Raw genomic sequence first — 341,902 nt, forward strand, 5'->3', positions numbered from 1 at the left:
GCGGGCGACGACCTGCACCAGGAGGTCGGCCTCACCCGAGAGCCCCTGGACCTCGAGCACCTCGGGGATCTGCGCGAGCGCCGCCGCCACCGGACCCAGCTCGCGCTGCACGACGCGCACGGTGACGTAGGCGGTGAGCGGGTAGCCCAGCGCCGCCGGGTCGATCCGGCGTTCGAACGTGCCGAGCACGCCCCGCTCCTCGAGGCGCGCCAGCCGGGCCTGCACGGTGTTGCGCGTGAGCCCGACCTCCTCGGCGAGGGCGACGACCGTCGCGCGCGGGTCCCGGGTGAGCGCGCGCAGCAGGCGCCCGTCGAGGGCGTCGATCGGAGTGCGCACGCTGCCGGTCCTTCCCGTCGTGTGGGCCGCCAGGATTGTGCATCCTGCTCGATCTTACGTCCACCGCTTGTGCATCGAGAACTGCTCTGTTCGACTCGGTGAGCACACTGCTGCAGGAGGAGCCACCGTGACGACGATGTCGACCCGCCCGGCCGAGAGCGATGCGCTCGCCGTCCTGCGGGAGGTCGAGCAACGGGTGCTCTGGTTGTCGACGGCCGTGGTCCACCACGCCAACCGCGTGCGGCCCAACCCCACCGGGCTCAAGGTCGGCGGCCACCAGGCGTCGAGCGCCTCGATGGTGACGATCATGACGGCGCTCTGGTTCGAGCACCTGCGGGCCGGGGACCGCGTCTCGGTCAAGCCGCACGCCTCGCCGGTGCTGCACGCGGTCAACTACCTGCTCGGCGAGCTCGACCAGCGCTACCTCACGACGCTGCGCGAGTTCGGCGGGCTGCAGAGCTACCCGAGCCGTTCCAAGGACCCGGACCCGGTCGACTACTCGACCGGCTCGGTCGGGATCGGGGCCACCGCGCCGATCTGGGGTGCGCTGGCCCGCCGGTACGTCGAGGCGAAGGGAGGGCACACGGGCGCGGGGCGCCAGTACTCGCTCGTCGGTGACGCCGAGCTGGACGAGGGCGCGGTCTGGGAGGCCGTGCTCGACCCGATGGTCGCCGAGCTGGGCGAGCTCGTGTGGATCGTCGACGTCAACCGGCAGTCGCTGGACCGCGTCGTCCCCAACATCGGCGTGACCCGCCTGCAGGGGATGTTCGCCGCGGCGGGCTGGCAGGTGCTCACCGTCAAGTACGGGCGCGTGCTGCAGGAGCTGTTCGAGCGCCCGGGCGGCGACGCGCTGCGCCGGCGGATCGACGAGATGACCAACCCCGAGTACCAGCGGCTGCTGCGCTGCCGCCCCGAGCAGCTGCGCGAGCGGCTCCCGGCGGGTGACGCGGCGCTGCAGCGGCTCGTGGCCGGCCTGGACGACGACACCCTGCACGCGTGCATCCGCAACCTGGGCGGGCACGACCTCGGCGCGCTGGGCGAGGCCTTCGAGGCCATCGACGACACCCGGCCCACCGTCGTCTTCGCCTACACCGTGAAGGGCTACGGGCTGGCCAGCGAGGGGCATCCGCAGAACCACTCGTCGTTGCTGACCGAGGAGCAGCTCGGCGAGCTCGCCGCCCGGGTCGGCACCTCGGTCGACGCCCCGTGGGAGCGGTTCACACCCGGCTCGGCGCCCGCGCGGCTGTGCGCCGCCGTCGCCGAGCGCCTGCGCCGCGAGCCGGTGGCCGCAGCGGCCGTCCCGGAGCTGCCGGCCGACATCGGGCGCACCCCGTCCGGCACCGCCACCACCCAGGCGGCGCTGGGCCGCACGCTGCTCGACCTCACCCGCTCGGCCCCCGAGGCCGCCGCGCGCGTGGTGACCCTGTGCCCGGACGTGAGCTCCTCGACGAACCTCGGCGGCTGGGTCAACAAGGTGGGGGTGTGGTCGGTCGCCGAGCGCCCGGACTGGTTCGACGACGATCCCGAGACCATCCTGCACTGGCGGGAGCGCCCCGAGGGCCAGCACGTGGAGCTGGGTATCGCCGAGACGAACCTGGTGGGCCTGCTCGGCGAGCTGGGCGCCACGTGGTCGCGGTGGGGTGAGCCGCTGCTGCCGATCGGGGTGCTCTACGACCCGTTCGTCGAGCGGGCGCTGGAGCCGTGGTCGTTCGGGATCTACGCAGGCGGTCAGTCGATCCTCGTGGGCACGCCGTCCGGTGTCACGCTGGCGCCGGAGGGCGGCGCGCACCAGTCGATCACGACCCCGTCCGTCGGCCTGGAGCAGCCGGGCTGCACCAGCTACGAGCCTGCGTTCGCGATCGATGTCGAGTGGACGCTGCTGGCCGCGCTCGCCCGGCTCGGCCGGCCCGACGGCACCTCGGCCTACCTGCGCCTGTCGACCCGCCCGGTCGACCAGTCGCTCGCCGCCGTGCCATGCGACCCCGCGGCCCGCGAACGCCGGCGCCGCCAGGTCGTCGCCGGCGCCTATCCGCTGGTCCGCGCGTCCGACCCGCCCGCGGTGACCCTCGCGGCGATGGGGGCCTGCGTGCCCGAGGCCCTCGCGGCCGCCGCCCGCCTCGAGGCGCTCGGGCACCCCGTCGACGTGGTCTGCGTGACCAGCCCCGGCCTGCTGTTCGAGGCCGTGCAGGCCCGCGCGGGGCAGGGATATGAGCGGGGGCCGGGGCAGAGCTGGGTGCTCGACGCCGCCTTCCCGGCCCGCCGCGCCGCGCCCCTGGTCACCCTGCTCGACGGGCACCCGCACACCCTGGCGTTCCTCGCCGGGATCCACCGGGTGCGGGCCGCGCACCTGGGCGTCACGCGGTTCGGGCAGTCCGGGGACCTGGACGCGGTGCAGCGCCACCACGGGCTGGACGCCGACACGGTGGTGCGCGCCGCGCTCGACCTGATCTAGTACGGGATCCGCATGACGAACGGCACTTTCGTCGGCTAGGTACCGACGAGAGTGCCGTTCGTCCGGGTGGGAGCCTCCCGCCCGTCATCTGGGACTCCCGTTGCACATGCTGGGACGTGCTCCTAGCGTCGCGGTGTGGTCGTCGACGAGCAGAGCTACGGGCAGGGGCACGCCGAGAGCGTGGTGCGGTCGCAGACCTGGCGGACCGTGGACAACTCCGCGGCCCACCTCGCCCCGCACCTGCGCCCGGGGCAGCGGGTGCTCGACGTCGGCTGCGGCCCCGGCACGATCACCCTCGACCTCGCCTCCCGGATGGCTCCCGGAGAGGTCGTGGGGATCGACGTCGCCGACGCGGTGCTCGACCAGGCGCGCCGGGCCGCGGCCGAGCAGGGTGTCGGGAACGTCCGGTTCGCGCGGGCCAGCGCATACGAGATCGACGCCGAGGACGGCACCTTCGACGTCGTGCACGCCCACCAGGTGGTGCTGCACCTGACCGACCCGGTCGCCGCCCTGCGCGAGTTCCTGCGGGTGACCCGGCCCGGCGGGCTCGTCGCCGTGCGCGACACCGACTACGCCGGATGCATGTGGTGGCCGGCCGACCCGCGGCTGGACCGGTGGCTGGAGGTCTACCGCGCGGTCGCGCACGGCAACGGCACCGAGCCCGACGCCGGTCGCCGCCTGCTGGCCTGGGCACACGCGGCCGGGGCCACCGACGTCACGCCGAGCGCGTCGATCTGGTGCCACTCGACCCCGGGGGAGCGGGCGTGGTGGGGCGGGATGTGGGCGGACCGGATCCTGGACTCCCGCATCGCCGAGCAGGCCGTCGAGGGCGGGCACGCGACGCGGGCCGAGCTCGAGGACATCTCGTCGGCCTGGCGGCGGTGGGCCGCCGACCGGGACGGCTGGTTCGCGATCCCGCACGGCGAGGTCCTCTGCCGGGTGGCGCCCGAGGACCGGCCCGGTGCGCGGCCGGAGGCCCCGTGACCCTCGCCGATCCCACGGTCACCCGCGTCGACGTCGTCGGGCTGCCGACGCGCTACCCGCGCCGGGTGGGCCGCAACGCCCGTCTGGGCAGCCACGGAACCGGCGGCGAGTCGCGCGTCGCGGTGATCGGCACCGACACCCGGCACCAGGGTTGGGGGCTCGCCGAGGGTCCCGGCGGCGACGTCGCCGACGTCGTCGGACGCCCGCTGTCCGACCTGATCGACCCCGCCACCGGGGTCCGGCACGAGCGCCACCTCTGGCTCGACATCGCCCTGCACGACCTGCTCGCCGTGGTGCACGACCAGCCCGTGCACGCGCTGCTCGGCGGGCGCGGGAACCGGTCGGTCGAGGTCTACGACGGCGCGATCTACCTCGACGACCTCGACCCCGACGACGCGCCCCGCGGGCCGGCGGCCGTGCTGGAGAACTGCCGGTCCGACGCGGCCGCCGGCTACGGCGGCTTCAAGCTGAAGATCGGGCGCGGCCACCGCTGGATGGACCGGGCCGCAGGCGACGCCCGCGACGTCGAGATCACCCGCCGCGTGCGCGAGGCGTGGCCGGACGCGCGGATCCTGGTCGACGCCAACGACGGGTACGACCTCGAGGGGTTCTGCCGCTACCTCGACGCGGTCGCCGACGTCGGCCTGTACTGGGTCGAGGAACCCTTCCCGGACGACGCAGGCGACCTCGCGGCCCTGCGCCGGCACCGGGACGCCGTCAGCCCCGCGACCCGCATCGCCGAGGGGGAGACCTCGCCGGATGTCGAGGCCCTGCTCCCGGTGGCGCACCGGCACGACATCGACGTGCTGCTGATGGACGTGGTCTCGTTCGGGCTCACCCGGTGGCGACGGCTCGTGCCCCGGCTCGCGGGCGCGGGCGTCGAGGCGTCACCGCACGCCTGGGGCCGTCCCCTCAAGACCCTCTACGCCGCGCAGATGGCGGCCGGGCTGGGCGGGATCCCGATCGTCGAGGGGGTTCCGGGGCGCACCGACCGGGTGGACGCCTCCGGGTACGCGTTCGTCGACGGGCACCTCACCGTTCCCGACCGGCCCGGCTTCGGGCTGCCCGTCCCCCGTCCCTGAAACCGGACGCCCGCCTCACCTCGCGCGCCGGTCCCGCAGCCGCTGCAGCTTCCCCACCGAGCGCTCCAGGGTGTCGGGGTCGACGACCTCGCACGTCACCGTGACGCCGACGGTGTCCTTCACGGCCTGCACCAGCTCGGCGGCGGCGCTCACGCGGCGCTCGGGCGGCGTGTCCGGCCGGGCCTCGACCCGGACGGTGAGCGCGTCCATCCGGCCCTCGGTGGTGAGCTCCAGCTGGAAGTGCGGCGCGCAGCCGGGGGTGCGCAGCACGATCTCCTCGACCTGGGTGGGGAAGAGGTTCACCCCGCGCAGGATGATCATGTCGTCGCTGCGGCCGGTGATCTTCTGCATCCGCCGCATGCCAGGGCGTGCGGTGCCGGGCAGCAGCCGGGTGAGGTCGCGGGTGCGGTAGCGGATGATCGGCAGCGCCTGCTTGGTGAGGGAGGTGAAGACGAGCTCCCCCTCCTCGCCGTCGGGCAGCGCCGTGCCCTCGATCGGGTCGATGACCTCGGGGAGGAAGTGGTCCTCCCAGATGTGCAGGCCGTCCTTGGTCTCCACGCACTCCTGGGAGACGCCGGGGCCCATCACCTCGGACAGCCCGTAGATGTCCACGGCGTGGATGCCCGTGCGCTCCTCGATCTCGGCGCGCATCTGCTCGGTCCACGGCTCCGCGCCGAAGATCCCGACCTGCAGCGAGGTGGCGCGCGGGTCGATCCCCTGGCGCTCGAACTCGTCGAGCAGGGTGAGCATGTAGCTCGGGGTCAGCATGATCACCTCGGGCCGGAAGTCCTGGATCAGCTGGACCTGCCGCGGGGTCATGCCACCGGACACCGGGATCGCCGTGGCGCCGAGCTTCTCGATCCCGTAGTGCGCCCCCAGCCCGCCCGTGAACAGCCCGTAGCCGTAGGCGTTGTGCACCTTGTGGCCCGGCCGCCCGCCCGCGGCCCGGATCGAGCGGGCGATCAGCGCGGCCCAGTTGTCGATGTCCTGCGCGGTGTAGCCGACGACCGTCGGCTTGCCGGTGGTGCCGGACGAGGCGTGGATGCGCCGGACCTCGGACTGCGGCACGGCGAACATGCCGAAGGGGTAGTTCTCGCGCAGGTCGGCCTTCGTCGTCGTCGGGAACCTCGCGATGTCCGACAGCTCCCGGCAGTCGTCCGGGTGCACGCCCGCGGCGTCGAAGGCGCGCCGGTAGTGCGGCACGTTCTCGTAGGCGTGGCGCAGCGTCGCGCGCAGCCGCTCGAGCTGGGTGGCGCGCAGCTCGTCCACGGACATCCGCTCGGCCGGGTCGAGCGTCTCGGCGGGCGGGGCGTCGCCGAGCCGCCGCGCGGGGCGGGCGGGGGTGCCCGTCGACGTCGGTGTCGAGGTGGTCACAGCGGTCCTCCGTCTGCGTGGTTCGGCCGGGTCATCCGGCAGCGTGCTCCTGCGCGTCCTTCTTGGCCACCAGCGTGAGCACGTCGTAGCGGGCGACGGACTCGCCGTCCTGGCGGGTGACGTCGGCGTCCCAGCGCACCTCGCCGTAGCCCGCCGACTCGCGCGGGGTGAGCTGCTTGCAGGTCAGCGTGACGGTCAGCTCGTCGCCGAACCGCACCGGCGTGAGGAACCGCAGGGCGTCGACGCCGAAGTTGGCGAGCACCGGGCCGGGGTCGGGGTCGACGAACAGGCCCGCGGCCAGCGAGACCACCAGGTAGCCGTGCGCGACGCGCTCGCCGAACAGCGGGTTCGCGGCGGCGGCGTCGGCGTCCATGTGGGCGTAGAAGGTGTCGCCGGTGAACTCGGCGAAGTGCTCCACGTCCTCCTGGCTCACCACGCGGGGGCCGGCGACGATCGTGTCGCCCGGCCGCAGCTCCTCCAGGTGCTTGCGGAACGGGTGCACATCGGTGCGGTGCCGCTCGGCGCCGGGCACCCAGCGCCCGGTGATCGCGGCGAGCGTGTCCGGGTCGGCCTGCACGGCGGTGCGCTGCATGTGGTGCAGCACCCCCCGGATGCCCCCCATCTCCTCGCCGCCGCCCGCCCGGCCGGGCCCGCCGTGCACCAGGGCAGGGAGCGGCGAGCCGTGTCCGGTGGACTCCTGCGCGTCGCGCGAGTTGAGCACGAGCAGCCTGCCGTGCCACGGTGCGACGCCGAGCACGACCTCCCGGGCGAACGCGGGGTCGGCGGTGACCACGGACCCGGCGAGGCTGCCCTGGCCGCGGGCGGCGTAGTCGACCAGCTGCGCGGTGCTGTCGTAGGGCAGGACCGTGGAGACGGGGCCGAAGGCCTCCACCTCGTGCGGCTCGGCCCGCTCCGGGTCGCCGACCAGCAGGATCGGCGAGACGAAGGCGCCGCGGTCCGGGTCGGCGTCGACCACCTCGACGCGCTCCGGGTCGCCGAAGACGATCCGCCCGGAGTCGGCCAGCGCCTTGACGCTGCGCCGCACCTCCTCGCGCTGGTCGAGGCTCGCCAGCGCCCCCATCCGGACGCCCTCCGCGGCCGGGTTGCCGACGGTGGTCCGCGCCAGGCGCGCCGAGACCGCCTCCACGACGGCGTCGACGTGCGCACGGGGCACGAACGCGCGGCGGATCGCGGTGCACTTCTGCCCGGCCTTCACCGTCATCTCGGTGACCAGGCCCTTCACGAACAGGTCGAACTCGGCCGTGCCCGGGGCGGCGTCGGGGCCGAGCGCGGAGAGGTTCAGCGAGTCGGCCTCCGCGGTGAACCGCACGGCGTTGCGCACGAGGGTCGGGTGCGTGCGCAGCAGCTGCGCCGTGGACGCCGAGCCGGTGAAGGACACCAGGTCCTGGCCGGTGAGGTGGTCGAACGCGTCGCCGAGGCTGCCGGCGACGAACGCCAGTGCACCCGGCGGCAGGATCTGCGACTCGACGATGATCTCGATGAGCTCCGCGGTGAGGAACGCCGTGGGGCTGGCCGGCTTCACGAGGCTCGGCACGCCGGCGAGGAACGCGGGCGCGAGCTTCTCCAGCGGCCCCCACACCGGGAAGTTGAACGCGTTGACCTGCACCGCCACGCCGCGCAGCGGGGTGCAGACGTGCTGGCCGAGGAAGGTGCCTCCGCGCCCCAGCGGCTCGACGGCGCCCTCGACGTGCACGGTGTCGTTGGGGAGCTCGCGCTTGGCCTTGCTCGCGTAGGCGAGCAGCACGCCGATGCCGCCGTCGACGTCGAACTTCGAGTCGCCCAGCGTCGCCCCCGTCCGCGCGGAGACCGCGTAGAGCCGCTCGCGGTGCTCGCGCAGGTGCTGGCCGAGCGCCTTGAGCAGGGCCGCGCGCTGGTGGAAGGTCAGCTCGCGCAAGGCGGGGCCGCCGGTGCGGCGCCCGTGCTCGAGCGCGGCGGCGATGTCGATGCCGGCCGATGAGACGCGGGCGACCTCGTCGCCGGTGACGGCGTCGAAGAGCGGCCTGCCCTCCTCGGCAGGCCGGTGCCAGCCGTCGTTCACGTAGCTGCGCAGGACGGGCACCACCATCGAGGGCCTCCGTGGGACTCGCTGACCGACCGTTCGTTCGGGACGCTAGCACGCAACCGGCTGTCGTCCCAGTGGTACGAAGGTGCCACTCGTCCCTGCTCGGCGCGCGGTCCGCGGCCGCGACCGATCGTTCGGTTGGCCGCTACGCTGGCGCGATGACCGACGATCCAGCTGTGCGCGTCTCGCGGGACGGCGCCGTCGCCGTGCTCACCCTGGCGCGGCCGGCCCGCTACAACGCCCTCACGCGCGAGCTCAAGGAGGCGCTGCTCGCCGCGCTCACCGAGCTCGCCGGTGCCGAGGACGTGCGGGCGCTCGTGCTCACCGGAGCGGGCCGGGCGTTCTGCGTGGGCCAGGACCTGGGAGAGCACGCGGAGGCGCTGCGGCGCGACGCCGGGAGCGCGCTCGACACGGTCACGGAGCACTACAACCCGATCGTGCGGGCGCTCGCCGCGCTGCCGTTCCCGGTCGTCGCGGCGATCAACGGGCCGTGCGCGGGCGCAGGGCTGGGGTTCGCGCTGGCCTGCGACCTGCGCGTCGCCGCGGCGGGGGCGTCGTTCTCGACGGCGTTCACCGGGATCGGGCTGACCGCCGACTCCGGGCTCTCGGCGAGCCTCGCCCACGCCGTCGGTGTGTCGCGGGCCCTGGAGCTGCTCCTGCTCGGCGAGGGCTTCACCGCCGAGGAGGCGCACGCCTGGGGGCTGGTGCGCGCGGTCGTGCCCGCCGACGAGGTGCTGCCCGCGGCGCTGGAGCTGGCGCACCGGCTCGCGGCCGGGCCGACCCGGGCCTACGCCGAGGTCCGCCGCGCGGTGCGGGACGGCGCGGTCGCTCCGCTGGAGGAGGTGCTGGCCGCCGAGGCCGCGGCGCAGGCCCGGCTCGCGACGACGTCGGACCACGTGCAGGCGGTCGCGGCGTTCCTCGAGAAGCGGCGCCCGACGTTCGAGGGGCGATGAGCGAGCTCGCGAGCGCAGCGATGTCACAGCGCACCGACACCGGGCGGGTGCGGCGGCCGACCCGCGGGCCCGGCTCCCTGCTCGAGATCGCGGTGGGGGAGTTCCTGACCCGTGGCTACGACGCCACGTCGATGGAGGACCTCTCGCGCGCCGCCGGGATCACGAAGTCGTCGTTCTACCACCACTTCAGCGGCAAGGAGGCGTTGCTGCGCGCCGCGCTGGAGCGGGCGGTCGACGGGCTGTTCGGGATCCTCGACGACGAGGGCGCGCGGGTCGGGACGGCGCTGCAGCGGCTGCACCACATCGTCCGGGGGCAGGTGGCCGTGCTGGTGGCCGAACTGCCCTACGTCACGGTGCTGCTGCGGGTGCGGGGCAACACGGAGTCGGAGCGCTGGGCGCTGGAGCGCCGCCGCGAGTTCGACGCGCACGTCGCCGCGCTGGTGCGCGAGGCCGTCGAGGCGGGGGAGCTGCGCAAGGGCGTGGAGCCCGCGCTGGCGGCGCGGTTGCTGTCGGGCATGGTGAACTCCGTGGTCGAGTGGGCCCGCCCGGACCGCGACCCGGACGCGCTGCCCGACGCGGTGGCACGGGCCGCCTTCGAGGGCATCCTGCCGGCGGCGGACCCCGCCGAGGGCTGAAGCGCACTCGCCTTGCGCCGCGGGCTCCCGTACGTCACGATGAGCCGAACGAACATTCGGTACGGAGGCAGGCTCATGAACGAGACGGCACTGGCCGCCGACTTCGACGCGACGATCGCCGCCGACCAGCGGGTCGAGCCGCGCGACTGGATGCCCGAGGCCTACCGGAAGACGCTGATCCGCCAGATCGCGCAGCACGCGCACTCGGAGATCATCGGCATGCAGCCGGAGGGCAACTGGATCCTCCGCGCGCCGAGCCTGCGACGGAAGGCGATCCTGCTGGCCAAGGTGCAGGACGAGGCCGGTCACGGCATGTACCTCTACGCGGCGGCGGAGACCCTCGGGGTCGACCGCGAGGAGCTGACCGAGAAGCTGATCTCCGCGAAGCAGAAGTACTCCTCGATCTTCAACTACCCCACGCTGTCCTACGCCGACATCGGCGTGATCGGCTGGCTGGTCGACGGCGCCGCGATCTGCAACCAGGTGCCGCTGTGCCGCTGCTCCTACGGCCCCTACGCGCGGGCGATGATCCGCATCTGCAAGGAGGAGTCGTTCCACCAGCGGCAGGGCTACGAGCTGCTGCTGGCGATGGTGAACGGCACCGACGCGCAGCGGGAGATGGTGCAGGAGTCGGTGAACCGCTGGTGGTGGCCGTCGCTGATGATGTTCGGCCCGGCCGACGGCGCGTCGCCGAACACGCAGCAGTCGATGGCGTGGGGCATCAAGCGCCACACCAACGACGAGCTGCGACAGCGGTTCGTCGACATGACCGTGCCGCAGGCCGAGGCGCTCGGGGTGACGCTGCCCGACCCGGACCTGCGGTGGAACCCGCAGCGGCAGGCGCACGACTTCGGCGAGCCGGACTGGGAGGAGTTCGCGGCCGTGATCGCCGGGTCGGGGCCCTGCAACGCCCAGCGCCTGGAGCACCGCCGGCGCGCGCACGACGACGGCGCCTGGGTCCGGGAAGCGGCGCAGGCCTACGCGGAGAAGCACCGATGATCCCGAGCGACGACATGCCCGAGGTCACCGCGGAGGGCGGCCACGGCGCCGTGCCCACCACCGGCGTGGAGACCGGCCAGAGCGAGCGCCCGTCGCGGCGCACCTGGCCGCTCTACGAGGTGTTCGTGCGCGGCAAGCGCGGGCTCAACCACGTCCACGTCGGTTCGCTGCACGCCGCGGACGCGGAGATGGCCCTGCACAACGCCCGCGACCTCTACACCCGCCGCAACGAGGGCGTCTCGATCTGGGTGGTGAAGGCCGAGGACATCACGGCGTCGAGCCCGGACGAGAAGGACCCGTTCTTCGCGCCGTCGGGCGACAAGGTCTACCGGCACCCGACGTTCTACGCGATCCCGGAGGAGGTGCCGCACCTGTGAACACGGAGGTCGGGGAGCACGATCCCACCAACGCCTACCAGTCGCTGTCGGAGACCACCGCCCAGGACGACCCGCGGTGGGCGTTCGGCTCCGGGTTCGAGGACGTCGAGGCGGAGATCGCCGCGCCGGTGCCCGCCGGCGTCGATCCCGCCGACCTCGCCGCGTACTGCCTCATGCTCGGCGACGACGCGCTGGTCTACAGCCACCGCCTCTCGGAGTGGGTGTCGCACGCGCCCGAGCTGGAGGAGGAGGTCGCGCTCGCGAACATCGCGCTCGACCTGCTCGGCCAGGCCCGCGTGCTGCTGGCCAGGGCCGGTCACGTCGAGGGGGCGGGCCGGGACGAAGACGCGCTGGCCTACTTCCGGGACCAGTGGCGGTTCCGCAACGTCGCGCTCGCCGAACCGTCCGACGAGCGCGACTTCGGCCGCTGCGTCGCCCGGCTGCTGCTCTTCTCCACCTGGCGGCTCGCGCTGCTGCAGCGGCTGCGAGGCTCGGCCGACCCGGTCCTCGCCGCCGTCGCGGGCAAGGGCGTGAAGGAGCTGGCCTACCACCGCGACTACGCGGCGCGGTGGACGCTGCGGCTCGGCGACGGGACGCCCGAGTCGCACCGGCGGATGCAGGCCGGGCTGGACGGCGTGTGGCCGTTCGTCGGGGAGCTGTTCCGCACCTCCGCCGAGGAGCGCAGGCTCCTGGAGCCCGGCGTCGCGGTCGACCCCGCGCAGGCCCGCGAGGAGTTCGACACCGTGCTCGACCAGGTCCTCGGCGCGGCCACGCTGACGCGGCCCGACCGCCCCGCGATGGGCCCGCTCGGCGGTCGCGCCGGCCGTCAGGGCGTGCACACCGAGGCGCTCGGGCACGTGCTCGAGCAGATGCAGGGCCTCGCCCGCCGGCACCCGGGGGCGACGTGGTGAGCGAGGTGGGCGTCGACCTCGGCGCGCGGGACGTCGTCGCGCGCGTCGTCGACCCGGAGATGCCGATGCTGACCCTGGACGACCTGGGGGTGATCCGCGCGGTGGAGGAGGGCGTCTCCGGCGTGGTCGTCACGATCACGCCGACCTACTCCGGCTGCCCGGCCATCGAGGTCATGCGCGACGACATCCGCGCCGCGCTCACCCGGGCCGGCTACGGCCCGGTGCAGGTGCGCACGGTGTTCGCGCCGGCCTGGAGCACGGACTGGATCAGCGAGGCCGGCCGCCGCAAGCTCGCCGAGGCCGGCATCGCCCCACCCGGGAGGGCGGCGCCGCCGTCCACCGGGCCGGTCCCGCTCACCCTCACCGCGCCAAGCGCGCCGGTCCGCTGCCCGCGCTGCGGTGCCCCCGGCACCGAGGAGCTCTCCCGCTTCGGCCCGACCGCGTGCACCGCGCTGCGCCGCTGCCTGTCGTGCCGCGAGCCCTTCGAGCACGTGAAGGAGCTGTGACGGTGAGCGCTGTGAGGGCGGGCACCGGGATCGACACCGACGTGCCGGCCCCCCGGGGAGCGGGCTTCCACCGCCTGCGGGTCGCCGCCGTCGAGCGCCTCTGCGACGACGCCGTGGCCGTCACCTTCGACGTGCCCGACGACCTGCGCGAGCTCTACGCGTTCCGCCCCGGCCAGTACCTGACGCTGCGGCAGTGGACGGGGGAGGGGGAGGAGCGCCGGTCCTACTCGATCTGCGCCCCGGCCGGCGCGGCGCCGCGGGTCGGGGTCCGCCGGGTGGACACCGGGTTGTTCTCCGAGTGGCTGGTCGACCGGCTCGCCGCCGGCGACGAGGTGGAGGTCGGGCCGCCTGCCGGCTCGTTCACCCCCGAGCTCGCCGCGAGCACCCACCACGGGCTGATCGCCGCCGGGTCCGGGATCACGCCGGTGCTGTCCATCGCCGCGTCGCTGCTGTCCGCGCACGACGACACCCGCGTCACGCTGCTGTACGGCAACCGGCGCACCGACACCGTGATGTTCACCGAGGAGATCGCGGACCTCAAGAACGCCTACGGCCCGCGGCTGCACCTGCTGCACGTCCTGTCCCGCGAACCCACCGAGGCCGAGATCTTCAACGGCCGGCTCGACGCCGACCGGATGCGCACGTTGCTCGGCGCGCTCGTCGACGTCGACGGCGTGGACGACTGGTGGCTGTGCGGCCCGCTCGGGATGACGGAGGACGCGGTCGCCGTGCTCACCGACCTGGGGGTGGAGCGGCGGCGCATCCACCGCGAGCTGTTCTACGTCGACGAGCCGCCGCCCGAGCTGCACCGCGTCGAGGAGGAGCCCACGGGGGAGGGGAGCGAGGTCACGATCGTCCTCAACGGCCGGACGACCGCGCTCACCCTGCCGCGGGGCACCCCCGTCCTCGACTCGGCGCAGAAGGTCCGCGGGGACCTGCCCTTCGCCTGCAAGGGCGGCGTGTGCGGCACGTGCCGCGCGAAGGTCACCGACGGCGAGGTCGCCATGCGGCGCAACTTCGCCCTGGAGGACGACGAGGTCGCGGCCGGCTTCGTCCTGACCTGCCAGTCCCTACCGGTCTCCGACGCGCTGACGGTCGACTTCGACCAGTAGGCGCCCGGAATCCCCATGACGAGCGGCACTTTCGTCGGCTAGGTACCGACGAGAGTGCCGTTCGTCAGGTGGGGAGCCTGGCGCGGACGGACCGGGAATCTTCGTCGGGGCGCGGCGGTTGTTGAGGTCGCAACGACAGGCGGAGGAGGGTCTCCCATGACCACGACGTTCGACCGCTACCGCTTCGCGCAGGTCCTGCTGGACGGTGGCGAGCCGCTGGAGGCACTGGCGCTCCTGCAGCCGGTGGAGGAGGAGATCGACGGGAACGCGGCCGCCCTGCTGCTGCTCGGCCGGGCGTACTTCCGCTCCGCCCAGCTCGAGCGGGCCCGGGAGGCGTTCGCGCGGGTCGTGGCGCTCGACCCCACCGACACCTACGCCCGGTTCCTCCTCGGTCGCGCGCTGGAGCGCCAGAGCCGGCTGGGCGAGGCGCAGGTGCAGTACCGGGTCGCCGTCGCGATGTCGGACCGCCCCGAGTACCGCGAGCGCCTCGACGAGGTGACCGGCCGCCTGGAGCCGGACGGCGGCTGAGCCGGCGCGACCGCGCACGGTCGGCGATGCTCGGATCGACGGATGGAGATCCGGTGGCCGAGCCGATCGTGCGCGGTGCCGGCATCGCCGGGTCAGCGAGACACCGATGCGCCCTTCCGGCCGCGTCCGAGCAGTGGCAGCGGGATCCGCCGCCGGCGCCGCGCAGGCAGCCGCCCGGCGACCGCGTCGTCGAGCAGCGCGCCGACCGTCTCCGCGGCGCAGGCGCGGTTGGCCCCGATGCCGCCGGTCGAGCCGCGCTTGATCCACCCGACGACGTAGGAACCGGGCATCCCCGCCACGCGCCCGCCCGCGTTCGGGACGGTGCCGGTCGCGTCGTCGAACGGCAGCCCCGGCAGCGGCGTGCCGCGGTGCCCGACGGCCCGCACGACCAGCCCGGCCGGGATCTCGACCTCGCCGCCCGGGCCGGTGACGCGCAGGCCCGACACGCGGTCGGGCCCCGCGACCGCGACCGGCGCCGAGTGGAAGCGCAGGACCAGCCGCCGGGGCCGGTCCGGGGGAGGTGCCGACCAGTCCACGGCCTCCCGGCGCACACCCTGCAGCAGGGCGGCGTGCTCACCCGCGGCGGCCGCGTCGATCGCCCGGCCGGTGCGGGGGTCGCCGTCGTCGACGACCAGCTCCACGCCGTTCCGGCGGGCGAGGGCCAGCAGCTCCGGGCGGGTGTAGGCCGCGTCCTGCGGGCCGCGGCGCCCGAGCAGCACCACCTCGCGCACCGCGGAGCCGCGCAGCGCGTCCAGGGCCGGGCCGGCGATCGCGCTGCCGGCCAGGTCGGCCGGGTCCGCGCTGAGGATCCGCGCGACGTCGAGGGCGACGTTGCCGGTCCCGACGACGACCACCCGCTCCGCGGAGAGGTCGACCGCGGACGGCGCGACCTCGGGGTGGCCGTTGTACCAACCGACGACCGTGGTGGCGGCGAGGCTGCCGGGCAGCTCCTCGCCGGGCACCCCGAGCGCGCGGGCCTCGGACGCGCCCACGGCGTAGATCACCGCGTCGTGCGCGGCGGCCAGCTGCTCCACGGTCGTGTCGTGCCCGACCTGCACGCCCAGCCGCATCCGCAGCCGGTGGTGGCCGTGGTGGCGCGCGAACGCCTCCCCGATGCGCTTCGTCGACGGGTGGTCGGGAGCCACCCCGAACCGCACGAGCCCGCCCGGCTCGCGCAGCCGGTCGATCAGCGTGACCCGCGCGTTGGTGTGCAGCAGCAGGTCCTGCACCGCGTACATCCCCGCCGGGCCCGTCCCGACGACCGCGACGTCGAGGGCCGGGAACCCGGCCGGGATCACCCGGTCGAAGTCGGGCGGGCCCCACGCGTGGAAGACGGGCGGCTCGGTGGCCCTCGAGCTGGGCCGGTCGGCGTAGAAGTCCGCGTTGATCGCCGCGTACTCCGCCAGGGCGCCGGTCAGGGCGTCGGCGGGATGGACCGCGTCCACCGGGCAGGCGTCGGCGCAGGCCCCGCAGTCGATGCACGTCCGCGGGTCGACGTAGAGCATGTCGGTGGTGCCGAAGTCCGGCTCGTCCGGCGTCGGGTGGATGCAGTTGACCGGGCAGGCCGCGACGCAGGACGCGTCGGTGCAGCAGGTCTGCGTGATCGCGTAAGGCATGTGACTACAGGAGATGTGCGCGGCGGTAGATCGCGCGCGCCGGCGGGGTCAGCAGGCCGGCCGAGCCGAGGAACTCCATGAGCCCGGCGCAGCTGGACCGCAGCATCGACTTGTGGTGCTCGTTGGCCCGGGCCTCCCGCACGGCGCGCGCACGGTCGAGCCCGGCGGCCGCGTAGACGTCGTCGCTGACCATGCTGGTGACGATGAAGTAGGCCGCGGCGGCGATCACGAAGGAGTCGATGTGGCGGCGCAGGGCGCCCGCGCCGGCCATCCGCTCCCGGACCTCGTCCCGGGCGAACGTCATGTGCCGGGACTCCTCGACCACGTGGATGTTGTTGATGGTGCGCACGAACGGGGCGACGCGCTCGTCGCGCATCCAGTCGCGCTGCATCACGTCGAGGACCTCCTCGGCCACGAGGATCGCCGCGTAGGCGGCCTCCCCGCCCGCGAGCGCCTTGAACGCGCGGCCGAGCTCGACGACGTGGCGCTTCGGCCGGTAGGGCCGGGCGCCGAGCTTCGCGACGCCGCGGGCGAACATGATCGAGTGCCGGCACTCGTCGGCGATCTCGGTGAGGGCCCACTGGAACGCCGGGTCCGTGGGGTCCTTGGCGTAGAAGTCGCGCAGCACCATCTGCTGCAGGATCATCTCGAACCAGATGCCGGTGCTCGCCACCGACGCCGACTCCTGGCGGGTCAGCTCCCGCTGCTGCGCGGGCGTCAGCTCCGACCAGTACGCCGTGCCGTAGAGCGTGCACCACTCCGGGCTGGCGCCGTGGTGGGCCGTGTCCAGCGGGGTCTCCCAGTCCACCTCGTGGGCCGGGTCGAAGGACAGCATCTCCGACGAGCGCAGCAGCCGGCGCGCGACGTCCTCGTGCTCTGCCGCTCCGGCGCCGGTCGGCTCGACGCGGTCCCGTGCGGCGGTGTCGTCCATGGTGGCCATGGTCGCTCCCTCGGGTTCGACGACTTGCCGTTACCGCCGGTAACGTTACTGCTGGTAACACGCGAGCGCAACCCGGAGCGCGCCGACGTGCGGGAGTCGCGCGGGTGAATTCCGTCCGACTTGTCAATACAAGTGGTTGCCTTCCTTCCCGGGCGGGTGGCAGCGTCGCGGCATGACCGCCGTGCCCGCTCCCGCTCGTCCCGATCTCGTCGACGCCCGCTACGCCCGCTGGGACGGGGTGGGTGCCCCCTTCACCGTGGTGCCGGCGGCCGTCCCGCGCGTACCGGGGCCGGGGGAGGCCCTGGTGGAGATCGACCTCGCCACGGTCTGCGGCAGCGACCTGCACACCGTCGCCGGGCACCGGCCATCGCCCGCGCCCGGCGTGCTGGGGCACGAGCAGGTGGGACGGGTCGTCGCCGTCGGACCGGGCGCGCCGCCGCGCTGCGTGGACGGTGCGCCGGTGGGGCCGGGCGCGCGGATCGTCTGGTCGGTCGCGGCGTCGTGCGGCACCTGCCCACGCTGCCGCCGCGACATGCCGCAGAAGTGCCTCGAGCTGCGCAAGTACGGCCACGAGCCCCTCGACGAGGCGGCCCCGCTGACCGGCGGATTCGCCACGCACTGCGTCGTACTGCCCGGCACCGCCATCGTCACCGTGCCCGACGACGTGCCCGACGTCGTCGCCGGGCCCGCCTCGTGCGCGACCGCGACGGTCGCCGCCGTCCTCGCCGCGGCCGGCCCGATCGAGGCGGGCGCGCGGGCGCTGGTCAGTGGCGCGGGGATGCTCGGGGTGACGGCGGTGGCGATGCTCGCGCAGGCGGGGGCGCACGTGCTCGCCGTCGATCCCGACGGTGCCCGCAGGGAGCAGGCGCGGCGCTTCGGCGCGGCCGAGGTCGCTCCCGGCGGCGCGGGTGTGACCGACGTCGACGTCGCGGTCGAGCTCTCCGGGGCGGCGGTGGCCGTGGGGTCCTGCCTGGACGCGCTCGCGGTGGGTGGGGTCGCCGTGCTGGCCGGTTCCGTCTCGCCCGGCCCCGCCGTGCCGCTCGACCCGGAGCGGCTGGTCCGCGGCCTGCACCGGGTGGTCGGGGTGCACAACTACCGGCCCGCCGACCTGCAGGCCGCCGTCGACTTCCTGGCCGCCCACCACCGCACCTACCCGTTCGCCGAGCTCGTCGCAGGCCGGTACCGCCTCGACGAGCTCGACGAGGCCGTCGCGTCCGCCCGGCGCGGCCCGGCTCCGCGCCAGGCGGTCGTGCCCGGCGCGTGACGCGGGTACCGGGCATCAGGCTCCGGCGACCTCGGCGCGGGCGGCGCCGCCCGGGTGCTCGCCGGTCCAGGCCGGGCCGGTCCGGGTGCCCTCGGCCCGCACGCTGCGCGTGTTGGTGACCGTGACCGTGGCGACGTCGGGGCGGTACCGGTCGTCGGACCACTCGATCGGAGCCCCCGAGGAGTCCGTGGTGAGACGGCGTTCGCGCAGCAGCGGGGCCCCGACCGGCACCTCGAGCAGCGTGGCGTCGACGGCGTCGGCGGCCACGGCGTCGAAGGTGTGGCGCGCCGAGTGCAGGTCCACGCCCTGCGCGGTGAGGAACGCGTAGATCGATCCGGCGTCCAGGTCGGCGGCGAGCAGCGGGCGGCCGACCTGCTCGACGTAGGTCATCCGTTCGAGCATCGCCGGGCGCCCGTCGAGCAGGCGCAGCCGCAGCAGCTGGACGGCCAGCGCGTCGGGTTCGAGGCCCAGCGCCGCGGCGACCGTGGCGTCGGGGCGGCGCAGCGCGATCTCCTGCAGTCGCTGGCCCGGCGCGTGCCCGGTGATCTCGGCGCGGCGGGTGAACGACAGGAACGAGGCGAAGGGCTGGGCCGGGACGGCGTCGAGGACCACGGGCCGCTTGCCCTGCCCGCCGCCGATCAGGCCCTCGTCGCGCAGCGCGGCCAGTGCCTGGCGGACCGGGCCGCGGGAGGCGGAGAACTCGCGGCACAGCTGCGCCTCGGACGGCAGCGACTCGCCCACCGCGAGCTGCCCGCTCCGGATCCGCTGCCGCAGTTCCGCCGCCAGTGTCCGGTGCAGGGGGATCGCCGCCACGAGGGCGGACTATACAAGCTGCGGGGCGTCTGACATGTCCGAATGGTGCCGGCGAGTTGAACAGTTGGTGCCTTGTCAATACAAGTCATTGCGCGGCCCGGCTGCCGGCTGCCACCGTGGCCGGCGTGACCCCGAACAGTGAACCGGCCGACATGATCGTCGTCGGCGCCGGCATCGTCGGGCTCGCGCACGCCGTCGAGGCGGTGGCGCGCGGGCTGTCGGTGACCGTCGTCGAACGGGACGCGCGGGCGGTCGGCGCCTCCGTGCGCAACTTCGGCCACGCGTGCATCACCGCCCAGGAGGGCGAGGCGCTCGCCTACGCCCGGCGGGCGCGCGACACCTGGCTGCGGATGGCGCGCGAGGCGGGCGTCGGCGTCCGCGAGTGCGGCACCGTCGTCGTCGCCCGTGCCGCGGAGGAGGCGGCGGCGCTCGAGGAGCTCGCCGCCGACCGCGGGGCCGAGGAGGTCCGCCTGCTCAGCCCCGCACAGGTCACCGCGACCGTGCCCGTCGCGGCCGAGGGCCTGCACGGCGGCGCCCTGCTCCCGCTCGACCTGCGGGTGGACCAGCGGCGGGCGGCCGGGGCGATCGCCGACTGGCTCGCCACCCGGCCCGGGGTGCGGATGCTGTGGTCGACGCCGGTGCTCGGCGTCGAGGTCGGGCTGGTGCGCACGGGCCGCGGCGAGCTGCACGGCCGGCATGTCGTGGTCTGCGCCGGTCACGACCTGGACCGCCTCCTGCCCGGGGTCGCCGACGAGGCCGGCGTGCAGCGGTGCCTGCTGCAGATGCTGCAGGTGCGCGTCCCGGGCGTGCGGGTCGAGCCGGCCGTCCTCACCGGGAGCTCGATGCTGCGCTACCCGGCGCTCGCCGGTACCGACGGCGCGCGGGCGCTGCGGCGCCGCTGGACCACCGAGCGGCCCGAGATGCTCGCCGCCGTCGTCAACCACATGCTCACCCAGGAGCCCGGCGGTGACCTCGTCGTCGGCGACACCCACGCCTACGCCCGCACCCTCGACCCCTGGTCGCAGGAGGCGCTCGACGAGCTCCTGCTCGCCGAGACGCGCGCGCTGCTCGGCCGCGACGACCTCGCCGTCGTGCGCCGATGGCAGGGCGTCTACGCCTCCGCGGCCGACCCGTTCCTCCGCGCCCCCGTCGCCCCGGGGGTCACCGCCGTCGCGGTCACCTCAGGGATCGGCATGACCACCGCGTTCGGGCTCGCCCCGGCCGTTCTCGACACCCTCTGACACCTGACCAGGAGACACCGTGTCCCTCCGTCGTCCACTCGCGCTCGCTTCCGCGCTCGCCGCGGCGCTCGTGCTCACCGCCTGCGGCGGTGGCGCCGCCCAGCCGGAGTCGCCGACCTGCCCGGACGGGCAGATCCGGTTCGGTGTCGAGCCGTTCGAGGACCCCGCCCGGCTCACCCCCGCCGCGGAGGTCCTCGGCGACGCCCTGTCGCGGTCGCTCAACTGCCCCGTCGAGGTGCAGGTCACCGACGACTACTCCGCCGAGGTGCTGGCCATGGAGAACGGCCGCCTCGACATCGCGATCTTCGGCCCGCTCGGCTACGTGTTCGCGAGCCAGCGCGCGGGTGCCGAGCCGCTGGCCTCCTTCGGGGACGCCCACGGCACCCTCTCCAGCTACACCGCCGGCATCTGGGTCCCGAAGGACTCCGACATCACCGCGATCGACCAGCTGCGCGGCCGCTCCCTCGCACTCGCCTCCGTCGGCTCCACCTCCGGCGACGCCCTGCCGCGCAAGGCGCTCGTGGACGCGGGCATCGGTCAGGAGGAGGTGCGGATCGACTACGCGGGCGGCCACCCCGAGGCGCTGCTGGCCCTGATCAACGGTGCCGTCGACGCGGCCGAGATCAACTCCCAGCAGCTCGCCAGCGCCACCGCCGCCGGCACCTTCGACCCCGCCGGGTACCGGCAGGTCTGGACCTCCGAGCCCATCCCGAACGACCCGGTCACCGTCCGCGGGGACATGGACCCCGCGTTCAAGACCGCGGTGCGCGACGCCCTGCTGAACCTCGACCCCGCCGCCGTCGGCGAGATCGGCGCCCTGCTCGACGTCTCGCCCCCCGGCCCGCTCGTCCCCGTCGAGCAGGCCACCTACCAGCCGCTGTTCGACCTCGCCGCCGCGCTCGGGCTCACCGAGGAAGACGTCTGATGCGAGTGCCCCGTCTAGCGCTGACCGGCCTCACCGTCCGCTACGGCGGCCGCCCGGTCCTGCACGGCGTCGACGTCACGGTCGCGGCGGGGGAGCTGCTCGCCGTGCTGGGCGCGAACGGTTCGGGCAAGTCGACGCTGCTCCGCGCGGCGGCCGGGCTCACCCCGGCCACCGGCACGGTGGCCGTCGACGGACGCCCGCGGGAGGCGCTGGACATTGCACTCGTGTTCCAGCAGATCCACCTCGTGCGCCGGCGCAGCGTGCTCGACAACGTCTGCGCGGGCGCGCTGGGCAGGCTCCCGCTGCACCGCAGCCTCGTCCCGGCGCTGTTCCCCCGGGAGGTGCGCGAGGAGGCCATGGCCTGCCTCGACCGCGTCGGGCTCGCCGACCGCGCCCACGAGCGCGCCGAACGCCTCTCCGGTGGCCAGCAGCAGCGCGTGGCGCTGGCCCGGGCCCTGTGCCAGCGCGCGCCCGTCGTCCTCGCCGACGAGCCCGTCTCCGCGCTCGACCCCGCGGCCGCCGAGCAGGTCCTCGCCCTGCTCGCCGAGCTGGCCCACACGCAGGACCTCGCCGTGCTCGCCGTGCTGCACCAACCCGACCTCGCCCGCCGCCACGCCGACCGCATCGTCGGCCTGCGCGAGGGACGGGTCGTCCTCGACGGTGACCCGGGCCGGCCCGTCGACGTCCTCTACCCCCACACCGCGCTGGAGCCCGTGCCGTGACCGTCCTGTCCCGGGAGGCACCCCGCCTCCCCGTACCCCCGAAACCGCGCCGCACCCGCGCCCAGGTCATCGGCTGGATCGTCGCCGCGGTCGTGGTGGCCGCGCACGTCGTCGCCTGGCGGGCCACCGACATGTCGCTCGGCGCGCTCGTCGAGGGCTGGCAGGGCATGGCCGACTTCCTCGCCGAGGCGATCCCGCCGGACCTCTCGTCCGAGGTGCTCGGCGACGGCATCGCCGCGGCGGCCGTCACGCTCTGGATCGGCCTGCTCGGCACGACGCTGTCGATCCCGGCCTCGCTGGTGCTGGCGCTGCTCGCCGCCCGCGGCACCGCGCCCGGCCGCGGGACCTACCAGGCGGCCCGGTCGCTGCTGTCGTTCCTGCGCGCCGTGCCCGACGTCGTGTTCGCGCTGATCTTCGTGACCGCGGTCGGCCTCGGGCCCTTCCCCGGCGTGCTCGCGCTGGTCTGCCACAACGTCGGGGTCATGGGCAAGCTCTGGGCCGAGGCGCTCGAGGACGCCGACCCGGGGCCGGCCCAGGCCCTGCGCTCTGCAGGCGCCGGCCGGATCCAGGTGGCCGCGCACGCCCTGCTGCCCACGGTGACCCCGCAGCTGGTGGGGCTGCTCATGTACCGCTTCGACGTCAACGTCCGGTCCTCGCTCGTGCTCGGGCTCGTCGGCGCGGGTGGCATCGGGTTCCTGATCAACCAGTCGATCCAGCTGTTCCAGTTCGACGAGATGCTCACCCACATCCTGATCGTCCTGGTGCTGGTCGTGGCAGTCGACCGGCTGTCCGCACTCGTCCGCCACCACCTGGGGAGCTCCACGTGACCACTCGTGTGATCGCACTCGCCGCCCTCGACATCGCCGGCACCACCATCGACGAGGGCGGCGCGGTCTACCGCGTGCTCGCCGAGGTGGTCGCCGAGCACGGCACGCCCGCCTCCGACGCGGACATCCGGCACTGGATGGGCGCCGACAAGCGGGAGGCCCTCGCCGCGCTCACCGGGGACGCCGGAGCCACCGAGGCGCTGCACGCGCGGTTCGTCGAGCGCCTGCGCCAGGCCTACGCGCAGCACCCGCCCGCGCCGGTCGCGGGGGTCCCGGAGGCGCTGGCGCGGCTGCGCGCGGCCGGGGTCCGGGTCGCGCTCACCACGGGCTTCGACCGCCAGGTCACCGACCCGCTCCTCGAGGCCGTCGGCTGGCGGGTCGGCGAGCAGCTCGACGCGGTCGTGTGCGCCCCCGAGGTCGAGGCCGGGCGGCCCGCGCCGCACATGATCCACGAGGCGATGCGCCGCACCGGCGTCGAGGACCCGGCGCTCGTCGTCGCCGCGGGCGACACCGCCCTGGACGTCCGCGCCGGCCTCGCCGCGGGCGCCGGGCTGGTCGTCGGCGTACTCAGCGGCGCCCAGGACCGCGACGAGCTCGAGCGCGAGCACCCGACCCACGTCCTGGGCAGCGTCGCCGAGCTGCCCGACCTCGTCGCGCGCGGCTGAGCCGCCCCTCACCAGCGCACGGGCAGCGCCTCGAGGCCGTGGATCGCGTGGTTCACGCGGAACGGGACCTCCTCGTCGGGCACCGCGAGGCGCAGCCCGGGGAAGCGGCGCAGCAGCGCCGGGAAGGCGATGCGCATCTCCATGCGGGCCAGCGGGGCGCCGAGGCAGTGGTGGATGCCGTGGCCGAAGGCGATGTGGCCCGCGCCGCCGCGGGTGACGTCGAGCCGGTCGGGGTCGTCGGCGAGCGCGGGGTCCCGGTTGGCCGCGGGCAGGTTGAACAGGACGAGGTCGCCGGGGGCCACGGTGGTGCCGTCGATGGTGACCTCCCGGGTGGCCATCCGGGGCGAGCCGCTGTTGACGATGGTGAGCCAGCGCAGCAGCTCCTCGACCGCGGCGGGCACGCTCGACGGGTCGTCGCGGACGAGGGCGAGCTGGTCGGGGTGGCGCAGCAGCGCCAGCGTGCCCAGGGCGAGCATGTTCGCGGTGGTCTCGTGCCCCGCCACGAGCAGCAGCCCCGCGACGCCCACGAGCTCGGGGTTGCTCAGCTCGGCGTCGTGCTCGCGGACGAGCATGCCGATCAGGTCCTCGCCGGGGGCGCGGCGCGCCCGCTCGACGAGGGCGGTCATGTAGGCCAGCGACTCCGCGGCCAGCCCGGTGCGCTCCTCGGTCGAGAGCCGCACGTCGAGCTGGCGGCTCGTCCGCTCCTGGAACTCGTCCTGGTCGGTCGGCGGCACCCCCAGCAGCTCGCAGATCACCAGGGAGGGCACGGGCAGGGCGAACCCCGTGACGAGGTCGGCAGGCGCGCCGCCGCGCTCCAGGGCGTCGCGTTCGAGGGCGTCGAGGTGGGCGTCGACGATCTCGACGATGCGCGGCTCCAGGCGCCGCATCCGCCGGACGGTGAACTCCGGGGTGAGCATCCGACGCAGCCGCGTGTGGTCGGGCGGGTCGAGGGCGAGCAGGTTCCCGGCCCGGTCGCCGGAGAGCTGGCGGGGGTCGACGCGCGGGGCGCCGCCCTCGTCGCGGGGCAGGTCCTCGGGCGTCCAGCCGTTGGCGAAGCTCTCGGTGTCCCCGAGCAGGCGGCGGACGTCGGCGTAGCGCGTCGTGAGCCAGGCCTGCGGGCCGAAGGGCGTCGGCACGCGGATCAGGCCGGGTCGATCGCGAAGGGCGGCGATCTCGGGCACCGGGCCGAAACCGAGCCGGCGCGGGTGGTCCGGGGCGGGGTTCTGCGTCACGGGAGCTCCTCTGTGGTGGTGCACCCAATGTAATGCAGTCGGTTGACTGAATTGGTTCCACATAGGGTCGAGCGATGATCGAGACGAATGCCGCGGAGCTGGCGCGGCTGCTCCGGACGGCTCAGCAGGCCGGAACGCGGGTCCCGCGCGCGGCGGCACCGGGCCTCGACGCCGCCGCGGGTCACGCCGTCCAGACCGCGGGCCGCGCGCTGCGCGTCGCCGAGGGCGACCGGCAGGCCGGGTGGAAGGTCGGGCTCACCACGGAGGCGGCGCAGGCCACCGTGTCGGCGACGGGGCCGGTGAGCGGCTACCTGGTGGGCTCGACGGTCACCGCGGTGGCGCCGACCTTCGACGCCACGCTCCTGCCGGCCCCGCGGGTCGAGGTGGAGGTGGCGTTCGTGCTGGCAGGCGGCCTGCAGGGGCCGGACCTGACGGCGGCCGACGTGCTGGCCGCGACCGCCTACCTCGCCCCGGCCCTGGAGATCGTCGACAGCCGGTGGGAGGGCGGCCCCGACGGCGTCGGCGCCCTGCTCGCCGACGACGTGAGCGCCGCCGCCGTGGTGGTCGGCCAGCGCGTCGACCCGGACGCCGTGGCCCTGCCGGAACTGCGGGTCACCGGCCGCGTCGGTGCGACGGAGGTCTCCGGGGGCGCGGAGAACGTCTTCGGCGACCCGGCGCGCGCCGTGGCCTGGTTGTGCGCCGACCTGCACCGGCGTGGCGAGGGGCTGCGGGCCGGCGACCTGGTCCTGAGCGGCGCCCTGTGCGGCCCCACACCGGTGCGCGTCGGCGACGCGGTGGAGGCGGACCTCGGTGCGCTGGGCCGGCTGCGGACGGAGTTCGTCACCTCGGCCTGAGCCGCCCGCGAACCTCACGCGGTCAGGACGGGAGACTCGCGCTGTTCAGACGGGAGACTCGCGCTGTCCAGACGGGAGACTCGCCGGGCTCGGGGCGCCCACGTCCGCGAGTCTCCCGTTCTGACAGGGCGAGTCCCTCGTTCGGGCAGGGTGAGTCTCCCGTTCGGGCAGGGTGAGTCTCCCGTTCGGGCGGGCCGGGGCCCTCGATGCGGGCCCGCCGCGCCTGGCTATCGTCGCGGACGGCCCGGCCCGCCCGAACGGCGCGGCGGCGACCGGGAACGTGAGGTGGAAGCCCGATGTCCACGACGGCCCCGATGCCGGCGGAGACCGCGACGGAGGCACCGGCCGGCCGGACGGTCGAGCTGGCGATCGGCGGGATGACGTGCGCCGCCTGCGTCGGGCGGGTGGAGCGCAAGCTCCGCAAGCTCGACGGGGTGCGGGCCGCGGTGAACCTGGCCACCGAGCGCGCGGTGGTCAGCGCGCCCGCCGGTGTCGGAGACGAGCGCCTGGTCGAGACCGTCGAGAAGGCCGGCTACTCCGCGCGGGTCGTCGCGCCGGACGCGGCGCCGGAGCCCGAGGACGTGGACGCCGTCCGCCGGCTGCGGGTGCGGCTGGCCGTCGCGCTGGTGCTGTTCGTGCCGCTCGCGGACCTCTCGCTCGCGCTGTCGCTGGTCCCGTCGCTGCGCTTCCCGTTCTGGCAGCTGGTCGTCGCCGCGCTGGCGCTCCCGGTGGTCGGGTGGGCGGCGTGGCCCTTCCACCGCGCGGCGGTGGCCAACCTGCGCCACGGCACCACCTCGATGGACACCCTCGTGTCACTCGGGGTCGTGGCCGCGACCGCGTGGTCGCTGGTCGGGCTGGTGGCGACGGCCGGGCAGCCCCCGGTGGCCTCCGGGTGGCAGGCCGTGCTGCACCCCACCGGGCCGCTCTACCTCGAGGTGGCGGCGGGCGTGACGACGTTCGTGCTCGCCGGGCGCTACTTCGAGGCGCGCGCCCGCCGTCGCGCGGGCGGGGTGATGCGCGCGCTCGCGCTGCTGCGCCCCGACGAGGTCGCGCTGCTCGAGGGGGACCCGGACTGCGGCACGGACGGCGATACCGAGCGGCGGGTGCCCGCGGCCGTGCTGCGCGTCGGCGACCGGTTCGTCGTCCGCCCGGGCGAGCGGATCGCCGTCGACGGCACGGTCGAGTCCGGCGCCGCCTCCGTGGACACCAGCGCGATGACCGGCGAGTCCGTGCCGGTCGAGGCGGGCCCGGGCACGCCCGTCGTCGCCGGCACGATCGCCACCGGCGGCCGGCTGGTCGTGGTCGCCGACCGGGTCGGCGCCGACACCCGGCTCGCCCGCATGATCGCCGCCGTCGAGCGGGCGCAGGCGGAGAAGTCGGCCACCCAGCGGCTGGTGGACCGCATCTCGTCGGTGTTCGTCCCCGCCGTCCTCGTGATCGCCGCGGGCACCCTCGTGGGCTGGCTGCTGGCCGGGGGCGGGGCGCAGCAGGCGCTGGCCGCCGCGGTCGCCGTCGTGATCATCGCCTGCCCGTGCGCGCTGGGCCTCGCCACTCCCACCGCGCTGATGGTGGCCTCCGGACGGGGTGCCGAGCTGGGCATCTTCGTGAAGGGGCACCGCGCGCTGGAGACCGTGCGCGCGGTCGACACGATCGTGCTGGACAAGACCGGCACCCTCACCGAGGGCCGGATGCGGGTGGCCGGCGTCGCCTGTGTACCCGACACCGACCCCGCCGCGCTGCTGCGCCGCGCAGGCGCCGTCGAGCGCGCCTCCGAGCACGCGATCGCGCGTGCCGTGGTGGAGCACGCGACGCAGGAGCTCGGCGAGCTGCCCGAGGTCGAGGGGTTCACCGCCCTGCCGGGGCTGGGCGCCCGCGGCACGGTCGAGGGCGCCGACGTGGTCGTGGGACGGCCCGAGCTGCTGCCCGACGAGCTGGCCGGGCGGGTGGCGGAATGGGAAGGGGCCGGGCGGACGGTCGTCGCGGTCACCGTGGACGGTGCCGCCGCCGGGGTGATCGCCCTGGCCGACCCGGTGCCCGACAGCTCCCGCGCCGCGGTCGACGGACTGCGGGCCCGCGGGCTGCGCCCCGTGCTGCTGACCGGCGACAGCCCCGCCGCCGCGGCCACCGTCGCCGCCGCCGTCGGGATCGACGCGGTCGACGTGCACGCCCGCGCCCTGCCCGACGACAAGGTCGCCCTGGTGCAGCGCCTGCGTGGCGAGGGGCGCACGGTCGCGATGGTCGGCGACGGCGTCAACGACGCGGCCGCGCTCGCCGCGGCAGACCTGGGCATCGCCGTGGGCGCCGGCGCGGACGTCGCCCTGGAGGCCGCCGACCTGGTCCTGGTGCGCGACGACCTGCGCGCGCTCGTCACCGCGATCGACCTGGCCCGCGCCACGCTCGGCACGATCCGCGGCAACCTGGTGTGGGCCTTCGGCTACAACGTGGCCGCGATCCCCCTGGCCGCGAGCGGCCTGCTCAACCCCCTGCTGGCCGGGGCGGCGATGGCCCTGTCCTCGTTGCTGGTGGTGACGAACAGCCTGCGGCTGCGGACCGCCGCGGGTGGCTGAAGATCGCCGGTTCAGTGCGCTCACGGCAGTGCCCGTGACCGTGACTGCACTCAACCGGCGATCATGACATCGCGCCCCAGCCGCTAGCGCCGGCCCTGCGAGAGCCGGGCGAGCATCTCGTTGTAGGCGCCCAGCTCCGCGTCGTCGTCGCGGTCGGCCCTGCGGTCGTGCCGCGCGGCGGACCGCTCGTCCTCGCGGGACCACTGCAGCAGCAGGGCGACGACGACCACCAGCATCGGCACCTCCCCGGTCGCCCAGGCGATCCCGCCGCCGACCTTCTGGTCGGCGAGCAGGTCGGACACCCACGGCAGCGCCAGCGAGCGGTAGAACTCGCCGCCGATCAGGTCGTCCATGCTCATCAGGGCGATGCCGAAGAACGCGTGGAACGGCATGGCGGCCAGCAGCACGGCCAGCCGGCCCAGGTGCGGCAGCCGCACGGGTGCGCGGTCGACGCCCACGAGCGGCCAGAAGAACAGGTACCCGACGGCGAGGAAGTGCAGGTACATCAGCTGGTGCGCCCAGTGGTAGCGCAGCGACGCCTCGAAGAGCGGCGTGAAGTACAGGACGTAGAACGAGCCGACGAACAGCGTCAGCGTGACCAGCGGGTGGGTCAGCAACCGCGCGACCGGCGAGGCCACCGCGGCGGCCAGCCACTCCCGCGGGCCGGGTGGGTTGCCGCGCCCGGCCGGGTGCAGCACCCGCAGCGCGAGCGTCACCGGGCCGCCGAGCGCGAGCAGCACCGGGGCCAGCATGTTCAGCGCCATGTGGCTGATCATGTGGACGCTGAACAGGCCGGGCGCGTACCGGCCGAGCCCCGATGAGGTCGCGAGCTCCAGCACGACCCACCCGCAGACCCACGCCGCGGTCCGGCCGACCGGCCAGGCGTCCCCGCGGGCGCGCAGGACCCGGGCGCCGTGCAGGTAGAGCGCCACCGCGGCGACCGCGGCGACGGTGAACAGGATGTTGCCCCGCCAGTCGAGCAGCGCCCGCAGCGCGGAGAACGGCTCGGGCAGTTCGTAACCGATGAGCACCTCGCCGTCGGTGTCCGCGCGGGCCAGGAACCGGGGTGGCACGGTGTGCGCCATCGCCGCGGCCACCACGACCACCACCGCGCTCAGCGCGGCGAGCGAGGGCAGCATCCGGGCGCGGCGTCCCGCGAGGAACCAGACCGCCACGGCGACGGCGGCCCACCCCGCCTGCACCAGCTGCCAGCGTCCCCACGCGGTGCCCGGGAGCGAGCCCGGGACCGTCAGCAACAGGGCCAGGACCAGGGTGGACAGCACCCAGGCCGACCCGCTGCCGACCAGCAGGATCCGGGCGCGGCGCCACAGCGGGGCGTCGATCCCGCCGCCGTAGCGGCGGTGCAGCACGAGTGCGACCAGCACGCCCAGCCACACCGCCAGCGCGACGGCCTGGACGATCGCCGCGTCGGTGCCCCAGTCGTGGCCGCGCCCGACCGCGGCCTGCCCGACCGCGGGCACCGGCAGCAGCGCCGCCGTGGCGAGCGCGGCGAGCAGCGCGGCCTCCCACCAGCGCAGCGCCCACGCGCACCCCAGCGCCACGACGGCGGACCCGACGCCGGTGAGCAGCCACGCGACCGGCTCCTCCAGCGCGGCGAAGGTGCTCAGCAGGTCCGGGCCGGCCAGAACCTCGGTCAGGGCCGACCCGGACAGGTCGGCCGCGGTGACCGGGGCGAGCAGCAGCGCCGCGCCGCCGGCCGTGGCGGCGCACCAGCCGGCCCGCCGGATCGCGCGGTAGCCGCCGGCGTCGACGGTTCCGGAGGGCTGGGCGGGTAGCAGGAACGCGGCGTACAGCAGCGAGCCGAGGGACGTGGCCGAGGTCAGGACGACCACCACGCGCAGGGCGCCGACGAGCACCTGCGTCCCGGCGGCGGCGACCGGGATGCCCAGCCGCGCGTACATCTGCGTGTCCACCAGCGTCGCCGCGGCCGCCAGTGCGGCGAGTGCGGCGACCGCGCCGATCCCGGCCGCGACCAGCCGGGGCGATCCCCACCGGACGGCCCGCTGCGACCGCGCGCGGTCGGTGTCCTGCACGTTCCCTCCTCCGCGTCCGCCCCGCCCGGACCGGACGGCCGGGACAGTACGCCCGGCGGGAGGGTGCTCCGGTGGTCGGGCCGGGAACCCGACAGCGGCCCGCGACGACCTCTACGAAGGGGTCGTGTGCTCGAATCGGGGCCATGACCCCTCCGCTGGCAGGCCTGCACGTCGTCGAGTGCGCGAGCTTCGTCGCCGGCCCGACGGGCGGGATGACCCTCGCCCAGCTCGGCGCCGACGTGATCCGGATCGACCCGCTCGGGGGCGGGCCCGACCACGAGCGCTGGCCGGTCGCGGCCTCGGGGAGCAGCTACTACTGGTCGTCGCTGAACAAGGGGAAGCGCTCGGTCGCGGTCGACATGCGCGCGGACGAAGGGCGGGAGCTGGTGCTCGCCCTGGTCACCGCCCCGGGCGCGGACCGCGGCGTCCTGGTGGACAACGTGGTCGGGCGGCGCTGGATGTCCTACGACGCGCTCGCGGCACGCCGGCCCGACCTGATCCACCTGCGCGTGCAGGGCCACGCCGACGGGCGGCCCGCGGTCGACTACACCGTGAACGCCGAGGTCGGGCTGCCCGGGATCACCGGGCCGGAGGAGGGCGGCGCCCCGGTGAACCACGTGCTGCCCGCGTGGGACCTGATCACCGGGCTGTCGGTCTCCACCGGCGTGCTGGCGGCGTTGCACGACCGGAACCGCACCGGGCGCGGTGCGCGCATCGAGCTCGCGCTCGCCGACGTCGCGCTCGCGGGCGTGGCGAACCTCGGATGGCTCTCCGAGGCCGCGGAGCGCGGCTCGGAGCGGCCGCGGCACGGCAACCACGTGTACGGCAGCTTCGGGGTCGACTTCGCCTGCCGCGACGGCGAGCGCGTCATGGTCGTGGCGCTGACCGAGGGGCAGTGGGCGGCGCTGTGCGCGGTGACCGGCACCCGCGAGGTGTTCGACGCGCTGGAGGTGGCGCTCGACGCCGACCTGACCCGCGAGTCGGACCGCTACCGGCTCCGCGAGACGATCGCGGCGATCCTGCGGCCCTGGTTCCTCGCCCGCGACTTCCCGCAGGTCCGCGAGGAGCTCGACGCGGCGCGCGTCCTGTGGGGCAGCTACCGGGGCATGACCGACGTCGTGGCCGCGCACCGGCGCGGCACCCACCCCGTGCTCGCCGACGTCGCGCTGCCCGGTGGCGGGCAGGCGATCACGGCCCGGTCCCCGCTGCGGTGGAACGGGGAGCACGGTGAGCCGGGGCGGGCGCCGCAGCTCGGCCGCGACACCGCGCGGGTGCTCGCCGAGGTGCTCGGCCTCTCGGACGCCGAGATCGGACGCCTGGCCGGCGCCGGCGTGATCGGCGCGGGCGACCGGGCCTGAGTCGGGCGGCCGGTCAGGGCGCGGGAACGGCGTTCATCGCCTCGACGACCTGGACGATCACGGGGTTGTCGGACTGGAGCTGCCGGTGCCAGCCGACGTGCTCGAGCGGGTACTGGTTGATCAGGACGAGGGTCTGCTCGACGTCCGCGACCCCCGCGAGGTGCCGGGCGATGACGGCCTGGACGTCGACGACGAGTGCGCGCTTCGCGTCGACGCTCGCGAGCTCCGGGGCCTCGAGGAACGCGACCGGGCGCACCGCGCCGGCGCCGACCCGCCCGTCCTGGCAGATGTTCTCGGCCGGGTACTCGCGCAGGAAGATCCGGGTGTCGGGGAAGCGGTAGGTCCGGTCGACGGCGCCGGTCAGCTCGGCCATCAGCGTGGCCTTGGTGCGGGCGTCGAGGCCGGTGGGCGCTTCGAGGAACAGCAGGGGCATGACGGGTGCACTCCCGGGTCGGGCGGAGCGGTGAGCGGCTGCTCGAGGTCCGCGAGCTCCTGCTCGGGCCCAAGCGCTTCGGTGATCTCCGTGCCGGGCTGCCCGGCGCCGGCGCGGACATGGTCACCGTGCGGCTGCGCGATCTCGAGTCCCACGGCGTCGTGCGCAGGCGACGCCTCCCCGCGCCGGCGAGCGCGTGGGTGTACGAGCTCACCGAGTGGGGCGCGGACCTCGAGCCGGTGGTGGTCGCCCTCGCCCGCTGGAGCGTCCGGTCGCCGGAGATGGCCGAGCGCGCCGACGAGCCGCTCAGCGTCGACTCCGCCGTGCTGAGCCTGCGGGTGCTGTTCGATCCCCGCGCCGCGGCCGCCGCCACCGTCGCGGTCGGGCTCGTCGTGGACGAGCAGCCGTTCCGGGTGCACGTCGACCGCGGGCGTCTCGAGATCGTGCGCGGCGCCGCGCCGGACGCGGACGTGCAGCTCACGACGGACCCGCACACCCTGGCAGCGCTGGTGCAGGGGGCCCGCGACGTGGACGGCGCCTGCCGATCCGGGCACCTCGGCGTGACGGGTGATCCCGGTGTGGGGCGGGAGTTCTTCGGGCACTTCGGCGACCGCATCGGCCGCAAGAACGTGTTGATCGCCACGCTCCTGCTCGTGGGCGGGGCGACGTTCCTGATCGGGTTCGTGCCCTCCTACGACACGATCGGCATCGCCGCGCCGGTGCTGCTGGTGCTGTTCCGCCTGCTGCAGGGGTTCGGCGCCGGGGCCGAGTACAGCGGCGCGGTGATCTACGCGGTCGAGCACGCCCCGCCGGACCGGCGCGGCTGGTTCGGCAGCTGGTCGCCGATGGGGGTCTCGCTCGGCACGCTGCTGGCGTCCGGGGTGTTCGCCCTTGTCTCGACACTGCCCGAGGAGCAGTTCCTGTCGTGGGGCTGGCGGGTGCCGTTCTGGATCAGCATCGTCCTGGTCGGCGTCGGGCTCTACCTGCGGCTGAGCCTGGCCGAGACGCCGGTGTTCGCGCAGGCCCGGGAGCGTCGTGACGTCCTGCGGACGCCGATCGCGCACGCGCTGAAGACCCAGCCGCGCAGCTTCGTCGTCGTCATCGGCGCGCGTTTCGCCGAGAACGCGCTCGGCTACCTGTTCCCGACGTGGAGCATCAGCTACCTCAGCACCCAGCTGGGCTACTCCCGCACCACCGCGCTCATCGCCGTCACGATCGCCACCTGCGCGCAGCTGGTCATGGTGCCGGTCTGGTCGATCCTGTCCGACCGGATCGGCCGCAGGCCCGTCTACGCCGGCGCCGCGCTCTTCTGCGCGCTGTTCGCGTTTCCCTACTTCCTGCTGCTGCAGACCGGCAGTACGCCGGTGGTGGTGTTCGCGATGGCCGCGGCCGTGGGCATCGGCGTCGCGGGGATGTTCGGGCCGCAGGCGGCCTACTTCACCGAGCTGTTCGGGCCGCGCGTGCGCTACAGCGGGTTCGCGTTCGCCCGGGAGCTCGGCTCGATCCTCGCCGGTGGCCCGGCGCCGTTCCTCGCCAGCCTGCTGCTGGTCTGGAGCGGCGGCACGCCGTGGGCGGTGGCCGGGTACATGGTCGTGCTGTCGCTCATCACGGTCTTCGCGGTGCTGTGGGGCCCGGAGACCTACCGCAGCGACATCCTCGCCGAGCCGACCGTCCGGGCCGCGTCACCGGAGCGAAAATGACGCCAGGCGCCACAATCGCGGTCATGACCGCAGAACGCCGCCCGTTCCGCCTGCTCCCGATCACGCAGGTGCACGTCTACCGGGAGGTGTTCGGCCAGCTCGACGCCATGGTGGCGAGCATGGCGCCGGGCGAGCGCCTGCAGTCGGAGCGGGACCTCGCCGAGGGCCTCGGGGTCAGCCGCGTCTCCGTGCGCGAGGCCCTGCGGGCGCTGGAGAGCATGGGCAAGATCGAGATCCGGCGCAACTCGGGCGCGTTCGTCCTCGATCCGGAGGGCACGCTGCCCGTCGAGCAGCTGCTCGCCGGGGTGGAGCCGGCCGCCGACTCGCTGCAGTGGCTCACGGACCTGCGCGCCGCGATCGAGACCCGGGTCGTGGGGGTGCTGGCGCGCCAGGCGGAGCCGGATCTCGCCGCCGTGCGGGAGTTCCTCGAGCGGGCGGCGGGGGAGCTGGCCGACCAGGACGTCGAGCAGGGCAGCCTGGACGTGCGCTTCGAGGCGCTGCTGGCCCGCGCGGCCGGCAACCCGGTGCTCGAGCGCGTGCAGAAGTGGGTGCACCAGGCCTGGGTGACCGCGTGGGGCGAGTTCGGCCGCGCGCCCGGCGACCGGCAGACCCTGCACGCCGAGCACCTCGCGATCCTGGCCGCGCTGGAGGCGGGCGCCGCCGCCCTCGCGGTGGCCCGGATGGAGGACCACGTCGACTGCCAGGTCCGGGATGCCGCTGCGGTGCGCGGCGGCCAGGAAGGGAGACACCAGTGCACCTGACGCCCGAACAAATCGACACCTACCGCGAGCAGGGGTTCCTCGCGGTCCGCAACGTCTTCACCCCCGACGAGGTCGCCGAGCTGCAACGGGTGACCGACGAGTTCGTGGAGCGCTCGCGGGAGGTCACCGCGCACACCGACGTGTTCGACCTCGAGCCGGGGCACACCGCCGCCGAGCCGCGACTGCGGCGGCTGAAGGCACCTCACCGCCGGCACCCGGCCTACGACCGCGCGCTGCGCAACGAGGCCGTCCTCGCGGTCGTGCGGCAGCTCGTCGGCGACTCCGTGCGGTTCCAGAACACGAAGCTCAACCTGAAGTCGCCCGAGTTCGGCAGCCCCGTCGAGTGGCACCAGGACTGGGCCTTCTACCCGCACACGAACGACGACGTTCTCGCGGTCGGCATCGCCGTGGACGACATGATGCTCGAGAACGGGTGCCTGATGGTGGTGCCCGGCTCGCACCAGGGGCCCGTGCACGACCACCACCAGGACGGCGTCTTCGCCGGGGCGGTGCCCGCCGACGGGCTCACCGAGCAGGCGGTGCCGATCGAGCTGCGCGCGGGCGACGTCTCCGTGCACCACGCGCGGCTGCTGCACGGGTCCGCGCCCAACCGCTCGCAGCGTCCCCGCCGGTTCCTGCTGTTCGAGTACGCGGCCGCGGACGCGTGGCCGCTGGTGGACTTCCCCGGCTGGGAGGCGTTCAACGAGCGGCTGCTGTGCGGCGAGCCGACCGTCACGCCGCGGGTCGAGCCGGTCCCCGTGCGGATCCCGCTGCCCAAGCACGCGCGGGAGGGCTCGATCTACGAGGTGCAGAGCGCGCTGGGCCGCAGCGCGTTCGCCTCCGAGATGTGAGCCAGGTGCGCCGTACTCGACCGGTGACGCCCGGTCCACCGGGGAGGGTCGAGGCCTCCGGCGACCGCGCAGCGGATGCCGGATTGAGTGTGTTCCGCGGAACGCTCGTCTGCCCGTGATCAGCGGGCTCGACGCCGGCTCGGCGTTCCGCCGAACGTTCGTCTGTCCTGGTCAGCCGCTGAATGCAGGTTTGGTGCGTTCCGCTGAACGCGGTCAGGCCGCGGTGCGGGTCCGGCGCGGGAGCAGCGCGTCCAGGATCGGCTCCGGATCCAGGCGCTCGCCGAACCAGTTCGGGGTCAGGGTGGTGCGCTCGATCCGTAGTCCGGCCCGGGTGTGGATCTCGATCAGTCTGTCGGTGTTGCCGGTCAACGGCATGTGGCGGCGGCGCACGGCCTGCACCACGGTCTCGACGTGGCTGGCGGTGCCCGATAGGGCGAGGTTCAGCAGTACCTGTTCCGCAGTCTCCGCATCGGCGACGGTGAGGTGGCGCAGGTCGGGTTCGCCGGCGGTGATCGCGGCGGCGATCCGGGTGAGTGCGGCGGTGTCGGTGCCGGTGAACCGGGTCAACGCCCGCACCTTCGAGTAGGAGATCCGGCCGGCCGCGAACGCTTCGGTGATGCGCGGTAGTCGTTGCAGGGCGTGCGCGACGCGGACGTATTCGGCGGCGGTACGCAGGCTCATCCCGGCCCGCCACGACAACCACTGCGCACACGACCGCACCCCCGGCCCCGCCCGACCCGCACGGTCGTCGAACTCGGCCAACGCCTGCTCCGCCGGTGCCGCACATGATCACGACTTCGGCGCGTAAACGGGCGATTTCCACCTGGGAATGCGCCGACTCCGCGATCATGCGGTGCGGGCGGCAGGCGGATCCCCGCGAGCGGTACCTGAGCGTCTCCGGAAAGACCCTCGAGTACGGCTCACGGTGATCTCTGCCGCCCACGCACCCATTTCCGGCCACGCCCCTCATCGACGGTGCGCGGGAACTGAGCAGGGCGGCGCGAGAATCCGGCCGCCGCACGGTCCGGGCCGACCGGCGGCATTGCCCCAGGTCGGCATCGCGCTGCTGCGGGCCCCGGAGACGGGCATCGCGGAGGGCTGGGCGGCGTCGCTCGACGGGCTGGCTCCCGAGGCCACCGTGCCGACGCGCGCCTACTCGGGACGGCTCGGCCGGGCCGCGCCCACCCCGTACGTCACGGCGTGGGCTGAGCCCGACGCACCGCGCCCGGCGCCCTACCCGCACCAGCGCGGGCTGGTCGGCCAGTGGTGCCGGGGCGAGTCCCACGGGCTGGACCGCGTCAACCACTGGGCCGGGCAGGGCGCGGCCGTGCGACCGAGGAGCCCGCCGCGCAGATCGTCACCCGGATGTGGCGCGAGGCGCGGGAACTCCTCGCCTGACGGCTCGCAGCGCTGCGGCTAGCCGCGCACCCGCCGCGGCGCCGGGCCGGCCTCTGCCAGCTCCTGCCGGGCCTCCTCCACCACGGTGCACGGGTCCTCGCCGTGCGTGGTGCGGGTGGCCAGCACGCGCAGGAGGTGGCGCAGGTGGTCGCGCTCGGCGGGGCCGAGCGGGTCGAGCAGCCGTTCCTCGGCCGCCGCGAGCCGGCGTTCCAGCTCGCAGAGCCGGGCGCCGCCCTGGTCGGTGAGGACCACCCGGCGGACGCGCCGGTCGGCCGGGTCGGGGCGGCGCTCGACGAGGCCGGCACGCTCCAGGTCGTCGAGCAGGTAGGTCATCACCGTGCGGTCGACGCCGAGGTGCTGGGCCAGCGCGAGCTGGCTGCGCGGCTCGCCTGCGGCGGCCGAGAGCACCTGGTAGCCGCGTGGACCGCCGGGGACGTCGCCGACGGCCTCGGTGGTGGCGCGCAGGTACGACCGCATGACCGCGCCCAGGGCCCAGCCGAGATCGGACTCGACGGGGCCGGGTGTGCTCACGGTCGCATCGTACCGGGGGAATGCGGCGACGATGGCGTTCTGTTGACAAGACCGTCTATGAGACAGACGATCTGTGCAACATCCCAGAACCGCCCAGGAGTCCCGATGACCTTGTTCCGCGTCGACGCCAGCATCCGCGTGGAGGGCTCGGTGAGCCGGGAGCTCGCCGACACCGTGGAGCGCACGTGGATCGAGCACCATCCGCACGATCGCGTGCTGCGCCGCGACCTCGCCGCCGACCCGTTGCCCGCCGACGCGTGGCAGCTCGCGGCGACCGCCGGGTTCACCGCCGAGGAGGACCGGACGCCCGCGCAGCGCGACGCCGTGGCGCTGGCGGCCCGGCTCGCGGACGAGGTGCTCGCCGCCGACGCCCTCGTGGTCGCGTCGCCGCTCTACAACTTCGGGGTCTCGCAGCACCTCAAGACGTGGACGGACCTGCTGATCGCCGACCAGCGCTGCGGCCCCGGCCGGCTGCCGCTGCAGGGGAAGCCCGTCACGGTCGTGGTCGCACGCGGCGGCGGGTACTCCCCGGGCACCCCGCGGGACGGATGGGACCACGCCACGCCCTACGTCGAGCGGATCTTCGGCGACGTCCTCGGTGGGGACGTCGCGGTCGTGACCGCCGAGCTGACGCTCGCCGACGTCAACCCGCACATGGCCGACCTGCGCGACCTCGCCGCCGCCTCCCGCTCGTCGGCGCGGGAGCTCGCCGAGAGCACCGCACGCGCCCACGCCCGCCTCGTCGCCCTCGCCCGCACCGGCGCGGCCTGAGCGCTCGCCGGGCCGGCGCGGGAGGGGTCGCGCCGACCCGGCGAGCGGTCGACGGGTGCTCGCGGCGGGCAACTCGATTGCCCGGGCGCCGGTCGTGGGTTCGAATGCCGCCGTGGCCTTCGCGCAGATGCCGTTCGACCCCCGTTCCAGCTTCGGTCCCCGCGTCGCGGCCGGCTACGACGACCAACCGCGGGGTGACGAGGCCGCGGCCGTGGCCCGGCTCGCCGAGCTGGCAGGCGACGGGCCGGCGTTGGAGCTCGCGATCGGCACCGGGCGGATCGGCCTGCCGCTGGCCGCCACCGGCGTGCGGGTCGACGGCGTCGAGCTGTCGGCCGCGATGGTCGAGCGGCTCCGGGCGAAGCCGGGAGGCGAGGCGCTGGCGGTCACCTGCGGGGACATGGCCACGGTCGAGCTCCCGGACCGCTACCGGCTGGTGTACGTCGTGTTCAACTCGCTCATGAACCTGGTGACCCAGGACGCGCAGGTCGAGTGCGTGGCCAACGCCGCGCGGCACCTCACGGGCGACGGGGTGTTCGTCGTCGAGAACGTCGTGCCCGACCCGATGTACGGCCTGCGCCAGGACCGCGACGGCGTCGACCAGTACGTCGACGCGGGGCGCATCGGCCCGGACGGGGCCTCGATCGAGGTCGGGCGCTACGACCGGGTCAGCCAGCGCGTGGACAAGTGCCACGTCGCGCTTGGCGCGTCCGGTGTCGAGGTCGAGCCGCTCGCGCTGCGCTACGTCTGGCCCAGCGAGCTGGACCTGATGGCGCGGCTGGCGGGCCTGCGCCTGCACGCCCGCTGGGGCGGCTGGTCCGGCGAGCCGTTCGACGCCGGCAGCCCGCGGCACGTCTCGCTGTACGGGCGCTGACGCCGCGCGGCGGTCAGCCGTCCGCGTCGAGAAGCGCTCGCGCCGCGTCGAGGACGCGCTCCGCCGCGCCGCGGGCGAACGGACCGGGCATGCCGTAGTAGCGGTGGGCCTCGTCGACCTCGTAGCCGCCGTGCGCGTACTCCTCGGTGGGCGGGAGGTAGCCGGGGCAGCCGCCGGAGTAGCCGGCCACGAGCACGGTCGTTCCGGGGGGCGCGTGCCGGCGGACCTCGTGGGCGGCGGCCGCGAACGGCTCGCCGGGGAGCGCGACGAGCAGCGCGGGGCCCCAGCGCAGGACGCTCACCGGTCCGGACCAGGTCGGCGGGCCCGCGGGCTGCGCGCGTCCCCACGCCGCCCACTCGCGCAGGAGCGCGGCCCTGGCCGGCTCGGCCGTGGCCGCCTCCGCCTCCCACTCCGTGACACCGGCGGCGATCTCGGCGGCCGTCGGCGGGTCCAGGTCGAGCGCCACCTGCCGGGTGGCGGCCCGCACCGGTCCCGGTCCCGGTCCCGGTTGCGGCCCGGCCGTGAGCGCCGCCTCCGCGACGCGGGTGCCGACGCGCTCGGCGGCGGCGAAGGTCCGCCCGTCCGCGGCGGCCGTCGAGATCGACGCCGCGGCGCTGTGGCCGGTGTTGGCGTCGCCCGCGCACCCGGTGACGAACAGGACCGGCCCGCCGAGCCGCTCGGCGAGGACCCGGCGGACGACGCCCGGGTAGTCGGCGGTGAGGAGGGTGTTGTCGGCGCCGAGGACGACGGGGTGGCAGGCGTAGGAGACGACGCCGGCCAGCAGCGAGCCGTCCGGGCGGCGCAGGTGCAGCACCGGGAGCGCGCCGTCGACGGGCCCGCCCGCCCGGCGGCGGTTGCGGGCCACCCCCGGGTCGGCCCCGTACCCGGCCCGCACCTCGACCGGCTCGCGGGCGGCGTGCGCGGCGTCGACGGCGTCGGCGCAGGTGGCGACGAGCGCATCGAGCCAGGTCTCGTCGACCGGGCCGCCGAGGCGCCCGCGCATGCCGGCGGGGCCGCCGTGCGTGTGCGTGGCGTGCACGACGACGCGGTCCGCGGGCAGCCGGCAGCGCCTGCCGATCTCCGCGCAGTCGTCCTCGTGCAGGCCGACGACGTCGACGGTCACGAGCGCGGTGTCCTCGACGACCAGCGCGTGCACCAGCAGCGGGTCGTGCGCGCCGGTGGCCCTTGCCGTCCGCGCCGCGAACCCGGACATGGCCGCGCCCGCCGGCGGCGTGACGTCGCGGACCGCGGTCCCGGCCCTCACGCCGCGGCCCTCACAGCACGACCTCGCCGCCGGCCACCACCTGCCGGACCTGCAGGTCCGGGCCGAGGAGCAGGAGGTCGGCGGGCGCGCCGGGGGCGAGCAGGCCGCGACCGCCTGCGAACCGGCCCGGGTTCAGCGTGGCGAGCCGGACGGCGTCCCCGAGCGGGAGCCCGATCAGCCGGACGACCTGCGCGACGCCGTCGGCCAGGCAGCGCGCCGCCCCGGCGAGGTAGGGAGTGCCGGCCTCGGACAGCCGGCCGTCGGGGGAGAGCACGACGGCGCCGCCGACGGGCGTCGTGTACTCCCCGGGCGGCATCCCGGCCAGCGCGACCGAGTCGGACACCAGCACCGACCGCTCCAGCCCCTTCGCCCGGAGCATGGCGGTGAGCGTGTCGGCGGGCAGGTGGTGGCCGTCGGCGATGAAGCCCGCCGTGAGCCGGTCGTCGGCGAGCTGGGCCCACAGGTAGTTCGGGTGCCGCGCGAGCACGGCGTGCGCGCCGTTGCCGAGGTGGGTCGACAGGCGCGCGCCCGCGTCGGCGACCGCGCGGACCTGCGCCGGGGTGGCGTGCGTGTGCCCGATCGCGACGAGGGTGCCGGCCCGGGACAGGTGCTCGGTGTAGGCGACCGCCCCCGGGTGGTGCGGGGAGAGCGTCACCATCCCGACGAGCCCCCCGCACGCCTGCTGCCAGCGGTCGAACTCGGCCGGGTCGGGCGGGCGCACCTGGGCGATCGGGTGCACCCCGCGCGGGCCGTCCTCGCGGGAGATGTGCGGCCCTTCCACGTGCACGTACGGGACCGCCCGGCGGACGGCGGCGTCGCGCGCCCGGGCCTCGGCGATCGCGCGCAGCGACCGGACGATGTCGCCCTCCGGCGCCGTGATCACGGTGGGGACGACGGTGGTGGTGCCCGCGCGGGCGAGGGCGCGGACGAGCGCGACCACCACCTCCGCGGTGACGTCCGGCCCGTTGACGTCGTGCCCGCCGTAGCCGTTGACCTGCAGGTCCACCAGGCCCGGGAGCAGCCAGAGCGCGTCGGGGGCGTCGGGCACCTCCCGCACGTGGGTGATCGCCGGTCCGTCCGTCACCACCTCGAGGGCGCGTCCGGTGCCCGGGTCCCGCCCGCGGAGGATCACAGCGAGCGCACCCGGCCGCGGAACCGCTCCAGGAACCGCCCGTTGGCCTCGTCGCCGCCGGGGGCGTTGCCGCTGCGCCAGACGGGCGGCTCGACACCGCGGGCGGCGAGCGCCTCGACGGTGGCGAGGGTGAGGCAGTTGAGCACGTAGGCGTTGGCGAACGTCGAGACCGCCGCGACCGGCTCCGCGGAGCCCGGCACCTCCACCACGGCGTCCCCGATCGGCACCTTGCAGTCGATCGCGACGTCGACCAGGTCGTGCAGGTTCGCCCCCGACGGGTGCCGCGCCGGGTGGTCGGGCGCGGTGCGCTCGGCGTGCTCGCGGGAGCTGATGCCGACCAGGCGCACGCCGCGCTCGCGGGCGGTGAGCGCGGCGTCGATCAGGGCCGCGTTGATCCCGTAGGCGTTGACGAGCACGAGCAGGTCGCCCTCGCCCAACCCGCGGTCGGTGATCACCACCCGTCCGTAGCCGGGGGTGCGCTCGATGGCCATCGACCGCAGCGCCCCGTTGGACAGCAGCGTGCCCTCGTCGAGGATCGCCGAGACGTGCATCAGCCCGCCTGCGCGGAAGAACACCTCCTGCGCGGCGAGGTTGGAGTGCCCGCCGGGGCCGAACACGTGCACGAGGCGGTCGGCCGCGATCTGGTCGGCGAGCAGGTCGGCGGCCGCCCGGATCGCCCCGGACTCCTCGGCGAGGATCCGTTCGAGCAACCCGTTGACGGTGTCCAGGTAGGTGCGGAACGTCGCGTCAGGCACGGGGGTCGGCCTCCGCATCGAGATAGAGGGTGACGGCCGGGTGCGTCCGCAGCGCGGTGGCCGGGTCGGCCGCGGAGACGGGCGCGTGCAGGGCCCGCTCCACCGCGTGCCGCTTCGCCGCCCCCGGCACCACGCAGAACAGCCGGCGCGCGTCCAGCAGCCGCGGGACCGTCAGCGTGACCGCATGCGTCGGCACGTCGTCGAAGGCGGGGAACTGGCCGTCGTCGACCTGCTGCTGCCGGCAGGTGCGGTCCAGCTCCACGATCTTGACGTCCTCGGGGTCGTCGAGATCGGCCACCGGCGGGTCGTTGAACGCGAGGTGCCCGTTCTGGCCGATGCCGAGGCAGACGATGTCGATCGGCGCCTCCGCCAGCAGCTTCGCGTAGCCGGCCACCTCCGCCTCGGGGTCGATCCGGTGCACCTGCGCGAACGGGAGCCGGGTGAAGACGGCACGGTCCAGCCAGTTCGCGAACCGCGCAGGCGAGTCGGCGGGCAGGCCCAGGTACTCGTCCATGTGGAACGCCGTGACCCGGGTCCAGTCGATCCCCGGCGCCGCGACCAACCGGTCGAGCATGTCGTTCTGGCTCGGTGCCGCGGCGAAGACCATCCGCACGGCGTCCTGCGCGGCGAGCCGGGCCCGCAGCTCGTCGGCGACGTCGGCGGCGGCCGCCGCGCCCATCGCCGCGCGGTCGCTGAAGGACCGCACCTCCGGCATGCCCGGCACTTCCTCGTTCACCGTTCTCCTTCCAGCTCCACCAGCATCAGCAGCGCCCGCGCGATGTGGAACGGGTCCTTCACCGGCAGCGCCACGGTCTTCTCCAGGGGTGCCCCGTCGCGGGTGCGGATCTGCGTCCACTCCCGCCCCCGCCCCTTCGGGAACGTCGCGAACACGTAGTCGTGCAGCCGTGCGTGGTGCTCCGGGGCGAGCAGCGCGGTGGCGTACAGCGCCTCGGCGTGCGGCCACCACAGCTTGGTGTCCCAGGTGTCCACCACCAGCGCCTCGTAGGGGTCGTCGGTGCGGGCGCCGGTCGGCGCGCCGCCGTCCCGGTCGACGTAGCGCAGCAGGCCGCCGTGGACGCCGTCCCACCCCAGCCCCAGCGCCCGGACGGCGATCCCGTGCAGGACCTGCGGGTCGGCGAGCGCCGACCCGGCCAGCAGGTCGCGGGCGTGGTGCAGGAACCAGGTCGCCTCCAGCACGTGGCCGGGGGTGCGGTGGCGCATGAGCAGCCCGTCGTGGTCCGAGGGCATCTCGGCCACGTCGTCGCCGCAGAGGTGGTGCTCCTCGATCTGCGCCGCGGCCCGCCGCACGACGTCCGCCGACGCCGCCGAGCCGGTGGCCCGGTGCACCTGCTCCCCGACGCCGACGAGGATCATCGGCAGGCCGAACGACCTGTGCCCGGCCGGCACGGGGTAGGGGTCGGAGCGGAAGCGCCCGGCGTCGATCGCCGCGGCGCAGCGCAGCAGCAGATCCTCGGCCTGCCCGCCCCAGCCCCCGTCCGGGTCCAGCCGCGCCACCCCGGCGAAGCCGAGCGCGGCGAACAGGTCGGCGTAGACGCTGGTGTGCGGCCCGGCCTCGGCGCCCGTGCGGTCGGTGACGAACGCGGTGGTGCCGTCGGGCAGCAGGGCGTGGTCGCGGACGAACCGCGCCGTCGCGACGGCCTGCTCGGCGTACCAGTCGGCATCGACGCCGAGGAGGTCGCCGGAGTGCGCGACGCGGGCGGTGAGCCAGGCCCAGCGGCCCTGCGACCAGGTGTACTTGTCGCTCGCGACGAGCCGGGTGCCCGCGTTGTCCCAGCAGGTGAGCACGCCGCCGTGCTCGTGGTCCGGCCCGTGGGCCGTCCACCAGGCCAGGACGTCGTCGACGAGGTGGTCGCGGTAGGTCACCGGGCAGGCTCCCCCTCGGCCACCGGCTCGTCCCGGGAGATCGCGTCGACCAGCTCGTCGGACTCGGCGTTGCGCCACGGCGCGACGAGCCCGATCACCACGAACACGATGATCGAGCAGACCACCGGGCCGCCGACCGACACGGCGGTGGCCTGGTCCGGGGCGAGCGCGTCGATCGCGTCGTCGAAGACGTAGCGGGTGAGCGCGAAGACCAGCAGGCCGACCGCCCACGACGAGATCGCCGCGACCGGCCCGCACCGCTTGAACGCCGGCAGCATGCCCAGCAGCATCGGGATCGCGATCGGTCCGACGAGGCCGCCGAACCACAGGATGATCAGGCCGAGCACGCCGCCGAAGCTGTCGGCGGTCAGGGCGATCACCATGCTCAGCGCGATGAAGGAGAACACGCTGATCCGGCCGATCAGGAGCTCGGCGCGGGTGTCGAGGGCACGGCCGCGCTTCCAGACCGCGGGCAGGATGTCGCGCGTCACGACCGAGGAGATCGCGTTGGCGACCGAGCCGGTCATCGCCATCGTGTGCGAGAACAGGCCGGCCAGCACGAGCCCGACGAGGCCCGCGGGCAGCAGCTGCTGCGTGAGCAGCGCGTAGGACTGCTCGGGGTCCTCCAGCCCGGGCAGCAGCACCGGCGCGGCCCACATCGGGAAGAACATCACCAGCGGCCAGACCAGGTAGAGCGCCGCGGAGAACAGGGCCGCGCGCCGGGCCGTGCTGCCGGTCGGGGAAGCGATGAACCGCTGCGCGAGGTTCCAGGTGCCGCCGTTGTAGGACAGCGTGTTGATCAGCAGGTAGACCATCACGAAGAGCACCGTGTACTGGCCGTTGAACGGCTCGGCGTTGCCCTCGGGGAGCCGGTCCCACAGGGTCCAGACCGTCGGGAGGCCGTCCAGCGCGGCGAGCACGGCGAAGAACATGACGACGCCCGCGACGAGCTGGATGAGGAACTGGCCCATGTCGGTCAGCGCGTCGGCCCACAGGCCACCGATCGTCGAGTAGACGAGCGTGACACCGCCGGTGAGCAGGATCCCGACGGCCAGCGGGACGCCCGCGAACACGTTGAGCAGCAGCGCGGTGGCCGTCCACTTGGCGCCGACGTCGAAGACCTTCAGCGCCGTGCCGCTCCACGCCAGCAGCTGCTGGGTGGGCACGCCGTAGCGGATCCGCAGGTACTCCAGCGGCGAGATGATGCCGAGGCGCTGCCGCAGCCGCGGCCACCGCGGCACGAACAGGAACGACCCGACCACCATGGCGAAGGTGATGCCGAGCGCCCACCAGACGTAGAGCACGAAGCCCTCGGTGTAGGCGATCGCGGCGTAACCGACGAAGACGGCCGAGCTGTAGCCGGACATGTGGTGCGAGATGCCCGAGAGCCACCACGGCATCCGCCCGCCGGCGGTGAAGAAGTCGCGCGAGTCGTGGATGCGGGCCTTGGCCCACAACCCGATCCCCACCATGACGACGAAGTAGGCGCCGACGACCAGCCAGTCGAGAAATCCCATGATTCCCTCCACCTCCCGCCCGAGCGGGCCCGATGGCGGGGGATGTTCGCGTGCAACCGGTTGCACGTCAAGCGTGCGCGGAGATCCGTTACCCGGCGGAAACCCGACGCCGCGCCCGTACAGTGCACCGCGTGGCTCGACGCGACGGGCGGCGCAAGCTGCCCACGATCAAGGTCGTCGCGGCGGCCGCGGGGGTGTCCACCTCCACGGTCTCGCGCGTGTTCTCCCGGCCCCACCTGCTGCGGGAGAGCACCGTCGCGCACGTCACCGAGGTGGCCACCCGGCTCGGTTACGTGCCGCACCACGCGGCGCGCGCGCTGAGCACCGGCCGGCTCGGGATGATCGCCGTCGTGGTCCCCGACATCGCGAACCCGTTCTTCCCGCCGGTGATCCGCGCCGCCCAGGCCCGCGCGTCGGCAGGCGGTGCCAGCACCGTGCTGGGCGACACCGACGAGGACCCGGCCAAGGAGCTCGACCTGCTCGTGAAGCTCCAGCAGCGCACCGACGGCGTCGTCCTGGTCTCCTCGCGCCTGCCCGAGGACGTCGTGCGCGAGCGCGGGCGGCAGGGGCCGCTGGTCCTGGTGAACCGCGACGTCGCGGACGTGCCGCGGGTGCTGGTCGACTCCGCGCCGGGGATGCGGGAGGCCGTCGACCACCTGGCCGCCCTCGGCCACCGGCACCTCGCCTACGTCAGCGGGCCGACCACGTCCTGGTCGGACGAGCAGCGCCGGCGCGCGGTGGGGGAGCGGGCCGCGGCCCTCGGCGTCGCGGTCAGCGTGCTGCGCGCCCACCGGCCCGACCACGAGGAGGGCCGGGCCGCGGCGGGGGAGGTACTGGACGCCGGCGCCACCGCCGCCGTCGCCTTCGACGACGCGCTGGCCCAGGGGGTGCTGGCCGGGCTGGCCGAGCGCGGCGTCGCCGTCCCGGGCGAGGTCTCGGTGATCGGGTGCGACGACATCCTCGCGGCCACGACCTACCCGCCGCTGACCACCGTCCGGGGCCGCGGCGCGGAGGCCGGGCGCCTCGCCGTCGAGCTGCTGCTGGAGCTGGTCGACGACCCCGACGCCGGCCGGGACCACCGCCGGCTCCTGCCCTCGTCGCTGACCTGCCGGGCGACCACGGCCGCCCCGCCCTCGTCAGGAACACGTCGATTCGACCCGAGAGGGGCCTCGTGAGCGAGAACCGGTTCGACGCCGTGGTGGTGGGTGCCGGGATCAACGGCATGGCCGCGGCCGCGCACCTCGCACAGGCGGGCTGGTCCGTGGCCCTGGTGGACCAGCACGAGCGGGTCGGCGGGTTCGTCGCCGCCGGGGAACGCACGGTGCCGGGGTACCTCCACGACACCTACTCGTCGTGGCACCCGCTGTTCGTCACCGGCCCGGTGTACGCCGAGCTGGGTGCGGACCTGCACCGCCACGGCCTGGAGTACGCCGACGCCGACGGGGCGCTGACGGCGACGGTGAGCGACGACGGGGCCGTCACCACCGCTTTCCGCGACGTCGAGCAGACGGTGGCGGGCTTCCGCGAGCCTGCGGACCGCGACGCCTACCGCGCGGCGCTGCGCCGGTTCGACGCGCACGCCGGCCGGATCGGCGGGCTGCTTGGCAGCGAGCTGCGCTCGCGCGAGGTCCTCGGTCCGCTGTGGGGGCTGGCGCGGGCGGGCGGCCGGGGTGAGCTGGAGGCCTACGCCCGGGAGGTCGCGACGAGCGGGCGGGCGTGGCTGCGCACCCGCTTCCGCGGCCCGGAGGCCGACCGGCTCTGGGCGCCATGGCTGCTGCACGCGGGGCTCGCGCCGGACAGCGCGTCCGGCGGGCTCATGGTGCCGGTCCTCGCGGCGACCCTGCACGGTGCGGGCCTGCCTGTCGTCGTCGGCGGGGCGGGGAACTTCGTGGCCGCGTGGGAGCGGCTGCTGGCCGAGCGGGGCGTGGCCGTCCACACCGGGCGCCGGGTCGAACGGGTGCTGCTGCGCGACGGTGCCGCCGCCGGGGTCGCGGGGGAGGGCTTCAGCCTGACGGCCGAGCGTGCGGTGCTGGCGTCGGTGACCCCGACCGCGCTGTACGGGTCGCTGCTGCCCGCGGCGCCGTGCCTGCCGCCGTCACGGACGAGGCGGCGCGCTTCCGGCCGGGTCGGGCGGCGATGCAGCTGCACGTCGCGCTGTCCGGGCCGGTGCCGTGGCGCGATCCGGCCCTGGCCGCGGTGCCGCTCGTGCACCTGTCCGACGGGTCGGGGTCCACGGCGATCGCCTGCGCCGAGGCGGAGGCCGGGCTGCTGCCGCGCCGCCCGACCGTGGTCGTGGGGCAGCAGCACGTCCTGGACCCCTCGCGCGTGCCGGCCGGGGCGGGCGCCTTGTGGTTGCAGCTGCAGGAGGTGCCGTTCGCTCCCGCGGGCGACGCGGCGGGCGAGCTGGACCCGGCGGGGGGCTGGGACGCCACGTTGGCCCGCGGCTACGCCGACCGCGTGCTGGACCGGCTCGGGGCGCACGCCCCGGGCCTGCGCGAGCTGGTGGTCGGGCTCGATGTGATCACCCCGGCCGACCTCGCCGCCCACAACCCCAACGCGCTCGCGGGCGACCCGTACGGCGGCTCGGCCGAGCTGGACCAGAACTTCCTCTGGCGCCCGCTCCTCGCCGCCTCCGGCCACGCGACGCCCGTGCCGCGGCTGTGGCACATCGGCGCGTCCACGCATCCCGGCCCGGGCCTTGCGGGAGCGTCGGGCCACCTCGTCGCGCGCCGGCTCCTGGCCCCGACTCCCCGCGAGCGGCTGCGCAGGCGCGCTCCCCGGTGAGGCCAGGGGACGGGTGCGCCGGTGTTCCGCTCACCCGGGCGTGACGGGTGCCTGCCACAGCCCGACGATCGCGTCGATCAGCCCGGTGGCGGCGTCGTGCCAGCTGGCCCGGGGGGTGGCGGTGCCCTCGGCGAGGGCGCGTTCGCGCTCGGCGAGCATGTGCACCATCAGCTGGCGGGCCATGTCGCCGCGTTCGCGCCGGACCTCGGGCGGCATGTCGGGCAGGCACCGGTCGAGCCCGTCGACGATCTGCTGCAGCGACGGCGAGCTGAGCGACTCCTCGACCATGATCTCGCGCAGCACGGGGTCGGTCATGGTCTGAGCGCCGAAGCGGGCGAACCAGGTGGGCCCGTCGGTCTCGGCCAGGTGCTCGGTGGACGGGCGGACCAGGCAGGCCACCCACTCCCGCACGTCCGCGGGGTCGCGGATCGCGGCCAGCCGTTGCACGCGCAGCCGCTCGATCTGCGCGGCGTGCTTGCGGGCGATCGCGCGCACCAGGTCGAGCTTGGTGCCCACGTGGTAGCCGACGGCGGCGTTGTTGCCCTGGCCCGCGGCCTCGCTGACCTGCCGGTTGGACACCGCGAACACCCCGTGCTCGGCGTAGAGCCGTTCCGCGGTGGTGAGGATCAGCTCCCGGGTGGCGCTGCCCCGACCCGCCCGCGCGTCCCTGGCCTCGTCGGCACGGCGGTGCACCACGGCGTCCTCCACGGCATCGGTACTGGTGGTGCGAACAGCCAACCGCCGGAGCCCGGATCAGTCAAGCGACTGCTTCAAACGCTCCTCAGCGGCGCCGGAGCAGGATCGCCCCGCCCTGCCCGCCGCCGCCGCAGATCGCGGCGACGCCGAGCTCGGCGCCGCGGCGGCGCATCTCGTGGGCGAGGGTCAGCACCAGCCGGAAACCGGACGCGCCCAGCGGGTGCCCGAGCGCGATCGCGCCGCCGTTGACGTTGACGCGGTCGTGGTCGAGCTCCAGGTCCCGCTCGGTCGCGAGCACGACCGCGGCGAACGCCTCGTTGATCTCCCACAGGTCGACGTCGCGCGGGGTGAGGCCGTGCCGCTTCAGCAGCTCGCGAGCGGCGTGGGCCGGCTTGAGGTGCAGGGTCGGGTCCGGTCCCGCGACGGCGACGTGCCCGACGATCTCGGCCAGCGGCTCGACCCCGAGCGCCGACGCGTGGGCGCCGGTGGTGACGATCCCCGCCGAGCCGGCATCCGACATCTGCGACGAGTTGCCGGCGGTGAGCGTGCCGCCCTCGACGAAGGCCGGGCGCAGGCGCGCCAGCCGTTCGGCGGTGCTGTCGGCCCGGATGCCCTCGTCGGTGTCGAGCCCGCCGACGGCGACGATCTCCTCGGCGAGCCGCCCCCCGGCGGTGGCCGCGGCGGCCCGCTGGTGGCTGGCGAGGGCGAGCGCGTCCTGGTCGGCGCGGGCGAGGCCCAGCTCGGCCGTGGCGGCGTCGGACATCTCGCCCATGCCCTGCTCGCTGAGCGCGCACCACAGGCCGTCGCGGACGAGCAGGTCGACCATCGCGCCGTCGCCGGTGCGCGCTGCCTCCCGCACCTGCACGCCGTGCAGCGCGCGGCTCATCGACTCGAAGCCGCCCACCAGGGCGGTGTCGGACTCGCCGGTGCGGACCAGGGTGGCGGCCATGCCCGCCGCGGTCATGCTCGCCAGGCAGACGTTGTTGAGCGTGATGCCGGGAACGGTGGTGGGCACGCCACCGCGGGTGGCCGCGACGCGCGCCGGGTTCTGCCCGTTGCCGGCCTGCACGACGTTGCCGAGCAGGATCTGGTCGGGCACCGCGCCGCCGGCCCGCTCGAGCGCGGCGCGCACGGCCGCGGCGCCGAGCTCGACGGCGTCGACGCCGCGCAACGCGCCCCCGAAGCGGCCGACGGGCGTGCGTGCCGCGCTGAGCAGGACAGGGGTGCGGGATCGGAGGTCGTCGGGCACGGCCGCGACCCTTCCAGCCCGGCGCGGCCGCCGTCCAGCGCGGTCCCGGGCGACGTGCGCCGTCTCACCGGGCGCGGCGCAGGGCCGCCGCACCGGCCGCGACCAGGACGAGCGGCACCGCGGCGGCGCCGGGCAGCCCGTGCTCGGACACGAGCCCGTCGAGCCCGGTCTCGGCCACCGCGAACAGCCCCACCGCGCAGGCGAGCGTCCCGGCGAGCACCGCCGGCGTCCGCACCGCACCGCGCACCAGGGAGGCCGGGGGCCGCTCGAACCGGCGGAACAGCGCGACGAGGCCGACGCAGGCCAGCGCGCACGCGACCAGCCAGCCGGCCAGCGCCGGGAACCACAGCACGGTGTCGGCGGCCGGCAGCCGCGCACCGACCGCCAGCAGCACGCCCTGCACCAGGTAGCAGGCGGTGAGGTGCCAGCAGAACACCGTCATGATCACCGAGCTGCCGGTCGCCACGGCGAACCACGCCCTCGGCCGGTTCGCCAGAGCGGTGCCCGCCCCCCGCAGGAGCAGCGCGGTGCCGACCAGGAAGAGGCCCTGCGCGAGCAGCGCGAGGTTGGGCGGCGCCGAGTTCGACGCCTCGTTACCGGGCAGCCCGACCATCAGCACCGGGTACGCCGGGGTGCCGAAGACCAGCAGCACCGCGCCGGCCAGACCACCACCGGCGAGCAGCCCGGCCAGCCGGCGACCGCCGCGCTGCAGCGTTCCGTCGGCGTAGCCGTAGCCCAGCTGGTGCACCGCCAACCAGACCAGCAGCATGTTCACCTGGCCGATCTGGGGCACTCCCGAGGTCAGGGCGACCGCGTCGACGGTCGCGACGGCGAGCGCGAGGGCCCCCAGCACGGGCCACAGCCCGAACCGACGGTGCAGGCGCATCATCGCCGGCGCCGCGAGCACGATCACCAGGTACACGCCGAGGAACCACAGCGGCACCGTGATCCGCTGCAGGCCGATGGCGAACGGCCCGGCGGTGTAGCCCGTGGCGTGCATCAGCACCGCCAGCACCGTCCACACCGCCAGCAGGACCAGCGCAGGCGCCAGCAGCCGGGCCGAGCGGGCCCGGACGAAGTCGGCGGTGCGCGGCCCGTGGCGCAGCGCCCGGGCGTGCGCGAACCCCCCGACGAAGAAGAACAGCGCCATCACCTGCCACAGCCATGTCGACAGCATCAGCGGCAGCGAGGTGCTGACCGAACCGGCGCCGTGCAGCGTGAGCAACGCGACCACCCAGTGCCCGAGCACGACCATGCCGATCGAGAACAGCCGCAGCAGGTCCGCGTACCGGTCCCGGTCGAGCGGGGTGGCGGCGGCGACCCGTGCCGCGCTCGGCGGGGCCGTCGGTGCGTTCGTCGTCATGACGAGGAGGCTCCCGGACCACGGCCGTCCGGGGATCCGCGAGACTACGCACGGCCCCCCGCGGCGGCCGTGCGCCACCCCGGGCGGTAGTGCTCGCGCGCCGTGGCCGCGTAGGGCGCGGGGCTCACCACGGCCCGCACCGCGAGCTGCTCGTGGGGCTGCACCGTGGTCTTGCGGCTCCCGCCGTCGGGCTCGCCCCAGATCACCCGGACCTCGGCGCCGAGCGGGACGTCGGGGTTCAGTGTCGCGAGCGAGAGCGCCTTGCGCTCGTTGGCGCTGTAGCCGGTGAACAGCGACAGCCCGACGACGTCGCCGTCGGCGTCGACCACGGAGTCGAAGTTGGACGAGCCGTAGTTGGCGTTGGGCAGGTCGAAGAACTGGTAGCCCGGCCCGTCCGGGTCGACGGGGGAGGCGAGCAGCTTCGCGACGTCCTCGGCGTTCCAGGCCAGCGTCACCTTGCGCCGCTGGCTCGCCGCGTCGATGCCCGCCAGCGCGTCGCGGCCCACGAAGTCGTGGTCGAACTTGACGAAGGACCCGTAGCCCAGCTCCCACGGGTTGAGGTAGTAGTCCTCGATGCGGTCCGACACGAAGCTGCCGGCCAGGGCGTTGGTGGCCTCGTAGCCGTTCGGCGGCAACCACTCCCGGTAGGAGCGCAGCTCCTCGCCGGTGTAGACGGCCGGCAGCGGCGAGGGGATCCAGCCCGACTCGAGCGTGTTGCAGGAGTAGGCGCGTGCACCGGCGGGTTCGAGGCCGAACTCGCGGCCGGCCTCGAGGATCGCGTCGCGCACCTCGTCGTAGGTCGCGTACGGGCCCCAGATCTCCAGGCCGGGCGCGCCCGCCATCCCGTGGCGCAGCGTGCGGACCTGCTGGCCGGCCACCGTCATACGGCCCATCGTGAAGAACCCGACCCGCTCGACGGGCCCGCCGTTGACCTTCTCGATGACCTCCCAGGCCCGCGGACCCTGGATCTGGAAGCGCCAGACGTCGCGGGTGACCGGCTTGCCGTACGGGCGCGAGGGCGAGCGCTGGTCCTGGCGGATCTCCACGTCGTAGCCCTGGCTCGCCCGGAACGTCAGCCAGTTGGCCACCGGCGCGCGCCCGACGAAGACGAACTCCTCCTCCGCGAGCCGGAACAGGATCCCGTCACCGATGACCCCACCACCCGGTGCGACCGGCACGAACTGCTTGGCGGTGTCCACCGGGAACCTCGCGAAGCTGTTGACCGCGGTGTCGGAGAGCAGCTGCAGCGCGCCCGGGCCCGACACCCAGAGGTTGACCATGTGGTGGGTCTGGTCGAACAGCACCGCGGTCTCGCGCCAGGCGATCACCTCGCGGCGGAAGTTGGTGAACTCGGCCGGGACGACGGGGTAGACGTAGGCGCCGAGCTGGGAGTTGCGGAGCAGCGACACGGTGTCGCCCGCCCGGTCCAGCACGTCCTGCAGGTTCTTCGCGCTCATGTGCACCCGTTCCGGTTCGCCGTGCCCGCGCCCCTCGGCAGCCACTCCCGGCGCCAAGCTACGCACGGCGGCGCCGGAGCGGACACCGTGCAATGGCGTGACCGGCCCGGCCGGCGGGGCAGGGGAGGCCGCGTCGTTTGACGTAGCCCCGCGGGCGTGCGCCTCGGCTACGTCATCCGTCGCGGGCGCGGGATGCCGACCGTCGTCCCCGCGACCGTCATCCGTGCGATGGCCGGTGTCGACGGCGCGGTCTAGCGTCGGCCGTCGGGACCGGTCGGCACGGACGCCGCGACCAGGGAGTGCCAGATGAGCAGTGCGACATGACCGGCGCAGACCGCGTGGGCCCCCGGGCCACCTACGTGTTCGACGGAGCCGCCAGCCGCCTCGGCTACCGGATGAACAAGCTGTTCATGAGCCTGCGCCACGCCCCGGCGCGGGAGGAGTTCCGGGCCGACGAGGCCGCCTACTGCGACCGCTTCGGGTTGTCGGAGCCGCAGAAGCGGGCAGTGCTGGACCGCGACTGGCAGGCGATGCTCGAGCTGGGCGGCAGCATCTTCTACGTCTACAAGCTGGCGATGGTGGACGGGCGGTCCATGCAGTACCTCGGTGGCGTGTTCACCGGCATGAGCGAGCAGGAGTTCGTGGCCGCGATGCGGGCGGGAGGGCGCACGGATGGCTGAGGTGATCTGGGGCCTGGCGACCTCGCACGTCCCGTCGATCGGGGCGGCGATGGACCGCGGGAAGACCGAGGACCCGTACTGGAAGCCGTTGTTCGACGGGTACCGCCCGGCCCGCGAGTGGCTCGCGCGGCACCCGCCCGACGTTGCGGTCCTGGTCTACAACGACCACGCCAACGGCATCGACCTCGACGTCGTGCCGACCTTCGCCCTCGGCACGGCGGAGAGCTACCGCGTGGCCGACGAGGGGTTCGGGCGGCGCCCGGTGCCCGACGTCGTCGGCGCCCCGGAGCTGTCGCAGCACCTGCTCGAGAGCCTGGTGGACGACGGCTTCGACCTCACCGCCTTCCAGGAGCTCGACGTGGACCACGGGTTCACCGTGCCGCTGTCGGTCTGGACCCCGGAACCCGGCGACGCCTGGCCCTGCCCGGTCGTGCCGCTGCTGGTCAACGTGATCCAGTACCCGCAGCCGACCGCGGCCCGCTGCTACGCGCTCGGGCAGGCGCTCGGCCGCGCGATCGCGCGCTTCGACGGCGCGGGCACCGTCGGGATCCTCGGCACGGGCGGGATGTCGCACCAGCTCGCCGGGGCCCGCGCCGGGTTCATCAACTCGACCTTCGACCACATGTTCCTCGACGCGATCCAGCACGACCCCGCCGCGCTCACCGCGCTGAGCCGGGAGGACTACATCCGCGAGGCCGGGGCCGAGGGCATCGAGCTGATCATGTGGCTGGTGATGCGCGGCGCGATGAACGCGCGGATCCGCAAGGTGCACTCCACCTACCACGTGCCCGCCTCCAACACCGCCGCCGCGCTGGCGCTGTTCGACAATCGTCCCGCGTGACCACCTTCGTCCTCGTCCACGGTGCCTGGCACGGCGGCTGGTGCTGGGACCGCGTCGCGCCGCTGCTGCGCGGCGCGGGCCACGAGGTCCACGCGCCGACCCTCACCGGTCTGTCGGAGCGCGCGCACCTGCTGTCCCCGTCGGTCGGGCTGGACACCCACACCGAGGACGTCGTGCGGCTGCTCGACGTCCTCGACCTGCGTGACGTCGTGCTGGTCGGGCACAGCTACGCGGGGCAGATCGTCACGGCCGTTGCCGACCGGCGCCCGGAGCGCATCGCCCGGCGGGTGCACCTGGACGCGTTCGTCGGGTCCGACGGCGAGGCGGCGCGCGACCTGCTGCCCGAGACGGTGGCGCAGCACTGGGCGGAGTCGGCGGCGGAGGCCGGTTTCGGCTGGCTCGTGCCGGTCCGCAGGCTCTCGGTCCTCGGCGTCACCGACCAGGCCGACGTCGACTGGCTGACCCCGAGGCTCACCCCGCACCCCTGGAAGACCTACACCGACGCGCTGGACCTGACCGGCGCGGTGGACGCGGTGCCCGCCGCCTTCGTCGAGTGCGTCTCCTGGATGCGGGTCTTCCGGGCGCAGGCCGAGCGCGCCCGGGAGCGCGGGTGGCCGGTGCACGAGCTCGACACCGGGCACGAGGCGATGGTGACGGCGCCGCGGGCGCTGGCCGAGGTGCTGCTCGAGATCGCGCGACCACCGGTCACGGGAAGGAACGGGATCCCCGGCCGGGGATCGCGCGGATGACCGGATCTCCGCGCTGGGGCGATCAGGGTCGCGGGGGCGGCTTCCGGTCGGGCTGCTCGGCCAGTTGCTTGATCCGCAGCAGGCGGCTCTCCCACGACCGGCCGATCCGGTCCAGCTCGCGGGCGAGCGAGCTCAGCCGGGCGCCGACGGCGAGGTGGACGACCTCCCGCCCGCGCTGCTCCGGCTCGACGAGCCCGACCTCACGCAGCACCTCGAGGTGCTTGCCGATCGCCTGCCTGCTCACCGGGAGGACCCGGGCCAGGGCGGAGGCGGACATCGGGCCCTGCCCGAGCCGCGTGAGGATCTCCCAGCGGGTCGGGTCTCCCAGCGCGGCGCACATGGTCGGCAGGTCCGGAACGCTCATGACCGCGTGTCTGCGCGCGCCGCCCCGGACTCGGCGAACGCCTTCGCGACGGCCAGCTCCTCGGTCCAGCCGCGGTCGTTGCCCTCGCGCTCCTTCAGCCAGGTGGCCGGGTCCTCGGAGAGGGTGGAGAACCCGCTCTCCACGACGCGCAGCGTCACCCCGCCGCCGGCGCGCTCGTCGATCCAGAACTCGACGAGCGTCCCCTCGGAGACGGCGCGTGACGGTGTGCTCAGCCAGCGGAACGCGGCGTAGCGCGGCTTGTCCAGCTGCACCGTCCGGAACCGGAACTTTCCGTGCGACGCGAGCGTCACGACCGCGACGTCGCCCTCGTACCGCAGGTCGGGCTCGGCCTCGGCGGTGCCGTCGTTGACGTACCAGCCGGGCCGCGCGATGAGCTCCCACACCCGGTCGGCCGGCGCGTCGATGTCGATCTGGCGAGCGATGCTGTCGAGGTCGGCCAGCTCCGCCTCGGTGTACGTGGTCTCGTCCATGGTGTCCCTCCAGCAGGTCGGCGTGCAACGACACGATTGCACATAGCCTCCTCTGAATGCAACTGTCGAGTTGCAGTCGGGCGCGATCGCGCGCGCCACCTCCGCCCGATCGGGCTGTTCCGGCACCTCGACCGGGCGACCCGCCCGGCGTGTCGCCTTCCTGCTGCGCACGATGCGGTCGGGCGAGAGAGGTGACGAATGGGGCGTGACGGGAGACGCGGAGGTCGCCGGGGCCTGCGGCTGCGTGATCAACTGCTCCTCGCCGGTGCGCTCGTCCTGGTGCTCGTGCTGCTCGTCGGCCAGCAGCTCCCGGCCCCGTCGGCGACCGCCGAACCGGACGCCGCGGAGTCGGACGTGGCTGTCGACCCCGTCCAGGCGCACGTCGACAGGGCGGGCGCGCGCCTCGCGCGGTGGATGCGGCCGCTCGCGCCGGGCGAGCGACCCCCGCAGTTCGTGCTGTTCTCCTTCGACGGCGCCGGGTCGCACCGGCACTGGCAGCGGATGCTGGCCGTGGCGGCGCAGGCGGAGGCGCGGTTCACCGGCTTCCTGTCGGGCGTCTACCTCGTGCCCGACGACGAGCGCACCCGCTACCGCCCACCGGGTCACGCCCCCGGACGGTCGGCGATCGGCTTCGGCGGGTCCCGGCAGGAGGTCGACGTGCTGATCGCCGACCTCATGGAGGCCCGCAGGCGGGGCCACGAGATCGGCACCCACTACAACGGGCACTTCTGCGCCGGGGACGCCCCGGGCGTCGGCGACTGGTCGCGCGCGATGTGGGCGTCGGAGCTGGAGCAGTTCTCCGCGTTCGTGGACGCGGCGCGGGAGCGCGGGCTCGAGCTGGACCCGGTGCGGGGCGGGCGCACGCCGTGCCTGGAGGGGCGGTGGTCGCAGGCGTACCCGGCGATGCGCGAGCACGGGCTGACCTACGACGCCAGCCGCCCGACCGACGGCATCGTCTGGCCCACGACCTCGCACGGGATGCGGGTGTACTGGATGCCCTCGGTCGAGGTGGCGGCGCTGGGGGAGCAGGTGCTGCTGATGGACTACAACCTCTGGCTCGCCCTCAACGGCGGCCGTGACGAGCCGGAGCGGGCAGCGGAGTTCGGCGAGGTGGCGCTGGCGGCCTACCGCGACGCCTACCGGGCCGCCCTGGACGGCAACCGGGCGCCCCTCGTGCTCGGCAACCACTTCAACAACTGGTCGGGCGGCGGGTTCTCGGACGCGATCGCGCGGTTCATGGCCGAGGTGTGCGTGCTGCCCGAGACGGTCTGCGCGACGCACTCCGACGTGAGCGCCTGGATCGACATGCAGGACCCGGCCGTCCTCGACGCCTGGCGGAGCAGGCCCCCGTCGGGGCTGAGGTGAGCGGCGAGCCGGCGCCGCACCGCTTGACAGGACCCGGGTCCGATGGGGCAGCATCGAGCTGCTGAACGATCGCTCAGTTACGGCGGGGTGCGCGGGCGACGAGGGGAGCTGCGAGGGTGCAGCAGCAGGAGGCACGGGCGCGGGCCACCGCGGAGCTCGTCGAGACCTACCGGGTGCGCGGCGGGCTCGGGTTCTTCGAGATCGCCGACGCCGACCCGGAGCGGACGGCGGTGATCGACGTCGACGGGTCGCGGACCCGGTTCGGGGAGCTGCGCGACCTGGTGCACCGCCTCTCCCACGGGCTGCGCGCGCAGGGGCTCGTGCCGGGCGACACCGTGGCCGTCGCGCTGCCCAACCACCGCGCGTTCGTGGCCCTGCAGCTGGCCACGAGCCAGCTCGGGCTCTACCTCACCGCGCTCAACTGGCACCTGACCGCGCCCGAGCTCGCCTACATCCTCGCCGACAGCGAGGCGAAGCTGCTGCTCGCCGGGCCGCGGCTGGGGGAGGCCGCCGCCGCGGCGGCCGACGACGCGGGGTTGCCCGCGCACCGCCGGTTCGGCGTGCCGGCCTTCCCCGGCTTCCGCCCGCTCGAGGATCTCCTGGACGGCATGCCGACCACGGCGCCCGGAGACAGGCGGCAGGGGTCGGTGATGCTCTACACGTCCGGGACGACCGGGCGGCCCAAGGGCGTGCGCAAGCCGCTGCCGCAGGCGAGCCCCGAGCAGAGCGTGGCGGCGCGGGTGGGCCTGCTGCCCCGGATGCTCGGCCTGCCGGGCGGGCAGGGGTGGGCGGACGGGTCAGGGGTGCACCTGGTGGTGGCGCCGCTCTACCACGCGGCCCCCAACGCGTACGGGCACATGGCCCTGCACCTGGGGCACACGCTGGTGCTGATGGACAAGTGGACGCCGCAGCTGTTCCTCGAGCTCGTGCAGCGCCACCGGGTCACCGCCACGCACATGGTGCCGATCATGTTCCACCGGCTGCTGGCGCTGCCGGAGGCGCAGCGCCGGGCCGCCGACCTCTCCTCGCTCACCCGGATCGTGCACGCCGGCGCGCCGTGCCCGGTGGCCGTCAAGCAGGGCATGATCGACTGGCTCGGCCCGGTGCTGCACGAGTACTACGCGGCCACCGAGGGCGGCGGCACGTACGTCGACCCGGCGGACTGGCTGCGGCACCCCGGCACCGTCGGGCGCGCGTGGGCGGGCAGCGAGGTGCTGATCCTCGACGACGACGGGGAGCTGCTGCCACCCGGGGAGGTCGGCACGATCTGGTTCCGCAGCGACGACGCGTTCGAGTACTTCAAGGCCCCGGAGAAGACCGCCGCGGCGCGGCGCGGCGACCTGTTCACCGTGGGCGACCTGGGGCACCTCGACGGTGACGGCTGGCTGTTCCTCAGCGACCGGCGCTCCGACCTGATCATCTCCGGCGGGGTGAACATCTACCCCGCCGAGATCGAGTCGGTGCTGCTGGCCCACCCCGCCGTGGCCGACGCCGCCGTCATCGGCGTACCCGACGCCGAGTGGGGCCAGCGGGTGGTGGCGCTGGTGCAACCGCATCCCGGAGCCGAGCCGGGGCAGGAGGAGCTGCTCGCGCACTGCCGCGCGCGGCTGGCCCGGTTCAAGTGCCCCACCGCCATCGCGTTCCGCGAGCTGCCGCGCACCGCGACCGGCAAGCTCAGCCGTGCAGCCCTGCGCGCCGAGACGACGTCCGTGGACGGGGGGACGTGACGCCGCGGGCGAGGGCGCCCTCCGACCGACCGCACGCCGACCGTTCACCGACCGAGAGGAAAGCCGTGTCCGCAGAGAGCTCCGCAGAGGCTCCCGAGGTTCTCGTCAGCACACCCGCCGACGGCGTGCTCGTGGTGACCATCGACCGCCCCCGGGCCCGCAACGCGGTGACGGCGGCGGTGGCGCAGGGGATCGCCGAGGCGATGGACCGCCTCGACCGCGACCCCGCCCTGCGGGTCGGGGTGCTGACCGGCGCGGGGGGCACGTTCTGCGCCGGGATGGACCTCAAGGCGTTCGTGCGCGGGGAGCGGCCGGTCGTTCCCGGGCGCGGGTTCGCCGGGGTGACGCAGCAGCCGCCCGCCAAGCCGCTGATCGCCGCGGTCGAGGGGTACGCGCTGGCCGGTGGCTTCGAGCTCGTGCTGGCGTGCGACCTCGTGGTGGCGGCCGAGGGGGCCACGTTCGGCATCCCGGAGGTGAAGCGCGGCCTGGTCGCCGCCGCGGGCGGCCTGCTGCACCTGCCGCGGCGCATCCCCTACCACCAGGCGATGGAGCTGGCGCTGCTCGGCAACCACATCCCCGCCGCCCGGGCGCGGGACCTGGGCCTGGTCAACCGCCTCGTCCCGGACGGCACGGCCTTGGACGCCGCCATCGCGCTGGCCGGCGAGATCTCGGCGAACGGGCCGCTGGCCGTGCGGGCGAGCAAGCGCATCGTCGCCTCGGCGCCCGGCTGGTCCGACGAGGAGCGCTGGGAGCGGCAGGCCGAGATCGCGGGTCCGGTCTCGGCGTCGAAGGACGCGATCGAGGGCGCCCGGGCCTTCGCCGAGAAGCGGCCACCGGTCTGGAGTGGCGAGTAGCACGGCGTCCGCTCCGACTTCGCACACCCAGCCTCCACTTCGCACACGGCCCGCCGTGTGCGAAGTGGTCACTCGATGTGCCAAGTGGGGGTGAGCACCGGGGTCGGCGCGCTGGTCGTGCTGGGGCTCACCTGGGGGGTCGTTGCGGTTCGACGGGTGGTGCTGTGCTGAAACGCTCGCGCAGCGCGGTCTTCACGACCTTGCCGCTGGGGTTGCGCGGCAGGGCGTCGACGATCCGCAGGTGGCGGGGGCGCTTGTAGGCGGCCAGGTGCTCGCGGGAGTACGCCTCGATCTCCGCGTCGGTGGGCGGGTCGTCCGGGTCCCGCGGCGCGACGATCGCGAGCGGCGTCTCGCCCCACCTCGGGTCGGGCACGCCGATCAGCGCCACCTCGGCGACCTTCGGGTGCCCGGCCAGCGCGTTCTCCACCTCGGCGCAGTAGATGTTCTCCCCACCCGAGATGATCATGTCCTTCTTGCGGTCGACCACGTACAAGTAGCCGTCGGGGTCCTCGCGGACCAGGTCGCCGGAGTGGAACCAGCCCCCGCGGAACGCCGCCGCGGTCTCGTCGGGCTTGTTCCAGTACTCCTTCATCACCATCGGGCTGCGGTAGACGATCTCCCCGACCTCGCCCCGGGGCACGTCGTTCATGTCGTCGTCGACGACGCGGACCTCGACGCCCACCATCGGCGTGCCCACCGAGCCGATCTTGCGGATCGAGTCCTCGCCCCGCAGGTTCGTGGTGACCGGGCTGCACTCGGTCTGCCCGAACGCGGTGCAGACCTCGGCCTGCGGGAATGACTCGATCATCGTGCGCAGCAGTGTGGTGGACGCGGGCGCGGCGCCCCAGGAGATCCGGCGCAGCCGCGAGAGGTCGGCCGTCGCGAGGTCCGGCACCGCGCAGATCGCCTGCCACTGCGCAGGCACCATGAAGCAGGAGCTGACGCCCTCGTCGACGAGCGTGCGCACCGTGGCAGCCGGGTCGAAGCCGCCGGAGGGCGGGATCACCGTCTTGCCGCCGGTGATCAGCACCGGCAGCATCCCGGACAGGCCGGCGATGTGGAACAGCGGCGCCGCCGACAGCCACACCCGGTCGTCCCCGCTGGTGCCCAGCGTCGCCATCGAGCAGAAGGCGTGCAGGTAGAGGTTGCGGTGGGTGAGCACCGCGCCCTTCGGGAAGCCGGTGGTCCCGGAGGTGTACATGATGAACGCGGGCGACTCGTCGGGGACCGGGAGCTCGGTGTAGACGTCGGAGGAGGCGGCCAGGACCTCCTCGAGGTCGCCGCCGATCGTGAGCACCGACCGCAGGCCCGGTGCCTTGGCGCGCGCCTGCTCGACGGCGGGGGCGAGGGCGGCGTCGACGACCACGGCGACGGCGCCGCTGTCGTCGAGCACGTAGGCGATCTCGTCAGCGACGAGCCGGAAGTTCACCGGCACCGCGATCGCGCCGATGCGCAGGACCGCCAGCCAGGACTCCACCACCTCGATGCTGTTCAGGCCCAGCACCGCCACCCGGTCGCCCGCCGTGACGCCGCGGTCGACGAGGGCGTGGCCCAGCCGGGTCACGCGGTCGTCCAGCTCGCCGTACGTGCGGCGCGCCCGCGGGTCGACGAACGCGGTCTCGCCCGGTCGCAGCCGCGCGTGCCGGGCGACCATGTCGCTCATCGTCATGCCGTGCCCGGTGATGCTGGAATCGCTCATCGACATCCTCGGCGTGGTCGCGATCACCTACTGAACGACCGTTATGTTCGCGGGAAGTCGGGGGTTTCGGCAAGCCCCCTGGGCTCATCCGCCCCGCAGCCAGGTGACCGCGCGGGCGGCGGCGAAGCCGATGAGGGCGTCGCGCTCCGGCGCCTGGGCGCGCGCGTCGCGGGCGCGGGTGAACACGGCGACCGCGAACCGGCCGCCGTCGGCGTACTCGACGACGCCGACCTCGTTGCGCACGGCGGGAAGCGTCCCGGTCTTCCCGCTGATCCGCACGTCGTCGGTGGCGAACCCGGAGCGCAGCCGGTGCGGCCAGACCTGGCGGCCCATCCAGCGCCGCACGTGGGCGCACGCCTCGGCGGGCGCCGCCTCGTCGCGCCAGATCAGGGCGAGCAGGCGGGTCATCTCCTCCGGTGTGGTGCGGCAGGTCTCGGCGGGGCGCAGGACGCGCAGGGCGTCCAGCTGGGCGGGGGAGAGCGAGGTGAGCGCGCGCTCGTCGTCCACGTAGTCGATGCCGAGGTCCTCGCCGATCGTGCGCAGCAGCTCCTCGCAGTTGTCGGGAACGGCGGTTCCCGGCAGGCCCAGCCGGTCCAGCAGCGCCGCCACCGCGGGCTTGCCGACGCGGTCGAGCACCAGGTCGGTGGCGACGTTGTCGCTGATGCCGATCATCAACGTCGCCAGCGCGTCCCAGGACAGGACGCTGCGGTGGGGGAAGGTCGCCAGGCCGTACGGGGAGGGGGTCGGGTGCCCCGGATCGACGGCCACCGGCTCGGCGAGGTCGCACTCGCCCGCGACGGCCTGGCGGGCCAGCTCCAGCGCGACCGGGACCTTGAACACCGACGCGGTGACCACGGGCCCGCCCGGGTCGATGCCGAACGCGCGCGGCTGCGCGCCCCCGTCCACGTCGACCGCGTGCAACCAGACGCGCACACCGACCTGCTCCGCGCGATCGGTGATCTCGACGGCCAACTCTTCTGCGGACTCCATGCTGTCCCTCCCGGGTGGGGGCCGTGCGGGTCGAACCGCCTCGATCGGTCGATCATGCGGAGGGATGATCGCCGTGCACATCGTCGGAGGACGACGAAACCGGGGCCGCGAGTTGGGTGCGCCGATGAACCGATCCCCTCGCACCTGCTGATCATGGCCGTTCGCGCGTTCCGCGGAACGGGCCCGTGCATGATCAGATCGACACCAGGGCGATTTCTGGGTGATCGAACAGCCCTGGTGTCGATCTGACCATGAAACTCCGGTGGGCGCGCCGTTCCCGGCTCGAGACCACTGCCCCTCGGCTCAGGCCCCCGGTTCGCTGATCAAGCCCTGTCGTCGGAGGGGTTCGGAACGGCACCACAGCCGGATGAGTGGCACCCGGCGGGGGACGGTCTCGTCGTGGACCGGCCGGGGCCAGGTCAGGGACGGTTGTCAGGGCGACCACGATATTCGGTAGTTGTGCCAACCCGGCCACCCTCGCCACGGGGGTCGGGTCGGGCGCCGGGGTGACTGCGAGTGAGGCCTGGACCAGGGGCGGGGCAGCGGTCTCGAGCCGGGAACGGCGCGCCCACCGCAACCCGCTCTGCCCGTCAGGAGGCCCCGGGGGGAATGGGCCGCGTGCTCACGCACCCCTTGTCCTCTCACGCACCCCGTTCCAGCCCGCAATACCGGTCGACGGGGTGCGTAGGCGCACACGGGGCTAGCTGTCCGGGGCCCCGATGGCGCGCAGGTGGTCGATGGTGGCCTGCTTGCCGCGCAGGATGTGGTCGTGCATGCCGCTCGCGGCGGCGTCGGCGTGGCGGGCCAGGAGGGCGTCGGTGACGGCGGCGTGGTCCTGCACCGAGCGGTGGCGGCGGTGGATGAACCAGATCGCCTGGTAGGGCACCCCGGTCCAGAGGCGGTCGATGAAGTCGTCGAGGAAGGAGGAGTGGGCGGCCTCGTAGACGGCGCGGTGCCACAGCGCGTTGAGGTCGACGATCACGCCCTGGGCCCCGTCCTCCTTCTCCGCGGCGGCACGGAACTCCTCGTGCAGCCCCCGGATCTCGGCGAGCTCCTCGTCGGTGGCGTTCTCCGCGGCCAGCCGGGTGGCCAGCGGTTCGAGGGTGACCCGGAGCAGGTAGATCTCCTCCGCGCGGGGGATGGAGTAGCGGGTGACGACGTGCCCGTGGTGCGGGCGGTACTCCACGAGCCCGTGCGCCTGCAGCATGCGCAGCGCCTCCCGGATGGGCGTGAGGCTCATCTGCATCTCGTCGGAGAGGCTCTGCAGGGTCAGCTTGGCGCCACCGGGCAGCTCCCCGCGTTCGATCTTGCGACGGACCACGCTGAAGGCCTCCTCGGCCTTCGTCGTGGTCCGGGCCGGCTTCCTCGGCATCGAGCCCCTTCCGTCACCGGGACGGTACCGAGTTCGAGGTGACCGCGATCGGGGTGACCGCGTCCTTCCCGGTGAGCACGGCGACGACGTTCTCGACGGCGAGCTCCGCCATCCGGGTGCGCGTCTCGACGGTGGCCGACCCGAGGTGCGGGGCGAGGACCGCGTTGTCGAGGTCGCGCAGTCCCTCGTGGACCCGGGGCTCGTCCTCGTAGACGTCCAGGCCCGCGCCGGCGATCGTGCCGTCGTGCAGCGCGGCGGCGAGCGCCGACTCGTCGACGATCGGGCCGCGGGCGGTGTTGACCAGGTACGCGCCGCGCTTCATCCGGTGCAGCGCGGCGGCGTCGATCAGGTGCCGGGTCTCCGGCGTGAGCGGGCAGTGCAGGGACACCACGTCGGAGGTCTCCAGCAGCTCGTCCAACGCCAGCTGCCGGGAGCCCCCGATGTCGACGGGGCGGCGGTTGTGGTGCACGACGTCCATCCCGAACGCCGCGGCGCGCCGCGCGACCGCCCGCCCGATGCTGCCCATGCCGACGATGCCCAGCTGCTTGCCCTGCAGCCCGGAGCCGAGCATGAACGAGACGTCCCAGGACCACGCCGCGCCCGAGCGGACGAGGCGGTCGCCCTCGGCGACGCGGCGGGTGACGGCCAGCAGCAGGGCGATCGTGAGGTCGGCGGTGGCGTCGACGAGCACGCCCGGGGTGTTGGTGGCGAGCACCCCGCGCCCGGTGATCGCCGGGACGTCGAGGTTGTCGTAGCCGACCGCGGTGTTGGCCACGACCCGCAGGTCCGGGCCGGCGGCGGCGAGCACGGCGTCGTCGACGCGGTCGTTGAGCATGCTGACGACCGCGGCCGCCCCGCGTACCGCCTCGTGCAGCTCCTCGACCGACAGCGGCCGGTCGTGCGGCGAGACCCACACGTCACCGACGGTGTGCAGCGGCTCGAGCGCCGCGGGGGGCAGCGCGCGGGTGACCACGATCCGCGGGGTGTCGGGGCTCATGCGGGTGGTGTCCTCCGGGGCGGGTCGGAGCCCTGCGCGAGCAGGGCGCGGGCGCGGTGGGCGATCGGGTAGTCGATGAACGTACCGTCGTCGAGGCGCAGCGAGGAGACGCCCGCCGCCTCGGCCTCGCGGAAGGCCTCGTCGACGCGGCGCGCCCAGCGCAGCTGTTCCTCCGTGGGCGCGAACGCCGCCGCGACCACCGGGATCTGGCGGGGATGGATCACCTGCTTGCCCGCGAAGCCCAGCCGTCGCGCCCGCGCGGCCGAGCGGGCCAGGCCCTCGGCGTCGTCGAGGTCGAGGTACGGGCCGTCGATCGGTCCGACGCGCCCGGCCGCGGCGGCCCCGAGCACGACGGTGCTGCGAGCGACGAACAGCTCGTCGCCGTCGGCGGTGGGGGTCACGCCGAGCTCGTTGGACAGGTCGGCGGGGCCGAACGTGAGCGTGCGGACGCGGGGGTCGGCCGCGGCGATCGCACGGGCCTCGGCGACCCCCGCCGCCGTCTCGACCAGCGGGAGGAGGCCGGTGCGTCCCGGCTCCAGCCCGGCGCGGGCCTCGGCCCGGTCCAGGAGGGCGGCCACCGCGCGCACCGCGGAGGGGCCGGAGCACATCGGCACCACGACGAGGTCGACGCGCGCCAGCACCGGTTCCAGCGCCGCGACGTCCGCCTCGGCGAGGCCGGTGTCGACCGCGTTGACCCGCACCGCGACCACCGGGCCACCCGCCGGCAGCGCCGCGAGCGCGGGGGCGAGCCCGGCGCGGGCCTCGTCCTTGCGCGAGACGGCGACCGCGTCCTCGAGGTCGACGGCGATCCCGTCGGCGCCCGCGGCGGCGGCCTTGGGGATGCGGTCGGGCCGGTCGGCCGGCACGAACAGCAGGGTGCGCAGCCGGTGTGACATCCCGCGGCGGCCCATCAGTCGGCGTACCAGTTCGGCAGCTCGTCCTGCAGGTCCACCCACACCGACTTGACGCGCGTGTAGTGCTCCATGACCTGCATGCCGCCCTCGCGGCCGTACCCGGACTGCTTGTAGCCGCCGAACGGCACGAGGTGGTTGATCGTGCGGGTGGTGTTGACCCAGACCAGCCCGGCCTCGATGCCGGCCGCGACGCGGTGGCCGCGCGCGATGTCGCGGGTCCACACCGAGCCGGCGAGGCCGTAGTCGGTGTCGTTGGCCTTCGCCAGCGCGTCCGCCTCGTCGGAGAAGCTCATCACGCCCGTCACGGGGCCGAAGATCTCCTCGCGGATCATCCGCATGGAGTTGTCGACGCCGTCCAGCACCGTCGGGGTGAAGTAGTAGCCGCCCTCCAGCGCCGGGTCGGTGGGCGCGGCCCCGCCGCACACCAGCGTCGCGCCGTCCTGCACGCCGCTGCGGACGTACCCGGCGATCGTCTCCCGGTGCGGCGCGGAAATCTGCGCGCCCATCTGGGTCTTCTCCGACAGCGGGTCCCCCACGCGGATGCGCCGCGCGAGCGCGGTGAACCGCTCGAGGAACTCGTCGTGGACGCTGTCCTGCACGAGGATCCGCGAGGCGGCCTGGCAGGTCTGGCCGGCGGCGGAGAAGATCCCGTAGGCGGTGCGGTGCACGGCCGCGTCGAGGTCGGCGTCGGCGAAGACCAGCGTGGGCGACTTGCCGCCCAGCTCGAACGTCACCAGCTTCAGGTCGTTCGCCGCGGTGGCGGCGATCTGCCTGCCCACCGCGGTGGACCCGGTGAAGGCGATCTTGTCGACGCCCGGGTGGGCCACGAGCGCGGCGCCCGCGGACTCGCCGAGCCCGGTGACCAGGTTGAACACCCCGTCCGGCAGCCCGGCCTCCGCGATCAGGTGGGCGAACACGACGGAGGACACCGACGTCTGCTCGGCGGGCTTGAGCACGATGGTGTTGCCGCCTGCCAGCGCCGGGCTGAGCTTCCAGGCCAGCATGAGCAGCGGCGAGTTCCACGGCACGATCGCGCCGACGACGCCGACCGGTTCGCGGCGCGTGTAGCTGAACGCCGACGCCGCCTGCGGGTGGGTCTCGCCGAGCACGGTCTGGCAGACGCCGGCGAAGTACTCGAAGTAGCGGACGATCGCGTCGATCTCCGCGCGCACCTCGCGGACGGGCTTGCCGTTGTCGCGGGACTCGATGACGGTGAGCTCGTCGCGGTGCCGGTCGACGACGGCCGCGATGCGCAGCAGGAAGCGCGCCCGGTCCGCGGCGCTCACGCGGGACCACTCGCCGCGCAGGGCGGTCCGCGCCGCGGCGACCGCGCGGTCCACGTCGGGCGCGGACGCGTCCGGGAGCGTGGCCCACACCCGGCCGGTGCGCGGTTCGGGGGAGTCGAACGTGGCGCCGTCGCCCGCGTGGACCCACGCGCCGCCGACGAGCATCGGCAGGCGCAGCGGGGCGAGGGTGTCGGCGGCGGGCGCGGCGACGAGGTCGGCGACGGTCATCGCGGGGTGGTCCTCCTCCACGGGGGTCATGAGCGGGCTCCGGGCAGCAGCACCGGCTTGATCTCCTGGAACGCCTGCATCCGCCCGATCACGGCGTTGACGTCCTCGAGCGGGTACCGCCCGCTGATCAGCCGTTCGAACGGGAGACGGTCGGCGTAGCGTTCCAGCACCTGCAGCGCCTGGTGGTAGTGGGTGGCGTCGCCGGAGAAGGAGCCGATCACGGTCAGGTTCTTCTTGGTGATCGTGCCGGGCGCGATCGGGGTCGTGCCGGCACCGAGCTGGCCGACCACCAGGTAGCGGGCACCGAGTCCCGCCATCTCGACGCCCTCGGCGAAGGCGGCGGGGTGCCCGGAGAACTCCGCGACCAGGTCCGCGCCCAGCCCACCGGTGGCCTCGCGCACCCGGTCGAGCCGCTCGGCGGGGTCGGGCACCTCCTCCAGCGAGACCACGTCGTCGGCCCCGAACGCGGTGGCGAGCTCCAGGCGTGCGGCCGGCGCGCCGACCGTGACGACGCGGCCGGCCCCGGCCTGCGCGAACAGCCCGGTGGCGAGGATGCCGAGCGGCCCGGCGCCCTGGACGACGACGGTGTGCTCGGGGCCGACGCGGCCGGCCTGCTGCACGGCGTTGACCACCGAGCGCAGCGCGCAGCTGGCCATGCTGGCCAGGTCGTCGGGTACGGCGTCGGGCACGCGCACCCGGCCCGAGCCGGGCAGGACGTAGGCGTGCTGGGCGAACCCGCCCATCAGGTAGGGCCACTCCTGCATCGACACGTGGCCGTAGGCGCTGCGGTTCAGGCACATCGCCGGCCGCTTGCGCGCGCACATCACGCAGCGCCCGCAGAAGGCGTGCGTCCAGATCACGCGGTCTCCGACGCGCAGGTCCTGGCCCACCGAGTCGACCTGCGCCCCCTCGCCGATCGCCACGACGCGCCCGACCATCTCGTGGCCGAGGATCAGCGGGAGGGCGATGTCGAGGGCGAGTGAGCCCTCCCAGCAGTGCACGTCGGTGCCGCACAGCGAGCAGGCCACGACCTCGACGAGCAGCCCGCCCGCCTCGACGCGGGGCGGCACCGGGACGTCCTCGATGCCGATGGGCTCACCGAACGCGCGGACCACCGCCGCGCGCGTGTGGTCGGGGATGGCGGTCGTCATGTTCGGGCTCCTTCAGGAAGCGGCGGGGATGTCGGCGGGGGCGCTGTGCGCGGCCGCGGTGCTGCGGACCTGGCCCCACACACCCACGGCCAGCACGGTGACCAGGCACAGCGCGATGATGTAGAGCGCGACGGGCCACGGCGCGCCGTCGCTCCAGAGCAGCAGCGACGCCGCGATGAGCGGGGTGAACCCGCCGATCAGGGCGGCGCCGAGCTGGTAGCCCAGCGAGGCGCCGCTGTAGCGCACGCGCGCGTCGAACAGCTCGGAGAAGTAGAGCGTCTGGGCGCCGTACATCGACGCGTGCCCGACGGCGAGCGCGACGATCAGCGCGATCCACAGTGCGACCGTGGACCCGCTGCCGGCGAGCCAGAAGAAGGGGAACGCGAAGACGGCGACGAACGCGGCGCCGAACGCGTAGACCGGCCTGCGCCCGACGCGGTCGGCGAGCACGCCGAACGCGCCGACCGTGCCGATCGCGACGAGGCTGGCGACGAGCACCCCGTTCAGCGCGGCGTTCCGCCCGGGCCCGTTCGCGGCCAGGGTCAGGGCGAACACCGTGATCAGGTAGAACGCGCCGGTCTCGGCGGCCTTGGCGCCGAAGGTGACCAGGATGCTGCGCGTGCTGGTGCGCAGCGCCTCCAGGATCGGCACCTTCACCGGCTCGCCCGCGGCGGCCGTGGCCTGCGCGAACTCGGGCGACTCCGTGATGGAGCGGCGCAGGTACATCCCGACGATGACCAGGACGAAGCCCAGCAGGAACGGCACCCGCCAGCCCCACGAGAGGAACTGTTCCTCGGGCAGAAGCAGGAACGCGCCGAGGACGAGGTTGGACAGCACGATGCCGGCGTAGACGCCCATCTGCGGCCAGGTGCCGTAGAAGGCGCGGCGTCCGGCGGGCGCGTGCTCCACCGTCATGATCGCGGCGCCGCCCCACTCGCCGCCGTGGGCGAGGCCCTGCAGCAGCCGCAGGAGGACCAGCAGCACCGGTGCCCACGTCCCGATGACGGCGTAGGTGGGCAGGAGCCCGATCCCGACCGTCGAGCCGCCCATCAGGGCGAGGGTCGCGATGAGCACGGACTTGCGTCCGATCCGGTCGCCGAAGTGGCCGGCGATGACGCCGCCGAGGGGTCGGGCGACGAACCCGACGCCGAAGGTCGCGAGCGCGAGCAGCGTGCCCACCGCCGGGTCGGTGCTGTGGAAGAACAGGGCGCCGAAGACCGTCGCGGACAGCGCGCCGTAGAGGTAGAAGTCGTAGTACTCGAGCATCGTGCCGATGCTGCTGGCCAGCGCGACCCGGCGGACGAGCCGGGGATCGGGGGCGGGGGTCGACATCCTCGGATGTCCTCTCATCGGTGAGCGGGGTGGGGAGGGTCAGTCGATGCGCGAGCGGGCGGTGGTCGGCCCGATCACGCCGTCGGCCTCGAGCTGCGCGAGCTCGTCGTCCGTGCACCCGAGCCGGTCGCACAGGATCTCCTCGTTGTGCTCGCCGAGGAGGGGGCCCGCGCTGCGGACGGCGCCGGGGGTGCGGGACAGGTGGGCGATCAGGCCCTGCATCTTCAGCGGGCCGAGGGCGGGGTGCTCGACCGTCGTGACGCTGCCGCGCGCGGCGAAGTGCGGGTCGGCGGCGATGTCGGCTGCCGAGTAGACCGGCCCGACGGTGGCGCCGACGGCGTCGAACGCGGCCAGGACCTCGTCGTTGTCGCGGTCGGCGACCCAGCTCGCGATCGCGTCGTCGATCTCGTCGCGGTGGGCGACGCGGCCGGCGATGTCGTCGAACCAGGGGGCGTCGGCGAGGTCGTCGCGCCCGACGGCCCGCAGGATCCGACGCCCGGTCGCGGCCGTCGCTCCCGACAGCGCGACCCAGCGGCCGTCGCGGGTGCGGTAGCACTCCCGGGGCACGTTGAAGTCGGTGCGGCTGCCCTGCCGGGTGGGCTGCAGCCCCAGCTGGTCGTGCGCGGAGGTCTGCGCGCCGAGGATCCAGAACAGCGGCTCGTAGATCGACAGGTCGACGACCTGCCCCTCGCCGGTCCGCTCCGCATGGCGCAGGGCCGTCATCGTGGCGAACGCGCCCGCGAGCGCGGCGACCCCGTCGGCCAGCGGCCACTGGGGGAGCACCGGCGGGCCGTCGGCCGCGCCGTTGGTGTCGGCGAACCCGCTGATGGCCTCGGCCAGCGTGCCGAAGCCGGGGCGGGAGCGGTACGGGCCGGTCTGGCCGAACCCCGAGACGCGCACGACGACCAGCCGCGGGTTGGTCCGCAGCAGGTCGGCGGGGTCGAGGCCCCAGCGCTCGAGCGTGCCCGGCCGGAAGCTCTCGACGAACACGTCGGCCTCGGCGAGCAGGCGCCGCAGCACCTCGGCGCCGCGGGGGTCGGACAGCGCGAGGCTGACCGCGCGCTTGTTGCGGCCGACGAGCGCCCACCACAGGGACTCGCCGTCCTTGCGCCACTCCCAGCTGCGCAGCCCGTCGCCGCGGGGGTGCTCGACCTTCACCACGTCCGCCCCGAAGTCGCCGAGCAGGGTGGCGAGCATCGGGCCCGCGTAGATCGTCGCCGCGTCCACGACCCGCACGCCGGTCAACGGCCCGCTGCTTGTGTCAAACATTTGATAAAATGTAGCCACGTCGGTCGGTGCCCGCAAGGGCCGTCCGTTGTGACGCGGGACGTCGACGAACCCGAGCGGGTGATCCAGACTGGCGCCATGCGCAGGGCGGCGGCGCGCGCGTTCGAGCGAGCCCGCCCCACGGGCGACGGGCGCCCGCGCCGGCTGCGGGTGGCGCTGGTGGTGGGTGCGGCGGTCGTCGCCACGGCGGTGGCCGCCCCGGCCGCGGCCGTCGTCGGGGCGCCGGTACGCGCCACCACCGCCGGCCCGGCCGCCCCGGAGCCGGTCGTGACGCGGCCGGGCGCGGTGCGCCGGGAATGGGACGCGGACGGGCCGGTGGGTGACCTCCGCGCCGCCGGGGCCGGCGTCGTCGTAGCGGGCGGGGAGGCGGTGACGGCCCTCGACGGCCCCAGCGGGGCGGTGGCGGTGGCGGTCGCGAGCCGCAGCGGGTCGGTGGTCGGGCTCGGGTGAGGGTCGCTACCGGGGCCGGCGGCACGGCTCGGGGGAGCGAGCAGGGGCGTGTGCGGCAGCATCTGCGCGCCGGTCGGGGGCGGTCGCGAGGTGCGCCCGCAGGAACGTGATCGTGCGGTCGAGGGCGTCCGCGGCGGCGTCGGGCGCGCCCGCCCACACGTGGTCGGCGCCGTCGTAGACGTGCAGGTCGGCGCGAGCGCCCGCGGCCACCAGCGCGGCGGCGAACCGTTCGCTCTGCACGCACGGCACGGCCCGGTCGGCCCGGCCGTGCAGCAGCAGGAACGGCGGCGCCGCGGAGTGGACGTGGGCGACCGGGCTGGCCCGCGCCGCGCGCTCGGGCACGGCGGCCTGCGGGGCGCCGAGCAGCTGGGCCTCGCGGGTGTCCGGGTCGGTCGGGTCGGCGCCGCGGTCGCCCGGCAGCGCCCGCAGGTCGCTCGGGGTGTACCAGCAGGCGACGGCGGCGAGTGCCGGATCGGCGGTGAGGCCGAGCAGGGCGGCGAGGTGCCCGCCCGCGGACTCGCCCCACGCCCCGACGCGGCCGGGGTCGACGCCCAGCTCGTCCGCGTGGCCGCGCACCCACTCCAGCGCGGCCCGGGCGTCCTCCAGCTGGGCGGGCCACCGGGCCTCGCCGGAGAGCCGGTAGTCGATGCCGGCGACCGCGATGCCCGCCGCGGCGAACTGCCCGAACGGGTCGGCGTCCGCGTAGGCGGGCCCCATCGAGCGCCTGCTGCCCACCCGCCAGCCGCCGCCGTGCAGGGCGATCACGAGCGGGGCAGGGGCGCCACTCGCGGCGGGGAGCACCAGGTCGAGCTCCAGCGGGCGGAAGCCGGGGACGTGGGCGTAGGGGACCGCGGGGATCCGCCGCGGTGCCGCGGTCACGCGTCCGGCCACGTGACGTCCTGCAGGAACTGCATCCGGTGCTCCTGGGCGGCGGTGCGCATCCGCGCGACGTCGGGGACGAACGGTGGCTGCCCGGGCTCCCCGGAGTCGGTCGGCGCGCCCATGTGCTGGAAGAACCGCTCGAAGCCGCCGGTGACGACGCCGAGCATCCGCGACGGCTGCTCCACCCGGTAGGCGTGCGGGAGCCCGGCGGGCACGAAGCCGAAGTCGCCGGTCCGCAGCAGCCGCGAGGTCTTCTCGCCGGTGCGGGTCTGCACGAAGACGCGGACCTCGCCGTCGAGGACGTAGAAGACCTCGTGGGTCTCGTCGTGGGCGTGGGTGGGGATGAGCTCGCCCGGCGGGCACTGCGCGGTCATGACCCCGAACTGGCCCTCGGTCTCGGCGCCCGACAGCAGCACGGTGAACAGGTCACCGAACAGCTGGGCGTGCTCGCCCTCGCCGCTGCGCAGGAAGAACGCGTCCGGCGCGCCGGGCAGCACGCCCTGCCAGGCCGGTCCCACGGCCGGGTCGGCCAGGTACTCGAAGCTCACGTCGTCTCCTCGTCCTTCCTCAGGGGGCCAGTTCCTCGAGCGGGCGCTGTTTCGTCTCCACACCGAAGCGCAGCAGGACGGCGAGGCCGACGAGCAGGACCGCCGTCGCGAGGACGAAGCTCCAGAACACGCCGGTCGTCGCACCCAGCAGCAGCCCGATGGTGATCGGCGCGACCACCGAGGCGAGGTTGCGCATGGTGCTGCCGACCGTGGTCGCCCAGGCCCGCATACGCGTCGGGTACAGCTCGGCGGTGTAGAGGTAGACCAGCGGCGCGTTGATGTTCACCCCGAAGAGCACGAGCGCCCCGGCGACGAACAGCACCGGCCAGCCGGTCCAGCCCAGCAGCCCCAGCGCGACCGCCCCGCCGACGCTGCCGACGAGCGCGAGCCCGTAGCCGGCGCCGAACCAGAACCGCCGGCCCCGGCGGTCCAGCGAGGACGCGGCGACGTAGAGCACCACCAGGTTGCCGACGACGATCCCGCCCGTGAGCAGCGACGCGGTGGCGGCGGGCAGGCCGCCGACCCGGCTCAGCAGCGTCGGCATCCACGAGGTGAACCCGCCCAGCGGCAGGAAGGTGGTGAACCAGACGCACCACAGGGTGAGCGTGCGGGTGCGGTAGGCGGGGGAGAACAGCTCCCCGAACCGGGTCGGCGGTTCGGCCACGGCCGGTGCCGTGCGCGGGGCGGCACCGTCGAGGACGTGCCCGGCCCTGCGGGCGCTCGCCTCCATCTCGGCGACCACCGCCTCGGCCTGCTCCAGGTCCCCGCGGTGGACGAGGTGGCGCGGCGACTCGGGCAGCCGGAACCACGCCCACACCGCGGTGAGGACCGGGACGCCGCCGAGGACGAACAGGTACCGCCACGCGTCCTCGGGCGGGAACACCGACAGGAACAGCGCCCCGACGAGCGTCGCGCCGAGGATGCCCCAGACGAACAGGCTCTCGTAGACCAGGACGATCCGGCCGCGGGCGCGGGCGCGCACGAACTCGTTGAACATCGCCGCGGCGACGGGCACCTCGGCGCCCAGCCCGATGCCCTGCAGCAGCCGGAACACCATCAGGCTCTCGGCGTTCCAGGCCAGCGCCGACACCACCGACAGGGCGCCGAACAGCGCCGACGCCCCGACGAAGGCCACCTTCCGGCCGGCCCGCTCGCTCACCACCCCGAACAGGACCGCGCCGACGATCTGCCCGACGTACCCCGCGGCGATCAGCGGCCCCGCCACCGACAGCGGAGCGCCCAGCGACGACAGGATCGCGGTGAGCGCGACGGACAGGACGAGCGCGTCGAACGAGTCGAAGAACGTGCCCACCCCGAGGATCGAGGCGATGCGCAGGTGGAAGCGCGTGACGGGGATGCGCTCCACGCGGTCGAGCAGCGCGGGACCGGTGGCGGGAGCCGGCGGGGCCGGGTCGGGGCGGGGGTCGATGCTCATGGCACCTCCACGGTGAGGTCGGAGCACGGAGGGGATCGGGCTCAGGAGGGAAGGGCTGCGCGGACGGCGCCGCGGGCGACGTCGAGCACGCCTGCCGCGTCCCTCGCGTCGGCGCCACGCCACGCGACGTGCTGGTCGGGGCGCACCAGCAGCAGCGGGGCGTCGTAGCCGCCCGGGAGCCCGGGCAGGTCCAGCAGGGCGAACGGGACGCCGTGCCGGTCGGCCGCGGCGCGGAACGGCGCGACGTCGATCCCCGGCTCGCGGCGCAGCAGCGTGAACCCGGCGGTCGCCAGGTGGTCGTAGAGCGAGGACCCGTCGGCGAGCCAGGCGTGCGGCAGCCGGGCGCCCGGACGGGCGGAGGCGTGGTAGGTCAGCGGGTCGTGCGCGGGGACGGGCGAGCCGTCGTCCACGACCACGGGGGAGTCGGCGTAGTGGTAGCCGAGCACGAGGCCGAGGCTGTGGAACTCGCCGCGCTTGACGGCGAGCGCCTCGGCGACGCCCGCGCGGCACGCGGCGCCGGCGGGGGTGTCGGCGTCGAGTTCGGCGCGCCGGAACGCGTGCGCCAGCCGCGACTCCTGCGCCGCCGCGTCCGCGATGGTCTGCGCCGCGACCGGGCGCCGCTCGGGCTCGTAGCTGTCCAGCAGGGCCGGGCCCGCCCAGCCCTGCAGCACGGCGACGAGCTTCCAGGCGATGTTGACCGCGTCGCCGACGCAGGTGTTGTAGCCGTGCCCGCCCCACGGCGGGTTCAGGTGCGCGGCGTCGCCGACGAGGAAGGTCCGGTCGCCGCGGTAGCGGTCGACCAGCAGCATCCGTGCGGTCCACGGGTCCGTGGCGAGGACCTCGACGTCGATGTCGGCGCCGGTGTCGTCGGTGCCGACCATCGACCGGACCAGCGCGGCCGGGTCGACGTCCGCGGCGGAGGCGTCGACGCCCTGGGCGATCGCCCACCACGTGCCGTCCAGGTCCATCCGCCCGACGATCCCGCCCACCTCGGCGCCGAGCACCCAGTAGTGCACCGCGCGGGCGCACACCCGCTCCTCGGTGAGCTCCGGTGCCCGGAACGTGACGTTGAGGTTGGGCAGCGCGCCGCTGCCGCCGGCGTAGCGGGCACCGATGGCATCGCGGCTCGCCCCGGTGGCGCCGTCGCAACCCAGCAGGTAGCCGGCCGTGACCTCGCGGACGGAGTCGTCGGGTCCCGCGATCCGGGCGCGCAGCCCGTCCGGGCCGTCCTCGGCCGCGACGAGGCGGTGCCCTGCCAGGAACTCCACGGTCGGCAGCTCGGCCACCGCGGCGCGCAGCACCTCCTCGACGACGGGCTGCGGGATCTGCTGCCCGCACTCGGCGAACTCGTCGCGGCGCTGCGGGTGCAGGGCGAACGCGTTCGGGAAGCGGGTGATCTCGTGGCCGGTCAGGCGGGTGCAGAACACGACGTCCTGGGCGTGCGCCACCGGCAGCGGCGCGGCGGCCCGCACCCGGTCGGCCAGGCCCCAGCGGCGCAGCAGCTCCATCGTGCGGGCGCTGGTGGTCTTGGCCCGGGGCCGGTCGGTCGCGACGCTCACGCGCGGCTCCACGACGGCGCAGCGGATCCCGGCGCGGCCCAGCTCGATGGCGGCGGCCAGGCCGCTCGGCCCGCCGCCGGCGATCAGGACGGGGTGGTGGTCGGTCATCGGCCGCCCGCCCCGCAGATCGGCGTCCGCAGCAGGCCGAGCTTCTCGACCTCGACCTCCACGACGTCGCCGGGCCGCAGCAGCCACGGCGGGGTGCGCACGTAGCCGACGCCCTCCGGTGTGCCGGTGACGAGGACGTCGCCGGGTTCGAGCGTGAGCGTGCGGCTGACCAGCGACAGCACGTCCCCGACACCGAAGATCATGTCGCGGGTGCTGCCGTGCTGCACGACCTCGCCGTTGACCCGGGTGGTCAGGTCGAGACCCGCCGCGAGCGACCCCACCTCGTCGGCGGTGACGAGCGGGCCCATCGGGCCGCTGCGGTCGGCGTTCTTGCCCAGCGTCCACTGGGCGGTGAGCTTCTGCGCGGTGCGCGCGGTGAGGTCGTTGAAGACCGCGTAGCCGAGCACGCCGGCCTCGGCGGCCGCGGCGTCGACGTCGGCCATGCGGGTCCCGACGACGGCGGCGACCTCGCCCTCCCAGTCCAGGCCGGGCTCGTTGGCGGGCACCGGGACGGGCACGTCGCCGACCGACAGCGACGGCGTCCACCGGCCGAAGATCGTCGGATGGTCGGGCACGCCGTAGACGCCCTCGTCCGCGTGCGCCCGGTAGTTCAGCCCGAGGCACAGCACCCGCGCCGACGGCGGCACCGGCGGGGCGAGCGGGGCGCCCGCCAGCGGCCGCTCGCCGCGCGTCACCGCCCGCGCCTCCGCGGTCCACCGCGGCAGGTCGGCGTAGAAGTCGCGGACGTCGGCCAGCGGCGCGAGCGCGTCCCCGACGACGGCGGCGACGAGCGTCTCGCGACCGTCGCGCAGCCCCACGAACTTCACAGCTCCACCAGCCGGACGTCGAACGCGAAGTCGAGGTAGGACCCGTCCAGCTCCCACCGCCTGCCGTCGGTACCGGGCCGCGGGGTGACCACCAGCGCGTCCTTGACGGCGAACGCGGCGTCGGAGTCGAGGTAGGGATCGCCTGCGACGAACACGTGCGTGGTGACCGGGCGGTGCCCCGCGGCCTCCACGCGCAGGTGGATGTGGGCCGGGCGCATCGGGTGGCGCCCCAGCGCGCTGAGCAGCCCGCCGACCGGGCCGTCGGTCGGCACCGGGTAGCTGCTGGGCAGCACGCTGCGGAACCAGTAGCGCCCGTCGGAGTCGGTGGTGAGCAGCGCGCGCAGGTTGCCGTCGGGCTGCGCGGCGTCCTGGGTGTCGTAGTGGCCGGCGTCGTCGGCCTGCCAGACGTCGACGGTGGCGCCCGCGAGCGGGGTGCCCGCGCAGTCGGTGACCCGGCCGTGCACGACCATCGGCTCGGCGCGCTCGCGCTCCGGGCCGTCGGCGATCCAGGCGCCCAGCGGGCGGGCCGGCGCGGGGGAGTGGAACGGGCCCTCCACCGACGACGGCGTCGCCTCGGGCGGCCCGGCGTGGTTGACCTCGTCGACGGCCGACGTCAGCCCGAGCATGTCCGACAGCAGGATGAACTCGTTGCGCGTCGGTGTGCAGGTCCGGCCGGTGCGGACGAGGAAGTCGAGGCCGCGCAGCCACTCCTCCTCGGTGGGCCGGACCTCGCGCACGAACGCGTGCAGGTGGGTCACGGCGGAGCGGACGATCTCCGCCAGGCGCGGGTCGTCGGCCTGGACCTGCGCGAGGACGGCGGTGAGCAGGCGGTCGAGCTCGGGTTCCGGGGTCACGGTCCCTCCGGGCGGATCGGCGGTGGTCCGGGTTCGTCACAGCATCGGGACCTCCCGCGGCGCCGTCTGCGAGCGTTCCATTGAGTGGACCTGCCAGACTCGATCGCGTGGCCGACGCGAGCCCGGTGCCCCGCCGTGGGAAGCGCCCCGAGCAGGGCGACCCGGTGATCGACCGCGCCCTGTCGCTGCTGGCCGCGTTCGACGCCGAGCACCGGGCGCTGGGCGTCGTCGAGCTCAGCCGGCGCACCGGGATGCCGCGCAGCACCACCTCGCGCCTCGCCGCCCGGCTGCGGGAGTGGGGCGCCCTGGAGACCGATGCGCGGGGGCGCTACGTCGTCGGGCTGCGGCTGTTCGAGATCGCCTCGCTCGCCCCGCGCAGCCACGGCCTGCGCGAGGCGGCGCTGCCCTACCTGGAGGACCTGCACGAGGTCACCCGCCAGCACGTCCTGCTCGCGGTGCGGGAGGGCGGCGAGGCGCTGCTGGTCGAGCGGCTGTCGGCGCGCGCGGCCGTGGAGGTGGCCTACCGGGTGGGCGGGCGGATGCCCCTGCACGACACCGGCGTCGGCCTGGTGCTCCTCGCGGGGGCCGGCGCGGACGTGCGCGACGCGCAGTTCGCGCTGCTCGGGACCCCGGCCGAGGTCGCGACCCTGCGCCGCCGGCTCGCGCAGGTCCGGCGGCTCGGGGTGGCGGTCTTCGACCGGAGGCGGCCCGCGCCCGTGTCCTCGGTGGCGGCGCCCGTCCGCGACCACGCCGGCCGGGTCGTCGCCGCGGTGTCCGTCGTGGTGCCGGCCGGCTCGGCCCGGCCCCAGGCCTACGAGCAGGTCGTGCGCACCGCTGCGCTGTCGATCTCGCGGGGCATGGGCGCGGCGCAGCGCCGGGGGTGATCGGGCCCCGCCGCACCGGAGCCGGTCGCCGGCCGGCTCACCGCTGGCGGGCCGGCCGGACGACGATCTCGTTGACGTCCACGTCGGCCGGCTGGGCGAGGGCGTAGGAGACGGCGCGGGCGACCGCGTCGGGGGCGATCGCGTGGGCCCGGTAGGTGTGCATGGCCTCGGCGGCCCCGGGCTCGGTGATCGTGTCGGCGAGCTCGGAGGTGACGACGCCGGGCGAGACCGTCGTGACGCGGATCGACGGGTCGGACTCCTGGCGCAGGCCCTCGGTGATCGCCCAGGCCGCGTACTTGGTGCCGGAGTACACCGCGCTGGTGGGCACGACCTGGTGGGCGCCGATGCTCGCGGTCGTGACGAAGTGCCCGCCGCCCTGGGCGGTGAACACGGGCAGGGCGGCGGCGATCCCGTGCAGCAGCCCGCGGACGTTGACGTCCAGCATCCGGTCCCACTCGTGCACCAGCAGCGAGTCGAGCCGGGACAGCGGCATCACGCCGGCGTTGTTGACCAGGACGTCGACGCGGCCGTGGCGCTCCCGGGCGGCGCCGACGAAGCTCTCGACGTCCGCGCGGTCGGTCACGTCGAGGCGCACGGGCTCGATCACGTCGCCTGCCTGCGCGGCCAGCCGCTCCAGGCGATCGATCCGGCGCGCGCCCGCGACGACCCGGTGGCCCTCGCCCGCGAGCCGGACGGCGATGGCCTCGCCGATCCCGCTGCTCGCGCCGGTGACGAGAACGATCTTGCCGGAGGCCTCGGACGGTGCGGTCATGGTGCTCCCCTTCGGGACGTGTGACGACGTGCGCTGACGTCGTCCACGGTGCTGCCCGGGGAGCGGGGGCGGCAGGACGTGGTCCTCCTGGGTGCGCCGCACCCAGGCGCGGGAGGGGTGTCAGTCCTCGACGCCGGGGCGCACCGGGCTGATGTAGGTCCCGGGACGGGTCGCGCCGTCCTGGCGCAGGACGGCGCCGCCGGGCCACTGCAGGCTCGCCGAGCGGGTCTCGTCGGGCGGTGTGACCAGCATGCCGGTGGGCGTCCACCCCGAGCCGTCCTGCGGGGGCAGCCAGGTGATCGTGGTGTGCGCGGTGCCGCCCGGCTCGAGCCGCACCGGCGAGGCCGGCTGCTCGGCGCGGCGCAGCGAGTAGGTCGGGCCCATCGGGTCGTCCGGTCCCTGCAGGTCCACGCCGCCGAATCCGGTCATCGTGCAGGCCTTCGCGGAGGTGTTGGTCCAGACGACCGCGGTGTGGCGTTGACCGGCCTCGCCGGTGGTCCGCCCGAGCGATGCGCTCACCTCGTCGAGGGTGCAGCGCGTGCCCTCGGAGGCCCCGCCCCCGCCACCGCCAGGCGTCGTCGGGGCGGGCGCTGCCGTCGGTGCCGGCGCCGAGCTCGTGGCCTGCTCCGTGACCGGAGCCGGTGCCGGGGCCGGTGCCGGTGCCGCGGCGGGCGACGGTGACTGGCAGCCGGCGAGGACGGCGGCCCCGGCCAGGACGAGCACGGCGAGCGGGCGGCGCGGGAACGGCATGATCCCCAGGCTCGGTCGCCGGTCCGCCGGGCGCCATCCGACACCCGGCGACCCCGGCCGATTCACCTGATCGTGAAGGTCAGCAGGGTTGGTCGACGCCCTGCGGGGTGTCGTCGTCGGGGGTGCCCGCCGCGTCCACCTGGTTGCCGCACATCGCGCCCTGGTCGGCCTCCGACTCGACCTGGAAGGCCGCTGCGGTGATTCCGGTGATCTCGTTGTCCTCGACGACGTTGCCGCCCTTGTCGTACTCGTCGCTGTCGCTCTTGATCTTGACGGCGACGCCGGCGCTGTCGCTGATCGTGTTGTTGCGCACGACGTTGGCGTGACCGCGCAGCTCGATGTTGCTGCCGTCGAACTCCGTGGACTCGGTGTTGCCCGAGCACGTGTTGCCCTCGAACACGTTGTCGTGGGCGTTCTCCTTGACGTTGAAGCACTCGGAGCCGAATGTCCGGATGATGTTGCCGGTGACCCGGTTGCCGGAGCTGGTGTCGTTCTCGTGCATCGGCTGGCTGTCGGACTTCGGGCTGGTGCCGATGTAGACGCCCTCGCCGTTGTGGTACTCGAACCGGTCGCTGTCGTCCTCGCTCTTGCCGAACAACCCGCAGTACTGGATAACGGAGTCGGCGATGACGTTGTCGAAGGCGTTGTTGCGCAGCCGCACGCACTCGCCGCCCGCCCCGCTGAGGAACATGTCCCGGATGGTGATGCCGGTGATGTCCTTCGAGTCGTCCGCCGCGCCGATGTAGATCAGCCGGCCGTCCTTGACGACGTCGCGGACGCTGTTCTTGAACGCCGTGATCGCCGCCACGTCGGTGGGCAGCTGCCTCCCCTTGAGCCCCTCCTGCCCGTCGATGGTGAAGCCCTCGAGGGTGTAGTGGCTGTGGTCGATGCTGAAGACCCGGCCTTCGCCGTAGAGCACGGCCTGGTAGCGGCCCGCCTGGTCCTGCCCGGTCTCCGGACCCTTGATCGTGATCGGGGCCCCCGGGGCGCCGGGCTTCACCGTCACCGGCTGCTCGTGGTACTCACCGGGCGCGAGGTTGATCGTCGTCCCCGGCTCGGCCTGCTCCAGCGCGGCCTGGATCGTCTTCAGGGGCGCGCCGGAGGACCCGTCGTTGCTGTCGCGCCCCGCGGGGTCCACGTACAGCGCCGGACCGGCGGCCACCGGTGGCGGTGGCGGGGTGGCCGGTGGTGGTGGCTCGGACGCCGGGCTGCGCACCAGCAGCACGACGACGAGCACGGCGACAGCCAGCGCGGCCCCGATCGCGACGTTGCGCCAGACCGTTGTGCGCCGGGACGTCCCGGCAGACGTACTGCGGACCACTGGATACCCGTTCCGTTCCGGCGAGCTCGGATGAGCGCACTCCGACGACGATGATGCCGCGGTGGCACGGTCGGGGCGACACCGGTACCTCGCCTGACCCCGACCGGGCGACCCCCGGGGTGGGTGACCTGCGGTGTCAGGCGAGGATGCGCAACGGGGCCTCGAGGAGCTCGGCGAGCGTGCGCAGGAAGCCCGCGCCCGTGGCGCCGTCGACGACGCGGTGGTCGCACGACAGCGTCACGCGCATGACCGTGCGCACGACCGGGACCCCGTCCCGTGGGCGCAGCTCCTCGGTCGCCGCGCCGACGGCGAGGATCGCCGCCTCGGGCGGGTTGATGACGGCGGTGAACTGCTCGATGCCGTACATGCCGAGGTTCGACACGGTGAACGTGCCGCCGGTCATCTCGTCGGGCCGGAGCCTGCGCTCGCGGGCCCGCGCCGCGTAGTCGCGGGTCTGCGCGGCGATCTCGGAGACGCTGCGGCGGTCGGCGTCGCGCACGACCGGCACCAGCAGGCCCGACTCGACGGCGACGGCGACGCCGACGTGCACGCCCCGGTGGCGGTGCAGGACGTCCCCCGCGAAGGACACGTTGACCTCCGGGTGGGCGCGCAGTGCCGCGGCCACCGCCTTCACGACGAGGTCGTTCACGCTGACCTTCGGGCCGCCCGCCGCCACGAGGGTCGTGTTCAGCGTGGCGCGCAGCGCGAGCAGGTCGGTGACGTCGACGGCCCGCGTCAGGTAGATGTGCGGCGCCTCCTGCTTGCTCTGGGTGAGGCGTGCGGCCGCGATCCGCTGCATCGCCGTGAGCGGGACCTCCTCGGCGTCCTCCGGTGCGGGGCGGGACGGAGCGGCGGCCGGCGCTGCCGGGGTGGGCACGGCCGGGGTGGGCGCAGCATCGGCGGGCGCGGGCGCGGGCGCGGGCGCGGGCGTGGACTCGGCCGCGGCCTCGATGTCGGCCCGGATGATGCGCCCGTGCGGGCCGCTGCCCTGCACGGTCTGCAGGTCCACGCCCCGCTCCCGGGCGAGCCTGCGCGCCAGCGGCGAGGCGGGCGGCCGTCCGTCGCGGGCGGCGGCCGGAGCGGGCTCCTGCGCCGCGGGCGCGGCGGCGGGCTCGGGCGGCGCGGGTTCGGCGCCGGGTTCGGCGCTCGGTTCGGGGGCGGCGACGGGGGCCGGCCCGCTCCCGCTGCCGTCACCGAGCGTGCCGATGGGCGTCCCGATGGGCGCGCTCTCGCCCTCCGCGACGAGGATGCGCTCGAGCACGCCGTCGTCGTAGGCCTCGAGCTCCATGATCGCTTTGTCGGTCTCGATGTCGGCGACGACGTCGCCCGCGCTCACGGGGTCCCCGACGCGCTTGTGCCAGGTGGCGATGACGCCCGCCTCCATCGTGTCGGAGAGGCGGGGCATGGTGATGTCGGGCATTGGTGTCCTCGCTGCGGTGTCCTCGTGGCGGGTCAGGGGAGCCGGCCGACGGCGGCCAGGGTCTCCCGCACGGCGGTCAGCAGCGAGTCGGCCGAGGGCAGCGCGGCCTGCTCGAGCGGCTTGGCGTAGGGCAGCGGCACCTCGGCGGCGGCGACGCGGCGCACCGGGGCGTCGAGGTGGTCGAAGGCGCCCTCGGAGATCGTCGCGGCGATCTCGGCGCCGATGCCGTAGGTGAGCCAGTCGTCCTCGGCCACCACGGCGCAGCCCGTCTTCCGCACGGACGCGACGATCGTGTCGCGGTCCAGCGGGCGCAGGCTGCGCAGGTCGACCACCTCGGCGGAGATCCCCGACTCCGCCAGCCGCTGCGCGACCTCCGTGGCCACCGTCGCCATGCGGGAGTAGCCGATGATCGTGACGTCGCTGCCCTCGCGGGTCACCGCGGCGCGGCCGATCTCGGCGGCAGGCAGGTCCTCGGGCACCTCGCCGCTGGTGTTGTAGAGCGCGAGGTTCTCCAGGAACAGCACCGGGTCGTCGTCGCGGATCGCGGCCCGCAGCAGCGCCTTGGCGTCGGCGGGCGTGCTCGGCGCGACGACCTTCAGGCCGGGGACGAACGCGTAATAGAGCTCGATGTTCTGCGAGTGGGTGGCGCCGAGCTGCTGGCCGCCGCCGCCGGGGGTCCGGATGACCATCGGCACGGACGTCTGGCCGCCGAACATCCCGTAGATCTTCGCGGCGTGGTTGACGATCTGGTCGAGCGCGATCAGCGAGAAGTTGATCGTCATGATCTCGACGACCGGGCGCAGGCCGAGCATCGCGGCGCCGATGGCGGCGCCGACGAAGCCCTCCTCGGCGATGGGGGTGTCGCGGACGCGCTTCTCGCCGAACTCGGTGAGCAGGCCTGCGGTGATCTTGTACGAACCCTCGAAGACGCCGATCTCCTCGCCGATCAGCAGGACGTCGTCGTCGCGGAGCAGCTCCTCGCGCAGGGTGCTGCGCAGGGCCTCGCGGTAGGTCATTTCGGGCACGGCGGTTCCTCAGCGGTAGAGCGCGTCCGCCGGCATCCGGCGCGACTCGTTGGCGACGGGCGTGGCGTAGGTGTGGTCGAACAGCGTCGAGACGTCGGGGTGCGGGCTCGCGTCGGCGAACGCGACGGCCTCGTCGGCCTCGGTCTTCGCCCGGGCCTCGAGCGCGGTGAGCCCGTCCTCGTCGGCGACCCCGGCGGCGAGCAGCGCGGCGCGGAACCGGGCGATCGGGTCGGCGGCGCGCGCCGCCTCGACGTCGGATCCCGTCCGGTAGCGCGCCGGGTCGACCACGGAGTGACCCTTCAGGCGGGAGCTCATCGACTCCAGCAGCGCCGGCTTCCCCTCCGTCCGCGCCCGCTCGACCAGGCGGCGGGCGGCGTCGCGGACCGCGAGCACGTCGTTGCCGTCCACCCGCTCGCCGTGGATCCGGTACGCGGAGCCGCGCTTGTGCAGCTCGGGCTCCGCGGAGGAGCGCTCCACCGTGGTGCCCATGCCGAGACCGTTGTTGACCACGACGTAGACGATGGGCAGGTTCCACAGCGCCGCGATGTTCAGCGACTCGTGGAAGGCGCCGATGTTGGTGGTGCCGTCGCCCATCTGGCAGACCACGACCTCGTCACCGCCGCGGTAGTCGATCGCCATCGCCGCGCCGGTCGCGAGCGGCACCTGGCCGCCGACGATGCCGTAGCCGCCGAGCAGCCGCGCGTGGGCGTCGAACAGGTGCATCGACCCGCCCCAGCCCTTGGACGTGCCGGTCGTGCGCCCGTAGAGCTCGGCCATGACCCGGCCCGGCTCGATGCCCTTGGCCAGCGCGTAGCCGTGCTCGCGGTAGTTGGTGAACAGGTAGTCGTCGGGGCGCATCGCGGCGAGCAGCCCGACGACGGTGGCCTCCTCACCGAGGTTGAGGTGGCAGTACCCGCCGATCTTGGCCTGGGTGTAGCCCTGCGCCGCGCGCTCCTCGAACCGGCGCACGAGGACCATCTGGCGGAACCAGTCCCGCAGGAGCGCCGGGTCCTCGGCCGCGAGCGGGTCGGCGGGCTTGCGGCGGCGGCTGGCCGTCTTCGCCCTGGTCGTCGTCGTCATGGCAGGTCCTCCGGGTCGCGGCGTCGCTCCCGTCAGCCTCGTCCCGGGCGGGGGCCCGCACCATGATCGGATGCCCACGTTCGCCGCCGCGCGATTGGGCAGATTGCCCAATGGTCCGGATGTCGCGCCGCGGCGAGCAGGTGCTGTAGCATTCGCCCGGTCTATATCAGGAAACCTGTTATAGGGGGAGCATGGGCACCGTCCCGCCGCAGGGCACCGAGATCGCGCGCTTCCTCGACTGGCTGCGCACCGAGCGCGGGCGCACCTTCGCGTCCTACGCCGACCTGCACGCCTGGTCGACCGGCGACCTCGACGGCTTCTGGTCGGCCGTCGCCGAGTTCTTCGCCGTCCGGTTCGAGACGCCGCCCGAGGCCGTGCTGGCGAGCCGGGGGATGCCGGGGGCGCAGTGGTTCCCGGGCGCGAGGATCAACTACGCCGAGCACGCGCTGCGCCGGGCGGGCGACGAGCCTGCGGTGATCGCGTACTCGCAGACCCGGGACCGGGTCGAGCTGTCCTGGTCGCAGCTGCGCGACCAGGTCGCCCGCGCCCGCGCGGGCCTGCGGCGCCTCGGCGTGGGCCGCGGGGACCGCGTCGTCGCCTACGCCCCGAACATCCCCGAGACCCTCGTGGCGTTCCTGGCCACCGCGAGCCTCGGCGCGGTGTGGGCGAGCTGTGCCCCCGAGTTCGGCGCTCGCAGCGTGATCGACCGGTTCGCCCAGGTCGAGCCGGTCGTCCTGCTCGTCGTCCCCGGCTACACCTACGGGGTCAAGCCCGTCGACCGCACGGCCGAGGTCGCCGCGGTGCGGGCCGGCCTGCCGTCGGTGCGCCACGTCGTCGCGATCCCCTACGGCCCGGGGGAGGTGCCCGACGCGCTGCCGTGGGAGGCGCTGCTGGCCGAACCGGCCGATCTCGTGCCCGAGTACGTGCCGTTCGACCACCCGCTCTGCGTGCTGTTCTCCTCCGGCACCACCGGGCGGCCGAAGGCCATCGTGCACGGGCACGGCGGGATCCTGCTCGAGCACCTGAAGAACCACGCCCTGAGCTGGGACCTGCGCGCCGGCGACCGGATCCTGTGGTTCTCCACCACGGCGTGGATGATGTGGAACGCGCTGGTCTCCGGCCTGCTCGTCGGTGCGAGCGTCGTGCTGGTCGACGGCGACCCGGTCCACCCCGACGCCAGCCGGCAGTGGCGGCTGGCCGCGGAGACCGGCGCGACGCTGATGGGTGCCTCGCCGGGCTGGCTGATGGCCTGCCGCGCCGCGGGCCTGGAGCCGGCGCGCGAGCACGACCTCTCCCGGATCCGCCAGATCGGCGCCGCCGGCAGCCCCCTGCCGCCCGAGGGCTACCGCTGGGTGGCGCAGCAGTTCCCGGGCGTGCTGCTCAACGTCGGCAGCGGCGGCACCGACGTGTGCTCGGGCATCGTGCAGGGCGGGCCGTGGCAGCCCGTCGTCGAGGGGGAGATCGCCGGGCCCGCGCTCGGTGTGGCGGCAGCCGCGTTCGACGCCGATGGGAAGCCGGTGGTGGGTGAGCTGGGCGAGCTGGTGATCACCGAGCCGATGCCGTCGATGCCCGTCGGCTTCTGGGGGGACGCGGACGGCGCGCGCTACCGGCAGGCCTACTTCGACCTCTACCCCGGGGTGTGGCGGCACGGGGACTGGGTGCGGTTCTCCGGGGCCGGGACCGTCGTCGTCGCCGGCCGGTCCGACGCCACGCTCAACCGGGGCGGCGTGCGGCTGGGCACGGCCGAGTTCTACGGGGTGGTCGAGGAGCTGCCCGAGGTCGCCGACAGCCTGGTGGTGCACCTGGAGGACCCGGCAGGCGGGAACGGTGAGCTGCTGCTGTGCGTCGCGCCCGCGCCCGGGGCGCAGCTGGACGAGGCGTTGCGCGCCCGCATCGCCGGGGCGCTGCGCACCGCGCTGTCCCCCCGCCACGTCCCGGACCGGATCGTCGCCGTGCCCGCCGTGCCGCGGAACCGGACCGGCAAGAAGCTGGAGCTGCCGGTGAAGCGGATCCTGCTCGGCGCCGCGCCGGACGACGTCGCCGGGCGCGACGTGCTCGCCGACCCGTCGTCGCTGGACGCGTTCGTCGAGCTCGCGTCGGCTCGGTCGGGCGGGGACAGCTCAGTCGGGCAGGGACAGTGCGGAGAGGGCGAGTGAGAGCTCGACGTAGGCCTGCCGTCCGGTGAGCGGGCGGCCGACGAGCTCCGTGACGCGGTGCAGGCGGTTGAGCACCGTGTTGCGGTGGCAGTAGAGCCGTTCCGCGGCGACCCCGGCCGAGCGGTCGGCCTCCAGCCATGCGGTGAGCGTCTCCAGCAGGACGTCACGCTCGCGCGGCGCCAGCCGCAGCACCGGCCCGAGCCACGACTCGACGATGCGGCGCGTGAGCTCGGGGGAGCGCAGCAGCAGCGCCTCGGGATAGCGGTCCTGCACGCAGACGACGCCCGCGCTGCCCTTGGGCGTGGTGCCCAACGCGAGGACCGCGAGGCGGTGGGCCGTGGCGACCCCGGCGAGGCCGTGCGACGTGCGGGCCACCGCGACGCGCCCGCGGGCGAGGGACCGCAGCGCCCCGAGGACGAACGGCGGGCCGTGCCCGTCGGCCGGGACGAGCCCGACGAGGGTGTCGGTCCGGGCGTGCCACACCGAGCGGACGCCGAGGGCGGCGAGCGCGGTCTGCGGGCTGGGCAGCGCCGCGGTGCCGTCGGCGTCCAGGTCGGCGACCACGATCAGGTATCCGCCGTCGAGCGGCAGGTCCAGCTGGTCGGCGACCCGCTGCCCGGTGGTGCCGCCCGCGACGACCTCCTCGAGCAGCGCGTGCCTGCGCTGGTCGTCGCGGCGCAGCTGCTCGGCCTCGGCCTGCCGGTACGCCGTGGACAACGCCGACGACAGCCCGTCCACGACCGTCCACATGGCGGTGGCGGCCGCGCCCAGCGCGGCCACGTCGACGGGCGCGGCGCGTTCCAGCAGCGCCTCCCAGACGACCCGGCCCCCCAACCGGAAGGTCCGCAGCATCACCTCGAGCGGGACGCCCTGCTCGGCCCGGTGCCGGCCGATCGGGCCGGCGACGGGGTCGTCGTCGGCGTCGCCGGGACGCCCCTCGGCCACCAGCACCAGCACCCGGGCCAGGTACTGCCGGCACCCGTCGCGCAGGTCCTCGGGTGGGACCCGCCGGTAGTCGGTCCACTCCGGGTTGTCGGTGAAGACCGCGGTGACGAGGCGCTCGGTCAGCACCTCGACGTCGGGCAGCCACGCGGCGGCGACCACCGACAACGCGCCCGCTCCCTCCACGAGCTCAGACCGTACTTGCCGCCGGCGCCCGCGACGGCGTCTTGGACGGCATCGTGGCGGCGAGCCACTCGAGCTGGCGACGCACGTGCACGGCGTCGCCGCCCTCGTGGCCGTTGAAGGGGTGGACGGCGATCTCCTTGGGCGACCCGGCGTAGTGGTTGTAGGCGGCGAACACGGTGGAGGGCGGGCACACCGTGTCGCGGAGCCCGACGGCGAACAGCGCGGGCGCGGTGGCGCGGCGGGCGAAGTTCACGCCGTCGACGTAGGAGAGCGTGTGCAGGACGGCGTCCTGGGCGCCGCGGTGCACCGACAGGTACTGCACGACCTCCTGCCACGGGTGGGCGTCGGTGATCTCCAGGGCCCGCCCGGGGTGGCAGAGGAAGGGCACGCTCGCCAGCACCGCGGTGAGGTCCCCGACGAGCCCCGCGGCGGCGAGCGCGAGCCCGCCGCCCTGGCTGTTGCCCGCGACGGCGACGCGCCGCGGGTCGACGCCGGGCAGCTCGCGGACGGCGTCGACGGCCCGCACGGCGTCGGTGACCAGGCGCCGGTAGTAGTGCTGCGCGGGCTCGCGGATCCCGCGGGTGAGGAAGCCGGGGGCGGCGGGGCCTGCGCCGACCGGGTCGTCGGTGTCGCCGCCCGTGCCGTACTGGCCGCCCTGCCCGCGGGTGTCCATCAGCAGGTGCGCGTAGCCGGCGGCGGCCCAGGTGAGCCGCTCGTGCGGCAGGCCGCGCCCCCGCCCGTAGCCGAGGTACTCGACCACCGCGGGCAGATCGGCGTCGCCGGCGTGCGCCGGCCGGGAGAACCACGCCCGCACCGGGTGCGCCCCGAAGCCGCGGAACGTGACGTCCCAGGTGTCGACGAGCACGAGGCCGTTCTCGACGGGCCGAACGTCGGCGACGGGATCGGCCCTGCGCGCGTCCGCGAGCGTGGCCGCCCAGCTCGCGTCGAGGTCGGCGGGCTCGCGGACCTCGGGGCGGTAGGTCTCGAGCCGGTCGAGCGGGAGGTCGAACAGCGCCACGGGTCTCCTCTGCTCCGGTCTACTCGCGGGGTGGCGCGGTGCTCTCGCGCACGACCAGCTCGGTGGCCAGCTCGATGCGCCGCAGCGGCGGGTCGTCGCCGCGGGCGAGTGCGAGCACCATGGTGGTGGCGGTGCCGGCCATCGTGCGCAGCTGCTGGTCGACCGTGGTGAGCGCGGGGCCGGTCCAGCCGGCGAGCGGCAGGTCGTCGTAGCCCACCACGGACAGGTCGCGGGGCACGTCCAGCCCGAGCTCCCGCGCGGCCCGCAGCACCCCCAGCGCCTGCATGTCGTTGCCGGCGAACACCGCGGTGGGCCGGTCGGGCCGCGCGAGCAGGTCCTTGCCGTGGCGGTAGCCGCCGTCGACGGAGAAGTCACCGTGCCGGATCAGTGACGGGTCGACCCTCTCGCCCGCCTCGTCGTGGGCGCTGCGGAAGCCGTCGATGCGGGCCCGCGAGCACAGCACGTCCTCCTGGCCGGAGATCACGGCGATGCGCCGGTGCCCCAGTCCGAGCAGGTGCCGGGTGGCGGCGAGGCCGCCGCCCCAGTTGTTGGAGCCGACGGTGGGCACGCCGGTGGGCAGCTCGCCGAGCGTGTCGACGACGACGAACGGGATGGAGCGGCTCTCCAGCTGGTGCTGCTGCTCGGGAGCGAGCGTGGACAGCACGAGGATGACCCCCTGCGGCCGCCGGGCCAGCACCGCGTCGAGCCATTCCTGGCGGGGGTGGTGCTCGCCGCCGAGCTCGGAGAGGACCACGCCGACGCCCGCGGCCGCCGCGGCGGTCCCGACGCCGCGGATGATCTCGATCGACCACGCCGAGTCCATCTCGTGGAACACGAGGTCGACCAGCGGTGGGCCGGGCGCCGCGGTGCGCCGGGGGCGGCGCTTGTAGCGGTGGCGGGCCAGTGCCTCCTCCACCCGCGCGCGGGTGTCCGGGGCGACGTCGGCGCGCCCGTTGAGCACCTTCGACACGGTCGGGACGGACACGCCGATCTCGGCGGCGATCGCGGAGATCGTCGCCGCGGGGCCGGGCGGACCGGAGTGCCCGTTGCTGCGGGAGTTCGGCATCGGTGGGTTCCCGGGGGTTCGGTGCTGGGGCGGCGGCGTGGTGTCGCAACTATCGGCGCAACCTAGCAGCCCGACGCCCGCGCGGAGGACGCGGCTCGCCGGCCTGGCCACGTCGAGATCGTTCCGCTGCAGCTCGGGGCTTGACGCCTGTGAGAGGCGCCTCCTAGGTTGCCTCTCGACTATCGGAGACTCGCCCGAAATTTCGACGCCGGAGGCAACGCCGCCCGATGACCGCCCACGTGGAGATCGAGCCCGCCGTGGTACCCGCATGGCGGGACACGCGCCGGGCTCCTGAGGAGCGCGCCGAGGACCTCGCGGGGCGGATGACCCTTGAGGAGAAGCTCGCGCAGCTCGTGGGCGTGTGGGTCGGCGCCGACGCCACGGGCGGGGAGGTGGCGCCGCACCAGGCGCAGATGACCTCGCGGCCTGTCACCTGGCCCGACGTTGCCCGCCACGGCCTCGGCCAGCTCACCCGCCCGTTCGGCACCGCGCCCGTCGAGCCCGCCGCCGCGGCGCGCTCGCTCGCGCGGTCGCAGGCCCAGGTGGTGGCCGCGAGCCGCTTCGGCATCCCGGCCGTGGTGCACGAGGAGTGCCTGGCCGGCTTCACGGCCTGGCGGGCCACGGCCTACCCGGTGCCCCTGTCCTGGGGCGCCGCGTTCGACCCCGAGCTGGTCGAGGAGATGGCGGGGCGGATCGGCGCCTCGATGCGGGCGGTCGGCGTGCACCAGGGCCTCGCGCCGGTCCTCGACGTCACCCGCGACCCGCGCTGGGGTCGCACCGAGGAGACGATCTCCGAGGACCCGTACCTCGTCGCCACCGTCGGTGCCGCCTACGTGCGCGGCCTCGAGGGCGCCGGGATCGTCGCCACGCTCAAGCACTTCGCGGGCTACGCGGCCTCGCGGGCGGGCCGCAACCTCGCGCCGGTGTCGATGGGCCACCGCGAGCTGGCCGACGTCGTGCTGGCGCCGTTCGAGGCGGCCCTGCGCCTGGGCGGAGCCCGGTCGGTCATGCACTCCTACACCGAGATCGACGGCGTGCCATCGGCGGCGGACACCGCGCTGCTCACCGGCCTGCTGCGCGAGGAGTGGGGCTTCACCGGCACCGTCGTGGCCGACTACTTCGGCGTGCGGTTCCTCGAGACGCTGCACCGGGTCGCGGCCGACGGTGCGCAGGCCGCGGGCCTCGCGCTCGCGGCCGGCGTGGACGTGGAGCTGCCCACCGTCGACGCGTACGGTCCGCCGTTGCACGACGCCGTCCGGGCGGGCGAGGTGGACGAGGCCCTCGTCGACCGGGCCGTGCGCCGCGTGCTCGCCCAGAAGGCCGAGCTGGGACTGCTCGACGAGGACTGGTCGCCACAGCCCGCCACTCCGGACCCGGTGCTCGACGACGCCGCGAGCCGCGACACCGCGCTGCGCCTGGCGCGCGAGTCGATCGTGCTGCTGGCCAACCCGCGCGCGGTCCTGCCACTGGCGCCAGGCACCCGGGTCGCGCTGGTGGGCCCGCTCGCCGACGAGCCGCTGGCCATGCTGGGCTGCTACTCCTTCCCCGCCCACGTCGGCGTGCACCACCCGGACCTGCCGCTGGGCATCGAGATCCCCACGGTGCTCGACGAGCTCCGGGCCGCCCACGGCCCGGTCGAGCACGTCCGCGGGTGCGACGTGACCGAGCCGGACACCAGCGGCATCCCGGCCGCCGTCGCCGCGGCGCGCGAGGCCGAGGTCTGCGTGGTGGTCGTCGGCGACCGGGCGGGCCTGTTCGGCCGCGGCACGTCGGGGGAGGGCTGCGACGCCACCGACCTCACGCTGCCCGGAGTCCAACCCGACCTGCTGCGCGCGGTGCTGGCCACCGGCACCCCGGTCGTCGTCCTGCTGGTCACAGGGCGGCCCTACGCGATCGGCGAGTACGCGGACGGCGCGGCCGCGATCGTCCAGGCGTTCTTCCCCGGCCAGCGCGGCGGGCAGGCGATCGCCGAGGTGCTGACCGGGGCCGTCGCGCCGTCGGGCCGGCTGCCGGTGAGCGTTCCGCGGCACGCGGGCGGGCAGCCCGGCACCTACCTGTCACCGCCGCTGGGCCTGCGCTCCGGCGTCTCCGACGTGGACCCGACGCCCGCGTTCCCGTTCGGGCACGGGCTCGGCTACACGGAGTTCGCCTGGACCGGTGTGCGCGCCGCGCGGCGCGACTGGGCGGTGGACGGCGCCGCGGAGGTCGAGGTCACCGTGCGCAACACCGGCGAGCGGGCGGGCGCCGACGTGGTGCAGCTGTACCTGCACGACCCGGTCGCGCAGGTCACGCGCCCGGTCGTGCGCCTGGTCGGCTACGCCCGCGTCGCGCTGGAGCCGGGGGAGGGTGCCCGCGTCCGGTTCACCGTTCCCGCCGACGTCACCGCCTTCACCGGCCGGGACGGGCGGCGGATCGTCGAGCCCGGCGAGGTCGAGCTGCGCGTCGCGCGCTCCAGCGCCGACGTGGTGGCCGCACTGCCGCTGCGCCTGGTGGGCGCCGAGCGCGCGGTCGGGCACGACCGCGCGCTGGTCACCGCGGTCTCGGTCGAGCGCGGCCCCGCCGTCCGCAGCGCCGCCGAGCCGGCGGAGGAGGTCGCATGAGCGTGCAGGACCCGGCACTCGCGGTCGACGGGGCGAGCCCCCGCGGCCCGGTGGCGGCGGCCGGTGCCGCGGTGGTCGCCGCCGATCCGCCGCCGCCCCGCACGGGTGCGAAGGTGCCCTGGCGGCGCGCGCTGCGCCGCGACTGGCAGCTGTACTCGCTCGTGCTGCTGCCCCTGCTGTTCTTCCTGGTGTTCCGCTACGTCCCGATGCTCGGCAACGTCATCGCGTTCCGGCGGTTCCAGCCCGGCGGCAGCATCTTCGGCGAGGACTGGGTCGGCCTGCGCTACGTGCTGATGTTCCTGAACGACCCGACGTTCTGGCAGGTGTTCGGCAACACCTTCCTCATCGGGGCGCTCTCGCTGCTGTTCTGCTTCCCGCTGCCGATCGTGCTGGCCCTGCTGCTGAACGAGGTGCGGGTCCGCTGGTTCAAGCGGTTCGTGCAGACGGTGTCCTACCTGCCGCACTTCCTGTCGATCGTGATCGTCGCCGGCATGGTCATGCAGCTGCTGTCGGTGGAGGGCACGGTCAACCAGATCGTGCGCGCGTTCGGCGGCGACGCCGTGCCGTACCTGCAGCAGCCGGAGTGGTTCCGCACGATCTACGTCTCCTCGGAGGTCTGGCAGACCGTCGGCTGGGGCACGATCCTCTACCTCGCCGCGCTCACCGCCGTCGACGAGAACCTCTACGAGGCCGCCCGCATCGACGGCGCCGGCCGCCTGCGCCAGACGTGGCACGTCACGCTGCCCGGCATCCGGCCCACGATGGTCACGCTGCTGATCCTCAACATCGGCACGTTCATGGCGGTCGGCTTCGAGAAGGTCCTGCTGCTGTACAACCCGCTGACCTACCCGACGGCCGACGTCATCTCGACCTACCTGTTCCGGCTCGGCCTGCTGTCGAACAACTTCAGCTACGCCGCCGCGATCGGCCTGTTCGAGGCGGTGATCGGCCTCACGCTGATCCTCTCGGCCAACGCGATCTCGCGGCGCACGGTGGGAGCGAGCCTGTGGTGACCAAGACCGTGGCGACCAAGCCGGCCGTGCGCGTCCGCCGACGTCCGGGGATGCAGGACTCCCGCGCCTACCGCGCGTTCCGGGTGGTGAACACGGTGGTGCTGCTCGGCGTGGTCGCCGTGACGCTCTACCCGTTCCTCAACATCGTCGCCCAGTCGTTCAGCGACGAGGCCGCGATCCGCGCGGGCGAGGTCAACCTCCTGCCCAGGGGTTTCAACACCGTCACCTACCAGCTCGTGATGTCCGACGACATGTTCTGGCGCAACTACCAGAACACCGTCGTCTACACGGTGGTGGCCACGGCCATCGCGATGGTGCTCACCACCTGCTACGCCTACGTGCTGTCCAAGCACGAGCTGCGCGGGCGCAGCGCCCTGATCGGCATCGCCGTGTTCACGATGTTCTTCAACGGTGGGTTGATCCCGAACTACGTGCTCATCACGAGCCTCGGCATGAAGAACACCTTGTGGGCGATCGTGCTGCCCAACGCGATCTCGGTGTTCAACCTGCTCGTGATGAAGTCGTTCTTCGAGAACATGCCGCGCGAGCTGGAGGAGGCCGCGCAGATCGACGGCCTGTCGACCTACGGCGTCCTCTGGCGGATCGTGCTGCCGCTGTCGAAGGCGGTGGTCTCGACGATGACGCTGTTCTACGCGGTCAGCTTCTGGAACTCCTGGTTCGCCGGGTTCCTCTACATGGACCGGGCCGAGCTGTTCCCGGTGACGGTCTACCTGCGCAACCTCATCGCGGGTGCCGAGACGGCCGGCTCGACCGGCGGCAGCGGCGACAGCCTGCTGCAGGTGGCGGCGAACATCCAGTCGGTGACGATCGTGCTCACCGTCCTGCCGATCCTCGCCGTCTACCCCTTCATCCAGAGGTTCTTCGTGTCGGGCGTGATGCTCGGCTCCGTCAAGCAATAGGCAGAGGAGAGGGTCGATGCTGACTCGCAGCAGGAGGAGGGGCGCCGCGATCGCGGTGACCGCCGCCGCCGCGCTGGCGCTGAGCGCCTGCGGGAGCGGCGGTGGGGGGTCCGGGCCCGTCGACCTGACCGGCAAGGACGTCGGGGCGATGGCCGAGTACGCGGCGGGCCAGCAGTTCCGGGCCACCGAGCCGCTGTCGTTCCCGATCCTCTACAGCGACCACGAGGCCTACCCGATCCAGGACGATTGGCTGCTCTGGCAGGAGCTGGAGAAGCGCACGAACGTCACGTTCGACCCGGTGGTGGTGCCGCGCAGCGACTACGAGGAGAAGCGCAGCCTCGTGATCGGCGCCGGGGACGCCCCGCTGATCATCCCGAAGACCTACCCGGGCCAGGAGTCGGCCTACGTCGCGTCCGGCGCGATCCTGCCGGTGAGCGACTACCTGCACCTCATGCCGAACCTGCAGGCCAAGATCGAGCAGTGGGACCTGGGCGCCCACCTCGACACCCTGCGCCAGGCCGACGGCAAGTTCTACCTGCTCCCCGGCGTGCACGAGGACGTGTGGCAGGACTACACGATCGCGATGCGCACCGACGTGCTCGCCGAGCTGGGCCTGGCCGCCCCGACCACGTGGGACGAGTTCCGCGACGTGCTCGCCGCGATCAAGCAGGCCTACCCCGACTCCTACCCGCTGACCGACCGGGAGGACGGCAAGATCCTGCTGAACATGGTCGGCATGACGTTCGGCACGCGCGCCGGCACCGACTGGGGCTACGAGAACGAGAGCTGGGACGCCGACGCGCAGCGGTTCGTCTTCACCGGCACGTCGCCGGAGTACAAGGCGATGGTCGAGTACCTGCACGGGCTCGTCGCCGACGGTCTGCTGGACCCGGAGACGTTCACCCAGGACAACGACCTGGCCTTGCAGAAGCTCGCCTCCGAGCAGTCGTTCGCGATCAGCACGAACGCCCAGATGATCGTCAACGACTACCGGCCCGCCCTGCAGAACGTGCCCGGCGCGACGATCGCCAAGATCAACCTGCCCGCCGGCCCGGCCGGGAACGTCATCAACTCCGAGTCGCAGCTCGAGAACGGCATGATGATCAGCGCTGATGCTCCTGAGAGCGAGAACTTCGTCGCGTTGATGCAGTTCGTCGACTGGCTCTGGTACTCCGACGCCGGCCAGGAGTTCGCCAAGTGGGGCGTCGAGGGCCAGACCTACACCAAGAGCCCGGACGGGCAGTACGCCCTCGCCGAGGGCATGGAGATCATGCTCGACCTGCAGAAGTCCACCGGGTTCTCCGGCGGCGTGTTCGCCTACGGCGGCACCACCGAGCTGCTGCAGTCGACCTTCACCCCCGAGGAGAAGGAGTTCCAGGCCGCGATGGCGCAGAAGGACGAGCTGCCGCTGCCGCCGCCGCACCCGTTCACCGAGGCCGAGCGCGAGCAGGCCACGCTGTGGGAGACCGCCCTGCAGGACTACACCGCGCAGATGACCCTGCAGTTCATCCTCGGGCAGCGCCCGCTCTCGGAGTGGGACGCCTACGCGGCCGAGGTGGAGGGCAAGGGCATGACCTCCTACCTCGACCTCGTCAACGCCGCGCACCAGCGGTACGTGAACGAGAACGCCGGCGGATGACGGTCACCGCCCGCCGGGAGTTCGGCGACGGGGTGCTCGCCCGCGGCGCCGCCGCCGTCCACCGGGTCCTGGTGATCGAGCTGGGACTGCTGGTGGCGGCGGCGCCCGGGCTGGTGCTGCTCGCCGCGCTGGTGCCGGACGTCTCCAACGCGCCGCTCGTGGCGCTGGCGCTGGTGCCGGTGGGCCCGGCGCTCTCGGCGGCGGTGTTCGCCTGGCGGGCGAGCCTGCGCGAACCGGGGCTGGAGCCGCTGCGGCACTTCGTGCGCGGCTACCGGGCCAACGCGCTGGACGTGCTGCGGTGGGAGGTGCCCGTGCTCGCGCTGCTCACGGTGCTCGTCACGAACCTCACGCACCTCGACGCGGCGGTCGCGCACCCGGTGGCGCGGGCCGCCGTGCAGGGCGTGCTGCTCCTGCTGCTCGTCGCCACCGTGCTGTGGTCGGCGCACGTGCTCGTCCTGACCTCGCTGTTCACCCTGCGCACCCGGGACGCGGCGCTGCTCGGGCTGCACCACCTGGGCCGGCGCGTCAGCCTCGGGGCGGCCTCGCTCGCGGTGCTCGCGGGCGGGGTCGTCGCGCTCACGTCCGACTGGGTGCTCGCCCTGCTCGGGTCGCTGTTCGCCCTCCTGCTGCTGCACAACGCCGGACCGATGACCGCCGAGATCGAGGAGCACCACACCGCATGACCTGCAAGATCCTGTACGGCGGCGACCACAACCCCGAGCAGTGGCCGCGCGAGGTCTGGGACGCCGACCACGCCGCCTTCGCGCTGGCGCGCATCGACACCGTCACGCTCGGCGTCTTCGACTGGGCGCTCACCCAGCCGTCCGAGGACGTCTACGACTTCGCCCTGCTCGACGAGATCGTCGAGGTCAACGCCGCGGCCGGACTGAAGATCGTCATGGCGACCGGAACCGGCGCGCTGCCGCCGTGGCTGGCGCACGCCCACCCCGAGGTCTGCCGCACCGACTTCGAGGGCCGCCGCCACGTCTACGGTCAGCGCCACAACGCCTGCCCCAGCTCGCCGGTGTTCCGGCGGCTCTCGGCCGCGCTGGCCGACCAGGTGGCCCGCCGCTACGCCGGGCATCCCGCGCTGGTGGCCTGGCACGTCGGTAACGAGTACGGCGGCGCCTGCTACTGCGAGCACTGCGCCGCGGCCTTCCGGGAGTGGCTGCGCGAGCGCTACGGCAGCCTGGACGCGCTCAACCACGCCTGGAACGCCACCTTCTGGTCGCACACGTTCAGCGACTGGGAGCAGATCGTCCCGCCGAACGCGCTCTCGGAGCACTGGCGCGGGCCGAACCACACCGCGTTCCAGGGGATCACGCTGGACTACCTCCGGTTCACCTCCGACGCGATGCTCGCGAACTTCGTCGACGAGAAGGCGGCGATCCGCCGGCACGACGCCGCGGTGCCGGTCACCACCAACTTCATGGGCATGTACCGCCCGATCGACTACCACCGCTGGGCCCCGCACCTGGACCTCGCGTCCTGGGACAACTACCCGCCGGACGAGAAGTCGCACGCGCGCATGGCGCTCACCCACGACCTGATGCGCGGGCTGCGCGGCGGCGCCCCGTTCTGGCTGATGGAGCAGACGCCGACCACGACCGCGAGCCGCGACGTCAACCCGGTGAAGCGGCCCGGGGTGATGCGGCTGTGGTCGTGGCAGGCCGTCGCGCACGGAGCCGACGCGGTGCTGTTCTTCCAGATGCGGCAGTCGCGCGGGGCGTGCGAGAAGTACCACGGCGCCGTCCTCGACCACGCCGGGCGCACCGACACCCGCAGCTTCCGCGAGGTCGCCGCGCTCGGGGCCGAGCTGGAGCACCTGGGCGACGCCGCGCTCGGCGCCCGCACGCCTGCGCGCACCGCGCTGCTGTTCGACTGGGACAGCTGGTGGGCCGTCGAGATCTCCGACGGCCCCAACCGGCACCTCAGGTACCAAGCCATCGTGACGGCCTACCACCGGGCGCTGTGGCAGGCGGGCGTGCAGCTCGACGTCGTGCCGGTCACCGCCGACCTGTCCGGCTACGACGTCGTGGTCGCGCCGCTGCTGCACATGGTCAAGGGCGACCTGGCGCAGCGGCTGGAGGCCGTCGTCGCCCGCGGTGGCTCCGTGCTCACCACGTTCCTGTCCGGGCGGGTCGACCGGTGCGACAACGCCTTCCTCGCCGACGTCCCCGGCCCGCTCAAGGAGCTGTTCGGTGTGCGGGTGGAGGAGACCGACGCGCAGCCGCCCGAAGTGGCGAACCCGGTGCAGCTCGACGGCGTCCTCGCCGAGGGGCGCCTGGTCTTCGAGCTGCTCGTGCCCGAGGGCGCCGAGGTCGTCGGCACCTACGGCGCCGACTTCTACGCCGGCACCCCCGCCGTCACCCGGCACCGGGCCGGCGGCGGGGGAGAGGCCTGGTACGTCGGCACGTCGCTCGACGACGACGGCGTGGCGTGGGTCGTGCGCCGGGTCGTCGACCGGCACGGCCTCACCGGCCCCTACGCCGACGTCGCCGACCTGGAGCTCGCCGTGCGCGAGCGCGACGGCGTGCGCACGGCGTTCCTGCTGCACCACGGCGAGAAGCCGGTGGACGTGCCCGCGCACGCGGGCGGCACCGACCTGCTCACCGGCCGCCGGATCGCCGCCGGCGAGGCGCTGCACCTGGAGCCGACCGAGGTCATCGTCCTGCGGGAGGACGCGTGACGGACGTCCACCCCGCCTGGCTGCCGGACGCCGCGTTCGCCCCGCTCGCGGCCCGCCGGGTGCGGGTGGTGGGCGAGGGGCTGCTCGCCGGGACGGTGCGCGGCGAGGTGACACGGGCCGGGGCGCGGCTCGTCACCGGCGACGCCGACGTCGTGCTGGAGCAGCGCGAGGGCGACGGGCCGGAGGCGTACGAGATCGCGCGCCGCGACGGCGTCACCACGGTCGTCGCCGGCGGCGGGCCGGGGCTGCTGTACGGGCTGTTCCACCTCGTGCGGCTCGGTGAGGAGGCCTTCGCCGGCGACCGGGCACCCGAGCGGCACGCCCCCGCGCACGCGCTGCGGATGCTCGACCACTGGGACAACGTCGATGTCCACCCGGTGATGGGCCAGGTGGAACGCGGCTACGCGGGCGGGTCGATCTTCTACGCCGACGGCCGGGTGCGCGAGGACCTGTCCCGCGTCGCGGCCTACGCGCGGCTGCTCGCGGCGATCGGGATCAACCGGGTCGCGGTCAACAACGTGAACGTGCACCGCCGCGAGGCGCGCCTGCTCACCGACGACCTGCCCGACGTCGCCCGCATCGCCGACGTCCTGCGCCCGTGGGGGATCCGGCTGCACCTGTCGGTGAGCTTCGCCTCGCCGGTCCTCCTCGGTGGGCACACGAGCGCCGATCCCCTCGACCCGGACGTGCAGGCCTGGTGGGCGGCGGCGACCGAGCGCGTCCACGCCGCGATCCCCGACTTCGGCGGCTACGTCGTGAAGGCCGACTCCGAAGGGCAGCCCGGCCCGTTCGCCTACGGCCGCGACCACGCCGACGGCGCGAACCTGCTCGCCCGCGCGCTCGCCCCGCACGGCGGCGTCGTGCACTGGCGGGCGTTCGTCTACGACCACCGCCAGGACTGGCGCGACCGCACGACCGACCGCGCCCGGGCCGCGTACGACCACTTCGCCCCGCTCGACGGCCGGTTCGCCGACAACGTCGTGGTGCAGGTCAAGCACGGGCCGATGGACTTCCAGGTGCGCGAGCCGGTCTCCCCGGTGCTCGCCGCGATGCCGCGCACCCGCCTGGCCGTCGAGCTGCAGGTCACGCAGGAGTACACGGGCCAGCAGCGCCACGTCTGCTACCTGGCCCCGGCCTGGCGCGAGGCGCTGGGGTTCCGGCCGTGGGGCGAGGACGGGGCGACCGTGTCGGAGACGCTGCGCGGCGGCGTCGCCGCGGTGTCCAACGTCGGCGACGACCCGTTCTGGACCGGCCACCCGCTCGCCCAGGCGAACCTCTACGCCTACGGTCGACTGGCCTGGGACCCGGACGCCGACCCGCTCGACGAGTGGGTCTCGCTGACGTTCCCCGGCGCCGCGCCGGCGGCCCGCGCGCTGCTGCACGACACGCTGGACCGGTCCCGGCGGACGTACGAGGACTACACGGCGCCGCTGGGCGTCGGGTGGATGGTGCGCCCCGGCCACCACTACGGCCCCGACGTCGACGGCTACGAGTACACCCCGTGGGGCACCTACCACTTCGCCGACCGGGACGGCATCGGCGTCGACCGCACGGTCGCCACGGGCACCGGCTACGCAGGCCAGTACCCGCGGCCCTGGTCGGACGTCTACGAGTCCCGCGACACCTGCCCGGACGAGCTGCTGCTGTTCTTCCACCACGTGCCCTACTCCCACGTGCTGGCGAGCGGGAGCACGGTGATCCAGCACGTCTACGACACGCACTTCGCCGGGGTCGCCGAGGTCGAGCGCATCGTCGCGGCGTGGGACCGCGCCGACGGGCTGCTGCCCGCCGACGTGGTCGCCCGCGTGCGGGGACGGCTGGTGGAGCAGCTGCGATCGGCGCGGGAGTGGCGCGACCAGGTCAACACCTACTTCCTGCGCAAGTCCGGCGTACCGGACGCCCGGCGGCGGACCATCCACTGACGTCCCCTTTGGGGTGAACTCGCGCGGACGGTGTTTGCGGCCCGGGCGGCGCATCGGCGCTGGTCAGCCGGTCGTTGTGCGGTAAAGCTGCTACAGCCGGCGGATCTTGCGAGGCGTACCTGTCGAACGAGGTCCTCGTTCCCCGGGGCAGTTCCCCGATGAAGAGGACCCCGGATGGCCCAGCAACGCCAGGCGCAGCACCGCTTCGCATCCCCAGCCCGGCCCGGCACCAGCCGCCGGCGCTTCCTCGGCTACCTCGTCGCCGCGCCGACGCTGGTGGTCGCCGCCGAGCTCACCCGCCAGTCGGTGTTCGCCGAGCCCGCGTCCGCGGCCGCGATCCCGTCCGCGCCGCAGACGCCGGAGGTCTACGACCTGCTCGACGCGCTGCGCGACGCCGCGCGGCCCACGGCCAACCTGATCCGCATCGAGGTCGAGCGCGACGGCACCGTGTCGTTCGCCCTGCCCCGCTCCGACAACGGCCAGGGCATCATCACCTCGACCCAGATGATCATCGCGGAGGAGATGGACCTCGACGTCGACCAGGTGCGCGTCACCCTGGCCGACGCCCGCCCCGAGCTGGTGTTCAACCAGCTCACCGGCGGGTCGAGCACGACCTTCACCACCTACACCCCGATCCGGGTGGCGGCCGCGCTGGCGAAGGGCCGCCTGCTCGCGGCCGCGGCCCAGCTGCTCGGCCAGGACGTCCGCACGCTGACCAGCCGCGGTGGGCTGATCAGCGGTGCGGGCGGTTCGGCACTGCCGTTCGCCGAGCTGACGGAGAAGGCGGCCAGCGACGTCCACGAGAGCGTCGAGATCGCGCTCAAGCCGCGTGAGGACTTCCGGGTCATCGGGAAGCCGCAGACCAAGACCGACGCGCGGGCGATGGTCACGGGCCGCAAGAAGTTCGCCACCGACCTGGCGATCCCGGACGCGCTGCCGACCGTGATCTGCCGCGCCCCCGACCTCAACGGCACCCCGGACCGCGTCCGCAACCTCGACGAGGTCCGGGACATGCCCGGGGTCACCGACGTCGAGGTCGTCTCCACCGGCGTGGCGGTGCGCGCGCGGACGTTCGGGCAGGCGATCGACGGCGTCAACGCGCTGCGCGTCGACTGGGAGCCCGGCACCGTCGCAGGCGAGGACGACGACTCGATCCTCGCCGGGGTCAGGGCCGCCGAACTGCCGCTGGCCGTGCCCGCCGGCGTCGGCGAGACGGTCGAGGGGGAGTTCACCTTCTACTTCGCCTCCAGCAGCTCCCTGGAGACCAACTCCGCGATCGCCGACGTGCGCAGCGACCGGGCGGAGATCTGGGGCGCGATGAAGAACCCGATCGCGGCGCAGGCGGAGATCGCGAAGCTGCTCGGGCTGGCGCAGAACCGGGTGACCGTGCACGTCACCGAGGGCGGCGGGTCGTTCGGTCGCAAGCTGTTCTTCGACGCCGCGCTGGAGGCCGCCGAGGTCTCGCAGGCGATGGGCAAGCCGGTGAAGCTGATGTGGACCCGGGCCGACGACTCCCGCCAGGGCCGGGTGCACCCGCTGTCGACCGCACGCGTGCGCGCGCTGGTGAGCGGCAGTTCGGTGCTGAGCTACGAGCAGCGCCACACCAGCGTCGCGACCCAGGTCAACCCGGGCCTGGGGGAGGCGGTGACCGCGGCGGCGGTGAAGGCGCCGCTCGGCAACCTCGCGCTCTCGGAGTCGGTGTTCGAGCTGACCCAGGTGACGCCCTACGACTTCGGGGTGTCGACGCGCCTGCTCAACGAGGTCGACATGCGCTTCAACACCACGAGCATGCGCAACATCTACTCGCCGAACGTGGCGACCGCGCGCGAGCTCATGGTCGACCGGATCGCCGCGACGATGGACCGCGACCCCTACGAGTTCCGCCGCGAGTTCCTCAAGAACGACCGGCTGCGCGCCGTGCTCGACGCGGTGGCCGAGGAGGGCGACTGGGGCCGCTCGATGCCGGACGGCACGGCTCAGGGCCTCGGTGTCCACACCGAGTACAAGGGCGTCTGCGCGGCGATGGTGGAGATCGACTGCCGGCCGCGGGTGGTGGACCGGAAGATCCGGCAGGCCGTGACGGGGCCGCGCGTCACGAAGGCGGTGCTCGCCGTCGACGTTGGCCTCGTGATCAACCCGCGTGGCCTGGAGGCCCAGATGATGGGCGGGATCAACGACGCGATCGCGCTGATCCTCACCTCGAGCCTGCACCTGGTCGACGGCCACTTCGTCGAGGCGAGTTGGGACAACTACTTCTACACGCGGCAGTGGAACACCCCGCCCGAGATGAAGATCATCATCGTGGACTCGACGGCCGACGAGCCGGGTGGGGCCGGTGAGTTCGGCGTGGCGGCGCCGTGCGGAGCGATCGCGTGCGCCTACGCGCGCGCCACCGGCGAGGTGCCGAGCTACTTCCCGGTCAACCACAAGGACCCGTTCCCGTTCGAGCCGTACCCGACGGTGCCCCCGATCCCCGAGTCGCCGACCAACGGCCTGAAGCTCACCTTCTGAAGGAGCGCGCATGCCCACCCACACCTTCACGCTCAACGGCGAGCGCGTCTCGGTGGACACCGAGGACGACGTGCGCCTGCTCTGGGTCATCCGCGACCTCCTCGGCGTCACCGGCCCCAAGTACGGGTGCGGGATCAACGTCTGCAAGGCCTGCACGAGCCACATCAACGGGAAGGCCTTCAACCCGTGCTCGGTGCGTGTCGGGGACATCGCCGCCGACGACGAGATCACCACGATCGAGGGCCTCGCCGACACCGTCGACGGCGACGACCTGCACCCCATGCAGCAGGCCTGGATCTCCTACGACGTCGCGCAGTGCGGCTTCTGCCAGCCCGGCCAGATCATGGCGGCGGTGGCGAAGGTCCGCCAGTGCGTGGCCGAGGGCCGCGCTGTCGACGACGACGCGATCGAGGAGATCCGCAACATCTGCCGCTGCGGCACCTACAACCGGATCCGCGAGGCCATCACGGCCGGCGCGGAGGAGATGTGAGGAGTGCTCCGATGGGCAAGCGCATGATCACCGGCCTGCTGCTGTCCGGCGCGGCCCTGCCGCTGGCGGCGGGCACCGCGGCCGCGAGCGACCTGGAGCAGGCCGTGAGCGCGGGTGCGGCGACCGCCGCCGACGCGCGGGCCTCGCTCCTCGACGCCGCCGACGGCCCGGAGCCGGAGGGGACGGACGGCGCGGGCACCGAGTTCCCGCAGTTCGACCCGCGCTTCGTCGAGGGCCCGGCGGGCGGCCTGCTGGACGACCCGACGGGCTGAGGTGCGGATGCACTGACGAACGGCACGTTCGTCGGCTAGGTACCGACGAGAGTGCCGTTCGTCGGCGGTGGCCGGGCGCCCACCCTGGCGGGTGAGACCTCCGCGCCGGACTGCTTGGCAGCCGACACTCTGCGAGCATCGTCGGTCGTGACAGGGGCGACCGACGTGCAGAACGTCTTCGTGCTGGGCCTGGACGAGCACAACGCCCAGCTCCTGCGGTCGCTGCCCGGTGCGGACCGCTACCGGTTCCACGCGCTGCTCGACATCGACGACCTGCTGCACCGCGAGACGATCCCGGTGCCCGAGCTGCTGGAGCAGGCGCAGCGGCAGCTGGCGGAGTTCGACGGGCGGGTGGACGCCGTCATCGGGTTCTGGGACTTCCCGATCAGCACGATGGTGCCGATCCTCGCCCGGCGCCTCGGCCTGCCCTGGCCCAGCCTCGAGTCCGTGCTGAAGTGCGAGCACAAGTACTGGAGCCGGCTCGAGCAGCGGGCGGTGATCGAGGAGGTGCCGCGGTTCGGCCTCCTCGACCTCGACGACCCCGCCCCCGACCTCCCCGAGGGGTTGGCGTACCCGGTGTGGATCAAGCCGGTCAAGTCGGCGTCGTCGAAGCTCGCGTTCCGGGTGGAGAACCACAAGCAGCTGCACGACGCGGCGGCCGAGATCCGCGAGGGCGTCGGGCGCATCGGTGACCCCTTCGAGTTCGTGCTCGGCCAGGTGGACCTGCCGCCCGAGATCGCGGAGGCGGGCGGCAGCGCCTGCCTCGTCGAGGAGGCGGCCAGCGGCGTCCAGGTGACGGTGGAGGGCTACAGCTACCGGGGCGACGTGCGGGTCTACGGCATCGTCGACTCGGTGCACTGCCCGGACAGCCCGAGCTTCCTGCGCTACCAGTACCCGTCGACGGTGTCGGCCGCCGTCGCGGACCGCCTCGCCGACATCTCCCGGCGCGTCATCACCCGGATCGGCCTGGACGGCACGACGTTCGACATCGAGTACTTCTGGGACGCCGAGCGGGACGCGGTCACGCTGCTGGAGGTCAACCCGCGCCACTCCCAGTCCCACGCCGAGCTGTTCGAGCAGGTCGACGGCTTCGCCCACCACGACGTCATGCTGCAGCTCGCGCTGGGCCGCGAGCCCCGGCCACCGCACCGCGAGGGGCGCTCGGCCGTGGCGGCGAAGTGGTTCGTGCGCCGCGCGGAGGACGGCGTGGCCGTCCGGGTGCCCACGGCCGAGGAGATCGAGCGCGTGGAGCGCGAGGTCCCGGGCTGCACGGTGACCGTCTCGCTGCAGCCGGGCGACCGGCTCTCCGAGCAGCACGACCAGGACAGCTACACCTACGCCATCGCGAACGTGTTCGTCGGCGCGGACAGCGAGGACGAGCTGCGCGAGAAGTACGAGCGGGTCGTCGCGGGCCTGCCGTTCGAGTTCGAGGAGGCCTGACACGCCGACCATGGAGACCGTCATGGAGATCGTCGACGAGTTCCCGCACGCCGTCCGCGAGGACGCGTGCCTCGAGATCCCGATGTCGGACGGCACGCGCCTGGCCGCGCGGGTGTGGCGCCCGGAGGACTCCGACGCCCACCCGGTGCCGGCCGTGCTGGAGTTCATCCCGTACCGCCAGCGCGACCTGACCGCCGTCCGCGACTCGATCCACCACCCGTACTTCGCGGGGCACGGGTTCGCCGGGGTGCGGGTCGACCTGCGCGGCAGCGGCGACTCCGAGGGCGTGCTCACCGACGAGTACCTCGAGCAGGAGCTGCGTGACGCCGAGGAGGTGCTCGCCTGGATCGCCGCGCAGCCGTGGTGCGACGGGCGCACCGGGATGATGGGCATCTCCTGGGGCGGGTTCAACGCGCTGCAGGTGGCGGCTCGGCGCCCGCCGAGCCTGCGCGCGATCGTCACGGCGTCGTCCACCGACGACCGCTACGCCGACGACGTGCACTACATGGGCGGCTGCCTGCTCACCGACAACCTGTCCTGGGCGTCGACGATGTTCGCCTACACCTCCTGCCCGCCGGACCCGGACGTCGTCGGGGAGCGCTGGCGGAACATGTGGCACGAGCGGCTGCGCGGCAGCGGCCTGTGGCTGCACGAGTGGCTGCGCCACCAGCACCGCGACGCCTACTGGCGCCACGGCTCGGTGTGCGAGGACTTCTCCGCGATCCGCTGCCCGGTGCTCGCCGTCAGCGGCTGGGCCGACGGGTACTCGAACTCGGTGTTCCGCCTGCTCGCCGCGCTCGACGTGCCGCGCAAGGGGCTGGTGGGCCCCTGGTCGCACAAGTACCCGCACCTCGGGCAGCCCGGTCCTGCGGTCGGTTTCCTCCAGGAGCTCGTGCGCTGGTGGGGCCGGTGGCTGCGGGACGAGGACAACGGCGTGATGGACGAGCCGATGCTGCGCATCTGGATGCAGGAGAGCGTGCCCCCGTCCACGGCCTACGCGAAGCGGCCCGGGCGCTGGGTCGGCGAGCCGAGCTGGCCGTCCCCGCAGGTGCACGCGGTGGCGCACCCGCTCGGGGACCACCGGATCCTGGCGCCGGGCCGCGAGCGCCCGGCGGACCTGCCGGAGCGCCTCGCGGTGCAGTCCCCGCTGTCGGTGGGCCAGTTCGCCGGCAAGTGGTGCTCCTACAACGCGCCGCCCGATCTGCCCTACGACCAGCGGGAGGAGGACGGCGGCTCGCTGGTGTTCGACGGCGAGGTGCTCGCCGAGCGCATGGAGATCCTCGGCTCCCCGGTCGTCGACCTGGAGTTCGCCGTCGACCGGCCGGTCGCGATGGTGGCGGCGCGGCTGTCCGACGTCGACCCCGACGGTCGCGCCACCCGGATCAGCTACGGGCTGCTCAACCTCACCCACCGCGACGGCCACGACCGGCCCGCGGCACTGGTGCCCGGCGAGCGCTACCGGGTGCGGGTCGTGCTCAACGCGATGGCCCAGGCCGTCCCGCCCGGCCACCGGCTGCGCCTCTCGCTCTCCACCTCCTACTGGCCGCTGGCCTGGCCGCCGCCGGAACCGGTGCGCCTGACCGTGTTCCCCGCCGGGAGCGCCCTCGAGCTGCCGCTGCGCCCCGACCCCGGCGACGCCGAGCTCCCGGTACCCCCGCTGGGCGAGCCCGCGGGCGCCCGGCCGCGGACCACCACGCAGGTGCAGCCGGGGCGGCACCGCTGGGCGGTCACCCGCGACCTCGTCGGGTACGAGTCGGCCCTCGAGGTCGTGAAGGACCTCGGTGTGGTCCGCTTCGACGACATCGACCTCGAGGTCACCCGCCGCGCCGACGAGCGTTACGGCTGGGTGGGCGACGACGTCGACTCGGCGTGCGGCGAGACGACGTGGTCCATGGGGTTCGCCCGTGGCGACTGGAAGGTCGAGACGGTCACGCGCACGGTGCTGAGCTCCACGGCGACCGAGTTCCGCCTCTACGCCCAGCTCGACGCCTACGAGGGCACCGAGCGGGTGCACGCGCAGAGCTGGCGGCTGACGGTCCCGCGCGACCACGTCTGACGGTCCGCGCAGGCGGCGAGTACGCGCGGAGCGGGCGGGGTACGCGCCGGGCATGGCGGCGCGGACGGTGACCCGGAAGCTGGTCGACGACCACCTGGTCGCCGGTGAGCCGGTCGCGGGCGAGGAGATCGCGCTGCGCATCGACCAGACCCTCACCCAGGACGCCACGGGCACCCTCGTCATGCAGGAGCTCGAGGCCCTCGGCCTGGAGCGGGCGCGCACCGACGTCAGCGTCCAGTACGTCGACCACAACCTGCTGCAGGCCGACGAGCGCAACGCCGAGGACCACGAGTTCCTGCGCTCGGCGGCCCGTCGCTACGGCCTGTGGTACTCCAAGCCGGGCAACGGGGTCTCGCACCCCACCCACATGCAGCGGTTCGGGGTGCCTGGCGCCACCCTCGCGGGCTCCGACTCGCACACGTGCGCGGCCGGGTCGCTCGGCATGCTCGCCATCGGCGTCGGCGGTCTCGACGTGGCGCAGGCGATCGCGGGCGAACCCCTCCACGTGCGGATGCCGCAGGTCTGGGGCGTGCGCCTGGTGGGCGAGCTCCCGGAGTGGGTGTCGGCGAAGGACGTGGTGCTGGAGATGCTGCGCCGCCACGGCGTCGACGGCGGCGTCGACCGCGTGATCGAGTACCACGGCCCGGGGCTGCACCGGCTGACCGCGATGGACCGCCACGTCATCGCCAACATGGGCGCGGAGCTGGGCGCCACGACCACCGTGTTCCCCGCCGACGACGCCGTGCGGGAGTTCCTGCGCGTGGAGGACCGGGAGGAGGACTTCCGCGAGATCACGGCCGACGCGGACGCGACCTACGACGTCACCGACGAGATCGACCTGTCCGCGCTGGAGCCGCTGATCGCCCGCCCGTCCTCACCGGGGAACGTCGTGCCGGTGCGCGAGTGCGCGGGCGAGCCGGTGCACCAGGTCGTCGTCGGCTCGTCGGCGAACCCCGGCCTGCGCGACTTCGCGGTCGTCGCCGCGATGGTCGACGGGCGCCAGACGAGCGACGCGGTCAGCTTCGACATCAACCCCACGTCCCGCCAGATCCTGCAGGACCTCACGCGGATGGGCGCGACGTTCCAGCTCATCGCGGCGGGCGCCCGGATGCACCAGTCGGGGTGCCTGGGCTGCATCGGCATGGGGCAGGCGCCCGCCGTCGGGCACAACTCGCTGCGCACCTTCCCGCGCAACTTCCCCGGGCGCTCGGGCACGGCCGACGACGCGGTGTGGCTCTGCTCGCCGGAGACGGCGGCCGCCTCCGCGCTCACCGGTGTGATCACCGATCCCCGCGAGTACGCCCGGGACAACGACCTGGCTTACCCCGCGCTGGAGCTGCCGCGGAAGGCGTCGGTGAACACCGCGATGCTCCTGCCCCCGCTCCCGGCGCGGGAGGCCGCGACGGCGGAGCTGGTGAAGGGTCCCAACATCTCGTCGCTGCCCGAGCTGGAGCCGCTGCCGGACGCGCTCGACCTGCCGGTCCTGCTCGTGGTGGGCGACGACGTCTCGACCGACGAGATCTCCCCGGCCGGGGCCCGCGCGCTGCCCTACCGCTCCAACATCCCGAAGCTCGCGGACTTCACCTTCACCCGCATCGACGAGGACTACCCGGCCCGGGCGCGGGAGACGGGCGCGCACGCCGTGGTCGCCGGGCGCAACTACGGGCAGGGCTCCTCCCGCGAGCACGCCGCGATCACCCCGCGCCACCTGGGCCTGTCCGCCGTGATCGCCCTGTCCTTCGCGCGCATCCACTGGCAGAACCTGGTGAACTTCGGGGTGCTGCCGCTGACCTTCACCGACCCGGGCGACCTCGGGGCGATCCGCCCGGGCGACGTCCTGCGCCTGCGGGACCTGCACGCGACGCTGCCCGCGTCGCGGGAGCTCACCGCCACCTGCGGCGAGCACCGCCTCACCCTCACCCACCGGCTGTCCCCGCGGCAGGTCGAGACGGTGCTGGCCGGCGGGCGGATCCCGCAGCTCGCGCGGCAGCAGTAGGCCGGGTGGGGCGGGCCCGCTCCGGGTACGCCGGGGGCATGGCAGTCGAGGCGACCGAGCGTCCGGACACCGCCCGCCGAACCGACCTGGAACTGCTCGACCGGTGGTGGCGCGCGGCCAACTACCTGTCGGTGGGGCAGATCTACCTGATGGACAACCCGCTGCTGCGCGAGCCGCTGGCGCCCGAGCACATCAAGCCCCGCCTCCTCGGGCACTGGGGCACGACGCCGGGGCTGACGTTCGTGTGGGCGCACCTCAACCGCGTGATCGCGCGCGATCGGCAACCCGCCCTCTACGTCACCGGTCCCGGGCACGGCGGTCCCGGCGTCGTCGCGACGGCGTGGCTGGAGGGCACCTACTCCGAGCGCTACGCGCACGTGCCCGCCGACGCCGAGGGCATGCGGGAGCTGTTCCGCCAGTTCTCCTTCCCCGGCGGCGTGCCCAGCCACGCCGCCCCGGAGACCCCCGGTTCGATCCACGAGGGCGGCGAGCTGGGCTACTCCCTCGCCCACGCCTACGGGGCCGCGCTGGACAACCCGGAGCTGCTGGTCGCCTGCGTGATCGGGGACGGGGAGGCCGAGACCGGCGCGCTCGCCGGCTCGTGGCAGTCGAACAAGTTCCTGCACCCGGTGCACGACGGCACGGTGCTGCCGATCCTGCACCTCAACGGCTACAAGATCGCCAACTCGACGGTGTCGGCCCGGATCCCGCAGGACGAGCTGCTCGACCAGCTGCGCGGCCACGGCCACCGCCCCTACGTGCTGGACGGCGGTTTCGACGGCGAGGACCCCATGGCGGTCCACGCCCGGATGGCCGACGTGCTCGACGAGATCACGGCCGAGATCCGCCGGATCCGGGACCGGGCCGCCGCGCAGGAGGCGGCGGGGGAGGACGTGCAGCGTCCCTGCTGGCCGGTGCTGGTGCTGCGCACCCCGAAGGGCTGGACCGGGCCGCGGGAGGTCGACGGCACCCCGGTCGAGGGCACGTTCCGCGCCCACCAGGTGCCGCTGGCGGAGGTGCGCACGAACGAGGGCCACCGGGCCCAGCTGGAGGAGTGGCTGCGCTCCTACCGGCCCGAGGAGCTGTTCGACGACGACGGGCGGCTGCGCCCCGAGCTGGCCGCCCTCGCCCCGCGCGGTGACGACCGCATGAGCGCCACCCCGCACGCCAACGGCGGGCTGCTGCTGCGCGACCTGCGCCTGCCGGACTTCCGGGCGCACGCCGTGGACGTCCCGGGGCCCGGCGCCGGACCGGAGAGCGCCACCGGCACCCTCGGGAACTGGCTCGCCGACGTGGTGGCGGCCAACCGGGAGAACTTCCGGATCGTGGGCCCGGACGAGACCGTCTCCAACAAGCTGCAGGGCGTGTTCACCGCGACCGACCGGCAGTTCCTCGGCGAGCGCCGTCCCGGCGACGAGCACACCGCCGCCCGCGGGCAGGTCCTCGAGGTGCTCAACGAGCAGCTGTGCCAGGGCCTCCTCGAGGGCTACCTGCTCACCGGGCGGCACGGCCTCTTCAACTGCTACGAGGCCTTCATCCACATCGTCGACTCGATGTTCAACCAGCACGCCAAGTGGTTGGAGACGAGCCGGGGGATCCCCTGGCGGCGCCCGGTCGCGTCGCTGAACTACCTGCTCACCAGCCACGTGTGGCGCCAGGACCACAACGGCTTCTCCCACCAGGACCCCGGCTTCGTCGACCACGTCCTGAACAAGAAGCCCGAGATCGTGCGCGCCTACCTGCCACCGGACGCGAACACGCTGCTCTCGACGGTCGACCACTGCCTGCGCAGCCGCGACCTGGTCAACGTCGTCGTGGCGGGCAAGAACCCCGGCCCGCAGTGGCTGTCCACCGACGAGGCGGTGGCCCACTGCGCGCGCGGCATCGGCATCTGGGACTGGGCGTCGAACGACCAGGGCGGCGAGCCGGACGTCGTGCTCGGCTGCGCGGGCGACGTGCCGACGCTGGAGGCGGTGGCCGCGGTCGACCTGCTGCGCCGCCACCTCCCGGAGCTGCGGGTCCGGCTGGTGAACGTCGTGGACCTGATGCGCCTGCAGGACGAGCGCGAGCACCCGCACGGCCTGCCCGACCGCGACTTCGACGGCCTGTTCACCACCGACAAGCCGGTGATCTTCGCCTACCACGGCTACCCGTGGCTGATCCACCGGTTGACCTACCGGCGGCGCAACCACGTCAACATCCACGTGCGCGGCTACAAGGAGGAGGGCACCACCACCACGCCGTTCGACATGGTGATGCTGAACGACCTGGACCGCTACCACCTGGTGATGGACGTGATCGACCGCGTGCCGGGCCTGGCCGTGCGCCACGCCGGGCTGCGCCAGGAGATGGTCGACCAGCGGCTGCGCTGCCGGCGTTACACGCGCGAGCACGGCGAGGACGCGCCCGAGGTGGCCGACTGGGTGTGGCCGGGGTGAGAACGCTGGTCGTCAACGCGGGCTCGTCGTCGGTGAAGATCGCCCTGCTCGACGGGGACGAGGTCGTGACGCGCGAGTCCGTCGACCCCGGGGACGCCGAGGACGCGCTGGGCAAGGCGCTGGGGCAGGGGATCGACGCGGTCGGGCACCGGGTGGTCCACGGCGGCACCCGGTTCACCGGGCCGGTCGTCGTGGACGACGACGTCGTCGCCGGGATCGAGGCGCTGCGCGACATGGCGCCGCTGCACCAGGGGCCGGCGCTGGACGCCCTGCGCCACGCCAGGGCCGCCCTGCCCGACGTGCCGCAGGTCGCCTGCTTCGACACGGCGTTCCACACGACGATCCCCGCCGCGGCGCACACCTACGCCGTGCCGCGGCGCTGGCGCGACGAGCTGGGCGTGCGCCGCTACGGCTTCCACGGCCTCGCGCACGAGTGGGCGGCGCGGCGGGCCGCGGAGCTCGTCGGCCGGCCGCCGGAGCAGCTGCGGACCGTCACCGCGCACCTCGGTTCCGGTGCGTCCCTGTGCGCGGTGGACCGGGGCCGCTCGGTGGACACGACGATGGGCTTCACCGCGACCGCGGGTCTGGTGATGGGCACCCGCAGCGGCGACCTCGACCCGTCGGTCCCGCCGTACGTGGTCCGGGACGGCCTGGACGCGAGCGACGTGGCGACGGCGCTGGACCGGGAGTCGGGCCTGCAGGCGCTCGCCGGCGCGTCCGACCTGCGGGACGTGCTGGCCGGCGTCGACGCGGGCGAGGCCGATGCCGTCCTCGCGCTCGACGTGTGGGTGCACCGGGCGCGCGGGCTCGTCGCGGCGATGGCCGCGGCGCTCGGCGGCGTCGACGTGCTGGCGTTCAGCGGCGGGGTGGGGGAGCACCAGCCCCGGCTGCGCGCCGCGATCGTCGACGGCCTCGGGTTCCTCGGTCTCGCGCTCGACGCCGGCCGCAACGCCGCGTCGGGCGGGGACGGGGAGGTCGACGCGGTGATCGGCGCGGACGGGTGCCCCGGCGCGGTCGTCGTGCTCGAGGCGCGGGAGGACCTGGTGATCGCCGAGCAGGTGCGCGGGCTGCTCGGGTGATCGGCCCCGCCCGGTCAGGGGCTGCCGGGCACGAGCGGCACGAACGCGACCTCGACCAGCTCCTCCGCCCGCCTGTCGCGGTAGCGCATCAGCACCCCGCGCCCGCCGTGGCCCACCGGGCAGACCAACGCCGCCCCCGGGGCGAGCTGCTCCAGCAGGGCGGGCGGCGGCTCGGCCTCGGCCATGGCGGTGACGACGATGCCGTCGAACGGCGCGCGGTCCGCGGCGCCGAGGAACCCGTCACCCGTGCGGACCTCGACGTTGTCGCACCCGGCGTCCGCGAGCGCCGCCCGGGCGCGGTCGGCGAGCTCGCCGTGGCGCTCGACCGTCACCACGGAGCCGTGGCTGCGGGCGAGCACCGCCGCGCCGTACCCGGAGCCGGTGCCGATCTCCAGCACGTGGGCGTCCGGGCCGGCCTGCAGCGCCGCCGCGCTGAACGCGACGATCAGCGGCGCGGAGATGGTCTGGCCGAGGCCGATCGCGAGCGGCGCGTCCTCGTAGGCGAGGGCCGCGGCGTCGGCCGGGACGAACCGCTCCCGCGGGACCTCCCCGATCGCGGCGAGAACCCGCTCGTCGGCGATCCCGTGACCCCGCATCCGCTCGACCAGGGCGGCGCGTTCGGCGGCCCGGTCCTCGCGCGGGCTCACGTGCGCGGATCGATGGGCCCGGGAGGGGGCGCGGGCACCGGCGGGGCCGGGTCGGGCCCCGGCGTCGGCATCGGGTCCGGGCCCGGGACCGGCGGCGCGGGCTCCGGCCCGGGCGGCGGGGTCGGGGGCACCGGGGGCGGCTCGGTGGCGACGGGGTTCGTGGCGTCCATGCCCCGGCCTACCCCCGCGCCCGGCCCGTTACGCGTCGCCGACGACGCCGGTGCCGGCCTCGGAACCGACGGTGCGCACGCCGCGGAAACCCTGCGCGTGCAGGGCGGCCGCGACCGGCGCGGTGATCCGGTCGGCCGTGGTCGGCCCGCCCGCCCCGTAGAGGACGTGCAGACGGCCGCCCGGGCGCAGGGTCCGGCGCAGGACCTGCAGCTCCGCCGCCGGGTCGCGGACCCAGAACAGGTTGACGTCGACCGCGAACGCCGCGTCGAACGAGCGCTCGCCGTCGACCTCGTCCAGGGTGCAGCGGCGCACCTCCAGCCGGCCCGCCGCCACGTGGTCGGCGTTGCGGCGGGTGGTGCGCTCGACGGCGACGGCCGAGCGGTCCACGGCGAGCATCCGGCCGGTCGACAGGCGGGCGCACACCAGCGCGGCGGCCACGCCCGGGCCGCACCCGACCTCGAGGATCCGGTCCCCGGGCCGCGGGTCGAGCAGGTCGACGGCCCACCGGATCCGCTCGGGTACGGCCGCGATGCCCATGGCTGGGTTCCTACCCGAGGCTCCCGCTGTCCGCGAGCGCAACCGGTCGGCCCTCAGCGGGTGAGCGGGGCGGGCGGGTCGCCGAAGTCGGGGATGGTCAGGCGCGCGCCGTCCTGCAACGCGGAGTCGTGCGCGATGATCCCGGGCAGGGTGAACCGGGCGGCGACCCACGGGTTGACCGTGGCCGGCGTGCCGGTCGTCACCGCGTGCACGAAGTCGTCGACGAGGAGCTGGTGGCTGCCCTCGTGCCCGTTGTGGGCGCCGTGGAAGGACGCGGGCAGCCGGGCGACGTCGTGCACCGGCGCGTGCCCGGAGGTGAACGCCGGGCGCAGCTCCGGGGCCACGTGCGCGAGCGACGGGTCGTCCACCGAGCGTGCGGAGCTGGTCTCCAGCTCGTCGGAGACGTCGGTGACCTTCTCCTTGTCCTGCCAGACGCTCACCTGGGCCAGCTGCTCGAAGCTGCCCTCGGTGCCGAAGAAGCGGAACCGGGACTCGCGGATGTGCGACGGGTAGCCGACGCGGCGCATCTCGTTGGTGCGCATCACGCCGCCGTCGGCCAGCTCGAACAGGGCGGTGGCGTTGGAGAAGTCGTTGCCGAACTGGCTGACCTCGCGGTCGAACACGCCGTCGCCGCGCTGGTCGCGCACGCCGATGCAGCTCACGCTCACCGCGTGCGTGGGCAGGGCGCCCAGGACGCCGCCGATGGCGTGGGTGGGGTAGAGCATGGGCGGGTAGCTGGCGGTCGCCTTCCAGTTCTCGCCGCCGCTGTACTGGTAGGCGGCGTAGAAGCCCAGGTCCATGTCGTGGACGTAGTCGCCCTCCGCGTAGAAGACGCGGCCGAACGCGCCGTCGGCGAGCCGCTTGCGGGCGTAGACGGTGGCCGGGTGGTAGTAGCTCGTCTCGCCCATCATGTAGGTCAGCCCGGTGGCGCGGACCGCGTCGATGATGGCCGCGATCTCGTCCACGGTGATCGCCATCGGCACCGCGGAGTAGACGTGCTTGCCCGCTTCCAGCGCCCGCACGACCAGGGGGCCGTGCGTCCAGCGCTGGGTGAAGATCGCGACGGCGTCGACGTCGGAGGCGAGCATGTCCTCGAAGCTCGCGTACGTGCCGGCCAGCCCTTGGGCGTCCACGAGCTCGTGGGCCCGCTCGGGGATCACGTCGGTGACGTGGACGTCACCGACCCCGGGGTGCAGGTGGAACAGCTCGGTGAACTGGCCGGCGAACTGTCCGGCCCCGACGAACCCGATCGAGAACATGGTGATCAGTCTGCCCGTGCCGGGACGCGGCACGGGCAGACCCCGCGTCAGCTCTCGATGTTCGCCATCACGTGCTTGACGCGCGTGTAGTCCTCCAGGCCGTAGAGCGAGAGGTCCTTGCCGTACCCGGAGTGCTTGAAGCCCCCGTGCGGCATCTCGGCGACCAGCGGGATGTGGGTGTTGATCCAGACGCAGCCGAAGTCGAGGCGCTTGGACATCCGCATGGCCCGGCCGAAGTCCTTCGTCCAGACGCTGGACGCCAGCCCCAGCTCGACGCCGTTGGCCCAGCGCACGGCCTCGTCCTCGTCGGTGAATCGCTGCACGCTGATCACCGGCCCGAACACCTCGTGCTGCACCATCTCGTCGTCCTGGCGCAGCCCGGCCACCACGGTGGGCTCGACGAAGAAGCCCCGGTCGCCCTGCCGGTGCCCGCCCGCGGTGACCTCGGCGTGCGAGGGCGCGCGGTCGAGGAACCCGGTGACGCGGGCGAGCTGGTCGGCGTTGTTCAGCGGCGGGACGAGGGCGTCCTCGTCGCCCGCGCCGTTCGCGTAGGTCGTGGTCGTGGCGGCGGCCTGCGCGGTGAGCGCGGCGACGAAGTCGTCGTGGATGCGCGGCCCGGCGAGCACCCGGGACGCGGCGGTGCAGTCCTGCCCGGCGTTGAAGTAGCCGGCCTCGGCGATCGCCGCGGCGGCGGCCTCGACGTCGGCGTCGTCGAAGACCACCACCGGTGCCTTGCCGCCCAGCTCCAGGTGCACCCGCTTGACGTCGCGCGCCGCGGCGCCGGCGACGTCGATCCCCGCGCGCACCGACCCGGTGATCGCCACGAGCTGCGGGGTCGGGTGCTCCACCAGCGCGCGGCCGGTGTCGCGGTCCCCGCAGACGACGTTGAGCACACCCGGCGGCAGGAACTCGGCCGCCAGCTCGGCGAGCCGCAGCGTGGTGACCGGCGTGGTGTCGCTGGGCTTGAGCACCACGGTGTTGCCGGCGGCGAGCGCCGGGGCGATCTTCCAGACGGCCATCATCAGCGGGTAGTTCCACGGCGTGACCTGTCCGACGACGCCGATGGGCTCCCGGCGCACGAACGAGGTGTGCCCCGCCATGTACTCGGCCGCGGCCTTGCCCTCCAGCGTGCGCGCCGCGCCCGCGAAGAAGCGGAGCTGGTCGACCATCATCGGGATCTCCTCCGACGCGGTCAGCGCCAGCGGCTTCCCGGTGTTGCGGCTCTCCAGCGCCACGAGCTCCTCGGCGTGCTCCTCCACGGCGTCGGCGAGCCTGAGCAGCGCGAGCTGGCGCTCGCCCGGCGTCGCATCGCGCCAGCCCTCGAACGCCTCGGCGGCGCTGTGGTAGGCGCGGTCGACGTCCTCGGGCCCCGAGACCGGCGCCGAGGCGAACACCTCGCCCGCCGCCGGGTCGACCAGGTCGGCGCGGGCGCCGTCGACGGTGTCGACGTGCTCGCCGCCCACGAAGTTGCGCAGCTCCTGCTTGTCGCTCACTCCTGCTCCCCTTCCACCTCGGCCAGCAGCTGCGAACCGGTGACCGTCCGGTGCGCGAAGTGCCGGTGCATCCACTCGAGGTGGTCCTGGCGGCTGCGCATGATCCGCAGGGTGTCCCAGTTCGGGAACACCTGCTGGAGGACGTGCTCCTGCATCAGCCGCGGGTCCACCTCGTAGACGTGCTCGAACGTCGTCTGCGCCACCTCGCTCACCCGCACCGGCTCCGGCGGGGTGTACTGCTCGGCGACCCGGTACGGCGCGGTCGGGCCCGCTCCGGGCGGCTGCTCGGCAGTCACGGGGCGCCTCCCTCGTAGGCCCGGTCCAGCAGGTACTTGCCGGGATTCATGATGTTGTTGGGGTCCAGGGCGCGCTTGACGTCGAGCATCACGCCGAAGCCGCGCCCCAGCTCGTCGGGGAGCAGGTCGACCTCGCCCTGCCGGCAGGAACCGTGGCAGGCGCTCATCGACCCGCCGTGCGCGATCGCGACGGCGGCGATGTCGCGCTTGGCCTGCACCCACGCCGCCCATGCGGTGTCGTCGAGCCGCTGCTCCCAGATCCCGATGTCGATCTCGGTGAGGTAGTCGACGCCGGTGTTGCCCGATGTGTAGGCGAACATGCCCCAGTCGTCGAAGACGTCGCTGCGCCTGCGCAGGTCGGCGACGATGTCGTGCCAGGCCTTCGTCACGGCCGGGAGCGCGGAGTAGTTGACCGCCGCGTCCTCGCAGTGCCACGACATCGGGATGACCTGGCCGGCCTTGGTGCGGCCGTGCAGGGGAGTGGCGTACCGGTCGTGCCGGGCCGCCCAGTCGCCCTCGGAGATCTCGTCGCCCAGGTAGCGGGCGCCGTGCTCCTTCGCGATGCGGAACAGCCGCCTCCCGCCCGCGCGCACCTCGTCCTCGTAGCCGTACATCACCGCGCACACCAGCGCCCGCACGTCCGCGGGCTGCGGGATGTAGGCCTCGTCGTCGCGGCGCAGGTAGGCGACCTTGTGCTCGTCGAACAGCACGGCCCCGGCGAACGTCGCGACGCCGGCGCGCGCGAGCGCCCCGACGCAGGCGTAGGCGTCGTCGTAGTTGTCGAAGGACCAGAACGGCGAGAGCTCCGCCTCCGGCTTCGGGAAGAGCTTGAGCGTGGCCGTCGTGGCGATGCCGAGCGTGCCCTGGTGGCCCATGAACAGGTGCTTGAGCTGGTACCCGCTCGAGGACTTGCTGATCTTCTGCCCGATGCCGTCCCCGACGTGCAGCACCTCGCCGGTGGGCAGCACGTGGTCGAAGCTCAGCACGAGGTCACGCGTGTGGCCGTAGCGCGAGCCGATCAGCGACCAGCCGCTCGTGCCGATCCGCCCGCCGACCAGCGAGCACGGGTAGGACGCCGGGTCGTCGGGGTAGAACAGCCCGTGGGCGGCCAGCCGCTCGTTGAGCTTGAGCATGTTGATGCCGGTGCCGACGGTGACCGTGCGGTTCACCAGGTCCAGCTCGTGGATCTGGTTCATCTTCTTGACATCGACCACGATGCCGCGGCGCATCGGCACCGCGCCGTCGGTGAGGCCGGTGCCGCCGTCGCGGGGCACCACCGGCACCCGCAGCTCGTTGGCGATCTTCACGACGTCCGCCACCTGCTCGGTGGAGCTGGGCAGCACCACCACGTCGGGCACCCGCTCGGACCAGCGGTGCACCGGGAACGGCGCGGGCACCCGGGCGCGGTTCCAGCGGTCGGTCTTCGCGGTGAGGACCTGGTCCGCGGGCAGGATCCGGCGCAGCGCCGCGACGAGGGTGTCGAGCCGGTCGCCGGTCAGCGGTTCGGTGATGATCTCGGTCGTCATCTCGGCGCCCATGTCTCAGTGACCTCCACATCCGCAGCCGCCACCGCAACCGCCGCCGTTGCTCCCGCAGCCCCCGCCGCCGCAGCCCCCGGAACCGCTGCCGCGGGTGCGCCGGGCGCGGCCGGGCACTCCGGTGCACTCCTGGGCCAGCCGCCGGTCGCCGACGTCGCCGCGGGAGCCGCCGACGGTGATGCCGAGCGACTGCGCGAACAGCTCGTGCAGGTCGACCACGTCGATGTCCTGCGCGTCGCCCGCTTCCGACAGCGGCCGCTCCGACCACGGGCACGCGCTCACCAGCGTGTCGACGTCCAGCTCGGCCGCGCGCTCCAGGCGGGCCGCGCTGATCTTCGCGGTGAGCTCGGGCTTCTCCACCGGCAGGCCGCCCCCGCCGCCGGAGCAGTACGACCACTGGGTGACGCGGTCGACGTCCTGGAACGTGAGGCCCGGGATCGCGCGCAGCAGCTCGCGCGGCTCGGCCCAGATGCCCTTGCGCTTGTTGAGCCGGCACGGGTCGTGGTAGGTGATCGCGCGGTCGACCGGGACCGAGGGGGTGAGCCTGCCCTCCCGCAGCAGCTGGGCCAGCACCTCGATGACCAGCACGACCTCGATGTCGAACTCGTCGCCGAAGTAGCGCGGGTAGTCCTCGGTGAAGCTGATGTAGTCGTGCGGGTCGAGCACGAGGACCCGCTTGGTGCCGGAGGCGCGCCAGTCGTCGAGGTTGTGCCGGGCGAAGCGCTCGGCCTGCTCGGCGTAGCCCATCTCGGCCGCCGGGCCGCCGCAGCACCACTGCTCGCGCATCAGCCCGAACTCGTAGCCGGCCAGCTGCAGCATCTGCGCGACCGCACGGGGCACGGACGTGCGGTAGAACGCGGCCTCGCAGTCGACGAAGAGCACGGTCTCGCCGCCGATCGGGATGTCCAGGCCCTCCGCCCAGTCCCGCACGCTCTCCTGGCCGACCGGCGTGTCCCCGAGCACCGGCTCGTGGGTGCGCAGGTCGGTGCGCTCGTTCCAGGACCTCCAGCCGGGCTGGTGCACGCCGCTGTCCACGGCGAGCGTGCGGACCGCCTTGACGACGTCGACCGTGCGCGTGCGGAACCGGTAGAAGTCGCCGGTGAACAGCGTGTTCGGGCAGCGCAGCTCGCAGGCGCCGCACTGGGTGCAGTTGACGTAGTCGGCCGCGACGTCGGCGATGTCGAGCTCGCCGCGCTCCATCGCCACGACGTTCGCGTGGAAGGCGGTGGGCGTCCACGACTCGTTGCGCTCGACCTGCGTCACCGGGCAGACCTCGCGGCAGAACTTGTGCCCCGAGGAGAAGCAGTTGTACGAGGTGTTGCGCCACTCCTGCACGAACGCGGCGGTCTTCTCGTCCGCGAGCGGGGGAGGGAGCGGCCCGGCGAGCGTCTCGGGGAGCTCGGCGAGCTCCGGGGGGTTCGACGGCGCCCCGGGGGTGAACGGGGCGGACAGCGCGTCGGGCGCCCGTTCGGGCTGGGTCTGGGTCACGGCGTGCTCCTCCTCACAACTGAACGGGAGTGCGGCCACGCTAGCGACCAAAACCTCTGACTTCAATGGTTATGGCTGCCTCCACCGGACGGATGCGACACTTCGGGTAGGCGGGTGTGGAGGAGGGTCAGGCGTGCAGCTGCTCAGCGGCGACGCGCGACGCGCCGTGTTCGCGCCGCTCGACGACGGCGCGTTGCGCAGCGAGGCCGTGGTGCGGCGGGTCGGCAGCGCGATCGCGCTCGGCCTGCTGGGTGACGGCGAGCAGCTCCCCGCCGAGGCGGACCTCGCGACGATGCTGAACGTCTCGACCGTGACGCTGCGCGAGGCGCTGTCGGACCTGCGGAAACTCGGGCTGGTCGAGACGCGTCGCGGGCGCGGCGGCGGGAGCTTCGTGCGGTCGCGCGACGACGCGCTCGCCGAGCTGGCGGACACCCGTCTCGCCCAGCTCGGCACCACCGACCTGCGGGAGCTGGGTGACGTGCACGGGGCGGTCGCCGCGGCGGCGGCCGGGCTCGCCGCGGACCGGGCGTCGCGCGCCGAGATCGCCCGGCTGCGCGACATCCTCGACCGGCTGGCCCGCACCGACTCCATGACCGGGCAGCGGCGCGTCGAGGGGCGGTACTACATCGAGGTGGCGGCCGCGGCGCAGTCGGTGCGGCTGACGATGCAGGAGATGGAGCTGCACCTGGAGCTCGGTCAGCTGCCGTGGCCGCCCGCGCACGAGCCCGGACGGCGCGAGCTGATCGTGGCGAGCCACCGGGCGGTGGTCGACGCGATCGCCGACCGCGACCCGGCCCGGGCCAGGCGCCTCGCGGGTGAGCACACCGACCTCCGCACGCGCTGGCAGGTCGACCTGCACCTGCGGCGGGTGCTGGCGCCGGCCGGCCCGCTCCGGCAGGAGGTGTCGTGACGGCCGCGGTGGGCGGGGTCGACGCGGGCGGGGACGGCGCCGTCGCCGCGATCGGCGCCGCCGTCGCGGGGACGATCGAGCGGGTCTTCGCCGCGGTCGGCGTGGTCCACACCGCCGCGCTGCGATCGCTCGCCGCCGAGGTGTCCGACGGACCGCGTGCCGCGGAGTCCGGGCGCGTCCTCGACGAGCAGATCGACCGGTTGCTGCGGGAGCCGGGGCAGATCGCGGTGGGTCTGGGCCTCGTCGCCGCGCCGCGCCCGGAGCTGAACCTGCCGCTTCGGCTGCGGTGGTGGCAGGTCGACCCGAGCGTCGGCCGGCTCGTGCAGCTGGACCCGGACCTGCGGCCGGCCAGCCTCGGCTACTACGACTACACCGCCACCGACTGGTTCGACGTGCCGCGCCGCACCGGCCGGCGCCACGTCGTCGGCCCGTACGTCGACGTGCACGGCACGGGGCGCTACCTCCTGACGCTCACCGGGCCGCTCGTCGCGCGCGGCGAGTTCCTCGGGGTGGTGGGGGCCGACGTGCCGGTGAGCGCGTTCGAGTCGCACCTGTTGCACGTGTTGGGCCTGCCGCGGCAGACCTTCCTGGTGCGCAACGACGAGGGCCGGGTGGTGCTGTCCACCTCACCGGAGTGGTTGGTCGGCGATCTGGTGCGCGACGAGGCGGTGCTCCCGGGACCGGGTGCGCCGATCACCGGCGTGCCGTGGCGGCTGCACGTCCGCTCCTGACCCGGGCCGGGTCCTGGATCGGCGGAAACCGGTGCGCGCAGCGTCTTGATGTATGACCTCTGCCTCTATAGGTTTTACGCCCAGCCGGCTGTGACCCCGGGCACAGGGCGCCGGCGGGGTCCGCGTCGCGGACCCGTCGAGGGATGGAGGAGGCTCGATGACCGCATCCGGAGGGCCCGTCGGCCCGCCCCCGCAGGACGGTTCGGCCCGCACCGACGAGGCGCAGCTCGCCGCGCTCGGCTACACGGGTCAGTTCGAGCGGAGCATGGGCCTGTGGGCGAACATGGCCCTCGGGTTCACCTACCTCTCGCCGCTGGTCGGCGTGTACTCCCTGTTCGCCTACAGCCTGAGCATCGGCGGCCCGCCCGCGATCTGGTGGATCGTGATCGTCGGCGTCGGACAGCTGCTGGTGGCCCTCGTCTTCGGGGAGGTGGTCTCGCAGTACCCCCTCGCAGGCGGCATCTACCCGTGGACGCGGCGGCTGTGGAACCGCCGCTACGCCTGGATCGTGTCCTGGATCTACATCTGGGCCGTCATCGTGACGATCACGTCCGTCGCCGAGTTCGGCAGCGGGTTCGTCGCGGCGCTCCTGGGCATCGAGGCGACCCCGGGCGTCACGCTGCTCACCGTCGCGGGTCTGCTCCTCGTCGCCCTCGTGGCCAACTACAGCGGGACGGGCACGCTGGCGCGGATCGCGCGGATCGGCCTCGCCGCCGAGCTGATCGGCGTGGTCGCGCTCGGCCTCTACCTGCTGCTGTTCCGGCGCGCCCAGCCCTTCTCGATCTTCTTCGACACCCTCGGTGCGGGTGGTGAGGGGGCCTACCTCGCCACGTTCCTCGCGGCGGCGCTGAGCGGGCTGTTCCTGTTCTACGGGTTCGAGGCCTGCGGCGACGTGGCCGAGGAGGTCGCCGACCCGGCCCGGCGCATCCCGGTCGCGATGATCCTGACGATCCTCGTCGGGGGCGTCTCCGGCTTCCTGTCCTACGCCGGGTACGTGCTGGCCGCACCCGACCTCGCGGCCATCGTCGCGGGGGAGGACACCGACCCGATCCCGTCGATCCTCGAGAGCGCGCTCGGGACGGCCGGGTCGAAGGTGTTCCTCGTCGTCACCGTCGTCGCCTTCATCTCGTGCGTGCTGTCCCTGCAGGCCGCCGGCAGCCGCCTGCTCTACTCCTTCGCACGGGACCGGATGCTGCCCGCCAGCGGCTGGCTCGCGCACGTGTCGTCGCGCCACGCCGTTCCCACCCACGCCCTCCTCGTGGTCTGCGTGGTGCCGCTGCTGCTGGCGCTGTTCGTCTACTGGCGGCCGGACTCGCTGGCCCGCGTCACGGCGTTCGCGGTGCTGGGCATCTACGTCGCCTTCCAGGCCGTCGTGCTGGCCGCCCTGCGCCAGCGGATCATGGGCTGGCGCCCGGCAGGCCTGTGGAACCTCGGCCGGTGGGGCACGGCCGTGAACGTCCTCGCGCTCGCCTACGGCGTCTTCGCGATCGTCCTGCTGCTGCAGCCCGCGGAGGCCGAGGCGTTCCTCGACCGGTGGATCGTGCTCGTGGGGCTCTGCGTGGTCGGCGGCTCCGGGCTGCTCTACCTGTGGCTCGGGCGTCCGGACCGGGATTCCGCGGACGTACCCGAGGGCGACGCCCGCGTGGTGGCCGCGCAGCTCCAGGCGATCAGGCGCGACGAGCGCGCCGTGAGAGGTGAGGAGATCTGATGAAGTTCAGCTACGTCATGCTCCCGGACTACCCGCTCGAGGAGTCGCTGCGCGCGATCAGGCTCGCCGACGAGCTCGGTTTCCACGCCTGCTACGCCGCGGACGAGACCTGGCACAAGGACCTGTGGCTGCTGTTCGCCGCAGCCGCGCAGCAGACCTCGCGGATCCGCTTCGGCCCGAGCGTCTCGTCCGTGGTCCTGCGCGAGCCCACGCTCATCGCCCAGGCCGCCGCCACCCTCGACGAGCTCTCCGGCGGGCGGGCCGAGGTCGTCCTGTCCAGCGGCAACTTCGGCCTGCTCGCCCAGTACAAGATGGACTGGAGCACGCAGAAGCCGCTGTCGCGCGTCATCGAGGGCACCAAGGTCATCCGCACCTTCCTCGACGACGGTGCGATCACCTTCGACGGTGAGTTCTTCTCCTACGACGGGCTGTTCACGTTCGCGCGGCCGGTGCAGGACCGGGTGCCGGTGAAGCTCGGGGCGATGCGCGGCCCCCGTTCCTTCGAGGCGTCGGCCGAGCACTCCGACGGCTGCCACCACGCCCTGAGCTACACGCGCGAGGCCTACGAGTACGCGGCCGAGCACCTGCGGATCGGTGCGGAGCGCGCGGGCAAGGACTGGACGACCCTCGACTTCGGCGCCTGGGTGGTGCTGGCCGTCGGGCGGGACTCCGCGGCGGCCAAGGACGCGGCCCGCAGCATGGTGGGCATCTACGCCTCGTCCATGCCGGCCGAGCAGCTGGAGCGCAACGGCGTCGACCCTGCGAGCCTGAAGCCGATCATCGACGCGATCGCGGGCGGCGACCTCGCCAAGGGGATCGAGCTGACCACCCCGGAGATCGCGGAGAAGCTCTCCTTCGCCGGCACGCCGCAGGAGGTCACGGAGAAGATCAAGGCGATCGAGCCCGCGGGCGTCAACCACCTCATCGCGGCGATCACCGACGCGTCGCTGGTGAAGACCTTCACCGGCCGGTCGATCCCGGGCGTGGCCACGGTGGAGGAGCAGCTGCAGCTGCTGCACGACGAGGTCGTGCCCGCCTTCTCCGGCGGGTGACTGACGAACGGCACTTTCGTCGGTACCTAGCTGACGAAAGTGCCGTTCGTCGCTGGTGGGAGCTCTGCGGGCAGCCCGAAGGCCGGGAAGTGCTCCTGCCCGATGAACGAGGTGATCTCCGCGATCCGCGCGCCCCGCAGCGTGAGGACGTTGATCGACCAGGCGCGGTGGACGTCGGATCCGTCGCCGCGCAGGTAGCAGGCCACGGCGGGCTGGCCGTTCGCGCTGGTCTCGATGTGCCGCCAGCTGCCGCAACCGGTGAGCGGGACGCGCACGGCGAAGTCGGTGACCGGCCCGAGGCCGCGGTACCACTGCGGCAGGGGTGGCATCGACCAGGTGACGTCCTCGGTGAGCAGCGCGACGAGCGCGTCGGCGTCGCCGCGTTCGAGGGCGGTGGAGAACCCGGTGACGACCTCCCGGAGCCGGTCGTCGTCGAGCTCGCGCAGCGTCTGCTGCTGCGTGCGGTCGGGCACCCGCTCGGCGACGACCGCGCGGGCCCGCTGCAGCGCGCTGTTCACCGACGCGCGCGAGGTCCGCATGATCTCGGCGATCTCCGCCGCCGAGAAGCCGAGCACCTCGAACAGCAGCAGCGCCGCGCGCTGGTTGCCCGGCAGGTGCTGGCACGCCGCGACGAACGCGAGCTCCACGGCCTCGCGCTGCTCGTAGCGGGCGTCCGGCGCGAGCGGCCCGGCGCCGAGGGTGCCGTCGGGGTAGGGGCCCAGCCAGGCGACGTCGGTGCGCGGCGCCGCGTCGGCCACGGTGCGCTCGCTCGACGGGCCCAGGTCGACGGGCAGCGCCCGGGTGCCGCGGCGCCGGACCGCGTCGAGGCAGGTGTTGGTGGTGACCGAGTAGAGCCACGAGCGCAGCGAGCTGCGGCCCTGGAACCCCCCGAGCCCCTTCCACGCCTTCAGCAGGGCGTCCTGCAGGGCGTCGTCGGCGTCGTGGGCGGAGCCGAGCATGCCGTAGCAGTGCGCGTGCAGCTCCCGGCGCAGCGGCTCGACGAGGCGGGTGAACGCGGCGTCGTCGCCTGCGCGGGCGCGCACGAGGTCGTCGGCCGGATCGGCGGCGGGTGCAGCGGTGTCGGCCACGACGGGGATTCTGCCCGACGCCGGTGCCGCTCAGGCCCACACGAAGTAGCGCAGCCACACGTACACCCACGCCATCGCGGTGCTGAGCAGCGTCACCACGATGCCGTAGCGGGTGAACTGCCAGAACGAGATCGGGTGGCCCATGCGGGCGGCGATGCCGATCGCCACCACGTTGGCGCTGGCGGCGACGGCGGTGCCGTTGCCGCCGAAGTCGGCGCCCAGTGCGAACGCCCACCAGAGGGCCTCGCCGGTGTCCGGGTCGGGCACCTGGGCGACGAGCCCCTCGACGATGGGCGCCATCGTGGCGGCGTAGGGGATGTTGTCGAAGAACGCGCCGAGGACGGCCGAGCCGAACAGCAGGGCGGTGGCCGCCGCGAGGTAGTCGTCGCCGACGGCGGCGATGACGAACTCGCCGATGGTGGCGATCACCCCGGTGTGCACGAGCCCGGCCACCATGACGAACAGGCCCATGAAGAAGACGAGCGTTGGCCACTCGACCTCGCGCAGGGTGTCGCCGGTGTCGGCCCGGGTGACCAGCAGCATGACACCGGCCCCGACGAGCGCGACGATCGATGGCTCCAGGTGCAGCACCGTGTGCAGGGCGAACCCGGCGACGACGCCGCCGAGCACCAGCAGGCAGCGCACGAGCATCCGCGGGTCGGTGATCGCGCGGTGCTCCTGCAGCGCCATGACCTCGGCCACGCGGTCCGGGTTGTACCGGAACGAACGGCGGAACAGCACCTTCGTGAGCAGCACGAACACGCCGAAGATCACGACCACGACCGGCGTCATGTGCACGAGGAAGTCGTTGAAGCTCAAGCCCGCGCGGCTGCCGATGATGATGTTGGGCGGGTCGCCGATCAGGGTGGCGGCGCCGCCGATGTTGGAGGCCAGGATCTCCGCGATGAGGTAGGGCTGGGCCGGGATGTCCAAGCGGTTGCAGATCACCACGGTGACCGGGGCGACCAGCATGACGATCGTGACGTTGTCCAGCAGCGGGGACGCCACCGCGGTGATCCCCATCAGCATGACCATCAGCCGGTAGGGGTGGCCACGGGAGCGCTTGGCCGCCCAGATCGCGAGGAAGTCGAACAGGCCGGTCTGCTTGATGACCCCGACGATGATCATCATGCCGAGCAGCAGGAAGATGACGTTCCAGTCGATTCCCTCGTGCTCGGAGAAGAACACCTCGGCACCCGGCGTCAGGCCCAGCACCGTCATCGCCCCCGCGGCGACCAGGGCGGCCTTGACCTTGTCGACCTTCTCGGTGGCGATGTAGTAGAAGCCGACGACGAAGATCCCGAGGGCGACGGCGGCACTCACCGGTGCCACCGCCCCCGGATCAGGCCGGCGGACCGCCCGCGGTGAGGTGGGTGAGCAGCCGGTCGAGGGTGATGGCGCCGACCAGCGCCCCGGCGGCGTCCACGACCGCGACGAGCGGGCTGCGCATGCGCCCCATCAACGCAGCGATCTCGAGGAGGGTGGCGTCCTCCCGCACCGTCGCCGGGCGGATGGCGGTGCGGGGCAGGCAGTCGCCCACCGAGAGCGCTCCCAGCTCCTGCCAGAACGCGTCGGCGTGCGGCTCGTCGATCGTGCGGGCCAGCGCCGGACCCTCCCGGTGGGCCCGCGGCACCGTCAGCAGCAGCACCTGGGTACCGGGCAGGACCGTGAACGGCCGGGAGCCGCCGTCCACGACGATCAGCCCGGGCAGGTGCGCCCGCGCCATCACCTGGACCGCCGTGGCGACGGGATCGTCCCGCGTGACGGTCGGCACCTGTTCGACGAGCTCCCGTGCCCTCATGACACCGTCCCTCTGGACGCACCCCGACTGCGGCGCCCGGCACTCTACGCGTCGATCTCCCGGTTCGCCCGGCTCCGGTCGAGCTCGGCCACCCGGCGCTCGAGCGCGGCGAGGCGGTCGGCCGCGGAACGCTGGTGCAGCAGGTCCGCGAGCTGGTCGGCCTCGTCCGCGTCGAGGAGGATCTGCTCCGCCGGTTCGCCGTCGTCATCGCCGTGTCCCGTTCCGTAGGTCAGCAGGTGCCGACGTCCGGTGTGCTCGACGAGCACGCCGAACCGCTGACCGGCGCGCGTGCGGCAGTCGTGGGAGTGCCCGACTCCGGGGATGGTGGTCCGGGTGATGTCCACGGGGGAGGTCGTGCCCTTCTTCGACGTGCTGGTGACCGGGTGCGCCGGGGCCCCTCCGAGTCTCGGCAGCGAGCGGGGCGCGCACCATCGGTGCTCGCACCCACATCGCGGGGGGTCGGACATGCACGTCACGAGCCGCGGGCGGGGGTCACCACCGATGGACGGGGGACCGCGCGAGGCGCGACGCTGGGTCGCATGAGCCAGCGAGCCGGACCCGACTCCGGCGCGACTGCACGGGGGGACAGCCCGGCCCGGCCGCTGTTCCGGCGGATCGTGCTGATCAACGGCCTTGTCTTCACGGTCGGCACGCTGGTGCTGGCGCTCTCGCCCGCCACGGTCTCCTCGCGGGTGCGGCTCACCGAGATCCCGGTGCTGACGGTGGGCCTCGCGGTCATCCTCACCGCCAACGCGCTGCTGCTGCGCCGCAGCCTCGCGCCCATCGACGCGCTCATCACCGTCATGGGGCGGGTGGACCTGCTGCGGCCCGGCGACCGGCTCGCCGAGCGCGGCAACGGGGACCTGACCCGGCTGATCGGGACGTTCAACGCGATGATCGACCGGCTCGAGGCGGAACGCTCGGCGAGCAGCGCCCACGCCCTCGCCGCGCAGGAGGGCGAGCGCCAGCGCATCGCCCGGGAGCTGCACGACGAGATCGGGCAGAGCCTCACCGCGGTGCTGCTCGGGCTCAAGCGGGCCGCCGACCGCGCCCCCGACGACCTGCGCGACGAGCTGCGCACGGTGCAGGAGACCGTGCGGGCGAGCCTCGACGAGGTGCGCCAGGTGGCCCGGCGGCTGCGCCCGGGGGTGCTGGAGGACCTCGGGTTGCAGAGCGCGCTGGCCGCGCTGGTCACCGAGTTCACCGAGACCGCGGGCGTGCCGGTGGTGCGCAGCTCCGAGGGCGTCCTGCCCGTGCTCGACGCCGACGTCGAGCTCGTCCTCTACCGGATCGCGCAGGAGGGGCTGACCAACGTGGCCCGCCACGCGGGCGCGAGCCGGGTGGAGCTCGCGCTGGACGCCCGCGGGGGAGCGGTCACACTGTCGATCAGCGATGACGGGTGCGGCGGCGTCGTCCACGAAGGGGCCGGGATCAGGGGAATGCGGGAGCGGGCGTTGCTCATCGGGGCCGAGCTGACCATCACGTCCCGTGCGGGGTGCGGCACCGAGGTGCGCCTGACCGTGCCGGCGGGGGCGGCATGAGCACGCCGGCCCCGCCCCCGACGCGGATCCTGCTGGCCGACGACCACGCGCTGGTCCGGCACGGCCTGCGGCTCATCCTGGACGCCGAGCCCGATCTCGCCGTCGTCGCCGAGGCCGCCGACGGCGCCGAGGCGGTCGACGCCGCGAGCCCGGAGGCGGTGGACCTCGCGATCCTGGACATCGCCATGCCCCGGCTGACCGGGATCCAGGCGGCGCGCGAGATCTCGCAGCGCGCCCCGCGCATCCACATCCTGATGCTGTCGATGTACGACAACGAGCAGTACTTCTTCGAGTCCCTCAAGGCGGGCGCGTCGGGCTACGTCCTGAAGTCCGTGGCCGACCGGGACCTGATTGAGGCGTGCCGGGCGTCCGTGCGCGGGGAGCCCTTCCTCTACCCCGGAGCGGTGACGGCGCTCATCCGCGACTACCTGCAGCGCGACCGGCGGGGGGACCGGCTGCCGGACCGGATCCTGACCCCGCGCGAGGAGGAGATCGTCAAGCTGATCGCGGAGAGCCACTCCTCCCGCGAGATCGCCGAGACCCTGGGCATCAGCGCCAAGACCGTGGAGCGCCACCGGGCGAACATCCTGGCGAAGCTCGGCATGCGCGACCGCCTCGACCTCACCCGCTACGCCATCCGCGCGGGGCTCGTGGAGCCCTGACTCCGGGCAGCCGGGTAAAGGGTGGGCCGAACGGGCTCATAGGATGACGGGCCGGTCGCCGAGGGGGAGGGCTGCATGACACCGCGTGAGCAGGGGGCTGCCCGTCCCGGCGCCGGACCCGCGGCGCCGGCGGGGTACCGGCCGGAGCTGCAGGGCCTGCGCGCGCTCGCGGTCGTCCTGGTCGTGATCTACCACGTGTGGATCAACCGGGTCTCCGGCGGCGTCGACGTCTTCTTCGTCGTGTCCGGGTTCCTGCTCACCGGCCAGCTGGTGCGCTCGGCCGAGCGCGGCGACCTCGACCTGCGCAAGCGCTTCAGCCGCACGCTGCTGCGCCTCACACCCGCGGCGTCGCTGGTCCTGGTCAGCACCGCGGTCCTCGCGGCGTTCGTCCTGCCCGAGGGGCGGTGGAGCCAGACCGCCCGCGAGGTCGTCGCGTCGGCGCTGTTCCTGGAGAACTGGCAGTTGGCCGCCGACTCGGTGGACTACGCCGCACGCAACAACGTGGCGAGCATCGCCCAGCACTTCTGGTCGCTGTCGGTGCAGGGGCAGTTCTTCCTCCTGTGGCCGCTGCTGATCGCGCTCGTGGCGCTGGCCTGCCGGCAGGTGCCGGGGCGGCTGCGCCGGTCGGTCACCCTCGCGCTGCTCGGCGTGTTCGCGGCGTCGCTGCTCTACTCCATCGAGCTGACCATCACCAACCAGCCACTGGCCTACTTCCACACCCTCACCCGGCTGTGGGAGTTCGCGCTCGGCGGGTTGCTCGCCCTGCACGGTGACCGGCTGGTGCTCACGCGGCGGGCCCGCGTCGCGGCGGGCTGGACCGGCGTGCTGGGGCTCGTCGCCTGCGGGGCCCTCATCCCGGTGGCCACGGTGTTCCCGGGCGTCGCGGCGCTGTGGCCCACCGGCTGCGCCGCGCTCGTGCTGCTGGCCGGTCGGACGGGGACGCGGGCAGGGGCCGACCGGCTGCTCGCCGGCCGCGCGGCCGGCTACCTCGGCGACATCAGCTACGCGCTCTACCTGTGGCACTGGCCGCTGCTGGTCCTCTACCTGCAGGCGTGGCAGGTCGAGACCCCGAGTCCGGCCGCCGGTGCTCTGATCATCGCGACGTCCCTGGTGCTCGCGGTGCTCACCCACGAGCTCGTCGAGCAACCGGTGCTGCGCCACGGCTCCTCCACGGCTCGCCGGGGATACCGGGTGGCGGCGGTGTGCACCGCCCTCGTCGTGGTCGTGGCCGCAGCCTGGCAGGGCGTCGGCGCACTGCGGTCGAACACCGGGGCGGACATCGGCGACACCGCCTACCCGGGAGCGCTCGCGCTGGCCTCGGACGAGGAGGTGGAGCCCGCGCCGCTGCTGCCCGGCCCGGCGGACGTGGCCGACGACTGGCTGCGGCTCGAGCGTTGGGACTGCGCGCCGATGACGGCGTTCGCGTGGGACGTCTGCGCCCTGCCGATGCCGCCCGCCGAGGAGGGCGCCGACGAGCCCGAGCCGCCGTCGCGGCGGATCGTGGTGGTCGGCGACTCGCACGCCCAGCAGCTGACCGCGGCGCTGGTCCCGATCGCCGAGCAGAACAACTGGCAGCTCATCGCCATGCTGCGCGGGGGGTGCCCGTTCTCCACCGTGTCCGAGGTGGACCCGGACGAGACCGAGTGCGTCGACTTCAACGCCGCGGTGGCGGACGAGATCACCGCACTCCAACCGGACGCCGTGGTCACCATGGCCACCCGCGACGCCCGGGTCGGGCAGACCGAGCAGATCCCGGCCGGCTTCGTCGAGCAGTGGCGCCGCCTCGACGCCCAGGGGATCCCGGTGCTCGCGCTGCGGGACAACCCGCGGTTCGACCACTCCATCCCCGACTGCGTGCAGACCCGGCCCGACGACGTCGCCGGGTGCGGGGTGGACCGGGCCGAGGTCTACGCGCCGACACCGCCGTGGGTCGACCTGCCCGACGTGCCGCCCAACGTCGCGTTCGTCGACATCGCCGACGCGGTGTGCGACACCGACCGGTGCCCGCCGGTGATCGGCAACGTGCTCGTCTACATGGACGACAACCACCTGACCGCCACCTACAGCACGTCGATGTCCGACCTGCTCGCCGGTCAGGTGCAGGCCGGCCTCGGCTGGTAGCCGGGGCCGGTGCGGCGGCCACGAGGCCGGGTCGTGCGGCGGCCGGTCCGCGACCACCGGCGCGCCGCCCACGCACCCCGTCTGCGCCGACGCACCCCGTCTGCGCTCACGCCCCCCTTCTCCTGCGACGCCCCCCGTCGAGCGGTCGCGCGGGCCGAAACGGGGGGCGTGAGAGGACAAGGGGTGCGTGAGCGGCCCCTTCCCCCGGGGGGTTCCTGACGGGCAGGGCGGGTTGCGGTGGGCGCGCCGTTCCCGGCTCGAGACCGCTGCCCCACCCCACGTCCAGGCCGCACCCGCAGTCGCCCCGGCGGCCTGTCCGACCGCCCCGTGGCGAGGGTGGCTCGGTGGGCACAACTACCGAGTCACGTGGTCGCCCGCACAGCCGTCCCCGACCTGGCCCCGGCCGGTCCACGACGAGACCGTCCCCGCCGGGTGCCACTCAACCGGCTGTGGTGCCGTTCCCGACCCCTCCGACGACAGGGCTTGATCAGTAAGCCGGGGGCCTGAGCCGCACCCCTGCAGCGCGAGGGTCCCGGGCCGGGGCGAGGGGCAGTGGTCTCGAGCCGGGAACGGCGCGCCCACAGGAGTTTTCATGGTCAGATCGACACCAGGGCTGTTGGATCACCCGGAAATCGCCCTGGTGTCGATCTGATCATGCACGGTCGCGTTCCGCGGAACGCGAGACCGCCCTCACCCCGCCGAGAACCAGCTGAGAGCGGCCCGAAGGATTTGACGAGCGGCTCGACCACACACGGCATGATCGAAACTGGCGCATCAACCGGCCAGGTGGCCCCACCGGTCGGCAAGCTCGCTCCACGGGCCGGTGGCGGCGACGCGGCCCTCCTCCAGGACGACCACGGCGTCGGCCCGGGCGAGTGCGGAGCGCTTCGCGCTGCACCCGACCACGGTGGTGCCGCGGCGGCGCAGGGCCTCCCACAGCTCGACCTCCGTGCGGGCGTCGAGGGCGGAGGAGACGTCGTCGGCGACCAGCAGCTCGGCCTCGGTGGCCAGGGCCCGGGCCAGCGCCAGGCGCTGGACCTGCCCGCCGGACAGGCGGACCCCGCGGTGCCCGACGAGGGCCGCGTGCCCGCCCGCCTCCTCGACGTCGGCCTGCAGCCGGGCGTCGTCCACGGCGGTGCCGAGCGCCGTGTGCAGCCGTGCGTCGTGGTCGAGGACGATGTTGTCGGAGAAGGAGCCGGAGAGGACGCGGGGCACCTGCCCGACGTAGGCCACCTGGCCGGGCCGCAGGAACTGCTGCGGGTCGTCCACGTCGAGGTCGTTCCAGCGGATGCTGCCCTCGTGGTCGACCAGCCCGGCGAGGCTGCTCAGCAGGCTGGACTTGCCCGAGCCGACGCGCCCGGTGAGCAGCACGAGGGACCCGGCGTCGACGGTGAGGTCGACGTCGTGGACGCCGACCGTGCCGTCGTCGTGCACGGCGGTGACGCCCTCCAGCGACAGGCGCTTGAGCGGGACCCGGCCCGCGGCAGGCGGGGCCGGGGCGGTGCCCTCCACCAGGTCGACGCCCGGCGGCACGCGGACCAGGTCGGCACCGCCCGCGAGGTCGGTCATCGCGTGCAGCCAGCGCCGGGCGACCGGCGCCTCGGTGACGGCGGCCCCGAAGACCACCCCGAACCAGCCCGAGCCGCTCACCGCGGTGGTGACCAGGAGGGTGGTGGCGAGGTCCCACCTGCCGGCGAGGTGCAGCGTCCACGCGGTGACCACCCCGGCCTGGACGAGCAGCGCCGGCGCGCCCTCCAGCAGCATGCGCACCCGCATCTCGCGGACGATGGCGGCCACCCGGCGGGCGTCGACCCGGCGCAGGTGGGCCTGCACCGCGTCGGTGGCGGCGGCGAGCTTGACGGTGCGGGCGGCGTCGAGGACGGACACGAGCGCGGACCCGAACCGGGCGCGGGCGTCGCCGGCCACGCGGGCCGCGGAGCCCGCCAGCGGGGCCCCGAGACCGGAGACGGCGGCCGACAGGGCGAGCACGGCGGCGAGCACGGCGCCGGCGAGGACGCTGCGCCCGGCGACGGCCGTGACGGCCACGACGACCATGCCGCTGACGACGTCGACCCAGCGGTCGACGTACATCACCATCCGGTCGGAGTCCAGCGCCCGCGCGACGACCTCCCCGGCCGGGGTGCGCGCCAGGCGCCGCTGCATCGTCTGGCCCCGCAGGACGGCCAGACGCATGCGCAGCGTCACCACCGACCACCACAGCGGGTAGGTGCGGAAGGCGAGCGCGAGCGCGAACGGGGCCAGCAGCAGCGACGCGGCGAGGCCCGCCCCCTCGGCCCACGGGGTCGCGCCCCGCTCCAGCGCGCCGACCAGCATGCCCCACAGCCAGCCGGTGACGGCGCCGTAGGCGCCCAGCATCGCCGAGGCGAGGAAGCCCGCCGCCCCGACCAGGCCCCAGCGCGGGTGGGCGAAGGACGTGCGCAGCACGGTGGACGACAGCCGGGGACGGACCGGCGGGGGAGGGGGCTCGAGCACGCGGCGTTCGGCGCGGGCGAAGCGGGCCGGGCGCTCGGCGACGTCGTCGGCGCCGTCGCCGGCCGCGGTGAGCAGGTCGCGGAAGGGGCCGGGCGCGGTGGCGAGCAGTGCGCGCTCGCCGTGCTGGACGACGCGTCCGCGCTCCAGCACGGCCACCGAGTGGCAGTGGCGCGTGGTGGACAGCCGGTGCGCGACCAGCACGCCGGTGCGCCCCGCCAGCAGCCGCTGCGCGGCCCGGGTGACGCGGCGCTCGGTCTGCGGGTCCATCCGGGCGGTGGCCTCGTCGAGGACCACGACGGCGACGTCGCGGACCAGCAGGCGGGCGAACGCCACGAGCTGCTCCTCGCCCGCGGACAGCGTGCTGCCGCCGGCCCCGAGGCGCGTCTGCAGCCCGTCGGGCAGCGCCGCCACCCACTCGCCGAGCCCGAGGGCCTCGACGGCACCGGCGACGGCACCCGCGGGCACGTCGGCGAAGAGGGTGATGTTCTCCTCGAGCGTGGCGGCGAGGATCTCGGTGCGCTGGGTGACCACGCCGACGGCGCGCCGCAGGTCCGCCACGTCGGTGGCCGTGACGTCCTGCCCGGCCACGAACACCGTGCCCGGCGGCGGCTCGACGGCACGCGAGAGCAGCTTCGCCAGGGTGGACTTGCCGGCGCCCGTGCGCCCCACCAGCGCGCAGGTGGTGCCGGCCGGCACCGTGAGGTGCACCGACTGCAGGGCGAAACCACCGGGGTAGGCGAAGGTGAGGTCGCGAACCTCCACGGCGGCGGGCCCCGCGGGCACGGGCGCCCCGCCGACCGGTTCCTGCGGGGGCCGACAGCAGGGTGCGGATGCGCTGCAGCGCGCCCAGCCCGGCCTGCACCTCTGGCAGCTGGTTGCTCACGTTGCCCAGCTGCCCCACGAACGTGGTGACCAGCAGCCACAGGGTGACCAGCTCGGCCAGGCCGAGCCGGCCGCCGCTCACCAGCGCGGCGCCGGCCACGGCGAGCGCGGCGAGCATCCCGTGCAGCACCAGGCCGGTGCGCCGCCCGACCCGGGAGGAGGCCGCGCAGGTGGCCGCCACCCGGCGCAGCACCTCATGGGCGCGCCGGGCGTACTGGCGCACCACGTGCGGCTGGCCGAGCGAGGAGCGGACGTCGTCGCGCCCGGCCACCGCCTCCTCGAACTGCGCGGAGTGGTCGGACCAGGCGGCCTCCTCGGCGAGCTTGCGCTCGGCCACCACGCGGGTGAGCGGGCGGATCAGCACCGCGGCGAGCAGGGTGACGAGCGGGAAGGCGATCCACGCCGGCCACCAGGTGAGCCCGGCGACGACCCAGGCGAGCGCGGAGCGCAGGACGGCCGTGCCCATCGCCCACCCGGCGCGCCGCATCAGCACCCCGAGCTGGCGGGCGTCGTCGTCGACGCGGTCGAGCACCTCGCCGACGGCCTGGTCCTCCAGAGCGGGCAGCGGCTGGTGCAGCGCCGCGTGCAGCAGGTCGGCGCGCAGCCGGCCCTCGGCGCGCCCGACGACCCCGGAGAACGCGGTGCGCCCCACGGTGTCGAGCAGGGTGCCGCCGAGCAGCAGGACGGCCAGCAGGGCCACCGCGCCCGCGGAGGGAGCCGCGGCGACGCCGCCCGCGACGACGGCGGCGAGCGTCTCGGCCGCCGCGGCGAGCACGGCGAGGGTGACGGCGACGCCCGAGGTGCGCTCGGCCAGCCGTCGCCAGTCCAGTGGCTGCGCGCGCACGTCGCCCCCGTTCCGTGCCGCCCGGCGCGCGCCGAAGAGGCCGTCGATCTCGTCGATCCCCCGGAACGCTAACGCCCGGTACCGACGGTCCGCGTGGGGTTTTCCCGCGGTGCTACGCCACGCGCAGCCGGCCGCCGGCGGCGATCCGGCCGGGGTCGGTGATGTGCGGGTTGAGGCTCAGGAGGTAGTCGATCGTGGTGCCGTGGCGGTCGGCGTAGGCGCCGAGCGTGGCGCCCGGGGCGATCACCACCTCGCCCTGGGCCGCGCGGGGGATCTCGAGGGTCTGGCCCGCCCGGATGAGGTCGGGGTCCGCGAGGCCGTTCTGCTCGGCGATCCGCTCGGTCGGCACGCCGTGGTGCAGGGCGATCCTGGCCAGCGTCTCGCCGGGTGCGACGGTGTGCACGGTCGGCCGGCCCGCGTCGGGCGCCGGCTCGGGTTGCGGCGGGACGCCGGGACCGGTCGAGGTGGCGGGTGGGCGCGGGCTCGTGGGCCGGGGCGGTTGCGGCGTGACCGCGTCGGTCGGGGCGAGGTCGGTGGGCTCGGGCGGGGTGTCGTCGGTGGCGCCGACGGCGAGCAGGACGACCGCGGCCGCGGGCACCGCGACCAGCAGGCCGATCAGGGCGTTGCGGACGATCACGGTGCGGCGCGCGCCCGGCTCGTCGCGCGTCCTGCTCGCGGCGGTCTCCAGCTCCCGCCTGAGCTTCTCGTGATCCGGCTCGTTCATCGTCGCGTATTGTGCATCCCCCGTTCGGCGCAGTTGCAGCGGGTGGGTGGCGCACGCAGTGGTGGCGAACCACAGGGCGCCTTGCATCGCGATAGGTAGATCGGGTCTACTTACCCCGGTTGGCCGAGCAGATGTCACGCACGGTGCTGCCGTGTCGACAGCCTTTCGTGAATGCCGTTGATCCTCGAATGGGGGGTCGGATGCCCTGGTGGTCCCGGTCGGACGGTTCTTCCGTCATGGACAGTGGACGGGGGTCGCTCCGCACGAACATCCACGAGCTGGCCGCCCGCAACGCGCGTGCAGCGGCGCTGTTCACGGGTGGGAACGTCAAGGAAGCGGTCGCGCTGTTCGAGGACACCCTGCGGGGCTGCCTCGCGATGCTCGGGCGTGACCACCTCGCCACGCTCACGGTCGCCGGCAACCTCGGCGCCGCCCGCGTCGAGGCCGGCCGGCGCCGCGAGGGCATCGAGCTGATCGCGGAGAACGTGGCCGACCGCTCGCGCCTGCTGGGCGATGACGACCCGCGCACCCTCACCGCCCGCGACGCGCTCGCCGTGTCCTACCGGCTGGCGGGCGACGTGGACGACGCCGTGGAGCTCTCGGGCCAGGTCACGGCGCAGCGGCGACGCGCCCTGGGCCCGACCCACCCCGACACCCTCACCTCGCGCATGGGGATGGCACGGGCCCATGCCGCGGCGGGCGACCTGGAGTCGGCCAGCGCCCTGCTCGCAGCCGCGATCCGCGACGCCGAGCAGGCGCTCCCCCCGCGCCATCCGCACCAGGAAGCGCTGCTCGAGTGTGCGGAGAGCATCGGCATGACCCGTCGGGATGCCTGACACCCCGGTGATGGCGGCGCCACCCCGACGGCGCTGCGAACCCAGATGATGCCCCAGATGATCTGAAGGCGGCAGTATGAGCTCCCCACCCAGCTACTCGTCGCGCCCCCCGGCGGCCTACCCCCCCGGCCCCCCGCCGGGCGCCCAGCCCGGGTCGGCGACGGTCGCACCCCCGCGCCCCGTGCCCGGCTACCTGCCCGACCGCGAGACCGCGCGCCGCGACGAGGCGCTGCTGCTGCGGCTGGGCTACTCGCAGGTCCTGACCCGCGAGATGGGCGGGTTCTCGAACTTCGCGATCTCGTTCACGATCATCTCGGTCCTGGCGGGGTGCCTGACCTCGTACTACCTCGCCTTCAACAACGGCGGACCGGTGGCCATCACGTGGGGCTGGCTGCTGGTGGGCGGGTTCTGCGTCCTCGTCTCGATGGCGATGGCCGAGGTCGCGTCCTCGATGCCCACCGCCGGGGCGCTGTACTTCTGGGCGTCGAAGCTCGGCGGCCCGGCCTGGGGCTGGTTCACCGGCTGGTTCAACCTGATCGGCGGGATCGCGGTCACCGCCGCCATCCAGTACGGCTCGGCGATCTTCATGACGGCGCTGCTGAACCTGTGGATGCCGTCGCTGGTCGGCACCGACACCACGGCGATCTTCATCACCTTCACCGCGATCGTGGCGCTGCAGCTGGGGCTGAACCTGCTCGGTGTCAACGTGCTCGCCAAGCTCAACACGCTCTCGGCGTGGTGGCACATGTCCGGCGTCGGGCTGATCGTCGTGATCCTGCTGGTGGTGCCCACCGAGCACCAGTCGGTCGCGTTCGTCTTCACCGAGACGATCAACAACTCGGGTTTCTCGGACAACGCGTTCTGGTTCGTCTTCGGCCTCGGGCTGCTGATGTCGCAGTACACCGTCACCGGCTACGACGCCTCGGCCCACATGAGCGAGGAGACCCGCTCTGCCTCCCGCGCCACCGCGCTGGGCATGATCTGGGCCGTCGTGGCGTCGGTGGTGTTCGGGTTCGTCCTGCTGGTCGCGGTGACCTTCGCGGTGCCCGACGTGCAGGGCGTGCTCGACGCGGGTGGCAACGCGGTGATCTACATCTGGACCGAGGCCACCAACGAGGCGTGGGCCGAGTTCATGCTGATCATCGCGGTGATCGCGCAGCTGTTCTGCGGCACGGCGTCGTTGACCTCGGCGTCCCGGATGATGTTCGCGTTCTCCCGGGACAAGGCGGTGCCCGGCTCGCGCCTGTGGCGCCGCGTGGCGCGCAACCGGGTGCCGGTGAACGCCGTGATCGCGATCTCGGTCACCTCGTGGGCGCTGATGATCCCGACGCTGGCGAACGGTGTGGTCGGCTACGCGGTCGGGACGTCGATCGCCGTCATCGGGCTCTACATCGCCTTCGGCCTGCCGATCATCCTGCGGATCAAGGCCGGCGCGAGGTTCGAGCCGGGTGCGTGGAGCCTGGGCAAGCACTACAAGTGGGTCTCCACGATCGCCGTGGTGTGGATCGCGCTCGTCTGCGTGCTGTTCCTGCTGCCGATCTCGCCGAACGGCGTGCCGTGGTCCGACGAGTTCGCGTGGGAGTCGGTGAACTACGCACCGCTCACGGTGGGCGGGGCCCTGCTGCTGTTCGGCGGCTGGTACCTGGTCTCGGCGCGCAAGTGGTTCACCGGGCCGGTGCGCGAGGCCTCCGCCCAGGAGGAGCTGGAGCACGTCCGGAGCGAGTCCGGCCGGCGGTTCTGAGGACCGCGATCCCGGTCAGGCTGCGGCTGCGCGCAGCAGCCGCAGCTGACCGAGCTCGGCGACGTTCTTCATCAGCTCGCCGTTCACCCACGCGAGCGTGTGCGCCACGGTGAGACCGGTGCCGGCGGGCCACGGGAACGGCGCGGGCCCGTCGAGGTCGGTGGCGGTGAGCCGGTCGAGCACCTCACCCCACTCCGACCGCAGGGCGCGCAGCCACGCGACGGTCGGCGCGCCCGGGCCCGGCCACGTGACCGCGGTGCGGTCCCGGGGCTCGCGGCCCTGCAGGTGGTCCAGCGTCACCGTCCACCACCAGCCGAGGTGCCAGCTCACCCAGCCGATCGTCGGCACGGGCGGCGGGTCCGGCTCGGGCTCCTCCCAGTCCGGTACCCAGGAGCCGTCCGCCTCCTGCCGCACGGTCCAGCACCGCGGCGCCGGTTCCCACAGGAAGTCCTCCGGTGTCAGCTCCCGCAGGTGCAGCTCCGCCAGTGACCAGGTGAAGTCGCACTGCCAGCGCAGGATGTCGAGGCTCACGAGGCGATCATGACCTCCCCCCGCCGCGCCCGCACACCGGTTTCCGGGGGTCGCCTCGGCCGGAAGGCGGAGTGGGACCGGCCGGTGCCCGACGTTCGGCCGATGCGGGCGGCGCCGGTGGGCGCGAGGGTGGAACTCCGGTTCGTCGTCGCGGTGGGGAGTGAGCAGTGCGCAGGGTGATCTGGTTCGCGGACCGGCTGCACGCGCGGGTGCGCGGCGTGCCCGCGCTGTCCTGGTTCGCGTGGTGCGTGCGCGTGCTGCTGGCACTGGCCTTCCTGCCGTCGGGCCTGACCAAGGTGCTCGGCATGCCGTTCACGCGGCTCGATCCCGAGACCTCCGACGTCGGCCGGTTGTTCGCCGCGCTCCAGCACGACTTCGGCGCGCTCTACCCGTTCGTCGGCGCCTGCCAGCTCGCGGCTGCCGTGCTGCTGCTCGTCCCGCGGACGACGCTCGTGGGCGCGCTGGTGCACCTGCCGATCACCGCGGGCATCGTGGTGATCACGACGAGCGTCGGGTTCCGGGGGACCTGGCTGATCGCGGACCTGATGCTACTCGGGGTGATCTACCTGCTCTGCTGGGACTGGCACCGCGTCCGGGCGCTCGTCGACCCCGACCTGGCGGCACCGGTGCGCGTCGTCCCGAGTGGCTGATCCGCCCCGGCCAGCACCGACATGTCGGGGTGGGCCCTGGGCTCGACCACGCCGCGCTCGGTGACCACGGCGTCGATCAGGCGGGCCGGGGTCACGTCGAAGGCCGGGTTGAACGCGCGGGTGCCCGCCGGCGCGCTCGCGATCCCCCCGAAGCCGGTGACCTCGGCGGCGGGCCGCTCCTCGATCGCGATCGCGGCACCCTCCGGCGTCGCGAGGTCGACGGTGGACCACGGTGCGGCCACGACGAAGGGCACCCCGGCGTCGGCGCACGCGAGCGCGAGGCCGACCGAACCGACCTTGTTGGCGGTGTCGCCGTTGGCGGCGATGCGGTCGGCGCCGATCACGACGGCGTCGACGAGCCCCCGCAGGATCGCGCCGGGCGCGGCGGAGTCGACCTGCACGACGTGGTCGATGCCGTCGGCGGCGAGCTCCCACGCGGTGAGCCGGGCACCCTGCAGCAGCGGACGGGTCTCGTCGACGTGCACGAGCGCCACCAGCCCGCGGCCGTGCAGCTCCCGGACGACGCCGAGCGCGGTGCCCCACGCGGTGGTGGCGAGGGTGCCTGCGTTGCAGTGGGTGAGCAGCCGCAGGGGTCGGTGGGGGAGGCGCTCGACGAGCCAGTCGGCGCCCAGCGCGGACAGCCTCCGGTTGGCGGTCTCGTCCTCGGCGAGCACGAGGCGGGCCTCGGCCAGGACGGCGACCCGGCCCTGCGGCAGCAACGGGAGCACCCGGTCGACGCCGCGGGCGAGGTTCACCGCCGTGGGACGCGCGTCGCGCAGGCGCCCGATCTCCTCCCGCAGGCGGGCGTCGTCCCAGCCCTCCCGCGCCGCCTGCGCGAGCGCGAGCGCGACGCCCAGCGCGCCGACGGCGCCGAGCGCGGGGGCGCCCCGGACGGCGAGGCGGTGGACGGCGTCGACCAGGGTGTGGACGTCGGCGGCGTCGAGGTGCGTCTCCTCGGCCGGGAGCCGGGTCTGATCGAGCAGGCGGACGGCGGGCACCTCGCCGTCGAGCCACTCCACCGTGCGGAGTCCCACCGCTGCACCTCCCGGGATCGGTCCGACTCCATCCTGCACCCCTCACCCGGCGGCGCGGAGCCCCGGCGCCGGAGGGATGTCGACGCCGAGGTCGCGGCGTACCAGCCGGCGCTCCCGTTCCTGCGCGGCGGCGACGGCGGGGTGCTCGGCGTGGGCGTCGAGCAGGGACCGCAGGCCGCGGCCGCCGAGGCCGGGGTCGGTCCAGAGGGCGTGCACCGCGGCGTCGAGGTCGGCGGGCGGGTCCTCGAGCAGGGCGTCGAGGCGCGCGGTGAGCGCGGTGCGCCAGCGGTGGTGTGCCGCCAGCAGGAACGCCTCGACGCTGCCGAACACCTCCCGCACGTCGTCGACGCGGCGGATCTCCGGTCGTCCGGTTCGGACGACGTCGGCCAGCACCTCGGTGACCAGGCGGAATTTGGTGGACATGGCGTCGGTCTCCAGCGCTGTGATTGTCACATACTCTGCGTACGTGTTCTGAGTATGTCGTAGACTCCGTGCATGTCAAGGCCGAAGAGCCGCCGGGAGCTGTACTCGGAGGCCACGCGCGCGGCGCTGCTGGAGACGGCCACCGCGATGTTCGCCGAGCGCGGCTTCGCCCGGACCTCGCTGGACGACATCGCGGCCGCCACCCAGGTCACCCGCGGCGCGGTCTACCACCACTTCGACAGCAAGCAGGCGCTGTTCGAAGCCGTGTTCGAGGCGCTCGAGGAGCGGATGACCGCGCACGTCGGCGCGGCGGCCACGGGACAGCCCGACGCGTGGCAGGCGGCCATGGCAGCGCTGGACGCGTTCCTCGACCTCTGCTGCGAGCAGCCCTACGGGCGGCTGTGCTGGCTCGAGGGGCCGATCGCGCTCGGCTGGACGCGCTGGATGGAGTACGAGGAGAAGTACGCCTACGCGCTCATCGACGCGTTCCTGCAGGCGGCCAGGGACGCCGGGCTGCTCGCCCCGGTGCCGGCACGCACGGCCACGCAGCTCGTGTTCCACCTGCTCGGCGGCGCCGGGCGCACCATCGCGGAGGCGTCCGAGGCCGATCGCAGGTCGGTGCGCGACGAGTGCGGCGTCACGATCCGGCGGATGCTGGACGGCGTCCGCGCCTGATCAGGAGCTCAGGTCCTCAGGACTTGACGAGGCGGGTGATGGCCGCGCTCGCCTCCGCGAGCTTCGCCTCGGCCACCGGGCCGCCCTCCGCGGCCGCCTGGGCCACGCAGTGGCGCAGGTGTTCGTCGAGCAGGCCGAGGGCCACGGCCTCGAGGGCCTTGGTGGCCGCGGAGACCTGGGTGAGGACGTCGATGCAGTACTGGTCGTTCTCGATCATCTTCGCGATCCCGCGGACCTGGCCCTCCACGCGCCGCAAGCGCTTGAGGTAGGCGTCCTTGTCCTGGGTGTACCCGTGCATCTGCCCCTCCTCGGCCCCCACCCAGCCTACGGGGCCGTTCAGGCGCGGACCGGGAACCGGGCGGGGGGCACCGGGCCGCTGGCGAGCAGGTCGGCCGCCTCGCGCACGACGGGCCGGACGTTGCGGCGGTTCCACACCGGGTTGGCCGCCATCCGGTCCGAGCGAGCGACGCACTGGCTGACGTGCTGGAGCCAGCCGAGCAGCACGACCACCTCCGGGGCCAGGATGCCGGCGCCGGGCGCGGCCTGGCAGCGGGCGAGCGTCTCGGCCTCGCGCGGGGGCGTGCGGGCGGCCCACCGCAGCACGAGTGGCCCGAGCTCGTCGCCCTCGACCTCGGCGTGGGCCATCGCCAGGAACAGCGCGACGTCGAGGACGGGCAGGCCGTCCGGCTCGGCCGTGCACCAGTCGACGATCGCGCACACCCGCCCGTCGGGCGCGGCCAGCAGGTTGACCGGCAGGTAGTCGCCGTGCGTCCAGCCGACGGGGACGGTCTGCCCCCGCAGCCGCTCGTCCAGCACCGCGGCCAGCCGCGCCGCGTCGGCCCGCAGCGATGCGGGCAGCACGCGGGAGACCTCGGCCATCGGCCGGTGCACCCAGTGGTCGAGCTCGGCGTCGCCCACCCGCCGCAGCACGGCCGTGCGCCGGTGCAGCTCGCTGATCGCGGCGACGGCGCTGGAGAGGAACGGCTCGCGGCGCGCCGGATCGGCGAGCGCCTCCGGCCCGGAACCGCCGGGCAGCATCGACTCCGTGCTGCAGTAGGTGTCGCCGATCTCGGCGGTGCCGAGCACCCGGGGCAGCAGGGGCGTCCAGTGCCGCAGCCGCGGGTCGGCGTGCAGCGCGGCGAGCGCGGCCGTCTGCTGGCGCAGCTCCCGCTGGCCGTGGGCGGTGTCGGCCGCCTTGAGCAGGGCGCGCCGCTCCCCGGGCGGCCCGACCGCGACCACGACCGTCTCCGAGCCGCCGCCCATGCGGTCCCCGATCGCCCAGCCCTCGGTGGCCGGGCCGCCGGCGCGGCGCAGGCCCGCGGGCCCGACGCGGCGCAGCAGCGCGGTGTTGCGCACGGCGTCGACCCAGCCGGCGAGCGGGCCGGGCAGCCACCGTGCGTACATGACCAGCACGACGGAGGCGACGACGCACTGGGCGACCAGCCAGCCGAGCCCGACCGCGAGGATGCCCAGCTGCGGCATCAGCGTCCAGGACACCCCGATCGCCAGCACGGACAGCGCGGTGGGCACCCCGAACTGCACGCCGCGGCGCTGGCGCACCCGCGCCGTGCTGGTGGCGGAGCCGGTGATCACGTTGGGGATGGCGGAGAGGGCGACGAGCGCGAGCGCGCCGGTGCCGGCGTCGGTGTAGTGCTTGCCGAACAGCGACAGCACGAGCTGCCCGCCGACGGCGAGCACGAGGGCGACGGGCACGACGAGCATCAGCCCGCGGCGCACGGTCTCGCGGCGGGCCTTCTCCACCTTGCCGGGATCGGCCGCGTTGTGCGCGATCATGGACTGGCCCATGCCGGAGGGCACCAGGTACAGCGCCATCCCGAACTGCCACACCATGTTGTAGGCGGCCGCGGCCTCGGGGCCCAGCCGCGACAGCACGAGCACCGGCAGGCCCATCAGCGCGGCCTGCCAGAACAGGGCGCCGACGTAGTCGGCCCCGATGAAACGCCCGACGGCCCCGACGGTGATCGGCACCGCCCGGTCCGCGCTCGCCACCGCGTGGGCGGGCAGCAGCCGCACCAGCAGCCAGAAGTTGATCAGCAGCACGATCACGGCCGTGGCAATCACCCAGGACAGCGCGATGCCGCCGGGGACCGCCGCGAGCGTGACGGCGATGAGCAGGCCGATCTTGAGCACGGAGAACACGATGTTCTCCACCGGCACGGCGGTGGCCTTGCCGACGGCGGTGAGGACGTAGTCCTGGAGGCTGAACAGGGTCCAGACCGGGCAGCTGACGGCGAAGAAGACCACGAGCGGGCCGTAACCCGCGACGTCGACGAGCTCGGGCGCCCACCAGATCGCGCCGAGCGCGAACGCGGTGCCGGCCAGGGCGGAGACGGTGACCGCCACCAGGTAGCCGAGCACGACGAGCCGCCGCGCCGCCGCGCCCGCCACCGGGACGAACCGCAGCAACGCGTGCGACATGTTCAGGTGCGCGACGCCGCCGACCAGCATCAGGGCGGACAGGCCCGCGGCGTTCACGCCGACGACGTCGGGCGGGAACATCTGGGCGGCCAGCACCCAGTACAGCAGCCCGACGGCCGACGAGAGCCCCGAGCTCACGACGAGGGCGAGCCCGTCGCGGTGCTGCGGCGCCCGCCACCCGTTCAGCAGGGCCGCGACCCGCGATCCTGGCATCGACACCTCCGTGAACCGCAGATGGACGGCGTTCGAACACCGTCTGTCCGCCGTACATCCTGCCGGAACGACTCGGGTGCGCCGGTCCGGGCCCCGGTGCCGCGGACGGCTGCTCGTCGGTTGCGCGGCTACTTGTCGCTGGTGCGCAGGCGCAGGGTCTGCGGCAGCTCGCCGGAGGCGTGCGCGACCTCGATGCCCGTGACGAGGTTGCGCAGGTCGAGCGGGAGCGCGTCGGCGGCGGCCGCGGTCAGGCGGCGGCGGGCGGCGCGGTCGAGGTCGAGGGTGCGTTCGCCCCCGACGGCGGCGAGCACGGCGAGCAGGACCGCCGTCTCCTCGTCCAGTGCCCGCTCGTCGTCCGGTGCACCCGCACCGTCGGCCCGGGTGTCCGAGCGCAGCGCGTGCTCGAGGCGCACCCGCGGGCCGGCCGCCGCGAGCAGGTCGACGGCGGGGAAGCGGCGCGAGGACCGGCCGAACAGCCCGCCCTGCTGGCGTTGCACGACGCCCTCGGTGATCAGCTGCGCGAGGACGAGGTCGAACACGTGGTCGGCGAGCGCCGCCGTCCAGACCGTCGCCGAGTGCGCTTCGGGCTGGCTGCGGATGCTGTCGACGACGAAGGAGGAGATGTAGTCGAGGCGGCGCGGCCGCGTGCCGGCCAGCACCACCCGGTCGTTCTCGAGCGCGACGAGCTGGCCGCGGCCGGGCCGCGCCAGCGCCAGGTCGGCGAGCTCGGCACCGGCGACCGCGATGCGCACGGCGCTCGCGCGCACGAGCGCCTTCCCCGTGAACGGGTCGTGCAGGATCAGGAACATCCGTGCCGCGAGCTTGTCCCGGGACACCGGATCGGCCGGTGCGGGACCCGTCATCCGGCGGCCCCCGTGACCAGGACAGCAGTGTCGACCACCTCGACGAGGGGCGCGTAGAGGCCCATGACGTGCAGTGCGGCGGCGTGGCTCGCGGCGTCCACGCCGGCGCACGCGTCGGCGACCACCTGGACGGGCACGCCCGCGTCGGCTGCGGCGAGTGCGGTGGAGAGCACGCAGCAGTCCGTGGAGACGCCGGCGAGCAGCAACGTGCGCGACCCGACCGCCGCGGCGAGGTCGGGCCCCCACTTCGAGAACGTCGTGGCGGTGACGGTCGGGGCCACCGCGGCCGCCGGCGGGAAGCCGGGGACCAGGTCGTACAGCGGTGCGTCGGGCGGCTGCAGCGCGAACGGCCATTCGGCGTAGTACTGCCGCCACGCCCCCTCCGGGGCGGCGGGGGCGACGAAGCGGGTGAACGTGACCTGCGGGGCCAGCGCGGCGACCAGCTCCCGGACGCGCGGCAGGATCTCCGCGAATCCCGGAGTGGCCCACCCGCTCGCCGGATCGGCGAACACGACCTGCATGTCGATCACGGCCAGGTGGTGGGTGTCGGGGGTGACGGGCACGCGGGTCATCGGATCCGGGCCTCCTGCTCGCGCACGGCCTCCCGGCCGGTGGCGAGCGTGGCCGCGAAGGCGAGCACGATCGCGAGGAGGACACCGAGGTTGGCGCCCGCCCAGGCGCCGTCGCGCCCGCCGAGCCCGAGCGGCCCGAGCAGGTAGCCCTGCCAGGACACCCAGCCCGCGTTCGCGTTGGTGACCAGCCCCCAGCCCACCAGCGTGCAGGCCAGCACGATGGCCATCGGGACGGCTCGCACGTCGCCGTAGCGGCCTGCGGGGCGGTAGAGGTCGGCCTCGTCGTAGTCGCGGCGGCGCATCGCGACGTCGGCGAGCATGACGCCGCACCACGCCGCGACCGGCACGCCGAGCGTGATGAGGAAGGCGTTGAACTGGCCGAGGAAGTCCTCGGCCACGAACACCACGTAGACCGTGCCGAGGACCATGATCACGCCGTCGATCAGGGCAGCGACCCAGCGCGGCACCCGCACCCCGGTGGCGAGCAGGGCCAGCCCGGACGAGTAGATGTCCAGGACGGCCCCACCGACCAGGCCGAGTACCGCCACCAGCGCGAACGGCACGAGGAACCAGGCCGGGAGCGCGGCGGCCAGCGCGCCGATGGGGTCGTCCGCGACGGCGGCGGAGAGCTCGGCCGAGGACGCGGCCAGCAGCAGCCCGAACGCCAGCAGGACGACCGGGGCCAGCGCCCCGCCGAACGTCGTCCACCCGACGACACCCCGGCTCGACGCGCTGCGCGGCAGGTAGCGCGAGTAGTCCGCGGCCAGGTTCACCCAGCCCAGCCCGAACCCGGTGACGAGGAACACCACCGCGCCGACGACCTGCTGCACGGACCCGGACGGGACCGCCCAGACCGCCGCCCAGTCGATCCGGTCCGCGACCAGTGCGATGTAGACGGCCGTGAGCACGGCGGTGATCACCGTGATGACGGTCTGGAGCCGCATGATGAAGTCGAAGCCCATGACGCCGGCCACCATCACCAGCGTCGCCACCACGAGGAGCGCCACGAGGTGCGTGCCGACGCCGGCGCTGCCCCCGAGCTGCTCGATCACCGACGCCGTGGCGAGCGTCGCGAGGATCGTCAGCACCGTCTCCCAGCCCACCGTGAGCAGCCAGGAGATCAGGGCGGGCAGCCGGTTGCCCCGCACGCCGAAGGCGGCCCGGGAGAGCACCATCGTGGGCGCCGAGCCGCGCTTGCCGGCGAGCGCGACGAACCCGCACAGCAGGAACGACCCGACCACGCCGATCACGCCCGCGATCAGCGCCTGGGGCACCGAGATGCCGAAGCCGAGCGCGAAGGCGCCGTAGCTCAGGCCGAAGACGGAGATGTTCGCCCCGAACCACGGCCAGAACAGGTGGCGCGGTGTGCCCTTGCGCTCGGTGTCACCGATGACGTTGATGCCGTTGCTCTCGAGCCGCAGCCCCCGGTCGTGCGCGTTGTGCTGCGCATCGGCGGCGTGCCGCGCATTGGTCACCACTGCGTCATCACAACCACTTGCCGAGCCTCCTGACCTGCCTGTATCCGCTGTTCGACGGCCACACGAGGATAGGTCACCCCTGACGGGTGCTCCGTCGGCGGTGGCGTGGCGACGCAGCGTGCGCGGGGCTCAGCGGTCGGTGTTGTGACCGGTGTCGCGCTCGGGGTCGAGCCGCTCGAAGGCGCGCAGCATCGCCCACGGCACGACCACCATCGCGGCGAGGGCCGCGAGCAGCGCCCACACCGCGGGCGGGACCAGTCCCGTCACCGCGAGCACGAGGATCAGCGCGGCGACGAGGAGGCCGGCGCGCACCGTGGCGCGCGGCAGCGGGACGGTGCTCGTCAGGGGCCGGGCCATCGCGCGGGCCAGGGCGGGCGAGCTGGAGTCGAGGTCGTGCTCGATGCCGGCCAGGATCTCGCGTTCGCGCGCGGACAGGGCGGGGGGCTCGTCGGGACCGGACGCGGGCGGCGGCACGATCTCCACCCCTTCCCGAGGGACGACCCGTTGTGCAGGTGTGGCGGAGTTTACGCCGAATGTCCGGATCGCCGGTAGTGGTCGGTCGGGGGCCGGCCGTGGACCCGTGGCCGCGCGTCCGCTCGGCGGCGCCGTGGATCACGCGGGGCGGCGCGGGCGTACGTCAGGGTGCCGGGGACCGTGGTCCAGCGCTTCTCGCCGGGTGACCGTCAGAAGGATATCCGGCAACGGGCCGAGCGTGGTGCGGAATCGGGTGTGCTGCCATCCGGAGCTCGAGCTGACGGGCCGTGACGAACGGCACTTTCGTCGGCTAGGTAGCGACGAGAGTGCCGTTCGTCCGGGTGGGAGCCTGACGCGCCGAAGGGTCGATCATCTCGGTACTTGTGCCAGCGGGGCCACCCTCGGCGCCGACGGGCGGGCACGGCGCGAGGGCGACTGCAAATGACGGCTGGGGGTGGGGTGGGGCAGTGGTCTCGAGCCGGGCACGGCGCGCCCACGTAACTCGTCCGACCTGCAGGAATCGCGGAGCGCCGCCGCAACCGTTGTCGGGCACGGTGCTCGACTACGGGCGCACGACCTACCGGCCACCGGCCGGGCCGGCCGATTTCGTGCGGGCCCGCGATGTGTACTGCCGCAGCCCGATCTGCCGGCGCCGGGTGCTGGACTCGCACCTGGATCACGTGGTGCCGTTCCCGGAGGGCCCGACGAACCGACCCGCCGACGGCGCCGCATCGTGACCGGCCGGAGCCGCGGTCGCGGGGTCCGCGGATGTCGCAGCAGGACTACGACGGGTACTTCGCGCGCAGGCCCACCGACCCGCCGACGTCCTTCGACGAGACCGTCCCACCGCCCTTCTGACCAGCTCTGCGGTGACCCACCTGGCGCTCGACCATGAGCGACAGCCGGTTCAGTGGACGACGACCTCCGTGCCGACGTCGGCGACCCCGCTGGACCACAGCAGGTCCATGGCGTCGTTGGTCAACCGGACGCATCCGTGCGAGGCGGGCTCGGCCGGGATGCTGCCCGAGCCGTGCACGGCGATGCCCCCGTGGAAGTACTTCGGCCGGTAGAGCACGCCGAGCTCGGCGCGCCGGATGCCGTTGATCTGGCGTTCCACCTCGTACTCGCCGCGCGGGGTGCGCGCGACCCCGGTGCCGCCGGAGGGCCGGTCGTAGGCCTCGCCGCTGCCGGTCGAGGTGTTGAAGGTCCACAGGACCCGCCCGTCGCGGACCACCATCAGCAGTTGGCGCTCCAGGTCCACCTCGATGCGGTCACCCTCGGCGTCCTCGGGCTCGGGCCGGGACGCGGACGGCAGCTTCTCGCGGGTCTTCGGCCCGGCGATGCCGTCGCGGGTGAGGCCCTCGGCCTTCTGGAACGCCATCACGGCCTGGCGGGTGAGCTGGCCGTAGTGACCGTCGACCTCGCCGAGCCAGTACCCCAGCTCGCTCAGGCGCTGCTGGATCTCCAGGACGCGCGGGCCTTCGTCGTTGAGCCGCAACGACTGCGGCTCCGGCTCGGGTTCGGGGGTGGGCGCCGGGGTGGTGGTGCCCGGCGGCGTGGTCGCGGGCGCCGGGTCCGTGGACGTCGGTGCGGTGGCGGCCGCGGGCGGCAGGACGGCCGCGGGGCCGGCGCCGAGCGAATCGGCGACGCCCACGAGGACGGCGATCGCGCCCACCACCACGAGGGCGATCGCGACCCGGACCGCGCCGCGCCCACCGGACCGCGGGGCGTCAGACGCCGGCACGCGCTTCTCGTGGGTGGGGGCGTCGGCCATCGCGCTCTCCTCGGGTCAACAAACGATCATGCCCGGAGGAGCGTCGATCCAAACGTCACGGATGCGCAACGTCGCGGATCGGCGCGTGCCGGCCAGCATCCCCGTGATCATGCGCCACGGCGGTGCGGGAGGCCCGCATATCGCGCGTCCGAGGGGCCGTGTGTCACCCGATGGTCGGGCGTGTCCCGTGCCACGAGCCCCACAGACCGGCGTAGGCGCCCCCGTTCTCGACCAGCTCGTCGTGCGTGCCGAGCTCGGTCACGCGGCCGTGCTCCATGACCACCACCCGGTCCGCGTCGCGGGCGGTGTGCAGGCGGTGGGCGATGGCGACGACCGTCCGCCCGGCGAGCGCGGCGGCGAGCGCGCGCTCGGTGCGCCGCGCCGCGGTGGGGTCCAGCATCGCCGTGGCCTCGTCGAGCACCACGGTGTGCGGGTCGGCGAGCACGACGCGGGCGAGGGCGAGCTGCTGGGCGGCGGCGCCGTCGAGCCGGTGGCCGCCGGGGCCGAGCACGGTGTCCAGGCCGTCGGGCAGCACGTCGCGCGGGTCGGCACCGACGGCGGCCAGCGCGGCGCGCAGCTCGGCGTCCGTGGCCGCGGGGGCGGCGATCCGCAGGTTCTCCCGCGCCGTGCCCAGGAAGACGTGGTGCTCCTGTGTCACGAGCAGCACGTGGCGGCGCAGCTCCTCGCGGCCCAGCCCGGCGAGCGGGACGCCGCCCACCGCGACGGTTCCGGCCCGGGGTGCCTCGACCCCGGCCAGCAGCCTGCCCAGGGTCGACTTGCCGGCCCCGGAGGGCCCCACGAGCGCCAGCCGCTCGCCCGGTCGCAGGTCGAGGTCGATGTCGTGCAGGGCGTCGCGCCCGGTGCCGGGGTAGGCGAAGCGCACACCGCGCACCACGACGCGGTCGCCGTGCGGCGGGGCGGTGCGCCCGCCGTCGGAGGTGGGGGCCGGGTCGGCAGGGCGCGGGGTCGCCGCGGTGGCGAGCCCCTCGACGCGGGCGAACGCGGCCGTGCTGGCCTGCAGCTGCTCGAGGCGCCACAGGATCGTCTCCATCGGCTGCACGAGCTGGCGCAGGTACAGCGCGGCCGCGGCGACCGCCCCTACGCTGATCGTTCCCTGGGCGTGCAGCACGCCACCGAGCACTAGGACACCGGCCACGGGGGCCGCGTGCGAGAGGTCGACGCCCGGCAGCAGCACGGTGCGCAGACCCAGCGTGCGCATCCGGGTGCGCCTGCCCTCCGCGATCGCGGCGCGGCCCGCGGCCAGGCGGCGCTGCGCCAGCCCGAGCGCCTCGACAGTGCGCGCGCCCGCGGCCGTGGCGGCGAGAACCTCGGCGACCTGTGCGTTGGCGGCGCCCTCGGCGAGGTAGGCGGCGTGCGCGCGGCGCATGTACCAGCGGGCGGCGCACCACGTGCCGACCAGCCCGAGCAGCGCGCATGCGCCGAGCGGCGGCGCGACCACGACCACCGCGGCGATCAGGAAGAGCGCCTGGACACCCGCCACGAGCATGTCCGGGCCGGCGTCGCGCAGGGTGAGCGCCACGGCGGCCACGTCGCCGGTGCCGCGCGCGGCGAGGTCCCCCGGCCCGGCGCGGTCCACGACGCCGGAGGGCAGCGCCAGCACCCGCTCGACGTACTGCTCGCGGATGCGGGCCATGGCGCGCTCGCCGAAGCGGTGCCCTGCGGTGCGCGCGGAGCGGGCCAGCACCAGCTGCACCGCGGCGAAGGCGATCATCGCGAGGGCGAGGCGGTCGACGGCGTCGGGCCCGCGCCCGGCCCGGACCTCGTCGATGATGCGCCCCAGCAGCCACGGGCCGGCCAGCCCCGCGGCGGCGGCGAGCGCGTTCAGCCCGAGGATCGCGGCCACCGCGCGCGCGTCGGCGCGGACCAGCCGCAGCGCCGCGCGGCGGGCGGCGGCCGGCGTGGCGACCGGGAGCGTCACCGCGCCACCACCGCCCGGTAGCGCGGGTCGGTCGCCAGCAGGTGGCGGTGGGTGCCGGTGGCGGACAGCCGGCCGCCCACGAGGAAGCACACGGTGTCGGCGTGGCCGAGCACCAGCGGTGACGTCGTGGTGACCACCGTGGTGCGCCCGGCGCGCGCGGTCCGCAGCCGCTGCACCAGCGCCGCCTCGGTGTGGGCGTCCAGCGCGGAGGTGGGCTCGACCGCCAGCAGCACCTCCGGCTCGGCGAGCAGTGCCCGGGCGAGGCGCACGCGCTGGCGCTGGCCGCCGGACAGGTTGCGGCCCTGTCCCTCCACGGGCGCGTCCAGCCCGCCGGGCAGCCCGGCGACGACGTCGTCGAGCATCGCGGCGGTGACGGCGCGGTCGAGCGCGGGGTCGTCGGGGTCGCCGCGCCCGGCGAGCACCTCGCGCAGCGGGCCCGCGAACAGGTCGGCCTCGGTGTCGGCGACCAGGACCCGTGCGCGCAGCGGCGCCGCCGCCACGGCGTCGAGGCGGGTCGTGCCCCACGTCGCGTCGGACGGGGTGAACCGGCCGAGCCGCTCCAGCACCGCGGCGGACTCGGCGGGGCGGTCGCTGACCAGCGCCGTGAACGCGCCCGGAGCCACCTCGACGCCGGAGACCGGGTCGCGGAGCGCCGATCCCGTCGCGGGGCCCTGGGTGCCGTCGGCCGGGTCGGGCGCGAGCGCCAGGAACCCGGCCACGCGCGCCGCCGCGACGAGGCCGCGCGTGAGCTGGTGCCCGCCCTCGACGAAGAACGCCACCGGCACCACGAGGACCGCGGCGTAGCCGTACACCGCGAGCAGTTCGCCGACGGTCACCGCACCCGAGGCGGCCATGCGGGCCGCGAGCCACGTGACGACGCCGAGGAACAGCACCGGCAGGCCGATGCCGAGTGCCTCGATCCAGCTGGTGGTCGCGCCGACGCGGTGGCCCAGCACCTGCAGCGCCCGGGAGCGCTGCCGGTACGCGCGCGCGAAGGTCTCCTCGCCGCCGAGCCCGGCGAGCACGCGCAGGCCCCCGACGATGTCCACCAGCCGCTCGGCCAGGCCGCTCTGCTGCTCGCGGTAGACCGCCTCCACCGCGCGCAGGCGGCGCAGCAGCGGGGTGACGAGCACCCCGAACAGCGGCACACCCAGGACGACGACGGCGGCCAGCACCGGCGAGACCGACCACAGCAGCACCGCCACCACGACGTAGGCGATCACCGAGCCGACCCCGGGGCCGGCGATGGTGAGGGTGGTGCTGACGGTGAGGACGTCGGCGATGCCGATCGAGACGACCTCCCCGGCCCCGACCTGGCGCGGGAGCTGCGCGCCCAGTCGTGCCGCGTGCGTGAGGAGGGCCTCGGCCAGCCCGAACGACGCGTCCATCCGGATCTTCGACATCGTGCGGTGGCGCAGGACGTTCAGCGCCGTGTGCGCGCACCCGACCGCGAGCAGCGCACCCGCCCAGCCGGCGAGCGCGGCCCGGTTCCCCGGCACGAGGCCCTCGTCGACGGCGCGCGCGATGACGAAGGGCGGCAGCACCAGCACGACCATCGACAGCGTGCCGAACAGCGCCCCGGCGGCGACCCGGCGGCGCTGCCGGACGACCAGCCACCACAGGAGGCCGAATCCGCCCCGTGAGTGGATACGAGTGTCATGGCACTCGTATCCACTCACAGCCGGGCGAGCTCCTCCAGCGCGGCCGCGGCCCGTTCCCGGAACGCGGCGACGTTGCGAAGCTTGATGTCCTCGTAGCCGCGGACGGTGTCGGGCAGCGCGGCGATCTCCACCACGGCGTCGGCCGTGTCCGGGCGCAGGTGCTCCAGCGCCTCGCGGACGAGCGCCTGGTACTCGCCGACGAGCGCGCGCTCGACGCGGCGCACCTCGGCGTGCCCGAACGGGTCGAGCGCGGTGCCCCGCAGGCCGCGGGCGGCGCGCAGCACTCGGAACGCCGGGCCTGCCGTGCGGCGCAGCCGGATCTTGCGCGTCATGCCGAGCGCCCGCAGGACCGGTGGGTGCAGCAGCACCGACACGGCGGCGTCCGGGCCGAACTCGGCGTCGCGGCGGGCCCGCTCGACCGGGTCGAGGTGCAGCCGCGCCACCTCGTACTCGTCCTTGTAGGCCATGAGCTTGTGCAGCCCGGTGGCGTAGGCGACGGCGACGCGCTCGCCCGCGTCCGCCCCGGCGCGCTCCGCGGCGAGGGCCGCGACGCGGGTGACCTCCTCGGCGTAGCGGTCCGCGTAGCCCGCGTCCTGGTAGCCGGTGAGGTCGGCGACCCGGGTGGCGAGGACGTCGGCGAGCCCGGTAGCGGGGGGAGCGGCGTCGCGGGTGCCGGTGGCGGCCGCGACCGCGGCCGGGTCCGCGACCGCCGCCCGGCCCCACCCGAAGGCGGCGAGGTTCGCCGCGACGGCGGCGCCGTTCAGCCGGATCGCCTGCTCGATCGCGTCGGCGGAGATCGGCACGCAGCCGTGCTGGAACGCCGCGCCGACCAGCAGCATGTTGGCCGGCATGTGGTCGCCGAACAGCGCCTCGGACAGGCCCTGGGCGTCGACGTGCAACGCGGCGTCGGGCCGCGTGGCCGCGCTGATGCGCTCCAGCGCCTCGGCGGGGGAGCCGGGCACCGCGGCCCGACCGGTGACCATGGCGGCCGTCGGCACCACCGCGCTGCTGACCACGGCGATCGTGTGCCCCGGCCGGGTCGTGGCGAGGGAGTCGGGCGCGGCGGCACCGAGCAGGTCGAAGCCGATCAGCACGTCGACCGTGCCGCGCGAGGCCCTCAGCGCCCCGCGCACCGGCTGCTTCGCGATGCGCACGTCGCTCACGACCGGGCCGCCCTTCTGCGCCAGCCCGGTCTGCTCCAGCCCGGCGGCGCACCTGCCGTCGAGGTGGGCGGCCATCTGCAGGATCTGCGACACGGTCACCACCCCGGTGCCGCCGATCCCGGGCATGCGCAGCAGCGCGGTGTCCCCGGTGAGGCGGCTCTCCGGCTCGGGCAGCCCGGATGGTGGCGGCGGCACCGGTCGCGGACCCCGCTCCCGCGGCTCGACGAGCAGGAACGAGGGGCAGTCGCCCTTGAGGCAGGACAGGTCGGTGTTGCAGGAGGCCTGGTGGATGCGGGTCTTGCGGCCGAACTCGGTCTCGACCGGCTGCACCGACAGGCAGGTGGAGGCCTCGCCGCAGTCGCCGCAGCCCTCGCAGACCCGCTCGTTGATCACGACCTTCTCGGTGGGTGCGGGCAGCTTCCCGCGCTTGCGCATCCGCCGCTCCTCGGCGGCGCAGCGGTCGTCGTGGATCAGGACGGTGACGCCGTCGACCCCGGCCAGCTCCCGCTCCGCGGCGGCGAACTCGTCGCGGTGCGCCACGGTGGCGATCGGGTCCAACGCCACGCCCCGGTAGCTGCCCGGGTCGGCCGTGGTGACCACGACGCGGCGGACGCCCTCGACGGCGAGCCAGCGGGTGAGTGCGGGGACGTCGAGCCTGCCCTCGGCCCGCTGGCCGCCGGTCATGGCGACGGCGTCGTTGTAGAGCAGCTTGTAGGTCATCGTGACGCCCGCGGCGACGGCCGCGCGGATGGCCAGGGACCCGGAGTGGTGGAACGTGCCGTCGCCGAGGTTCTGCACGAAGTGCCGGTCGTCGGTGAACGGGGCCAGCCCGAGCCACTGCGCGCCCTCGCCGCCCATCTGGGTGAGCCCGAGCTGGTGGCCGCGGCCCGCGCCGTCGAGCGCGATCATGGCGTGGCAGCCGATGCCGACCCCGACGAGGGTGTCCTCGCTGGTGCGCGTGGAGGTGTTGTGCGGGCAGCCGGAGCAGAAGAACGGGGTGCGCGCGGCGAGGGGGAGCGTGATCCGCGACGGCTTCGCGGGTTCCATCGCGTCCAGGTGGACGGCGGCGGTGCGCGGCAGCCGGTCCGCGCCGATGCGGGACGCGAGCGCGCGGGCGACGTCCTCCGCGCCGAGCGCGGAGCGGGCGGACAGCAGCGGGCGCCCGTCGAGGTCGTGGCGCCCGACGACGCGGGGCGCGCCGGGGCGGCCGTAGAGCGCGGCCTTGAGGTGGTCCTCGAGGAAGGTGACCTTGTCCTCGACGACGAGCACCTCGTCGAGCCCCGCGGTGAGCTCGGCGAGCGAGGCTGCGTCGACCGGGAACGGCATGGCCAGGGTGATGGTCCGCAGGCCGAGCTCCTCCATGGCGGGCTCGTCGAGCCCGAGGTCGTCGAGGGCGCGCTGCACGGTGGCCGCGGACGTGCCGGAGGCGAGCACGCCCAGGCGCGCCCGGCGGGCGCTGAAGGTGACGCGGTTGAGCCCCGCGGCGCGGGCGTAGGCGCGGGCGAGGTCGAGGCGCCGGGTGAGGGCGTCGTGCTCGGCGTCCAGCGCGGCGGCGCCGACGAGCGTGCGGGGCGGGTCCTCGGCGCGCTCCGACACCGGCAGGTCGGGCCGCAGCGCGCCGACGTCCACCGTGGCGGCGGCGTCGGCGACGTCGGCCACGATCTTCAGGCCGGTCCACAGGCCGCTGGCGCGCGACATCGCCACGGCGTGCAGTCCGAGCTCGACGACCTCCGCGACCGAGCCGGGCGCGAGCAGCGGCAGCAGCAGGCTCTGCGCCATCGGCTCGCACGTGCTCGGCACGGTGGAGGACTTGCACGCAGGGTCGTCCCCGATGAGGGCGACGGCCCCACCGAGGGTGGTGGTGCCGGCCAGGGTGCCGTGCCGGATGGCGTCCGCGGCGCGGTCGAGCCCGGGGTTCTTGCCGTACCAGAAGCCGGTGACGCCCTCGTGGCGCCGTCCCGGCGCCTGGCGCAGCAGCTGCGTGCCCGCGACGGCGGTGGCCGCCAGCTCCTCGTTGAGCCCGGGACGGAAGACGACGCCCTCGTCGTCGAGGAACCGGGCGGCGCGCGCCATCTCCTGGTCCAGCCCGGCCAGGGGCGAGCCCTGGTAGCCGGTCACGAAGGCGCGGGTGTCCAGGCCGCGGGCGGAGTCGAGCCTGCGTTGCTCCAGCACCATCCGCACCAGCGCCTGGATGCCGGAGAGCAGCACGCGGCCGTGGCGGGCGGTGTACTTGTCGTCGAGCGTGACCGGGGCGGACGTGGTGGTGGTGGGCGTCACGGGGTCCTCCGTCAGGGCGGGTGCCGACGAGCAGACCCGTTCTCGACCGCGCGCGCAAGTACCGCCGGGCCGCCGGCGAGCGCACTCGCAAAGCTGTTGTGATTCGATCCACACCGGCTCGAGATCTTTGCGCGGGAGGGCGCCATGGCCAGACAGATCGACGGTACCGACCGGCTGCTGGTCGAGCTGCTGCGCGCCGATGCCCGCCGCACCTACTCGGAGATGGCCACCGAGGTGGGGCTCTCGGTCGCGGCGGTGAAGCGGCGCGTGGACCGGCTCCGCGAGACCGGGGTGATCACCGGCTTCACCGTGCAGGTGGACCACGCCAAGCTCGGCGCGGGCGTGGAGGCGTTCATCGAGCTGCGCTTCCTCGGCACCACGCGCGTCGACGAGATCGTCCGCTCCGTCTCGACGATCCCGGAGGTGCAGGCGGTGTTCACGCTCGCGGGCGACCCGGACGCGCTGGTCCAGCTGCAGGTGCGCGACCTCGCGCACCTGCAGCAGGTGATCGACACCCTGCGCCGCTCCGGCTCGGTGACCGGCACCCGGACGCTGATGGTCCTGGGCTCGTGGCTGCGCCGCTGAGCGGCCCCAGGCCGTGTGGCGCTGACCCGGTCTCAGGCCGTGTGGTGGGTCTCCGCCAGCCGGTGGACCGGGGTGGGGATGCCCTCGCACCGGGCCTTGAGCTGCAGGGCCAGGTACAGCGAGTAGTGCCGCGACTGGTGCAGGTTGCCGCCGTGGAACCACAGCCCCTCCTGCCGGGTGGGCTTCCACATGTTGCGCTGCTCCCCCTCCCACGGCCCGGGGTCCTTGGCGGTGTCCGAGCCCAGCCCCCACACCTTGCCGACGGCGTCGGCGACCTCCTGGCTGATGATGTCGGCCGCCCAGCCGTTCATCGAGCCGTAGCCGGTGGCGTAGACGACGAGGTCGGCAGGCAGGCTCGTGCCGTCCTCGAGCACCACGGCGTCCTCGGTCAGCTCGCGCACGGCCCCGTGCACCAGCTTCACGTCGCCGTTCGCCACGAGCTCGGACGCACCGACGTCGATGTAGTAGCCCGAGCCGCGGCGCAGGTACTTCATGAACAGGCCGGACTCGTCGTCGCCGAAGTCGAGCCAGAAGCCCGCCTGCTCCAGGCGGCGGTAGAACTCGGCGTCGCGCTCGCGGATCTTGTCGTAGATCGGCTTCTGGAACTCGTGCATGATCCGGTAGGGGATCGAGGCGAAGATCATGTCCGCCTTCTGGGTGGTGATCCCGTTCGCGACCGCCCGCTCGGAGTACAGGTCACCCATGCCGAGGTCCATCAGCGAGTCCGACCGCACGATGTGGGTCGAGGAGCGCTGCACCATCGTGACGTCGACGCCCTGCTCCCACAGCGCGGCGCAGATGTCGTGCGCGGAGTTGTTCGAGCCGATCACCACCACGCGCTTGCCCGCGTAGGCGTCCGGACCCGGGTGCTGCGAGCTGTGGTGCTGCTCGCCGCGGAACCGGTCCTGCCCGGGGATGACCGGCACGTTCGGCTTGCCGGACATGCCGGTGGCCAGCACGAGCTGCTTCGGGTGCAGGACCACCTCCTCCCCGTCGCGGTCCAGCACCACCGTCCACTCGTGCGCGTCGGCGTCGTAGGAGGCGCTCCGGCACGTCGTGGAGGACCAGTAGTTGATCTCCATGACCCGGGTGTACATCTCCAGCCAGTCGCCGATCTTGTCCTTCGGCGCGAACACCGGCCAGTTGGCGGGGAAGGGCAGGTAGGGCAGGTGGTCGTACCAGACGGGGTCGTGCAGGCACAGCGACTTGTAGCGGCTGCGCCACTGGTCGCCGGGACGCGGGTGGCGGTCCACCACCACGTGCGGCACCCCGAGCTGGCGCAGGCGGGCGCCGAGCGCGATCCCGCCCTGCCCGCCGCCGACGACCACCACGTAGGGCTGCGCGGACCCGCCCATCGCGGCGTTCTCCGCCTCGCGCGCCTCCTCCCAGGACAGGCGCCCCCGACGCACGCCGTGCTCGACGCCCTTGGGGCGCTGCGTGCCGTGGGGCTCCTCGTGGCCCTTCAGCTCGTAGAGGGTGGTCAGCAGCGTCCAGGCGCCCTCGTCGGTCAGGCGCAGGTGCCCGCGGCCCCGCCCGACGGCGGTCTCGAAGGCGATCCACGCCTCGGTCACGCCGTCGGCCTCGGCGGGCTCCTCGGTGAGGTGGAAGCCGTGCGCCCCGGTGGCCTCCGCCGTGGCCCGCACGAGGTCGGCCACGCCGTCGCGGTTCTCGACCGTGGTGAGGTTCCAGGTGAACGCCACCAGGTCGCGCCAGAACGACGTGGCGGCGAAGAGCGCGGCCACGCCGTCCGCGTCGCCCGCGGTGAGTGCGGCCTCGAAGCCGGCCAGCCAGTTCTCGACGCGGTCGCGGACCGCGGTGGAGGCATCGAGGGTCTGGGTCACGCTCGCTCCTTCTCGCCCGGCGCCGGCCCCGGCGCCGACGCTTGCCCCAGTGAACGCACGCCGCCGCGGTCCGGTCAACCTGCCCGTCCGGAGGGGGAGGAGCTCAGCCCCTGATCGCGGCGGCCAGTTCGGCGGCCAGCGCCGGGGTGGCCGCGACGACGCCGGACCACCGACGGGTGAGGTCGGGGTCGAGCTCCAGCGGCCGGCCTGCGACGTCGAGGACCGCACCGCCGGCGGCCGGGACCATCAGCAGCGCGGCGGCGAGGTCGACGATCCGGTGGGTGTCCGAGCCCGCGTCGGCGAACGCGTCCGTGGCGCCCTCGGCGACGAGCGCGGCCTCCAGGCAGCTGCTGGACAGGATGCGCACGCGGGCCGCGCGGCGGGCCACCCGCCACCAGGCGCCTGCGTTGCGCTCCTGCGGCCGCAGCAGGCTCACCGCGGCCCCGTCCAGGGCGCGCCTGCCGCTGGTGCGGTAGCCGGGCGGGTCGCCGGCGCGGACGTGCCAGCAGCGCCCGGTGTCGGCCCAGCAGGTGAGGGCCTCGGTGACCGTGCCGTCGACGGCGAGCGCGCCCGCCACGCAGGACAGCGGGACGCCGGCGGCGGCGTTCGCCGAGCCGTCGAGCGGGTCGATGACCAGCGTGACCGCCGACCCCGCGTCGAGGAACCCGACCTCCTCGCTGAGGACGTTCACCCGGTGCCGCTGCGCGGCCGCCGTGATCGCCTCCTCGACGAGCGCGTCCACGCGCATGGTCGGGGTGCCGTCGGCCCCGATGGCGACGGTCTCGGCGAGCCCGGCGCGGTCGTGGGCCCGACGCGCCGCGTGCAGCGCCGCGGTCGCGGCCCGCACCGCGTCGGCGAGCACCGGGTGCACGCCGGCGGGCAGCATCGGCTCGGGGACCGGCCAGCTCCCCGGCGTCACGCCGCCTCCTCCGCGCGCAGGACGGCCCGCACCACCGGCCACGGGTGTCCGGCCTCGGCGAGCACGAGGTCGGCGCGGGCGCCGGGAGCCAGTGCACCGCGGTCGCCGAGCCCGACGGCCTCCGCCGCGCCCGCCGTGACCAAGCGGACCGCCGCGGGCAGGGTGGCCACCTCCTCGGCCGCGAGCAGGAACGCGGCGGCCAGCAGCCCGGACGGCAGGTAGTCCGATGCCAGCGCGGTCACCAGGCCGCGGGCCACCAGCTCGCGGGCGGAGGTGTTGCCGGAGTGGGAGCCGCCGCGCAGCGCGTTGGGCGCGCCCATGACCACCGGCATGCCGCGCTCGCGGGCGGCGACCGCGGCCTCGACGGTGGTGGGGAACTCGGCCACCGCCCCGCCGCGCTCCGCGAGCGCCGCGACCTCCGCCGCGGACACGGGGTCGTGCCCGAACAGGCGCACCGCGCCGGCCCGCGCCCGCCCGCCCAGCCACGTCAGCGACTCGTCCCGGACGGCCAGGTTGGCCTCCCGCTCGACGACGAACGCGTCGACGTGCGCGCGGGCCTGCGCGGCGGTGAGGTCGCGGGTGCCCATCACGTACTGCTCGTAGTAGGCGCGGTCGGCGAACTGGCCCTGGCCGGGGGTGTGGTCCTCGTGCGAGACGACCACCGGCCCCGCCGCCGGGTCGAGCGCGTCCAGCCGGGCCCGCAGCGCCGCGAGCCCCTCGGGGGAGCGCACGTCGAGCCGGTGCAGCACCCGGTGCTCGACCGGCCCGGCGCCGCGCCCGCCCACCTCCCCGCACAGCGCCAGCGCCCCGGCGACCGAGCGCACCGACGGCGGGTCGCCGCCCTGCTCGAACGACGCCCCGTGGAACACCGTGGTGATCCCGGCCGCGCGCAGCTTGCCCTCGAACGACAGCAGCGCGAACCGCCAGGGCACCTCGGCGCCCGGGCGCGGCAGCCGCTCGCGCTCCAGCCCGTCGGAGTGGACGTCGACCAGGCCGGGCAGGCAGAACGCGCCGCCCCCGTCCACGTCGGCGGGCGCGCCGGCGGGGTGCGGGGCGATCTCGGCGATCCGCCCGTCGCGGACCACGACGCGCGCGTCGTCGAGCACGCGGTCGGTCAGCACGGCGCGGACGTGACCCAGCACGTAGTCGGCGGGGGGCCGGGTCAGCGACCAGCCCGGGGCCGCGGTCGCCGCGGTCACGCCGCCGCCCCCAGCACCTGCGCGGGCGTGCCCTGCGCGGCGATCCGGCCGTCCCGCAGCTCCACCACGCGGGTCGCGAGGGTGTGCATGGCGTCGATGTCGTGGAACACCGCGAGCACGGCCACCCCGGCGCCGGACAGCGACGCGATCAGCTCCAACGCCCGCTCCCGGTTGGCCGGGTCGAGCGCGGACACCGGCTCGTCGAGCAGCAGCAGCCGGGGCGGCCGGACCGTCGCGGCGGCCAGGTTGACGCGCTGGCGCTCCCCTCCGGAGAGCACCCCGCAGTCGACGTCCCAGAGCGCCTCGTCCAGCGCGAGCCGGCGCAGGGCCGCCGCGGCGGCGTCGGTGGCGGCGTCGCGGTCCAGCCCGCGGCGCCGGGCCGCGGCCGCGACCAGCTCCAGGGGGCCCGTCCGCGGCGGGGCGGCGAGGAACTGCGCGACGTATCCCAGCTCGCGCGAGCGCAGCCGGGCCAGCGCCCGGTCCGGCAGCGCGGTGAGCTCGACCGGCCCCTCCGGGCCGTAGAGCGTCACCGTGCCCGCGTCGGGCAGGTAGGTGCGGTGCACGCAGCGCAGCAGGCTGGACTTGCCGGCGCCGCTGGGCCCGGCGAGCGCGACGTGCTCGCCCGCGGCGACGTCCAGGTCGACGCCGTCCAGGGAGCCGACGGTGCGCCCGTCGACGGTGTGCAGCGTGAACGTCTTGACGAGGTCGCGGACCTGCAGGACCAGGCTCACGGGACTCACCTCCGGGCCGCGGCGACGAGCCGCTGGGTGTAGGGGTGGTGCGGGTCGCGGAAGAGCTGGTCGGTGAGGCCCTGCTCGACCACGCGGCCCAGCTGCATCACCAGCGAGCGGTCGGTGAGCGCCTCGATCACCGCGAAGTCGTGGCTCACGACCACCGCGGCGACGTCGCGCTCGGCGAGCAGGCTGCGCAGGAGGTCCAGCACGCCGGCGGCGACCGACGCGTCGAGCCCGGTGGTGGGCTCGTCGAGCAGCAGCACTGTAGGGTCGGTGGCCAGCGCCTTCGCGATCTGCACGCGCTGGCGCATGCCGCCGGAGAACGTGCGGACCGGGTCGTCCATCCGCGACAGCGGCACCTCGACGCGGTCGAGCAGCTCGGCGGCGCGGGCGCGGATCGCGCCGTAGCTGCGCCAGCCGGCGGCGGTGAGCCGCTCGGCGATGTTGCCGCCCGCGGTGACGTTCAGCGCGAGCCCGTCCGAGGGGTCCTGGTGGACGATGCCGAGCGTCGCGATCCGCAGCCTGCGCCGCGCCGGCCCGTCCAGGGTGAACACGTCGGTGGCGCCGCCGTCGACGGCGGACAGGAACATCCGCCCCGCGGTGGCCCGCTCGTCGCCGACGACGCACCGCAGCACGGTCGACTTGCCCGAGCCGGACTCGCCGATCAGCCCCACGGCCTCGCCCGGGGCGACGTCGAACCCGACGTCCCACGCGGCCACGATCGCCCCGGTCGCCGGGCTGACAGCGGTCCGGTGCTCGGGCCCGGTGCCCGGGACGGCGGCGGCGCCCCCGGGCCCGTGGACCTTCCCGACGCCCTCGACGAGCAGCGCCCACTCCGGCCCGGAAAGTTCAGGAAAGCCACGTTCATGAACCTGTGGGACAGCAACGTGGCTTTCCTGAACCACGGCGGGGGAGCCCGCCCGCCGCGTCGGGTCGGGGAGCAGGTGCAGCGGGGCCGCCTTCCGGTGGGCGACTCCGTCCGCATCGCCGTCCACCACGCGGGCGCACCATTCGGTGTCGCTGCAGGCGAAGCGGCCCTTGCCGGCGTCGACGAGGAACGTGTCGTCCGAGCCGCAGCGGGCGCAGACCGCCTGGGCGTCTTCGACCTCGAACGGCACGTCGTCGAACGTCAGCGGCTCCACGTCGGTGTGCGGCGGGACCGCGTAGATCCGCTTCTCCCGCCCGGCCCCGAACAGGCTCAGGTGCTCCGAGCGGTGCAGCCGGGGCACGTCCCAGCGCGGGATCGGCGTGGTGGCCATGACGTAGCGGCCGCCGACGAGCACCGGGTAGCCGGTGGACTTGGTGATCACGCCGTTGCGGACGAGGTCCTCGTAGAGGCTCACCCACATCGTCGAGTAGTCGGCCTCGGCATGCATGCGGGCGCACTCGACCACCGAGCGCTGCACGCCGCGCAGCGGCTCGGGCACCGGCACCTGCAGCACCAGCACGTGACCGTCGGACAGCGGCTGCTCCGGCACGCGGTGCCGGGTCTGGATCATCGTGGCCTCGCGGGAGTCCGCCGACTCGGTGCTGCCGGTGCTGCCGGCGATGAGCCGGCGCAGGTTGGTGGCGTTGACGCCGGCGTCGTCGCCCTGGTCGATGACCTTGACGGTGTCGGTCTCGCCGATCACGGCGAGCGTGACCTGCAGGCCCCCGGAGCCCCAGCCGCGGGCCACCGGCATCTCCCGGGACCCGAAGGGCACCTGGTAGCCGGGCACGCAGACGGCGGTGAGGGCCGCGCGGCGGATCTCGCGCTTGGCGCCCTCGTCGAGGATCCCGGCGGGCGGGGCGGTGGCGTCGATGCCGGCGAGGAGGTCGTCCACGCCGGTCGTGGTCGCGAGGGTCATCGGCAGTCCCTTCCGGGAGGCTCGGTCGACACGCCGGTCGCGCGCATGGCCTGCTTGCGCTCGACCATCGAGCGGAACGTGACGTAGTGCGGCAGCTTCAGGTGCTCGAGGAACCCGGCGGAGTCGAGCCCGTCGGTGGTGAGCAGCAGCAGCTGTTCGAGCGGGCCGGTGCGGCCGAAGCGGCGGCAGGCGATGTCGAGGTTGGCCATCGCGATCGCCTTGCGCTCGTTGTGCCCGAAGCACAGGCCGTAGCCGACGTCGAAGCGCGTGCGGTCCTCGTCGGCGCCGTCGAGGTCCTCGATGGCCTCGGTCTCGGTGGCGCGGAAGCGCCCGATCTCGACCGGGTTGCCGGTGTGCGGGTGCCGCACCCGCAGCGGGAGGTGCCCGTGGCGGACCTCGCCGAGCGTCACCTCGTGGATGTCGCCGTCGGGGCCGAGGATGGAGCGGTACCAGAGCCCGACGAGGGCGCCGGTCTCGGCGCGCGCCATCGACGCGAGCACCGCCGAGCGGGGCGCCGGCGGGCGGGCCGGGCGGCGGGTGACGTCGAACGGCGGGGTGTCGTCCGGCGGCGGGTGCTCGACCAGCAGGTCCATCGACCGCAGGAACGCCGAGAACCGGGTGGGGTGGCGTTGTTGCGCGCTGCGCTCCGCCGCTGCCGTCGGCTCGGACGGGGGTGGCGCCGCCGCGGCCGGCGGGGTCTCGCGTTCCAGCTGCCGGCCGGTGTAGTCGGTCGTGCGGCCCAACAGCTGCGGGCCGTCGGGGGTGCGGTGGGCAGGCACGATGCGGCGCAGCACCACCATCTCGTCCGGGTCCACCGGCTCGGAGACGGCCAGCCGCGGCAGCGTGGAGCGGTGCGCCCGCACCAGGTGCGCGGCTTCCAGGGTGTCGCCCTCGGCCTGGCGGAACGCGTCGGCCGCGGTGGGCTCGTGGTAGAGCCCGGCCTCGCCCTGCACGCGGTCGACGGCGAGCCGGAACCGGCCGGTGATCTGGTCGGTCGACGCCCACGGCGCCGGGGCGTGGTCGCGGGCGTCGCGCACCAGCCGCTCGGCGGCGAGGATCGCCTCCAGCCCGCCGCGGGCTCCCGAGTAGCCCATCTCAGACCTCCTCGTCTTCCGGCTCGATCACGGTGGTGCGGGGCAGGCCCAGCACGGTGCCGTCCGGGCTCACCAGCAGCAGGTCGGCGCCGGCGGGGAAGGCGGCGCCGGACCGGGCGGTCACCAGGTCCGGGGGCAGCCCGCGGGGCGCGACCGTCCGGGTGTCGGGCACCCCGGGCCCGGACAGGCGCAGCGCCGGCCCGCCGTTCATGTCCGGGACCGCCAGCGCCACCAGCGCGGCGTCCTCCGGCGCGGCCGCGCTGCCGGTGCGCACGGTCGCGAGTTCGCCCGCGGCGAGCGGGCGCAGGGCCGCCACCAGCCGGGCAGCGGCGAGCGGGGCCGCCGGGGCGGAGGTCGCCGTGGTCAGGGCGTCCGCCCAGGCGCCGCCGGTGTCCCCGAGGACGCAGACCCCGGTGTCGAGGTCGGCGAGCGCGAGCACCGGCAGCAGCGCGGCAGGCACGTCGCCCGCCGGCGGCAGCGCGGCCGGCACGCCGGGGCGGGCGAGCGCGTCGAGCACGGCCCGGAACGCGCGCTGCGCGGTGTCCGGATCCAGCACCGGCAGCACCGGCAGGGCAGGCAGAGCAGGGGCGGTCACGTCAGCTCCTCGAACTCGACGACGGTCGGCGCGAGCCGCGCCCACTCGGCGGTGTCGGCCGCGGCCTCGCGGGCGGCCACCCGCCCGCACAGGGCGAGCACGTCCGCGGCGCGCGGCCGTCCGGCCTGCACCTCGGCGTCGCAGATCGCGGCGGCGAGCGCCGCGGCGCGGTCGTCGCCCAGGCGCATCGCCCACCCGCGGGCGCCGCCCAGCTCCACCTCCGCCTGTACGGCCAGCACGTCGCCGAGCAGGAACCGCTCGCCGGCGATCGGCTCGGTGACCTGCGTGGCCACGCATCCCACCTCGGGGGACCGCAACACGCGGGGTGCCACCCCGTCGGCCAGGCACGCGTCGGCGAGCCCGACCAGCTCCTCGTACCGCGCGAGCGCCAGCAGCGCCGTGCGCTCCTCACGCGAGACGTCCATGTTCCTCTCCTTCGGTGTCATCAGCCCTCGCTCCGCTCGGGGCGGCCGAGCCCAGCTCGACCACCACGCGGATCGCGTCCGAGCGCATCCAGGACCTGCTGCACATGACGGCGCGCCCGCTCCCGGCGTCGCGGCTCAGGCTCTCCACCAGCCACACCGGCCGGCTCGGTTCGATCTCCAGCCCGGCGCAGACCGCGGGTGGCGGCACGTCGAGGCTCACCCGGCACCAGGCGCGCACCGGCTCGACGCGCGCCACCTGCCGCAGGATCAGGTCGAGCGAGTCGGCGGCGTGCACGGCGAGGCCGAGGTCGGGCACCAGCTCCACCGGCACCCACTCCTCGCCGCGCGCCGCGAGCAGGTCGTCGATGTAGGACTGCCGGACGAGCCGGTGGCACGGTGTGCCGGCCGGCAGCCCCAGCGCGGGCGCGTGCTCGGCCGGCAGCGGCCGGGTCTCGATGCTCCGCACCACGCTGCGCGGGGTGGCACCGGCCGCGGCCACGGTCTCGTGCCAGGACGGGCGGCGGTCGTGGGCGATCGTGTAGTCGATGCGCCGGCTCACGAACGTGCCCGCCCCCTGCACCCGCCGCACCAGCAGCCGGCGCTCCAGCTCCTGCAGCGCGGCCCGCGCGGCCGCGCGGCCCACGCCGAACCGCCTGCCGATCCCGTGCTCCCCGTCGAGGCGGGTGCCCGCGGGTGCCCCGGCGAGCTCGGCGGCGAGCTCGTCGGCGATCTCCAGGTACCGGGTTGCCGTCACGTGATCACCCTGTCGGGTGGGCTTGTCCGAACAACTGCGTCGCCGGTAACGGGCGGGGAAACGGGCGTGAACGGGCGCGGAGGTTGTCGCGGGCTCCGGTGCGGCGGGAACCGCCGGAGCGCTACGCGACCGCCCGGCGCAGCCAGAGGGCGAGCAGTTCCACGGCCATGACCGTGGCGAAGACCAGCAGCATGATCGTCGTGACCACGCCGAACTGCAGCACCCTCGAGGCGTTGAGCAGGTAGAACCCGATGCCGCCCGCCCCGACGATGCCGAGCAGGGTGGCGGAGCGGATGTTGACGTCGAGCTGGTAGAGCAGGTGCGCCACCAGCGCGGGCGCGGCCTGCGGCAGGGTCACCGCGGTGAACACCTGCAGCCGGGACGCGCCCGTGGCCCGCACCGCCTGCTGCACGCGCACGTCGGTCTCCTCGAGCGAGTCGGCCACGAGCTTGCCGAGCAGCCCGACGGCGCCGATCGCGAGCGCGAGCGCGCCCGCCACCGGGCCGAGCCCGGTGATCACGACGAACACGATCGCGAGGATCAGCTCCGGCAGCCCGCGGACGACCACGACCACGGCGCGGAACGCCGCGGCGATCCCCGGTGTCGGGGCGACGTTGCGCGCGGCCAGCGCGCCCACCGGCAGCGCGAGCAGGGCCCCGAGCAGCGTCGCGGCCAGGGCGATCTGCACGGTGACGGCCAGCTCCGCGAGCAGGTCGGGCAGGATGCCGCCCGCGCTCGGCGGCCAGAACAGACCCAGCGTCGCCGGCAGCTCCACCAGCCCGCCCAGCAGCACCGCGGGGGAGAGGCCGGCCGTCGGCACCGACAGCGCGATCGCCAGCACGGTCACGGCGGCGTACAGCGCGGCCCGGAGGCGCCGGCCCGTCCACGGCGGGGTGAGCCGCCCGGTCGCGAGCGGGGCCGGTGCCCGGCCGGCGCGCCCGCGCAGCAGCGCGGCCAGCGCGGCGCCCGGCCCGCGCCTGCGGCCGGACTCGCCCGCCCCGCCCAGCAGCGCCCGGCGCACCGCGCCGGACACCAGCTCCACCACCACGCACAGCCCGAGCACGACGAGCGCGAGCGCCATCCCGCGCTGGTAGTCCAGCCGGCGCAGCGCGCCCGCGATCTCGAAGCCCAGCCCGCCGACCCCGACGAACCCGAGCACCACCGAGATGCGCAGGTTGATGTCGAAGCGGTGCAGCGCGGTGGCGACGAACGCCGGCAGCACGGCCGGCAGGACCCCGCTCACCAGCTCCTGCAGCCGGCCCGCTCCGGCGGCGCGCACGGCCGTGCGCGGTCCCTCGTCGACCTGCTCGATCGCGTCGGCGTAGAGCTTGGCGACCATGCCGACCGAGTGCAGCCCCATCGCGAGCACGCCCGCGGCGGCGCCGAGGCCGAACAGCCGGAAGAACACGATCGCGAGCACCACGTCCGGCACCGCGCGGGCGACGACGACGAGCGCGCGGGCCCCGTACCGCGCCGCCGGGGCGGGGCTCGTGTTGCCGGCGGCGAGCACCGCGACCGGCACGCTGAGCAGCACCGCGAGCAGGGTGGCGCACACGACGATGGCGAGCGTCTGCCCGCAGAGCACGAGCACCTCGGCGAGCGGCGGGAAGTCCAGCGGCAGCGTGCGACCGAGGAAGTCGGCGGCGTTGCCGGCGCTGTCGACGAGCGTGGCGACGTTCAGCCGCAGCTCGGCCACCGACCACAGCGCCGCGCCGAGCAGCGCGATCAGCACGAGCACGGCGGCGGTGCCGGTGCGCGTGGGCCGGGCGAGCGTGCCGCGGTCCTCCGGGGGGCCGCTGCGTTGCGCGGGGACGAGCGCGGTCACGTGGCGAGCACCGGTGCGCCGGCCGGGGCGGCGGACCGGCCGGTGTAGACCTCCATCGCCGCGTCGCGGTCCAGCTCGGCCACCGGCCGGTCCAGCACCACCCGCCCGGAGCGCAGCCCGACCACCCGCTCGCCCAGCGCCAGCGCCAGGTCCACCTGGTGCAGGCTGCACAGCACGGTCAGCCGGTCCTCGCGGGCGAGGGTGGCGATCAGCTCCAGCACCTGCGTCGCGGACTCGGGATCGAGCGAGGCCACGGGCTCGTCGGCGAGCAGGATCCGGGGCCGCTGCAGCAGCGCGCGGGCCACGGCCACCCGCTGCTGCTGGCCGCCGGACAGGGTGTCGGCGCGCTGGAAGCGCTGGTCGGCGAGGCCGACGCGGTCCAGCTGCTCCAGCGCCGCCGCACGCACCCGCCGCGGGTAGGTGGGCAGGCCCAGGCGGGGGCCGCGCAGCGTCCCGAGCGCGCCCGTGCAGACGTTCTCCAGCACGGTGAGCCCGCCGACGAGGTGGAACTGCTGGAACACCATGCCGACGCGCCGCCGCAGCCGCCGCAGGGCCGCGCCGCCGGCCGTGCCGACGTCGGTGCCGAGCACCTGCACGCGGCCTGCGGACGGCCCGTGCAGGCCGTTGACGTGGCGCAGCAGCGTCGACTTGCCCGAGCCCGACGCGCCGAGCAACACGACGACCTCGCCCGCGTGGACGGAGAGCGACACGTCGTCCAGCGCGTGCGCGCCGCCGTCGAAGCGTTTGTGGACCCCGGCGAGCTCGAGGACGACCTCCGGTGCGTGCGTCACGGCGATCAGTCCAGGCTCGTGCAGGACTCGGCCTCGGTGACGTCGCAGACGCGGCGCACCCCGTCGTAGAGCGCGTCGTCGACCGCGACCCAGCCCCAGCCGCGCTCCTCACCGGTCTCGCACTCCGCGGCGCTCGCGCAGAAGCCGTTGGCGGCGAGGTAGTCGACGTTCGCCTTCTGCGCGAACGCGTCGGCGATCGTCTGCCGCAGCTGCGGGTCGACGTCGCTCGCCAGCGCCACCGGTGAGCCGGCGATCGTCTCCGAGCGCCACACCGTGCGCAGCTGCCTCGGCTGCAGCTGCCCGGTCTCGATCAGCTGCGTGTCGACGATGGTGTCGTAGGCGAACCCGGCGTCGCACTGCCCGCTCGCGACGGCCAGCGCCGACGCGTCGTGCCCGCCGGCGAACACCGGCGTGACCCCGGCGGCCGGGTCGACGCCGGCCTCGATCAGGCCCGCGCTCGGGTAGAGGAAGCCGGAGGTGGAGTTCGGGTCCACGAAGCAGACGGTGCGGCCGGCGAAACCGGCGAGGTCGGTGATGCCCGAGTCGGCAGCCGTGATCCCGTAGGACTGGTAGCCCGGCTCCTCGCCCGGCGCGTCGACGCTCGCCGCGACCGGCGTGATGCCCGGGTCCTGGCCCTTGGCCAGCACGTAGGAGAACGGGCCGAACGTGGCGATGTCGATCTGCCCGGCGCGCATGCCCTCGATGACGGCCGCGTAGTCGGTGGCGTTCTGGAACTCGACCGTCGCACCGGTCTCGCGCTCGAGCATCGCGATGACCGACGCGTAGCTCTGCTGCAACGACGTCGACTCCTCCGACGGCACGGCCGCGAAGACGAGCGTCTGCGCCGATCCGGACGGTCTGGAGGAATCGGGCGACTCGACGGCGCTCTCACCGCACGCGGTGAGCGCGAACAGGGCCGCGCACGTGCCGGCGACGGCGGCGCGGCGGAGGGTGGGGGTCATGAGGGAGCTCCTGGGACGTGCAGGCCGGGGTGACGGACGGCAGCGAGCGTGATGCGGCCGGGTGCCGGGCCCGACACGTCCGGGTGGCCCGCGGGCGAACGGGGCCCGACGGTTGGGGGTACCGGGGCGGACAGGGCGCGCACCGGGATGTCGATAATGACGCCGGTGGTGGCCGAGGCCGGCGTCACGCGCGCCGCGACGTCCCGGACTTGTCGCGCTGCCGCCGCTCGCGCATCATCAGCGGAAAGAATGTGGAACCGGGTTCTGCTACGCGGAACTCGCACCACTGAATGTCGTCGTCGGAGCCGTGGCCCAGGTCCGTTTCCGGCACCCGAGGAAAGGGGACCACCGGCTGTGACCGACGCCACCGCACGCCAGGACGCTCCGCAGCGCATCCCGGTCGGCGCCCAGCTGGCCGCCACCCGGGTCGTCGCGATCCTGCGCGCCGAGAACGCCGACCGCGCCGAGGCCGTCGTCGACGTCCTGGTCGAGGCGGGCGTTCGCAGCCTCGAGCTGACGCTCACGACGCGCGGCGCGCTCGAGGTCGTCGAGCGGCTCGCCGCCCGCGTCCCGTCCGACGTCGAGGTCGGCGTCGGCACGGTCCTCACCGCGCAGGAGGTGGACCGCTCGGTCGACGCCGGTGCCACGTTCGTCGTCTCCCCGTCCGTGGACCAGGAGGTGATCGCGGCGGCGCTGCGCCGCGGCGTGGCGAGCTACCCGGGTGCGTTCACCCCCACCGAGATCGTCGAGGCCTGGAAGGCGGGGGCGAGCGCGGTGAAGCTCTTCCCGGCCGGGTCGCTGGGCCCGGGCTACCTCAAGGCCGTGCGCGGCCCCCTCCCGGACATCCCGGTCGTGCCCACCGGGGGCGTCGGCGCCGAGGACATCGGCCCGTGGCTCTCGGCGGGGGCGCTGGCCGTCGGCATGGGCGGGCCGCTGATCGGTGACGCCCTGTCGGCCGACGGCGACCTGGGCGCCCTCGCGGAGCGGGCCGGCGCGGCCGTCGCGGCGGCGCGGCGATGACCGCGCCGAGCGCGCCGCGACCCGGCACCGGGCTGGTCACGCTCGGGGAGACGCTGGGGCTGCTCGTCGCCGAGGACGTGGGCCCGCTCTCCCTGGCCCGCGGCATGCGCCTGTCCATGGGCGGCGCCGAGTCGAACGTCGCGATCGGGGTGTCGCGCCTCGGCGTGCCCGCCACCTGGATCGGCCGGCTGGGGCGCGACCCCATCGGCGACCTGGTCGAGCGGCACCTGCTCGCCGAGCGGGTGCGCTGCCTCGTCCAGCGCGACGACGCGCCCACCGCGCTCATGCTCCGGGAGCGGCGCACCGGCTCCGCCCAGAACGTCACCTACTACCGGCACGGCAGCGCCGGCTCGCACCTGTGCCCCGACGACCTGCCCCCGGGCGTCGTCGAGGAGGCGGGCGTGCTGCACCTGTCCGGCATCACCCCCGCGCTGGGGGAGTCGCCCGCCGCCGCGGTGCGCGAGGCGGTGCGCCGGGCGCGGGGGGCGGGCGTGCCGGTGTCGGTGGACCTGAACTTCCGCTCCCGGCTGTGGGACGCCGCCACCGCCGCGCCGGTGTTCCGCGAGCTCGCCGCCGGCGCGGACATGCTGTTCGCCGGTGACGACGAGGCCCGCATCGCACTGGAGATCGAGGATCCGGAGAAGTCCGGTCCCGAGGAGCTCGCCACCGCGCTGGCCGCGCTCGGCCCGGCCGAGGTCGTCGTCAAGCGCGGTCGCCGCGGCGCCACCGCGCTGATCGACGGCGACCTGATCGACGTCCCCGCGCTGCCGGTGCAGACGGTCGACAGCGTGGGCGCGGGCGACGCCTTCGTGGCCGGCTACCTCGCGTGCCGGCTCGCCGGCCGCGACGTCGCCGAACGGCTGCGCACGGCGGCGGTCACCGGCGCGCTCGCGGTGACCGTGCCCGGTGACTGGGAGGCCTCGCCGCGACCCCACGAGCTGGCCCTGCTCGGCGCCGAGGAGGATGTCCAGCGCTGAGCGCCCCACCCCTCCGACAGCGGACACAGGAAGGCAACGCCCCATGGCCACCGACGGCGCGCCGGCAGGCCGGGAAGCCGGTGGGCGGGTAGTGCTCGCGGGCCGCGGTGTCGACCGCGTCGAGGACGGGCTGCACACCGGGCCGGACGCCGAGGTCGACGACCGGTGGGTGCACGTCACGGCCACGGCGCGCACCGACCCGTTCCGCGTCCTCACCGAGGACCGGTTCAGCACGCACGGCTTCGGGACGCACGCCCACCACGGCATCGAGACCGCCACCGTCGTGCTGGACGGCGCGCTCGCGCACGCCGACAGCACGGGCGGCGCCGGCGTCCTGCACGCGGGCGACGCGCAGTGGATGACCGCGGGTCGCGGGATCGAGCACCGCGAGGTCGCCGCTCCCGGGCGGCACGTCCACATGCTGCAGCTGTGGGTGGACCTGCCCGCCGGCCTGCGCGACGCCGCGCCCGGGCACCAGGAGCTTCGCTCCGCCGACCGGCCCCGGTTCACGCGCCCCGGCGCGGTCGTCGACGTCGTGGCGGGGACGGTGGACGGTGTGGTCGGGCCGGCCCGTCCGGTGTCGGCGGTCCAGCTCGTGCTCGTCACGCTCGATCCGGGTGCGGCGCTGGCGCTGCCGGTGCCGCCTGCCCACCGCGCGTTCGCGCTCGTGGTGGCCGGCGAGGCCGCGGTCGGCGACGACCGGCCGGTCGGGCTGCGCCAGACGGCCTGGTCCGAGCCGGGCATCGCGGGCCACCTGGCCCTGCGCGGTGGGCCCGCGGGCGCCCGGCTCGTGGTGGCCAGCGGCCCCCCGGCCGCGGCCTCCGCCGCCCCGTAGCGCCGCTCGCACACCGATCGTGGTGCTGCCGCACCGACTGCAGTCGGTGCGGCAGCGCGGAAGTCGGTGTGCGGCGGGTCAGATGGTCGCCGGGACCGTCGGTGGGGCCGCGTCGCGCGGGGCCCAGCGGTGGTGCAGCAGCACGCTCAGGCCGAGCCACAGCATCGGCCATGCCGGCCAGAAGAACGCGACCGGCCCCATCGCCCACCGCGTCACCAGGAACACGGCGAGCACGCCGACGATCGCCGCGTGCACGGCGAGGCGGCGGCGGGCGGCGGCGGTGAGCGGGCCGCCGCGGCGGCGGGGAACCGGCTGCGTGGCGGGGTCGGGCTCGGGGCCGGGCAGGTCCGCCGTGAGCGGGACCAGCTCCTCGCGGGTGACCGCGGCGTAGGCCACGGCCTGGCGCTCGTCGGCCTCGGCCATCGTCAGGCGGCCGTCGGCCGCGGCGGCACGCAGCCGGTCGGCCACGGCCTCGCGCTCGGCGTCGGAGGCGCGCAGCCCGGGTGCGGGGATCGGGGACGTCGCTGGAGTCGTCATGCCCCCGATGGTCGTCGCGGCGCGGGCGTGGCGCGTCGGCCCGGCGGCGACATCCCGTCTACCCCCACCGCGGTAGTCCGGCTCAGCCCCCGGTGCCCGGCGGCGGCGGTGGCGGCGGGACGGAGCCGCTGCTGAGCTGCAGGACGACGGTCTCTTCGGGCAGGGCGGTGCCGTGCGGTGACTGCCCGACGACGGTGCCGGCCGGTGCCACGCTGTCGACGGTGCCCGTGGTGACGGGGAACCCGGCGCGCTCCAGCACGGCCCGCGCCTCGTCCCCGGGAAGGCCCAGGACGTCGGGGATGCGGGTGGCCTCGCCGCCCTCGACGTAGCGCGGGTCGGTGGGCGGGAGCGGCTGCACCGGCTGCCCGGCGAGCAGCGGCGTCATCGTGCCGAACCACGTCTCGGCCGGGGTGCGGCCACCGAAGATCGTGCCGCTGCGGCACGCGAAAGGAGCGCCGGGACCGTCGCAGAGCGGCCTCGGGTTCGCCGAGTTGTCGAACGTGATGACCGCGCCGGACAGGTCCGGCACGACGCCGAGGAACGCCGCGGACTGGTGGTGCTGGGTGGTGCCGGTCTTCCCCGCCATCGGCCGCATCCAGCCGACCTCGGCCGCGGCGCGCGCCGCCGTGCCGCCGGGCTTGTCGTCGCGGGAGAGGCCGGCGAGCAGGGTGTGGGCCAGTCCCGGCTCGACGGCCTGCTCGCACGGCGCCTCCGGCACCTCGAGCGGCTCGCCTGCCGCGTCGGTGACCGACTCGACGGGGGTCGGCGGGCACCAGACGCCGCCGCTGGCCAGGGTCGCGCCGACGTTGGCCAGCTCGAGCACGCTGGTGGGCGTCACGCCGAGCGTGAACGACGCCTGCTGCTGCGCCTTGGTGACCTCGGCGATCGAGCGGTCGGTGACCTCCCCGGTGCCCGGGTCCACGAACGGCGTGGTGGCCAGCGAACGCATGCCCAGCCGCACCGCCATGTCGACGACGTCCGGCACCCCGGTGAACTCCATCAGCCGCACGAACGCGGTGTTCGGCGACTGGGCCAGCGCGTCGGTCAGCGAGAGTCGGGCGGCGTAGTCGCCCGAGTTCTGCACCGGGATCGACCGGCCGCCGCCGTCGCGGTAGATCGGCGAGGCGTACCCGCTGGGCGGCACCTCCAGCATCGTCTCGATGCCGAGCCCCTTCTCCAGCGCCGTGGCCGCGGTGAAGATCTTGTAGATCGACCCGGCGCCGAGGTTGACCGGCTCGTAGGGCAGGCCGTAGCTGGTCTCGCGGGCCTCGGCGTCGAGGCCGAAGGTGCGGCTCGAGCCCATCGCCGCGATCCGGTGCGCGTCCGTGCCGGGGCGCACCACGGACATGACGTTGGCGGCGTCGGGGGAGTCCGGTGGCACCTCGGCGTCCAGCGAGGCGGTCATCGCGGCCATCGCCTCCGGCTCGAGGGTGGTGCGCACGGTGTAGCCGCCACGTTCGAGCTGTTCCTGCGGAATGCCCGCGTCGGCGAGGTGGGCGAGCACGTAGCTGCAGAAGAAGCCGCTCTCGCCGCGGGCCCCGATGCAGCCGTTGGGCCGGGTCTGCAGCGGCGAGACGATCCCGAGCGGGCTGGCCAGCGCCGCCTGCGCCTGCGCGTCGTCGATCATGCCCTGGTCCCGCATGAGCCGGATGACGAGGTCGCGGCGCTCGCGGGCGGCGTCGGGGTGGCGCACGGGGTCGAACCCGCTGGTGCTGCGCACCATTCCGGCGAGCAGCGCGGCCTGGGCGACGGTGAGCCGGTCGGGCGTCACGCCGAAGTAGGTGCGGGCCGCCGTGGCGATGCCGTAGGCGCCGTTGCCCCAGTACACCGTGTTCAGGTAGCGGGTGAGGATCTCCTCCTTGGAGAGCTCCTGCTCGAGCTGCAACGCGATCTGCACCTCGCGCAGCTTGCGCGCGGGCGTCTGCTCGACGGCCTCGAGCCGCTCGGCCTCGGTGTCGGCCAGTACGTAGAGGGTGTAGTTCTTGACGTACTGCTGGGTGAGGGTCGAGGCGCCCTGCTCGATGTCACCGGCGGCGGTGTTCGCCAGCAGGGCTCGCACGGTGCCGGCCCAGTCGACGCCCTCGTGCTCGAAGAAGCGGCGGTCCTCCACGGCGACGAGCGCGGCGATCATCGCCGGCGCCACGTCGGCGGCGTCGACGAGCTCGCGGTCCTGGGCGAACACGTACGCGATCGGGTCGCCGCGGCTGTCGGTGATCGTCGTCGTCTGCGGGAGGGGGTCGGCGATCAGGTCGGCCGACGCGCCGGTGAGGCCGTCGCTCGCCTGGTTGGCGGCCAGGCCCAGCCCGGCCGCGACCGGGTAGGCGAGCCCGGCGGCGAGCACGCCGGAGAGCAGGGACAGGCTGAGCAACATCGCGACGGAACGCAGGATCGGACGGTGTCGCACGACGTCCACGGTATCGGCGCAGTGTCACCGCCCGGTCACAGTGAACGCCCCGATCGCGGCCGCCAGCTCCGCGGGGTGGGTGATCGGCACCATGTGCCCGCCGGCCGGGAGCGTCAGCGCGCGGCCGTCGGGCGCGGCCGCGGCGAGCGCGGCGGCCCAGGCCCGCGGCGCGATGCGGTCGTGGCGCCCCCGCACGACCAGCACGGGGCAGCGGACGGCGGCCAGCACGCGCTCGATCCGGTGGCCGCGGGCCGCGTCCATCCCGCGCAGCATCCCGCCGAGGCCCGTGCGCGTGTAGTCGTGCACGAGCTGCGGGACCTGCCCCGGTCGCTCGTGGCGGGCCGTCCGCAGCCAGCGGGCGGCGAGCCCGGGCCAGCCGCGCGCCCGCGGATCGGTCGTCGGGCCGACCAGGACGAGGCCGGTCACGCGGTCCGGCGCCATCACCGCGGCGGCCGTGACGGCCTGGCAGCTCGCCGAGTGCCCCATCAGCACGGCCCGGGGGATGCCCAGCGCGTCGAGGCGGGCGAGCAGCACCCCGGCGAGGTGGGCGGGGTGCAGCGGGGTTCCTCGGCGTGCCGGCAGGCCGTAGGCGGGCAGCTCGACGACGGTCGCGGGGTGGGGCAGGAGCGCCAGGGCGTGACGGGGGACGGCGGCCGTGAGGCCGAGCCCGGGAACGGCGACCAGGCGGGGGACCGGCGCGCTCCGCGTCATTCGAGTACCGGGAGCCGGTCGGCCAGCGCGGCCACCTCGGCGGCCTGCCGGTCGTCCGGCCGGCGGCGCCCGGTGCCGATCAGGACGGCGGTCTCGTCGTCCCAGGGCAGCGTCCCGCCCGCGAGCGCCTCGACGGTGTCGCGCGCCAGGGTGAGCGCCGCCGGCGCGGGCGGCGGGAGCTCCAGCTCCGCGCCCAGGTCGAGGTGGTGCACGGCGAGCTCGACGGCCCACGTGGCGAGGAAGTCACCGGTGCGCAGCGCGCAGCCCTGGAACGCCACCACACCCTCGGGCAGCGACCCGGCCGCGTGGGCGAGCGCGTCGGCCGTCTCGCGCAGGTGGCCCACCGCGCTGGTGGGGGTGCGGTAGGCCGAGGCCATCAGGCGGGCGAACCGCACGTGCGCCACGCTGTCGGGGCCGGTCGGCGGCGGGAGCGTCCGCCAGTACCCCGCGGCGTCGGTGTCCGGGGCCGCGGTGGCGGGTGTGACGACGCCGAGCAGCATCTCCTGCAGCCCGAGGTGCACGTGGACGAGCAGGTCGACGGCGCTCCAGCCCCGGCACCGGCTCGGGGCGAGCAGCTGCTCGTCGTCGAGGTCGTCGACGGCGGCGCGCAACGCACGCAGGCCGTCGAGGAACGCGGCCCGTCCGGCGTCGTGCTCCACGCGCATCCGGCGAACCTACCGGCGGCGCGGTCGAGGCCCCACCGCGAGCCCTTCACGTGCCGTCCTCCCGGTCCGTCGTCTCCGGCGGGCGCCGTACCCGGCTCGTGGCACCCGGCCCGCCTGTCGTCGGGTCGCCGGTCTCGTCAGCCCTGCTCGACGTCGGTGCAGAAGACGTCCTCGGCCGGTAGGCGGCCGGTGTCCAGGAAGGCGACGGTAGCCCCGTCGGCGCAGGCCGAGCCCTGGTCGTAGACGTAGTGCCCGCCGTTGTCGACACCGACGAAGGCGGCACGCTCGCCGAGGACCTCGCGCAGCCCCTGTCCGGAGTCCCACGGTGTGGCGTGGTCCCGGCGGTTCTGCAGGATCAGGATGTCCCCGGGGCCCTCGTCGGTCACGGTGACCGGCTCCTCGATCGGGGCCTCCCAGAAGGCGCATGGCCAGATGTTGGCCGGCATGCCCGCCGTGAGCGGCCAGGCCTCGCGGTCGGCGGCGCTGCGGGTGGCGTACTCGGCAACGTCGTCGGGCCACTCGGCGTCACCGCAGGTGAGTGCCAGGAACATGGTCGCCTGGTTGTCCGCGGGGACGCCCGGGGTGGGCGGGGTCTCGGCGAACACCTGCTCGAGCACCGCGCCGCCGGCCGCGGTGAGGTGACCGTCCGCGAGGTCCGCGGCGGCCTTCCAGACCTGCGCGAGGACCGGCAGGGTCGCGTTGTCGAGGAGCAGCGCGTAGGTGGTGGTGCGCAGGATCGCTCCGGTCATGGACTGCTGCGTGCCCGGAACCCGCGCCGGCTCGCGGTCGAGCCGGTCCGCGAGCGCGAGGTAGGTCCGGGTGACCTCCTCGACGGTGCCGCCGAGCCCGAGGGCGTCGTTCTGCGCTGCGGCGACGGCGGCCGCGTCGGGGAACCGTTCGGCCATGCTCCTGCCCCAGCCCTCCACCTCGCCGGACCAGACCTCGGTGGGGTCGACGTTGCCTTCGAGGATCATGCGGTCGGTCTGCTCCGGGTACAGCGAGCTGTAGACCGCACCCAGGTAGGTGCCGTAGGACTGGCCCCAGTAGGAGATCTTCTCCTCGCCGAGCGCCTCGCGGATGCGATCCAGGTCGCGAGCGGTGTTGGCGGTGGTGAAGTACCGCAGGTCCGCCCCGGCCGTGGCGGCGCACCTGTGGGCTTCGGTGCGGGCCAGTTCGACGTTCGCGTCGATCGAGCCGTCCGCGGCGGGATAGGGGAAATGCCCTGGCACGCCGGCGACCTCGAGGCCGCAGCTCTGCGGGGTGCTGTGCGCGACGCCGCGCGGATCGAAGCCGATCAGGTCGTAGCGGTCCAGGACGGACTTCGGCAGCGTCGGTGCCATCGTGGCGGGCATGTCGAGGCCCGACAGGGCGGGGCCGCCCGGGTTCAGCAGCAGAACGCCGTGCCGCTCCTCGGGTTCGGCGGCGGCCAGCCGGGAGATCGCCACCTCGATCGACGTGCCGTCCGGCTCGTCGTGGTCCAGCGGGACCTCGACCGTTGCGCAGGTCAGCCCGGGATCCCGGGCCACTCCCCCCGTCGCCTCCGGGCAGGGTCCCCACTCGATCGCGGCGGCCTCGGCCCGGTCCGCGGGCGCCGGGCGGTCCTCCTCGTGCGCGGCGTCGCTACAGGCGGTCGCGCCGGCCACAGCCAGTGTCGCCGCCGTCAGGGCCGTGGCGAACCGGCGGCCCCGTGTCCGGCCGAATACCCGGATGATGCGTGTCGTGTTCATCGCCCTCGTTCTTCGATCCGGCTCTGCGGACGGCGTTCGCCCGGCGGCCCGTGTTGCTGGCGGCGAAGCTATCGAGAACGGGACGCGGCTCACGTCACCCCGGAGTGGACAGATTCTCCTCGCTCGCACGGGGGATGGGAGATTCGTCGAACACGGAAGTACCGGATGAGCGGCTGAACCGCCGTCGGTCTACCGGCTCTCGCAGGGCGTCGTCGGGATGCCGATCCGGTCGGCGAAGTCGCCGACCACGTCGCCCCCGGTGTTGCCGTGCATGACGTTGCCGCAGATCGCGCCCTGCGGGCCGGGGTCCTGCACCTTGATGCCGCCCCGGGCGTTGCCGGTGATCACGTTGTCGCGGACGGCGTTGCCGACCGCGTCGCCCGGCCGGTCCCCGCCGATGCGCACGCCCGCTGCCGCGTTGTGGTGGATGTGGTTGGAGCGGAACGTGTTGTAGGACCCGCGCGTGTCCATGGCCCCGGAGTTGCCGTTGCGGGGCAGTTGCCCGGTGCAGGTGTTGAACGCGACGTCGTTGTGGCTCGCGCCCTCCTTGATGTCGACGCATTCGCCGCCGTCGGTGTCGATGACGTTGCGGTGCACGCGGTTGCCGTTGCTGGCGTCGGGCTCCGGTGAGGGGTTGCGGTCGGTCTGCTCGGGCGCCGTGCCGATGTAGATCCCCTCGCCGTTCTGCCCCGTGCCGGTGTTCGGGACCGCGAAGTCGTACGCCCCGCAGGGGCCGATGCGGTTGTCGGCGACCAGGCTGTCGGTGGCGAGGTACTTGATCCGCACGCACTCGCCGCCCAGGTTCGCCACGCGCATGCCGAGGATCCGGGTGCCGCGCACGCCGTCGCCCGCCACGGTGCCCACCACGTAGACGCCCTTGTCGCGGTAGCAGGCCTCGACCAGGTCCGCGCAGACCCGGCCGTCGATCGTGAAGCCGCGCAGCGTCGTGTCGTCGTGGTGGACCTGGAACACCCGGCCCGAGGTCCCGGCGCCGCGCAGCACGGCGTCGCGCGGGCCGGCGACGGTCACGCCGGGACGCACCGTGGCGACGTCCTCGACGTAGGAGCCGGGGCTCAGCAGCACGGTCTCGCCCGCGCGGGCGTCGGCCAGCGCGCGGGTGATCGTGCGGAACGGGCGGTCGGCGGCGCCGGTGCCGCCGGCGTCGGCGCCGTGGCGCGGGTCGACGTGGTGGACCCGTTCCGGCGCGGGGGCGGGCGCCGCCGGGGCGGGGCCGCACACCGCGGTGGCGGCCAGCAGGACGTGCAGGGCGTGCAGGATCACCGCCGGACCTCCGGCGCCGGCCCGGTGGACGCGCGCACGACGAGCTCGGGACGCATCAGCAGCGAGCCCCCCGCGGCGGGCTCGTCCTGCTCGATGCCCGCGCGCAGGTGGGCGAAGGCGGCGTTCGCCATCGCCGGCAGCGGCTGGCGGATCGTGGTCAGCGGGGGCGTGGCGAGGTCGGCGAGCATGATGTCGTCGAACCCGACCACCGAGAGGTCCTCGCCGACCTGCAGCCCGGCGTCCCGCGCGCTCGCCGAGACGCCGAGCGCGCACATGTCGTTGATCGCGATGATCGCCGTCGGCGGGTTCGCGGCGGCGAGCAGCTCGCGGGCCGCGGCCCGGCCGAGGTCGGGGATGTCGAGGTCGCCGAAGTGGTCCTGGGCGCCGCCGGAGAAGAGCAGGGCGTCGGCCGCGGTGAGCCCGAACTGCTCGAGCGCGGCCTCGAACCCGCGGAACCGGGCACGGCGGTTGACGCTGCGCAGCGAGCCGGACACGAACGCGAGCCTGCGGTGGCCCAGTTCCAGCACGTGGCGGGTGGCGAGCTCGGCCCCGACGGCGTTGTCGACGCTGATGTTCACCAGCCCGGCGGGGTCGCCCGCCTGCGCCGTGCGGTCGAACGCGATCAGCCCCATGCCGCGCTCCACCAGCGGCAGCACGTGCTCCAGGGAGGGGAGCGAGGAGCAGAGGACGACGCCGCGGATGCCGTCGGCCCACAGCTCCTCGAGGTAGTCGCGCTCGCGGGCGGGGTCGCGCTCGCTGTTGCACAGCAGCACCCGGTAGCCGGCCAGCAGCGCCGCCGCCTCGACGTGGCGCGCGAACGTGCCCCAGAACGGGTTCGCGACCGACGGCACGACCAGCCCGATCACCTGGGTGCGGCCGGTCCGCAGGTGGCGCGCGGCGCCGTTGGGGCGGTAACCCAGCCGGGCGATGGTCTGCTCGACGCGCTCGCGCGTCTGCGGCAGCATGCGCCCGGACCGCCCGTTGAGCACGTTGGACACGGTGCTCGGGGAGACGCCGGCCTCCGCGGCAACCTGGTGGATCGTCACACCCATGGTCGCGTTCCTCCCGCGTTCCGCCGCCGTGGTGATCCTGCCGCACACAGCGGTCACCGGCCATGTTGATCGTTGACACCGTCCGCGAGCGCCAATAGCTTGTGCTGCATCGTTGCACCAGTGCAACGTTGCAGCACGATCAAACCACCCATTCGGCCGATCCACACCGCCGTGGAGGGAGTCCAGCGATGACCGTCCGACACCGGTCCGTCCTGCGGATCGTGGCGGCCGCAGCCGCCGGGCTGCTGGCGCTCGCCGCGTGCGGCGGCCCGGCACCGGGCGGCCCCGACGCCGGCGGCGAGGTGAGCGGCGAGATCAGCCTGCTCACGCCGATCTTCGAGGGCATCGACGGCGCCGCGGTGCTCGACCAGCAGCTCGCCGCGTTCCGGGAGCAGTACCCGAACGTGACGGTCAAGCCCGACTACACCTCCTACGACAAGCTCAACGAGAAGCTGACCACCTCGATCGCGAGCGGTCAGCCCTACGACGTGATGCTCATGGGCATCGGCTGGGTGCCGCCGTTCGCGGCCAAGGGGGTGCTGGCCGACCTCGGGAAGGACCCGGCGGAGCTCGCCACGCGCTACTACGAGCCCGCCGTGCAGGCCGGCGTCCACGAGGGCAAGGTCTTCGCCCTGCCGATCATGCTCGACACGCGGCTCGGGATCTACCGCAAGGACTTCTTCGCCGAGGCCGGCCTGACCGAGCCGCCGAAGAACTTCGACGAGCTGCGCGAGTACGGGCGGCTGCTCACCCAGCGCAACCCGGACGGCACCCTCCAGCGGGCCGGGATGGACGTGCTCTCCCTCGACATCCGCCAGACCTTCGAGACGATGCTGTGGGCCAACGGCGGCGAGCTGTTCACGCCGGACGGTCAGGTGGCGTTCAACTCGCCGCAGGGCGTGGAGGCGCTGCAGACGATGGTCGACATCATCCAGGTCGACCGCAGCGAGGACATCGGCTTCACCCAGAACAAGGCGGCCACCGGGATCGCGCTGGTGCAGGGCCGGGCGGCGATGATGATCGGCCACCACAACACGTGGACGGAGATGGAGGAGACCGCCCCCGACCTGATCGCGCAGGACAAGGTCGGCTTCTTCATGATCGCCAACGAGCGGCCCGCGATGTTCCAGGGCGGCACGCTGGCCACGGTCGCGGCCCAGAGCCGCCAACCTGCGGCGGCGAAGGCGCTGGCCGAGTTCCTGGCGAGCGAGGGGCCCGCGCTGGCGGCCAACGAGCAGCGCGGCAACATCCCGGCGCTGAAGTCGCTGGAGTCCTCGGAGTTCGTCCAGCAGAACAAGGCCATCCAGTTCGCGATGCAGAACCTCGACGACGCCCACTCCGAGGGCGGCGACCCGGGGTGGCTGAACATCCGCGGGCTGTTCAAGGCGCCGATCGAGAGCGCGCTGCTGGGGGAGAAGACCGCGCAGCAGGCGCTCGACGAGCTCGCCGCGCAGGCCACCGCGGCACTCGCCCAGGGCTGAGCGCGTGGCCACCACCGCATCCCCTCCGCGCGCGGCGCCGGCGCGCCGCGCGCGGCGCCGGCTCGGGCACGAGCAGCGCCGCGCGGCCTACCTGATGCTCACGCCCGCGGTCGTGCACCTGGTGTGGTGGATCGGCATCCCCACGGTGGCGACGTTCGTGCTCGCCTTCACCCACTACGACATCCTCGCCGGCACGATGACGTGGGCCGGCCTCGACAACTTCGTCGCGATCTTCGGCGACGAGCTGTGGCGGTCGTCGATCTGGCACACCGTCGTCTACACGTTCTTCACCGTGCCCGTCGCCATGGCGATCGCCGTGGTGATCGCGGCGCTGCTGAACACCAAGCTGCGCGCCAGGGCCTGGTACCGCACCGCGATCTTCATGCCGCACATCACCGCGACCGTCGCCATCGCGCTGGTCTGGATGTGGATGTTCGAGCCGAACATCGGGCTGTTCAACTGGGTGCTGTCGTGGTTCGGCATCCGCGGCCCCGCCTGGCTGGTCGACCCGGCGTGGGCGATGCCGGCCGTGATCCTCATGAGCATCTGGAAGGGCATCGGCCTGAAGATGGTCATCTACCTCGCCGCGCTGCAGGGCATCCCGCAGGACCTCTACGAGGCCGCCGAGATCGACGGCGCCGGCCCGGTGCGGCGTTTCGTGTCCATCACGCTGCCGCAGCTCGGCCCGGTGACGTTCTTCGTCTTCGTCATCTCGCTCATCGACGCGTTCCAGGTGTTCGAGCAGTTCTACGTGCTCACCCCGGACGGCGGCCCGGCCAACGCCACCACCGTCATGACGTTCGAGATCTACAAGTCGGCGTTCCAGCGGTTCGACATGAGCACGGCGAGCGCCCAGAGCGTGGTGCTGTTCGCGTTCCTGCTGGTGCTGACGTTCATCAGCAGGCGCGCGACGGGGAGGGACGATGTCCACTAGCGCCCCGGACCGGGCCCGGACCACCGCGGCAGCGCCCCGCCCGGGCCCTGTTGCGCCGCGCCGGACCCGTCCGAGCGGGGGCCGCGTCGCGCTGCACGCCACGCTGGCCGTGCTGTCGTTGCTGATGGTCGCGCCGTTCGTCTGGATGGTGCTGTCGTCGCTCAAGTCGCGCGCCGAGGTCACCGCCTACCCGCCCACGTTCCTGCCGCAGGACTGGCACTGGGCCAACTACCCCGACGCGCTGGGCTACGCCCCGTTCGGCACGTACTTCACCAACAGCCTCGTCATCGCGGTCAGCCACACCGTGCTCAACGTGGTGATCGCCGCCATGGCCGGCTACGCGCTGGCGCGCGTCGAGTTCCGGGGCCGGTCGCTCCTGCTGATGCTGGTGCTGGGCGCGATGATGATCCCGACGTTCACCAAGATCGTGCCGCAGTACCTGCTCGCGAAGACGATGCCGTTCTTCGGCGGCAACGACTTCCTCGGCCGCGGTGGCAACGGGTGGCTGGACTCGTGGTGGGTGCTGATCGTGCCGGGCGCGGTCACCCCGCTCGCGATCTTCCTGTTCCGGCAGTTCTACCTGTCGCTGCCGCGCGAGCTGGAGGAGGCCGCGCGCATCGACGGGCTCGGTGAGTTCGGCATCTTCGCGCGCGTGATGACGCCGCTGATGAAGCCGGCGATCGCGACCGTCTCGCTGATCACGTTCGAGAACAGCTGGAACAACTTCGTGTGGCCGCTGATCGTCACGCGGAGCGAGGACCTGCGCGTCATCCAGGTCGGGCTGGCCGCGTTCCAGCAGGCCGAGCGGACGCTGTGGGAGTTCCTCATGGCCGGCACCGTGCTCGCCACGCTGCCGATGATCGTGCTGTTCCTGTTCACCCAGCGGTACTTCGTGCAGGGCTTCGCCACTGCAGGGATCAAGTAGCCAGGGATCACGTAGGGAGTTCTTGTGAGTTTCGACCTGACGGGTAAGCGGGCGCTGGTCACCGGCGCCGGGCACGGCATCGGCGCCGCGATCGCCGAGGCCCTCGCGGGCGCGGGTGCCGACGTCGTCGTGCACTACGGCAAGTCGGCGGGACCGGCCGCCGAGGTCGTCGAGCGCATCGGCGCGCTCGGGCGCAAGTCGACCGCGATCGGCGCGGACGTGACGATCACCGCCGAGGTGGACCGCCTGGTCGACGAGGCCGTGGGCTTCCTGGGCGGCCTGGAGATCCTCGTCTGCAACGCCGGGCACCTGATCGGCCGCTCGTCGATCGCGGAGATGAGCGACGAGCACTACAGCAAGGTTGTCGAGGTCAACCTCGGGTCCACGTTCCGCACCGTGCGCGCCGCCGCCCCGCACCTGAAGGCGGCGGGCACGCGGGGCCGGATCGTCACGATGGCCTCGCTCGCGGGTCACAACGGCGGCGGGCCCGGCGCGGCGATGTACGCGGCGGCGAAGGCCGGTGTGCTCGGGCTGACGAAGGGCCTGGCCAAGGAGCTGGGTCCGGACGGGATCACCGTCAACGCGCTGGCCCCGGGCTTCATCGGCGGCACCGCCTTCCACGAGACGTTCACCCCGCCCGCCGCGCAGGAGAAGACGATCGCGGGGCTGCCGATCGGACGGGGCGGCACCGGCGCCGACGTCGGCGGGGCGGTCGTGTGGCTCTGCTCGGACGTCGCCGGGTTCGTCACCGGCTCCACCGTCGACATCGACGGCGGTGCCTGGCCCCGGTGATCTCGACCGTCGTGCCGCCCGCCGAGCGCGGCGGCTGGTGGCACCAGTACGTCTGCCCCGTGCACGGGGTCGAGCTGGAGCACGTGGGCCTGCTCGGCGGGGAGTTCCCCACCGGCGGTGCCCCGTGCGCCCACGGGTGCCGCGTCGACACGCCCGAGGTGCGCGGCGCGTGGACGGTGCTGGCCCACCAGGCCTGCGCGCGGGAGATCCTCGCGCGCGCGGGGTCGCCGCAGCACCAGGACCGTGAGGGGGCGGCCCTGTTGCTGCGGCGTTACGCCGAGGTCTACGCCGCGCTGGGCCGCGGCACGCACGACGGGGCCGCCGGGTGGATGCTGCGGGGGCGGCTGTTCCACCAGGCGCTGACCGAGGCGATCTGGGCGGTGACGATCGGGCGCGCGGCCCGCCTGCTCGGCGATCCGGTGCCCGAGCTGACGGCCGCGCTGGCCGACGCGGCCCGGGGGGCGCGGGACTCGCTGGTGGCCGACGGCCGCTTCTCGTCCAACTACACCGCGTGGCTCGACGCCGCCGGTGCGGCGTGCACCGGCAAGCCGGAGTGGCTGGAGGGCCCGCACGGGCTGTTCGCGCACGTGCTGCTCGCCACCCACCCCGACGGGTGGGAGTGGGAGGCCAGCACCTACTACCACTCGTTCGTGCTGCGGGCCTACCGGCTCGGCATCGCCGCGGTGCCCGGGGTACGGGTGCCCGCCGAGGTGTCCGAGCGGCTGGACGCGATGAGCCGGGTGCTGCGCGAGACCGTCACCCCCGGGGGGCTGGTGCCGTCACTGCACGACGGGCCCTACCGGCGCGCCGAGTGGGACCGCGAGCTCGCCGAGCTGGACATGACGCCGCTGCCCGGCCCGCCGGTCACCGTCCACGCCGACGCCGGGTACACGATCCTGCGCGGCGGCGGGCTGCACGCGATCCTCGACCACGGGCCGCACGGCGGCTCGCACGGCCACCTCGACACGCTCTCGCTGTACCTGTACGGCGACGACGTGGCGTGGCAGCCCGACCCGGGGCAGGTCCCGTACGGGCACGCCCACTGGCGGCGGTACTACGCGTCCACCGCGGCGCACCCGACGTTCTCGGTCGACGGGCGCGACCAGGCCGAGTGCGCCGGGGAGCTGGTCGGGGCCACGGACACGGGCGTGACCGTCGCCTGCGGGCAGGCCTACGAGGGCGTCCGCGCGGTGCGGCGGGTGGAGCTCGCGGACGGGGCATTGCACGACGAGCTGACCGTCACCGCCGACCGGCCGCGCCGGATCGCCCTGCACCTGCGACCGGACGTGCCGCTCACCGTGCGCGCCGAGGCGGGGGAGGTCCGCACCGACTGGGACGGGGCACTGCGCGGCACGCACACGGCGTCGGCGCCCGCCCGGTTCGTCGCCCGGCCGGGGCCGGGCCCCGCCGACGACCCGCAGCGCACCCGCACGCACGTCGACTGGGTGGCCGAGGACGCCACCACCGTCACGTTCCGCTCGACCTACCGGCTGGGGAGCTGATGGAACCGCTGCTGATCGCGGGCCGCCTCGACGAGCTGCGCGCCTCGCTCACCGGCACGCACGCCGCCCAGTGGCGGCGCCTCGCCGAGCAGTGCGACTGGTACCGCGGCCAGACCCCGCCGCCCGAGCACCCGACGGCCAGCATCACCTACTTCGGCCCGGCGGCGGCGAACCTCGCGCTGGCGTACCGGCTCACCGGGCAGCGCGGCTACCTCGACGAGGCGTGGCGCTGGATCGCCACGGCGATCTCCTACCCGCACTGGGGCAAGGCGAAGCTGCCCGACCACGACCTGGACGCGGGCTGGCTGCTGCACGGGCTGTCGCTGGCCTACTCCTGGCTGCGCGACGACCTGCCGGCCGAGCGGGCGGCGGCGCTGCGGGAGAAGCTGGACCTGCAGGGGCAGCGGCTGTACGACTTCGCCGTCGAGACCGAGGGCTCCTGGTGGTCGTCGAGCTTCTGGCAGAACCACAACTGGATCTGCTACGCCGGCCTGGCCACCGCGGGCTACGCGCTGGACCGGCCGGAGTGGACGGCGCGGGCGAAGGACGACTTCGCCCGGGTGCTCGAGCTGCTGCCCGCGGACGGCTCGGACTCCGAGGGCGTCGTGTACTGGCGCTACGGCGTGCCGTGGCTCGCGGTCTACGTCGACCTGCTGGAGCGCACCGAGGGCGTGGACTGGTGGCGCCGCGGCGGCTTCCTGCAGAACACGTTCACCTGGCGGCTGCACCAGTGCGCGCCCGGGTTCGAGGAGAACGTCGACCACGGCGACTGCCACGACCGCCGGTCCGGGCACAGCGTGGCGCTGTACTCCAAGCTCGCCTCGGTCTACCGGGACGGGCGCGCGCAGTGGCTCGCCGACCGCGTGGCGCGTCGGCACTTCTGGCGCGAGGCCTACGCGTCGGGCGTCAAGCCGGGGGTGATGGCCGAGGCGTTCTACGAGCTGCTCTGGCACGACCCGACGGTGGAGCCGGTCGACCCGGCGGGCGAGCCGACCGCGGCGTACTTCCCGGACCTCGGCCAGGTGACGTCGCGGACCTCGTGGGCCGACGACGCCGCCTTCGTCAGCTTCAAGGCCGCGCCCGGCGGCGGGCACACGGCCTGGGACACCGCGGAGCGCTTCCGCCGCGAGCGCGGCTGGGACACCCTGTCCGCCGGTCACCACCACCCCGACGCCGGCGGCTTCGTGCTCGCCGCGCACGGGGCCTTCCTCGCCGTCGACTGCGGCTACTCGAACGCCAAGCGGGCCGCCGAGCACAACCTCGTGCTCGTCGACGGGCAGGGCTGGGCGGGCGAGGGGCGCTACCACGTCTACAAGGACCTGCCCCACGGGTCGCAGCCGCGGCTGCGCGACGTCCGCATCGCCGACGGGTGGGTGCAGGCGACGGCGGAGTCGGCGGCGATGTTCGCGCCGGCGCTCGGGGTCCGCCGCGTGGACCGCACGCTCGTCGTCACCCCGCGCGGGCGGCTCGTGCTGCTGGACCGCCTCGCCGCCGACGAGCCGCGGGAGTGGACGTTCCTGCTGCACAGCGACTGGCCCGCCGAGCCGGTGGACGGCCGCTTCGCGATCCGGTCGGGCTCCGGGCAGGCCTGGCTGACCACGCTCGCACCCGGGGACGCCCGCGTCGAGCAGGCGGACACGGCGATCGAGGCGAACCCCACCGGCAGCACCCCCAGCCTGAAGATCACGAAGACGCTGCGCACGCTGCGGATCAGCACACCCCGCCGCCGCGAGGCCGTGATCCTCACGGCGATCGAGCCGACGTCGGCGCTCTCGCCGCAGCCGGCCCGCGCCGTCGCGCTGCCGGGGGGCGAGCTGGGCGTGGACTTCGGCGACGAGCAGGTCCGCTTCGAGGATGGGGCCGTGGAGCTGACGGCAGGCAGCTGATGACACGCGCGCAACCGGACGAACGGCACTCTCGTCGCCTAGGTTCCGACGAGAGTGCCGTTCGTCCGCGCGGAACGGGGTGGGAGGGCGTCGTCCTGCGGTGCCTGGAGTTCGTCGCCTACCCCGCGCTGGCCGGCGTCGCGTTCTGCCTGCTCTGCCTGGGAGTGGTGACCTGGCTGCCCGCGCTGGCCGCGGTGGCGGCGGCGCTGCAGCGGTGGCGGCACGACGGCGACTCCCGCTGCTTCACCGGCGTCTTCGCGGCGTTCCCGGGGTGCTGGCGGGCGCTCTGGCGGCACGCACTGCTGTCGACGGCCGTGCTGGCCGCGCTCGTCGTGGCGGTCGCCTTCCTCGCCGGACGGCCGGAGCCGCTGGCGATCCCGCTGCTCGCCGTGCAGGCGGGCGGCCTGGCCGCGTTCGCCGTGTACCACCTGGCGGTGGCCGTGGTGACGGGGGCGGCGCCCGAGGCGCCCGCGCGGCGCTGGGCCCTCGTGCTCGCGTTCGGCTCGCGCGGGCGCGGCCTCGCGCTGCTGGCCGCCGTGGTGCTGTCGCCGCTGGTCACCCTGCCGCTGGCGGTCGGCCCGCTGCTGCTCGGGCCGACCCTGCCGGTGCTGGTGGGGCTGGTCCTGCTGGATCGCGCCCGTGTTGCGTCAGGCTCCCACCCGGACGAACGGCACTCTCGTCGCCCATAGCCGACGAAAGTGCCGTTCGTCATGCGGATCCTGTTCCCGGCTCCGTGCGGGCCTCGACCAGACGCTCGTAGGCGCCCATCAGGTGCGTCTCGATCGCCGCGGCGGCCGCCGCGGTGTCCCCGGCCGCGACGATGTCGCGCACGGCCTGGTGCTCGGGGTGGGCGATCTCGTGGAAGTCGCGGCGGGCGAGGTGCCGGTCGCGCAGGAACATCGCGATCTGGCTGCGGACCTGCTGCCACGACCGCTCGAGCCGGCCGTGCCCGGCGGCCCGGACGAGCACGTCGTGGAAGGCGAGGTCGAGCTCGACCGCGAGGTCGGGGGAGTAGTCGCCGGCGAGGTGGCGCATCCGCTCGAGGGTGGCGTCGAGGTCGGCGAGGTCGGCATCGGCGAGCCGGGAGCAGGCCCGCTCGACGGCGAGGCGTTCCAGGGCAAGGCGCAGCGTGTAGACCTCCTCGGCGTCCTCGGTGGTGAGGGTGATCACCTGGGCGCCGCGGTGGCGGCGCAGCACGACCAGGCCCTCGCGCGCGAGCTCGACGAGCGCCTCGCGGACCGGCCCGCGGCTCATGCCCAGCGCGGTGGCGAGCTCGGCCTCCCGCAGGTGCGCGCCCTGCGGGAGGACGCCTGCCGTGATCATCTGCCGGATCGCGGGCACCACGGTCGCGGACAGCGCCGGGCTGGGTTGGGTGACGAGGGAGAGCTGGTCGAGCGGCCCGGGCACAGCGACCTCCGACGGTTGATTGTTGACAATTGACTATCTCATGGATCCGGGCGAGGCTACCGGCGCAGCCCGTCACCGTCCACGACGAAGGGAAGTCCATGACCGTCCAGCCGCTGGCCCCCGGGGTGTGGGGTGTCCTCGCCACCCCGCTCACGCCCGACGCCGCCGCCGTCGACACCGCGTCGCTGACCCGGCAGGTGCAGCACTACGTGCGGATCGGAGCCACCGGCCTCACCGTGCTCGGCGTGTTCGGGGAGGCGGCCCGCCTCACCCCGGACGAGCGGCGCACCGTCGCGGCGACGGTGGCCGCGGCGGCGCCGGACCTCCCGCTGGTCATCGGGCTGTCCGCGCTCGACGCCGAGGCGGCCTGCGCCGAGGCCGCGAACGTCCTCGACGTGCTGGGCCGCCCGCCGGCCGGGCTGATGGTGCACGTCGGCTCGCCGGACCCGGACGCGGTGGTCCGGCAGCTGAACACCGTCGCCGAGCGCACCGGTCAGGGCATCGTGGTGCAGGACTACCCGGTCGTCAGCGGGGTGTCGATCGCGACGGCCGACCTGGTGGCCGCCGTGCGTCGGGTGCCGGCGGCGGTGGCGGTGAAGTCGGAGTCCTCGCCCAGCCCGCCCGCCGTCGCCGCGCTGGTGGCGGGGCTTTCCGTGCCCGTGTTCGGCGGGCTGGGCGGCACCGGCCTGCTCGACGAGCTCGCGGTCGGCTCGGCCGGGGCGATGACCGGGTTCTCGGTGCCGGAGGGCCTGCTCGCGTGCGTCACGGCGTACCGCGAGGGCGGGTTCGGCGCCGCGCGCGAGGTGTGGCGCGACTACCTGCCGCTGGTCAACTTCGAGTTCCAGGCCGGCATCGCCCTGGCGCTGCGCAAGCACAGCCTCGTGCACCGCGGCCTGATCGACACCCCCGCCGTCCGGCCGCCCGCGGCCGCCGCTCCGGAGGCGCTGCTCCCGGTGCTGCGCGAGCACCTGGCCCGCACCCCGCACGCGTCGGCCGATCGGGTCGGTCGGTGAACGGTTCCGGTGCCTGCGGCCGGGCGCGGCCACGCTCCGTGCCTGGTCAGGACGCCTCCGTCGCGCCGCATCACCCGATCGGGCGGCATCGCGCTCCGGCCCGTGAGAACCGTGCTCCCATGGACCTCGCCGACCGGGACCCGGGAAGCGACGGTCCAGTGCTCGCCCTGTGACCCCCGCCCTCCCGGACGTCGGCCACCCGATCGCCGAGCTGCGGATCGGGGAGAGCCGGAGGAGGGCGGGCATGTTCACCTTGCTCGTGGCAGTGAGCGGCACGAGCGTCACGCCGCTGATCAGGTTCATGCTCGCGGGGTTCGAGTGCCTCTCGCTCGGCGCGGTCGTCCTGCGGATCGTGGACGCGCTGCGCGGGCCGCGGCTCGCGGACCTCGCGGCGCAGCGCCGGGAGCGGTGGGAAGCGGCCCATGCGGTCCCCGCGGGCGACGGCGCCGACCAGGACGACGACTGAACCCCGTCAGGAGCGGGCGTCGGTGCGCGGCGCGTCGTGCACCGACGGGGTCCGGCGGCGGGCGAGCACGCCCCGCACCACCGGGAACAGGGCCACCACCAGGAAGGCCGCCAGCAGGGTGCCGGAGATCGGGCGCGTGGCGAACCCGGTCACGTCGCCCTCGAAGATGATCAGTGAGCGGCGCAGGTTGTCCTCGAGCAGCGAGCCGAGCACGAACGCGAGCACGAGCGGGCCCGGGGCGAACCCGAGCTTCTTCATCAGGTAACCCAGCGCGCCGAAGACGATCACGAGGACGATGTCGAAGACGGCGTTGTTCACCGTGTAGACGCCGATCAGGGTGATCAGCACGGTGATCGGGGCGAGGATCGTGGGTCGCACCCGCAGGATCTTCACGAACAGCCCGACCAGCGGGATGCTCATGATCAGCAGCAGGACGTTGCCCACGTACATCGAGTTGACCACGCCCCAGAACAGCTCGGGCTCCTGCGTGACCAGCTGCGGGCCGGGGCTCACGCCCTGGATGAGCAGCGCCCCGAAGATGACGGCCATCGTGGCGTTCGCCGGGATGCCCAGCGTCAGCAGCGGGATGAACGACGAGGTCGCGGCGGCGTTGTTGGCGGTCTCCGGCGCGGCGACGCCCTCGATCGCGCCCCGTCCGAAGCGCTCCGGCTGCTTCGCGCGCCGCTTCTCCACGGCGTAGGCGGCGAGCGAGGAGAGCGTGGCGCCACCGCCGGGCAGGACGCCCAGGACGAAGCCGAGCACCGAGCCGCGGGCGATCGCGCCCGAGGAGCGGCGCAGGTCCGCGCGGGAGGGCCACACGTCGGCGACGCGCGCGGGCGCCTGGGTCGCGCGGTGGCGCTCCTCGAGGTTGTGGAGGATCTCCCCGAGCCCGAACAGCCCCATCGCGATCGGCACGAAGTCCAGGCCGTCGGCCAGCGACAGGTTCTCGAAGGTGAACCGCTCCGCGCCGGTGAAGCCGTCGCGGCCGACGGTGGCCAGCAGCAGGCCGACGCAGGCCGCGATCACGGCCTTGAGGCGGCCGCCACCGGAGATCGTGGCGACCAGCAGGATGCCGAGCAGGGCGAGCGCGGTGTACTCCGGCGGGCCGAAGTCGAGGGCGAAACCGGCCACCAGCGGGGCGAGCAGCGACAGCGCGACGACCGACACCGTGCCGCCGACGAAGGAGCCGATGGCCGCGATGCCCAGCGCGCTGCCCGCCCGGCCCTGGCGGGCGAGCGCGTGCCCGTCGAACACGGTGACGACCGAGGACGCCTCGCCGGGCAGCCGCAGCAGCACCGAGGTGATCGTGCCGCCGTACTGGGCGCCGTAGAAGATGCCGGCCAGCATGATGATCGCGGTGACCGGCTCGAGCCCGAAGGTCACCGGCAGCAGGATCGCGATCGTGGCCGCGGGGCCGAGGCCGGGCAGCACGCCGACCAGCATCCCCACCAGCACGCCGATCAGGCAGAACAGCAGGTTGGTCGGCTCCAGGACGACCGAGAAGCCGTCGACGACGGGGGCGAGGTCCACGTGGCTCCTAGAACAGGTGGGGGATCGGGACCGAGAGCAGCCCGACGAACACCACGTAGAAGGCGACGACGACGCCCACGCTCGTGACGATCGACGTGCGCCAGCCCTCGTGCCCGAGGAACCGCAGCCAGACGAACGTGAGCAGGGCCGCCGGGATCTCGAAGCCGATCACCTCGAGGACGGCCACGAACGCGACCATCGTGGCCACCGCGGCGAGCACCAGCCAGCCGGCCCGGGAGAACCGCTCCGCGTCGTGGGTCCGGCGCACGACGGCGAGCAGTGCGACCCCGAGGACGATGAGCACGGCGCTGACCAGCAGCGGCCACGTGCCGGTGTCGGGGTCGGCGGGGCTGCCCGGGCCGAGCGCGAGCGAGCCGAGCAGGGCCGCCACCCCGAGCGCCAGCACGACGAGCGCGGTGACGACGTTGCTCGTCCTTCCGGCGGCGGGCGGGCGGCCCTCGTGCTCGGCCGCCTCGACCTCGCGCAGGGCGTCGGTCAGGCGCTCGGCGGTCACCGGTGAGCCGCCGTCACTGGCTGTCGCCCAGCTGGATGCCGTACTGCTCGGTGACCCGGCGGTAGTCGTCGAGGCTCCCGGTCCACTGCCTGCGCAGCTCGTCGCCGTCGACCTCGTTGGGGGTGAGCTGGTTGTCGGCGTTGAACTGCTGGTAGGGCTGTGAGGCGAACACCTTCTGGAAGGAGGCGCGCAGGGCGTCGAGCACCTCGGTGGGCGTGCCCTTCGGGGCGAACACCGCGCGGGACTGCTGCACGGGCACGTCGTAGCCCGCCTCGACCGCCGTGGGCGTGTCCGGCAGGTACGAGGGCCGCTCGGTGGCGAAGGTGACGATCGGGGTGAGCGCACCGGCCTCGATCTGCTCGACCGCCTCGCCGAGCTGGATGGAGCCGACGTCGACCTGGCCGCCCAGCACCGCCGTGAGGGTGGGGGAGCCGCCGTCGAAGGGCACGGCGCTGGCCTCGATGCCGGCCTGGGCGAACAGCAGCGCCTGGGACAGCTGGCTGCCGGTGCCCACACCCGTGGTGCCGTAGGTGATCGGGCGGCCCGCGGCCACCAGGTCCTGCACCGTCGTGAAGCCCGAGCCCGGCGCGGTCACGAGGACGTAGTCGTCCTGGGAGATGCCGGTGACGATCTCGTAGTCGGCGATGTCCACCGCCTCGTCGGGAGAGACCGCGAGCGGGGTGATGTAGGCGAGGCTGCCGTTGTAGATCATGAGCGTGTGCCCGTCGGGCGCGGCACCGGCGAGCTCGCGGGCGGCGAGCGTCCCGTTGGCACCCGGCCGGTTCTCGACGGTGATCGGGACGCCCAGGTCGTCGGAGGCGGGGTCGGCCAGTGCCCGCGCGATGAGGTCGGTGCTGCCGCCGGGGTCCTGCCCGACGAGCATCGTGATCGGCTCCCCGCCGGGGAAGGCCGCGTCCTCGCCGCCTCCGCCGCCCCCGCTGTCGAGGTTCCCGCCGCAGGCGGTGAGCGCGAGCGCGAGGGCGATCCCGATCCCGGTGGCCGACCACCGGCGTCCGGCGTTGCTGCGCATGTCGTTCTCCTCATCGAGATACCGGACCTTGCGGGGCAGCGTAGGAACGCCTGTCATGCCTGTCCACAACCCATGGGGCATGGATTGATACCGTGAGAGCATGGCGTACACGCTCGAGCAGCTGCGCGGGTTCGTCGCCGTGGCCGACGAGCTGCACTTCGGGCGGGCGGCGGCCCGGCTGAAGATGACGCAGCCGCCGCTGTCGCGGCAGGTCCAGAAGCTGGAGCGCGCGGTCGGGGTGCAGCTGCTCGTGCGTGACAACCGCCGCGTCGGCCTCACCGCCGCGGGCCAGGTCTTCCTCGTGGAGGCCCGGAGGCTGCTCGCGCTCGCCGACTCGGCGCCGGAGATGGCGCGGCGCGTCTCGTCGGGGTCCAGCGGCGTGGTGCGCATCGGGTTCACCGCCGCGTCGACCTACGGGATCCTCGGGCGGCTGCTCAACGCGCTGGCCCGCGAGCTGCCCGACGTCGATCTCGACCTCGAGGAGATGGTCACCCGCGAACAGGTGGCCGGCCTGGCGCACGCGGAGATCGACCTCGGGCTCGCCCGGCCGCCGTTCGACCAGGAGACCTTCGCCTCGCGGTTGCTCCACCGCGAGGCGATGTACGTCGCGGCGCCTGCGGGTCACCCGCTGCTCTCGCTCGACCGCGAGGCCACCGCCGCCGACCTGGCCGGCGCTCCGGTCGTCATGCACTCGCCCACGCGGGCGCGCTACTTCTACGACCTCGTGGCCGGGATCGTCCCGGTGCCGCAGGAGAGCATCGTGCACACCGTCAGCCAGGTGCTCACGATGCTCTGGCTCGTGGCCGCGGAGCGCGGGATCGCGTTCGTGCCCGCGTCCGCGAAGCGCCTGGGCATCGACGGGGTCGGCTTCGTGCGGTTGGCCACGCCGGTGCCCGAGCCCGTCGAGCTGCACCTGCTGTGGACGCGCGACTCGGCCAACCCGGCGCTGTGGCGGGCCGTGCGGGTGCTGGAGGGCGTGGCGGCGATGCCGTGAACGATGCCGTGGTTGATGCAAGGACGGTATCGGGTCATGCGGAAGTGCTCTTGGACAGGCATCGTCGCGGCTTCCTACGGTTGCCGCCGTGACGCTGCTGCCTCCGGACGTGCTCGCCGACCGGCTCCGGTCCGGCCTGCTCTCCTTCCCGGTGACCCACTTCGACGCCGACCTGGAGTTCGACGAGCGCCGCTACCGGGAGCACCTGGCCTGGCAGACCGGCTTCGACGTGGCCGGCCTGTTCGCGGCGGGCGGCACGGGGGAGGGGTTCTCGCTCACCCCGCCCGAGGTGGACCGCGTGGTGCGGGCCGCGGTGGACGAGGCGGGTGACCGGGTGCCGGTCGTGGCGCCCGCGACCGGGGGCACCGCCGCGTCGGTCGCGCAGGCGCGGGCGGCCCAGGACGCCGGCGCGTCCGGCGTGCTGCTGTTCCCCCCGTACCTGACGGAGGCGAGCCAGCGCGGCCTGGCCGAGCACGTCAGCGCGGTCTGCCGGGCCACCGAGCTCGGCGTGATCGTCTACAGCCGGGCCAACGCCGTGCTCACCGACGCAACCGTCGCCGAGGTGGCCGAGCGCAACCCGAACCTGGTCGGGCTCAAGGACGGCGTGGGCGACATCGAGCAGATGACCCGCACCTACGCGCGGGTCGGCGAGCGGCTGATCTACATCGGCGGCCTGCCGACGGCCGAGACGTTCGCCCTCCCGCTGCTGCAGCTGGGGGTGAGCACCTACTCCTCGGCGCTGTACAACTTCCTGCCCGAGTTCGCGCTGCGCTTCTACGCCGCGGTGCGACGCCAGGACCGCGACGCGGTCTACGGGATGCTCAACGAGTTCGTGCTGCCCTACCTCGACATCCGCGACCGCGGGCGCGGGTACGCGGTCTCGATCGTCAAGGCGGGGCTCACGGCGGTCGGCCGGGACGGCGGCCGGGTGCGCCCGCCGCTCACCGACCTCACCGACGACGAGCGCGGGGAGCTCGCGGCGCTGATCTCGAAGGTCGACTGATGGGCGCGAGCCCCACCGTGGCGCGGGTCGAGGTCGTCCCGGTCGCAGGCCACGACAGCATGCTGCTCAACCTCAGCGGCGCGCACGGCCCGTTCTTCACCCGCACCGTCGCCGTCGTCACCGACAGCGAGGGCCGCACGGGGCTGGGCGAGGTGCCCGGCGGCGAGGCGATCCGGCGCACGATCTCCGACGCGGCGCCGCTGCTGGTCGGGCAGCCCGTCGCGCGGTTCGGGCGGCTGCTGCGCGGGGTCGCCGACGCGTTCGGCGACCGCGACGCCACCGGCCGCGGCGTGCAGACCTTCGACCAGCGCACCACCGTGCACGCGGTGACGGCGCTCGAGTCCGCGCTGCTGGACCTGCTCGGCCAGCACCTCGGGGTGCCGGTGGCCGAGCTGCTCGGCGAGGGGCAGCAGCGCGCCGAGGTGCCCGTGCTGGGCTACCTGTTCTACGTCGGCGACCGGCGCGCCACCGACCTGCCCTACGTCGCCGAGGAGGGACCGGCCGACGACTGGGAGCGGCGGCGGCGCGAGCCCGCGCTCACCCCGGAGGCCGTGGTCGCGCTCGCCGAGGCCGCGCAGGCCCGGTACGGGTTCGCCGACTTCAAGCTCAAGGGCGGGGTCTTCGCGGGCGAGCAGGAGATCGCCGCGGTGCGCGCCCTGGCGGCGCGCTTCCCGGACGCGCGCGTGACGCTGGACCCGAACGGGGCGTGGCCGCTGGCCGAGGCCGTGGCGCTGTGCCGCGACCTGCACGGCGTGCTGGCCTACGCCGAGGACCCGGTCGGCGCCGAGGACGGCTTCTCCGGCCGGGAGGTCATGGCCGAGTTCCGCCGCGCCACCGGGCTGCCCACGGCCACCAACATGATCGCCACCGACTGGCGGCAGCTCGCGCACGCCGTGCGCGCCGGCGCCGTCGACATCCCGCTGGCCGACCCGCACTTCTGGACGATGCGCGGCGCGGTGCGCGTCGCCCAGCTGTGCGCCGAGTTCGGGCTCACGTGGGGCTCGCACTCGAACAACCACTTCGACATCTCCCTGGCCATGTTCACCCACGTCGGCGCGGCCGCTCCAGGCCCGGTCACCGCCCTGGACACGCACTGGATCTGGCAGGACGGGCAGGCGCTCACCCGCGAGCCGCTCCCGATCGTCGACGGGCGGATCGCGGTGCCGACCGCGCCCGGCCTGGGCGTGCAGCTCGACCGGGACGCCCTGGACGCGGCGCACGAGCGCTACCTCGCGCACGGGCTCGGCGCGCGCGACGACGCGGCCGCGATGCAGTACCTCGTGCCGGACTGGCGGTTCGACCCGAAGCACCCCTGCTTCGTCCGCTGATCGACTCCGCTGATCGACTCCGCTGATCGAGAAGGAGCTCCCCGTGCTCGACCGGATCACCTCCGTCACGCTCTCCTCGGTGACCCTGCCGCTCGGTGCCGGCATCAGCGACGCCAAGGTGCTCACCGGCCGCCAGCGGCCGATGACCGAGGTCGCCTTCCTCTTCGCCGAGATCACCACCGAGGCCGGCCACGAGGGCGTCGGGTTCAGCTACTCCAAGCGGGCCGGGGGACCGGCGCAGTTCGCCCATGCCCGGGAGGTCGCGCCGGACCTGATCGGCGAGGACCCCAGCGACATCGGCCGGCTGTGGACGAAGCTGGTGTGGGCGGGCGCCTCCGTCGGGCGCAGCGGCGCCGCCACCCAGGCGCTGGCGGCGTTCGACGTGGCCCTGTGGGACCTCAAGGCCAAGCGGGCCGGGCTGCCGCTGGCCAAGCTGCTCGGCGCCCACCGCGACTCGGTGCGCTGCTACAACACCTCCGGCGGCTTCCTGCACGAGTCGGTCGAGCAGGTGCGCGACAACGCGACCCGGACGCTCGAGTCCGGCGTGGGCGGCATCAAGATCAAGGTCGGCCAGCCCGACCACGCCGAGGACCTGCGCCGGGTCCGTGCGGTCCGCGAGCACATCGGGGACGCCGTGCCGCTCATGGTCGACGCCAACCAGCAGTGGGACCGCCCCACCGCGATGCGCGTCGGCCGGGCGCTCGAGGAGTTCGGGCTGGTCTGGATCGAGGAGCCGCTCGACGCCTACGACGCCGAGGGCCACGCCGCGCTCGCGGGTGCACTGGACACCGCGATCGCCTCCGGCGAGATGCTCACCAGCGTGGCCGAGCACGCCGAGCTGATCCGCCACGGCGCCGTGGACGTCCTGCAGCCCGACGCCCCGCGCATCGGCGGTATCACCCAGTTCCTCAAGCTGGCCGCGCTCGCCGAGCACCGGCACCTGCAGCTGGCGCCGCACTTCGCGATGGAGATCCACGTCCACCTCGCGGCCGCCTACCCGCTCGAGCCGTGGGTGGAGCACTTCGACTGGCTCTACCCGCTGTTCCCGGAACGCCTGGAGATCCGCGACGGCCGGATGCACCTGTCCGACCGTCCGGGGCTGGGCGTGACGCTCAGCGAGCAGGCGCGGGAGTGGACGGTGGCCAGGGAGACGGTGGGCACCTCGCGCTAGTGCTTGTCCGGGCTCTCCGGGAGGCGTTCGAGCACCTGGCCGACCATCTGCGTCAGGGACCGCATCGAGGTCTCGAGGGAGTCGAACCGTCCGCCGTGCTCCTGCAGTTCGCGGTCGACCCGGTCGAGTCGGCCGTCGATGCCCTCGAGTCGGCCGTCGATGCCGTCGAGTCGGCCGTCGATGCCGTCGAGTCGCCGGTCGATGCCGTCGAACCGCCGGGTGTGCTCGCGCTGGGTCCCGCGGATCTCCTTGGCGTCGTTGTCGAGGCGCAGCGCGAGCCAGCGCGTCTCCGCGTGCTGGAGCGCGAGCTTGCGCAGCCTGCGCTCGGCGTCGTCCTCGTCCGGCATGGGGCGATCCTCCCAGAACCCACCGACAAGAGCGGGGGTTTCCAGGACATCGGCACCCGCGGGTGCCACCGTCGGGCGGTGTTGGGATCATGGGCGGCCCCGACAGTCAGGAGTCCCGGTGCACGTCGCCGACCCGGCGCGCTACGACGCCATGCCCTACCGCCGTGCCGGGCGCAGTGGCCTGAGGCTGCCCGCCGTGTCGCTGGGCCTGTGGCACAACTTCGGCCACGACAAGGCGCAGGAGACCCAGCGCGCCGTGCTGCGCCGCGCGTTCGACCTCGGCGTCACCCACTTCGACCTGGCCAACAACTACGGCCCGCCGCCCGGGTCGGCCGAGGAGAACTTCGGCCGGCACTTCGCCGCCGACCTGCGCCCCTACCGCGACGAGATCCTGATCTCGACGAAGGCCGGCTACCTCATGTGGGACGGCCCGTACGGCGAGTGGGGCTCGCGCAAGAACCTGCTGGCCAGCCTCGACCGGAGCCTCGGGCGGATGGGCCTGGAGTACGTCGACGTCTTCTACTCCCACCGTCCCGACCCGGACACGCCGCTCGAGGAGACGATGGGCGCCCTGCACTCGGCCGTGCAGCAGGGCAAGGCCCTCTACGTCGGGGTCTCGAACTACTCGCCCGAGCAGACCCGCGAGGCGGCGCGCGTCCTCGCCGGGCTCGGCACGCCGCTGCTGATCCACCAGCCCCGCTACTCGATGCTCGACCGCTGGGTGGAGGACGGGCTGCTCGACGTGCTCGACGAGGTCGGTGCCGGCTCGATCGCCTACTCGCCGCTCGCCCAGGGCCTGCTGACCGACCGGTACCTCGACGGCGTCCCGCCCGACTCCCGCGCCGGTGGGGCGAGCCCCTTCCTGGCGGCGGAGGGCATCACCGCCGAGCGCCTCGCCGCCGTCCGCGCGCTGAACGCCGTCGCGCAGGGCCGCGGCCAGACGCTGGCCCAGACGGCGATCGCCTGGGTGCTGCGGCGCGGGCGGATCACCTCCGCGCTGGTGGGGGCGAGCAGCGTGCGGCAGCTGGAGGACACCGTCGCGGCCACCGCGAACCTCGACTTCACCGACGAGGAGCTCGCCGAGATCGAGCGCCATCTGCCCTGATCTCGACCGGATCGGGCGTTCCCGACTGACGGGAACGGCTCGGGCGTCCTACGCTCCGCGGCATGGCGCGGTACTTCGATGTCCACCCGGTCGACCCCCAGCGACGCGCGATCGGGCAGGTGGCCTCGATCGTCCGCGACGGCGGCCTGATCGCCTATCCCACCGACTCCTGCTTCGCGCTGGGCTGCCAGCTCGGCGACCCGAAGGGGATCGAGCGGATCCGGGAGATCCGCCGGCTCGACGACAAGCACCACTTCACCCTCGTCTGCCGCGACTTCGCCCAGCTCGGGCAGTTCGTGCAGATCAGCAACCGGGTGTTCCGCAGCGTGAAGGCCGCCACCCCCGGCCAGTACACGTTCATCCTCCCGGCCACGAAGGAGGTGCCGCGGCGGCTGCTGCACCCCAAGAAGAAGACCGTCGGCGTGCGCATCCCGCAGCACACGGCGGCCCAGGCGCTGCTCGCGGAGCTGGGCGAGCCGCTGCTGTCCTCCACCCTGCTGCTGCCCGACGAGCCCGAGCCGCTCACCCAGGGCTGGGAGATCAAGGAGCGGCTCGACACGGCGCTGGACGCGGTGCTCGACTCCGGCGACTGCGGCACCGAGCCCACTACGGTCGTCGACTTCTCCGGCCCCGAGCCCGAGATCGTCCGCAGGGGCGCGGGCGACCCCGGGCGGTTCGAGTAGCCGCGCTACCCGCCGGCCATCGCGCCCACCACCAGGAACGGCTCCCGGCCTGCCGCCACGGCGGCCGGCAGCAGCGCGTCCGGCTCGTCGTGGGAGAGGTCCTCCTCGCAGGCGAAGAACCGCACGAAGGCGCGCCGGCGCAGGGTCGTGTGGTCGCGGATGGTGCCGCGCAGGACGGGGTGGCGGGCCTCGAGCGCGTCGAGCACCGACCGCTGGGTGACCGGACCGCTGACCTCGAGCGCGACCTCGCCGTCCACCTGCGCGAGCTTGCGCAGGTGGGCCGGGAGCTTGACCCGTACCGCGTTCACGGCAGCATCTGGACCTGCACCGACAGCACCGCCGGCAGGTCCCGCACGATCGGTGCCCACGTGTCGCCCGCGTCGGGGGACGCGTACACCTGGCCGCCCGTGGTGCCGAAGTACACGCCGCACTCGTCGAGCCCGTCGACCGCCATCGCGTCGCGCAGGACGTTGACGTAGCAGTGCTGCTGCGGCAGTCCCGTCGTGAGCGGTTCCCACTCGTGGCCGCCGGTGCGGCTGCGGAACACCCGCAGCCTGCCCTCGGGCGGGAAGTGCTCGGAGTCGCTGGTGATGGGCACGACGTAGACGGTGTCCGGCTCGTGGGCGTGCACCTCGATCGGGAACCCGAAGTCGGTGGGCAGGGCGTCGCCGATGTCGTACCAGTGCGCGCCCCCGTCGTCGCTGCGCATCACGTCCCAGTGCTTCTGCATGTACAACGTGTCCGGGCGGTCGGGATGCATCGCCAGGTTGTGGACGCAGTGGCCGACCTCGGCGTCGTCGTCGGGGATGCCCTCGGAGCGCAGCCCGCGGTTGGCCGGCTGCCACGTGCCGCCGTCGTCGTCGGTGCGGAAGACGCCCGCGGCGGAGATCGCCACGTGCATCCGGGCCGGGTCGCGCGGGTCGACGACGATCGTGTGCAGGCACATCCCGCCCGCTCCCGGCTGCCACTGCGACCCCGAGCCGTGCTCGCGCAACCCGCGCAGCTCCTGCCAGGAGGAACCGCCGTCGGTGCTGCGGAACAGCGCCGCGTCCTCGACGCCGGCCAGCACGGTGTCCGGGTCGGTGGCCGACGGCTCGAGGTGCCACACCCGCGCGAACTCCCAGGGGTGCGGCGTGCCGTCGTACCACTGGTGCGTGCCGGGCACGCCGGCGTAGGCGAACTCGTTGCCCACCGGTGCCCAGGTCGCGCCGCCGTCGTCCGAACGCTGGATGATCTGCCCGAACCAGCCTCCCGACTGCGAGGCGTAGAGCCGCTCGGGCGCGGCGGGGGAGCCGGCCACGTGGTAGACCTCCCAGCCCGCGAAGTGCGGGCCCTGCACCTCCCAGCGGTCCCGCTTCCCGTCGGCGGTCAGCACGAACGCGCCCTTGCGCGTGCCCACCAGTACTCGTACCGCTGTCACGGCCGTCCTCCTCGCACCCGTCGTTCGCGTCACCGCCGGACCTCCTCGCGCGTCCGGCGCAGACTGGTGACTCCCGTCGGCGCCGGGATTCATCGGTCGGGGCGCCCCGATATCAGTTGACCGCCGCAGAGCGGCCGCTCGCCTCGCGAGGCGTAGTCGGAGGGCACCTGAATGGGCTACGGTGCGTGACGTCCGGCGCTGGTCAGGAGCCGTGGAGGCCGCCCGTCGCAGGAAGGCGCGCCCTGAGCGCACTCTCCGGCGTGGCGGCCGGACAAGGCTCGTCGCGAGGTAGCGTCGCCTCGCCAGGACATCCGGCAGCGTTGCCCGGGCGTGATCGACGTCACGTCCGGCGGCGCGGGAGCCGGCGCGACCGCATCGACCGTGCGAGAGGACCGACTGGTGGGCGACAGAGGCTACGAGGGAGACTCGGGCTACCTCGCGCACCTCGGCGCCGCTGCGCGCTCCGACCGCTGGGAGCCCGGCGGCGGGGCCCTCGAACCCCGGGACGTCGATCCCCGGGACGTCGATCCCCGGGACGCCGACGCCCGCGACGTCGACCGCCGGGGTGGCGACCGGTGGGACGCCGAGCGCCCCGCTCCCGTCCCCGCACCGCGCGCGCAGGTCGAGGAGGACCCCACCGCGGGTGTCGCCCGACGCCTCCAGGACCGCCTCGACCAGCACCTCCGGCTCCTGGAGCGGCTGCAGGCCGACGGGGTGCCCGGGCTGGCCGAGCTACAGGACGACGTCCGCCTGATGCGCCGCGACACCGCGAGCGTGCTGCTGCTCAGCGGGGCCGAACCCGTGGTGCGGGACGGCGGTCCACGGCGCCTCGGGGAGCTGCTCGCCGATGCGGTCGCCTCGGCGGACGAGCCGCGCCTCGTCGAGGTCCGGCCCGGTCCCGCCGCCCTCGTCGCGCCCGGTGCCGCCGCCGAGCTGCTGCAGGTGCTGGCGGAGCTCGTGACCCACGCCGCCGCCGCGCACGCGGGGGCCCGGCTCGAGCTGGCCGCGCGGGTGGACGAGGGTTTCGACGGCCGCGGGGTCACCGTCGACGTCGTGGCCGATGCGGAGGCGCGGCACGAGCCCGACACCACCGGTGCGCGCCGGGCCGCCGCGGCGGCCGCGCAGCTCGCCCGCAACTCCCGCGCGGGCGTCACGCTGCGTCACCTCGCGGACACCCCCTCGCCCGGGTCCGGCCTCGTCGCGAGCGTGCACTGCCCGCCCGCCGCGGTCACCGTGCAGGAGGAGCCCACCCCGCCCCGTCGGCCGGGGCCGGCGTTGCCGCAGCTGCCGGCGGAGCTCACCGGTGCGGGTATCGGTCCGTCCTACCTCGCTGCGGCGCGGGCCGCGGAGAGCCCGTACAGCGCCACGAACGGCGCCACGAACGGCGCCACGAACGGCAGCGCGAACGGGTCGGCGAACGGCGCGCTGAACGGCAGCGCGAACGGCGCCACCCACGGCGGGGCGAACGGCGCGGCCGCCAGGCCGACGCTGTCGTTCGACGAGTCACCGGCCTACTCGCCGTCCTCCTCGTCCCGGGTCGACGAGCTGTTCGGTCCACTGCTCGACCTCCCGCTGGAACCGATCGACGACCGCTACGCCACCCCGATCTTCGAGGCGATCGCGTCCGCCTGGTTCAAGGAGGGCGAGGAGGAGGGCGGCGCGGCCGCGCGGCCCGGATCGGGCCCGCTGGACTGGGAGACCCCGCAGGACGACGAGTGGCGGGAGGCCGCGGCCAGGGCGGCGCGCCCCGAGCCCACGCCCACGACGTCCAGCGGGCTGCCCCGCCGCCGGCCGGGCGACCAGCTGGTGCCGCCGCCGCGCACCACCGAATCCCCGAGCAGCGGCCCCGCGGAGCGCGTGCCCGACCGCGTCCGCGACCGGCTCAGCACCTACCAGCGCGGGCTGCGCGAGGGTCGCCACCGCGCCGAGGGCGAAGGACTGCCGGAGCACGAGGACTGGTGATCCGCCCGGCTGTCGGGGGAACGTGACAGGGTGCGGGTATGTGCTCTGATGTGTCCTACGACGTGCAGGCGGTCCGCAGCCACTTCCCCGCGTTGACGGCCGGCTACGCGCACTTCGACGGGCCCGGCGGGTCCCAGGTCCCCAGCGCGGTCGCCGAGGCCGTGGCGGCGACCCTCGTGTCGCCGCTGGCGAACCGGGGCCGCATCACCGCTGCCGAGCGCACCGCGGACGACATCGTCGTGTCGGCGCGTCGCGCCGTGGCCGACCTGCTCGGCGCGGACCCGGCCGGTGTCGTGTTCGGACGCAGCATGACCCAGCTGACCTACGACGCCGCCCGCACGCTCGCGGCCACGTGGGAGCCCGGCGACGAGGTCGTCGTCACCTCCCTCGACCACGACGCCAACATCCGTCCCTGGGTGCAGGCCGCGGAGGCGGTCGGGGCGCGGGTGCGCTGGGCGGAGTTCGACCCGGCCACCGCCGAGCTCGCCGCCGAGGACGTCGCGGCCGTGCTCTCACCGCGCACCCGGCTCGTGGCGGTCACGGCGGCCTCGAACCTGCTCGGCACCTGCCCGCCGGTGCGGGCGATCACCGACCTGGCGCACGAGGCCGGCGCGCTGGCCTACGTCGACGGCGTCCACGCCACCGCCCACCAGCCCGTGCACCTGGAGGCGCTCGGCGCCGACTTCTACGTCTGCTCGCCCTACAAGTTCCTGGGCCCGCACTGCGGGGTGCTCGCCGCCTCGTCCGCGCTGCTGGAGCGGCTGCACCCGCAGAAGCTGCTGCCCTCCACCGACGTCGTGCCGGAGCGGTTCGAGCTCGGCACCCTGCCCTACGAGCTGCTGGCGGGCACCACGGCCGCCGTCGACTTCCTGGCCGCGCTGGGCGGCCCGGCGGGCGAACGGCGTGAGCGGCTCGTGCGCGCACTGGGCGTGATCGGCGCCTACGAGGACCGGCTGCGGGAGCGCATCGAGGAGGGACTCGCCCGGATGCCCGGTGTCACCGTGCACTCGCGGGCGGCGCACCGCACACCCACGCTGCTCGTGTCGTTCGCCGACCGGGAGCCCGCCGGCGCCTACGCGTTCCTCGCCGAGCGCGGGGTGCACGCCCCGGCGGGCTCGTTCTACGCGATCGAGGCGTCGCGCCGGCTGGGCTTCGGCGACGCCGGGGCGTTGCGGATCGGCCTGGCGCCCTACGTCGACGACGCGGACGTCGACCGGCTGCTCGACGGGCTAGAGGAGTTCCTGCGGGCCTAGTGCCCGCCCGTCCAGATGACGAACGGCACTTTCGTCGGCTAGGTAGCGACGAGAGTGCCGTTCGTCCGGGTGGGAGAGAACCTCCGGTACTACGCCACGAACGCCGGGTCGAGGCGTTCGCGCAGGCGGCGCAGCCCGTCCGAGGTGTAGCGCTTGACCGCACCGGTCGACAGCTGCATCACCTCGGCCGTCTCGGCCACGCTCAGCTGCCACTGCATGCGGATGACGACGGCCTCCCGCTCGCGGGGGGCGAGCGCGGCGAGGGCGTCGCGGAGCAGGTGGGCGTCGGCGACCTGGGTGGAGACGTCGACCGGCGCGCTGGGTGCCTCGTTCTCGCGGTCGGGATCGTCCATGCTGACGTCGGCGCGGGCCGGGATGACCTCCCGGAGCTCGCGGTTGATCTCGTTGCAGACCGCGGTGAGCACGTAGGCCTGCATGTTCGTGATCTCCGGCGGGTCGCCCTGCTGCCGGCGCAGGATCTTCTCGAACGCCCGCTGCACGACGTCCTCGGCGCGGCCTGCGTCGCCGACCTTGCGCGTGGCGTAGCGGACCATCGCGGGGGAGCGTTCGCGGTAGGCGGCGGCGAGCCGCTCGGCGAACGCGGCGCCGTCGACCCGCGAGACGCGCCCGATGCGGGAGCGCCCGGGCGGCGCCATGCCCAGGACGGTGCCCTCGCCCCGCTCGGCCGCGGAGCGCAGCAGCCGGGTCAGCAGCGGGAACTCCTCGACCAGGTCGCTCGCCCCGCCGCCCCCCACGCTCATGGGCCTCATCCTAAGGGCAGCGGCCGACCGGTCCGCGCAGGTCGGTGCGGGGGCGACCAGGGTGGCTGCTTCGCCGACCCCCGCCCCACGACGCACGCGGACCCGACCTACCCGGTGCACGGGTCGGTCTTCTACTGCGTGGCCAACATGCCCGGCGCGGTGCCGCACACGTCGACCCGGGCGCTGACCAACGCGACCCTGCCCTCCGTGCTGCGGCTGGCCGAGCTCGGCTGGGCCGAGGCGGTGGCGGGTGACCCGGCGCTCGCCGCGGGGCTGTCCACCCACGCCGGCGCGCTCACGAACCTGCAGGTGGCCCACGACCTGGGCCTGCCCTACTCCGAGCCGCCCGCCCTCGTCGCCTGAGTGAACGCACCCCCACCGGGGGTGTACTCCGTCCGGACGTGTGGTGGAGGCCGCGCGCGGGGGCGGCGGGCGGCACATAGGGTTCCGCCGTGAACGACTGGTGGGTCCTCGCACTCGCGGCCCTGCCCGTGCTGGGGCTCGTCGTGGGCGTCGTGCTCCGTGGGCGGCTGCGCTCCGCCGACCCGGACACGCTCGGGGCCGAGCCGGAGGACCGGCCGCTGGCCGCCGTCGTCGCCAACCCCACGAAGATCGAACCGGGCACGCGGCAGCGCATCGTCGCGGTGTGCACCGGGCTCGGCTGGGCCGAGCCGCTCTGGCTCGAGACCACGGTGGAGGACCCCGGCACCGGCCAGGCCCGGCTCGCCGTGGAGCGGGGTGCCGACGTCGTGCTGGCCTGCGGCGGGGACGGCACCGTCCGGTCGGTGGCCGAGGCGCTGGCGGGCACGGGCGTCGCGATGGGCCTGGTGCCGGCGGGCACGGGCAACCTGCTCGCCCGCACACTGGGTACCCCGGACAACGTGCCGCTGGCCGCCCGCCTCGCGCTCACCGGGGACGACCGCGCGATCGACGTCGGGCGGATCCGGATCGACGGCACGGAGGAGGAGCGGGTGTTCCTCGTGATGGCCGGCACCGGGTTCGACGCCGCGATCATGGAGACCACCCCCGAGGCGTTGAAGGTCCGGGTGGGGCCGCTCGCCTACGTGATCTCCGGACTGCGCGCGATGCGCGGCCGGCGGGTGCGCGTCACGCTCGCCCTCGACGACGACCCGCCCCTGCGCCGCCGCACGCGCACCGTGGTGGTCGGCAACAGCGGCACGCTCCTGGGCGGGCTCGTCCTGATGCCGCGCGCCACGATCGACGACGGGGTCCTCGACGTGGTCAGCATCGCCCCGAGCACCCTGGTCGGCTGGATCGCGGTCGCGCTGCGGGTGATCACCCGGCGGCGGGGTGGCCACGAGCGCGTCGAGCACTGGCAGGCGCGCTCGATCCGGGTCCGGACCGAGGCGCCGCAACCGTGCCAGGTCGACGGCGACCCGGTGGGTGACGCGCAGGAGCTCGCGATCCGCGTGGATCCCCGGGCGCTGCTGGTGCGCGTCCCGACCCATCCACCGGCCGACGCACCGGATCCGGGGTAGGCGGGCGTGCGCACGGTCTACGTCATCGGTATCGGCGCGGGCGACCGGGACCACCTCACGTTGGAGGCGGTGGCGGCGATGAACCGCACCGACGTCTTCTTCACGATCGACAAGGGCGACGCCAAGGGCGACCTCGCGGCCCTGCGCGCCGAGCTGCTGGCCCGCCACGTCACCCGGGCGCACCGGGTGGTCACCGCGCGCGACCCGCAGCGCGACCGCACCGCCGCGACGCCGGGGTACGCCGCGGCCGTCGGCGACTGGCAGGAGCGGCGGGCCGCGCTGTACGAGCGGATGCTCGCCGACGAGCTCGGCGACGACGGGATCGGCGCCTTCCTGGTGTGGGGCGACCCCGCCCTCTACGACGGCACGCTGCGGATCCTCGACGGCATCCGGGAACGCGGCCGGGTCGTGTTCGACGTCGTCTCGATCCCGGGGATCAGCGCGGTGCAGGCGCTCGCGGCCGCGCACCGCGTCGTGCTGAACCGGGTGGGGCGCCCCTTCCTCGTCACCACCGGCCGCCGGCTGGCCGACGAGGGGCCGCCGCCGGGCGTCGACGACGTCGTCGTGATGCTGGACGCGGTCGACGCCTTCGCCCGCGTTCCCACCGACACCGCCCGCTGGGACATCTACTGGGGCGCCTACCTCGGCACCCCGGACCAGGTGCTGGTGCACGGCGACCTGCGGGAGGTGCGGGCCCGGATCGTCGGGCTGCGGGCGGAGCTGCGCGCGCGCAAGGGCTGGATCATGGACACCTACCTGCTGCGACGGATCCGGTGAGCCGCGTGCGCAACGTGCTCGTGCTCGGCGGCACGGCGGAGGCCCGCCGGCTCGCCGCCGCGCTGCACGGCGACCCCGCGTTCGCGGTCACCTCCTCGCTGGCCGGGCGCGTGGCGGTGCCGCGGCTGCCCTGCGGCGACGTCCGCATCGGCGGGTTCGGCGGCGCGGACGGGTTGCTCGGATGGCTGCGCGGGCACCGGACCGACGCGGTCGTCGACGCCACGCACCCGTTCGCGTCCCGGATGACGGCCCACGCCGTGACCGCCACCGCCGCCGCGGGGGTGCCGCTGCTCGTGCTGCGCCGGCCGGGGTGGACGCCGGGGCCGGGGGACCGCTGGCACCGCGTCCCGGACGCGCCCGCGGCGGCCGCGCTGCTGCCGCGGCTGGGGGAGCGGGTCTTCCTCGCCACGGGCAGCGGCGACCTCGCCGCGTTCGCGGAGCTGCCGCAGTGGTTCCTGCTCCGCGCGGTGGACCCGCCGCCCCCGCCCCTGCCCGCGCGGCACCACCTGGTGCTGGCGCGCGGCCCGTTCACCGCCGACGCCGAGCGCGCGCTGCTCCGGGAGCACCGCGTCGACGTGCTCGTCGCACGGGACAGCGGCGGTGAGCTGACGGCGGCGAAGCTGGTGGCCGCCCGGGAGCTGGGCCTGCCGGTGGTGCTGCTGGACCGCCCGCCCGCCCCCGACGCCCCCACCGCGGCCACGGTCGACGAGGCGGTCGCCTGGCTGGCCACGACCACCGCGGGCGACGGCGCGTCCGGACCGCCGGGAGCGTGACCGGGCGTCGCGCGGAGAGGTCGGTCCGGCTGCGAGCCGTGCGCCACGGTCCTCCTGGCGTGAGCGCAGCAGCTCGCACCGCGAGCCGGTGATCGTTCCGATCCGTACACCTGGCAGGTGCCGGCCGCGCTGGAGTGCGGGTCGGACCGATCACGACGGAGTGATCGCTGCGAGGCGTACCGCAGCGTTGCGGCGCCGACCGCAGCGTGCGGGTCGGATCGATCATGAGGCGGTCGGGGCGGAGCCGTTGCCGCCGGTGGGGGAGGTGGTGTCGGGGGCGGGTGGTTCAATGGCCGTGCTGGCGGTCCGGGCCGCGCCCGCACGGGGTGGCCCGGGGTGAGAGGGAACCCGGTGCGAGTCCGGGACTGCCCCGCAGCGGTGAGCGGGAACGACCGCCGTCATCGAGCACTGGGTGGGGAACCGCCTGGGAAGCGACGGCCAGTAGGACTCCGGGGTGCGCCCGGGAGGGGCCCGCGAGTCCGAAGACCTGCCGCCGGTGCGGGTGCCGTCCGGCGCCCGCCGTGACCCCGGCCCGCGGGTGGCAGGTGGTGCTCCCCGCGCCGGCCGTGGTCACCACCGCGCTCGCGAGGAGAGAGCCGTGACCCGCCCCGCCCTGCAGGCGCTCGCCGCCGCACTGACCGCCGCCGCGTTCGTGGCCTGCGCCGCGCCCGACGCCGCACCATCCGCCGCACCGCCTGCCGCGCCGTCCGCACCGCCCGCGGCGCCGGTGGACTGCCCACCCGCCCCGCTGCCCGGGCCGGTCGAACTGCGGCACGCGAGCAACGTCTCGCTGCGCGACGCGGGGGACTACCGCGTGCTGACCGTCGCGCAGCCCTACCCCGGTGGCGCCCCGGAGTCGACCGTGCTGCTGCCCTGCGGCGCGCCCGCGCCGTCGTTGCCCGCCGAGCTGGCCGGCGCGGCGGTGGTCGAGGTGCCGGTCCGCAGCGTGTACGCCGCGTCCACGACCCAGCTGCCCATGCTCGCCGACATCGGGGCCCTCGACGTCCTCACCGGCGTCGGGACGCCCGACTTCGTCTCCGGGCCCGAGGCGCGGGAACGGATCGACGCGGGCGCCGTGGCCGGGTTCGCGACCGGCGGGCAGGTCGACGTCGAGCGGGTGGCCGCCGCCGCTCCGGACGTGCTGCTCAGCCAGGGCACCGACGACCCCGCGTTCCCGACGCTGCGCCGGGCGGGCGTCCCGGTGCTGGGCTGGGCCGACTACCTCGAGAGCGGCCCGCTCGCCCAGGCCGAGTGGATCAAGGTGATGGGGGCGCTCACCGGCCGGGAGGCCGAGGCCGAGCGCGTGTTCGCCGCGATCGAGGCCCGCTACCGCGAGCTGGCCGCCCTGGCCGCGGACGCCCCGCCGGTCCCCGTCCTGGCCGGGCAGCTCTACGAGGGCGGGTGGCGGGTGCCGACCGGCGGAAGCACGGCGGGCGCCCTGCTGCGCGACGCCGGCGCCACGTGGTCGGAGGCGGGCAACCGGGCCGCGGGCGGCGTGCCGAAGGACTTCGAGAGCGTCTACGTCGCCGACGGGGCCGCCCCGGTCTGGATCGCCGACGGCCCGTGGCCCACGCTCGCCGACGTCACCGCGGCCGACCCGCGCTACGGCGCGCTGGCGGCCGTCCGCGACGGGCAGGTCTGGAACCGCGACCGGCGGATCGGCCCCACCGGTGGCAACGAGGTGCACGAGCGGGGCATCACCCGTCCCGACGAGCTGCTGGCCGACCTCGTCGCGGTGCTGCACCCGGACCTGCTGCCCGGTCACGAGCTCGTCTACCTGCGACGGGTGTCGTGAGGCTGCCGGCCGGCCTCGCCGCCGCCGTGCTGGCGCTGTTCGTGCTGGCCGTGGCGCTCGGGCCGGTGAGCGTGCCGGTGCCGGACACCGTGCGGGTGCTCGCCGGCGCCACGCCCTCGGACCCGCGCTGGAGCGTCGTGATCGGCACGGTCCGGCTGCCGCGGGCGATCACCGCGGTGCTGGCGGGTGCCGCGCTGGCCGTCGCCGGGGCCCTGGTCCAGACCCTGTTCCGCAACCCGCTGGCCGACCCCTACGTGCTGGGCGTGAGCTCCGGCGCCGGGCTCGGGGTGGCGCTCTCGCTCGCCGCGGGCGGCGCGGCGGGGGCGGCGGCGGGCTTCGCGGAAGGGCTCGTGGGCGCGGCGCGGCTCGGCGCCGTCGGTGCGGCCGCGCTCGGGGCCGCCGCCGTGCTGGCCCTGGTGCTGGTGCTCGCGCGCTGGGTGCGTTCGGTGGTGACGCTGCTCGTCGTCGGCGTGATGGTCGGGGCGGTGACGACCGCGGTCGTGAGCCTGGTGCTGGTCTGGAGCGACCCGCGCATCGCGCAGCAGTACGTGGTGTGGGGCCTGGGCAGCATCGACGGCACGGGTGGTGCCGACCTGCCGGTGCTCGCCGCCGTCGTGGGCGCCGGGCTGCTGGTGGCGGGCCTGCTGGTGAAGCCGCTCAACGCGCTGCTGCTCGGGGAGGCGCACGCCCGCAGCGTCGGGGTGCCGGTGCGACGGCTGCGGGCCGCGGTCGTGGTGGCGGTCGCCCTGCTGGCCGGCGGGGTCACCGCGTTCTGCGGGCCGATCGCGTTCGTCGGGATCGCGGTGCCGCACCTGGCCCGGCTGCTGGTCGACACCTCCGACCACCGGGTCCTGCTGCCGGTCACCGCGCTCGCCGGAGCCGCGGTCGTGCTGGCCTGCTCGATCGCGGGGCACCCGCCGGGCACCGAGACGGTGGTGCCGCTCAACGTCGTGACGTCGCTGGTCGGCGCGCCGGTGGTGATCGCGGTACTACTGCGCAGCAGGCGGTTCGCGGCGGCGGTCTCGTGAGCGGCCTGACCCTCGAGGGCCTCGACCTCGGGTACCGGCGTGGGCGTCGGCGGGCGCCGCGCGCCGTCCTCTCGGGCGTGCGCGCCCGGGCGGCGGCCGGGGAGCTGACGGTGCTGGTCGGCCCCAACGGCACCGGCAAGTCGACGCTCCTGCACGCCGTGGCGGGCCTGCTGGCGCCGCTGGCCGGCACGGTGCACCTCGACGGCGCCGACCTGCTCGCGCTGCCCGCCGCGGAGCGTGCGCGGCGGGTGGCGGTGGTGCTCACCGAGCGCGTCGACCCCGGCCTGCTCGCGGTGGAGGAGCTGGTGGCGCTGGGCCGCCACCCGCACACCGGTCCGACCGGCGCCCTGCGCGCCGCCGACCGGGCGGCGGTGGCGGGCGCCGTCACCGCCGCCGGGGCCGCGCACCTGGCCGGGCGGCGCGTCGCGGAGCTCTCGGACGGGGAGCGCCAGCGCGTCCTCACCGCCCGGGCCCTCGCCCAGCAGCCTGCGGTGCTCCTGCTGGACGAGCCGACCGCGTTCCTCGACGTCTCCTCGCGGGTGGCGCTGCTGGCGCTGCTGCGCCGCCTGGCCCGCGAGGACGGGCTGTGCGTGCTCGTGTCCACCCACGACCTGGAGCCCGCGCTGCGCCTCGCCGACCACGTGTGGCTGCTGGACCGCTCGGGCCGGCTGCGCACCGGCCCGCCCGAGCAGCTCGTCGCCGACGGCGCGGTGGGGGAGGTGTTCGACGCGCCCGGCCTCGCCTTCGACCCGGTCACGGGCACGTTCGCACTGCACGGCGGCGCGAGCGGGCCCACGGCGTCCGTGGTCGGGGCGCAGCCGGTCGCCGCGCTCGCGGCCCGGCTGCTCGCGCGCGAGGGCTGGCGCGTCGCGGGGCCCGGCGCGGGGGAGGTCGCGGCGAGCGTCGCTGCGGTGGGCGACGGGCGGTTCGCGGTGACGGCGGCAGGCGCCACGACCGAGCTGGCCGGCTGGTCGGAGCTGGCGGCCTGGGCGCGCCGGGCCGCCGGAACGTGACGAGGCAGTCCTGCCCCGCCAAGATCCGGAGTATCGGGTGCCCATTGCTGTGATCACCGCGATGAGCAACCGATAGTTCGGATCTTGGTGTCCGGCCCGCGTGGTCAGCGGTCGGCCAACCGGTCCAGGCCTCGACCAGGAGCGCGCGCATCGTCTCGCTGCCCGTGTGCCCGGAGTCCTCGACGATCCGCAGCTGCGCGTCGGGCCACAGTTCCCCCGATGCCATGGTGACCGACGTTCAACACGGGGGGCGTCAGCACCCCGACCGCTCCTCCCCGAAGGGTCCTGACGGGTGGGGCGGGTTGCGGTGGGCGCGCCGTTCCCGGCTCGAGACCGCTGTCCCACCCCCGCGCCCAGGACGCACCCGCAGTCGGTCGGGCCCCGTGCCCGACCCCGGTGCCGAGGCTGGTCCGGTGGGCAGAACTACCGGGTGACGTGGTCGCCCGGGCGGCCGTCCCCGACGAGGGCCCCGGCCGGTCCACGACGAGACCGTCCCTGCCGGGTTCCACTCCACCGGCGGTGGTCCCGTCCCCAACCCCTCCGAAGCGCCTTTGATCAGCGGAAACGGGACCAGAGCCGCATCCGTGCAGCACATGTCCCGTTTCCGCCGATCAAGAGCGCCTGGAGGGCCTGAGCCGGTCCGATGATCACCGGGACGGGGCGGAACGGGACCACAGCACGGTGCGCACCCACCCAGCGGCAACGGGCTCGTCCACTACAGGCCTGGGCCCGGTCGGGGACGGCCGCCCAGCCGACCACAACACTCGGTAGTAGCGCCAACCCGGCCACCTCGCCGACGGGCGGGGCAGGGGCAGGCGCTGACTGCGGCGAAGACCTCGGGCCGGGGCGGGCGGCAGTGGTCTCGAGCCGGGAACGGCGCGCCCACAGGAGAATCCACCGTCACGTCGACACCATGGGTCTGGGACCGCGGCTGGAGACCCATGACGTCGACCGCGGAACGCGGGAACGGCCATGATCAGCGGGAGTGGTGTGGCGGCGACAGATCTGTCGCCGCGACACCACTCCTGGTGATCTTCCCCGAGCGGAAGAGCGTCGAGCCCCACGATCACGCAGGCCGGGTGGCGAAGAGGATGTGGGTGCCGCCGTCGCGGGTGCCCGGCTCGGCGCAGGCGGCGATCTCGCGCTCGAGGAAGCGTCGCCACCCCTCCCGGTCGGCCTCCAGCCGGGCGAGGACGTCGCGGTCGCCGAGGGAGGCCCAGTTGCTCGCGCTGCCGCCGACGAGGGTGCCACCCGCCTCGGCGACGAGCGCGACGACGTCCTCCCACCGGAACTTCCGGCAGCCGGGAGCCGCGGGCTGCAGCGTGTCGGCCGCCCCGCGCGCGGCCGGGATCACGATCCCGCCCGCCGGGGTGTCGGTGTCGGGCAGGTCGTGGCGCCAGGTCCCGAGCAGCGAGACCACCGATGCCACGACCACGCCGCCCGCCGCCACCACGCGCAGCAGCCCGCGCAGCGCGTCGCACGCGGGGCCGCTCGTGGACGAGAGCGGTGCGCCGAAGGCGAGGACGGCGTCGAACTCGCCGTCGCCGTAGCGGGTGGTGTCGGCGACGTCGAGCAGCTCGCGGCGCAGCACACCGCGCTCGGCCGGGGTGCCGCGCAGCCGCCGCGCGTGCGCGGCCAGGTGGGCGGGGGAGGAGTCGGTGGCGACGACCCGGCAGCCCTGCGCGGCGAGCTCCGTGGTGAAGCGGCCGGGGCCGGCGGCGACCTCGAGCACGTGCGCGCCGCGCGGCACGAACCGGCGCAGGAACCGGCGGTGCACCTCGAGGCTGACGCGGCTCTTCGCGTCGGAGTCCTGCCGGGTCCACTCGCGATCGCCGAGCCGGTCGAAGTGCCGGCGCACGGCGCCGACGGCCGCACCGTGTCGCGTCCGCCCCCGCCGTTCCACGTGACCGAATCTGCGTGATCCGGGCTGAGGAGCCTCTCAGGGGAGCCGATCAGGGGAGCCGATCAGGGGAGCCGATCAGGGGAACCGATCAGGGGAAGCCGTTCCGGTGTCAGGGCCGGGTGAACTCGGCGCGGACGCCGAGCAGCCGCACCGGACGTCGGGAGGTGAACTTCTCGAGGACCTCGAGGGCCGCGGCGGCGAAGCGGTCGGCGTCGAGGGTGGGTGCCTCGAGCGTGGCGCTGCGCGTGTAGGTGGAGAAGGGGGTGAAGCGGACCTTCACGGCCACCCGCGCCGCCGGCCGGTCCTCGGCGCGAATCTCGGCGGCCACCCGGCGGGCGAGCGCGACCACCTGCTCGCGGACGTCGGCCCAGTCGGCGAGGTCGGTCTGGAAGGTCGTCTCGTGGCTGCGGGAGCGCGCGACCCACGGCGTGCCCTCCACCTCGGCGCGGCCGATCCCGCGGCCCAGCTGCACGTACCAGGGGCCCAGCGCCGGGCCGAGCTCGGCGGCCAGCGCGGCCGGGTCGGTGCCCGCCAGCTCCCGCACGGTGTGGATGCCCCGGTCGGCCAGCTTGCGCGCGGTCTTCGCGCCGATGCCCCAGAGCGCGCGCGTCGGCCGGTCGAACATCACCTCGGCCCAGTTCGCGGCGGTCAGCCGGTAGGCGCCCCCGCCCGTGCCCGGCTTCGCGAACTCCGTGGCGATCTTCGCGCGGAGCATGTTGTCGCCGATGCCGACGGAGCACTCGAGCCGGGTCGCGGCGCGCACGGCGCCGCGGATCTCGGCGGCCAGCGCCTCCGGGTCGTCGGTGTCGGCCCCGACGAACGCCTCGTCCCAGCCCATCACCTCCACGACGACCCCGGGCCGGGCCCGCAGCACCGCCATGACCTCCTGCGACACCGCCTCGTAGTGGGCGTTGTCGGCGGGGAGGAACACCGCGTCCGGGCAGCGCGCGGCCGCGGTGCGCAGCGGCATCCCGGAGCGCACCCCGAACCGGCGTGCCTCGTAGGAGGCGGTGGCGACGACCGCCCGCTGCGTGGGGTCGCCCTTCCCGCCCACGACGACCGGTCGCCCGGCCAGCTCCGGGCGGCGCAGGACCTCGACCGCGGCGAGGAACTGGTCGAGGTCGACGTGCAGCACCCAGGAGGCCACGGTCACCAGTCTGGCGCGCGGGTGGCGCTCCCGGAACCGCGCCCGAAACCGCGCCCGGAACCGCGCAGCCGCGCCTTGCCGGGCTGCGAGCGCGCTATGACCTAGGGTGACGGTCCGTCGGCCCCGGCTCCCGGGGTTCTCGGGGGGAACCTGGAGGTCGTGTGAAGAGCCCACGCGCATTCGGGCGTGCCGTCGTCGCCGCCGTCGCCCTCGTCGCCGTGCTGGGCGCGGCGTCGCTCGGCGCGGGGTCGACGGCGCCGCCGCAACCCACGGCCGCGCCGGTCCCGGCCCCGTCCGCGCCGGGGACGGCGCAGTTCACCGTCCTGCTCGACGCAGGCGCCGAAGGAGCCGGCGCGCGGGATGCCGCCGTGGCGGCCGTCGAGGCGGCGGGCGGGCACGTCCTGCGGGAGAACGCCGCTGTCGGCGCCTTGGTCGTCGAGGCGCCGGTGGCCGGGTTCGTGGAGCGGGTGTCCGCAGCGCAGGGGATCTTCGGCGCCACCCCCGCGCGTCCCATCGGGTCCACGGCGGCCACCGGCCCGCGCGGCGCGGTCCCCGCGGGCGGGAACCGCGACGGCCAGGGCCCGGCGGGGCTCGACCCGCTCGACACGCGGCTGTGGGGCCTGTCGATGATCAAGGCGGACGCGGCGCGGGCGCAGCAGCCCGGTGACCCGCGCGTGCACGTCGGCATCCTCGACACCGGCATCGACGCGAGCAACCCCGACCTCGCGCCGAACCTCGACGTGGGGCTCTCCCGCAACTTCGTCACCGACATCCCGACCGACCCCACCGGCGGGGAGCTGGACGGGCCGTGCGAGTTCGACGGCTGCGTCGACCCGCCCGACCACGACGGCGGCGGCCACGGCACGCACGTCGCCGGCACGGTCGCGGCGGCGGCCAACGGGTCCGGCCTCTCCGGCGTGGCGCCCGGCGTCACCCTGGTGAACATCAGGGCGGGCCAGGACGCGGGCCTGTTCTTCCTCCAGCCGGTCGTCGACGCCCTGACCTACGGCGCCGACATCGGCCTCGACGTGATCAACATGTCGTTCTACGTGGACCCCTGGCGCTACAACTGCACGGACAACCCGGCCGACTCGAGCGAGTCGCAGATCGCGCAGCGCACGATCATCGAGGCGATGACCCGGGCGCTGGAGTACGCCCACGGCAAGGGCGTCACGCTCGTCGGGTCGCTGGGCAACGAGCGCGAGGACCTCGGGCGCCCCGGGACGGACCGGGACAGCCCGAACTACCCGCCCGGCGCGGCCTACGACCGCGCGATCGACAACGCGAGCTGCGTGGACCTGCCCGTGGAGGGGCCGCACGTCATCGGCGTGTCGGCGGTGGGGCCCTCGGGGGCGAAGGCCGAGTACTCGAACTACGGCACCGAGCAGATCTCGGTGGCCGCTCCGGGCGGCTCGGCGAGCGCAGGCCGGGTGGAGGACCTCATCCTCTCGTCCTACCCGCAGCACGTCCTGCAGGAGTCCGGTGACGTCGACGCGCAGGGCGAGGTCACCCCGCAGGGCGCGGCGCAGGGCGTCCAGAAGGCGTGCCAGGGCTCCGCGTGCGGCTACTACTCCTACCTTCAGGGCACGTCGATGGCCGCGCCGCACGTCTCCGGCGTCGCGGCGCTGGTGGTGAGCGAGCACGGCACCGAGGACCCGCAGCACCCGGGGCAGCTGACGATGGCCCCGGAGGCGGTCGAGCAGGCGCTCACCGCCTCCGCGGCGCAGGTGGCGTGCCCGGCCCCCGGGGCACCGGGAGCGGGCGCGCCCTGCGAGGGCGACCCGGCGTTCAACGGGCACTACGGGCACGGCATCGTGGACGCCCTTGCCGCGCTCACCGCTCCGACGTCCTGATCCGCCGGCCCGTCGGGATCAGCCCGCGGGCGGCGGCTCGATCTGCCGCACCACCGACGAGGCCATCCGCAGGGACCCGATGCCGGTGGGGTGGAAGGGGAACGGGTCGGCCATGCCCTGCAGGTCCGGGCCCAGCCCGTCGGTGCCCTCCTCGCACAGCAGGCCCAGCTCGGGGTGGGCCACGGCGAAGCCGTACTTCTGCGCGCCCGCCACGAGCACGTCGTTGAGCCGGGAGTTGCGGTCGGTCAGGAGCTCGATCTTCTCGGCGTTCAGGCCGGGGTAGCCCTCCGCGCGGGTGTCGGCGCAGTCGGCGTCGGGCGGGAAGGCCCCGTAGGAGGTCATGATGATGATCTGCGGGCGGCCGGGCAGGTCGTTGAGGTCGATCAGCAGGTCGCCGTACACCCGGTCGAACGCGGCGAGCCGGTAGTCGAACTCGCCCTGGGTGAGCCGGTCGGAGCAGTCGTCGACGCCGTAGCAGTAGCGCAGGAAGTCGGTCCAGCCCACGTCGTTCGGCCCGATGGCCACGACCACGAACCGCAGGTCCTGCGCCTGCTTCAGCACGCCGACCTGCGGCGGTACCGACCGGCCGCCCTGGTCCTGCGGCCCGCGCAGGCCGCTGGTGATGGTGGCGCTCGGGCAGGCCAGGTTCAGCACCCGCGCGGAGGTCAGGTGGCCGATCTCCGCGGCGAGCGAGTCGGTGCTGCGCCCGCAGGCCACGTCGTCCGGGGTGCCGTCGGGCACCGGCGGGCCGCCCAGCCGTGCGGCGCGCGAGTCGCCGATGACCGCGCCGTCGTAGCCGGTGATCGGTGGGCCCACCGGGTCGGGGGTGAGGTGGTAGGCGCCGACGAGCTGGGCGAGCGAGGTGACGCCGCGCAGGCCCTGCATCGAGCCGGTGACGGCGAGCGCACCCGACACCAGCCACGCGAGCACCGCCGTGACGAGCGCGATCACGGTCATCCGGCGGGCGGCGCGCACGCAGTAGGAGAAGATCTCGTGCAGCGGCGCGTGGCCGCCCCCGCCGGTGCGGCTCTGGCGCCACAGCACGACGAGGGTGCGGATGCCGGCCGCACCGGCCGCGGACGCGAGGGTGAAGGCGAGCAGCCCGAGCCCGCCCAGGACGTACCAGGTGAGGAACCCGCCGGTGACGGCCGAGACCGCCTCCTCGCGCGCCTGCGGGCCCGCGGCGGGGTCGAACACGGCCGCGGCGGCGGCGTTGCGCTGCACCGGGCCCATCGTCAGCTCGGGGCGCAGCGGCCCGTAGACGTGCAGCCGGTCGACGTCGAGGGCGGTGTTGCCGACCTGCACGAGCCGTGCGGGGCCTGCGACCGACAGGTCGGGGGGCCGGGCGCCGACGCTGATGTGCTGGCCGAACGCCACGAGGTCCTGCGCGGGGGTGAGCGCGACGGTGACCGGGATCCCCACACCGAGGCAGAACAGCACCAGCAGGAGCGTCGGCCAGGAGCGGAGTTCCCGGAGCACGGTCCGCCGGGTGCGTTTCGCGTCCAGTGGTCCTCCTCTCGGGTCCGGATCACGGACCGGCCGCTGACAGGATGCGTCACGCGAACCGCCGAGGGTACGACCGACCGGGCTATCCCGCGGCCCGCGACCGCACGTTGGAGCCACACTGCTGCTCACAAGCCGTGAGAACAGCAGTACGGCTCCAACGTGCGGTCTCTGGGCCGGTCTACGGGGCGGCGCGGACGGCGAGGAGCGCGACGTCGTCGTCGAGCGGTTCGGCGCTGAAGCGCTCCACCGCCTCCCGCACGGCGCCCACGACCTGCACCGCGGGCTTGCCCGCCGCGCCCGCGGCGACGGCGAGCAGGCGCTCGGCGCCGAACAGCTCCCGGCCCCGGCGGCGCTCGGTGACGCCGTCGGTGTAGACCAGCAGCGTGTCGCCGGGCCCCATGTGGTGCTGGGTGCAGCTCAGGCGCACCGAGGGGACCAGCCCGACCGCCGTGCCGAACGTGCCGATCAGCTCGGCGGTGCCGTCGGCGCGCACCAGCACCGGCTGGACGTGCCCGGCGAGCGCGAGCTCGACGTCCAGCCCGCCGCGCGGGTCGGCGCTGCCGCCGGGGCCCCGTCTGCGCCTGCTCACCATGGCGGCGGCGAGCGTGCAGAACTGCAGGGGGTCGTCGGCCTCGATCATGACCTCGTTGAGCATCTCGATCGCCCGCGGCAGGGACCGGTCGTCGCGGACCAGCACGCGCAGGACGTCGCGGACGAGGCCGGTGCGGGCCGCGGCCCGGGCACCCTTGCCGCAGACGTCGCCGATCGACACCAGCCAGTGCGACGGGTCCACGGTGAGCACGTCGTAGAAGTCGCCGCCGACGTCGGAGCCGGTGCTGGCGGGCAGGTACTCCGAGGCGAAGTCCACGCCCGGCACGACCGGCAGGGCGCGCGGCAGGAGCGCCTGCTGCAGCGCCTGCGACACCGCGACGTGCGCACCGGTGCTCTGCGCGTTGTGGATCGCGAGCGCCGCGCGGCGGGCGACGTCGCCGGCGAGCACGACGTCCTCCGGGCTGTGCGGCCTGCCCTCGGGCCTGCCGACGAGCAGGGTGCCCAGGGTGCGGCCCCGGGCGCGCAGCGGCAGGGCGATCCCGTCGGTCGGCACGGCGAAGCGCACCGCCGAGGTGCCGTCGCGCACCACCTCGGCGAGGCGCTGGCGCAGCTCGGCGGGCAGCCCGGGGCTGCCGCCCGGGTCGAGGACCCCGCGCAGCTCGGTGAGGGCGTCCTCGTGGGCGTGGGTGAGCGCGGCGAGCTGCAGCGCGCCGGAGGGGTCGACGAGGTGCACCGCGCACCACCGGCCCAGCCGCGGGACGACGACCTGCGGGACCACGGCGACGGCGAGGTCGACGTCGAGCGACTGCCCGAGCAGCTCGCTGGTCTCGGCGAGGTAGGTCATCCAGGCCCGCCTGCGCTGGTCGACCCCGCGCAGCCACTGCGACTCGACGGCCATCGCCACGCGGTAGGCGATCAGCTCGGTGAGGTCGCGGGTGCGGTCGGGGTCCGACGATGCGGAGCCGCCGTGGCGGTGCACCACCCGCAGCACGCCGCGCAGCGGGGCGGTGGTGGGCAGCCGGACCTCGACCGTGCGGGCCAGGCGCTGGATGCCGGCCCCCACGCCGCCCTGGACGCCGTCGTGGGCGACCTCGCGCGCGCCGGTGCCGTCGCCCTCGTCGACCTCGACGCTCACCGACTCGGCGTCGAGCAGTTCGCGGAGCCTGCGGACGAGCTCGGCCACCAGCTCGGCGGGCTCGAGCCGGTCCACCAGCCCGGGGGGCACGTGCAACAGCCACCGGGCCTGCTCGGCCGTGGTCCACACCCGCTCGGCGTCGGGCGGAGCCGGCGGGGCCTCGGGTGCGGCGGGCCGGTCCCCCCTGGCGAGGGAGAACCAGGTGACGTGGCGCCCGTCGGCCTCGTGGCGGGTGCCCCACACGGTGGCGAGCCGCTGCACCAGCGCGAGCCCGCGCCCGTGGCTGGCGGCGCGGCCGTAGCGCTGGCGCGGCTGCGAGAGGTGCAGCTCGAGCGGGCCGGCGCCGCGGTCGGTCACCTCGACGGTGATGTCGGCCTCGGTGACGGTGAGGGCGATCTCGAACTCGGTGCCCGCGTGCAGCACGGCGTTCTCGCAGAGCTCGCTGGCGAGCAGGATCACCGTGTCGACGAGGTCGGCGAGACCGCCGTCGTCAGGACCGTCGTCGCCTCGCCCGAGATCGCGCAGCGCTTCCTGGAGCATCCGCCGCGCTCGACCGGCGGATCGGGCGTCCGGCGGCAGCCTGGTCCGCCGCTCGAGCTGAACGGGCACGGCGTGCAGTCTGCACTGTCGGACCCGCGGGCGCTCGGGCCGGGACGCCGACGGGGCCCACCCCTGGGTGGATCGTCTAGGGTCGGGGTGCGGCGGCCGCGCCGGTGTCCCGGTCCGCGTGGAAGCGGCGCGCGCCCGTGCCCGGCCGCCGGTCCGAGCATGGGAGGACGGCCGTCATGACCACGAGTCCGCGCCAGAGCACCGAGCCGAGCGGCGGTGCGCCCCCTCCTGGGGAGGGTGCGCTGCTGGCCGAGCTCGCCGATGCGCTGCGCCAGGTGCGGCAGGGTCGGTTCGACGTTCGGCTGCCCCGCAGCACCGGCCTGCCGGGCGAGGTGATCGACGAGTTCAACGAGCTGGTCGCGATGCAGGAGCGGCGCAACCGCGACCTGCTGCGGATCAGCCGCGTGGTGGGCCGCGAGGGCCGGATGTCCGACCGGCTCGACGAGGAGGCCTACGACGGGGCGTGGGCAGAGGGCATCCAGGCCGTCAACGGCCTCGTGGACGACCTGGTCGCGCCCACGGCGGAGATCGCCCGCGTGATCGAGGCGGTGGCCGAGGGCGACCTGTCCCAGCACATGGCGCTGGAGATCGAGGGCCGCCCGCTGCGCGGGGAGTTCCGGCGCATCGGCCGCACCGTGAACACGATGGTCGACCAGCTCTCGAGCTTCGCCGACGAGGTCACGCGCGTGTCCCGGGAGGTGGGCACCGAGGGCATGCTGGGCGGGCAGGCCGACGTCCGCGGCGTCGCCGGCACCTGGCGGGCGCTCACCGACTCGGTGAACACGATGGCGAGCAACCTGACCAACCAGGTCCGCTCGATCTCCACGGCCGCCACCGCGATCGCCCAGGGCGACCTGTCGCGCAAGATCACGGTGAACGCGCGCGGTGAGATCGCGGAGCTCGCCGACACGATCAACTCGCTCACCGACACGCTGCGCCGCTTCGCCGACGAGGTCACGCGCGTCGCCGTGGAGGTGGGCACCGAGGGGCGCCTCGGCGGGCAGGCCGCCGTGCCCAACGTCGCCGGCACCTGGAAGAACCTCACCGACGCGGTGAACCTGATGGCCGCGAACCTCACCGACCAGGTGCGCGGCATCGCCTCGGTGGCCACCGCGGTGGCCAGCGGCGACCTGAGCCAGAAGATCGCCGTCGACGCGCGCGGGGAGATCCTGGAGCTCAAGTCGACGGTGAACACGATGGTCGACCAGCTCTCGAGCTTCGCGGACGAGGTCACGCGGGTGGCGCGCGAGGTGGGCATCGAGGGCAAGCTGGGCGGGCAGGCCGCGGTGCCCAACGTCTCGGGGACCTGGCGCCACCTCACCGAGAACGTCAACGAGCTGGCGGGCAACCTCACCGCGCAGGTGCGCAACATCGCGCAGGTCACCACCGCGGTGGCGAGCGGCGACCTGTCCCAGAAGATCACCGTGGATGCGCAGGGCGAGATCCTGCAGCTCAAGTCGACGGTGAACACGATGGTCGACCAGCTGTCGTCGTTCGCGGACGAGGTCACGCGGGTGGCGCGCGAGGTGGGCACCGAGGGGAAGCTGGGCGGGCAGGCGGAGGTGCAGGGCGTCGCGGGCACGTGGCGCGACCTCACCGAGAACGTCAACCAGCTCGCCGGCAACCTCACCGGCCAGGTCCGCAACATCGCGCAGGTCACCACGGCGGTGGCGCAGGGCGACCTGTCGCAGAAGATCACGGTCGACGCCCGGGGCGAGATCCTGGAGCTCAAGTCGACGGTGAACACGATGGTCGACCAGCTGTCGTCGTTCGCCGACGAGGTCACGCGGGTGGCGCGCGAGGTGGGCACCGAGGGGAAGCTGGGCGGCCAGGCGGAGGTCAAGGGCGTCGCGGGCACCTGGCGCGACCTCACCGACAACGTCAACTACATGGCCTCGAACCTCACGGGGCAGGTGCGCAACATCGCGCAGGTCACCACGGCGGTGGCGCAGGGCGACCTGTCGCAGAAGATCACGGTCGACGCCCGGGGCGAGATCCTGGAGCTCAAGTCGACGGTGAACACGATGGTCGACCAGCTGTCGTCGTTCGCGGACGAGGTCACGCGGGTGGCGCGCGAGGTGGGTACCGAGGGGAAGCTGGGCGGCCAGGCCACGGTGAAGGGCGTCGCCGGGACCTGGCGCGACCTCACCGAGAACGTCAACCAGCTCGCGGGCAACCTCACCGACCAGGTGCGCAACATCGCCCAGGTCACCACGGCCGTCGCCCGGGGCGACCTGAGCCAGAAGATCACCGTCGACGCCCGGGGCGAGATCCTCGACCTCAAGCTGACCGTCAACACGATGGTCGACCAGCTGTCGTCGTTCGCCGACGAGGTCACGCGCGTGGCGCGCGAGGTGGGGGCCGAGGGCAAGCTGGGCGTGCTGGCCCAGGTCCGCGGCGTCTCGGGCACGTGGCGCGACCTCACCGAGAACGTCAACCAGCTGGCGTCCACGCTCACCACGCAGCTGCGCGCGATCTCCGAGGTCTCCACGGCGGTGGCGAGCGGTGACCTGACCCAGCAGATCACGGTGGCCGCGCGCGGGGAGATCGCCGACCTCAAGGACACGATCAACCAGATGATCGCCGCCCTGCGCGCCACCACGCTGGAGAACGCCGAGCAGGGCTGGCTGGACTCCAACCTGGTGCGCATCGGCGGCCTGCTGCAGGGCCAGCGCGACCTGCGCGAGGTCTGCCAGATGGTGATGAACGAGGTCGCTCCGCTGGTGAACGCCCAGGTCGGGGCGTTCTTCCTGGCCGCGGAACCGGCCGTCATCACCGGCAGCGACCCGGACCGCTGGGTGATGTGCGGCGGCTACGCGATGAGCGCGGGTGACCCGCCGCTGTCGTTCGGCCCGGGCGAGGGGCTGGTCGGCCAGGCCGCGGCCACGCGGCAGAGCGTGCTGGTCGAGAACGTCCCCGACGACTACCTGCCGATCCGCTCGGCGGTGGGCGCCGCACCGCCGCGGGCGGTCGCCGTGCTGCCCGTGCAGTTCGAGGGGGAGTGCCTCGGGGTGATCGAGCTCGGGTCGGTGGTGTCGTTCTCGCCGCTGCACCTGTCGTTCCTGGAGCGCCTCGTGGCCACGATCGGCGTCACGATCACGACGATCCGGGCCAACCGGCGCACCGAGGAGCTGCTGTCGCAGTCCCAGGGCCTGGCGATGGAGCTGCAGGACCAGTCGGCCGAGCTGCAGCGGGCCAACGCGGAGCTGGAGGAGAAGGCCGAGCAGCTCTCGCAGCAGAACCGCAACGTCGAGATCAAGAACATGGAGATCGACGCGGCGCGCCGGGGCGTGGAGGAGAAGGCGCAGCAGCTGGCACTGGCCAGCCAGTACAAGTCGGAGTTCCTGGCCAACATGAGCCACGAGCTGCGCACCCCGCTCAACTCGCTGCTGCTGCTCTCGCGCCTGCTCGCCGACAACCCGAACAACAACCTCACCGACAAGCAGATCGAGTTCGCCAGCACCATCCACAGCGCGGGCTCGGACCTGCTGCGGCTGATCGACGACATCCTCGACCTGTCCAAGATCGAGGCCGGCCGGGTGGACGTCGAACCGGCGCCGGTGAACCTGGCGCAGGTGCGCTCCTACGTCGAGCAGGCGTTCCGGCCGCAGGCCGAGGAGAAGGGCCTCCAGCTGCGCGTGGAGGCGGCGGGCGAGCTGCCCGAGCAGATGACCACCGACGTGCAGCGGCTGCAGCAGGTACTGCGCAACCTGCTGGCCAACGCCGTGAAGTTCACCGACTCCGGCGAGGTCACGCTCACCGTCGCGCCCGTGCCCACCGGCACCCTGCACGGGGTGCCCGCGCTGGACTCGGCCCGTACCGTGATCGGATTCGCCGTCGGCGACACCGGCATCGGCATCCCACAGGAGAAGCTCGAAATGATCTTCGAGGCCTTCCAGCAGGCCGACGGCACCACCAGCCGCAAGTACGGGGGCACCGGACTGGGGCTGTCGATCTCCAAGGAGCTCGCGCGGATGCTCGGTGGCAAGATCGAGGTCACCTCGGAGCCCGGCAGGGGCTCGGTCTTCACGCTGCTGCTGCCCGACGAGCTGCCGCCGGTCACGGCGGCCGCGGCCCGGATGGCGCCGCGGCAGGTCCCCGCGCTCGCGCTGCCCGCCCCGCCCAGCGATCCCCCGCGCCCGCCGAGCTCGGGCAACCCGATCCTGCGCACCGCTCCCGGCGGGCCCGCCGGGGTGCGCTCGGCGCCGGAGCTGGCCGGGGTCACGGTGCTGATCGTCGACGACGACGTGCGCAACGTGTTCGCCCTGACGAGCGCGCTCGAGCTGCACGGGCTCACCGTGCTCTACGCCGACAACGGCTCCGAGGGGATCCGGCTGCTGACCGAGCATCCCGAGGTGGACGTCGTGCTGATGGACGCGATGATGCCCGACCTGGACGGCAACGAGACGACCCGCCGCATCCGGGAGCTGCCGCTCGGCGAGGAGCTGCCGGTGGTGTTCCTGACCGCGAAGGCGATGCCCGGTGACCAGGAGACGAGCCTGGCCGCCGGCGCCACCGACTACGTCACGAAGCCGGTCGACCTCGACGAGCTGCTCCGGCTGATGGCGTCCTGGGTGGCGCCGCGGCGGGGACGGGCGACCACCACGGGCGCGCGCACGGGAATCGCCGGTGGTGGCACGTGATCCGCCAGACGGCGCGGGTGCTGGCGGTGGACGACCGGCGCGAGAACCTCCTCGCCCTCCAGGCGATCCTCGAGGGCCTGCCCATCGAGCTGGTGGCCGTCACGAGCGGGGAGGACGCGCTCAAACGGCTGCTCGTCGAGGACTACGCGGTGATCCTGCTCGACGCGCACATGCCCGGCATGGACGGCTTCGAGACCGCGGGCCACGTCAAGCAGCGCGAGCGCACCCGCCACATCCCGATCCTGTTCCTCACCGCCGTCGACTACGACCCGCACCTCGCCTTCCGGGGCTACCAGGCGGGCGCGGTGGACTACATCACCAAGCCGTTCGACCCGTGGGTGCTGCGCTCGAAGGTGGCGGTGTTCGTCGACCTGTGGTCCACCCACACCCAGCTGGCCGACCGGGCTGCGGAGTGCGGCGTGCTGCGCGGCGCCATCGACGACGCGCTGGAGCTCCTGGAGAGCGGCGACCCGGCCGACCTGGCCACGGCCCGCACCCGGCTGGCGACCGTGCGGGGGTCGCGGCTCGGGCCGACCGGCTCGTAGGAACTCCCACCCGGACGAACGGCACTCTCGTCGGTACCTAGCCGACGAAAGTGCCGTTCGTCATGCGGATCCCCACGTCGGGCATGGAGGGGCCCCGGCCGGTCGGGGGACGGCCGGGGCCCGGTGCGGGGTTGTCCAGGGGAAGGGCTTACTTGCGGAAGGCGTCCTTGATCTTGTCGCCCGCCTGCTTGATGTTGCTCTTCGTCTGGTCGCGGTCGCCCTGCGCCTCGAGCTCCTCGTCGCCCGTGGCCTGGCCCACCTTCTCCTTCGCCTTGCCGCCGAACTCCTCGAGCTTGTGGTCCATCTTGTCGTCGGTGCCCATGACGCCCGGATACCCGCGAACAGGGGGGCACACACGCGGCAACCCGCCGTTCGGGTGAATCAGGCTCGCACGAGGCAGAAGGGGTGGCCGGCCGGGTCGAGGTAGACGCGGAAGCTGCTCCCCGGCGGCTGCACCTCGTGCTTGCGGGCGCCGAGCGCGAGCACCGCGGGCTCGGCGGCGTCCAGGTCGGGCACGTCGAAGTCGAGGTGGATCTGCTGGGGTCGCTCGTCGCCGGGCCAGTCGGGCGCCACGTGCCCGGGTGCGTGCTGGAAGGCGAGCGCGACCCCGCCGGTCGCGGCGAGCTGGACCCAGCCGTCGTCGTCCTGCACGACCGGGGCGCCGGTGAGGGCGCTGTAGAAGGCGGCGAGCCCGCGGGGGTCGCGGCAGTCGAGCGCGACGACACCGAGGGTGGCGACGCCGGTGGTCGGTGTGGTCGGAGAAGCGGTCATGCCCGGCGACGGTAGCGCCGCCGGTGACCGTCGTCAGCCCGGACGGGCGACGAGGCGTGCGACCACGGGCGCGACCAGCAGCATGACCACCACCCGCAGCACCTGCACGGCCACGACGAACGTGACGTCGGTGCCGGCGGAGATCGCCGTGGCCAGCACCGCGTAGACGCCGCCGGGGGTGGTGGCCAGGTAGCCCTCCAGCAGGGTCGCGCCGGTCATGGCGGAGAGCGCCAGCCCCAACCCGGCGCAGGCGACGACGACGGCGGCGATCAGCGCCGTGGCCGGCAGCAGCACGCCCAGCACCGTCCGCAGGCTCTCGCGGGTGAACCGGACACCGGCCTGCCAGCCGATCACGGCGTAGGCCAGCTCGACGACCAGCGTCGGCGGGGTGGCCCCGAACGACCACCCGGTGAGGTTCGCGGCGATGGCGAGCACCATCGGGCCCAGCAACGAGCCGGCCGGCACCCGGGCCAGGCGGGCGAGGGCGCTGCCACCCACCGCGCAGACGAGCAGGAAGCCCACGTCGAGGGCGAGCGGGGTCGGCGCGGCCGCCGCCACCGCCGCCCCGCTGGGCGCGGCCGCGAAACCGACGGCCGCGACCACCGGCATGGTGGCGGTGACCAGCCCGACCCGCAGGTACTGCACGACCGCGACGACCCGGTCGTCGCCACCGAGCTCGCGGCTCACCGCGACCAGGCCGGACGCGCCGCCCGCGGTGAGCGCGAGCATCCCGGTGATCGGCGAGACCCCGCGGCGCAACCCCAGCAGCAGGCCGGCGCCCATGCTGAGCGCGAGCGTGCCGGCGACGGCCAGCAGCACCGGCCCCCACTGCGCGGCGAGCCCGGCCAGCGTGGCGGGCTGGGCGAGCACGCCGATGACGACTCCGATGACCGCCTGCGCCGCCCCGGTCGCCCGCCGCGGCACCGCGGAGGGTGCGAGCCCGCCCAGTGCGAGGGCCGTGGCGACGAGCAGGCCGGCGAACAGGGCGGGGGAGGGCACGTCGAGCGCCGCCATGGCGGCCGTTCCCCCGGCGGTCAGCGCCACCAGCACGCCCCAGCGCACCCACTCCCGCGACCACATCGATCTCGATCCTCGGGCATCGGGGACCCCGACGCCCGACCGGCCCGCGTGGCCCTGCTCACCGTGCCCGGTCCACCTCGGGGTTCACCGCCCGGGACGGCGGGTAGGCCCCCGAGGTGGACCTGCGATTCCTGCGTGAACTGACCGACAAGCCGGGCCCGTTCGCCACGGTGTACCTGGACGCGTCGCACGACACGGACGATGCGGCACGCGCCCTGGCGCTGCGCTGGGCCGAGGCCCGCGCGAGCCTCGCCGAGCAGGGGGCCGACGCGGCCACGCTCGACGCGCTGGCCGCGGCCGTGGACGCCGCCCCGCCCGCGGTGGGACGGGCCGGGAGGGTGCTCGTGGCGCGCGGCGGGGAGGTCGTGCTGGACCGGACCCTTCCCGAGCCGCCCCAGCGGCCCACGTGCCGCTGGGGTCCGCTGCCGGACCTGCTGCCGGTGCTCGTGGAGCAGCCCGAGCCGGTGACGGCCGTCGTCGTGCGCGTCGACGAGACGGGCGGGGAGGTGTTCGTGGCCGGCCCCGACGCCGGTCCCGACCGCGTCGAGGACGTCCAGGGCAGCGAGTACCTGGTGCACAAGGTGCGCGGTGGCGGCTGGTCGCACCTGGCGATGCAGGAGCGGGTGGAGGAGAGCTGGCGGCGCAACACCGCCGAGGTCGCCGAGCGCGTCGACCGGCACGTCTCCGCCACGGGGGCGAGCGTCCTGGTCGTCGCGGGCGAGCCGCGCTCGCGCTCCCGCCTGGTCGACGCGCTGGGCGAGCGCAGCGCGTCCATCGCGGTGCAGGTCGACCACAGCGGTGGCGCCACCGGCGACGACCTCGCCGCGGCGGTCGCGGAGGCCGTGCAGGACGTGGTCACCGCGCATCGCAGGGCACTGCTCGAGCGCTACGAGCAGGCGGCCGGGCGACCCGACGGGCTCGCCGTCCAGGGCATCCGGGACGTGCTCGCGGCACTGCGCGCCGAGGCCGTCGACACGCTCCTGCTCGACGCGGGTGCCACCCGCGACACCACGGTGTGGATCTCCGACGCGCCCGCGCAGGTGGCCGAGGCGGCCGAGGACCTGCGGGCCACCGGCTCCGAGCCGACGGGCGAGGTCGCGGTGGACGCCGCGCTGCTGCGGGCGGCCGCGGGCACCGGTGCCGGGTTCGTCGCGATCGGCGGCGGCCGGACGGGGCTGGTCGGCCACCCGCTCGAGGACGGAGTCGGTGCCCTGCTGCGCTACCCGCTGCCGACCGGCGCCTGACCGCGGGTGCCGGTTGTTCGTGGTCGCGATCGCGACCACGAACAACCGACACCGCCCGTGTCAGCGCTGCGTGCTCTGCTGCACCGTGCCGGCGGCGTCCTGGGCCTCGTTCTGCACGCGCCCGGCAGCGCTGCGGCCCTCGTCGGCCACGGTGCGCCCGGCGTCGGACGCGGTGGAGCGGACCGCGCCGACCGCCTCCTGAGCCGGACCGGCGAGCTCGTCCTTGACCTCGCTCGCGGCCTGGCGCGCCGCCTCGGCCACCGGCTTGCCGAGCTCGGTGGCGCGTTCCCTGGCCCGGTCGGCGAGCTCCTGCTCCCGGCGGGCGGCCGGCAGCAGCGAGGAGACCAGCCATCCGGCCCCGAACGCGATCAGACCCGCGGCGAGCGGGTTGCCCTGCGCCTGCCTGCGCGCGGCCGACGGCGCTTCGGCGACCGCGTCCGCGGCGGACGACGCCGCGTCCGACACCCCGGATGCGGCGGAGGACGCGGTCCCGGTCGCCGAACCGGCCACCTGGTGCGCGGTCTCCCGCACGCCGTGCCCGCCGCCGTGCCCGGGGCTGCTGCCCATGACGTTCTCCTTCCACCTGGCCGCGGTGCTGCGGGCGCGCGCCACGCGCCGCTCGACGACGCGACCGGGGGTCACCTTCTCGGTGAGCGCACCGACGTCGTCGCTGAGGTGGCTCTGGGTCCGCTCGATCTCGCGGCGGATCTCGTCGGGGTCGGTGGGGGTCGGGCTCGGGGTCGACCCGGCCGGGTACTGGCTGGTCACGGGGTACCTCCTCGGCGGCCTCGGAGGGCGTCGGGAACGGAGCTGAGGGTGTCGACGGTGCGTTCGGGCGTGGGCGAGACGTCGCGGAGCCGGGAGCGCCCGGTGACGGCGAGGACGGCGGCGGCGATCCCCCACAGCACCCCGACGAGCAGGCCTGCCCAGCCGGCGTCCATGAGGTGGGAGAGCCCCGCCCAGAGGGCGAGGGAGAGGAAGAGGACGGCGAAGAGGGCCGCCACGCCGGCGGCGCCGAGGGCACCGGCGGCCTTCCCGGTGGTCACCGCCTCCTGCCGCAGCTCGGCCCGGGCGAGCGCGAGCTCCTGGCGCACGAGGGTGGACAGGTCGCGGGCCACGTTGCCGACCAGCTCGCTGACCGGCGTCGCGCCCACGTCGGCGTTCACGTCGGCGCCCACGTCGGCGTTCACACGCAGGCCGGGGTCGGTCGGCGGGCCGGCCGGTGCACCGCCCGGGGGCGGTGGTGGGGTGGGAACGGTCATCGGCGGCCGTCCCCGTACTCGTCACCGGCGGGCTCGGCGTGCGGTGCGGTGGATCCGCGCTCGAGCTCCTCGACGTACTCGCCGACGGTGGACGCCTCGGAGTTCAGGGCGTGGGCGGGCGGAGGGCCGGCACCGGGGACGCCGGAGCCGGCCGGGGCCGGGCCGGGACCGTCCAGCGGCTCATCGGCGCGGGGCCGGGGCGTCGGCTGGGCGGGGCCGCCGGCCGGCGGCGGCGTCCAGCCCCCGGACGGGGTGGGGCCGGCAGCGGCGGGGGCCCAGGTGCCGGACCGCTCGTGCGCCTGGCCCGGCGCGGGCGGGCGCCACGGATCGGGACCAGCGCCTCCGCCACCGGCGCCGGTGGGCCCACCCGGCCGCGGTGCGGCGGGTGGCGCGGGAGGCGGGGGAGGGGACTGAGGTGCGTGCGGCGGCCCTCCGGGCGCAGCCCCGGGGGGAACCGGCGCGACCGGGGCCGGCGGGACCGGGGGTTGCCCGGGCACGGGTGGCGGTGCGGCGTGCTGCCCGGCGGGCAGGTCCGGTGGCAGGCCGGGCGGGGCGGCGTGGACGGGCGCCGGTGGCACCGGCGGGGAGCCGCCGCCCTGCTGCCCGTCGGCCCGGGAGTCGCGCGCGGAGTCGACGGCGCCGCGCGTGAGCCGTCCGGCCAGCACGCCGGCGAGGGCGGCGCCGACCAGGAACGTCCCCGGTCGACGCCGGGCGAACCCGCGGACCTCCTCCAGGAGGTCGCCCGGTTCGCGGCCGCGCAGCCACTCGGCGGCAGCGTCGATGCGGTCCGCGGCCTGGGCGGCGAGGTCGGTGGCGGCGCCGCGTTCCGGGCTGCCGTCCACCATCTGGTGCAGCTCGGCCGCGAGCGCGGCGAGGCCGTCCGCCGCCTGGTGCTGACCGTTCCTGGCCTGCGCGGTGACCTGGTCGCGGGCCTGCGCCAGCAGGTCACCGGCCTGGCGGCGGGCCTCCTGGGTGACCTGGCCCGCCTGGTCGGCTGCGGTGCCGGCGACGTGGCGGGCTTCGTCGGCCCCGGTCCGCCCGACGCGGGTGGCCTCGTCCCTCGCCGCCTCGGGCGCGGAGCGACCGGAGGGGGCCCCGTACTGCGGGCCGGTGGTCTGGTCGGTCATCGCCGCTCCTGTCCCTCGTGGGTGGAGATGTCGGGATCGAACGATCCGTCACTGCCTCTTGCGTCACCTCCGACTACCCACGAGTGGGGCGTCTACCCCCGTCCGGGTTCCTGGACGGCTCCGGAGCAGCGACGGGCCGCACGGTCGCCGAGCCGGGCCACGCCGTAGAGGACCACCCCGAGCAGGAGGAGCAGTGCGGCGCGCAGCCACACCGTGGCCTCCTGCTGGGCGGCGAGCGCGACGCAGGACAGCAGCCCGAGCCACGGCAGGGCGAGCGGGATCCGGACGTGGTCGGGCTCGCCCTGGTCGGGGCGGCGGCGCAGCACGATGACGGCCAGGTTGGTGCTGCCGAACGTCACGAGCAGCAGCAGCACGACGGTGTTGGCGAGGTCGGTCAGGTCACCGGTGAGCGTCAGAGCCATGGAGACCGCCAGCGTGGCGACGATCGCGACCCACGGGGTGCGGCGGCCGGGCAGGACCCGGGCGAGCACCGGGGGCAGCAGCCCGTCGGTGGCCATGCCGTAGGCGAGGCGGCTGGAGTAGATGCCCGACAGGAGCGCGGTGTTGGCCACCGCCACGAGCGCGACCACGGAGAACAGCCAGACCGGGATCCCGACGTCGGCGAGGCGCACCACCTCGAGCAGCGGACCCGTGGAGCCCGCGAGTGCCTCGACCGGCACGGTGAGGGTGACGACGAGCCCCACGAGCAGGTAGAGCGCACCGGCCAGCAGCAGGCCCCCGATGAGCGCGACGGGGTAGTTGCGCCGCACGTCGCGGGTCTCCTCGGCCATGTTGGCGGAGGTCTCGAACCCGACGAACGAGTAGAACGCGAGCGCCGCCCCGGCGAGCACGGCGAGCGCAACCCCGCCCGCCCCGCCGGGTGGCAGGTCGGCGAGCCGGGACGCGTCCGCGTCACCGCGCCCGATGACGAGCGCGCCGAGCACGACGACGAGCACCAGGCCTGCGGCCTCCACGAGGGTCATGACGATGTTGGCGCGCATCGACTCGCTGATCCCGCGGGCGTTGAGCAGACCGACCGCCACGAGGAACACCAGCGCCACCGGAAGCGCCGGGAGCGGCACGAGCGCGTCGAGGTACTCCCCGGCGAACGCGAGCGACAGCCCCGCGACGCTCGTGACGCCCGCCGCGAGCCCGCAGAACCCCACGAGGAACGACACCGCCCGGCTGCCGAACGCGCGGTGGGCGAACACGGCGGCGCCGCCCGCCTGCGGGAAGCGGGTGACGAGCTCCGCGTAGGACGCGGCCGTCAGCAGCGCGAGCCCGAGCGCCACCAGGAGCGCGAGCCACAGCGCGCCCCCGGCCTGCGCGGCCGCCTCGCCCACCAGCGTGTAGATGCCCGCCCCGAGGATGTCCCCGACCACGAACAGCAGCAGCGCGCGCCGGGTGATCGCGCGGCGCAGCGTCGGTGCGCCGCGCTCCCCGTGGTCGGCGGTGGACGTGGAACGCTCATCTCCCATCCCGCCGTATCACCCGCAGGGGGATCGATCAAACAGCCGGCGCGCCGCCGCGACGCAGCGTGACGGCACTCCCACACGCCCGCGTGGTCGGCTGGTCCAGGTGGGTGGGCGGCACTTGCCACGCCTGCGAGCCGGGGGCAGGGTGGGCCGCGCGAGCACGTCCCGAAGGGCACCCTCGCAGGCCCGCGTACGGAACGGGATGGCATGACCCACGGATCCGAGCTCCCCGCCAGCGCCCCTTGCGGGGCACGGCGCACGGTCCCGGCGGGTCTGCTGCGGGTCGCCGTCTCGCAGGCGCGGCCGGGGGTGCTGGTCGTGTCGCCCGTCGGGGAGATGGACGCCGGCACCGCCGACGTGCTGCGCGACGCCGCGCGGGACGCCGTGGCCTCCACCCCGCGCTGCGTGGTGGTCGACCTCGCAGGCCTCACGTTCTGCGGTTCGACCGGCCTGGTCGTGCTGCTCGACGCGTGCCGCCGGGCCGAGGCCGCGGGGGTGCGCTTCAGCACGGTGGACGGGCCGCGGATCGTCCGCCGGGTCCTGGAGATCACCCAGCTCGGCCCGGTGCTCGGTCACCGGGAGACCCTCGACGACGTGCTGTGCGAGCTCGACGCCTGATCCGCCCGGTCCGCGGTCAGCCGGGCCCCTCGGCCACCTCGTCCGCGGCCACCGCACGCCGCTCGCCCATCGGCGCCGGGGGCCCGTGGGTGGTGTCGCGCCGGGTCTGCCGCTCGGACTCGGCGTTGACCTCGGCCCCCAGCAGGACGATGTAGCTGGTCAGGTACAGCCACAGCAGCAGCACCACCACGCCGGCGAGGGCGCCGTAGGTCTTGTTGTAGCTGCCGAAGTTGTCGACGTAGAGGCTGAAGGCCAGGCTGCCGACGATCCACAGGGCGGCGGCGACCACCGCCCCGGGGCTGACCCAGCGCATCCGCGGCGCGTCCCGGTCGGGCGCGACGCGGTAGACCACCGCGAGCGCGACGATCACCACGGTGATCAGCAGGCCCCACCGCACGACCTGGGCGAGGAGCGTGCCGAGCGGGCCGAGCGGGAGCGCGTCGAGCAGCGGCGGGACGAGCGCGACCAGCGCCAGCGCCACCAGCACGAACACGATCGCGCCGAACGTGAGCAGCAGCGCGGTGCCGCGCAGCCGCGCGAAGCCCCGCGACTCCTCCTCGTCGTAGGCGATGTTGACCGCCTGCATGAGGTTCCCGGTACCGCTGGAGGCCGACCACAGGGCGGCGAGCAGCGAGACGACCAACCCCAGGCCGAGCGCGCCGCCGCTGGTGGACACGATCGCGCCGAGCTGGTCGGCGACCAGTGGCCGGGTCTGCTCGGGGAGCGCCGCCGCGAGCCCCTCGACCTGGGCCGCCGCCTGTGCCGGGTCGGCCACCAGCCCGTAGACGGTCAACGCCGCGATGAGCGCCGGGAACACGGCGAGGAAGGCGAAGAACGCCACCCCGGCCGCCAGCATCGGGACGTGGTCGGCGCTGCTCTCCCGCATCGCGCGGCGGACCACCTGCCACCACCCGCGGGCCGGGATCTCCGTCGGGGTGGCGGCCTGGTCGCCCGGCAGGGGGCCGGATTCGCGGGCGGACGCGGGCTGGCTTGCCACGGCGGCTCCTCGGGTCGTGGACGAGGTCGGAAGCCCCGGGTAACCGGTGGCGGGAGCGCCAACCGTCCGTGGGTCCGCCGAACGGGTCGGCGTGCCCCGCGGTGTCCCGCGCCCCCGGTCAGCCGTCCGCGTCGTGCAGCTCGAGCACGTCGTCGACGCCGCTGAGGGCCAGCGCGCGGCGCACGACGTCGGCGGGGGCGACGAGCAGGCGCAGCCGACCGCCTGCGGCGCGGACCGTCCGGTCGGCCTCCACGAGCAGCGCGATGCCGGCGCTGGCCAGGTAGGTCGTGGGCCGCAGGTCCACGGTGAGCTCGTGGCCCGCGGCCGCGGCCTGCAGCAGCTCGTCGCGCACGCACCGCACGCCCGCGAGGTCCAGCTCGCCGTGCACCCGCACGGACCGCCCGTCCGGGCCGGGCCCGGGACGCAGCGCGGCAGGCCCGGTCGGTGCCGGGCGGGCCGGCCGCGGGGTGGGCTCGACGGTGGCGGGCGGGCCGCCCGACGGCGGGACGGTGAAGAGCACCTCGGTGCCGCCGGGCCCGTGGTTCAGCTGCATCCGGCTGCTCACGTCCCGGATGAGCTCCAGCCCGCGGCCCCGGTAGCCCTTGTCCTCCGGCACGGGACGCCATGCGCCCTCGTCCCGCACGTGCGCGCGGACACCGCCGTCGGCGTCGCGTTCGAGCTCGACGGCCATCGGGCCCGGCGCGCGGCCGCGGTAGGCGTGCTCGACGGCGTTGGCGGCCGCTTCCCCGACGGCGAGCTGCAGGTCGTAGACGTCGTCCTCGTCCATTCCGGCCGCGGCGGTCCAGGCGAGCAGCGTGGCCCGCAGCTCCCGCAGGACCGCGGCCTCGGCGGGCAGCACCAGCCGCAGCGGCGCCGGCGCCAGCCGGGCGACGATGAGCGCGACGTCGTCGGCCGGGTCGGGTTCCTCCGCGTCGGCGCCGGGCGCGAGGGCCCCGGCGAGGAGGGCGTCGGTGAGCGGAGCGGGGGCGAGCGCGTGGTGGCGGGCCACGAGCGCGGCGAGCCGGTCGATGCCGTCGTCGACGAGCTCGCCGCGCCGTTCGACCAGCCCGTCGGTGTAGAGCACGATCGTCTCGCCGGGCCGGAGGGCGGCGCTGCCCGCGGTGTACGCGGGCCTGCCGCGCACGCCGAGCACGGTGCCCGCCGCGTCCTCCAGCGGTCGGCACCCGTCGGGGCCGGCGACGAGCGGCGGCGGGTGCCCGGCGCGGGCCCAGCGCAGCCCGCCCGTCTCGGGGTCGAGCACGAGGCAGGCCACCGTGCTCCCGGTGGCTCCCGGGACGCGCGCGGCGAACCGGTCCAGCCGTTCGAGGGCCTGCTCGGGCTCGTGGCCCTCCAGCAGGTAGCCCGACAGCGCGCTGCGCAGCTGCCCCATGATCGCGGCGGCGCGCGCGCCCTGGCCGACGACGTCGCCGACCGCGATCGCCACCCGCCCGTCGTCGAGCGGCAGCACGTCGTACCAGTCGCCGCCGGCCTGCGCCCCGCGTGCGGCCGGCAGGTACCGCGACGCCAGCGGCAGCCGCTCCAGGCGGGGCAGGGTGGGGGGCAGCAGGCTGGTCTGCAGGGTCTCGGCGATGAGCCGCCGCTCGTCGGCGGTGGCGGCGCGCTCGAACGCGGGTGCGGCCTGGGCGACGAGGGCGAGCACGAACTCGCGCTCGTCACGGGGGAACGCCCGTTCGGTGCGGAAGGCCAGCCCGATCGTCCCGACGACCCGCCCGGCGGCGGTGAGCGGCAACGTCGCGGCGGCGTGCTGGCCGTCCGCGGTGGCCGCCGCGACGAGGCCCGGCCACTCCCGCGCCCACTCGTCGCGGTCGCGGATCCACACCGGCTCCCCGGTGCGCACGGCGGTGGCGACCGGTACCTCGTCGTCGGGGCGCGGGGCGGCGATCGTCTCGCGGTGGGCGGGCCCGTGACCGTCGGCGTGGACGAGGCGGATGCCGCGCTCCGGATCGGCCAGGTGCACGCTGACGGCGTCGGCCCCCAGCACGCCCGGCAGCCGCGCGACGAGCAGCCGGGCCGCCTCGGCGACGCTGCCCGCGGACGCCAGGTCCCCGCTGACCTGCTGCAGGTGCCGTTCCCGGGTGCGCTGGCGGTCCGCGGCCAGCATCAGCGACGCTCGCCGGCCCAGCTCCGCGGCGAGGTCGAGCTCGCTGGGGTGGTAGTAGCGGCTCGACCCGAAGTTCACGAACGCGAGCAGGCCCACCACCCGCTCGCCGATCCGCAGCGGGACGACGAGGGCGTTGCTCGCGTGCAGCGCGATGCGCGCGTCCGCGTCCCCCTCGTGCGCGGTCGAGCGGTTGAGCTGGTCGGTGACCGGGACGACGACGGGCTGGCCGGGCGCGAACGCCTCGGCCAGCGGGGTCGGGAGCCGTGTCGGGCCCAGCTCGCGCAGGGCGCCCGCGGTGGTGGCGTCGTCGCAGGCGACGGCGACCTGGCGCAGGAGCCCGTCCGCTCCGGTCATCGACACCACCGCGGCGTCGCCCAGGTCGCGGAACACGAGGTCGGCCAGGTGGGTGAGCCGCTCCTCGGCGCTGCCGCCGTCGGCGACGAGGCGCCCGGTCTCGGCGAGGAGCGCGGCCGAGCGTTCGGCGCGCTTCTGCTCGGTGATGTCGACGGTGAGCCCCTGCGCGGTGATCGGCGCCCCGTCGGTGCCGGTGACGACGTGCACCACCTGGTGCAGCCACAGGACCCGGCCGTCGATCGACACCGCGCGGTAGCTGATGTCGTGGTCGAGGCCCGATTCGGTGCGGTCGCTGGTGGTGGCCAGCGCCTCGGTGCGGTCCTCGGGGTGGATGATCGAGGGCCAGAAGCCTGCGTCGTCGCACCACCGCTCGGCCGGGTGGCCGAGGAGCTCCTCCGCGCGGTCGGACACGAACGTGAACCGCAGGCTGCGGCTGTCCGGCCGCCACTGCGCCTCCCACACGATCGCGGCGAGGCCCTGCACCATCGCGCGCAGCCGGGCGGCCGCGGCCTCGGAGGCCGCGCGGGCGGCGTGCTCGGCGGCGACGTCGCGGCGGATCTGCTCGGCCTGCCGCTCCTCGGTGACGTCGACCGTCGTGCCGAGGAATCCGGTGAGCGCGCCCGCGGCGTCGCGCAGCGGGCGCGCCGTGGCGTGGACGTGCCGCAGCGCACCGTCGCGGCCGCTGATGCGGTAGGTCGTGTCCCAGACGCTGCCGTCGCGCACGGCGGCGCTCCACCCCGCGACCGTCGCCTCGCGATCGTCGGGGTGCACCCCCTCGACCCAGGCGCTCCCGGTGAGCTCGCCGACCGGGCGGCCCCACAGCTGCGCCACCTGCTCGTTGGCGAACGTGGTGGCGCCCCTGCGGTCGGCCACCCAGATCCCCACCGGCGCCTGGGACAGCAGCGTGCGGTAGCGCTCGCCGTCCTCGTAGAGGGTCGGGCCCGACGCACCGGAGCCCCCGGTGGCGCCGCGGCGGATCGCGGCGACGCGGTCGACATCGGCCAGCACCGCGCCGGCGTGGGCGGCGACGTCGTCGAGGAAGGCGAGCTGGTCCTCGTCCAGGGGGAGGTAGGGGGAGGCGCCGAGGACGAGGGCGCCGTGCGGCGTGCTGCCCTCGGACCCGCCCAACGGCAGCACCACCGCGGTGTCCGGGGGGAGGGGCCCGGGCGGGTGCGGAGGCGGGGGGAACGTCCCGGGGAAGCGCTCGCGCAGCCCGCCGACCACCACGCGCGTCCCGGTGCGCAGCGCCTGCCGGACGGCGGAGCCCGCGTCGACGGGTCCGCCGTCGGCTCCCGCGTCGTCCGCAGCCGGCAGCGTCGGCAGCGGGCCCGTGATCCCGTACGCCGCGGCCACCCGCAGGGGCGCGGTGCCGTCCGGGCCGTCGGCCCGGCACAGCGCCGCGAAGGGGACGTCGCGGCGGTCGCGGGCCAGTGCGTCCAGGACCGCGCTGGCGACCGCGTCGGTCGCCCCGTCTCCCGCGCCGGGGCCGGTGGCGTCCAGCCGCACGGCGGACAGCTCGCCGATCGCCGCGAGGGTGGCGCGCCTGCGTTCGGCGAGCACGCGCCCGGTCGTCTCGGTGGCGGTCGTGAACACGCCGACGACGGTGCCGTCCTCGTCCCGGACCGGGGAGTGGGCGAACGTCCACCAGGTCTCCTGCGGCCGGGAGCCGCGCTGCAGCAGCAGCGACCGGTCGGTGCCCGCGACGGCCTCGCCGTCGGCGAGGACCCGGTGCAGTGCCGGTCCGAGCGCGGGCCACGCCTCGGCGAACCCGTGCTCGCCCGGGGCGCCGAGGGCTGCCGGGTGGGCGTCCCCGACCTGGGCGGCGAAGGCGTCGTTGTAGAGCGCGACGAGGTCGGGGCCGCACCAGACGAGCATCGGCGACGGCGACTCCAGCACCAGCGCGACGGCCGCGCGCAGCGCTCCCGGCCACGTGCCGACCGGACCGAGGGGGGTGGCGGACCAGTCGCGGGCGCTGACGATCCGGCCCAGCTCTCCGGCCGCGGCACCGAAGGGGAGCTGCCGGGCGGCGGTCACGCCGGAAGTCTAGGACCGACCCCCCGGGTGCGCGCGGCGGCGGTCAGCGGGCCCGCCGGCGAGCCGCGGCCGCGACGGTCACCGCGCCCGCGGCGGCCGCGACCAGGCCTGCCGCGCGCCGGCGCCGCTCCCGCCGCGCACCTGCCCAGCCCCCGTCGACCGCGGCGGGTGCGGCCCCCGGGACGTGGAGCGCACCGGACGTCGCGGGCACCACGCCGTCGCGGCGCAGGGAGCGCTCCACGTCGATCGCGAGGACCCGCTCCGCGACGCGCGGCGCCACGACGTGCTGCAGCACGAACGCGCGGCCGAGCAGGCCGCCGGCCACCACCTCCCGGCGCGGCCTGCGCAGCTGCCGGACGATCACCCGGGCGACGCGTTCGGCGGTGTAGACCGGCGGCGGGGGCTGCGGGACGCGGCCGCTGTGGTTGGCGGCGGCGGCGTAGATCGGGGTGTCGACCGCCGCGGGCAGCACCGTGGAGACCGAGACCCCGCGGACGCCGCGCAGCTCCTCGCGCAGGGCGACGCTCAGGCCGCGGATCGCGAACTTCGACATCGTGTACGCCGAGCCGTGGGGCTGGGCGATCCGGCCGAGCAGGGAGGAGACGTTCACCAGCACACCGGCCTCCTGCGCCACGAAGCGGGGGAGCGCGGCCCGCGCCCCGTGCACGTAGCCGAGCAGGTTGACCTCCAGCACCCGGCGCAGGTCGGCGAGCGGCACGTCGAGCAACGACCCGAACATCGTGACGGCCGCGCAGTTGACCCAGCCGTCGAGCCGGCCGAAGTGCTCCACCGTGGCCCGGGCGGCGGCCTCGACCGCGTCCGCGTCGCTGACGTCGGCCGGCACGACGAGCGTGCGGTCGCCTGCGCCCGCGGCCGCGGCGCACTCGCGCGCGACCTGTGCGAGCGCGTCCTCCCGGCGCGCCAGCAGCGCGAGCCGCGCGCCCTGCTCCGCGAGGGCCACGGCCGTCGCCCGGCCGATGCCGCTGGACGCCCCGGTCACCACGATCACGCTGCCGTCGATGCGCACGCCGCTGGTGGTACCCGCGACCGGCGGTCCGCACGCGGGTTTGACCGGCCGGGACGGGGGCACCTCGATCGGCATGCGCTACCTCCCCCGGATCCTGGGCGTGCTCACCGCCGCCTACAGCGTGGCGATCGCGGTCCGACCGGTGCTGCTGGCCCGGCCCTGCGGGTTGACCCGCGGCCCGGACGGGGAGGACGTCGACGCCGGGGTGCGCGTGCTCGTCGGCGGCATCGGTGCCCGGGACGCCGCGATCGGCACGGCGATGGTGCTCGCCCCCCGCGGCCCGGCCCTGCGGGTCGCACTGGCCGCGCGGGTGGTATCCGACGCCGCCGACGCCCTGGTGTTCGGCACGCAGCTGCCCGCCCGCGACCGCAGGCCGAAGGTCGTCGCGTTCGCGCTGTTCTGGGCGGCGCTGTGCGCGCTGTCGGCGCGCTGGGCCGACCGCTGACCCACCCGTCTCCGCAGAGAGAGGACACGACCGCATGTCCGACCCGACACCACCTGCCCAGCAGCAGAGCCCGCCCGGCGAGACCGGCGAGATGGCGCCCGAGCCCCGTGACGAGATGCGCGACTGGACCGGGCGCGACCTGCTCGCCGGCAAGGTCGCGCTCGTCACCGGGGGCGACTCGGGCATCGGGCGCGCCGTCTGCGCCGCCTTCGCCAAGGAGGGTGCCGACGTGGCGCTGGCCTACCTGGACGAGGACGCCGACGCCGAGCACACCGCGAAGCTCGTGCGGGCCGAGGGCAGGCGCTGCCTGCTGCTGCGCGGCGACCTCGCCGAGGCCGCGCAGTGCGTCGACGTGGTCGAGCGCACGGTCGCCGAGCTGGGCAGGCTCGACGTAGTCGTCAACAACGTCGCCACCCAGGAGCCGGTCGACTCCCCCGAGGAGATCACCGACGAGCGGTGGACGCACACCTTCGACATCAACATCCACAGCTACTTCCGCGTGACGAAGGCGGCGCTGCCGCACCTGCGCGAGGGCAGCGCGATCATCAACACCAGCTCGATCAACGGGCTGCGCGGCAACAAGAGCCTCATCGACTACTCGGCCACGAAGGGCGCGATCAACGCCCTGACCTACTCGCTGGCCCAGTCGCTCGTCGACCGCGGCATCCGGGTCAACTGCGTGGCCCCCGGTCCGGTGTGGACGCCGCTCATCCCGGCCACCATGCCCCCGGAGAAGGTGGAGTCGTTCGGGAAGCAGGTGCCGATGGGCCGGGCCGCGGACCCGGACGAGATCGCGCCGTCGTACGTGTTCTTCGCCGCCGACCGGCTCTCCAGCTACTACACGGGCGAGGTACTGGCCCCGATCGGCGGGGAGACGCTGCCCGGCTGAGCCCGTGACCGGACGAACGGCACTTTCGTCGGTACCTATCCGACGGAAGTGCCGTTCGTCGCCTCCGCCGCGGGCTCCAGCAGGTCGTTCTCGCGGACGGCGTCCAGCGCGAGCGTCTTGTAGCCGTGCTCGGCGAACAGCACCGTGACCCGGTCGCGCTCGGTCGACATGACCACGCCCTCGCCCCACTCGGGGTGCTGCACCTGCTCCTGCGCGCCGGGGTCGTCGGCCTCGGTGGGCCCGGCCTCCCGGGACGTCCCGGCCTCGCAGTTGTCGCAGTGCCCGCAGGGTTGCGCGTGCTGCTCACCGAAGTAGCCGAGCAGCAGGCGCCTGCGGCAGTCGGTGGTCTCGGCGTAGCCGCGGATCATCTCGATCCGCGAGCGCACGGTCTCCCGGCGGTGCTCGGCGATCTCGACGGCCCGCTCGACGGCCTCGTCGGCCCGCATGCCCGTCGCGCGGCTCCGCCCGTCGGCGTCGGTGGCCACCGCGCCGGCCTGCTCGAGCAGGTTCAGCGCCGACGTCCGGCGGGTGGGGGAGACGCCGCTCGCGTCGCCGATCTCCTTCGGCGTGCGGGTCTTCCCGTCGCCGAGAGCGGCCAGCACGGCGCGCAGCGCGTCCGGCTTCGGGCGCCGGGCGGTGAGGAAGCGCTGCAGGTTCAGGTCCTGGGCGTGGTGGTGCAGCTCGGCGACCGCGGGGTCGCCGTCGCGCCCGCCGCGCCCGATCTCCTGGTAGTAGGCGTCCAGCGACGCGGGCGTGGCGGCGTGCAGCACGAAGCGGACGTCCGGCTTGTCGATCCCCATCCCGAACGCCGACGTGGCGACGACGACCTCGAGCCGGCCGTCCATGAAGCGCTCGTGCACGTCGGCGCGGTCCGCGCGGGACAGGCCCGCGTGGTACGCGGCGGCGCTCACCCCGCGGGCCGCCAGCGCCTCGGCGTAGGCGGTGGTGTCCTTGCGGGTCGCGCAGTACACGAGCCCGGGGCCCGTCAGCTCCACCGCGCGCTGCTCGACCTCGGCGCGGCGCTGGTCGGCGTCGGCGTGGTGGTGGGCGGCGAGCCGCAGCTCGGGCCGGTCGAAGCCCGCCACCACCTCGTGGTGGTCGCGCAGCCCGAGCCGTTCGACGATGTCGCGGCGCACCGGTGGCGCCGCCGTCGCGGTCAGCGCGATGACGGGCGGGTGCCCCAGCCGCTCGACGACCGAGCCGAGGCGCAGGTAGTCCGGCCGGAAGTCGTGCCCCCACTCCGAGACGCAGTGCGCCTCGTCCACCACGAACAGGCCGGGGCCCGCCTCGCGGATGCGCTCCACGACCTCGTCGTTCGCCAGCTGCTCGGGAGCGAGGAAGACGTACTCCGCGGAGCCGTCGTCCAGGGCCTCCCACGCCGCGCGGTTCTCGCCCGGCCGTTGCACCGAGTTGACGGCCACCGCGTCGGGCGCGCCGCTCTCGGCGAGGCCCTCGCGCTGGTCGTGCTGCAGCGCGACCAGCGGCGAGACCACGACCGTCGGCCCGTCCCGCAGCAGCGCGGGCACCTGGTAGATCGCCGACTTGCCGGAGCCGGTCGGCAGGACGGCGAGCACGTCGCGGCCGTGCACCGCGTGCTCCATGGCGTCGATCTGCTCGGGTCGCAGGTGTGACCAGCCGAAGGAGTCGGCGGCGATGCGGGACAGGTCGCTGCGGGTGCTCACCGCACGCAGGTACCCACCGGCCGGACACGTATCCGGCAACCACGGACGGTGCTGTGACCACTCCGCGGAGTAGCGGTTGGGGGAATCTCGTTTTGATCCACGGCGGTTGGGCGAACCCCTGAGCGTGAACATCCTCGTCTGGCACGTGCACGGGTCGTGGACGACGGCCTTCGTCCAGGGGCCGCACCGGTACCTGCTCCCCACCCTGCCCGAGCGCGGGCCATGGGGCGGCGGGCGGCCGGCGGCGTGGGACTGGCCGGCGTCGGCGGTCGAGACGAGCCCGGACGAGCTGGCCGAGACCGACGTCGACGTGGTCGTGCTGCAGCGGCCCGAGGAGTTCGCGCTCGCCCAGCGGTGGCTGGGGCGCGCCCCCGGCCGGGACGTGCCCGCGGTGTACCTGGAGCACAACGCGCCACGGGAGCACGCGGCCACGAGCCGGCACCCCGTCGCCGACCGCGACGACGTGCTGCTCGTGCACGTCACCCACTTCAACCAGCTGATGTGGGACACCGGCAGCACCCCGACCCGGGTCATCGAGCACGGTGTCGTCGACCCCGGGTACCGCTATACCGGCGAACGGGAGGCGGCGGCGGTCGTCGTCAACGAGCCGGTGCGGCGGGGCCGGATCACCGGGACGGACCTGCTGCCGGAGCTCTCCCGCGCCGTCCCGCTGGACGTGTTCGGCATCGGGACGGACGGCCTGCGCGCCCACCTGGGCGACGCGGTCGGCCACGACCTCGACATCCACGAGTGCGGTGACCTGCCGCAGCACCGGATGCACGCCGAGATGGCGCGGCGACGGGCGTACCTGCACCCGCTGCGCTGGACCTCGCTGGGGCTGTCGCTGATCGAGGCGATGCACCTCGGCATGCCGGTGGTGGCGCTCGCCACCACCGAAGCGGTGGAGGCGGTGCCGCCCGGCACCGGACACCTCTCGACCGACCCGGCCCGGCTCGCGCAGGCGCTGCGCGAGCTCGTGGCCGAGCCGGAGCTCGCACGGCGCACCGGCGCCTCCGCGCGGGAGCACGCACTGCGCCGCTACGGCCTGGACCGCTTCCTCGCCGACTGGGACACCGCGCTGCACGCCGTCACCGACGGCGCGCCCGCCCGTCCCGCGGGGTCCCGTCGCCTCGGACGCAGCCCCGTCGCGGCCGCCACGACCGGAAGGAGCTGACCGCCGATGCGCATCGCCATGGTGTCGGAACACGCCAGCCCGCTCGCCGCCCTCGGCGGCGTCGACGCGGGAGGCCAGAACGTGCACGTGCTGGAGCTGAGCTCGGCACTGGCGGACGCGGGCCACGAGGTCACCGTCTGGACCCGCCGCGACGCCGTGGGGCTCCCGGACGGCGTGCCCCTGCGTCCGGGCGTCGTCGTGCGGCACGTCAGCGCCGGACCCCCCGAGTACGTGCCGAAGGACGGGCTGGTCCCGCACCTGCCTGCGTTCACCCAGGCGCTCGACGAGGCGTGGACGGCCGACCCGCCCGACGTGGTGCACGCGCACTTCTGGATGTCGGGCATGGTGGCGCTCGCCGCGGCGGCCGGACGCTTCCCGGTCGTGCAGACCTTCCACGCGCTGGGCAGCGTGAAGCGCCGCCACCAGCGTGAGGACGACACGAGCCCGCAGGGCCGCGTCGGCGCCGAGCTCGCCGTCGCCCGCCAGGCCGACCGCGTGCTGGCGACGTGCACCGACGAGGTGTTCGAGCTCGCCAGGATGGGAGCGCCGCGACGCCGCACGACCGTGGTGCCCTGCGGCGTGGACACCGTGGAGTTCAGCGCCGACGGGCCCGCCGCCCCGCGGGGGGATCGGCCGCGGCTGCTGGCGCTCGGGCGCCTCGTGCGGCGCAAGGGCGTCGACGAGGTGATCGAGGCGCTGCGCCGGGTTCCCGCCGCGGAGCTCGTGGTCGCAGGCGGCACCGGCGACGGCGACCCCGACGCCGCCCGGCTCCGCGAGTGCGCGCAGCGCCACGGCGTGGCCGACCGCGTGCGGCTCGTCGGCCCCGTCGCCCGCCCCGACGTGCCCGCGCTGCTGCGCTCGGCCGACGCCGTCGTGTGCACGCCGTGGTACGAGCCGTTCGGCATCGTGCCGCTCGAGGCGATGTCGTGCGGGCGGCCGGTGGTCGCGAGCGCGGTGGGGGGCATCCAGGACACGGTCGTCGACCGCGTCACGGGCCTGCTCGTCCCGCCGCGCCGGCCCGACCTGCTCGCCGCGGCGCTGCGCGACCTCCTGAGCTCGCCGACGATGGGCGCGGCCTACGGCATCGCCGGGCGCGACCGGGTGCTCGCCCGCTACGACTGGGAGCGCGTCGCCGCGGCCACCGCCCTGGTGTACGACGAGGTCGTCGCCGCCCGCGGCCGGCACGCCTCCGCCCGGGCCGGCCACGGGGCCGCTGCGGGCGAGGCCACCGGCGCTGCGGAGCACGCGGAGCGCGAGGCGGCGGGGGTGACCCGGTGAACCCGGTCGCGACGCCCGCGCCGCCCCGGCCCGTGGTGGACACCGTCGACGCGCACGTGGACCGGCTCGCCTGCGCGCTACCCGCGCTGCGGGCGGCGGGCCCGACCCTCGCCCGGTGGGGCGCCGACCTCGCCGAGCGGCTGCTCGCCGGTGGCCGCCTGCTCGCCGCCGGCAACGGGGGCAGCGCCGCGGAGGCCCAGCACCTCACCGCCGAGCTCGTGGGCCGCTTCGACGGGGAGCGGCAGGCGCTCTCGGCGATCGCGCTGCACGCCGACGGCTCGAGCGTCACCGCCATCGGCAACGACTACGGCTTCGGCGAGGTCTACGCCCGCCAGGTACGCGCGCACGCCCGCCCCGGCGACGTGGTCCTGCTGTTCTCGAGCAGCGGCCGCAGCCCCAACCTGCTCGGTGCCGCGGCGGCGGCCGCCGAGGCGGGCGCCACGAGCTGGGCGATCACCGGCCCCGGCCCCAACCCCCTCGCCGGCGCCTGCGATGACGCGGTCTGCCTCCCGGGCGACACCGCGACGGTCCAGGAGTGCCACCTGGCAGCCCTGCACATGCTGTGCAGAGCGGTGGACGCGACGGTCCGCGCGCAGCAGTAAGGGCCCCAGACCCCGCACCTTGGAGCCGTACTGCTGTTCACAGAGGGCCGAAATCAGCAGTACGGCTCCAAGGTGCTTGCGGGGCAGGGTTTCACGAGTGCACGCGTTCGGTGTTCGCCAGCCAGTCCGGGACCAGGCGGCCTTCGTCCTCGGACACCGAGCGCAGCGCCGTCAGCGTCGGGTGGCCGGCGGCCAGCAGGGCGCCGTCGGTGCCCTCCTCCGGCTCGGCGCCCACCTCGATCTCGCCCAGCCGCAACCCGCCGTCCTCGACCTCGTCGACGCGGGCCTGGACGGCGCCGAAGGCCGCGAGGCGGGCGTGGCGCAGCTCGCGGTGCTCGGCGCGGTCCCGGTCCGGCAGGTTGAGCGACAGCGACGTGCCCGGCTGTGCGTCCAGCAGCAGCTCCAGCACCCGGGGGAACACGTCGTCGGCGGCGTCCCAGTGCCGCTCGCCCCGCGGGTCGAGCGGCACGTCGAGGCTCACCGCGAGGCCGCTGACGTCGTGCACGGCGGCGGTGAGCACCGCACCCACGGTGCCGGAGTGCAGCACCGCCCGCCCGACGTTGGCGCCGTGGTTGATGCCCGAGAGCACGAGGTCGGGCGCCGGGTCCAGCCAACCGGTCAGGGCGGCGACGACGATGTGGCCCGGCTGCGCGCGCACGCCCCACGCCGGCAGCTCCGGCCGGTCGGGGAGCTCGTGGCGCTCGACCAGGGTGCGGCCCTCGTCGCGCACCGCGGTGATCGCGGCGCTCGCGCCGCTCGACTGCTCCGACGGCGCCGCCACCACGACGTCCAGTCCTGCGGCCACGGCCAGGCGCGTCAGCGCGGCCAGGCCCGGCGAGTCGATGCCGTCGTCGTTCGTCACCAGTGCGCGCACCGTGTCCCTACCCCTTCCACTCCACCAGTTCGACCCGCTCGGCCAGGGTGCGGATCGCCGCCTCGCCGCCGGTGCCGAGCCCCCGGCGGACCACGTTGAGCGCACCGCAGGCGGCGCCGGTGCGCAGTGCCTCCCGGATCGGGTCCCCGCGCACGAGGGAGGCAACCACGCCCGCGGTCATCGAGTCGCCCGCGCCGCGGGTCTCGGCGGGTTCCAGCGGCGGCACGTGGATCTCCAGCACGTCCCCGTCCGCGTCCGCGTCGCCGTCGGCCGGGAGCGCCAGCGCCGGTTCCGCGGCACGGGAGACGATCACGGTGGCGGCGCCATCGGAGCGCAGCTGCCGCATGGCGGCCACGAGGTCGGCGGGGTCGTCGCTGTCGGCGCGCCCGTCGTCGATGAGCTCCTCGTGGCTGACCTTGAGCACCGCGGGACCGCCCGCGAGCACGGCGTCGAGGCGCTCACCGGACAGGTCCGCGGCCACCCGGCAGCCGTTGGCCCCCAGGTCGGTGGCCAGGCGGCGGTAGAGCGACGCCGGGATGACCTGGTCGGCGTTCGGCCCGGCGAGCACCGCCGTGCCGTGCTCGATGCCCTCGCGCAGCACCACCTCGTAGAGGGCGTCCTGCTCGTGGCGGTCCAGCGGTCCGCCGGGCGCCTCGGCGATCGGCTCGCGGTCGTCGGAACGGCGGTCGTGCACGTAGCCGCCGTTGCGGGTGCCCACCCGCACCGGGCACAGCGTGACGCCCTCGCCGGGCAGCAGGTGCTCCAGCACGTCGCCGGCCTCCCCGCCGAGCGCGGCGCACAGCACCACGGGCACGCCCAGCGTCGAGATCATCCGCGCCTGCCACACCCCCTGCCCACCGGCGTGGACGTGGATGTCGGGCTGACCGGCCCGGTCCTCGATCGTGACGGTGAGCAGGGGCGAGGGCGCGAAGACGACGACCGTGGGCGGCATGTCCGGTTCGTACCCGAAGCCCTGGACCGGTACGCGGGGGCCTCCGGCGGGTCAGGTGCCGTGGTCGTCGGGGCCTGCCTCGTCGGGGACGACCTCGACGGGGTCGTCGTCGACGGGGTCGTCGTCGGGCGGGAGCTTGCGATCGGGCCCGGGCTCGGCGTCGGGTCGCAGCGCGTCCGGCTGGTCGCGGCGCCCGAGCGAGGGCCGGGCGGACTCGACGGGGTCGTGCTCGGAGTCGGTCATCCCCGCGGGTACCCCGCACCGGCGTCGCACACCGATCGCTGCGCTCGGACACCGACTGCAGTCGGTGTCCGAGCGCAGCAGTCGGTGTGCGAGCGTCAGGAGAGGTTGACGATCTCCCCGTTCGCGTCGAGGTCGATGCGGTGCGCCGCGGGGCTCGCGCCGAGACCGGGCATCGTGCGCATGTCGCCGCAGATCGGGTAGATGAACCCGGCGCCGACGGACGCCCGCACCTCCCGCACCGGCAGCCGCCACCCCGTCGGCGCGCCCTTCAGCGAGGCATCGGAGGAGATCGACAGGTGCGTCTTGGCGATGCACACCGGCAGGTGGCCGAAGCCGTTGCGCTCGTAGGAGTCGATCTGACGGGACGCGGAGAGGTCGTAGTCCACGCCGTCGGCGCCGTACACGCGCGTCGCGATCGTCTCGATCTTCTCCCGCAGCGGCGCCTCGTCGGGGTAGAGGAAGTGGAAGTCCGAGGGCTCCTCCGCCGCCTCCGCCACCGCCTCCGCGAGCTCGGTGGCGCCGCGCCCGCCGTCGGCGAAGTGGGTGCAGACCGCCGAGCGGGCCCCCATCGACGCCGCGATCTCGGCGATCGCGGCGTGCTCGGAGGGGTGGTCGCCGGGGAAGGCGTTGATCGCGACGACGGGGGAGACGCCGTGCAGCCGGATGTTCTCGATCTGCTTGCGCAGGTTGGCCCCGCCCGCGTGCACCTCGTCGGGGTTCTCGGCGAACAGGGCCTCCGGCAGCGGCTTGCCCGCCACGATCCGGTGCCGCCCGGAGTGCGCCTTGAGCGCCCGCACCGTGGTGACGACGACCGCCGCGTCCGGCGTCAGGCCCGACGCCCGGCACTTGATGTTGAAGAACCGCTCGGCGCCCATGTCGGCGCCGAAGCCGGCCTCGGTGATCAGGAAGTCGCCCGCGTGGATGCCGATCAGGTCCGCGACCACGGAGGAGTTGCCGTGCGCGATGTTGCCGAACGGACCGGCGTGCACCAGCACCGGCGTGTTCTCCAGCGTCTGCAGCAGGTTGGGGCGCAGCGCGTCGCGCATGATCACGGCCATCGCGCCTGCGCCGCCGATGTCCTCGGCCGTGACCGGCTTCCCGCTCCGGTCGTAGGCCACGACGATCCGGCCCAGCCGCTCGCGCATCTCGGGCACCGACCGAGCCAGCGCGAAGATCGCCATCACCTCGGACGCCGCCGTGATGTCGAAGCCGGTCTGCCGCGGCACCCCGTCCACCCGGCTGCCGAGCCCCACCACGACGTTGCGCAGCACGCGGTCGTTGACGTCGAGCACCCGGCGCCAGGTGATGTCGTGCTGGTCGATGTCGAGCGCGTTGCCCTGGAAGAGGTGGTTGTCCAGGATCGCCGACAGCATGTTGTGCGCCTCGGTGACGGCGTGGAAGTCGCCGGTGAGGTGCAGGTTGAGCGTCTCCATCGGCACCACCTGGGAGTAGCCCCCGCCCGCGGCCCCGCCCTTGATGCCGAACGTCGGACCCATCGACGGCTGGCGGACCGCGACCGTGGCCCGCTTCCCGATGTGGCGCATCGCCTGGCCCAGCCCCACGGTCGTGGTGGTCTTGCCCTCGCCCAGCGGGGTCGGGGTGATGGCCGAGACCACGACGTACTTGGCCCGCGGCCGGTCGGCGAGCTCGTCGATCGCGCCGAGCTCGATCTTGGCGACCTCGCGGCCGTACGGGGTGACCAGGTGTTCCCCGATGCCCATGCTCGCGGCGACGTCGACCAGCGGCTGCAGCGTCGCGCCCTTCGCGATGGCCAGGTCGGACGGGAAAGCGGCCATCAGGCGCGCTCCTTCCTCTCGGTGGGTGCGGCCGGCGCCAGACCGGCACGTTCGAGGATCTCGGGGATCCCCCGCTCGTAGCCGAACGCCATGACGTGCACGCCGGCGACGCCCGGGATGGCGCGCAGCGCCTCGATCGTCTCCACGCACAGTGCCACGCCCTCGGCCGCGACGCGGTGCTCCGGCACGCCGCGCAGCCTGCGCCCCACCGACTCCGGCAGGTGGACGCCCGGCACGTGGGTACGCACGAACTCGTAGGCGCGCAACGAGCGGATCGGCCCGACGCCGGCGAGGACGGCGCAGCGCTGCGCGATGCCGCGGTCGACGACCTCGGCCATGAACCGGGCGAACGCGGGCACGTCGAAGGTGAACTGGGTCTGGCAGAACTGCGCGCCCGCCGCCGCCTTCTTGCCCAGCCGGGTGGCGCGGAACGCTGCGGGCGGGGCGAACGGGTTCTCGACCGCGCCGACGAGGAACTGCGGGCGCGTCTCGACCGGGCGTCCGGACAGCAGCACGCCCTCGTCGCGCAGGGTGCGGGCGGTCCAGACGAGCTGGACGCTGTCCAGGTCGAACACCGCCGCGGCGTCGGGGTGGTCGCCGTAGACCGGGTGGTCGCCGGAGAGCAGCAGCACGTTGGGCACCCCCAGCGCGCCCGCGGCGAGCAGGTCGGACTGCAGGGCGATCCGGTTGCGGTCGCGGCAGGTCAGCTGCATCACCGGCTCCACGCCGGCCCGCAGCGCGAGCACGCTGCCCGCGAGGCTGGACAGCCGGACGTGCGCGCCCTGGTTGTCGGTGATGTTCGCGGCGTCGACCCAGCCGCGCAGCAGCCCGGCCTTGCGCTCGATCGCGGCCGCGTCGGCGCCGCGGGGTGGCCCGATCTCGGCCGTGACGGCGAAGCGGCCCTCGCCGATCGCCGCCGCCAGCCGCCCCGTCACGGGCGCACCCGCGGCATGCCGAGGTCGACGGTGCCCGCCCCCGTCCAGAGCCCCTCGTCGCGGCCGAGCCAGTAGTGCACCCACGAGCTCGTGCCGCGCAGCCGCTGGTCGATCGGGCGCTGCAGCAGGGCGAGGTCGGCGTCGTGCCCGGTGGCCGCCGCGCGCTCCCACGCGATGAGCCAGACGCAGCGCTGCCCCGGGTGCACCTCGCAGTCGCCGTTCGCGGCGACGCCGCCGCACGGGCCGTTGCGCAGCTGCTTCGGGCACGTCATCGGGCACGCGTACGCGGTGGCGGGCAGCGCGCACTGCCCGCACATCCGGCATCCGTAGAGCGCCTCCTTGCCGCGCCGCTCGAGGCCGGTGAACAGCCGCAGCGCCCGGGGCATGCGCTCCAGGCGGGCCGCGACGGCCCGGTAGAGCCGGTTCGGGCGCACCAGTGGCGCGATGAGGTAGGAGGCGCGCGCGCTGATCCGGGGCCGGACCGGACGGGGACCCTGCTCGCCCACGCGCTCGCCTCCCTCCCGCGGTCGCCGGATCGAGCCGGCACCCGCTTCCCGCCACCGTAACCGGGGAGGTGGCCTTGGTCACAGCAGTAGGGCGTACGTGCCGGTGAGGCGGGCGTTCCTCGGTGACGCCACGTAGTAGCTGCTACGCAGAGTAGTAGTGGGGCGCGCAGCGGTTTACCGGCAGCGGGCTCGGACACCTCCTCCTACGTGATCGTCCGCAATGACCGTCCGAGCGCGCGCCGCGTGCCCGAGGCCGTCCTGTTCGACCGGGACGGGACCCTCGTCGTCGACGTGCCCTACAACGGGGACCCGGACCGGGTGCGACCGGTGCCGGGGGCGGCCGCGGCGCTGCACCTGCTGCGCGCGGCGGGGATACCCGTCGGCGTCGTCAGCAACCAGTCCGGCATCGCCCGCGGGATCCTCACGACCGCGCAGGTCGACGCCGTCAACCGCAGGGTCGACGAGCTGCTCGGACCGTTCGCGGTGTGGCAGGTCTGCCCGCACGGTCCCGACGACGGCTGCCCGTGCCGCAAGCCGCGCCCCGGCATGGTCCTGGCCGCCGCCCACGCGCTCGGCGTCGACCCGGGCGCCACCGCCGTGATCGGCGACATCGGCGCCGACGTGCGCGCGGCCGCCGCGGCGGGAGCAGCCGCGGTGCTCGTCCCGACGCCCGTGACGCGCCCCGAGGAGGTGGCGGCCGCGCCGGTGGTGCGCGTCGACCTCGACGCCGCGGTGCGGCACCTGCTCGGGACCGAGCAAGTTGCCGAGCCCGTACCGGGGCGTGCGTCGTGACCCGGCGCATCCTGGTGGTGCGGCTGGACGCCGCGGGCGACGTGCTGCTCGCCGGCCCCGCCGTGCGCGCCGTCGCCGCGGCCCCGGACGCCGAGGTGTCGCTGCTGTGCGGGCCCGCAGGCGCCGCGGCGGGACGGCTGCTGCCCGGCGTGCGGCGGGTGCTCGAGTGGGCGAGCCCGTGGATCGTGAACCCGGCCCCCGCGGCGACACCCGAGCACGTCCAGGCGGCCGTCGGCATGCTCGCCGAGCACGGGTTCGACGAGGCGGTCGTGCTGACCTCGTTCCACCAGTCCCCGCTGCCGACGGCGCTGCTGCTGCGGCTGGCCGGGATCGGCCGGATCACCGGCGCGTCGGTCGACTACCCGGGCTCGCTGCTCGACGTGCGGCTGCGCCCCGGTGAGGACCTGCCCGAGGACCAGCCAGAGCCCGAACGCGCCCTGGCCATCGCCGCGGCCGCCGGGTTCCGGCTCCCGCCGGGGGACGAGGGCAGGCTCGCCGTGCGGCGCCCGCCGGGGGTCGGTGCCCTCCTCGGGCCGCTGGCGCGCCGCCGCTACGTCGTGCTGCACCCCGGTGCCGCGGTGCCCGCCCGGCGCTGGCCCGCCGAGCACCACCGCCGCGCCGCGCGGCTGCTCTCCGAGGCGGGCCTGCCCGTCGTCGTCACCGGCGGCCCGGGGGAGCGGGAGCTCACCGCCGCGGTCGCCGACGGGCACGCGCTCGACCTGGGCGGGCGCACCGACCTCGGCCGGCTCGCCGGCGTCCTGAACGGCGCCGCGGCGCTGGTCGCGGGCAACACCGGCGCCGCGCACCTCGCCGCCGCCGTCGGCACCCCGGTCGTGTCGCTGTTCGCCCCGGTGGTCCCGGCGATCCGGTGGCGCCCCTACCGGGTGCCCCAGGTGCTGCTCGGTGTGCAGGACGCGCCCTGCCGCGGCACGCGCGCCCGCGACTGCCCCGTGCCCGGTCATCCCTGCCTGTCCCGGGTCTCCCCCGAGGAGGTCGTCTCCGCGGTGCACCGGCTGGTGCCGGCGCCCCCCTCCACCCGCCCCGGTGCCGTCCCCGCGGCCACGGGCCCGAAGGAAGGACCGTCATGACCCAGACCCTCCCCGTCCCCACGGCCACGCGCGCGCCCCGCCCGGTCGGCACCGTCCTCGTCACCGGCGCCGCCTCCGGGCTCGGCCGGGCCGTCGCCGGAGCGGTCGCCGCCGCCGGCGGGCGGCCGCTGCTGCTCGACCGCGTCCCGGTCACGCCCGGGCCCGAGCTCGGCGACGCGCTGTCCACCGTCACCGACCTCGCCGACGGGAGGCGCAGCGAGGCCGCGATCGCGGAGCTGGTGGACGCCGCGGGCGGTCTCGACGCCGTCGTCACCGCGGCCGGCACCGACCGCTGCGGCGCGCTGGGCGAGGTACCGGCGGCGGAGTGGGAGCAGGTGGTCGGCGTGAACCTGCTCGGCACCGCCGCGGTGATCCGCGCCGCCCTGCCGGCGCTGACCGCCCACCGCGGCCGCATCGTCACCGTGGCCTCGACCCTCGGGTTGCGTGCCTTGCCCGACGCCTCCGCCTACTGCGCGTCGAAGTTCGGCGTGGTCGGCATGACCCGGGCGCTGGCGAGCGAGCTGGCCGGCCGCGTCGGCGTCACGCTCCTCGTGCCCGGTGGCATGGACACCGCGTTCTTCGACGGCCGGCCCGAGCAGTACAAGCCCGGCCCGGACGCGCAGCTCAACGACCCGGCCGAGGTGGCCGACGCCGTCGTCTACGCGCTGACCCGGCCCGAGGGCAGCGAGGTGCGGGAGATGGTCGTCTGCGCGTCCACGGAGCCGTCGTGGCCGTGATGCCGATCCCCGTTCCCGGCCACCACCCCGGCGCCGACCGGGGTGGGCCCGTCGACCTGGCCGGCGCGCGGATCCTCGTGGTGCGCGCCGACAACATCGGCGACGTCGTCACGACGACCCCGGCGCTGCGCGCGCTGCGCACGGCGGCGCCGGACGCGCGGATCGACCTGCTCGCCTCCCCGGCTGGCACGGCCGTCGCGGCGATGATCCCCGAGCTCGACGGAGTGCTGACCGCGTCGCCGTCCTGGCAGCAGCTGCCCGCAGCCGCCGGGGCGGACGCCGCGGCCGAGCGCGAGCTGCTGGAGCGGATGGCGGCGGGGCGCTACGACGTGCTCCTGGTGCTGACGTCGTTCTCCCAGTCGCCGTGGCCGGTGGCGCACCTCGGGCTGCTCGCGGGCATCGGCACCCGGGTGGTGCACTCCCGCGAGTTCGGCGGTGCCGTCGCCACGCACTGGGTGACGCCCCCGCCCGACACCACGCACCAGGTCGACCGCGCCCTGCACCTGCTGGCCGCCGTCGGCGTGCCCGACCAGGGGCACGAGACGGCGTTGCGCGTCCCCGGGGACGCCGCGGCCGCCGCCGCCGGGCTCGCCCCGCACGGGCCGTTCGCCGTCCTCGCCCCGGGCGCGTCGTGCGCGTCGCGGCGCTACCCCGCCGAGCGGTTCGGCGCCGCCGCCGCCCGGCTCGCGCGGGCCGGCCTGCCGGTGCGCGTGGCGGGCCCGGCGTCCGAGGCCGAGCTGGTCGCGCAGGTCGTGGCGGCCGCGGACGAGCCCGGTGTGACACCCGTTCCGGCGGTCCCGCTGCCGGTGTTCACGGCGCTGCTGGCCCGCGCGTCCGTCGCGGTCACCAACAACTCCGGCGGCATGCACCTCGCCGACGCCGTGCGCACGCCGGTCGCCGTCGCCTACGCCGGCACCGAGCGGACCGGCGACCTGGAACCGCGCAGCGTGCCCAGCGCCCTGCTCGGCAGGTCGGTGCCGTGCTCGCCGTGCCGTCAGCTGCAGTGCCCCTTCCACCACGAGTGCCTCGACGTGCCGCCCGGCGAACTCGCCGCCGCGGCGCTCGCGCTCGCCGTCCCCGGGACCGTCCCCGGGACCCCGCTGACCGCAGAGGAGGACCGATGGACGCCGTTCGCCCCGTCGACCCCCTGATCGACCTCACCCCCGCCCGGGTCCCCGCCGCGCTGGCCGGCCGGATCACCGCGCGGGCACCGCGCGTCGCCGTCGTGGGTGACGCGCTGCTGGACGGCTGGCTGTCCGGCCCCGCCCGCCGTCTGGGCCGCGACGGGCCCGTCCCGGTCGTGGAGCTGTCCGAGACCCGCAGCGCCCCGGGCGGGGCCGGCAACGTCGCGGTCAACCTCGCCGCGCTCGGCGCGCGCGTCGAGCTGGTGTCGGTGCTCGGCGACGACGCCGACGCCGGCGTCCTGCGCGAGCTCCTGCAGACCGCAGGGGTGCACACGACCCCGTGCGTGGCCGAGGAGGACCGCGCCACGGCCGTCAAGCGGCGGCTGGTGTCGGCGGGCCAGCCGCTGGCCCGCTACGACGCCGGTCCCGACCGCGCCCCGCGACCGGAGACCGTCACGGCGCTGGTCGCGGGGCTCGACGCCGTCCTGGACCGCGAGCCCGACGCCGTGCTCGTCGCCGACTACGGCCTCGGCGCCGTCGGTGGCGAGGTGCGCGCCGCGCTGGCCCGGCGGCGCGGGCAGATCCCGCTGCTCGTGGTCGACGCCCGTGCAGGCGACGGGTGGGGCGCGCTGGCCCCCGACGTCATCACCCCGAACGCTGCCGAGGCCGCCGCCCTGATCGGCGCGGCGGAACCGGTGGGGCCCGACCGGGCCGGCTGGGTGCTCGCCCACCGCGACGAGCTGGTGGCCGCGGCCGGCGGTGGCGACGTGCTCGTCACGCTGGACGTCGACGGCGCGGTGCGGTTGCCTGCCGACCCGGACGCGCCGGCCGGGCGCACCACGGCGGTCCCGGGCCCGGACTCGCGGGCCTGCGGCGCGGGCGACACCTTCACCGCCGCCGCGACGGCGGCGCTGGCGTCGGGCATCGCGCCGGAGACGGCGCTGGTGCTCGCCCAGTGCGCCGCGGACGTCGTGGTCGCGCAGGAGGGCACGGCGGTGTGCTCGGCGGGCGCGCTCACCGCGCGGCTCGCCGCCCGCGACCGCGGTGGGCTGCTGGAGCACCGCGACCTGCTCGCGATCCTGGCCGAGCACCGCCGCACCGGGCACCGCATCGTGTTCACCAACGGCTGCTTCGACGTGCTGCACCGCGGCCACGTCGCCTACCTGCGCCAGGCGCGCGCGCTCGGTGACGTGCTCGTCGTCGCGCTCAACGACGACGGCAGCGTCGCGCGGCTCAAGGGCCCCGAACGCCCGGTGAACCCGCTGGAGGACCGCGCGGGCGTGGTCGGCGCCATCGAGTGCGTCGACCTCGTCACGGCGTTCTCCCAGGACACGCCGGTGGAGCTGATCGAGGCCGTGCGCCCCGACGTCTACACCAAGGGTGGCGACTACACCCCGCAGATGCTGCCCGAGACGCCCACGGTCGAGCGCCTCGGCGGTGAGGTGCGGGTCCTGGACTACCTGTCCGACCACTCCACGACCGCGATCGTGGGCCGGATCCGGGCGGGCCGGTCGTGACCCGGCCCGCGAGGGGGCTCGACGTCCTCGTCCCGACCCGCGACCGCCCGGTCGAGCTGGCCGCCACACTGGCCGGTCTGGCGGCGCAGGAGCACCCGTTCGGCCTGGTCGTGAGCGACCAGTCGGACGGTCCGGCGTCCTACGACACGCCGCCCGCGCAGACGCTGCTGCGCGCCCTGCGCGCGTCCGGGCACCAGGTGCGGACCGTCCGGCACCGCCCGCGGCGCGGCCTCGCCGAGCACCGCGCGTCCCTGCTCACGCGCTCGTCGGCCCGCTACGTGCTGTTCCTCGACGACGACGTGTGGCTGGAGCCCGGGGCCCTCGCCCGCCTGCACGAGGCGATCCAGGCACTGGGCTGCGGGCTCGTGGGCGCCGCCGTGCAGGGGCTGTCCTACCTCGACGACCACCGCCCGGGCGAGCTGGCGCCGTTCGAGCGCTGGACCGGGCCCGTCGAGCCGGAGCGGATCGAGCCCGGCACGCCCGCGTGGGAGCGCTGGACGCTGCACAACGCGGCGAACCCGGTGCACCTGGCGGCTGCGCACCTGCGACCGGGGGAGCGGTGGATGGCCTACAAGATCGCCTGGGTCGGCGGGTGCGTGCTCTACGACCGGCGGGTGCTGGAGGACGTCGGCGGTTTCGACTTCTGGACCGACCTGCCGGAGGCGCACTGCGGGGAGGACGTCCTCGCCCAGCAGCGCGTGATGGCGGCCGCGGGAGGCGCGGGCATCCTGCCCTCGGGGGCCTACCACCTGGAGTCGCCGACGACCGTGCCCGACCGCACCGTGCAGGCCCGCGACGTCGTCGACGGCGTCCTCGCCGGGAGCGCGTCGTGAGGCCCGGGCGCAACGGGCGGCGGGCGCGCCCGGTGGTCGTGATCGGCGACGCCCTGCTCGACGTCGACGTCGAGGGCAGCGTGGACCGGCTGTGCCCGGACGCGCCCGCGCCGGTGCTCGCCGTGCAGGGCGAGCAGGCCCGCCCCGGCGGCGCGGGCCTCGCGGCCGTGCTCGTCGCGGGCCGGGGCACGCCGGTGCGGCTGGTCACCGCCCTGGAGGACGACGAGCCGGGCCGGCGGCTGCGCGCGCTGCTGGACGGGTCGGTCGAGGTGTTCGCCGGGCCGTCCGCGGGCGGGACCGTCGTGAAGTGCCGGTGGCGCGCGGGCGGTCGCTCGATGCTGCGCACCGACCGCGGCCGCGGCGAGCCCGCCGCCGGTTTCGGTGCCGCCGTGGACCTGGACGCCGCGCTCGCGGGCGCCGGTGCGGTCCTCGTCTCGGACTACGGGCGCGGCGTGGCCGCCGACCCGGACGTGCGCGCCGCGCTGGCCCGCGCCGTCGCGCGGCGGGTGCCGGTGGTGTGGGACCCGCACCCGCGCGGCCCGGAGCCGGTGCCCGGGGCGACCGTGGTCACCCCGAACCTCGCCGAGGCGCGCCAGGCCGCACCGGGTGGCGGGGACGGCTCCGGCGCTCCCGAGGCGCTGGCGCTCGCCGGCCGCCTGCTGGACCGGTGGGAGGCCCGTGCCGTCGCCGTGACGATGGGCGGCGCGGGAGCGGTGGTCCGCCACCGCCACGGCGCCTGCTCGGCCGCGCCCGCCCCGTCCGTCGACGAGCAGGACCCGTGCGGCGCCGGTGACCACTTCGCCGGGGGCGTGGCCGCCGCGCTGGCGGGCGGCGCGACCGTCGACGAGGCGGTCGCCGAGGCCGTGCACGGCGCCGCGGGCTTCGTGGCCCGCGGTGGGGGCGCTGCGGTGCGGCGCGAGGGCGACCGGTGGGTCCAGCCCGTGTCCACCGACGTCCCGCCGCGGTCCGCGGTCTCCGGGCTGGAGGCGGCCGCGCGGGTTGCGGAACGCGTCCGCGACGGCGGGGGCACCGTCGTGGCCGCGGGCGGCTCGTTCGACGGGCTGCACACCGGCCACACCGCCACCCTGGAGGCGGCCCGCGCGCTGGGCGACTGCCTGCTGGTGCTGGTCAACTCCGACGCGTCGGTGCGCAGGCGCACGGGCCCGGACGGCCCGCTGGTGCCGCTCGAGGAGCGCCTGGCCGCCCTCGCCGCGCTGGACTGCGTCGACGCGGTGGCGGTGTTCGACGCCGACGACCCGCGCGGCCCGCTGGACGCCCTGCGCCCGGACCTGTGGGTGAAGGGCGGCGACCACGACCCGGCCGACCTGCCCGAGACACCCCTGGTGCGCTCGTGGGGCGGCGAGGTGGTGGCGGTGCCCTACCGCCCGTCCCGCACCCCGATGGCGGCCACCGCCCGGCAATGAGCCGGAGCGGCGGACGGAGAGGGTCCCGCCCCGCCGCCCCGACTGATCGGTCCGAGCCGCACGAGGCGGCTGACCAGCCACGCCCGTGATCGTCGTGAGACGCACCAGAGCGTCGTGGCGGCGACGTGGCGTGCGACTCGGATCGATCACCAACCGGTGATCGCGACGAGCCGTACGTGGGGGCGGTGGCGGCGTGTCTGGTGTGCGGCTCGGACGGATCTCCGACGGTGATCGCGGTGAGCCGCACGTGGCGGTGGTGGTTGCGACCCTCGTGTACGGCTCGGTCGGGTCTCCGGACCGTGATCGTGACGAGTCGCGCGTGGGGGTGGTGGCGCCGCTCGTGTGCGGCTCGGACCGATCTCGACCGGTGATCGTTGTGAGACGTGCGTGCGGGTGGTGAGCGCGATCGTGGTGTGCGGCTCGCGGGGTCCACCGGTCGGCGATCGAGGCGACTCGTGCGTGGCTGCGGTGGTCACCGCCGCGGTGTGCGGCTGGGAGTGATCACGGACGTGATCGTTGCGAGAAGTGCGTGAATGTGGCGCCGGCGACCCTCGTGGGCGAGTCGGACGGACCATGGCTGGCGGTCGTTGCGAGTCGTACGTGAGTGCGGTGATCGGGGCCGTGGTGTGCGGGCGGGAACGATCAGTGCGTTGCCGGGCCGGGGTCGTGGTGTGCGGGTCGGAACGATCAGTGCTGGTCCGGCGGGGCCGTGGTGTGCGGGTCGGAAGGACCTTGGTCGTCGTCAACGGGCCTCGGGGGCGCGGGCCGGGGTGCGGCTGCGGGGGTGGTCGCGCAGGCGGGCGGCGGCGCGCAGGACGTCGCCGACGCCGACCGCGAGCAGGGCCGGGTCGGGGTCGTCGGCGAAGGGGTCGCCGCGGCGTACGTCGGCGTCGCCGAGCGTCACGTGCGGGCCGTCGGCGGGCGGCCCCCATTGCGCCGGGTCGACCGGCCCGAACAGCGTCACCGACGGGGTGCCGAACGCGGCGGCCAGGTGGGCCACGCCGGTGTCCCCGCTGACGACGAGCGCCGCGCCGGCCACGAGCGCGCAGAGCTGCGCCAGATCGGTCCGCCCGGCGAGGACCCGCGACTCGGCGAGCCCCGCGGCGCCCGCCACCGCAACGGCGAGGTCGCGCTCGTCGGCGCTCCCGGTGATCGCCACGGGGGTGAGGGGGCAGTTCAGCGCGGTGGCGACCTCGGCGAAGCGGCGGGCGGGCCAGCGCTTGGACCCGTAGCGGGCGCCCGGGTGCACGAGCACGGGGGTGCCGCAGCGCCGGGGTGGGAGCCCCGGGGGTGGGGGCAGCCGCAGGTCGCCCGGGTCGGCCGGGATCCCGTGCGCCGCGAGCATCGCGCACCAGCGCTCGCGCTCGTGCGGGTGCTTCTCGGCGACCTCGTCGAACTCGGGGCCGTCCCAGCCGGGCGCGCGGAAGCCGATGCGCCGCCGCGGGGACAGCGCGTCGAGGGCGTGGTGGCTCTGCGGGCCGCGGCCGTGCAGGTTCACCGCCACGTCCGGGGACGGGCGGTCCCAGGTGAGCGCGTCGGGGCCCGTGGTGGGCAGCAGCTCGTCGACGGCGCCGGTCAGCTCCACCAGCGGCGCGAGCGCGGGCGTGGTGGCCAGCACGATCCGGTGGTCGGGCAGCGCCCGCCGCAGCGCGCGCAGGGCGGGCACCGCCACCAGGAGGTCCCCGAGGTGCAGCGCGCGCAGCACCAGTGCCGTCGGTCGATCCCGCCCGTTCTCCCGCACCCGACGTGCGTACCCCGGCGCGCGCCGGGTAACCGGGCCGGGTGATCGACGGGCTGCCTGTTCGCCGCATCGTCGTGCTGCGCTGCAACGCGCTCGGCGACTACCTCATGGCCACCCCCGCGCTCGCCGCGCTCCGCGCGCGGTTCCCGGGCGCCGAGCTGACGCTGCTCGGGGCCGCGTGGCACGAACGCTTCCTGACCGGCAGGCCCGGTCCGGTGGACCGGGTCCGCGTGCTGCCCCGGGTCGACGGCCTCGACGGGCAGCCGTCCGACGCCCCGCCGGCGGACGCGCTGCCGGCGTTCCTCGCCCGCGAGCGGGAGCGGCGCTACGACCTGGCCGTCCAGCTGCACGGCGGAGGGGCGGCGTCCAACCCGCTGGTGGCGGCGCTGGGAGCGCGTCGCAGCGTCGGCTTGCGCGCCGAGGGGGCGCCGCCGCTGGACGCGGCCGTGCCCTACCGCTACTACCAGCCGGAGGCGGACCGCTTCCTCGAGGTGGTCCGGCTCGCCGGCGCGGACGGGCCGGCCGAGTACCCGCCCCTCGCGGTGCTGGACGCCGAGCGCGACGCGGCCGCGGCGCTCCTGCCGGGGGACGGGCCGTGGGTGGCGCTGCACGCCGGGGCCACCGACCCGCGCCGCCGCTGGCCCGCCGAGCGGTTCGCCGCCCTCGCCGACGCGCTGACGGCCGCGGGGGCGCGCCCCGTGCTGGTGGGCGCCGCGGACGAGGCGGAGGTGAGCGCCGCCGTCGTGGCCGCCGCCGATCCGATCACCGACCTGACCGGGCGCACCGACCTCGGCACGCTCGCCGCGGTGCTGGAGCGCTGCGCCGTGGTCGTCGCGAACGACTCCGGCCCGCTGCACCTCGCCCGCGCGGTGGGCAGCGCGACGGTCGGGCTGTTCTGGTGCGGCAACGCGATCAACGCCGCGCCCGCCACGCGCACCCGCCACCGTCCGCTGCTGAGCTGGACGCTGCGTTGCCCGGAGTGCGGGGTGGACTGCAGCACCGCGGGCCACCCGCACCGCCCCGGTGACGGGTGCGCGCACCGCCCCTCGTTCCTCGACCAGATCCCGCTCGCCGAGGTGGTCGAGGAGGTGTCGGACCTGCTCGGCCGGGTACCTGCGGGCGTATGGATCCCCGCGCGTCGCTGACGTTCGTCGGCACGGCCACCACCGTGCTGCGGCTCGGTGCGTTCACCCTGCTCACCGACCCGAACTTCGTCCGCAGGGGCGAGCGGGTGCACCTGGGCTACGGGCTGACCTCGAAGCGCCGGACCGACCCCGCGATGCGCATCGACGAGCTGCCCCGCCTCGACGCGGTGCTGCTCTCGCACCTGCACGGCGACCACTTCGACCGGGTGGCCCGGCGCGACCTGCCCCGCGAGCCCCCGGTCGTCACCACCCGCCACGCGGCGCGCCGCCTGCAGCACTGGGGCTTCGGCGGTGCGACGGGCCTGGCCACCTGGGAGGACTGGGAGGCCGAGCGCGGCGACGAACGCCTGCGGATCACCTCGGTGCCCGGCCGGCACGGGCCCACCGGCGTCCACCGGCTGCTGCCGCCGGTGATGGGCGGCGTCCTGGACCTGGAACGCGGCGGCCAGCGCGTGCTGCGCGCCTACGTCACCGGCGACACCCTCGACGTGCCCGAGCTGCGCGCGATCCGCGAGCGGTTCCCCGGCATCGACGTGATGATCACCCACCTCGGCGGCACGAGGGTGCTCGGCGTGCTGGTGACCATGGACGGCCGGCAGGGCGCCGACCTCGTCGAGATGATCGGGCCCGCCGTCGTCGTGCCAGTTCACCACGACGACTACGCGGTGTTCCGCAGCCCGCTGGAGGACTTCGTGGCCGAGCTGCGCCGCCGCGGGCAGGACGAGCGGTTGCGCCCGGTCGCCCGCGGCGACACCGTCACGCTGGCGCCGCAGCCGCGCTGACCGCGAGCCCGTCGAGGATCTCCACCAGCTCGCCGGGGTGGAGGTGGAACCGCAGGTGGCTGCTGTCGATCGCGCGCACGTCCGTCGGGTTGTCCGGGACCAGGGCGTCGGCGTCGGCGATGAACCGGTCCTGCAGTGCGAGCGGCATGGCCCGGTCGGAGGTCAGGCGCACGTAGGTGCGCGGGATGCGGCCCCACGTCGCCGCGTCCGCGCGGGTGGCCTCCTCGTCGATGTGGAGGCTCTCGTCCGGGTCCTGGGTGTGCAGGAAGGCGAGGAGCTCGGCGCGGGTGCCGTCGGCGAGCAGCGCCTCCTGGGCGCGGTCGAGCACGGTGGGGTCGGACGTGCGCCAGTTGAGCCGGATCGCGCCGATCACGCCGGGGTCGGCCAGCGGGACGAGCCCGGTGTGGGGCAGCAGGCTCTGCGCGTTCTCCGGGCCCGCGGAGTACTCGCTGAGGGTGGCGCCCGCGCAGCACCACGCGGAGACGTAGACGAGCCGGTCGACCAGCTCGGGAGCGGCGTTGCCGACGGCCGTGAGCGTGATCCCGCCCCGGCTGGCCCCGACGAGGACGACCGGTCCGTGCGCGCGGGCCCTCCGGAGCACGTCGGTGACAGCGGCGACGTCGTCCGCGGTGCCGATCCCGGCCATGCCGCTGGGCTCGGTGGCGAGCGCTTCCAGGTCCTGGCCGCCGAGGTAGCCGGTGGGGATCGTGGCGCCGAGGCCGTGGCCGGGCAGGTCGACGGCGAGCGCGCGGTGCCCGCGGAGCGTGAGCTCGCGGACGGTCGGGCTCCAGACGGCCGCGTTGCAGAAGGCCCCGTGGACGAGGACGAACGTGGTCACGACGTGAGCCTCGCACGGCGCGTTCGGGCAGGCGGCCCACGGGGTAGCACCGGGAGGTGACCGCCACCGACCTCGAGCACCCGAACCTGGACGACCTGCGCCGCGACGCCGCCGGGTGCACGCGGTGCGAGCTGTACGAGCCCGCGACGCAGACGGTCTTCGGTGCCGGTCCCGCGTCGGCGTGGCTGGTGCTGGTGGGCGAGCAGCCCGGCGACCGCGAGGACCTTGCGGGCGAGCCGTTCGTGGGCCCGTCCGGGCGGGTGCTCGACCAGGCCCTCGAACGGGCGGGGATCGACCGCGACGAGGTCTACGTGACCAACGCGGTGAAGCACTTCCGCTTCGAGCGCGAGGGCAAGCGGCGCATCCACAAGACGCCGGGCGTGACGCACATCCGCGCCTGCCGGTACTGGCTGGACGGCGAGCTGGCCGCCGTGCGCCCGGCCGTGCTCGGGACGCTCGGCGCCGTGGCGGGCAAGGCACTGCTGGGCACCACCTTCAAGATCACCAAGCAGCGCGGTCAGGTCCTGGAGTGGGAGGGCCACCGGCTGGTGCCCACGGTGCACCCGAGCTCGATCCTGCGCGGCCCGCCGGAGGCCCGCGAGGAGTCGCTGGCCGCGCTGGCGGCCGACCTGGAGGTGGCCGCCCACCTGCGCCCCCGGGCCTGATCGCACCTTGGAGCCGTACTGCTGTTCTGCGCGCCGGAAAGCAGCAGTACGGCTCCAAGGTGCGGTCTTCGGGTCAGCTTGTGGGGTGGATGTCCAGTTCGCCGTCCACCTCGTCCACCTTCACGTGCGTCCCAGCCGGGAGCTTGCCGGCCAGCAGCAGGCCCGACAGGCGGTTGTCGACCTCGCGCTGGATGGTGCGGCGCAGCGGCCGCGCGCCGAACTCGGGCTGGTAGCCGAGCTCGGCGATCCGCCGGACCGCGGCCTGGGTGAACTCGACGGTGACGTCCTGGGCCGCCAGGCGGCGCCGGGTGTCGCCCAGCAGCAGGTCGGTGATCGTTGCCAGCTGCTCGGGGTCGAGGCGGCGGAAGACGATGATCTCGTCGATCCGGTTGAGGAACTCGGGGCGGAACACGTCGCGCAGCCGCGGCATGATCTTGTCGCGCAGGGCTCCGGCGTCGGCGTCCGTGTCGGTGTCGCGGCTGCTGCCGAACCCGAGCGTCATGCCCTGGCTGGTGATCAGCTCCGAGCCGACGTTGCTGGTCATGATGACCACCGTGTTGCGGAAGTCGACGGTGCGGCCCTGACCGTCGGTGAGCCGGCCGTCGTCGAGCACCTGCAGCAGGACGTTGAAGACGTCCGGGTGGGCCTTCTCGATCTCGTCGAGCAGCAGCACCGAGTACGGGCGCCGCCGGACGGCCTCGGTGAGCTGGCCGGACTCGCCGTAACCGACGTAGCCCGGAGGTGCCCCGACCATGCGCGCGACGGTGTGCCGCTCGCCGTACTCGCTCATGTCCAGGCGCACCATCCGGTCCTCCTCACCGAACAGCGCGACGGCGAGCGCGCGGGCCAGCTCGGTCTTGCCGACGCCCGTCGGGCCGAGGAACAGGAAGCTGCCGACGGGGCGGTCCTCGTCGCCGAGCCCGGCGCGGGAGCGGCGGATCGCCTCGGCGACCGCGGACACCGCCTCGTCCTGCCCGACGACGCGGTTGTGCAGCTCCTGCTCCAGGCGCAGCAGCCGGTCGCGCTCGGCCTCGGTGAGCTGGGCGACGGGGATGCCGGTCGCGCGCGACACCACGTCGGCGATCTCGGGCACCCCCACCTCGGGCACGCTGCCGTCGGATGGCCCGGTCGTCGCGAGCCGCCCCCGGAGGGAGGCGATCTCGTCGCGCAGCTCGCTGGCCCGCTCGTACTGCTCCTCCGCGACGGCCTGGTCCTTGTCGCGCTCGAGCTGCTCGAGGCGCTGCTCGAGGCCGCGGCGGTCGGTCGAGGGCGTGTGGGTGCGCAGCCGCACCCGGGCCCCCGCCTGGTCCATCAGGTCGATCGCCTTGTCCGGCAGGAACCGGTCGGTGAGGTAGCGGTCCGACATCTCCACGGCCGCCCGCAGCGCGTCCTCGGTGTAGCGGACCTGGTGGTGGGCCTCGTAGCGGTCGCGCAGCCCGTGCAGGATCTCGATCGCGTCCTCGCAGCTGGGCTCGGGCACGGTGACGGGCTGGAACCGGCGCGCGAGCGCGGCGTCGGACTCGATGTGCCTGCGGTACTCGTCGAGCGTGGTGGCGCCGATGACGTGCAGCTCGCCGCGGGCCAGCGCGGGCTTGAGCATGTTGCCCGCGTCCATCGAGCCGCCGCCCTCGCCGCCGCCACCGCCGCCCGCACCGACCATCATGTGCAGCTCGTCGATGAAGACGATCAGCTCGTCGCCGTGGGCGCGGATCTCGTCGATCAGCGTGCGCAGCCGCTCCTCGAAGTCACCGCGGTAGCGGGTGCCGGCGACGACGCCGGAGAGCTGCAGCTCGACGACGCGGCGCCCGGCGAGGGTGTTGGGCACGTCCCCGTCGACGATCCGCTGCGCGATGCCCTCGACGATCGCGGTCTTGCCGACGCCGGCCTCGCCGATCAGGACCGGGTTGTTCTTGGTGCGGCGGGAGAGCACCTCGATCGTCTGCTCGATCTCCAGCGCCCGCCCGACGACCGGGTCGAGCCGGCCCTCACGCGCCGCCGCGGTGAGGTCCTGGCCGAACTGGTCCAGCGTCGGGGTGCCGGAGGGCGTGCCGGCGCCCTCGGCGCGCGAGGGGCGGGCGCGGGCGCCACCGCGGGGCGGACCGGCCTGCGTCCCGGGGGAGAAGCTCGCCTCGGCCAGCAGCCGTCCCGCGGCCGACTCCTCGTTGGCGGCGATGGCCATCAGCACGTGCTCGGGACCGATGTAGGTGGAGCCCAGCGACCGCGACACCTGGTGGCCGTCGAGCAGCGCCCGCTTCGCCGCGGGCGTGAGCGCCGGGGCCCGGCCGGTGGGCTCGCCGCGCTGCAGCCGCTCGTCGAGCATGCGCGCGATGGTGTCCGGGTCGGCCCCGGCGCGCGCGAGCCACTGGCGGGTCGGTTCGAGCTGGGTGGAGGCCAGCAGCAGGTGCTGGGCGTCGAGGTCGGTGTCGCCGCGGTCGAGCGCGAGCTGCGCGGCCGCGGCCACGAGCTCGCGGGCGCCTGCGCTCATCAACCGGGTCAGGTCCACCCGCCGCACCGGACCGCGGGCACCGGATCCGAAGAATCGGGCGAGGAACTCGTCGAAGGAGCCGGGGTCGCCCGGCCCGAGGAAGCCGGTCATGCGCGCATCTCTCCTCCGCGAGTACTGATCGGGGTCCTGATCGGGGTCACGCGTTCGGCGTTCCCGAGCCGCCGGATGCGAAACCGGCGCCGGGGGTTGGCCGCCCCGCGGCACGGGTAGCGGATCACCATGGGTGGCGAGGCGAGGCAGCAGCGGTGTGACGAGGACCTGGCCGAGGTGGTGGCGGAGCTGTTCGTCCACGACGAGCGGGTACGCGGTCTCGACGTCACCGCGCAGGTCGACGGAGGTGTCGTGCACCTGCGCGGCCGGGTGGACCGGCCCGACCAGCTCGACACCGTGCGGCGGCTGGTCGGGAGGCTCGCCGGCGTCCACGCCGTGTGGGACCGGGTCCGGGTGGGCGGCCGCGACCCGGTCGTGCTCGACCTCGGCTGCGGCGACCAGCGCCAGTACCCGACGAACATCGGGGTCGACCGCAGGCGCACCCCCTCGGTGGCGGCCGTCGCCGACGTCGGGCGCCCGCTCCCGTTCCGCGACGGCGCCGTGGACCGCATCTTCGCCGTGCACGTCCTCGAGCACCTGATCGACTTCCTGCCGCTGGTGGCCGAGTGCCACCGCGTGCTGCGCCCCGGCGGCGTGCTGCACGTCCTCTCGCCCTGGTGGAAGCACGTGAACGCGGTGGCCGACCCCACGCACGTGCGCCTGCTCGACACCCAGACGATCAAGGGGATCTGCTGGGGGCCGGAGCGCCCGGCGTGGCACCCGCTGCACGTGGGCCGCGACGAGTCGACCGTCTTCGCCGACCTCACGCCCGCCGCGCCCGGCGACGAACCCGACCCCCGCCACCTCGCCCGCTTCTTCGACTAGCCCGTCGAGACGGGAGACTCGTGCGGTCGAGACGGGAGACTCGCGGACCCCCTTGCGCGAGTCTCCCGTTTCGACGGCGCGGGGCGCGACGTCGATCACTCGCCCGTTGGCGCGTCCCGCCGCCGTGCCCGAGACTCTCGGGGGAGTCGACGAGGACGAGGACGGGGAGTGCAGAGATGACCCAGAGCCCGCAGCGGGTGGCGATCGTGACCGGAGCGGCACGCGGGATCGGCGCGGCCACGGCCCAGCGGCTGGCCGCGGACGGCCTCGCCGTCGCGGTGATCGACCTGGAGGAGGCTGCCGCGAAGGGCACGGTCGACGCGATCGAGGCCGCGGGCGGGCGCGCGCTCGCCGTCGGCGCCGACGTCTCGGACGCCGAGCAGGTGCAGGCCGCCGTCACCCGCGTGGCCGAGGAGCTCGGCGCGCCCACGGTGCTGGTCAACAACGCCGGGGTCACGCGCGACAACCTGCTGTTCAAGATGACCGAGTCCGACTGGGACACGGTGATGGGGGTGCACCTGCGCGGTTCGTTCCTCATGGCCCGCGCGGCGCAGAAGTACATGGTCGAGCAGAAGTGGGGCCGGATCGTCAACCTCTCCAGCACCTCGGCGCTGGGCAACCGGGGCCAGACGAACTACTCCACCGCCAAGGCGGGGCTGCAGGGCTTCACGAAGACGCTGGCCATCGAGCTGGGCAAGTTCGGCGTCACCGCCAACTGCATCGCGCCGGGGTTCATCGTCAGCGACATGACCCGCGCCACGGCCGAGCGCATCGGGGAGGACTGGGACACCTACGTCGCCGCGCGCGCGAAGGAGATCCCGGTGGCGCGCGCCGGACAGGTGGAGGACATCGCCCACACGGTGTCGTTCTTCGTGAGCGAGGGGGCCGGGTTCGTCTCCGGTCAGGTGATCTACGTCGCCGGCGGCCCCAAGGCCTGACGCGTTCTCGGCGATACTGGTCGGGTGCGCTTCATCTTCCGACCACCGGCCGAGCACGCGGCGGGGCTGCTCTCGCTGCCGTGGCAGGAGCCCCTCGAGGAGTGGCAGGACGACCACCTCCTCGAGGTGGCCCACCGCGGCATCTCCCGCCACGTCGTGCGCTTCGTCGAGGTCGACGGGCACGTCTACGCCCTGAAGGAGATCGACGAGCGGCTCGCGCGCCGCGAGTACCGGCTGCTGGGGCAGCTCGAGGCGATGGGCATGCCCGCGGTGTCGGTGCTCGGCGTGTGCGTCGAGCGCCCGCCGGCGGGGGACGTCCCGCAGGACGCCGTCCTGGTCACGCGGTTCCTGGACTACTCGATGTCCTACCGCTACGTGTTCTCCCACGGCCACGCCGCGCGCCCGACCGTCCAGCTGATCGACGCGATGGTCGAGCTGATCGTGCGGCTGCACCTCGCGGGGCTGTTCTGGGGCGACTGCTCGCTGTCCAACACGCTGTTCCGGCCCGACGCGGGCAGCATCGGCGCCTACCTGGTGGACGCCGAGACCGCGGAGCTGCACCCGACGCTCTCGGACGGGCAGCGCAGCTTCGACATCGACTACGCGGCCGAGCGGGTGGGCGGGGAGCTGTTCGACCTGCAGTCCGGCGGTCTGCTGCCCGAGGACGTCGACCCGGTCGAGATCGCGGCGGAGCTGCCTCGGCGCTACGCCGCGCTGTGGGACGAGCTCACCCGCGAGGAGCTGCTGAAGCCCGAGGAGCAGCGCTACCGGGTGGCCGCGCGCGTCGACCGGATCAACGAGCTCGGCTTCGACGTCGACGAGATCGAGCTGATCACCACCGACGCCGGCGTGCGGCTGAAGGTGCACACCCAGGTGGCCGAGACCGGCCGGCACCGCAACCGGCTCTACGCGCTCACGGGCCTGGAGGTCACCGAGAACCAGGCCCGCCGGCTGCTCAACGACCTGCGCAGCTACCGCGGCTACCTGGAGCAGAAGGAGGGCCGCGCGGTACCAGAGACCGTGGCGGGGCACCGGTGGCGCGCCGAGGTCTACGACCGCGTGATGGCCCGCATCCCCGAGGACCTCGCCGACCGGCTGGAACCCGCGGAGGTGTTCCACGAGATCCTGGAGCACCGCTGGTTCCTGTCGGAGAAGGCGGGCCGGGACGTCGGCACCACCGCGGCGGCGAAGTCCTACATCGACGCGATCCTGCCCCGCACGCCCAGCACGCTGACGCTCCCCGGCGGTGACCCGCTTCCCCGATGAGGGGACGCGACACCCGCCCCGGGGGGCTGTGGCAGTCCCGGGGTGCCCGCTAGGCTACGGCGCGTGACGCCGGACACCCCGATCGACGCCTCTCCCTTCGCGGACGACGCGCCCCACCCGCCCTCTCGACAGATCGACACGTCCAAGCCGAGCGTCGCGCGGGTCTACGACTGCTTCCTGGACGGCAAGGACAACTACGCGGTCGACCGCGCCGTGTTCAACCAGGTCAACGACGTGACCCCGGCCATCGCGCGGCTCGCCAAAGCGCAACGGTCGTGGCTCGGGCGGGTCACGCGCTTCCTCGTGAACTCGGCCCACATCGATCAGTTCCTCGACGTCGGGGCGGGCCTGCCGAGCGCGGAGAACACGCACCAGGCGGCGCAGAGGCTGAACCCCAGCGCACGGGTGATCTACGTCGACAACGACCCGATCGTGCTGGCGCACGGGCGGGCCATCCTCGAGGAGAACGACTTCACCCACCTGGTGGACGCCGACCTCACCAAGCCCGACGAGGTCCTCGGCCACCCGTTGGCGAAGAGGTTCCTCGAGGCGGGCACCCCGATCGGGCTGATCCAGAGCAGCACCCTGCACCACGTGTCCGACGACCTGCGCCCGCACGACATCGTGCGGCGCTACATGGAGCTCCTGCCCTCGGGCTCCTACCTCGTTCTCTCGCACTTCTGCGACCCGGAGGACGGCGGCGAGGGCTCGCACCTCGCCCGGTTCATCGAGGACGTGTTCGCCAACGGCCCGATGGGCTCGGGGTACTTCCGCACCCGCGCGCAGATCGAGGAGTTCTTCGAGGGCCTGGAGATGGTGGAACCGGGCCTCGTCCGGCTGCGCGACTGGTGGCCCGACGGCCCCCTCCTCCAGCCGGCCACCACGGGGGACGGGCTCGTCCTGGGCGGTGTCGCGCGCAAGCCGTGACCTGGAACCGGATTCCCATGGACGAACGGCACTTTCGTCGGCTAGGTAGCGACGAAAGTGCCGTTCGTCATGGTGGTGTCAGGAGCTGCGCGGAACCACCGTGATCGCCCAGGGCTGCACCGGCTCGGCGTCGCCGACCTGCACCTCGTCGGCACTGGCGTTGACCACCACCGCGCCGTCGGGCGCGCGGAAGACCACGAGGGGCTGGGTGGCGGAGCGCCCGATCTCCACCTCGCCCTGCGCCAGCCGCGGCACCAGCCACTGCCAGGCGGCGGTGAGCGGGGTGGGCTGGCCGCCGCCGTCCTCGGTGCTGTCGGTCCAGAGCGCGGCGTACTCCAGGTCGTGGCCCTGCGGGCCCCACAGCAGCGCACCCGCGGCACCGGACTGGGCGTACGCGGCGATGGTGGCGAGCGTGGTGGCGGCGCTGGCCGGGCTGTCCGCCGCGCCCGTCTCGCTCTCGGGCACGTCCGGGTAGAACTCGGCCCACCAGACCGGCAGGTCGGTGCGCTGGTGGATCCAGTTGGTGAGGTCGGCGAACTTCTGCGCGCCGGCCAGCGGGTCGGGGATCGTGTCCTGGCGGGTGGCGGTGGAGCCGTCGACGGCGAGGAAGTCGGCGCCGACGTTGTGCGCGAGCCAGTAGTCGACGACGTCGAGCGACCGCTGGTCGGCCGCCCCCCACGGGCCGGTGACCTGGTCCGAGGCGTCCGTCGTGCCGGGGTCGAGGCTGGTGAGCACGACGTAGGGGCCGCCCACCTGGACGTCGGAGCGCACGTTCTTCACCGCGGTGTACACCTGGTTGTAGAAGTCGGTGTAGCCCTCGTAGTCCCAGCGGTTCTCCGCCTGGTTGTAGAAGCCCTTCAGCTCGTTCCACACCAGGACGCGTTCGACCTGCGGGTAGCGCTCCACGGCCGCGGCGGCGAGCGCGGCGTAGTCGTCGAAGAACTCGGGCAGCGGGTTGTCCTCGAGGAGGTCCCAGTCGGTCTCGCCCTCCTCGCCGCCCTTCATCCAGTCGGGCGCGCAGCACAGGGTGAGCATGGACTTGTTGCCGGTCTCCTCGGTGAGCTCCATGCGCCGGTCGAGGGTGTCCCAGTCGTACTCACCGGGGGAGGGCTCGGGGTTGCTCGTGCCGAAGCCCATCAGGTGGTGGTTCTCCCACACCGCGCCGTCGTCGGAGAGGATCTCGATGCCGCGCTCGGTGGCCTCGTCGGGGTGGTGCGGGTCGAGGCTGTTCTGGGTGTGCGTGACGCCCAGCTCCAGGGGCGCGGGCTGCTGCTCCCAGGTGAACCCGGAATCGGCCTCGATCGCGCTCAGCGTCTGCTCGGAGACCGACGTCGGTGTGCCCGTCGTCGTGCCCGAGCAGGCGGCCAGCACCACGGCGAGCACCGCGACGACGGCGGCGGGGAGACGGGGAGAACGCACGGGAGAACCTCATCATTGTCCGGCACCTGGCCTGACGGCCCTGCTGAGAGCGGGACCCTACCGCTGAGCCCCGACAGGTGAGACAGTGGCAGGTCGACCCTGTGGCGGGGCTGAGAGGTCGGCCGGGACCCCGAGCTCGCGGAGGCGCCCGTCGACCAGCTCCACGACCTCGTCGAACCGGTCGAGCCGGCTGCGGTCGTGGGTGATGAGCACGAGCGAGCGCCCGGCGGTGGCCGCGAGCAGGTCGTCCAGCACCGCGTCGCGCGTCTCCGGGTCGAGGTGGGTCGTGGGCTCGTCGAGCACGAGCAGCGGGCCGCCCTCCTCGCCGTCCGTGCCCGCCACCAGCAGCGCCCTGGCGAGCGCGAGCCGCACGCGCATCCCGCCCGACAGGCGGGCGCCGCGCGGCCCGGCCTCGGCGTCGAGCAGCCCCGAGTCGAGGAGGTCGGTCTCGAGCCGGACCCGGCGCAGGACGGCGCGCAGCTCCTCATCGCCCGCGTCGGGCCGGGCCAGCAGCAGGTTCGCGCGCACGGTGCCGGTGAAGACGTGCGGGTCCTGCGGCATGCCCGTCACGCGGGCCCGCACGGCATCGGGTGCCAGCGTGGTGACGTCGACGCCGTCGAGGTGCACGGTGCCCGCGTCCGGGTCGCGGAAGCGGAACAGGACGTCGGCCAGCGTGCTCTTGCCCGACCCGCTGGGCCCCACGACGGCGACCCGGCGGCCGGGGGGCACGTCGAGGTCGACGCCGTCGAGCGCCCACGGCTCGTCCGGTCCGTAGCTCACCCGCAGGCCGCGGATGCGCAGGCCCGGGGCGCCGCCGGTGAGCGGCGGCCGCGGCGCCCGGGTGCGGACCGCAGGCGGGGTGTCGAGCACGTCGAACAGCCGGGCGCCCGCGGCGCGCACGGCACCGAGGCGCGCGGCGGCGGCCGGCAGCGGCGCCACGATCTCGAACGCCGCCAACGCGGTGAGTACCAGCACGGCGAGCGGCACCGGCTCGAGCGCGCCGTCGCGCACCGCGGCGACGCCGAGCAGCAGCGTGCCCCACAGCGTGAGGCCGGCGAGCAGCGCCGACGCACCCGCCCCGAGGCCGAGTAGCCCGGCGTCCCGGCGTTCGACGCGGGTCAGCTCGGTGTCGGCCTCCGTGACGCGGGCGAGCGCGCCCGGCAGCGCGCCGTAGGCGACCAGGTCGGGGGCGCCGTGCAGGGTCTCGACCAGCGCCGTGGACAGCCGGGCCCGCGCGGCCGCGCGGCGCCGTCCCGGTCCGCGGCCCGCGGCCGCCGCGGCCAGCGGCACGGCGACCCCGCCCAGCAGCAGGCCCGCGGCGAGCAGCAGCCCGCCGGGCAGGAGCAGCGCGCTGCTGACGAGCACGGCGCCCGCGCCCGTCACGAGCGCCGCCAGCGGCGGGGTGAGCCCGCGCACGAGCAGGTCCTGGGTGGCGTCGGTGTCGCTGACCAGCCGCGTGACGAGATCGCCCGCGCGGAACCGGTGCACCGCCTCGGCGTGCGCGAGCCGGTCGTACACGCGCGCGCGGGCGTCGGCGAGGGTGCGCAGGGCGGCGTCGTGGGTGAGCAGGCGCTCCAGGTAGCGCGCGACGCCGCGGGTGACGCCCAGTGCGCGGGTCGCGACGACGGCGACCGAGAGCGCCGTGAGCGGCGGCGAGGTCGCAGCGGTGGCGATCAGCCAGGCCGCCACGACGAGCAGGGCCACACCGGATCCGGTGGCGACGGCGCCGGCGAGGATGCCGAGCGCGAACCGCGAGGTGCGCGGCCGGGCGAGCCGGACCATCCGCAGCAGCGGATCCCGCGCTCCACCCGACGAACGTCGGTCGGTGTCAGGCACCGGGCACCTCCACCAGTTCCGCGGCCGCCGGGCGGCCGCCCTCCAGGTGCACCACCGCGTCGGCCAGGTCGGCCCAGCCCTCGTCGTGGGCGACGATCACGCCGGTGCGCCCCCGCAGGAGCCGGGCCACCCCGGCGCGGACGGCGGCCGCGTGCTCCGGGTCCAGGTGCGCGGTGGGCTCGTCGAGCAGGACGATCGGGGCGTCGAGCACCTCCTGGCGCAGGAACGCCCTGGCCAGCGCGATCCGCTGGAGCTGGCCCGCCGAGAGCCGGTGGCCGCGCTCGCCGAGCGGGGTGCCGTAGCCCCGGGGCAGTGCCTCGACCACGGCCTGCGCCTCGGCCCGCCGCACGGCGCGGCGCACGGCCTCGTCGGGGGCGTCGGGCAGGCCGAGCCGGACGTTGTCGGCCACGGAGGCGTCGAACAGGTACGGGTGCTGCGGCAGCCAGGCGACGCGCCGGCGCCAGGCGTCGGGGTCGGTGTCGCGCAGGTCGACCTCGCGCCCGTCCGCGCCCGTCACGAGCACCCGGCCCGCTGTCGGCTCGGCGAAGCGCAGCAGCAGCGAGAGCAGGCTGGTCTTGCCCGCGCCGCTGCGGCCGGTGACGAGCGTCGTCGTGCCCGGTTCCAGCACGAGGTCGACGCCGTCGAGGGCCGGCGTCGCGCGGCCGGGGCGCGTGAGCTCCACGCCCTCGAACCGCACGGCAGGGCGGGCCGCCGTCGCGACCGGGGCCGGCGGCGCGGTGGCCACCGCGGGCCGCTCCAGCACGGCGAACACGCGCTCGGCGGCGGTGACGCCCTCCATGCTCGCGTGGAACCGCGCCCCCACCTCGCGCAGCGGCAGGTACGCCTCGGGCGCGAGGATCAGCACCAGCAGGGCGGTCTCCAGGTCCAGCCGCCCGTAGAGCAGCCGCAGCCCGACCTCGACCGCCACGAGCGCCACGGCCAGCGTGGCGAGCAGCTCCAGCACGAACGCGGACAGGAACGCCACGCGCAGGGTGCCCATCGTGGCCTCACGGTGGGCGTCGGTCACCCGCCGGATGAGCGCGGCCTCGGCCTTCGCGCGGCGGAAGACCGCCAGCGTCGGCAGACCCTCCACGACGTCGAGGAAGTGCCCGCCGAGGCGCTCCAGCAGGTGCCACTGCCGCCGGGTGCGCTCTTGCGTGTGCATCCCGACCAGCGCCATGAACACCGGGATCAACGGGACGGTCAGCGCGATCACCAGCGCGGAGATCCAGTCGGCCCGGAACACGACGACGAGCACGGCCACCGGCACGAGCGCGGCCAGCACGAGCTGGGGCAGGTAGCGGGCGACGTAGTCGTCGAGGGCGTCGAGGCCGCGGGTCGCGAGCGTGGCGACCTCGCCCGCGTCGGTGGTGGCCGGGTCGCCGGCCGCGACGTGCCGGACGAGCCTGCGTCGCAGGTCGGACTTGACGCGCGCCGCGCTGCGCAGGGCCGCGGCCTCGGCGCCGTAGGCCAGCGCGGCGCGGGCGAGCGCGACGGCCCCGACGGCGGCGAGCGTGCCGCCCAGCGCCGCCGCACCGCCTGCCGTGGCCCCGGCGACCGCATGCGCCACCAGCCAGGCCTGCAGCAGGATCAGGGCGGTGGCGGCGAACCCGCACGCCACGGTGACGGCCAGGTGCACCCGCACCGCCGCGGTGCTGCGGACCAGCCGCGGGTCCAGCGGCCTCATGACACGTGTTCCCGGGTGACGCGCCTGCGGAAGACCCAGTAGCTCCAGGACTGGTAGAGCACCACCAGCGGGAGGAACACCACGCCGATCCAGCTCAGGATCGTCAGCGTGTAGGGCCGCGACGCGGCGTTCGCGACCGTCAGGTCGAAGGCCGGGTCGAGCAGCGAGGGCAGCACCGCCGGGAACAGCGCGACGAACAGCACGGCGGTCGTGGCCGCCACCGCGACCGCCGTGGCGACGAACGCCCAGCCCTCGCGGCGGCGGGCCACCATCGCGGTGCCGATGAGCAGCGCGCCGACGGCACCGGCCGCCAGTACCGCCGTGGTGCCCGAGCCGTGGTCGGCCTGGGTCCACATCAGGAAGGCGAAGAGCGCGGCCGCGGCCACCGGGGCCGTCGCGCGCGCCGCCGTCCGCGCGCGGCGCCGGACCGGGCCGTCGGTCTTGAGCGCGAGGAACACCGCGCCGTGCAGGACGAACAGTGCCAGCGTGGCCAGGCCGCCCACCAGGGCGTACGGGTGGAGCAGGTCGAGCAGGCCGGAGCGCACCACCCCGTCGGGGCCCAGCTCGACCCCGCGCACGATGTTGGCGAACACCAGGCCCCAGGCGAACGCCGGCACCGCTGAGCCGAACACGATCGCGGCGTCCCAGCGCGCCCGCCAGCGCGGGTCGTCCACCTTGCCCCGGTACTCGAACGCGACCCCGCGGCCGATCAGCGCGACGATGATCAGCAGCACCGGCAGGTAGAAGCCGCTCAGGGTGGCGGCGTACCAGGCCGGGAACGCGGCGAACATCGCGCCGACCGCGGTGATCAGCCAGACCTCGTTGCCGTCCCACACCGGCCCGATGGCGTTGATCACGACGCGCCGGTCGGCGTCCCGGCCCCGGCCGAGCACCGGCAGCAGCATCCCGACGCCGAAGTCGAAGCCCTCGAGCACGAAGTAGCCGGTCCACAGGACCGCGATGGCGACGAACCAGACGGTGGGCAGGTCCACGGTCATTCCTTCCTGGGCCGACTAGTAGACGAACGCGGGGACGCGGTCGGTCTCGGGCTCGCCCTCGGCCGGGTAGGGCATCACGTGCCCGGGCCCGGCCGCGACGTAACGCAGGAGCAGCCGTACCTCGACCACGGCGAGCACCCCGTAGAGCGCGGTGAAGACGCTCAGCGAGAACGCCACCTGGGCGAGGCTCACGCCGGGGGAGACGCTCGCGGCGGTGAGCAGCTGCCCGACCACCGTCCAGGGCTGGCGGCCCATCTCGGTGAGCACCCAGCCGAAGATGTTGGCGGCCAGCGCGGCGGGCAGGGCGGCGATCGCCACCCGGTACATCCAGCGCTGCCGCGGCAGGGCGCCTCGCCGGGTGAGCCAGAGGCCCAGCACCCCGACCCCGACGCCGGCCAGGCCCAGCCCGATCATCAGCCGGAACGACCAGTACAGGACGGGGATGTTGGGCGTGTAGTCGCCGGGGCCGAACTGCTCGCTGTAGCGCTGCTGCAGGTCGTTGATGCCCTCCACCTCGCCCGCGGGGGAGCCGGTGGCGAGGAAGCTGAGCACGTAGGGCACCTCGACGTCGATGATGTTGCGCCCCACGCCGACCTCACCGATCTCGTGGTCGCCGATGGCGAAGAGCGAGAACCCGGCGGCGCCCTCGGTGTCCCAGATGGCCTCCGCGGCGGCGAGCTTCATCGGCTCGTACTCGGCCATCAGCTTGGCCTGGTGGTCGCCCGAGAGCGCCACGACCGCCCCCGCGACCGCGGTCGTGACCAGGCCGGCCCGCAGCGTCCGGCGGAACATGCCGGGTTCGTCGGGGTGGGGCGCGCGGTCGCGGTGCAGCAGCTTGGAGGCGCTGACGGCCACGACGAACAGCCCGGCGACGACGAACGACGCGCTGACCACGTGCACGTAGGTCGAGAGCGCCTGCGGGTTGGTGAGCACGGCGACGATGTCGGTGAGGTACGCGCGGCCGGTCTCCGGGTCGACCGCGAAGCCGACCGGGTGCCGCATCCAGGCGTTGGCGGCGAGGATGAAGAAGGCCGAGAGGTTGGAGCCGATGGCGGCGGCCCAGATCGTCGCCAGGTGCACGCGCCGGGGCAGCCGGTCCCACCCGAAGATCCACAGCCCGATGAAGGTGGACTCGAGGAAGAACGCGAGCAGCGCCTCGAGCGCGAGCGGGGCGCCGAAGACGTCGCCGACGAACGTGGAGTAGCTGCTCCAGTTCATCCCGAACTGGAACTCCTGGACGATCCCGGTCACCACGCCCATGGCGAAGTTGATCAGGAAGAGCTTGCCGAAGAACTTGGTGGCGCGCAGGTACTCCGGGCGCCCGGTGCGGTGCCACGCGGTCTGCAGCGCGGCGACGACGACGGACAGGCCGATCGTCAGCGGGACGAACAGGAAGTGGTAGATCGTCGTGATCCCGAACTGCCAGCGAGCCAGGTCCAGTGCGTCCACGCCGTGCCTCCGCTCCGCGAACTTCTACGGCCTGTAGTAGTTCTACCGTATGTAGAACGCCACCGGTGGCGCGGGTGCTCCGGATCTCGGTGTGACGCCCCTTAACGTGCGCGCATGCGGATCGGTGCATTCCTCCTCGGGCCCGGCGTTCCCGGCCGGGACCACGCGGCCGTGCTGGACACGACGGTCGCCGCGGCCGTGGCGGCGGAGGAGGCGGGCTTCGACGACGTGTGGGTGGCCGAGCACCACTTCATGACCTACGGCCTCGTGCCCTCGGCCGTCACGCTCGCGGGCTACCTGCTCGGCGCCACCCGCCGGATCGCGGTCGGCACGGCCGTGAGCGTGCTGTCCACGCAGCACCCGGTCGCGCTCGCCGAGCAGGCGCTGCTGCTGGACAACGTCGCCCACGGCCGGTTCCGGCTCGGTGTCGGGCGCGGCGGACCGTGGCAGGACCTGGAGGTCTTCGGCACCGGCGCCGAGGCCGTCGGGCCCGGCTTCCCCGAGTCGCTCGACCTGCTGCTCGCCACGCTGCGCGGCCCCACGGTCACGGGTGCCGGTCCGCGGTACCGGTTCCGCGAGGTCGACGTCGTCCCACGGCCGCGCACCCGCCCGCACCTGCCCGTCGTCCTCGCCGTGACGACGCGGGCGAGCGTGGCCATGGCCGCGCGGCGCGGCCTGCCGATGCTGCTGGGGATGCACGCCGGGGACGCGGAGAAGGCGGCGTTCGTGCGGGAGCACGGCGGACCCGGGCCGCACGTGTCGGCCGCGCTGGCCTACGTCGCGGACACCCGCGCGGAGGCACTGGCGACTGTCCGCGAGGCGCTGCCGCGCTGGCTGGCACCCGGCCTCGCCGGCTACCGCCGCCTCGACGGCGCTCCCGGCTCGCCGCGCGACCCGCTGGCCTACACCGAGGAGCTGGTCCGCCGCCACGGCATCGGGACGCCCGACGACGCCGTGGCGGCCCTGTCCGGGAGCGCCGCGAGGACCGGCATCCAGCATGTCCTGCTGATGGTGGAGGGGGCCGGCGACCACGCCCGCACCTGCGAGAACATCGCCCGGCTCGGCGCGGAGGTGCTGCCCCGCCTCCGGTCCGGGGAGCGTGGGTAGCGCTCAGGCCCGCGCGGCCGCGAACTCCCGGCCCGCCTCGTTCTCCACCACCACGGCCGCGACGTCGTCGAGGGCGACGATCGCCGAGCCGTCCAGGGTCACCCCGTCGCGCCAGCCGCCCGGGGACACCAGCCAGCTCCCGGCGACCTGCCGGCTCCCGTCCTGCGCCACCACGACGATCCGGCACCGCTCGCCGGCCGGGATGCCGCGCACCGTGGTGGACAGGCGCACCCAGCCGGGCGCGGGCGAGAGCGTGGTGGACATCGAGACGCCCGGCTCACCTCCGCCGGACAGCACGACCGCGTCCGCGGACGGGGCGGGGGCCGCCACGACGGCGGGCGGGGCCGTCGAGCGGCCGAGCAGCACGCCGCCGCCGAGGACGGCCGCGACCGCGACCGCGGCCGCCGCCACGAGGGCCAGCCGCCGCGTCCGGCCGCGGGAGCGCACCTCGGAACGGACCTGGCGCAGCGCGCGCTGCAGCACGAGGTCCCCGTCCGGCGGGCCGTCCAGGAACGCCTCCGGCGGCACGTCGTCGAGCACATCGACCATCCCGTGCAGCTCCTCCCACTCGCGCCGGCACGCCGGACACCCGGCGAGGTGCGCCTCGACGGCCCGGGACTGCGCCGGGTCGAGCAACCCCAGTGCGTGGGCGCCCAGCTCCACCGGGTCGTGCGCGTCGTACCGCTGGTGGCGGCCCGACTGCGGACGTTCGTGCGGATCGCGCGGACGGTTCATGCCGGCACCCCGCTCCCCGTCGTGTCGGCCTCGGTGGCCGCACCCGAGAGCGACTGCCGCAGCGCGCGCAGCGCGTAGTACGACCGCGACTTGACCGTGCCCGCCGGGATGCCGAGCGCCGTGGCGGCCTCGCCGAGGCTGCGTCCCTGGAAGTAGATCTGGTCCAGCACTCCGCGGTGGTCCTCCGAGAGCTCGTCGAGCGCGGCCATGACGGTGACGGAGGCGACCACGCTGTCCGCGTGGTCGCGCACCACCGGCGGCGCGTCCGGGTTCTCCGCCACCTCCTGCGGCCGCGCCGCCCGGGCGCGGTAGCGGTCGGTGACGAGGTTGCGGGCCACCGTGAGCAGCCACCCGCGCGTGGAGCCCTTGCCGTTGGTGAGCACCTCCGGGTGGCGCCACGCCCGGATGAGCGTCTCCTGCACGACGTCCTCGGCTGCGGCGCGGTCACCGGTGAGCCTCGTGGCGTAGGCGAGCAGCGCGCGGCCGTGCTCGGAGTAGACGGCGTGCACCAGCGCCTCGTCGCGGTCCTCGGCGCGGTCACGGGCGGGCGGCATGGTCGGCGGGCTCCCGGGGGCGGTGGTCGGGGGCGGAACCCTAGCGGAGCGGCTCCCACCTCGGACACGGCCGCGCGGGCGCACCGGTTCACCGCGATCCGGTGCGGATCGCGGTGAACCGTCCCGCTCCGGCACGCGTGTGCCCGAGGGACGCGCCCGGACCGACCGGGCCCCGACCACCCCGGGGAGTCCCGTGACCCGGTACGCACCGCTGCTCACCCTGGGAGCGGCCGCCGCGCTCGGCGGCGGGCTGCTCCTCGTGAACACCGCCGCCACCTCCGCGGGCACCGCGCCCGCGCCGGTCGCGCTGTCCGCCGCGCCGGCCGGGCCCGACCCGGCACCCCCTGCCGCGCCACCCGCGCCCCCGGCCGTCACCGACGTCGCCTACGCAGGCCGGTCCGCGGGCGACGAGGTGACCGTCGCGATCGCGGTGCGGGACGGGCGCGCGGTCGGCTACGTCTGCGACGGGGACGAGGTCGAGTCCTGGCTCGAGGGCACCCTCACCGGCGCGGACCTGCGGCTCGCGGACGCCGGCGGGACGCCGGTGGTCACCGCCACCGCCACCGGGGAGGCCGTGCTCGGCGCCGTGACCGTCGACGGTGAGGAACGGCCGTTCGCGGCGGAGGGCGTCACGGGGCCTGCCGGGCTGTACGAGGGCCGCGCCGACGTCCGGGGCGTCACCACCCGCATCGGCTGGATCGTCGACGGCGCGGGGGACGTCACCGGGGTCGCCTCCGCGAGCGGGGTCCGCCGACCCGCGCCCGCGCTGGACCCGGCCGACCCCGCCGCGACCACGATCGACGGGGTGCCGGTCGAGGTCACCGCCCTCGACGGCGGGGACGAGGTGATCCGGCGATGACCCGGCCCACCGGCCTGCGTGCGGCCGGCGCCCACGCAGCCGGCGTCCGCGCCCGCAGCGGCGGCGCGGGTGCCGTGCTCGTCGCCGCGGCGGCGGGCTCGCTGGTCGCCGTCGGGCTCGGGGCGTACGGCCGGTGGCACGAGCCGGCAGCCGCGGCGGTCAACGTCGCGGGCTTCTCGTCCGGCGTGGCCGCGAAGGCCTGGCTGGGCACCATCGCGTTCGTGCTGGCGCTGGGACAGCTGTGGTCTGCAGCTGCGCTGCACGGACGGGTGGGCCGGCGGTGGCGGGCCGCCGGCCCACCGCTGTGGGTGGGGGCGGTGCACCGCTGGTCCGGTCGCGCGGCCGTGCTGGTCACCGTGCCGGTCGCGGTGCACTGCCTCTACGCCCTCGGCTTCCAGGACGGCTCCCCGCGGGTGCTGCTGCACTCGCTGGCCGGCTGCTTCGTCTACGGCGCCTTCGTCACGAAGATGCTGGTGCTGCAGCGCCCGCGCAGCCCGGGGTGGAGCCTGCCGCTGCTCGGCGGCGCCCTCTTCACCGCCGTGACGGCCGTCTGGCTCAGCTCGTCGCTCTGGTTCTTCTCCACGTCCGGGCTCTCCACCTGACCGACGCCACCGACCCCCGAGGTGTTCGCCGTGCCCCACTCCGCTCTCACCCGCCGCGCCGTCGTGACCGGCTCGGCAGGCGCCTGCGCCGCGGCGCTCTGCGCCTGCACCACCTACGACGCCCGCCCGTCCCCGCCGCCGGCCCCGGCGCCGCCACCGCCACCGGACGCCACGGGCGCCGCGGACGCGCTGGCCCGCACCGCCGACATCCCGGTCGGCGGCGGCGCGGTCTTCCCCGACCGGGACCTCGTCGTCACGCAGCCGGTGGCGGGGGAGTTCCGCGCCTTCTCCGCCACGTGCACCCACCAGGGCTGCACCGTCGGCGAGGTGAGCGACGGCGCCATCGTGTGCACCTGCCACGGCAGCCGCTTCGCCGTCGAGGACGGCGCGGTCGTGGAGGGGCCGGCCGAGACGCCGCTGCCGGAGCGCGGCATCGAGGTGGACGGGGAGCAGATCCTCCCCGCCTGACCGGGGCCTGCGCGGCCCGCCCGTGGGTCGGATCACGCTGCGCGGACCCGGCTGGGGCGCCCGCGCCGACCTACACTCCGAACCGTCGGGCCCGCCGGCAGGGCTGCCGAGCGGGGTGGCGGAGGAGTGGCACCGCATGAACACGTCCCAGGTCGACAGCGACGCGCTCGACGCGGGCGCGCCGTCCGAGCCGGAAGAGCTGGCGCTCGCCGCGGAGTTCCCGCCGGCGCAGCGGGCGCAATGGTCGGCGCTCGTCGACCAGGTCGTGCGCAAGGCCGGGCGCCTCCCGTCCGACGCACCGGCCGGGGCGGGCGTCGAGCGGCTGGAGCGGACCACGCCGGACGGCTTCCGCGTGCGCCCGCTCTACACCGCAGCCGACGCCCCCGACCCGGCGTCGGCCGGGGTGCCGGGCGCGGCGCCGTTCGTGCGCGGCGGCCGGTCAGGCGGTCCGGCGCCCGACGGCTGGGACGTGCGGCAGCGCCACGCCGAGCCGGACCCGGCCGCCGCCCGCGCGGCCGTGCTCGCCGACCTGGAGAACGGCGTCACCTCGATCTGGCTGGGTGTCGGCACGGGCGCCACGGCGGTGGCCGACCTGCCCGCCGTGCTCGAGGGCGTGCACCTGGACATGGCCCCCGTGGTGCTCGACGCGTCCGCCGACTCCGCCGACACCGAGCTCGCCGCGGCGGAGGCGCTGCTCGCGCAGGCTCCCGGCGGCGTGGCGCCCGCCGACCTGCGCGCCACCCTCGGGCTGGACCCGGTGGGGCGGCGCGCCCGCACCGGTGCCGGCCCGGACGTCGACGCGGTCGTGCCGCTCGCCCGGCGCGTCGCGGAGGGGTTCCCCCTGGTCCGCACGGTCGTCGTGGACGCGTTGCCGGTGCACGGCGCGGGCTCGTCGGACGCGCAGGAGCTGGGGTTCTCCCTCGCCGCCGGCGTCGCCTACCTGCGGGCGCTGACCGGCGCCGGGCTGGACCTCGCGACCGCGGCGGGACAGCTGGAGTTCCGCTACGCGGCCACGGCGGAGCAGTTCCCCACGATCGCGAAGCTGCGCGCGGCACGGCGGCTGTGGTCGCGCGTCACCGAGGCCTGCGGAACGGCGTTGCCCCAGTTCCAGCACGCCGTGTCCGCGCCGTCCATGCTCACCCGCCGCGACGCCCACGGGAACCTGCTGCGCGGCACCGTCGCCGGCTTCGGGGCCGGGGTCGGCGGTGCCGACGCGGTCACCGTGGCCCCGTTCGACGCCGCGCTCGGCGCGTCCGAACCCTTCTCCCGGCGGATCGCGCGCAACACGCAGTCGCTGCTGGTGCAGGAGTCGCACCTGGCCCGGGTGATCGACCCGGCGGGCGGGTCCTGGTTCGTCGAGTCGCTCACCGCGGAGCTCGCGGCCGCGGCCTGGGCGTTCTTCCAGGAGATCGAGGCCGCGGGCGGCGTCCTCGCGGCGCTGGACTCCGGGCTGGTGGCCGAACGGGTCGCCGCGGTCCGGGAGGGTCGGGAGCGCGCGGCCGCGCGGCGCAGCGCGTCGATCACCGGGGTGAGCGAGTTCGCCGACCTGGCCGAGCCCGCGCTCGCGCGCCGTCCGCTGCCGGAACCGCCTGCCGGCGGGCTGCCGCGCTTCCGGCCCGCGGAGCCGTACGAGGCGTACCGGGACCGCTCGGACGCGGTGCTCGCCGAGACCGGCGCGCGGCCGCGGGCGTTCCTCGCGACCCTGGGCCCGCTGTCGGCGTACACCGCGCGCGCGGGCTTCGCGCGCAACCTCATGGCCGCGGGCGGCATCGAGACCCCGGAGGCCGGACCCACGCAGACCGCGCAGGAGGTGGCCACGGCCTTCACCGAGGCGGGCACCCCGGTCGCGGTCCTGTGCTCGACCGACGCGCTCTACGCCGAACGCGCCGCCGAGGCGGTGACGGCGTTGCGGGAGGCGGGCGCGCGCCAGGTCCTGCTGGCCGGGTCGGCCGAGGTGGCAGGCGTGGACGGGCACCTCGCGGCGGGCTGCGACGCGCTCGCCGTGATCGGGTCGGTGTACACGACGCTGGAGGGCGGCTCATGATCCCCGACTTCACGCAGGTACCCCTCGACGGCGCCGCGACCCCGGCGGGGGAGTGGGCAGGCGACGTGCCGACCTGGGAGTCCCCCGAGGGGATCGGGGTGAAGCCGCTCTACACCGCCGCCGACGTCGCGGGCCTGGACTTCCTGGACACCTATCCGGGCATCGCGCCGTACGTGCGCGGCCCGTACCCGACGATGTACACCACGCAGCCCTGGACGGTGCGCCAGTACGCGGGCTTCTCCACCGCGGCCGAGTCCAACGCCTTCTACCGGCGCAACCTGGCCGCGGGCCAGAAGGGCCTGTCGATCGCCTTCGACCTGGCCACCCACCGCGGGTACGACTCCGACCACCCGCGCGTCGGCGGCGACGTCGGCATGGCAGGCGTGGCGATCGACTCGATCTACGACATGCGCCAGCTGTTCGACGGCATCCCGCTCGGGGACATGTCGGTGTCGATGACGATGAACGGCGCCGTGCTGCCCGTCCTCGCGCTCTACGTCGTGGCGGCCGAGGAGCAGGGCGTGCCGCACGAGCGGCTCACCGGGACCATCCAGAACGACATCCTCAAGGAGTTCATGGTCCGCAACACCTACATCTACCCGCCGCAGCCCTCGATGCAGATCATCTCCGACATCTTCTCGTTCACCTCGCGGGAGATGCCGAAGTTCAACTCGATCTCCATCTCCGGCTACCACATCCAGGAGGCCGGGGCCACGGCCGACCTGGAGCTGGCCTACACCCTCGCGGACGGCGTGGAGTACCTGCGGGCGGGCATCGACGCGGGCCTGGACGTGGACCGGTTCGCGCCGCGGCTGTCGTTCTTCTTCGGCGTCGGCATGAACTTCTTCATGGAGGTCGCGAAGCTGCGGGCGGCGCGGCTGCTGTGGGCGAAGCTGGTGAAGCAGTTCTCCCCGGAGAACGAGAAGTCGCTGTCGTTGCGCACGCACTGCCAGACCTCGGGGTGGTCGCTGACCGCGCAGGACGTCTACAACAACGTGGTCCGCACCTGCGTCGAGGCCATGGCCGCCACCCAGGGCCACACGCAGAGCCTGCACACCAACGCCCTCGACGAGGCGCTGGCGCTGCCCACGGACTTCTCGGCGCGAATCGCCCGCAACACGCAGCTGCTGCTGCAGCAGGAGTCCGGCACCACGCATGTGATCGACCCGTGGGGCGGCAGCCACTACGTCGAGCGGCTGACCTACGACCTGGCCCGCCGCGCGTGGGCGCACATCGAGGAGGTCGAGCGGGCCGGCGGGATGGCGCAGGCCATCGACGCCGGCATCCCGAAGCTGCGCGTCGAGGAGGCGGCCGCGCGCACGCAGGCGCGCATCGACGCCGGGCGCCAGCCGGTCATCGGGGTCAACAAGTACGTGGTCGACTCCGACGAGGACCTCGAGGTCCTCAAGGTCGACAACGCCGGGGTGCGCCGCGAGCAGCTGGAGAAGCTGCGCAGGCTGCGCGAGGAGCGCGACGACCGCGAGGTCGACGCCGCGTGCGCGGCGCTGACGTCGGCGGCCGCCCTGATCGCCGAGGGCTCGCCCCGCACGGAGGCGCAGAACCTGCTCGGGCTCTCGGTGGCGGCGGCGCGGGCGAAGGCCACCGTCGGCGAGATCTCCGACGCGCTGGAGAAGGTGTTCTCGCGCCACTCCGGTCAGATCCGCATCATCTCCGGTGTGTACGCGCACGAGGCCGGGCAGAACCCCGCGATCGAACGGGCCCGCGAGCTGGTGGACGCCTTCGCCGCGCAGGAGGGGCGCCAGCCGCGCATCCTGGTGGCGAAGATGGGCCAGGACGGGCACGACCGCGGCCAGAAGGTGATCGCCACCGCGTTCGCCGACCTCGGCTTCGACGTCGACGTCGGCCCGCTGTTCTCCACGCCCGGCGAGGTGGCGCGGCAGGCCGTCGAGGCCGACGTGCACGTCGTGGGCGTCAGCTCGCTCGCGGCGGGGCACCTGACGTTGGTGCCGGAGCTGCGCGCCGAGCTCGCGGCGCTGGACCGTGACGACATCGTCGTCGTCGTCGGCGGCGTCATCCCGCCCGCCGACCACCCGGCGCTGAAGGAGGCGGGCGCGGCCGCGGTGTTCGGGCCCGGCACCGTGATCGCCGAGGCCGCGGTCGACCTGCTCGACACGCTCACCGCGCGGCTGCACGGGTGATCCGTGGCGCGTGAGGTGGACGTCGCGGCCCTGGCCAAGGGCGTGCTCGACGGGTCGCGGACGGTACTGGCGCGGTCGATCACGCTCGTCGAGTCCCACCGGCCCGACCACCGCGAGGCCGCGCAGCAGCTGCTGATGGAGCTGCTGCCGTCCTCAGGTGGCGCGCGTCGCGTCGGGATCAGCGGCGTGCCCGGTGTCGGGAAGTCGACGTTCATCGAGGCGCTGGGCACCCGGCTCACCGGGGCGGGCCACCGCGTCGCCGTGCTCGCCGTCGACCCCTCCTCCACGCGGACGAAGGGCTCGATCCTCGGCGACAAGACCCGGATGGCGGCCCTGGCGAACGACGCGAACGCGTTCGTGCGGCCCTCGCCGAGTGCCGGCACGCTCGGCGGTGTCGCCCGCGCCACCCGCGAGACGATCGTGCTGATGGAGGCCGCCGGCCACGACGTGGTGCTGGTGGAGACGGTCGGCGTCGGGCAGTCCGAGGTGGCGGTCGCGGCGATGGTCGACACGTTCCTGCTGCTCACGATCGCCCGCACCGGCGACTCCCTGCAGGGGATCAAGAAGGGCATCCTCGAGCTGGCCGACGTCGTCGCGGTGAACAAGGCCGACGGCCCGCACGAGGCCGACGCCCGCGCCGCGGCCCGCGAGCTGCGTGGCGCCCTGCGGCTGCTCACCCCCGCCAGCGCGGCGTGGACGCCCCCGGTCCTGACCTGCAGCGCGCAGACCGGCACCGGGATGGACGAGGTCTGGACGGCGGTGCAGGACCACCGCGCCGCGCTGGAGGCGGCCGGGGAGCTCGAGCCGCGTCGCGCCGCGCAGCAGGTGCAGTGGATGTGGGCGGTGGTCCGCGACCGCCTGCTCGACCGCCTGCAGTCCGACGCGAGAGTCCGCGAGGCGCTCCCCGACGTCGAGCGCGCCGTCCGCGACGGCGAGCTGACCCCCACCCTCGCCGCGCAACAACTCCTGGACCGCCTCACCTGACCGCTGAGACACCGACTCCTGCCCCGGCACACCGACTGCAGTCGGTGTGGGAGCGCCGAAGTCGGTGTGTGACGCGGGTCGGGCACGGCGTGGGATGGACGATCTTGTCGCCCTTCCGGGTTAACGTCGCCGGGTGCTCGGGGTCAGTCACGCGCTGTCGGGGGCGGCCCTCGGGCTCGCCGTGGTCGGGCTCGTCCCGGGGTTCGAGGAGAACGGGGAGAGCGCGGGGGGTGTGCTCACGTTCGCGGCGGTCTGCGCGGGTGCGGCGCTGCTGCCCGACCTGGACCACCCGTCCTCCACCGTCACCCGGCGGTTCGCCGCCGCGTCCTGGCTGGCCAGCCACGCGGTGCGGCCGCTGTCGCGGCTGGTGTACGACCTCACCCGCGGGCGTCGCGACACCGGGCGCGGCTCGCACCGCGGGCTCACCCACACTGTCGTCGGGGCGGTGCTGCTCGGCCTGGCCCTGAACCTCGCGTCCGCGCGGTTCGGCACCCCGGTGCTGGTCGGCACGCTGTTCGTGTGCCTCGCCCTGGCGATCAAGGGCCTCGACGCGCTGGTGCCCGGCCCGCCGTCGCTGGTGATCGCCGCCGGGCTCACCTACGCGGTGGAGCACTTCGTGCCGGGCGGCACGGCGGCCACCGCCGGTTGGCTCGGCACCGCCGTCACGCTCGGGATGGTGGTGCACTCCGTCGGCGACGCCGTCACCGAGTCCGGGGCCCCGCTGCTGTGGCCGGTGCGGATCCGCCAGCGGCACTGGTACCCGGTGGGCAGCCCGCGACCGCTGCGGTTCCGCACCGGCGGGAAGGTCGAGGCCTGGCTGGTGGCCCCCGCGCTCACGCTCGCGGTGTTCCTGCTGGTCGCGTTCGTGGTGCCGGGGGTGGCACCGGTCCTGCTGGCGGTGCGGGCCCAGGTGGAGGGGCTGATCGCGGGCGGGTGAGCCACCGGCGATGATGCACGGGTGGACACACCCTTCCCGCCCCGGCCGGTGGTCGGCATCCTGCACCCGGGGGCGATGGGCGCCGCCCTCGGCTCGGCGCTCAAGGCCAGGGCGGGTGCGGTGGTCTGGGCCGACGCCGGTCGCAGCCACGCCACGGCCAAGCGCGCCGAGCTCGCCGACCTCGTCGCCGTACCCGACGTCGCGGAGCTGGCCCGCCGCGCGCACGTGATCGTCTCGATCTGCCCGCCGCACGCGGCCGCGGCCGTCGCGCAGGAGGTCGCGGTCGCCGTGGCGGACCGCCCCGATCCGCCCCTGTACGTCGACGCCAACGCGGTCGCCCCGGCGACGGTGCGGGAGATCGGCGCGCTGCTGGGCGCCGAACGGGTGGTGGACGGCGCCGTCATCGGCCCTCCCGCCTGGGAGCCGGGCCGCACGGTGCTGTGGCTCTCGGGGGCGGCCGCCCCGGCCGTCGCCGACCTCTTCGCCGGCACCCCGTTCACGGCGCGGGTGCTCGGGACCGAGCTCGGCGCGGCCAGTGCCCTGAAGGCGTGCTACGCCGTGCAGACCAAGGCCCTGCCGGCGGTCTGGGCGGTGCTCGCGGCGGCCGCCGACGCCTACGGCGTGCAGGACGCGCTGCGTGAGCAGCTGACCGGTGACGGCGTGGACCTGGACGCCCACCTCGACGCGCTGCACGCGCGTGCCGGCGCGAAGGCGTGGCGGTGGGCCGGGGAGATGGACGAGGCCGCGGCCGCGCTGGCGGCCGTCGACGTGCCCGACGGGGTCTCGCGCGCCGCCGCCGAGGTGTACCGCCGGATGGCCGAGCGCCCGCACTGAGCCGCGTCGGAACGCGGACCGCCGCCGCACCGAGGGGGAGGGAAGCGGCGGCGGTCTGCACGAGGCCTGCGGCCCCGAGTCGGAGCCCCTCCGGCGCACCGCGGAGCCCTGCGGCTCCACGGTGCGGGTGGGTGAGGGAGGGCGATCAGTCGTCGCCGAAGTCGTCCGAGCCCTCGCCGCCGTGGCTGCTGGACCAGCCGCGGTTGCCGGGAGCGCTGTTGGATTCCGAGCCGGAGTCGGCCGCCGCTGACGGCGCGAGGACCGCCAGCACCGTGCCCACGACCGCGCTGACCAGCACTGTTGCCACCACGGGCTTGCGTCGCATGCGCACAGCTTGGCGCGTCGGGCCCGGTCCGTCGCCGCCGTCGCCCACATGCCACCTGAAGGTGTCACTCGAGGTGCGAGAACGGGTGAGGTCGATGCGGAGCGTGTCGGCACCCGTCGCCCGGGACGGGGGTGGGGCCCCGGTCCGGTCGACGCCCCGCGCCTCAGGCGACCAGGGCCACCACGGTGTTGTCGGCCGCCTCGAGGCGGTGCGGGCCGGGCCGGGCGGGGAAGGCCTGGTGGGCTCCGAGGACCACGCGACGGCGGCCGTCGGGGTCGACGAGGTAGGTGCCGCCGCCGTCGACGACCACCAGCTCGTCCCCGACGCGCAGCAGCACCGGCGCGTCGCGGCCGGCGCTGATCGCGATCCGGCCCGCGGTGAGCGCGGCCAGCACGCCGTCGGGGGCGTCGGTGCCGGCGGGGACCTGCACCCACGTGGTGGGGGCGCCGAGCGGGCGCCCGTGCACGGGGGTGTGGTAGTCGCTGCCGCCCAGCGGGAGCACGGTCGGGTCCCAGGCGAGCCACCAGGCGAGCGGGCCGCCCCAGCGGCGGTCCAGCCACGTCCAGTGCCACAGCTCGGCGAACCGCGGGCGGCGGCGCATGGGCAGCCGCCAGGCGCAGTCGGCCGCGAGCGGGTGGTTGATCGAGAGCAGCCCCCCGCGCTCCTCGGTCTCGGCGAGCCAGTGGTCGGCGGGGCGGCGGAAGTCGATCCAGCCGATGTCGCCGAACGCGTTCGCGTGGCCGGTGTCGCGGGTGACCTCCTGGCCGGGCACCAGCAGCACCCCGGCGCGCCGGCCCGCGCCGGGCAGCTCGCGGTGGTGGCTGACGGTGTTGTGGTCGGTGACCGCGAGGAAGTCCAGCCCGCCCGCGGCGGCGAGCGCGGCGAGCTCGTCGACGGTCAGCGCGCCGTCGGAGTGCACGCTGTGGCTGTGCAGGTCGCCCGCGAGCCAGGCCTGCCCGGGTTCGGCGGGCAGCTGACGGCGCGGGCGGCGCTCCGGCACCGGTGGGGGAGCGAGCGACGGGGGATCCGGCGCCGGCACGGCCTCCACCCGCACCTCGAAGGGCGCCCCGTCGCGCGGCACGCGGTGCAGCCCCAGGCAGACGTGCCAGACGCCCGGCTCCACCGGGCCGGGCAGGTAGCCGGGGGTGGCGAACTCCGCGCCGATCGTGAAGTGCTCGCGTGCCCCACCGGACCAGCCGCGGAAGCCGGACGGGCCGAAGCAGCCCAGGTCGAGCACCGCGGAGCTGCGGTCGTGGTCCAGCGCCACGGTGATCGCGTCGGTGCCGGGTGGCACCTCGACCGGCAGCAGCCGGTAGAAGTCCTCGGCCCGGTCCTCGAGGGTCCAACGGCCGCGGTGGGCGGCGAGCGGCGCCACGGCTCAGGACCCGGACCGGGCGAGTGCGGGGTCGGCGGGCGCGGGGCGCTCGCTGCCCACGAGCTCGCCGTCGTCGGCGCGGTAGAGCAGCACGCGCTGCGGCGCGGCCACCGCCCAGCCGCGGGTGCCGGGCGCGGGCTCCTCGCCCTCGGGCACCGTGACCTGCACGGTGTGCTCGCCCACGTCGAGCGACACCAGCGACCCGACGCCCATGTTCTCGACGATCACCACGGTGCCGGCCAGCCCGCCGGTCGTCCCGGCGGGGGAGAAGGTCATGTACTCCGGGCGCGCGGCGTAGACCACCTGCTCCCCGTCCCGCACGTGCCCGCGGGCCGAATCCGGCAGCGGCGCCGCGGTGCCGGCGACCCGCACCACGTCCCGCTCGACGACGCCGGGGAGCAGGTTCATCGGCGTGGAGCCGATGAAGCCCGCGACGAACGTGCTGGCGGGGCGCTGGAACACCTCCTGGGGTGTGCCGATCTGGCGGATCCGCCCGGCGTCCATCACCGCCATGCGGTCGCTCATCGCGAGCGCCTCGGCCTGGTCGTGGGTGACGAACACGGTGGTGACGCCCAGGTCGCGCTGCAGGCGCTTGAGGAAGGTGCGCGCCTCCAGCCGCAGCCGCGCGTCCAGGTTGGACAGCGGCTCGTCGAACAGGAAGGCCTGCGGGTGCGCCACCACCGCGCGGGCGAGCGCCGCGCGCTGCTGCTGGCCGCCCGACAGCTGCCCGGGCCGCCGCTCGAGCAGGTGTCCGAGGCTGAGCCCCTCGGCCGTGCGCGCGGCCCGGTCCTGCCGCTCGGTCCGGCCGACCTTCTTGATCCGCAGCGGGTAGGCGATGTTGTCCTGCACGGACATGTGGGGGAACAGGGCGTAGTCCTGGAACACCATCGCGACGTCGCGCGCGCCCGGCGCGAGCCCGGTGACGTCGCGCCCGCCGATCCGGACGCTCCCCGACGTCGCCGTCTCCAGTCCGGCGATGGTGCGCAGCAGGGTGGTCTTGCCGCAGCCGGACGGGCCGAGCAGGGCGAAGAACTCGCCGTCGCGGATGGTCAGGTCGAGGCGGTCGACGGCGTGCACGCCCCCGGGGTAGGTCTTGACCAGCGACTCCAGCTGGATGTCGGCCATCAGCGCTTGATCCCTCCGTGGAAGCGGAACCCGTAGCGCCGGTTGACGAAAACGTACATGGCGACGACCGGGATCGAGTAGAGCAGCGAGAACGCCGAGATCAGGCCCAGGTTCGCCTGCCCGCCCTCGGTGTAGAAGGTGTAGAGCACGACCGCCGCGGGCGCCTTCTCCGGGCTGCGCAGCAGGATGAACGGGGTGAGGAAGTTGCCCCAGACGTTCACGATCGCCCACACCGCGATCGTCGCGATCCCGGGGCGCACCGTGGGCAGCACGACGTCGCGCAGGATCTGCAGCGGCCCGGCCCCGAACACCCGCGCGGACTCCTCGTAGGAGCGCGGGGTGGCGTCCATGAAGTCCTTGAGGATGAAGATCGCGGCCGGGAGCAGGCCGCCGGAGAGCACGAGCACCACGCCGAGCTGCGAGTCGATCAGGTTCAGCTCGAACATCAGCAGGAAGATCGGCACCATGGCCGCGGTGCCCGTGACGATCGAGGACAGCAGCAGCAGGACGTAGAGCAGCGCGTCCCGGCCCGGGATCGACACCCGCGACAGCGCGTACGCCGCGAGCGCCCCGAGCACGGTGACCAGCACCATGCTGCCCACCGACAGCAGGATCGAGTTGCCCAGCGAGGTGAGCGCGTAGGGGTTCTCGAGCAGGCCGGTGAAGTTCTGCCACGTCCAGTCCGGCAGCGACGTCGTCAGCGTCGGGGCGGTGTCGAACGGTGCCGACAGCAGCCACAGCACCGGCACCGCCATGAACGCCGTGATCAGGGCGATCACCACGTAGAAGCCGATCCTCCCGACCCACTGCCGCCCCGTCACGGCCGGCGCTCCCGCAGCAGCCGCAGGTAGACCACGGCGATCACCAGGTTGATCAGCAGCATCAGCAGCGAGATCGCGCTGCCGAAGCCGAGCTGGCCGTCGAAGATCGCCACCTGGTAGACGAACACCGGCAGGATCTCCGAGCGGCCGTCCGGCCCGCCCGCCGTGATCAGGTACGGGGCGAAGTCGTTGAACGTCCAGAGGCTGATCAGCAGCAGGTTGGTGAGCACGTGCCCGCGGATGTGCGGGAACACGACGTCGCGCAGCTGCTGCCACCCCGACGCGCCGACCATCCGCGCGGTCTCCAGCTGCGAGGGCGGCACGGCGTTCAGCGCCGCACCGAAGAGCAGCATCGAGAACGCGGTGCCGCGCCACGTGTTGAACACGATGATCGACAGCATCGGGTACTGCAGCAGCCAGCCGACGCCCGGCGTGCCGAGCAGGGCGTTGAGCGTGCCGGTGTCGCGGTCCAGCAGCGCGATCCACAGGAACGCCACCACCGAGCCGGGCAGGATCCAGGCCAGCATCACCAGCGACTCGACCACGGTGCGGACCACCCGCGGGGCGCTGCGCAGCATCCAGGCCAGCGCGAAGCCGAGCACGCACTGCCCGATGACGGCGGACCCGAGCACGTAGAGCAGCGTGAGCCAGAGTGAGTCGAGGAAATCCGGGTCCGACAGCGCGCGGGTGTAGTTGTCCAGCCCGACGACCTCCGGGCGGGCCGCGGCCGTCCCGGTGAGCCGGTAGTTCGTCAGGCCGAGGTAGAGCGTCCAGAGCGCGGGGTAGACGAGGAAGACCGCCACGAGCGCGAGCGCAGGCACGACGAACGCCGTGGCCCGGGCCCTGCCCAGGCCGGCCGCATCCGTGGCGACGGGGCCGCGGCGCGCCTCAGCCGGTGGTGATGTCGTCAGCGCCACCCAGCACACCCTCCAGCGCGGTCCGGTAGTCCTGCGCCGCCTGCTCCGGCGGCGTGCCGGACACGACGGCGGCTGTTGCCTCCTGCAGCGCCTGCGACACCTGCGGGTATACGGCGAGGCCGGGCCGGTAGCCGGTGAGCGGGAGCACCTGCTCGGCCACGAAGCTCAGCATCGGGTCGCCTCCCAGCGCCTCGGCGTTGACGTCCTCGCGCTGGGTGATGCGTGCGGAGTCGCCGAGCCGGGCGCGCACGGCGTCCGCCGAGTTCATGAAGGCGAGCAGCTCCCAGGCCTGCTGCGGGTAGCGGGTGTTCGGGTTGATCGCGTTCATGCTGCCGCCGGACATCGAGACGAAGTCCTGGCCGTTCACGCCGGCGCCCGGGCCCTGGGCGGGGATCTTGGCGTAGCCCACGACCTCGTCGCGGTTCGCCATCGGGGCGATCCCGACCTCGGGGTGGACGACCGAGCGCCAGAAGTAGTCGCTCTCGAACAGCATGCCGATGCGGCCCGCGGCGAACTCCTGGAAGCTCTTGTCGCGGCCCTGCGCCTCCTGCTGCAGCAGCGGGTCACCCAGCCCGCCGCCGTAGACGGCCTGGTAGAAGCCGAGCACGTCGCGGATCGCGGCGGTGTCGCCCTGCCAGCCGTCCTCGCCGTGCAGCGGCGCGCCCGCGCCGGCCAGCAGCGGGAGCACGCCCTGCATCGTCGTGGCCTCGCCCATCGCGGTGCCCGCGTTGAGCTGGATCGCGTCCACGTCCGGCAGCTGCGCCAGCGCGCGCCCGGCGTCGAGGATCTCCTGCCAGCTCGTCGGCTGCCACTCCGTCGGCAGCCCGGCCCGGGCGAAGAGCTCCTTGTTGTAGAAGATCACGCGTCCGTCGGAGCCGTCCGGGATGCCGTAGCGCTGCCCGTCGAACGAGGCGAGCTGCTCGACCGCGTCCGGGATCTGCGCCCAGCCGTCCCACTCGGCAGCGGCCGGGCCGACCACCTCCTCGAGCGGGCGGATGTAGCCGGCCTGCGCGAACTCGCCGACCCAGATGCCGTCCAGGGCCACGATGTCGGCGCCGGCGCCCGAGCGCATGTCGAGCGACTGGCGCGTCTTGTACTGCTCGTCGTCGACGCCCGAGGGCGCGAAGGTCACCGTGGCCTGCACGCCGTCCGCGGCCATCTTCTCGGTGAACCGCGGGATCACGTGGTTCACGATCCAGTCGGCGTCACGGGCGTTCTTGCCGCCCTGGGCGGAGTTGCCGGCGATCGTGAGTGTGATCGTCTCGGCGTCCGCGTTGCGCTGCGGATCGGCCGGGGCGGTGTCGCCGCCCATCGACCCGCCGTCGGCGCAGCCGGCGAGCGCGACCGCGGTGACCGCGCCGAGCGCCAGGAGCGAGCGGGTCGTTCTGCTGGGTGCCATCGATGCGTCCTCGCTGACGACGGATAGTGACCGTCCGTGATCCTGGAGCATGTCAGGACGTCTGTCCATGCTTATGGCCTCCGCCTGCGCTCCGGCGTGCTCGCGGGCCCTCCAGACGCCGCCCCGCTCCTCCGGTGCTCGGTCGCTCGTTCCTCGCTCCCTGCGCTCCTCCCCCGCGGGGCGGCGTCGGCCCGCGAGCCGGTCAACGGCCCGTCAGGTCGACCTCGAACGAGTAGCGCGAGGCCCGGTACAGGTGGTCGCCGAACTCCACGACCACGCCGCGCTCGTCGAAGGTGGTGCGCCGCATGGTGAGCAGCGGGGCGCCGCGGGTCTCGTCCAGCAGCTCGGCCTCCGCGGCGGTGGCCCGTCGCGCGCCGATGCTCTGGTTCGCCGTGGCGGGCGCGACGCCGGCCTCGCGCAGCACCTCGTAGAGCCCCCGCCGGGCCAGCACGTCGGGGTCCAGGGGGGCGATGTCGGCGCGCAGGTGGTTGCGCAGGATGGCCAGCGGCTCGCCGCGGGTGCGGCGCAGCCGCTCCAACGCGACGACGGGCGTGCCGTCGGCGACCTCGAGCGTGGACGCCACCACCCCCGACGCCGGTTCGACGCGGTGCGCGAGGACGGTCGTGGTCGGCTCCTGGCCCGAGCGCGCCAGGTCGTCGAACAGGCTGGTGAGGCCGACGGGCCGGCGGACGCGAGCCCGCGCGACGTGCGTACCGACGCCGCGCTTGCGGACCAGGAGCCCCTTGTCGACCAGGTACTGGATGGCCTGGCGCATCGTCGGGCGCGAGAGCCCCAGCTCCTCGGCGAGCGCGATCTCGTTGTCCAGCCGCGAGCCGGGGGGCAGCGCGCCGGACTCGATGGCCTGCTCCAGCTGGCGGGCCACCTGGTAGTACAGCGGCACCGGGCTGGCGCGGTCCACGAGGACCTGGGGGCGAGCGGGCACCCGGTCACCTCCTGCCGTAGGTCTGGACAACCTAACGATCGGCCGGAGGGACGACAACGACCCGCCCCGGCGTCGTCAGCCCGCCATCGTCCCGGGCAGCCACAACACGAGCTGGGGGACGAACGTGAAGAGCAGCACGACCACGAGCATCGCCACGACGAACGGGACGACCCCGCGGAACACCTCGTCGGTGGGCCGGCGGGTGGCGCGGGCGACGATGAAGACGTTCAGCCCGAGCGGGGGGCTGACCAGGCCGATCTCGGCGAGCAGGACCACCATCACGCCGAACCACACCGGGTCGTAGCCCAGCTGCTCGACCACCGGCAGCACGATCGGCACGGTCAGGGCGAGGATCGCCATCTGGTCGAGGAACGCGCCGAGCACCAGGTAGACCACGGCGATCCCGAGGAACACGACGGTGGCGGGCGCCGGGATCGCGGCCACGGCGCCCACCACGGTCTCGGTCACCCGGGTCAGCGTGAGGACGTAGCCGAAGACGTGCGCGGCGGCGATGATCAGCAGGATCATGACGCTGGAGCCGAGCGTGTCCAGCAGCGCGGCGCGGATCTGGGCGGCGCCGAGCCTTCGCCGGACCAGGCCGATCGCGAGCGCACCGGCGGCGCCGAGCGCGGCGGCCTCCGTCGGCGTAGCGATGCTGAGGTAGATGCTGCCGGTGACCAGCGCGAACAGCACGGCGACCGGCGCCACTGCGGTCAGCGTCCGGATCTTGACGGCCACCGGGTGCCGTTCGCCGCGCGGCGCGAGCTCCGGGCTGCGGTGCACGAGCAGCAGGGTCGTCACGACCAGCGCGACGGTCACGAGCACGCCGGGGAGGAACCCCGCGACGAGCACCTGTCCGACGCTCTCCTCGGCCAGCACGGCGTAGAAGACCAGGATGATGCTGGGCGGCACCATCGCCGCCAGGGTGCCGACCACCGCGACCAGCCCGCCGGCCAGCCGTGGGTCGTAGCCGCGGCGGGTCATCTCCGGCACCGCGGTGGACGCGAGCGTGGCGGCGGCCGCCGTGCTCGAGCCGGAGATGGCGGCGAAGACCGCACCGGAGACCGTCGTGGCGACGCCGAGCCCGGCCGGTACGCGGCCCACCCAGATCCGGGCGGCGTCGAACAGCTCGCCCGCCACGCCGCTGCGCAGCACGAACTGCGCCATCAGGATGAACAGCGGGATCGGCGTGAGGGAGTAGGCCGACACCGCGGTGTGCGGGCTGGTCTCCAGGACGCCGAGCAGCAGTTGCGGTCCGCCGTGCAGCAGCAGGCCCACGACCCCGGCGATGCCGATCGCGAAGCCGACCGGGACCCGGGCGAGCAGCAGCACGAGCAGGAGCAGGATGACGAGGGCGGCGAGCATCAGAGCGCCTCCGCGACGGCGACCTGCGCGTCGTCGTGGTCGGGGTCCTCGGGCGGCTCGGTCGGGCGCACCACGAGCGTGTGCAGCAGCCGCGCGAGCAGCACGACGCCGCCCAGCGGCACCATGACCGTCGAGGTCCAGACCGGCCAGGACAGCTCCGCCCCGCCGGGAGGCGGGACGTCGCCGCCCGCCCACGCCGCGCCCGTGAGCGCGAGGCCACCCCAGGTGAGCGCCGCGACGAACAGCGCCGACAGCGCCGTGCCCGCGGCGGTGCACCAGCGCCGCAGCGCGACCGGTAGCGCCTGGTACAGCACGTCGATCCGCACGTGGGCCCCGGCGCGGACGGTGTGGGGGAGCCCGAGGAAGAAGAACCCGACCAGCAGGTAGTCGCTGATGAACGCGAGCGACCACGACATCGGCGCGGCGAGGACGTAGCGCAGCACGACCTCGAGCAGCATGAGTGCGGCCAGCGCGAGCAGCGCGGTCGCGGCGACCGCGGCCAGCGCGTCCTCGACGCGGCGCAGGACGCGGTCGAACCCGTCCCGGGGCGGCGGCGTCATCGGGTCGCCTCCGGCTGGTCGCGCAGGGCGGCGAGCATCGCGTCCAGGACGGCCCGCCCGGGCAGGCCGAGGCGCTCCATGTCGGCCACCCACTGCTCGCGCACCGGCGCCACGGCGTCGCGCCAGCGGCGCTGCTCGTCGGCGGTGAGGGTGTGGAACGCCAGCCCGCCTGCGGCGAGCTCGGCCCGGGACGCGGCGTTCTCCTCGTCGATGGCGCGGCACAGGTGCCGCGTCGTGTCCCGGCCGGCCTGCGTCAGCGCGGCCTGCAGGTCGGCGGGCAGGGCGTCCCACGCCCGCGCACCGATCGAGTAGGTGATCGTGAAGCTGCCCAGCTGCGCGCCGTCCGTCGCGTGCGTCGCGGCCTCGTCGAGGCGGTAGGGCAGCGCGCTCATCGGGCCCAGCACGGTGCCGTCGACGCGCGCGAGATCGCCTCGTACATCTCGGTGACCGGCATCGCCACCGGTGCCGCCCCGAGCTGCGCCACCGTGCGGTCGATCGCGCCGCCCGACGAGCGCAGCTGCAGACCGGCGACGTCCGACGGGTCGGTGACCACCCGGCTGCCCCCGGTCATCACCTCGTACCCGGGGATGACGCCGACGAGGAGCGGGCGCAGCCCGTCCGGTGCGAAGTCGGCCTCGTGCAGCACGCCGCCCTCGGCGAGCAGCGACTCGGCGGCCAGCGACGCGCGGCAGGACGTGTCGCTCATCGCGGGCAGGTCGGCGACCCCGGACAGCGGCAGCTGCGACGCCACGTACCCGGGGGAGACCATCGCGACGTCGACGACGCCGGAACGGGCCAGGCTCACGAAGTCCTCCGCCGCGCCGAGCTGCTCCGACGGGAAGTACTCGAACCGCACGCGCCCGCCGGTCAGCTCGCCCACCCGCTCCGTGAAGAAGCGCGCGCCCTCCCGCGAGACGGGGTGCGTGGTGGGGAAGGAGTCGGCGAGCACGAGCGTGGTCGTGCCCGGTGGCCCGCCGCTCGTGCAGGCGGCGGTGAGCGCCAGCACGACCGCGCCGAGCACCGCGGGCACGCGGGCACGTCGTGCGGGGCGGGGACGGGCCATCGTCGCTCTCCTTCGAACGGACGTCGGGCGTCGGGCGTCGGGCGTCAGGGCCGGGTGCCGGGCGCCACCGCGACGCCGTCCTGCACCAGCGCGTCGATCTCGGCGGCGCTGTAGCCGTGCTCGGCGAGCACGGCGACGGTGTCGGCGCCGTGCGCGGGCGGAGCGGAGCGCACCGCGCCGGGGGTGCGCTCGAGCTTGATCGGGATGCCGACGCCGCGGTAGCCGTCGTGCTCGACCACCATGTCGCGGTGCCGCACCTGCGGGTCCTGCAGCGCGGTGGCGACGTCGTGCACCGGCGCGGAGGGGACCCCGCGGGCCAGCAGCGCCGCACCGAGGGCCTCGCCCGTGAAGCGGGCGACGGCGGCGGCGAGCAGTGGCCGCAGCGTCGCCGCCGCGTCCGCGCGGTCGGCGTTGGTGCGGAACCGCGGGTCGTCGGCCAGCTCCGGCAGGCCGAGCACCTCGACGAGGTCGCGGAACTGCCGGTCGTTGCCGACCCCGACGAACAGCGGGCCGTCCTGCGCGGCGAAGGTCTCGTAGGGCACGAGCGTGGAGTGGGCCGAGCCGGTGCGCCGTGGCGGCGTGCCGTCGGCGAGCCAGGCGGTGGAGTGCGGGTGCAGCAGCGAGACGGCGGTGTCGAGCAGGGCGCAGTCGACGAGCTGGCCGCGCCCGGAGTGCTCCCGCTCGCGCAGCGCGAGCAGCACCCCGCCGAACGCGTGCAGCCCGGTGACGAGGTCGGCCACCGGCACGCCCACGCGCAGCGCGGGGCCGTCGGGCTCGCCGTTGATGCTCATCAGCCCGCCGTGGGCCTGGGCGACCGCGTCGTAGCCGGGCGCGCCGCCGAGCGGGCCGTCGGTGCCGAAGCCGGTGATGCGGCAGCGCACCAGCCGGGGGAACCGCTGCGCCAGCAGCTCGTCGGGCAGGCCCCACCGGGCGAGAGTGCCCGCCTTGAAGTTCTCGATCATGACATCGGCCGGGCCGAGGAGGCGTTCCAGCACCTCCAGGCCCCGCGGCGCCCGCAGGTCGAGGGCGAGCGCGGACTTGTTGCGGTTCATCCCCGTGTAGTAGGCGCTCATCCCCGGCCCGACGAACGGCGGGCCCCACGCGCGGGTGTCGTCGCCCGCCGGCGACTCCACCTTGATCACGTCCGCGCCGTGGTCGGCGAGCAGCTGCGCGCAGTAGGGGCCCGCGAGCACGCGGGACAGGTCGACCACCCGCAGGCCGTCCAGCGCGCCCATCAGTACGACCTCGGCAGGTCCAGCACGTGCTGGGCGACGTAGTTGAGCACCATCTCCTGGCTCACCGGGGCCAGGCGCAGGATCCGCGACTCCCGGAAGTAGCGCTCCACGTGGTACTCGCGGGCGTAGCCCATGCCGCCGTGGGTCTGGACGGCCTGGTCCGCGGCCTGGAAGCCGGCCTCGGCGCAGAGCCACTTGGCCATGTTCGCCTCGCGCCCGCAGGGCAGGCCCCGGTCGTAGCGCCAGGCGGCCTGGCGGGCCATGAGCTCCGCCGCGTCCAGCCGTGTGACGGCCTCGGCGAGCGGGAACGCCACACCCTGGTTCTGCCCGATGGGGCGGCCGAACACCACGCGCTCGCGGGCGTACCGGGTGGCGCGCCGCAGCGCCGCGCGTCCGATTCCCAGCGCCTCGTGCGCGAGCAGGATCCGTTCGGGGTTGAGCCCGTCGAGCAGGTAGGTGAAGCCCTTGCCCTCCTCGCCGACCCGCGCTCGCGCCGGTACCCGCAGGTCGTCGAGCAGCACCTCGTAGGAGGCGACGGCGTTGCGGCCCATCTTCGGGATCGCGCGCAGCTGGACGGCGCCGGAGGTGACGCCCTCGGCGAGGTCGACGAGGAACAGCGACATGCCCTCGGTCGGCTTCGCGACCTCCTCGCGCGGCGTGGTGCGGCAGATCAGCACCATCTTCTGCGAGTCGCCGGCCTTGGTGATCCAGACCTTGCGTCCCCGGATGACGTAGTCCGCGTCGTCGCCCGTGCCGTCGCGGCGCGCGACCGTCGAGATCCGGGTGGTGTCGGTGCCCGCGTCGGGCTCGGTGACCCCGAAGCAGACGTGCAACGACCCGTCTGCGGCCGGCGGCAGGACCTCCTGGCGCAGCTCCTCGCTGCCGTGCTTCACGACCGTGTTCAGCCCGAAGATCGTCAGGTGCATCGCGCTGCACCCGTTCATCCCGGCCCCGGAGGCCGCGACCTCCTCCAGCAGCAGCGCGGCCTCGAGGATGCCGAGCCCGCCGCCGCCGTACTGCTCGGGGACCGCGATGCCGAGCCACCCGCCCTCGGCGAACGCCGAGTAGAACTCGTGCGGGAACTCGCCGCGCGCGTCGCGTTCGGCCCAGTACTCGTCGGGGAACCGGGCGGCCAGCTCGCGCACCGCGGTCCGCAGCGCCTGCTGGTCGTCGGTCAGGGCGAAGTCCATCCGCAGTCCTCGTTCGTATATACGAATTGCAAGGCGTATTTACGCACGCTGACAGTAGTGGTCACCGCGGCGGAGTCAAGGGGCGGCGGCTATCCGGCCAACTCGGTGGCCAGCTCGCCGACGACCTCCGGGAGCAGGGCGGCGACCTCGTCGAGCCGGCCACCGAGCCGCACCGTCGGGCCGGCGACCGCGAGGCACCCCAGCGGCTGGCCGTGCACGAGCACCGGAGCCGCGGCCGCGCTGACGTCCGGCAGCGTCTCGCCCCGGTTGAACGCCACGCCGTCGCGGCGCACCCGCTCCAGCTCGGCCCGCACCCGCTCGACGTCGTCGGCGGCGACGTGTTCGGCGAGGTAGCGGCGCAGTGCCGCGGGCGGGGTGTACGCGAGGAAGCACTTCCCCGAGCTGGTGGGGTGCAGGGGGCGGCGGGTGCGCAGCGGCGCGGAGTAGCGGATCAGCTGCGACGACTCCGCCACCTCGGTGTAGACGACCGAGTCGCCGACGCGGGTGCACCACATCACGGTCTCGTCGAAGGCGGCGCGCAGCCGCTGCATCCGCGGGCGGACCGCGTCGAGCGCCGTGACCGGCGGCGCCAGCAGCGCCGACACCGCGGGCCCGAGCCGGTAGGCGCCGTCCTGCTCGCGCAGGTAGCCGTCCGCGACCAGGCCCTTCACCAGCCCGAACACCGACGACTTCGGCGCGTCCAGCAGCTCGGCGAGCGCGCCGAGCCGCACGCCGTCCCGCTGGCGGGCCACCGCCTCCAGGATCGAGGTCACCCGCCGGACCGTGCGGTGCTCCTTCGCGACCGATCCGCGTTCGCCCGCTCCTCCCGCCGCCACGCCGCGACTCTAGAGCCCGGGCCCCACGACCAGCAGCGGCGGCACACACCCGTGATCGTTCCGACCCGCGCACCACGGCGGCCCGGCCGACCTGGCGTGCGGCTCGGACGGATCACCGGGGCGGCCGCTGCCCCGCTGATCGTTCCGATCCGTACGGCACTGTGGCTCGGACGACCTCGGCGTGCGTGTCGGAGGGATCGCTGCCGCCCGGCCGTGGGCGAGGTGCGTCCGCTGATCGTTTCGAGTCGTACGGCGCGGCGGTAGGGACGACGCTGGTGTGCGGGTCGGACGGATCGATCGCCGCGAGTCGTACGCCACCGCGGTCCGCCCGACACTGGTGTGCGTCTCGGGCTGATCACAGTCGCCGTCGGAGCACCACAGCGGTCCGGACGACGCTCGCTTGCTTCTCGGAACGATCGTGGCTCGCGGGTGGTGCCCGGTGCTGCCGCTCGGCGACGGGGCGGCGTGCGCCTCGGAACGATCTCGGGGGCGGGGCCGTCGTCAGCCGGACGGGCCGAAGCGCTCCACGCGGATGCTGTCCACCGGCACCCCGGCCTCGAGCAGCACGGAGGTGGCCGCGTCGGCGAAGCCCGTGGAGCCGCAGACGTAGGCCGTCTCGCCGCCGCGCACGAGCGGGGCGACGTCGGCGAGGGCGAGGCGGCCGGCCGCGCGCCCGGCGTCCGGGGGAGCCTGGCGGGTGTAGACGACGGTGGCCTCGGGGCCGGGGAGCTCGTCGGCGTAGTAGAGGTCCGCGGGGGAGCGGGCGGAGACGACGAGCCGCACCAGGTCGGCGCGGCCGGTGCGGCGGGCGTGGCGCAGCATCGCCATCAGCGGCACCACCCCGGAACCGCCGCCGACCAGGAGCGCGGGACCGGCCCCGTCCCAGGCGAAGAACCCGCCGATCGGGCCGCGCACCTCGAGCTCGTCGCCGGGTACGACGACCTCGTGCAGGAACTCCGAGACCTCGCCGTCGTCGAGCCGCTCGACGGTCAGCTCGATCTCGCCGGACTCGTCGGGGGCCGAGGCCACGGAGTAGTCGCGGGAGGCGGTGTAGCCGTCCTCGGCGGTGAGCCGCACGACGTAGTACTGCCCGGGCAGGTGCGGGCGCGGCTCGGTGAGCACGAGGCGGAAGGTGCGGGCGCGCGGCGTCTCGTCGTGCACCGCGACGACGCGCGCGGCCTGCCAGCGCAGCGTGCGGCGGTGCGTGGTGCCTCCGGGGGTGGCGGTCATCCGCTGGTCACTACGGCTCAGTCGCCCTGGTAGCGCTGCTCGGCCCACGGGTCGCCGCGGTCGTGGTAGCCGTTGCGTTCCCAGAAACCCTGTTCGTCGTGGTCCATCAGGCGCAGGCCCGACACCCACTTGGCGCTCTTCCAGAAGTACAGGTGCGGCACGAGCAGGCGGGCCGGGCCGCCGTGGATCGGGGCGAGCGGCTGCCCGTCCACGTCCCACACCACCCACGCCTTGCCGCCGGTGAGGTCGGCCAGCGGCAGGTTGGTGGTGTAGCCGGTGTGCGACAGGGCCATGGCGTGGGTGGCGCCGGGTTGCGGGCCCGCCGCCTCCAGGAGCGTGTCGACCGACACCCCGTCGAAGCGCATCCCGAACTTCGACCACGTCGTGACGCAGTGGATGTCGCCCTCGTAGCGCGAGCGCGGCAGGGCGTGGATCTCGTCCCAGTCCCACGTGACGGTGTTCTCGACGAGCCCCTCGACCGTGAACGTCCAGCGTTCCGTCCCGATGTCCGGGGTGGCCTCGACGTGCAGCACGGGCCACTCGTCACGGGCGTCGTACTGCCCGGGGGGCAGGCGCGGGTCGCGCTCGCGCCGCCGTCCGACGAAACCTCGGGTGATACCGGCCATGCTCTCCTCAACCTCCGCCCGCCAGGATCATTCCAGGCCGACCGACACGCCGGGGACCGTGGTGGTCGCCACCCCGCATCCCGAGCTTCTGCGGTGGGCGGCTGACTCAGGGGCTGGGAACAGGATTCGCATGACGAACGGCACTTTCGTCGGCCAGGTACCGACGAGAGTGTCGTTCGTCAGGGGGAGCCTGCAGCGGACGCACCCCGTGTGCCCGCACGCACCCCGATTCGGCAGGAGAAAGGGGTGGACGGGCCGCGGCACCACACGTCTGCGGCCCGCGCCTCAGCGCCGCAGCGGCCGGACGGTGGTCTCCGGCGCGGCGGCCGCGGTGCGGCGGCGGGCGCCCAGCCAGGCGAGCAGCGCCGCGAGCGCGTCCTCGGCGACCGCGCCCGGGCGGTCCGAGCCGAAGCGGCGCTCGGCGGCGGCCCGCAGGCGCACGCCCAGCAGCGCGCTCCCCACGGCGGACGCGGCGCCGACGAGACCGGGCAGCCCGCTGTCGTGCCCTTCACGGCGTGCGGCGGCGCCGGCAGCGGTGGCGCCGAGCGCGACGCGGGGTGCCAGGCCCTGCGGTGCGAGCCTGCTCGGGACGATCGGCAGCTTGTCGAGGACGAGCTCCCCGACGGCGGCCAGGGCCGTGAGGGTGCCGACCGTCCGGCCGGAGAGGCGCGAGGCGACGGCGCCGGTGTCCTCGCGCCGGGAGGTCAGCGCGATCGCCGTGATCCCCGCGCTGCTGCGCGACCCGGTGGCGGCGCCCAGCGCGGCGGCGCGCAGCAGCGCCGCCGGATCCGCGTGCGGCACCGCCTCGCGCCCCTCGGCCACCCGGGAGATCGCGACGAGCGTGGCGTGCGTCGTGCACCCGTACAGCAGGTGCGGGACGGCGTCGGCCGCCCAGTCCACGGCGCTCCAGCGGCGGGGGTCGCTGATCCGCAGCACGGCGAGGGGCCCGTCGGTCGCGGCCATGGCGGCCAGGCCGAGCAGCGGCCCGCCCACGGCCGTCGGCAGCCGGACCCCGGCCGCCCGGGACACCCCGGCGAGCCCGCCCAGCCCCACGCCCGTGGCGGTGCCGGTGAGCGCGCCGAGCGCGGTCAGCCGGCGTGCCCGCTCACGACGGCGGCCGGGGACGGTCATGCCGGACGCGTCGGCCAGCGCGGCGACCACCTGCTCCGCGGCGTCGCTCGGCGGCCGCGCCCGCACCGCCGTGTCCACGTAGGTCGCGGTCGTGAGGGCGGTCGTGCCGGCGGCGCCCGCCGCCGCGCCCCGCAGCAGCCCGGAGAGCAGGGATCCCATGAGGTGCCTGCTACCCCGCCAGCACCGCCGGCAACCGGTCCAGGAGGGGGAGCTGCCCTTTCGTGATCTTCCGGCGGGCCGTGTCGAGGTCGAACCACGCGGCCCGGTCGATCTCCGGGAACTCCTGCTGCCGGCCCGAGCGCGGCGGCCACTCCATCGTGAAGACGCCGGGGACGATCGCGTCGGCGTCGAAGTCGGCGGCGAGGGCGAACGCGGTGATGCGCTTGCCGCCGGAGAGGCGGACCTCGCCCAGCTCGACCAGCGGGCCCTCGGGCAGGGGAGCGCCCAGCTCCTCGGCGAACTCGCGGGCGGCGGCGGCGCGGGGTTCCTCGTCGGGCCCGTGCTCGCCCTTCGGGATCGACCACGCCCCGTCGTCCTTGCGCGCCCAGAACGGCCCACCCATGTGCCCGAGCAGCACCTCGATGCCGTCCGGGCCGCCGCCCGGCCCGGGCCGGTGCAGCACGACCCCCGCGCTCCGCGTCGCCATCGCCGCAGTGTCCCAGGCCCCCGCCGGGGTGCGGCGGGAACGGGAGACTCGCCCGGCTCGAACGGGAGACTCGCCGTGTCGGAACGGGAGACTCGCGGGGGATCAGCAGATCTCGAGCTCGTCGACGTCCGGGGTCGCGGGCCGGTGGGTGGAGGTGCGGTCGAGGTAGAACCAGGCGACCGAGGCGATGTCGTCCTGCAGCTGCAGGTAGCGGCGCCCGGACCGCCAGCCCAGTGCCTGCACGTCCACCCGCAGCGCCCGCTCGAACCGGATGGGGTCGGGCAGGTGCCAGCGGTACATCCCGAACCGCTGCTGGCTGCGGTAGAGCCCGTCCGGGCGCAGGATCTGGTGCAGGCCCAGGTAGGGGGTGGTGAAGCTGGTGTAGCCGGTGCCGGGGACGTCGAAGTTCCAGGCGCCGCCGAAGTAGTCCTCGGTGCCGGTGCCGCAGATCGTCGGCAGCTCGCTGTCGTCGTCGAGGTAGAACTTGACCTCGCCCTCGCCCCACCAGCCCGTCGAGTTGACGCCCCAGGCGAGGTAGGTGCCCACGTAGTGCCCGCGGCCGGTGACGCCGTCGACGAGGGTGTGGGTGCTGCCCTTGGGTAGCGGGTTGTCCCGGCGCCACTGCGCGTGCAGGTAGCCGGTCTCCTCGGTCACCGGCTGCTCGGCGTAGGTCACCTGGAAGTAGACGACGGCCGGCTCGGCGCCGAGGTTCTCCAGCGTGATCCGGGCCCCTGCGCGGAACGGCATCTGCCAGTAGCAGTTGAAGCCGCCGTGCGGGTTGACCGCCACGACCTGCGAGCTGAGCTGCGCGAACTCGCCCCAGCCCTGGCCGAAGAAGTCGCCGAGCGGCACCTCGACGGCGGGCTCGGGGTCGCCGTCCCAGTGCATCCGCAGCACGAGCTCGCGCCAGTGCCGGGGGTGGGTGGTGATCCAGATGTGCTGGATGACGCCCGGCCCGTCGACGGCGGCGATGTCGGTGCGCGTGCCGGCCGGGATCTCGATCGACGGGGAGACCTTCCAGCCCCGTCCCAGGTCACGGGCGCAGGCCGCGCCGGTGCCCTCGGTGGCCCCGCCCCCCGCTCCGGGGGCGCCGGTGGGGTTCTCCGGGCTGATCGACCGGGTGGTGGCGCTGCTGAGCAGCGCCATCGACGGCTGCGCGGTTCCCGGGTGCGCCATGCAGGTCCTCCGACGTCGTCGTGCCGTGGTGTCGTGCCGAGGCACGAAATCGATTCCACGGCACCCTATGAAGCTCGGAAGTCGAGGTCAAGGGAAGCGCGTGACCCGCCGCGACGACGGAATGCTTGGAATCGGTTTCACCACGGCGTACACTGCGGCGGCTCGTCCAGCGGCCGAGCCCGTTCGATGGTAGGGGAGGCCATGGCGACGATCTACGAGGTTGCCGCTCTCGCCGGCGTCTCCCCGGCCACCGTGTCGCGCGTGTTCAACGGCTCCAACGTCTCGCGCGAGCGGACCCGCCTGGTGCTCCGCGCGGCCGAGCAGCTGGGCTACTCGCCGAACCGGACGGCGCGCGCGCTGCGCATGCAGACCTCCACGGTGATCGCCCTCATCGTCGCCGACATCGAGAACCCCTTCTTCACGGCGCTCGCCCGCGGGGTGGAGGACGTCGCACACGGCGCGGGCTACTCGGTCGTGCTGTGCAACAGCGACGAGGACCCCGCGCGGGAGGGGCGGTACCTCACGATCGCCGTCTCCGAGCACATGGCCGGGGTGATCCTGGTGCCCGCGGGCACCGACAGCGACATCAGCGTCCTGTTGGAGCGGGGCAGGCCCGTCGTCAGCGTCGACCGCGCGCTGCCGCGCTCCCCCGTCGACTCGGTGGTCGTGGACAACCTCGCGGGCGGCCGGGAGGCCACCGCGCGCCTCTACGACCGCGGGGCGCGGCGCGTCGCGTGCATCACCGGGCCCCGGGCGGCGGAGACGGCCGAGCTGCGCAGCGCTGGGTGGCGGGAGGTCTTCCTGCGCCGCTCCCCGGGCGCGGACCCGGATGCGTACCTCGTGCACGCGGACTACCGGGTGGAGGGCGGCCGGGCAGCGATGGCCGAGCTGCTCGGGCGTGCCGAGCCGCCGGACGCGGTCTTCGTGGCCAACAACCTGATGGCGCTGGGCGCGCTCGGCGAGCTCGGTGACCGCGGCGTGGCGCCGCCCGGGTTCGGCGTCGCCGCGTACGGCGACCTGCCCTACTTCCCGCTGGAGCCCTCGGGGGTCGAGGTGATCCCGCTGCCCGCCCGCCTCCTCGGCGCCACCGCGGCCACGGTGCTCCTGGAGCGCATCCAGGGCGGCGGGCAGCCGCACCGCACGATCGTGCTGCGCAACGTCGCCGACGCGGACGGGGTCAGCGCTGCGCGTCCCGCCAGGCGACCCACTCCTTGACCAGCCCGAGGTCGTAGTCCGGACCGTCCACGCCGATGGTGAACAGGGCGGCGCCCGCCGCGACGAGCGCGCCGGCCACCTCCTGCGGGGGCGCGGAGACGCCGACGGAGCGCTCGATCTCGCCCGGGTCGCGGCCGACGTCGGCGCAGTGCGCGTCGAGCACGCCGCTCTTGCGCGTGAACGTCTCGACGTCGCCGAAGCCGTGCCAGATCGTGGCGTGCTCCGCGGTGTAGCGCAGCGTCTTGCGCTCCCCGCCACCGCCGATCAGCACCGGGATGTCGCGGGTGGGGGCCGGGTTGAGCCTCGACCAGCGGTCGCGGATGCGGGGGAGGGCCTGGGCGAGGTCGGCCAGGCGGCTGCCGGCCGTGCCGAACTCGTAGCCGTACTCGTCGTAGTCGCGCTCGAACCACCCGGCGCCGATGCCGAGGATCAGCCGGCCGCCCGAGATGTGGTCGACGGTGCGCGCCATGTCGGCGAGCAGTTCCGGGTTGCGGTAGCTGTTGCAGGTGACGAGCGCGCCGATCTCGACGCGGTGGGTGGCCTCGGCCCAGGCGCCGAGCATCGTCCAGCACTCGAAGTGCTTGCCGTCGGCCTCGCCGGACAGCGGGAAGAAGTGGTCCCAGTTGAAGACGATGTCCACGCCGGCTTCCTCGGCCTCGGCCACAGCGGCTCTGATCTGCGCGTAGTCGGCGTGCTGGGGCTTGATCTGGACACCGATCCGGACGGGGTGGGTCATGCCGGTGATCCTTCCACTCTTGCGCTGGAGGTGCCGTCCGGGCAATCATCACCGTGGGTCATGGGAGCGGCACGAAAAGTCATCACGGCGGGTTACGCCCGGGCGGGACCGCCCTCACGCGCTGTCGACGTGGCGGTCGCGTTCGGCGAGGACGACGGGGAGGCGGCGGAGTGGACGCGCAGGACGATCCGGGACCGGCGCTCGGTCTCACCGGCGCACGGTTCGGTGGGGTGCCCCGACAGCGCCGCTCGGCGCGCGAGCGGGCGGGCGAGCCCGGGGCCGACGACGCCGTGGATCAGGCGGACGCCGCCCCTCCTGCCGTCACCGCCCCTCCTGCCGTCACCGCCCCTCCTGCCGTCACCGCCCCTCCGGGCGTGGGAACCACCGGGGCGCGCTTCGGCGGCGCCTCGTGGTGGCGCCGGGCCGACCCGGCGGAGCCCTCGCCGGAGCCTTCCGCGAGACCCTCGCCGACGGCCGCGCCGCCGGCTGCGGACGCTGCGGCCGGCGCGCCGGGGCCCGACCGCGAGGAGGAGCCGGACGCGAACGCACCGTCGTTCGTGCGGCCCTACGTGCTCACCGGCGGCCGGACCCGTTCCTCGGTCGAGCTGTCGATCGAGACCCTGGTCTCGGCCGCGCCGCGACCGACCGCTGCCCGCCTGTCCGGGGAGCAGGAGGTCGTGCTCGGGCTGTGCCGGGAACCCCGGTCGGTGGCCGAGCTGGCGGTCGGCGCCGGCGTGCCGCTCGGGGTGGCGCGCGTGCTGGTGGGCGACCTGGCGGCCGCGGGTGCTGTCGCGGTGCACCGCACGGCGGGCCCGGACGGCCCGGACCTCGCGTTGATGGAGCGCGTGCTCAGCGGCCTGCGCAAGCTGTGACCCGGGTGCTCGTGTGGTGTCAGGACGGCCCGACCGGCCCCTGCAGCAACGGCGGCACGGCGCCCGCGGCCACCGCAGGCGCGAAGTACCAGCCCTGGCCGGTGTCGCAGCCGAGCTTGCGCAGCCGCTCGAGCTGCACACCCGTCTCGACGACCTCCGCGGTGACCGAGAGCCCGAGCGTGTGGGCCAGCTCGATGAGCAGCGCCAGCACCTCCAGGTCGACCTCGTCGGCGCTGTCGCCCTCCCCGGCGTCGGGCTTCGCGCGCCCATTGACGAACGTGCCCGCGAGCTTCAGCGCGTGCACCGGCAGCGAGCGCAGGTAGGCGAGGTTGGAGTAGCCGGTGCCGAAGTCGTCGATCGCGATCCGGACGCCCATGTCGGCGAGCGCGTGCAGCGCGTCGAGGGTCTCGCCGGTGGTGCCCATCAGGTCGCTCTCGGTGAGCTCGAGCTGGAGGCCGTGCGCGGGCCACCCGGTCTCGTCGAGGATCTGCGCCACGTCGTCGACGATGCCGGGCTCGCGGACCTGCCGCGCCGCCAGGTTGACGCTGACGAACAGCTCCGCGCCCGGGTGCTCGACCCGCCACCGGGCGGCCTGCCGGCACGCCTCGGCGAGGACCCACCGCCCGAGCGGGACGATGAGGCCGGTCTCCTCGGCCACCGGGATGAACACGTCGGGCCCCAGCCGCCCCCCGCCGGGCCGCTCCCAGCGCACCAGCGCCTCGACGCCGACCACCCGCTGGTCGCTGAGGCGCACCAGCGGCTGGTAGTGCACGACGAACTCGCCGGCCTCGAGGGCGTCGGGCATCCGCGCCGAGAGCTCGAACCGGGCGACGTCCGCGCGGTGGCGCTCGGCGTCGAACCGGGCCACCCGGTCCCGGCCGTCCTTCTTCGCCCAGTGCAGGGTGGTGTCGGCGGCCTTCATCAGCTCCGCCGACCCGGCGCCGCCGTCCCCGCGCTGCACGATGCCGACGCTCGCGGTGACCGCGATCCGGTGCGGGCCGAGCACGATCGGGCGCCGCACGGCGTCCAGCGCGCGCTGCGCCACCCGGTCGAGCTCCGCGGCCGCGGCGTCGCGCCCGTGGGGGATCTCGGCGAGCACGACGAACTCGTCGCCGCCCATCCGGGCGACCAGGCGCCGGTCCGCGCCGAGCTCGGTGGCGAGCCGGTGGGCCACGGTCTGCAGCAGCTCGTCGCCCACGTCGTGGCCGAGGGTGTCGTTGACGGCCTTGAAACCGTCGAGGTCGAGGTAGCAGACCCCGACGTGGCGGCCGGGCCCGTCCGCGGCGAGCGCGGCGTCGAGCCGTTCGAAGAACAGGGTGCGGTTGGGCAGGCCGGTGAGCGGGTCGTGCTGGGCCTGGTGGCGCAGCGAGGTCTCGAGGCGGTGCCGCTCGGTGACGTCGCCGATCATGGCGAGGATGTAGCGGGGCGACCCGTCGGGGGACCGGACCAGGGACAGGACGACGTCGGTCCAGATCGTCGAGCCGTCGGGGCGGCGGTAGGGCCGCTCCAGGCGGGCGTGGTCGCGGGTGCCCGCCTGCATCTCGCGCAGGCGCGCGCGCAGGGCGTCGTCCTCGTCGGGCACGAAGCGGCTGACGGGCCTGCTCACCAGCTGGTCGGTCGTGTGGCCGGTCATCTGGCACAGCGCGCGGTTCACCTCGACGATCTCGCCCTCGCCGGTGACGATCGCGATGCCGATCGCGGCGTCGGCGAACAGCGCGCCGAACCGGGCCTCGCTGGCCCACCGCGCCTGCTCGGCCGCGGCGCGCGCGGCGAAGGCGGCCGCGCTGACGCGCTCCTGCTCCGCGCGGGTGCGTTCCTGCAGGGCCGCGGCGTACCCGGTGGCGAGCGCGGCGAGGACGGCCGTGCCGCGCTCGGGGTCGGCGCGGACGAGGCGCGGGCCGAGCACCGTGAGCGTGCGCTGCAGCGCGGGGGGCTGGGTGAAGTGGGCGTCCACCAGCCACCGGCCGATCGCGTGCGCCTCGGCCTTGGGGCCGGCACCGGCGAAAGGGGCGTCGTCCACGGCGGCCAGCAGCGCGGCGGCCCGGTCCACGAGCGCGGACTGCAGCTCCCGCCGGTCCAGCGGCATGAACCCGGAGGTCTGGACGGCTGCCGCCCATGCCGTGCCGAGCTCCCGCGCCTCGGCCGGCGCGGTGCTCGTCATGGCACGGCCGGGCCGCAGCCCAGCGCGTGGGGCTGGTGCACCATCCTCGCGCTCCCGCTGTCGAAGGCCCGCGGGCACGGGCGCCACAGGCGATCTTCGCGGAGCGTACCCGCCTGCGCTTGGGCGGGCCCGCTGAACGCCGGTGCGCGTCAGGGGGACTGGCGCGGGCGACCTCCCCGGCGCATGTCACCGGTGGTGGTGCGACGGCCCGGGTCGAGCAGCCGTTTCCACTTGGCCTGGGCGGCCTGCCTGCTGGACAGCTGGGCCTGCACCGCGTCGGCGACCTGCGCCCAGGTGAGCCCGTCGGCGCGCAGCCTGCGGATGAGGTCGCGCTCGTAGTAGTCGGCCAGCCGGCGCATCTCGCCGACCAGCGCGTACCAGGCCGCCGCGGCGTCCCGGGTGAGCCCACCCTCGGCGGAGACCTCCTTGAGCCGGTCCAGCCGGCCGGTGACCGTGCGGTCCGGCCGCGCGATCATCGGGTCGACCCGGTCGAGCCAGCGCACCGCTTCCTCGTACTTCATGTGTCAATCATTCATTGACGCCTTCGAATAGTCAACCGATCATGGACGCGACACGCCGCGGGGGACGGCGGAGGGGGAGGGGAGGGCTCAGCCGCCCAGTGGCTCCACGGCCGTGACCCAGGCGACCGGAGTGCCTTCCTCGTCGGAGGCGGCGAGGTCGACCTCGGCGTTGATCGCCCAGTCGCGGTCGCCCGCCGGGTCCTGCAGGACCTGCCGGACGAGCCAGCGCTCGGGCTCCTCGGTGACGGAGAAGAACTGCGGGCCGCGGGCGTCGGGGCCGGTGCCGATGCTGTCGTGCTCGGCGAAGTAGGGCTCCAGCGCCTCCTGCCAGGCCGCGGCGTCCCAGCCGGCCTCGGCGTCGAGGTCGCCCAGCTCGCCGAAGCGGCGCAGGGCGGCCAGCTCGACCCGGCGGAACAACGCGTTGCGCACCAGCACGCGGAACGCCCGCGGGTTGCGGGTGACGGCGGCGGGCCCCTCGTCCAGGGCGGGTGGCTCCGGTTCCGCGCCGGTCCCGGCGCCGGCGGCGAGGGCCTCCCACTCGTCGAGCAGGCTGGAGTCGACCTGGCGCACCAGCTCGCCGAGCCACTCCTCGACGTCGCCCAGCTCCTCGGTCTTCGCCTCGTCGGGCACGGTCTGGCGCAACGCGCGGTAGGTGTCGGCCAGGTAGCGCAGCACGAGACCCTCGGAGCGGGCGAGCCCGTAGTGCCCGACGTACTCGACGAACGTCATCGACTTCTCGAACATGTCCCGCGCCACGGACTTGGGCGACAGGCGCGCGTCCTCCACCCACGGCGCGCCGCGCCGGTAGGTCTCCAGGGCGGCGTGCAGCAGCTCGTCGAGGGGCTTCGGGTGGGTGACGTCCTCGAGCAGCGCCATGCGCTCCTCGTACTCGATGCCGTCGGCCTTCATCGCCGCGACGGCCTCGCCGCGGGCCTTCTTCTGCTGGGCCTGCAGCACCGGTCGCGGGTCGTCCAGGGTGGCCTCGAGCACCGAGAGCACGTCCATCGCGTACTGCGGCGCGTCGCGGTCGAGCAGCTCGATCGCGGCGAGCGCGAACGGCGACAGCGGCTGGTTGAGCGCGAAGTCCAGCTGCAGGTCCCCGACCAGCCGGACCCGGCGGCCCTCGGCGTCGGGTCCGGGGAGCTCCTCGACGACGCCTGCGGCCCGCAGCGCCCGGTAGATCGCGATCGCGCGCAGGATGTGGCGGCGCTGGCGGGGCCGCGGCTCGTGGTTGTCTTCCAGCAGGTGCCGCATGGCGCTGAAGGCGTTCCCTGGCCGGGAGATCACGTTGAGCAGCATCGCGTGCGTGACCTTGAAGTGGCTGGTCAACGGTTCGGGCTGGGCGTTCTGCAGCTTCTCGTAGCTCGTCTGCGACCAGCCGACGAAGCCCTCGGGCGGTTGCTTGCGCACCACCCGGCGCCGCTTCTTGGGGTCGTCGCCCGCCTTCGCGAGCAGGCGGGCGTTCTCCACCTCGTGGTCGGGCGCCTCGGCGACGACGGTGCCGATGGTGTCGTAGCCCGCCCGGCCCGCCCGGCCGGCGATCTGGTGGAACTCGCGCGCCTTGAGCGGCCGGGTGCGCACGCCGTCGTACTTGGACAGGCCCGTGAACAGCACGGTGCGGATCGGCACGTTGATCCCGACGCCCAGGGTGTCGGTGCCGCAGATGACGCGCAGCAGCCCGGCCTGGGCGAGCGTCTCCACGAGCCGCCGGTAGCGGGGGAGCATGCCGGCGTGGTGCACGCCGATGCCGTGGCGCACGAGCCGGGACAGCGTCTTGCCGAAGCCGGCGGTGAAGCGGAACCGCCCGATCGTCTCGGCGATCGCCTGCTTGTCCTCCTTGGAGGTGACGTTCACGCTCATGAGCGCCTGCGCCCGCTCGATGGCCGACGCCTGCGTGAAGTGCACGACGTACACCGGCGCCTCGTGCGTCTGCAGCAGCTCGGAGATCGTCTCGTGCAGCGGCGTGTGCACGTAGCGGTAGTGCAGCGGGACCGGCCGCTCCACGGAGGTGATCACCGCGGTGTCGCGGCCGGTGCGGCGGGTGAGGTCCTCGCGGAAGAACGAGACGTCCCCGAGGGTGGCGCTCATCAGCAGGAACTGCGCCTGCGGCAGCTCGATCAGCGGCACCTGCCACGCCCAGCCGCGGTCCGGGTCGGCGTAGAAGTGGAACTCGTCCATGACGACCGAGCCGACGTCCGCGTCCCGGCCCGAGCGCAGCGCGATGTTGGCCAGGATCTCGGCCGTGCAGCAGATGATCGGGGCCTTCTCGTTCACCGCGGCGTCGCCGGTGAGCATGCCGACCTTGTCGGCGCCGAACGTGTCGATCAGCTGGAAGAACTTCTCGCTGACCAGCGCCTTGATCGGCGCGGTGTAGAAGGTGCGATGCCCGCGGGCGAGCGCCGCCGCGTGCGCGCCCACGGCGACCAGCGACTTGCCCGAGCCCGTCGGCGTCGAGAGGATCACGTTGCCGCCGGTGACCAGCTCGAGCAGCGCCTCCTCCTGCGCCGGGTAGAGCGACAGGCCGCGCTCCTCGAACGCCCAGTCGGTGAACGCCTCGACCAGCGCGTCGGGGTCGTCGGGGGTCGGAGGCAGCCGGTCGGTGAGCGTCATGGTGCCCCCGATCGTCCCCTGCCGGGCGCCGGCCGCGGGGAGGACCCCCGCCCAGAGCCGGCGATCACCGGCCGGAACGGGCACGGGCGTGCGTCGACCGCGCGGAACGTCACGGCTACCGTGAGTGCCGTGACGGAGCGGGGGACGCGCAGCAGCGTGCCCGCGCTCATCCGCCCGATGCAGCCCGGCACGGTCACGGGCGACCCGCCCACCGGGGCCGACTGGGTCGTCGAGGTGGCCTGGACCGGCCACCGCTGCATCGCCTACGTCCAGCCGGGCCGCCGCGTGCGGCTGCTGTCGGGCGCGGACAACTCGATGAGCGCCGCCTACCCCGAGCTGGCCGAGCCGCTGCTGCGGCGCAGCCCGCCGGGCGGGATGGTGCTGGACGGCACGCTCGTCGCGCGCGGCGAGGAGCACGCCGTGCGGCCCCGGCTGCTCACCCGGCGCAGCGCGCGCCACCGGCCCTCCGACGCCACGATCCGCCGGATCCCGGTGGACCTGCAGGTGGCGGACCTGCTGTGGCTCGACGGGCACAGCACCACCGAGCTGCCCTACGCCGACCGCCGCGCCCTGCTCGACGGGCTGGGGTTCGCGAGCCCGCCGGTCTGGACCACCTCGCCCCTGCCTGCCACCGAGCTCGACACGATGCTCGCGATCGCCGAGCAGAAGGGCGCCGACGGCCTGCACGCCCGGCACCGGCGCGGCCGCTACCACCCGGGCGGGCGGTCGCGGTACTGGCTGCGGCTACCCGTGACGCGCACGCGCCAGGTGCTGGTGGGCGGGTGGACCCCGGCCGACCCGCACCGCCCGGAGACCGTCGGCACCCTGCTGCTCGGGGCGCCCGCGGGGGAGCGGGCGGGGCTGCACTACGTCGGACGGGTCGGGGTGTCGCTCGAGCAGCGCCGCAGGCTCGCGGCCGAGCTGGGGGAGCGGGAGCGCTCCTCGTCGCCGTTCGTCGACGCCGTGCCGCCCGCGGCGGCGCGGCACGCGCGCTGGGCGGCACCGGAGCTGGTGGGCCTCGCGGAGTTCTCTGGCTGGATCGGGGGCGGTCGCATGCGCCGCCCGCGGTGGCAGGGCCTCCTCGAGCCCGCGGACGTGCGCGACGACGGCTGGGCGCGGCCCCCGGAGCCCGCGCCGCCCGCCCCGGAGCCGCCACGGCCGGAACCCGAACCCGAACCCGCACCGCCCGAGCCGGAGCCCTCCGCGACGCAGGCGCGGCGGCTGGAGCAGCACTTCGTCTACAACTCGCTGAACACCATCGCGGCACTGATCCGCACCGACCCGATGCGGGCCCGGGAGCTGCTGATGGGCTTCGCCGACCTGTCCCGGGCAGCGGACCGGGCCGGCACGACCACGTTGGGCGAGGAGATCGCCGCGGTGCACGGCTACCTGCAGCTCGAGCAGGCCCGGTTCGGGGCGCGACTGCAGGTCGCGGTGGACGTCGCCGCCGACCTGCATGCCACGCCGGTGCCCCCGATGCAGGTGCTCACCGCGGTGCGCGACGCGGTGCAACGCGACATCGAGCCGCGGCCCGAGGGCGGGCTGCTCACCCTCGCCGCGCGGGCGGTGCAGGGCGGCTGCGAGGTGAGCGTGAAAGGCGGCGCCGCGGCCGCCCGCAAGATCCGCTTGGGGAGCACGTTGCGCTGATCACACACGTTCGGCGGCTTCGTCCGTGTTCGCGGCGGGCGGAGTGAGCCGCACGCCGGGCCCGCCGAGCGCGCTCACGTCCTCCGCGTCGAGGGTGATCATGGCCGTGTCGCGTTCCGCGGAACGCGCCCGTGCATGATCAGATCGACACCAGGGCGATTTCTGGGGGTGGGTGATCCAACAGCCCTGGTGTCGACCTGACCATGAAACTCCGGTGGGCGGGCCGTTCCCGGCTCGAGACCACTGCCCCTCGCCTCGGCCCGCGGTCCTCGGCGCAGTCACCGGTCCCGTTCCGCCCCCGACATGTGATCATCGGCCAAGGCCGAGGCCCGTGATCGGCGGGAACGGGGCATGCGCTGCAGGGGTGCGGCTCGGGCCCCCGGTTCGCCGATGAAGCCCTGTCGTCGGAGGGGTTGGGGGACGGCACCACAGCCGGTTGAGTGGCACCCGGCGGGGGCGGTCTCGTCGTGGACCGGCCGGGGCCAGGTCGGGGACGGCTGTGCGGGCGACCACGTCACTCGGTAGTTGCGCCAACCGGGCCACCCTCGCCACGGGGGTCGGGTCGGGCGCCGGGGCGACTACGCGTGCGGCCTGGACGTGGGGTGGGGCAGCGGTCTCGAGCCGGGAACGGCGCGCCCACCGCAACCTGCTCTGCCCGTCAGGAGGCCCCGTGGGGAAGGGCCGCGTGCTCACGCACCCCTTGTCCTCTCACGCACCCGTTCCAGCCCGCGCTACCCGACGACGGGGTGCGTCGCAGGAGAAGGGGGGCGTGAGCGCAGACGGGGTGCGTGGACGGGCGCGCGGGTCGTCGCCGACCCGGTGAACGTCCGTGGCCACCGCATCAGGGCTCCTCCCGGGCGGTGGGGGTGGGGGGGTGATCAACGACTCGGTACCGTGCGCGCATGCTGGGGCTTCCCGACGGCACGCGCGCGTGCCTCTTCGACCTCGACGGCGTGCTGACCGACACCGCGAGCGTGCACGCGGCCGCGTGGAAGCAGATGTTCGACGAGTACCTGCGGACCCGGGCCGAGCGCGAGGGCGCCGGGTCCGACCCGGCGTTCCGGCCCTTCGACGTGAAGAGCGACTACGGCCCCTACGTCGACGGCAAGCCGCGGTTGGCGGGCACGGACTCGTTCCTGCGCTCCCGCGGCATCGAGCTGCCGGCGGGCGGGCCGGGTGACGCCCCCGGCGCCGAGACGGTCTTCGCGCTCGCGACCCGCAAGAACGACCTGGTGCAGGAGAAGATCGTCACGGTCGGGGTGGACGTCTACCCCGGGTCGGTGCGCTACCTGCACGCGGTCAAGGAAGCGGGGCTCACGACGGCCGTGGTGTCGTCGTCGGCCAACGCCGAGCAGGTGCTGCGCGTCGCCGGGCTCCTGGAATTGATCGACCACCGCGTCGACGGCATCACGGCGAAGGAGCGCGGCCTGCCCGGCAAGCCCGCACCCGACACCTTCCTCGCCGCCGCCGCGGATCTGGGGGTCGGGAAGGAGGAGGCCGTGGTGTTCGAGGACGCCCTCGCCGGCGTCGCGTCGGGCAAGGCGGGCGGGTTCGGCTTCGTCGTGGGCGTCGACCGCCTCGGCCACGCCGACGCCCTGCGGGAGCACGGCGCCGACGTCGTGGTCGCCGACCTCGCGGAGCTGCTGGAGGACGGGTCATGAGCCCCGACCCCGGCCGCGCGTTCACGGTCGAGCCGTGGGTGGTGCGCGAGCCGCGGCTGGACCTGGACCGGATGGGCCAGGTCGAGTCGGTGTTCGCGCTGTCCAACGGGCACATCGGGCTGCGCGGCAACCTCGACGAGGGTGAGCCGCACGCGATGCCCGGCACGTACCTGAACTCGTTCTACGAGCGGCGCCCGCTGCCGTATGCCGAGGGCGGGTACGGCTACCCCGAGTCGGGTCAGACGATCATCAACGTCACCAACGGCAAGCTGATCCGGCTGTTGGTGGAGGACGAGCCGTTCGACCTGCGCTACGGGCAGCTGCGCCGTCACGAGCGGGTGCTGGACCTGCGGGCCGGCATGCTCACCCGCGAGGTCGAGTGGGCCTCGCCCGCGGGCCGGGTGGTGCGGGTGCGCTCGACCAGGCTGGTGTCGCTCACCCAGCGCGCGATCGCGGCGATCTGCTACGAGGTCGAGGTGCTCGACGAGCCCGCGCTGCTCGTGGTGCAGTCCGAGCTGGTGGCCAACGAGCAGCTGCCGGCCCGCGACGAGGCCGACCCGCGGGTCGAGGCCGCGCTCACCGACCCGCTGGTCGCCGAGCAGCACCGCAGCGCCGAGGCGAGTGCCACGCTGCTGCACCGCACCCGCCGCTCGGGACTGCGGGTGGCCGCGGCCATGGACCACGAGGTGCACGGGCCGGACGGGGTGCAGGTCAGCACCGAGGCCACCGAGGACATCGGGCGCACCACGGTGATCGCGCGCCTCGAACCGGGGCGCACGCTGCGGCTGGTGAAGTACCTGGCCTACGGCTGGTCGTCGCGCCGGTCGCTGCCGGCGCTGCACGACCAGGTCCGCGCGGCGCTGGCGGCCGCGCGCTACACGGGCTGGGACGGCCTGGTGGCCGAGCAGCGTCAGTACCTGGACGAGTTCTGGGAGACCGCGGACGTCGAGATCGACGGGGACGCGGAGCTGCAGCAGGCGGTGCGGCTGGCGACCTTCCACGTGTTGCAGGCCGGCGCGCGGGCCGAGCGGCGGGCGATCGGGGCGAAGGGCCTGACCGGCGAGGGCTACGACGGGCACACCTTCTGGGACACCGAGACGTTCTGCCTGCCGGTGCTCTCCCACCTCGCGCCCGAGGCCGCGGCGGACGCGCTGCGCTGGCGGCAGTCCATCCTGCCCCTGGCCTACGAGCGGGCCGAGCAGCTGGGGCTGGCTGGTGCGGCGTTCCCGTGGCGGACGATCCGCGGGCAGGAGTGTTCGGGGTACTGGCCCGCGGGGACCGCGGCGTTCCACATCAACGCCGACATCGCCGACGCGGTGCGCCGGCACGTCGCCGCGACCGGGGACGAGGTGTTCGAGCGCGAGGTGGGCCTGGAGCTGCTGGTCGCGACGGCACGGCTGTGGCGTTCCTTGGGCCACCACGACTCGTCGGGGGAGTTCCGCATCGACGGGGTGACCGGCCCCGACGAGTACACCGCGATCGTGGACAACAACGTCTACACGAACCTGATGGCGCAGCAGAACCTGCGCTACGCCGCCGAGGTCGCGGCCCGCCACGGCCGCGCCGCCGCCCGCCTGGGCGTCGACGCGGAGGAGATGGCCAGCTGGCGCGACGCCGCGAAGTCGATGCGCATCCCGTTCGACGAGGTGCTCGGGGTGCACCCGCAGGCCGAGGGGTTCACGCACCACCAGGTGTGGGACTTCGAGGGCACGCCCCCGGACAAGTACCCGCTGCTGCTGAACGTCCCGTACTTCGACCTGTACCGCAAGCAGGTGATCAAGCAGGCGGACCTGGTGCTGGCGATGCAGCTGCGCCCCGACGCGTTCGACCTCGAGCAGATGCGCCGCAACTTCGCCTACTACGAGGCGCTGACGGTGCGCGACTCCTCCCTGTCGGCCTGCACGCAGGCGGTCGTGGCCGCGTGGACGGGCCACCTCGACCTCGCCTACGACTACCTGGCCGAGGCCGCGCTGGTGGACCTGGACGACCTGGCGGGCAACTCCGACCACGGCGTGCACATCGCGTCGATGGCCGGCACCTGGACCGCGGTGGTCGCGGGCTTCGGCGGCATGCGGATGGACGCCGGCGGCGGGGGCATCTCCTTCGCGCCGCGGCTGCCACCGGCGCTGTCGCGGATCTCGTTCGGCCTGCGCTGGCAGGGCCGGCAGCTTCGGGTGGAGATCCGGCCAGACGAGGTGGAATACCGGCTGGTGTCGGGCCCGCCGATGCGGCTGCGCCACCACGGCGAGCCCCTCGCGCTGGACGACGAGCCGCAGGTCCGTGACATCCCGGTGCTCGACCCCGTCGAGCCGGTGGAACAGCCCCACGGGCGCGCGCCGAAGGGACGCCACCCCGGCAGCTGATCTCCCTCCCCGGGTGCGTACGGGCCCGACGTGCGGGGTATGCGAGGGCGCTGATGCTTCCCGCACCCGACGGAAGGACTCATCCGTGGACCCCGACCGCGCCCGACAGCTGCTGACCGGCGAGCTGGCCGCCCTCGACGAGCGGCTGCGCGCCGCCGAGGACGACCGGGCCGAGGCGTCCGCCGACACGCTCGGCCAGGAGGGCGCCCTCGGCCAGCACCCCGGTGACTACGGCAGCGAGGTCAACACGACGATGGAGGCCGACCTGAGCGTCAACACCCTCGGCGAGCAGCGCCGGCGCGTCCAGGAGGCCCTCGAGCGGCTCGACGGGGGCGAGTACGGCCGCTGCGCGGTGTGCGGTCGCGAGATCGACGACGAGCGGCTCGAGGCGCGGCCCGAGGTGCCGACCTGCCGCGAGCACGCCGACACCCCGGTCGTGACGTAGGTCCCGTCGCGGTTGCCGACCGGTGGCCCGGGTAGATCCGGGGCGTGAGCGAGGTTCCCGAGGGGCTCGTCCGGGTCGACCCCGCATCGCCCGGATTCACCCGCAGGCGGCGTGGCCGTGGCTGGAGCTTCTACGACTGCGAGGGCGACCCGGTGAGCGACCCGGAGATGATCGCCCGGATCAAGTCGCTGGCCATCCCGCCGGCCTGGCAGGAGGTGTGGATCTGCCCCGACCCCGAGGGGCACATCCAGGCGGTCGGGACCGACGCGGCGGGCCGTCGCCAGTACCGCTACCACGAGGAGTGGCGCCGCCGCCGCGACCGGGAGAAGTACGACCGCGTGCTCTCCCTCGGCCGCACCCTGCCCGGCGTCCGCGGCGAGCTCAGGACGCGGCTGGAGGAGAAGGGCCTGGGCCGCGACCGCGTTCTCGCCGCGGGCGTGCGGATGCTGGACATCGGCGTGTTCCGGGCGGGCGGCGAGGAGTACGCCCCCGGCGACGACGACGAGGACGGCACGTTCGGGCTCGCCACGCTGCGCCGCGAGCACGTGCGGCTCCGACGCGGCGCGGTGGAGTTCTCCTACCCGGCGAAGGGCGGGGTCCCGCGCACGCTGGCGTTGCGCGACCCGTTGCTGCACAAGGTCGTCAACTCGCTGCTGCGCCGGCGCGGCGGCGGCGAGGACCTGCTCGCCTACCGCGCCGGGCGGGACTGGCACGACGTGCGCGCCGAGGACCTCAACGCCGCCGTCAAGGAGGTCGTGGGGGAGCAGTACACCTGCAAGGACCTGCGCACCTGGAACGCCACGGTGCTCGCCGCCGTCACCCTCGCCGGTGCCGTGGCCGGGCGGGGGGTGCCGGAGAAGGAGCGGGCCCGCAAGCGCGTCGTCAACGCCGCTGTCAAGGAGGTGGCCGAGCACCTCGGCAACACCCCGACGGTGGCGCGCGGCTCCTACGTCGACCCGCGCGTCATCGAGCGCTTCGACGAGGGGCGCACGGTGCTGCGGGCGCTGCAGGAGCTCGGGAACGGCGCGGGCGCGCCCGACCTGACCGACGACGCCACCCGCGGGTCCCTCGAGCGGGCCGTGGCGCGGCTCATCGCGCGTGGGTAGCCCCGGTACCGGCGGGTACGCGACGAGCGACGAGTACCGACAGGAGAGGGACGCCATGACTGGCAAGCTCGACGGCAAGCGCATCGCGATCCTCGCGACCGACGGTGTGGAACAGGTGGAGCTCACCCGCCCCCGCGACGCCGTCACCGGCGAGGGCGCCCGCACCGAGATCATCTCGCTGAGCGAGGGCGAGTTCCAGGCGATGAACGGCGACATCGAGCCCGCCGAGAAGTTCACCGCGGACAAGGCCGCGAAGCAGGCCTCCGCCGCCGACTACGACGCCCTGATCATGCCGGGCGGCACGGTGAACGCCGACCGGCTGCGGATGGACCCGGACGTACGCAGCTTCGTGCAGGAGGTCTTCCGGGCGGGCAAGCCGGTCGGCGTGATCTGCCACGGCCCCTGGACCCTGGTCTCGGCCGACCTGGTCCGCGGCCGCACGCTCACCTCCTACCCGAGCCTGCGCACCGACATCCGCAACGCCGGCGGCACCGTCGTCGACGAGGAGGTCGTCACCGACAACGGGCTGGTCTCCAGCCGCAACCCCGGCGACCTCCCGGCGTTCTGCGCCAAGATCGTGGAGGAGTTCGCCGAGGGCGCCCACCGCGTCCACGACGAGGGCGCCACCGCGTGAGCGCCGCCGGACGGGTGAGGTCGGGCCGGGCTTCGTACCCGGCCCGACATCACCCGTCCGGGTAGCATCTCGCCATGAACAGCGCGGGTTCGGGCGTCCGCACGAGCGGCGGCCGCGTGGACGGGCGCAACGAGGGCCCGCTCGAGCGGGCCGACCGCAACATGGTCGAGCTGCTCCAGGAGCTGCGCGTCGCCCAGACCGGCGTGCAGATCCTCTTCGCGTTCCTGCTCACGCTGTCGTTCACCGAGCGCTTCGGCTCGATCGACGCCGTGCAGCGCTGGACCTACGTCGTCACCCTGCTCTGCTCCGTGCTCACCGCCGGGCTGCTGGTCGCGCCCGCCGCGGTGCACCGGGTGACGTTCGGCCGCGGTCTGAAGGCCGAGACGGTGCAGCTCGGGCACCGGCTGTTCAGCCTCGGGCTGGGCAGCCTCGTCCTGACCCTCACCGGCGCCGTGCTCCTGGTGCTCGACGTCGCGATCGGGCGGCCGTTCGCGATCACGGCGGCCGCCGTCGTCTGCGCCGTCCTCGTCGCGCTCTGGTTCGTCCTGCCGCTGCCGATGGTCCGCCGCGACGGGGTGGGCCCTGCGGGGGGCGCAGCGGACGGCGCGGCGGACGGCGCAGCGGACGGGGGAGGGACGCGCACCGACGAGCAGGGGACGCCCTCCGCCGCGCGCTCCACCAGCTGACGCCCGGCGGGCGCGGTCAGCCCGGCAGCGTGGAGTCCCCGGGCTGGGTCGTCGGGGGCTGGTTCGGCGCGGCCTGCGGGCTGCGTCCGACCTCCCCGCGCCAGCCGCCTTCCTCCCGGCCGCGGGACTCGATGAACTGCTTGAAGTTGGCCAGGTCGCCCTTCACCCGCTGCTGCACGATGCCCAGCGCGTCACCCGCCTTCTCGACGAGACCCTCGGGGTCGTGGTCCAGCTGCAGGGTGACCCGGGTGCGCGCATCGTCGATGCGGTGGAAGGTCACCACCCCGGCCTGGTGGGTTCCCGCCTCGGTGCGCCAGGCCACCCGCTCGTCGGGGTGCTGTTCGGTGATCTCGGCATCGAACTGGCGCTCGACGCCCGCGATCCGCGTCACCCAGTGGGTCCGGGTCGGGGTGAGCTGGTCGATGCGCTCGACGCCTTCCATGAAGCGGGGGAACGACTCGAACTGCGTCCACTGGTTGTAGGCGGTACCGACGGGCACGGCCACGTCGATGCTCTCGACGACGTTCGTGGTCATGCCGGAGGCGTACCCGCGGCCGGACGGCCTAGTCGGCTCAGTCGTCGTCGGTCATGCGGCGGCGCAGCTGCGCCACGGTCTGGGAGAGCAGCCGGGAGACGTGCATCTGCGAGATGCCGACGCGGTCGGCGATCTGGGTCTGGGTGAGGTTGCCGAAGAAGCGCAGGAGCAGGATCGTGCGCTCGCGCTCCGGGAGGTCGTCGAGCAGCGGCGCGAGGGTCTCGCGGTACTCGACCTTGTCCAGCTCGGCGTCCGCGCTGCCGAGGGTGTCGGTGAGCGGCGTGTCCGCACCGGCGACGAGCTCGTCGAGGGAGTTGCTGCGGTAGGCCTGCTGCGCGTCGAGGCCCTCCACGACGTCCTCGGTGGGGATCCCGAGCCGGTCGGCGATCTCGCTCGGCCGCGGAGCGCGGCCCAGCTCCTGCGACAGCGGGCCGATGGCGCCGTTGATCGCGCTCTGCAGGTCCTTCAGCCGCCGCGGCACCCGCATCGACCAGGTCCGGTCGCGGAAGTGGCGGCGGATCTCGCCGGTGATCGTGGGCACGGCGTAGGACAGGAAGTCGATGCCGCGCTCGGGGTCGAACCGGTCCACGGCGTTGAGCAGCCCGACGGTGCCGGCCTGCTCGAGGTCGTCGACCGGCTCACCGCGCCCGGCGAACCGGCGGGCGATGTGCTGCACGACCGGCAGGTACCCGGTGATCAGCTTGGACCGCAGCGCCGGGCGTTCCGGGGCGTCGGGCGGCAGCGCGGCGTACTCCTCGAACAGCGGCGCGAGGTGGGCGTAGTCCGAGTCGCGGGACGTGTCGGTCACAGCACGTCCCGGAGCGGGGAGCCGGCGACGATGAGCACTCCGGGACCTACCCGCGGCCCGGTCGGTGGAAACGCGGGCGCTGGTACGTTCGTAAGTCGCCATTTCATCCGTCACCCCTCCCGCGAAGGTGATCTGCCGGTGTCGAACAGCACGTCCCCCGCGATCACGAACACGATCGCCGACGGCGAGGACGGGATCGAGTACGAGCGGGCCTACGTCCGCATGCTCTACGAACGCCTCGACGCGCGGCGCGCCGACACGGCCCGGCGCCTGCAGGGCGTGCTGCACGACGAGACCGTGGGCACGCCGCAGGCGCTCACCGAGCGCGACGCCGCGGCCGCGATGTACACCGACCGGCTCGCCGCGCTGCGGGCCGCCGAGCACGGCCTCGCGTTCGGGCGCCTCGACGTCGCCGACGGCGAGCGCCGCTACGTCGGCCGGCTGGGCCTGCTCGACGAGGACAACGAGTACGAGCCCCTGCTGATGGACTGGCGCGCCCCCGCCGCACGGCCCTTCTACACCGCCACCGCCGCATCTCCCGAGGGCATCCGGCGCCGCCGGCACCTGCGCACCCGGCGCCGCGAGGTCCTCGCCGTCGACGACGAGGTGCTGGACCTGGACGACGCCACCGCCGTCACCCAGACCAGCGGCCTCACCAGCGAGGCGGCCCTGCTGGCCGCCGTCGACGCGCGCCGCACCGGCCGGATGGCCGACATCGTCGCCACCATCCAGGCCGAGCAGGACGCCATCATCCGGTCGAAGCCCTCGGGCGTGCTGGTCGTGCAGGGCGGGCCCGGCACCGGCAAGACGGCGGTGGCGCTGCACCGCGCGGCCTACCTGCTCTACACCCACCGCGACCGGCTCGCCCGCCGCGGCGTGCTGGTGGTCGGACCCAACCCCACGTTCCTGTCCTACATCGGGCAGGTGCTCCCCTCGCTGGGGGAGACGAGCGTGGTGCTCGGCACGGTCGGGCAGCTGCACCCTGGCCTGGACGCGCGGCGCGCCGAGCCCGTGGAGACGGCGGCGGTGAAGGGCCGCGCGGAGATGGCGGCGGTCGTCGCCGCGGCCGTGCGGGACCGCCAGCAGGTGCCCCGGCGGCCCGTCGAGCTGGTGGTGGAGCAGCAGCCGGTGCGGCTGGACCGCGACGTCGCCCACGCCGCCCGCACCCGTGCCCGCCGCTCCCGCAAACCGCACAACGAGGCGAAGCGGATCTTCCGCAAGGAGGCGCTGCGGCTGCTGGCCGAGCAGGTGGCGCGCACGCTGACCGGTCCGGGCGGGCGCAACCTGCTCGACGCGGGCGACCTGGCCGACATCCGCGAGGAGCTCGGCGAGAGCGCCGAGCTGGGCCGCGAGCTCGAGCAGCTATGGCCCACCCTGTCGGCCGAGCAGCTGCTCACCGACCTGTTCGCCGACCGCAAGCGGCTGGGCTCGGTGGCCCGCCGCCTGCCGGCCGCCGACCGGGAGCTGCTCGTGCGGCCCGCGCCCGCCGACGACGTGCCTGCCGACCTGCGCTGGACCCCGGCCGACGTGCCGCTGCTGGACGAGGCCGCCGAGCTGCTGGGCGACGACGGCTCGGAGGCGGCCGCGCGGGAGGCGGCGGCGCTGCGCGAGGAGGTCATGTACGCCCAGGGCGTGCTCGACGTCCTCGACCTGGAGGAGGACCTCGACCCCGAGCTGCTGCGCGCCACCGACATCGTCGACGCCGACCGGCTCGCGGAGCGGCAGCGGGTGCGCCGCTACGACTCGACCGCGGAGCGGGCGGCGGCCGACCGCGAGTGGACCTACGGCCACGTGATCGTGGACGAGGCGCAGGAGCTCACCCCGATGGCGTGGCGGCTCGTGATGCGCCGCTGCCCGAGCCGCTCGATGACGATCGTCGGCGACATCGCCCAGACCGGCGACCTGGACGGAGCCGGCTCGTGGGACGAGGTGCTCGCCCCGTTCGTGGCGCGCCGCTGGCGGCTGGAGCAGCTCACGGTGAACTACCGCACCCCCTCCGAGATCGCCGACGTCGCCGACGACGTGCTCGCCGCGATCGAGCCCGGCCTCGCCCCGCCGCGGTCGGTGCGCAGCGCGGGCGTGCCCCCGCGCGCCGTGGCCGCCGCCCCCGGCGAGCTGGACGACACGGTCGCCAAGGTGCTCGCCGAGGAGACGGGCGCGGTCGGGGAGGGCCGCACCGCGGTGCTGGCGCCGACCGCCCGGGTGGAGCCGCTGCGCGAGCGGCTGCTCGGGGAGCGCGCCGGGGACGGGGACGTGGACCTCACGGCCCCGGTCGTCGTGCTGCCGGTCACCGCGGCGAAGGGCCTGGAGTTCGACGCGGTGATCGTCGTGGAGCCGGCCGAGATGCTGGCGGAGTCCCCGCGCGGCATGAACGACCTCTACGTGGCCCTGACCCGCGCCACGCAACAGCTGGCGGTGGTGCACGCCGGAGAACTGCCGCCCGTGCTGGGCAAGCTGCAGCAGAGCTGACCCCGACCCGCACCTTGGAGCCTTACTGCTGCTCAGACGGCCTGAGAACAGCAGTACGGCTCCAAGGTGCGGATGGGCATCAGAGAGGGGTCACGTAGGCGCCCGAGATGCCGCCGTCCACCAGGAACGTCGACGCCGTGATGAAGCTGGCGTCGTCGCTGGCCAGGAACGCCACCGTCGACGCGATCTCCTCGGCCTTGGCGAAGCGGCCCATCGGGATGTGCACCAGGCGGCGCTGGGCGCGCTCGGGGTCGGCGGCGAACAGCTCCTGCAGCAGGGGGGTGTCCACCGGCCCGGGGCACAGGGCGTTGACGCGGATGCCCTCGCGGGCGAACTGCACGCCCAGCTCTCGGGTCATGGCCAGCACCCCGCCCTTGGAGGCGGTGTAGGAGATCTGGGAGGTCGCCGCGCCCATCACCGCCACGAACGACGCCGTGTTGACGATCGCGCCGCGGCCGGCGCGCTGCATGTGCGGGATCGCGGCCTTGCAGCACAGGTACACGGACGTCAGGTTGACCTCCTGCACCTTCCGCCAGACGTCGATCCCCGTGTCGAGGATGGAGTCGTCCTCCGGCGGGGAGATGCCGGCGTTGTTGAAGGCGACGTCGACGCCGCCGTAGGTGTCGGCCGCGGCGGCGAACAGCGCGTCGACCTGCTCCTGCGAGGTGACATCGGTCCGCACGAACAGCCCGTCGACCTCGTCGGCCGCCGCCTGCCCGGGGCCGGGGTCGATGTCGCCGATCACCACGCGCGCCCCTTCGGAGGCGAGCCTGCGCACCGTGGCCAGCCCGATGCCGCTGCCGCCACCCGTCACGACCGCGGTGCGGCCGGAGAACCGTTCCGTCATGCCGCGAGCGTAGATCCTCAGGTCTAGACCGTTGACTCTGCCCTGACCTGCGCTGCGTGGACCAGGGCCGCCATCAGCCGGACGTCGGTGGCGTCCTGCTCCGGGTGCCACTGCACGCCCACGACGAACGGGTGGCCGTCCAGCTCGACGGCCTCGACGGTGCCGTCGCCCGCACGCCCGGTGACGACGAGGCCGTCGGCGACCCGGTCGAGCGCCTGGTGGTGGTGGCAGAGCACCGAGACGGCCGGCCCGACGGCCGCGGCGACCCGGCTGCCCGGCTCCAGCTCGACCGCGACGGTGCCGAAGACGCCGGGGGAGGGGTTGTGGCCGGGGTGCCCCACGGCGTCCGGGACGTGCTGCAACAGGGTGCCGCCGAGCTCCACGTTCAGCAGCTGGGCCCCGCGGCACACGCCCAGCACCGGCATGTCCCGCTCCAGCGCGCGGCGCAGCACCGCCGCCTCGGCCGCGTCCCGCTCCGGGCGCGGGGCGCCCGCGCGGGGGTGCGGCGCCGCGCCGTAGCGGCCCGGGTCGACGTCCGGTCCGCCGCAGAGCACGACCGCGTCGAGCCGGTCCACGGCCGCGGCGGCCTCCGGCACGGGCGGGAGCAGCACCGGCACCCCGCCCGCCGCGACCACGACGTCGCCGTAGGTGCGGGGCAGCAGGACCGCGTCGTGGTCCCACACCCCGTACGCGGCCCGCTCCCCGTACGCGGTGAGCCCGATGAGCGGGCGCGGGTGCGCGGTGCCGTCAGAGCCGTTCGAACCCACGCCGCCGCTCCCAGTCGGTGACCGCGCTGTCGAACGCGGCGAGCTCCACCCGCGCCGCGTTGGCGTAGTGGTCGACGACCTCGGTGCCGAACGCCTCCTTCGCGACCCCCGACGCGGTGAACAGCTCGGCCGCCTCCCGCAGCGTCGTGGGCACGCGGGGCGAGTCGGACCGGTAGGCGTTGCCGGCGAAGGCCGGCTGCAGCGGCAGCTCGTTCTCGATGCCGTGCAGGCCGGCCGCGATCAGCGCGGCCACCGCGAGGTAGGGGTTGACGTCGCCGCCGGGCACCCGGTTCTCCACGCGCAGCGACGGGCCGTGCCCGACCACGCGCAGCGCGCACGTGCGGTTGTCCAGGCCCCAGGCCACCGCCGTCGGGGCGAACGAGCCCTCGGCGAAGCGCTTGTAGGAGTTGATGTTGGGTGCGAACAGGTAGGTGAGCTCGCGCAGGCAGGCCTGCTGGCCGGCCATGAAGTGCGCGAAGAGCGGGGAGAAGCCGTACTCTCCGTCCCCGGCCGAGACCGGACCGTCCGCGCCGCGCAGCGAGATGTGGACGTGGCAGGAGTTGCCCTCGCGCTCGTCGTACTTGGCCATGAAGGTGAGCGCGCTGCCGGCCTGGTCGGCGATCTCCTTGGCACCGGTCTTGTAGATCGTGTGGTTGTCGCAGGTGGTGAGTGCGTCGGTGTAGCGGAAGGCGATCTCGTGCTGACCGAGGTTGCACTCGCCCTTCGCCGACTCCACCACCATCCCGGCGCCGGCCATCCCGTTGCGGATGCGCCGCAGCAGCGGCTCCACCCGGGAGGTGCCGAGCAGCGAGTAGTCGACGTTGTAGAGGTTCGCCGGTTCCAGGCCGTGGTAGGCCTTGCGCCACGCCGTGTCGAACGAGTCGGCGAACAGCATGAACTCCAGCTCGGTACCGACGTCCGCGGTGAGGCCGTGCGCGGCGAGCCGGTCGAGCTGGGCGCGCAGGATCTGGCGCGGTGAGGCGACGACCGGGGCGCCGTCGGGCCAGCGCAGGTCGCACAGCACGAGCGCGGTGCCCTCGTGCCACGGCACGCGGCGCAGCGTCGCCATGTCCGGCACGAGCACGAAGTCGCCGTAACCGGTCTCCCAGCTCGACATCGCGAAGCCGTCGACGGTGTTCATCTCGACGTCGACGGCGAGCAGGTAGTTGCAGGCCTCCGCCGCGTGCGGGACGACCTCGTCGAGGAAGTACGGCGCCGCGCAGCGCTTTCCCTGCAGGCGGCCCTGCATGTCGGTGAACGCGACGAGCACGGTGTCGATCGAACCGTCGTCGACGAGGGTGCGCAGCTGCTCGAGGGTGAGCATGCCGGGGCGGGCCATGGGAACTCCTCCGGGGAGCGATAGCGCGAACGGCACTCCTGCCGGAGCTTCTCACCGACAGGAGTGCCGCTCGCCGTGCGGGTCGTGGAACTACTTCGCCGGTGCGTCGGCCTCGGGCTCGGCCTCGGGAGCGGGGTCGACCGGTGCGTCGGTCGACGCCGTGGTCTTCGCCGTCCGTGTGGTGGCGGTCCTGGTCCGGGGCTTGGTGGCCCGCTTCGGCCGGCCGTTGGTCGTGGCCTGCGCCGCGAGCTCGGCCAGCAGCTCGGCCTTCAGCTCCTCCTTGAGCTCGGCCTTGAGCTCCTCCTTCAGCGCGGCCCGGGCGTCCGCGTCGACCGCGCTCGCAGCGCCCTCGCCGGCGTCGGCACGGCCACCGGCAGGGCCCTCCGGCTCGGCGGCGGTCGTGGTGTCCGCCTGGCCGGCGGCGACCACGACGGCCGGGGCGGCCGTCGCGGCCGCGGCGCCGGACGCGGTCACCGCGTCGCCCGTGGTCTCGGCGTCGGCCGTGGTGTCGGCGTCGGCCGTGGTGTCGGCGTCGGCCGTGGTGTCGGCGGTGGTGTCGGCCGCCGGCGTCGCCTCGGCCTTCGTCTCCGGTGCGGGGTCCTCCGCGGGCCCGGTGGTGGCCTCGGTGGTGGCCCCGGCGTCCGTGGCGGCGGCCGGGATGTCCGACTTCCCGTCCGGCGTCCCGGCGGCGGCCTCGTCGGCCTTGGCATCCGACTTCTCGTCGGCGTCCGCGACCGCGGTTTCGTCAGCCTTGGCGTCGGACTTCTCGTCGGCCTTCTCGTCGGCCTTCTCGTCGGCCTTGGCGTCCGTCTTCGCGTCCGACTTCTCGTCAGCCGTGGTGTCGGCCTTGTCGGCGTCCTTGTCGGCGTCGGTCTTCTCGGCGACCGCGACGGCCCCCGTCGTGGCCGCCGCGCCCGCGGCAGCCGTGGTGGCGCTGGTGGACGCCGTGTGGCCGGTGGCCTCCACCTCGAGCTGCTCCTCGATGCTCTGCAGCTCCGCCAGGGAACCGCCCTCCGGCACCGGGCCGGTGAACCAGTGGCGGGCCGAGAGCAGGTACCAGCCGCCGAAGAGGATCAGCGCCCCGCCGACGGTGAGCGGCGCGTAGTTCATCGCCTCCCAGTCGAACTCCGCCGAGAAGGGCACGCCGGCGGGGGAGAGCGGCATCAGGAACAGGACGCACACGATCGCGATCCACACCACGGCGATCGTCGAGATCCACTTGTAGCGGTCGCCGAGGCTCCAGGCGCCCGGCTCGAACCGGTCCCCGGCCTTGATGCGCAGGAGGATGGGCAGGCCGAAGGCGATGTAGAGCCCGATGACGGCGATCGAGGTGCCGACCGCGTACCCGAGGACGCCGTTGACCAGCGTCGGGAGCATCAGCGCCCAGGACAGGACGCTGATCGCGGTGACGGCGTTGACGGGCGCGCGGTTGCTCGCGACCTTGCGCCACACGTTCGAGAAGGGCACCGCCTGATCGCGGGAGAACGCGAACATCATGCGGGAGGAGGCCGTCACCGACGCGGTACCGCAGAACAGCTGCGCGATGACGGCGATGATCAGCAGGAACTGCGCCCAGGTCTCGCCGAGAGCCGTGGTCCAGATGTAGATCACGGCGTCGCCGCCCGCGTCGACCACGCCCTGCACGTCGGGCACCGCGAAGGTCACCGCGACCAGCAGGACGAAGCCGAAGACCACCGACGCGACGACCGCCATGATCATGCCCAGCGCGGCGGTGCGGGAGGCACCGCGCGTCTCCTCGCTCATGTGGGCCGAGGCGTCGAAGCCGGTGATCGTGTACTGCGACATCAGCAGGCCGATGCCGAAGACGAACCAGAAGGCGGTGTCGGAGAACCCGGAGTTGTTGATGGTCTCGCCGAACACGAAGGCGGCGGACTGGTGGTTCTCCGGCACCAGGATCAGGACGAGGACGACGACGGCGACGCCGACCATGTGCCACCACGCCGAGACGGTGTTCAGCAGCGCGAGGACGTTGATGTTGAGCAGGTTGAGCCCGAGCTGCAGCGCGGCGATCACCGTGAAGACCACGAAGATCGTGCCGGTCTCGTTGCCCAGCCCCGGGAACCACAGGTTCAGCAGGGCCGTTGTGAAGATGGCCGAGCCGTACTGGATGGAGGCGGTCACCGCGATCTCGCCGACCAGGTTGAACCAGCCCGTGAACCAGCCCCACGCGGGCCCGCCGAGCTTGGATGCCCAGAAGTACAGCGCGCCCGCGGTGGGCATGGCGGAGGCGATCTCGCCCATCGCCATCGCCACCAGGATGCAGAAGGCCCCGACGAGCAGCCAGCCCCAGGTGATGGCCACCGGCCCGCCGTTGTTGAAGGCGAGGTAGTACGAGGTCAAGCACCCGGCGAGGATCGAGATGATGGTGAACGAGATGGCGAAGTTCGAGAACCCGCCCATCTCGCGGTACAGCACTTGGGCGTAGCCGAGGCGATGCAGCATCGCCTCGTCGTCGGTGCGCTCGGCGCGCTCGGTGGCAGCCACGGGGGCTCCTTGTCGGATCCGGAGTCGAACAGTGGGTTAGTCGGGTGAAGAGGCCGCCACGAGCACGTGCTCGAGGTCGGGTCCGTCGAACGCCGCGACGGCGCGGTCGTACTTCTCCATGCCCCACGACCAGAAGTCGAAGTCGATCGGGCTGGAGCCGTTCTGGATGGACGCCCAGAGGGTCCAGCCGTACTGGGACATCAGGGCGAACAGCCGGGCGCGCGCGACCTGCCGCGGGCGGGGTCGCCCGTAGTAGGCGGTCACGAGCTCGTCGAGCAGGGGGAGCGGCAGCGTCGCCTCGCTCCAGATGTTGCCCAGCTCGAAGCAGGGGTCGTTGTTGCCGGAGTACTCGTAGTCGATGATCCGCACCTGCTCGCCGTCGTCGAGCATGTTCTCGGCGAGCAGGTCGTTGTGGCAGGGCACGGTGTCGGTGCGCGGCCCGAGGACCTCGCGGATGCGGGCCACGACCGGTGCGAACTCGTCGAACCGGTCGGGCAGCCGGAAGCCGTGCTCGGCGACGATGCGCCGGTAACGGGCCTGCACCTCGAACATGTCGAAGTCGCCTGTGAAGCGCGGGCCCGCGTGCAGCCGGCGGCAGGCGGCGGCGACCCGGTGCAGCACGTCCGGCCGGTGCAGGTCGGCGTCGCCGAGGGCGCGACCGGACAGGAACCCGACCGCGATCCCCTCACCCGGGCGGTAGTGCAGCACGGGCGCGCCGACACCGGATTCCGCTGCGGCCACGGAGTTGGCGTGCTCGGCGTCGCGATCGATCCCGAGCAGTCCGGGGCCGGCCACCGGGATGCGCACCACGCACACTCCGTCAGCATTCGTGACCTTGAGGTTGCGGTTGGTGAGCCCACCCGGGAGGTCCACGACGGTGCGAGGGTGACGCGCTGTACACGGAATCGTGTCGAGCAGGGCGTCAATACTCGGATCGAGTTCTATCGTGGTCAACTCCACTCGGGGATGGTAGGGCTCGCGTCAAATACGGTCTAGACCGTAAGGTGCGCGCCATGGCCGTCGCGTTGCCCTCCCGTGCCCGCATCGTGATCGTCGGCGGGGGGGTGGGCGGCGCCAGTGTCGCCTACCACCTCGCCGAGCGCGGCGAGCGGGACGTCCTGCTGCTGGAACGCTCCGAGCTCACCAGCGGCTCCACCTTCCACTCCGCCGGTCTGGTGGGTCAGCTGCGCTCCGACCCCGCCCTGACCAGGATGAACGTCTACTCGGCCGAGCTGTACCGCAAGCTCGAAGCCGACACCGAGCACGCGCCGGGCTGGGTCGAGTCCGGCTCGCTGCGCCTCGCGTCCTCACCCGAGCGGTTGGAGGAGATCCGGCGCCAGGCCGGGTGGGCCGCCCGCTCCGGGCTCCCCCTGGAGTTGATCTCCGCGACCGAGGCCCAGGAACTGTTTCCCCTGATGAACACGGATGGGGTACTCGGTGCGGCCTACACGCCCACGGACGGTCACGTCGACCCGTCGCGCCTGTGCTACGCCCTCGCGGCGGGGGCACGGGCGAACGGGATCACGATCGCACAACGAACCCGTGTCATCGCGATCAACACTGCAAACGGGCAGGTCAGCGGCGTGCGCACGGACCGGGGCGACGTCGAGTGCGAGATCGTCGTCGACTGCGGCGGGATGTTCGCGGCCGAGATCGCGCGGCTGGCCGGCGTCCGGATCCCCGTCGTGCCGATGTCGCACCAGTACGTCGTCACCCAACCGTTGCCCGCGGGGTCGATGCCCGAGGGCAGGCCGCTGCCGTCGCTGCGCGACCCGGACCTGCTCGTGTACTACCGCCAGGAGGTCGACGGCCTCGTGATGGGCGGCTACGAGCGCGACTCCCTCCCGTGGACGGCCACGGCGCGCTCCTACGACGCCGTTCCCGCCGACTTCAACGGCAAGCTGCTCCCGCCGGACTGGGACCGGTTCACCGAGATCGTCGAGAACTCGCAGGTGCGCGTGCCCGTGCTCGCCGACACCGGCGTGACCAGCATGATCAACGGGCCGGAGGCGTTCACCCCGGACAACGAGTTCTGCCTCGGCGAGACCGAGGTCGCCGGGTTCTTCGTCGCCGCGGGGTTCTGCGCGCACGGCATCGCCGGTGCCGGCGGGATCGGGCGCGTGATGGCGGACTGGATCCTCGACGGCGACCCGGGCATGGACCTGTGGCACATGGACGTGCGCCGCTTCGGGCGGCACTACCGCTCGCCCGGCTACACGCTCGCGCGCACCGTCGAGAACTACGAGAGCTACTACGACATCCGCTACCCCTCCGCCGAGCGGGAGGCGGGACGCCCGCTGCGCACGTCGCCCGCCTACCCCTGGCACGCCGCGCACGGTGCCGTGTTCGGGGAGAAGGCCGGCTGGGAGCGGGTGAACCACTACTCGGAGCCGGGGTCGGAGGACCTGCGGCCACGGGGCTGGGCGGGCCGGCTGTGGTCGCCGTGCGTGGAGACCGAGCACCGGGCGGTGCGGGAGTCGGCGGGCCTGTTCGACGAGAGCTCGTTCGCCAAGATCTCGATCAGCGGCCCGGACGCGGCGACGTTCTGCGCGCACGTCTTCAGCGGTCGCGTCGGGCGGGCCCCCGGCGCGGTGGTCTACACCCAGGCGCTCAACGACCGCGGCGGCATCGAGATGGACGTGACGCTGACCCGGCTGGCCGAGGACGAGTTCCTCGTGGTCACGGGCACCGCGTTCGGTCAGCACGACCTCGGCTGGCTGCGCCGCCAGGTCCGGCTGACCGGGGCGTCGGTGCGGCTGGCCGACGTCACCGGGGCGGAGGCGTGCTTCGGGCTGTGGGGGCCGCGGGCCCGCGACCTGCTCGCCCCGCTGACGCCCGCGTCGCTCGACAACGCCGACTTCCCGTTCGGCTCGATGCAGGAGACCACCGTCGGGAACGTGCCGGTGCGGGCCGCGCGCGTGACGTTCGTGGGCGAGCTGGGCTGGGAGCTGTACTGCTCCACCGAGTACGGCGCCGCCCTGTGGCGCACGCTCGTGGAGACCGGTGCCCGCCCCGGCGGCTACCGGGCGATCGAGAGCCTGCGGCTGGAGAAGGGCTACCGGGTGTGGGGGGCCGACATCGGCCCGGAGACCACCCCGGACGAGGCGGGCCTCGCCTTCGCGGTCCGCCGCGACGGGGGGTTCGTCGGGCACGAGGCGCTGCTTGCCGGCCGGGCGCAGGGGGTCGCCCGGACGTTGGCCTGCCTCGTGCTCGACGACCCCCGCGCCGTCGCACTCGGCGGGGAGCCGGTGTGGGTGGCGGGCGAGGTCGTCGGACAGGTGACCTCCGGGGGCTACGGCTACACGGTCGCCCGCTCGATCGCGTACGCCTACCTGCCCGCCGGGACGCCGGAGGGCACCGAGCTGGAGGTGCAGGTCGACGGCGTGTGGCAGCGCGCCGAGGTGGCGGCGAGCCCGTTGTACGACCCGGAGGGCGCGCGCATCCGCGCCTGACGCCGGCGGCGTCCCGTTCACCGGGTGGACTACTCGTCGCCGAGAAGTCGACACGGGCGGTAACGGAGGAGCGGGTCAGCGAGACTTCCCATGCGCTGTCCGCGTGAACCGGCATGCCGGGTGCGTCACCACTGGTGACGCTCCGGCGCCGGCGGGCACGGCTCCCCTTGCACGTCGACCTGTTACCGCGTGCCGGCCCCCCGGTTCCGCGGTTCCGTGGAGGATCGCGCATGCGCCGCTCGGTCTGGAGACCCCTCGACCACCGGATGCTGCCCGGCCACCCGCCGTGGCTCGGCCTCCCGCCCCTGCCCGGCCCGGATCCCGGGTCCGGTGCGGGGTCGCGGTGAGCGTGGCGCAACCATCCCGGCGCGCCGGCCCGCGGCGGCTCGTCCCGAGGTTCGCGGCGGGAGGCGCCCGGTCGGCCGGTCCCGTGCTGCCCGTGGAGTCGCTGGTGACCGCCACGCGGCGCGCCCACTGGGGGCGCGACCTGGGGGACGAGCACCGCGCGATCCTCGCCATGGCCCGCACACCGGTGTCGCTGGTCGAGATCGGCGCCCGGCTCGCCGTGCCGGTGGCGGTGGCGCGTGCGCTCGTGCGCGAGCTCGCCGACGGCCGGTACCTCGACGTGCACGCCCCACCGCGGCCCGGCGTCGACGGGCGTCCGACGCGGGGTATCCTCATCCGGCTGCTGACGGGTCTGCGCGCCCGGGGGCGGTGATCGCGTTGCACCTCGGAGCGACGAGTCGTTCCGACGCTGGGGTCAGGACGGGGCCGACAGGGCCTCCAGGACCTGCTCGCCGTAGCGGGCGAGCTTGTTCTCCCCGACGCCGGAGACGGTGCCCAGCTCGGCGAGGGTGCCCGGGCGGCGGGAGGCGATCTCCCGCAGCGTGGCGTCGTGGAAGATCACGTAGGCGGGCACGCCCTGCTCCTTGGCGGTGGCGCCGCGCCACGCACGGAGCCGCTCGAACACCGGCGCCGCCTCGGCGGGCAGGGCGGGCTGCTCGGCGCGCGGGGTGCGCGAGCGGCTGCGCGCCTGCCGTTCGGGGTCGCGCCGCAGCATCACCTGGCGCTCGCTGCGCAGCACCGGCCTGCTGTCCTCGGTGAGCACGAACGTCTGGTGCCGCGGTTCGACGGCCAGCATGCCGCGGGCGACGAGCTGGCGCAGCACCGCCCGCCACTCGGCCTCGCCGAGCTCGGTGCCGACGCCGAACACGGACAGGGAGTGGTGGTCGAACTGATCGACCTTGGCCGTGCGCCGCCCCAGCAGGATGTCGACGATCTGCCCCGCCCCGAACTTCTGGCGCCGCTCCCGGTCGAGCCGGAACACCGTGGAGAGCACCTTCTGCGCGGCCACCGTGCCGTCCCAGGACTGCGGCGGGGTGAGGCAGGTGTCGCAGTTGCCGCAGGGCTGCGCGCCGCGCTGCCCGAAGTAGGCGAGCAGCTGCACCCGGCGGCACTCGACGGTCTCGCAGAGCGCCAGCATCGCGTCGAGGTGCTGGGCGAGGCGGCGGCGGTGCTCGCGGTCGCCCTCGGACTCCTCGATCATCTTGCGCTGCTGCACGACGTCGGCCAGGCCGTAGGCGAGCCACGCCGTGGACGGGAGCCCGTCGCGGCCCGCGCGCCCGGTCTCCTGGTAGTAGCCCTCCACGGACTTCGGCAGGTCCAGGTGCGCGACGAACCGCACGTCGGGCTTGTCGATGCCCATCCCGAACGCGATGGTGGCGACCACGATGACGCCCTCCTCGCGCAGGAACCGCGACTGGTTGCGCGCCCGCGTGCCCGCGTCCAGCCCCGCGTGGTAGGGCAGCGCGGTGATCCCCTGGCCGGTGAGGAACTCGGCGGTGCGCTCCACGGAGTTGCGCGACAG

At 74.7% G+C, this 341,902-nt stretch carries 299 protein-coding genes, 4 pseudogenes and 1 riboswitch (1 of these 304 only partly in view); of the genes and pseudogenes, 138 read left to right on the forward strand and 165 right to left on the reverse strand.

The annotated features are described in order from the left end of the window. On the reverse strand, positions 1-336 hold the 5' portion of the coding sequence (locus tag FB558_RS37390; RefSeq protein WP_142062523.1) for an Lrp/AsnC family transcriptional regulator. Its footprint begins 237 nt before the window's first position; the window shows 336 of its 573 coding nt (coding positions 1-336); the start codon lies at positions 334-336; the stop codon falls past the left edge of the window. Positions 337-472: 136 nt separating this feature from the next. Between FB558_RS37390 and FB558_RS37395 the strand changes: the two genes are divergently transcribed. From FB558_RS37395 to FB558_RS37405, 3 genes are all read left to right on the forward strand, one after another. After that, positions 473-2,788: a transketolase-like TK C-terminal-containing protein gene (locus tag FB558_RS37395; protein WP_142063262.1), complete on the forward strand. Its 2,316-nt coding sequence runs from the start codon at positions 473-475 to the stop codon at positions 2,786-2,788. 135 nt (positions 2,789-2,923) lie between these two features. Continuing rightward, a complete protein-coding gene (locus FB558_RS37400) occupies positions 2,924-3,772 on the forward strand; it encodes a methyltransferase domain-containing protein (protein ID WP_170231740.1) in 849 nt (282 codons plus the stop codon). Continuing rightward, a complete protein-coding gene (locus FB558_RS37405) occupies positions 3,769-4,854 on the forward strand; it encodes a mandelate racemase/muconate lactonizing enzyme family protein (RefSeq protein ID WP_142062526.1) in 1,086 nt (361 codons plus the stop codon). The genes FB558_RS37400 and FB558_RS37405 overlap by 4 nt, the downstream gene beginning before the upstream one ends. Before the next feature lie 15 nt (positions 4,855-4,869). Here FB558_RS37405 and paaK read toward each other — a convergent pair whose 3' ends face one another. Both paaK and paaZ read right to left on the reverse strand, forming a co-directional pair. Next, positions 4,870-6,129 (reverse strand): phenylacetate--CoA ligase PaaK, encoded by a 1,260-nt coding sequence (paaK, locus tag FB558_RS37410; protein WP_142063268.1) that lies wholly within the window; start codon positions 6,127-6,129, stop codon positions 4,870-4,872. Positions 6,130-6,259: 130 nt separating this feature from the next. Further along, on the reverse strand, positions 6,260-8,308 hold the full coding sequence (paaZ, locus tag FB558_RS37415; RefSeq protein WP_142063270.1) for a phenylacetic acid degradation bifunctional protein PaaZ: 2,049 nt from the start codon (positions 8,306-8,308) through the stop codon (positions 6,260-6,262). Between the two features lie 161 nt (positions 8,309-8,469). Here paaZ and FB558_RS37420 point away from each other — a divergent pair, with 161 nt between their 5' ends. The 8 genes from FB558_RS37420 to FB558_RS37455 all read left to right on the forward strand — a co-directional run bounded on the left by FB558_RS37420 (position 8,470) and on the right by FB558_RS37455 (position 14,332). Beyond that, a complete protein-coding gene (locus tag FB558_RS37420; protein WP_142062529.1) occupies positions 8,470-9,264 on the forward strand; it encodes an enoyl-CoA hydratase/isomerase family protein in 795 nt (264 codons plus the stop codon). After that, entirely contained in the window at positions 9,261-9,899 is a 639-nt protein-coding gene (locus FB558_RS37425) for a TetR/AcrR family transcriptional regulator (RefSeq protein ID WP_425468143.1), read from the forward strand. The genes FB558_RS37420 and FB558_RS37425 overlap by 4 nt, the downstream gene beginning before the upstream one ends. A gap of 75 nt (positions 9,900-9,974) precedes the next feature. After that, positions 9,975-10,898, forward strand: coding sequence for a 1,2-phenylacetyl-CoA epoxidase subunit PaaA (gene paaA, locus FB558_RS37430; protein WP_142062534.1), 924 nt, complete (start codon positions 9,975-9,977; stop codon positions 10,896-10,898). 14 nt (positions 10,899-10,912) lie between these two features. Further along, positions 10,913-11,275: a 1,2-phenylacetyl-CoA epoxidase subunit PaaB gene (gene paaB / locus FB558_RS37435; RefSeq protein WP_142063275.1), complete on the forward strand. Its 363-nt coding sequence runs from the start codon at positions 10,913-10,915 to the stop codon at positions 11,273-11,275. Further along, the gene (gene paaC / locus FB558_RS37440; protein ID WP_142062538.1) at positions 11,272-12,186 is read left to right on the forward strand and encodes a 1,2-phenylacetyl-CoA epoxidase subunit PaaC; all 915 of its coding nucleotides are present in this window, start codon (positions 11,272-11,274) and stop codon (positions 12,184-12,186) included. The genes paaB and paaC overlap by 4 nt, the downstream gene beginning before the upstream one ends. After that, the gene (paaD, locus tag FB558_RS37445) at positions 12,183-12,692 is read left to right on the forward strand and encodes a 1,2-phenylacetyl-CoA epoxidase subunit PaaD (RefSeq protein ID WP_425468144.1); all 510 of its coding nucleotides are present in this window, start codon (positions 12,183-12,185) and stop codon (positions 12,690-12,692) included. The genes paaC and paaD overlap by 4 nt, the downstream gene beginning before the upstream one ends. Before the next feature lie 11 nt (positions 12,693-12,703). Further along, complete coding sequence (gene paaE, locus FB558_RS37450) at positions 12,704-13,804, forward strand: 1,2-phenylacetyl-CoA epoxidase subunit PaaE (RefSeq protein WP_170231755.1); 1,101 nt, start codon at positions 12,704-12,706, stop codon at positions 13,802-13,804. Positions 13,805-13,960: 156 nt separating this feature from the next. Further along, positions 13,961-14,332 carry a tetratricopeptide repeat protein gene (locus FB558_RS37455; RefSeq protein WP_142062542.1) on the forward strand — a complete coding sequence of 124 codons (372 nt, stop codon included), beginning with the start codon at positions 13,961-13,963 and terminating at the stop codon, positions 14,330-14,332. Between the two features lie 92 nt (positions 14,333-14,424). On the opposite strand, the gene FB558_RS37460 is transcribed toward FB558_RS37455, so the two are convergent. Beyond that, positions 14,425-15,948, reverse strand: a complete 1,524-nt coding sequence (locus FB558_RS37460) for an FAD-dependent oxidoreductase (RefSeq protein ID WP_142062545.1) — start codon at positions 15,946-15,948, stop codon at positions 14,425-14,427. Between the two features lie 4 nt (positions 15,949-15,952). Then, the gene (locus FB558_RS37465) at positions 15,953-16,879 is read right to left on the reverse strand and encodes an AurF N-oxygenase family protein (RefSeq protein WP_211367154.1); all 927 of its coding nucleotides are present in this window, start codon (positions 16,877-16,879) and stop codon (positions 15,953-15,955) included. Between the two features lie 181 nt (positions 16,880-17,060). Between FB558_RS37465 and FB558_RS37470 the strand changes: the two genes are divergently transcribed. Continuing rightward, positions 17,061-18,152, forward strand: a complete 1,092-nt coding sequence (locus FB558_RS37470) for a zinc-binding dehydrogenase (protein ID WP_142062553.1) — start codon at positions 17,061-17,063, stop codon at positions 18,150-18,152. A gap of 15 nt (positions 18,153-18,167) precedes the next feature. Here the strand turns inward: FB558_RS37470 and FB558_RS37475 are convergent, their stop codons facing one another. Continuing rightward, on the reverse strand, positions 18,168-18,965 hold the full coding sequence (locus FB558_RS37475; RefSeq protein WP_211367116.1) for a GntR family transcriptional regulator: 798 nt from the start codon (positions 18,963-18,965) through the stop codon (positions 18,168-18,170). 125 nt (positions 18,966-19,090) lie between these two features. Here FB558_RS37475 and FB558_RS37480 point away from each other — a divergent pair, with 125 nt between their 5' ends. Genes FB558_RS37480 through FB558_RS37500 form a run of 5 tightly spaced genes read left to right on the forward strand, consistent with a single transcriptional unit; the run spans position 19,091 to position 23,345 of the window. After that, entirely contained in the window at positions 19,091-20,206 is a 1,116-nt protein-coding gene (locus FB558_RS37480) for a TIGR03364 family FAD-dependent oxidoreductase (protein ID WP_246107045.1), read from the forward strand. A gap of 19 nt (positions 20,207-20,225) precedes the next feature. Then, entirely contained in the window at positions 20,226-21,131 is a 906-nt protein-coding gene (locus FB558_RS37485; RefSeq protein ID WP_142062556.1) for a phosphate/phosphite/phosphonate ABC transporter substrate-binding protein, read from the forward strand. Beyond that, positions 21,131-21,853, forward strand: a complete 723-nt coding sequence (locus tag FB558_RS37490; RefSeq protein ID WP_142062559.1) for a phosphonate ABC transporter ATP-binding protein — start codon at positions 21,131-21,133, stop codon at positions 21,851-21,853. The genes FB558_RS37485 and FB558_RS37490 overlap by 1 nt, the downstream gene beginning before the upstream one ends. Next, positions 21,850-22,680, forward strand: coding sequence for a phosphonate ABC transporter, permease protein PhnE (phnE, locus tag FB558_RS37495; RefSeq protein WP_142062562.1), 831 nt, complete (start codon positions 21,850-21,852; stop codon positions 22,678-22,680). The genes FB558_RS37490 and phnE (FB558_RS37495) overlap by 4 nt, the downstream gene beginning before the upstream one ends. After that, the gene (locus FB558_RS37500; RefSeq protein ID WP_246107046.1) at positions 22,677-23,345 is read left to right on the forward strand and encodes a phosphonatase-like hydrolase; all 669 of its coding nucleotides are present in this window, start codon (positions 22,677-22,679) and stop codon (positions 23,343-23,345) included. The genes phnE (FB558_RS37495) and FB558_RS37500 overlap by 4 nt, the downstream gene beginning before the upstream one ends. An 8-nt stretch (positions 23,346-23,353) precedes the next feature. On the opposite strand, the gene FB558_RS37505 is transcribed toward FB558_RS37500, so the two are convergent. After that, positions 23,354-24,577: a cytochrome P450 gene (locus FB558_RS37505; RefSeq protein WP_170231742.1), complete on the reverse strand. Its 1,224-nt coding sequence runs from the start codon at positions 24,575-24,577 to the stop codon at positions 23,354-23,356. Between the two features lie 74 nt (positions 24,578-24,651). Between FB558_RS37505 and FB558_RS37510 the strand changes: the two genes are divergently transcribed. After that, on the forward strand, positions 24,652-25,431 hold the full coding sequence (locus FB558_RS37510) for a 2-keto-4-pentenoate hydratase (protein WP_142062568.1): 780 nt from the start codon (positions 24,652-24,654) through the stop codon (positions 25,429-25,431). 296 nt (positions 25,432-25,727) lie between these two features. After that, positions 25,728-27,998 (forward strand): heavy metal translocating P-type ATPase, encoded by a 2,271-nt coding sequence (locus tag FB558_RS37515; protein ID WP_142062571.1) that lies wholly within the window; start codon positions 25,728-25,730, stop codon positions 27,996-27,998. Between the two features lie 83 nt (positions 27,999-28,081). Here FB558_RS37515 and FB558_RS37520 read toward each other — a convergent pair whose 3' ends face one another. After that, entirely contained in the window at positions 28,082-30,052 is a 1,971-nt protein-coding gene (locus FB558_RS37520; RefSeq protein WP_246107047.1) for a cytochrome c oxidase assembly protein, read from the reverse strand. 143 nt (positions 30,053-30,195) lie between these two features. On the opposite strand from FB558_RS37520, the gene FB558_RS37525 reads away from it, so the two are divergent. Continuing rightward, the gene (locus FB558_RS37525) at positions 30,196-31,410 is read left to right on the forward strand and encodes a CoA transferase (protein WP_142062574.1); all 1,215 of its coding nucleotides are present in this window, start codon (positions 30,196-30,198) and stop codon (positions 31,408-31,410) included. Positions 31,411-31,423: 13 nt separating this feature from the next. Here FB558_RS37525 and FB558_RS37530 read toward each other — a convergent pair whose 3' ends face one another. Further along, positions 31,424-31,843, reverse strand: coding sequence for a tautomerase family protein (locus FB558_RS37530; protein ID WP_142062577.1), 420 nt, complete (start codon positions 31,841-31,843; stop codon positions 31,424-31,426). Between the two features lie 5 nt (positions 31,844-31,848). Between FB558_RS37530 and FB558_RS37535 the strand changes: the two genes are divergently transcribed. Genes FB558_RS37535 through FB558_RS37545 form a run of 3 tightly spaced genes read left to right on the forward strand, consistent with a single transcriptional unit; the run spans position 31,849 to position 35,155 of the window. Beyond that, positions 31,849-33,543 carry an MFS transporter gene (locus FB558_RS37535; RefSeq protein ID WP_142062580.1) on the forward strand — a complete coding sequence of 565 codons (1,695 nt, stop codon included), beginning with the start codon at positions 31,849-31,851 and terminating at the stop codon, positions 33,541-33,543. Between the two features lie 23 nt (positions 33,544-33,566). Continuing rightward, positions 33,567-34,304 (forward strand): FadR/GntR family transcriptional regulator, encoded by a 738-nt coding sequence (locus FB558_RS37540; protein WP_170231743.1) that lies wholly within the window; start codon positions 33,567-33,569, stop codon positions 34,302-34,304. Further along, a complete protein-coding gene (locus FB558_RS37545) occupies positions 34,295-35,155 on the forward strand; it encodes a phytanoyl-CoA dioxygenase family protein (RefSeq protein ID WP_211367117.1) in 861 nt (286 codons plus the stop codon). The genes FB558_RS37540 and FB558_RS37545 overlap by 10 nt, the downstream gene beginning before the upstream one ends. 213 nt (positions 35,156-35,368) lie before the next feature. Here the strand turns inward: FB558_RS37545 and FB558_RS37550 are convergent. Next, a pseudogene (locus FB558_RS37550) lies at positions 35,369-35,926 on the reverse strand (DUF222 domain-containing protein); the annotation flags it as partial. A gap of 271 nt (positions 35,927-36,197) precedes the next feature. Here FB558_RS37550 and FB558_RS37555 point away from each other — a divergent pair. Beyond that, positions 36,198-36,575, forward strand: a complete 378-nt coding sequence (locus tag FB558_RS37555; protein ID WP_211367118.1) for a nitronate monooxygenase family protein — start codon at positions 36,198-36,200, stop codon at positions 36,573-36,575. On the opposite strand, the gene FB558_RS37560 is transcribed toward FB558_RS37555, so the two are convergent. Next, positions 36,572-37,084 (reverse strand): MarR family winged helix-turn-helix transcriptional regulator, encoded by a 513-nt coding sequence (locus tag FB558_RS37560; protein ID WP_246107048.1) that lies wholly within the window; start codon positions 37,082-37,084, stop codon positions 36,572-36,574. The genes FB558_RS37555 and FB558_RS37560 overlap by 4 nt on opposite strands. A gap of 105 nt (positions 37,085-37,189) precedes the next feature. Here FB558_RS37560 and FB558_RS37565 point away from each other — a divergent pair, with 105 nt between their 5' ends. Beyond that, positions 37,190-37,855 (forward strand): FMN-dependent NADH-azoreductase, encoded by a 666-nt coding sequence (locus FB558_RS37565; RefSeq protein WP_142062588.1) that lies wholly within the window; start codon positions 37,190-37,192, stop codon positions 37,853-37,855. A 112-nt stretch (positions 37,856-37,967) separates the two neighbouring features. Then, positions 37,968-38,726, forward strand: coding sequence for a class I SAM-dependent DNA methyltransferase (locus FB558_RS37570; protein WP_246107049.1), 759 nt, complete (start codon positions 37,968-37,970; stop codon positions 38,724-38,726). Between the two features lie 13 nt (positions 38,727-38,739). On the opposite strand, the gene FB558_RS37575 is transcribed toward FB558_RS37570, so the two are convergent. The 6 genes from FB558_RS37575 to FB558_RS37600 are packed head-to-tail and all read right to left on the reverse strand — an operon-like array spanning position 38,740 to position 45,278. Next, positions 38,740-39,990, reverse strand: coding sequence for a neutral/alkaline non-lysosomal ceramidase N-terminal domain-containing protein (locus tag FB558_RS37575; protein ID WP_211367119.1), 1,251 nt, complete (start codon positions 39,988-39,990; stop codon positions 38,740-38,742). Between the two features lie 10 nt (positions 39,991-40,000). Continuing rightward, complete coding sequence (locus FB558_RS37580; RefSeq protein WP_246107050.1) at positions 40,001-41,074, reverse strand: N-acetylglucosamine-6-phosphate deacetylase; 1,074 nt, start codon at positions 41,072-41,074, stop codon at positions 40,001-40,003. A 44-nt stretch (positions 41,075-41,118) separates the two neighbouring features. Then, entirely contained in the window at positions 41,119-41,877 is a 759-nt protein-coding gene (locus FB558_RS37585) for a sugar isomerase domain-containing protein (protein ID WP_211367120.1), read from the reverse strand. Then, a complete protein-coding gene (locus FB558_RS37590; RefSeq protein ID WP_211367121.1) occupies positions 41,870-42,613 on the reverse strand; it encodes a 6-phosphogluconolactonase in 744 nt (247 codons plus the stop codon). The genes FB558_RS37585 and FB558_RS37590 overlap by 8 nt, the downstream gene beginning before the upstream one ends. Then, positions 42,610-43,761, reverse strand: coding sequence for an AGE family epimerase/isomerase (locus FB558_RS37595; protein WP_142062597.1), 1,152 nt, complete (start codon positions 43,759-43,761; stop codon positions 42,610-42,612). The genes FB558_RS37590 and FB558_RS37595 overlap by 4 nt, the downstream gene beginning before the upstream one ends. Further along, complete coding sequence (locus FB558_RS37600) at positions 43,758-45,278, reverse strand: sodium:solute symporter family protein (protein WP_142062601.1); 1,521 nt, start codon at positions 45,276-45,278, stop codon at positions 43,758-43,760. Before FB558_RS37600 ends, FB558_RS37595 begins: the two co-directional genes overlap by 4 nt. Before the next feature lie 131 nt (positions 45,279-45,409). Here FB558_RS37600 and FB558_RS37605 point away from each other — a divergent pair, with 131 nt between their 5' ends. The 3 genes and pseudogenes from FB558_RS37605 (at position 45,410) to FB558_RS44990 (ending at position 48,062) form a co-directional block, all read left to right on the forward strand. Then, positions 45,410-46,453, forward strand: a complete 1,044-nt coding sequence (locus FB558_RS37605; RefSeq protein WP_211367122.1) for a LacI family DNA-binding transcriptional regulator — start codon at positions 45,410-45,412, stop codon at positions 46,451-46,453. Positions 46,454-46,500: 47 nt separating this feature from the next. Then, positions 46,501-47,259, forward strand: a pseudogene (locus tag FB558_RS44985) (phytoene desaturase family protein); the annotation flags it as partial. 101 nt (positions 47,260-47,360) lie between these two features. Then, positions 47,361-48,062, forward strand: a complete 702-nt coding sequence (locus FB558_RS44990) for a phytoene desaturase family protein (protein WP_246107086.1) — start codon at positions 47,361-47,363, stop codon at positions 48,060-48,062. 30 nt (positions 48,063-48,092) lie between these two features. Here FB558_RS44990 and FB558_RS37615 read toward each other — a convergent pair whose 3' ends face one another. The 4 genes from FB558_RS37615 to ligM all read right to left on the reverse strand — a co-directional run bounded on the left by FB558_RS37615 (position 48,093) and on the right by ligM (position 52,827). Next, complete coding sequence (locus FB558_RS37615; protein WP_246107051.1) at positions 48,093-48,758, reverse strand: TetR/AcrR family transcriptional regulator; 666 nt, start codon at positions 48,756-48,758, stop codon at positions 48,093-48,095. Positions 48,759-48,843: 85 nt separating this feature from the next. Next, entirely contained in the window at positions 48,844-50,007 is a 1,164-nt protein-coding gene (locus FB558_RS37620; protein ID WP_142062606.1) for an acetyl-CoA C-acyltransferase, read from the reverse strand. A gap of 64 nt (positions 50,008-50,071) precedes the next feature. Continuing rightward, on the reverse strand, positions 50,072-51,370 hold the full coding sequence (locus FB558_RS37625; RefSeq protein WP_142062609.1) for an acyltransferase family protein: 1,299 nt from the start codon (positions 51,368-51,370) through the stop codon (positions 50,072-50,074). A 44-nt stretch (positions 51,371-51,414) separates the two neighbouring features. Next, complete coding sequence (gene ligM, locus FB558_RS37630; RefSeq protein WP_142062611.1) at positions 51,415-52,827, reverse strand: vanillate/3-O-methylgallate O-demethylase; 1,413 nt, start codon at positions 52,825-52,827, stop codon at positions 51,415-51,417. 320 nt (positions 52,828-53,147) lie between these two features. Between ligM and FB558_RS37635 the strand changes: the two genes are divergently transcribed. From FB558_RS37635 to FB558_RS37645, 3 genes are read left to right on the forward strand one after another with little or no spacing between them, the layout of a single operon-like run. After that, a complete protein-coding gene (locus FB558_RS37635) occupies positions 53,148-53,507 on the forward strand; it encodes a protocatechuate 3,4-dioxygenase (RefSeq protein ID WP_142062614.1) in 360 nt (119 codons plus the stop codon). Continuing rightward, entirely contained in the window at positions 53,500-54,348 is an 849-nt protein-coding gene (locus tag FB558_RS37640) for a class III extradiol dioxygenase subunit beta (protein WP_142062617.1), read from the forward strand. The genes FB558_RS37635 and FB558_RS37640 overlap by 8 nt, the downstream gene beginning before the upstream one ends. Beyond that, positions 54,345-55,097, forward strand: coding sequence for an alpha/beta fold hydrolase (locus tag FB558_RS37645; RefSeq protein ID WP_142062620.1), 753 nt, complete (start codon positions 54,345-54,347; stop codon positions 55,095-55,097). The genes FB558_RS37640 and FB558_RS37645 overlap by 4 nt, the downstream gene beginning before the upstream one ends. A gap of 22 nt (positions 55,098-55,119) precedes the next feature. Here the strand turns inward: FB558_RS37645 and FB558_RS37650 are convergent, their stop codons facing one another. Beyond that, complete coding sequence (locus FB558_RS37650) at positions 55,120-55,461, reverse strand: ArsR/SmtB family transcription factor (protein ID WP_142062623.1); 342 nt, start codon at positions 55,459-55,461, stop codon at positions 55,120-55,122. Beyond that, positions 55,458-55,952: an SRPBCC family protein gene (locus tag FB558_RS37655; protein ID WP_142062626.1), complete on the reverse strand. Its 495-nt coding sequence runs from the start codon at positions 55,950-55,952 to the stop codon at positions 55,458-55,460. The genes FB558_RS37650 and FB558_RS37655 overlap by 4 nt, the downstream gene beginning before the upstream one ends. 198 nt (positions 55,953-56,150) lie before the next feature. On the opposite strand from FB558_RS37655, the gene FB558_RS37660 reads away from it, so the two are divergent. The 3 genes from FB558_RS37660 (at position 56,151) to FB558_RS37670 (ending at position 59,898) form a co-directional block, all read left to right on the forward strand. Further along, complete coding sequence (locus FB558_RS37660; protein ID WP_142062629.1) at positions 56,151-57,317, forward strand: polysaccharide deacetylase family protein; 1,167 nt, start codon at positions 56,151-56,153, stop codon at positions 57,315-57,317. Positions 57,318-57,433: 116 nt separating this feature from the next. Continuing rightward, positions 57,434-59,044 carry an AMP-binding protein gene (locus FB558_RS37665; protein ID WP_342787692.1) on the forward strand — a complete coding sequence of 537 codons (1,611 nt, stop codon included), beginning with the start codon at positions 57,434-57,436 and terminating at the stop codon, positions 59,042-59,044. Between the two features lie 65 nt (positions 59,045-59,109). Beyond that, a complete protein-coding gene (locus FB558_RS37670) occupies positions 59,110-59,898 on the forward strand; it encodes a crotonase/enoyl-CoA hydratase family protein (RefSeq protein ID WP_142062631.1) in 789 nt (262 codons plus the stop codon). Between the two features lie 127 nt (positions 59,899-60,025). Here FB558_RS37670 and FB558_RS37675 read toward each other — a convergent pair whose 3' ends face one another. From FB558_RS37675 to FB558_RS37715, 9 genes are all read right to left on the reverse strand, one after another. After that, the gene (locus FB558_RS37675) at positions 60,026-61,597 is read right to left on the reverse strand and encodes a long-chain-fatty-acid--CoA ligase (protein ID WP_142062634.1); all 1,572 of its coding nucleotides are present in this window, start codon (positions 61,595-61,597) and stop codon (positions 60,026-60,028) included. 84 nt (positions 61,598-61,681) lie between these two features. Then, the gene (locus FB558_RS37680) at positions 61,682-62,587 is read right to left on the reverse strand and encodes a serine hydrolase (RefSeq protein ID WP_142062637.1); all 906 of its coding nucleotides are present in this window, start codon (positions 62,585-62,587) and stop codon (positions 61,682-61,684) included. Between the two features lie 700 nt (positions 62,588-63,287). After that, positions 63,288-63,959, reverse strand: a complete 672-nt coding sequence (locus FB558_RS37685) for a GntR family transcriptional regulator (RefSeq protein ID WP_142062640.1) — start codon at positions 63,957-63,959, stop codon at positions 63,288-63,290. Positions 63,960-63,972: 13 nt separating this feature from the next. Beyond that, a complete protein-coding gene (locus FB558_RS37690; RefSeq protein WP_142062643.1) occupies positions 63,973-64,956 on the reverse strand; it encodes a 2-hydroxyacid dehydrogenase in 984 nt (327 codons plus the stop codon). After that, positions 64,953-65,852 carry an HpcH/HpaI aldolase/citrate lyase family protein gene (locus tag FB558_RS37695; protein ID WP_211367123.1) on the reverse strand — a complete coding sequence of 300 codons (900 nt, stop codon included), beginning with the start codon at positions 65,850-65,852 and terminating at the stop codon, positions 64,953-64,955. Before FB558_RS37695 ends, FB558_RS37690 begins: the two co-directional genes overlap by 4 nt. 14 nt (positions 65,853-65,866) lie before the next feature. After that, positions 65,867-67,414, reverse strand: a complete 1,548-nt coding sequence (locus FB558_RS37700) for an aldehyde dehydrogenase (RefSeq protein WP_246107052.1) — start codon at positions 67,412-67,414, stop codon at positions 65,867-65,869. Next, complete coding sequence (locus tag FB558_RS37705) at positions 67,411-68,535, reverse strand: zinc-binding dehydrogenase (RefSeq protein WP_142062649.1); 1,125 nt, start codon at positions 68,533-68,535, stop codon at positions 67,411-67,413. The genes FB558_RS37700 and FB558_RS37705 overlap by 4 nt, the downstream gene beginning before the upstream one ends. A 12-nt stretch (positions 68,536-68,547) precedes the next feature. Further along, positions 68,548-69,867: an MFS transporter gene (locus tag FB558_RS37710; RefSeq protein ID WP_142062652.1), complete on the reverse strand. Its 1,320-nt coding sequence runs from the start codon at positions 69,865-69,867 to the stop codon at positions 68,548-68,550. Between the two features lie 39 nt (positions 69,868-69,906). Next, entirely contained in the window at positions 69,907-71,136 is a 1,230-nt protein-coding gene (locus FB558_RS37715) for a CaiB/BaiF CoA transferase family protein (RefSeq protein WP_142062655.1), read from the reverse strand. A 96-nt stretch (positions 71,137-71,232) separates the two neighbouring features. Between FB558_RS37715 and FB558_RS37720 the strand changes: the two genes are divergently transcribed. Then, entirely contained in the window at positions 71,233-71,604 is a 372-nt protein-coding gene (locus tag FB558_RS37720) for a hypothetical protein (protein ID WP_142062658.1), read from the forward strand. A 6-nt stretch (positions 71,605-71,610) separates the two neighbouring features. On the opposite strand, the gene FB558_RS37725 is transcribed toward FB558_RS37720, so the two are convergent. The 6 genes from FB558_RS37725 to FB558_RS37750 are packed head-to-tail and all read right to left on the reverse strand — an operon-like array spanning position 71,611 to position 77,817. Then, entirely contained in the window at positions 71,611-72,495 is an 885-nt protein-coding gene (locus FB558_RS37725; protein WP_142062661.1) for an alpha/beta hydrolase, read from the reverse strand. After that, positions 72,480-73,034 (reverse strand): quercetin 2,3-dioxygenase, encoded by a 555-nt coding sequence (locus FB558_RS37730; RefSeq protein WP_142062664.1) that lies wholly within the window; start codon positions 73,032-73,034, stop codon positions 72,480-72,482. Before FB558_RS37730 ends, FB558_RS37725 begins: the two co-directional genes overlap by 16 nt. Before the next feature lie 19 nt (positions 73,035-73,053). Beyond that, positions 73,054-74,469, reverse strand: a complete 1,416-nt coding sequence (locus FB558_RS37735; protein ID WP_142062667.1) for an MFS transporter — start codon at positions 74,467-74,469, stop codon at positions 73,054-73,056. 41 nt (positions 74,470-74,510) lie between these two features. Further along, a complete protein-coding gene (locus FB558_RS37740) occupies positions 74,511-76,136 on the reverse strand; it encodes an FAD-dependent monooxygenase (RefSeq protein WP_142062670.1) in 1,626 nt (541 codons plus the stop codon). Continuing rightward, a complete protein-coding gene (locus FB558_RS37745) occupies positions 76,133-76,963 on the reverse strand; it encodes a fumarylacetoacetate hydrolase family protein (RefSeq protein WP_142062673.1) in 831 nt (276 codons plus the stop codon). The genes FB558_RS37740 and FB558_RS37745 overlap by 4 nt, the downstream gene beginning before the upstream one ends. Beyond that, positions 76,960-77,817: a dioxygenase family protein gene (locus tag FB558_RS37750; protein ID WP_142062676.1), complete on the reverse strand. Its 858-nt coding sequence runs from the start codon at positions 77,815-77,817 to the stop codon at positions 76,960-76,962. Before FB558_RS37750 ends, FB558_RS37745 begins: the two co-directional genes overlap by 4 nt. Before the next feature lie 107 nt (positions 77,818-77,924). Here FB558_RS37750 and FB558_RS37755 point away from each other — a divergent pair, with 107 nt between their 5' ends. Then, complete coding sequence (locus FB558_RS37755; RefSeq protein ID WP_246107053.1) at positions 77,925-78,701, forward strand: IclR family transcriptional regulator; 777 nt, start codon at positions 77,925-77,927, stop codon at positions 78,699-78,701. 37 nt (positions 78,702-78,738) lie between these two features. On the opposite strand, the gene FB558_RS37760 is transcribed toward FB558_RS37755, so the two are convergent. The 6 genes from FB558_RS37760 to pdhA all read right to left on the reverse strand — a co-directional run bounded on the left by FB558_RS37760 (position 78,739) and on the right by pdhA (position 85,069). Beyond that, the gene (locus FB558_RS37760) at positions 78,739-79,473 is read right to left on the reverse strand and encodes an SDR family oxidoreductase (RefSeq protein WP_142062679.1); all 735 of its coding nucleotides are present in this window, start codon (positions 79,471-79,473) and stop codon (positions 78,739-78,741) included. A gap of 120 nt (positions 79,474-79,593) precedes the next feature. Then, the gene (locus tag FB558_RS37765; RefSeq protein ID WP_142062682.1) at positions 79,594-80,223 is read right to left on the reverse strand and encodes a DUF4232 domain-containing protein; all 630 of its coding nucleotides are present in this window, start codon (positions 80,221-80,223) and stop codon (positions 79,594-79,596) included. Between the two features lie 79 nt (positions 80,224-80,302). Then, a complete protein-coding gene (locus FB558_RS37770) occupies positions 80,303-81,544 on the reverse strand; it encodes a right-handed parallel beta-helix repeat-containing protein (RefSeq protein ID WP_142062685.1) in 1,242 nt (413 codons plus the stop codon). A 136-nt stretch (positions 81,545-81,680) separates the two neighbouring features. After that, positions 81,681-82,964 carry a dihydrolipoamide acetyltransferase family protein gene (locus FB558_RS37775; RefSeq protein WP_211367124.1) on the reverse strand — a complete coding sequence of 428 codons (1,284 nt, stop codon included), beginning with the start codon at positions 82,962-82,964 and terminating at the stop codon, positions 81,681-81,683. 32 nt (positions 82,965-82,996) lie between these two features. After that, positions 82,997-83,980: an alpha-ketoacid dehydrogenase subunit beta gene (locus FB558_RS37780; RefSeq protein ID WP_425468150.1), complete on the reverse strand. Its 984-nt coding sequence runs from the start codon at positions 83,978-83,980 to the stop codon at positions 82,997-82,999. 18 nt (positions 83,981-83,998) lie between these two features. Beyond that, on the reverse strand, positions 83,999-85,069 hold the full coding sequence (pdhA, locus tag FB558_RS37785) for a pyruvate dehydrogenase (acetyl-transferring) E1 component subunit alpha (protein WP_142062691.1): 1,071 nt from the start codon (positions 85,067-85,069) through the stop codon (positions 83,999-84,001). A gap of 191 nt (positions 85,070-85,260) precedes the next feature. Between pdhA and FB558_RS37790 the strand changes: the two genes are divergently transcribed. After that, complete coding sequence (locus FB558_RS37790; RefSeq protein ID WP_142062694.1) at positions 85,261-87,225, forward strand: acetoacetate--CoA ligase; 1,965 nt, start codon at positions 85,261-85,263, stop codon at positions 87,223-87,225. On the opposite strand, the gene FB558_RS37795 is transcribed toward FB558_RS37790, so the two are convergent. From FB558_RS37795 to FB558_RS37805, 3 genes are read right to left on the reverse strand one after another with little or no spacing between them, the layout of a single operon-like run. Continuing rightward, positions 87,190-88,353: a PucR family transcriptional regulator gene (locus FB558_RS37795; protein WP_142062697.1), complete on the reverse strand. Its 1,164-nt coding sequence runs from the start codon at positions 88,351-88,353 to the stop codon at positions 87,190-87,192. The two genes, FB558_RS37790 and FB558_RS37795, sit on opposite strands and share 36 nt — an antisense overlap. A 4-nt stretch (positions 88,354-88,357) precedes the next feature. Then, on the reverse strand, positions 88,358-89,371 hold the full coding sequence (locus FB558_RS37800) for an acetylxylan esterase (protein ID WP_142062700.1): 1,014 nt from the start codon (positions 89,369-89,371) through the stop codon (positions 88,358-88,360). Between the two features lie 19 nt (positions 89,372-89,390). Beyond that, positions 89,391-90,437: a LacI family DNA-binding transcriptional regulator gene (locus FB558_RS37805; protein WP_142062703.1), complete on the reverse strand. Its 1,047-nt coding sequence runs from the start codon at positions 90,435-90,437 to the stop codon at positions 89,391-89,393. Between the two features lie 227 nt (positions 90,438-90,664). On the opposite strand from FB558_RS37805, the gene FB558_RS37810 reads away from it, so the two are divergent. The 15 genes from FB558_RS37810 to FB558_RS37880 all read left to right on the forward strand — a co-directional run bounded on the left by FB558_RS37810 (position 90,665) and on the right by FB558_RS37880 (position 113,502). After that, entirely contained in the window at positions 90,665-93,037 is a 2,373-nt protein-coding gene (locus FB558_RS37810; RefSeq protein ID WP_142062706.1) for a beta-xylosidase/alpha-l-arabinosidase, read from the forward strand. Next, a complete protein-coding gene (locus FB558_RS37815) occupies positions 93,034-94,050 on the forward strand; it encodes an ABC transporter permease (protein WP_142062709.1) in 1,017 nt (338 codons plus the stop codon). The genes FB558_RS37810 and FB558_RS37815 overlap by 4 nt, the downstream gene beginning before the upstream one ends. Next, the gene (locus tag FB558_RS37820; protein ID WP_246107054.1) at positions 94,047-94,970 is read left to right on the forward strand and encodes a carbohydrate ABC transporter permease; all 924 of its coding nucleotides are present in this window, start codon (positions 94,047-94,049) and stop codon (positions 94,968-94,970) included. The genes FB558_RS37815 and FB558_RS37820 overlap by 4 nt, the downstream gene beginning before the upstream one ends. 16 nt (positions 94,971-94,986) lie before the next feature. Continuing rightward, positions 94,987-96,609 carry an ABC transporter substrate-binding protein gene (locus tag FB558_RS37825; protein WP_142062713.1) on the forward strand — a complete coding sequence of 541 codons (1,623 nt, stop codon included), beginning with the start codon at positions 94,987-94,989 and terminating at the stop codon, positions 96,607-96,609. Next, entirely contained in the window at positions 96,606-97,292 is a 687-nt protein-coding gene (locus FB558_RS37830; RefSeq protein ID WP_142062716.1) for a hypothetical protein, read from the forward strand. The genes FB558_RS37825 and FB558_RS37830 overlap by 4 nt, the downstream gene beginning before the upstream one ends. Beyond that, positions 97,289-99,298, forward strand: a complete 2,010-nt coding sequence (locus tag FB558_RS37835; RefSeq protein ID WP_142062719.1) for a beta-galactosidase — start codon at positions 97,289-97,291, stop codon at positions 99,296-99,298. The genes FB558_RS37830 and FB558_RS37835 overlap by 4 nt, the downstream gene beginning before the upstream one ends. After that, complete coding sequence (locus tag FB558_RS37840; protein WP_142062722.1) at positions 99,295-101,220, forward strand: alpha-glucuronidase; 1,926 nt, start codon at positions 99,295-99,297, stop codon at positions 101,218-101,220. The genes FB558_RS37835 and FB558_RS37840 overlap by 4 nt, the downstream gene beginning before the upstream one ends. 174 nt (positions 101,221-101,394) lie before the next feature. Continuing rightward, the gene (locus FB558_RS37845; protein ID WP_142062725.1) at positions 101,395-103,731 is read left to right on the forward strand and encodes a molybdopterin cofactor-binding domain-containing protein; all 2,337 of its coding nucleotides are present in this window, start codon (positions 101,395-101,397) and stop codon (positions 103,729-103,731) included. 10 nt (positions 103,732-103,741) lie between these two features. Further along, on the forward strand, positions 103,742-104,221 hold the full coding sequence (locus FB558_RS37850; RefSeq protein WP_142062728.1) for a (2Fe-2S)-binding protein: 480 nt from the start codon (positions 103,742-103,744) through the stop codon (positions 104,219-104,221). A gap of 11 nt (positions 104,222-104,232) precedes the next feature. After that, the gene (locus FB558_RS37855) at positions 104,233-104,493 is read left to right on the forward strand and encodes a hypothetical protein (protein ID WP_142062731.1); all 261 of its coding nucleotides are present in this window, start codon (positions 104,233-104,235) and stop codon (positions 104,491-104,493) included. Positions 104,494-104,640: 147 nt separating this feature from the next. After that, entirely contained in the window at positions 104,641-105,933 is a 1,293-nt protein-coding gene (locus FB558_RS37860; RefSeq protein ID WP_246107055.1) for an ATP-grasp domain-containing protein, read from the forward strand. A 22-nt stretch (positions 105,934-105,955) separates the two neighbouring features. Continuing rightward, positions 105,956-107,989 (forward strand): CocE/NonD family hydrolase, encoded by a 2,034-nt coding sequence (locus FB558_RS37865; RefSeq protein ID WP_142062734.1) that lies wholly within the window; start codon positions 105,956-105,958, stop codon positions 107,987-107,989. Positions 107,990-108,041: 52 nt separating this feature from the next. Continuing rightward, positions 108,042-109,985 carry an aconitate hydratase gene (locus FB558_RS37870; protein ID WP_142062736.1) on the forward strand — a complete coding sequence of 648 codons (1,944 nt, stop codon included), beginning with the start codon at positions 108,042-108,044 and terminating at the stop codon, positions 109,983-109,985. Between the two features lie 38 nt (positions 109,986-110,023). Continuing rightward, on the forward strand, positions 110,024-112,423 hold the full coding sequence (locus tag FB558_RS37875) for a phosphoketolase family protein (protein WP_142062738.1): 2,400 nt from the start codon (positions 110,024-110,026) through the stop codon (positions 112,421-112,423). After that, the gene (locus FB558_RS37880) at positions 112,411-113,502 is read left to right on the forward strand and encodes an acetate/propionate family kinase (RefSeq protein ID WP_342787694.1); all 1,092 of its coding nucleotides are present in this window, start codon (positions 112,411-112,413) and stop codon (positions 113,500-113,502) included. The genes FB558_RS37875 and FB558_RS37880 overlap by 13 nt, the downstream gene beginning before the upstream one ends. Positions 113,503-113,516: 14 nt before the next feature. On the opposite strand, the gene FB558_RS37885 is transcribed toward FB558_RS37880, so the two are convergent. From FB558_RS37885 to FB558_RS37915, 8 genes are read right to left on the reverse strand one after another with little or no spacing between them, the layout of a single operon-like run. Next, positions 113,517-114,149, reverse strand: a complete 633-nt coding sequence (locus FB558_RS37885) for a protein-L-isoaspartate(D-aspartate) O-methyltransferase (protein WP_211367125.1) — start codon at positions 114,147-114,149, stop codon at positions 113,517-113,519. Beyond that, complete coding sequence (locus FB558_RS43625; protein ID WP_170231744.1) at positions 114,146-114,319, reverse strand: hypothetical protein; 174 nt, start codon at positions 114,317-114,319, stop codon at positions 114,146-114,148. Before FB558_RS43625 ends, FB558_RS37885 begins: the two co-directional genes overlap by 4 nt. Positions 114,320-114,347: 28 nt before the next feature. After that, a complete protein-coding gene (locus tag FB558_RS37890) occupies positions 114,348-114,857 on the reverse strand; it encodes an SAM-dependent methyltransferase (protein WP_142062741.1) in 510 nt (169 codons plus the stop codon). Positions 114,858-114,910: 53 nt separating this feature from the next. Further along, positions 114,911-116,116, reverse strand: a complete 1,206-nt coding sequence (locus FB558_RS37895; RefSeq protein ID WP_142062744.1) for a Gfo/Idh/MocA family protein — start codon at positions 116,114-116,116, stop codon at positions 114,911-114,913. A 47-nt stretch (positions 116,117-116,163) separates the two neighbouring features. Then, positions 116,164-117,609 (reverse strand): gamma-aminobutyraldehyde dehydrogenase, encoded by a 1,446-nt coding sequence (locus FB558_RS37900; protein WP_142062747.1) that lies wholly within the window; start codon positions 117,607-117,609, stop codon positions 116,164-116,166. Further along, positions 117,606-117,905 carry a hypothetical protein gene (locus tag FB558_RS37905; RefSeq protein ID WP_142062749.1) on the reverse strand — a complete coding sequence of 100 codons (300 nt, stop codon included), beginning with the start codon at positions 117,903-117,905 and terminating at the stop codon, positions 117,606-117,608. Before FB558_RS37905 ends, FB558_RS37900 begins: the two co-directional genes overlap by 4 nt. Further along, positions 117,902-119,443, reverse strand: coding sequence for an FAD-binding oxidoreductase (locus FB558_RS37910; protein ID WP_211367126.1), 1,542 nt, complete (start codon positions 119,441-119,443; stop codon positions 117,902-117,904). The genes FB558_RS37905 and FB558_RS37910 overlap by 4 nt, the downstream gene beginning before the upstream one ends. Positions 119,444-119,446: 3 nt before the next feature. After that, a complete protein-coding gene (locus tag FB558_RS37915) occupies positions 119,447-120,931 on the reverse strand; it encodes a (Fe-S)-binding protein (RefSeq protein WP_211367127.1) in 1,485 nt (494 codons plus the stop codon). 133 nt (positions 120,932-121,064) lie between these two features. Between FB558_RS37915 and FB558_RS37920 the strand changes: the two genes are divergently transcribed. From FB558_RS37920 to FB558_RS37935, 4 genes are all read left to right on the forward strand, one after another. After that, positions 121,065-121,841 carry a FadR/GntR family transcriptional regulator gene (locus FB558_RS37920; RefSeq protein WP_246107056.1) on the forward strand — a complete coding sequence of 259 codons (777 nt, stop codon included), beginning with the start codon at positions 121,065-121,067 and terminating at the stop codon, positions 121,839-121,841. Then, a complete protein-coding gene (locus tag FB558_RS37925; protein ID WP_142062752.1) occupies positions 121,838-122,572 on the forward strand; it encodes a cache domain-containing protein in 735 nt (244 codons plus the stop codon). Before FB558_RS37920 ends, FB558_RS37925 begins: the two co-directional genes overlap by 4 nt. Positions 122,573-122,729: 157 nt before the next feature. Further along, a complete protein-coding gene (locus FB558_RS37930; RefSeq protein WP_142062755.1) occupies positions 122,730-124,280 on the forward strand; it encodes an APC family permease in 1,551 nt (516 codons plus the stop codon). Then, positions 124,280-125,332: an LLM class flavin-dependent oxidoreductase gene (locus tag FB558_RS37935; RefSeq protein WP_142062758.1), complete on the forward strand. Its 1,053-nt coding sequence runs from the start codon at positions 124,280-124,282 to the stop codon at positions 125,330-125,332. The genes FB558_RS37930 and FB558_RS37935 overlap by 1 nt, the downstream gene beginning before the upstream one ends. Positions 125,333-125,358: 26 nt before the next feature. Here the strand turns inward: FB558_RS37935 and FB558_RS37940 are convergent, their stop codons facing one another. The 4 genes from FB558_RS37940 to FB558_RS37955 are packed head-to-tail and all read right to left on the reverse strand — an operon-like array spanning position 125,359 to position 128,565. Beyond that, positions 125,359-126,420 (reverse strand): sigma-70 family RNA polymerase sigma factor, encoded by a 1,062-nt coding sequence (locus tag FB558_RS37940; protein ID WP_142062761.1) that lies wholly within the window; start codon positions 126,418-126,420, stop codon positions 125,359-125,361. Positions 126,421-126,450: 30 nt separating this feature from the next. Beyond that, a complete protein-coding gene (locus FB558_RS37945) occupies positions 126,451-127,743 on the reverse strand; it encodes an ArsB/NhaD family transporter (RefSeq protein ID WP_142062764.1) in 1,293 nt (430 codons plus the stop codon). 19 nt (positions 127,744-127,762) lie between these two features. After that, positions 127,763-128,221 (reverse strand): CBS domain-containing protein, encoded by a 459-nt coding sequence (locus tag FB558_RS37950; RefSeq protein ID WP_142062767.1) that lies wholly within the window; start codon positions 128,219-128,221, stop codon positions 127,763-127,765. Positions 128,222-128,265: 44 nt separating this feature from the next. Then, positions 128,266-128,565, reverse strand: a complete 300-nt coding sequence (locus tag FB558_RS37955; protein WP_142062770.1) for a cation:proton antiporter regulatory subunit — start codon at positions 128,563-128,565, stop codon at positions 128,266-128,268. Between the two features lie 195 nt (positions 128,566-128,760). Between FB558_RS37955 and FB558_RS37960 the strand changes: the two genes are divergently transcribed. The 3 genes from FB558_RS37960 (at position 128,761) to FB558_RS37970 (ending at position 132,545) form a co-directional block, all read left to right on the forward strand. Then, positions 128,761-129,762 (forward strand): sensor histidine kinase, encoded by a 1,002-nt coding sequence (locus tag FB558_RS37960; RefSeq protein ID WP_142062774.1) that lies wholly within the window; start codon positions 128,761-128,763, stop codon positions 129,760-129,762. Continuing rightward, positions 129,759-130,424 carry a response regulator gene (locus FB558_RS37965; RefSeq protein ID WP_142062777.1) on the forward strand — a complete coding sequence of 222 codons (666 nt, stop codon included), beginning with the start codon at positions 129,759-129,761 and terminating at the stop codon, positions 130,422-130,424. The genes FB558_RS37960 and FB558_RS37965 overlap by 4 nt, the downstream gene beginning before the upstream one ends. 75 nt (positions 130,425-130,499) lie before the next feature. After that, on the forward strand, positions 130,500-132,545 hold the full coding sequence (locus tag FB558_RS37970) for an acyltransferase family protein (protein ID WP_142062781.1): 2,046 nt from the start codon (positions 130,500-130,502) through the stop codon (positions 132,543-132,545). Between the two features lie 774 nt (positions 132,546-133,319). Here FB558_RS37970 and FB558_RS37975 read toward each other — a convergent pair. The 3 genes and pseudogenes from FB558_RS37975 to FB558_RS37980 all read right to left on the reverse strand — a co-directional run bounded on the left by FB558_RS37975 (position 133,320) and on the right by FB558_RS37980 (position 137,488). Then, a complete protein-coding gene (locus FB558_RS37975; protein WP_211367128.1) occupies positions 133,320-135,800 on the reverse strand; it encodes an ATP-binding cassette domain-containing protein in 2,481 nt (826 codons plus the stop codon). Between the two features lie 190 nt (positions 135,801-135,990). Beyond that, a pseudogene (locus FB558_RS45875) lies at positions 135,991-136,764 on the reverse strand (ABC transporter transmembrane domain-containing protein); the annotation flags it as partial. Positions 136,765-136,876: 112 nt separating this feature from the next. Next, a complete protein-coding gene (locus FB558_RS37980; RefSeq protein WP_170231745.1) occupies positions 136,877-137,488 on the reverse strand; it encodes a LysM peptidoglycan-binding domain-containing protein in 612 nt (203 codons plus the stop codon). Between the two features lie 236 nt (positions 137,489-137,724). Between FB558_RS37980 and FB558_RS37985 the strand changes: the two genes are divergently transcribed. Both FB558_RS37985 and FB558_RS37990 read left to right on the forward strand, forming a co-directional pair. Then, positions 137,725-138,324 (forward strand): tetratricopeptide repeat protein, encoded by a 600-nt coding sequence (locus FB558_RS37985; RefSeq protein WP_170231746.1) that lies wholly within the window; start codon positions 137,725-137,727, stop codon positions 138,322-138,324. 76 nt (positions 138,325-138,400) lie between these two features. Continuing rightward, entirely contained in the window at positions 138,401-140,065 is a 1,665-nt protein-coding gene (locus tag FB558_RS37990) for an amino acid permease (protein WP_142062790.1), read from the forward strand. Between the two features lie 15 nt (positions 140,066-140,080). Here the strand turns inward: FB558_RS37990 and FB558_RS37995 are convergent, their stop codons facing one another. Then, positions 140,081-140,596 (reverse strand): DinB family protein, encoded by a 516-nt coding sequence (locus tag FB558_RS37995; RefSeq protein WP_211367129.1) that lies wholly within the window; start codon positions 140,594-140,596, stop codon positions 140,081-140,083. 167 nt (positions 140,597-140,763) lie between these two features. Here FB558_RS37995 and FB558_RS38000 point away from each other — a divergent pair, with 167 nt between their 5' ends. Continuing rightward, the gene (locus FB558_RS38000) at positions 140,764-141,246 is read left to right on the forward strand and encodes a DoxX family membrane protein (protein ID WP_142062793.1); all 483 of its coding nucleotides are present in this window, start codon (positions 140,764-140,766) and stop codon (positions 141,244-141,246) included. Here the strand turns inward: FB558_RS38000 and mtnA are convergent. Together mtnA and FB558_RS38010 are read right to left on the reverse strand one after the other, a co-directional pair. Further along, complete coding sequence (mtnA, locus tag FB558_RS38005) at positions 141,159-142,280, reverse strand: S-methyl-5-thioribose-1-phosphate isomerase (RefSeq protein WP_211367130.1); 1,122 nt, start codon at positions 142,278-142,280, stop codon at positions 141,159-141,161. The genes FB558_RS38000 and mtnA overlap by 88 nt on opposite strands. A gap of 42 nt (positions 142,281-142,322) precedes the next feature. Further along, a complete protein-coding gene (locus FB558_RS38010) occupies positions 142,323-142,703 on the reverse strand; it encodes a hypothetical protein (RefSeq protein WP_142062795.1) in 381 nt (126 codons plus the stop codon). A 72-nt stretch (positions 142,704-142,775) separates the two neighbouring features. Between FB558_RS38010 and FB558_RS38015 the strand changes: the two genes are divergently transcribed. Further along, complete coding sequence (locus tag FB558_RS38015) at positions 142,776-143,378, forward strand: TetR/AcrR family transcriptional regulator (protein WP_142062798.1); 603 nt, start codon at positions 142,776-142,778, stop codon at positions 143,376-143,378. A 16-nt stretch (positions 143,379-143,394) separates the two neighbouring features. Here FB558_RS38015 and FB558_RS38020 read toward each other — a convergent pair whose 3' ends face one another. The 6 genes from FB558_RS38020 to FB558_RS38045 all read right to left on the reverse strand — a co-directional run bounded on the left by FB558_RS38020 (position 143,395) and on the right by FB558_RS38045 (position 149,417). Beyond that, positions 143,395-143,676 carry a metal-sensitive transcriptional regulator gene (locus FB558_RS38020; RefSeq protein WP_142062801.1) on the reverse strand — a complete coding sequence of 94 codons (282 nt, stop codon included), beginning with the start codon at positions 143,674-143,676 and terminating at the stop codon, positions 143,395-143,397. A gap of 38 nt (positions 143,677-143,714) precedes the next feature. After that, on the reverse strand, positions 143,715-146,030 hold the full coding sequence (locus tag FB558_RS38025; RefSeq protein ID WP_142062804.1) for a phosphotransferase: 2,316 nt from the start codon (positions 146,028-146,030) through the stop codon (positions 143,715-143,717). A 128-nt stretch (positions 146,031-146,158) separates the two neighbouring features. Then, entirely contained in the window at positions 146,159-146,893 is a 735-nt protein-coding gene (locus FB558_RS38030) for a GOLPH3/VPS74 family protein (RefSeq protein ID WP_142062807.1), read from the reverse strand. Then, on the reverse strand, positions 146,890-147,465 hold the full coding sequence (locus FB558_RS38035) for a cysteine hydrolase family protein (protein WP_142062810.1): 576 nt from the start codon (positions 147,463-147,465) through the stop codon (positions 146,890-146,892). The genes FB558_RS38030 and FB558_RS38035 overlap by 4 nt, the downstream gene beginning before the upstream one ends. Next, entirely contained in the window at positions 147,462-148,940 is a 1,479-nt protein-coding gene (locus FB558_RS38040) for a purine-cytosine permease family protein (RefSeq protein WP_246107058.1), read from the reverse strand. Before FB558_RS38040 ends, FB558_RS38035 begins: the two co-directional genes overlap by 4 nt. A gap of 132 nt (positions 148,941-149,072) precedes the next feature. Further along, complete coding sequence (locus tag FB558_RS38045; RefSeq protein WP_170231747.1) at positions 149,073-149,417, reverse strand: DUF3040 domain-containing protein; 345 nt, start codon at positions 149,415-149,417, stop codon at positions 149,073-149,075. Positions 149,418-149,959: 542 nt separating this feature from the next. Between FB558_RS38045 and FB558_RS44165 the strand changes: the two genes are divergently transcribed. Next, positions 149,960-150,154, forward strand: a complete 195-nt coding sequence (locus tag FB558_RS44165) for a hypothetical protein (RefSeq protein WP_211367131.1) — start codon at positions 149,960-149,962, stop codon at positions 150,152-150,154. 170 nt (positions 150,155-150,324) lie between these two features. On the opposite strand, the gene FB558_RS38055 is transcribed toward FB558_RS44165, so the two are convergent. The 4 genes from FB558_RS38055 to FB558_RS38070 all read right to left on the reverse strand — a co-directional run bounded on the left by FB558_RS38055 (position 150,325) and on the right by FB558_RS38070 (position 158,231). Next, positions 150,325-151,191, reverse strand: coding sequence for a L,D-transpeptidase family protein (locus tag FB558_RS38055; RefSeq protein WP_142062816.1), 867 nt, complete (start codon positions 151,189-151,191; stop codon positions 150,325-150,327). A gap of 163 nt (positions 151,192-151,354) precedes the next feature. Beyond that, a complete protein-coding gene (locus tag FB558_RS38060) occupies positions 151,355-153,130 on the reverse strand; it encodes an ABC transporter ATP-binding protein (protein ID WP_142062819.1) in 1,776 nt (591 codons plus the stop codon). Then, a complete protein-coding gene (locus tag FB558_RS38065) occupies positions 153,127-154,809 on the reverse strand; it encodes an ABC transporter transmembrane domain-containing protein (RefSeq protein WP_142062822.1) in 1,683 nt (560 codons plus the stop codon). The genes FB558_RS38060 and FB558_RS38065 overlap by 4 nt, the downstream gene beginning before the upstream one ends. Continuing rightward, entirely contained in the window at positions 154,806-158,231 is a 3,426-nt protein-coding gene (locus FB558_RS38070) for an indolepyruvate ferredoxin oxidoreductase family protein (RefSeq protein WP_142062825.1), read from the reverse strand. Before FB558_RS38070 ends, FB558_RS38065 begins: the two co-directional genes overlap by 4 nt. 144 nt (positions 158,232-158,375) lie before the next feature. Between FB558_RS38070 and FB558_RS38075 the strand changes: the two genes are divergently transcribed. Then, positions 158,376-158,816, forward strand: a complete 441-nt coding sequence (locus FB558_RS38075; RefSeq protein ID WP_142062828.1) for an Lrp/AsnC family transcriptional regulator — start codon at positions 158,376-158,378, stop codon at positions 158,814-158,816. A 32-nt stretch (positions 158,817-158,848) separates the two neighbouring features. Here the strand turns inward: FB558_RS38075 and FB558_RS38080 are convergent, their stop codons facing one another. From FB558_RS38080 to FB558_RS45000, 13 genes are all read right to left on the reverse strand, one after another. Then, the gene (locus FB558_RS38080; protein ID WP_142062831.1) at positions 158,849-160,657 is read right to left on the reverse strand and encodes a flavin-containing monooxygenase; all 1,809 of its coding nucleotides are present in this window, start codon (positions 160,655-160,657) and stop codon (positions 158,849-158,851) included. A 103-nt stretch (positions 160,658-160,760) separates the two neighbouring features. Continuing rightward, the gene (locus FB558_RS38085) at positions 160,761-161,576 is read right to left on the reverse strand and encodes an inositol monophosphatase family protein (RefSeq protein WP_246107059.1); all 816 of its coding nucleotides are present in this window, start codon (positions 161,574-161,576) and stop codon (positions 160,761-160,763) included. Then, the gene (locus tag FB558_RS38090; RefSeq protein WP_142062834.1) at positions 161,573-162,775 is read right to left on the reverse strand and encodes an alpha-D-ribose 1-methylphosphonate 5-triphosphate diphosphatase; all 1,203 of its coding nucleotides are present in this window, start codon (positions 162,773-162,775) and stop codon (positions 161,573-161,575) included. The genes FB558_RS38085 and FB558_RS38090 overlap by 4 nt, the downstream gene beginning before the upstream one ends. Beyond that, entirely contained in the window at positions 162,772-163,506 is a 735-nt protein-coding gene (locus FB558_RS38095; protein ID WP_142062837.1) for an ATP-binding cassette domain-containing protein, read from the reverse strand. The genes FB558_RS38090 and FB558_RS38095 overlap by 4 nt, the downstream gene beginning before the upstream one ends. Positions 163,507-163,511: 5 nt before the next feature. Then, positions 163,512-165,356, reverse strand: a complete 1,845-nt coding sequence (locus tag FB558_RS38100; RefSeq protein WP_142062840.1) for an alpha-D-ribose 1-methylphosphonate 5-phosphate C-P-lyase PhnJ — start codon at positions 165,354-165,356, stop codon at positions 163,512-163,514. Beyond that, complete coding sequence (locus FB558_RS38105; RefSeq protein ID WP_142062843.1) at positions 165,353-166,450, reverse strand: carbon-phosphorus lyase complex subunit PhnI; 1,098 nt, start codon at positions 166,448-166,450, stop codon at positions 165,353-165,355. The genes FB558_RS38100 and FB558_RS38105 overlap by 4 nt, the downstream gene beginning before the upstream one ends. 1 nt (position 166,451) lies before the next feature. Next, positions 166,452-167,045 (reverse strand): phosphonate C-P lyase system protein PhnH, encoded by a 594-nt coding sequence (phnH, locus tag FB558_RS38110; RefSeq protein ID WP_170231748.1) that lies wholly within the window; start codon positions 167,043-167,045, stop codon positions 166,452-166,454. Next, on the reverse strand, positions 167,042-167,470 hold the full coding sequence (locus tag FB558_RS38115) for a phosphonate C-P lyase system protein PhnG (RefSeq protein WP_142062848.1): 429 nt from the start codon (positions 167,468-167,470) through the stop codon (positions 167,042-167,044). Before FB558_RS38115 ends, phnH begins: the two co-directional genes overlap by 4 nt. Then, positions 167,454-168,224, reverse strand: coding sequence for a GntR family transcriptional regulator (locus FB558_RS38120; RefSeq protein WP_142062851.1), 771 nt, complete (start codon positions 168,222-168,224; stop codon positions 167,454-167,456). Before FB558_RS38120 ends, FB558_RS38115 begins: the two co-directional genes overlap by 17 nt. Positions 168,225-168,345: 121 nt before the next feature. Then, positions 168,346-170,049, reverse strand: coding sequence for a phosphonate ABC transporter, permease protein PhnE (gene phnE, locus FB558_RS38125; RefSeq protein WP_142062854.1), 1,704 nt, complete (start codon positions 170,047-170,049; stop codon positions 168,346-168,348). Then, positions 170,046-170,840, reverse strand: a complete 795-nt coding sequence (phnC, locus tag FB558_RS38130) for a phosphonate ABC transporter ATP-binding protein (protein ID WP_142062857.1) — start codon at positions 170,838-170,840, stop codon at positions 170,046-170,048. Before phnC ends, phnE (FB558_RS38125) begins: the two co-directional genes overlap by 4 nt. Positions 170,841-170,845: 5 nt before the next feature. After that, positions 170,846-171,802 carry a phosphate/phosphite/phosphonate ABC transporter substrate-binding protein gene (locus FB558_RS38135; protein WP_142062860.1) on the reverse strand — a complete coding sequence of 319 codons (957 nt, stop codon included), beginning with the start codon at positions 171,800-171,802 and terminating at the stop codon, positions 170,846-170,848. A 184-nt stretch (positions 171,803-171,986) separates the two neighbouring features. Continuing rightward, positions 171,987-172,133, reverse strand: a complete 147-nt coding sequence (locus FB558_RS45000; RefSeq protein WP_246107060.1) for a hypothetical protein — start codon at positions 172,131-172,133, stop codon at positions 171,987-171,989. A 23-nt stretch (positions 172,134-172,156) separates the two neighbouring features. Here FB558_RS45000 and FB558_RS38140 point away from each other — a divergent pair, with 23 nt between their 5' ends. From FB558_RS38140 to FB558_RS38150, 3 genes are read left to right on the forward strand one after another with little or no spacing between them, the layout of a single operon-like run. Then, positions 172,157-172,822 (forward strand): bifunctional 4-hydroxy-2-oxoglutarate aldolase/2-dehydro-3-deoxy-phosphogluconate aldolase, encoded by a 666-nt coding sequence (locus FB558_RS38140; RefSeq protein ID WP_246107061.1) that lies wholly within the window; start codon positions 172,157-172,159, stop codon positions 172,820-172,822. Beyond that, entirely contained in the window at positions 172,819-173,799 is a 981-nt protein-coding gene (locus FB558_RS38145) for a sugar kinase (protein ID WP_142062866.1), read from the forward strand. The genes FB558_RS38140 and FB558_RS38145 overlap by 4 nt, the downstream gene beginning before the upstream one ends. Positions 173,800-173,842: 43 nt before the next feature. After that, positions 173,843-174,634, forward strand: a complete 792-nt coding sequence (locus tag FB558_RS38150; protein WP_142062869.1) for a pirin family protein — start codon at positions 173,843-173,845, stop codon at positions 174,632-174,634. A gap of 78 nt (positions 174,635-174,712) precedes the next feature. Here the strand turns inward: FB558_RS38150 and FB558_RS38155 are convergent, their stop codons facing one another. The 7 genes from FB558_RS38155 to FB558_RS38185 all read right to left on the reverse strand — a co-directional run bounded on the left by FB558_RS38155 (position 174,713) and on the right by FB558_RS38185 (position 183,011). Continuing rightward, positions 174,713-175,171, reverse strand: a complete 459-nt coding sequence (locus tag FB558_RS38155; protein WP_142062872.1) for a DUF1707 SHOCT-like domain-containing protein — start codon at positions 175,169-175,171, stop codon at positions 174,713-174,715. 82 nt (positions 175,172-175,253) lie between these two features. Continuing rightward, a complete protein-coding gene (locus FB558_RS38160; RefSeq protein ID WP_246107062.1) occupies positions 175,254-177,575 on the reverse strand; it encodes a transglycosylase domain-containing protein in 2,322 nt (773 codons plus the stop codon). A 24-nt stretch (positions 177,576-177,599) separates the two neighbouring features. Next, complete coding sequence (locus FB558_RS38165) at positions 177,600-178,286, reverse strand: alpha/beta fold hydrolase (RefSeq protein WP_142062875.1); 687 nt, start codon at positions 178,284-178,286, stop codon at positions 177,600-177,602. Next, entirely contained in the window at positions 178,283-178,951 is a 669-nt protein-coding gene (locus FB558_RS38170; RefSeq protein ID WP_142062878.1) for a maleylpyruvate isomerase N-terminal domain-containing protein, read from the reverse strand. The genes FB558_RS38165 and FB558_RS38170 overlap by 4 nt, the downstream gene beginning before the upstream one ends. A gap of 137 nt (positions 178,952-179,088) precedes the next feature. Beyond that, on the reverse strand, positions 179,089-180,678 hold the full coding sequence (locus FB558_RS38175; RefSeq protein WP_142062881.1) for an alpha/beta fold hydrolase: 1,590 nt from the start codon (positions 180,676-180,678) through the stop codon (positions 179,089-179,091). A 189-nt stretch (positions 180,679-180,867) separates the two neighbouring features. Further along, positions 180,868-181,959: a DUF1565 domain-containing protein gene (locus FB558_RS38180; protein WP_142062884.1), complete on the reverse strand. Its 1,092-nt coding sequence runs from the start codon at positions 181,957-181,959 to the stop codon at positions 180,868-180,870. Continuing rightward, positions 181,956-183,011 carry a LacI family DNA-binding transcriptional regulator gene (locus FB558_RS38185; protein ID WP_142062887.1) on the reverse strand — a complete coding sequence of 352 codons (1,056 nt, stop codon included), beginning with the start codon at positions 183,009-183,011 and terminating at the stop codon, positions 181,956-181,958. The genes FB558_RS38180 and FB558_RS38185 overlap by 4 nt, the downstream gene beginning before the upstream one ends. A gap of 188 nt (positions 183,012-183,199) precedes the next feature. Here FB558_RS38185 and FB558_RS38190 point away from each other — a divergent pair, with 188 nt between their 5' ends. Genes FB558_RS38190 through FB558_RS38220 form a run of 7 tightly spaced genes read left to right on the forward strand, consistent with a single transcriptional unit; the run spans position 183,200 to position 191,220 of the window. Beyond that, entirely contained in the window at positions 183,200-184,492 is a 1,293-nt protein-coding gene (locus FB558_RS38190; RefSeq protein WP_142062890.1) for an ABC transporter substrate-binding protein, read from the forward strand. Between the two features lie 4 nt (positions 184,493-184,496). After that, on the forward strand, positions 184,497-185,426 hold the full coding sequence (locus tag FB558_RS38195) for a carbohydrate ABC transporter permease (RefSeq protein WP_211367132.1): 930 nt from the start codon (positions 184,497-184,499) through the stop codon (positions 185,424-185,426). Further along, complete coding sequence (locus FB558_RS38200) at positions 185,416-186,351, forward strand: carbohydrate ABC transporter permease (protein WP_142062893.1); 936 nt, start codon at positions 185,416-185,418, stop codon at positions 186,349-186,351. Before FB558_RS38195 ends, FB558_RS38200 begins: the two co-directional genes overlap by 11 nt. 24 nt (positions 186,352-186,375) lie before the next feature. Beyond that, positions 186,376-187,143: an SDR family NAD(P)-dependent oxidoreductase gene (locus FB558_RS38205; RefSeq protein WP_142062896.1), complete on the forward strand. Its 768-nt coding sequence runs from the start codon at positions 186,376-186,378 to the stop codon at positions 187,141-187,143. Beyond that, entirely contained in the window at positions 187,140-188,645 is a 1,506-nt protein-coding gene (locus FB558_RS38210) for a heparinase II/III domain-containing protein (RefSeq protein WP_142062899.1), read from the forward strand. Before FB558_RS38205 ends, FB558_RS38210 begins: the two co-directional genes overlap by 4 nt. Next, positions 188,645-190,531 carry a heparinase II/III domain-containing protein gene (locus tag FB558_RS38215; RefSeq protein ID WP_142062902.1) on the forward strand — a complete coding sequence of 629 codons (1,887 nt, stop codon included), beginning with the start codon at positions 188,645-188,647 and terminating at the stop codon, positions 190,529-190,531. Before FB558_RS38210 ends, FB558_RS38215 begins: the two co-directional genes overlap by 1 nt. Then, the gene (locus FB558_RS38220) at positions 190,531-191,220 is read left to right on the forward strand and encodes a DUF624 domain-containing protein (protein WP_211367133.1); all 690 of its coding nucleotides are present in this window, start codon (positions 190,531-190,533) and stop codon (positions 191,218-191,220) included. Before FB558_RS38215 ends, FB558_RS38220 begins: the two co-directional genes overlap by 1 nt. 19 nt (positions 191,221-191,239) lie before the next feature. On the opposite strand, the gene FB558_RS38225 is transcribed toward FB558_RS38220, so the two are convergent. After that, on the reverse strand, positions 191,240-191,938 hold the full coding sequence (locus FB558_RS38225) for a GntR family transcriptional regulator (protein WP_211367134.1): 699 nt from the start codon (positions 191,936-191,938) through the stop codon (positions 191,240-191,242). Between the two features lie 98 nt (positions 191,939-192,036). On the opposite strand from FB558_RS38225, the gene FB558_RS38230 reads away from it, so the two are divergent. Both FB558_RS38230 and FB558_RS38235 read left to right on the forward strand, forming a co-directional pair. After that, on the forward strand, positions 192,037-192,951 hold the full coding sequence (locus tag FB558_RS38230; protein WP_142062905.1) for a dihydrodipicolinate synthase family protein: 915 nt from the start codon (positions 192,037-192,039) through the stop codon (positions 192,949-192,951). A 169-nt stretch (positions 192,952-193,120) separates the two neighbouring features. Then, positions 193,121-193,417 carry a hypothetical protein gene (locus tag FB558_RS38235; RefSeq protein WP_142062908.1) on the forward strand — a complete coding sequence of 99 codons (297 nt, stop codon included), beginning with the start codon at positions 193,121-193,123 and terminating at the stop codon, positions 193,415-193,417. Between the two features lie 6 nt (positions 193,418-193,423). Here the strand turns inward: FB558_RS38235 and FB558_RS38240 are convergent, their stop codons facing one another. The 3 genes from FB558_RS38240 to FB558_RS38250 are packed head-to-tail and all read right to left on the reverse strand — an operon-like array spanning position 193,424 to position 196,491. Further along, positions 193,424-194,947, reverse strand: a complete 1,524-nt coding sequence (locus tag FB558_RS38240) for a tripartite tricarboxylate transporter permease (RefSeq protein ID WP_142062911.1) — start codon at positions 194,945-194,947, stop codon at positions 193,424-193,426. Between the two features lie 7 nt (positions 194,948-194,954). After that, on the reverse strand, positions 194,955-195,461 hold the full coding sequence (locus FB558_RS38245; protein WP_142062914.1) for a tripartite tricarboxylate transporter TctB family protein: 507 nt from the start codon (positions 195,459-195,461) through the stop codon (positions 194,955-194,957). A 13-nt stretch (positions 195,462-195,474) separates the two neighbouring features. Beyond that, positions 195,475-196,491, reverse strand: coding sequence for a tripartite tricarboxylate transporter substrate binding protein (locus FB558_RS38250; RefSeq protein ID WP_142062917.1), 1,017 nt, complete (start codon positions 196,489-196,491; stop codon positions 195,475-195,477). Between the two features lie 100 nt (positions 196,492-196,591). Here FB558_RS38250 and FB558_RS38255 point away from each other — a divergent pair, with 100 nt between their 5' ends. The 4 genes from FB558_RS38255 to FB558_RS38270 all read left to right on the forward strand — a co-directional run bounded on the left by FB558_RS38255 (position 196,592) and on the right by FB558_RS38270 (position 200,987). After that, a complete protein-coding gene (locus tag FB558_RS38255; protein ID WP_142062919.1) occupies positions 196,592-197,485 on the forward strand; it encodes a LysR substrate-binding domain-containing protein in 894 nt (297 codons plus the stop codon). 88 nt (positions 197,486-197,573) lie between these two features. Continuing rightward, complete coding sequence (gene kdgD / locus FB558_RS38260) at positions 197,574-198,488, forward strand: 5-dehydro-4-deoxyglucarate dehydratase (protein ID WP_142062922.1); 915 nt, start codon at positions 197,574-197,576, stop codon at positions 198,486-198,488. Beyond that, positions 198,488-199,816: an enolase C-terminal domain-like protein gene (locus tag FB558_RS38265; RefSeq protein ID WP_142062926.1), complete on the forward strand. Its 1,329-nt coding sequence runs from the start codon at positions 198,488-198,490 to the stop codon at positions 199,814-199,816. Before kdgD ends, FB558_RS38265 begins: the two co-directional genes overlap by 1 nt. Before the next feature lie 43 nt (positions 199,817-199,859). Then, a complete protein-coding gene (locus FB558_RS38270; protein ID WP_246107063.1) occupies positions 199,860-200,987 on the forward strand; it encodes an L-talarate/galactarate dehydratase in 1,128 nt (375 codons plus the stop codon). On the opposite strand, the gene FB558_RS38275 is transcribed toward FB558_RS38270, so the two are convergent. After that, positions 200,984-201,334, reverse strand: a complete 351-nt coding sequence (locus tag FB558_RS38275) for a hypothetical protein (RefSeq protein WP_142062932.1) — start codon at positions 201,332-201,334, stop codon at positions 200,984-200,986. The genes FB558_RS38270 and FB558_RS38275 overlap by 4 nt on opposite strands. 118 nt (positions 201,335-201,452) lie before the next feature. On the opposite strand from FB558_RS38275, the gene mgrA reads away from it, so the two are divergent. Continuing rightward, complete coding sequence (gene mgrA, locus FB558_RS38280) at positions 201,453-202,439, forward strand: L-glyceraldehyde 3-phosphate reductase (RefSeq protein WP_281288718.1); 987 nt, start codon at positions 201,453-201,455, stop codon at positions 202,437-202,439. Between the two features lie 62 nt (positions 202,440-202,501). Continuing rightward, entirely contained in the window at positions 202,502-203,122 is a 621-nt protein-coding gene (locus FB558_RS38285) for an L-threonylcarbamoyladenylate synthase (protein ID WP_142062937.1), read from the forward strand. A gap of 5 nt (positions 203,123-203,127) precedes the next feature. On the opposite strand, the gene FB558_RS38290 is transcribed toward FB558_RS38285, so the two are convergent. Together FB558_RS38290 and FB558_RS38295 are read right to left on the reverse strand one after the other, a co-directional pair. After that, positions 203,128-203,430 (reverse strand): MoaD/ThiS family protein, encoded by a 303-nt coding sequence (locus tag FB558_RS38290; RefSeq protein ID WP_142062940.1) that lies wholly within the window; start codon positions 203,428-203,430, stop codon positions 203,128-203,130. Then, positions 203,427-204,542, reverse strand: coding sequence for a WD40/YVTN/BNR-like repeat-containing protein (locus FB558_RS38295; RefSeq protein WP_142062943.1), 1,116 nt, complete (start codon positions 204,540-204,542; stop codon positions 203,427-203,429). Before FB558_RS38295 ends, FB558_RS38290 begins: the two co-directional genes overlap by 4 nt. A 399-nt stretch (positions 204,543-204,941) precedes the next feature. Between FB558_RS38295 and FB558_RS38300 the strand changes: the two genes are divergently transcribed. Together FB558_RS38300 and FB558_RS38305 are read left to right on the forward strand one after the other, a co-directional pair. Beyond that, the gene (locus FB558_RS38300; protein WP_142062946.1) at positions 204,942-206,504 is read left to right on the forward strand and encodes a hypothetical protein; all 1,563 of its coding nucleotides are present in this window, start codon (positions 204,942-204,944) and stop codon (positions 206,502-206,504) included. A 38-nt stretch (positions 206,505-206,542) separates the two neighbouring features. Continuing rightward, the gene (locus FB558_RS38305) at positions 206,543-207,757 is read left to right on the forward strand and encodes a cysteine desulfurase-like protein (protein WP_246107064.1); all 1,215 of its coding nucleotides are present in this window, start codon (positions 206,543-206,545) and stop codon (positions 207,755-207,757) included. 89 nt (positions 207,758-207,846) lie between these two features. On the opposite strand, the gene FB558_RS45005 is transcribed toward FB558_RS38305, so the two are convergent. After that, a complete protein-coding gene (locus tag FB558_RS45005) occupies positions 207,847-208,518 on the reverse strand; it encodes an RNA polymerase sigma factor (protein WP_170231749.1) in 672 nt (223 codons plus the stop codon). A gap of 54 nt (positions 208,519-208,572) precedes the next feature. On the opposite strand from FB558_RS45005, the pseudogene FB558_RS45010 reads away from it, so the two are divergent. The 7 genes and pseudogenes from FB558_RS45010 to FB558_RS38345 form a co-directional block, all read left to right on the forward strand. Then, positions 208,573-208,881, forward strand: a pseudogene (locus tag FB558_RS45010) (alanine dehydrogenase); the annotation flags it as partial. Between the two features lie 89 nt (positions 208,882-208,970). Further along, the gene (locus FB558_RS38320) at positions 208,971-210,017 is read left to right on the forward strand and encodes a diacylglycerol/lipid kinase family protein (protein ID WP_142062952.1); all 1,047 of its coding nucleotides are present in this window, start codon (positions 208,971-208,973) and stop codon (positions 210,015-210,017) included. Positions 210,018-210,023: 6 nt separating this feature from the next. Further along, positions 210,024-210,794, forward strand: coding sequence for a precorrin-6A synthase (deacetylating) (gene cobF / locus FB558_RS38325; protein ID WP_142062955.1), 771 nt, complete (start codon positions 210,024-210,026; stop codon positions 210,792-210,794). A gap of 5 nt (positions 210,795-210,799) precedes the next feature. After that, a complete protein-coding gene (locus tag FB558_RS38330) occupies positions 210,800-211,567 on the forward strand; it encodes a cobalt-precorrin-6A reductase (RefSeq protein WP_142063369.1) in 768 nt (255 codons plus the stop codon). Positions 211,568-211,852: 285 nt separating this feature from the next. Continuing rightward, positions 211,853-212,076, forward strand: a riboswitch (cobalamin riboswitch). Between the two features lie 89 nt (positions 212,077-212,165). Then, positions 212,166-213,362, forward strand: a complete 1,197-nt coding sequence (locus FB558_RS38335; protein WP_142062957.1) for an ABC transporter substrate-binding protein — start codon at positions 212,166-212,168, stop codon at positions 213,360-213,362. Further along, complete coding sequence (locus FB558_RS38340; protein ID WP_142062960.1) at positions 213,359-214,390, forward strand: FecCD family ABC transporter permease; 1,032 nt, start codon at positions 213,359-213,361, stop codon at positions 214,388-214,390. The genes FB558_RS38335 and FB558_RS38340 overlap by 4 nt, the downstream gene beginning before the upstream one ends. Next, positions 214,387-215,403 carry an ABC transporter ATP-binding protein gene (locus FB558_RS38345; protein ID WP_142062962.1) on the forward strand — a complete coding sequence of 339 codons (1,017 nt, stop codon included), beginning with the start codon at positions 214,387-214,389 and terminating at the stop codon, positions 215,401-215,403. The genes FB558_RS38340 and FB558_RS38345 overlap by 4 nt, the downstream gene beginning before the upstream one ends. Before the next feature lie 1,066 nt (positions 215,404-216,469). On the opposite strand, the gene FB558_RS38350 is transcribed toward FB558_RS38345, so the two are convergent. Beyond that, positions 216,470-217,306 (reverse strand): class I SAM-dependent methyltransferase, encoded by an 837-nt coding sequence (locus tag FB558_RS38350; protein ID WP_142062964.1) that lies wholly within the window; start codon positions 217,304-217,306, stop codon positions 216,470-216,472. A 109-nt stretch (positions 217,307-217,415) separates the two neighbouring features. Then, positions 217,416-218,459 (reverse strand): DNA polymerase IV, encoded by a 1,044-nt coding sequence (locus FB558_RS38355; protein WP_246107065.1) that lies wholly within the window; start codon positions 218,457-218,459, stop codon positions 217,416-217,418. Between the two features lie 155 nt (positions 218,460-218,614). Between FB558_RS38355 and FB558_RS38360 the strand changes: the two genes are divergently transcribed. After that, positions 218,615-220,306 carry a S8 family serine peptidase gene (locus tag FB558_RS38360; protein ID WP_142062969.1) on the forward strand — a complete coding sequence of 564 codons (1,692 nt, stop codon included), beginning with the start codon at positions 218,615-218,617 and terminating at the stop codon, positions 220,304-220,306. 18 nt (positions 220,307-220,324) lie between these two features. On the opposite strand, the gene FB558_RS38365 is transcribed toward FB558_RS38360, so the two are convergent. Further along, positions 220,325-221,785, reverse strand: coding sequence for an SGNH/GDSL hydrolase family protein (locus tag FB558_RS38365; protein WP_211367135.1), 1,461 nt, complete (start codon positions 221,783-221,785; stop codon positions 220,325-220,327). Between the two features lie 205 nt (positions 221,786-221,990). After that, positions 221,991-224,108, reverse strand: a complete 2,118-nt coding sequence (locus FB558_RS38370) for a SpoIIE family protein phosphatase (RefSeq protein ID WP_142062973.1) — start codon at positions 224,106-224,108, stop codon at positions 221,991-221,993. Between the two features lie 176 nt (positions 224,109-224,284). Here FB558_RS38370 and FB558_RS38375 point away from each other — a divergent pair, with 176 nt between their 5' ends. Both FB558_RS38375 and FB558_RS38380 read left to right on the forward strand, forming a co-directional pair. Next, the gene (locus FB558_RS38375) at positions 224,285-228,751 is read left to right on the forward strand and encodes a HAMP domain-containing protein (protein WP_142062976.1); all 4,467 of its coding nucleotides are present in this window, start codon (positions 224,285-224,287) and stop codon (positions 228,749-228,751) included. After that, positions 228,748-229,296, forward strand: a complete 549-nt coding sequence (locus FB558_RS38380; protein ID WP_211367136.1) for a response regulator — start codon at positions 228,748-228,750, stop codon at positions 229,294-229,296. The genes FB558_RS38375 and FB558_RS38380 overlap by 4 nt, the downstream gene beginning before the upstream one ends. Positions 229,297-229,444: 148 nt before the next feature. Here FB558_RS38380 and FB558_RS38385 read toward each other — a convergent pair whose 3' ends face one another. The 3 genes from FB558_RS38385 to FB558_RS38395 are packed head-to-tail and all read right to left on the reverse strand — an operon-like array spanning position 229,445 to position 231,147. Beyond that, positions 229,445-229,618 (reverse strand): CsbD family protein, encoded by a 174-nt coding sequence (locus FB558_RS38385; RefSeq protein WP_142062979.1) that lies wholly within the window; start codon positions 229,616-229,618, stop codon positions 229,445-229,447. Positions 229,619-229,677: 59 nt separating this feature from the next. Continuing rightward, positions 229,678-230,067, reverse strand: a complete 390-nt coding sequence (locus FB558_RS38390) for a VOC family protein (protein ID WP_142062982.1) — start codon at positions 230,065-230,067, stop codon at positions 229,678-229,680. 33 nt (positions 230,068-230,100) lie between these two features. After that, positions 230,101-231,147 carry an AbrB family transcriptional regulator gene (locus FB558_RS38395; protein WP_142062986.1) on the reverse strand — a complete coding sequence of 349 codons (1,047 nt, stop codon included), beginning with the start codon at positions 231,145-231,147 and terminating at the stop codon, positions 230,101-230,103. A 116-nt stretch (positions 231,148-231,263) separates the two neighbouring features. Between FB558_RS38395 and FB558_RS38400 the strand changes: the two genes are divergently transcribed. Continuing rightward, positions 231,264-232,391: an Rv2629 family ribosome hibernation factor gene (locus FB558_RS38400; protein ID WP_142062989.1), complete on the forward strand. Its 1,128-nt coding sequence runs from the start codon at positions 231,264-231,266 to the stop codon at positions 232,389-232,391. A gap of 60 nt (positions 232,392-232,451) precedes the next feature. On the opposite strand, the gene FB558_RS38405 is transcribed toward FB558_RS38400, so the two are convergent. The 4 genes from FB558_RS38405 to FB558_RS38420 all read right to left on the reverse strand — a co-directional run bounded on the left by FB558_RS38405 (position 232,452) and on the right by FB558_RS38420 (position 236,258). Continuing rightward, positions 232,452-233,159: a DUF3618 domain-containing protein gene (locus FB558_RS38405; RefSeq protein WP_142062992.1), complete on the reverse strand. Its 708-nt coding sequence runs from the start codon at positions 233,157-233,159 to the stop codon at positions 232,452-232,454. Beyond that, a complete protein-coding gene (locus tag FB558_RS38410) occupies positions 233,156-233,653 on the reverse strand; it encodes a phage holin family protein (RefSeq protein ID WP_142062995.1) in 498 nt (165 codons plus the stop codon). The genes FB558_RS38405 and FB558_RS38410 overlap by 4 nt, the downstream gene beginning before the upstream one ends. Continuing rightward, the gene (locus tag FB558_RS38415; RefSeq protein ID WP_142062999.1) at positions 233,650-234,780 is read right to left on the reverse strand and encodes a hypothetical protein; all 1,131 of its coding nucleotides are present in this window, start codon (positions 234,778-234,780) and stop codon (positions 233,650-233,652) included. The genes FB558_RS38410 and FB558_RS38415 overlap by 4 nt, the downstream gene beginning before the upstream one ends. A gap of 92 nt (positions 234,781-234,872) precedes the next feature. After that, positions 234,873-236,258: an APC family permease gene (locus FB558_RS38420; protein WP_142063002.1), complete on the reverse strand. Its 1,386-nt coding sequence runs from the start codon at positions 236,256-236,258 to the stop codon at positions 234,873-234,875. Positions 236,259-236,462: 204 nt separating this feature from the next. Here FB558_RS38420 and FB558_RS38425 point away from each other — a divergent pair, with 204 nt between their 5' ends. Further along, positions 236,463-236,873, forward strand: coding sequence for an STAS domain-containing protein (locus FB558_RS38425; protein ID WP_142063006.1), 411 nt, complete (start codon positions 236,463-236,465; stop codon positions 236,871-236,873). 16 nt (positions 236,874-236,889) lie between these two features. On the opposite strand, the gene FB558_RS38430 is transcribed toward FB558_RS38425, so the two are convergent. The 3 genes from FB558_RS38430 to FB558_RS38440 form a co-directional block, all read right to left on the reverse strand. Then, positions 236,890-237,870, reverse strand: a complete 981-nt coding sequence (locus FB558_RS38430) for a YihY/virulence factor BrkB family protein (RefSeq protein WP_246107066.1) — start codon at positions 237,868-237,870, stop codon at positions 236,890-236,892. Positions 237,871-237,988: 118 nt separating this feature from the next. Further along, positions 237,989-242,380: a SpoIIE family protein phosphatase gene (locus FB558_RS38435; RefSeq protein WP_142063009.1), complete on the reverse strand. Its 4,392-nt coding sequence runs from the start codon at positions 242,378-242,380 to the stop codon at positions 237,989-237,991. 43 nt (positions 242,381-242,423) lie between these two features. Further along, a complete protein-coding gene (locus FB558_RS38440; RefSeq protein WP_142063012.1) occupies positions 242,424-243,407 on the reverse strand; it encodes an SDR family NAD(P)-dependent oxidoreductase in 984 nt (327 codons plus the stop codon). On the opposite strand from FB558_RS38440, the gene FB558_RS38445 reads away from it, so the two are divergent. Continuing rightward, complete coding sequence (locus FB558_RS38445) at positions 243,400-243,852, forward strand: hypothetical protein (RefSeq protein ID WP_246107067.1); 453 nt, start codon at positions 243,400-243,402, stop codon at positions 243,850-243,852. The genes FB558_RS38440 and FB558_RS38445 overlap by 8 nt on opposite strands. Before the next feature lie 34 nt (positions 243,853-243,886). Next, the gene (locus FB558_RS38450) at positions 243,887-244,741 is read left to right on the forward strand and encodes an SDR family oxidoreductase (protein ID WP_142063015.1); all 855 of its coding nucleotides are present in this window, start codon (positions 243,887-243,889) and stop codon (positions 244,739-244,741) included. A gap of 35 nt (positions 244,742-244,776) precedes the next feature. Here the strand turns inward: FB558_RS38450 and FB558_RS38455 are convergent, their stop codons facing one another. Next, positions 244,777-246,423, reverse strand: a complete 1,647-nt coding sequence (locus FB558_RS38455) for a RecQ family ATP-dependent DNA helicase (RefSeq protein ID WP_246107068.1) — start codon at positions 246,421-246,423, stop codon at positions 244,777-244,779. Positions 246,424-246,547: 124 nt separating this feature from the next. Here FB558_RS38455 and FB558_RS38460 point away from each other — a divergent pair, with 124 nt between their 5' ends. From FB558_RS38460 to FB558_RS38470, 3 genes are read left to right on the forward strand one after another with little or no spacing between them, the layout of a single operon-like run. Beyond that, on the forward strand, positions 246,548-247,597 hold the full coding sequence (locus tag FB558_RS38460) for a glycosyltransferase (RefSeq protein ID WP_142063021.1): 1,050 nt from the start codon (positions 246,548-246,550) through the stop codon (positions 247,595-247,597). A gap of 6 nt (positions 247,598-247,603) precedes the next feature. Further along, complete coding sequence (locus FB558_RS38465) at positions 247,604-248,875, forward strand: glycosyltransferase (protein WP_142063023.1); 1,272 nt, start codon at positions 247,604-247,606, stop codon at positions 248,873-248,875. Between the two features lie 35 nt (positions 248,876-248,910). Further along, positions 248,911-249,477, forward strand: coding sequence for a D-sedoheptulose-7-phosphate isomerase (locus FB558_RS38470; RefSeq protein WP_425468151.1), 567 nt, complete (start codon positions 248,911-248,913; stop codon positions 249,475-249,477). 91 nt (positions 249,478-249,568) lie between these two features. On the opposite strand, the gene surE is transcribed toward FB558_RS38470, so the two are convergent. From surE to FB558_RS38500, 6 genes are all read right to left on the reverse strand, one after another. Beyond that, on the reverse strand, positions 249,569-250,339 hold the full coding sequence (gene surE, locus FB558_RS38475) for a 5'/3'-nucleotidase SurE (RefSeq protein WP_246107069.1): 771 nt from the start codon (positions 250,337-250,339) through the stop codon (positions 249,569-249,571). A 19-nt stretch (positions 250,340-250,358) separates the two neighbouring features. Further along, a complete protein-coding gene (locus FB558_RS38480) occupies positions 250,359-251,303 on the reverse strand; it encodes a 1-phosphofructokinase family hexose kinase (RefSeq protein ID WP_142063031.1) in 945 nt (314 codons plus the stop codon). 51 nt (positions 251,304-251,354) lie between these two features. Next, positions 251,355-251,546, reverse strand: coding sequence for a hypothetical protein (locus tag FB558_RS38485; RefSeq protein ID WP_142063033.1), 192 nt, complete (start codon positions 251,544-251,546; stop codon positions 251,355-251,357). A gap of 95 nt (positions 251,547-251,641) precedes the next feature. Continuing rightward, on the reverse strand, positions 251,642-253,342 hold the full coding sequence (locus FB558_RS38490; protein ID WP_142063035.1) for a formate--tetrahydrofolate ligase: 1,701 nt from the start codon (positions 253,340-253,342) through the stop codon (positions 251,642-251,644). Continuing rightward, positions 253,342-254,277 carry a methylenetetrahydrofolate reductase gene (locus FB558_RS38495; protein WP_170231750.1) on the reverse strand — a complete coding sequence of 312 codons (936 nt, stop codon included), beginning with the start codon at positions 254,275-254,277 and terminating at the stop codon, positions 253,342-253,344. Before FB558_RS38495 ends, FB558_RS38490 begins: the two co-directional genes overlap by 1 nt. Beyond that, a complete protein-coding gene (locus FB558_RS38500; protein WP_142063037.1) occupies positions 254,274-254,783 on the reverse strand; it encodes a methylenetetrahydrofolate reductase C-terminal domain-containing protein in 510 nt (169 codons plus the stop codon). The genes FB558_RS38495 and FB558_RS38500 overlap by 4 nt, the downstream gene beginning before the upstream one ends. A 243-nt stretch (positions 254,784-255,026) precedes the next feature. Between FB558_RS38500 and FB558_RS38505 the strand changes: the two genes are divergently transcribed. From FB558_RS38505 to FB558_RS38535, 7 genes are read left to right on the forward strand one after another with little or no spacing between them, the layout of a single operon-like run. Further along, a complete protein-coding gene (locus FB558_RS38505; protein ID WP_246107070.1) occupies positions 255,027-255,575 on the forward strand; it encodes a D-glycero-alpha-D-manno-heptose-1,7-bisphosphate 7-phosphatase in 549 nt (182 codons plus the stop codon). Then, on the forward strand, positions 255,572-256,663 hold the full coding sequence (locus tag FB558_RS38510) for a glycosyltransferase family 9 protein (RefSeq protein WP_211367137.1): 1,092 nt from the start codon (positions 255,572-255,574) through the stop codon (positions 256,661-256,663). Before FB558_RS38505 ends, FB558_RS38510 begins: the two co-directional genes overlap by 4 nt. Next, positions 256,660-257,400, forward strand: coding sequence for an SDR family oxidoreductase (locus FB558_RS38515; RefSeq protein ID WP_142063042.1), 741 nt, complete (start codon positions 256,660-256,662; stop codon positions 257,398-257,400). Before FB558_RS38510 ends, FB558_RS38515 begins: the two co-directional genes overlap by 4 nt. After that, positions 257,400-258,551: a glycosyltransferase family 9 protein gene (locus FB558_RS38520; protein ID WP_142063391.1), complete on the forward strand. Its 1,152-nt coding sequence runs from the start codon at positions 257,400-257,402 to the stop codon at positions 258,549-258,551. The genes FB558_RS38515 and FB558_RS38520 overlap by 1 nt, the downstream gene beginning before the upstream one ends. Then, complete coding sequence (gene rfaE2 / locus FB558_RS38525) at positions 258,521-260,041, forward strand: D-glycero-beta-D-manno-heptose 1-phosphate adenylyltransferase (RefSeq protein WP_142063053.1); 1,521 nt, start codon at positions 258,521-258,523, stop codon at positions 260,039-260,041. Before FB558_RS38520 ends, rfaE2 begins: the two co-directional genes overlap by 31 nt. Next, a complete protein-coding gene (locus FB558_RS38530) occupies positions 260,038-260,874 on the forward strand; it encodes a glycosyltransferase family 2 protein (protein WP_142063056.1) in 837 nt (278 codons plus the stop codon). The genes rfaE2 and FB558_RS38530 overlap by 4 nt, the downstream gene beginning before the upstream one ends. Beyond that, on the forward strand, positions 260,871-262,298 hold the full coding sequence (locus FB558_RS38535; RefSeq protein ID WP_142063059.1) for a PfkB family carbohydrate kinase: 1,428 nt from the start codon (positions 260,871-260,873) through the stop codon (positions 262,296-262,298). Before FB558_RS38530 ends, FB558_RS38535 begins: the two co-directional genes overlap by 4 nt. A 742-nt stretch (positions 262,299-263,040) precedes the next feature. Here FB558_RS38535 and FB558_RS38540 read toward each other — a convergent pair. Further along, positions 263,041-264,039 carry a glycosyltransferase family 9 protein gene (locus FB558_RS38540; RefSeq protein ID WP_211367139.1) on the reverse strand — a complete coding sequence of 333 codons (999 nt, stop codon included), beginning with the start codon at positions 264,037-264,039 and terminating at the stop codon, positions 263,041-263,043. 41 nt (positions 264,040-264,080) lie between these two features. On the opposite strand from FB558_RS38540, the gene FB558_RS38545 reads away from it, so the two are divergent. Next, complete coding sequence (locus FB558_RS38545) at positions 264,081-265,184, forward strand: glycosyltransferase family 9 protein (RefSeq protein ID WP_211367140.1); 1,104 nt, start codon at positions 264,081-264,083, stop codon at positions 265,182-265,184. Then, positions 265,163-265,966 carry an MBL fold metallo-hydrolase gene (locus FB558_RS38550; protein ID WP_142063062.1) on the forward strand — a complete coding sequence of 268 codons (804 nt, stop codon included), beginning with the start codon at positions 265,163-265,165 and terminating at the stop codon, positions 265,964-265,966. The genes FB558_RS38545 and FB558_RS38550 overlap by 22 nt, the downstream gene beginning before the upstream one ends. On the opposite strand, the gene FB558_RS38555 is transcribed toward FB558_RS38550, so the two are convergent. Beyond that, positions 265,941-266,804, reverse strand: a complete 864-nt coding sequence (locus FB558_RS38555; protein ID WP_142063065.1) for an alpha/beta hydrolase — start codon at positions 266,802-266,804, stop codon at positions 265,941-265,943. The two genes, FB558_RS38550 and FB558_RS38555, sit on opposite strands and share 26 nt — an antisense overlap. Before the next feature lie 56 nt (positions 266,805-266,860). Here FB558_RS38555 and FB558_RS38560 point away from each other — a divergent pair, with 56 nt between their 5' ends. Beyond that, positions 266,861-267,469 (forward strand): UdgX family uracil-DNA binding protein, encoded by a 609-nt coding sequence (locus tag FB558_RS38560; protein ID WP_142063068.1) that lies wholly within the window; start codon positions 266,861-266,863, stop codon positions 267,467-267,469. Between the two features lie 73 nt (positions 267,470-267,542). Here FB558_RS38560 and FB558_RS38565 read toward each other — a convergent pair whose 3' ends face one another. Continuing rightward, entirely contained in the window at positions 267,543-270,065 is a 2,523-nt protein-coding gene (locus FB558_RS38565; RefSeq protein ID WP_142063071.1) for an ATP-dependent Clp protease ATP-binding subunit, read from the reverse strand. Positions 270,066-270,194: 129 nt separating this feature from the next. Between FB558_RS38565 and FB558_RS38570 the strand changes: the two genes are divergently transcribed. The 4 genes from FB558_RS38570 to FB558_RS38585 all read left to right on the forward strand — a co-directional run bounded on the left by FB558_RS38570 (position 270,195) and on the right by FB558_RS38585 (position 274,021). Continuing rightward, positions 270,195-270,890, forward strand: a complete 696-nt coding sequence (locus FB558_RS38570; protein WP_142063074.1) for a methyltransferase domain-containing protein — start codon at positions 270,195-270,197, stop codon at positions 270,888-270,890. Between the two features lie 176 nt (positions 270,891-271,066). Next, positions 271,067-271,828, forward strand: a complete 762-nt coding sequence (fabG, locus tag FB558_RS38575) for a 3-oxoacyl-ACP reductase FabG (protein WP_142063077.1) — start codon at positions 271,067-271,069, stop codon at positions 271,826-271,828. Between the two features lie 24 nt (positions 271,829-271,852). Next, complete coding sequence (locus FB558_RS38580) at positions 271,853-273,094, forward strand: DUF4032 domain-containing protein (RefSeq protein WP_142063080.1); 1,242 nt, start codon at positions 271,853-271,855, stop codon at positions 273,092-273,094. A gap of 63 nt (positions 273,095-273,157) precedes the next feature. Further along, complete coding sequence (locus FB558_RS38585) at positions 273,158-274,021, forward strand: SAM-dependent methyltransferase (RefSeq protein ID WP_246107071.1); 864 nt, start codon at positions 273,158-273,160, stop codon at positions 274,019-274,021. Positions 274,022-274,099: 78 nt separating this feature from the next. Here the strand turns inward: FB558_RS38585 and FB558_RS38590 are convergent, their stop codons facing one another. From FB558_RS38590 to FB558_RS38610, 5 genes are read right to left on the reverse strand one after another with little or no spacing between them, the layout of a single operon-like run. Further along, positions 274,100-275,440, reverse strand: a complete 1,341-nt coding sequence (locus FB558_RS38590; protein ID WP_142063083.1) for a hypothetical protein — start codon at positions 275,438-275,440, stop codon at positions 274,100-274,102. A gap of 57 nt (positions 275,441-275,497) precedes the next feature. Continuing rightward, complete coding sequence (gene cydC / locus FB558_RS38595; protein ID WP_246107072.1) at positions 275,498-277,276, reverse strand: thiol reductant ABC exporter subunit CydC; 1,779 nt, start codon at positions 277,274-277,276, stop codon at positions 275,498-275,500. Beyond that, on the reverse strand, positions 277,269-278,963 hold the full coding sequence (gene cydD / locus FB558_RS38600; RefSeq protein ID WP_142063086.1) for a thiol reductant ABC exporter subunit CydD: 1,695 nt from the start codon (positions 278,961-278,963) through the stop codon (positions 277,269-277,271). Before cydD ends, cydC begins: the two co-directional genes overlap by 8 nt. Then, positions 278,960-279,955 carry a cytochrome d ubiquinol oxidase subunit II gene (gene cydB, locus FB558_RS38605; protein WP_142063089.1) on the reverse strand — a complete coding sequence of 332 codons (996 nt, stop codon included), beginning with the start codon at positions 279,953-279,955 and terminating at the stop codon, positions 278,960-278,962. The genes cydD and cydB overlap by 4 nt, the downstream gene beginning before the upstream one ends. Before the next feature lie 21 nt (positions 279,956-279,976). Then, complete coding sequence (locus FB558_RS38610) at positions 279,977-281,410, reverse strand: cytochrome ubiquinol oxidase subunit I (RefSeq protein WP_142063092.1); 1,434 nt, start codon at positions 281,408-281,410, stop codon at positions 279,977-279,979. Between the two features lie 114 nt (positions 281,411-281,524). Between FB558_RS38610 and FB558_RS38615 the strand changes: the two genes are divergently transcribed. Beyond that, on the forward strand, positions 281,525-282,517 hold the full coding sequence (locus tag FB558_RS38615; protein WP_142063095.1) for an LLM class flavin-dependent oxidoreductase: 993 nt from the start codon (positions 281,525-281,527) through the stop codon (positions 282,515-282,517). A 3-nt stretch (positions 282,518-282,520) separates the two neighbouring features. Here FB558_RS38615 and FB558_RS38620 read toward each other — a convergent pair whose 3' ends face one another. Together FB558_RS38620 and FB558_RS38625 are read right to left on the reverse strand one after the other, a co-directional pair. Then, positions 282,521-283,252, reverse strand: coding sequence for a zf-HC2 domain-containing protein (locus FB558_RS38620; RefSeq protein ID WP_142063098.1), 732 nt, complete (start codon positions 283,250-283,252; stop codon positions 282,521-282,523). Then, on the reverse strand, positions 283,249-283,806 hold the full coding sequence (locus FB558_RS38625) for a sigma-70 family RNA polymerase sigma factor (RefSeq protein WP_142063101.1): 558 nt from the start codon (positions 283,804-283,806) through the stop codon (positions 283,249-283,251). Before FB558_RS38625 ends, FB558_RS38620 begins: the two co-directional genes overlap by 4 nt. A gap of 193 nt (positions 283,807-283,999) precedes the next feature. Between FB558_RS38625 and FB558_RS38630 the strand changes: the two genes are divergently transcribed. The 8 genes from FB558_RS38630 to FB558_RS38665 all read left to right on the forward strand — a co-directional run bounded on the left by FB558_RS38630 (position 284,000) and on the right by FB558_RS38665 (position 292,693). After that, entirely contained in the window at positions 284,000-284,665 is a 666-nt protein-coding gene (locus FB558_RS38630) for a hypothetical protein (protein ID WP_142063104.1), read from the forward strand. Beyond that, on the forward strand, positions 284,662-285,267 hold the full coding sequence (locus FB558_RS38635) for a DUF6529 family protein (protein WP_211367141.1): 606 nt from the start codon (positions 284,662-284,664) through the stop codon (positions 285,265-285,267). Before FB558_RS38630 ends, FB558_RS38635 begins: the two co-directional genes overlap by 4 nt. 30 nt (positions 285,268-285,297) lie before the next feature. Continuing rightward, on the forward strand, positions 285,298-285,735 hold the full coding sequence (locus FB558_RS38640) for a Rieske (2Fe-2S) protein (protein ID WP_246107073.1): 438 nt from the start codon (positions 285,298-285,300) through the stop codon (positions 285,733-285,735). Positions 285,736-285,871: 136 nt separating this feature from the next. Then, positions 285,872-287,779 (forward strand): methylmalonyl-CoA mutase family protein, encoded by a 1,908-nt coding sequence (locus FB558_RS38645; protein WP_142063106.1) that lies wholly within the window; start codon positions 285,872-285,874, stop codon positions 287,777-287,779. Continuing rightward, positions 287,776-289,938 (forward strand): methylmalonyl-CoA mutase, encoded by a 2,163-nt coding sequence (gene scpA, locus FB558_RS38650; protein ID WP_142063109.1) that lies wholly within the window; start codon positions 287,776-287,778, stop codon positions 289,936-289,938. Before FB558_RS38645 ends, scpA begins: the two co-directional genes overlap by 4 nt. A gap of 3 nt (positions 289,939-289,941) precedes the next feature. Then, the gene (gene meaB / locus FB558_RS38655) at positions 289,942-290,922 is read left to right on the forward strand and encodes a methylmalonyl Co-A mutase-associated GTPase MeaB (RefSeq protein ID WP_142063112.1); all 981 of its coding nucleotides are present in this window, start codon (positions 289,942-289,944) and stop codon (positions 290,920-290,922) included. Positions 290,923-291,055: 133 nt separating this feature from the next. Next, the gene (locus FB558_RS38660) at positions 291,056-291,859 is read left to right on the forward strand and encodes a metal-dependent hydrolase (RefSeq protein WP_142063115.1); all 804 of its coding nucleotides are present in this window, start codon (positions 291,056-291,058) and stop codon (positions 291,857-291,859) included. Between the two features lie 21 nt (positions 291,860-291,880). Then, positions 291,881-292,693, forward strand: a complete 813-nt coding sequence (locus FB558_RS38665; protein WP_246107074.1) for a DUF1932 domain-containing protein — start codon at positions 291,881-291,883, stop codon at positions 292,691-292,693. A 145-nt stretch (positions 292,694-292,838) separates the two neighbouring features. Here FB558_RS38665 and FB558_RS38670 read toward each other — a convergent pair whose 3' ends face one another. From FB558_RS38670 to FB558_RS38760, 19 genes are all read right to left on the reverse strand, one after another. Next, complete coding sequence (locus tag FB558_RS38670; RefSeq protein WP_142063118.1) at positions 292,839-293,018, reverse strand: hypothetical protein; 180 nt, start codon at positions 293,016-293,018, stop codon at positions 292,839-292,841. 163 nt (positions 293,019-293,181) lie between these two features. Then, complete coding sequence (locus FB558_RS38675; RefSeq protein WP_142063120.1) at positions 293,182-294,393, reverse strand: CehA/McbA family metallohydrolase; 1,212 nt, start codon at positions 294,391-294,393, stop codon at positions 293,182-293,184. A gap of 3 nt (positions 294,394-294,396) precedes the next feature. After that, entirely contained in the window at positions 294,397-295,518 is a 1,122-nt protein-coding gene (locus FB558_RS38680) for an ABC transporter ATP-binding protein (protein WP_142063123.1), read from the reverse strand. Next, positions 295,518-296,339: a carbohydrate ABC transporter permease gene (locus FB558_RS38685; protein WP_211367142.1), complete on the reverse strand. Its 822-nt coding sequence runs from the start codon at positions 296,337-296,339 to the stop codon at positions 295,518-295,520. Before FB558_RS38685 ends, FB558_RS38680 begins: the two co-directional genes overlap by 1 nt. Then, a complete protein-coding gene (locus FB558_RS38690) occupies positions 296,336-297,256 on the reverse strand; it encodes a carbohydrate ABC transporter permease (protein ID WP_211367143.1) in 921 nt (306 codons plus the stop codon). Before FB558_RS38690 ends, FB558_RS38685 begins: the two co-directional genes overlap by 4 nt. Beyond that, the gene (locus FB558_RS38695) at positions 297,228-298,655 is read right to left on the reverse strand and encodes an extracellular solute-binding protein (protein WP_142063129.1); all 1,428 of its coding nucleotides are present in this window, start codon (positions 298,653-298,655) and stop codon (positions 297,228-297,230) included. Before FB558_RS38695 ends, FB558_RS38690 begins: the two co-directional genes overlap by 29 nt. A gap of 202 nt (positions 298,656-298,857) precedes the next feature. Further along, positions 298,858-299,598: a GntR family transcriptional regulator gene (locus FB558_RS38700; protein ID WP_142063132.1), complete on the reverse strand. Its 741-nt coding sequence runs from the start codon at positions 299,596-299,598 to the stop codon at positions 298,858-298,860. A 75-nt stretch (positions 299,599-299,673) separates the two neighbouring features. Then, on the reverse strand, positions 299,674-300,963 hold the full coding sequence (locus FB558_RS38705) for a TRAP transporter large permease (protein WP_142063135.1): 1,290 nt from the start codon (positions 300,961-300,963) through the stop codon (positions 299,674-299,676). Further along, positions 300,963-301,523: a TRAP transporter small permease gene (locus tag FB558_RS38710; protein WP_142063138.1), complete on the reverse strand. Its 561-nt coding sequence runs from the start codon at positions 301,521-301,523 to the stop codon at positions 300,963-300,965. The genes FB558_RS38705 and FB558_RS38710 overlap by 1 nt, the downstream gene beginning before the upstream one ends. Continuing rightward, positions 301,520-301,915, reverse strand: a complete 396-nt coding sequence (locus FB558_RS45375) for a type 2 periplasmic-binding domain-containing protein (RefSeq protein WP_142063141.1) — start codon at positions 301,913-301,915, stop codon at positions 301,520-301,522. Before FB558_RS45375 ends, FB558_RS38710 begins: the two co-directional genes overlap by 4 nt. Then, complete coding sequence (locus FB558_RS45380; RefSeq protein WP_142063145.1) at positions 301,912-302,586, reverse strand: type 2 periplasmic-binding domain-containing protein; 675 nt, start codon at positions 302,584-302,586, stop codon at positions 301,912-301,914. The genes FB558_RS45375 and FB558_RS45380 overlap by 4 nt, the downstream gene beginning before the upstream one ends. Before the next feature lie 44 nt (positions 302,587-302,630). Next, a complete protein-coding gene (locus FB558_RS38725; RefSeq protein WP_142063147.1) occupies positions 302,631-303,821 on the reverse strand; it encodes a CaiB/BaiF CoA transferase family protein in 1,191 nt (396 codons plus the stop codon). Continuing rightward, positions 303,821-305,011, reverse strand: coding sequence for an acyl-CoA dehydrogenase family protein (locus tag FB558_RS38730; protein WP_142063150.1), 1,191 nt, complete (start codon positions 305,009-305,011; stop codon positions 303,821-303,823). The genes FB558_RS38725 and FB558_RS38730 overlap by 1 nt, the downstream gene beginning before the upstream one ends. 89 nt (positions 305,012-305,100) lie before the next feature. Next, the gene (locus tag FB558_RS38735; protein WP_142063153.1) at positions 305,101-305,847 is read right to left on the reverse strand and encodes an IclR family transcriptional regulator; all 747 of its coding nucleotides are present in this window, start codon (positions 305,845-305,847) and stop codon (positions 305,101-305,103) included. 501 nt (positions 305,848-306,348) lie between these two features. Beyond that, positions 306,349-307,077 (reverse strand): ferredoxin reductase, encoded by a 729-nt coding sequence (locus FB558_RS38740; protein WP_142063156.1) that lies wholly within the window; start codon positions 307,075-307,077, stop codon positions 306,349-306,351. A gap of 17 nt (positions 307,078-307,094) precedes the next feature. Then, positions 307,095-307,703, reverse strand: a complete 609-nt coding sequence (locus FB558_RS38745; RefSeq protein WP_142063159.1) for a sulfite oxidase-like oxidoreductase — start codon at positions 307,701-307,703, stop codon at positions 307,095-307,097. 285 nt (positions 307,704-307,988) lie between these two features. After that, positions 307,989-308,993, reverse strand: a complete 1,005-nt coding sequence (locus FB558_RS44175; RefSeq protein WP_211367144.1) for a hypothetical protein — start codon at positions 308,991-308,993, stop codon at positions 307,989-307,991. Between the two features lie 10 nt (positions 308,994-309,003). Further along, complete coding sequence (locus FB558_RS38755) at positions 309,004-309,480, reverse strand: NUDIX hydrolase (protein WP_142063162.1); 477 nt, start codon at positions 309,478-309,480, stop codon at positions 309,004-309,006. A gap of 102 nt (positions 309,481-309,582) precedes the next feature. Beyond that, positions 309,583-310,656, reverse strand: coding sequence for a glycoside hydrolase family 172 protein (locus tag FB558_RS38760; RefSeq protein ID WP_246107075.1), 1,074 nt, complete (start codon positions 310,654-310,656; stop codon positions 309,583-309,585). Between the two features lie 201 nt (positions 310,657-310,857). Here FB558_RS38760 and FB558_RS38765 point away from each other — a divergent pair, with 201 nt between their 5' ends. Continuing rightward, entirely contained in the window at positions 310,858-311,871 is a 1,014-nt protein-coding gene (locus FB558_RS38765; RefSeq protein WP_142063165.1) for a LacI family DNA-binding transcriptional regulator, read from the forward strand. Here the strand turns inward: FB558_RS38765 and FB558_RS38770 are convergent. Then, positions 311,834-312,607, reverse strand: a complete 774-nt coding sequence (locus FB558_RS38770) for an LLM class F420-dependent oxidoreductase (protein WP_211367145.1) — start codon at positions 312,605-312,607, stop codon at positions 311,834-311,836. The two genes, FB558_RS38765 and FB558_RS38770, sit on opposite strands and share 38 nt — an antisense overlap. A gap of 170 nt (positions 312,608-312,777) precedes the next feature. Between FB558_RS38770 and FB558_RS38775 the strand changes: the two genes are divergently transcribed. Next, positions 312,778-313,479, forward strand: a complete 702-nt coding sequence (locus FB558_RS38775; RefSeq protein ID WP_211367146.1) for a DUF742 domain-containing protein — start codon at positions 312,778-312,780, stop codon at positions 313,477-313,479. 19 nt (positions 313,480-313,498) lie between these two features. On the opposite strand, the gene FB558_RS38780 is transcribed toward FB558_RS38775, so the two are convergent. From FB558_RS38780 to FB558_RS38790, 3 genes are all read right to left on the reverse strand, one after another. After that, positions 313,499-315,640 (reverse strand): putative bifunctional diguanylate cyclase/phosphodiesterase, encoded by a 2,142-nt coding sequence (locus FB558_RS38780; protein WP_142063171.1) that lies wholly within the window; start codon positions 315,638-315,640, stop codon positions 313,499-313,501. A 149-nt stretch (positions 315,641-315,789) separates the two neighbouring features. Continuing rightward, on the reverse strand, positions 315,790-316,161 hold the full coding sequence (locus tag FB558_RS38785) for a hypothetical protein (RefSeq protein ID WP_142063174.1): 372 nt from the start codon (positions 316,159-316,161) through the stop codon (positions 315,790-315,792). 87 nt (positions 316,162-316,248) lie between these two features. Next, a complete protein-coding gene (locus FB558_RS38790; RefSeq protein WP_142063177.1) occupies positions 316,249-318,771 on the reverse strand; it encodes a DEAD/DEAH box helicase in 2,523 nt (840 codons plus the stop codon). Between the two features lie 129 nt (positions 318,772-318,900). On the opposite strand from FB558_RS38790, the gene FB558_RS38795 reads away from it, so the two are divergent. From FB558_RS38795 to FB558_RS38825, 7 genes are all read left to right on the forward strand, one after another. Beyond that, positions 318,901-320,418 (forward strand): ATP-dependent DNA ligase, encoded by a 1,518-nt coding sequence (locus FB558_RS38795; protein WP_142063180.1) that lies wholly within the window; start codon positions 318,901-318,903, stop codon positions 320,416-320,418. Between the two features lie 902 nt (positions 320,419-321,320). Beyond that, positions 321,321-322,079 (forward strand): HAD family hydrolase, encoded by a 759-nt coding sequence (locus FB558_RS38800; protein WP_142063184.1) that lies wholly within the window; start codon positions 321,321-321,323, stop codon positions 322,077-322,079. Then, positions 322,076-324,442, forward strand: a complete 2,367-nt coding sequence (locus FB558_RS38805) for a glycoside hydrolase family 65 protein (protein WP_142063187.1) — start codon at positions 322,076-322,078, stop codon at positions 324,440-324,442. Before FB558_RS38800 ends, FB558_RS38805 begins: the two co-directional genes overlap by 4 nt. Positions 324,443-324,527: 85 nt before the next feature. Then, positions 324,528-324,887: a TraR/DksA family transcriptional regulator gene (locus FB558_RS45020; protein ID WP_246107076.1), complete on the forward strand. Its 360-nt coding sequence runs from the start codon at positions 324,528-324,530 to the stop codon at positions 324,885-324,887. Between the two features lie 44 nt (positions 324,888-324,931). Then, positions 324,932-325,993, forward strand: coding sequence for a DNA topoisomerase IB (locus FB558_RS38815; RefSeq protein ID WP_142063190.1), 1,062 nt, complete (start codon positions 324,932-324,934; stop codon positions 325,991-325,993). Between the two features lie 55 nt (positions 325,994-326,048). Next, positions 326,049-326,627, forward strand: a complete 579-nt coding sequence (locus FB558_RS38820; RefSeq protein ID WP_142063193.1) for a type 1 glutamine amidotransferase domain-containing protein — start codon at positions 326,049-326,051, stop codon at positions 326,625-326,627. A 74-nt stretch (positions 326,628-326,701) separates the two neighbouring features. Then, positions 326,702-327,313 (forward strand): DUF6328 family protein, encoded by a 612-nt coding sequence (locus FB558_RS38825; RefSeq protein ID WP_211367147.1) that lies wholly within the window; start codon positions 326,702-326,704, stop codon positions 327,311-327,313. Positions 327,314-327,329: 16 nt separating this feature from the next. On the opposite strand, the gene FB558_RS38830 is transcribed toward FB558_RS38825, so the two are convergent. Together FB558_RS38830 and FB558_RS38835 are read right to left on the reverse strand one after the other, a co-directional pair. After that, on the reverse strand, positions 327,330-327,848 hold the full coding sequence (locus FB558_RS38830) for an SRPBCC family protein (RefSeq protein WP_142063196.1): 519 nt from the start codon (positions 327,846-327,848) through the stop codon (positions 327,330-327,332). A gap of 37 nt (positions 327,849-327,885) precedes the next feature. Then, a complete protein-coding gene (locus FB558_RS38835) occupies positions 327,886-328,656 on the reverse strand; it encodes an RNA polymerase sigma factor SigF (RefSeq protein WP_246107077.1) in 771 nt (256 codons plus the stop codon). Between the two features lie 222 nt (positions 328,657-328,878). On the opposite strand from FB558_RS38835, the gene FB558_RS38840 reads away from it, so the two are divergent. After that, on the forward strand, positions 328,879-331,125 hold the full coding sequence (locus tag FB558_RS38840) for a HelD family protein (protein WP_246107085.1): 2,247 nt from the start codon (positions 328,879-328,881) through the stop codon (positions 331,123-331,125). Between the two features lie 79 nt (positions 331,126-331,204). Here the strand turns inward: FB558_RS38840 and FB558_RS38845 are convergent, their stop codons facing one another. The 5 genes from FB558_RS38845 to FB558_RS38865 all read right to left on the reverse strand — a co-directional run bounded on the left by FB558_RS38845 (position 331,205) and on the right by FB558_RS38865 (position 337,456). After that, positions 331,205-331,972 (reverse strand): 3-oxoacyl-ACP reductase, encoded by a 768-nt coding sequence (locus FB558_RS38845; protein ID WP_142063205.1) that lies wholly within the window; start codon positions 331,970-331,972, stop codon positions 331,205-331,207. Between the two features lie 23 nt (positions 331,973-331,995). After that, positions 331,996-332,739 (reverse strand): gamma-glutamyl-gamma-aminobutyrate hydrolase family protein, encoded by a 744-nt coding sequence (locus FB558_RS38850; RefSeq protein WP_142063208.1) that lies wholly within the window; start codon positions 332,737-332,739, stop codon positions 331,996-331,998. Continuing rightward, a complete protein-coding gene (locus tag FB558_RS38855; protein ID WP_425468153.1) occupies positions 332,720-334,063 on the reverse strand; it encodes a glutamine synthetase family protein in 1,344 nt (447 codons plus the stop codon). The genes FB558_RS38850 and FB558_RS38855 overlap by 20 nt, the downstream gene beginning before the upstream one ends. A 105-nt stretch (positions 334,064-334,168) precedes the next feature. After that, positions 334,169-336,583, reverse strand: coding sequence for an amino acid permease (locus tag FB558_RS44180; RefSeq protein ID WP_246107078.1), 2,415 nt, complete (start codon positions 336,581-336,583; stop codon positions 334,169-334,171). A 36-nt stretch (positions 336,584-336,619) separates the two neighbouring features. Beyond that, complete coding sequence (locus FB558_RS38865) at positions 336,620-337,456, reverse strand: choline kinase family protein (RefSeq protein ID WP_211367148.1); 837 nt, start codon at positions 337,454-337,456, stop codon at positions 336,620-336,622. Positions 337,457-337,596: 140 nt separating this feature from the next. On the opposite strand from FB558_RS38865, the gene FB558_RS38870 reads away from it, so the two are divergent. Beyond that, the gene (locus FB558_RS38870) at positions 337,597-340,035 is read left to right on the forward strand and encodes a GcvT family protein (protein WP_170231751.1); all 2,439 of its coding nucleotides are present in this window, start codon (positions 337,597-337,599) and stop codon (positions 340,033-340,035) included. A 349-nt stretch (positions 340,036-340,384) separates the two neighbouring features. Beyond that, positions 340,385-340,753, forward strand: a complete 369-nt coding sequence (locus FB558_RS43630) for a DUF742 domain-containing protein (RefSeq protein ID WP_281288719.1) — start codon at positions 340,385-340,387, stop codon at positions 340,751-340,753. 42 nt (positions 340,754-340,795) lie between these two features. Here FB558_RS43630 and FB558_RS38880 read toward each other — a convergent pair. Further along, positions 340,796-341,902, reverse strand: a 1,107-nt coding sequence (locus FB558_RS38880; RefSeq protein WP_211367149.1) for an RQC domain-containing protein, incomplete at its 5' end; no start/stop codon positions are given.

This window comes from Pseudonocardia kunmingensis (assembly GCF_006716445.1).
Taxonomy (GTDB): Bacteria; Actinomycetota; Actinomycetes; order Mycobacteriales; family Pseudonocardiaceae; genus Pseudonocardia; species Pseudonocardia kunmingensis.

Excerpts from the sequence above, each read along its gene's own strand:
- FB558_RS37395 (WP_142063262.1), top strand. The coding sequence starts at position 473 with ATGTCGACCCGCCCGGCCGAGAGCGATGCGCTCGCCGTCCTGCGGGAG.
- paaK (WP_142063268.1), bottom strand. The coding sequence starts at position 6,129 with ATGTCCGTGGACGAGCTGCGCGCCACCCAGCTCGAGCGGCTGCGCGCG.
- FB558_RS37420 (WP_142062529.1), top strand. The coding sequence starts at position 8,470 with ATGACCGACGATCCAGCTGTGCGCGTCTCGCGGGACGGCGCCGTCGCC.
- FB558_RS37425 (WP_425468143.1), top strand. The coding sequence starts at position 9,261 with ATGAGCGAGCTCGCGAGCGCAGCGATGTCACAGCGCACCGACACCGGG.
- paaA (WP_142062534.1), top strand. The coding sequence starts at position 9,975 with ATGAACGAGACGGCACTGGCCGCCGACTTCGACGCGACGATCGCCGCC.
- paaB (WP_142063275.1), top strand. The coding sequence starts at position 10,913 with ATGCCCGAGGTCACCGCGGAGGGCGGCCACGGCGCCGTGCCCACCACC.
- FB558_RS37455 (WP_142062542.1), top strand. The coding sequence starts at position 13,961 with ATGACCACGACGTTCGACCGCTACCGCTTCGCGCAGGTCCTGCTGGAC.
- FB558_RS37460 (WP_142062545.1), bottom strand. The coding sequence starts at position 15,948 with ATGCCTTACGCGATCACGCAGACCTGCTGCACCGACGCGTCCTGCGTC.
- FB558_RS37465 (WP_211367154.1), bottom strand. The coding sequence starts at position 16,879 with ATGGACGACACCGCCGCACGGGACCGCGTCGAGCCGACCGGCGCCGGA.
- FB558_RS37470 (WP_142062553.1), top strand. The coding sequence starts at position 17,061 with ATGACCGCCGTGCCCGCTCCCGCTCGTCCCGATCTCGTCGACGCCCGC.
- FB558_RS37490 (WP_142062559.1), top strand. The coding sequence starts at position 21,131 with ATGCGAGTGCCCCGTCTAGCGCTGACCGGCCTCACCGTCCGCTACGGC.
- FB558_RS37510 (WP_142062568.1), top strand. The coding sequence starts at position 24,652 with ATGATCGAGACGAATGCCGCGGAGCTGGCGCGGCTGCTCCGGACGGCT.
- FB558_RS37515 (WP_142062571.1), top strand. The coding sequence starts at position 25,728 with ATGTCCACGACGGCCCCGATGCCGGCGGAGACCGCGACGGAGGCACCG.
- FB558_RS37525 (WP_142062574.1), top strand. The coding sequence starts at position 30,196 with ATGACCCCTCCGCTGGCAGGCCTGCACGTCGTCGAGTGCGCGAGCTTC.
- FB558_RS37530 (WP_142062577.1), bottom strand. The coding sequence starts at position 31,843 with ATGCCCCTGCTGTTCCTCGAAGCGCCCACCGGCCTCGACGCCCGCACC.
- FB558_RS37540 (WP_170231743.1), top strand. The coding sequence starts at position 33,567 with ATGACCGCAGAACGCCGCCCGTTCCGCCTGCTCCCGATCACGCAGGTG.
- FB558_RS37565 (WP_142062588.1), top strand. The coding sequence starts at position 37,190 with ATGACCTTGTTCCGCGTCGACGCCAGCATCCGCGTGGAGGGCTCGGTG.
- FB558_RS37600 (WP_142062601.1), bottom strand. The coding sequence starts at position 45,278 with ATGGGATTTCTCGACTGGCTGGTCGTCGGCGCCTACTTCGTCGTCATG.
- FB558_RS37625 (WP_142062609.1), bottom strand. The coding sequence starts at position 51,370 with ATGACGACGAACGCACCGACGGCCCCGCCGAGCGCGGCACGGGTCGCC.
- ligM (WP_142062611.1), bottom strand. The coding sequence starts at position 52,827 with ATGAGCGCGAAGAACCTGCAGGACGTGCTGGACCGGGCGGGCGACACC.
- FB558_RS37635 (WP_142062614.1), top strand. The coding sequence starts at position 53,148 with ATGACCGGCGCAGACCGCGTGGGCCCCCGGGCCACCTACGTGTTCGAC.
- FB558_RS37640 (WP_142062617.1), top strand. The coding sequence starts at position 53,500 with ATGGCTGAGGTGATCTGGGGCCTGGCGACCTCGCACGTCCCGTCGATC.
- FB558_RS37650 (WP_142062623.1), bottom strand. The coding sequence starts at position 55,461 with ATGAGCGTTCCGGACCTGCCGACCATGTGCGCCGCGCTGGGAGACCCG.
- FB558_RS37655 (WP_142062626.1), bottom strand. The coding sequence starts at position 55,952 with ATGGACGAGACCACGTACACCGAGGCGGAGCTGGCCGACCTCGACAGC.
- FB558_RS37660 (WP_142062629.1), top strand. The coding sequence starts at position 56,151 with ATGGGGCGTGACGGGAGACGCGGAGGTCGCCGGGGCCTGCGGCTGCGT.
- FB558_RS37675 (WP_142062634.1), bottom strand. The coding sequence starts at position 61,597 with ATGAGCGATTCCAGCATCACCGGGCACGGCATGACGATGAGCGACATG.
- FB558_RS37680 (WP_142062637.1), bottom strand. The coding sequence starts at position 62,587 with ATGGAGTCCGCAGAAGAGTTGGCCGTCGAGATCACCGATCGCGCGGAG.
- FB558_RS37685 (WP_142062640.1), bottom strand. The coding sequence starts at position 63,959 with ATGCCGAGGAAGCCGGCCCGGACCACGACGAAGGCCGAGGAGGCCTTC.
- FB558_RS37690 (WP_142062643.1), bottom strand. The coding sequence starts at position 64,956 with ATGAGCCCCGACACCCCGCGGATCGTGGTCACCCGCGCGCTGCCCCCC.
- FB558_RS37695 (WP_211367123.1), bottom strand. The coding sequence starts at position 65,852 with ATGTCACACCGGCTGCGCACCCTGCTGTTCGTGCCGGCCGACCGGCCC.
- FB558_RS37700 (WP_246107052.1), bottom strand. The coding sequence starts at position 67,414 with ATGACCCCCGTGGAGGAGGACCACCCCGCGATGACCGTCGCCGACCTC.
- FB558_RS37705 (WP_142062649.1), bottom strand. The coding sequence starts at position 68,535 with ATGACGACCGCCATCCCCGACCACACGCGCGCGGCGGTGGTCCGCGCG.
- FB558_RS37710 (WP_142062652.1), bottom strand. The coding sequence starts at position 69,867 with ATGTCGACCCCCGCCCCCGATCCCCGGCTCGTCCGCCGGGTCGCGCTG.
- FB558_RS37715 (WP_142062655.1), bottom strand. The coding sequence starts at position 71,136 with ATGTTTGACACAAGCAGCGGGCCGTTGACCGGCGTGCGGGTCGTGGAC.
- FB558_RS37720 (WP_142062658.1), top strand. The coding sequence starts at position 71,233 with ATGCGCAGGGCGGCGGCGCGCGCGTTCGAGCGAGCCCGCCCCACGGGC.
- FB558_RS37735 (WP_142062667.1), bottom strand. The coding sequence starts at position 74,469 with ATGAGCATCGACCCCCGCCCCGACCCGGCCCCGCCGGCTCCCGCCACC.
- FB558_RS37740 (WP_142062670.1), bottom strand. The coding sequence starts at position 76,136 with ATGACCGACCACCACCCCGTCCTGATCGCCGGCGGCGGGCCGAGCGGC.
- FB558_RS37760 (WP_142062679.1), bottom strand. The coding sequence starts at position 79,473 with ATGACCGCACCGTCCGAGGCCTCCGGCAAGATCGTTCTCGTCACCGGC.
- FB558_RS37765 (WP_142062682.1), bottom strand. The coding sequence starts at position 80,223 with ATGCCGTTCCCGCGCCGCCCGCTCGCCGTGCTCGTCCTGGCCGGGGCC.
- FB558_RS37775 (WP_211367124.1), bottom strand. The coding sequence starts at position 82,964 with ATGCCCGACATCACCATGCCCCGCCTCTCCGACACGATGGAGGCGGGC.
- FB558_RS37780 (WP_425468150.1), bottom strand. The coding sequence starts at position 83,980 with ATGACCTACCGCGAGGCCCTGCGCAGCACCCTGCGCGAGGAGCTGCTC.
- pdhA (WP_142062691.1), bottom strand. The coding sequence starts at position 85,069 with ATGACGACGACGACCAGGGCGAAGACGGCCAGCCGCCGCCGCAAGCCC.
- FB558_RS37790 (WP_142062694.1), top strand. The coding sequence starts at position 85,261 with ATGGGCACCGTCCCGCCGCAGGGCACCGAGATCGCGCGCTTCCTCGAC.
- FB558_RS37805 (WP_142062703.1), bottom strand. The coding sequence starts at position 90,437 with ATGCCGAACTCCCGCAGCAACGGGCACTCCGGTCCGCCCGGCCCCGCG.
- FB558_RS37810 (WP_142062706.1), top strand. The coding sequence starts at position 90,665 with ATGACCGCCCACGTGGAGATCGAGCCCGCCGTGGTACCCGCATGGCGG.
- FB558_RS37815 (WP_142062709.1), top strand. The coding sequence starts at position 93,034 with ATGAGCGTGCAGGACCCGGCACTCGCGGTCGACGGGGCGAGCCCCCGC.
- FB558_RS37825 (WP_142062713.1), top strand. The coding sequence starts at position 94,987 with ATGCTGACTCGCAGCAGGAGGAGGGGCGCCGCGATCGCGGTGACCGCC.
- FB558_RS37830 (WP_142062716.1), top strand. The coding sequence starts at position 96,606 with ATGACGGTCACCGCCCGCCGGGAGTTCGGCGACGGGGTGCTCGCCCGC.
- FB558_RS37835 (WP_142062719.1), top strand. The coding sequence starts at position 97,289 with ATGACCTGCAAGATCCTGTACGGCGGCGACCACAACCCCGAGCAGTGG.
- FB558_RS37845 (WP_142062725.1), top strand. The coding sequence starts at position 101,395 with ATGGCCCAGCAACGCCAGGCGCAGCACCGCTTCGCATCCCCAGCCCGG.
- FB558_RS37850 (WP_142062728.1), top strand. The coding sequence starts at position 103,742 with ATGCCCACCCACACCTTCACGCTCAACGGCGAGCGCGTCTCGGTGGAC.
- FB558_RS37855 (WP_142062731.1), top strand. The coding sequence starts at position 104,233 with ATGGGCAAGCGCATGATCACCGGCCTGCTGCTGTCCGGCGCGGCCCTG.
- FB558_RS37865 (WP_142062734.1), top strand. The coding sequence starts at position 105,956 with ATGGAGATCGTCGACGAGTTCCCGCACGCCGTCCGCGAGGACGCGTGC.
- FB558_RS37870 (WP_142062736.1), top strand. The coding sequence starts at position 108,042 with ATGGCGGCGCGGACGGTGACCCGGAAGCTGGTCGACGACCACCTGGTC.
- FB558_RS37875 (WP_142062738.1), top strand. The coding sequence starts at position 110,024 with ATGGCAGTCGAGGCGACCGAGCGTCCGGACACCGCCCGCCGAACCGAC.
- FB558_RS43625 (WP_170231744.1), bottom strand. The coding sequence starts at position 114,319 with ATGGACGCCACGAACCCCGTCGCCACCGAGCCGCCCCCGGTGCCCCCG.
- FB558_RS37890 (WP_142062741.1), bottom strand. The coding sequence starts at position 114,857 with ATGGGCATCGCGGCCGTACCCGAGCGGATCCGGTGGGCCGTCGACCTG.
- FB558_RS37895 (WP_142062744.1), bottom strand. The coding sequence starts at position 116,116 with ATGTTCTCGATCGGGTTCGTCGGGGCCGGACAGTTCGCCGGCCAGTTC.
- FB558_RS37910 (WP_211367126.1), bottom strand. The coding sequence starts at position 119,443 with ATGGGCGCCGAGATGACGACCGAGATCATCACCGAACCGCTGACCGGC.
- FB558_RS37930 (WP_142062755.1), top strand. The coding sequence starts at position 122,730 with ATGACCGCATCCGGAGGGCCCGTCGGCCCGCCCCCGCAGGACGGTTCG.
- FB558_RS37935 (WP_142062758.1), top strand. The coding sequence starts at position 124,280 with ATGAAGTTCAGCTACGTCATGCTCCCGGACTACCCGCTCGAGGAGTCG.
- FB558_RS37950 (WP_142062767.1), bottom strand. The coding sequence starts at position 128,221 with ATGAGGGCACGGGAGCTCGTCGAACAGGTGCCGACCGTCACGCGGGAC.
- FB558_RS37960 (WP_142062774.1), top strand. The coding sequence starts at position 128,761 with ATGAGCCAGCGAGCCGGACCCGACTCCGGCGCGACTGCACGGGGGGAC.
- FB558_RS37965 (WP_142062777.1), top strand. The coding sequence starts at position 129,759 with ATGAGCACGCCGGCCCCGCCCCCGACGCGGATCCTGCTGGCCGACGAC.
- FB558_RS37970 (WP_142062781.1), top strand. The coding sequence starts at position 130,500 with ATGACACCGCGTGAGCAGGGGGCTGCCCGTCCCGGCGCCGGACCCGCG.
- FB558_RS37980 (WP_170231745.1), bottom strand. The coding sequence starts at position 137,488 with ATGAACGAGCCGGATCACGAGAAGCTCAGGCGGGAGCTGGAGACCGCC.
- FB558_RS37985 (WP_170231746.1), top strand. The coding sequence starts at position 137,725 with ATGGACAGTGGACGGGGGTCGCTCCGCACGAACATCCACGAGCTGGCC.
- FB558_RS37990 (WP_142062790.1), top strand. The coding sequence starts at position 138,401 with ATGAGCTCCCCACCCAGCTACTCGTCGCGCCCCCCGGCGGCCTACCCC.
- FB558_RS38010 (WP_142062795.1), bottom strand. The coding sequence starts at position 142,703 with ATGTCCACCAAATTCCGCCTGGTCACCGAGGTGCTGGCCGACGTCGTC.
- FB558_RS38015 (WP_142062798.1), top strand. The coding sequence starts at position 142,776 with ATGTCAAGGCCGAAGAGCCGCCGGGAGCTGTACTCGGAGGCCACGCGC.
- FB558_RS38020 (WP_142062801.1), bottom strand. The coding sequence starts at position 143,676 with ATGCACGGGTACACCCAGGACAAGGACGCCTACCTCAAGCGCTTGCGG.
- FB558_RS38025 (WP_142062804.1), bottom strand. The coding sequence starts at position 146,030 with ATGCCAGGATCGCGGGTCGCGGCCCTGCTGAACGGGTGGCGGGCGCCG.
- FB558_RS38030 (WP_142062807.1), bottom strand. The coding sequence starts at position 146,893 with ATGACGGGTCCCGCACCGGCCGATCCGGTGTCCCGGGACAAGCTCGCG.
- FB558_RS38035 (WP_142062810.1), bottom strand. The coding sequence starts at position 147,465 with ATGACCCGCGTGCCCGTCACCCCCGACACCCACCACCTGGCCGTGATC.
- FB558_RS38055 (WP_142062816.1), bottom strand. The coding sequence starts at position 151,191 with ATGGCCGACGCCCCCACCCACGAGAAGCGCGTGCCGGCGTCTGACGCC.
- FB558_RS38075 (WP_142062828.1), top strand. The coding sequence starts at position 158,376 with ATGGCCAGACAGATCGACGGTACCGACCGGCTGCTGGTCGAGCTGCTG.
- FB558_RS38100 (WP_142062840.1), bottom strand. The coding sequence starts at position 165,356 with ATGACCCTCGCGACCACGACCGGCGTGGACGACCTCCTCGCCGGCATC.
- FB558_RS38105 (WP_142062843.1), bottom strand. The coding sequence starts at position 166,450 with ATGGGCTACTCGGGAGCCCGCGGCGGGCTGGAGGCGATCCTCGCCGCC.
- FB558_RS38115 (WP_142062848.1), bottom strand. The coding sequence starts at position 167,470 with ATGGACGTCTCGCGTGAGGAGCGCACGGCGCTGCTGGCGCTCGCGCGG.
- FB558_RS38135 (WP_142062860.1), bottom strand. The coding sequence starts at position 171,802 with ATGACCCCCACCCTCCGCCGCGCCGCCGTCGCCGGCACGTGCGCGGCC.
- FB558_RS38145 (WP_142062866.1), top strand. The coding sequence starts at position 172,819 with ATGACCGCGCCGAGCGCGCCGCGACCCGGCACCGGGCTGGTCACGCTC.
- FB558_RS38150 (WP_142062869.1), top strand. The coding sequence starts at position 173,843 with ATGGCCACCGACGGCGCGCCGGCAGGCCGGGAAGCCGGTGGGCGGGTA.
- FB558_RS38155 (WP_142062872.1), bottom strand. The coding sequence starts at position 175,171 with ATGACGACTCCAGCGACGTCCCCGATCCCCGCACCCGGGCTGCGCGCC.
- FB558_RS38165 (WP_142062875.1), bottom strand. The coding sequence starts at position 178,286 with ATGACGCGGAGCGCGCCGGTCCCCCGCCTGGTCGCCGTTCCCGGGCTC.
- FB558_RS38170 (WP_142062878.1), bottom strand. The coding sequence starts at position 178,951 with ATGCGCGTGGAGCACGACGCCGGACGGGCCGCGTTCCTCGACGGCCTG.
- FB558_RS38175 (WP_142062881.1), bottom strand. The coding sequence starts at position 180,678 with ATGAACACGACACGCATCATCCGGGTATTCGGCCGGACACGGGGCCGC.
- FB558_RS38185 (WP_142062887.1), bottom strand. The coding sequence starts at position 183,011 with ATGGGTGTGACGATCCACCAGGTTGCCGCGGAGGCCGGCGTCTCCCCG.
- FB558_RS38190 (WP_142062890.1), top strand. The coding sequence starts at position 183,200 with ATGACCGTCCGACACCGGTCCGTCCTGCGGATCGTGGCGGCCGCAGCC.
- FB558_RS38200 (WP_142062893.1), top strand. The coding sequence starts at position 185,416 with ATGTCCACTAGCGCCCCGGACCGGGCCCGGACCACCGCGGCAGCGCCC.
- FB558_RS38215 (WP_142062902.1), top strand. The coding sequence starts at position 188,645 with ATGGAACCGCTGCTGATCGCGGGCCGCCTCGACGAGCTGCGCGCCTCG.
- FB558_RS38220 (WP_211367133.1), top strand. The coding sequence starts at position 190,531 with ATGACACGCGCGCAACCGGACGAACGGCACTCTCGTCGCCTAGGTTCC.
- FB558_RS38230 (WP_142062905.1), top strand. The coding sequence starts at position 192,037 with ATGACCGTCCAGCCGCTGGCCCCCGGGGTGTGGGGTGTCCTCGCCACC.
- FB558_RS38250 (WP_142062917.1), bottom strand. The coding sequence starts at position 196,491 with ATGCGCAGCAACGCCGGACGCCGGTGGTCGGCCACCGGGATCGGGATC.
- FB558_RS38255 (WP_142062919.1), top strand. The coding sequence starts at position 196,592 with ATGGCGTACACGCTCGAGCAGCTGCGCGGGTTCGTCGCCGTGGCCGAC.
- FB558_RS38265 (WP_142062926.1), top strand. The coding sequence starts at position 198,488 with ATGGGCGCGAGCCCCACCGTGGCGCGGGTCGAGGTCGTCCCGGTCGCA.
- FB558_RS38275 (WP_142062932.1), bottom strand. The coding sequence starts at position 201,334 with ATGCCGGACGAGGACGACGCCGAGCGCAGGCTGCGCAAGCTCGCGCTC.
- FB558_RS38285 (WP_142062937.1), top strand. The coding sequence starts at position 202,502 with ATGGCGCGGTACTTCGATGTCCACCCGGTCGACCCCCAGCGACGCGCG.
- FB558_RS38305 (WP_246107064.1), top strand. The coding sequence starts at position 206,543 with ATGTGCTCTGATGTGTCCTACGACGTGCAGGCGGTCCGCAGCCACTTC.
- FB558_RS45005 (WP_170231749.1), bottom strand. The coding sequence starts at position 208,518 with ATGAGCGTGGGGGGCGGCGGGGCGAGCGACCTGGTCGAGGAGTTCCCG.
- FB558_RS38375 (WP_142062976.1), top strand. The coding sequence starts at position 224,285 with ATGACCACGAGTCCGCGCCAGAGCACCGAGCCGAGCGGCGGTGCGCCC.
- FB558_RS38385 (WP_142062979.1), bottom strand. The coding sequence starts at position 229,618 with ATGGGCACCGACGACAAGATGGACCACAAGCTCGAGGAGTTCGGCGGC.
- FB558_RS38390 (WP_142062982.1), bottom strand. The coding sequence starts at position 230,067 with ATGACCGCTTCTCCGACCACACCGACCACCGGCGTCGCCACCCTCGGT.
- FB558_RS38395 (WP_142062986.1), bottom strand. The coding sequence starts at position 231,147 with ATGTGGTCGCGGGAGTGGGTGCGCTGGGGCGTGCTGGTGGCGCTGACC.
- FB558_RS38410 (WP_142062995.1), bottom strand. The coding sequence starts at position 233,653 with ATGACCGTTCCCACCCCACCACCGCCCCCGGGCGGTGCACCGGCCGGC.
- FB558_RS38415 (WP_142062999.1), bottom strand. The coding sequence starts at position 234,780 with ATGACCGACCAGACCACCGGCCCGCAGTACGGGGCCCCCTCCGGTCGC.
- FB558_RS38420 (WP_142063002.1), bottom strand. The coding sequence starts at position 236,258 with ATGGGAGATGAGCGTTCCACGTCCACCGCCGACCACGGGGAGCGCGGC.
- FB558_RS38425 (WP_142063006.1), top strand. The coding sequence starts at position 236,463 with ATGACCCACGGATCCGAGCTCCCCGCCAGCGCCCCTTGCGGGGCACGG.
- FB558_RS38445 (WP_246107067.1), top strand. The coding sequence starts at position 243,400 with ATGCGCACGCCGCTGGTGGTACCCGCGACCGGCGGTCCGCACGCGGGT.
- FB558_RS38450 (WP_142063015.1), top strand. The coding sequence starts at position 243,887 with ATGTCCGACCCGACACCACCTGCCCAGCAGCAGAGCCCGCCCGGCGAG.
- FB558_RS38465 (WP_142063023.1), top strand. The coding sequence starts at position 247,604 with ATGCGCATCGCCATGGTGTCGGAACACGCCAGCCCGCTCGCCGCCCTC.
- FB558_RS38480 (WP_142063031.1), bottom strand. The coding sequence starts at position 251,303 with ATGCCGCCCACGGTCGTCGTCTTCGCGCCCTCGCCCCTGCTCACCGTC.
- FB558_RS38485 (WP_142063033.1), bottom strand. The coding sequence starts at position 251,546 with ATGACCGACTCCGAGCACGACCCCGTCGAGTCCGCCCGGCCCTCGCTC.
- FB558_RS38490 (WP_142063035.1), bottom strand. The coding sequence starts at position 253,342 with ATGGCCGCTTTCCCGTCCGACCTGGCCATCGCGAAGGGCGCGACGCTG.
- FB558_RS38515 (WP_142063042.1), top strand. The coding sequence starts at position 256,660 with ATGACCCAGACCCTCCCCGTCCCCACGGCCACGCGCGCGCCCCGCCCG.
- FB558_RS38520 (WP_142063391.1), top strand. The coding sequence starts at position 257,400 with ATGCCGATCCCCGTTCCCGGCCACCACCCCGGCGCCGACCGGGGTGGG.
- rfaE2 (WP_142063053.1), top strand. The coding sequence starts at position 258,521 with ATGGACGCCGTTCGCCCCGTCGACCCCCTGATCGACCTCACCCCCGCC.
- FB558_RS38550 (WP_142063062.1), top strand. The coding sequence starts at position 265,163 with ATGGATCCCCGCGCGTCGCTGACGTTCGTCGGCACGGCCACCACCGTG.
- FB558_RS38565 (WP_142063071.1), bottom strand. The coding sequence starts at position 270,065 with ATGACCGGCTTCCTCGGGCCGGGCGACCCCGGCTCCTTCGACGAGTTC.
- FB558_RS38570 (WP_142063074.1), top strand. The coding sequence starts at position 270,195 with ATGGGTGGCGAGGCGAGGCAGCAGCGGTGTGACGAGGACCTGGCCGAG.
- fabG (WP_142063077.1), top strand. The coding sequence starts at position 271,067 with ATGACCCAGAGCCCGCAGCGGGTGGCGATCGTGACCGGAGCGGCACGC.
- cydD (WP_142063086.1), bottom strand. The coding sequence starts at position 278,963 with ATGAGGCCGCTGGACCCGCGGCTGGTCCGCAGCACCGCGGCGGTGCGG.
- FB558_RS38615 (WP_142063095.1), top strand. The coding sequence starts at position 281,525 with ATGCGGATCGGTGCATTCCTCCTCGGGCCCGGCGTTCCCGGCCGGGAC.
- FB558_RS38620 (WP_142063098.1), bottom strand. The coding sequence starts at position 283,252 with ATGAACCGTCCGCGCGATCCGCACGAACGTCCGCAGTCGGGCCGCCAC.
- FB558_RS38625 (WP_142063101.1), bottom strand. The coding sequence starts at position 283,806 with ATGCCGCCCGCCCGTGACCGCGCCGAGGACCGCGACGAGGCGCTGGTG.
- FB558_RS38635 (WP_211367141.1), top strand. The coding sequence starts at position 284,662 with ATGACCCGGCCCACCGGCCTGCGTGCGGCCGGCGCCCACGCAGCCGGC.
- FB558_RS38645 (WP_142063106.1), top strand. The coding sequence starts at position 285,872 with ATGAACACGTCCCAGGTCGACAGCGACGCGCTCGACGCGGGCGCGCCG.
- scpA (WP_142063109.1), top strand. The coding sequence starts at position 287,776 with ATGATCCCCGACTTCACGCAGGTACCCCTCGACGGCGCCGCGACCCCG.
- FB558_RS38670 (WP_142063118.1), bottom strand. The coding sequence starts at position 293,018 with ATGCGACGCAAGCCCGTGGTGGCAACAGTGCTGGTCAGCGCGGTCGTG.
- FB558_RS38680 (WP_142063123.1), bottom strand. The coding sequence starts at position 295,518 with ATGGCCGACATCCAGCTGGAGTCGCTGGTCAAGACCTACCCCGGGGGC.
- FB558_RS38695 (WP_142063129.1), bottom strand. The coding sequence starts at position 298,655 with ATGGCACCCAGCAGAACGACCCGCTCGCTCCTGGCGCTCGGCGCGGTC.
- FB558_RS38705 (WP_142063135.1), bottom strand. The coding sequence starts at position 300,963 with ATGCTCGCCGCCCTCGTCATCCTGCTCCTGCTCGTGCTGCTGCTCGCC.
- FB558_RS38710 (WP_142063138.1), bottom strand. The coding sequence starts at position 301,523 with ATGACGCCGCCGCCCCGGGACGGGTTCGACCGCGTCCTGCGCCGCGTC.
- FB558_RS45375 (WP_142063141.1), bottom strand. The coding sequence starts at position 301,915 with ATGAGCGCGCTGCCCTACCGCCTCGACGAGGCCGCGACGCACGCGACG.
- FB558_RS45380 (WP_142063145.1), bottom strand. The coding sequence starts at position 302,586 with ATGGCCCGTCCCCGCCCCGCACGACGTGCCCGCGTGCCCGCGGTGCTC.
- FB558_RS38725 (WP_142063147.1), bottom strand. The coding sequence starts at position 303,821 with ATGGGCGCGCTGGACGGCCTGCGGGTGGTCGACCTGTCCCGCGTGCTC.
- FB558_RS38730 (WP_142063150.1), bottom strand. The coding sequence starts at position 305,011 with ATGGACTTCGCCCTGACCGACGACCAGCAGGCGCTGCGGACCGCGGTG.
- FB558_RS38740 (WP_142063156.1), bottom strand. The coding sequence starts at position 307,077 with ATGACCGCCACCCCCGGAGGCACCACGCACCGCCGCACGCTGCGCTGG.
- FB558_RS38745 (WP_142063159.1), bottom strand. The coding sequence starts at position 307,703 with ATGGCCGGTATCACCCGAGGTTTCGTCGGACGGCGGCGCGAGCGCGAC.
- FB558_RS44175 (WP_211367144.1), bottom strand. The coding sequence starts at position 308,993 with ATGGGATCCCTGCTCTCCGGGCTGCTGCGGGGCGCGGCGGCGGGCGCC.
- FB558_RS38755 (WP_142063162.1), bottom strand. The coding sequence starts at position 309,480 with ATGGCGACGCGGAGCGCGGGGGTCGTGCTGCACCGGCCCGGGCCGGGC.
- FB558_RS38760 (WP_246107075.1), bottom strand. The coding sequence starts at position 310,656 with ATGGCGCACCCGGGAACCGCGCAGCCGTCGATGGCGCTGCTCAGCAGC.
- FB558_RS38765 (WP_142063165.1), top strand. The coding sequence starts at position 310,858 with ATGGCGACGATCTACGAGGTTGCCGCTCTCGCCGGCGTCTCCCCGGCC.
- FB558_RS38770 (WP_211367145.1), bottom strand. The coding sequence starts at position 312,607 with ATGACCCACCCCGTCCGGATCGGTGTCCAGATCAAGCCCCAGCACGCC.
- FB558_RS38780 (WP_142063171.1), bottom strand. The coding sequence starts at position 315,640 with ATGACGAGCACCGCGCCGGCCGAGGCGCGGGAGCTCGGCACGGCATGG.
- FB558_RS38785 (WP_142063174.1), bottom strand. The coding sequence starts at position 316,161 with ATGAAGTACGAGGAAGCGGTGCGCTGGCTCGACCGGGTCGACCCGATG.
- FB558_RS38790 (WP_142063177.1), bottom strand. The coding sequence starts at position 318,771 with ATGACGCTCACCGACCGGCTGCCTCCGACCCCCGACGACCCCGACGCG.
- FB558_RS38800 (WP_142063184.1), top strand. The coding sequence starts at position 321,321 with ATGCTGGGGCTTCCCGACGGCACGCGCGCGTGCCTCTTCGACCTCGAC.
- FB558_RS38805 (WP_142063187.1), top strand. The coding sequence starts at position 322,076 with ATGAGCCCCGACCCCGGCCGCGCGTTCACGGTCGAGCCGTGGGTGGTG.
- FB558_RS38820 (WP_142063193.1), top strand. The coding sequence starts at position 326,049 with ATGACTGGCAAGCTCGACGGCAAGCGCATCGCGATCCTCGCGACCGAC.
- FB558_RS38825 (WP_211367147.1), top strand. The coding sequence starts at position 326,702 with ATGAACAGCGCGGGTTCGGGCGTCCGCACGAGCGGCGGCCGCGTGGAC.
- FB558_RS38830 (WP_142063196.1), bottom strand. The coding sequence starts at position 327,848 with ATGACCACGAACGTCGTCGAGAGCATCGACGTGGCCGTGCCCGTCGGT.
- FB558_RS38840 (WP_246107085.1), top strand. The coding sequence starts at position 328,879 with ATGCTCTACGAACGCCTCGACGCGCGGCGCGCCGACACGGCCCGGCGC.
- FB558_RS38845 (WP_142063205.1), bottom strand. The coding sequence starts at position 331,972 with ATGACGGAACGGTTCTCCGGCCGCACCGCGGTCGTGACGGGTGGCGGC.
- FB558_RS38855 (WP_425468153.1), bottom strand. The coding sequence starts at position 334,063 with ATGCTCACCCTCGAGCAGCTGCGCACCCTCGTCGACGACGGTTCGATC.
- FB558_RS38870 (WP_170231751.1), top strand. The coding sequence starts at position 337,597 with ATGGCCGTCGCGTTGCCCTCCCGTGCCCGCATCGTGATCGTCGGCGGG.